This is a genomic window from Lactococcus sp. LG606, assembly GCF_017309645.1.
In the GTDB taxonomy this organism is placed as follows: Bacteria; Bacillota; Bacilli; order Lactobacillales; family Streptococcaceae; genus Lactococcus; species Lactococcus petauri.
Genome location: NZ_CP071301.1, coordinates 173,015 through 634,387 on the forward strand (window position 1 = coordinate 173,015; position 461,373 = coordinate 634,387).

Consider the following 461,373-nt stretch of genomic DNA (forward strand, 5'->3'; position numbering starts at 1 on the left):
TTTGATCAAACGCATACGTTCTACCAATGGTGTCAAGTTGACAAATTCAACACCAGAAAATTGAGATTTGAGCCCTTCAGTTTTTGACAAAGGGATGTCAGAAAATTCGACTGCAATTTTTTGGATATTTTTTGATCCCAAATGTTCTTTTACAACAGCCCACGGATTTTGTGAATCTTCATAGCCAAAAATATCAAAGCCAGTAGTGTTTTCTTTGGCTTTTTCTACCTCCAAAGCTGGAGTGAAGAGAGATGGCGCTTTATCCGGGAAAACCATCAAACCAGCAATACGTTCATGCGGGTCAATGGCAAGACCTGTTAAATAATTCAAGGTCGTAGGATTGGTGATGAAAGTCATGTCGACTTCATTTTCGTTCAGAAAATTAGAGATACGTTCGAGTTTGCTCATAGTATCCACCTTTCTATAATTATTATCTCTATTGTACGCTAAATTCTGAAAAAAATCATGTGCGACAATATCTACAATATACTACCAAAAATTATTGAAACGGTTTTCAAAAAGTGATATAATTAAATTTGGAAAAACTTTTCATAAATATTAAAAGATATAAAAAACAGACAAAGATTATTATAATTGAGGTTTAAAAAGAATGGAAGAATCAACAACAACAATTTATGACGTTGCTCGAGTTGCAGGCGTGTCAATGGCTACCGTAAGTCGTGTAGTCAATGGTAACGCCAATGTCAAAGAGAAAACACGTCAAAAAGTCCTTGATGCAATTGAAGAATTGGACTACCGTCCAAATGCGGTTGCACGTGGATTGGCAAGCAAACGTACAACGACAGTTGGGGTTGTTCTCCCAACAATTACGTCACCATATTTTGCTGAAATCGCTCGAGGCATTGATGATATTGCTTCAATGTACAAGTATAATGTCATTCTCGCAAATAGTGATGGTGATGAAGAAAAAGAACTTAAAGTTATTGAAAGTCTCTTTTCTAAGCAAGTTGATGGTATTGTTTATATGGGCAGCTTCATGACAGAAAAAGTTCGTAAACAGCTTAAATCAACCCGTACACCGATTGTTCTTGCTGGAATGATTGATGTTGACAAACAAATGTCATCTGTAAATATCGATTATCATCTTGCAGCACACCAAACAACTGCTGAACTGGCAAAAAACAATAAACGTATTGCTTTTGTGTCAGGTTCTTTAGAAGAAGTTGAAAATACAGAACGTATGGTTGGTTATCAAGAAGCTTTGAATGAAGCTGGCATTGATTTTGACGAGTCACTTGTGTTTGAAGGTAATTACACTTTTGAAAATGGACAAGCTTTAGCAGAACAAATGCTTGCCAAGAAAATTAATGCTGCCATCGTGTCTTATGATACTGTAGCAGTTGGCTTACTCAATGCTTTGCTCTCAAAAGGTATCAAAGTACCTGAAGATTTCGAAATTATCGCAGGTTCAAACAGCCCGATTACAGCATACACTTACCCAGGTTTGACTTCTGTCAATCAACCGCTTTATGACTTGGGAGCAGTTTCAATGCGTTTGTTGACAAAACTTATGCACAAGGAAGAAGTTGAGGAAAACCAATTGATCCTCGCTCATCAAATCATTAATCGTGGTTCGACAAAATAAAAAACAAAAGATACAGTGATGTATCTTTTGTTTTGGTCTCTAAGAGTAAGTTATAGCTTGGTTTTAACCATGAAGAGGAGAAGCGATTTGACTTTCTGGACAAAGCATGATACTATTAAGAGGTAAATTTAGTCTAAGTTATATATTTTTAATGTTTTCTTTCACATAATGATTTACAAATATGACGAAAGGAAAATATATACTATGACAAAAGGAACTGTAAAATGGTTTAACGACTCTAAAGGTTTTGGTTTCATCACTGCTGAAGATGGTACTGATGTGTTTGCACACTTCACTCAAATTCAAAGCGATGGCTTCCGTAAACTTGAAGAAGGCGAAAAAGTTACATTTGATATTGAACAAGGTCAACGTGGCCCTCAAGCATCAAACATTACTAAAGCATAATGATAAGGCACTCTTGGGAGTGCTTTTTTTATTTTAAAGTGCAAGATTAGGACTTTAGCTAAAAGTGTGTTACAATAGGTGTACCATTTGGATACATCCATAATGGAAGATCTCGTCCACTCAGTTATAGCGTGACTTTGGGATAGTTCAAATTTCTTCCATTTTTATTAGCGCGGGATGGAGCAGCTAGGTAGCTCGTCGGGCTCATAACCCGAAGGTCGTAGGTTCAAATCCTGCTCCCGCAATTGAGATATAGATTCCTGTTTTTCAGGGATTTTTTATTTATTTCAATTGAAAAAATATCTTCAGTGACGTTCAGGATTATGTTTGGTACGCATGCAAATGTGTGCTAAACTTAAAATATGAGGAAAACGAAAATTGTAGTACCCGTTCTTCCGACAACAGTGGCGGAAGTACAGGAATTAAACGTAGAAAAGTACAGAAAGGCTGACATTATTGAATGGCGGGCGGATTTTTTGGGAGATATAGAAAGCATTCTTCAGGCTGCGCCTTTTATCTTTGAGAAATTTAAAGATTTTTCCCTTCTTTTTACTGTACGCACAGCCAATGAAGGCGGCAATATCTCCATTTCTAAAAAAGATTATGTCACTCTTTTAAAAAAAGTAGCCAAATTGGGCCCAGATTATATTGATATCGAATATTTTTCCTATCGAAAAGCCTTACCACAGCTACTTGAATTTAAAGAAAAAATTGTCTTGTCTTATCATAACTTTTTCGAGTCACCTACAGATTTAACTGCTCGAATGATGAAAATGCAAAGAGAAGAAACAGGCTTTGTAAAAGTGGCGATTATGGCACAACGCGAGTGTGATGTTTTGGATTTGCTACAGATTACACGTGATTTTACGATGGAATATGGACCAAAATTTATCGGTATTGCAATGGGAGAACTGGGTAAAATTTCCCGCGTTGCCGGAGGTTTGACCGGATCTGTATGGACTTTTGTGGCACTCGATAAGGAAGAAGGAAGTGCTCCCGGGCAATTGACATTACCTCAGATGCTGGATGTTCTTGATGCCTTAGAAGCTTAACATTCGTCTTTTCCACATATTCCGTCAATAAATTGAGAATATTAGAGAAATTCCCGAAAAAATTTCTCCAAAATGGTATAATTTATAGTAAGTTAGAAATTTGGAGGAACTATGGTTATCAATCGTTACAGTCGCCCAGAAATGGCGGCAATCTGGTCGGATGAAAACAAGTATAAGGCGTGGCTTGAAGTCGAAATTCTTGCGGATGAAGCTTGGGCTGAACTCGGAGAAATTCCAGCAGAAGATGTAAAAAAAATTCGTGAAAAAGCAAGTTTTGATGTTGATCGTATCTTGGAGATTGAAAAAGAAACGCGCCACGATGTGGTTGCCTTTACGCGTGCTGTTTCTGAAACACTTGGCGAGGAAAGTAAGTGGGTACACTATGGACTTACTTCAACCGATGTTGTAGATACAGCTTATGGCTATCTCTACAAGCAGGCTAATGATATTATCCGCCGTGATTTGGCTAACTTTTTGGAAATTATTGCTGATAAAGCGCGTGAGCACAAGTACACTGTATGTATGGGACGTACGCACGGTGTCCATGCAGAACCAACAACTTTTGGCCTTAAATTAGCAACTTGGTATTCTGAAATGAAGCGTAATATCGAGCGTTTCGAACATGCAGCTAAAGGGGTTGAAGCGGGTAAAATTTCTGGTGCTGTAGGTACATTTGCCAATATCCCGCCTTTTGTTGAAGAATATGTATGTGGCAAACTTGGAATTCGTCCACAAGAGATTTCGACACAAGTATTACCCCGTGATTTACATGCAGAATACTTTAGTACACTGGCACTGATTGCGACTTCGATTGAGCGTATGGCGACAGAGATTCGTGGTCTTCAAAAATCAGAACAACGTGAAGTAGAAGAGTTCTTCGCTAAAGGTCAAAAAGGTAGCTCAGCAATGCCACACAAACGTAATCCAATTGGTTCTGAAAATATGACTGGCTTGGCGCGTGTTATTCGTGGACATGTTGTGACAGCCATGGAAGATGTTGTTTTGTGGCATGAACGTGATATTTCACACAGCTCGGCAGAGCGTATCATTACCCCAGATACAACTGAATTAATCAACTACATGTTAAACCGTTTTGGTAATATTGTTAAAAATCTGACTGTATTCCCAGAAAATATGAAGCGTAATATGGATGCAACTTTTGGATTGATCTATAGTCAACATGTTATGCTTATGCTTATTGAAAAAGGCATGACACGTGAAGAAGCTTATGATTTGGTTCAACCATTGACAGCAAAAGCTTGGGATGAACAAATCATGTTCCGCCCACTGGTAGAAAGCAATGAAAAAATCCGTGAAAAAATGACAGATGCAGATATTGATGCAGCTTTTGATTATAATTATCATTTGTCACGTGTAGATGCCATCTTTGAACGTCTTGGGTTGTAAAAATAATGAAATCCTAACTTTTTAGTTCAGGATTTTTTTGTACAAAAAATTCAGATTTGAATAGATATAAACAATTCAGTATTGACTAATATGAGTAAGTTTGATAACATATTAGTATAAACTAATATAAAGAGATGAATAATGAATTTAACCGAAAAACGTCAAAAAGTAATTCATGCCTTATCCAATACGACAAGGCTCATCGTCCTTGAAGCATTACGCGAAAAGGAGATGACTGTAACAGAGTTACTTCAGGAAACTAAGTCAGGACAATCGAATCTCTCGCAACATTTATCATGTCTGCGTGATTGTGGATTAATCACAAGTCGTAAAGAAGGAAAATATATTTATTATTCTTTGACAACCCCTGAACTTAACCATTTACTAGAAGTCATTGATGCTACAGTTGAGTCAATGCACTGGTCTCCAACAGAAGATATCCATTGTGATACATATATAAAATAAAAGGAGTTTCATATGTTTAAATCTACTCAAAACAAGGCAACACATGATGCACGCTGTGTAAAAGGTACATGTAATTGCCTCAATCACAAAGCCAAAGTAGCTCTTACTACTGCTGAAGAGAGTGAGGGCTCAAGTATCTCAGAAGTCACAGGGAGTTCTGACGATTCAGACCCTGCCTGTTGCAACACAACAATACATCTAAATACGAATTTAGATGAAAGTGAAGAAGAGGGTAAATATGAGCTGTTGATTATTATCATCACCGCTTTATTATTGGCCGCCTTAAGCTTTTTAGACTTTACACCACAGTTTAAAACCCCACTTTTCATTTTAACGTACTTGTTGATTGGGCACAGTGTTTTGCTCAAAGCAATCAAACAATTGCTTAAAGGAGATATTTTTAATGAATTCTTCCTCATGAGTATTGCGACTGTCGGGGCATTTGCTTTAGGAGAATATGCTGAAGCGGTCGCTGTTATGCTTTTTTATCAAGTCGGAGAATATTTCCAAGATCGTGCGATTGGGAACAGTAAAAAGTCAATCACAGCTTTGATGGACCTTCGACCAGAAGTTGCGACTGTTAAGCGACAAGGAAAACTTATTGATGTGTCTCCAGAAGAAGTCAATATCGGTGAAGTTATACAAGTGAAGCCTGGAGAAAAAGTACCACTTGATGGTCTTGTATTATCGGGAAAATCAAGCGTTAATACAGCAGCTTTGACTGGCGAATCACTGCCACGTGAGGTGAGCAAGGGAGAAGAAGTTCTTTCAGGTTTTTTGAATATTAATAGTCTGCTGGAGATCAAGGTTGAAAAAACGTTTGGGGAATCATCAGTATCTAAAATTTTAAATCTCGTTGAGAATGCTCAAGAAAATAAAGCACCGACTGAACAATTCATTTCAAAATTTGCACGTTACTATACTCCAGTTGTGGTATTTGCAGCAGCGATAATCGCTCTAGTACCCCCACTTTTCTTCCAGCAAGATTGGTCAGACTGGTTAACACGCGCCTTTACGTTTTTAATTATTTCGTGTCCTTGTGCGATGGTAGTTTCCATTCCCCTTGGATTCTTTGCTGGGATTGGCGCCGCATCGAAAAATGGTATTTTAGTTAAAGGGGGTAATCACCTTGAAGCTATGACCAAGATAAAACACGTGCTCTTTGATAAAACAGGTACGTTGACACAAGGGAACTTTAAAGTTACTCAAGTTTTCCCTGCAGAAGATGTTGCACGAGAAGATTTGCTCTATCTGGGAGCTATCGGTGAACTTAACTCCACCCATCCCTTGGGACTTGCGCTTAAAGAAAATCAAAACTTAGATACAGTAAATGTAACAGAGTCGGAAGAAATTTCAGGTCATGGTACACGTACAATCTATGAGGGTGATGAGATTCTTGTCGGAAATGCAAAACTGATGAAAATGTACAACGTTAACTTTACCGAAAGCGACGCCTTAGGTTCTTTGATTTATGTTGCTAAAAATGGTATATATCAAGGCGTTATCCTTGTAGCGGATGTCCTTAAAGAAGATGCTGAAGAAGCAATTGCGGCTTTGAACCAGCTTCACATTTCCCAAACGATGCTGACAGGCGATAGTGAAAAAGTTGCCGCTCAGGTTGCTGGGAAACTGAACCTCACGGATTATCATGCCAATCTTTTACCGGAGGATAAAGTTACTTTATTAGAGAAAGTACTTGATAAAGGTGATGGTCTTACCGCTTTTGTTGGTGATGGAATTAACGATGCACCAGTTATTGCGCGTGCTGATATCGGTTTTGCGATGGGGGGATTAGGCTCTGATGCTGCGATTGAAACAGCTGACGTGGTTTTAATGACAGATAAACCATCAAGTATCGCGAAGTCTGTTAAAATCGCCAAGAAAACTAAACGACTTGTGGTCCAAAATATCGTTTTAGCTCTTGGTGTAAAAGCCGTTTTCCTCGTCCTTGCGGTCTTTGGTATTGCCACGATGTGGGAAGCAGTTATCGCAGATGTTGGAGTAACACTCATCGCTATATTGAATGTTTTAAGACTCTTAAAATAAGACGAAACTCCCAAGATGGGAGTTTTTTTGCGCTTGCTTTTATCAGATGAAAATATGCTAAAATAAGGACATGAATGGTTTAAAAAACGGTGTGATCTTGCTTTTCAACTTTGCAAAAATCCAAGCCGCTTGTTGTCTCTTTCCACTTGCCGTTTTTGCTACCTTAGCAATAACACGTGGATTGACTTTTCCCAATATCCCACGTTATGATTTAATCTTTGTGATTTTACTTGTGTTTCAAGTTTTGATGGTTAAATTAAAATTTGAAACACTTGAAGAGTTAAAAATTATTTGCTTGTTTCATATCTTAGGGTTAATTTTAGAGATTTTTAAAGTCAATATCAGCCACAGTTGGACCTACCCTGAGCCGGCTTACTTAAAAATTTGGAATGTCCCTTTTTACTCGGGGTTTATGTATGCCAGTGTCGGGAGTTATGTTGTTCAATCGTGGAAAAAGTTGCAGCTAAATGTAGAATATTGGCCGCCATTAGAGCTTAGTTTTGGCTTATCCACAGTTTTGTATCTGAACTTTTTTACCAATTATTTCTTCCATGATTTACGGTATTTTATTATTCTGGCTATTGTCTTAATCTTTTGGCGCACTCAGTTCACTTTTTGTATTAATGGAAGAAAAAGATATAAAATGAAGGCACTCTTCTCTTTTGCTCTGATTGGCTTCTTTATCTACATAGCTGAAAATATTGCTTCATTTTTTAATGCTTACCGGTATCCTAATCAAGCAGAAACCTGGCATCTCGTAGGATTTGGGAAAATGTCTTCATGGTTTTTACTGGTCATTGTCAGTATTGTTTTAGTCGTTAATCTCAAATTAAAGCAGTCATCGAGAGAAAATAAGTTAATAAAAAAGACAAGGTAAAACTTGTCTTTTTTTGTTTAAGTAGGAAGGTTTATAAAACATTGCACAATGCCGCAATCATAAAAAGAAACAATTCCCTTCACGACAGATAGTTCCAATTCATGATTAGCCCCTCCAGAATATGCTATAATAAGACCATGAATAACACGATTAAAGCAAAGCTGGAGCTCTTACCGGATAGTCCAGGATGCTACTTACATAAAGATAAAAATGGGACAGTTATCTATGTAGGGAAGGCGAAAAATCTGAAAAACCGCGTACGCTCCTATTTTCATGGCTCCCACAATACAAAAACTGATCTTTTAGTCAGTGAGATAGAAGATTTAGAATGGATTGTTGTTGAATCAAACATTGAGTCTTTGGTTCTTGAAATTAACTTAATTCAACGTTACAAGCCCAAATATAATATCATGCTTAAGGATGATAAATATTATCCTTTTCTCATGATTACAAATGAAAAATATCCACGTTTGATGATTACACGTCGTGTCAAAAAAGATGGGGCAATGTATTTTGGACCTTATCCCGATGTTAAAGCAGCCAATGAAGTTAAGCGCCTCTTAGACCGCATCTTTCCTTTTAGGAAATGTGGTTTGCATGAAAAGAAAGTTTGTTTCTACTATCATATCCATCAGTGTCTTTGTCCAGTCGTTAATCATGTAGACCCTCAAGTTTATAAAGATATGGCTCAGGAAGTGAAGCATTTTTTAACGGGTGATGATAAAAAAATCATCAATGAACTTAAAGCAAGAATGTTTGCAGCTTCGGAAAAAATGGAATTCGAGCAAGCTGCAGAATACCGTGATGTGATTAATTCTATCGGTACTTTGAGAACAAAACAACGTGTCATGAACCACGATTTAAAAGACCGTGATGTTTTTGGTTACTATGTAGATAAAGGTTGGATGTGTGTGCAGGTTTTCTTTGTACGACAAGGTAAAATGATTCAACGTGATGTCAATATGTTCCCTTATTACAATGATGCAGAAGATGATTTCTTAACTTATATCGGACAGTTTTATCAAGAAGCTGAACACATGGTACCTAAAGAAATTTTAGTACCATCAGGAATTGATGTAGAGGCTGTTGAAGCGGTAACTCAAACTAAAGTTCTCAAACCAAGTCGTGGAGAGAAGAAGCAACTTGTAGCAATGGCGACTAAGAATGCACGCACACAATTACAATTAAAATTTGACCTCCTTGAAAAAGACCTGATTAAAACTCAAGGTGCTATCGAAAATCTCGGTAAAATTCTCAACATTCCTACACCAGTTAGAATTGAATCGTTCGATAACTCTAACATAATGGGGACCTCACCTGTTTCGGCAATGGTTGTCTTTATTAATGGCAAGCCCTCAAAGAAAGATTATCGGAAATATAAGATCAAAACTGTCGAAGGTGCCGATGATTACGCATCAATGCGTGAAGTGATTACGCGCCGTTATAGTCGAGCCATGCGTGAAGGGACTGCTTTACCTGACTTGATTGCAATGGATGGTGGTGCAGGTCAAGTCAATGCAGCCAAGGCTATTCTGCAGGAGATAGGGTTAGATATTCCTGTTGCAGGTATGGCTAAAAATGATAAACACCAAACCAGTGAGTTACTTTTTGGCGATCCTTTGGAAGTTGTGCCATTGAGTCGACAATCGCAAGAATTCTTTCTCCTTCAACGCATTCAAGATGAAGTTCACCGATTTGCGATTACTTTCCATCGGCAAGTACGTGGGAAAAATACCTTTTCTTCAAAACTGGATGGTATTACAGGTCTTGGACCAAAACGTAAGCAAAAATTAATGACGACCTTCAAGTCACTTAAAGCCATTTCTGAGGCTGATGTTGCTCAAGTCGCTGAAGCAGGTGTACCTTATGAGGTCGCTGAAAGGGTAAAGGAAGTTTTGGGAAAAGAAAATTATTAATTCTTTCAGAAAAAATTCTCTCAACGAGGGATTTTTTTATTACAAAAGTGTAAGAAATTTGCTTTAAATTAGGAGTAAAATAGTTTTGAAAATAAAAATTGAGGTATAAATAAATGAAAAAAATATTGGTGACTCTTATTGCTGGAGCATTGTTGATTATTGGTGGCGGCTATACTTGGTATAATTACGAATATGGCGGTCAAGAATATTATGTTCAGATACACACAGATGGGGATAAAATTTCGAGCAAAACTACTGATGGTGGAACTTGGCAGGGATTTAACTATAAACAAAAAGGTTATGCAGATTCTGGCAAAGAAAAGGATCTAGAATTTACTTCAATTCATAATCTCAAGCATGATGCTTATTTGAAAGTTACTTATAATAATAAGAATGGTGTGACTAAATGGGAAGAAGTTCAAAGAAAAGATGTGCCCCAAAAAGTATTTAATAATATTTAATTAGCAAGCCTGTTTAGGACAGGTTTTTTTGTTCCCCAGATAAAATCCTCTTTAAGAGCTTACTATTTGACTTTGTTTTATATAAATTTAATAATAGAGCTTATGAATAAAACCGAAATAGAAAAGTTCCAGCAGGATTTATTAGGTTGGTACAACATCCATAAAAAGCCTTTGCCATGGCGTAAAAATACTGAGGCTTATTCTGTTTGGATTTCTGAAATTATGTCTCAACAAACACAGGTTGAAACAGTGATGCCCTACTATCTACGCTTTATGGAAAAGTACCCTCAGATTGAGGATTTGGCAGCAGCAGATGACGATGAGCTTCTGAAACTTTGGGAAGGTTTAGGTTATTACTCGCGCGCTCGTAATTTAAAAATTGCCGCACAGCAAGTAATGACAGAATTTGATGGGCGATTTCCTAACCAACTAAAAGACATTCAAAGTTTGCAGGGGATTGGTCCTTACACAGCAGCGGCTATTGCTTCGATTTCTTTTGGCTTACCTGAACCGGCAATTGATGGTAATTTGATGCGCGTGACGAGTCGATTATTTGAGATTGAGGCAGATATTTCTAAGGCTGCTTCGCGGAAAATATTTGATGAAAAGCTGAGAGAGCTAATCTCGGAAGAAAATCCAGGGGATTTTAACCAAGCACTCATGGACATAGGTTCCATGGTTTGTACGCCCAAAATTGCCAAGTGTGAGATTTGCCCCTTAGCTGCGTATTGCCAATCCAGACCTAAAGGTACGCAACTGAAGTATCCTGTCAAAAGTAAAAAGATTAAGCAGCAGCATATTTACTACAATGCTTATGCATTAAAAAATTCGCAAGGCGAATACTATCTGCAAAGACGTCCTAGCACAGGTTTACTTGCTAATATGTGGACTTTCCCTATGCAGGAGATATCTAAAGAAGAATTCAATAATGATAGGTTAGTGCCACCAACAAATGTGCCAGACAGCATCTCACGTATGACAAAAGTTGGAGAAATCACACATGTTTTTTCTCACTTGAAGTGGTTTGTTCAAATTATTGAATGTATCCCTGAGGAAAATTTTATTGTTCAAGAAGAAAAACTGGATGAAAATCAACTTTGGGTAAAATTGACGGACCTTTCAAAAGTCGCTCTGCCTACACCACAAGTCAAAATGTTTAAGTTTTTTAAAGACTAGTTTTCACTTTATAAATGCAAACGTTTTACTTTTTTGGTATAATTATAGGAGTTTAGAAAACCGACTTTTTGTGAATATATTATCAAGAAGTCAAAATAATGGAGGCAATCATGACAACTATTGATTTTACTGCAGAAGTAGAAAAGCGCAAAGACGCAATGCTCGAAGATTTGTTTGAACTTCTTCGTATCGATTCAGCAATGGACATGGACAATGCGGACAAAGAAAACCCATTTGGCCCTGGACCTCGTAAAGCCCTTGACAAATTTTTGGAATTGGCTGAACGTGATGGCTACCAAACTAAAAACTATGATAACTATGTTGGTCACTTTGAATACGGAGAAGGTGATGAAGTTTTAGGCATCTTCGGTCACTTGGATGTTGTACCTGCCGGTTCTGGTTGGGATTCAAACCCATTTGAACCTGAAATCCGTAATGGAAACCTTTACGCACGTGGAGCTTCAGACGATAAAGGCCCAACTATGGCTTGTTACTATGGTTTGAAGATCTTGAAAGACCTTGGTGTGCCATTATCTAAAAAAATCCGTTTCATCGTTGGTACAAACGAAGAAACAGGTTGGAAAGATATGGATTACTACTTTGAACACTGTGAATTGCCATTGCCAGATTTCGGATTCTCTCCAGACGCTGAGTTCCCAATCATCAATGGTGAAAAAGGTAACGTTACAGAATACCTTCACTTTGACGGAAAAAATGCTGGTGCTGTAGTACTCCACTCTTTCAAAGCTGGCCTGGCTGAAAATATGGTTCCTGAATCTGCAACTGCAGTAATTTCAGGTGCGACAGACCTCCAAGCAAAATTGGAAGCATTTGTTGCTGAAAATGCAGACAAAAACTTACGCTTTGACCTGGAAGAATCTGACGGTAAAGCAACAGTAACAGTTTATGGTAAATCTGCACACGGAGCAATGCCATTTAAAGGTATTAACGGTGCAACTTACCTTGCTAAATTCCTTAACCAATTTGACTTTGAAGCAGGTGCAGCTGCATACATCAAACTTGCTGCTGAAACATTGATTGATGACCATGAAGGTGAAAAATTAGGTACAGCCTACAATGATGACCTTATGGGTGCAACTTCAATGAACGCTGGTGTTTGGAACTTTGATGAAAATGGTGAAGGTACAATTGCATTGAACTTCCGTTTCCCACAAGGTACTGACCAACATAAAATCAAAGCAGTTCTTGAAGCTCTTGAAGGCGTAAACGAAGTAACAATGAACGATCACGTGATGGAACCTCACTACGTACCGATGGAAGATGAACTTGTTTCAACATTGATCAGCGTTTACGAAAAACACACTGGCCTTAAAGGTTACGAAACAGTAATCGGTGGTGGTACATTCGGTCGTCTCCTTAAACGTGGTGTTGCTTACGGTGCAATGTTTGAAGGTGAAGAAGACACAATGCACCAAGCAAATGAATACAAACCATTGGATGCTCTCTTCAAATCAGCAGTTATCTATGCTGAAGCAATTTACGAATTGGCTAAATAATATGAGAAAATTAAAATCCCCCTTATCGGGGATTTTTTTATTATTTTTTACATGAAATTTCATTCCATTATTTAAAAAACGATTCAAGATAAATTCAGTTAAACAACGGTTTTACAGGATTTATCTTTTTTATTTAAAAATAATGTGGAAAAATTTAAGTAAATTGTTGAAATAAAGTTTTGGATATGTTAAAATGAATGCGTTAACAAAAGAAATAAAGTTTCAGAGATAGAGAGGTGTTTATGTTTGGCTTTTCAATTTTTATGAATGAAGATCTTTCTACAAAAGATATTCATTATATAAAAAGTATGAAACAAGCAGGATTCAAGGGGATATTTACTTCAATGCATATTCCTGAAGATGATGCTCAAGCGTATAAAATGCGCTTAGAAAAATTAGGAGCTTGTGCTAAAGCAAACCAATTGGAGCTGATGGTAGATATTTCAGGTGAAGCTCTAGAACGTGCTGGTTACTCATTTGATCATTTAGAAGAACTTATTCATCATGGTGTCACAGGTTTACGGATGGATTATCATATTGACAATAAACAGATTGCCAAAGCCAGCCATAAAATGAAGATTAGTTTAAATGCTAGTACGTTGGTAGAAGATGAGATAGAGGAACTAAGAAGATTAGGAGCTAACTTCTCTAATTTAGAAGCTTGGCACAACTATTATCCTCGCCCTGAAACTGGGCTGGATACGGAATATTTGCTCAAGCAGAATCAATGGTTGCAAAAATATGGTCTTAAGCGAGTTGGTTTTGTTGCTGGCGATGCTCAGAAACGTTTACCTTTAAGACTTGGACTTCCGACACTCGAAAAGCATCGGGATAGACATCCGCTGGCTGCGGCTCTTGATTTATTAAAGTATGAGACGGATGAAGTTTATATTGGCGATGGAGATTTAGCAGCAACAACGATTGATCAGTTTGAAAATTATATGCAGTGGGATAAAATAGTTTTACATGTAGAAAACCATGATTCAGCTTATTTTACGTCAGTTTTAGGAGAACATGACAATAGAAATGATCAATCTCCTGACTTGATAAGAAGTGCAAATGCCCGCTTTAAGAAGGTTGAACAAATTCAAAAAGAACATACAGAAAAGCGCAACAAAGGGGCGGTAACACTGGATAATGAACTTTATGGACGCTACATGGGTGAAACACAAGTGTGTAAAAAATCACTACCAGCTCACCCTAATATTAACGTTGTAGCGTATGTTATCGAAAAAGACAGAGATTTACTCGATGTAATTTACTCGAAGCAAAAGTTTGAATTAAAAGAAAAGGAAAGAAAATGAATTTAGAAAATTTGACAACAGAACGACGTAATGAAGAAACTTTTGGATTGGACGAAATGTCGGTCTCAACTGCTCTAGAAAAGATGAATAAGGAGGATAAAAAAGTTGCAGAAGCTGTAGAAAAAGCACTTCCGATGATTGAACCAGTTATTGAAAAAACGATTGAAAGTTTCAATCATGGGGGGCGACTTATTTATCTTGGTGCAGGGACAAGTGGACGTCTAGGTGTGCTTGATGCTGCAGAGTGTGTGCCTACTTTTGGTGTTGAAGCAAGCATGGTTGTGGGACTTATTGCAGGTGGAGAAAAAGCAATGACTCTTGCTGTGGAAGGCGCAGAGGATGACCTTGAGCTTGGCAAACAAGACTTGATTGACCTTCAGCTAACCAAAAATGACATGGTGATTGGAATTGCTGCAAGTGGACGTACCCCTTATGTGATTGGTGCGCTTGATTATGCGAAGAGTATTGGTGCACATACAGGTTCTCTAGCATGTAATATGAATGCCGAAATTAGCCAACATGCTGAATTTCCTATTGAAGTAGACTGTGGCGCTGAATTTTTGACAGGATCAACCCGCCTCAAATCAGGTACAGCACAAAAATTAATTTTGAATATGATTTCGACAATAGCGATGATTGGTATTGGAAAAGTATACAACAACTTAATGGTTGATGTGCGTCCAACAAATGAGAAATTAGTGGAGCGCAGCAAACGTATCATTATGGAGGCAACAGATTGTGATTATGAAACAGCAGAAAAAACCTTTATCCAAGCGGGAGAAGATGTTAAGCTGGCTATTGTCATGATTTTAACCAATAGTGCAAAAGATGAGGCGCAGGAAAAACTCGTACAGGCAAAAGGATTCATTAAAAATACATTGAGCTAATAAATAAAAATTAGGAGATGAAGATGGCAGAAGATAAAGTAACACGTATTGCACGGCAAATTTACGAAGAAATTGGTGGACCAGAAAACGTTCAAAGTTTAGTTCATTGTATGACGCGCGTTCGACTTTCAATGATTGACGAAACAAAGGTAAATCTTGAAAAACTTAAAGCTATTGATGGTGTTATGGGAGTTGTTGAAGGTGAAACTCTACAAGTTATCGTTGGACCAGGGACAGTAAACAAGGTAGCCCAAAAAATGGTTGATACTGTGGGTGTTAAGCTTGGCGAACAGTTTCCACACTCAGCAGGACTCAGTCTTGAAGATCGGGCAGCTCAAACCAAAAAGGCAGCCAAGGAAAAATACAATAAACCTTCAAAGATAAAAGAAGTACTGAACTCGATTTCACGTATTTTTACACCGTTGATTCCTGCCTTTGTAGGTGCCGGACTTATTGGTGGTATTGCTTCTATCCTTGCAAACTTAATCACCGCAGGCACGATTGATGGTGCGACTTTTGCACAGATTGTTGCTGTCTTAGGTGTAATTCAAAAGGGTATCTTCGCTTATTTGGTAATCTATGTGGGGATTAATACAGCGACCGAGTTTGGGGCAACACCTTCACTTGGGGGTGTTATTGGTGCTGTGACTATGTTAACTGGGATTACACCAGAAGCACCAATTAACAATATCTTTACAGGGCAGCCATTATCTGCACAACAAGGTGGGATTATTGGTGTTATCTTTGCTGTATGGCTTTTATCTCTTGTGGAAAAGAATTTACGGAAAGTTATTCCAGATTCGATTGACATTATCGTTACGCCTACACTTTCTCTCCTTGCTATCGGACTTTTGACGATTTTCTTCATCATGCCTGTTGCGGGAACAATTTCGACATCTTTAGTAGGCGGGATTAACGCTGTACTTAATGTTGGTGGTGGATTTGCTGGCTTCCTCTTAGGTGCCCTCTTCCTGCCAATGGTTATGTTTGGCTTGCATCAAATTCTTACACCGATTCATATTGAAATGATTGACAAAACGGGTTCAACTACCTTGCTTCCAATTCTTGCCATGGCCGGAGCTGGTCAAGTCGGTGCAGCTTTGGCACTCTGGGTACGTTTACGTAAAAATAAAGAATTTGCCGAAATTGTTAAAGGTGCTTTACCTGTAGGTTTCTTAGGCATTGGTGAACCTCTTATTTATGGTGTTACACTTCCGATGGGACGTCCATTTATTACAGCTTGTATTGGTGGAGGTATTGGCGGTGCTATTATCGGGTCACTCGGTCATGTCGGTGCCATTGCTATTGGTCCAAGTGGGATTGCTTTAATTCCTTTGATTGCAGATAACCGCTGGTTGATTTACGTATTTGGTTTAATTGGTGGTTACGTTGGTGGTTTTGTTGCTACCTACTTCTTCGGCATTCCTCAATCTGAAAAAGATAAAGCAGACAACTATGGAGATGAAGAAACAGTAGTACCATCTATTGTTGCAAATCTTGATAAAACAGTTGCTTCACCGATGTCAGGGAAAATTATTCCTTTAGCGAAAGTAGAAGATGAAGTTTTTTCTAAAGGGATGCTTGGGCAAGGTTTTGGTATTCAGCCTCGTGATGGGAAAGTTTTTGCACCATTTGATGGTACAGTGACGACAGTTTTCCCTACTAAACATGCGATTGGGTTACTTAGTGACTCCGGTGTAGAAGTGCTTATTCATGTGGGCTTAGATACAGTGTCACTAGAGGGTAAACCCTTCATCACTAAAGTAACGGACGGAAGCAAGGTTACTAAAGGCGACTTGCTTTTAGAAGCAGACTTAAAGATGATTGAAGATGCTAACTTGTCACCAGTAACTTTAGTTGTTGTTACAAATTCTGATGAATTTAAGCACATCTATATCGAAGCTCCTGAAGAAGTGGCTTCTGGTGAGCAAGTCATCATTGCAGAATAAAAAAATAGGTTGAGTGTAAGCTCAGCCTATTTTTAATTCTTTAAGCTGAGAATAAGAAGAATGATTTTAAATAAAGTATCTGAAAATTTGGTATAATAGAAAAATGATCTACGGTATAGGAACAGATAATGTCGAGATATCGCGCATTGTCCAAGCATTGGAACGCAATGATAAATTTGCACAGCGCGTTTTGACAATAAATGAGTTTGCTCATTTTTCAAGTTTTACTTCAAAAAAACGTCAAGCGGAATTCTTAGCAGGACGTTGGGCAGCAAAAGAAGCCTTTTCAAAAGCTTTAGGAACAGGCTTTGATAGTCAGCTTTCCTTTCATCATATAGAAATTTCTAAAAATGAAAAAGGCAAACCCTATTTTCTAGAACATCCCTTTGCTGGCCAAGCGCATTTGAGTATTTCACATAGCAATCTAGAAGCAGTTGCTATGGTTGTTCTTGAAAGCAGAGATTGAGTATAAAAAGAAGGTAAATAATATGAAAGCAGCACCACATCGCCATACACCAGCGATTATTAAATTATCCGCAATTGAAAATAATGTCAAAAAAATGCGCGAACATATCGGTGATAAACCAGAACTTTGGGCTGTTGTAAAAGCGAATGCTTACGGTCACGGAGCAGTTGCTGTTGCGCAGCATATTGATGGTCTTGTGGATGGTTTTTGTGTGTCCAACTTTGATGAAGCCATCGAGTTGCGTCAACAGTTGATTATTAAACCAATACTTGTACTGTCTGGTATTGTACCTGACCATGCAGAAATTGCAGCCAGTCAGCATATTACTTTAACAGCACCAAGTTTAAAGTGGCTCCAACAAGTCATTGATTCAAATAAAAATAAACACTTTTCACGTTTGCGTATCCATATCGCTGTCGATACAGGTATGGGCCGAATCGGTGTGACAACAGCAGAGGAAGCTAATCAAATTATCGAGCTAGCAGACCAATATAATATTAGTGTGCGAGGCATTTTTACACACTATGCCACTGCTGATGAAGAAGATACGACACAGTTTAAAGAACAAAAGGCAAAATTTGATGCCTTAGTTAGTCAATTGAGTCGTCGTCCAAAATATGTCCATTCGACAAATTCAGCGGCTGGCTTGTGGCAAAATCAAGAAGTGCAAGATATTGAACGTATTGGTTTAGCAATGTATGGTTTAAACCCAAGTGGTGATGAACTTGCTCTCCCTTATGAGTTGGAACCTGCTTTGAGCTTGCATTCTGAGTTGACGCATGTTAAAAAGATCCACAAGGGAGACACTGTGGGTTATGGGGCAACTTTCCGTGCAGAAGAAGATACTTATGTAGGGACTGTGTCTATTGGCTATGCGGATGGTTGGACCCGTGATATGCAAGGCTTTAAGGTCATTGTGGATGGGCAATACTGTGAAATTATTGGTCGGATTTCGATGGACCAGATGACGATACGTTTGCCGAAAAACTATGAGATGGGTACACAGGTCACACTGATCGGTAAAAATGGTGATAAAGAGATTACTGTTCAAGATATTGCCAACTGGCGTCATACGATTGGCTACGAAGTTATCTGTCTTTTATCAGATAGAATTTACCGTGTCTATGAAGAATAAAAGCTGCTTTTGTGCGGCTTTTTTTCATTACATTTTCATTTAAAAATAAGTCCTAAGTTGAGTAATTTGACAATGACTTTAAAAATGATATAATTATATTAAATACATATGAGATAAAATTAAGAAAAGTGAGGGAAGGGATATGATTAAAGTATATACTGTCATGGCTTGCAGTTCTTGCAAAAAAGCCAAAGAATGGCTAACGAATCACGAACTAGAATTCGAAGAAATCAACTTGATAACTGACAAAATAGATCCCGAAGACTTTCTTAAGATTTTCTCTTTAACGGAAAATGGAACAGAGGAGATTATTTCCACAAGAAGTCGTGCTTACAAACGCTTATCTTTGGATTTTGAACGCCTTTCCCTTCATGAGCTGGTTAAGATAATCGAGGAAAATCGTACATTATTGCGTCGCCCTTTGATCCTTGATGATAAAAGGTTGCAAGTGGGCTACAATGAAGATGACATTAGGAAGTTTTTACCACGTTCAGTACGTCGTGTCGAAATGCTTGAGGCGTCTCATAATATTCGTCAGTTAGACATAGAACGAGCACTAGAAGAACAAGTATAAGAGAAAAATGGAACAGAAATTGTTTCATTTTTTTGTGTATTTCGTAAAAGAAATTCGTTTTTTCATTCCCATCCGTGTTATAATTTAATAATCAAATTAAAAAGAGGGAACAATGAAAAACTATATTATTTGGTTGAAACATGAACTCAAATCTATCAATACAGCTGGCAGCGTAATGCTGGCTTTTATCATAGGCGTACAGCTTGCTTTTTTTCTTACGGCGCCAATAACTTTATTGTCTGTGATTACACTTTTTGCGACTCTTGTAGGCTCGGCTTGTACGGTCTATATGATGATTGGGCGGCCGATTAATGGTTTACTCGGATTAATTAGCGCTTTCGGCTTTATTTATATTAATTGGACTGCAGGACATTATGCTTCTGTTTTAGATCAAATCGTCTTTATCGCCTTTATTGATATTCCTTTAATCCTGACTTGGAAAACCTGGGGACATCGTATTGAAAACGGCGTGAAGTTTATGACGGTCAAAGGTTGGTTTATTGCAATAGCTTTAATGCTAATCGCTTGGTGGCCAATGATGCAAGTTTATGCACATTTGGGGGATACGAACCCTTTATGGGATTCTATTACGCTGATTATTGGCGCAACAGCTTCATTACTCGTTTTCAAAGGGTATGGTGACAGTTACTCTTTATGGTTACTTTCTAATATTGTAACCATTGTATTATGGGCTACAGCATTTGCACAAGGCTACTCTGCTAGTGCGTTGCCGATGCTTCTCACCATCATTTTCTATTTGGCTACAGCGCTCTATGGGAAATATTTTTCAGTATGGAAAAGAGCAAACAAAAAAGCCTAGTTTAAAGCTAGGTTTTTTGTTTTCCTCTAGAAAAGCGAGACAAATCAATGACCACTTGTAACTTTTATCCCGATTAGTCCAACAACCAGCATCAGAACAAAGACCCAAGTCAGTGAAGGGACCTTGTCCTTAAAGATAAGGGCACCCATTAAGATAGCCCCGACAGCTCCAATTCCTGTCCAGATGGGATAAGCAATTCCTAAAGGAAGTTTCTTCATAGCTAAGGTCAAAAATCCAAAACTAACAAGCATTCCGATAATCGTTAAAATATCATACTTGATGATAGAAAAACCTTGACTTAACTTCATTGTTGAAGCCCAAACAACTTCAAAGATTCCTGCTAGAAATAAAAAAATCCACGACATATTACACCTCTTTCGAAAAGATTATTGAGCTAGCGTTAAAGGACCAGAAAAGAGCTAGCAAGTGATAAACAAAAAGAGTCATGTCAACTAACCACAAGGCCTAAGGTTAGTTGGCATGACTCTGATAAGCATCGCTCCGGCGAGTGATACTTTAGTCCTTCTTTATTATATTAACATTATTTCACATTTGCTACCTGAGGTCAAGTTCTAGACTTGCGAGATATGAAATGAACAGCAAAGAGATAAGCATCGAAGCTGATTTTTCTCAGCCATCATGAAAGGGATAAGTAAGATAAAAGTTAGAGGAGAGATTTAACTCAAATAATAAAACTGCTATAATAAAAACAGATAAATTTAAACAAAAAAGGAGTCCATGGTAAATACACTATGGACTCCGGGTTGATTTATACTTTTATTCTATCACTAAATCAGAGGTTTAGCTGACAATTTGATTATTATTTTGAAAAGTTTATGTAATGGAGGATGAAAATGAATCTTTTTATGACCTTTATAATCTATTCGGTTATTGGCTGGCTTTGGGAGACAGTCTATTGTTTAGTTAAATATAAACGTTTTGTTTTCTGCGGTGTACTCTTGGGTCCGTATTGCCCAGTCTATGGTTGCAGTATCGCTACGATTCTTCTTTTAACAAGAGATATTCAAAATTCCAATCATCTTTTTCTGCTCTATTTATTTATCGTCTTAATTGTTACGCTTATTGAATATATTGGCAGCTGGATATTGGAAAAGTTATTTAACATGAAGTTATGGGATTATTCAAATCTTCCCTTGAATTTTCAAGGAAGGGTAGCTCTTCCTATTTCTTTATTTTGGGGTATAGGTGGTTTGGTATTGATCAAGCTTATTAATCCAGTCATCCAAGATTTTTTGAGGGGATTACTAACAGTAACAGGCGATACACTTGTATTTATACTAGTGCTTGTTTTTCTAGCCGATGTTGTTTCCACATTTAGCTTTACACTATCAGCTAAAAAGGATTTCATGCCGCTTGTTGATTCTTCGGACAATCAAAATCCTAACTTGAAAGAATTGAGGTTCAAGCATATTTTTGTTGCTGATAAACCCTCAACTAATCGTCAAAAAATATTGGAATGGCTTAGCAATAAACCGACCAAGTTTAAGTATTATAACTTAAAAAGGATTATCAAAAATCATCCTAATATCAAAATTATCAAAAAATAATAGCCAGATTCTGGTACTTTAGCTGAAAACGAACGTTCCCGAAAAATTTTTTCGAATCACGAAACACCTATTGGCACATATTTATGGAGTCTGATATAATAAATAGTATGAAAATAATTGATGGAAAAGCCCTTGCTGAAAAGATGCAAGAAGAACTCAAAAATAGAGTTATCAAACTGAAAGAACAAGCCATTCAGCCAGGACTCGCTGTCATTTTGATTGGAGAAAATCCAGCCAGTCAAGTTTATGTGCGAAATAAAGAGCGTGTAGCTGCAAAGCTTGGATTTAAGTCAGAAGTGATTCGGCTTCCTGAAACAACGTCTGAAGCGGAGCTGTTAGAGCTTATTGAAAGCTTTAACGAGGATCACTCTTGGCACGGAATTCTTGTGCAGTTGCCGCTGCCTTCACATATATCAGAAGAAAAAGTCTTACTCGCGATTTCTCCTGAAAAAGATGTAGATGGCTTTCATCCAATAAACATGGGTAAATTGTGGAGCGGAGCGCCATTAATGATTCCTTCAACACCAGCAGGAATCATTGAAATGTTCCGTGCTTATAATGTTGAACTTGCAGGGAAAAAAGCTGTTGTTGTGGGACGCTCTAATATCGTTGGAAAACCGATGGCACAACTGATGATGATGGCTAATGCAACTGTCACTATTGCGCATTCACGCACAGAAAACCTTTCTGAACTTACACGTTCTGCAGATATTTTAGTCGTAGCCATTGGCCAAGACCGTTTTATCAAAGCAGAAGATGTAAAAGAAGGGGCAACAGTTATTGATGTCGGTATGAACCGTGATGAGAATGGAAAACTTCATGGAGATGTTGACTTTGAACAGGTGAAAGAAATTGCTGGACTAATCACGCCAGTTCCTGGAGGCGTGGGTCCGATGACAATCACTATGTTGATGGAACAGACTGTACGTGCAGCAGAAGCCTCCGTAAAATAAAAAAGAAAATTTCGTCCAGATTTATTTACAAGTCAGTACATGTAGATAAGCAGTGGATTTAGAAAGATTAAAGGCATGACAGAGTATTTAACCGTATCAACTCTAACAAAATACTTAAAAGCAAAGTTTGACTGCGATCCATATTTGGAACGCGTTTATTTGACCGGAGAAATTTCTAACTTTCGCCAACGACCTAATCATCAATATTTTGCAATTAAAGACGAAAAGTCTGTCATACAAGCAACGATGTGGGCAGGTCAATTTAAAAAGCTCGATTTTAAACTTGAAGATGGAATGAAGGTGCTTGTAACAGGGCGTATCAGTCTTTATGCTCCATCAGGTTCTTATTCTATTAATATTGAAAATATTGTACCTGATGGTATCGGCGCTTTGGCAGTTAAGTTTGAACAGTTGAAGAAAAAGCTAACAGCGGAGGGATTATTTAATCCACAATGGAAGCAAGAGTTGCCGCTTTTTTCCAAAAAAATTGCAGTAATTACTAGTCCTTCTGGAGCTGTTATTCGAGACATTATTACTACCGTAAATCGCCGCTTTCCGATGAGTCAGATATTACTCTATCCGACAAAAGTTCAAGGCGCTGGCGCTGCGGAAGAAATCGCCGCAAATATTGAAGCAGTGAATAATCGATCTGATATCGATATTCTTATCGTTGGACGTGGAGGAGGATCGATCGAAGACCTTTGGTGTTTTAATGAAGAGATTGTCGTTCGTGCTATCTTTGAGTCTCGTATTCCCGTTATTTCTTCGGTTGGTCACGAGACGGATACGACCTTGGCGGATTTTGTTGCAGATCGCAGAGCAGCTACACCAACAGCCGCAGCTGAACTTGCAACTCCTAATACAAAACTAGATTTGCTTGCTTGGTCAAATGACCAAGAACTTCGTATGAGAAATCGTGTAACACACCTCATCAAGTTCCAAAGAGAACGGGTGGAAAAGTTATCAAATTCGGTTGTTTTTCGTCAGCCAGAACGTCTCTATGATGGCCATATTCAGAAAATCGATCACCTCACGAGCCGTTTACAAAATCTAACTGAAACTAAGCTGAGTCGTGAGAAACACCGTTATGAACTAATATCAGGAAAACTAGTACCTGCTTTTGCAAAAAGCTATGAAAAAAAGAAAAATCAAGTTGATAACTTGGTACAGGCGCTTCTGTTGATGGATATTAGTAAAATCAAGGCGCGTGGTTTTTCAGTGGTAACTGCGAATGATGGTAAAATTATAAAGAGTGTTCACGATGTTCGAGCTGGTGAGACAGTGAATATCGATTTGAGTGATGGCACCGTTCATGCAGAAATAAAGTAAAGGATACATATGGCAATAAAAAAAGAAGCAAAATTTGAAGAAAATTTAGCAGAACTCGAAACAATCGTAAAAAAACTAGAAAGCGGAGATGTGGCTTTAGAAGATGCCATCTCTGAATTTCAAAAAGGAATGCTCCTTTCTGAAAAACTCAAAACAACATTAAATGAAGCCGAAAAAACACTGGTAAAAATCGTCGGAAAAGACGGATCTGAGAGTGAATTTTTAGGAGAATAAAAAGATTGCTTAGGCAATCTTTTTTTGTTATGGCTTCCTGAATTAATTTTTTACACAAAGGTTTGGTGCTATAATAACACTAGCAAGTAAAAGTGAGGAAAAAAATATGAAAGTAGTAGTAGCGATAGATTCTTTCAAGGGATCAGCCACGAGTGCTGAGTTGAATCAGGCAGTAAAAACTGCGATTTTATCTACATTTCCCAAAATCAAGGTTGCGACGTTTGAAATTGCTGATGGGGGCGAAGGGAGTGTGTCCGCTCTTCAATCTGGTTTAGAGGGAAAACTTATTAATGTTAAAACGGTTGATTTAATGCAACGTCCCATGCAAGCCTCCTATTTACTCATCGATGAGCGTCTGGCTGTGATTGAGGCAGCTGAGGTGGTCGGTATCGATAAAATAAAACCAAATGAAAAGACAATCAAAGAAGCCACAACTTTCGGACTTGGTGCCTTATTTCTTGATGCTAAAAAAAGAGGAGCGACTGAGATTATTCTAAGCCTGGGAGGGAGTGGCACCTCTGATGGTGGGTTGGGCCTTTTGGAAGCTTTAGAAGCTGAAGATTTTTCGGAGATAAAAATTACAGGCTTAGCAGATGTTACTAATGTTTATGCTGGCGCTGAAGGATATGCCAAAGTTTTTGGAAAGCAAAAAGGTGGGACAGCAGAAATTCTGGAACAACAGGATAGAGCTGCACAAGCTTTTGTCCAAAAGATAAAAAAAGAGAGAAAGATTGATTTACAAAAGATTCCAGGGACAGGTGCAGCTGGTGGTTTAGGTGGTGCTCTTATCCTACTAGGGGGTACACTTGAGCCTGGATTTAATAAAATAGCTGAGCTTTTAAAGATTGAAGAAGCAATCAAAACGGCAGATTTGATTATTACAGGCGAAGGGCAGATGGATTTCCAAACAGCCAAGGGCAAAGTTCCGTTTGGAATGGCAAAGCTGGGAGCGAAATATCATGTCCCTACAATCGCTTTTTGTGGCAGTTTATCGGAGGATTTAGGAGAGATGAATAAGGTTTTACTGGCAAGTTATAGCATTCAGAGAAAGGTGCTTCCTTTAGCAAAAGCAATGGAAAAAGAAGTAACGCTAAAAAACATTGAAGTGTTAACGAAAAATGTTCTGAAAACATGGTGTTCTGGACAAAATGATTGTCAATAAAGACTTGTGGCACTGAATTTTGGTCATGTTTGAATAAAACTCGCTTCAGTACGAATCATTGATTTGTATGTCAGCACTTGTGTTATAATAACACTATAAAAAAGGAGAAATTATGGATTTAAATAACCTTGTAGATAAAGCAAAAGATTTGGCTTCAAACGTGCCAGAGGATATGAAGCAAAAAGCAGAAGAAGTTATTGATGAGCAAGTGGATAAATATACTCCAGAAAATATGAAAGAACAAGCTCAAGGGCTCGTAGATGGCTTAAAAGGCAAACTCGGTCTATAATTCTGAAGTGCACGTAAACGTTCCTTATTTTAAAGAACGTTTTTTTCGTATTGAGAAATTATGTAAGAGTGAGGTACTCTATTTTCTATTGGACATTATTTCTGTGAAATGGGATAATATAACTAATGATTACCGATATGAATAGGCTCAATCAAGAGCTGATAAAATTTTATAAAAAAGCTGATGTTCCTCAACATCTTGCAGATGCTGTGACTTACTCACTTGCTGCAGGCGGCAAAAGAATTCGTCCGCTTTTGTTCCTTAAGATGTTAGAATCACTTGGAGTTACACTTGAAACGGCGCATTATCAAGTGGCAGCGACTGTTGAGATGATTCATGCGGGCAGCTTGATTCATGATGATTTGCCCGCAATGGATAATGACGACTATCGCCGAGGCCAGCTCACCAACCATAAAAAGTTTGATGAAGCAACAGCGATATTGGCTGGAGATGCTCTCTTTTTAGACCCCTACTATCTTTTAGCTACCCTTTCTTTACCGGCTGCAACAGTTGTTTCCTTAGTAAAAGAACTTTCTTTTGCAAGTGGTTCTTTGGGTATGGTTGCTGGACAGATTTTAGATATGGAGGGAGAAGGCAAAAACTTATCTTTAGAGCAGGTAAAGGAAATCCATCATTTAAAAACGGGGAGAATGTTAACCTTTCCTTTTGTTGCTGCTGGAATTATCGCTGAACAGTCCGAAGAGGTAATCGCAAAACTAAGAGAAATTGGTCAAAATCTAGGCTTAGCTTTCCAAATACGTGACGATATTATTGATGTTACGGGAACATTTGAAGAAATAGGAAAAACGCCTGGAAAGGACCAAGCAGAAGAAAAGTCAACCTATGTGGCCTTACTCGGATTAAAAGGAGCTCAAGAAGCTTTAGAAGAATTATTAACGGCTGTGAAAAGTGATTTGGCACAAATAACTTCAAGTGCTGAAATTGTCGAAATTATAGAAAGTTTAGAAATAAAATGAAAGAAAGAGTAGATGTTTTAGCAGCAAATCAAGGCTTGTTCGAAACGCGAGAACAAGCAAAACGGGGAGTTATGGCTGGCTTAGTAGTAGATGCCAAGTCAGGGGAACGCTTTGACAAACCAGGACAAAAGATAGAAGAAGCAACAGAACTAAGACTCAAAGGTGAAAAACTTAAATATGTGAGTCGCGGTGGCTTGAAATTAGAAAAAGCTCTTTTAGAGTTTGGACTTTCTGTGGAAAATAAAACTTGCTTGGATATTGGAGCTTCAACTGGTGGTTTTACAGATGTTATGCTACAAAATGGCGCCAAACGTGTCTATGCTCTCGATGTCGGAACCAACCAACTGGCATGGAAACTTCGTAAAGACGAGCGTGTGGTTGTTATGGAACAGTTTAACTTCCGGAAGGCTGTCTTAGATGATTTTACGCAAGGACAACCTGAGTTTACTTCGATTGATGTGAGCTTTATCTCACTTGACTTGATTTTACCGCCTTTGTTTGATATTTTAGCTCAAGATGGTGATGTGGCTGCCTTGATCAAGCCACAGTTTGAAGCTGGTCGTGAGCAAGTGGGGAAAAATGGTATTATTAAAGATCCAAAGGTTCATAAGCAAACGATTGACAAAGTGATTCAAAAAGCTTTGAGTACTGGATTTTCAGTCAAAAATCTCACCTTTTCACCAATTAAAGGTGGCGCAGGAAATGTTGAATTTCTAGTACACTTAAAAAAAGAAGAGACAGCTACAGTGGCGCCTCTTGTTGATATTGAAGCTGTACTCCAAACAGAAAAGGAAACATTAGTATGAGAAGAGAAGAACGCCTTGATTTTATTTCAAGACTCATCACAACTAAAGAAGTACAAACACAAGATGAGCTTGTCCAAGAGCTTTTGGCTAATGATATTGATGTGACACAAGCCACAGTCTCTCGTGACATTAAGTCACTTGCCCTAATTAAAATTCCTGGAAGTCGTGGGGGTTATCGTTACGCATTGCCCCAACAACATGATGAAGAACAAAAGGACCTGCTGCATAATGAGTTAGCCAATGAGGCCATCTTAGAATTGAAGATGCATGATAATATGATTTCAATCACTGCTAAACCAGGGACGACCAGTGTGATTAAAAAAAGCCTCATCAATCGTTACAATAAGAAGATTTTTTCTATTATGACGGACGATGATAGTATTTTGATTATTTGTGAAACAAGACGGCAAGCAAATACCGTTTATGACGAATTAAGTTTGTAAAAGGAAAAAGTATGCTACAAGAAATTTCTATCAAGAACTTTGCGATTATCGAAGAGATTCATCTTTCTTTTGAAAGTGGGATGACCATTTTGACTGGGGAGACAGGCGCTGGTAAGTCAATCATTATTGATGCTATGGGACTTTTACTCGGTGGACGGAGTTCCAGTGATTTTGTCCGTACAGGTAAAGATAAGGCCGAAATTGAAGGTCTATTTTTTGCAGGGAAAAATGCAGAGTTGGATCAAAAGTTAGAAAACTTGGGCCTTGAAAGAAGTACTGAGCTCATTTTACGCCGTGATATTTTTGCTAATGGGCGCTCTGTTTGTCGGGTGAATGGGCAAATGGTAAATCTGACTACCTTACGTGAAATCGGCGAGCTTTTGGTTGATATTCACGGGCAACATGACAATCAAGAATTGATGAATGCTAAACACCATCTTCGACTTCTTGATGAGTTTGGTGATGAAAATTTTGAACAAATTAAGGCAGAATACCAAGTTAAGTTTGAGCATTATAAAAAAATTCGTCAAGCACTTGAAACACGTCAAAAGAACGAACAAGAATTTGCCCAACGTATCGAAATCTTGCAGTTTCAAGTTGAAGAAATTGAAGCAGCTGAGATTGATCTAAAAGAAGATGAGCAATTGCAGATTCGCCGTAATAAGCTGAACAACGCTAAAAATATAGCAGATGCTTTAAATACAGCCTATTTGGCTTTAGACGATGAAGAGGGTGATTTTTCAAGTCTGAGCGGAATACGTACAGCCATGGCAGAACTCGAAAATGTTGCAGAATTTGATCAAGATTACCAAGATTTGTCTGATAAAACGATGGATGCTTATTACTTGCTTGAGGAAGTTTCAACCAAGTTATCAACAGCAATTGAAGGTATAGAGTTTAATCCCACAGAACTTTTGCAAATCGAAGAGAGAATTCTCACTTTGAATACTTTGCGAAAAAAATATGGTCCAGAACTTTCTGACGTATTGAAAACCTTGGAAAAAATCCAACTTGAACTCTCAGATTTGATGGGTGGAACTGAAAATAGTGAGAGCCTTGAGGAAGCACTGAAAGAAGCGCAAGCAGAATTACTAATTGCAAGTGAACATCTTAACACAGCACGTCATGCAATCGCGAAAGAATTAGAGACAGATATTAAAAAGGAACTTGCTGATTTGTATATGGAAAAAGCTGATTTTTCTGTACAGTTTGAGAGTGGGAAATTCTCAAGCAAGGGTAACGAACAAGTAGAGTTTTATATTCAAACTAATCCAGGTGAGGGGTTCAAACCCTTGGCCAAAACGGCTTCAGGAGGCGAACTTTCACGCTTGATGCTTGCTATTAAATCAAGTTTTTCAAGACGTGAAAATAAAACATCGATTGTGTTCGATGAGGTTGATACAGGTGTATCTGGACGAGTAGCCCAAGCTATTGCTCAAAAAATTTATAAAATCGCTCAAGCAGGTCAAGTTTTAGCTATCTCACATTTACCACAGGTGGTGGCTATTGCTGATACACAATTTTATATTGAAAAGGCGTCGACAGATGATGTCACTACTTCAACAGTAAGAAAATTGAAACTGGAAGAGCGAGTTGAAGAAGTAGCAAAAATGTTAGCTGGAGATGACATAACAGTAGAAGCTCTCGCGCAAGCAAAACGATTATTAATGAAATGAGGAGATTATGTTTAATTTGAAAGAGTTCAAACAATCCTATCAAAAATTTTGGTTAGGCTATATTTCTTTTAAAGAAAGAACCAGTCGAAAAGACTATTGGCTCGCAATGTTAGGCCATATTTTAGTGACAGTTGTCCTACTTGCCTTTGCCACTTTGTTCCATCTTTTATCAAGTGATGTTTTACCAGATTTGTGGTCTGTATTTTCATATTTTTTCATTGTTTTATGGATATGTTATGGTCTAGTGGCTTTCTGCCCTTTCTTGGCTATAGCCGTACGTCGCTTACGCGATGTTAGTCTTCCTTGGGAATTGATTTTTGTAATTCTAGCTCCTTTTGGTGGTTTCTTGGGTATTCTTATTTTGAATGCTCTGCCTGCTGCTCAATCTGCAGCGGCCTTACCAGAATTTTCAGAACCGACTTATGGGCCAGCACGGATAGAAGAAAATGGTCAAGAGAACTTTTTGCAAGCGATCAAAAACTATTTTCTCGGTTATGTTTCCTTCAGAGGAAGAACAAGTCGCCTAAGTTTTTGGTTTGTTCAACTGATACTTGCTCTGGTATTTGCAGTGCTAGGAGTAATGTTTGTGGGGATTCATTTCTTTGAAAACATCCTCTTCGGAGGTGCATTTATTGCGACCTGGATGATGCTTGCCTTACTCTTTCTTATCGGAGTTGGCTTCTTGTTACCCACACTTGCATTGTTTACACGTCGCTTACGCGATGCTGGCTTATCCAATTATGGGATTGGATTAATCTTTTTTGTAGCTTTGTCTTTGTTCTTATTGAGCAATATAAGCCACGCTGTAGATGCTGTTAGCTTTGGAATTCATGATTTTTCATTGCTCAATTATCTTCTCTTCCTTGCTGACTTTGTCTTCATTATTACTCTCCTCTTTGTTTTACTTCAAGACAAAGATCAACTTTTACAAAAGGAAAAAACACTTCTATTTAGAAGGAAAGGCTGAAATATTCAGTCTTTTTTGCTATAATAAATAAAATCACTAAAGAAATAAGGATATGTTTTGAATTATAAATTAAGAGAAATTTCAGCTGAAGAATTCGCTCAATTCAATGAAAATGTAAGCCAAGGGAGTTTTTTACAGACTCCTGAAATGGCAGAGCTGATGATGGCAAACGGCTGGGAAGTAACTTTATTGGCTGTCCAATCAGATAAAATTGAAATGGCTGCTCTTTTGGGCGCAAAAAATATGACTGGAGGAAAACACTACGAAATCCAGTATGGCCCAATTTACCAAGAGTACCAAGAAGACGTAGAAAAGTTTTTCTACAAAGAATTACGTCAGTTTGTTAAAGACCATGGTGGCATGGAACTTTTAGTTATTCCTAATACAAATTATCAAGAGTTTGATAGTACAGGTAATGCGTTGACTGCCGAAAACAAGCAGTTTATTCAATCAATGCAGGAGTTGAATTACGAACATACGGGCTTAGAAGTTGGTTACAACAAACGTGGCGAGTCTACATGGCACTATGTGAAAGATCTTTCTGATATCGCAGATGATAAAAAACTTTTAAAATCTTATACGAAAGATGGACAATACTCTGTTAAGAAAACCCAACAGTTTGGGATTCGAGTGCGTCCTTTAGCTTATGAAGAACTGGATAAGTTCAAAAAGATTACTTCAGAAACGTCGGAACGCCGTGGTTATGATGATCATGATTTGCCTTACTACCAAAGTCTTTATAAAACTTTTGGCGACAAGGCAGAGTTTTTAGTGGCTGAGATTAATTTCGCAGACTATGAATCGGCAATTTTAGCTCAAATGGATAAACTTACTGGACAGATTGAAAAAACGAAAAAAGAAGGTAAACGCAAAGAGTTAGAAAGCCAGCTAGAAACTCAAAAAGTTCGTTTAGCAGAAGCGCGTGAATTTATTGCTCAACATGGGCGCGAGGATATTATCTTAGCGGGATCACTCTTTATCTATGGTGCAAGTGAAACTATCTATCTGTTTAGTGGATCATATGAAGCTTTTAAAAAGCTATATGCGCCGTTTGCTATTCAGCATTACGTAATGAAGAAAACCCTTGATAAAGGCGTGAAAAGTTATAATTTCTTTGGAGTAGCTGGAACTTTTGACGGTACAGATGGTGTTCTGCACTTCAAACAGAACTTTGCAGGGTATGTTGTACGTAAAGTTGGTTATTTCAATTATTATCCAAAACCAGTTAAACACAAAGTTTTAAGTATGGTTAAGACACTTTTAGGTAGAAAATAATGGAATTCTTAGAAATCTCACAAGAACAATTTACAGCTTTTGCAGCTGAAAAAACGGAGTCATTTTTACAAACTCCACAAATGGCAGAAATGTTGGAAAAACGTGGTTATAAACCGATTTTCCTCGCTGTAAAAGTCAATGACCAGATTAAAATGGCAGCACTTATGACTTCTGTTTCTGTTTCAGGCGGTGCAAAGTTGGAAATTAACTTTGGCCCTATTGGCAATTTTGATCAGATGGTCTATAACTGTTTTATTCAAGAATTAAAAAAATATGCGAAAAATCAGCAAGCTCTAGAAGTGAAGATACGTCCAGCTGTCGACTATATGGTTTATGACAGCAAAGGTCAAGAACTTCAAGAAGCTAATGAGTCTTTTATTTCAGAAATGAAAAAGCTTGGCTTAACTTACAATGGGCGACATGTGGGTTATGAAGAGCAGGATGCCGTTGCCGAATGGCAATACATCAAAGATCTTTCTGAAATACACAGTGAAGAAGAACTTCTCAAGAGTTACAACTCTAACGCAAAACGTAACGTTAAAAAAGCGATAAAAAATGAAGTAACAGTTAAAATAGCTACTTATGAAGAACTCTTTGAAGTGGAACGTTTGATTGGTAACACAGGTGAAAAGCGTCATTTTGCAACCAAAGATTTGGCCTATTATCAAGAACTTTATAAGGCTTTTGGCAATAAAATCGAATTTTTGATTACTTATAAAGATGGAGTCGCAATTGCAGCTGGTGTCTTTATTGAAGTCAATCAAGAATTTCTTTACCTTTATGGTGGATCTGACGGCGCTTATGGCAAGTTAGGTGGCCCTTTCCTTATGCAGCATACAGCCATGCTTCATGCAATTGAGCGTCAGATGAAAACCTATAATTTTTATGGTATCTCAGGAAACTTTGATGGCAGTGATGGTGTTTTGAAATTTAAGCAAAATTTTGGGGGCTATATCACACAAAAAGTAGGAGAATTCTCCTACTATCCAAACCCTGTAAAATATAAACTTATTCAAGGAATGAAAAAAATATTAGGGCGTGTTTAACTTAAAAAGCTGACGAAATCGTTTCGTCGGTTTTTTGTGTTAAAGATGGATGGAATTTAAAATGTAAAAAACTTTTGACAAATTTGCTATAATGAAGGCATGGAAACTTTATACGATTTAACAATTATCGGTGCTGGTCCTGTTGGACTTTATGCCGGGTTTTATGCTGGGATGCGGGGGATGACGGTCAAGATAATCGAAGCTCTAGAAGAAGCTGGCGGTCAACCTCAAACACTTTATCCAGATAAAATGATATATGATATAGCAGGTTTGCCTGAGATTTCAGGAGCAGATCTAACTGCCAACCTTTTGGCACAACTTGCTCGCGTGCCACATGAACTATATTTAGATGAAAAAGTTGAAAATATTAGCCAAGAAGAGGAAAATAAGCATTTTGTACTGCAAACAAGTAAAAGTACACATCATTCGAAAGCAGTATTGTTAACAACAGGATCTGGCTTGCTCAGTCCGCGTAAGCTTAATCTCGAGCAAGAAGAAGAACTTCATGCATTAGGGAAATTGAATTACTTTATTCAAAACTTAGAAGAATATCGTGAAAAAGAAGTTGCGGTTCTTGGTGGGGGAGACAGTGCACTGGATTGGGCACTGATGTTGGAAAAAGTTGCCAGCAAAGTTCACCTTATTCATCGTCGACCTTCTTTCCGAGCCCATGCTTTAACAGTGGCAGAGCTGGAACAATCAACCGTTGAAATACATACCCCTTATCTTCCGCAGGAGCTATCACCTGAAGGCCTTAAGTTGCAACGTGTAAAATCCGATGAGCTCAATCATTTAGCAGTAGATAAAATACTCGTAAACTATGGAATGATGACAAACCATGTTGATTTAAATGAAGAACTCGAACTAAGTCGTAGAGGAAGAATAACAGCTAACCGCCAACAAGAGACAAATCTCGCAGGTCTTTATGTAGCGGGAGATGCCAGTGATTACGATGGGAAAGCTCCCTTAATGTCAGTTGGTTTTGGAGAAGCTGTACTGGCAATCAATGATATGACTCAAAAGCTTGAATTTAGCCATAGCTTACAAAAAGGACATTCTTCAAGCCTGTTTGGTAAATGAGGAGAAAATAAGGTATAATGGGTAGTAAACGAATGATTTACAGAAATTTAGGAAAACATTATGCTTATTAACTTACTTATCTTAATATTACTTATATGGGCCTTTCTGGTTGGCTATTCAAGAGGTCTAGTCTTACAGGCTTTATATAGCTTGGGGATCATTATATCTGCAATTATTGCCTTCTTAAATTATAAGGAACTTGCTTCAAAATTAACGATGTGGGTACCTTTCTCCAGTGCAACAGCAGATTCACGATTACTGTTTTTTGATAATAACTTGCTTTTCCAAATCGATGATGCCTTCTATGCTGGTCTTGCTTTTATGATTATTTTCGTTATTTCTTATGCGGTGATACGTCTACTCGGACTTTTTGTCCACATTACACGTTTGCAACCCTTCGGAAAAACTGGAAAAATTATCGCAGGTGTTCTTGCGCTCGGAGCAACTTATTTCGGCCTACAAATGGCTGTTACTTTACTTGCGCTTGTACCCATGCCCACTGTTCAAAACCATTTGAATGCTTCCGCTTTGGTTCGCTTGATGGTTAGCCACACTCCGATTTCTTCGGGGATGCTGAAAAATATATTTATTGAAAATATAATAGGTAATATTTAGAATTTATGAATAAAAAAATTATCCAAATTTTAGAATTTGACAAGGTCAAAGAGCAATTCTTGGCCTTTTTAACAACCGCTCAAGGCAAAAAAGAGTTGGAAGAATTAGAACCCCTCTCTGATGCCACTAAAATCCAAAACTTATTTGATGAATTGGCAGAATTTGAAAAGTTAGCTCAAGAAAATGGGCAGCTTCATCTTTCAAAAACGGCCGATATCAGTGAAATTTTGCGCCGCTTAGAATTAGATGCTCAATTGAGTGGGCGAGAATTTGTCGAAATAAAAAAAGTTGTCCAACAAGGCCTTAATATTTTGCGTTATTTTGACGAAGCAGAGAATGTTGAAATACCAACACTTGAGGAACTTATCCAAAAATTTTCTGATCTTTCTCCTGTGCATAAAACACTTGAAATTTTTGATAACTCTGGGGCACTTTACGACAATGCATCTGCTGAACTGATGCACATTCGTTCAGCCATTAAACGTTATCAGTCAGACATTAAAAAAGTGATGCAGGAACTTTTGTCTAAAAATGCAGGTTCTCTCACTGAAAATTTAATCACGGTTCGTAATGATCGCCAAGTGTTGCCTGTACGGGCAGACAGTAAAAATAAAATAGCAGGTGTAGTGCATGATATGTCTGCCTCAGGACAAACACTCTATATTGAACCCAATGCTGCCGTTTCGCTTAACAATAATTTAAACCAAAAGAAAATCGAAGAAAAAAATGAAATGCTTCGAATTTTTCGAGCAGTCAGTGAAGAACTTAAACCCTACAGCTTGGATATTCGGCAAAATGCATGGTTACAAGGTCATCTCGACTTGATTAAAGCCAAGTACAACTACTTATTGAAGCATAAGGCTAGTATTCCTGAATTAACCCAAAACAAAGACATCTGTTTTTATGAGGCACGTCATCCTTTGATTGATCCAAATGTAGTTGTGGCCAATGACATCAAATTTGACAGTAGTTTAAACACAATTGTAATTACGGGACCAAATACTGGGGGTAAAACAATTACCCTAAAAACTGTAGGTCTGCTTACTATTATGGCGCAATCTGGTTTGCCTATTCTTACCAGTACAGGCAGTCGTGCACATGTCTTCCAGGATATTTTTGCGGATATCGGGGATGAACAGTCAATTGAGCAAAGTCTCTCGACTTTCTCTAGTCACATGACCAATATTGTCGCTATTCTAGACAAGGCAGATCATAACGCATTGGTGCTCTTTGACGAACTTGGTGCAGGGACGGATCCCAAAGAAGGTGCCGCTTTGGCCATTGCAATTTTAGAATATTTACGTGGTAAACATGTGAAGACAATGGCGAGTACGCACTATCCAGAACTTAAAGCATATGGTGTTGAAACACCTGAAGTTCTTAATGCGAGCATGGAGTTTGATATCGATAAAATGCGCCCTGTTTTTCGTCTGCAGCTGGGTGTACCAGGTCGCTCAAATGCTTTAGAAATTTCACGACGTTTAGGTTTGTCAGACCAAATCATTCAGGAGGCTAGTAACTTGGTTTCTGATGAGGAACACGATGTCAATCATATGATCGCAAGCTTAGAGGAAAAAACGCGTGAAGTAACAGAAGCAGCAGCCAATATTAAGAAGTTAGAACGAGAAAATATAAATCTTCATAAAGATTTAACCAAGGTTTATGATCAGATTAATCGAGAGCGTGAGCATGAGCTAGAGAAGGCAAAACAAGAAGCCCAAAAAGTTGTGAAAAAGGCGAGTCAAGAAGCTCAAGAAATTCTCAAAACATTGAATGATAAAGCGCAGCTTAAACCTCACGAAATCATTGCAGCCCGTAGCGAGCTTGAAAACCTAGTTCCATCTGTTGATTACAGTAAAAACAAAGTTTTGAAGAAAGCTAAGGCACAACGTGGGTTGAAGCAAGGAGCTGAAGTGGTGGTTACAGCATATGGGCAACGTGGAAAACTTATTCGTCTTGAAAAAGATGGACGTTGGCAGGTGCAAATGGGATCAATAATGACCAAACTGCAAGAAGATGAATTTGAGCTAACAGAGGAAGAGCTTGCTAAGAACCAACCTGCAAAAACGAAAGCCGTAACCCGAAAAGTAAGCAATAAAGTGAAAGCACAGCTTGATTTACGTGGTATGAGATATGAGGAAGCAGAGCTAGAATTGGATAACTATATTGATCAGGCCTTGCTTGCTAACTTATTACAAATTACCATTGTTCATGGTATCGGAACTGGTGTGATTCGTGAAATGGTACAGAAGAAGCTGCAAAAACATCGGCATATTAAGAGTTATGAGTATGCTCCTGTGAACGCTGGCGGAAGTGGCGCAACAATTGCAACCTTGAAATGACTCAAAATATAAAAACAATCATAATATTTGTAAAGTAGATAAAAATTCGCTAGAATGTACTCATAATAAAGAACGAGGAACGAAAAATGGAATATAACATTACTGATGCTACATTTAAAGAAGAAATCAAAGAAGGACTGGTACTAGTAGATTTTTGGGCAACTTGGTGTGGTCCTTGTCGTATGCAAGCTCCAATTCTTGAACAATTAGGAGAAGAACTTGACGAGTCTGAACTTAAAATTTGTAAGTTAGACGTTGATGAAAATCCTGAAACACCTCAAGCTTTTGGCGTTATGAGCATTCCAACTTTGATCTTCTTTAAAGACGGTCAAATGGTGAAACAAGTTGTCGGTGTTCAAACAAAAGCTCAATTGAAGGCAGTTGTAGCAGAACTTTCATAAGAAAATAAAAAGAATGCCTCTTGGGGTATTCCTTTTTTTATTTCAAATTATTGGATATGTTTGACAATAAGGTACAGTGCAATTAAAAGGGAAGACTCACACGAACAAAAACAGCGTGACAAAAACTCGGCAAAATGGTATCATTGAAAAGTTGAGATGGAAATCTCTAGATATGAAGGATAAAGGAGACTGATGATGTCGAAGAAAAAAGATACAGAAATTGAAGTTATTGACACAAAAACAGGTGTTCAAGTCAAATCAGGAAAAAAAATCATCGCTGATATTAATGAAGAAAATGGTAGTTTTGTTGTTGTCGCTTCTGGTAAAGAACTGGCGGTTACCCAAAATTTTGCAGATGCCATGGAAGAAGCAATCAAAGCCTATAATTTAGGCGCCTAATTTTATTTTATATCTCAGAGGTTAGAGTTAATCCTTGAAATCCTCTCATGATTTTGATAAAATATTTACTGTTGTCGAAAGATAGACAGTGGGGTATAGCCAAGCGGTAAGGCAAGGGACTTTGACTCCCTCATGCGTTGGTTCGAATCCAGCTACCCCAGTTGGTCAAACAGGTTCAAACTGAGCCTGTTTTTTTTAATAATTTTTGATAGAATAGAGATATGTACACAGTAAAAATTGGACTCGATCCTCAACTACATGACAAGTTTGTTGCTGCCTCTGGTATGCCAAACCTTTTACAAACCTCAAAATGGGCGACCATCAAAAGCAGTTGGAAATCAGAAATCATTGGATTTTATCAAGATGATAAGCTGGTTGCAAGTAGCTTGGTCTTGATTCGCCCTCTTCCATTGGGATTCACAATGCTTTATATCCCACGCGGAATTTTGATGGATTATACAGATAAAGCTTTATTAAAGTTTGTTCTGTTAGAATTGAAAAAATTTGGTAAAAGTCAAAAAGCACTTTTTATCAAGTTTGATCCGGCTTACAAATTTGACGATGCATATGATCTTCTGACGAATTTAACAAGTGCAGGTGTTGAGTATACTGGACGTACTACAGAAATGCATGATACGATTCAGCCTCGCTACAATGCTGTCATTTATAAAGAAGATTTTTCAGAAGAAAATTTAGATAAAAAAACACGTCAATTTATTCGTAAAGCACGCAATTCTTATCCAGAAGTTACTTTTGGTGGAAAGGAGTTAGTTCCTGTTTTTGCTGAATTGATGAAGAAGACAGAAGCACGTAAAAACGTAAGTCTTCGTAATGCTGATTATTATACAAAACTTTTAGACACCTATGGCTCGGATGCTTTTATTACTTTAGTAAAATTTAATATGGCTAAGGTAAAAAAAGATATGGAAGCAAATGTTGAAAAGATTAAAGATAATCAAGCAAAAGCCAAAAATGAAAAACGCTTAAAAACTTTAACTGAAGAACTTGCTATTGCTGAGAAAAACGTTGCGGACATTACGCAGTTTATCGCAGAAAAAGGAGAGATTATTCCGGTAGCAGGAACTTTATCTATCAATGCTTTTGGCGCTGCTGAAACCCTTTATGCTGGGACAGATACAGCATTCCAAAAATATTATCCTTCTTATCTAGTATGGTTTGAAACAATTCAACATGCATTTGAAAATGGAGCAAATACTTTGAATATGGGTGGCCTTGAAAATTCCCTTTCCGAAAAAGATGGATTATTGAAGTTTAAAAAGCACTTCAATCCACGTATTGAGGAATATGTAGGCGAGTTTGACCTCCCTGTAAGTAAACTTCTTTATAAAATGGCAAACGCCATGTATATGCGTCGAAAGACCAAACATTAAGAACAAGAGAAAAAAAGTTTACAATATATTGTAAACCACTATACATTTTGGAGAAAAATGTTATAATGAATATTAGCTATTAGGGAAGGATGGCGTTTTTCGCCTGTAAACTTGTAAACATGGAATTCAAGCATGATACTGTAATGCTACACGAAACTGTTGATATGCTTGAGGTGAAACCTGATGGCATCTATGTGGATGCAACTCTTGGTGGTGCAGGTCACAGTGAGTATCTTTTGAGTAAGTTGACAACAGGTCATCTCTACGCATTTGACCAAGATGATACTGCCCACGAAAATGCAAAGGTTCGTCTTAAAGCTGCTTTGGCAGAAAACAAGGTGACATTGATAAAGAGTAACTTCCGCTACTTACGTTCAAGTCTTGCAGACTTAGGAGTTACAAAAATTGATGGTATTCTTTATGATTTAGGTGTCTCAAGCCCACAGTTTGATGACAGCCAACGTGGTTTTTCTTATAAGAAGGAAGCACGATTAGATATGAGAATGGATCAATCTCAAGCACTTTCTGCATATGAAGTTGTAAATGATTATGCTTATGAGGATTTGGTACGCATTTTTTACCGCTATGGCGAAGAGAAGTTTTCAAAGCAAATTGCTCGAAAGATTGAACAAGCACGTAAGCTTCAACCTATTGAAATGACAACAGAGCTGGCGGATATCATCAAGTCAGCACTTCCTCAAAAAGAGCTCAAGAAAAAAGGACATCCTGCCAAGCGTATTTTTCAAGCAATCCGAATCGAAGTAAATGACGAACTAGGAGCAGCTGAAGAATCAATAGAAGAAGTGATTGATCTGCTTAACGTTTCTGGACGAATAAGTGTGATTACTTTCCATTCTTTAGAGGATCGTTTAACGAAAACAATTTTTAAAGAATACAGCACAGTTGACGTGCCGAAAGGACTTCCTATGATTCCGAAAGATATGGAAGCAAAACTCAAGTTAGTCAATCGTAAGCCCGTTCTTGCGAGTGAAGAAGAACTTGCTTTTAACAATAGAGCGCACAGTGCTAAGCTTCGTGTGGCTGAAAAACAAAAAGATTAAAACTGATGAAAAAGGAGAGAGGAGAGAAAAATATGGCAGCGCAACCTAAAGAATATTTTGACATTGAAACAGCGGCCAAAAAGGACAGCTATGCGATTTCAAAAGACTCATTAGCACCAGAAGTTTTGGCCAAAAAGTTCAAAAGATTTTCTGGGGTTGAAAAAGTATTTTATCTTTCTATGGTAGTCGTAGCCTTGATGCTTGCGGTTACTCAACTCTTCATTCAAACAAAAACGCAAGAAATTGAAAGTAGTACCTTGCACTATAACAGTCAAATTACTGTTAAAGAGCAAAAAAATTCTGAGTATGACCAGAAAATTCAGGAGTTAACATCCCAAGACAAATTACAAAAAGTTACGGATAAGTATGGTATCTCCTACAATTCTGATAATGTATTGAAAGCGACAAAATGAAAAATATTTTTCGAATAATTACTCTCCCTTTCAGACGTATTTCGAAAAAAGCGAAAAAAAGTCATCAAAGACCTGAACAAAATCGTAAACATGTAGGTAAAAGTCTATTTGTAGTAGCTATTGCTCTGTTTGCGATTTTTATATTTCGCTTTGTCTGGATTATTACAGTGAATCAAATCGGTGGTGTAAACATCTCCGAAATGGCTAAGACGAACTATTTAAACACAACGACTGTTTATGCTAAGCGAGGCACAATTTTTGACCGAAATGGTGTGCCACTTGCAGTTGATGCAAGTGATTACACGATTTATGCTGTGCTCGATAAGACACAAGTCGACAATAACAATAATAAGCTTTATGTTGATGAGGCTGACTTTCCGAAAGTTACAGAATTTCTTAATAAAGAATTGGGAATTGACAAGGAGTTGATTGAGCAACAACTCAATTCTGGAAAAGCTCAAGTCCAATTTGGTTCGGCAGGAACAAAGATTCCTCTCGCTAAAATGGAAAAGATAAAAAAAGATGCAGAGAATGCTGGATTAGTAGGTATTGGTTTCACACCTAACTTGACACGTTCTTATCCAGAACCAAATTACGCTTCACAATTTGTAGGTATAGCTTCTTTGAAAACACCTGGAGATTCTGCCTCTGGTTTGGTTGGAATCAACGGCTTAGAAGCCTCGTTTAATGATGTTCTCAGCGGTACAAATGGTGAGGAAACTTATGAGAAAGACCGTTATGGTCGCCCCTTACCAGGAACAACAACAGTAAGCAAGCAGGTAAAAAATGGTCAAGATCTTTATACAACTTTAGATGCCCGTTTGCAAGGTAATCTTGAATCGCTGATGGATACAGCTGTAGAAAAGTCAGGTGGTCAGCAACTTTCTGCCACACTGATGGATGCACACACAGGTGACATCTTGGCTACAACACAGCGCCCAACAATTACCGCCAATAACTTTAATGATAAAGCAGCGCGGGAACAGCCACATTTCACAGAGAACAGCATGCTTTACCAGTCACAATTTGAACCTGGTTCTGTTATGAAAACTTTCTTGATGGCTTCAGCTTTGGACAGTAATAAAGTGGATCTGAATGCCTCTTACTACCGTCGTGTCAATCTCTATGATGTCGTTATTAATGACTGGGATGCCAATGAAAGCGAAGATGGAACTTTTAAACTTCCATCAACAGTTACTTTTGCTGAAGGATTCAAGATGTCTAGTAATGCTGGAATGACACGGATTGTTCAAAATATGGGTAGCGACCTCTGGGACAGCTACTTGCGCCGCTTTAAATTCGGTGTTCCAACCCGTATTGGGATGGGTGGAGAACAGTTTGGTGCTCTTCCTGACGATAACCCAGTATCTCAAATCCAATCTTCATTTGGGCAAGGTATCAGTACAACACAAATTCAACTTCTACGTGGGTGGACAAGCTTTGCAAACAAAGGAGAAATGCTTGAACCTCATGTTGTGAATAAAATTGTAGACAAAGATAAAAATACCTATTTGGAAAGTAAGGCAGAAGTTGTTGGACGTCCGGTGTCCGAAGATGCGATAAATAAAACAAAAGATTTGATGGTAGGTGTTAATACTGACCCAACATGGGGAACTTCTTATCTGACAGTAGAATCGCAAGGGCATGAACCTGGCCCGCTCTTCATGGTTAATGGCAATACAATGGCTGTCAAAACAGGTACAGCACAGATTGCATCGGAGACAGGTGGCTATATGAAGGGAATGCAAGATAATATTTATTCTGCAGTTGCCATGTATCCACCAGAGAATCCAGATTTCATTTTCTATATGAATATCAAAATTCCATCAAGCACTTGGTCATTGACTTATATCTCAGATGTTGCTAATTCTTTGATTACGCGCGCAGAGCAAATTAAAAACCAAGAAGCAGCTCCACAAGATACTTCAGGTCTGAAGGCTGGAAAAGTTACTCTCGAAGATTACACAGGGAAATCTCCAGGTAACGTTTCAGATAGTCTACGTCGTAATCTTTTAGCACCGATTGTGATTGGTCAAGGTACAAAAGTAACCAAACAATCTGTAGCTAAAGGGCAAGAAGTTGGGGCAAATACCCCTGTCATGCTTCTTACTGATGGCGATCATATCATGCCAGATATGTTTAAATGGTCTAAAGAACAAGTTGAGCAACTCGCAAAATGGTACAATCTGAAAATTGAATATCAAGGTTCTGGCGACCATGTGAACACACAAAGTGTGGGAATGGGAACCAAACTTAAAGACAATCAAACAATCACAGTCACAATGAATTAGGCGAAAATTTTCGCCTCTTTCAATTTTGAGCTGAGTAAGCTCTATAAATAAAGGAAACAAAGTTTCTAAGTAACAGTCGGAGGCACTATGTTAATCACTGCATTTTTAGCAGCTCTAGTCGCGTTGGTTTTGACCGCAATTGGAATTCCACGCTTTATTATGTTTTTTCATAAGAAAAAACTTGGGGGACAACCCACTCTTGAAGAAGTAAAACAACATGCAAGTAAGTCAGGCACACCAACCATGGGAGGCCTTGTATTTGTAGTTGCAGCCCTCCTAGTTTCAGCAGTATTTGCTCTGATTTTTGCACAATTTACTCCTATGTTCATCACAGCATGGTGGGTATTAGCGATGTACTCTCTGATTGGTTTCTTAGATGACTTCATGAAAATCTTTAGCCAAAAAAATCATGGCGGGCTTAAAGCCAGTCATAAACTCTTAGCCCAAATAGCCACAAGTATTGTTTCTTATCTTATCTTGATGCAGGTGGATAGTACAAACGTACTTAATATCTTGGGGTGGAAAATTGATTTAGGATGGTTCTTTGCAGTTTTCATTATCTTCTGGCTTGTAGGTTGGTCAAATGCCGTGAATCTTACAGATGGTATTGATGGCTTAGCCAGTATCACAGTGGCTATCTCTCTCAGCGCATATGCTGTAATTGCAGCTACTCAAGGACGATATGATGTCCTACTTATCATTCTTTCTGTCATTGGTGGTTTGATTGCTTTCTTTTTCTTTAACCACAAACCAGCAAAGATCTTTATGGGAGATGTGGGAAGCCTTGGTTTAGGAGGTTTTATAGCCATCGTTTCGATTCTTTTACATGTCGAATGGACGCTCCTTTTGATTGGCTTTATCTATATCTTAGAAACCGTTTCTGTTATGATGCAGGTTTCGTACTTTAAAGTAACACATGGTAAACGTATTTTCCGTATGACGCCGATTCACCATCATTTTGAACTTGGTGGCTTCTCTGGTAAAGGAAAAGGTTGGAGTGAATGGAAGATTGATATTGTCTTTTGGTGTGTGACAGCACTTTTATCTATTTTAGCTTTAGTCATTTATTTTAATATATAAAAAAGAGGGAGGTATTTCCTCTTTTTTTGTCCTCTATTTAAGTTGAGTGCATTTTAAGATTATAATTGTATAATTTTAATTATATTAAAAGGAGCCTATGCTCCTTTTATTTTATTTGCAACCGTAAGTGGGAAGGGAAACAGAGTATTTTCTAAAGCTGATAAATTTCGCAGCCTCTGGTATAATAGACATATGTGAAAACTCTTTCAAGAATGGAAATGAATATGAATAAAGAAATAAAAACGACCCGCTTTGAAGTTGAAGAGTTTGAGAAACTCAAGCGAAATTTGGTGAAATACGAATGTGCTTTGGCAGTCATCATGACAGAGCTTTCTAATCTTAATGCTTATTACAATGCTTATGAACCTGTTAACCCGATAGAACATATAAAGCAAAGAATTAAATCGCCAGAAAGTATTGCAGGCAAGTTGAAGAAAAAAGCCTTACCTGTAACGGCAGAAGCAGCTGAAAAAAATCTTTCAGATATAGCCGGTGTAAGAATTATATGTGCTTATGCCAAAAATATTTATGAAATCGTAGAAATCATTAAAAATCAGGAAGCTTTCAATGTAATCAGTGAAAAAGATTATCTTAATCATCCGAAGCCGAGTGGTTATCGTTCTTATCATATGATACTAGAAGTTAATCTTGGCCCGCTTTTTAATAATGAAGCTCGTCGTGTCGAGATACAACTACGCACATCGGCAATGGACTTTTGGGCGACATTGGAACATAAGGTTCGCTACAAATACGGCGGTGAAATGCCAGATCACTTAAGTAATGAATTGCAAGTATGTGCTGAGCAGATTCACGCATTAGATAATCGAATGTATTTGATTCATGAACTGGTAGACATGATTAATGAGGAGGAAATATAATGAGTAAAACAATATATATTGCGGATGACGATGATAATATTCGCTTAGCAATCAAAGCTTTTTTGGAAAAAGAAGATTTTAAAGTAGAGGACTTCTCAACTGGTGATCAACTCTTAGAGCGTTTTAATGAAGAGCCAAGTGATTTTGTTATTTTAGATGTGATGATGCCTGGCTCTAACGGATTTACAATCTTGAAAGCTTTACGTGCACAAAGTATCGTACCCATTATTATGTTGACAGCTCGAGACAGTGACTTAGACTATGCGACAGGATTGGATTTGGGCAGTGATGATTACTTCACTAAGCCTTTCAGTCCGATGGAATTGGTGATGCGTGTTAAAGCTATTTTCCGTCGAATCGAGTTTGAAAAACAAAAAAATGAAGAAGCAGAGTAAGGAGCGATGATGATTAGGAGAAAACCTCTCAGCATCAAGACGCGCTTGCTTCTGACAAATATTGGTTTTGTCTTCTTTGCTTTTCTGTGGATTATCCTCATTTTTAATATCTTGATAAACAGCTATATTAGCAATTCGGCCTCACGGCAGTTATCTCAAGTCAGGATTTATCAAGCACAAGTTACTCCACCCTCAGGAAGTACCTCTGCGGACTTAGAAGATGCACCTCGTGGAAGCTTTAATACTCACCCCGTTGCTTTTAATATCAATGATAATTATGAAGTACAGGATTTGGAAAAAGTTGGTAACTTTGAGAGAGATACAGCAAATAATATCGCACAAGCTTTAAAAAATCAAAAAGTTCCACTGAGTAAGGTAAAAAATTATCGTCTGGATACGTCAGGAAGTACCTTTTATATTGAAACCATTCGTCAAAGTTCTGGAGAGTATCAAGTCCTATATGTGGATATCACCGGGATTATTAATTTTACAAACTCAGTTAACCTGTTCTTGGTCTCTGTTGCCCTAGCTGTCATTGTCATCCTTAGTCTAGCCGTTACTTTTGTAACGCAGCGCTTGATTAAGCCTTTATCAATTTTAGCGAAATTTGCGACACGTATTGGCCAAGGAGATTTTACTGAATATCAAGGAACCTTTCAGGACCGTGAGTTGGCTACTTTAGCACATAATATGAATGTTGCTGCTCGGCAATTGGATCATAACGATAAAAACCAAAAACTCTTCTTTCAAAATGCCTCGCATGAACTTCGGACCCCTTTAATGGCAATAAAAAGTTATGCTGAGGGGATTTCCTATGAGGTGATGGATCCCAAAAAGGCAAGTGAGACAATACTTTATGAGACCGATCGTATGAGTGAGCTAGTAGAAGATCTTCTAACTCTCTCACGCTTAGACAGCCTAAGTGTGCATCAAGAGCTTGTTTACCAAGATGTTCGTCTAATCATGAAAGATATTGCGAAAGAGCAAGAGATATTTGCTGAGCAAAAAGGCATTAAAATTACAACAGTTTTTGATAAAAAAGCGGTGATGCTTACTTGTGATTATAAAGCTTTACGACGAGCAATAAGTAATCTAGTTTCCAATGCTATGCGGTATGTCGAAACAGAAATTGTACTTACCTGTACAAAAAAAGATGGTGCAGTGGTGATTTCGGTTGCTAATGATGGGAGTGGAATTGATCCAGAGACTTTGCCACATATCTTCGAGCGTTTTTATAAAGGTGCTGGTGGCGTTCATGGAATTGGTTTAGCGATTGTCCAAACGATAGTCGAACAACACCAAGGGGAGGTATCTGTTGAAAGTGATGAACACCAAACGACTTTTACAATGACTTTTACTAAAAACCCAAAGAAAGCTCTTGAAAAGAAAGCATAAATTTGGTAGAATGTTATAAGTGCCAATTTGGCATAAATAAAACTGTTTATCCGCTGGGCCAATGGCTTTATTGATGAGCAAAAGGAGAAAAAAATGTCTATTTCATTGATCGATTCTATCAATGCAGGTCAACTTCGTTCAGATATCCCTGAATTCCGCGCTGGAGACACTGTACGTGTTCACGCTAAAGTTGTCGAAGGAACTCGCGAACGTATCCAAATGTTCGAAGGTGTTGTTATTGCACGTAAAGGTTCTGGTATCTCAGAAACTTACACTGTTCGTAAAATCTCAAACGGTGTTGGTGTAGAACGTATCTTCCCACTTCACACTCCACGTGTTGAAAAAATCGAAGTTATCCGTCACGGTCGTGTGCGTCGTGCTAAACTTTACTACTTGCGTGCATTGCAAGGTAAAGCGGCTCGTATCCCAGAACGTCGTAAATAATTTTGACTTGTCTAACCGCTCTGTTGAGCGGTTTTTCTTTTTGTTTTATTTTATTGTAAAAGTAGAAACGATAAATTTTATGCTATAATATTCATTGCCTCTAGTGGTATATGGATTTAATGTCTATGAAGTTTGAAGTTATTTAACGATATCCAGTATCAAATGATTTATAGAATGATAAAGGAGACGAATATGCGAAAAAATAAAGATAAAGAATGGTTATCAGGTCCAGGACTTGTTGTTCTGGTTATTATGTCGCCAATAGTGGTCATACTTGCTGTGCAAGCCTTAACAGCAGTTTATACAGTTTTACACTAATTTTTAATTTTCTAAATAACGGTAAAACAAGCTTGAAAATAATAGAAACGGCTGTTATAATACGCCTACAAGGATTCATAAATTTTATGTATTCTTAATCGTATAAAAAATGAAATAAAAGCGTTAACAAACTGTGGAGAAAAAATGAATTTTGAAAATATTAACTCAAGTCTACAAGAGATTTGGAACAGTGCACCAGCAAATTTTTGGTTGGCTCTCTTTGTGTTAGTCATCGCAATTCTCATTTTCTTTTTGCCCGTCAAAATTGCCAGTTCTCGGGGCTTATCTGGGGGACAAATATTCGGAGTTTTTTTGGCTACGATATTTGGTTTCTGGTTTCTAGGATTAATCCTAGCACTTGTCTTGCCTCGTTCAGTTTAATATACATCTTTAGTATGGAGCAGATGTTGGTAATAATAAAGGCATGCAAATATATTTCTAAGGGCTTAATAGCCCTTATTTTTATGGAAAAAAGAGGAGTTAAATTATTTAGAAAAATGAATTGAACAAAACAATCTCATAAATAAAGGAAGCGTTTTCTTGAATGGAACAATTGTGTATGCTACAATGAAGAAAAAGAAAAGCGAGGTATATTATGAATAAGAAACTTCTCTCATTGTTAGCTGTATCAACTTTGTCATTGGGAGTTTTGACAGCTTGTGGATCTGGTGAAAAAAAATCAGAAGAAACAAAAACTGAACAATCAGCTGAAGTGTTTGCTGGGGCAACTGCAGGCACAGATAATTTTGATACCCTTTCTAAAGGACTTTCGAAGGATGGCGCTTGGATTGCGGCCATTAATAAAGACTTAGATGCATCAGACAAAACTTTGAATGTTGAAGGCGAATTTAAAAATAAAGAGGGCGAAGAAGCACGTAAATTAGCCCTTTATACGCAAGATGCAGACCGTAAGGTTACAGATCGCTATACACTTACTGTAAAAAAACTTGAAGTAAATTCTCCACAGTTCTATATTTCAAATGGTACAGTTAAGGGAGATGTTGAAGTAAATGCTGAAGGCTTCCATGGTCAAACTGGGAAAGGTGTTGATGGAGAAGCAATGATTGATGGAAATCTTATCTTTAAAAATCAAGAATTTTTGGATGCTTATAACAAACTTCCTAGCGAAGAACAAGTTAAAGTAACTGGGGAAACGACTGTTAAATAAAAGGGGGCTCCCCTTTTTATTTACCTTACGAGCAAATCGTCTAAATAAGAACGAAAGTATTTTCCGATATCAATTTCTTGTTTTCTCTAACTTTAAATTATAAAATGTTATTAAAATAATATTCAGAAAATTAACGTAGTCCAAGAAATATGAAGAATTACTTCAATATTATGAAGAAATCTTTGATTTTACTGGATTTTGTCCTTGCAATAAAAAATTATCTTTTAAGAAAAGATAATAAAAAGTATTTTTGGAGGTATAAAATGGTAGAAAGAATTTCCTTAGAAACAGCTGCGCTAGAATTTAGTGAAGCAAATGCGCCCCATCCTCGTATTTATGAACTTCCAGTAGAAGAGGGAAGAAGCTTATTAAATGAAGTTCAGGATTCTCCAGTCGCAAAGGAAGACGTTGATATTGAAGATGTCGCTGTTGATACAGGAGACTGGGGGGAAATAAATGTCAGATTTATTCGCCCCCTTAATCAAGAAAAGAAATTACCTGTAATCTTTTATATCCACGGAGCAGGCTGGGTTTTTGGCAATGCACATACACATGATAAACTAATTCGTGAGCTTGCCGTACGGACCAACTCCGTTGTGGTTTTTCCTGAATACTCCCTGTCACCCGAAGCCAAATACCCAACGGCTATTGAGCAAAACTACGCTGTCCTACAACAGCTAAAAGATTTTTCTAACGATAAGAAATTTGATGTAAATCATCTCACTGTAGCTGGAGATTCTGTTGGCGGAAATATGGCCACTGTGATGACACTTTTGACTAAACAAAGAGGCGGTCAAAAGATTGGACAACAAGTTTTGTATTATCCCGTAACAGATGCCAATTTTGATACGGATTCTTACAATGAATTTGCGGAAAACTACTTTTTGACTAAAGAAGGAATGATTTGGTTCTGGAATCAATATACGACAAACGAAGAAGAACGTAATCAAATCACAGCTTCACCGCTTCGTTCGACGAAAGAAGATTTGACAGATTTACCTGCTGCTTTGATTATTACTGGTGAAGCTGATGTTTTGCGAGATGAAGGTGAAGCTTATGCACGTAAATTGCGAGAAGCTGAAGTGGAAGTAACTCAAGTGCGTTTCCAAGCCATTATCCATGACTTTGTTATGGTGAATTCAATGAATGATACTAATGCGACACGTGCCGCGATGACACTCTCCACTGAGTGGATCAACGAAAAAAACAGTAAATAAGATAATGAGATAAAAGGAGTCTATAAGATAGGCTCTTTTTTGTGGAAAATTATGCTGCATGATTTGACATATTTAAGCGTTTTTATTTTAAAAAGAAACTATGGTAGAATAAAAGATAAGTGAAAGGCTTAAAAGGTCAAAAAAGAGGATAAATATGCTGAGTTTTCAGGAACGCGTAAAAAATAAAGAGAATAAGTTAACAGAGTTGGAAGAAGACTTGGTAGACTACATCTTGAAAAATAAAGAAGCGGTGAGTCAGACCAAGATTGTTATTTTATCACAGAAATTTTACACTGTGCCCAATACAATAACTCGTTTCTGTAAAAAATTAGGCTATGAAAATTTCTCTGAATTTAAGATTAACCTCAAACAGGAGCTTACAACTCCTGAAAGTATGAATGCACATAAGCATATTCTTTTAAAAAACTTTGATCTAATCGATAAAGAAAGAGAAATGAAGGTTGTGCAGCTAATGCAAAGAGCCAAGAGTGTAAATTTTTATGCGCTAGATCAAACAGGCCTTCTGACGAAGATGTATGTAAAAAGTCTCTTTGCTCTCGATGACAAATTTCAATTTTATGAATATCAGCAGGAAATGAAAAAGAAGATTTTAAGCTCTTCTCATGAAGTATTCTTTTTTGTTTCTTTATCTGGGGAAACACCTTCTGTTTTGGAATTAGCAGAACTGGCCAAATCCAGAAATCATAAATTGATTAGCCTTACCAATTTAACTGAAAATAGTTTGGTACAAATAGCTGATATCCCTCTTTATTGCTTAACACAAAAGGAAGAAGTAAATGGATATGACACGACCGATAAGACACCTTTACTTTTGGTTTTGCAATCACTTTACTACACTTATCGTGGAATTTTACACATTTAAAAAAATACTTTCAAATGAGAAGGTGTTTTTTTAGTAATTTTCGTGAAAGCGTTTTACATTGTGTTAATATTAACTTACAACAAAAATATAAAGGTAGGTTAAAAGATGAGTAACCAAAAAAACCTCTATTCTCCTTTTGAGGGAGAAATTATCCCATTGCAGGATGTTAAAGACCCTATTTTCTCTGAAAAAACAATGGGAGATGGGTATGCTGTAGAACCAACAGGTGAAACAATCTATGCACCAGTTTCTGGTACAGTAAGAATGGTTCAAGGACATGCTGCTGGATTTAGTACTGCAGATGATTTGCAAGTATTACTTCATATTGGTATTGATACGGTCAGTCTGGATAAGGCAGTGTTTGAGTTTACCATCAAAGAAGAGGAAGCTGTTAAAGCGGGCCAAGTAATTGGGCGCGTGAATTGGAAAGCGGTCGAAGATGCTGGACTTGAAAAAACAGCCATTGTTGTTATTACAAATACAGCAGAAAAATTAAAGAGTATGACGATCAGTGCCTCAGGAAAGGTAAAAGGAGGTTCACCAATAGGAAAAGCTTTGGCTAAAGGTACCGAAATAAAAACTAAAGTGCCACAAGCCAAGAAAAAGAAAAAATTTGCCCTAGGTGGTTTCTTCCAAGAATTAGGTAAAACTTTTATGCTCCCTGTAGCCTTAATGGCTTTTATGGGGCTTCTTTTAGGGCTAGGAAGTTCGTTTTCGAGTCAATCTACTATTGATGCTTTTCCTTTCTTAGGAAACGAAGTACTGCAAGTAGTCTTTCGTTTCTTTTCAGCCATTGGCGGTTTTGCCTTCAGTAACTTACCCGTGATGTTTGCTATGGCTATTCCTCTCGGTTTAGCTAAGAAAGAAAAAGGTGTAGCAGCTTTCTCAGGATTCGTTGGCTATATGGTTATGAATCTTTCTATCAACTTCTTTTTGACTGAACGTGGACAGCTTGCTGATCCTGAACTCATGCAAAAGGCTGGGCAAGGTATGGCTTTGGGTGTCCAAACTATCGAAATGGGTGTTCTTGGAGGTATCATTACTGGTATTATTGTTTACAACCTCCACAAGAAATTTTACAACATTCAACTTTCAGATAGTTTTGCTTTCTTTGGCGGATCAAGGTTTGTACCAATTATTACTGCATTAGTTATGGCTTTGGTAGGTCTCGCGATTCCTGTCATTTGGCCACTGTTTGCCCTTCTTATCCAGCAAGTCGGCAACTTGATTCAACGTGCAGGTATTTTTGGGCCATTTCTCTTTTTCTCTGGCGAACGTCTGCTTTTACCCTTTGGTTTGCATCACATTCTTGTTGCAACCATTCGCTTTACTCAGGCTGGTGGAACAGTGCTCATTGATGGACATGAAGTTTACGGTGCTTTAAACATTTTCTATGCCGAATTAGCAAATCGTTTACCAATTTCCGGCTCTGCGACAGCTTTCTTGTCTCAAGGAAAAATGCCAACGTTTATGTTTGGGCTCCCAGCAGCAGCGCTTGCCATGTATCGTACAGCAAAACCGGAAAATCGAGCAAAAGTCAAAGGGCTCCTGATTTCTGGTGTGATTGCTACTTTTGTAACAGGGATAACAGAACCAATTGAGTTTCTCTTCTTGTTTATCAGTCCATTCCTTTGGATTTTCCACGTGATTATGACTGGTCTAGGAGCAATGATTGTCAGCCTATTAGGCGTAAAAATTGGTAATACAGATGGTGGCGTGCTCGACTTCCTTATCTTTGGGGTAATGCAAGGCTCATATACACAATGGTTCTTGATTCCTCTCGTGGGTGCCTTTTGGTTTGCGGCTTACTACTTCACATTTAAAAAGGTTATCTTATGGAAAAACTTGAAAACACCAGGACGTGAAGCTGTACTCGAACCGGAATATTCAGAGCAAGAAATAGCACATGGAGGCAATACATCTGGATATAATGCCGAAGCAATCTTAGCTGCATTGGGTGGAAAAGAGAATATTGTCACACTCGACAACTGTATTACACGTCTCCGTTTGATTTTAAATGATGGCGACCTTGTTGAAGATGACAAGCTTAAAGATTTAGGTGCTTTAGGAGTCGTACATTTAGATGATACAAGTGTTCAAGTTATTATTGGAACGAAAGTAACGACTGTCCGCAACGCCTTGGACAATTTGATTTAGAAGGAGAACCGTAAAACAAGGCAAACGTCTTGTTTTACCATTTATTGATATGACAGAATTTGATAAAATAATTGAGCGAAAAGGAACGTTTTGTACACAGTGGGATTTTGTAGAAGATCGTTTTGGTCAGAAAGATTTATTGCCTTTTACCATTTCAGATACTGATTTTGCTATCCCAGAGACGGTTAATCAGGCACTGCAAAAGAGGATTCAACATCCGATTTACGGATATACGCGTTGGAATCATAAGCATTTCAAATCAGCTGTCTCTGCGTGGTATCAAAAACAGTTTGATTTTGCGATTGAGGAGGACTGGATTTTGTATAGCCCAAGTGTGATTTACTCTCTTTCTCAGTTGATTGAAATCAAGTCTCAGCCCCAAGAAGGTGTTGTTGTCCAGACCCCAGCTTATGATGCTTTCTTTAAAACCATTACAGCTAACAATCGTTTGTGTGTGGAAAATCCATTGATTTTTAACGAAGGAAAGTATACGATTGATTTTATAGATTTAGAAGAAAAACTCGCACATCCGAACAACAAAATCCTTCTCTTTTGTTCGCCCCATAACCCTACAGGACGTGTGTGGACAAGTGAAGAGCTACAACAAGTGGTATTGCTTTGTCAAAAGTACGATGTCTTCTTAATTTCAGATGAAATTCACATGGATGTTTTACGCAAGGATAAGCAACACCACCCGATTTTGCAATACGGTACAGAAAATATTGCTCTTTTAACATCTGCCAGCAAAACCTTTAATTTTCCAGGATTGATTTTTTCCTACTTATTAGTTCCTAATGCGAACCTTCGTGAAGAATTTTGTCAACATTTAAAGGAAAAAGATGGGCTTTCCTCTTGCAGCATTTTAGGAATGGAAGCAACGGTTGCAGCTTATCGGACATCGGATATATGGCTAAAAGAGCTGAATAGTTATTTGGACGATACGGTAGACTTCACGCGAGCTTTTTTAAAAGAGTATTTGCCAAAAATAAAGCTTATCGAATCAGAAGCAACTTATCTTTTGTGGCTTGATGTTTCAGAACAGGGTGTTCCTATGGATAAGTTACAACAAGCATTAATCAACATAGGAAAAGTAGCTATTATGGATGGAGAAGTATATGGTCAGGAAGGAAGGAACTTTCTCCGACTAAACATTGGCTGTTCACGATCCAAGGTAAAAGATGGACTCGAAAGACTACTTAAAAGTATTCAAGCTTTATAAAAAAATATCCAAACATAGGGTTTGGATATTTTTTGGATAATTAATTAGTTGATAAGCTTACTGAGTATTTTTGTAATTTCTTCAGGCGTTTCTTTACGCTTACGACGAATCCAGGCCTGTGTAAGACCAAACATAGCATTAGCATAATAAGTCGCAGCATAAATTTTACCTAAGCGACCGAGGTTATTTCTTCTTGAATCTCTTGGAATAATTGAGTTTTCAATCATACTTTTTAACTTCGCTTGCATGAATTGATGGATTTCCTTGCTGCCGTTCTCAGAAAGCAGGGCTGCGTAGATTTCGTTATTATCTAAAAATTCGTAGGTCTCAAGCATTGTTTTTTGCAAGTCACCATCATTTTTTTCAAAGACATATTGAATTGTGTTGATCAATGTTTTTTGATATTGATCAATCATTTCATACTTGTCTTGATAATGCGTATAAAATCCGCTCCGACTAATCTTTGCAACTTTGACAAGCTCAGTGGTTGTAATTTGATCAAATGGCTTTTCATGTAAAAGTTGAGTCATTGCATCGCGAAGTCGCGCTTTTGTACGTTCTTTTCTATTCTCCACAGTGTATCCTTTTCCCTACACAGCAAGTGCTGTCTTAAAACTTTATATCACCATAATTATAACAATTTTTAGACGTTGTGTCTATAAAATGATTTATAAATTATCTTTTACTCTTCTCGTCAAATTTTTAAAAATATGGTAGAATAACAATGTCAAATAGATTTTACAATGAGAATGTGGAGAAATTTATGAGTGAAGAAAGCAAATATTCTGATACACAAATAGAAGAAATTAAAACAAAGATTTTAGCAGCCTTGGAGACTGTTATTGACCCTGAGCTAGGTATTGATATCATTAACTTGGGCTTGGTCTATGAAATTTCCTTTGAAGACAATGGGTTTACTGAAGTCAAAATGACACTGACAACAATGGGTTGTCCGCTAGCAGACGTTTTGACTGATCAAATTCATGATGCGCTCAAAGAAGTTGAAGAAGTAACTGAAATCAAAGTCAACCTCGTCTGGTATCCAGCGTGGACAGTAGATAAAATGAGCCGCTATGCGCGTATCGCTTTAGGGATTCGCTAATATTGGTATAACTGGATTTAAGAGGCTCTTGATAAAAATATTAACTCTTTAAAAGTACATTTAGTACGGTATCTAAGCCGTTTTTGAAAAAACATTTATTGTTGTTAAATCTAGTAAAAACAGAGAAAAACAACATGGAAATTTCAATCCAATCAGCAATTCAAGAAATGCTTTTTGACAATAAAGCAAGAGGATTGTCGAAAAATACAATTATATTCAGAGAAAAAACACGAAAGGTTTTCTCTGTTTTTTTTTGTACCAAAATGAGATTTTAAATATTAACGAAATCAAACCAATTCATATAAAACAATATTTAGTTGACAGACTAGAATGTGGCTACTCGGAAACATCTGTTAATGCACAGTTGGGAATTATCAGGGCATTTGTTTGCATACTGTGTATCGTGTTTAATGAAGAAATTAATATGATTGATTTGGCTAACCATATAAACTCATAAAGTTGTAAAATGTATGGTTTCTGTTTATCTTTTCTTCTATTTTCTCTTGGAAAAAATTTTGAGCACTTCTACATAGTTAAATACTATGATATAACTACCCACTAAGAAGTGAGTAGATATCATTATTTTGATATTTATTAAACAGGTTTTTCAATAATAAATGTTAATGTATAAAATAAATCAGTCAAAAGAAATAGAAGTATTATCATTCCCAAAGCAAGTAGTATTATTATAACTCCTAAGTGTAAGACTAAATCTAGATGTTTGTTTTTAAGCAAATTATAACTCCAGTATTTTTATGTGAATGTAATAGTATATTGTGAACTATAGCACAGGTATCATGTTCTTTTAATAAAACATATTAATAACTAACTTCCCTTTTGTTCATTTACAAAGTTACGATATTCTACCCAACCTTTTATCATTGAAGTTGAAGTTAAGTAGGGCAAAAATACTGTTTGAGTAAGTGCCTCTATCATTTGAGAAATAGAAAGGGAAGATAAAGAAGAGTGATCGAAACCTATGCTTTCCATTTTAGTTTTCACTAAAATTCCATCAAAAAGGAGAGGGTTTTTAACAATGAAGCCAATTATGGTAGAAACAAACAACAAGGACTGTATAGTTGTGACCATGTGGCCAATTTCTTTAAGGGAAGCTTCGTGTTTTTTTACTAGAAAACCAACATAAAAGAAATTGGATAAGGGTATAAAAATTAAAGATAATAGAATAGAAGATGTATCACTTTCTCGAACAATAAAATAAAAAACTATTTGAAGAAGTATATTTATAAAAATAGGAAGTATAAAGAAAGAGACAATTTTTTCTAGGGGTTTATTTTTATTCTTTAATATAATATATATAACTCCGAGGGACAGTAAAGGAAGAAGTCCTATTTGCCATATGGATATTGTTCCAATAAAAAGCTTACCAATAATTATTGCTACTATGGAAAGTGTAAGCAGATTCTTTTTTAAAAATTGTTTTAATATATGCATATTACTCCATGTTATTATTATGAGTGTTAATAAAGTTAAAAAGTATGAAGGGAAATTAGGAAGACATCAGTACGACTCCTATAATGTTGTTTATCATATGCAAAGACAAAGCATATGATAGATTTTTCCCAGAAATAATATACGCTACAGTTATAACGATTGCTAAAGGCATGTAACTTGAAGCATCCATGATATTAGTATTAACGTGAATTAATGCAAATGATACCAAAGAAATTGCAATACACAATTTTTCATTAATAAATTGTGAAAGATCGGCGATCAATATTTTTCTAAACACTAATTCTTCAATTAGAGGAATTAAAACGCCAAGAAGTAAGAGTGAGAAAAGAAGGGGAACTTGAGTACTAGATTGTTCTATTGCTGCTTGATTTTCTGTTTGGGAACTATTTGTAATAAGAGATATACTTAAGTTACCAATTATCACAAGAACATACCCTAAAAGAAGGTATAGTGTTTTTTTTTATTGGGTGTGTTTGAAAAAATGAAAAACTATCTATTGTTTCACGACCATAAAAAACAAATGCAAGTATAATAGGAATAGCATACATGCCTAAGGTAAGAATAAGATCATTATCAAGTAAAGTTGGTAGAATACTGGTGATTAACATCAAGAATAATGACTTCGTATAAGGTACAATGACAATAAGCAAATAACATAATAAGAAGAGTAATGGTTTAATCTTCTTTGTAGTCAGTGATTTATTCATTATTTAAATTTCCTTTTCATCTTAAAATTTTGCGACTTTTTTAGTGTAACAAAAATATAATAAGGAATGAAATAACTTGTCTCTATTTGTTCTTGTAAAAGCGTAATAATACACACATCTTTAGGAAATGTTTATTTTCTTTATGTGACGGATATGTAGTAGTTAACTAATGTGTACGTAAATGTTATTTTTGTATTTCGTATGTTGCAAAAAAGCAAATACGCATAAATAATGTTTTATAGAAAGAAGTATATAGATATGAAAAAAAGTTTTTTATTAGGTGCTATACTCCTAACATCTCTTTCTTTGGCTGGATGTGCCGGTAAAGGAGAAAAAGTTGACACAAAAAATGCTCAAGAAACTTCAAGTGATGTTAAAAAAGATAAAGAAGGTGTAGACTCTAAAGGACTTACAGTTTCGAAGAAAGAGTTAAAAGAGAGCTCAAAAAAAATAAATAAGTACATTGAAACTAGCTATAGTAAGATGAATGATGTATGGCCAACAGTGGATAAGGAAAACTTCAGTATTTTTATCACAAATGGCGAAGAGGTCTACTTTACGAATGAAGATAAACAAGTTTCAAAAGAAAATTTAACAGATGAGATGAAGGACATTGTGGAGAGCACAGGGAATACTCCCGGCACCTTTGGAAAATTTATTTATAATGATAAACCTGCTGTTATGATGGTACCAGAGAAAGTTGACAAGGGAATAAAAGACTCTGAAATTCTTAGAACTTTTGAAACTGGTACACATGAATTATTCCATACTACTCAAGATAACTGGAATAATGAAGATGGTAACTCTCGTTCTGCCGTATATCCAGAAGAGGCTACACCAAGAAAATATAGAGCTAGTATGGTTGCAGCCTTAAGAACTGCCTACCATAATGAAAATAAAAAAGAAGAATCTATAGAAGAATTTAACTATTGGTACAACAAATGGACTAAAGAGTATCCTGAAGAAGTCGAAATGGCTAAAGCCACAGATATTTTGGAAGGGACTGCTGAGTACTTTGGGATGACTATGGCAGGTAAAGCGACCGATCAGAATCAGGTATACAAGGAATTAGAACAGCTACCTGTATTAGTCAAAGTAATTCCTAAAATTGATGCAGAAGCTTATGCTCTTGGTTTTTATGCTATAAATATTTTGAAAAATAATAATAAATTAAATACAGAATTAATGGAGCAGTTCAAGGAAACACCAGCAGAGCAACTACATAAGATTGCTCCAGAGTCGAACAAAGAATATTCTTTGGATAAAGAGGTAAGTAAACAGATTGATGAAGAAATCACTGATAAGAATAGAAGTACAGAGAAACTTCTAGGCACCTATCCTCAAGGTTATCTAGATGGAAAAATTTCTTACTTAAAAGTGGCACCTGAAATGAGTAATAGTGTACAATTTTCTTCATTTGTTTCTGTAGAAGGGATTGAGGGACAATTTGGGTTAAATGCACAAGGTGGTATGGCTAAAGGAATAACTGCAACGCATGGTACATTACTAATACTTCCTGATGGTCATTTAGCTCTCCCAATAGACAAAGGCGATATTAAAGAGAATGAAAATGGTACATTGACTGTGAAATCTTCAAGCTATGAAGTTTCTGATAACATTAAATTCAAAAAATCGAAAGATGAATTTGGTAATGTGGTTTATGAAGAAGTAAAATAATTGTTAGAATATCCTCTAATTCTGGCAAAATAAGTTACCATCATGAGAAAACAAAGGAATAATAGATTGTGTATTATATATACTATTTTATCTTTTTAGTTTGACATAGGAATATACACTTATTATCAATATATTTTCATACAAATAGAAAATAAAAGTTTCATCACGGTCGAAAGTATTAATAACTTTCCTCACTATTTTTCTTATTTTGGTAATCTATAGTTCATTTTGAGCAAGTAAATTCTGGAAAATAAAGTTATAAATTTTATTTTAAAACTTTATAACTTATACCTGTTTGAGTAACAGATATATTAACAAGTAAAAAAAGAGAACATAATACGTAGATTCTCTTTTTTTTATATATTAATATATAAATTTTATCCTGCTTGTTCTTTAAATATCAAAAAATATCAAATTCAAAATAATACACAGGATACCAATCTATCTATATGCAACTAGGATATATATTTTTCCGTTAGGATCATAAACTTCTAAATCAAAGTCATATATTCTAGTAAGATTTACTTTTTCTTCAGCATCCCAAATTATCTTCCAAGTATTTAAAATACCTAATTTATCCGAAGTATCTATTTCATACTTTTTCCACGCATAAGATGAACAATCATACTTTCCTTTTAAAAAATCTTCTATTCCTATTGAGAATGAATAATCTCCTTTATAATTCGATTCATATTCATGATAGACTCCAAAGACAGTCTTTCCCATTGTAAAAGCCTCTTTAACAAGATTTTGATTATCATTCCATGATGATATAAGTTTATTCTGTATATCAGGATCATTAAAATTATTAGTACGTATAGCATTGATAATATTGAATTTCATAGTGTTTTCTCCTTTTTACTATGATCTATTGTATAATATAAAGTGCGACATCGTTTGTCGTATTTTGGGAGGGAATTTTTTGAGCTCAAAGCGTTTATTTGGTATTTTATATTACCTTTCTCATACGAGAAAAGCTACAACCACAGAATTAGCAAGTCATTTTGAGGTATCAATTCGAATAATTAATAGAGATATAGATAAATTAAGTGAGATGGAAATTCCAGTATATACTGAAATGGGGAGAAATGGAGGAATATACTTACTAGATAGTTTCATTTTGGATAAAGTTTTATTGTCTAAAGAGGAGCAGGAGCATCTGTTGCTAACACTCAAGGGTACAAAAAATTTCAATCCAATGGTTGGTGAAAAAACTTTAGAAAAGCTAAAAGGTCTATTTGTAGAGGAGATAGAAGATTGGTTGGAAGTAGATCTTTCTTCATGGTATAGTGTGAAGAAAGGAAATGTGACTTTTGATTTCCTAAGAAAAAGTATTTTAAACAAAGAGCGGATAGAGTTTAAATATTTTGGTTCTAATAGTACTACTTTAAGAATATGCAATCCGTATAGACTCTTATTTAAATCACAAAATTGGTATCTCCAAGCTTACTGTCTAATAAAAAATGAATTTAGATTCTTTAAGTTGAATAGAATGACAGATGTTAGAAGTAAAGGCATTAAGTTTGAACGTGGAATTTCTCCAAAAAAAAAAATACCTCTGCGTATAACTATGCTTGGGAGAATGTAGAGTTAGAATTTTCCAATAAAATTTCTTATTTAATCTATGATCAGTTTCCACATGAAGATATTAGTGTAACTGATAATCAGACTATAGTAGTGAATACAATGCTACCAAATGAAAAATGGATAGGGCGTTTTCTATTATCATTTGGGAGTAATTTAAAAAAAGTTAACCCACCATCTGTTAAGGAAGCAGTAATTAAGGAAGCAGAAGGCATAATACATAATCTTAATACATGAGTTCCTGAAGAGCTTAAGAAGAAAATTAAGTGAAATAGGAGCGAGAACCATTATTTCACTTACAAGAAGTGGTATTAGATAAAACGTTGCCTTAAAAAAATCTATATTGTAAAATAAATTGTAATTTGATAAGATTAATTCAGCTGGTTTAGCGATTTTGAATGATAATATTTGGAAGAGGATTTGATATTAGGTTAATATTAAATCTTGGTGAAAATATCTTTTATATTCTACATATTGCTATTTAAAATATAAGCATTACTGTTAGACAAAAGCTTCAATCTAAACAGAAAGGAGAAATAAAATGGAATCAAAGTTTGTGATTGCTACGGATAATCTGGCACTGAACCTCGTTAACACTCAAATAATGAGATACAAGAAAAAAATAGAACTTATTAATGATGAAACAGACCTTCTTTCGTGGATTTTAATTCAGAAAAAATTAACAAGTAGTATACCCAAAAAATATCAACTAGACATATTAGAAAGTGCAGTTAGAACACAAGATATAACGGAAAAAGTTTTAAAATTAAGAGAAGTTATTGGAAATGAATTACAACATTTCATGAATCATGAAATCTCATTAGAAAATTGGATTTCAGATATAAATAAAAAACTCCATAATTTACCCTTTACATCTTGTATTGTTGATAAGGAACATGTTTTAGTTCCCTATAATTCTACGGGGTATCGGGCTTTCTTATCAGTGATCTATTTATCTCTCTCCGAGCTCATTGAGAATGAAGATATTAAAAAATTAAAGCATTGTGCAAATCCCGAGTGTATACTTATATTTCTTGACAAAACTGGTCGCAGAAAATGGTGCTCAATGGATATATGTGGTAATAGAAATAAATCTAAAAAATTTACAAAAAAACAAAAAGAAAAATATACATAAAAAACAGGAAGTTGTTGACTTTCTGTTTTTTATATATATTTTCAGATTAGTTTATTAATCCTAATATATTATCCAGCATATGTAAAAGGATAACGAAAGTTAAAGATTTTTTAGCTTTAAGATATACTATTGCAAAAATTATAGCTCCAGGTGAGTATATAAGAATATCTATAAAAAATATGTCGGGAAATTATCTCTTCAAGAATTAGTCTTAGTATATCGAAAACCACTATTACAAAAACAGGTACGTTATCAGTAACCGTCATAGTTTCATTATCGGGGGTCTTTGAAAAGCCATAGACTATTTTGGAAATATTTTCAGCAATTAGCATCACTCCTAACCAAATAGGAATACTGACTCTAATAAGATTGTATGATACTTGAAATAAGAAAAAACTTTTCGAATTTCCTCCCAAAATAATGCAATACCAAATATACTTGGTACCCCAAGATTGAATGCAAATAGAATAAACTCGGAATTGACCCAATTATTTCTAAGAAATCCTGAAGGAAGCAATAATGGTAACGTCCCCAGTTGTAATACTGCAAACAATATATACCCATTATCTCATTGTTTCCAATATCTATAAAATTTATGAACAAATAAACATAAAAAACTAACCTCTAAATTTATGTTTGACAGGTTAGTTTGTTTTTTGATAAAATAGCTTTAGTAAAGGAGAAAAATGAAATATTTTAATATAAAATCAATGACACCGCTAAAGTCAAGCCCACGAGATGCATTTGTTGGGTTTTTAGGAGGAGTAGCGGCAATATATATCTTACTTTTACTTACTAAGTGGAGTGGGAATTTATTCATTATGGCTCCCTTTGGTGCGAGTTGTGTATTAGCTTTTGGAGTGTGGGACTCCCCCCTATCACAGCCGAGAAATATAGTCGGAGGACATCTCATTTCGTCTTTTGTAGGAATTTTTTTTCACCGTTTTTTCGGGTCTTCAATGCTCCTCACTGCTATTGCAGTAGGCATTGCTATATCACTTATGATCTTGTCAAAGACGACACATCCTCCCGCAGGTGCAGATCCTTTAGTAATATTGTTAGGGTCTGGTACAGTAGGGTGGTCCTATTTACTTACACCTGTTTTGGCAGGTGCGCTGGTGATTGTTATTGTTGGTCTAGTAGTAAATAATCTGGCCAAGGGGAGAAAATACCCTAAATTTTGGTTGTAATATAAAATAGATAGGAGAATTAATATGATAAAAGGAAGTTGTTTGTGTGGAGGAGTAGCATATGAAATTAAGGAGTTAAGAGGGCCACTGGTGTTTTGCCATTGCAGTTTTTGTAGAAGAGCACACTCTTCTGCTTTCTCCGCAAATTTAAGTGCTCTAAAAACTGATTTTAATCTACTTTCTGGTGAAGAGCTGTTGTCTTCGTACGAGGCACTTAATGAGTTTTCACAAGATAAAAAAAGATATTTTTGCTCAAACTGTGGTAGTACATTATGGCATATAAAAGGCGCTGCGCCAGAAATGATGACTTTCAAAATAGGTTGCATCAGTGAATATCCTGATTTTGAAAAACAAAAATTTGAAAGCTACCACATATATCGTGATTCCGATAAACCTTGGCTTTCTTACGAAGGACTTGAGAGTTTTCCGGATAGAAAAGGGTGATAATACTATTTTTCCAGATAAAAGTGAAGTATGAGCGAATGAAAAACATATGTAGGTGCATATGTTTTTTTGATCCATATAAAGTACCCGTAATACTATTTATAAAAATATTTTTGAAATTTTATGAATAGTTTGCTATTATATATAGTAACTTGTATATTTAGATTTTACCGGTTATTTTTTGTGGTGCAGTAACTATTTTATATTTATTGGGGAAAAATGAAACTTACAATTCTACATACGAACGATACCCATTCTTATCTTGATGATATGGGGAAAAGAGCAAAGAAAATAAATGAAATAAGAGAAAAAAATCTATCAGAAGGTAATACTACATTATTGATTGGCGCAGGAGATGCTCTTTCAGGTGACTTATATTATAATCTTTATCATGGTAAGAAGGAAGCTCAATTACTTAATCTTTTACAATACGATGTAATGACTTTAGGAAATCATGAATTTGATGGAGGTTCTCATATTTTGTCACAGTTTATAAGAGATGTGAATTTCCCCATAGTTACTAGTAATATTAATTTTAAGCATGACAAACTTATCGCTCCTTTGGTTGAAGAGAAAAAAATTTTACCTTATATGATTAAAACCTTATCTTCAGGAGTGAAGATAGGCATATTCGGTCTTACAACATTGGAAACCCCTTCCTACGGGTTTCCAAGCTCAGAAACTATTTTTAATGACCCTTTTATGGTAGCACGGGAAATGATTGATAAATTGATTGAATTGGAGAGTGATATTATAATTCTTGTTAGCCATTTAGGAGATGATATAGATATTCTGTTGTCTAAAGAAATTGATGGAATTAATGTCATTGTTGGGGGGCACACCCACGTTCCGATAGAAGAAAATATAGTTGTGAATGATACGATTATAGTACAAGCTGGAGCTTACGGAGAATTTTTAGGAGAAGTTAATCTAGAATATACAGATACAGGAAAAATAAAATTGGTCAATAAGTTTCTGCACAAAGTTAGTGAGAATGCAGTTGATGAAAGATTGGAATCCTTCTTATCAGATATGAAGCATGAAAAAAATAAATTATCTTCACATAAGCTATTTACTGTTAAGGATAGAATTGATGGAGAGCGCATTGTTTCATCTAAACCTTTCTCTACCTTAGGAAATGTAGTAGCAGATGCTTTTTTTCTAGAAGCAATTGAACAAGGATACCAACCAGACTTAGCTGTAATAAATGGGGGAGGGATTCGATCATCAATACCTAACGGAGAAATAAGTCGAGTAGATTTAATTAAAGTTCTTCCATTTTCAAAGCAATTAATGTTATTAGAAATTGAGGGGCTCTTCTTATTTGAAGCCTTGAAATATGGTAAGTTCCCACAAGTTTCAAAGTTAAAACTTTATTATTCTGAAAAGCAAGAACTCAAAAGGGTGGATGTAAGTAAGGATGACAAGTGGCAGCCTTTGCAAATGAGAAAGAAATATAGGGTAGTCACTAATTCGTTTGTTGGGCAAGGAAAAGATAATTATGAGGCTTTCAAGAAAGGAATAATTCTTAACGAAAACATACAAGAAGATGTAGTAGCTCTCGAAACCTATTTAACAAAGCTTCCTCAACCAATTAACGTTAAATATGAAGAAAGAATAAAAGTGGGAAGCGTAATTTAACGCATATTTACGAGAAAAGAAAGGGAAAATGTCATGAAATTTGAAGAATATCAAGAATGGGTCAAAATGTTCTATAAAAAAAGAGGGTGGTATAATTATAGCCCCTTTATACGCTGCAATTTTCTCACGGAAGAGGTTGGTGAGTTAGCACAAGCAATAAGAAAAAAAGAAATAGGTAGAGATCGACCGGACGAAATTGAGGGGGATGAAGTAGAGAAGATTGAATATATAAAAGAAGAGCTTGGGGATGTCCTAGATAATGTTTTTATTATGGCAGATAAATATAACCTTTCAATCAGTGATATTATGGAATCACACAGAACTAAATTAGAAGAAAGATATAAAAAAGAGCATTAAGTTTTTATACCATGTAAATAGGAAGATGAAGGAATATGTTGAGCGAGAATTATAATTGGATAAGAAAACCGGAAAAAACTAAAATACTTAATGGAATGGTCGAGATATATACTAATCCTCATACAGATTTATGGCAAAGAACTTATTATAACTTTCAAAATGATAATGCTCCAATATTTTATAAGGAAGTGGAAGAAGAGTATTTTTCTTTTACAGTCAAGACTGAGTTTAGAGATGCGAAGCATAGATTTGATCAGTGTGGAATAGTTATATATCAGGATAGTGAAAATTGGTTGAAAGCTTCATCTGAATATGAGAATGGAGATTATCAACATTTAGGGTGTGTGGTTACAAACAGCGGATATTCCGATTGGTCAACTATGGAAATAGTTCCTTCTATAAAAGAGATTTGGTATCGAGTAAGCAGAAGAGAGTCAGATTTTCGTGTTGAGTACTCTAGTGATGGAAAAATATTCCACCAAATGAGGATATGTCACTTAAATAAAGGTGGTGGAAAAGTGAATATTGGAATATATGCGTGTTCACCTGAAGAATCAAGTTTTAAAGCTTCTTTTTCAAACTTTAAATTTTCAGAATGTCTTTGGGGAGATCATGTAGGTCAGGCCCCAGACTAATCTGTACTACATATCGTATCTCTTAAAAATCAGATAGAAAGCATAAAGGTTAAAATGACTAATTACAAAGATTGGATAAAAGATCTTGGACTACTCCCTCATCCCGAAGGAGGCTATTATAAAGAAACTTACTTACATCCTGAAACACTTTTTACTCAAAAAGGAGAAAGGAGCCTAAGTTCTTCATGTTTGTTTTTACTCACTGAAGAAAATCCTTCTCATTTACACAGATTATCAGCAGATGAAACTTGGTTTTATCACAGTGGTAATGCGTTGACTGTGCATTGTATATTTCCTGACGGGAACTATGAAGAAGTAAAAATAGGACCTGATGTCAAAAAAGGCCAGTTACTTTCATGGACTGTCCCAGCTGGAACTATATTTGGCTCAACTGTGAAGAGCGGTTACGCACTAGTAAGTTGTGTGGTTACACCTGCTTTTACATTTGAAGATTTTGAATTATTTACCCAAGAGCAATTGATAAATCATTACCCTCATTTGGAAAAAATCATTAAACAATTAGCTTATGAGTAGTATTAATCTAAATTATATAAAGTTATTAGGAGTATAACAAGTAATCAATATACTAAAAAAAATATAAGTTTAGAATACTACATATGTCTATAACAAAATTAGATCCTCATGAAGTGGGACACAGTATTCCCGACATTGAAATATAGCATCAATTTTACAAGGTTTATATATTAAAGGACAAATTTTGGGAAATTACTTGAGGAACACATTATGTGTAAATCAGACTGTGCTTTTTAATAAGTATAAGAGTTCCAATAGAATTAAGGAAAGAATGATGCTTCTTCGAGTGCGACAGTCGAAGAGAGGGAGTATAAAAGGGCGTTAATGCGGATATAATCCTATTTTATACATACTTTAAATAAAATATCAGTTAATATAATTTATAAAATAGGACAGGTATGTATTTCATCTGTCTTTTTTATAGGAGCATGTTATAAAAATGTAATCTGTAAGACTGAGGGTTTTGTTACTTTTTTTAATTAAAAATGTTTATAAATATCATTTTATTCCGAACGATATGAGCTTTTTTAAGTTTTGTAATATAAAAGACTGTATTTATAGTCTTTAAAACCGTACAATAGAGTTAGGAGGTGCTATATTGTGAAAAAAGAAAATAACCTAAAAGAAGAAGTTATATTAGTTAGTTCATGCCTTGCTGGTATTCCATGCCGATATAATGGTAAGGCAGCCCCTAATGCTGAGGTCATAGAATTAGTGGAAAGTGGTAGAGCAATACCAGTATGTCCTGAAGTTTTAGGTGGGCTGCCAACTCCACGCCCAGCTGCTGAAATAGTTGGAGACAAAGTGTTGAGTCAAGAGGGAGAAGATTTTACTCCTGAATTTATATATGGAGCAAAAAAGACACTAAAAATTGCTGAGGAGTTGGAATGCAAGAAAGCTATTCTTAAATCAGGCAGTCCATCCTGTGGTTTTAAAAAAATATATGATGGGACGTTTACAGGAAATATGAAAGAAGCAAACGGTATAGCGGCTCAGTTATTACATGACAATGGAATAGAAATAGAGTCTAGGTGATATTATGAATATTATTACTATTCCATACCTCTACTTTCTATGGGAATTTATAAAGCAAGACTCATATGAATGATAATATACCAAAGCTATTCACTATAATTTTGTTAGTTAGTATAGCTTAGTAGAATAAGGTTATTTGAAGGGATTAGAGAGAACACATCTTCAGTTTGATAGCAATATCCTCTTGACTAAAAAGATTCAAGAAATCTCTAATTTACTTATATAAGCCTAGTTTTTATGGATGGGGGAAATATAACTTATTCCTCTCAAATATTTTAATTTATAAAAAAGGATGACTATCATTGTAAAATCTTATAGGTAGTACATATTATTTTTGGGGGATTAAGTTTTTGAAAGCAAACTTATCCAATTTTTATAAAGTTAAAAATTACAGGGTAGTGTATGTATTATTTTAACTATGGAATACTTATACAAGAAGATAATAAAAGAATAATTTTACTTCAAATAAAAAAGAGAAACACTCTCTTTTTTGTTATGAAAGTCAAACACTCATTTTTATATGGAAAAATAGTGATAAAGTAACAACAGTGCCAGAACAAACTGACTTTGATTTAAAAAAATTAAAAACTTAATTGACTCTATTGAATTGATGATACTGAATTTGAATGAGATTTTTAAACCAATTTGTGGCAAGAATTAAAAGAGTCTTTAGAAATTTCTTTATGGTACATTTAGTATACATTCCAAGCTATTTATTGTTTGGCTTTGAAAGTACAGTAGTCTATAATCACTGATATAACAACAATAAAAAAAGTTCAAAAATATACCAGCGTGGACGATCGATAAAATGAGCCGATATGCGCGTATCGCTTTGGGTATTCGCTAATCTACTCAAAAAAGCATTACAGGAGAATTCATTAGGATTCTCTTTTGTTTTGTAAAAAGATAAAGTATTTTTATTTTTAAATCATTCATTGTTAGCATTGCACAAACAAGGTGACTAAAAAAACTTCTATCTATATTGGACAGAAGTTGAGTGAGGAAAAGTATCTAAAGTAATCAAATTAAAGTGTAAGTTCAGACAGGTTAGATACGCTTATCCGATAAACTTCCTCCGGTGATAATGTATAACTTTCTACTGATAAACTTCCATCCTTATTTATTTCTAGTTTCTGGCTGGGCCCTGCAAGTGGTGACAGACTAGCTCCCCAAGCGGCAGACATATTTTTTAAGATATTGTTTTCTTCAATAAAATTATTAGACTTCTTTGTTCCAAGAAAACGAATTTCGTTATTGTCAAAAGTTAACTTTATTCTAAAATTTGCCAATAATTCTGCTTTGATTAATTGTGGAACCATAAAATTTCTTTTCTATATAATAATTGTAACGCTTTCATAAAGAGGAGTCAAAGACAAGCTTATTCAAAAGATCGCTTTAGGTATTCGCTAAATAGAAATTTCAAAATAAGACCAAAGACCGAGCATAGAGCGGTCTTTTTTTGGTAGAATAGAGGTATGAATAGACGGATAAAAACATTTATTGTTATAGAGCTTTGTATCATAGTTGCTTTGCTTTTGCATATTATAAAATCACCGTACTTTCTTGTATTGCTTGCTTTAGCTATATCTTTCAGTATATTGTCACGTAAAATAACCTTTCTCCGTCCTGTCACAGCTGTGCTCTGGATTTTCTTTGCAGTAATGCTCTTGACAGCTGGATGGTTTTGGCTTGCTCTTCTCTTTCCTCTTTTGGTTGGGATTAGTTTTTGGAAAAGGCAAGCCTACACGATGCCAAATTCTTCTTATAGCCAAGCTTATGCGGAGAGTCAGGAAGACATCACACGGGCAAATGGAAATGATGTAATTGATCTCTACGATGTCAATTTTAGGCCTGAAGGAAACAGCTTGAGCATCAAAAAATCAGCAGGAAATACTAAAATTATCGTGCCGGAAGATGTTGCCGTAGCTTTAGAAATTACGGTACACAATGGCATTGTCAAGATTTTTGATGAAGAGACCGAAATTAACCCTGTAAATTTTCGTTATTTCTCAGATATGACAGAAGATACGCAAAAACGGATGCGTATTAAACTCCAGGTTGAAACAGGAAATGTTGAGGTGGTGAAAGGATGAAGAAATCAATCATTAAAACCTTTACCGTCCTTTTTATCATTATTGTTTTGGTTGATGTGCTATTGTTTTCAATCACGAGCGGTGTTTCAACAGCCAGTATTATGGGCGAGATTGCGAATAATTTTTATGGTATCTGGATTTTTCTCTCGGTAGCAGGATTATTGGCCTTAGTTTTTACTTTTTTCAATTTTTTGGAAAACAGCAAAATTAAGAGAGATTTTTATGAAGATATCCAGCGTGTGAGTCAAAATCAAGAACCGGAGCATCCAGAATTGAAGGCTCTTCATTTGCGCTTAAAAGAGATGTCTGTCGAACTGCAAGAACTCTCAAGTCAAAAATCAGCAAATAAAGCAGAAATTGTGGAAACGGAAAGAAAACGTATTTCACGTGAGCTTCATGATTCGGTCAGTCAAGAACTTTTTGCCGCAACGATGATTCTCTCTTCTGTAACGGGTAGCGAAGCTGAAAACTCTAATCTCACACAAGATCAAATTTTGACGCAAACACGTTTAGTTTTAAAAATATTGCATGAAGCACAAAATGAGATGCGAGCCTTATTGTTGCATTTAAGACCTATTGAATTGGACGGCAAGTCCCTTTCGGCAGGTTTAAATTCCTTGACGGATGAATTACAAGCAAAGATATCCGCCAATATTAATGTGAAACTCAGTGATATTCAAGCTTCATCTAACATTGAAGATAACCTCTTCCGTATGGCACAGGAAATTCTGAGCAATGCACTACGGCATTCACAAGCTGATAATATTGAAGTTGTTCTAAAAGAGCAGTATGACAATATTATTCTTAGAATAGCAGATGATGGTGTCGGCTTTGATACACGAGACAGTAAATCAGCCAGCTATGGTCTGGTCAATATAAAAGAGCGCGCGCTTTTGCTCGGTGGGGATGTTAAAATTATTAGTGCGCCAAATCAAGGAACAAGTGTCGAGATACGCATTCCACAAGTGAACCAATAAGAAGTTAAAAGGAAAAAATGGATAAAATAAAATTATTAATTGTTGATGATCATCAAATGGTCCGCTTAGGGCTCTCTAGCTTTATGAATATTCAGCCCGATATTGAAGTCGTAGGAGAGGCAGCGGATGGCGAATCAGGCTATCTTAAAGCAAAAAATTTAAAACCAGATGTCATTCTGATGGATTTGGTTATGGACCGTCTAGATGGCATTGGGGCGACGCAAAAAATCTTAGCGGAAATGCCAGAACAGAAGATTTTGATTTTGACGAGCTTTTTAGATGATGAAAAAGTCTTTCCAGCTTTGGCTGCTGGGGCAAAAGGTTATATTCTCAAAACTTCTCAGGCTGCCGAAATTGCCAGTGCTATCCGTAAAGTTGCGAGCGGGCAAGATGTTTTGTCGGGAGCGGTTAAAGAAAAAATCAATCAACAAAAGCATCGAAAACCTGAATTGTATGACAATCTTTCAAAAAGAGAAATGGAAGTTTTGAAAATATTAGCCCAGGGGCTTTCTAATCAGGAGATTGCGAATCAACTATTTATAAGTCTTAAAACAGTTAAAACACATGTCTCTAACATCTTTAATAAATTAGAAGTGAATGATCGGACGCAAGCAACAATTTACGCTATCCAACACAAACTGGTCGATCAGTAAAAAATTTTAAAAAGTAGAAATCATCATCCCTAATTGTATGTACAATAGCGAAAATAACCTATATCTGGTATAATAGAGTCATGAAAGATTTAATCGAAAAAGCTTCAAAAATCAAAATTATTTTTTTCGATATCGATGATACTTTACGTGACCTAAAAACAGGCTATATACCCGAAAGCTTACCCTTTATCTTTGAAACTTTACGCCAAAAAGGAATAAAAACAGGTATTGCGACAGGACGAAATTACTATAATGTTCTCCCTGAAATCCGCAATTTAAATCCTGATTTTTTTGTAACGATTAATGGTGCTTTGGTGCAAAACCAGGCGCAGGAGATTATTTACAAAAATCCCTTGGATAAAAAAACTGTTGATGAAATAGTGTCTTGGCTAAAGAGTGAAGGTGCTGAATATCTTTTTGTAGGAAATGAGAACTTAAAAGCTTCAAAATGGGAAGGATTAACTGAGAGCGTTATTCCAGCTGATTATGGCGTACTCGAAGTTAAACCAGATTACTACAAAGAGCATGATGTTTTTCAACTCCTTACAATCTCTGAGCATGATCAAAGACTTCGACTGCCTCAACGTTTGGCTCAAAAAGTAAGAATGGTACGATGGCACCCGAATTCTTCCGATATTGTTCCGGTTTTAGGGAGCAAAGCCAATGGCTGTATGAAAGTATTAGAATATCTCGGTCTTGCACCAGAAAATATGATGAATTTTGGCGATGAGCTTAATGATAAGGAGCTTTTTGATTTGGCTGGACTTTCGGTGGCTATGAAAATCTCACATCCTCTCATTTTGGAAAAAGCAGACTATGTCACGGATACAGTACAGAAAGATGGTATTTTAAAAGCTTTGCGTACACTTCAACTCATCGATTAAACTTACAAAAATGAAAGTCTCATCTACGAGATTTTTGATAAAATTTAGAAAAGAGAAACAAATGACTTACCCACAACTTAATCTTGAAGCATATGATGGAACAACAGCAATCATCCATACTAATCATGGGGATATGACTGTGAAACTCTTTGACGAGCTTGCTCCAAAAACTGTTAAAAACTTTGTTGAACTCAGCAAAAAAGGATACTACGATGGTATTATTTTCCACCGTATTATCAAAGACTTTATGATTCAAGGTGGCGACCCAACAGGAACAGGTATGGGTGGTGAATCAATCTATGGTGAAAAATTTGAAGATGAATTTTCACAAGATGCGTTCAATATTCGTGGTGCCTTGTCAATGGCCAATGCTGGACCAAATACAAATGGAAGCCAGTTCTTCATTGTTCAAAACCAAAACCTCCCTTATCCAAAATCAGCCTTGATTGATGGTGGATGGCCTGAAGAAGTTGCTGAAGTCTACACTCAAGGTGGAACACCGCATCTGGACGGGCGTCACACAGTATTTGGCCAACTTGTAGATGAAAAATCATTTGAAGTTTTAGATAAAATTGCCGCTGTACGTGTCGGAATGCAAGATCGTCCAGTTGACGATGTAGTCATCGAAAATATTGAAATTATCGAGAAATAAAATGATTGATAAATCCGTAAAAATTGGTGATAAAGTCACTGCTGAGATAATCGGGCTCCAAGATTATGGTGCTTTTGTAAAGTTTGCGGACCGTCAAAATACTGAACATAAAGGCTTGATTCATATTTCTGAAGTTCAGTCAGGTTTCGTCAAAAATATTCGAGAAGTTATCAAAGTAGGGCAACATGTAAAAGCTCAGATAATAGATATTGATGAGTACAATGGTAAAGTCAGTCTCTCCATTCGCAGTCTCGAAGAAAATCCACAAAATCATTACTTTTATCGTAAAAAACGATTCACAGATTCTCGTAATAAGATTGGCTTTAAAAGTTTAGCTGAGAAAAGAGAACTTTGGATTGAAGAAGGCGAAAAATATCTGAAAGAAAGAGCAAACTAAATCCACACGAGGTGAAGATGAACAACATTGTCTTAAAATATACCAAACGAGTTTTTAACGTGATTACAATTTTGGGTTTTATTGCTACTATTGTTGGTAGTGTTTACCTCTGGCATCTCGGGGCTTTTCAAGATCAAGAAATTTTGAAACGTCTAGTAACAGCGCATGCTTTGCTTGGTCCGATAATTTTCTTCTGTATGCAAATTATTCAAGTAATTATTCCGATTATTCCGGGAGGATTAACAATTGCAGCAGGGGTCTTAATATTTGGACCTTTCTGGGGTTTTGTTTACAATTATGTCGGGATAGTTGTTGGTTCAGTGATACTTTTCCATCTTGGTCGAAAGTATGGACAGTCCTTAGTTCAGGTCTTTGTCAAAGAGAAAACCTACAACAAGTATATGGCTTGGCTCGAAAAAGGGCAAAAGAGATTTAATATCGCTTTTCTACTTTTAATTCTCTCACCAATCGCGCCTGATGATGCTTTGGTTCTCATTGCGAGTCAGACTCGTATGAGTTGGAAATTCTTTAACTGGGTGATGATTTTATGTAAGCCACTACCGATTTTATTCTATTCGTATGCTTTAATCTTCGGTGGAAACTTACTTGGAAATTTGTTCTAAGAAGAACTTTAAATAACAAACAATAATGGTTTTGCGAAAGCAACCATTTTTATATAAATAATGTATAATAGAGCCTATAGACTTTCTAGTGATGGAGCTTCATTTTGAATAATAAAACAAATACAATAAATAAAAAGAAAAAGCAGCCTAAAAATAAGCTAACTTTTGACAGTCGTATTGACTATGCGCTTATTCTACCAGCTTTTCTTTTAACAGTTATCGGTCTTTATGCCATTTGGGTTGCTGTAAGTCATGATTATCCGACACAAGCGGTTAAGATGGTTGGACAACAAGGGACTTGGATTATTGTCGGTGTTATTTTAGCCTTAATTGTCATGCATATGGACTCGAGGCTGCTTTGGAACCTTACGCCGGTTCTGTATGGTTTTGGTCTTATTTTGATGGTGCTGCCCATATTCTTTTACAGCCCTTCGATGTATGAGCTGACAGGTGCAAAGAACTGGGTTGCCTTTCATAACACCAATCTTTTCCAGCCCTCGGAGCTCATGAAAATAGCCTATATATTGTTTTTAGCAAGGATTGTCGTTTCCTTTCAAAACAAACTGAAAAAACGTTATCTTAAAGATGATTTTATCTTAATTGGACAAATTGGCTTGGCTACTGTGCCCATTGCTATTCTTGCAGCTTTACAAAAAGACTTTGGTACCTTTATGGTTTTCCTTGTGATTGCAGCGGGAATCATTCTTGTTTCAGGGGTATCTTGGAAAATTATCTTGCCTGTCCTCCTCATAGCTATACTAGTCGCCGTGGGTGTTGTAGCTATGGTGATGAATCCTAAGGGACAAGAGCTCTTAGGAACTGTTTTCAGCCAATATCAGGTTAATCGTTTCTTAGCTTGGCTTCATCCCTTTGAGTACACACAGACATTCTCACTTCAACAATCTCGTGCTTTGATTGCTATCGGTGTCGGCGGTCTCTTTGGACATGGATTTGGAGTGGCAAATGTCAACGTACCAGTCCGTGAATCAGATATGATTTTTACCGTTATCGGAGAAGATTTTGGTTTTGTCGGTGCAACTTTTGTCATTTTACTTTATTTCATCTTGATTTATCGTATGATTCGGGTGACTTTTCAATCCAATAACCAGTTCTATATCTTTATATCCACGGGGATTATTATGATGATTCTGTTCCATGTCTTTGAAAATATTGGAGCAGCGATTGGCTTGGTCCCATTGACGGGTATTCCTTTACCGTTCATTTCACAAGGTGGTTCGGCATTGATCAGTAATATTATTGGTTTAGGGCTCGTACTTTCCATGAAATATAATCAATTGCCTGAGTTCGTATTAGTTCGCGAAGCAGGTAGAAAGAAATTAGAACATAAAAGAGCGCGTCTGTCTCGTTCATCCTATAAAAGAGTGAAGCCAAAAGGGAGACGTAGAATAAGTAAATAAAAAAGCTTTTCAAGGAAAAGCTTTTTTATTTGGAATAACTACAGCAATATGATGAAGTCCACGAAATTTATAAGCTAGAAATTTCACATACTTCACAAAATATGATAGTCTATAAGTGAAGGAACAAAGGAGGAATTATTAAGATGAAATATGCAGTAAGATATGCTTCACGAGGTGGAAATACACGTGCAGTTGCTGATGAAATTGCGAAAAAAATTGATGTGAAAGCAGAACGAATCTCTGAACCTCTAGAAGAGGAAGTAGATGTCTTGTTTCTTGGAGCAGGTGTTTGGTTTGCTTCTGTAACAAAAGACATGAAGGAATACTTGGCAGCTTTAGACAGTGGTAAAATCAAACAAATTGTTGCCTTTTCTACTTCGGGTCACTTGGAATCTGCAATTAAAAAAATTACTGCAGCAGCAAAAGACAAAGGCATTAAAGTTAATGAAGAATCTTTTGATTTGCATTTAAACATGCAAGGTATGACATTTTTCGCACCTGCTGGTGGTGATTTAACAAAAGAACAAATCAATGAAGTTGATGCCTTTGTTGATAAAGTTCTTGCAAAACTATAATATTAATTAACGCCCTTTTATTTAAAAGCTCCTTATTTTGGAGCTTTTTTTGTTTCTTTAAATTATATAGTGTATTAAAAACAAGTTACGCCGGTGCAATAATAGGTAATTTAAATGTAACACGATAAGCAGCTTCTGTAACGAAAATAAAAGGTTTTGTGATACAATAGTAATGTTCAAACAAGAAAACCTAGAGGAAGTAAATTTAAAATTTATGAAAAAGAAATTAATTATGACGCTAATGATTTCAACGGTTGTCCTGACTACAGGTGCTCCCTTAGCTGCTGTAAAAGCAGATTCAACGGAAAATAAGTTAGCAGCACAGGACTCAAAGATTGCAAACTTGAAGGATGAGGCGAGTTTGGCACAAGCGAAAGTTGAAGCAGTTGGGACCCAAGTAGGGGCTCTAAAAGCTAAGCAAACTTCAATGAAAGAACAGATAGAAAAGCTGTTAGAACAGCAAAAAGCGCAGTCTACACAGATTCGTGAATTGGATAAGAATATTGAAGAACGTAGTCACGCATTAGAAGCACAAGCACGAAGTGCTCAAACTGATGGTTCAGCAACGAATTATATTTCAGCAATTTTGGATTCTAAATCTTTAACCAATGCCATTCAAAAAATCACAGCTATGTCGACTGTTGCAGGTGCCAATAAGGCAATGATTGAACAGCAAGAACAAGATCAAAAGAATGTTCAAGCGAAACTCAAAGATAACATGGAAAAATACGCGGAAGTTACGCGCTTGCAACAAGAGTTGAGCACTCAGGCCGATGAATTGGCAACACAAGAAGCACAACTTAAAGTTGCGCAACTTAATTACCAAGCCACAATCACATCTGAAGAAGGCAAAAAACAAGAATTGTTAACTCAAAAAGCTGAAGCTGAGCAAGCAGCACAAGAAGCTGTTCAAGCTCAAAAAGTAGCTGCACAAGAGTCAGTGGCAGCCCAACAGGAAAAGGTCAAAGAAACTGTAGTGGAAAACAAACCAGCTCCAGTGGCGCCGCCAGTTGTTGATGAAGGCAATCCAACTGTAGAACCTGAAATTGAGCAACCTAAGCCGCCAATTACAGATCCTAAACCACCAGTTTCAACGACGAATCCATATCCAGCTGGACAATGTACGGCTTATGTTTGGGATTACTTTGGTGGTGCAATTCCAACATATGTAGGTAATGCGGCAGACTGGGTACGTTACGCAAACAGTGGACCAGCAGCGGGAACTATTGCTGTCTTTCCACCAGGAAACCAGGGTGCCGGTGGTGTTGGACACGTTGCAGTAGTCATCTCTGTTTCTGGCTCTACGATGAGAGTCAAAGAAGGCAACTTTAACGGTGGTTGGGGGACTGAACGTGAATGTTCAACAGCCGGCGTGAGCTTTATCCGTCCTTAGTAAAAGAGTAAACACAAGAAGCAAGGAGAACTTGCTTCTTTTTTAATTTTTCACCTCTAACTAGGAAAGGATAAGGTTTTTACTTCAATATATCTACTTAATAAGGTATACTAAGTTAAAAGATTATCATTTAATTTTAAGGAGGAAGGGATGCTCGAAGTGAAAAATCTCCGAAAGACATTCGGAGAACTTGTTGCTGTTGATGATCTGAGTTTTACTATTGAAGATGGTGAAATTTTAGGTTTTATTGGACAAAATGGATCGGGAAAAACAACAACATTTAGATTAATATTGGATTTTTTGATGCAAGATTCAGGAAGCGTGCTCTGGAATGGTAAGCCGCTCTCTAGTGATGAATATAACATCATTGGTTATTTACCAGAGGAAAGAGGGCTTTATCCTAAAGATAGTATAGAAACTCAGTTGCGTTTCTTTGGTCAACTAAGAGGCAAAACGCGAAAAGAAATCGATGAGAAAATCGATTATTGGATGGAAAAATTTGAGGTTAAAGGCAAGCGCACAGATAAGGTTAAAACATTATCAAAAGGGAATCAGCAGAAGGTTCAGCTTATAGCTACGCTGATTCATGAACCGAAGCTTGTTATTTTAGATGAACCGTTCTCTGGTTTAGATCCTGTGAATGCAGAGTTGCTCAAAACAGCTGTAGCTGAATTACGTGAGCAAAAAGTCTGTGTTGTCTTTTCAGACCATAATATGCTGAATGTCGAAAAAATGGTGGATAAGATGATAATGGTAAAAGAAGGTAAGAAAATACTGGATGGAACCGTTGATGCTGTACGTCAAAGTTTTGGACGGACTAAAGTATTTATTGAAGCACCGGTAGCACAAGAAGATCTCGCACAGCTGGAAGGTGTAAAAGAAGTACAGGTGGAGCGTAATGGTACTTATGAGTTAACTTTAGAAAATGAAGAAGCAGGCAAAGCTGTCTTTGACTATGTTGCACAATCAGGCTATATCCAGATGTTTTCACAACAACCGCCAAGCTTGGAAGAAATATTCAAAATGAAGGCAGGTGATGCACATGAATAGTAAGTTTTGGACAATCGTGAAAGAAGTCTTTCGTAAAAATGTTAAATCAGTTGCCTTTTTAGTTATGGTCTTTCTCCCGCTTCTCATTGGATTAGTTATTTATGTTATTGCAAGAGTAGCAGATGATGGAGCAGGCGACGTTGATCGGATTGCGGTAGTGACAAAAAGCAAGGAAATTGGAAGTGCGCTGACTGAAGTTAAAGGCAATATTAAGTATGAAGTAATGGACAGAACAGCAGCAAATCGTAAACTTAAAGATGAAGATGTAGGCGCGATTTTAGCTTTAGAGATGGAACAAGGGAAAATAAGCTCAACCTTAGAAACCACACGTTCTCTTGATACGGCAACTCAAATGACTGTCTCACAGACGCTTACAGCAATCCAGCAAAGTGTCTTTGCCACTCAATTAGGCTTGTCACCAGAAGAAAAAACGAACCTTCTTTCTCCCGCGAAATTAGAGCCTGTGCATGTTGAGTTTGACGCGGATGGCAATAGAATTCAAGGTACAGATTATTCTGGTTTGAGGCAGGTTATAGCAACAGTCTTGATTGTAATGATTTGGATTTTTGTTGCAACTTATGGTAGTATTGTGGCGCAAGAAATTGCCAGCGAAAAAGGAACGCGTATTATGGAAGTGATTCTTTCAAGCGTTAAAGCCGAAACTCATTTTTATGGAAAATTAGTGGGGATTATCTTAGTCTGTTCAGTCAATGTTCTTGCTTATGCTGTTCAGATTGGAGTAGGTTATCTAATCTTCAGAGATAATGACATGATGCGTAGCTTCCTTAACGGTTTAAATCTTCAAGAAGTGTTTACTGGACAATTTTGGCTTGTAATTCCGATTGTCATCTTAGGAATTCTCCTGTTTACATTTTTAGCAGCTCTTTCCGGTTCATTGATTTCTCGTGTTGAAGATGTACCTAAAGCACAAACACCAATGACAATGATTGGGTTACTTGGTTACATGCTTTCTGTAATTTTTGCTTCTCAACCTGATAATATCGTGATGACCGTGACAAGTTATATCCCTTTTATTTCGAGTTTTGTCTTACCGATGCAAATTGCAACAGGTGTAGCAAGTAATTTACAAGTCTGGATTTCCATGGGAATTATGTTTATAACGATGTTGTTTATACTCCTGTTCTCTGCTCGACTTTATAAATCAAATGTTTTAATCTATAGCAGCGATGGCTTACTTAAAGTTTTGAAACAATCACTTAATAATATCAAAAATGAAGACAAGTTAAAAAATAAAGCTTAATAAAAAAACCAAGTCTCTGAATTCAGAGGTCTTGGTTTTTTATTAACTCGCATGAATATGGAAGTCACGTTCTAATACAATATCACGTACTTTACGACTAATATCGCTCAATCTTACCTCACGAACAGGACGTGGGAGAAATTTTCGGATATCATCGTCATTGTAACCAATCTGAAGGCGCTTGTCATCCAAAATAAGCGGACGACGTAAAATGGAACGGTTCTCTTTCATGATTGTAACCAGAGTATTTAAAGAAAATCGCTCAAGGTCTAATGATAAACTCTGATATGCACGGCTTCTTTTGGAAATAATTCCCTCCGTACCATTTTCAGTCAAAGCAAGAATTTCAAGAAAGTCTTCTTTCTTAATATCATCTGTAAGAAGATTTATTTCTTGAAAATCTACACCGTTATCAACGAGCCATTTTTTTGCTTTTTGGCTTGAGCTGCAACCAGCAACTGTATAAATTTTTATCATATTATCCCCCTTGTCGAAAATCTTATTTATTTCTAATTTACTTATGAATTAATTATAACATTTTTACGGAAAGTGTCAAGAGTATTATTATAAAAATTTAATTTTAAATTTATAATTAATTTTAAAAATAGCATGTTTTGTTTAAAATAAAGGGTTTATGCTGTGTTTATAGAGGGGTGATAGAATACTCTTTCAAAAAGAAAAGAACTTTTTTCTTTTTTTATTTATTAAATAGAAGGCGCTTTCTATTTAATGTAAATCTTATTGCTGTTTTTTGATACAAGTTTTTTTCACTGAAATCTCTCAAGTAAGAGATCTCTCAAAGTTTTCATTTGACTGCATCTTTAGAAAATGATATTCTACTAAAGATAAAACTTTTAAACTGGTCCAGAGAGGCTAGCAAGGTTGTGAACATGAATATTAAATCCTTTTGAATAAAAAGGGAATACTCTATCTTCTTTGCACTTGCTTTTTCTGGCAGGTGCTTTTTTCTTAAAATTCCTAGGAAATGAGAAAAATGTCTGTCAGAGAGTAGTACAAAGTTTATCTCACAGCTGCTTTGGAATTTTAGAAATGGGGATACTATGCCAAAACGTACGGATATTAAGAAGATTATGATTATCGGTTCAGGACCGATTGTTATTGGTCAGGCTGCTGAATTTGACTATGCTGGTACTCAAGCCTGCTTAGCGCTCAAAGAAGAAGGTTATCAAGTTATTTTGGTCAATTCAAATCCAGCAACGATTATGACTGACCGTGAAATTGCTGATAAAGTTTATATTGAGCCGATTACGCTTGAGTTTGTCAGCAAAATCCTTCGCAAAGAAAGACCAGATGCCCTCTTGCCAACCTTAGGTGGTCAAACAGGGCTAAATATGGCGATGGAATTGGCGGAAAGCGGTATTTTGAAAGAACTTTCGGTTGAACTTTTAGGTACAAAATTAACTGCCATTGACCGAGCAGAAGACCGTGAATTATTTAAAGAACTCTGTGAAAGTATTGGAGAGCCTTTGTGCGAATCTGAAATTGCCACAACGGTTGAGGAGGCAGTTAATCAAGCAAAAGAGATTGGCTACCCAATCATTGTCCGTCCAGCCTTTACGATGGGGGGAACAGGCGGCGGAATTTGCAACAACGAAACAGAACTTCGTGAGGTAGTTGCCAATGGATTAAAACTTTCTCCAGTGACACAATGTTTGATTGAAAAATCAATAGCCGGATATAAAGAAATAGAGTACGAAGTGATGCGTGACTCGGCAGATAATGCGATTGTGGTCTGCAACATGGAAAACTTTGATCCCGTAGGTATACATACAGGAGATTCGATTGTGTTCGCGCCTAGTCAAACCTTGTCAGATGTTGAATACCAAATGCTTCGTGATGCTTCATTAAAAATCATTCGTGCTTTGAAAATCGAAGGAGGATGTAATGTTCAGCTTGCTTTGGATCCACATTCTTATAAATATTATGTGATTGAAGTAAATCCCCGTGTCTCACGCTCCTCTGCCTTAGCTTCTAAAGCGACAGGTTATCCGATTGCTAAGATGTCGGCCAAAATTGCAGTCGGAATGACATTAGATGAAATTATCAATCCGGTAACAAACACGACTTATGCTATGTTTGAGCCAGCACTTGACTACGTTGTCTCTAAAATTGCGCGCTTCCCCTTTGATAAATTTGAAAATGGTGATCGTAATCTCGGGACACAAATGAAAGCGACTGGAGAGGTAATGGCTATCGGTCGTAACATCGAAGAAAGCTTACTCAAGGCAGTACGTTCATTGGAGATAGGTGTGAGCCACAACCGTTTAGAAGGTGCTGAAAAAGTCACCGAAGAGTTCCTGTACGAAAAAATTATTAAAGCACAGGATGACCGTCTCTTCTATATTTCAGAAGCGATTCGCCGGGGGATTCCCATTGAGGAAATTGCGGCTTTAAGTAAGATTGACATTTTCTTCCTAGACAAATTACTCCATATCGTTGAGATTGAAAAAGAGTTAGAACTGAATGTTTTTGATCCAGAAATTTTGAAAACAGCCAAGAAAAATGGTTTTTCGGACAAAGAGATTGCCAGACTTTGGAATGTGACAGAGTCAGAAGTACGTCGCCGTCGCAAAGATGGTGAAATTCTGCCAGTCTACAAAATGGTAGATACTTGTGCTGCTGAGTTTGAAAGTAGCACGCCATATTTCTACTCGTCTTACACATGGGAGAACGAATCTGTCAAATCTGAAAAGGAAAAAATTCTTGTTCTAGGTTCAGGTCCAATCCGTATCGGTCAAGGCGTGGAGTTTGACTATGCGACTGTTCATTCAGTTAAAGCAATCCAAGCTTTAGGCTATGAAGCAATTATCGTCAACAGTAATCCAGAAACGGTTTCTACTGATTTTTCAATTTCGGATAAACTCTACTTTGAACCTTTGACTTTCGAAGATGTCATGAACATTATCGATTTAGAGGAGCCCAAAGGTGTAATCGTTCAGTTTGGTGGGCAGACAGCGATTAATCTAGCGGAACCTTTGGAAAAAGCAGGAGTACGTATTTTAGGAACACAAGTAGCAGACCTTGAACGTGCAGAAGACCGAGATTCCTTTGAAAAGGCTTTGTCCGACTTGGATATTCCACAACCACCGGGAGCAACAGCCTCAAATGAAGAAGAAGCAGTTGCCAATGCTGAAAAAATTGGTTATCCTGTCCTGCTACGCCCATCCTTTGTCTTAGGTGGACGTGCTATGGAAATTATTGACAATGAAGCAGATTTGCGTAATTATATGAACCGTGCAGTCAAGGCTTCGCCAGAACACCCAGTATTAGTAGACAGCTATTTGACTGGACAAGAGTGTGAAGTAGATGCTATTTGTGATGGAAAAGATGTTTTGTTGCCAGGAATTATGGAGCATATTGAACGTGCGGGAGTTCACTCGGGAGACTCGATGGCGGTTTACCCACCACAAACCTTTAGCTCTGAGATTATTGAGACAATCGTGGATTATACTAAACGCTTGGCAGAAGGCTTGAACTGTATCGGAATGATGAATATTCAGTTTGTCATCCATGAAGAGCAAGTATATGTTATTGAGGTGAATCCACGTGCTTCGCGTACGGTTCCTTTCCTATCAAAAGTTACAGGAATTCCGATGGCACAGCTTGCCACACAGATGATTTTAGGGAAAACACTATCAGAGCTCGGATATGCATCAGGTCTCGCCCCAGAGTCAGAACTTGTCCACATCAAAGCCCCAGTCTTCAGCTTTAGCAAATTGGCAAAAGTTGATAGCCTTCTCGGTCCAGAGATGAAATCCACAGGTGAAGTGATGGGGTCAGATACAACCTTAGAAAAAGCACTTTATAAGTCCTTTGAAGCTGCAAAACTACACGTGGCTGACCATGGGTCAATTCTCTTTACAGTGGCTGATGAAGATAAGGCAGAAACCTTAGAGATGGCGCGACGTTTTGCTGAGATTGGTTATTCGCTAGTAGCGACTTCAGGAACTGCACAGTATCTAAAAACTGCTGGACTCTATGTTCGAGAAGTTGGTAAAGTGACGGAATCCACTGAGGACACAGTTATTGATGACATTCGTATGGGGCGTGTTCAAGCTATTGTCAATACAATGGGTAGCAAACGCGTATCAACACAAGAAACAGATGGATTCCTCATACGTCAAGAAGCAATTAGTCGTGGTATGCCACTCTTTACAGCTTTAGACACAGCAGAAGCTATTCTTCGTGTGATGGAGAGCCGCTCATTTACCATGAATGTAATTTAAACAAAAAAAGCAGACTGGTACTGCTTTTTTTATGTGACATTTTCTTTATGGTAGGTGCGAAGCTGGACCGCTTTTGGTACAATAGAGGAGATGATATTACTATTTAATAAACCCTTTGACGTACTCACAAAATTTACGGATACTGACAATCGTAAGACACTGAAAGATTATATTGATGTTCCTAATGTATATGCTGCAGGACGTTTAGATAAAGACAGTGAAGGCTTACTTTTACTGACCGATGATGGAAAATTAAATCATAAGCTTACTGACCCCAAGTCCAAGTCTTATAAGACTTATCTTGTACAGGTAGAGGGAGAATTCACTGAGTCAGCAGCTCAAAAACTCCGTGCAGGTGTTTTGCTTAAAGATGGTAAAACACTTCCGGCGAAAGTTAGGCGAGTTTCAGAACCAGAATGGCTCTGGGAGAGAACGCCACCGATTCGTGAGCGAAAATCAATACCCACAAGCTGGGTCGAAATCTCTATCAAAGAAGGGAAAAATCGTCAAGTGCGTCGAATGACAGCCAATGTTGGTTTTCCAACATTACGTTTAATCCGTACAAAGATTGGAAATTATGAATTGGGGAATCTTCCTTCAGGAAAGTATAAAATAATAAAATAAAAAAGAGCATTTGCTCTTTTTGTTTTATTAAAAACTCCGTCCACCGCCAGAACCTCCGCCACCAGAGAAGCCACCTCCACTAGAGTTATTATTTCTAGGAATACGGCGAGTAGTAATGAAGGAGTTGACCAACGTATCGCTTTGTTTGGATAAGTTTAATTTTCCTTTCTCTTGATAACCATAATTCCAGTGTGCGCCCATCTTTAATTGATAGCGAGAGACCAGAACAATAACAAAGGCACCAGCGGAGATGAGTGCAAGAATAACTGCAATTAGAATATAAGCAGGACGGAAGGAACGATGAAAAGTAACGGCTCCCGTTTGCGGGTCAACCGTATATTTTCGTCCGCCAGGTATCCCCTGCTCATAATAATGCGTCACTTGTGCATAAAAACTCTCTATGGCTTGTGGATAATTCCCATCGGATAATTGAGGCTGCACAACATCTAAAATCGACTCAATCCGAGAAGAGGTAATGTAATACTTTAAGTTTCCTGTTGCCCAGATATAAAGTTTCCGCTGTGACATATTAATCACCAAGACAATACCATTGTTCCCTTGCCCGACTTTTTGTGCTAAATAATTGACTGCTAACTCTTTGGGCGATTCAGTATCGTCCATGGTTGTAACTACAAAAACTCCAGCTTTGGTCTGGTTTGCAAGCAGTTGAGCTTCTTGCTCAAGGGATTGTGTTGAGCCACTCAAAAGAGCAGCCTTATCGTCAATACCTACCTGTTGTGCAGAAGTATCTTTAACAAAAGCAAACAATGTACAGAGTGTAATTACTGTAAAAAATAGTGTTAAAAGTATTCGTTTCTTTTTCATGAGACAAACCACCCCACAGTCACGCCAAGTATAAGTACAGTGATGAAAATAAGAAGTGCCACCAGAGCGACTTTCATTTTATCCACAGGAAGGATACCAGCAGTTTTACCTGTTTGGCCATTCATTGCATAATAGAAAAGTTTATCGCTATTTTTTTGACGATAAGTCACGAGCCAGAGTGGCAAAAGCACATAGTCACTTTCTAGATTTTTAATGCTTTGTTGAGATTGAACACTGGTTACAGCAGTATAGCCTTGAATTGTGTCGCGCATGAGCGCTTCGGAATACTGACGTAATTCGCTATCTACGCGTTCCTTGATTTCTGCATACTCAATATCTCTTTTTTCAGTTAAAAAACCGGAGAGATACTGATTTTTAAAAGATACCGCTTTGGATAAATCGAAGGGTTGAACAGCACCAACCATTTTTTCTGGTTCATTTTTTTTCAAGGCATTTTTTACTAAATCTTGAAAGTTGCTGTTTCCTTCTCGGAGGATTTGGTATTGCTTAGTTTCTGTGTATTCTAAATCTCCAACAATCCAGACCCGTATCCTATTGGCACGTGCTTGCAATTGTCCTTCTAAATCTGCACCAACAACCCAATAAGGAAAATAAACACCTTGAAGTTGCTTGATTTGTTTTTTATCAAAGAAATCTTTCGGGACAAATCTCTTTTTCCCTACCCAGTCGAGGAAAGCTTTTTCAGCATCCTTCTGTTCAATCTGGAAAGGTAGAACTTTTTCTGGGAGAAATTTCCCAGAGAGACGTTCTGAAAGAACGACAGGATTGTGACAATAATAGCAGAAAGTAGAAGCAGTAGTTGCATCTGTCACAATTTCTGCACCACATGAAGGACAAACAAAGAGTCCAACCTGATCATCAATCGGTGTTTCTGCCTCATCAGTTTCTAAAGGAACATCTGGAATACTTTCTTCTGGAATTCCCTTGTCTTTTTGTTTGGCTTCAAAGGCAGTAACTTCCTCTTCCGTAAAGGTAGATAAGCAGTACTGGCAATGAAACTTTTGACTTTTAGGATCAAATAAGAGGGGACCGCCACAATTAGGACAGAGATGGGTGAGAACCTTTGACTGGCTCATAATTTACCTCTTTTCTGATTTTTATAAAGGTTTAGCAACGAAAGGTTGTCCGCATTCTGGACAGAATTTTGGAACACCATTAGCTAAATTAACGACTGCATTACAAGCTGAGCAAGCCATTTCAATCTTTAAGTTAGCTTGCGCTTCAGGTTTTTTCTCACCACAGTTTGAACAGAATTTTCCTGCATTTTCTGTACCACAAGCTGAACAAGTCCACGTGTCTTCCGATTTTGTCGCTGCCTTTTCCTGTTGAGCCATTTGGGCTTGATTTGAGGCACTGGCCTGACCAAGCACATCTCCCGCTTGGTTCATTCCCATGCCCATTCCCATAAAGGCTTGCATGGCCCCACCAGTATTGCTTCCAGCTGCTTCAATACCGCGCGCCACAGCGCCTTGCATATATCCTTCACGCACACTTGGATCACCTAGCATTGCACCTTGGTTACGCATATTGATTAGTTTTTGACTGTCATCTGTGTAACTGATTGAGCTTACAGCAACAGCGACCACTTCGATTCCACGAAGTTTGCGCCATTCTTCGTCAAGTGTATCCGCCATATATTTTGAAAGTTCAACAGATTTTGAAGGGAGGAAAGAAACGCGCTCACCTTGTGCTGAGTAGAGGTTGATTGACGTATTCAATGCTGTTAAAAATTCTTGGAGATATTGTTCATTGATATCTGAGATTTCAACTTGTGTTTGATTTTTTGGAATGGCATTAGCATAGAACAAGATAGGATCTGTAATTCTTATCGAATATGTTCCATGTGTACGGAGAAAGAGTTCCGCATTATAGAAGTTATCAAAGTATTGTAAAGGCGTAGCTGTTCCAAACTTTATGCCTTTAATTTCTTGAAGATTAATATAGTAAACTTCTTGTTTTTGAGGTGTCACACCACCAAATTTAAAACGAAAGAAGGCTTCTTGAACAGATTCTTTAAGTCCACCGTTAAACATAGAAGGTGCAGTATCATTTTTGACCGTATAATAACCTTCTTCTGCGGTATAGTCAATGATTTTACCGCCGTCAACAAGGAGCATCATCATATTAGGATAGACATGCACGACAGATCCATCTGTAATGACATCAGAAGTTCCTTTACGATTGCTACCACGTTTATCGTCCTTGCGCACCATAACACCTTTGGTCATAACAGTTTGATCGGACATATCTTCTGGTTCGATGACTTCAAGCCATTGATCGGCTAACGTTCCTCCGAGGCTACTTGTCGCTGCTTTAATGATACCCATATTTTTCTCCTGTCTTTATTTAAATTACACGCTTTCATTATACCATAGAAATAAAGGATTTTTTTACAACTTGAGTAGGATTTATTGATTCTTGTAATTCCTCTTAATTTAAGTTATAATACTTTAAAACCTTTAACTTAGTCCAGAGAGGCTAGCAAGGATACGATAAATTATATCCCCTTTATTTCGCGTACTTTTAAGTATGAGAAAAGGATGATAGACGCTTTTGTACACCTGCAGCCTCTCTGCAGGTGTTTTTATTATCACTCTTTCTGCTTTAGCAGATTAGAATGATAATACGCAGGGAGCGAAGCGAGTTGTAAAGCATTGGTTATTATTTCTGCTTTAATATGCGGGTTCATTGTAGATAAAGAACTCTTGACCTGCAAAACGCTTTGGCTAATGGATTCGTTTTATAAAAAGGAGGAGCAATGAAGCTTCAAGAAGAGATGCTTATTGTCAGTCAGAAAGAAGTTGCTGAAGATATTTTTGAGTTGGTGTTGCAAGGCGATTTGGTAGATGATATGGAGATGGCAGGACAGTTTTTGCAATTAAAAGTTCCCAGTCAAGAATTACTTTTACGGCGGCCAATTTCGATTTCGAGTTGGAATAAGCAGGAAAAAACGTGTACATTACTCTATCGTCGAGGTGATAAAACCACGGGAACCCACCTTTTGTCAAAAATGGTTGCAGGACAATCAGTGGATATTCTTGGTCCTTTAGGTAAAGGATTTCCAGTTGATGAAGTAACAGAAAATGATCAAGTCCTTATAGTAGGTGGAGGAATAGGTGTTCCTCCGCTGTACGAGTTAGCGAAGCAGCTTAGTAAAAAAGGCTGCAATATTACGGTTTTGCTCGGATTTGCACGTGCGGAAGTCAAGATTCTTGAAGAGCAGTTCGCGCAGCTCCCTAATATTGAGGTAAAAGTAGCTACAGATAATGGTTCTTATGGTTCTCGAGGACATGTTGGGCATTTATTCAATCAGCTTGAACAAGAGGTAGATGTGGTCTACGCTTGTGGTGCACCAATGATGTTAAAAACCGTAGCAACAAGGTTTGAAACTTTAGAGCGCTTGTATTTGTCAATGGAAGCACGTATGGCTTGTGGAATTGGTGCATGTTATGCTTGTGTTGTCCCAGATAAAAAAGACCCAGAACATGCTTTAAAAGTATGTCAAGACGGGCCGGTATTTAAAGGAAATGGAGTAGTAATATAATGAATCGACTTGCAGTGGAACTTCCTGGATTGAATCTAAAAAATCCAATTATGCCTGCTTCAGGCTGTTTCGGTTTTGGCGAGGACTATGCACGATATTATGATTTAAATCAACTGGGTTCCATAATGATTAAGGCCACAACTCTTAAACCACGTTATGGTAATCCAACGCCACGTGTTGCAGAAACAAGTGCCGGCATGCTTAATGCGATTGGTCTGCAAAATCCTGGTCTAGATGTAGTACTCTCAGATAAATTGCCTTGGCTGTATGAAAACTTTCCTGAGCTACCTATTATTGCTAACGTAGCCGGTTCTGAACTATATGATTATGTAGCTGTTTGCGATAAAATAGGGACAGCACCAAATGTTAAAGCTATTGAACTCAATATTTCTTGTCCTAATGTGAAGCATGGCGGGCAAGCATTTGGTACAGATCCGAAAGTTGCTTATGATTTGGTCAAGGCTTGTAAGGAGGTAGCGGATGTCCCACTTTATGTCAAGCTCTCGCCAAATGTGACGGATATCGTAGAAATCGCTCAGGCCGTAGAAGCAGCAGGAGCTGATGGGATTACGATGATTAATACTTTAATGGGAATGCGTTATGATCTGCAGACTCGTAAACCGATTTTAGCCAACATTACAGGTGGTCTCTCAGGGCCGGCGATTAAACCAGTAGCTTTAAAATTGGTTCACCAAGTGGCACAAGCAGTGGAATTACCGATTATCGGAATGGGCGGTGTAATGACTGCTCAAGATGTTCTTGAATTTTATCTGGCTGGTGCAAGTGCGGTTGCAGTAGGGACAGCAAACTTTTCCGATCCCTATGTGTGTCCGAAAATTATTAATGAACTTCCTGAACTTATGGATAAGTATGGGATTGAAAGTTTAGAAGAATTACGTAAAGAAGTAAAAAAGGAGAAAAAAGAAAATGCATGAATCAAGACCAATGGTAGCCCTTGACTTCCCCAGCTTACGCGACGTAAAAAATTTTTTACTGCGCTTTGATGATCACGAAAAACTCTATGTAAAAGTGGGAATGGAGCTCCTCTATCAAGAAGGACCGGTTGTTGTAGATTTCCTTAAATTTCAAGGTCATGATGTCTTCTTAGATTTGAAACTCCATGATATTCCAAATACAGTTGGCTCAGCCATGAAAGGTCTAGCCCGTTTAGGAATAGATATGATTAATGTTCATGCTGCTGGAGGGATTGAGATGATGCAGCAAGCTAAAGAAGGTTTGATAGCTGGAACACCTGCTGGAGAAAAGGTTGCAGATTTGATTGCTGTCACTCAGCTGACTTCCACTAGCCAAGAAAGTATGCACCATGATCAAATGATTATGACAAGTTTGGAAGAATCAGTTCTACACTATGCTAAATGCACAGATGAGGCTGGTTTAGATGGTGTTGTATGTTCAGCTCATGAGGTTCAAAAGATTAAAAGTGTCACACGTCCAGATTTCATCTGTTTGACACCAGGTATTCGTCCTGCAGGCACAGCCAAGGGAGATCAAAAACGAGTGATGACACCAGAAGAAGCACGCAATATCGGATCGGATTATATTGTTGTTGGCCGTCCAATTACGCGTGCTGAAAATCCAATTCAAGCCTATCAAACTATTAAAAATGAATGGAATGGGCGTGCATAATAAAGAAAAAGCTCTGAATGAACCAGAGCTTTTTAAAGTGGCTTTTTATTGGGCGTTCCCGCTTTTCGTGGGTACTTTTTCGGCGTTTCTTTTTTCTTTTCGATAATAGCAATGTGTCGCTCATCACCATTTGGAAGTTGATAATCAATCTGTTCGATAAATTTACTTTCTAAGACGGCAATTGCATGTTTAGCATCCGAAAGTTCTTCATCAAATTTAGCCGCTTTGAGTGACAAGAGCTGGCCATTTTTCTTAAGAAAAGGAATAGTGAGTTCAGAGAGTACACTGAGACGCGCAACTGCGCGTGCTGTAACAATATCAAATTGAGCGCGGTAGAGAGGATTTTGTCCAAAATCCTCAGCGCGACCGTGCAATAAAGTCACTTTCTCTAAGTGCAACTCTTTTGATAAAAGAGACAAGAAGTTGATGCGCTTGTTAAGCGAATCAATAATAGTTACTTGTAGCTCTGGGAAAATAATCTTCATTGGTAAACTAGGAAAGCCTGCCCCGGCACCAATATCAAGGATTTTTAAGGGTTTATTTTGAATGAGCTTATAGAGAATCGGTGCAATTGAATCATAGAAATGCTTGAGAAAGACTTCTTTTTTCTCTGTAATTGCCGTAAGGTTAATTTTTTCATTCCACTCAACGAGAAGCTCAAAATAGCGTTCAAATTGTTCTTTTTGTTGATCATTTAAGAAAAGGTCAAAAGTTTCAAGTTGCGCATAAAATTCTTCAGGGTTCATTATAAATTCCGTTCCAAAAGTTTTCTTGTAACACTGCTAATGTTATCACGTGTTTGGCCCTCAGGGAGCTTATTAATTAGATTGAGAGCTTGATTAGTATAATATTGGGCCAATTCTTTAGTTTTAGTCAGCGCTCCAGAGCTTTGAATGAAGCTGTAAACTTCTTCAAATTGTTCTTTTTGAATCAAAGATTTCACATGACGATGATCGATCTCTAAAGCAAAAAGAACGGGTGCAGAAAAGATACCTTGCTTGATGTCTTCATGTACAGGTTTTCCCAGAGTTTGACTGTCGCTAGCATAATCAAGATAGTCATCCATAATTTGGAAGGCAATTCCAATGTCCATCCCAATATTATAGGAGAGTTCAGATAAGTGAACATCTTGCATAATTAAAGGAGCGATTGAGGATGACATAGCAAAAAGTTCGCCAGTTTTTCCAGAAATATTTTGAATATAATCATCGAGCGTTTGCTCAAAATCAAAATGTTTGTTGAGTTGTCCAAGTTCTCCGCCTAAAAGGCGTTCAATAGATCCGATGTTTTTTGTTAAATTTGGCAAATCAAAAGAATATTTTGACAAAAGTTTAAAAACAGCTACAAAAAGATAGTCGCCAGCATAAACAGCAATTGACGGATCGTATTTTTTCGAGAGAGTCTCGACACCGCGACGTGTATCTGCTTGGTCAACAATATCGTCGTGAATAAGCGTTGCAGTGTGCAGCATTTCGACGCTTGCAGCAAGTGCGATTTTACTTTTATTATCCATAGCAGTAAAATCAGCAAACATTAATAAATAAGCCGGACGTAGCATTTTTCCACCTGCATCAAACAGGTCAAAAATGGCTGACTTGATTTCTTTATTTTTGATGCCAACCTGTTGCTTCATCAGCTTTTGAACTTTGACTAAGGAAGATTCTAATTTTGGATATTCTGACCAAATTGTATTTTTTACGTCCATTTTTTACTTTCTTTAATAAATAATAACTGTATTGGTGCTACACGCTGAATGATTTGGTTGCCACCAACACCGATGGCAAAACCAGCGAGCATACCGAAAAAAGAGAGCCATGGTAAATAAAGCATTACGGAGCTTGTACCTGTAATAAGCGAAGCAACAAGCAGTTGTCCGAGATTATGAAAGAAGCCTCCGACAACAGAAATACCAATGAGAGAGACCCATTTGGGTCCTAGTTGCTTCATGAGGTACATGGCTAAGAGGCTTAAAATAGCTCCTGCCGCAGAGTAGATAACCACAGAAACACCTGTGAATAAGGCAGTAATTAGCAAGCGCAAGACTTGCATTGTCCAAACTTTTCGCCAATCTAAGGTGAAAATGGCAATAATCATTACCAGATTAGCTAGGCCAATTTTGGCTCCCGGAGCAAAAGCGAAGAAGGAGGGAATCCAGCTCTCAAAAATGCCCATAACAACAGCTACTGCAGTGAGAAGTGCTATATAAATATTTTCTTTTACATTCATCCGCTATAATCCACTCCAGATTCTGATTGATCTCCAATGATTTGAATGACTAAATCATGAGGTAAACAAACGATAGTATCGTTAACTTTTGAAATAAAGCCACGTTGCACATCAATTTGATCGCGACAAGAAGCCTTAACAACAGCAATCGCTCCATCCTTTACCTCTATTTCATTGTAATCCCCATCCTCAGAGCGATAAGTCCAGCGCTGATTTTTGCTTAAATCAAATGTTTTAATCACTTTCCCTTGCACACGTAATTGGGCCTTTGTCCCAGCGCTATTGTGAGGCAGGAGAAAAAAAACAGAAAAAGAAGCACAAAATAAGGCAAGAATAATGATAATATCCAGAGCTTTAATCTTGATTTCTTTGAAAAATTTCATCCCCTCCATGATAGCATAATTTAGGCAAAATAAGAAGTTCGGAATGATTTGTTCTTACAAGGAAAAAGGGGATAAGAAGAGCTGCCCAAGCAAACGCTGGACAGCCTTGAATTATTTTTCAGTTTTGCTTTCAGATTTTAAAAGTTCTTCTGCTTTAGCGATGATGTAATCATGCAATTCATCTTTGATTTGTGGATGATTGAGACCATATTCGATAGTTGTTTCAACGAAACCAAATTTATCGCCGACATCATAGCGTTTGCCAGTGAACTCGTGTGCAAAAACGCGTTGTGTTTTATTTAAAGTTTCAATCGCATCCGTCAATTGGATTTCGTTACCTGCACCAGGTTTTTGTTTTTCTAAAACTTGGAAAATTTCTGGAGTTAAGAGGTAGCGACCGATGATAGCCAAATCAGAAGGAGCATCCTCAACAGCAGGTTTTTCGACGAATTCTGCAACATTGTAAAGACCCTTAGAAACTTCACCTTCTGGAGCAATAACACCATATTTGTCCACATCGTCATGTGGAACTTTCATTACAGCGATTGTTGAAGCGTGTGTCTTCTCATAGTCAGAAATTAATTCTTTTGTGAGTGGTGTACCATCTCCCATGATGTTCATAAGATCGTCACCAAGCATAACAACAAATGGTTCATCGCCAACAAAGGCTTTTGCTTGAAGAACCGCATGTCCAAGCCCCATTGGGTGGCTTTGACGAATAAAGTGAAGATTGATATCTGTTGTTTCTTCAACTAATTTTAAAAGCTCTGTTTTACCTTTTTCTTTAAGGTTTTGTTCCAACTCAATATTTGAGTCAAAGTGGTCTTCGATAGGACGTTTAGCTTTACCTGTAACGATTAAGATATCTTCAATTCCTGATTTTAAGGCTTCTTCAACGATAAATTGAATTGTTGGTTTATCAACGATAGGTAACATTTCTTTAGCAAGGGCTTTAGTAGCAGGCAAGAAACGTGTACCCAGACCGGCTGCGGGAATAATTGCTTTTCTTACTTTTTGTTTTGGGTTTGTTTTAATCATTTTAAAAATTAGCTCCTTTTGATTTAGATACTGAATTCGTTTTCGGTACGTGTTTCACGGCGCATAATGTCTAAGATGCCTTCACGGGCATCCATATTTTCATAAAGCACCTTGTAGATTGTCTCAGTGATGGGCATATCGATATGCATACTTTGTGCGAGTTCGTAAGCGGCTTTGGTTGTTGAAACACCTTCGATAACCATTCCCATATTTGCTTCGATATCCGCAAGCTTCTCACCTCGACCGAGAGCATCACCTGCTCGCCAATTGCGTGAGTGAATCGATGTACCCGTAACAATCAAGTCACCTACACCAGACAAGCCGCTATAAGTAAGCGGTTGAGCGCCCATAGCAACACCTAAACGGGTAATTTCTGCTAAGCCACGCGTGATGATTGCTGCTTTAGCATTATCACCAAAACCAAGACCATGTAAAGCCCCAGCACCGACTGCAATAATATTTTTCAAAGCACCCGCTGTTTCTACACCAATAACATCCGTATTGGTATAGAGTCGGAAATAATCGTTAGAAAAAATTTCTTGGGCATATTTAGCCGTCTCTAAATCATTTGAAGCAGCAGAGATTAAGGTAATATCACGTCGAATTGTTTCTTCGGCATGCGAAGGACCAGAAACCACAACAATTTCGCTTCGGTATTCTTCTGGAATCTCTTCTTCGAGTATTGAAGAAATACGTTCATGGGTCCCTTGTTCGAGCCCCTTAGATGCATGCATGATTGTCACTTTATGTTTAAGAACTTTTGCGACTTGTTGAGCAACCAAACGTGTGACTTTTGTTGGAACAACGAAAAGAATAGCATCAACATCAGACAAGGCAAATTCGAGATCGGTATAAGCAGAAATTTTCTGATTTAAAGTGATCCCTTTGAAGTAACGTTCGTTGGTATGCTTTTCATTAATTTCAGCAATTTGGTCAACATTGTTTCCCCAAATACGAACTTCATGTCCATTGTCATTAAGAACTTGAGAAAGAGCAGTTCCCCATGATCCAGGGCCGAGCACGGCAATTTTTTGTGGATTCATATTTTTTCCTTTACTAATTTATCCTAGCTTATAAAAGCCCAATACATCCTCATTTTACCATAATCTATATTAAAATTCACTGAAAACCCAAGTGAGAAAATAAAACAAAAAAGAAATTTTGCTTAAAAGATGTCAATAATACAGTAAACGCTTTTATTTATAGCGGGTTCATTGTATAATAAAGTCTAACTATTTTATTATGGAAGAAGGAAGGTGAATATGCAAAGACAAAAACATATTGCGCTTTTGGAACGCTGTGTGGAAATTTCCCAAAATGCTCGCAATCATGGGAATACTCCTTTTGGTGCACTTTTGACAGATAGCAAGGGAAATATTCTCCTAGAACAAGAAAATATTGAAATTACAGAACAGATTTGTACGGGACATGCAGAAACCAGTTTGGCTGCAAAAGCTTCCAAGCTTTATTCCAAAGAATTTTTGTGGCAATGTAAACTTTATACTACAGCGGAACCTTGTGCAATGTGTACCGGAGCTATTTATTGGGGGAATATTGGAACTATCGTTTATGCTCTAACTGAAAAACGTTTGTTAGAACTAACAGGAGACAATGAACAAAATCCCATTTTTGATTTGCCTGCGCAACAGATTATTGATCGCGGACAAAAGCTCATACAGATTATCGGACCCTTTCCAGAAGTAGAGGAAAAAGCTAGAAAAGTTCATGAAGGATATTGGAAATAAAAAGCAAGGAGATTCTAAAATGAAAATCAGAGCACTAGAAAGAACAGACTTAAAAAATATTCATATCATCAACAATGAAGCTAAAACTATGCATTTATGGTTTCAAGAACCTTACGAATCCTTAGATGAATTAACGGCTCTATATGATAAGCACATTCATAGTATGGATGAACGTCGTTTTGTTGTAGATGTGGATGGTGCATTTGCGGGCATAGTAGAATTGATGGAAATCAACTTCATCCATCGTAGTTGCGAAATACAGCTTATCATTACAGAAGAGTATTCTGGTCGAGGCTTGGCACAAGAAGCATTTCACCAAGCCTTAGAATATGCTTTTAAAGTATTAAACATGCATAAAGTTTATCTTTGGGTTGATGTTGATAATGCTCCTGCTGTTCATATCTATGAAAAAGTTGGGTTCAAAATTGAAGGAACAATGAAAGAACATTTCTTTGCAGCTGGAAGTTACCACGACAGTCATTTTATGGGGCTTTTGAAAAAAGATTATTTAAAATAAAAAGGAGAAGAAGATGACAAGCATTCGTCCGGCACATTATTCTGATTTAGAAGAAATAGCACATATTAACGTAGACAATTGGCAAACGACATATGAAAGCATCTTGCCTCCTACTTATTTAGAAAGTTTAGAATATGATACATTTCAGAAAAATTGGGAGCATTTTCTTGCAAAACCCTCACAATATATTCTCGTCAAAGAGTTAGAAAATAACGTTGCAGGTTTCATTGCTTACTCAGAAAGTAGCGACCAGAGAGGTAACTTGTACATTGATTCCCTTCACATCTCCCAGAAGTTTCAAAGAAAAGGGGTGGGGACTCAGTTATTGTCACATGTGTTGCAGCAAGCAAAAGAAGCCCAAATGACGGTCACCATTGCAATTCTTAAAAATAATGAAAATGCAAGGAGTCTTTATACAAAGTTAGGTGCAGTACATTTTAAAGATTTTTCGGATAAGTTTGGGGATGTTACTACAGAGTCAGAACTTCTTATTTGGAAATAAGCTTATAATAAATTTAGAAAGAAGGTTTCTGTGCTATCCTTACTAATTGCGACCAAAAAATTATTCACTTCCTTTAGTTTTATCTTAAAAAAGGACGATACAAAAGCTTTGTTTTTCTTGATGGCAACAACCTTGATGAGTGGAACTATCTTTTATTCAACAGTAGAAAAATTTAGCATTCTTGATGCCTTATATTTAAGTTTTATGACCTTAACAACGATAGGATACGGAGACTTGCATCCGATAACTACAACAGGTAAAATATTTACAATGATCTATGCTACGGTTGGTTTAGGTATCATGGCTATGTTCATCTCTGTTATTGCCAAGGCCTTTATATATTCCAAACAAAAGCACAAAGAATAAATGTGCAAAAAAAGCAGTTGTATTTGACAACTGCTTTTTTTCTTTTAATATTCATAAACGTTTAATGATGTTGGAGCATATACTGACGAGTCATTGGAAGACCAACACCTGAAGGCCCTTTTGTTAAAAGATATTGAACCACATCAATGTTCCCTGATTCAAAACTAGCGGCACAAGCTTGAAGATAAAGCGTCCACATGCGAGCAAAGGGACGGCCCATTTCCTTTTCAACATCTACAAAAACTTTACTGTAGTTTTCGTTCCAGATTTCTAGTGTTTTTTGATAGTGACGACGTAAAGGTTCCAAATCATCAAGTTGTAATTTTGCAGTCATAATGTGTTCGACATTTTCAGCGATGTTTGGAATATAACCTCCTGGGAAGATATATTTTTCGATGAAAGGATCAACACCTGCTCCACGATGTTGACCAGTAATTCCATGGATGAGGGCACGAGAATTTGGTTTGAGATAATCATAAACCTTTTGGAAATACATTTCTAAATTTTCTTTACCCACATGCTCAAACATGCCCACAGAAGTTACATAATCAAAGGTTCCTTCATTTAGATCACGATAATCTGTAAGGAAGACTTTGACTTTATCCTCAAGTCCAAGTTTTTTTGCCTTATTTACGATATAGTTGTATTGTTCTTCAGAAAGAGTAACACCTACAGTTTCTAAGCCGTATTCTTGTGCAGCAGTAAAGAGCAATGTTCCCCAGCCACAACCAATATCTAATAAACGTCCGCCAGGTGTACTGTTGAGCTTGTCAAGGATATGATGTACTTTAGCGATTTGTGCTTGTTCCAGTGTCATATTCTCATTTTCAAAATAAGCACAAGAATAAGTCATCGTTGGATCCAACCATTTTCTGTAAAAGTCGTTCCCAATGTCATAGTGCTGATGAATATCCTTTTTCGATTGCTTTTGGGAGTGATTGCCCAAGAGCTCAACAATGGATTTTCCAAAGCCTGATTGATTTGTTAAAAAGCTATCTGCTTTACGATAAGCGGAAGCGACAAGTTCTTGAATACTTCCTTCAATTTCGATTTCATCGTGCATGTAAGCTTCAGCAAGAACCAGAGTAGGCATGGATGCTAAATCGCTAAAAGCGAATTTTTTATTGAAAATGATGTGTACTTGAGCTTCACCATCGCCATATTTCTCTGTTTTGCCATCCCAGTAAGTTACTTTTACTGGAATATCAAAGGCAGAGGCGAGAGCTTTGTTTAATACTGTTTTTTCAAATACCAAGTTATTTCCCCTTTTCTAACTTTGCTATAGATAAAACTATACTCCGAGTTTTTTTGAATGTCAAATAGTTAAATTTTACAGATAAATGAGGTTAAGTGCTTCATTTATTTGATAGTCTGTTATGACTTCAAGCCCAGCAAGTGATATAATGAATAGCATAAAGATGAGTTAAATTGATAAAAAGTTTTAAATCACCCAATGAATGAAGCTATTAACCATTGGTATTTAAAACTTCTTAAAAATAAATTTAAAAACAGAAAGATAGCAATGACAACAACGGGACTTCTTATTTTAACAGCACTTATTATTTGGAACATTATTGTCTTTCTGTTTTATGCTATTGACAAATACAAGGCGCAACATCATTTGTGGCGGATTCCTGAGAAGGTGCTTATTTCCCAGGCAATATTGGGCGGTGGTTTAGGCGCATTTCTAGGTGGAAAAATTTGTCGACATAAAACACAAAAAACATATTTTATCGTTTCATGGTATCTTGGCTTGGCTATTGATTTAATTTTAGTGGTTCTGATTTTTAAAACCTTGCTCAAATAAATCAAAACAGGCTTTTCAAAAGGAGTTCACTTATGAAAAATGTAAATTTATCCGCACGTGAAGAACAGATTTTAAACGATATTTATCGATTAATATTGGACGAATCCTTGACGAGCCAAGAACGGGAAGTACTGACTAAGGCGAAAAACTTGATAGAAAGCGGTGATTATGTCCCGCAGATAGTGCAACGTATTCAAGTGAGCTTTACCTTGCTTGCCTTAAACGGAAAATTATCGCCAAATGCAAGAAAATTTAGTCAACAAATTCCTGAAAGGCTTTATGAAATTTTGCCTTTTGGAAGTGTTCCGCTGGGGATAAATCGACCTTTATGATTGATCTAAAATAGGAGGAATAATAATCTGGAAGAAGGAGATGAGAGATGAGGTTATGGCACGAAGATTTAATAAAGCATCTTCCGCGGATGCAATTGCTTGGACAGCACAGAGAATGCTGTGCTTTGAGAGGGAGAGGCTGGGGCAAGCCACACGCGACTGTAAATTATGTTTTTGATTATTCACCCTATAAATTATTTCAATATCATCAACAAGTTATGGAGGAAATGAAGCGAAGAGGATACAAACCGGCTAAGGAATGGGAAAGTCCCTTGTACCGTGGAAATCATTGTTCAAGTTATGAGTCACTGGAGACTATGTCTTTGACTGTTCCTATTTATCCAGAGCATAATGTAGATTATTTGATAGAATGCCTGGATAACTTAAAGGCTAAAAATGTGCTGATTGAACTCTAAATTATAAGGAGTTATATTATTAAAATTAAAAAAACAAGTGCAAAAATTTCAGTATCTATTCGCTCTCTTTTGATAATCCTAGTTGCTGCCCTATTGATTTATTTCAGCCCACTTTTATTAGTGTTGGGTTCTTTTGCATTGACGGATATAAGCGCCAAAATGTATAGCCAACAAAATATTACGGACATTATTAACGATCCACAGATGCGAGGCGCTAAGATTCAGCAGGATAAGGACAGTTCGAGTTTATCATGGGATGCTTTAAGCACTCCTATGATAAATATCAAAAATGCTTCTACCAAAGATCTGGAACGATTAGCAAAATCTGTTTATGGTAAAACAAATTATGACAGATGTGCCGTCAAAAAAATGAATCTTGACACTAAAGTAGAATTTTATAAAGAAGATTCCCTTATTTATACTGTTAATTTTACAGGAAATTAGTGCTCACAGCCAAAAAGAAAAACAAGAAAGTCAAGGAGGAAGAGAAAATGGAAAATAAAAAAATGAGTTTAATAAATGCAGTAATGAGTGCCTTTTTAGGAAGTGTCCTCATTGTGTTGTCTCTTTTTGGCTTTCAACTTTTCTGGAATACTAATCCATACTTTAATGGGGTTCACGGACACGTACCAGAGAACTGGAATCTTCAATTATTATTAGGTATGTTTGGTGTAACAGTAATTATTAGTATTATTTTGATTATTATGGGGGTTGTTGACCGTAAATCTTCAACAGAAAAAGATACTAGGCGTGCAGGTTTTTATTTTATCTTGGGCGGAATATTTGGATTGTTTCCATTTTTAGGCTTTGTTGGAGGAATCTTGACTTGGATTGGCAGTGGAATGAGTGTCAAGGATTAATAATAGTATTAACAATTACTTATGAAATAGAAGTTGTGGAAGGAATGAATTAAAATGAAAAAAGCACAACCTTTTGAAGCTTACTTTAATGATAATGACTTAAGTGAAGAAAAACTTGCGAGAATGCGACTTACACGACAGTTGGTCCATACTATCTATCCTGATGTGCAAGAACGTGTTTCTTATCAATGCCAGGTTTTTACCCTAAACAGGCCAAGAAAGCGACACAACAACTTTTTTTACTAATGGCTAATAAGGGCTGGTTAGGTATTTATGGAACACAAGGTACGAAAGAAAGCGATTTTTCTGATTTTGCTGATTATGGTCTTGAATTTGGAAAAGGGTCACTTAAGATCCCCTACGATATGCCGGAGCTTGAGTATAAAAAATTGCTTCAACTCATAATGAGTTATAATGCTAAGAGAAATGGATTTGATATCTCTTAGCTATAAAGGTTCTATATATGTATCGTATGACTTTACTGATTGAGCTTCTAGAATAAAAAAATGATAAAAAAACAAAAAATATTTATTGCTCTTCTAGTAATGAGTTTCTTCATCATCTTTGCTCCCCATGTTCTGGCATTAGCTGGGGGCTTCCATGGAGGTGGAACTACGGGTGGTGGAGGTTTCCATGGAGGGACTGGAGGCATTCACACTAGTAATAACTCACCATCAAGTGTGGAAGGTGGTATATCAAATAAAGTAAAGCTTATGCTTTCTCTTGTAGGTCTTGGTATTATCATAGCTATTAGTGCAGTTATTAAACCTAAGGGAATATATACTGAGGGAGTTCATATTGATGATATGGAACTTTCTAATGCCATAAAGAAACAGTTCTTATCTATTCAAGATGCTTGGAATACACAGGATATATCAAGAGTATCGCAGTTATATAGCGAAAAACTTTATACCAAGCATACTAAAACTTTGTTAAGCTACTTAGATAAGCGAAAAATAAATCACACAGAAAATATTGAAATCGAAGGACTCAGTCGCCTATACTGGAAAAAATCTAACACTTTCGAGATAGATATATCTTTTAAAGCTGTTGATTACGTAATAGATAAGGATACTCAACAAATACTAAAAGGTCTTCCCAATTATCAACAAAAATTTAAACAAAGATGGACATTTGTTACTGATAAAGAAGGAATGAAGGTTGATAAGATTAAGGAATTTAAGATTTAAAACTATTATTTTCGAGATATTTACTTGAGGTTTACATTTTTATCATGCACCTCTTGATTAAAGTAGTGTTCTAATAAATATGAGTGCTGTACATCACTTTTACACATTGAAATGTTTCTACGAGTGAAAAAGGATAGTTACATTTATTGATGTTATAATTGGAAGTATTAACTCCTTTTCTAGGGAGGTAATTCTACGTAATGGCAAATCCTAAAAATCCTTATAAAATAAAAAACGAACATCTCTAGGTGTTCAGAGTTATTAAAAAGATTGGAAAAAATTCATGAAATTTATTATTTATAGTTGTGAAATAGTAGCAATAATTTTATTGTACTTATTTGCGCCATTAAGTCTTTTGCTTAAAATTATAGGTTTTGTAATAATTATTTGCATTTCACAGTACGCCCTTTCAACCTTAAAAGAGAATGAGACGAACGATACTCTTTCTTAAAATTTACGCTGAATTTTCAGTTTTTTCACTAGAGTGTGATGAACTCTCAAAATAAAAGGAACACTAATTCATGACTAAAAAATATATTAACCTATTGATCACGTTACTTTCACTTATTGCTATTGGAATAAATTTTATATTTTATAACAGCAATCCTTATGTATCCCTCGTAATTGCTGTTGTTTTACTATTCAATCTTTACTTTTCACTACCTAAAAGAACACAGAAACCAAGCCAGACCACAAATAAAGAAGTATAAAAGAGATATATTTGAGAAAAAGGAATGAAAAAACTTTTTTCTCTTTTTTTCTTACGAAAAATTATATCTGCAGTCTTCAAAAATCGAGCTTATAATCTTACGATAAGCACTCTTATCTCAAATTAGAAATCATACGAAAGTCTGAAAAGTTTCCTTCAGAATATGATAAAATTAAAGTATAGCCAGTTGGCTGATGAAATAAGTAAAGAAAGCTTGTTATAACAGGAAAACAAGAATGGAGGCTAAAAATGCATATGACAGGAATGATGATGGGTGGAATGCATGGATTCATACGAACAATTCTAATTCTACTAGTGGCACTTTGGCTGATTAGCTTAATGAGAAACAAATCGAATAAAAAGAATAAAACAGCAAAAAAACCACCGCGTAAAGAAAATATACAACGCTATCAAGAAGCAGGACTTTCTGAGAGTGACATCGAAATTTTTCGTGACACTTTAGCAGATGCTAAAGAAAACATTGAAAAATGGGAAGCAAATACGAAGAAAAATGACGAGCTACAAGTTGTGGAATCTGTCACAGGTGGCCTTGAAGCAAGTAAACTCCTCTTCAAACATATCGTGCAAAACCCAACACAATTGACAAAACAGAATGATTTTCTCTATAAAGATTTACCCAATATGGTAAAATTAACAGAGAAATATCTGGAAATGCAAAAACAATCTGTTAAATCTGATGAAGTTAGTCGTGATATGGATGAAACACTGCTTCTGATTAAGACACTGGCAACAAATATCTCGAAAAATTATCATGAAGTTTTGATGGATGATGTCAATGTTATTAAGCATGAAGTAAAGTTTGATTAAGGAGTGAGGATGGAAAACCCTATTTTAGATGAATTAATTAATGGTGATAAAGTCGTGAAAGAAGCAGAAGCGCTGTCTGAAACTCAAAAGACAGAACTTGTTGATATGCATCAAAGAGCTTCTTTGCGCGCGATAGATGCTCTAAGTCCAGAAGAGCGTGAAAAAGCGAAGGAACTGGCTAAACAACTCGATGAGAATAGCTCACAGTCTGTGATTGCTTATGGGGCAAATGCGCAAGATAAGATTTCAGCTTTTTCACAAAGTGTTTTGGATAAAGTACAGGCGCAAGATTTAGGAGATGTCGGCGGCTCTTTGACTGATTTGATGTACAATCTCCAACAAGCAAATCCTAATGAACTTGTTGCTGAAAACAAAAGTGTTTTCCAAAAAATGTTTGGAAAAGTTAAAAAATCAATCTTTGAAGTCACTCAAAAGTACCAAAAAATTGGTGCTGGAATTGATAAAATTTCGGCAAAACTTAATAATGAGCAACAAGGGCTTCTTCAAGACAATGAGATGCTTGATAAGCTTTATGATGAAAATCTCAACTATTTTAAAGCCCTTAATGTTTACGTTGCAGGAGCAGAATTTAAGATTGAAGAGCTAGAACAAGAAATCCTACCAGCAGCACGTCAAGAAGCTCAAGGTGCTGGTGATGATGGGGCTTTAGCAGTTCAAAAGGTAAGCGATCTTGAAGCTTATAAAAATCGTTTAGATAAACGGGCGCACGACTTGCGTTTGGCGCGTCAATTAACGATTCAGCAAGCTCCACAGATCCGTTTGATTCAAAATACAAACCAAGAGCTTGCAGAAAAAATTCAAACCTCAATCAATACAGCGATTCCTTTGTGGAAAAACCAAGTCGCAATTGCCTTGACTCTATTGAAGCAAAAAGATGCTCTAGCGAGTCAACGTATTGTTTCAGAAACAACCAATGATCTTCTACGTAAGAATTCTGAAATGCTTAAATCTTCAACGATTGAAGCAGCTGAAGAAAATGAACGTGGACTTATTGATGTGGAAACATTAAAAGTTACACAACAAAATCTTATCGATACAATTCAAGAAACTATGCGCATCCAATCTGACGGACGTCAAAAACGTCAGCAAACTGAGCAAGAATTGGTCAAAATGGAAGATGAAATTAAGCAAAAATTGCTCGAACTTTCTAATAAAAAATAAGCAAAAAGTCAAGTATTGATATATACCAATTCTTGACTTTTTTAGTACCGAGTGTTAAAATGTTGGAGAATACAAAGTATCGGAGGAACCCTTTTATGACTTACTATATTAAAGCAGACAAATTTTTCTATCCTTATGAAGTGAAAACAGGTGGTTTCCTGCAAATCACAGACGGCAAATTTGGAAAGTGGACAGCAGATGCTCCAGCTGGAGCTGATATTCTAGATTATTCAGGTCAATCCATTGCTCCTGGTCTGGTAGACACACACATTCACGGTTTTGGTGGAGCAGACACTAATGACCGTAAAATCGAAGGTATCGTCCAAACAATGAGTGAAGGACTTTTAGCAGCAGGTGTTACAAGTTTCTTCCCAACAGCTGTGACTGCAAGTCATGAAGAATTGTTGGAAGTCGCTGATGAAATTGGTTCAAATGTAGATAAAGCAGCTGGCGCTAAAATCCGTGGTCTCTTCTTTGAAGGTCCTTACTTCACGGAAGAATTTAAAGGTGCTCAAAATCCTAAGTACATGCGCGACCCTTCATATAGCGAACTTGCTGAATATGGTGAAGCAGCCAAAGGTTTGCCAATCAAAATTGGGATTGCACCAGAACGTGAAGGTTCAACTTCCTTTGTGAAAGAAGCAGTGGAACATGGCTTTACAATCGCCCTTGGTCACTCAAATGCGACTTATGCAGATGCTGTAGAAGCTGTTCAAGCTGGTGCTTCAATGTGGGTACATGCTTTTAATGGTATGCGCGGTCTTAATCACCGTGAGCCTGGTATGGTTGGAGCGGTCTTCAACTTACCAAACACTTATGCAGAATTGATTTGTGATGGCTTCCACGTACGTCCAGAAGCATGTCAGATTTTGATGCGCGAAAAAGGTACAGACCATGTCGTATTAATTACAGACTCAATGCGAGCTGCTGGATTAAGCGATGGTGAGTATTACCTTGGCGAGTTCCCAGTAATCGTTAAAGATGGTGCCGCACGTTTGAAAGAAGGGGGCAACCTTGCTGGGTCAATTCTTTTGCTCAAAGATGCAGTGAAAAACGTTGTAGATTGGCAAATTGCAACACCAGCTGAAGCTGTAAAAATGGCTTCTTTGAATGCTGCTAAATCTACGAAGATTGATGATGTTTGCGGCCAAATTAAAGAAGGCTTAGATGCAGACTTTATCGTTCTGGATGAACACCTTGAGCTTGTTGCAACTTATCTTGATGGTGAAAAACGTTATCAAGCCTAAAAAAATAGTTCCGTAAAGGAACTATTTTTATAACTTTAAAATACAAAAAGAGTTTTAGACAGTAATAATCTTTTTGTAATCTGAAAACCATTACATTTGAAAAACTATAAATAAAAACGCTGTCATAGCGTTTTTATGAGATTTTTTTTTCGTATCGTGATATAATAAACAATGAAATAAAAATTGAACTTTAAATTTGCAATTGCAAATATAAGTATCAGATATGATGGAGGAAAAAACTTTAATGAAACGCATTGCAGTTTTGACTTCTGGTGGTGATGCACCAGGTATGAACGCAGCTATTCGTGCTGTTGTTCGTAAAGCGATTTCTGAAGGTATCGAAGTTTACGGTATCAACCACGGATATGCAGGGATGGTAGCGGGCGATATTTTCCCACTAACATCTGCAAGTGTTGGTGATAAAGTTGGACGTGGCGGTACATTCTTGTATTCAGCACGTTTCCCAGAGTTTGCTCAACTTGAAGGGCAACTTGCGGGTATCGAGCAACTTAAAAAACATGGCATCGAAGGTGTTGTTGTTATTGGTGGTGATGGTTCTTATCATGGTGCAATGCGCTTGACTGAACATGGTTTCCCAGCAGTAGGACTTCCAGGTACTATTGATAATGACATCGTTGGTACAGATTTTACAATCGGTTTTGATACAGCTGTATCCACAGTTGTGGATGCCATTGATAAGATTCGTGATACATCATCATCTCACCACCGTACTTTCGTTGTAGAAGTTATGGGACGTAATGCTGGAGATATCGCGCTTTGGTCTGGTATCGCTGCAGGTGCTGATGATATTGCAATTCCTGAAAAAGAATTCAAATTTGAAAGTATCGTACGTAATATCAAATCAGGATATGCCAAAGGTAAAAACCACCACATCATCGTAGTTGCTGAAGGCGTTATGTCGGGTGAAGAATTTGCTATGAAGCTGAAAGCTGCTGGTGATGATTCTGACCTTCGCGTATCTGTTCTCGGTCACATCCAACGTGGTGGATCACCTACAGCGCGCGATCGCGTTCTTGCATCACGCATGGGTGCTCGTGCAGTAGAATTGCTTCGTGATGGTATTGGCGGTGTAGCTGTCGGTGTTCGTAACGAACAACTTGTCGAAAGCCCAATCCTTGGTACTGCAGAAGAAAATGCCCTTTTCAGTCTGACAGATGAAGGTAAAATCGTTGTCAACAATCCACACAAAGCTGGATTGGAACTCTATCGTTTAAACGCTGATTTAAACAACCTTGACATCAAATTTAATTAAGTTATTGTTAGTAATCTTATTTGGTTGATGTCAGAGTGAAGTTAAAACACTGAATGCTCACATTGACTAAATAATGAGTACATTTATAAAAATAGGAGAATTACTCAAAATGAACAAACGTGTAAAAATCGTCTCAACACTTGGCCCTGCAGTAGAAACTCGTGGTGGTAAAAAATTCGGAGAAAAAGGATACTGGGGAGAAGAGCTTGATGTTGAAACATCAGCACAAACCATTGCTGATTTGATCAAAGAAGGTGCTGACGTTTTCCGTTTTAACTTCTCTCACGGTGACCACGCTGAACAAGCTGCTCGTATGGCAACAGTACTTCGTGCTGAAGAAATTGCTGGCCGTAAAGTTGGTTTCTTGCTTGACACTAAAGGTCCAGAAATGCGTACAGAAGTGTACGAAGATGGTGCAGACGAATACAAATATGTTACTGGTGACCAATTCCGCGTTTCTACAAAACAAGGTTTGAAATCAACTCGTGATAACATTGCCTTGAACGTTGCTGGTGGTCTTGACATCTTTGATGATGTTGAAGTTGGTCAAACTATCCTTATCGATGATGGTAAATTGGGGCTTACAGTAGCTGCTAAAGACGTTGAAGCACGCGAATTCGATGTTGTAGCACAAAATGACGGTGCTATTGGTAAACAAAAAGGTGTTAATATCCCTAACACTACAATTCCTTTCCCAGCTCTTGCAGAACGTGACAACGACGATATCCGTTTCGGTCTTTCACAACCAAATGGTTTGAACTTCATCGCAATCTCATTCGTACGTACTGCGAAAGACGTTAACGAAGTTCGTGCTATCCTTGAAGAAACTGGTAACACACACGTTCAACTTTTGGCTAAAATCGAAAACCAACAAGGTATTGATAACCTTGATGAAATCATCGATACAGCTGACGGTATCATGATTGCTCGTGGTGACATGGGTATTGAAGTACCATTTGAAATGGTTCCAGTCTTCCAAAAAGAAATCATCCGTAAAGTTAACCAAGCAGGTAAAATCGTTGTTACAGCAACAAACATGCTTGAGTCTATGACTGAAAAACCACGTGCAACACGTTCTGAAATCTCTGACGTCTTTAATGCTGTTATCGATGGTACTGATGCAACTATGCTTTCAGGTGAGTCAGCTAACGGTAAATACCCACGTGAATCAGTTCGTACAATGGCTACAGTTAACAAAAACGCTCAAACATTGTTGAAAGAATACGGACGTCTTCACCCAGAAAACTTCGATAAAGATTCAGTAACAGAAGTTGTAGCATCAGCAGTTAAAAACGCTGCAGAATCAATGGAAGTTAAACTTATCGTTGCTTTGACTGAGTCAGGGGCAACTGCTCGTTTGATTTCAAAATACCGTCCAGAAGCTGATATCTTGGCAATCACTTTTGATGAAAAAGTTGAACGCGGATTGATGATCAACTGGGGTGTTATCCCAATGCTTATGGACAAACCAGCTTCAACAGACGATATGTTCGAAGTAGCTGAAAAAGCAGCCTTGGCTTCAGGTCTTGTTGAATCAGGTGATAACATCGTTATCGTTGCTGGTGTTCCAGTTGGTTCAGGACGTACAAACACAATGCGTATCCGTACTATCAAATAATAAAAATTTTTCAAGAGCAGTTTTTGCTCAAAAAAAAGCATCCAATGTGGTGCTTTTTTTGATTGATTTTCTTTATGGAAAGCTCACGAAATATAAACGTATCACGCTTTAAATGTAAGCGTTATAATGTGATATAAATCACTTTCCAATGTGACAAGAATGTGAAAAAATGCTATAATAATATAGTAAACATTATTATTGCATTCAGGAAAGGAATGAACAATTATGACTAAACAACATAAAAAAGTTATCCTCGTTGGTGATGGTGCCGTAGGTTCAAGCTATGCTTTCTCACTTGTAAACCAAGGAATCGCCCAAGAATTGGGTATCGTAGATATTTTCAAAGAAAAAACACAAGGTGATGCAGAAGACCTTTCACACGCTCTTGCGTTCACATCTCCTAAGAAAATCTATTCAGCAGACTACTCTGATGCACATGATGCTGATTTGGTTGTGTTGACTTCAGGTGCGCCACAAAAACCAGGTGAAACTCGTTTGGATCTTGTTGAGAAAAACTTACGTATCACTAAACAAGTTGTTACTGAAATTGTAGCATCAGGTTTCGATGGTATCTTCCTTGTTGCTGCTAATCCTGTTGATATTTTGACATATGCAACTTGGAAATTCTCTGGTTTCCCTAAAGAACGTGTTATCGGTTCTGGTACTTCACTTGACTCAGCACGTTTCCGTCAAGCATTGGCAGAAAAACTTGATATTGACGCGCGTTCAGTTCACGCTTATATCATGGGTGAACACGGTGACTCTGAGTTTGCTGTATGGTCACACGCTAACGTTGCAGGTGTTAACCTTGAGGAATTCCTCAAAGATACTCAAGGCGTTAAAGAAGAAGAATTGGTTGAGCTTTTCGAATCAGTTCGTGACGCTGCTTACTCTATCATTGAGAAAAAAGGTGCGACATTCTATGGTATCGCTGTAGCTCTTGCTCGTATCACAAAAGCTATCCTTGACAACGAAAATGCTGTATTGCCACTTTCAACTTTCCAAGAAGGTCAATACGAAGGCGTTGAAGGACTTTACATTGGTCAACCAGCTATCGTTGGTGATAAAGGTATCGTTCGTCCAGTCAACATTCCATTGAACGACGCTGAATTGCAAAAAATGCAAGCTTCAGCTAAACAACTTAAAACTATTCTTGACGAAGCTTTCTCAAAAGAAGAGTTTGCTTCAGCATCTAAAAACTAAGTATAAAAAAATACCTAAATTTAGGTATTTTTTTTTTGAGCTTTTTTCAATTTTTTTTCGTACTAAATAATAAGAATAAAAAAGTTGAGGAAAAAGATATGATATGGCTAAAAAAGTACACTATGGCAAAGTTTTTCAAAAGATAAGGAAGGGAAGAAAGTTATCTCTGAAGGATTTCGAGGGGATCGTTCCGCGTAGGAGTCTGTCTCGTTATGAAAGAGGGGAGACTGTGTTCCCGATAGTTAAACTGCAGGCATTATTGGAAAGTATTGACTTAAATATTATTGATTTTTATCATCTGGCCCACAAAGAGAAGATATATGGCAGATACGGAAAAATATTTACAAAAATCAGAAAACAAAACGGCTTTTCACGAGAAGCCTTTACGCATCTTTCTATTTCTGAGGCACAACTGAAACTTTTTGAGTCAGGAAGAATTATGTTTGAGTTTGATAAACTATATGCGATGCTTATGGAGATGAATACAAGTCTTGAAGATTATTGTTCTCTCCTCGAAAAAGGTAGTGAAAGTCCTGTAGAGTATGTGCTGGAGCAGGTAGACCTTGCTTATTATAGAGCTGATACTACGAAGCTAAATAGTTTATATGCGGAGCTGGATGAGTATAGTGATCATTTTTTCCTATCCCTTTGCCTCAAAGGAATCTTGAAGAAAATTTCTGAACATGAGATGCTAGAACTAAAAAGCTATTTTATTACAAGAGAATATTGGACAAATCAGGAGCTTTTTATTTTTCAATATAGTTCTAAGTTTTTAAGTTCAGACCACTTGAAGTTAATTTGTGAAAATTTGCTGACTTCTAAAACAATTTTTAAAGGACAAAATATCTACCAAAGACGTTTAGTTTTGGCGGGCCTTGAAATAATGCTCTTAAGACTAAAGGAAAATAGTCTTATTGAAGCAGCATATTTCTTGAAATTTGCTAGAGAATTTGTTCATGAAACAGATGAACTTGCAAAAATTGCCTGTCTTTTTGTAGAATGTTTATTTAAATACAAACAAACTGGAAAAGTACAGTATAAAACTACAATGAAGTCTATCTGCAAAGCTTCTTATATGTATGATGGACTCATGAAAAACTGGTATCAGAAAAATTATGAAAGCTATGTAAAGTAGGGTATATCTAATTAAATATGGATTATCAAAGAGCTCTAGATGATTTATATTTAAAGGAACTTTTATATAGAGAAAAGATAAGGAGGTTAATTATTCATAGTTGGGATGTGTCATCCAGAAGAAATTGGAAAAAGAAAGGAAATATCGTGAAAAGGACTATTATTCGTTTAAGCAGCATAGTAACGTTATTCTTAGCTTTTGTACTATTTTCTGCTTCCATTGCTTATGCAGAAGACGGAGCGGGCATTTCTTCATTAGTTGAATCTACTCTTGTAAGGGATTCAACTTTTGATTTAGAAGCTTTACCACACGAGGGAGAAACTAAGACAGTGAGAGACAAGAATGGAGAAGAAACTCATTTTTCAGTAATACCTGAAAACAGTAATTTAAATCGTATAGCTAATGGAAAATATAGGATAAGCGCTTGGGGGATTGGCTGGAGAGTTACTTATTATATCAGAGTAGTTAATAATAGGATACTTTCCGCATATGATTTAAATTACATTATAGCAATGCCTGTTCGTTACTCTAATGTAAAAGTTGATCATAGTAGGCAAGCAACGGCACGCTTTGGTTTTAATACACCAATACACAATGTACTTTCTTGGACAGGGTGGGTTCGAGTAAGACTGGATAATTCTAATAGGATAGTGGTATATAATAATTGATTTTAGTTAGTATAGTTTTTATAATAATCATAGTTTTAATTGTCGTACTCGTTTATCTCCTCAAAAAACTTATTTTGAAAATAAATAAGTAACCATCCGTAATGATGTGATATATGATTCGATTAATCCTTATAAAATAAAAAAAGCATTTCAATTTGAGATGCTTTTTTTATTTTATTTCGTTTTAATATAGTTAACACCGTCAGCTTTAGGGGCAACAGCTTTTCCAAGAAAGGCCGCAAGAACGATGATTGTTACTACGTATGGTGCCATTTGGAGGAAGGCAGAAGGAATTTCTTTGATAACGGGAATTTGGCCGCCTACGACTGCCAGTGAGGTAGAAAGTCCAAAGAGGAGGGAAGCAAGCATCGCTCCAACAGGATTCCATTTACCAAAGATCATAGCAGCCAATGAGATGAAACCTTGCCCTGCGATTGTAGCCACAGAGAAGTTACCCGAGATAGATTGGGCATAAATTGCACCACCAATACCACCAAGGATACCGGAGATGATAACCCCAGCATAACGCATAAGGTAAACATTGATACCGAGAGTATCTGCTGCTTGAGGGTTTTCACCTACTGAGCGGAGACGAAGTCCGAATTTCGTTTTAAAGAGAAGATACCAAGAGAGGAAGGCAACGAGAATTGCAAGAAAACCTGGTAGTGAAGTCTGTGAGAAGAAGATTTGTCCAATCACAGGAATTTTTGAGAGAACAGGGAAATTCCAGTAACCAATTTGGTTAGTAATATTTACCTGTCCAGCATTGTAAAACGTTTGAATTAAGAATACGCCAAGCGCAGGAGCCATTAAGTTAAGAACTGTACCTGAGACGATATGGTCAGCGTGGAAGTTAATGGTTGCTACCGCATGAATCAGGGAGAAGATACCACCAATAAATGCTCCAAAGAGGATGGAGAGCCAAGGTGTCATTCCACCAAATGTTTCTGTGAAAGTAAGGTTAAAGACGACAGAACTGAAAGCCCCCATTGTCATAATACCTTCTAAACCAACGTTGACGATACCACCACGTTCAGAGAATACTCCACCGATACTTGTAAAAATTAGAGGTGTTGAGTAAATAAGCATATTTGCAACAATAATTTGCAATGTATCTACGATATTCATTATGCTTTTTCTCCTTTCTTCTTAATATTTGGGAGAACCTTTTCGATAATATATTTTACGGCAATAAAGAAGATGATTGTAGCTGTGACAATCTGTACAATTTGCGGTGGAATATTATCGATATTACTCATATTTCCTGAACCTGTTTGAAGCATTGAGAACAAGAAGGCAGCAAATAGGATACCGACAGGATTTGTTTCACCTAAGAGTGCAACAGCCATACCGTTGAAACCAATGTCTAGTGTTGCGGATTGTGTAACGAAGTTTTGCATGTATCCAAAACCGTAAACTACACCGCCAAGACCTGAGAGAGCTCCGGCAACTAACATTGACATGATGATTGTACGTTTGGCTGAAATTCCTGCATACTCAGAAGCATCTGGATTTAAACCGACAGACTTAATTTCAAAACCAAGTGTAGTCTTAGAAAGGACAATAGCCATAATGACAAGAACGATTAAAGCAATAAAAAGGCCAATATTCAAGGTTGAATTATTTGTCAAATCTGACAACCAACCTGTACGGAAGGAAGCATTTGCACTAATCAATTTTGTTTGGTCAGTTGAATTAGGCATCATTATTTTTGAACTAAAGACATCATGAATCAAGAAGGTTGACATAAAGAGGATGACATAGTTAAGCATGATGGTAGTGATGACTTCCGAAGTACCTAAGAAAGCACGTAAGATACCAGGAATTGCACCCATAAGAGCTCCAAAGAGCATACCGATAATGATTACTAATGGAATCATAATTGGTTTAGGGATGTCAGGGAAACTGAGGGCAAACCACATTGACATAATCCAACCTGCAAGAGCCTGACCTGACATACCGATATTAAAGAGACCGGCCTTCATACCAACAGAGAAACCTAAGGCACAAAGAATCAAAGGTCCCATAGTTTGAAGTGTTTCACCAATGGCACGTGGTGTACCGAAGGCACCGATAATTAAATCTTCGTAACCATATATAGGATTAAAGCCGAAGATGAGCATAATGATTGCACCAATTAAGAAACCAGAAAGTACGGCGATAATAGGTACAAGGATTTTTTTAGTTTTGCTGTTCATTGATATTACCTCCGACCATGAGAATTCCAAGTTCTTGTTTGCTTGTCGTTTCAGGACTGACAATTCCTTGAATTTGTCCATCGTGAATAACAGCAATACGGTCCGAAACATTCAGAATTTCATCTAATTCAAAAGATACAACGAGCACAGCTTTTCCTTCATCACGTGCTTGAATCAAACGCTTGTGGATATATTCAATGGCACCGACATCAAGCCCACGTGTTGGTTGAGCAACAATAAGCAAGTCAGGATTACGATCGACCTCACGCGCAATAACAGCTTTTTGTTGGTTCCCGCCTGAAAGTGATTTGAAAGGAATTTGTTCACCAGCACCGCGGACGTCGAACTCTTCCATAAGTTCGCGGGCTTTAGCATTGATTTTATTGTAATCCAAGAAACCGTACTTACTTAATGGTGCTTTGTAATAAGTTTGAAGCGCAATATTTTCAGCAACAGTCATCTCGAGTACTGCACCATCACGGTGACGGTCTTCTGGGACATGACCTACAGAATCTTCAATGATTTTACGAGGTTTGTGAGTGGTGATGTCTTTACCTTTGAGTTTAACAGAACCAGAATCAATCTTCATCAAACCAGTAATGGCTTTAATCAATTCTGTTTGACCATTGCCATCAATACCAGCAAGACCGACAATCTCCCCAGCACGGACATCTAAAGAAAGTCCTTTTACAGCGAAGGAACCACGTTTTTCTTTAACAGAAATATTATCAATACAGAGAACAACGTCCTGCGGTTGAGCAGCTTCTTTTTCCGTTTTGAAAGATACAGAACGCCCCACCATCATTTCAGCGAGTTCTTTATTTGACTTATCTCCCAGTTCGACTGTTTCAATAGAAACACCGCGGCGAATAACAGTAATACGATCAGCTACCGCACGGATTTCATCAAGCTTGTGGGTAATAAGAATGATGGACTTGCCTTCTTTAACCAAATTGCGCATGATTTCCATGAGCTCAGTGATTTCAGAGGGAGTCAGCACAGCTGTAGGTTCGTCAAAAATTAAGATATCTGCTCCACGATAAAGTGTCTTCAAAATTTCAACACGTTGCTGCTGTCCAACAGAGATATCGCGAACAAGTGCATCGGGTTCGACAGAAAGTCCATAACGTTTTGACAATTCCACGATTTTATTTCGAGCTGTTTTAAGGTCAAGGCTTAAGCCTTTCGTCACTTCACTTCCGAGCATGATATTTTCAGTAACAGTAAAGGCATCAATCAGCATGAAATGCTGGTGAACCATACCGATACCAAGCTGAGAAGCTTTTGTTGGAGAGTCTATTTGCTCGAGTTTGCCGTTAACATGAATCTCGCCTTCTGTAGGTTCCAGAAGACCAGAGAGCATGTTCATCAGAGTTGATTTACCGGCACCATTTTCACCGAGCAAGGCGTGAATTTCACCTTTTTTCAGCTCCAAGTTGATCTTGTCGTTTGCGACAAAGTCACCAAACTTTTTGGTAACGTTGATCATTTGGATAACATTTTCGTTGGCCATGGCGGCTCCTTCTAAAAAAATTTATGACATAATGCCTAAAGTTAAAAAAGAAAGACTTACTGGAAAGCCCTAATATAGCTACACTTTAGACAAAATAATTACATTTTATTATAACAAATATCGGGGCTTTTATAAAGAACTTTCTATACCTAAAAATGAAGCGGTTTCACAGATTGTTAAAGTTTTCAGTGTTTTAAAGGGTTTTTGACAATTTTTACATAGAAAATTTAACGGGACTTTGATAAACTAAAAAGTTCACAAAAATTATATGTGAACTTTTTTTTATTTTATTTTTGCTTTTTTGATGATGGTCTCATCAGGCGTAACACGAATAGTTTTTTGACCAGTATAAGTCACAAATCCTGGAGGAGTTCCTGTTGGCTTATGAAGTTTCTTCACATCAATCATATCAACCTGTACTAAGTTAGAATAACGGGCCTTAGAAAAATAAGCTGCGAGTTCTCCGGCGAAAGTTATCGTTTCATCTGAAGGATTTGCATTCCCAGTAATTAAGACATGGGAACCAGGAATATCCTTCACATGGAACCAGAGGTCACCTTTACGACTGAGTTTAAAACTGACTTGCTCATTTTGAAGGTTATTTTTACCGACAAGAATAATCGTTCCATCTTCAGCTTGATACTTTTCTGGAGGCAGCATTTTTTGTTTTTTATTATTCCGATATTTTGCCTTAACAAATCCTGTTTGGATGAGTTCTTCACGGATATCGGCAATTTCAACGACGTCAGCATGCGTAAGATTAGCTTCAACAGATTCCAAGTAAGAAATTGTCTGTTTAGTGTTCGCGATTTGATCGCCAAGAAACTTCACAGCCTGTTTTAATTTTTGGTAGCGGTGGAAGTAGCGTTGGGCATTCTGTGAAGGACTAAGTGCAAGATTTAGGCTAATCGTGATTGGCTCATTGGTATAATAATTATCTAAGGTCACTTCAGGCTTATCGTTTGGAACTTGATGAAGGAAGGTTGTAAGCAGCTCTCCTTTTTGGCGGAAAATCTCAGCATTCTCTGTAGCACGTAACTCCGCTTCCTGTTTTTTGAGCTTGTCACGATTTTTCTTAAGCTCATTTTGAACTTTTTTGATCACTTCACTAGCAACTTGCTTTACACGATCACGCTCGGCTTTATCCGCATAATAAACATCGAGCATTTCAGATAAGCTGGGAAATTCTTGATAGTCTTCCGCAAGTTGAATGGCCGAAAATTTATCATTAGGATAGATTGAAGGAAGGACTTTATGCAATTTTTCCTTGAATTCCGGAAGTGTCAAGTTCTCTAAAGCTTGGAGGCTATCACGCCCGATACCTTGAAAGGTTGACTGTAATGTATGTGTCTGCAGTGCCTCAAAAATCTTTTCGTCAGAAGCTGTAAAAGGATCGACCTTATCGCTTGCCGGAGGGGCAATATAAGTCGAACCGGGAAGAAGGGTACGATATTGGTTTTGCGAAAATCCGACATGCTTAATGGTTTCAATAATTTTATTGCTGCTTTTATCCATAAGGATAATATTACTATGTTTCCCCATGATTTCGGCAACCAGTGCAATCTTCATGGCGTCACCAATTTCATCTTTGGTTGAGATATGGAAAATCAATTGGCGGTCATTGCCTACTTGCTCAATATCTTCAATAAAAGCGCCAGATAGGTACTTGCGCAAAATCATGACAAAATTATTAGGATTTTGAGGATTTTGGAAGTCTGTCTTAGTGATTTGGATTCTGCCGAAAGTTGGATGAGCAGATAATAGTAATTTATGTGATGTTCTTCCTGAACGAACCGTTAAAAGAAGTTCTTGTTCAAAAGGCTGATTGATTTTTTGAATTCGTCCTCCTTTAAGGATTTCAGAAATTTCAGCTGTCATATGATGTAAAAAAATACCGTCGAAAGCCATGTTTTACCCCGTGTTTCTTAATAATCTAATGCTTATTTTAACATAATTATGAAGGCTGTTGGTAAAAATTATGTTAAGATGTCTATAAAGAAAGGTTTAACAGATGAAAAGTTTAAAAGAAGAGATCCAAAAGCTTGCGGCAGACCTCAATATTCAAAAAATTGGATTTACAAAAGCAGATGATTTTGAATATCTTCGTGCCTCTTTGATTGAACAGAAAGAAGCAGGACACACGTCTGGTTTTGAACATAAAAATCTCGATGAGCGTTTACAACCAAAGTTGTCTCTCGAAGATGCAAAAACAATCATATCCATCGGTATAGCCTATCCTAATAAGGCAGAAGAAAAGCCCGAAAAAACAGAATTTCGTCGAGGTTCCTTCTCCCGGGGAAGTTGGGGTGAAGATTATCATCATGTGCTTCGCCGAAAGTTAAAAGAACTTGCGGAAGGGATAGAAAAAATAGCGGGTCGTTTTAACTATACAGCCATGGTGGATACAGGTGCACTTGTGGATGTCGCTGTAGCTGCGCGTGCAGGTTTGGGATTTGTGGGGAAAAACGGTTTACTCGTCAGCAAGGAGTACGGTTCTTGGATGTTTTTGGGCGAATTGGTGACCAATTTAGAGATTGAGGAAGATCAGCCTGTCGATTATGGCTGTGGCTCTTGTACACGCTGTGTCGATTTCTGTCCGACGAAGGCACTTTTAGGAGATGGGCGCTTAAATGCACAGCGTTGCTTATCTTATCAAACACAAACACGGGGGCCGATGCCAGAAGAATACCGTGAAAAAATTAAAACGGTAATTTATGGTTGTGATATTTGCCAAGTGGTTTGTCCCTATAATAAGGGAATAAACAGCCATTTCCACCCGGAAATGGAGCCCAATCCAGACTTGACAAACCCAGAGCTGCTCCCACTTTTGGATTTATCTAATAAAGAGTTTGCGAATAAATTTGGCAATATGGCAGGCAGCTGGCGAGGGAAGAATCCTATCCAACGCAATGCGATCTATGCCTTAGGAAATGCAAATGATCGCTCAGCATTACCTAAGTTGCACGAAATCGCTGAGAATGATGTTAGGGATTATATGGTAGATGCTGCCGAATGGGCGATTGAAAAACTCGAAAACAAGCATCGTATGCGACCACGAAAAAGATAGGAGCCTTAGAGCTGCTGTCTTTTTTTGGACAAATATGCTAAAATAGAGCCTATGGAACTATCTGAAATTAGAAATAAACTAGAGACATATGGTCAGAAAGTCGAAGATTTTCGTGGCTCACTTGACTTAGATCGCTTAGAAGAAGAAATCGCTTTGCTTGATAATGATATGGCTGAGCCTGACTTTTGGAATGATAATGAAGCTGCGCAAAAAGTCATTGATGAATCAAATGCGCTTAAGGCAAAGTATGAAAACTTCATGTCAATTGCAACACTTCATGAGGACAGTGAAGTGTTGTTGGAGATGCTTCAGGAAGAAGACGATGAAGATATGCAAGTCGAGCTTGAAGAGAACGTTGAGAAGTTAGGTAAAAAGATTGAAACTTACGAGTTGGAAATCATGCTCAACCAACCTTATGACCACATGAATGCCATCTTGGAAATTCACCCAGGATCTGGGGGAACCGAGTCACAAGACTGGGGCAGTATGCTCATGCGTATGTATGAACGCTGGGGCGCTGCACACGGCTTCAAGGTAGAAGTTTTGGATTATCAAGACGGAGATGTTGCAGGTCTAAAATCAGCGACATTAAAATTTGAGGGCCGAAATGCCTATGGCTTCTTACGAGGCGAAAAGGGAGTACACCGATTGGTGCGTATCTCGCCTTTTGACTCACAAAACCGTCGTCATACTTCATTTACTTCGGTAGATGTCATGCCAGAACTTGATGATACAGTTGAAGTTGATGTTCGCGATGCAGATATTAAGATGGATACTTTCCGCTCAGGTGGTGCAGGTGGGCAAAATGTCAATAAAGTCTCAACAGGTGTACGTTTGACACACGTTCCTACTGGAATTGTAGTGGCTTCTACAATGGACCGTACACAATACGGTAACCGAGACAAAGCAATGGCCATGCTGAAATCAAAACTTTATCAATTAGAGATGGATAAAAAACAAGCCGAAGTCGACGAACTCCGTGGTGATCAGTCAGACATCTCTTGGGGAAGTCAAATTCGTTCTTATGTCTTTATGCCTTATCAGTTGGTCAAAGACACAAGAACAGAGTATGAGACAGGGCAAATTGATAAAGTAATGGACGGAGATCTTGATGGCTTTATCCATGCTTACCTACGTTGGAAAATGTAAGTTGGTAATTCAAGCGAAATTCATTTGTAACTTTAAAGAAAAACTGTAAAATAATTTATACCTAAAAATCTTTTTATCTGGTATAATGAGAAGAACTTTGTTTTTTTTTGAATCAGGAAGAGTGGTTTCAAAAAAATATTTCTTATTCCTATCTATATAGGACGAGAAAAAAAGTTGCAAAACAATTCAATGGAGACTAGGGATAATGAGTATTATTAAATTAAATAATGTATCAAAAAAATACTCTAACGGAACAACAGCCTTACGTAACATCTCTCTTGACATCGAAGCAGGAGAATTTGTTTATATTGTTGGACCGTCTGGAGCTGGTAAGTCGACCTTTATTAAGTTGCTCTACCATGAACTAAAAATTGATAAAGGAACAGGCGTCGTTGCAAAGTTTGACTTGATGAAACTTAAACGTCGTGATGTGCCTTTGTTACGTCGTTCTGTAGGGGTTGTCTTCCAAGACTACAAACTCTTGCCGAAGAAGACTGTATATGAGAATATCGCTTATGCAATGGAAGTTGTCGGAAAACGTCCACGCGAAATCAAAAAACGTGTCAATGAAGTTTTGGATCTTGTAGGCCTAAAACATAAATTGCGTTCTTTCCCTGATGAACTTTCAGGTGGTGAACAACAACGTGTAGCAATTGCACGTTCAATCGCTAATGCGCCTAAACTCTTGATTGCTGACGAACCTACAGGAAACTTGGACCCAGAAAATTCATGGGAAATTATGAATTTGCTCGAAAAAATTAACTTGCAAGGAACAACTGTTCTCATGGCAACTCACAACAGCCAAATCGTAAACACATTACGTCACCGCGTTGTTGCTATTGAAAATGGACGTATCGTTCGAGACCAAGCGGAAGGAGATTACGGTTACGATGATTAGAAATTTATTTAAACATTTATTGGAATCACTGAAAAATCTCCGTCGTAACGGATGGATGACTGTAGCAGCAGTTTCCTCTGTAATGATTACTTTGACTTTAGTCGGACTTTTTCTCTCAGTTATTTTAAATACGGCGAAATTGTCCAGTGATATCGAAAAAAATGTACGTATTGTTGCATATATGGATTTGAATATTCATGATATGGATAAGAAAATTGAAGATCCAAAAAATCCTAAGAAAGAAATCAACAATCCAAACTATCGTAAAATTTATTCAGAAATTGAAAAAATCCCTGATGTTGCTTCAATCAAGTTCTCAAGTAAAGATGAACAACTTAAGCAATTGACAGAGACATTGGGTAGCACTTGGGCTCTTTTTCAAGGTGATGCTAACCCGCTCTACGATGCTTATATCGTTGAAGCAGATAACCCACAAGATGTCGAAAAAGTTGCCAGTGCTATTAAGAAAATCAACGGTATCCAATCTGCAAACTATGGTGGTGCCAATACAGAACGTATCCTTGCTTTAGGGAATAACGTGAAGATTTGGGGTGGTGCAGCAGCAGCTCTACTTATCTTAGTTGCTGTCTTCCTCATCTCAAACACAATCCGTATCACGATTATGTCACGTCAACGTGAGATTCAGATTATGCGATTGGTGGGTGCGCGTAATGGTTATATTCGTTGGCCATTCTTCCTGGAAGGTGCTTGGGTTGGACTCTTGGGAGCTATTGTCCCAAGTGTATTGATAGCTTGGCTTTATAACCTAGCTTTCACAAGCTTCACACCAAGCTTGAAACCACAAAGTCTATATCTGCTTCCCGCAGACACCTTTGTGCCAATGATGGTTGGCTTACTCTTCCTTATCGGTATCTTGATCGGTTCACTCGGAGCAGTAACTTCAATGCGTCGTTTCTTGAAAGTTTAAAAATGAAAAATGCGTACCAAATGGTATGCATTTTTTTGCAGTGTGGGTAAGCTATCAGTAATAAAAAAGACTAGGAAACAATTCCTAATCTTTTTTATTTTATTTCAAACCAATCATATAGTCGTCATCTGACATGGCTTCAACTTCACCGAGCAGGTAAGAATTACCAACTTGGCTAAAGAAGTCATGGTTTGATGAAGAAGTAGAGATACCGTTCATTACAACAGAGTTGACATCCGCTGCTGTATCAGGGAAGAGGGGATCTTGTCCTAAGTTCATAAGTGCCTTGTTGGCATTGTAACGAAGGAATTTCAAGACTTCATCTGTCCAGCCGATTTCATCGTAAAGCAAGTGTGTATAAGCTTCTTCGTTCTCATAAAGTTCGTAGAGCAAGTTGTACATCCAATCACGGAGTTCACTTTGTTCTTCTTCAGATAATTCGTTGAAACCAAGTTGGAACTTGTAACCGATATAAGTGCCGTGGACACTTTCATCACGAATAATAAGTTTGATGATTTCAGCAGAGTTGATCATCTTGTTGTTGCCGAGATACCAGAGTGGTGTGAAGAAACCAGAGTAGAAGAGGCAAGTTTCAAGGAAGACACTTGCGATTTTCTTCTGAAGTGCTGTACCATTTTGATAGATATCGTTGATGATTTCTGCCTTCTTTTGCATGTAAACATTTGTATCGACCCAATCAAAGAGCTCTTCAATCTCTGATTTTGTATTTAAAGTACTAAAGATTGTAGAGTAAGATTTGGCGTGAACGGACTCCATAAACTGGATATTGTTGAAGCATGCGATTTCTTGAGGAGTACGTGCATCATGTTTGAGCACCTCTGCACCATCAACAGATTGTAAAGTATCCAAGAGAGTCAAACCTGCAAAAGCTTTCGCGAAAGTATCACGTTCAACTTGAGGCAATTTGCGCCAATCGTCAAGGTCATTTGAAACAGGGACACGTGTGTCCAACCAAAACTGGCTGGTCAGTTTTTCCCAAGTATATTTATCAATAGAATCTTCAATTGCATTCCAGTTAATGGCTGCATAGTAAGTAGGGACTTTTTGGTTATTTTGTTCAGACATAGTATTTCCTTTTTTTAAACAACACAGCTTTCACATTGGTTTGAGCCAACTTCCTCTTCATCGTCAGTAAAGGTACGGACGTAGTAGATAGTTTTGATACCTTTATTGTAAGCATAGTTACGCAAGATACTCAAATCACGTGTTGTCATTTTATTATTTGCAATTTTCCACTCATAAAGGCCTTCAGGTAAAGTTGAACGCATGAAGAGGGTCATAGACAAACCTTGATCGACATGTTCTGTTGCAGCAGCGTAAACGTCAATGACAGCACGCATGTCTGTATCGTAAGCAGATTTGTAATAAGGAATGGTATCTGTTGAAAGACCAGCGGCTGGATAGTAAATCTTACCGACTTTCTTTTCTTGGCGTTCTTCGATACGGTTAACAATCGGGTGAATCGAAGAAGAACAGTCGTTGATATAAGAAATTGATCCATTAGGAGCAACGGCCATACGGTAAGAGTTATAAAGTCCACCTTGCATAACTTTTTCTTTTAAGGCAGCCCATTCAGCTGGGCCAGGTACAGCAATACCAGCGAAAAGTTCTTGGATTTCGTTTGGAACAGCGGCGAAATAGTCATGGTTAAGGTATTTGTCGAAGTAAGAGCCGTCCGCATAAGCAGATTTATCAAAGTCTTTGAAGGTTGCTTGGCGTTCAACTGCAAGTACGTTTGAAGCCACTAAAGTATAGTAGTTCAAGAGCATAAAGTAAACACTTGTAAAGTCAACAGCGGCTTTGCTGTCGTAATGGATATGGTTTTTAGCGAGGAAAGAATGAAGCCCCATAGCACCAAGTCCGATGGCACGCATTTCGTTATTTCCTTTACGTACAGTTGGTACAGAGTCAAGATTTGAAGTTTCAGAGATGAAAGTCAAGGCACGAACCATTGATTCAATTGAGCTTCCAAAGTCTGCGCCTGAAGTCATCATGTTCATGACATTTGTTGAACCCAAGTTACATGCAACGTCAGTACCTAATGTTGAATATGTTTGATCATCATTAAGCACAGAAGGTGTTTGAACTTGAAGGATTTCAGAACAAAGATTACTCATAGAGATAACACCATCGACAGGGTTAGCTTTGTTTACTGTATCAATGTTCACGATGTAAGGATAGCCAGATTCTTGTTGGAGTTTAGAAAGTTCTTGTTCCAACTCACGCGCGCTGATTTTGATTTTACGGATATTATCGTTTGCGAGCATGTTGTCGTATTCTGCTGTAATATCAACATGGGCAAAAGGCATACCATATTCTTTTTCAACAAAGTAAGGCTCAAAGAGGTACATATCTTCGCCCTTAGCTGCAAGTTCGTAGAATTTATCAGGAACAGTTACACCGAGTGACAAAGTTTTCACACGGATTTTCTCATCAGCATTTTCTTTTTTTGTTGAGAGGAATTCCATAATATCAGGGTGGAAAATGGAAAGATAAACCACACCAGCCCCTTGACGTTGTCCAAGTTGGTTGGCATAAGAAAAGCTATCTTCGAAAAGTTTCATCACGGGAACAACGCCCGCTGCAACGCCATCGTAACCTTTGATTGGTGCACCAGCACCACGTAAATTGGTCAAGTTAAGACCAACACCGCCTCCGTTTTTTGAAAGTTGGAGGGCAGAGTTAATGGTACGACCAATCGAATTCATATCGTCTGTCAGCTGTAAAAGGAAACAGCTGACAAACTCACCGCGGCGTTTACGTCCAGCATTGAGGAAAGTTGGAGTAGCAGGTTGGTAACGGCGATTAACCATAGCAAAGGCTAAATTACGTGCAAGTTTTGTATCACCATCAGCCATGTAGAGCGCGTTCATCAAGACGCGATCTTCAAAGTTTTCCAGATAGAGTGTACCTTCGTTGTTTTTCATGGCGTATTGATTGTAGAACTTGTAAGCAGCCATAAAGCTATCAAACTTAAAGCCAAAGTCCAACAATTCTTGATGAAGTTGTTCAATGAAACTCATTTCATACTTACGGATGAAGTCTTCTTCTAGGTAATCACCTTCTAGAAGGGCTTCAATTTTTTCGGCATAAGTATCTTTAGTGAAAGTGTTAGGCTCAACATTTTCCTTGAAGAAGGCAGTGATCGCTTCTTTGTCTTTTGCTAAAGGAATAGAGCCGTTAACGGGGATATTGATTTGATTGTTAAGTGTAAAGTACGTAACATCTTCAAGATTTTTAAGTGACATATATTTCTCCGGGGCTTTGCGCCCGCATGCTAATTTTTTATTTTTAGTGAAATTTATGATTTGAGACTGATGTTTGCTCCAGACTCTAATCGAGCTGCAATGTCTTCGACAGCAGCTACATCGCTCGGTGTACCATTAAATTCGAAATCGTAAACAATAGGAATTTGGAACTGAGCGGATAATTCTTTTGCGGTAAATATATATAAAGAAGCAAAATTTCGATTTCCTGTACCGACAATGCCTTTACAGTATTGCGCGTTATTGGCATAGGACATAAACTCAAAGACTGGGTCCATAATGTCCATGCTTTTTTCAGCTCCAGGAGTTTCATCCGCATAACTTGGGACGATAATCAGGAAATCTTCATTTGCTTCAAATTCGGGATCGTTAGGCAGAATTTCTTCATGCTCTAAATTGGTTTTATTGACAAAACGACGTGTTTGGCCAGTTATACTGAAATAGATTAATTTCATGCCAATTTTGCCAATTCGCTTGGGTTAAAACCAGAGAATGAAACGTCGTCTTTGACAACGATAGGTGCAGCACGATATCCCATATCAAGCACTGTTTGTACAAATTCTGGTTTTTCGTCAATGTTAATTTCTTCAAAGTCCACAGTGTGTTCTGTGAGCCATTTTTTTACCATTTTACATTGCATGCAGTTGTTTTTTGAGTATACAGTGACCATAATTATTCTCCAATTTTTTCTTTAATTTTATTCTTTTATTTTAGTATAAAAAAAATACCTAGTCAAGTTATCGATACTAGATATTGTGGTCTATAATTATGTAAAATACTATATATTGTGTTGTTTGCTGAGGTTTAAGCCGAATGGTACCAAAGATTCTTCTTTATTTTTTATTCTCTTAATGTTACTCTTGTGTCGAACGATGATAATAGAAGCCAAGGCTAAAATTATTACCGAAAACAAGGGATCGTAATCGGGTAAAATAAAGTGGAAATAAGGAAAAACAAGAACGCCAATCAGTGCAGCAATGGCTCCTAAAATAGAAGACAGGCTAATCATGCTGAAAAGGTAAAGCACGAGGAAGAAAACTACGGCCAGATAAAGGAGGAAAACGGGGTTAAATCCAAGAACAACACCAGCTGAAGTCGCAACAGCCTTTCCACCTTTAAATTTGTCAAAGACGGAAATGGTGTGACCAACGACCGCTAACAATCCAAAAATAAGTGGCGAAACACCATGAACATGGAAAATGAGAGGCAGAAGTGTGGCCAATGTACCTTTGAGAAGGTCAAAGATGAAAACAATGATGCCAGCTTTTTTTCCAAGAATACGGAAAGTATTCGTTGTACCAGTATTTCCAGAACCATACGCGTGCAGATCTTTTTTAAAGAAAATCTTTCCAATCCAAAGTCCTGCAGGAATCGCTCCAATAAGATAGGCAGCGATGCATAAAATTATTATAGTCATATCATCTTTCTTTTACGTTTGTAATAGCTCTACAATTATAACATAAAAGTTGACGATTTTTAGCGATTCTTTGAAAGAAAATCTTTTCAAATTTAATTTTTTTAGGTAATAGGGATAAAAAAGCTCAGTTTGTTTTATAAAGACTTTTGACAAAGGCTCTTGAAGAATGTAGAATAGGAAAGATGAATATTTCTGCTGGTTTAGAGCTAGCTTAAATGGAGAATAATGAATGGTAGATATAAATAATTACGACGACAGCGCGATTCAGGTCCTGGAAGGGCTTGATGCCGTAAGAAAGCGCCCAGGGATGTATATTGGTTCAACGGATTCAACAGGCTTGCATCACTTGATTTGGGAAATCGTAGATAATGCTGTCGATGAAGCCTTGTCAGGCTTTGGAACAAAGATTTCGGTAATATTAAATAAAGACGGCTCTGTTACTGTGGAAGATGAAGGGCGTGGAATGCCTGTCGGAATGCACGCTACAGGCAAACCGACTGTTGAAGTTATCTTTACTGTCCTTCATGCGGGTGGTAAGTTTGGCCAAGGTGGCTACAAAACATCCGGAGGCTTACATGGTGTAGGTTCTTCCGTCGTGAATGCCTTGTCAAGCTGGCTTGAAGTAGAGATTACACGTGATGGTAATGTTTATCGTCAACGTTTTGAGAACGGTGGACATCCTGTAACAACATTAGAAAAAATAGGTAAGGCACCAAAATCTAAAACAGGGACAAAAGTTACCTTTATGCCAGATGCGACGATTTTTTCGACGATTGAATTTAAATACCAAACAATCTCGGAAAGGTTAAACGAATCTGCCTTTCTTTTGAAAGACGTCACTCTCTCGCTTACAGATCAGCGTGGAGAAGAGGAAGTTAAGGAAGAATTCCACTATGAAAATGGCGTACAAGATTTTGTAGACTACCTCAATGAGGATAAGGATACGCTCACACCCGTTTTATATTTTGCAGGGGAACAAGATTCTTTCCAAGTAGAAGTAGCTTTACAATATAATGATGGTTATTCGGAAAATATCCTTTCTTTTGTTAACAATGTTCGGACAAAGGATGGCGGAACACATGAAGCTGGACTTAAAACGGCCTTGACCAAAGCCATGAATGATTATGCCAGAAAAACAGGTTTACTCAAAGACAAGGATAAAAATCTCGAAGGCTCAGACTATCGTGAAGGGCTGACAGCTGTTCTCTCTATTCTTGTACCAGAAGAATACTTGCAGTTTGAAGGGCAAACGAAAGATAAACTTGGGTCACCCTTAGCACGTCCAGCAGTTGATGCTCTGGTCTCTGAAAAATTGACTTTCTATCTTTTGGAGAATGGTGAACTGGCGCAAAATTTAATTCGTAAGGCGATTAAAGCGCGTGAAGCACGTGAAGCAGCACGCAAAGCACGTGAAGAATCTCGAACAGGTAAAAAGAATAAGAAAGACAAAGGACTTCTTTCAGGGAAATTAACACCAGCACAAACTAAAAATCCTAATAAAAATGAACTCTACCTTGTCGAAGGAGATTCTGCCGGTGGTTCAGCAAAACAAGGACGCGACCGTAAATTCCAAGCGATTTTACCTTTGCGTGGTAAGGTAATCAATACTGAAAAAGCCAAAATGCAGGATATCCTTAAAAACGAAGAAATCAACACAATGATTTACACTATTGGTGCGGGTGTTGGAGCAGATTTTACCCTCGCGGATCGGAACTATGATAAAGTAATTATTATGACCGATGCGGATACAGACGGTGCACATATCCAAACCCTACTTCTTACCTTTTTCTATCGCTACATGAAGCCTCTTCTCGAAAATGGGCACGTTTATATTGCCTTGCCACCGCTCTATAAGATGAGTCAAGGTAAAGGCAAAAAAGAAAAAGTTGCTTATGCTTGGACAGATGCTGAACTTGAAGAACTTCGTCAAACTTTTGGGAAGGGAGCAACGCTTCAGCGTTATAAAGGTCTAGGAGAAATGAATGCTGACCAGCTGTGGGAGACAACTATGAATCCTGAAACTCGTACATTGATTCAAGTAACTATTGATGATGCAGCGCAAGCTGAAAAACGGGTTTCAGTTTTGATGGGAGACAAGGTGGAGCCTCGTCGTAAATGGATTGAAAACAATGTGAAGTTTACATTGGAAGAAAACACAGTCTTTTAAGTAATTGCATATTTTTAGGAAAAATGAGAAAGGAATGTGATAAGGTGGAGCATTACGTAGTATTTGACTTTGAGACAACAGGATTTAGTCCTCAAAAAAATGAAATTATTCAAATTGGTGCTGTCAAATATGACCAATCGCACCAAGAAATTGCGCGCTTTAATCAGTTGATCAAACCCACGCGTTCTTATCTTCCAACTAAAATTTCAGAACTGACTGGAATTTGGCCGGCTTCCTTACTGGGGCAACCAGTTCTAGCTGAAGTTTTACCTGATTTTATAGCCTTTTCAAGGGATAGCTTGATGGTGGCTCATAATGCGCCTTTTGATGTCAGCTTTCTTTATCAGGCGATAGTAGATTGTGAGATTGGTGATGCACCTCATTTTCAAGTCTACGATACACTTTCTGAAGCAAAAAAATTAGTGCAGATGCCCAACTATAAGTTGGAAACCTTCAAGGATGTTTTAGGTATTGATTTGCGTAGCCACGATGCACTCAATGATTGCCTTATCACCGCCCGTCTCTATCAGTACTTACAAGACTTGTCACGTCCACCAAAACCGCAACTAGTATCAAACGAAAGTTTACAAATGGATTTGTTTGGTGAGATAGATACGACAATCACGGAAGAAGTTCGCCGAAAATTGAGCTTACCAATTACGAAAGATTTGGTTTATTATCGTAGAGATACACAGCGAAATTGGCAAAAATTCGAGGTGACAGGCTTAGCGATAACAGCAGCTTATTCAACGGGTTACAGTCTGACAGCTACGCTTTATAATAATGAGACAGTAACCATTCATTCTGACTTTTTGAAGGAAATGCAGAAAGCTAACTTTACAAACGAAATAGAAAAAGAGGGATAAATATGGCATGGAAGATTAAAAATTTCGAAGAACTTACGCGATCAGAACTCTACAAAATTTTACAAGTCCGCTCTGAAGTTTTTGTTGTTGAACAAGAATGTGCTTATCAAGATGTCGACGGTAAGGATCAAAAGTCATTGCACTTGTGGTTAGAAGATGATGAAGGTGCCATTCAATCCTACTGTCGTATCTTACCGGCGGGGCTTTCTTATCCTGAGGCCTCTATTGGCCGTGTACTGGTGAAGGAAAGCCAACGTGGCAAAGGAACGGCGCGTAAAATGATGCAACAGGGTCTTGAGATTCTGGCTCAATCATGGCGAGAACCTGTAGTGCGTATTGAAGCCCAGTATTATCTCCGTGCATTCTATGTTTCCTTTGGTTTCAAGGAAGATTCAGAACCCTTTTTGGAAGATGGCATAAAACATGTTGAAATGATTTTGGACTTAAAGGATTTTGCCTCTTAAAAAACATTTTGTAAGCTTAAAAATGAAATAACTGTTGGAGGACTAATGTCTAATATACAAACTCTACCTTTAGAGGATATTATGGGCGAGCGTTTTGGACGCTATTCAAAATACATTATTCAGGAACGTGCCCTACCTGATATTCGAGACGGCTTAAAACCCGTTCAACGACGCATCCTGTATTCAATGAATAAGGATGGCAATACTTTTGATAAAGCTTATCGTAAGTCTGCCAAGTCTGTCGGAAATGTTATGGGTAATTTTCACCCACATGGAGACATCTCAATTTATGATGCGATGATTCGCTTGTCGCAAGATTGGAAAATGCTTGAGCCTTTGATTGAGATGCACGGGAATAACGGATCGATGGACGGTGATCCACCGGCTGCTATGCGTTATACTGAAGCACGTTTGGCAGAAATTTCTTCGTATTTATTAAAAGATATTGAGAAAGATACAGTTGCTCATGCTTGGAATTTTGACGATACGGAAAAAGAGCCAACTGTACTTCCCGCAAGCTTTCCTAACTTGTTGGTGAACGGTTCAACGGGGATTTCGGCAGGTTATGCAACAGATATCCCGCCGCACAATCTTGGAGAAGTTATTGATGCGACAATCTATATGATTGATCATCCTAAAGCTGATGTTGAGAAAATCATGACTTTCATGCCCGGCCCCGATTTTCCGACAGGTGCCATTATTCAAGGGCGTAGTGAGATCAAAAAGGCATACGAAACAGGCAAAGGGCGCATTGCTGTCCGTTCAAAAGTAGAAGTTGAAAAACTTAAAGGCGGTCGTGAACAACTCGTTGTTACAGAGATTCCTTATGAAATCAACAAAGCAACTTTAGTTAAACGGATTGATGATGTGCGAGTAAATGCCAAAGTGCCTGGAATTTCTGAAGTGCGTGATGAATCCGATCGTGAAGGGCTGCGCATTGCTATTGAGCTGAAAAAAGAAGCCAATAGTCAGCTGGTGCTTAACTACCTCTATAAAAACACAGATTTGCAAATTAATTATAATTTCAATATGGTGGCAATTGACAATATGACGCCACGTCAAGTCGGTGTTCTTCCTGTTCTGCGCTCTTATATTGCCCATCGTCAGGACGTTATTGTTAAGCGTTCAAAATTTGACTTGAGTAAAGCTGAGAAAAGATTACATCTGGTTGAAGGTTTGATCCGGATGGTCTTTATCTTGGACGAAGTCGTTGCTTTAATCCGTGCATCTGAAAACAAATCAGATGCTAAGGAAAACTTGAAAGTGAGCTATGCTTTCAGTGAGGAACAGGCCGAAGCCATAGTCACACTGCAACTTTACCGTTTAACTAATACCGACATCGTAACTCTAGAAAATGAACAAGCTGAACTTGAAGCTAAGATTTTAGAACTCCGTGCGATTATCAATGATGAACGTACACTTTATAACTTGATGAAACGTGAGTTACGTGAAGTCAAGAAAAAATTTGGCAAGGAACGACGTTCAGAACTACAAGATAATGTTGAAACGATAGAGATCGAGGCGCAACAACTGATTGCGGAAGAGGAAACGGTTGTTTCAGTTACGCGTGGTGGTTATATTAAACGCACATCACCACGTAGTTTTGCCTCTTCCAATGTTGAAGAAGTTGGTAAACGTGAGGATGACGAATTAATCTTTGTTAAAGCAGGCGCACGGACCACGCAGCACCTGCTGATGTTTACCAGTCTTGGAAATGTTATTTATCGTCCAGTCCATGAATTGTCTGATGTCCGCTGGAAGGATATTGGCGAGCATATCTCCCAGACTTTGAACAATTTTGCCAGCGATGAAGAAATTATCTTTGCACAAGTACTTGATAATTTTGAGTCTGGCGAAAATTACATGGTAGTCACTGCAGCTGGTCAAATCAAGCAAGTTGAACTTGATTCCTTTAAACCTTGGCGGACATACCGCTCTAAGTCAATGGTTTACGGGAAACTCAAAGGAGACAAAGACAGTATTGTAACCATCGCACCGATTGTTAAAGGTGATGAAGATGTGATGTTGATTTCTGAAAATGGCTACGCCCTTCGCTTTAACATCTCAGAAATTCCAGTTGTGGGGGCTAAAGCAGCTGGTGTTAAGGCAATGAATCTTAAAGCAGGAGATTTGGTCAAGGCCGCCTTCTTTGTGCAAACAGACAGTTGGTACCTACTCACACAACGTGGCTTTATCAAGCGGGTAAAATCTGAGGATATTCCGGAAACAAGTCGAGCAAATCGTGGCCTACAGGTTTTACGTCCTTTGAAGACCAATCCGCATACCGTATTCTCAGCAGGCAGTGTGATCAATACTGATAAGACACCACTTTCAGAGACAGTTGATCTTTTCAGTCCTGCAGAAGCAGAAGATACGCCAACTGATAAGAGCCAGATTTTGGAGGTAACTTCAGCAGTGGGTAAAGTCTATCAAACAGAACTGACAGACTTGAATTTATCCGATCGTGCAAGCAATGGCCATCCCTTAGCCGAAGATATTGATCGTGTGATTGAAGCAAAAATAAAATAAAAATGATCCTCAATGAGGATTATTTTTTTATTTAGAAATACTGTCAAAATAAGCTTGATTTACAAGGAAAAAGTATATTCAAAAGATTTAAAAACACCTGTAAACAATAAGAAATTATGGTATAATAGAGACAGTGTTTATACATTGAAAGAGGAGAACATGGAAGATAAAAATATCATAAATGTCAATCTTGCTGAGGAGATGAAAACCAGCTTTCGTGACTATGCAATGTCAGTTATTGTGGCACGTGCCCTACCTGATGTACGCGATGGTTTGAAGCCGGTTCATCGCCGCATTCTTTACGGAATGAACGAGCTTGGTACAACGCCTGATAAGCCACATAAAAAATCTGCCCGTATTACCGGGGATGTCATGGGTAAATATCACCCACATGGAGACGTCTCGATTTATGAGGCCATGGTACGTATGGCTCAGTGGTGGAGCTATCGCCACATGCTGGTTGACGGACATGGGAACTTTGGTTCCATGGATGGAGATGGCGCTGCCGCTCAACGTTATACCGAAGCACGTATGTCAAAAATTGCCTTGGAAATGCTTCGTGACATCAACAAAAACACTGTTGACTTCGTTGATAACTATGACGGAACGGAACGAGAACCAGAAGTACTTCCGGCACGTTTTCCGAACCTTTTGGTTAACGGAACAACGGGGATTGCCGTTGGGATGGCGACAAATATTCCACCTCATAACTTAGGAGAAACAATTGATGCGGTTGACTTGCTGATGGAAAATCCAGAGGCGACAACACGTGATTTGATGGAAGTATTACCTGGGCCAGACTTTCCTACTGGTGCTCTAGTCATAGGTAAATCTGGTATTCGCCGTGCTTATGAAACAGGTAAAGGCTCAATTACGCTTCGTGCGAAGACAGAAATTGAGGAATTACCTGGCGGTAAGGAACGCATTGTAGTTACTGAGTTCCCTTATATGGTCAATAAGTCAAAAGTTCATGAGCATATTGTTCGTTTGGCACAAGAAAAGCGTATTGAAGGTATTACAGCCTGTCGTGATGAGTCAAGTCGTGAAGGTGTACGTTTAGTGGTTGAAGTCCGTCGCGATGCATCGGCACACGTGATTTTGAACAACTTGTTCAAACTCACACAACTTCAAACATCCTTTGGTTTTAATATGTTGGCCATTGAAAAGGGTACGCCAAAGATTCTGTCATTGAAACAAATCTTGACCGACTACATTGAGCATCAAATCGAAGTTGTAGAACGTCGTACACGCTTTGATAAAGCTCGTGCAGAAGCTCGTGCTCACATCTTAGAAGGTTTGCGTATAGCCTTGGATAACATTGATCGTATGATTACTATTATCCGTGAATCTGCAACAGATGCAATTGCTCAAAAAGCGATGATGGATGAATTCCAACTGTCAGACAAGCAATCGCAAGCTATCTTGGATATGCGTTTGCGCCGTTTGACAGGTTTGGAACGTGACAAGATTGAAAATGAGTATCAAGAGCTTATTGCCTTGATTGCTGATTTGGCAGATATCTTGGCTAAACCAGAACGTGTTAAAGCTATTATTCGAGAAGAATTAGGTGAAATTAGACGTAAATTTGCAGACAAACGTCGCACAGAGCTTTTGGTTGGAGAAGTCTTGAATCTGGAAGACGAAGATTTGATTGAGGAAGAAGATGTTCTTATCACTCTCTCAAATAAGGGATATATCAAACGTCTTAGCAATGACGAATTCCGTGCACAAAAACGTGGTGGACGTGGTGTTCAGGGCATGAACATGTCCGACGATGATTTTGTACAACATCTGGTATCAACAAGTACACACGATCATTTGCTCTTCTTTACTAATCTTGGACGTGTCTATCGAATGAAGGGCTATGAAATCCCAGAATACGGTCGTGCTGCTAAAGGCTTGCCTATCGTCAATCTTTTAAAACTTGATGAAGGTGAAAAGATTCAAACAATTATTAATGTTGTGAAGTCCGACGAAGAAAGATATCTGTTCTTTACAACACGTAAAGGCTTAGTCAAACGTACCAATACCCAACAATTTGCCAATATTCGAACTAACGGTCTCAAAGCTCTAAATCTTCGTGAAGGTGACGAGCTTATCAATGTTCTGCTCACATCAGGCAAAGAAAACATCATTATCGGAACGCATAATGGCTTCTCCGTACGCTTTGAGGAAGCTGTGGTACGTGATATGGGCCGTTCTGCTACGGGTGTTAAAGGTGTCAGCCTGCGTGAAGGCGACTTTGTTGTTGGTACAGCGATTGTTCATGATGAACAGGAAGTCTTAGTGATTTCTGAAAAAGGTTTAGGTAAGAGAACGATTGCGAGTGAATATCCTGTTAAAGGACGTGGTGGTAAAGGGATTAAAGTCATGAACATCACTGACCGCACAGGTAAACTTGCCGGTTTGACTGCTATCAATGGTGATGAAGATATTATGGTCATTACTGATACAGGTGTTGTGATTCGTACAAGTGTTGATAATATCTCACAAACGGGTCGTGCAGCGCAAGGAGTGAAAATCATGCGTTTGGATGATGATGCACAAATTGTGACATTTGCTCTGGTTGAACCTGAACAGGAAGAGGAAGAAATAAACGAGGCAGAGAGAGCTTCAAATACGGAAGAATAAAATGAAAAAATTATTTATATTCTTAACTGCAGCTGTCAGTATCTTTTTACTGGCAGCTTGTAGTTCAAATAAGGAGACCCGTGATCTTTTAGAGCAGCCAATCAAAAAAGATGCCACAACAATGGGAACATACATCCAAGTCACTGTCTACGATAAAGGTAAGGAAAAAGCGGTTGAAGAAGCTTTAAATATTGCTGAGAAATATAACGATTGGGTATCTGTAGATCAAGCAAAGTCAGTTGTCGATAAAATCAATGACAATGCTGGTATTAAACCTGTCAAAGTAAATTCTGAAATTTATCAATTGATCAAGCTAGGCTATAACTATTCTGCTAAGAACATGGGCTATGATATTACCATAGGTCCTTTGAGCAAGCTCTGGAATATAGGCTTTCCTGATGCACGGAAACCTTCACAAGATGAGATAGAAAAGGTCTTACCTCTGATTAACTATCAATTTATCCAGTTTAATGAAAAGGACAGTACCGTCTATTTAAGTCAAAAAGGTGCCCGCTTAGATTTAGGTTCAATAGCTAAAGGATATACAGCCATGAAGATGGTTGAAAGTCTTAAAAATAATGGCGTAACCACTGGGATTGTCGATTTGGGATCAAGTTCTATCTATGTGATTGGACATTCTCCACGTCAAACAAATGATGCGTGGACGATTGCTATAAAAGACCCCAATGATCCAGAAAAATCGCAGTTAGGAATTTTAAAAGCAAGTGATCAACATGTAAATACTTCTGGTATCTATGAACGTTATTTAGAAGTGGATGGGCATCGCTACTCTCATATCCTTAACCCTAAAACGGGCTTCCCATTTGACAATGATATTGCCAGCATCACTCTTTTAATTTCTGGTGATGATGCTACAAATGGTGATGGTTTATCTACTATGATTTACGCTATGGGAACCAAAAAAGGTTATGAATATGTCGAAAGCCTGAAAAATGTTCAAGCTGTATTTGTGGATAAAGATAACAAGGTCTATATTACGGATGGCTTAAAAGATAAATTTGACTTAACCAGTGAAAACTATAAGATCGGTCAAATTAAAGACTTAAAATAGAAAGAGGCAACATGGCGAAAAAAAGTAAGAGTTGGAAACGCGTGCTAGTCAATTTGCTTATTTTGGTTCTCTTTCTTGTGGGTTTAATCCTTGTTTTTAACAAACCTATCCGAAACTGGTTAATCGGCAGAAATACGGCGCATTATCAGATAAATAATGTGACACGGGAAACGATTAAAGAAAACAAAGAAGTAAAGGGCAACTTTGACTTTGACAGTGTAGAGTCGATTAGTTTTGAACAAGTGGTACGTAACCAGTTAAACCGTCAACCCATGCCAGTCATTGGGGGCATTGCAATTCCAGATGTTGGCATTAATCTGCCAATTTTCAAAGGCTTAGCAAATGAGAACCTTGCTTTTGGAGCGGGTACGATGAAGGAAGAGCAAGTGATGGGGCAAGGAAATTATGCTTTAGCCAGCCATAACGTCACTGGATTTAGCAGCGATGTTAGCCTACTCTTTACCCCGCTTGAACGTGCGAAAGAGGGGATGGTTATTTACGTCACGGACAAAAATAATATCTATCAATATCGTATCAACAAAATATCTGTCGTTTCTCCAGAACATTCAGAGGTAATCGATGATACACCAGGAAAAACGGAGATTACCTTGGTAACCTGTGCTGATCCAGAAGCTGTAAATCGAATTATTGTACATGGTACATTTGAGAAAAAAGTTGCTTATGATGCTGCGACACAAGAGATGAAATCTGCTTTTGACCGCAGTTATAATCAAGTACTTTAATAAAAATAAAAAAAACTTCCAGAAATGCTCTGGAAGTTTTTTTCGATACTTTTATAAATCCTGTTTGCGAAGATAGAAAATACCAATGAGGCCGAAAACTAAGATTTCTATAATATGGTAACCAATACTGAAGAGACTGTTATTACTTACAAAGGTAGAACTAAAGTCTGAAGTTCCTACTTGTGCAAGGAAGAGGAAAAATAGACTCATTAAGACTGTTTGAAGAATGCGAGAGGTGAAATTAAAAGCAATGTATACAAATAAACCTGATGTTCTTCCGCGCGTGATAATAACGGCTAAAGCCATTGTTACCATCATAGCTACGAGTCCTAAAATATAAGAAAGAAGTCCCGTAAAAATATCGGCAGAATGAACGAGTAAGTCAAGCGATCGAAAGAGAGAAAAGACCGTTTCTTGGTTGAAGATAAAGAAGGTGACAAAGGGGACAACTAAGACAAGAAAAAGAGCAATTAATTGAGTCAAAATTGTTGTGCCAATTTTGACAAAGTAATATTTGACCCGAGAGACTCCACTTGCAATCATCAAACTCATGACCTTGTTTTTATAATCAATATTGAGCAGATGAAAAGGATATAAGAGGGAAAAGATAGCTAACCCAATGACGGCAAAGACAGTCGTAATCGAAAGAAAGGTGAGGAGGATGGGAAAGTTTTGAAAATCAATGTTTGTCAAACTGACAGCTAACCATGAAAAGTTAAGAAGTAAACTTAAAGAAATGAATACGGCAAGGACAATCATGTAAGTTTTATCCTTTATGTTTTTATACATTTCCATTTTAAAAATATTTTTGGCATTCATACTGAGTTCCTCCTATTTCACAAGTTCAATGAACTTGCTTTCTTTTTTAATCTGATAAAACTCAATATCTTGAGCTACAGCTTCCTTGAAGAATTCACGATACTTGTCTTCATTCATTTCAAAAATAGTCCAGTTTTCGGATTGTTGTGAAAACTTAACTTGTAACTCCGTTAGGAAGGTGTGAAGCGCTTGAGGCTGATTTGTTTGTACACGGTAAATATAGGTCTGATTCTTCTTATGAAGATCGAATTTTTCAACAAAATTACCATTTTCTAGGACTAAAACTTCATCGGCTAGAGTTTCAATGTCTTCTTGAACATGACTTGAAATAAGAATCATTCGTCCCTCTGTTTTTAAATGAAGTAAGTAATGTTTAAACCATTCGACTGTTTTTTTATCTAAGCCACGGAAAGGCTCGTCAAAAATGAGAATATTCGCATCGCTCATCAGGGAAATCAGAAGAATCAACTTTTTATTCATTCCTAAAGAATAACGGCTTACTTTTTCGTTCAGGTTATCGTAAATATTTAATTCTTTAGCTAAGATGCGGGTTCTCTCTTCATCAAAATTTCCACGTAGCCCACCAAAGTAGCGAAGATTAAACCAACCTGAGTAGTTTTTATAAAGTTCCATATCATCAAGAACAATACCGACAGAAGTAAGTACTTTAGGATTTTCTTTAATATTCTTCCCATCAATTTCGATGCTACCGGAATAGTTGGTAATAATATTAGTCAGCGTTTTAAAAAATGTCGTTTTTCCGACACCATTTCTTCCCACAATCCCATAAATTTTTCCTTGGTCAAAAGACACAGGGGATAAATTCAGGACATTGTGCGCTTGGTAAGAGAAGCGGAGGTTTTGGATGTTCAGCGTCATGTTTTTCCTTCTTTCATTTTATGAATAATTCTATCATGTGTGCGTTGCTTTTACAAGCCAATCCATAAAGTGTAATACCATATTTACAGCTTTGATTATTGCGAGAGTCATTACATTTAATGAAAAAGAATTTAGGGAAAACAGATGTGCAGGATAGGTCCTCTTTTGTTATAATAGGAGAGCAAGACTAGACTGGAATTGAGAGAGTAAATGAATCCTTTATTAAATGGAATGAATGAAAAACAAGCAGAAGCAGTACAAACTACAGAAGGGCCACTTTTAATCATGGCAGGCGCGGGCTCAGGAAAAACCCGTGTTTTGACACACCGCATTGCTTATCTTATCGATGAAAAAATGGTGAATCCTTGGAATATTTTGGCGATTACCTTTACCAACAAAGCTGCGCGTGAGATGAGAGAACGTGCGCTTAATTTAACCCCGGCAGCTCAAGATACATTAATTGCAACATTTCACTCAATGTGTGTTCGAATCCTCCGACGCGATGCAGATCATATTGGTTATAACCGAAACTTTACGATTATTGATCCAGGGGAACAAAAAACCTTGATGAAGCGTATTTTGAAAGAAGCTAACTTGGATCCTAAAAAATGGGAACCCAAAACGCTCCTTAATACGATTTCAAACGCTAAAAATGACCTTCTCGATCCCGAGACTTACGAAGGACAAATCAATGCGCGTAATCCTTATGAGTTACTGACAGCCCGTGTTTATAAAACCTATCAGGCAGAACTGCGTAAAGCGGAGTCGATGGATTTCGATGATTTAATCATGCAAACCTTACGTCTTTTTGATAAAAATCCAGATGTTTTAGCCTATTATCAAGGTAAATTTCAATATATCCATGTGGATGAATATCAAGATACTAACCATGCGCAATATCAGCTCGTCAAGTTAATGGCTCAACGTTTTAAAAATATTTGTGTCGTTGGTGATGCTGACCAATCAATCTATGGCTGGCGTGGTGCAGATATGCAGAATATTCTTGACTTTGAAAAAGATTATCCCGATGCGAAAGTTGTTTTACTTGAAGAAAATTATCGTTCCACAAAAACAATCTTACAGGCTGCCAATAATGTGATAAACAACAATGTGAACCGTCGTCCTAAAAAATTATGGACTCAAAATAATGATGGGGAGAATATTCTTTATTATCGTGCCAACGATGAGCGGGATGAAGCAATCTTTACAGCTTCGACAATCAATGAGCAAGTGCAAGCTGGACGGAAATACTCTGATTTTGCAGTCCTTTACCGGACAAATGCACAGTCACGTACAATAGAAGAAGCCTTCTTGAAGTCTAATATTCCTTATAGTATGGTCGCTGGGACAAAGTTCTACTCACGTAAAGAAATTCGTGATGTGATCTCTTATCTTAACGTGATTGCCAATCCTCGAGATAATATGAGTTTTGAGCGGATCGTTAATGAGCCTAAACGTGGTGTTGGTCCAAGTGCTCTGGAAAAATTGAGAAACTTTGCGGATATGCAAGGTAAATCTTTAGCAGAATCAACGTTGGATATTACTTTATCGGATATTCGAGGCAAAGCAGCTGGCGAAATCTACAATCTTGGGCTAATTTTTGATTTCTTGCGTAGCTTCATTGAAACATCTAGTATCACGGAACTTGTCGAAGAAATGCTCGACCGCACGGGCTATATGAAGTTCCTGCGAATGCAAGCAAATCTTGAAGCTCAAACACGGATTGAGAATATCGAAGAATTTCTCTCCGTGACAAAGAATTTTGATGAAAAGTCAGAAGTACCACTAGATGAAATGACCGGAGAACCAATCAAGGAAACCGGTTTGGACCGCTTGAGTCGTTTCCTTAATGAAGTGAGTCTTCTTTCTGAGGTGGATGAATACGAAGAAGCGAGTGACGCGGTTACCATGATGACCTTACATGCTGCAAAGGGTCTAGAATTTCCTGTTGTATTTCTTATTGGGATGGAAGAAAATATCTTTCCACTTTCACGTGTTAATGATGATCCTGATGAATTGGAAGAGGAACGTCGTCTTGCCTATGTGGGAATCACGCGCGCCGAAGAATTTCTTTATATGACCAATGCAAATCAACGTGTGCTCTACGGTAAAACCAGCTATAATCGTCCGAGCCGTTTCATCTCTGAGATTGATGATGAGTTATTGGACTATGGAGGGATTGCACGTAAGGCCAATTCAAGCTTCAATGCTAGTTATAAAATGGCTGGAGGTGCGACACGATTTGGTACTGGCATGTCCATGACAGATGCTCTTCATCAACGTAAAGCTGCAGTCAATCCTGGAGCATCACGTGTGATTGAAAAAGCAGATGTAGCTACAGAAGATTGGACGATTGGAGATACTGCCGTCCACCGCAAATGGGGTGAAGGTATTGTGTTAGCTGTTACTGGAACCGGTAAGAATATGGAGCTGAAAATTAAGTTTCCTGAAGTGGGTATGAAACGTCTTTTGGCTGCAATGGCACCAATTGAGAAAAAGGAGTAGTAAATGGATAAGAAGCGATGCAAGTGGTGTCTTTCTTCGGAGAAGATGATTCATTATCATGATACATATTGGGGTACTCCGGTCCATGACGATCAAGAGCTTTTTGCAAAACTCGTTTTAGATATGAATCAAGCAGGCCTCTCTTGGTCAACCATTTTAAACAAACAAGAAAGCTTCTATAAAGCTTATGATCAGTTTGAGATTGAAAAAGTAGCCAGCTATAGTAAGGAAAAGGAAGAAGAACTCCGCCAAAATGCGGGAATTATCCGCAACAAGCTAAAGATAGCAGCTGCAGTAAATAACGCTCAAAAAGTTTTAGAACTTCAGAAAGAATTCGGTTCTTTGGATAAATATATTTGGTCTTTCTCAGAAGGTCAAGTGTTGCAACATCAAATTACTGATGAGAGCCAAGTACCTGTTACCAATGCTTTAGCTGAAGCTATGTCTACAGACATGAAAAAAAGAGGAATGAAATTTGTTGGTCCAACAATCATCTATGCTTATCTTCAAGCTGTAGGCGTGATTAATGACCATGCGGATTATTGTTTCCGTAATAAAGAGCTGTTGTAGAAAGAGGAGCGTCTGACATTTATCAGGCGCTTTTTGATGCTTCTTAATAATCAGCAAAATACTAAAGGTTAAGGTTTGAATTGCTTTGAGAACTCTTCCTTTTTTGATATGCTAATATTTAAAAAGGAGAAGAATATCTGTTTGGATTACGGATAAAATTTTAGGCTCCTTAAAGAAAATATAGAAAAAGGAACTCTATGAACACATCAGTCTCGCCAAATTGGCGGAAAAATTTTTATTTGTTTTTGATAGGTCAGCTCCTAACGGGCGTGACTTCAATGATTGTCCAGTATGCGATTATTTGGTATTTGACCCTTGAAACAGGTGAAGAATCTGTCCTTGCAATTGCTACACTTGTAGGTATGTTACCAATGGCGCTTCTAAGCCCGTTTGTTGGGCCATTCATTGACCGTATCAACAAGAAGTTCTTACTTATTTCATATGATGCTGTGGTGGCAGTAATAGCCTTGGGTCTTTTTATTTACGGGATTAATAATGATGTTTATCCACTTTGGATGGTCTTTGTGACTATTGGTATTCGTGCGGTTGCACAGACCGCTCAGATGCCAACAGTCCAATCTATTATGCCCACAATGGTACCAGAAGACGAAATTACTCGAGTCAACGGACAGTTCGGTATTATTCAATCTTTGATATTTATTGTTTCACCTGGGATTGGAGCTTTCATGGTAGCAACTATGCCGATTCATTGGGTTATTTTACTTGATGTGATTGGCTTCATTCTTGGTGCTGGAATGTTGCTTTTAGTCAGGATTCCCGAAGTCGCTTCACAGGGCGAAAAGATCTCTGTGATGAAGGATGCACTTGAGGGCTTTAATATTCTCCGTGAGAACAAACCGATGTGGAAAATGACACTCATCGGTGCCCTATTTATGTTACTTTTTATGCCTGCAATGAGTCTCTATCCTCTAGTGACCACAAAATATTTTGGCGGCACGATTGTCCACGCGGGTTGGGTTGAAGTTCTATTTGCTGCTGCGATGCTGATTGGCTCTTTTGCTGTCGGTATTTTTGGAAAAACTAAGGACCGTATGCCCTGGATTATTGCGGCTTATCTTATCGTTGGCTTGAGCATCGGTGGTTCAGGCTTTCTTCCTGGCAATATGAACGGGTTTTGGGTTTTCCTTGTTTTGAATGTTTTTGCTGGAATTGTGGGACAGATTTATACCACAATGAATATGGCAATCACGCAGCAATCATTTGAAGCCCAATACTTAGGACGGGTTATGGGAATAGTCTCTGCATTGATGAGTATTGCCGGACCAGTTGGGCTAATCTTCGCAGCTCCAGTAGCGGAATCCATAGGTGTTCAAAACATGCTTGTGATTGCAGGCTTTGGAGGCATATTAGCTGCAGCTCTATTATATTGTACGCCCTCAGTTCGGAACTATGATAAACATTTGCAAAGAAAGTTAGAAAATGAAGGACAATGAAATAAATGTCAAATCAATAGTTGAAAGAGCTTCCTTATGATAAAATGAAGGTATCACAATAGCAAGTATAAAAAAGAAAGAGGCGCTTATGGCTAACATACATCCTTATATTGCTCTTAATAATACCAAAGAAGCACTTGCTTACTATGAAGAAGTTCTTGGTGCAAAAAATATCCGCCGTGTTCCTGTTGCTGCTGAACAGGCAAAAGAATTTGGTTTATCTGAAGAACAAGCAGCAGAAATGACAATGCACAGTCAGTTTGATATCTTAGGAACGACTATTATGGCAGCAGATAATTTTCAACATGAAGCTTTAAGTTATACAGGAATATCGATCTTATTAGATCTTAATTCAGAAGATAAAGAGGCGATGGCAGAAGCGCAGGAATTTTGGAAACACTTATCTGATTCAGGAAAAGTGACAATAAATATGCCTTTTGAAGAACAATTCTGGGGCGGCGCTATGGGCGATTTTACTGATAAATATGGCGTACGATGGATGTTGCATGCGCAACCTTACTCTAAACTTGGAGAAATGTAAAAACGGGCAAAGTTCACTTGTATTTTAACGTAGCAGAAAATGCTACGTTATTTTTATGTAAATATTTTAAATTGAAGCGCTCCTTTATCTGAAATAAGTCTGAAAAAGTGCTATAATTATGTATCTATGAATGGAATTTTAAATGTATATAAAGAAGCGGGCTGGACATCTTTTGATGTTGTTGCTAAACTTCGAGGAATTTTAAAAACAAAAAAAATCGGCCACGGAGGAACGCTTGATCCACAAGTGACAGGAGTTCTCCCTGTAGCTGTTGGTAAAGCCACTCGCCTTCTGGAATACATGGAAGAGGCGGGGAAAGTATACGAAGGTGAAGTGACAATCGGTTTCTCTACAGAAACAGAGGATGCTGAAGGTGAAGTCATTGAAACTACACCTGTGCCATCAACCCTCTCAGACGAAGAAATTGATGAGGTAATGACACGTTTTATCGGGGAGATTCAACAGGTCCCCCCCATGTATTCAGCAGTTAAAGTGAAAGGCAAGCGCCTTTACGAATATGCACGGGCTGGGCAAATGGTTGAGCGTCCCATACGAAAGGTTACCATCAAATCATTTACGCGGACAAGTCCAGTGACTTTTGAAAAGGGTTGTGCACGATTTACGTTTCGTGTAGCTTGTAGCAAGGGTACTTATATTCGTACTTTGGCAGTTGATCTCTCTGATGCTTTGGGCTATGCGGGGCATATGTCTAAATTACAGCGGACTGCAGCTAACGGTTTGCATATTGCTGATGCAATGACTTTGGAGCAGATTGAGACTTTAGTTAAGGCTGAAAAACTTGATGAAATATTACAGCCAAATGAAGTCGCAGTCTCTGACTTGCCGCGCCTTGATGTGACAGACAAACAAGCAGCAGCAGTACGCGTGGGTAAAAAGTTTGAAGAAGCTGAGTTTGCTAAGCTTGGCGAAGCCAAACGTTTTGCTTTCTTTTATCAAGATCAATTGATTGCTGTCTATATGAGACATCCCGAAAAACCAGGAATATTAAAACCAAATAAGGTAATAAATTAAAATGAAAACTTTATATTTTGACGAAATTGAAAATTGGACTGAACCGACAGTTCTTGTCTTAGGCTACTTTGATGGTTTACATCGTGGTCACCAAGCTTTGTTTGCTGAGGCAAAAAAACTCGCAGCTGTTCTAAATTTGAAGATTGCCGTCTTAACTTTTCCAGAAAAACCGACACTTACTTTTCAAAAATTTGAACCAGATATGTTGCTTAAGTTAACAAGTGATAAAAAACGCGAAGCACTTTTTGCAGAAAATGGTGTGGACTATCTAATTTTTAAAGATTTTACTTCAAGTTTTGCTAAACAAACAGCAGAAGAATTCTCTAAAAATGTAGTGGAAAAATTCTTACCGAAAATTGTTATTACAGGCTTTGATCATAAAACGGGCTCAGACATGACACAACTCAAAAGCAATGATCAATATAAAGTGGTCGTTATACCAGAAGTTGCAGATGATGAAGGAAAAATTTCCTCTACTCGGATACGTGAACTTGTAAAAACTGGAGATATTGAAGCAGCAAACGAGCTTTTAGGTTATCCTTATGAGACAACTGGAATTGTGGTGCATGGTTTTGCACGTGGCCGAACAATCGGCTATCCAACTGCTAATCTAGCGATTAAAGACTTTATTCATCTCCCATCAACTGGTGTTTATACGGTAGATGTTCTTTGGGAGGGCCAACGTCAACGTGGCTTTGCTTCAATCGGCTATAATGAAACTTTTAATGGCAAAGAAAAAACAGTCGAAATCCATATTTTTGATAAAGATTTGGACTTGTATGGAGAAAACTTAACGGTTCTCTGGCTAGATAAGATTCGAGAAATGATTAAATTTGACAGCATTGAATCTTTGATTGTTCAGATGAAAGATGACGAAGAAAAAGCACGTCAATATAAAGTAAAAGAAGCCTAATTTTGATTAGGTTTTTCTGTTACCCTTTACTTGGTTCACAAGTTGGCGGGTAAAAGGTTGAAACGTTAATCCAAGCAGAAAGAGCCAGATTGTGATATACTTAATAAGAACAATTTTTAAGGAGAACATTAATAATGTCACGTAAACCTATTATCGCTGGTAACTGGAAATTGAATAAAACCCTCAAAGAGGTTAAAGAATTTATCGCTAACATTGACGGTAAATTGCCATCAGAAGACAAAGTAGAAGTTGCTATTGCAGCTCCTGCACTTTACCTTGTATCAATGGTACAAGAACGTGGAAATAACCCACTTAAAGTTGCAGCAGAAAATGTTTACTTTGAAAATTCAGGTGCCTTCACTGGTGAAATCGCTCCAGCTATGCTTGCAGCAGAAGGAATCGAATACTCAGTAATCGGTCACAGCGAACGTCGTGAGTACTTCCACGAAACAGACGAAGACATCAACAAAAAAGCTAAAGCACTTATTGCAGCTGGTGTAACACCAATCCTTTGCTGTGGTGAAACACTTGAAACTTTTGAAGCTGGTAAAACAGCTGAATGGGTTTCAGCTCAAATCGAAGCTGGTCTTGCTGGTATCGACGGTAAAGATGTTGCTAACATGGTTATCGCTTACGAACCAATCTGGGCTATTGGTACAGGTAAAACTGCTACTGCTGAAATCGCTGACGAAACTTGTGGTGTTGTTCGTTCAACAGTTGAAAAACTTTACGGAAAAGAAGTTTCAGATGCTGTACGTATCCAATACGGTGGTTCTGTAAAACCTGAAACAGTTGCTGAACTTATGTCTAAAGAAAACATTGACGGCGCTTTGGTTGGTGGAGCTTCACTCGAAGCTGATTCATTCCTTGGCTTGCTTGAAATTTACAAATAAGATTAACATGCATAATAAAAAAGGGAACCTTTAAGGTTCCTTTTTTTATTTCATATAGTATTATTTACACTCATCTCTTCTTCAAATAATCCGAGTAATATTCCTTAAGGAGATTGATAATCTGCTTCCCAATCAAGTAATAATCCTCTGTAGGTAAGTTGGCTTGAGAGATGCGGAGTGTTCCGCTAGAAGCACCAAAACCTGTCCCGTCCATCAAAACAACGCCATTTTTGTCGGCGAGATTGAGCAAGAACTCTAAGTAATCAAAGTTTTCTTCCAAATAGATACGGAATTTTTTACCAAAACGGATTTCGGCAAGTTGGTAAATATCTACGAGCGTATAATATTTAGCATTCTCTTTCGAGTTGTCTGGCTCTAATTTCATGGCTTTAAGCAAATCTTGATAACGTTCATCGATAAGAGCATCACAAGCTTCAAAGTAAGGATCTGCCTCTTTACGATGAATCAAATGCGTAAAGGCAAAAAGAACTTCCATGATTTGTTGTGGTGTAGAGAGGCCAGCCGTATGATAGAGACCAACAGAACGTGAATCCGCAACAATACGTTCGATAAATGGTAGCTCTTTAGTGTCATGTGTTACAATATCATAGCGCTTGTCGAGTTTCTCAATATCCTCAGGATCAAGCTCAGAGATAAGACGGTCAAAGACATTATCTTCCTGCATGGCAATAAGCCCTAAACGCCAACCTGTTGCACCAAAAAGTTTTGAGAAAGAATAAACGAGAATGGTATTATAGGGAACAACACTATAGACAGATTGGAAATCTTGAACGAAAGTTCCATAGACATCGTCTGTAATAATGATGAGATCCGGATTTTTTTCAACAGCTCGTTTTAAAGCGTCAAGTGTTTCTTGACTGAAAGCTTTAGAACCTGGATTTGATGGATTAACTAAGAAGAATGCCTTGATTTCAGGATCTGATAATTTTTCGATTTCTGTTTCGGGAATGCTCCAATTGTCGCTCTCATCAGAAGTAATTAATGTTTCAACCAGATTGAATTCACTTAAACCAGGAAGTTGCAAGTAAGGTGTAAAGATAGGTGTGTTAATAGCTATTTTATCACCCGGCACAACTAATTTATTGCGCTTGAGTGAGTTGAAGATATAGACAATCGCAGCTGTACCGCCTTCCGTTGGGAAGATTTGTGTCTTATTTTCGAGATGAACGCCATTATACAGAATTTTTTCCATAAAACGATTCAAGACAATTTCGGTATTTCTCAGACAGCGGCTAGGAACAGGATAATTATTTCCGATAGCACCATCGATAAATTCCTTAATCACATCGTCAATATTTAGCTTAAGATCAATTTCGATATAGTCCATGACATCAATCAAGAATTTATCAATCTCATCATCGTCAGGTTCTAAGAAAGCCTCAAAGCGTTGCCCAATACCTTTCAATGTTGTGTATCCAGCCATATCAGCTTTTTCAATCGTACGAAGGGAGTCTTTAATACCAAATTCAATCAAGCGATTAAAGGCTAAACGTGCTTTTGTATTAATCCAGTTTGGATTGCCGCGACCGGCATTCAAAAAGATATTGGCTTTTTTATTTTTTTCTGCCAGTTTAAGCATTTCAAAGCTAACTTCAAAAGCTCCTAAACCGGTATAATCAGTAATGGTAACTTCTTTTTCCATGTGTTCTCCCATTTAAATTTATTGAACTTTTGTTATTAATTATAACACAATAAATAGAAAACAAATTGACTCAAATAGTCTAAAATGATAAAATTTTCGCTCGTTTTTTGTTACAATAGTAAGATATGAGTTTTTACCAGTAAAGGAGAGCGGCAAGATGGCATATTTACTTATTTTGAGTGCTGCTGTTACCTTATATTTTGCTTTGGGCTACGTTAGAGCCACACTCAAAGGCTGGGTTATTCCCAATAAAGTAACTTGGTTTCTCTGGGCTTTAGCGCCAATGATTGCTTTTTTTGCCACCTTTTCTTCGTCGGGGTTTAGCCTTGGTCAAATTCCTGTTTTTATGGCTGGCTTTACGCCCTTGCTTGTTTTTGGCGCTTCCTTTATAAATAAGCAGTCTTTTTGGAAAATAACCTTTTTTGACTTGTCCTGTGGAATAGTTTCACTGATCACCTTAGTCATCTGGTATTTGACACAGAATTCTAATCTGGCGATTTTTTTGGCCATCATGAGTGATGCTTTAGCAGCTTTGCCTACCTTGATTAAAGCTTGGAGATATCCTGAAACTGAAAGCATTAAGCCCTTTGCTGCGGGAATAGTAACCACGGGAATTGCCCTTCCCGCTACAAGTACTTGGGATTTTGCACATCTTGCTTTCCCTGTTTATCTTTCTCTATTAAACATCTTAATGACAGTGATTTTAAAAGTGAAAGATAAGTCGATAAAGAATAGCGAAAAATGAAGATTTGTAAAAATCATAGAAACAAATAATGAAGAGGAAATAAAGTGAAAAAGAACGAAACAAAAGCAGCTTATGTCCATATCCCTTTTTGCTCACATATTTGTTACTATTGTGATTTTGCTAAAGTTTTGATGACGGGACAACCGGTCGAAGCCTATATTGATGAGTTGCTCAAAGAATATGATAGTTATGATATTAGTAGTTTGAAAACGCTTTATATTGGAGGTGGGACACCGAGTGTTTTACCTGCAGATCAGCTTGAAAAATTACTCACGCATCTGACAAAAAAGCTTGATTTAGAAGAACTTGAAGAGTTCACAGTGGAAGCAAACCCTTCTGATTTAACAGATGAAGTCCTTGCTGTTTTAGCGAATTCGCCTGTGAACCGCATCTCACTTGGTGTACAATCGTTTGATGATAAACTCTTGAAAAAAATTGGGAGAACACATACTGAAGCACAAGTTTACTCTTCAATAGAAAGACTACGTACTGTCGGATTTGAAAATATCACAATAGATTTAATTTATGGCTTACCGAACCAAACGATGGAAATGGTTGAGCGGGATGTTCAAAAATTCTTAGAATTGGACCTTCCCCATGTTGCCTTATATAGCCTGATACTAGAAGATCATACAGTATTCATGAATCGTCAACGTCGTGGACGCCTCCGTTTACCATCTGATGATCGCAATGCGGATATGTATGAGTATATTATTGAAATGCTGACTTCTAAAGGTTATTCGCATTATGAAGTTTCAAATTTTGGAAAAATCGGCTATGAAAGTAAGCACAATATGACATATTGGGACAATGCGGAATACTATGGCATTGGAGCTGGAGCTTCAGGTTATCTTGATGGTATTCGTTATAAAAATCATGGACCTGTTCATCATTATTTACGCGAGGAAAATAAACGTGTAAATGAAGAAATATTGACAAGAAAACAAAGGATTGAAGAGGAAATGTTTCTGGGCTTACGCAAAAAAAATGGCGTATCCATTGAACGTTTCCATAAAAAGTTTGGTCAAACACTTGAAGAAGTTTATGGCACAATTATTGAAGAATTGGCGTTTCAAAAAATGTTGTTTGAAGCTGATGGACGGATTCAGATGACGGAAAAAGGATTTGAATTAGGAAATGAAGTTTTTGAGCGTTTTTTGTTAGATTAAGTATGCATATCTGAAAGATATTGTTCTAATCTATGTTACAATAGTGTGAATGAAGAGTGAAAATAGTAATATGAGAAAAAAGCTTACCCCTCTAGCAACCATGATTGTTGCTGGAATTTTTACTGCTCTGGTCTTTGCTTTTGGTAACCTAAGATACCAGGTTCCCGAAATGGCAGCGACGCATGAAAAAGAAGAAACGGTGGTTGTAAATAAATCATTAAGCAATGATGATGTTGATTTGAACCGTTTTGTAGTAGATATCTCCGCATGGCAACGCCCAGAAGATATTGATTATAATTTAATGAGTCAAGAAGTCATTGGTGCTGTCGTACGTGTACAGACAGGAAAGTCAAGTAAGGACAATGCAGCAGCTTATAAAAGTGGTGAAGATCGTCAATTTAAAACGCATATGAGCGAATTGCAAAAGCGTGGTGTTCCTGTTGCTGTATATGCCTATGTCAATGGTAAAAATGTTGAAGAGATGAAAGAACAGGCACGTCTTTTTTATGAGCGAGCTCATCCTTTTAAACCAACGTATTATTGGCTGGATATTGAAGAAGTCAGCATGGATAACATGAGCGAAGGTGTGGATGCTTTCCGTGAGGAGCTTAAGAGCCTAGGTGCCAAGAATATAGGTATCTACGCGCAAGATTGGTTCTTGACTGACCATAAGATTGACTCTAGCCATTTTAGTTCAATTTGGATGGCTGATTATGGTCGAAATACCGGGATGTGGGATACATCTCCTAAAACAGATTTGAACTATGACATGCACCAGTTCACGGACCGCGGACAATTGTCGAGCTATGGTGGACATTTAGATTTAAATATGATTCGTACGCAAGAACAGTACGATAAACTTTTTAGAAATCCCTAATCTAATAAAGGGAAGTAGCAGTAGACGAAAGTCTATTTTCTTTATGTGGTTTTTGAGACAAGAAGAAACAAACATTGAACGAGTAATAAGATAAAATCAGGAGCGAAGATGGCAAAGAAAAAACAAACAGGTTTGAAAGCAGGCGCAGGGATTCTAGGAACAGTTGTCGTTCTTGGCTTAGGATTTCTAAAGTCGAATCCCGAAATATTGTCGACAGTCACAGGAACACCATCACTGAATCAGCCAGCGCAAAGCCAGCAACTTAAGAATTTTAGCAAGGTAGATTATGGCAGTGTCAAAGACAAAGTGCCGACACAATCTTTAGCACAATCAGTTTTGACACCTTCAATTAAAAAGAACCTCAAAGATTCAGTCACTTATAATGGAACTGGTGCCTTTATTGTCAATGACAATAAAACAGACTTGGATGCTAAAGTTAACAGTGCACCTTATGTTCAACTGGCAAAACAAGATGCTTTAGGTCGTCCCAAACTTGCCAATGCACTCCTCAACAAGACAAGCCGCCAGTACAAAAACCGTTCAGAAACAACGGGAGCAGATGGAAAGTCCAACAGTGCGAAAATAAATCCTGTAGGCTGGAAACAACTCATGATTCCTTCTGGTTCATACAGCACACTCTATAACCGAGGACATTCAATTGGCTACGCGCTAGCTGGAAATATTAAAGGCTTTGATGCTTCTGAAGCAAATCCACAAAATATCAGTACACAAACCGCTTGGGCCAATCAGGCAAGTAATGGCAACGAGGAAAATACAGGGCAAAACTATTATGAAGGTTTAGTGCGTAAAGCGCTCGATAAGAATAAAACAGTCCGTTATCGTGTAGAACCTATGTATGATGGGAATGATCTCGTTCCCTCAGGGACGCATATGGAAGCCAAGTCGAAAGATGGAAGCTTAGAGTTTAATGTTTTCATTCCAAATGTGCAGCCAGGTATTCAAATTGATTATGCTTCAGGCAAGGGCATGATTTTGCAGTAGGAGAGTAGATTCCTGTTTGAATAAAATAAAAAACGTAGAAACAGAGTTTTTGTTTCTACGTTTTTTATGTCTTTGAGAAAGAAAGACTAAATCTTATCGTATTGATCTAAACCGTAACTCTCAATCATTTGAATGAGCTTTTCAGTATAGGCTGGGTCAGTTGCATAACCAGAAGTTTGCACCGCTTTCGCAGCTTCTTTATAGTTTTTCGCAGCTAAAACGCTCGCATACTGCTTAGGGTTCCATGTAGTGCCCTTAGTAAAGAGATAGGCATGTCCTTCGACAGATTCTTTCCAACCATCGTAAACGCGAAATTGCGCTTTTACAGTCACCCATTTATCATTTTCAAATTCTTTGGTTTCTAAAGTTACTGTGGGGACATTTCCGTAAGCTTTGATACCAAAAAGATTGTAATATTTTGCGGCAAGTCCGCTTTGGCCAAAGTTACTTTCTAAAGCAGCTTGAGCTAAAGTCAGAGAAGCGAGAACATTATACTTTTCTTGTGATTCTTGCGCATATGGTGCTATAGTACGAATGAAGTTATATTCTGTAATTGTTTCAACTTGGTTGGCAAGCTCAGTGTCATTACGATTATCACTGGTTTGTATCACTCTAAAATTCAAGAGGTTAGCTGCAACAAAGAGAAAAATCAAAAGCTGGAAAATAATGCGAAAGAAACTTCGGATTTTAGAAGTCGCCTTGCGGCGCTTTTTATCATATGTCATGTCACTAGTATAACAAAAAAGTCTCAATTTGTGGATAGGTTCAACACTTGTTATGCTAGAAAAATATGCCAGTAGCTTCGCTTTTGAACACAAATAAAAAAGTTTCCACATTTTTGGAAACTTTTTTTCTTACTTTCTATTTCGCTCTTTAATCGTTTGAGTACCAAACTGAGGTAGACGTATGAATGAAAGACGTTGCAAGAGTTCTTGACGATAGTCAGCACGGCCAACAATCAAAGTGACCTTACTGAAGAGGTAACAAGACAACAATGTGACAGCAAAATTGAGTAAGGTAAGGTATGTGAGAAGCGAAAGACTCAAAACAATGACATCACCACCAAATAAAACTTTGTCTACTTTGAAGCTCCATTTTTCTTCTAAAATTCGTCCTAGAAGCAGCGTTCCACCAAAGGTTCCTTCAGAAATAATGACTAAACCAGCAGCTGTTCCTGAGAGAATTCCGTCGAAAATACCAGCAAAGACAATATTAGAAAACTGAATCCCTGTAATTCCGATTGCTTCATAAATTATCATCCAGACACTCATAGCGGCTGCACCCGGAATACTGAGAAGAAGCTCACGCGAAGATAAGTATTTACGGCCAAAAGTAAAGAGCGGCACATTAACAAGGAAGAAAGTTAAAGCTGGATTAACACCAAAGACAAAGTCCATCAATACAGAAAATCCAGCAACGCCATTACTGGCTAGTCGGTTGGGGATAACGAAAAGCTGTACAGATAGGACATATAGTCCTACGCCGATCAGTAGTATCAGTAAATCCCGCATAAAATATTTATCTATTTTTACGCCTAAAAGTGTCATAAGTTCTCCTTAACAGTTCGTTATTTCTAGGATACCCTTAAAGCTTTGAATAAATAATTTCGTATCTTTGTAATTGCTTTAAAAGGAGCCTATATTTATCAGTGTTGTAACTATTATTATTACATTTAAAACTTAATTAAACCTTGTTTAAGGTCAAAATTACTATTATATTATAGTAAATATATAAAAATTCAGACAAATCTAGAAAAAAGATATTAATTCATTAAAAAAGCAGTCTTTTTTAGTCTTGCTTAAGAAGACGAATGTATAATATAACTATTCCAAATAATACTCTTTTTGTAACATCTTTAGTCCTCACCAATGTGAGGACTTTTTAAAATCACAAAATGTTATAATATAAGAATTAGTTAACAATTTAGTTTTTAAGGAGGGAAATAAAAATGAGCAATGTAAATGAGATAGGTGTTACAAGTGAGTTTGCACCACTGAGACGTGTAGTTTTAACACAATCGGAATTTATCTTACCTCACGAAGAACATACCAATGATGATGGCTCCTTCCTTGAAGATGATGTTCTTGATATGTTTAATAATAAAGACACCAGTGGAAAAAATTATGCAGAAGTATTTCCTGAAAGACAAAGAAAATGGGAAGCAGAGCGTACTAATCTACAAGCTTTGTTAGAAAAATATGATATTGAAGTTTTGCGACCACGTCTTCTCACGGATTATGAGAAAGAACAAGGAAAAGTCTATGGTGCTGCAAACTTTTTTGTACGTGACCCGTTCTTTACGATTGGTGACTCTTTGATTGAAGGGGCTATGCGCTTTTTCCATCGCCGCAACGAGGTTTTACCCGTAAGAAACTTACTCACTGAACAAGCCTATTCTAGCGATGCTTTTTACGTTTCTCTTCCAATGGCAGATACTTCACAAGGAGAAACGGATGAGAGTGGACCTTTCTTAGAAGGTGGCGATATCCTCGTTTTAGGAAAAACAGTATTTGTAGGAAATTCAGGTAAAGCGAGCAATCATAACGGCTATTTATGGCTTAAAGCTTATTTAGCACATTGGGGCTATCAGGTGATTGAGGTTAAACTTCATCATGATGTTTTGCATCTTGATTGCGCTCTAAGTCTAGTTAGAGATGGTCTAATGATTATCTGTGAAGAAGCCTTTCTAACTGGTATACCTGAACAGCTTAAAAATTGGGATAGAATAAATGTTCCTTTTGAAGATATTGCAAAGCTAGCAATAAATGGTCTACCAATAAATGATGAGGTATATATACTAGATTCTGAATTTAAATATATTGGCGAAGCTCTTGAAGTACGAGGCATCCGCCCAGAATACCTTGATTTTAAAATATCCCGAAGTTTGGGCGGTTCATTTAGATGTAGCACACAGCCTTTACTTAGAAAATAAGAAGTATAAGTTTAAAACAGAAAGCCAGCCCTTGGCTGTGATATAATTATCAAATGAACTACGAAAACTATATCTGGGATTTAGGTGGCACTTTACTTAATAATTACGAAAATTCTAGTCATGCTTTTGCTGCAGCACTTTGGCAAAAGGAAGAGCGAGTAGTTTTGCATGACGATGTCTACGCAGCACTCAAAGTTTCTACAGCACATGCTGTGGACCAATACGCGAGTCATATACCGCAGTTTCTTGAAACATATCGGAAATTAGAAGCAGAAGCTTTGGACAAGCCAATTTTGTTTGAAGGTGCTGTTGATCTTTTGCATACTATCGTGAGCCAGAACTGCAAAAATTTTATGATTTCTCATAGAGATAAGCAAGTACTGGATATTCTTGAGGCAGCCCATATTTCTCAGTATTTTACTGAAGTTGTTACTGCTGATAATGGTTTCCCACGTAAACCAGCACCAGATTCAATAAAATATTTAGTACAAAAATATAACTTAGACCCCAAAAAGACGGTGATGATTGGTGACCGTCCTTTGGACATTGAAGCCGGTCGTGCAGCGGGTATTGCGACTATTTTCTTTGATAGCCAGCAGGAGTATCCCCAAGCAACGCGAAGCATCAAAAAATTATCAGACATTATGGAGTAAACTGAACCACAATGAATACTTTTCTTATATCGAATGAAAAAGCAGTTGGGCCAGGCTTTGGCCTTTTTAGTGCCAATCACTTTTTTGCCCTTGCTGTTCTAGCACTGCTCAGTTTTGGCTTGATTCGTATTTATCTGCGCGCAAATGACGAGAGACGTAAACTGTTACGTCTACTTGTTGCCTCGTTTACCCTGTTGCTCGAAATCATTAGAGATATCATTTTAGTGATGACTCATCAATTTTTGTACGCAGACTTGCCTTTGCAGCTGTGTGGACTTGGCATATTCATTATTGTTTTTGATGCAATGCGTTCAAATAAGACGAGTCGTGAGCTCTTGTATAGCTTAACTTTACCTGGAGCAATTTTTGCACTTGTGACACCGAACTGGGTAACCAATGATTTTGTTAATGTCTTTGTATGGCAGAGCTTTTTGATTCATTGCTTACTTATCTCGTATGTTTTAATGCGTCTGATTTCAGGCGATTTTGTCCCTCAATGGCGTGAACTCTGGCGCTCTGCTATTTTTTTGGCGATTGTTGTGCCAATTTGTGCAGTCCTCAATCAAGTTTGGAATCAAAACTTTTTCTTCCTAAGGACACCAGTTCCGGGAAGTCCACTTGAACCCATCTATAATGTGTTCGGTTCTTATTATATCTTAGGTTTAATTTTTATTGTATTGATGTTTTGGCTTGTTATTTATCTTCCTTGGTCATGGAAAAAATCACCGAAAGTTCGGATGAATTAAGAAAAAAGACGAAATATATTAAACAAAAAAGCAGCGTAAAGCTGCTTTTTTTCTGAAATTATTAAGATGGAGTAAAAGCTTTTATGGCTCGCAGTATATAGTAAAAAAAGCTAGAATGTGCTATAATTATAAGTAAGTATTTTCAAAGAAATGAGATTATTTTGAACGAAGAAAATAAAGAACAAATTGAAAAAATGGCAGAAGAATATGATGCCAGTCAAATTCAAGTTTTAGAAGGACTTGAAGCGGTGCGTATGCGTCCTGGGATGTATATCGGATCAACTTCAAAGGAAGGATTGCACCACTTAGTGTGGGAGATTGTTGATAACTCGATCGATGAAGCGCTCGCGGGGTTTGCCAGCCATATCGAAGTGTTTATTGAACCTGATAACTCAATTACAGTTGTCGATGATGGACGTGGTATTCCCGTAGACATTCAAGAAAAAACAGGACGTCCTGCGGTTGAAACGGTCTTTACCATCCTTCATGCTGGTGGTAAATTTGGCGGTGGCGGCTACAAAGTTTCTGGTGGTTTACACGGTGTTGGTTCATCCGTTGTTAATGCCCTTTCTACACAGTTAGACGTTACTGTACATAAAGATGGTCAAAAATACTATCAAGAATACCATCGTGGTGTTGTCATCGAAGATTTGGCCATTATTGGTGAAACAGATAAACGGGGGACGGTCGTTCACTTTACACCAGATCCAACAATTTTCACCGAAACTCAAGTTTTTGACTATGATAAGTTGGTGACACGTGTCCGTGAGTTGGCTTTCTTGAACCGTGGTTTGCGTATTTCTATTACCGATAAACGTGAAGGTCAAGAAGACAATCATGCTATGTTCCACTATGAAGGTGGGATTCAATCTTATGTTTCCTTTATCAATGAAAACAAGGAAGTTATTTTTGATACGCCAATCTATACAGAGGGTGAGTTAGATGGAATCACTGTCGAAGTTGCTATGCAATATACAGGAACTTACCATTCAACAATCATGTCATTTGCAAATAATATCAATACGCATGAAGGTGGTACGCATGAACAAGGTTTCCGTACAGCTTTAACGCGTGCGATAAACAATTATGCAAAGGCTCAAAAGCTTCTTAAAGATAACGAAGAGAACCTTACTGGGGACGATGTTCGTGAAGGTTTGACCGCTGTCATTTCTGTTAAACACCCTAATCCACAATTTGAAGGTCAAACGAAAACCAAACTGGGGAATAGTGAAGTAACAGGTATCGTCAATAAGCTTTTCTCAGAAGCTTTGCAAACCTTTATGCTTGAGAATCCTCAAGTTGCGAAGAAGATTGTTGAGAAAGGGATTCTTGCAAGCAAGGCACGTATTGCGGCCAAACGCGCACGTGAAGTAACGCGTAAAAAATCAGGTTTAGAGATTTCTAACTTGCCTGGTAAACTTGCGGACTGCTCTTCCAATGATCCTAAGCAAACGGAACTTTTCATCGTCGAAGGGGATTCTGCTGGTGGTTCTGCTAAGTCTGGTCGTAATCGAGAATTCCAAGCTATTTTGCCCATCCGTGGTAAAATCTTGAACGTGGAAAAAGCGACAATGGATAAAATTTTAGCAAACGAAGAAATCCGTTCACTCTTTACAGCGATGGGAACTGGTTTTGGTGCTGACTATGATTTATCTAAAGCACGGTATCATAAACTGGTTATCATGACCGATGCCGATGTCGATGGGGCACACATTCGTACACTCTTGTTGACTCTTTTCTATCGCTATATGCGTCCTGTAGTTGAAGCCGGCTATGTTTATATTGCTCAACCACCAATTTACGGTATCAAAGTCGGTTCGGAAACAAAAGAATACATTCAACCAGGGGAAAATCAAGAGCGTGAGCTGAAGCTTGCACTTGAAAAATGGTCTCAAGGTCGTGCTAAACCAACAGTACAGCGTTATAAAGGTTTAGGAGAAATGGATGACCACCAACTTTGGGAAACCACTATGGATCCAGATGCCCGACTCATGGCGCGTGTATCTGTAGAAGATGCCGCTGAAGCAGACAAAATCTTTGATATGCTAATGGGCGATCGTGTTGAACCACGTCGCGAATTTATCGAAGCCAATGCACAATATTCTACTATTGACGTTTAATAATTTAAAAACCCTTGTAAATACAAGGGTTTTGTTATATCGATTTTCTTATTTTATTAAAAAGGGGCAGGAAAGGGGCAAGATTCTAAATATTATTAAGAGCTTCAATAACTTCTTCACGAGTTTTTTTAGTGACATGGTTGTAAATCTTTAGTGTTGTATTAGCGTTAGAATGACCTACACGTTCCATTATAGATTTTAAAGGTAGATTTAACTCTGCGAGAAGTGAAACGTGAGAATGACGGAATATGTGGCTAGAAAGTGATTTATTTATATTGCACTCTTTTTCTGCTTTTTTGAGAATACGGTTAAAGGATTGAACTCCAAGAGGGAGTTTTCTATTTGAAAGAAAGATATAGTCGCCTGGTTCTACTAGATTAAAATATAGTTTGTTTGCTGCTTTCGTTTCTTGTAGAATATCTTTTGCCTTTTGAGGGAGGTCAACAATTCGATTACTTGCTACTGTTTTTGGACTAATTTTTTCATTGTTTATCCCAAGAGTACCATTTACCTCTATGCTGGTGCCATTATAATTTTTCCATTGCAGGGCTTGTAGTTCACCATATCTCAACCCAGTGAGCCATAAAAATTCAACTATTCTCGCATGGAGTAAATTATTTTTATTCTTCTTTAAATATGTGATTATAGCATCGATTTCTTCTCTTTCAAGAAACTTCTCATCCATTTTTTGCTTATGATTTTCTTCTTGGTCTTTTTTTTCTTTTAATTTTGATGGAAGCTATTGGATTTTTATCAATATATTCCCTTTCAACAGCGTAATTAAGCATATTTCCAAGTGTATTTTTTATTTGGATAGTGTAAGCGTAGGATAGATTACCAAAACTATATATCTTATCAAAAAAATCTAAGAATATTTGACGATCCAAGTTTTTTACTAGATTATTTTTGGGAACATATACAAACACTTTTTTCATTGCCTTAGAAGTAGCTAGAGCGCTTCGTTGCTTTACAGTGATCTTATAGCGAGAGAACCACTCTTCATATAGCTCTGATAGCGTGATTTTAGCTGTTATATTGTTAGTGTTGGTAAGTTTATCTATTTTTTCTTGAAGCAGTGTGAGCGCCTGTTTTTTGGCTTGTGCAGTGTTTTTATCAAGAGTTATTGATGTTTTTTTAGTTTTTTCAGTATATGGTTCTATGTAACGTTCAATATATTTATATTTTCCATTGGTTAATTCTTCAACCCACATTTGATTTCTACTCCTTTTTTCTGTAAAATAGAGTACAAGAAAACCTCACGAATAACGTGGTTTTCATATACTTGTTTTTTTAAATCCGTCCCGCGACTCGCCAAAGTTTAGGACGGATTTTTATTTATAAAATTCTTTCAGATATGATTTTTGCAATTTCAGATACATTTGCACGATTAGAGAATTCTAATTTGACTTTTCCCAAACCTGAGAACCATAATTCTAATTCACTGTCTAAGTCTAAAGTGCCAGCTGTTTCAATAGAGAAAGTTTGAATTTTAGAATAAGGAAGAGATGTAAAATCCTTTTTCTTACCAGTAATACCTTGAACATTGATAGCAATAATACGATGCGTTGTAAATACGACTCCATCACGGATACCTTTGAATGTTCCTAAAACAGATTCACCGTTTACAAATATTGGGGAGATATTATTAAGAAAAGCATCATCATTTGTAGGCTTTAACTTAATAAAAGAAGCGTTGTTAAAATCGATCATATATGTTTATCCTTGCTTTTTTTTTTAGAATGAATAACGTACGTTTTATTCTTTCATTGAATGATGCTTTCCAGAGTTTAGTGCTTCTGTTTCCGTCATTGTAACAACATTTTCTATTTTTGTAGATGAAGGCATATTTGATATACTATACCAGTAAGCTTTTGAGTTCCCGTGACTTGCAACGTAGACAGTTCGATCTTCTGTAGGTGCAGTAGATTCTACTGTTGCTTCAGGATTTTCTTCAGTGGCTGTTATAGCAGGAGCAACGCTAGAATCTTCTGAAGATTCTATAATATCCGGCTTAGAAAGTTCTTCAGTAGTAGTTTTTTGTGGAGTATCACTAATGGATATTTCGGAAGATTCTTTCACAGATATAGAAGAAGATGTTGTACTTTCTTTGGAAGAAGACTTGACTATTGATGAAGAGTTTTGTTGGGGATTTTCAGAAGTTTGAGGACTACTAGTGGCAGTTGTCGATGAGTTATTGTTTAACGTTCCGCCAATTAAAAGAAGGGAAACAGGTGCTATAGCCCAAATGAGAATTTTTTTATCTTTTGTTTTTATATACTTGTATATAATATAGATTAGACCTGCAATACCTAGAGGAATTGCTAAATATTTCAAAATTAGAATTAATATGATTACTGCGAAAAATATTCCTAATATTTTTTTATTTGATTTTTTCATAAAACTACCCTTAATTGAATTATATAAAATTTATGCTTTTATGCTTAACTTATTAATTGTTATCAGCCATAAAATATTAAACGTCTTTTCAATTTTCTAAATCATAATAATCTTTAACGACTGTTGACTTTGAAAATTCTTTATCTGTCGTGAAATCTACACTCACTTTTTGACCTGGCTCCCAATCAGAAATATTAATATATTGAGTATCTACTCTTATTCCCTCATTATTTTCGAGATATACTTTAGCACCAAATGTTTTAAATTTTTTTCCAGTTGTATTTTCTATATTAGTTTCGTATACTTTGTAATCACTTTCGTATTCTTGGGGTTGTGATGAAAATTTGATTGATGATAAAAGGGCGTTGATTTTTTTATCAACACTTTCTGTTTCCTTCACTTCATTTCCGTTATTTATTAATTCTTTTAATGTCTCTTTATTTTTTACAGGTATTTCTTTAATATCATTTATTTGAGATAAAATTTTTGTTCTTTCATCATATAGTTCCATCCACTTTTCTGGAATAGATGATGTGCTAGTATGTTCTAGCATTTTTTTTATATCATCAATTTGATTCTTATATGCAAGGTATAATTCTTTTAATTTGTTATCTTTAAATTTTTTATTACTGAAATCTTGTGAATTTAAGGTATCTATTTCAATCTGAGTTGATTTTTTGTACATTTCAATAGTATCAGCTTGCATAGCCTCTTTTGAATCAGCGTAATCCCAACGTCTATCTAATGACAATGCTATATTTTTTAATGCATCTTGATCATAGAATTGTTCGGCTTCTTTTTTTGGGGAAGTACCGCACCCTGTCAGTAATAATAATACTATTACAAATAGAGGTAACAATTTTTTCATAAAATTTCTCCTTACCCTTTTATCGTGATTAGCGCACGTAGTTTTTGTGTTAACAAGCATAATCTAGCTTGAGCATATTTTTAAAAAAGTTCAACTGCTCTATCATAATTTTCATAAGGTAAATTGTATGCTTCAAGAAACTGATAAGTATTGATTTGTTCCACAACATCAAAATGCGAAATGTAATCAATAACACATTCTTTTAGTGACATTTTACTAAAGTCTTTTTGGATGTTACCTTCTTTTTTTAATTCATTTATGACTTTTTCATTAACTTTACAAAGAAGAGAAAAAGAAGTATCACAAGGGCATCCAGATATTTCAATGAACCTTTGAAAAATATCAAAGCTCCCACCCTCAGTTATGAATATATCCCATAGAAAAAGAATAGCTTCTTTATTAGTTCGTTTCTCTTGAGGGCTTGTAGTGTCACATTCACCTAGACGATAAGGATCATTATTTTTAATATGCATCAATTCATGGCATAGCTTAAATGCTTTAACCGTAGTGGGATTAAAAATTGTTATCTTTTTTCTATTGTTTGTTACAGCGTCTAAAGGAAATAAGTTGTCCCCGATAACTTCAATTCCATATTTTTCTATCTCAAGTATTATACGCTCTATTAGTTCCTGTTCGTTCATAGAGCCCCCGATTAGTCTTCAAGACGTTTACCTAAAATAAGTTTTAATGCTGTTTTAACTTCATCAGTTAGTGGTTTACCATCAAAAGAAACCCATTCATCCCAATCAACTTTATTTTCATCTACTAAATCAGCAAGATCTATAGGTTCTTTATTTCCTGCGTTTTCTTCACGACCTAGAAGATAATCAACTGAAACATGAAAATAATCTGCTACTTTTGCTAAGTCACTTGCTTTAGGGTTGGATGTTTTCCAACGATAGAAAAGATTGTCGCTAAATTTTAAATCAGCAGATACAGCGGGGAGCGACTTCCCCCTTTTTTCTGCGAGTTCCTTTATTCTATCGAATGTAGTTGTATCAGGCATTATATAGGTCTCCTAAAATATTTTTTACAAAAACGTAGTTAAATTCTTGACAAGAACTACAAAAACGTATATAATGATTCTTGTAAGATAAAAAGTTAGAAAAAACGTTAGAAAAATAACTTAACTATAAACACTACAAACACGCTTCCCGGCAGTTTCAAATGTTTTAATTAAGGGTTTTCTCTATGCTTTTATTCTATACGAAATGTAGTTGTATGTCAAGGGTGAACTACAAAAAATCTAACTTTTTATCTAACTTTATAAAATAAAAAAGCCCAGTGGGCGGAAAGAGTGGTTATATGTCAAATTATGATTGGATTAAAGCAATCATTACTCTTGTAGTTTTGATACTTGGTATAGATTTCATGGTGAATAGAACGTTATCTTCATTTATTAATCTTTCCAAGGTTGAAAAAGAAAATGAAGATGGTAAAGAGAGCTGAAATTTCAACGATGGCTGAAAATTGATTTATTGATAAAGCAAACAGAGCAACAGTGGGGATATAGCAACCTAATAATATTCTAAAGAGGGTCTCAATTATTTTTTTCTCTTTAATATTCAAATCTTCAAGTTTTCTTCCCGCCTTCCGTACCCTAAACAAGATAAACATTTCAGGAAGTGAAAACAGAAAAAAATAAACAATCCCAACAAAAATAAAAATTTTAAATAAATTGAAATAATCTATCTGAGTAATTACGGAAATTGCAGGTTCATTAGGTAACTTTATTTGTAAAAGTGTAGAGAAATAATAAGTTATCATAAAAAAAGTAATTAGCAAAAAGAAAATTAACAGTAAATAAAATAACCATTGTAAAAAACTTGTTTTTTTAATTTTATTCATAAAAAACTCCTATATATAATTTTAGTTTGGTCGCTTATATTATATCACGGAGTTATGATACGTGGCACTTGCTACAGGGAAGAAAGGCGAAGAGGTTCGATTCCTCAACTTCCCGTACTGCAAAAGCAGGATATTTAATTTGAGAAAGGATAAAAATGTCAGAAGTAGAACAAAGTTTTGATTCCCAACGATTAAAAATTGTGGAATTCATGGAGATGCAAGGAAAAAGTAACAAGGATATAATTTGGGCTTATGAAAATATTAAAAATCCTCCTTACGAGTTTGCTGCAACAGATATTAGTGCTGTATTGAATGGTAAAAGAAAATATACTCAATCAATTAAATGGTTTATTGCATTTTTGATAGAGTATTGGGACATCAAGTAGAAAGGAGTAAACATGATCAATCTTAGTTCACTAAACTCTGATGAGTGGGCAACGGATGAAAAATTAGCGAAAGCTCTAGGAGTTAAAAAAGAAACTATTCAAATTAAAATTCGCAAATTTCAAAAAGAAACCATCGATAAAGATTATGTTATCGACCTAGGAAAACGAATAACGTTTGTACCAGCTTTTATAGCATGGAGTAATTACTCGAAGAAATATCGGGGAGTTTCTCGCAAACCTAAATTTGAATACACAGGAGATTAATATTTAAGGAGCAACTATGCCAGAATATGACACTTTTTATACAACTGATGGTAAAGAAGTCTGCATAAACAATGTAAGTAAAACGTGGACAGTTTATCGTCCAGAATTTACGTTTCCTAAGACGTTTTATAAACTAAGCGATTATCTTCGCTACATGACAAAATGAAAAATCATTAGCAGCAACTAGGAGCGAGATAAGGAGATAGTATGTCAACAATACTAAGTATAGCGATACTTGTTGTCAATCTGATTAATTTAATTGTGCTCGTGAGAATCAACAATGAATAAATTAAAAATAAAAAAGCTCACTTTGCAGAGTGAGCGGGTAGAAATTTTTGCAATGTTTCTACTCTAATTATAACAAAAATTGGAGGAATTAAAAATGGAGAACGAAGTAGCAGAGAAGAAAAATACAAGCACAATTGAATTTGAGGTTTCTGGAGAAAAGATAAAACTCAATCCAGAAATTGTACGTGCTTATCTGACTGATAATCCAAAAGTTACAAGCCAAGAAATCATGTTTTTTATGAGTTTGGCACGAGCGCAAAAATTAAACCCTTGGACAAAAGATGTTTATTTAGTCAAATATGGAACTAGTCCAGCTCAGATTATTACTTCAAAAGAAGCCTTCATGAAACGAGCTGAATCACATCCAGCTTATGCAGGTTTTGAAGCTGGTATTGTTGTTGAACGTGAAGGACAGCTACATGAATTAAAAGGCGCAATTAAGTTATCAAGTGACAAGTTAGTTGGTGGTTGGGCCAGAGTGTATCGCAAGGACAGGGATATTCCCTCAGAAGTGTTTATATCGTTAGACGAATTTGGAAAATCACAAAGCACATGGAAATCAATGCCTAATAACATGATTCGAAAAACAGCAATAGTAAATGCATTACGTGAGTCTTTTCCAGAGAATCTGAACGGAATGTACACGGAAGAAGATGGCGGCAAAGTTTTCGAGCAAAAACAACCTCGTGAAGTAAATGGTGTACATGAACCAACTGAGGAAGAAATGCAATCTTTTGATAAAGAGAAATATTTAGAGCAAAAGAAAGAAGAGATGGCTGCTAAAGAAATAGAAAAAGATATCCAGAATGAAACACAAGAAGTCCTAGAAGGCGAAGTGATTGATAAAGAAGTGACTGCGGAGGACTTTTAAATGAGTGAAATTAGTGTAGCATTTGAACCTGCAAAAATTGAAGTTCTTGATCGTGAAAAATTTGAAAAACAGATTAATAGTATTGCTGAAGCAAACTCAAATCGTGTAGTTACTGCAGAAACTCTCAAAGATGATAAGAGCACGAGAGCAGAATTACGTAAACTTTATAAATCATTAAATGATGAAAAAATCCGAATTAAAAAGGAATATAACAAACCACTAACTGAGTTTGAAACGTGGTTTAAAAAAGCTGTTGCAGTTCTTGATAAAGCAATTGCCCAAATTGATGAGGGTGTGAAGGAAGTTGAATTCAAACAGAAAGAGGAACGTAAGGAAATAGTACGTGGCGAGTTATTTGAATTAACAAAAAATTTAGAACTTGACTCAAGAATTTTTGAAGTGATGGTTGAGGATTGGGCAAAAGCTTCCAATTTCAATGATTACAAACCAAAGAAAACTCTCCAAGATAGTATATTTTATGCAGTGGAGCAGGAACGATTAAAACAAGAAGAAAGTAGAAAAAACAAGAAAAACATTTCAAATTTTGCTTTCATGAGCGGGATTAGTGACACTCCTTATATTCGTATGTATGACGATGGAAAAGAAGTATCTGAAATCCTCGAAATAATGAATGAAGATATTGCAAAAGAGAAAGCTCGTAAAGAAGCGGAAGAAGCTCAACGCAAAGTCGAGGAACAAAAGCGGCAAGAGTTGGTCAATCAGCAACTTGAGAAAGATTTCAATGGACAAGATGAACAGCCACAAGTGCAAGAAGAAAAACTATCTGAGGGAATTTTAGCTGAAGAAATTGAAACTTTAAGTAAATCTGAAGAACCTAAAAAACGCTATCAGGCCACAATTGAAATAGAGTTTGAAAGTCTAGAAGATAAAGACCGATGGAAACGATGTATGGTGGCAAATGGTTTTGGAGAATTTAAAGCCATTGATTTCAAGGAAATTAAATAAAAATACGTGCTCGGAATCACGTTAAAAGCAGCGTGGATTCATTTGTTCAGCAATAAGACGAAAATAATAGAAAATCGTATTTTGTCATTGAAACACGTTAGAAAGCCATAGTTTTATCTGAATATCAAATGGATCAGCATCACACAATAGGCTTTGTGCGGGAAGGACATGTAAGTCGGGCGCTATGTACTCACGGAGACCCAGCGCTAACCTATTGTTTATGGAGGAATATATGACACAAGAAACATGGAAAAAATTAGAATACATTAACTCTCCGAGAATTGTTGGAAAAATTATTGGAGAATATGAAATTAGTAATTATGGAAACCTTCGTCAAATATTGACAGATAATATCCGTAGAAATTTAAAATTAAACACAAGTTCAGACCAACGTCCAAGATATAGTTTTGTATTAGACAATGGCAAACGAGTAATGCCTTTTATGCATCAACTTGTGGCTCAAACTTTTATTGATAATCCAGAAGGGTTGCCAAATGTAAAACACATAGATGGGAATAAAACTAATAACTATGTCGGAAATTTAAGGTGGTCCAGCTAATGGAACAAAGCACAAAATTTTTTAATCAAATACCAGTTCCGATTATTGAAGCTGATGATTTAAACGATTTTGAAAAACTTCTTTTTAGTGAAATTTATACAATGGCTAATTCATATGGAAGTATTTTCCCATCAAATGCTTACTTAGCGACAAGATATGGAAAAACTAAAGTTACAATTTCAAATACTCTTAGAAAACTTCAAGAAAAAGGATATATAGATTTAGAATATCGATATTCTGGAAAAGAAATAGATAAGAGATTTATTTACCCCTGTTTAAATAAACTTAATGGGGGTATTAAAGAAAACTTTAACACCCCTAAAAGAAAATTTAAAGAGGGTATTAAAGAAAACTTTAAAGATAATATATCATCTAATAAATCAATTAATAAATCATTTAATAATATATCGGACAAGTCCGATAAAGAATCTGATTTAGAAAATAGATTTTCTTTACTTTGGAAAATGTATCCAAATAAAAAAGGAAAGCCAAAAGCACTTACAGCATATAAAAAGGCTGTTAAATCTGGTGTAACGGATAAAGAGATTCAAACTGGTATTGAAAACTATTTAGCAGAAATAAATGCAAAAGGAACTTTAAAAGATTATATCAAGCATGGGAGTACATGGTTTAACGGTAAAGGTTGGGAAGATGATTATGACACAACACCTAGACAGCAAGCTTTTACAGCTAATAATAAAATCGTGAAGCCTGCACCAGCGTGGTCCCAAGGCAATCAAAATACAGAGTATATGACAGATGAAGATCGTAAAAAGTTCTGGGAGGATTTAGAAAATGGCAATACCTAAGTCAGCTTATACAGCAGCAATGGCGCAGAGTCATATTGATTACGTAAAACCACTTGTAGTGACGGATAAGCAATACTATCGCTTCCTGGATTGGTGTGATAAAGAAAATAAGCCAAATAACCCAATGCACTTTCTAGCGGTAATTATTGGCTGTCCTTTAGAAAAGGCTGTTTCTTATCACAGAGGAGAAATGACACTTGAGGAGGTGAAGAATGTCAAGAGTAAGTAAGGAAGAAAAAATAGTTCAACAAATTGTAACTCGAGAAGAATCTAAACAGATGGCAAAAGCAAGAGAAAACAACAAAGAAACTAAGTATTTTCACAAAGAGTTTCGTAAGCAGATTGCGAGACTTGGAAAATGAAGTTTTCTTTCGAGCTGCAGAAGATGCCAACAACGGCTCAGCAGAAAGGTGTTTCTTATAAAAACGGTAATCCTGTATTTTATAACCGAAAAGGGACTCAAAACTATGAGTTACAAGGTGCATTAAAAAAAGCAGCACCTAAACAGTCTTTTCCAAAAGGTACACCGCTTATTCTAGATGTTGTTTTCACATATGCAATCAAACAGAAGAGGTTGTGGGGCGAGTATAAACAAACGAGGCCCGATTTAGATAATCTCATGAAGAATCTACAGGATTATATGACTAAATTTGGTTTTTACGCCGATGACAGTCAGATAGTAGTTCTCTGTGCTAGAAAATTTTATGGAAACAAAAATAAAATTGAAATAGAAATAACTGAGTTAAATAGCTCAATAAGCTAAAAAATCAGGCAAATTTCGCTACTTAAATATGTTTTGGATAGATTGTGTCTTGTAAATTTAAAACGTATGAGAGAGCGAAATATGAGCATATAGAAAAGGCTAAAAAATGAAATATGAATATAAAGGAAAAAGTATTTTTACCATTATTAAAATAAAGCCAGTATCCTTTAAGCAACTGGAGCAGAAGTACCCGGTTTTTGAATTGTGCATTCAGAAAACGTATGACGTTAGCCGGCTTAAAGTCACTACTAAGAAAATTAAAGATGGAACTTTTGAAGTCTTAGATGGATATGACGAATTAACTGGGGGATTAATTTTAGAAAATGAGGAAAATAAATGACACTAGATAAAATTTTGATTTTCGTGTTAACACTAAATCTAATATTAAAAGATGCAACCGAGAAACAATGGACGGTTTGGTTATGGGTAGCAGTGTTTGTTTTACAAGTGCTGGCTGTAATTTCAAATTATTTGTAGGAGGATAAATGATGGGAATTAAAGTTACGGCTGTGGCACTTAATAATGAAGACATGAGAGCAGAAGTTTCTGCAAGTCTAAAGCTAGAGATAATCCATAAGCTTACAAGTGGATTTATGGACTGGAATAATTGTGATCATGAAGAATTCAATACAGGCTACATGAATTGCTTGATCGATACAGTTCACATTTTATCTGAAGAGGAGGCTCAGGATGAAGAAGTTTGTCGTTAAAGTTCCGTACAAGCCGGGATTGCACAGCTATTACACAGTGAGCACCAAGGAAGAAGCAGAACGTATTGCCAAACAATGCATAAATGCGGAAATTTTAGAGGAGGCTCAGGATGAAGAAGTTTGAAGAAGAGATTAATAAGAAAGTTGGTACGTTTGATGTTGTCGGTCATCATAATGGTGTTTGCTGTTTGTTTGAGGAAGTAAAAGCATTTGGCAAAGATTGGGTAAGTCCAGAAGATCATCAAGCAGAAATTGCGAAATTAAACAGCAAAATTGATTGGTTAAATGGTCTTTTGGATGAAAGAAATGAAGAAGTATTGCAAACGGTAAAACGACTGAATGAAGCAATACTAGAGATTCCAGAGTTCGTGGGTAAATATATTAAAGAAACTGCTGATCCGATACATGAAATGTGTGCTTGGGCAGAGCATTATGGTGACAATGGCACTAAATGTGATGATCATTAATTATCAAAAATGCTTGATTGGTTTGGAATGAATAGAATCTTGTTTTATAAGGCTGCGGTCAACGGCTACACAGTCGCCAAGGAGAAGCGGTTTTATCTGAACGATAAAAATACAAATCTTTATCTTTGGAAAGACCTTGAAACGCTTGAAACGCCAGAGCCACCACTTATAGGAGTTTCATTTAACGATAGCCATCTTGATGAAAGCAATGAATTCACTCAGCAAGAAATCGACAGCATGGAAACTGGAAGCTATGAGCAGATTCCAGTAGAGGTGCAAGAATGAACCAAGAAATAAGCAAGTTGTTTGAGATACTTGAAATCTTTAAAGAATCACATACAGTAAATTGGGGCTTTTCTCAAATGGCACAGGACTTTGCTTTAGACACAGTAAAATCAAAAATCAAAGAAATCAGCGCTACACTCAACCCACAGATTCCAGAACCATACGCAAGCATGAGCCGTGACGAAATTTTAGAAGGGATTGGACAGTATGGAATTTAAAGAACTTGAAAAATTGATGGATAAGTTGAGCAATACTCCTATTAGTGAATCCGATAAAAACGACATCGCAAAACTTGGCGCAGAAGTTAAAGAAAACGGCATGAAAGTAGAAAATTATAAAGATTTAGTGAAATTTACAAAAAGTATTGAAAAATTGCTATGGATTTCTGGCAATATTCATTCTAAGGTAATTTCAGACCGAGGTTATTATAAAAGGAGATTGGAATGACAAAAACAAAGCTGCAAATCATACGTGAGAAGAAGGGGCTGACTGCTGAGTAGTTAGCTGAAAAAATTATAAAATCTAATGATTTAACAGAAATTCCGTTTAAAGTAGTTGTTGGAGATTTGAAAAATTTTGAGATTGGACGTTATCTAATAAAGTTGAAGGAAAATGCAGTGTTTATCGCTAAAGCCCTCGGCTGCTCGGTAGATGAATTGGTGGAGTGAAATAAAAAAGCTAGCCACAAGGCTAGGATTTAAAATTTATCTATAACTATAACTCATTCGAGTTTCTTTATTTGGAAGAGTTAGACAATAGGCGAGTATAAAAGGACCAGCGTACGGGATAAGGAAAAGGAATAAAGTTCCCCAGTGTAACCCAGCATTGTTTAATCTTCTAATAGTGATTGTAAGAGTTGGCAGTAAAGTTGCTAAAAAGTATACCGCTGATAGAGACATACTACCGATTACAAGAACATTATCAGGTAGACCGTTACCGTAACTGTGTCGCATTCCAATACCAATTATTAGGGTAATGAATAGAGCAGTATAGATACAAAAGTGAGTGAGTATTATTTTCCAGAAATCACCTACATTACATTCATCCTTAAAGTTGGAATATTTTGTCCAAAATGTTTTATATGTATGTTTCATATTTACCTACTTTCTATAAGACTATTATACTTTGCAAAACAGAAGGTGATACTTACAAAAGTGTAATAAAAATCAGCCCATTTTAACCAAAATAAAAAATCCTTATAAAGACAGTGATTACAAGGGAGTACAGCTTATAAAGCCACTTCTGATTATATTATATATTTACCATAGTTGTATAATGGGATTAAAAGAAATTGAATTAGGAGAGCGAATTTGAATAAATGGTATTTATCAACACCAATGAGTGGGAAAACAGAGAAGGAAATAAAAGCTGCTTTACAACTTGGCATTGAATGGGTAAAAGAAAGAGGAGATGAATACCTCTATCCTTATAATCCTAACAACATTGTTTTTAATGACAATAATGTAGTAGAAGATCCTAAACCAATTGCTATGCTGGCGAAAGCAATTGAACCAATGGATAATTGTTCTGGATTGTTATTTATTGGTGAAATGGCAGAATTTTCCAAGAGCAAGGGATGTCAAGTTGAAATGAAGATAGCTGAGGTTTATGGACTTGATATTAGAATTATTTAAAAATTAAAAAGCATCATTTCTGATGCTAAAAAATTTATTTTGCTATATTATCAGCTATAAAATCAAAATAAATATTCTTATGGAACCGAGGGAGAAATTTTCTGGCACGATTCTCTGTAAACCCAACTAATAGTTTAGTCTCATCAACAATAATTGGAGTGCGTATAACAGTTCGGTACCTTTTTAAGAAGGATATCATTTCGCTTAGGGAAGATTCTTCAAATGAGTGATGATATTTCTTATACATGGTACTTCTTTCTAAAAGGATATCATCGATTCCATTTTCTGTAAGAGATAAAATATGTAAGAAATCAGAAGTAGATAAGTCATCTTTAGCTACGTTTATCTCAGTGAATGGAATATTGTAGGCGTTAAGCCACTCTCTAGCTCTTTTCGAAGAGTAACAATGGTTAATAAAATATAATTTAATCATATAGTGGCCCTCCTATTAATATTTGTATTATTATAATATAATCTTATCATAATGATATAAGATTTTAGAGAGATATCTGGGATTAAAATTAAAATAAATCTCAAAAATAATAAAAAGCCCGCTGGAACGGGCTTAGGCATGAGGTTTATCTGCCTATATTATAACATACTGGAGGAAGTTTATTCATGGCAGATAAGTTAGATTTATTGATTAGTGATTATATGACAGGAATGCTTCAAGTGAAGATAAATTCTCGTGCAATGTGGATCACTCGTCAGAAAAATGAAGAACGAATTGGAAGTAGTGGGACAAGTACTAATACAGCGCCCCAAGAAAGAAATTTTCTTATTTTAGAAGCAGACAAAGAACTTGGAAAGTTAAAGGACCAAAAGCAAACACTTGATGAATTAATGGAAGTGATTCAAGGTACACTCGTTAAAGAAATAATCAATGCAAGATTTAAATACCGACTATCTTGGTATAAAGTTGGTTTGAGGGTCCGTTTGGAAGAAAGCACGGCTAGGAAACAATATGATGCTTTTAAAAAGACACTAAGAGAGGGATTATGGAGAGAAACATTGTATTGATTTTACTTTCCGTTTTCTTCCCGAAACTTTCCCGTTTAGTTCCTGTTTTAAGTGAGATAATGGTAACATGAACAATTCGGTAAAACACAAATTATATGTTCGGTTGAATTAAAAGTGCTGAAATTGTTTCATAAATATTAAGAAGTTTAATCAAATTGATTAAGATTTTTTTGTACCTAAACCAATTAAAAATTGGAAGGTATAATAAAATTAAGATAACTAAGAGGCCTCTATTATCTTAAAGAAATAAAAACGGAGGTAGAAAATGGCACGAACGATTGCAGAAGTTAGAGCATTTCTTGATAGTCTTATTGGGTTAGTAACTGTAGATAAATCAGATAGTAATCTTAATGGTCAATGTGTAAGCTTAATTAAAAATGTGCTGGAATTTGTTGGAGCACCTAACCCTTACATGGCAAGGGGACATGCGAAAGATATTCCAGCAACTTACGTAACACAAGGAATTGCTAGAACTGGTAATGGTACTTTAAATGTAGCAGTAAACAGATACGGTGGTGGTGGATTCGGCCATGTGTGGATTAAAATTGGTTCAGATACATGGCAAGCTAATATGAATGGATTTCCCGTCAAAAAAAATACGTATGAAGATCCCATTACCGACATAATTAACTTAGATCAGTGGATTACTGGAGGCTCTACTTCGGGAGGGAGTGAAGATGATTTGAAAGCTTTTCTAACTGCCAAAGTCAATGATAATTTTGGGTTAAGTATAGATCAGGTTGTAAATTTTATCTATAATGATTCACGTACTAACCGTTTTGGAGTTTGGTGCGGTAATGATAAAGGTAAAATTAAAGCAGTTTTAAATACTGTTTCTTCAGCAGGAATGAGTTATGCCTGGTTTGCAGCCTATGAAATTCAGGAAGGATATAACTCTAGCTGGGGATGGTTAAATCACACAGTTATAAGAGGAGACTATCTTACAGATGCCTCATTAACAGCAAAAGATATTTTAAATAGCTGTAAAGATAAATCGCACGGTCTTGCTTGGGATGATCCAGGCGGAGGAACAGTAGGAATGGTTCCGCAAAACGTGAGAGACAAGGGGCAATCTGAATTTAATAGTTGGCCTTTGGGCACTATTGGAGTGGGTTATGCTCAATCCACTGCAGCAGCAGCATGGGCAATTTGGTATCCTGCTGGATTATCTGGAAGTGTAAATGGGGTTCAGGATTATGCAAACCCGTTAAAAGGATGTGTTGATGTGATTAAACAAATGGGAGGGAAATTATCCCATACTAACCCAACACCAAATGAAGGAGAAATTGAAATGATTTTATATAAAGTAAACGACAAGAATTCTAAAATGAATGGTTCAATCTGGATGTTCAACGGTGAGCAACTTACACGCTTGGATGGTGTATCAGCAGCTAAGTTTGCAAAAAACTTTAAAACTACAGATGTTAACCAAGCAGAAATGAGTTCATTTAAAAATATTGGATTCCGTACTGTAGGTGAATTTAAATATTAAACATTTTTAAGTAGCTAAGGTTGGTATCATAGTCAAGGTTCGATTCCTTGATTAGTTATTAGAAGTACTTACAGGGAGTACTTAATATTAAAAGCTGTCAGAAATGGCGGCTTTTTGAATACTTATAGGGAGGAGAGATTATATGACAGAAAAGCAACAGATATTTGCTGATGAATACTTAAAAGATTTGAATGGTACCAGAGCCTATAAAGTTGCATATCCTAATGTTAAAAAAGATTCAGTTGCTGCAGTTAATGCTAGCAAATTGCTAAGAAATGCTAAGGTTCGAAAATATATTGATGAACAGCTTGAAAAAATGCATAATGAAAGGTCTGCAGATGCTCAAGAAGTCATAGAATACCTCTCTTCAGTAATGCGTGGAAAGTCTATATCTACTGTTGTTCAAACAGAATTTGTTGGTGATGGAATAAGTGAAACTAAACTTATAGAAAAGCCTCCAGATGAAAAAGAACGACTAAAGGCTGCGGAGCTTTTAGGTAAACGCCATGCCCTTTTTACAGATAAACAGCAAGTTGAAGTAACTGAGACACCGGTATTCGTTGATGATTTGAGTGATGCTGATGGCTAAACTATCTGATTTTATTCCAAAAGCTTTTGCACCTACTTGGAGAGCAGCTTTAAATAGTAATATCTTAAATATTGTGGAAAAAGGAGGGCGTGGTTCAGGGAAGTCGTCTGACATCGCACATATTATTACTCAATTGTTAATGAGATATGCTTTTAATGCTGTTGGAATTCGCTATGTTGATAACACACTTGAGCAGTCAATATACGAACAAATGAAGTGGGCCATTGAAGAACAAGGAGTCACACATTTATTTAAGTTTAATAAGTCCCCATTAAGAATAACTTATATTCCTCGTGGGAACTATATGATATTTCGAGGAGCACAAAATCCTGAGCGCATTAAATCGTTAAAAGATAGCAAGTTCCCTTTTACAATCGGATGGATCGAGGAACTAGCAGAGTTCAAAAGTGAAGATGAAGTGACGACTATCACTAACTCTCTATTACGTGGAGAATTATATGATGGTCTTTTTTATAAGTTTTTCTATTCATATAACCCTCCAAAACGTAAACAATCATGGGTGAATAAGAAATACGAAACATCTTTTCAGCCTAAAAATACTTTTGTTCATCACTCTACCTATCATGATAATCCCTTTATTTCTAAGGAGTTTGTAGAAGAAGCTGAAGCAACAAGGGCTAGAAACCAAAGGCGCTACGATTGGGAATATTTAGGGAAAGCAATTGGTTCTGGAATTGTACCATTTGATAATTTACAAGTCGTACCAGAATCTATAACAGATGATATGGTCGATAACTTTGATAATATCCGTAATGCAGTTGACTTTGGATATGCAACTGACCCTTTAGCTTTTGTTAGGTGGCATTATGACAAAAAGAAAAATGGAATTTATGCGATTGATGAATTATATGGTCAGAAAATAAGCAATAGAAGTTTCGCAAACTGGTTAAAGCAAAAGAATTTCCAGTCTGATGAGATATTCGCTGACTCGGCTGAACCAAAAAGTATTGCTGAGCTAAGGTCTGAACATAATATTCCACATATTAAAGGTGTAAGGAAGGGTCCAGATTCAGTAGAGTATGGTGAACAATGGTTAGACGATTTAGACTTTATATGTATTGATCCAAAACGGACACCAAAGATTGCTTGGGAGTTTGAGAACATTGATTATCAAGTTGATAAGGACGGAAACCCCAAACCAAGACTAGAAGATAAAAATAACCATGCTATTGACGCCACTAGATATGCTTTTAGTATGGATATGATAAGGAAAGCAAAAATAGGAACAATAAAAGGAGGGTTCTAGTTGGGAAATGATTATACACTCACAAGGCCACAGGTTATTTACAGTGACGAAATAGAAGTCACTATTGAAAATATAAAGAAACTAATAGATAAACATAAAATCCAGCTTGGAAGATATGAAAAACTTGAAGCAATGTATTATGGAGAAATGGCAATTCATGAGCTTAAGAAAAAGGATTCGTGGAAACCAGACAATCGAGTAGCTGTGCCATTTGCAAAATATATTGTTGATACATTCATGGGTTATTTTATAGGAAAGCCAGTAAAAGTCAAACATCTCGTAGATGAAATTAATAAAAAATTGGTCGAGTTTAACAATTTAAACAATATCGAAGATAAAAACTTTGAATTGGGCAAGTGGGCCTGTATCTATGGGAGTTCAATCGAATTACTCTATCAAAATGAAGATGCCAAGACTAGGACTACAGCTTTAAAACCAACCGAAGCGTTTATTGTTTGGGATGAATCTATTGAACCAAAACCTCTTTATGGAATTCGTTATGGAGTAAATGATAAGGATGAATTAGTTGGAGCTATCTACACTCGAAACAAGTTCTATGAATTTAAAGATGGGAGTTTACTTAATCCTCAAACGCACCCTTTTGAAGCAGTACCAATGATTGAGTATGTTCATAACACAGAACGTATGGGAATATTTGAACCGGTAATTCCTATCATAGATCAACTCAATAAAGCAATTTCAGAAAAAGCCAATGATGTAGATTACTTTGCAGAGGCTTATCTTGCGTTTATAGGTGGAGATGCTTCGTTTACTGATGAGGAATTGAAAAACATTCGAGAAAATAGGGTGATCACTTACAAAGGTGATCCAAGTAGCACAAATAAAGTAGATGTGAAGTTCCTTGATAAACCTAATGCGGATAGTACGCAAGAAAATCTGATTAATAGACTAGAGCAGTGGTTATATCAAACTTCAATGGTCGCAAATATATCGGATGAAAGCTTTGGTAATTCTAGCGGCACATCACTAGCATATAAGCTTCAAGCAATGAGTAATCTTGCTTTAAACATGCAAAGAAAGCTAAGGGCGAGCCTTCAAGAAAGGTATCGTCTTTTCTTTATTATCACAGAAAATGTACCTCAAAACCAAGCAAGTGAGTATGCAAATATTGAATACACATTTGATAGAAATATCCCCCGCAATCTCTTGGAAGAATCTCAAATCATGCAAAATATCGATGGAATTGTTTCAAAAGAAACTCAGCTCGGTGTCTTTAGTCGTATTGATGATGTCGGAAACGAAATTAAGCGTATAGAAACAGAAGAGAAGGATTATAAAGATAAATTCGATTCATTGAGAGATATCCCAGAACAAGAGGAAGATGCCGATGACGAAGCAGACTGATTACTGGATCAAACGAGAACAAAAAAATATTACTTCAAGGAAAAAATCCCAAGCACAACTTGAAAAAGAGATTCGTGTGCTTTACTCCAGAACGATGCGAGATATTGAAAAAGAAATAAATGATTTTCTAACTCGTTACTCGGATAAAGAAGGCATCACTATGTCTGAGGCTAGACGAAGAGTTTCAGACTTGGATGTGGAAAAATTCTCTAATAAAGCGAAGGGCTATGTAAAAAATAAAGATTTCTCTAAAAAAGCAAATGAGGAGCTGCGACTTTACAATCTTAAAATGAAAGTAAATCGATTAGAGCTTTTGAAACGTGAAATTATGCTTGAAACACTTGCTTCGAGTGATTCGCTTGAAAGGCTGATGAAGCGATACTTATCTGATGAAGCATTATCTGAAATCAAAAGGCAAGCTGGAATATTAGGTTCTAACTTCAAACAAATCAAAAGAAGTGCGGAGTCTGTGGTTAATGGCTCGTATAAAAACGCAACATTCAGTGACCGTATTTGGGGCTTGGTACAAAAAGATTTGCAGACGGAATTAGAGAAGCTACTTTTCCGAGCAATGATACAAGGAAAATATCCCTCAAAGATAGCTCAGGAGTTGAAAAAGGTCTTTGATGTAACTGTTAACCAAGCTCAAAGATTAGCTCGCACAGAGCTTGCCAGAGTGCAGACAGAGGTGCAAAGGAAGTCTTATGAGGACTCTGGTATAAACACATTTGTTTTTATCAGAGAGTTAGATGCTTGTCCTGTGTGTAAAGGGGTTTCTACTGATCCAATCAAATTAAGTGATTTTGAAGTTGGAGTGAATACAGCACCAATACATCCTAATTGTAGGTGCAGCACAACGCCTTATTTTGACCGGAAAGAATTTGAAGAGTATTTGAAAAATAATAATCTGTAAAAACTCGTCGAAAATAACGGGTTTTCTTTACGTCCAAGCGTGATGACTTTAAAAGCTTCGGAAGTGCAAGCATTTATCCACGTTAAAAGATATGGAAGGAGAATCAAAAATGAAAAACAAACAATTATTGCCTTTAAATTTGCAATTGTTCGCTGATTGTCAAGAAGGTGGCGAAGGTGGAGCAGAAGCTGGCCAAGATACTCCATCAGAATTCAATGCTGAAAGTCTGACTGAAGAGCAATTGGCAGCAGTCAAAGAGAAATTTGGGCTTAAAGACGATAATGATGTTGACTCTATTGTGAAGTCTAAACGTTCACGCTGGCAAAAAGAAGCTGAAGCTGAAAAGCAAGAAGCAGAAAAACTAGCCAAAATGAACAAAGACGAAAAAGAAGAGCATGAACGTAAAAAACTTGAAGATCGTATTGCTGAATACGAACGCAAGGAAAATTTACAAAAAATGTCTAAAGTTGCTAGTGAAATGCTTAAAGAAGAACAGGTTCGCTCAACTGATGATGTCCTCAAGTTCTTGGTGTCAGAAGATGCTGATCAAACTAAAAATGCAGTAAAAACTTTTGTGGAATACATGAAAGAAACTCACAAACTTTGGGAAGTAGAACGCAACACAGGAACAACACCTAAAAAAATGCCTGGTAATAAAACAGGTGTTTCAACTATTGATGAAGCTCAAAAAACACTCAATGAGCACAGAATTATTAAATAGGAGAATATAAAATGAAAAAACAATTACTTGATTTAAACTTACAACACTTTGCAAATGAAGGACCTGCTTTTAATCCAGATAATGTGACAATGCAGTCCGCAAAAACAGGATCAATTCCTAAAAATCAATCTGCTGATATTATCACATCAGTGAAGAATGGCTCTGCAGCTATGCGCCTAGCTAAGGCTGTACCTATGACTAAACCAATTGAAGAATTTACATTCATGACTGGTGTTGGTGCTTACTGGGTTGGTGAAGGTGAGCGTATTGAAACAAGTAAACCAACTTTTGTAAAGGCTGAACTCGCTTCTAAAAAAATGGCTGTAATCATCCCAACAACTAAAGAAAATCTGAACTATTCAGTGACAAACTTCTTTGAATTAATGAAGGCAGAAATTGCAGAAGCTTTCTATAAGAAATTTGACCAAGCTGTATTTGGTGGTATTGAAAACCCATATAAATTTAGTGTGCTAAAGGCAGCTACGGATGCAGGAAATGTAATCACAGAAACAGCAAATAAATATGATGATTTCAACGATGCAATTGCATCAATTGAAGATAATGACTTAGAGCCAAATGGTATTGCATCCACTCGCTCGCAACGTCGTAAATATCGTGCAACAAAAGATGAAAATAAACTTCCAATCTTCAACACTGCTAACTCTAGTGGTGTAGACGACATCCTTGGTTTACCTATTGCTTATACACCTAAAGGTTCCTTTGGAACAGGCGAAACTGCTCCTCTCGAATTAGTTGCTGACTGGAACTATGCATATTACGGTATTTTAAAGGGAATCGAATATGAAATTCTAACTGAAGCAACTCTTACAACTGTAGTTGATGAAAATGAAAATCCAATTAACTTGGCAGAACGTGATATGGCTGCAATTAAAGCAACATTTGAACTTGGATTCATGACTGTTAAAGATGAAGCCTTTGCAGTAGTGACATCCCCAAAAGCCTAGCCCCAACTGATGTGACGTTGAATAAAACAACGTTAGATTTAAAAGTTGGGGATACAGAAACACTCATTGCAACAGTCATTCCAGAAGATGCAGAAGACAAAACTGTTACTTTCACATCAAGTGATGAATCTATTGCAAAAGTGACACCTAAACAAGGTAAAGTTGAAGCTCTAGCAGAAGGGAACACAACTATTATCGGAACAACATCAAATGGCTTGACTTTTGAATGTGAAGTCGTTGTTACTACAGCAAAGTAGGAGCAAGATATGGCTGATATTAAAACTCAATTAGTAACTTTAACAGAGGCTGACTTAGAACTTGAAAAAGACAAGATTGATACGATTATTTCTACCATGACTCAGCGCCTTGTGGGTAAGCTCATAAAGGAACAAACGAGTGTACCAAGCGAATTGTCCTACATTCTTTTAGAGGTGTGCGTGAAGCGATACAATCAGCTCGGAGATGAAGGATATTCCTCACGCTCACAAGAAGGTGAGAGCTTGACTCTCTCTTCTATTTTTGATGAGTTTGAAGAAGATATAGCAAACTGGAATGAAGAGAACAGTGAGGCTAAAAGGAATGGAGTGTGGTCCATGCAATGAGGTATGACAAAGTCTTAAGATTTACTGAAGAAAAAGAAGAGTATGATCCTAATTTAGGAGAATCAGTTCCTAAAGAGCTGCACTCAGAAAAGGTAAAAGCGAATTTAACTGATGCTTCTGAAAAAGTAATGCTTGTAGCTTTTGGGGAGGTGCGACAAGGCTCTAAAGTTGCTCGACTGCTTAGAGGTCTATCTTTTACTCCTACCCATGCTCATTGTGGAGATGTTAAGTATAAAGTTTCTATGAAGCGAATGTTGAGAAACAAAGCGACATATATCTTAGAAGAGGTGTCATAATATGGCAAGAGCTTTTACTATTACAGGAACTAAGCTACTTAACAAGAAGCTTCGTGAAAATACTTCCTTGAGTGATTTAAAAAGTGTAATCCGGATGAATACAGCGGAGCTGACTCGTGAGGCACAATATGAAGTACCCGTTGATACGAGTACACTTGAACGCTCAATTAATATGCATATCGAAGACGGAGGAATGACAGGGGTTGTTGAACCAAACACTGACTATGCAGGGTATGTAGAATTCGGCACTCGGCTTGCTGCCGCACAGCCCTATCTTGGTCCAGCATTTAAGAAGCAATCTAAGCAGTTCAAAAAGGACTTGGATCGGATAGTAAAATGAATGAACAAGATATTTATGATAAAGCTTATGGACTACTCCAAGAGCTAGGATATAAAATTTACCCCTATAAGCAAATGAACGATGTAGGCTATCCATTTGTTGAAGTATCAAATGCTCAAATTGACAGACTTCCGACAAAGAGCGGGAGTATTGGAACTGTTCTATTGAGTGTTGATGTATGGGGATTAGCCAAAAAAAGAAAAGATTTTTCAACAATAAAATCAGAAGTTATTACTACCTTGATACAGAATTTTTCTGTTAGAGAAGGGGATATTGATGACAGAACAATCACAGATACAACTACAAAAGACGTCCTGTTACATGGCGTTTTAGTCGTGCCAATTTATATGAAATAAAGGAGAAAACATGGCAACAGCAATTAAAGGTATTAACGTATTCCTATTGTTCCGCAAATTAGCGGAAGCAGAAAACACAGAAGCTAAACGCTTGGCTTTTCAAACAGAACATGATCGAAATATTGAAGCTGATTCAAGTAATACAGTTACTAAAGATGGTAATGTCAATGTGCCTGGAGTCGCAACGGTAGAAATGAGTGCAAAATCAATTCTTGCTCAAGGTGACACTTTACAAGAAGATCTTGAAAAAGCTGTAATTGATGGCTCACTGTATGAAATTTGGGAAATTACGAAAACAGAAAATGAAGATGTAGAAGTCCTTGAAAAGGCAGCAGAGACAAAGAAATATCCTGCGACTTACTACCAAGGGTACATTAAATCTACGAGTTCGACATTTGGTGCAGAAGATTTAACAGAACTTTCTATTGGTTTAGCAATCAATGGTACAGGTGCTAAGGGGATGGCCACAGTCACTGAGGAACAATCACAAGTCATACAATATGCTTTCCGTGACACAGGAAAATATATTACAGAAACTGAAGCTGATATGGCAAGCACAAAAACTGCAAAAAAATAAAAGATATTTAAAGAGCGGAAAGAACTGCTCTTTATTTTTTAAGGAGAAAAAATCATGGAACTAAAAATTAATGATAAAGATATTGAGATTGTTTTTGGTATTGCATTTAATCGTGAACTGGACATGAAATATAAGGTTGAGGGCACTGGCCTTATATTTGGAGCTGGTTTAGATACCGTTATCCCAGAGCTTCTTACAGAAAATGTTGGTAAACTTGCCGAAGTGATTTACCACGGAACAGCGCATATTAAAAAAGGACGCCCAAGCGGACACCAAATTGATAACTTTGTAGAAACTCATGAAAATATTGATGAACTATTCGCAACAGTTATGGTTGAGCTTTCGGAAGCCAATGTGTCAAAAAAGAAAGTAAAGCAGTGGAAGGAACAACTCAATCTGAAGTGATCACATACGAAGATGTGGTTGTTCGACTGGTGAGGTATGCGAATATTACAGATTTTTCTGTGATTGATCGCATGACCATTGTCCAATATAGCTTGATTATGGAGGGGGTTAATCTTCGACGTATTGATGAATTAGAAAATTTACACTTACTTGCCTTTAAAAATCAATTAGTGAAAAATACCAAGGAAGTTGGTGGCGAAGTTGTTCCAGAATTCAAGACTTTTGAAGATTTCTTTGACAGAAAGCTGATTGAAACAGGAATATCAAGCGAAGCTTTGGACGTATCAGAAAATGAAATAGACATCTACAAAATGTTAGCTAAGACATAATGAAAGGAGTAAAATGGCTGAATCATATAGTATACAGGCTGTCCTTTCCGCCGTAGACAAGAACTTCTCTAGCACAATGAAAGATGCTGCTGGGGCTTCCGACGATCTAGATAATGGGGTACAAAAATCTAATACCAGTATCATGGATATTGCCAAAGGTGTTGGTGTATTTAAGTTATTAGAAGTGGGAATGAACGCAGTTACTGGTTCAGTAGGTGCTGCAGTTTCTCGATTTGATACCTTGAACCAATATCCAAAAGTATTGGAATCTTTAGGAGCGAGTGCAGAAGATTCTGATAGAGGTATTCAAATTCTATCAGATGGTATCGATGGTTTGCCGACTAAGCTTGATGATGTAGCAGCAACTTCCCAACAAATGTTCTTGGTGTTTCGAAATGCGGATAAGGCATCTGAGAGTACAATCGCATTAAACAATGCCTTGCTAGCAAGTGGTTCAAGTGGTGACAAAGCTGCTCGAGGGACTGAGGCATATCTAAAAATGCTCCGTTCGGGTAAAGTTGACATGGATACTTGGATGAGCTTGCAAGATACAATGGGAATCGGTCTTGACAAGGTTGCTAAAGAAATGCTAGGTGCTGAAGCTAGTACTACTGATTTATATAAGGCACTGCAAAGTGGTGAAATTAGTATTGATAGTTTTAATGGCGCATTAGTTGGAATGAGCGATGAACTTGGGGAATTAGCGAAGACTAATACACAGGGGATAGCTACATCATTCTCTAATATGTCAAATGCAGTTTCAAAAGGTGTCGCCAATATTATTAAAACTCTTGATAATTTGGTGAGAAACACAGGAATTAACGCAGATGGTATTGCAGGTATTTTTGATGTTTTGAAAGTGAAAATCAATGATTCGTTTACTTTTATTAATAAGTCTATTGATAGCTCAACACCTTACATAGTCGGATTTATGAAAGTTACACGCAATCTTATTCCTGTTGTTGATACCTTAACACCAGCACTTGTAGCAGCAGGAGTTGCTTTAGCATATTTCAAGATTTCTCAAACCATCACACCAATGATTAATGCTCTGAATGCTTCAGTTATGACTTCCAAAACAGCATTTGCTGCATATTCATTGGCAACAAAAATGGGAGCTCAATCAACAGTAGCATTTGGAGCAGCCCAAGCAGCCACAAATGGTCCAATTAAGGTTTCAACAATTCTATATGGTGCATTGACAGGGAAAATTAAATTAAATACAGCCGCACAAATGTTAAGTGCTAAAGCGACAACTGCTGCAAGTGCAGCTTCAAAAGGTTTATATGCAGCACTCGGACCAGTAGGTATAGGACTTGCGGCTGTATCTGCTGCAGCAGTTATACTTACTAAGCACTATAAAAGCAATACTGCAGAAACAAAAGCTATGGTTGAAAAGCAGAAAGAGGTTAAAGACTCGCTTGAACAATCATCTAAAGCTCATGATGATTATGCAATTAAGCTAAAAAAACAAACTGAAAATACAACCAAACTGAAAGATGAGATTTATAAGCTTTCTGCCGAGGAAAATAAAACTGCCGATCAGAAAGATTTACTATCTCAAAAAATAGAAGAATTAAATGGTCAAGTAGAAAATCTTAATTTAGCTTATGATGAAGAAAGTAATAGTCTGAATTTAAGCAATGAATTAGCCCAAAAAAGGATAGACTTACAGGCAAAAATGCAAGCTGGAGTAAGCGCCCAAGAAGAACTACTAGAATTGCAAAAGCAAAAAGTAGAAGCAACAAAAGCTGAAAAAGAAGCAGAAGATGCTATGAACAGCTCACGAGAAGCTACCTCCAACTATTTTTGGGAGGATATTGAAAATAGAAAGAATGCTAAAAATGCAGAAGAAGCTTATAGTGAGTCAAAGAAAAACAGTGCTGAAATAGATAAACAATTATCCGAGACTAAGAGAGTAATCGATGAAGCTGAAAAAGCGAGATTAGAAGAGCAGAAGTTGAAGCGAACTGAAATGGTCAACCAAGGGAAGGTTGATTATCAAGAATTGAGCGATGCTCAAAAAACTTCGTTTGACATTATGCAAAGTCAGTATGATTCTCTTTTAGAAAAGACTACTAATGTTTTTGAGCAAGTGGAGCAAAAACAAACCATCAGTTTGGATAAGATGATTGAGAACCTCAAAAATAATGAGGAAGCTATGAGTAAGTGGTCTGAGAATGTAAAAATCTTGTCAGAACGGGGAGTAGATGAGGGGATAATTGCTCAGCTTGAAAAGATGGGTCCTGCTGGGGCTACTCAAGCGGAGAGATTAGTCAAAGAAACTTCTGATGAACTTGGTAACTTGACTCCTGAAGGAAAAGCTAAAATTGATGCGTTTAATAATGCAATGACAAGCGGGATGGCAGAAACAACTCATGGTATGGCCAAACTTGCTGGAGAAGGAAGTGAGCCTATTGTAGCGGAGTTCGAGAAGACTGGTAAGAAGTCCATGCAATCACTGAAAGGCCAATTTGAAGGGAGTGAATTACAGCAACTCGGTAAAGATGTAAATGCAGGAATTGCAAAAGGGCTTGGTGTAAATGTAAATGAAGTCGAAGAAGCAGCTAAAAACTCTGCAAATAAATTGGACGAAAGTTATAAACACGCTTTAGGTATCCATTCTCCTTCTCGAGTAATGATTGAAAATGGTGGATTTACAATCGCTGGTCTTGTTCAAGGTATTCAAAATAACCAAAATAAAGCAGAAAGTTCAATAACTAGTCTAGCAACTGCTCTTGTAAATAGTTTGGATAGTTTACCAAATCAATTCGAGAACATTGGTTATAATGCCATGATAGGACTTAATAATGGTCTTGTATCAGCACGTGGCAGTGTTATAAATACTGCAAACAGTATCGCAAATGATGTTGCTAATACGATGCGCAAAGCACTAGATATTCACTCACCATCACGAGTGATGCAAGCTATAGGTAACTTTGTAGGAGAAGGACTTGCTATAGGTATGGAAGACAGTACAAAATTGGTGGGTAGAGCAAGTGAAAGTCTTGCCCAAGCAAGTATGGTTAGTCCTTCTTCATTTGCTAGCGATTCGATTGATGGCCGTGGCTTAACTCTTAATCTAGATCTTACATTACAAATGTTGAATAAAGATTTTAGAGCGATTGTTGAAGGTATTACTGAAATGCAAAACACAAATATGAGGCTTGAGAGTAGCTTTTAAGTAGAAAGGGGATAAATGTACAACTTTACAGATACAGTTAGTAAAGGAACGATAGGATTACCAAAAGAAGCTATTAATATTGATGGCTTCTTTTTAGATAAAGAAATCAATAGTTTTCAAACACTTTCTGTTTATGGACGAGAGAGCTTATTTGTTGACATGGATAGCTACTCAATTGCTCAAAAGCATGGCATCAAGGTTAGAAACAGAAAGCTAAAAGAGCGGAGGCTTATTGTTAAATGCCATATCAATGCAAAAGACACAACTGAATACTATGATGCGATCAAAAAGTTGAAGAGGCACTTATATAAAGAAGAACCGTTACGAATATTTTTTAACGATGAGCCGGAGTTATACTATGAAGGTAATCTCGCAGCAATTAATGATTTTGATACAAATTATGTCAAGGCTACTGGAAGTTTTGAAATTATTTGTCCCCTACCTTATAAGTATCACACTAATTCAAAACAGGCAGTACTACAAAATGGAAAAATTAATTTGGACAGTAACTTTCCTTTGAGAGTTAGAAATATTGAGTTTCCGGCTTTTACATCCACATCAACGACCTTGAAAATCGGAATAGGTGACTATACCATGAATTTTACTGGTCTACCAGCTCTAACAGCAAAAGTTTTAAAAATTGATTTTGAGAAACTATCAATTTATTTGGGAAATCAAGAAATCACTTCTTACTTGAATATCATGTCAGACTTCGGAAATATCAGAATAAAAGATGGCGATAAAATCACCATGTCCCTTGTAACAACAAAACAAATTATTGTAGATGTGGAGGTTTATGACTTATGATTTACACATTTGATAAATACATGAATGTCGTTGCCCCAGTCAATGAGGATGATATAACAGAAGTTTATGAAGAACTCGAAGTCACTGGTATAGGAAACAAATTCTACTTAGCAACTGAGCCTAATATCATTTCAGAAGATATACGATACATTGGTATCAGAGTAGAAAACGAAGAACTCTATAGAATCTATGAAATCAATCAGAGAAAAGAAAATGAATTTGAAGATGAATTTGCAGGAGTAGACTTTGCGATTAAGGACCTTCAAAGAGATGGTGTCGTTATTGAATTTAGAAATAATGATGCAGATTTTTCAAGTGTAGTCACAAATCAAATTTTAAAAGGTTCATCTTGGGAGAGAGGGAATATTGATTTCTCCGCTAAAACAAACGAATCATTTTATTATCAAAGCAGATGGGATTGTCTTCAAGCTGTTATTGAAGAGTTAGGGTGTGAAGTTCAATTTGTTTGTGCGATAAGTAATAATAAAATTTCACGCCGGTATATCAATTTCTTTAAGGAGATTGGAAGAGAGACTCAGAAGCGATTTGAGTACGGAAGTAATCTACTTTCTGTGACAAAAGCAGAAGATAATGCGGACTTGATCACTCGTGTCTATCCACGTGGAAAAGGGGAAGAACTTCAAGATGAAGAAGGGGAGAATACGGGGAATTTTACTCGTCGTATCACTATTAAAGATGTTGAATGGAAAAAATCAAGTGGTCGCCCGCTTGATAAGCCAAAAGGTCAAGAATGGTTAGAAGACCCCGAATTGACTGCTCTTAACCCTTTGCATACTGGGAAACCTCGGACAGGGGTTGTTATTTATGATTCATGTGAAGAACCGAGTGAACTAATTCAGTTAGCTTATGAAACTTTAAAGCTTAATGGTGTGCCAAAAGCTGAATTTAAGGTGGTTGCTCCCACGGATATTCCTTTATCTCTGGGAGATATTGTAACGGTCGTAAATTATGAGCGGGTATATGACCTAAGAACTCGTATATTTAGAATGAAAAGATTTCCACTAGAGTCATTCAAGAATGAATATACATTTGGAGATGAGGTTAATCGCTCCGCTTATAAGGAAGTTCAAAATATTATCCATGAAAACAACAATAATATCTATGAATACGTAAACGGAAAAGTTGTAGGTGCAGCTAATGGAATAAACAAAGTCTATTTTGGTAAAGAGTTTCCTACTAAAGCTATGAAAGGTGATCTCTTTTATAAGTATGTAGGTATTAATGCTAAAGGCGAGCAGGACATAGAAATGTGGGAATTTGATGGTATTACATGGAACAAGATTGTTGATACTGCTATGGCTGATGCGGACCGACTTGTCAAAGGAAGAATAGATGCTGCAAAAATTAATGTTATCAATCTTAATGCCGCTAATATAACAACGGGTATCTTGCGAGCTATTGAGATTGAAGGTGTAAATATTAAAGGATCAACTATTACTTCAGAAAGTGGAAGTAATAGGATGGTTATGAGCTATGGGGCACTAAATAACTATATTAGTAGCACTCTTAGGAGTTCTTTGACTCCTAGTACATTGTCATTCAAAGATACCAGTGCTAGAAATGTGGTTCAAGTTGATTCCAGTGGAATACGTATAAACAAAAAGAATACCACAACACAACTTGGGTATTTAGGACGTGGGACCGATGCAAACACGGGAAAAGAAGAAATAGCGGTAAATGTGGAAGCAGGAAATATTGGCTCATATGCTGTTATGGCTTCTTCATCCGCTACAACTTATACTAGGCAGTTTGCAGTTTCTTCGGCAGGCGCTCATATAGGGACATTGAATATGGGAGGTTCTTATGTTGGAGGGGCAGGAAGAATTAATAATGCTTATCTTTACAATACAGGGGTAAGCAGTGCATTTACTGTTTATAATAATGTTCCTATAGATTTTTATTCTAATTTGAATATGCATGGGTACTCTATTGTTAATCAGTCAGATATGAGATTGAAAGAAAATATTGATCCTACTAAAATTGATGGAATTAAGGAAACGAAGAAATTAAAGTTTTATGAGTTTGACCGAAAACAAAAATTTCAATTTAGAGATATACGACTACAACCTTCGAAAAAGAGAGAACTCGGACTAATTGCCCAAGAAAGTCCTTTTCTGTTAACTTATCCAGAAGATGTCGCAGGAGATGATCATTACCTTTCAATTGATACTAGTAAGCAAATCATGTTGAACAGTTTGACAAATAAACAGCTCATTGAGGTAGTAGAAAGTCAAGGGGAGAAACTAGAAAAACTAGAAAGGATAGTAGCAGAATTATGCAAGAAAGATTGAAATTAGACCTCTACCAAAAGACATCGATTTCGCAAGGAATAACGACTCGAGTAAATGATGGCGGGCAGCATGAACTTCATGTTACGGCTTTGGCCTATGGTGATGCTTTTGATTTAACAGGTTGGAAAATCAAATTTGAACTGACAACGAGTGCTAAAACTATATCTATTGATGCCGTAAATGCAAAAATAACAACAGCTAAAGAAGGGGAATTTTCATATACCATTCCCAAAGAAATTACTGGCGCTGCGGGTAATGCAGAAAGAGCGTATTTTGCTTTTGAAAAAGATGACAAGCGAATTACTAGCGCAGATATTAATATGACCATCTTACAAATTGTAGATATTACTGCAGAAGAAGCAAGGAGTTATATCGCAGAATATAACAAGTTGGTTGAAGAATTACATGCAATTACAGACAAATATATTTCAGATACTGAAGTTGAGTTTGTTGCTATTCATAATAAGATAGCTGATCTTAACACCAAAATTGAACAGTACAATCAAAATGTTAAAGACACAGCAGATGCTGCAATAGAGCGAATTAATAATATCTCAAGTAATGCAATAACATCTGTGGAAAATAGTGCAAAAGATGCGGTCAGCAAAATTGAAACAAGCTCTAATGCTGCAATTAAAGCTGTGGATGATGCCCTGAAACAATTTGAAGCAGGGGATTTCTATACTAAATCAGAAACTGATACGAAATTTAAAGTTTTTAATGATTTGATTGTTTCTCAAGATATTCCAGCAGGAGCAAATCTTGATGATTACAAAAAAGAAGGAGAGTTCTCAAAGAAAACACCAACAGTAGTCACAGGAGCACCAGAAGGAGTAACTGGTGCTTTTCGTTTGTCTGTTCGCTCTATGGTTGGATCGAGCGGGATTTTTCAAACGTTATATGATTATGCGACAAGAGCGATTTATTATCGTATTGGAAATACTACGCTTGGGTTCAATTTAACTTGGCAAAGGATTGCAAATAATTCTGAAGTCGTACACCTTGCAGGAGATGAAACTATTGATGGTAAAAAGACTTTTACAGGGAGTCTAGAAGCACAACTTTTGTCGTCAGATGGTACACCACTCAGAACAGCAACTTTTGATTCAGGTGGACAAGCGTTGAGCACCGATCGTGAACTTACTAATCTAAGTATGGCTTCTGGATATGCTGCAAATGCGGCAGAATATTGTATTAAAGGTGGCTGGATATTCATAACAGTACAAGGAGCTAGACCAACAACAAATCAGACGGGATCAAGTTACTACACTTTTTTGAAACTCCCTTCTGAAATCGTTGAGCATCTAAGTCATACAGAAGCATTTATGTGGAGTAACTTTCAAGGCGGAGGGGCAGCGTATTCTGGAGGAATACTAAATACAGGAGAAGTACATCTGTATGCTTCACCTAGTTCGGTTACCATCGGATCAAATCACAGATATAGTTTCAGCATGGTGATACCAATGAGAACAACTAAATAAAAAGGAGAAAGAAAAAATTGGAATATAACTTGCTGGGAATCTCAGCATTAATCTTAATCATTCTGGGTCTAACATGGCTTAAGGATGGAGAAAAAATGGACCCACCATTGAAAAAAAGGATTGTCATTGATTTAGTGACAATTGCACTATTCTGGGGAGTATTTGAGTTTTATAACTTTTCTGGAGTAAAAGAATATAACAACGAAATAGCATTAGTGATCAATGGATCGCTAGTGTTTTTCTTTGCACGAATGATTCAGTTGATCTGTCAAATTAATCCATTGTTTCAAGAACTCTTTGCCTACTTAAAATCTAAAGGGGTAAAGATCGAAAACATTGACGAAAAGAAAATAGGAGATGAAAATGAAAAAAATTATTAAAGCTGCGACAATTGTAATTCTAACTCTGACGAGTTTTGGAGCAACGAGTCAAGCTTTTGCGGCAGTAGGTGACCAAGGAGTGGACTGGTCAAAATATAACGGCTATCAAGGAAACTTTGGTTATGCCAATGACAAGTTCTCAATCGCTCAAATTGGAGGAACCTATAACGGGTATTACGTGGACCAGTTGACTTATAACAGTCAAGTTCAAAATACATTGGCACAAGGGAAACGTGCGCATACTTATATTTGGTATCAAGTGGGTGGCTCCATTGAACTTTCAAAAGGCGTGCTTGATCGATATTTGCCACAAATTGCAACACCAAAAGGTTCTATTGTTGCTCTTGATTATGAGAGTGGGGCGAGTGGAAGTAAGCAGGCGAACACAGATGCTATTCTTTACGGAATGCGACGTGTGAAAGAAGCAGGATATACACCAATGTATTACAGCTACAAACCTTATACAATTGCAAATGTGGACTATAAACGCATTATTAAAGAGTTTCCTGGTTCACTTTGGATTGCGGAATATGCAAACTATGAAGTAACTCCAACACCAAACTGGAATTACTTCCCAAGTATGGATGATATTGGTATTTTCCAATTTACCTCAACTTATGTTGCAGGTGGATTAGACGGTAATATTGACCTTACAGGTATCACGGATAATGGATATGATGGAAAAGTACCTGATCCAGCACCGACACCGACACCAACTCCAACTCCAGCACCTACTCCAACACCAAGCCCAAGCAAGAAAACTCATATTGTACAATATGGCGACACATTGAGCAGCATTGCTTACAGTTGGGGCACAAGCTGGCAAGAATTGGCACGTCAGAACGCTTTGAGTAATCCTAACCTTATTTATGCAGGACAAGCAATCAGCTACTCAGGCGGCTCAAATGTAGCAACAGGTGGAACTTATATTGTACAATACGGAGATAATCTCTCAGTTATTGCACAACGCTTAGGCACAACTGTGCAGCATCTTGTTTCAAGTAATGGAATTCAAAATCCTAACTTGATTTATGCTGGTCAAACACTAAATTATTAACATAAATTACCCCTAGCCATAATGGTTAGGGGTGTTTTTTGCTATAATAAATTCAATAGGAGTGTTTATGAAAAAAAATAAAATAATGAAAAAACCTTTTATAATTATTGTTTTAGCTGTATTATTAAATATTTTATTATTAAGTCTATTTAATCCCTCAAGTTCTGACGTATTAAATTTTTTGGGAAACATAATAGGATCAATAATAGGAGTAATTGGAGCTTATTTTGTTTTAAAGGAACAAATAAAGAATGATGCATTAAGGTATAAAAATGATAAAGATGAAAGTACATATTTTAAGATTTTGGATATGTTCAGAAATGAAAAAGATGACTTGTTAGCTACTAACTATGATGTTTTTACTGAGACTTTGGATGAAATAAAAAAAGAAAAAAGCAACCTCATTAAAAAAAGACTTTATGAAGAGAAACAAGAATCGTTTAAAAATATTGAAAAAGATTTTGAAATACCACTTCAAGGACTATCACAAAGAATAACGTATATAGATTTTGTTGATCCTAGCTATGAGACGAAGACAGAGTTAGATAATATAATAGAGTCTTTAACTAACAATGATTATACTTTGTTTTCAGAAGCAGTTTCAACTTTGGAAGAAAGACAAAAATATAAGCCTATAAGTTTAGATGAGGAAGATTGGGGGATTGTTCAGCCAGCCGTAGATTTACTAAATATTATTGAAGCTTTTTCCTCTGATTCGTATGAACTAGATGAGGAGGAAATTAATCAAATTGTCAATAGTGTTTATTCAAAAAAACATAATATTTTAGGAAATTATTTCAGGGTTTTTCATAGATTAGTTAAACAAATAATGAACTCCTCTTTTGATGTGAAGCAAAAGGAAGAGTATTTGGGAATAACAAGAGCGATTTTGTCTTCTGAGGAGTTGCTTGTTATTTTATACAATACTTTTTATTATGTTCGTGGACAAGGCTTAAAAGAACTATTAAGCACTGCAAGTGGATCAGAACAAAAAACAGGATTTTTTGCGGATGATTTAGATTTAGAAAACTTTAATATTAAAGAAGGTGGACAAGTAGATTTACCATTTTTTAAATATGATGATCTAATTTTTGGAGATAGAGATCTAGAAAAAATACAAAGTTTAACAAATTACAAAAAGGAAAAATAATAATTCTTTTATAATCTTCCCCTTCTTCATTATATGACTCACGATATCTTTCACATATCTAAAAAATACCCCTAGCCATAACGGTTAGGGGTGTTTTTTGGTATAATGTTTTTGATTGGAGAAGAAATGAAAAAGAAAATGCTAACTTGGCCTATGTTTATTTATTTGTTTAATGTGGTATTACTGGTCACAATTCTAATACACACTGTATCTATGTCGATAACCTCAATGCTTACTGTTATTCCACAAATAGATGGTAAAAATGTAATTTATTTCTCCAATTATCTTATGCTTCCAATTTATTTGCTAATGCTATATGTTATAGATAGATATTTGATGAAAGGCAAACAAAACAAGTACATACTAGTTTTTTACTTTTTATTGATATTCGGATTAAGTCGATTGGTTCATAAGTACTTAACCCCGAATCCATTAGCTATCAATATAAGTTATTATTTTCTTTTTATATTCTTATACCTTGCTATTTTTATTATTGTATCTCTTAAGTATAAACTTCCTAAATCTATCAAGTGGTATTTAGATTAAAAGAAGTAATGTCCGGTCACTTGACCGGGCTTTTTTGCTGTTTCTACATGGAATAATTCAAGAATTTGGTTTAAAGTATAAGGAGAACGTTAGGTTTTGGACTATTTTTTGTGTAAAAAGTATTATAGAACCAATATAAAAAGTACGTAAAAAACGTCAAAAAACACGAAAAAAGTGATGAAAAGTGAAGCTTAGTGTTGAAAATTGAAGAATTTTGTTATAATATAAGCTAAGGAGTAATAAATGTTGATGATATTTACTCATAATTTGTATATAGATAGAATAATAAGATTTTAGGTGTTTGTTTTGAAAAAGTATGATTGTTATCATGGAACAGGCTTAAAAAATTATCAAAATATAGTTGAATGTGGTACGTTCACCTTTAAACCAAGAGAAAATCATTGGTTAGGAGGGGGTGTATACTTCTTTATTGATGATGTAGCAAAAGCCAAGTGGTGGGCCAAAAGCAATAGGCCAGATAAAGAAACGCCACCACTAGTACTTAAGGTGAATCTAGAGTTTGAACTTGACGAGTTATTGAATCTTGATTCTGAAGAAGATTTAAAGAAGTTGGATGAATACGCAGAAGATATACTAGCTTCTTTGAATGCAAATAAAGCACAATTAAAAGATGTTGACGAGCATGTATGGCAATGCAAATTACTAGAAGCTTTTTTATCAAAAAACACCATCTATTCTGGTATATGCAGAACTTTTGAAACTACTCAGGAAAAAAGGAGCAAGTGGTTTTCAAGGGCTTGCTAAGCAACTGTGTGTCCGAGATGTAGGTAAGATACCTATAAGCAGTATTGAGCAAATCGCAGTGTGAGAGGAGATATTATGGTAATTAGTAGAAATGAATTAATCAATATTTTAGATTCTATTGGTTTAGAATATGAACTAGATTCTGATCAACCCGGAGTTGTAACCAAAGATAAAAATTTTTGTAGCTATTCCGAACTAAAACTTCCAAGCGATTACTACAAAAAATCACGAAATTTTTCTAATCAGTTTAGTTCAAATTTTGATATGACCCAACTTTCATATAAAGAAAATGATAATGGGAGAAAGTACTTTATTCCGCAAAAATACACTAAAGTAGTAAAATCAAATAAATTTAAAAATGACAATACTGTTGATACGGAGGCACTGGCTGCTTAATGGCTACTATATCGTTTAAAGACTATTATATAAATGAATTTTCTTACAAAGAAAATGATAATTTTGATTCGAAAACGGAAAATTTAGACATTACATTAGATTTCAATGCAGTGGTAAACATTAGCAAAGAAGATATTTTGGTGAATCTTTCTTGTGAACTAGGAGAAGAAATTAAGGAAGAATGCCCATTCGTTGCTAATTTGAGTATGAATGCCTATTTTGGATATGAAGTTGATAGGACCAGTATAAAGGATGTAGAACTTTTTAAAAAAATGACATCCCAAAATGTGGTTGCTATATTGTATCCTTATTTACGATCAGCAGTTAGTGAGATGATTTTAAAAACTAATAAGTTTCCTCCATATGTTTTGCCAGTTGCTAATATTGTTAAGATGATGGAAGACGAAAATAAAATAAAAGTTTTTGAATTTATGGAAGAATAATACATAGAGCATTTGCCTTAAACAAGTGCTTTTTTATTACCATAAGTCAACAACAGGCACTATAATCTGTGCTATATTAAATAAGGCAAAATATTACAGACTACTTTTATCTCTCTAGCGACTTCTTGTCAGTGTGGTATTTTTTTGTGCCGTTATTGATTTACAACATTCAAATGTATTGATATAATCATTTTGTCGGGCAGAACTGAGATCCTCATAAACCTTTGTTTTTTAACATGTCCGATAGCTCTCTTGACAGGTCAGGGGAGTTTTGGTTCTTTAGCTTAGCTGGTTCGAGTACAGCAAGGACCATATGAAAACTCTATCATTATATACGCGGGGGTATTTTTGATATAATAGTTTTGTACCCAGCCAGCCAAGACTGGGTATTTTTGTTACAATATAGGTGGTAAAATAAAAATACGTTAATATTCGTAAGTTTCTGAGTCACGCCTTGCCAACGTGGCTTTTGTTTTGTTTAAGCGACCCGATGTATAATCTAATACCTAAAGTCTAATTAAGACTTTTTCATAAATTTACTCTTGCACTCACTTACCTCCTAATAAAGTGAGTGCTTTTTTCATAGATGATTGTACAAAGAAATTTGCAAGTGCTATACTAATAAAAGTACCTATTTGTCAAGAGTAGGTACTTTTAATTTAAACAGATAGTTTGGCTATAAAATAAAATGATTACTTTGTACTATGATCTCAGCAGCAATTCTTGTAAACAAGCATTAACATGGCTCAAGAAGCATGAAATAGAATATGAGATGAAAAGAATTTCTCAAATTTCAGAAATAGATTTACTGAATGTGTTATCTTTAACAGAAAATGGATTTTCTGATATTCTTAAACGTCCAAGTAGGGTGAATACTCAATCACGAGAAGAACTTAGAAAAATTGAAATGATGAATTTTACAGATGGAGTAAGATTTATCTCTTATCATACTCATTTACTTAAGACCCCTATTATATTTGAAAATAATAAACTTACTATAGGATATAACGCTGAAAATATGAGAATCTTTCTTTCTCGGGATTACCGTAATATAGAGATGTTATAATTTGTTCACAGATGATTATGCTTTAATAAAATGTTTTGATAGACTAAAGATACAAACATTTACATCACCCATTATCCTCCCATGATATGGGTGTTTTTTTTATTTGATAAATTGTTGCTATACTAACTCTAAAGGAGTATAATGAATTTGCCTTGTGAGTATATTAACTATTCTAAGACTTAACATCTCATCGACTGAAATATGATGTTTTTTTCGTAATAAGGGAGGATTAAATATGAAAAAAATAACCCTATTGTCTGTTTTAGTTTTAGCTTCTTTATCTCTTGTAGCTTGTTCTTCAAATAAACAGGATAAAGACAAGAAAGTGGAATCAAAAACATCGCAGACAAGCAGTGAAACAAAACAGGACACAAGTTCAGAAGCAAGTACAGGTGATTCTTTGACTACACAAAGTACTTCGGTGGAAGAACAATCTAATTCAGAGAGTGTAAAATCTGAAACGTCTACGCAAATGGCCTCTGAACCTGAACAATCGGGAACAACAATGTCGTCAAACCAAAATGACACAACTGCAAATGTTCAAGATTTAGATACATCAGCTATCTTGAATGGGGATTTCTCTACACTTTCAGGAACTTGGAAAAATGCAGATGGAGATGTGGCTGAAATTACTAATGATGGTGTATTAAGTCAGACTATTAAAGGAAATAATTATAAATATAAAATACTACAATTAAAAAATGCAACAACCACACCAACATTAGATATTGAACCATTACAAGAAGATGGATCACTTGGGATAGCTGGTGGTGCTATGATAGTAATGTATAAAGCAGGGGTTTCAAATCCTGATGGTGATCAGTCAGATACATCGCAACCTAGATTAATAATGGGACAAAATACAGGAAATTTCCCGAATGAACTTTATTTTTATCGTCAATAAATTATAAATAGCTAACTTTTCTGTCCAGTCTAAAAGAGCTTTTTATAACTTTACAAAGCAAATTGATGGTGTTATACTGGTGTTGTAAAAGATTAACGCCTTGATATAGTATAGATATTGGGCGTTTTTTTATATATTGTTTTACAAGTTTAAAAGGTATTTGATATAATTAGAGTGTCAAACTTAATTATAAGTAATATCAATATATTCTTTTTTATCAGTTTGAGTTTGATGTTGCTCCTTTTTCAGGTTGGGGGAGCTTTGGTTCTTTAACTTAGCTGGTTAAAGTCCTCCGCTCATAACGGAGTTAGCGCTGGTTCGAATCCAGCAAGAACCATATGAAAAGATTTGAATTTATTTATAAATTACTTGCGACTTTGTTTATTGTATTAGCGATATTTCTTCAGTATTTTACAGAATATAAATCTGTAAGCCGGATTATATTGGTCATTATTTTAATAACTGTTTTGATTAGATCATTTTTTCCGAACCGTGAAAAATAAAGATTATGCTATAATAAGTTTCTGTTCTTAATAGGTAGATCTCTATGACAATAGGGATTTTTCTGTTATACTCTAAGTACACAAATCATCATTTCAATTTATCCCTACACTCTGTGGGGATTTTTTAATTTAGGGGGCAAAAAAGGGGCAAAAGACATATAAAACTGTATTTTTTTATCTTTTTTTTATACTATGTGTATACTTGGAAAACACTGATTTATAAAGGACTTTCAGGACTTTTATACGATAATATACTACAAAAGGAACAATCTACTATTGATGTTTAATAATTTAAAAAAGCTCTCAGCTATAAAACTGAGAGCTTTTTTGATTTTATTTGTTTTGACGATTGTTAAAATAATTTAAGTATCCAATTGATGATAACATAATAATTGCTGGAAGGAATTGTATTAAATAGCGACTTCTACCAGCTTCGAAGATTGATAAGTATAGGATGACACCAAATAATACAATCTGCAGGTAGAATTCAAAATTAGAGGTCTGCCTAAATTTTTTAAAATAAGCAACCAGTCCCAAAATTATTATAGACCAAGCGATTTGAAGGTATAGGGCGTAATTACCATAGTGAGGATTTCCAACATAGATTACTGATCTTATCTTTTGACCAAATTTAGAGTTTGTAAATTTGGTTTTAACAATATTTTGTTCTTTTAAAACATTTTCTGCAGTCCAACCTAGACTACCATCTTGTGTAAAAATTTTAAATTTAGTACTTTGGTGCTTGATAAGACCCAAAGTACTAAATTGTGAGAATCTTTTTTTTACATCCTCTTTAAGTTGAGGTTCCAGTTCAGATCTTGGTTTAAATTGACCCTTAGCGTCCAAAAACTTAACATCCTGACTGACTGCTGCATGATCTGCTCCTGTAGCAGTCAAGCCTAAGTCTACAAAAAACCAGGGACTCATAGTGTATTTTCCATCATATTCTACAAACTTTTGATTTTCCGCATAAAAATTAATAGCGAAAGTCATTGTGAGCATCCCTAAAAGAAGGAGTAAGCTCCGGATGAACAGGCGCTTAAAGTTTACTTGTTTCTTGTCGAAAATCAACCTATAGATAATCAGGAGGATTAAGGCGATAAGGTAAATAAAAATGGGCACTCTAATTTTGTAGGCAATACTAAAAAGAAGGCCAATAGCAAACCATCTAAAAATCCCAGCTTTATCTAAATTTATAATCACTAAATAACACAGCAGAGCCATTAGGAAGAAGGTAGCTGGATCGCTATAGAAAGATAAAAAATGTGGTTGTAACCCAAATAGAAATAGGCTTTCTAAAAAGACAATTCGAGCTAATTTTTCCCCCTTCAGATGATCAGCCAGACCCGTCAGCAATAAAATACCGCCATCAATAAGTAGAGCATTTAAAATTGACACAGTTAAAATAAGGTGCGGGGCTGTAACAATGCCGTTCAAGATTTTAAAGGTGATAAAAATGAGAAAGTTATTCGGAAATAAGGAGAAGTACCTAATGGATGAACCACTGTGTGTTGGTGGAGCGGTTGCTACCTTATATAGAATAGAAGCATCTCCGTTGGGAAGGCATTGGGCAAATACAGATATCACAATCTGACCTATGAAAAGTATTCCGATAACAAAATAACGATAAGTATAAAGGAGTTTGAAGAGCTTGATAACCAAGGGTTTTAGAGATTTATAAAAGATGATTCCCGAAACAATTCCCAAAACAAGTAGTGATAAAAAGAATGTGTGACTCATACTCGGAAGAACATCCGAAAAGATGTACCTTACAGACCAAAAAAGCCAATAAAACGAAAGTAAAAATAATAAGAAGAAAAGTATTCTTTTTATTGCGCTATCTATGTGTTGCATCCTCATTTTTCTTATTCACTCCTGTAAAATTAAAATTTTCCAATATTTATATTTTATCATAAAACCAATGAAATTAAATCCTTAGTTTATGGAAACACCAATAAAAATAAACGTTAAAAAAACTATGTTTAAAATATCAATAAGTCTCCTCCAGTTAATAATGTTTTTTTTTATGATTATGATTTTTTGTGCCCAAACTGCATATTGCAAAGCTAAAATTTAACCTTTTTTATTCAGTTTACCTTAAGATACAAGACTTATAATACATACATTCCATAAAAAGAGTTGGAGATTTTCAAAAAACTATTTTTTATCTCCTTGCTCTGCACTAGTATTATCGAAAAAAATGGCCATTAAAGTAGACCACTATTAGGAGGTCTCTTTTTATATGAAAACTTTTTCACTAATATTCCCAAATAAAAAAGAGGGATAACCTTGAGGGATTAAGCTTTCTTTATCGTAGTAAATTTTTGACAATTGATAATAAAGAGAATATAATACTAACAGTGTTAGATAATTAATAGTGTTAGGAATGGAAGATATGGATTACAATCAAGCAGCAGAAACTTTTTTATCTTGTGTGAAGAGTCGCAGTAAAACTGAAGTTATGAGCCGTTTTAGTAAGTATGCGCATGGTGAAAAACTCGTTTTGGTTGGCCTCTATAAAAATACTGGCTCACCAATTTTACCTAGTGACATTGCGAAGCAAACCAATATGAGTACAGCGCGAGTAGCAACAATTCTTAATAATCTTGAGGAGAAAGGACTTGTTACACGTGAGATCTCTCGTACGGACCGTCGTAAAATTTTAGTGGCTATCACGGCTAAAGGTCGTGAAGAAGCGGAGCAATCAAGAAAAGAAGCTGTGAGCCGTATTGTGAAAATCCTTGAACGAATGGGCGAAGAACGCACCAAAAGTTTTGTCGAAAATGTCCAACTATTTTTTGATTTAGCAATGGAAATATTTGAGGAGGAAAACGAAAAAGTATGACTGAAGAATTAACAAAAGATCAGCCACTCGATATTCATGGGAAACCATTTAATCGAGGAATTGTTCTTGCACTTATTTTGATTGCTACTTTTGGAGGGATGCTCATGCAAACCTCATTGGGTACAGCAATGCCCACATTGATGAATGATTTTAATATTTCTTTAGCTACGGGGCAACAAGCCACAACATGGTTCTTGTTGGCAAACGGAATTATGATCCCTGTATCGGCCTATTTAACAACAAAATTCCCAACACGCTGGTTATATTTGATTTCTTATGCAATTTTATTGGCTGGAATGTTTGTCGCCTATTCGGCACCAACTTCGACATGGAGCGTCTTTTTAGGAGCTCGTATCATGCAAGCTATTGCCGTTGGTATTTCGATGCCCTTGATGCAGGTTGTTATGGTCAATATGTTCTCACCAAAACAAATGGGTGCTGTTATGGGTGCTATGGGACTTGTTATAGGTCTTGCACCAGCAATTGGCCCTACTTATGCAGGATGGATTCTAGATAAAGATCATGTCATTTTAGGATTCACTCTGGAACAATCATGGCGCACAATCTTCTTGATTCCAATGGTTGTTATTGCCATTTGTTGGGTATTGATGCTTATTTTTATGCGTGACATTGTGCCTAATCGTGACATGAAGCTAGATTTTATGTCATTAGTCGAATCAGTTCTTGGTTTTGGGCTCTTTTTATGGGGCTTTACAAATGTAGCTAGCGATGGCTGGGGTGATCTTCAAACGGTTATCCTACCTATCGTTGCGGGGGTAGCAATCATTGCTCTCTTTGTCCATCGTCAATTGCATATGGAAACACCTTTCTTAAACGTTTCCGTATTTAAAAATAAACAATTTGCTTTGACAACCGTTGTTATGGCACTTTCAATGATGGCTATGATGGGTGTTGAAATGATGTTGCCTTTGTATATGCAACAAGTCCACGGTCTTTCACCATTGAGTTCAGGTTTGACACTCTTACCTGGTGCCTTGATGATGGGGATCGTGAGTCCACTTGCGGGTGCTGCCTATGATAAAGTAGGTGCGAAACGCTTAGCGCGTGTTGGTTTTACCATTTTGGCCATTGGTACAATTCCATTTATGTTTTTGACAACAACAACACCAGAACACTTTATTACTGTGCTCTATGGTTTGCGTATGTTTGGTATTGCGATGGTAATGATGCCTTTAACTGCATCAGCCATGAACGCTTTACCACGCGAACAATCGGCACATGGTACTGCAGCAAATAGTACAGCACGTCAAGTTGCTTCAGCTGTTGTTGTGGCGCTCTTAAGCTCTGTTACGCAAAATATTATTACCAATTCACAACCTGCAGCAAGCTTGAAAGAGTCCAACCCACTTGCTTTTGCAGGAGATATGTTAGATGCCATGCTTAAAGGCTATCACGCCTCTTTCGCTATAGGGTTAGCCTTTGCTATCCTTGGGCTCGTCCTTTCATTTTTCCTTCAAGGGCATATTGTTAAAAACAAAAAAGAAGTAGGAGGTGAGAAATAATGATTATCATACTTATTGCTTTATTTACACTTTTAACCTTCTACGGCTTTATCCACATTGATAAAATATTTTGGCGTGGTCTTGTTGGTGGTTTATCATTAATCCTACTTACAGCATCAGTTATGGCTTTGACAATACACATTAAAGATAACTGGGGTATGGAGAAAGTAACTTCTACTGAAACGAAGAAAATTTACACAGCAGGAGATACTAATGCTGCCTTTGGGGTGCTTTTAAAAGCAGAAATCGGTCAAGACACCAATAATTATGCTTTAGTCTACCGTACAAACAAAGAAGATAAGGAGCCTGAAGTTCATTTCCAACCGGATCAAAAACATATGGTTGAAACTTTGAAAAAAACGGCAGACTACAAGCTGACGTCTGAGTCTGAAGCCAAAGTTGTTACAACAACAGTCAAATGGAAATTTAAAGACAACTTTATGAAGTTCCTTTTCGGTATTGGCGGAGAAGAAGGAAAGCTTGTTTCTCAACACGCGCGTGCTTACGTGCCTAAGGATACGTGGCTCGTCTTGACCCAAGATGAAGCTAAAAAACTTCAACAAGAAGTACCAGCGATGCAAGCTCAGCAAGAAGCAGCACTGAAAGCAAATCCTGCGCAAGCAAAAGCAATGATGGAACTACAAAAGAACAGCCCAGAGGAATTCACAAAACTGCAAGTTAAGCAGATTAAAGAACGCCTAGGCCTTAAAGAATAACAAGAGAGTCTGAATTTATTCAGACTTTTTTCTTTTAAAGTGTATAGAAAACTGAACTCTTCCCTAATATACGTAAAAAAACAGGAAATGTAACTAAATTGTAATTTTATTCGCTGGGAAATATTGTAAAATAGTGAACATAGAAAGGTTGGTATTATAAAAGTGAACTCTGATAGTAGAAAAAGAATCAGGAACTTGGTGATTGGTGCTCTTCTTACGGCTTTAGGGATTTTAATTCCGATGATTATGCCGGCAAAAATCGTAATTGGCCCCGCATCATTTACTCTTGCTTCACACGTGCCAGTTATGGCCGCTATGTTCTTTAGCCCTTATTTAGCAGCGCTTGTAGCTGTTGGGACCACACTTGGTTTCTTTATTAGTGTCCCAGTTCCCCTTATCTGGATGCGAGCGGCAACTCATATTGTAGTAATGACTGCTGGTGCTTGGTTCTTGAAGAAGAATCCAGATTTAGTTGACAAAAAAGTTAAACTACAAGTTTTTAACCTGATTTTGGGAGTTTTCCATGCAGGATTGGAGGCCTTGGTTGTTTTAGCCTTTTATCGTATTGGTTTTGCAGATCTTAATCCTCAAGCCTTAAATAGCTTGCTTATGCTTGTCTTCTTCGGTGGAATTGTTCATAGCTTTGTCGATTTCAACCTTGCATTTGGTTTATGTAAAGTCCTCAATAAAATTTATACTATTGATGTCTTTAAAAATTCAAAATTAAAATCATTAGCAGAATAACACCAGACAATTGCGCTCATGAAGAGCGCTTTTTTGTATCTTCTTCCTTCTTGGATATGATATAATTGAGTAACTATGGAAAAATTATCAGATGCGGAAATGTATACTTGGGAATTTTTGGAAGAAAACAAGTCAAAAGTTCAATTGATGTCAATTACTCAAATTGCTGAAGAAGCACATGTGAGTACAGCCACAATTGTGCGAACTCTCAAAAAAAGAGGATTTGATGGCTTTGCCGATTTCAAAAATTCTCTCAAAAGAAATAAAAATGGAGCTAATGCGGAAGAAAACAAGATAGTTGGTTTGTCTGACGAGGCTAATCAATATGTTTTTAAGAACTTGATTGAAGTTTCACGGACGATTGGTTTACTTAACCCTGCCGACTTGGAAGCTATTTCGAAAGCTTTAGTGGAAACGAAGATGATCATGACAGTAGCGCGTGGCGCAAGTGAAGCTGTAGCGGATGATATGATTCATCGATTTCAAACGCTAGGGAAAAATGCAATCAGTCGTTACTATGATGATATGGAAATGTATGCTGAAAAACTGACTTCAGAAGATATGATGCTTATCGTTTCTTCAACAGGTGAGGAGAAAATCATTGTTTCTGCAGCTAAAAAAGCAAAGAAGAAGGGTGCAAAAGTAATAGTTCTGACAAGTAACTACCGAAGCCAATTGGCCCAAATGAGTGACTACTATCTACTTGCTTATCAAAGTAAATTAGAGAAAGAAGAACTCTATGGAGATGCTGGAAGTATTTTACCTTTAGAAGTCATTTGTCGTATTATGGTGGATATGTTTACTATCTATCGCGCAAAAGGTACAATCAGATAAAAGAAGACAAGTTAGTAACTTGTCTTTTTTTGTAAAGTTTTTCAAGATATTTCATGAGAAAGCGAATACATTTTCAGAAATATTTAAGATATAATAATTATATTCTTTAAAGATAGCGTTTTCATGAAACGCTTAAATATATCATATCGGAGGACTAACTGTGGAAGCACAACTCTCTACAAGTCAGCAAAATACAACACAAGAAGTACAGATAGGCAAAGCTGTCCCTGTCATCCTTTTATTGATGATTTTTTCTTTGGTCATTGATAATTCTTTTAAAATAATTTCCCCTAAACTGGTTGAATATTTCCATGTTTCTGCGAGTACAGTAGCTTGGCAAGTGACCTTGGCCGGATTAGTTATAGGGATGGGAGCAGTCGTCTATGCATCCCTTTCTGACAGTATTAGTATTCGTTCATTACTTATTTTTGGTATTCTTTTGATTTCTGCAGGTTCCTTTATGGGTTACCTGGTTCATGATAATTACTGGTTGGTTGTTTTTGCGCGTGTCATTCAGGCAGCTGGATTGGGTGCTACTGAAACCCTCTATCTTATTTTTGTAGCCCGCTATGTTGCACCAGATAAGCAAAAAAAATATTATGGCTTTTCAACGTCTAGTTTTCAAATTGCGACAGTTATTGGCACTTTGACTGGAGGATTTATCACTACGCATTTGGCTTGGCAAACGCTTTTCCTTGTTCCGTTACTTTCTTTATTGGTTATCCCCTTCCTTTTAAAATATCTTCCTAAAGAATCTGGTGAGAAAAAATATATTGATGTGATGGGAATTATGCTTGTTGCAGCTGTTGCTGTTACTGCAATGGTTTACCTGACCAACTTCTCGTGGCTTGTTCTGATTGGTTTTATTTTGGCAACAATTGTTTTCTTACTTTATATTTCGAAAAAGAAAAATGCTTTTATTACGATTGACTTCTTCAAAAACAAATTGTTTGTCTTTACTTTGATTGCTGCACTTTTGATCTACTCGACACAAGCTGCCTTTACCTTGAATACATTTTCATTTTTGCTTACAAATGTGTATCAAATGCAATTAGATAGTGTATCTTTGATGTTTATTCCTGCATGTTTAGCAGCTGCGATTGTAGGTAGTCTTTCAGGAGCAATTGCTTCCAAACTTAATTCATTTAAAGCCGTTATTGTTTCAATGGTGACTATTGTGGTGACAATTGTGCTTGCTGCATTGTTCATGGGAGCCTCAGTTTTCCTTTTCACAGGCTTACTTATTTTAAGTTCATGTGCTTTTGCCATGATGTATGCACCACTTATGCACACAAGTTTGGAAAAAATGCCAGAAGAAAATAAAGGAACAGCAATTGGTTTCTACAATCTTTGCATCAATATTGCAATGTCAATCGGGTTTACTTATTCTTCACGTTTTATTGATGGTGTAAATCTTCATGTTTTTGCGGCAACCGTCAAAGGACATTATAGTGAGGTTCTTCTCATGATTGCATGTGTAGCCATTGCGGCTTTAGCAGTTTTCGTTTTTCTCATCAAAGGGCAACTTCCGAACGAGAAAAGTTTTTCTGCATGAAGGTTTAGCTCTGGAAACCTATTCATCACTAAATAGTTTATAATGATAATATAGAAGTTCACTAAGTAAGGAGAAAATAATATGCCTAAGAAATTTAATCGTGTTCACCTCGTAGTTATGGATTCCGTTGGAATCGGTGCTGCACCAGATGCAGATAAGTTTTTCAACCACGATGTAGAAACACACGAAGCAGTAAATGATGTGAATTCGGATACAATTGGTCACATCTCAGAAATCCGTGGTCTAAATGTTCCTCATCTTCAAGAAATGGGCTGGGGCAATATCCCACGCGATACAGCCCTAAAAACTATTCCAGCTGCTGATCAGCCTAAAGCTTATGTGACCAAGTTACAAGAAGTTTCTAAAGGTAAAGACACAATGACAGGGCACTGGGAAATCATGGGCTTGAATATTCAAACTCCTTTCCCAACATATCCGGAAGGATATCCTGAAGATCTCCTTCAAAAAATTGAAGAGTTTTCAGGCCGTAAAGTCATTCGTGAAGCCAACAAACCTTATTCTGGAACAGCTGTTATCGATGATTTTGGACCACGTCAAATGGAAACAGGCGAGTTGATTATTTATACTTCAGCTGATCCTGTGTTACAAATTGCGGCACACGAAGATATTATTTCTCGTGAAGAATTGTACAAAATTTGCGAATACGTGCGTTCAATCACACTGGAAGGTTCTGGTATTATGATTGGTCGTATAATTGCTCGTCCTTATGTGGGTACACCAGGGGACTTTACACGTACTGATGGCCGTCGTGATTATGCCTTGAGCCCATTTGACGAAACAGTGTTAGAAAAACTTTATAATGCTGGCGTAGATACATACTCAGTAGGTAAAATCTCTGATATTTTCAACACAGTTGGTGTGAAATATGATATGGGACATAATAAAAACGATATGGATGGTGTCGATCGTCTTCTCAAAGCAATGCGTAAAGAAGAATTCGTTGAAGGCTTTAGCTTTACGAACTTGGTTGATTTTGATGCGAAATATGGTCACCGTCGTGATGTAGAAGGTTATGGACAAGCGATCGAAGACTTTGACGGACGTTTGCCTGAAATTCTTGAAGCCATGCATGAAGATGACTTGTTAATGATTACAGCTGATCACGGGAATGATCCAAGCTATGTAGGTACAGACCATACACGGGAATATATTCCACTTGTTATCTTCTCACCTTCATTGAAAGAACCAAAAGTTCTACCTTTGGGCCACTTCGCGGATATCTCTGCTACTATTGCAGATAATTTTAATATTGACAAGGCTGAAATCGGGGAGTCCTTCCTTGGAAGCTTGGTCTAATTCATGACTAAAAAAGTTTTTTGTCAATCTTGCGGTATGCCTTTAGCACAAGCGGTCGATTTTGGAACGGAAAGAAACGGCCAAGCAGCTACCGAATATTGTAGATATTGCTACCAGAATGGCTCTTGGACACAACCCAATATTACTTTGGAAGAAACAATTGCTTTAGGAAGTAAAGCCTTGGAACAACTGGAAATATCAGGAATTAAAAAATGGCTCCTCAAGACACTTTACCCGATGCAAATAAAGGGCTTGAAGCGCTGGAAAAAATAAAAATTAAAGGAACACAAAAATGGAATTGAAAATGAAGTTAGACGAAACGACAAAATACCTCAAAGATCAAGGTGTTGGCGCTATTGATGTCGCTCTTATCTTGGGATCAGGTTTGGGAGAATTAGCAGGAGAAATTGAAAATCCTGTTATTATCAAATATGAAACAATCCCTCACTTCCCTGTTTCAACAGTTGTTGGTCATGCTGGACAACTCGTTTATGGTGATTTATCTGGTAAGAAAGTTATTGCTATGCAAGGGCGTTTTCACTTCTATGAAGGAAATACAATGGAAGTTGTGACTTATCCTGTACGTGTGTTCTCAGCTCTTGGTACACCATCAATTATTGTTACCAATGCTGCAGGTGGAGTAAATAAAGACTTCGCACCTGGCGACTTGATGATCATCAACGATCATATCAACTTCATGGGAACAAACCCATTGATTGGCCCTAATGATGATGAAATCGGACCACGTTTCCCAGATATGTCACAAGCCTACGACAAAGCCTATCAAGAGCTTGCTAAGGAAACAGCAGCAGAAATGTCAGCTAAAGTTCAAGAAGGGGTCTACATGGGCTTCACCGGACCTACTTACGAAACACCAGCAGAAATTCATATGGCTCGCACGATGGGAGCTTCAGCCGTAGGTATGTCAACTGTTCCTGAAGTTATTGTGGCTGTTCATTCCGGAATGCGTGTTCTAGGTATTTCATGCATTACTAACTTAGCTGCAGGAATGCAAAGTGAACTTAATCACGCTGAAGTTGTTGAGACAACAGAACGTGTGAAAGAAACATTTAAAACACTTGTTAAGAATGTTTTAGTGAAAATGTGATAAAATAAGAGAAAACGTGTTAGCGTTTTCTTTTTTTAGTGAAGAAAGCTGGCACCAAAATAACCTAAACATAAGGAGTAACTATGTCAGTTCATATCGAAGCTAAAAAAGGTCAAATTGCAGATAAAATCCTCTTGCCAGGCGATCCATTGCGTGCCAAGTTTATTGCTGAGAATTTTCTCGAGGATGCTCAACAATTTAATAATGTGCGAGGCATGTTGGGCTATACAGGGACTTATAAAGGACACCGTATCTCAGTTATGGGAACAGGCATGGGAATGCCATCAATCTCCATCTATGCACATGAATTAATCACCGAATACGGCGTGCAAAAATTAATCCGAGTAGGCACAGCAGGTGCGCTAAATGAAGATGTGCATGTACGAGATTTAGTCTTGGCACAAGGCGCTGCCACAACTTCACGCATTATTAAAAATGACTGGCCACAGTTTGATTTGCCGCAAATTGCTGATTTTGATTTGTTAGATAAGGCCTATCACATTGCGAAAAACTTAAATATTCCAACCCATGTAGGAATTGTTCTTTCGGCTGACTTATTCTACAGTGATATTGATACGCTGGCTATAGGTAAATTGGGCGTAAAAGCAGTAGAGATGGAAGCAGCAGCTCTTTATTATTTGGGTGCAAAACATAATGTCCAAACATTAGGAATCATGACCATCTCTGATAGTCTAGTGACAGGAGAGTCAACAAGTTCAGAAGAACGTCAAACTACCTTTACTGATATGATGCGTGTAGGGCTTGAAACACTTATTGTTTAGGAGAAAGTAAAAGTTAAAGCCGAACATTCAAAGGGTAAAATTATTAAATTTAGCATTTGCAAAGGAAATTTCCAAATGTTTCTGTTAAAATGATAAGGAAGTTATGGAGATTAGGGAGTTATTTAAAAGATGAAAACAGATATCGAAATTGCACAAGAATGCAAGATGGAAGCTATCACAGACGTCGCTGAGAAAATTGGTTTAAGTTTTGAAGATATCGAACTTTACGGAAAATATAAAGCAAAAATACCACTCGAATGCCTTAAAAAGTTTGAGGATAATGCTGAGGGAAAACTTGTCTTGGTTACATCCATTAACCCAACTCCTGCTGGTGAAGGAAAATCAACGGTGACAGTTGGACTAGCAGATGCCTTTGCACGCTTGAACCAAAAGGTAATGGTGGCGCTACGTGAACCTTCATTGGGCCCTGTGATGGGGATAAAAGGTGGTGCAACAGGTGGAGGATATGCTCAGGTTCTTCCGATGGAAGATATTAACTTGCATTTCACAGGCGATATTCATGCCATGACAACAGCGAATAATGCTATTGCAGCACTTTTAGATAATCATATCTTCCAAGGAAATGCTCTAAACATCGATAGTCGTCGTGTTGTTTGGAAACGTGTCTTAGATATGAATGACCGCGAGCTTCGTCATATTGTTGCTGGCTTAGGCAGTGTAGTTAATGGTGTGCCCCGTGAGGACGGTTTTGATATCACGGTAGCCAGTGAGATTATGGCTGTTTTATGTTTGGCTACCTCATTGACAGATTTGAAAGAACGTCTTTCACGTATTGTTGTGGCTTATACTTATGATCGTCAGCCGGTCACTGTGGGTGATTTAGAGATTGAAGGTGCAATTACAGTCCTATTGAAAGATGCACTTAAGCCAAATCTGGCCCAAACTATTGAAGGGACACCCGTATTAGTACATGGCGGTCCTTTTGCCAATATTGCTCACGGCTGTAACTCTGTTTTAGCCACAAAAACAGCCTTAAAATTAGCAGATGTAACTATTACAGAGGCTGGATTTGGAGCAGATTTAGGCGGCGAAAAATTCCTTGATATCAAAACACGTCAACTGGGAAAAACCCCTGATGCTATTGTAATTGTTGCTACTCTTCGTGCATTGAAAATGCATGGTGGTGTAGCTAAAACGGAACTAACTGGCGAAAATGTTGCAGCCGTTACCCAAGGCTTTGCAAATCTGAAACGCCATATTAAAAATATGGCGAGCTATGGTGCGCCAATCGTTGTAGCCATTAATCAATTTGCCAGTGATACTGAGGCGGAAATAGCTGAGTTAACACGACTTGTTGAAGCAGAAGGTATTGCTGTGAGTTTGACACAAGTCTTTGAAAAGGGCGGCGCAGGTGGAATTGATTTAGCCGAAAAACTAACAAGTATTTTCACGCAGGAAGCAAGAGAGTTCCATTATCTTTATGATTTAGAAGCATCGGTAGAGAGCAAGATTACAACAGTTGTGACACAAATTTATGGTGGCAAGAAAGTTAATTTTTCTGCAAAAGCAGCTCGTCAATTAACAGAAATTGAGGAGAATGGTTGGGATAAGTTGCCTGTTTGTATGGCGAAGACACAATATTCATTTTCTGATAATCCTAAACTTCTGGCAGCACCAGAAGGCTTTGAAGTTACCGTGCGTGAGTTGGTGCCAAAGATTGGAGCAGGATTCATCGTGGCCTTGTTAGGTGACGTGATGACTATGCCTGGCTTACCTAAAAAACCAGCGGCTTTAAATATGGATATTGACGAAACTGGGAAAATTACTGGTTTGTTTTAAGCAAAGGAGAACGATGGTAAAAGCAAAACTCACCCCTTTTATTACATTAAATGGTAAGGCCAAGGAAGCGATGACTTTTTATGCTCAAGTTTTGCCAGACACAAAGATTATACGGATGGAGTTTTATCATGAAAACCCAGCTTTTTCTGAGCTGAAAGAAGAACTTGTTTTATATGGAAGTTTGGAAATAAAAGGGACAGAACTTTTCTTTCTTGATATGCAAAAAGAATATGCAGCACCAACACCAAATTGGTCAAATTCCCTTCTTCTGGACTGTGCGACCGAGGCTGAATTTGATGAAATCTTTGCAGCTTTAGCAGACCAAGGAAGCGTGATGATGGGGCCGGAAGCTGTAGGAGATATTCGTAAATGTGCCTGGATCACTGACAAATTTGGCATTACATGGCAACCGGTCTGGAAATAAAGAGAAATAGTTATCCTTTTTTGCGGATAACTTTTTTGTTTGCTGATATTAAATAAATAAAATGCCGGCATAAAAAAATCTTAACCCCTCGATAAACAAATAATATGACAAACCAATAGGGAGCGTGATAAACTTTAAATATCAAAAAATTAAGGAGAACATTACTATGAAAAAGTCACTGAAGCTTTCACTCGCGCTCGTTTCGCTTATCGCCGCAGGAGCTTTAGCTGCTTGCAGTAATGGTGGTTCATCAAGTAAAGAAGAATCAAAAACCAAGCAAACGGAGATTGTTGTAGCTACAGATGGAGCAACTAAACCCTTTACCTATTCTGATAATCAAGGAAATTTAACAGGATATGACATTGAGGTTGCACGTGCTGTCTTTGATAAGTTACCTGAATATAAAGTAACGTATCAAGCGGTTGACTTTTCTGGGATTGTTCCAGGTTTGGACAGTGGACGTTATCAGATGGGAGCCAATGATTTTGGTTGGTCAAAAGAACGTGCAGAAAAATATAATTTTTCATCACCGATTTCTAAATCGAATAATGCAGTATTAACGAAAGATGGTGATTATAAAACCCTAGAAGATCTTGCAGGTAAAAGTACAATCGGTAATCCAGCTTCTAACTATACAAAGATTATCAATGATTGGAACAATGCGCATCCAGATAAGAAAATAAATATCAGCTACTCTTCAGATAGCACATCTATCAATACACGCTTTAACCAGATTGAATCTGGGAAGATTGATTTCATGCTTTATGATAAAATCTCTCTGCAATCAAGTATTAAGGATCAAGGGTTTGATAGCTTGAAAATTCAAGATATCGATACTTCAACAGGTGATCCTGAACATGACGGTTATGAGTATTTCCTCTTTGCAAAAGATGATGCTGGCAAAGAACTTCAAACTAAAGTCAACAAAGTACTTGCGGAGCTTGAAAAAGATGGTACCTTGAAAAAACTTTCAGAAAAATTCTTTGATGGAGATTTTGTACCTGAAGCAAGCAAGTTTAAATAAATATTTCACAGACAAGAAAAAATTTTTAGTTTCTTGTATAATAGTAGGAGTAGTGTAAAAGCTGTCCCTGAGTCTCTCACACACAAATGCTTGTGGCACGAGTGAGGGGTTCAGACAGCTTTCTTTGATGAAGAGAATAAAAATGAATAAAAATAAAAAAATAATTTTAGGCTTGGGAGTTTTGCTCCTGTTGATTATTTTGCCTATGCTTCCCTTTTTAATCATGCAAGGGCAATATAGTTTTGACGAATTTTGGACGATGTTTTTCACCAAAATTTTTAGTTGGAAAGACTTTACAGTAGCCTTTGTACCAATCATTAAAATGATTCCTATTTCATTGCAGATGACACTTATCGCAATGTTCTTTGGTCTTATTTTGGGATTGCTCCTTGCACTTGTCAGAATAAATAAAATTCCTATTTTAGACCAGTTGCGTGCCTTGTTTGTTTCCTTTACACGTGGGACACCAATTCTGGTACAACTTTATTTGACTTATACAGGGATTCCCTTGATTCTTAAAGCAATCAATATGAATTACGAAACAAATTATACAGTTAACTCGGTTCCTGCTATGCTCTTTGTGATTGTGGCTTTTGCCCTTAACGAAGGTGCTTATAATTCAGAAACAATCCGCTCAGCCATTCAATCAGTAGATAAAGGTCAAATCGAAGCAGCACGCTCCCTAGGAATGACAAATTTTCAAGTTTTTTGGCGTGTAACCTTACCTGAAGCAGCTTCTGTTGCAACAGCGCCATTAGGCAATGCTTTGATTGGCTTACTCAAATCAACTTCACTCGCTTTTGTTGCTGGTGTAGTCGAAATGACCGCTCAAGCCCAAATAATTGGCGGTTCAACCTTCCGTCTTTTTGAAACCTATTTGGCTCTGGCCTTAATTTACTGGCCAATCTGTATCGTTCTGGAAATCTTGATTCGTAAGATTGAAAGCAAACTGGAAATCAAAATGCCTAAAGCAGCGCGGAAAATCTCACTTGGACGCAATCCTTTTGATAATGGGGTGACCAACAAATGATAAAAATTTCAAATTTAAGTAAATCTTTTGCAGGTAATGTTGTTCTTGACAATCTTAATCTGGAAATTAATGAAGGTGATGTAATTGCGCTTATTGGTGCATCAGGTGCCGGTAAGTCAACATTTTTACGCTCTATTAATTATCTGGAAGAAGCAGACAGTGGACAGTTAGAAATTGATAATTTTAAAGTCGACTTTGAACATATCAGTAAACAAGAAATTCTTGAGCTTCGTCGCAAAACAGGAATGGTCTTCCAGCAGTTCAATCTCTTTGAACGTCGTACAGCCCTCCAAAATGTGATGGAAGGTTTAATTCAAGTTAAGAAAATGTCCAAAGCAGAAGCACAGAAGCTTGCTGAGGAAAATTTAAGAAAAGTCGGTCTTGAAGATCGTATGGATTACTATCCAAAATTCTTATCCGGCGGTCAAAAACAGCGTGTAGGAATAGCACGAGCGATGGCAATGCAGCCAACTTTGCTCTTGCTTGATGAGCCGACATCAGCGCTTGATCCGGAACTTGTTGGCGAGGTACAAGACACTATTCTCAATGCAGCTAAAAATAAACAAACAATGGTTTTGGTGAGTCATGAGATGGACTTTGTCTATAATGTTGCTACAAAAGTACTCTTCCTTGAAAAGGGTAAAATCATTGAAGAAGGTAGCCCTGAGGAAGTGTTCCATCATCCTAAAAATCCGCGGACGAGTGAGTTTCTCTCTCGTCATGTTAAAACCATTGATATAGGAAGTTCAAATGATTAATTTAGTTTTACAGTTTTATCTTAAAGGTTTACTCATTTCTTTTTTAGTTGTAGGTTTACTCAGTCTTTTGTACGGTTTTATCTATTGGCTCCGTAATCATCATAAACCCCGAAATGTCTGGCGCAATCGTTTATTTGACATTATTTTGGTGGATATTTTGACGATTCCGATTTTGAGTTTTGCAGTTGTTGGTATACTGATTATTTTAAGAATCAGATGATTGTAAATCAAAATAATGGCAAATAATCAAAAGAGAATTTATAATGGTTCTATACTTGAAGAGGTGAATTATGACAGAAAAAATTTACGATGTAGTAGTTATCGGTGCAGGGCCTGCAGGCATGACCGCAGCTATGTACAGCGCTAGAAGTGAAATGAAAACCTTGCTTTTGGAACGAGGTGTTCCGGGCGGGCAAATGAATAATACAGCAGAAATTGAAAACTACCCAGGCTATGGTCAAATCATGGGTCCTGAACTTTCAATGAAAATGTATGAGCCTTTAGCTGATCTTGGTGTTGAAAATGCTTATGGCTTTGTCACATCAATCGTCGATAATGGTGCAACTAAAACAATCAATACTGAAGAAGAAGTATTTGAAACAAAATCAATCATCATTGCGACAGGAGCAAATCACCGTAAGTTAGGAGTTCCTGGAGAAGAAGAATACGGTGCCCGTGGTGTATCTTACTGTGCTGTCTGTGATGGTGCATTCTTCCGTGATCAAGATATCTTGGTTGTTGGTGGTGGTGATTCCGCTGTTGAAGAAGCCATTTTCTTAACTCGCTTTGGTAAAACAGTAACAATTATGCATCGCCGCGACGAATTACGCGCGCAAAAAATTATTCAAGAACGCGCCTTTGCTAACGATAAAATAAAATTTATCTGGGATTCTGTTCTTGAAGAAATCAAAGGTGATGAACGTAAAATCGAATCTGTACGTTATAAAAACGTTAAGACAGGTGAAGTTACAGAAGCCAACTTCGGTGGTCTCTTTATCTATGTAGGTTTGGATGCTGTATCTGAATTTGCTCGTGATTTAGGTATTACAGATGAAGAAGGTTGGATTATCACAGATGCTACGATGAAGACAAGCATTCCAGGTATCTTTGCCGTTGGTGATGTTCGTCAAAAAGATTTCCGCCAAATTACTACTGCAGTAGGTGATGGAGCCCAAGCAGCTCAAGAAGCTTACAAATATGTAGAAGGTTAAACAAAAAAGAACGTGCATTACTGCCGTTCTTTTTTGTTTTTATCGTTCGTATTCTAGTAACAAATGTGTTATAATCTTATTAGTGTAATTCTGATTAAGGAAGAAAAGTATATATGGATAAAGTAATTTACGACGTTTTACTCGTCATTATGTTGGTTATTTCTGCAATTTTAGTTATTTCAATTTTGATGCAACCTTCTAAACAAGATGGTGCTGCTGATGCTTTTTCAGGTGGTTCAGGCGAGCTATTTGAACGACGTAAAGCGCGTGGTTTTGAGGCTGTGATGCAACGTTTTACAGGTATTACTATTGGTATTTGGCTTGTACTTGGTTTCATCTTGGTCGTTCTCTCTACGAAATAAAAGAATGACAATATGCAAAATGAAGCGGTCGAAAAATAATGGACCGCTTTTTTTATTTAAAAAGAAAAATTTATAGACAAATGTTAACTACTAGTGTAAATTTTTTGATACAATTTAAATACATAATTTCATAATTTCAATTTACTCTTCAACTTGGAGAGTTTTTTCTTTTGACTAAAAAGTCCCTTTATCTTTTAAAGGGACTTTTTAGTATTCTTCAGGTATTTAACGATAAATTTTCGCAAATATAAATCGTGAACTTGGACCGACCAAAAGTAATTGAAGAGGAAGTGCAACGACGATGTTTAATGCCCATGTTTTACCATACAAGAGAAGCAGACTATCTGTTGTTGGTGTCCCTTCCATGATAATCCCAAAAATAGACATAAGGGTAACCATTCCTAGAATCATAAACAAGGAAATAAAAATACCAAGTTGCGCAGGAGAAGGCTGTAAGTTCTTTTTTTCGATATGAGAAAAGACAATTTTTTTCACCAGCGGACCAACAAGTGCAAGATCAAGTATGACAGCGACAAGTAGAGCGAGTGGAAAACCAGTAGCTACATTTCCCCAACTTTCCATACTTATACCGCTGGCTTTAAAAACATTATACATGGTCATTCCAAAAACCATCATTCCAGCAATTAATCCGGTAAAAACAAGTTCTTCTTTAAAATTTTTAGGCATCTTTTTTTCTCCATTCTTTTTAAGTGCACTATATCATAACATAAATGACCGTGTCTTCGTAAGTGAAAACTTGATAAAGAACAAAAAAAGTAAAAATTCAAGGACAATTAAAGTAAGTTGCAGGATTTTAGTCACTAAAAAATTTTTGAAAAAATAATCTTAAATACTTGACGTTTACAAAAGTAAACGATATAATACAAATATAGTTTACAAACGTAAACGAAAAGGGCAAAAAATGAAAATTAAAAAAAACATAAAACGATGTTGAGGCTGTATCAAAAATAGGCAAGTCTAATCTGTATCAGAAAGAGGAAATGAAATGACCAACTATATTTTTAAACCCGGCGATGAAAGTCTTGCACCTGTTCTGGTTTTGCATAGCACAGGTGGTGATGAAGAGCAGCTGATTCCATTGGCTGAAGACTTATTTCCCAATCACCCTCTCTTATCCATTCGTGGACGCGTCAGTGAGCAAGGGATAAACCGCTACTTTAAACTCAAAGGTCCTGGTTTTACGAAAGAAAATTTTGACTTGGAATCGCTGAGCCAAGAATCCCAATGGTTAGCTACAGAAGTGACACGTTTAGGACAAAAATATCAGCTGGATCTTACGCGACTTGCAGTGATTGGTTATTCTAATGGTGCGAATGTTGCACTATATATGCAACTGAAAGGCATAATGCAATTTGATAGAGTTTTAGCCTTTCATGCCATGCAACTTACCGATATAGAAGAACCCGTAATTGCAGATGAAAGTAAAATTTTTCTGACTCACGCGGACAATGATCCTATCGTAAGTCGAGCAAATCTGGAAGAGCTCTCTTCTGACTTGCAAAAGACAGAATGTGAGCTGGAAGTATTTAAAACCAGTTTTGGTCACCAATTAAGCAATGATGAACTTGTAGCAGCAAAGAAATGGTTAGCAGCATGAAGAAAAAGATAAGCTTACATGAACATGTCTTTCCAATCGAGAAAATCATAAAAAAACTAAAAAAAGAGGAAAATCCCATGAACACAGAAATTGAAACACAAAACATCCTTGGTGGAGTTCACCACGTTACAGCAATCACATCAAGCGCACAAAAGAATTATGACTTTTTTACAAATATCTTAGGCTTACGTTTGGCAAAATTAACCGTCAATCAAGATGATTATGAGACTTATCACCTTTACTTCACAGGGGAAGATGGGAAAAGTCCAAATATGACCTTCTTTGACTTCAAAGATATTCCCAAAGGAATGCATGGGGCAAACAATATTGAGCGTGCTTCGTTTCGTGTACCAAGTGACGCTTCTCTTACTTACTGGACAGAGCGTTTTGAAAAAGCGCAAGTTAAACATGGCGAAATTAATGTCAAATTTGGCAAGAAAACACTCGAATTTGAAGATTTTGATGGCCAAAAATACCAATTGATTTCCGATCAAGACAACACAGGTGATGCTGCACTGGATCGTTCATGGCTTCTCTCAAATGTAGCGCCTGAACATGGAATCATTGGCATGGGTCCAGTCTTTGTGAAAGTTACGGACACTTACAATTTACGGATTATTTTGGAAACAGTCTTTGGCTTCCGTTATGCTGGTCAAGAAAATAATTTGCATCTTTTTGAAGTAGCCAATGGAGGCAATGGTGCAGCTTTGATCATTGAAGAAGCGCAAGAAAATGAGCGTTATGCTTATCAAGGCTACGGTACAATTCATCATTTAGCATTAGGAACGACAAATCCTGAAACTTTAAATTACTGGATTGAACGTATTCAAGCCTTTCGTTTACCACATTCTGGCTTGGTGGATCGTTTCTACTTCTCTAGCGAATACGTGCGTGTAGCTCCGGGTGTTCTGTTTGAAATTGCTACATTTACACCAGGTATTGGCGCTCTTGATATGGCTGAGTCAGGTGATGGTGCTGTCGACAGTTATGAAGAGGCATTAATTACTTCAGGTTTCTGGATTGACGAATCAAAAGAAGAAGCAGGGAAAGACTTAAGTTTACCTCCTCATCTCTTCCCAGAAGATGAAGCTGTCAAAGCACGTACAGCAGCAAGTTTACGTCCTCTAGATACTTCGGATACGATGCGTGATCGTAGCCATGATGAATTATGGACTGTTGAAAAAGTTGTTGAACGTCGAGAAGGTGAAAGCCTTGAAGCTTTTGAACATCGTTATCTTGGAAAATAAATAATATAATAAAAAACGTTTCTGTCCTTATGATAGAAACGTTTTTTATTATAAATTAAAGCGATAGCCCACGCCCCAAATAGTTTCGATAGGCTGTGTTGGCGACTGAACGCTTTTGAATTTTTCTCTTAGTCTTTTAATATGAACAACAACAGTAGCAACATCTGTATCATAAATATCCATCTCCCAGATTTGTTCGAATAAGCTTTCCTTGCTCCATACTCGATTTGGGTGTTCGGCTAAAAAGAGCAACAGTTGGAATTCCTTGTTCGTGAGGATGATTTCTTTGTCTAATACGTAAACCTTATGTGAATCCTTGTGGATGATAAGGTCATCTATCTTAAGAATATCGGAGTTTTCTTTAGGTTTTAAAATTTTATAGTTCTGGATATGAGCTTTGACTCGTGCCACCAGTTCATTGGGACTGAATGGTTTAATCATATAATCGTTAGCACCCAAGCCAAGTCCGCGAATTTTATCAATATCTTCTTTTTTTGCGGAAACAATCATGATAGGCGTTTGTTTTTTATTTCGAATTGCTTTACAAATCTCAAATCCATCAACCCCAGGAAGCATAATATCCACGATAATTAAGTCAAAATTTAGATTTAGAGCAGTGTTTAAACCAGCTGTTCCGTCTGTTTCAATCACAGCATCTATTCCGTTAATTTCCAAATAGTCCTTTTGTAAGTTGGCGATACTCACATCGTCTTCGATGATTAAAATTTTATCTTTCATTGTTACTCCTTATGCTTTAGGCAGAATTATTATAATACGTGTGCCTTTATTTAAAGTACTTTCGGCATGAACAGACCCTTGATGTTGTTCTACGATTTGTTTGACAATACTCAGCCCTAAACCACTGCCTTTTATCTGAGAAGTGCGCGACTTATCAGATCGATATAAACGATCGAAAATATAAGGTAAGTCCTCAGGTGAAATTCCTCTGCCGTTGTCTTCAAATATAAACTGGATACCTTTTGAGGTTTTAAATAAAGTGAGTATAATCTCTAACTGCTGCTCTGCTTGGGCAAATTTAAAACTGTTTTGGATGAGGTTTTGCATAACTCGGTCAAAGTAAGCTGTATCCAACAGCACAGGAAGTTCATCTTGTGGGAGCTGCAGGATAACATTGACATTTTCGTGTCTTGCAATTTCGGATTCAAACTTCTGAATATAGAAGGTAAAGTCGATTTTGCTAAAACTTAAGTTGACACTATCCATATCTAGCTTCGAGTAAAGGAAGAGTTCATCGATAAGTTCATTGAGTACCAAGCTCTTTTCATGGATGGTTGCCAAATAAAGTGCTCGTTTTTCTGGCGTCTGAGCAATGTTTTCCTGCAAACCTTCGACATAACCAAGGATTGAAGTTATCGGTGTTTTAAGATCATGCGAGATGTTGGCAATCAGTTCTTTGCGATTTTCTTCATACTTTTTCTGAACCAGACGTGCAGATTGAAGATCCGTCCACATCTGGTACAAACTTTCTTTTAGCTGTTCAACCTCTTTTGCACCCTTTGAATCATCAGTAAATGGATTTTCCGTAAGTATATTATTCTGTTCGACCAGATAGCGGGCATTTTTTTCTAGAGTAACTAAGGGTTTGATGACGGTTTTTGAAAGCCGCTTACTGATAAACCAGAAAATAAGAGCAGATAAAATGAGAATGAACAGAATCATCCAGATGCCCCAACGAATGAAAAACTCAAATAAGTTAGTTTGTCTTTTTAAAATTAGAAAATCACCAAAAGTCCCGTCTTCATATCTAAAGCTGTACTTGATGTAATTATAAAAACGTCCATTGTTATCCATCGTGCCTGTCGGATTAAGATTGCTTTCGTCGAACTCAGGCATATGAACCCGAAGTGAAGAAGCTTTCAGCTCTTCGGAATGATAGAGGACATTATTGCCTTTGCGAATGACGATATTAATATTTTGCTTTTCGATGCTCTGAATAATATCTTTGGCTTCGTCCTTTAAAGGAGGCTCAAGAAGATTTGGCGAACTTTTTACCAATGTTTGCAAAGTCAGAAAACTTTGCTTTTCTTGCTCTGAGAGAGGCTGGTTTGTCGTTAACATACTGTAAATATTTTTTATAGAAGGAATCTTACCCAAAGTACTGTAAGATACAACAGAAAAAATTAGGAACACAGAAACTAATGTCACTGCGATAGCACTGATGTAAGTTGTGATAAATCTATGTTTTATTGTCATATAGCTCTTTCTCAACCAAATGCTAAAAGTTTATAATTTGTTCATAATTTAGCCATTTGGAGTTTATATTTGCTTGCTATAATAAATTATACAATAAAAAAGGAGATTATCTTATGAAAGTTCAAAAAATAGTATTGTTCTCATCTGTCTTAGCACTTGGTGTCTTTGCAGATACTTATGTGTCAGATCACTCGACCCAAGCCAATCAGGTGTCTCAACATTCATCTTCACATAAAAACGATTCTTCATTAGGAAATCAATATGAAAAAACATTGTCACAGACAAACTGGCAAGGCACAAAAGTTTATGATGCGCAGGGCAATGATTTAACAAAAGAAAATAGTAACTTTATCGGCCTTGCCAAGTATGACAGCAAAACAGGTTACTATGAATTTTTTGATAAGACAACCGGAAAAACAAGAGGTGATGAAGGAACATTTTTCGTAACAAATGATGGTACAAAACGTGTTCTCATCTCTGCGACACAAAACTATCAAGCTGTCGTTGATATCACAGAGTTGAATCACCACAAATTTACTTACAAACGAATGGGTGTCGATAAAATTGGTCAATCTGTCGAAGTATATGTCGAACATGTACCCTATAAGGCGAAAAATCTTAAATTTACACATGGTCGTGAAAAATTGCATACTCAAACAGGCAAAATTGTGAAGTCAAAGCCCGGCAGTCAAATTCTTGGTAGTACCTTATGGCATGGTACAGTAGTACGTGATGAGCAAGGTAATGACGTGACAAAAGAAAACCAGATGTTTATTAGCCTTGCGAAATTTGATGCACAAACTAGCAAATATGAATTTTTCGATGTCAATACAGGCAATACCCGTGGTGATTTTGGTTACTTTGATGTGATTTTCAAAAATAAAATTAGAAGTCATGTTTCTATTGGTCAAAATAAATACGGTGCAGTATTAGAAATCACTGAGCTAAATTCTCAAAAATTTACTTACAAACGTATGGGGAAAGATGCAGCTGGTAAGGATATTGTGGTCTATGTTGAACATGAGCCATATAGAGGGGTTTTTAATCCAGCATTTACCTTCTAGTAAAAAAATAGAGTATTTTACTCTATTTTTTTATGCCGATTCAAGGAGGGACAATAGAAAAGCATTTTATTTACATTCATACTTACTGCAGTTTATTAATAAATTCTTGCATAAATATACATATAGCTGTATAATAAATCCAAAGAAATACATAAAGAGGAAGAAAATGTCGCAACTTAAAAAAAATAAATTAACAGCAATTTCTTTAGCCCTGATGATTTTTACATCGGTGTATGGCTTTGGGAATGTTCCGCTCGCCTTTTTTCAAATGGGCTACGGATCAATCATTTGGTATATTATTAGTGCCTTAGTCTTTTTCATCCCATTTTCTTTAATGGTCACTGAATTTGGTTCTGCTTTTAATGCTGAGAAAGGTGGTATTTATACATGGATGGAAAAATCAGTGGGGCCATCCTTTGCCATGGTTGGTACTTTGATGTGGTACATGTCATGGGTTATCTGGTTTGTCTCTGTAGGTAACAGGATACTTGTACCTATATCGAACATGATTTTTGGTACAACAATCTTACCAAGCACAGTTATTGTGTCACTTTTGGCCATTCTTATCATGTTTCTCGTGACGTTCATTTCGCTTAGAGGGCTTGAAACCATAAAAAAAGTGGCCTCAGTTGGAGGTATTGCTGTTGTTTCACTTAATTTTATTCTCATCATCGGTGCCTTTATTATTTTAGCTAAAAGTGGTTTTCAGCCTGCAACGCCCTTAACGATAAAATCCTTGATTTCAACACCAAATCCAACATTGCAACCTACAAGTTTTGTTACTTTTATTGCTTTCTTAGTATATGCTATTTTTGCCTACGCCGGAGTAGAATCCGTGGGAGGACTGGTTGATGAAACAGTGGAACCGAAAAAGAACTTTCCTAAAGGTATCTTACTTTCGGCAGCCATTATTGGCATTGGTTATTCTTTCATGATTCTTTGTACAGGTTTTTTCATTAATTTTGATAAAGACTGGCTTCCGGGGATTATGGATGGTTCAGTCAACCAAGGTAATATTACTTATTTTATGATGCAGCAGCTGGGTGAAAAACTGGCAGAATCCTTCAATCTATCATCTGGTGCTGTACATACTTGGGGAACAGTTTTTGCTCGTTATGTAGGTCTCTCGATGTTTCTCACTCTTATAGGTGCACTCTTTACTTTGATTTATTCTCCCCTTAAACAACTAATGGAGGGGACACCGGAAAAAGTGTGGCCAGGAAAACTTGGAAAAATAGAAAATGGTGTGCCTAAAAATGCTATGAAAGCTCAATTCATCATTGTGACTCTAATGATTTTATTGAATATGGGAATTTCACTCATCAATAAGGGAGCAGCAGATAAATTCTTCCTAGTCATTACTAACATGAGTAATATTGCTTCTAGTCTTCCCTATGTCTTTATCGTCTTTGCTTATATCAAATTCAAGAAAAATCAGGCGATCGAGAAACCTTTCACGATTATGAAAAATCAAGCCTTTGCTATTGGCATCTCTTGGATTGCAGCGCTGATGATTATTCTGGCGGACTTCTTTACAATTATTGAACCCGTCATAAATTATCTCCAAGCGCCAGCTGAAATTCCTTTGGGAAGTGTTTATTCGGATATTATCTCAATGATAGCCGGACCAGTTGTCTTCAGTGTATTAGGCTGGTGGCTGATCCGAAACTATAAGAAGCAAAGCGTTAAGATATAAAATATAAGGAAAAGACGGAAATCTTTGAAGAGATTATTACAATTTTAGGAAATTCCTAACATTTCTTTGGAAATATTTTTCCTCACAATTTATTTTGAATTGATTCATGATATTATATGCTATAATAATATCCTACTAAAACATGTGAGGAACACAATGGACGATCGAATCAGAATAAGCAGTACATGGCTTGTCATAATAGCAGTTGGTCTTGTTTTATTTAGCTATGGCGCACACTCTCACAAATTATTTTTAGAAGGGCTGGGAGCGATAGCTTCCGTTGGTGCTCTCTTTTGTGGCTTATCGGGTGTAGTTATTCGGTTGATAAGACGAAAGCGTGGACAACGTTTTAAGTAATCCCACAAAAAAACATCCCTATCTTTTGAAGATGAGGATGTTTTTTCATTTATCGTGAATATTTACCATCGATAAAGGTAATATCGTCTGTGTCACTATATGTACTGTAAGCTTTCACGAGGGAGATTATCCAGTCGGTGAGTGACCAAATACCAAAAGTCATCCAGTTACATAGAAGTTTAAAGATACCCATGCCGATTTGACCACGCATAAAGCGGTCAACGCCAAAGTGTCCAACTAAAAAGTTTCCAATCCAAACAAAAATATGTTTGTTAATCTTCTTTTCATTCATAAAAGTTTCTCCTTACCCTTTTAGCGTGATTCGCGCACGTATTTCATTCTTCAAGAGACTAGCTTGCAATATGATTTGTTCCCATTTTTTATCTCTTACTCTTTTCATTATATAGACAAGCTCCCCAAGATTCAAACATTTAATAAAAATTTTTCAATAAAATATACTCTTTCATTTAGTTAATAATAAATACTTTTTGTATCATCCCGTACGTGTGATAAAATGAGAGAAGGAGGATAAAAAATGGATACAACTCAAGCTCTAGCAAAACTTAAAGCTCTTGTAAACACTTCTTTGTATTATAATAAAGATGTGTATGACCGAGAAAGATTAGAAGAAATGAAAGAAATTCTCTTTGAAATTTCTCAAAAGTTGACCTCTTACTCAAAAAATGAACTGGAATCCTTCTTTAATGAGGATTTAGGTTATGTCACACCCAAAGTGGATGTAAGAGCTGTTGTCTTTGAAGATAACCGTCTCTTACTTGTGAAAGAAAAAACTGAAGGACAATGGTCTTTACCTGGTGGTTGGGCAGATGTCGGTTATTCTCCCGCAGAAATAGCTCAAAAAGAAGTAAGAGAAGAAAGTGGGCTTGAAGTGATACCGTTACAGTTGTTTAAGCTGGTTGATAAGGCCAAACATCCTTATCCTAAAAGCTTGAATTATGTTTATAAGCTCTTCTTTTATTGTGAGCCCAAAACTTTTGAGTTGCATCCGGGATTAGAAACTTCGGAGGCACGCTTTTTCTCGCGGGAAGAAGTTGAAAACTTGCAGAATATTTCTGTGGATCGAAACACACGTGAGGATCTTCTGGAAGCTTTTGAATATCATAATCATCCAACAGCAGGAGCAAGATTTGATCGCGTGCAGTAAAAGGTGGTTCACGAAAATATCAAATATGTTATAATATCATTATTCCATGCGGACGATGAAAAAGATTGGGCTGTTTAGGATGATTGCCCCTATTGAATAAACGATTACGGAGAAATCAGTGGAGATTTTACGTTTATCGAACCAAAAAGTAGCGGGCTGCTGACAGTCCGCATTTTAATTTTTAAAATAATAATGTATGTTATTGGGATTGAAAAGAATCACCAAAGTGCATAGAGAAAAAGAAATATTGGAGAAACATGAAAATAAAAGAAGTTATATTGGATGAACTTAAAAAACATCCAAAGAGAGCCTATGCTGTAGAAGAACTGGCAATGGAACTTGACCTAACAAAGGCTTCAGATTTTAAACTATTTGTTAAAACTTTAGCTGCTCTTGAAGGGGAAGGATTACTGGAATTTACAAAAAATGGAAAAGTCACACTAGCCGAAGTAAAAGCAGAACTTGTCGGAATCTTCCGTGCTAATGCGAACGGTTTTGGTTTTGTAACAGTGGATTCTGATGAGCCTGACGTTTTTATTCCTAAGGGAAGAACGGCTTTTGCTCTTGAAGGAGATGAAGTAAAAGTCGAACTGAAAAGTAATGCTAATCCTTTAAAAGGCACAAGTGCTGAAGGGGTAGTTACAGAGGTTTTAAAGCGCGCGGTTACTCAGCTTGTCGGAACTTTTGTCAAATTTGACGAAAAAGAACGTCAAGAGTTCAATCGTATCGGTTACGTAAAATCACGCAATAAAAAGTTGCCTTATCATGTCTTTTTGACAGATAAGGGCTTGGTACCAGAAGATAAAGCAGTAGTTCGTGTTGACATTACCGCTTATCCAGATAAGAAAAATCCCAAAAGTATGCAAGGTTTGGCTGTCGAAATTGTCGGACAAGCAGGTGATAAAGGAATCGATGTTCTTGAAGTTTTAGCTTCACTTGGTATTCGTTCTGAATTTCCAGAAGACGTTTTGGCGCAAGCGAACGCTGTACCAGAAGAAGTTGATGAAAAAGATATCATGGGGCGCGTGGACTATCGTAATGAGATTACTTTCACTATCGATGGCGCTGATGCAAAAGACTTAGACGATGCTGTGCATATCAAACGCTTGGGTAATGGTAACTATGAGTTGGGCGTTCACATTGCAGATGTGTCACACTATGTCACTGAAAATTCGCCCTTGGACCGTGAAGCTTTTGAGCGTGGAACATCAGTATATGTGGCTGATCGTGTCGTGCCAATGTTGCCTGAACGACTCTCAAACGGTATCTGTTCACTCAACCCACGCGTTAATCGCTTGACACAGTCTTGTGTGATGGAGATTACGCCAGAAGGAAAAGTCCTTCAATCACAAATAGGTCCTTCCATTATCAAGACGACAGAACGTATGACCTACGATGATGTTAACCTTATGCTTGCTGGTGACGAGGAAACATTAGAAAAATATGCTGCAATTAAAGAATCCGTAGAAATTATGTCTGAACTTCACGAAGCTTTGGCAGCGATGCGCCGCCGCCGTGGAGCGATTGATTTCGAAACGATGGAAGCACGGATCATCGTTGATGAAAATGGCTTGCCTATCGAAATTCGTAAGCGCAGTCGTGGAACAGCAGAACGAATGATTGAGTCCTTCATGTTGATTGCTAACGAAACAGTTGCAAGCAGTTTTGAAGCACGTCATTTACCAGGGATTTATCGTATTCACGAACATCCAAAAGAAGAAAAAATGACCCGTTTTATCGACTTTGCTGCAACTTTTGGTTTGCAAGTCAAAGGCACTTCGACAGAAGTTAGTCAAAAAGCCTTGCAAGAATTTTTGAAAAAAGTGAAAGGCCAACCAGGAGAAATGGTTCTCTCAACGATGCTTCTGCGTTCGATGCAACAAGCACGCTATTCGGAAGACAACTATGGTCACTTTGGCTTGGCAGCAGAAAACTATACGCACTTTACCAGTCCGATTCGTCGTTATCCTGACTTGATCGTGCACCGCTTAATTCGTGAGATGGCTCAACCAAGTCCAAAGACCATCGAATATTGGGCCGAAAAAATACCGGAAATTGCTCAACAATCAAGTAACCGTGAACGCCGTGCTGTCGATGCTGAACGTGAAGTTGAAAAGATGAAAAAAGCCGAATTTATGGAAAAACATGTCGGCGAACAGTTCGAAGGTGTTATTGCTAGCGTTACTCGCTTTGGGATGTTTATTGAGCTTGAAAATACTATTGAAGGTTTGGTTCATATTTCTACTATTAAAGGTGAATATATGAACTTCCATGAACGTATGATGGCGCTTGTGGGAGAAAAAACAGGACTTGTCTTCCGAATTGGTCAACCCATCAAAATCCAAGTTACTAAAGCGGATAAAGTTACCGGTGATATCGACTTTGAATATATCAAGAGTGATCTCGATGTTGTCGAAAGTAATTTAAAATCTAAAAAAGAAAAAGGCCCACGCCGTAGACCAAAAGCAAATCGTTCCGAAAATAAAGAGGAACGTAAAGCCTCAAAACACGGAAAAAATTTCTCTGAAAATAACAAAAACAAAAAATACAGAGGAAAATCCAAGGATGAGGATCGAGAACGTAAAAACGATTTCGATAAAAAACCAAATAAAAAGAAAAAGAAGAAGCCTTTCTATGCGGATGCAGCAAAAGGAAAATTCGGAAATAATACGAAGAAAAAATCGAAAAAATAAAAATACTTTAGAGGAGAAAAGCCTATGTCAGAACAATTGAATCTTGAGAAAACGGCCTTAGTCCTGATTGATTTACAAGAAGGTATTGTAAATCGTTCACAGCTTGAACCCTATAGTAAGGAAGAAATTCTTGCCAAAAATGATAGATTGCTGGACAAGTTCAAGAATACAACAGGACTTATCGTTTTTGTACATGTGAAAAATTATGGGCCAGAAATGCTCACTCCGCTTACAGATACAAATATAAGCGCTTCTGGTCCACTGCCCAATAATTATAGCCAATTTGTTTCTCCTTTAGCTTATTATGAAGAGGTTAAAAATAAAATCCATGTCAAAAAGCACAATTGGGGCGCTTTTTATGGGACAGATCTCGATGTGCAGTTACGTAGACGAGGCATTGAAAACATTATCTTGACAGGTGTTGCTACAACGATAGGTTGTGATACAACGGCGCGTGAAGCTTATCAACATGGATATAATGTGATTGCTGTTGAAGATGCAATGACAGACTTTAATGGAGCACTACATAGAGGCATCGTTAACGGTATCTTTACACGCTTAGGACGCGTCCGCTCGACAGAGCAAGTCTTGAAGATGATACAGGATTAGACCATAGAGAGCAGTAGTTTTTGGTGATTTGAAAAGTTCAAGATGTAGAAGAGCACAGGCTTTTCTGCATCTTGAGCTTTTTATATTTTTAGACAATTGATAAGAAGTTGGAGAAGATTAAAGAAATCACCGTAACAGTATGTTAATTTTTTCATAAAGTAAAATTGACACATTTTTTTGCTATAATGTTAACGGTGATTTTTTCACATTTATTTGAAAGTGTAAGTAATGATTTAAAGTGGGAAAATGTCCGATAATAAGATAAAAAGACGGTAAGCCAAACCTTAACCGGCTTAAAATACGGAAGAAATAGAAGATGGCTTATATAAGCTATTTAAGGATATTGAACTTGGAAAATAGGACAAGATTTAATTTAACAAGTGGTTGGAGTATATTATGCACAATAGCAACCATAGTTGTTTTAGGACTGACCTTTATTTTTATTTTGAACCTCAACCGCTTTACAGGATACACGGGCGATGATTTTTTGTATCACTTTATCTATACAGGTGCTTGGCCAAGTGAACATCTGAGTGAATATCATAATATTGGTGATTATATTTCAGCAGTCTATACGCACATGACACTATGGAATGCCCGCATGACTTCGATAATTTTCGAAATCTTAGCGATGCAGCTTCCTAAAGGAATTTTCAATATCCTTAATGCCAGTATTTATGTATTGGTTGGACTGTTATTGAATGTAATAATCAGTGGTAAAAAGGTACTTTTAAAACCTTTGCATCTGACGTTAACTTTTCTGTTGATGTGGTTTTTCATTCCGGGGATGGGCAGCACAGTGCTGTGGGTCAGTGGAGCTGCAAATTACCTGTGGGCCACAGTAATCATACTCCTCTTTTTATTACCCTACCGTTTTAATGTAAGTACAAAACGTGGTTGGGAAGAATACTATCTCCCGGTTTTGGGACTTTTAGCAGGCTTAACAAATGAAGTCGGTGGCGCGACAACTGTATTGCTTGCTCTCATTTTTACGGTTTATAATTTTAAAAAATCGACAAACGGAAACACGGTGGCGCAGATTTTAGGAACCTTAGCTGCCGCCTTTGGTTTTGGGACGCAAGTCATCTTATCATCAGGATCTGCTGAAACTCAGAACTACGGTGCTTCTTCCGGTTTAGGCCAACGTTTCCTCGATATCCTATCGGGAACTGCGCATTATTCTGGTTTTCTGATACTGCCTATCCTTGTGTTTGGGGGAATTCTTTATTTTAACCGGAAGCAACTCCAAGAAAAAGCATGTTATCTCTGGCATGGAGGACTTATCTTTCTGGTATCAGGTCTTGCAGGTTGTGCTGCAATCCTGGCATCGCCCATCACACCTGCCCGTCTTTGGTTTGCAAGTAATATTCTGTTTATCATAGCTTTATTAATGATGATTGAAGCATGGCAGGAGTTACGTACACAAAGCTCTTGGACCAATGTGCCTTTGTGCATTGCCATTCTTTGCTTAAGCTTTGTGAGTTTGCCCAGCTATGACTATAATTTAAAAGACATCAAAAATTCATATGAATATTTTTATACAGCCCAATCTATAGCCCAAAAAGCAAAAGAAGAGGGTAAAACTTCGGTCCGCGTACCTGGGATTCCGATGACTTCTAACGACTTTAATGCTTATTTTGGGACGCCTTATTTGGTTTCAAGTGAGCACCCAGAAAAAGAATGGGCGAACACATGGTTTGCCAAATATTATGGGCTAGAGAAAGTCTATTTGGATGATACAGTGCCAATGGCAAAAGTAAACTTAGAGAATGCTCAACCTATTGATAATATTCTGAATGCTTACAATAAATATTTTGGTTATTTCCAACGCAAGATTCTTCCTTTCAATACTGATAGGGTCTTAAAACGTGAGCAAACTGCTAAAACTTCGGCAGCAAAAACAACCATTACTAAGAATCCTAAACCAAATAACAAAAACTTACCGGCAGATAAACCTTGGCTTCGTAACGCGCTTATTCGCTATATCGATGTAAACAAGGATGAAATCGTTGCAACAGAGCAAATCACTTCACCTTATAATGAAGCTTATGATATTTCTCATGCAGCAACTGCAGGCTATGAAACACTATCAAATAATCCTAAATCTTATATTTTTAATAAACGTTTCGATCAGACCATTGACATTCATGTCAAGCCTACACTTCATACCATTACTCTTTTCTTTAATGATAAAAATCAAAAAAATATTTCCATCACAAATGTTGAAGGCCAAACAGGAGAAACGCTCACCGTACAATTGCCACGAGGTTACAGCAGCAATGGATCAAAAACAACACGTGTTACCATTGATGCAGAGACACCTTGGAATAAAACAGTAGAAGTAACCAAAATTCCATTTTGGAAAAATCTAGGAAGCTTCTCAACTTTTTATAGCGTAGTTGCTGGGTTATTAATTTTTGTGGTTTATGATATTTTTCTTAAACAACGGCAGGGAAGATAAGTATTATCTTTTATCAAATGTGTGTACCATGTCATGTGGAAAGAGTCCTTTAGGGCTCTTTTTTTGTGCTGCGAAATATTTTATCAAAGAGCTAGCTAAAAAGGTTGAAGAAATAAATTGATTCGCTTTTTCTTAAGAAAGTTAGTGATAAAAACAATAGATACGCACCAAAGCTGAATTATAAAAATGCATATGGTTACAATTAAATTAATGTAATGTTTGTGTATTGTTTCTTTTTGTGACTTTTATTTCGTATAATTATATTTAGTTAATAAAAAAATTATTTTAAATTTAGAAAGAGGTAAAAAATGGAAACGACAACAACTCATTCACATGTTGAACAGCAAAAGAAAGTTACTGGGATTTTTGCAAATAAAGGAGATATCATTGATAGCTTTACCTTAATTTATGGTGAAGAGAAAGTTAGGCATGGTGGCTCTGGTGGTACATCATCAAGAACCTTTAATTTTGCACCAGAAGAAGTCATTGTGTCTGTAGAGGTTACAGAAGGAGATTATGGCAAGGAAGGCCCTGCAAAAGGACACTATAAAGAATGTGTATCTCGTTTACGTTTTAAGACTAATCTTAATAATGTCATCGAATATACGAGTAGAAATTTCGAAGAAAATCAATTTAAAAAATTAAATATTAAAGAATTGAAAGCGCCTGAAGGGGAATATATTGTGAGTTTTACATCTGAATTAACTCCCAAATCTTGGGGCAGTTTCTTAAGTTTTAACCTTTCAATCAAAGAAACACAAAAAATTCCATCCACAACCAAGTATGCTATTGATATTCCAGCAGGTCCCATTTGGAATCAAAAAGACGCTGAATTGAAAGGGCCAATCATCGCAGCTGCACATCTAGGGCGATGGACAGGTCACTGGAAAACCGTTATACCAGGAAAAATGAGTGTTGTTAATATTGAGTTTGATATAAACAAAACTGGAAAAAATACTATCGTGGTAGATGTCGTTGCCGGTCCTATATGGAATGAAGAAGATGCAAAAGTGAAGGCTCCAATTGTCTGTGCATCCTACGGAGGAGAATGGACGGGTGCATGGCATACTCCAAAAGAAACTTGGGGCAAGATGAGTGTTTGTCAGTGTAAATTCACTTTTTGACATTTTTAAAAAGTATCAGCATAAAAGAATAGCGAGATTCCTTTAAAAATCTCAGGAATAAAACCGAATAGTTTGACTAGAAATTATTGAAGTTGAGTCAAGGTATTTGGCTTTTTTATTTATTTATTTTGAAAATAAGGAAGTATTTGATATCCGAATGTAAAAAAATATTTTCCTAGGATAGTATAATTACAAAAACAGAAGGAGATAAATTTGATTAATAATGAAGTGAAAACCACAAGAAACCACAAGAAACCACAAGAAACCACAAGAAGACATTGATGTCAGTGTCATTATACCTACCTGGTCAATTTTCAAGAAAAAATTCGGAGATAAGCTAGCTATTGAAATAGGCTTGGAAACGCTCCTTGCACAACAAGATGATAGATTTAAATTTGAAATTATCTTTGTTGATGATCTTTCTCCTGATGGTACAGCAGACTGGCTAAAAGCTTGGATAGAAGATCATCCAGAGGTTGAGGCAAAACTCATCATAATGGAACAAAATAGTGGTACACCTTCAGCTCCCCGTAACAATGGAATGGCAGTAGCTAGAGGAAAATATATTGCTTTTATGGATAATGACGACCAATTCGGAGCAAAAGGCTCGTTTTATGAGTTGTTTGAACATGCGGAAAAGTGGAACAGTGACCATATTATTGGACGGGTTGATAGAAGAAGCTTAGAGTTAGGAGATATTCAATATCAATCATTCAAGAAAGTAAAAGGAAGTTTCGCACGTGTAAATATTGAAGAAGTGGACTTTGCAGTACGAGTAAATATCTGGTCTAATTTATATAGACGTGAATTTATAGAAGAAAATAATATTAAATTTCCTGAACCTAATGGATACTATGAAGATGTTAATTTTACAGCTCAAGTATTAGCAAAAACCCAAAAAATTTCTTTTCTAAATAAACAAGCATACTATTATTGGGTGATTGATGGAGAGCATCTACAGTCAGCTAGTAGCCTAGGAATTCAAAAAATGAAGTTTAAACAACTCTTGGATAGTATGAAACATTTTGAAAAATCCGAGTATAAATATTCTCATGGAGCAGCTTATTTATCAAGGCTCATGTCAAGTGCGGCATTTAGAACTATATATAGTGATGTGGATGATAGACAAATATTCCTCATGCATTCAAAGATGCATGAACAGTGGCGCGATTTCTTTAAAAACTCTGAGTATAAATCATATTTGCAAAAAAATGACCAGATTATTTTCGAAATTTCAATGGTAGAAGATTATCAGCTTTCACGAGATTTATACCATGCTTATAAGCAAACGCTTGAGGCAAGTTTATTTATTAAACTCAGTCCAAAGCTTATCACAACAGATAGGCACAGTAACTTGCTGAAGCAAGCTGCATTAATAGAATACCAATCAGGCAAACTTATGTTGGATAGACTTTCTCTTTCTTTTAATCATGAAGCACAGTGTTTGGACATCACTAATCCAACAGTTCATCTAAATTCGCTCCTTCTCATTATTGCTTCTAAAGATCAAAAAAATTATATAGCTGTGCCATTCTCTTCAAAAGTAAATATTGATTTGGAGCCTATCCGAGATTTTTTAACTAAAAACAGATTAAGTGATATTTTCGTCGGGATAGAATCGGACAATGGTATTATAGGAAAGATGATTGAAGCAGATATTCCGAGTGAAAGATACACATTTTCAAATGGTAAAACAGCAGAGATTTATACGAATTTTAAAAAAGGACCGTCAATACGTATACGTTAAGAAACTTAGTATATTGGGTTTAAAGGATCAATATATTAAAAGAGCAAGCATCGTTTGCTCTTTTTAGTTTTTCGAGAAATAGTTTAGTTAATTCATGTAATAACCAAAGTGTGAATTATACTTATTTGAAACGATATATATATATATATGTAACCAAACAACAAAACTGATATAATTTAAATAACTATGATTACAAAATATGACGATAAAGTAAAAATTAAAGCGAGTTTTATTACAAAGCGTTTTGAATTAATAGATGCTAATAAAGGGAAATCTCGCATCAGAGACCTTTTCTTCCCAACGACTTATAAAACTTTCTGGGCACTACGTAATGTAAGCTTTGAAATGAAGGAAGGAGAGTGTATCGGGGTCATTGGTTTAAATGGTGCGGGAAAATCAACGCTTTCAAATATTATTAGCGAACAGATTGCACCTACAACGGGACAAATCGATATTAATGGTGAAGTTTCAATCATAGCGGCTGGCGCAGGTATGCAAAACAACATTTCAGGACGAGAAAACATACGTCTTAAGGGTTTGATGCTCGGTATGAAAAATAAGGAAATAAAAGCCAAAATGCAGGAGATTATAGATTTTTCCGAACTTGGCCCCTTTATTGATCAGCCAGTTAAAACTTATTCTTCTGGAATGAGAGCAAAACTTGGCTTTTCTATCATGGTTCACCAAGATCCAGATATTATGATTATTGATGAGGGATTATCAGTAGGAGATAAAACTTTTGTTGACAAAGCTCAAAAAAAGATGTTTGAGTTTCGTGATAAGGGAAAAACAATTTTACTCGTTTCTCACGATATGCGTACAATTAAAGAATGGTGTGATCGTGTCATCTGGTTAAATCATGGGGAAGTAAAAGCTTATGGTCGTACTGACGAGGTACTTCCTGAATATGAAAAATTTGTCGATTGGTTCAAAGCTCTTCCCAAAAAAGAACAAGAATACTATAAAAAAGAACAACGTCAAGCGCAGTTTGATTATTCTGTTGAAGAATTAAAAAAAGAAATTGTCAGTCAAAGTACAATAAGAAGCCGGCGTATACACCAAGAAGTTAACCAAGTTTTAAAACAAAAAAAAGATAACCATAAGTTATCATCATTTTCCAAACTAGTGTTAGGCCTTTGCGTTTTTGTTTTCCTTTGGATTAGTCTTGTTTCAATGAGCAATACACGATTAAAGAATTCTGTAAAGCATCCCATCCAATTTTTCTCGGAGCGACTTTTTAAAGCAAGAATTACTCCAGAAGAAAAGGAAGAGAATAACGTTAAGCAATCTGAAAAAAAAAACAACCCCCACAACAGAAACTCCTAAAGCATCAGAAGCTGAAAATAAATCAGAAGAGACTGTTAAGGAAGAGGAAACTTCGACGCACCACAAACCAGAGGGAACGACTTATATAGTACAAGTAGGGGATTCATTAGGATCTATTGCTGAAAGTAAGACAGTAAGTATAGATAGTATTCAAGCTGCTAATCCAGATGTAGATTTTAATGTAATACATCCAGGACAGGAAATTAATATTCCTCAAATAACAGATATAATGCCAGAACAGCTAGAGGACGGAGTAACGCAACAATGAAAGATGCTATTCTTTATCTCAAAGAGCAAGTCAAATATTTTCCGGTCGCTGTAAATTTATCAAAATACAGCACTAGAAGTGCCTCAATGCAAAATAGATTAGGGCGAGTGTGGGAAATACTTGATCCATTGATGCAATTGTTTATTAATTATATTATTTTTGCAGTCCTTTTTCGTCGTTCCGCACCAGATGGACTTCCTCCTCTTGCATGGATGTTTGTTGGTATGGGTGTGTATTCTTTTATGAAGCGGATTATCGTGACAGGTTCAAGAAGTATTTCGACACAGTTTAAAACAGCTGCAAAGATGAAATTTCCCGTGAGTATCATGCCGACAGCGGCAATGGTAGGCTTTTTGACAGAACTTCTCATTATGGTTGGTGCAGGTCTTATTATTGCTGTCTTTTGGGGTTATTATCCTACGCTTTATTGGTTGCAGTTCTTCTATTATTTTCCCATGTTGGTACTTTTCTCACTGGCAGTCGCTCTTTTGTGTTCATCAATACAAATTGTCTTTCCAGATTTTAAATTTTTCTTGAATTATATTTTTAGATTTTTAATTTTTGGTTCAGGCGTAGTCTTTTCACTCGACCGCTTCAAGGTGATTCCCCCAATTTTAATACAGTCACAACTATTAAATCCTTTCTTTTATCTTGTAGAAGGTTTTAGAGATATAGCTTTTGGACGACAGTGGTTCTGGGAGAATGGAAAGTTTAACTTGAATTTTATACTTCTCATATTTATCATACTCGTTATTGCAGCAAACGCTCATATGAAGATTAGAGATAGGATAGCGGATTATTTATAACAGAGGTTATTATGAAAAAAATATATTTTGTTACAAATGTATTGCCAAAGATTCATGGAGGACGTACAGGTTCGCTTTTATATAGAGCAAAACTTTTGAATAGCAGAGGACAAAATTTAACAATAATTTCTACAAATTACAATCCCAACTATCCAGCTGTTTATCAGTCCTTCAGAGATTCTAAAAAAGTGCTGCATAATACAGAATTTCTCAATATATATGATTATTACAAGGAAAACAGTCAAACGAATGACAAAATCTTAGTTTGGAGCGAAGTACTTAAAGAAGAGAGTGAAGAACTTTCGAGTTTAACACAAGTGATTCGTTCAAGAAAAGGGGGGAGAAGCTATTATTACAAGGAAGGTATCCCTAAATATGTAATAAAGGAATCGAAACAAGGAATAGAATTTTTTGCAGTCTATGATGAGTGGAACTTTAACCCCTCTAAATATTACTTTGTAAATGAAGAAGGTCTAATCCATAGGATTGATTACTACGATGTTGAAAATAATCTTACTCGGCAGGAGTTCTTAAACAATCAAGGAAAAATTTACCTTAGAAAGAAATTTAATCTAAAAAATATTTCGGAAATTTGTTTAAAGAAAGAAGAGTTTATTTCTTTTTCAAGTGAAAAAGAATTTATTGGTCACTTTTTTAAGGAAGTTTTCGATGAAAATGGTGTTGTTGTGAATGATGCACGTTTTTTAGATATTCCTCTTTTAAAAACAAATGTTGGAAAGAGAATATTTCAAATGCACAGTTCGCATTTGGTAGATCCTTTAGATAATGACTCTGTTATCAAAGGATCATTTTCTAACATTTTAAATTCCATCTTTCCCCAGTCGGATACAATCGTGTCTTTGACTGTAAAACAGAAAAAAGATATTCTTGCAAAAGTTCCCTCTCTAGAAAAGAATATTGTAGTCATTCCTCATTCTACAATGCCAAGGAAAATAAAACATCAAAGAAAAACAAATCATTTTGGTATTGTTTCTAGGTTGTCGCCTGAAAAGAATTTAGAAGATGCTATTAAAGGCTTTGCATTGTTTGTGATGGAATATCCAAATTATATCTTAGATATTTATGGGGATGGAGAATGTCGACAAGAACTTGAGGACTTAGTTGTCAAATTAAATATCAAGGACAAGGTCATCTTCCACGGCTACGTAGTAGACACGGACAAAGCATATCAAGAAGTTCAAAACTCACTTGTTACAAGCAATTATGAAGGCTTTTCACTTGTGACATTAGAAGCTATTTCTAATGGAACAACTGTGATTACTTACGCCCTTAACTACGGACCTACAGATATAATTGATGAACACAGCGGTTGGGTGACAAGTGAAAGAACACCTGAAGCGCTGAAAGAAAAAATGATAGAGGCGGTCAAAAATCCCAAAAATGTGGAAAAGGTTCAGCAAAGGAGTTTGGAATTTTCGGAAGAAAAGTTTATTAATAAGTGGTTAGAGTTATTGGAGAATAATTGATGTTAGATATTAAACAATTTAATGAAAAAATACGTGAGAGTTATTCCGCAAGTGAGAATAGCTATAGTAAGTTTTTAACGCAATATTTTCCAATGTGGGAAATATTTGATCGAGAAATAGTTGGTGAAAATGTACTTTTTTACAAGGATAATCAAAAAGTATTTAGTTTGAGAATAGATCGTGATACTAAAAAATATGTGCATATTGATTTTTATAGCACTCAAGCTAAAAAACCTCACAAAAGAGTATTACTTTCGAATGAATGTGTAACATTCATCAGATACTATGAGTTTAATACTTGGGAGCGGAATTACGATGTTATTTTAGGAAAAAATTTCATTCCAAGATATACAAAGGAATATTTTGAAAATGGAAATCGGTGGATAGATTGGTATTATCAAGCAGGTAAAGTTTTTTATGATGAAAATAAATTTATGACATTTATTTCCCAATCGATTCTAACTAATATCGAAGCACTATAGGTATCAAAAGATAGATTTTAAAAGGAAATTATGGAAACGATATACAGCGAAACAATGATTATTGTGGAAGAAGAGCTTATTCTCTTTCTGAATAGACAGTTTACATCTCAAGTGGAATTATTCCTAAGGAAACGAGGAACAAAAAAATATCAAGAAATTCCAACAGTCAAAACAGACGGAAAGCTTGGAGTAACGTTATCTTTTTTTGAAGAACTGATTAGTGAAAATAGTGGAGGTGTTTTGCGCTATGATCTGTATGTTAAGAAGAAAGAAACTGATTTTTTTCAATCTCTTATTTCCAATGAAGCTACAGAATCAAATCAATATGAAAAAATTATTTCCACGGATTCTTCTCATCAGTTTGTAAAAATATATACGACTTTAGGAAATAGTTTGGCTATTGCAACCGCAAATTTTCATGAAGGTATTGTGCTTACAGATATTGATGATAAAAGCAAAAAAATAATTTTCCGAGATTTTTCAAATTCTAGTTTGGCAATAAAGTGGAACAATAATAAAACATTAGAAGTTGAGACACAGGAAAACATAAAAGAGGTCACTCTCTCTGAGGCTCTAAACCAATTGCCTTTTTTTAAAGAAAAACATCTTCTTTCTCAATTTGACAATACTAAAAGTATTAAAATTCAGTATGGTTTAATCAAAGCTCATTATATCGTGGCTTTAAGTTCTTATGAGTCTTTAGCTTTAAAAAGTAATGCTAAACAAGATGTTGTAAAGGCTACGCGGATAACTTCTTTGGATACCCATGCACTTATTATCACACAGAAAACATTGGTTATTGGATCAAACTTTAAAGATAAGATAAAAATATTTATTAAAAAGCGAGGAAGTAAAAATTATCGTTTAATACAAGAGTTATCACATCTGGAATCAAAAATTAAACAACAGAAAATATTTGGAAGAGTCGAAGAAGAGCTTTCTTTTTCTGGAGTTTATGATTTTTTCTTCTCGAATGCAAGTGAAGAAGTATATTATCCTTTGAATTTAACAGCTTCTTTGGAAAAAGTGTTAATTTTTTCAGAAGGAAATAGTATTTCTCTAGAATATTATGCAACAAAAAACAATAATCTTGCATTATTAGTTAAACAAATTGCTACCACAGATATTCAAGCAACATTGATTTCCTATAATAGAAAAGAAGTTATATTTGATTTCAAAAAACAAATAGCAGCAGCTGAGTTGCTAATTGTAAAAAGAAAAAATAAGTCAGAAAGATACAGCGTACCCGGACATAGTGAAAATACTTGTTTCAAATTTATATGGGACAATGCCTTAGATAGTTTAGGTAAAGAACAAGTTGGAGCAATTTATGATTTTTACATAAGAACAACTTTGCCAAACGGTAATCAGGCTATCCATCGCCTAACTAATACTGAAGAAATGGCAATAGAAACTGAAGATAGTACTGAAATTAAAGATGATAAACAAAGATACTTAGACATCATCGAACTTATTGAGAATTCACATAATATTCATAATCAGACAGTACAGCCCTATCTCACTCTTAATAATAAATGGTCACTCCATAAAGGAAGAGCTTATAATTTGAAAAAAACAAATTATAAGATTAATACAAAGGTTATTGGGTTCTCCAAAGCTGCAAGTTCTTATACAGTCAGTGTTTTGCTTGGAAATCAAACAGATTCTGCCTTAGAATACTCTCAACTTGTGTTGGTTAATAGAAATCGCCTTGTCCATATTGAAACATTATTAGAAACGGGAAAAGTAAAAATAGATGATGAGCAAGCCATCGTCACCGCAACTTTTTCTCCTCAAGCAGATATGTCTCCTTTTTATTATGACCTATTTGTTTTAGTAACTGATATGGAAAAGTCGGAAAAACCATTTTATATCCCTGTTAAAACGGTTGATACAGCAACTAGAAATATTATTGAGAAGGACGTCTTTTCCCAGCAAAGCTTTATTAATCAATACATGATGTATCCTTACATTTCAAATCTGGGAGATTTAGCTTTTGAGTTCCGTCTTTTTGAAAAATTCGAACACAAAGAGAACTATACCAAGGAAATCAGAGCTGAACAGATTGCGAAAAAATTAGCACCTCAATTTAAAAATGATAAAATTTGGATTATTTTTGAAAAAAATGCACAAGGTGGACATGATAACGGTTTTCATTTCTTTAAATACATGATGGAGAATACCGACAGAAAAAATATTTATTATGTGATTGATCCGTCATCTCCAGAATATAAAAATCTATTACCATATAAAGATAATGTTTTAGAATTTATGAGTGAAAAGTACTTTGTCTATCTTTTTTTAGCAGATCTATTGATAGCAAGTGATACTAGATATCATGTGTATAATACACATATCAAATTATCACCTCTAGGCAAGGCGCTTGCCAATAAACCATTGGTTTATTTACAACATGGTGTAAACGGTATTAAACGTGTACCGGCTTTTCATAAAAATAGTCGTTTATTAGATTTTATTTGTGTCCCGGATGAATATGAAAAGCAAATGGTGATTGAGAAGTGGGGCTACAGTGAAGAAGAAGTTGCGGTTACTGGATTAGCAAGATGGGATAGCTATACCGATAAAACGCACGCTATTCCATATAAACAAATTTTTCTTATGCCAACATGGCGTAAATGGATGGATGGGATGACGTCGGAGAAGTTTGTGGACACACCATTTTATAAGCACTATGCTGAGCTATTAGCTTCTCCCTCTTTAAAAGATTTGATGTTAGAAAATAATGCACGAATTTCATTCTTTTTACATCCCTACTTTAAAAATTATGTTGAACTATTTGACATTGATGACACATTTATTGATAAGTATGGCTACTTAGATGTGGATATGGGTGAAGAAATACAAAAATCTTCCTTGATGATTTCAGACTATTCTTCTGTTTTATGGGACATGTTTTATTTAGATAAACCAGTTATTTTTTATCAATTTGACCAAGAAGACTATTTAGTTTCTGAAGGTAGTTACATGGATTATGAAACAGAGTTATTTGGAGATGTTGTTTTCGATGCTGAAGCACTTATTCAAAGTATTAAAAAAGTAGTCTCTAATAATTTTGAGATTGAAAAAGAGTATAAGGAAATGCGCAGTAATTATTTTACTTACATTGATCAGAATAATTCCGAAAGAATTTATGATGTAATAAAAAAATTAGAGAATAAAAGTAAATCTTCTAATAACAAGAATAAGCCTAAAAAGTTAGTGACAAAGTCAAAAGATACTAAAAAAGTTAAGGCGAAGTATGTGAAAAGTAATGTTAAGCCTAAATTTTCAGCAAGAGTTATACGCAAAATAAAAAGGGAATTAAGAAAAATAAAGAAAGCGTAGAGGAATAAATGTTTTGACTAAGTTTATCCCACGATTATACTATACTGAATTTTACGAAACCCAGAAAATAACTTCTAACATTGTACTTTACGAAAGCCGTGATGGCTCAGCCATAACCGACTCGCCTCTAGCTCTTTTCTTAAATTTGGTAATTCGACCTGAGTTTGAAGAGTTAGAACATATCTGGGTGGTGAAAAAAAAAGAGAACAAGAAGCTGTTGTTCAATATTCCAGTTTCTCTTCGACATCGGCTCAAGCTTGTAGAACGTAATTCGCAAGAATATGTGGATTATCTCCTTACAGCCAAGTACTTAATCACCAACTCGACCTTTCAATCATGGTTTTCTAAAAAAGCAGGACAAATTTACATCAATACATGGCATGGTACACCCTTGAAGCAAATGGGGTTTGATTTAGAAGATCAAGTCGGCAATACGCAAAATGTCTTGAGGAACTTACTAATGACCGATTACTTCCTCTCGCCCAATGCCCACACGACAAAAATTTTTACGGGCTCAGGCTATAAGTTAGAAGGTCTGTATCCTGGGGAGATATTGGAAACAGGTTATCCTCGGATTGATTTGACTCTCCAAGCTCAGGAACATAATAAGAAGCAGATTTTAAAAAATCTTGGATTAGTACTGGATAATAACTTGCCAAATGTGATTTATATGCCAACCTGGCGAGGCGGAGATACTCAAAATCCTTCCGACTCAGTCGCGCAACTTGTTGCAGAGTTGGGAGTCCTGAAGCAACGATTCTCAGGTGTCTTCAATATTTTGGTGAAGGTGCATCCTTACTTATATGACAGGGTTAAACAGCATCCAGCTATCAGTTCTATTTTGATTCCTGATGGGGTGGATACCAATATTGTCCTCTCTGAAACGGATATTTTAATTACCGATTTTTCTTCTGTCTTCTTTGACTATCTGGTCACAGATAAGCCGATTATTTTCTATTCTTGGGATGAAGACATTTATAGTAAAGAGCGTGGAATTTATCTGCATCCAGAAAGTCTTCCGGGACCTGTTTTGTCAACGATTTTTGAAGTGGGAGATTATTTAGAAGCTCTCACACATCAAGGAGCGTCCTATCGTAAACCTTATGAGGCTAAGAAAAAAGCATTTGTGCCTTATGAAGATGGAGCGGTCAGCCAACGTGTTGTTGATTATATCTTCAAGCAGGTGAAGCATGAAAAATTAAAGGTAATAAAAGTAAAGACGGACAAGAAAAAATTACTTTTTTATCCAGGCAATCTCGGCAATAATGGCATCACTCGTTCTTTTATGAATCTCACTCAGGTACTTGATTATCAAAAGTATGATGTGACCGTTTTTGTGAATACGCTAGAATCCCTCTTTTTAGAGAACTATCGGAAGCTAAACAAAAACATCAGACTTATCTTTCGTACAGGATCTCCAAACTTTACGCAAGTTGAACAAAAGGCTCATGACAGAGCCAACAGCATAGGTAAGATTGAAAATATTCCTATAAAGGCTTTTCAACGAGAAACCAAAAGACTTTTTTCAGGGCTGACATTTGATCTTGCTATTGACTTTTCAGGTTATAGTTTCTATTGGAGCAAATATATTGCTTTTTCGGATGCTAAAAAGAAGCTTATTTTTCAGCACAATGATTTGTATGAAGAGATGAGTAAGGAAGTCGCGGGAAGATTACCACACGCAAATCTTTCTGGTGTATTCGAACTCTACAGGTATTTCGACAAGATAATAAGTGTCTCAGAGGCGTTAAAAGCCATAAATGCTCAAAAATTATCCCCATATGTGAGAGCAGAACAACTGGAAGTGTTGCCTAATCTTATTTCTTTAGAGCAAACTCCTATTTTAGTTCAAGAGGAGAAAAAAGCGGTACAGCTTGAAGGTATTTATCGCTTCAGTAATCCCACGGTTCAAGTATATTCCCAAGCTAAAAGTGAATCTGTTTCTAAAATCTTCAATGTTTCAAAAGATAGTTTGGTCAAAGTGATTGCCTCTCGAAATGTTGGAGGAAACTTGCGTTCCAAAATTTTAATCGATGATATATATTATGGTTGGGTGGATCACTCGCAACTGAAATTTGGGGGCAATCAAGTAATCTACGAAAAGAAAGCTACAAAAGTAGCCAGTCTTATCAAGAAGAAAAATTTCCTGATTTATCGGACATTGCCTTCTTTTTCACCACATAAGAATGAAGAAGCCGTTGTAGAAAGTAAAGATGTCATCCAATATTATTGGTTTGTGAAAAAAGTTGTTGAGACTAGACAAGGGAAACTTGCCTACATTTCTAATAGGGTTGGGATTAAAGGTTGGATAGATTATGCAGCACTAACCCGCTTTCATAGTATTAAAAAGAAACCCCACTTTGCTTTAGGTTTTATGGCTCATAACCTTCGTAATAGAAAAGTGACAACGGAGAAAATAAGTTTTGAAAAATTTTCTTTTAAGATAAAAAAAGAGGTAAAGTTTATTCATACGCGCCCTGAACCTTTAAAAGGTTCCAAGAAAATCAGTGCTTTAGTTTTTGATAAGCATTTTGACTACACAACGGACGAACAACAGCGCTTTAAAGGTCAAACTTGGGTTAAAACTTATCAAAATACAAAATTTATCGGCTGGATTAAGTCAAACGATATCCAAAAGGAAGTAACCTCAAGAAACTTAGCGCCAAGCAAAAACTTACTCGAAGAAGAAATAAAGTGGATTAAAACATACCAGAAAGAAGGAATTCCTCAGTTTGTGAATGTTGGGAGACTTTCACCTGAAAAAAATCAAAAATTACTTTTGGAAGCTTTTAGTGCACTCATAAAAAGTGGAATCAAAGCAAAACTTTATATTCTAGGTACGGGTGTTCTAGAAGAAGAACTTTGTGCCAAGATACTTGAACTGAATCTGACAGATGAAGTGAAGTTATTGGGTCAAGTGGAAAATATCAGCGGAGTGCTTCAATGGATGGACTATTTTGTTTTCCCCTCTCTCTATGAAGGACAAGGTATGGCTTTACTTGAAGCTATGGCTTTGGGTCTATTACCCATTACCAGTGGTATTCCAACTTCCAGAGAAATTCTTCAAGAAGGTTATTACGGCATCATTTATGAGCATAACGATAAGGAAGAATTGGTAAAAGCGATGAAAAAAGCGCTGAGTCGAAAAAATTCTTATCCGAAGTTTGATTTGAGTGATTATAACAAAAGAGTTAGAGAAAAACTGCAGATTATTTTGGAAGAGTAAAAGTTTTAATAAGGATAGAATACAAAATGAACAAAGAAAAACGCATCCTCGTCGCAGGCACCTTCGACATCCTCCACGAAAGTCATGTGGACATGTTGCGCAATGCCAAGAACCTTGGTGATAAACTGATCGTCATGCTTTCGACAGACGAATTTAATGCCCAAAAAGGGAAGAAAGCTTATCAGGAATATGCGACACGCAAGTATATTTTGGAGTCTGTCCGCTATGTGGATCTTGTGGTTCCGGAACAGTCTTGGGAGGACAAGGTTCTCTATATTGACATGTTTGAGGTGGATATTTTTGCGATGGGCGATGATTGGCAAGGGAAGTTTGACTTCTTGAAAGAACAATTTCCTGAGCTGAAAATCATGTACTTTCCACGTGGCAAAACTTCCTCTTCAAGTATTAAGCAGGATTTAGGGAAGATGTACATTTCCAACATGGATACTGGAAGTAAATGAAGGACATCAAAGACCTACTTTCAAAATTCAAACTGGCAGCTCAGCCTGTAAAATTTTTGCGATTGTTACAGGAGATGGACCAACTCTTTAAAGCACAACCTCACAACTATCCTAAAGATAAGAAGTCGCAGAAGCTCTATCTCAAGGTTGAGGATGATATTTACTTTTTTCAGAGAAAAAGATTTGTTCAGGTAGAGTTTTTACCTCAAAAGGCAAATCTGATAAAGGTCAGTCAGGGAGCGCTGGCTCATGTGGCACACATTTTAGGAAAACCTGATGCGGACATTAATGTCTTGCTCAAAGCGCTTCGTCAGGTTGATGATATTTCGCTCTTTCAGGAGATCATGACGGAGCTTTCGGGAAATTTTTCCAGTAATATCAGTTTGCGGCAGGTACTTAGAAGTTTAAGCAAGAAGTAATGAAAAGTAAAAGGAGCAAGATGACAGCAGTAAGTTTTTTGGGGAATTTAAGACGGTTAATCTTGAAAGCCTTGCTTTCTGTGTTTTTGCGTGTATTGCCTCTTTTTATCAAGCGTGAAGCCAAGATGATTCTTTTTGCCAGCTATAACGGTAAATCAACGGGAGACAGCCCGGGCGCTATCTTTGAAGCATTGCGTGCTGATCCGGCTTAAGCAGACTACCAGCTGGTTTGGGCTTTAAAGAAGCCGCGTCCGGTCGCAGGAGCTGAAGTGGTAAGATTTAACAGCTTGGCTTATTACAAAGCGCTGACCAAAGCAAAGTACTGGGTCTTTAATGCCAAGATGGCGCCTTATTATTACAAGGCAGAAGATCAGGTTTATTTACAGACTTGGCATGGGACACCGCTGAAGCGTTTGGCGCATGACATTGAGGATACGGGCAAGCGTTATCGTGCTTACTTGACCCACAAGCAAATGGTGAAATCTTATGCAGAAGACAGCAGACACTGGGATTGGTTAATTGCTTCATCACCTTTTACTGTCGATAAATTCGCCAGTGCTTTCCAGTTCCCGCCAGATAAGATGATTCAAATGCCTTATCCGCGGACAGATATACTGTATCAACCAAAGCCAGAGCAGATAGAACAACTCAAAGCGCACTATCAGCTTCCTTTAGATAAAAAAGTCATCCTTTATGCTCCGACGTGGCGCGATGATGCATATGGTTTGGATGGATATCATATGCGGCTCCAGCTTGACTTTGCACACTGGAAAGCAGTGCTTGGTGAGCAGTATGTGGTCCTGTTTAAGCCGCATTATTTGATTTCCAATCACATCAGGATTGACGAGGAGTTGAAGGATTTCATCTATCCATTGCCAGCGACTTTAGATATTCATGAAGCATATCTTATGGCCGATGTGCTGGTGACGGATTATTCATCGGTTTTCTTTGATTATGCTATCTTGAAGCGTCCGATTTATTTCTATATGTATGATTTGGAGCTTTACAGCCAGCATTTGCGCGGATTTTACTTGGATGTACACAAAGATTTACCGAGTGAGCCGATACAAACTGAAAAAGAGTTGCTTGCGGCACTTTTAGAAAACAACTTTGATTATGCCCGTTTAGCGGACTTTAACCAACGTTTTAACCCGTGGGTAAAATGTTCAAGTAGCCTAAAAATTATCGAAAAAATTTTTATGGAGTGCAAGGAAAGTTGATTTTTTCGAGCTCACAGGAGCCATAAAAAGAAAGAGGAGAAAACATGACGATGAACAGAAGCAGGAAAAAGACAAAGAAAAAGCACCCTGTGAGAAATGCGATACTTATTATTCTAGGGCTTTTCCTAGTAACAGGAACGGCTCTCGCTGCTGTGTTTTACCAGACGGCCAGAGTAAATGTTGATAAGACTTATGCACCACTTGAAAGCTCCAAGGATCAAGCCGAAGCGAGTCAAGCCATCAGTGAAAGTCGACCGCTGTCCTTTCTTATCATGGGACTTGATTCACGTGATGAGGATTTGTCCGGGAGAACAGATAGCTTAATGGTGGTCACGCTGAACCCGCAAACCAAGCAAACAACCATGGTTTCCATTCCACGAGATACTTTTATCGAGGTAGAGGATGGCTCAATTACAGCGTTTAACAAGATTAATGCGGCCTTTACCCAGGGAGGCGCAGCTGCCTCAATCGCAGCAGTCAATCAATTGCTTCATCTCGAAATTGACCATTATATAACCATGAATTTTAGTGGTGTTGAACATTTAGTCGATGCACTGGGAGGTGTAACAGTCAACTCTGCTTTTGCTTTTACTGTGGGCGATATGGAATTTCACGAAGGTGCAAATAACTTGAATGGCAAGCAAGCTCTTGCCTTCACACGTATGCGCCATGATGATGTCAGAGGAACTTATGGAAGAGATGAACGTCAACAAAAAGTCATTGCAGCTATTCTCGCAAAAATGAAGTCGCCACAAAGTTTGACAGCATATCAAGGGATTTTTGAGGCTTTGGGTGGTAATGTCAAGACGGACGTGACCTGGAGTCAGATTCAAAAGATTATACTGAACTACAATCAGGCCTTTGGAAATGTCGTGCATGAGTCTGTGCAAGGGCAAGGACAAATGCTCAATAACTTAAGTTTCCAAGTTGTGTCAGAAGAAGAACGTACCCGCATTCACGATTTACTTCAAGAGCAGTTAACAAAATAAATAAGCAAGAATGAAAAGAATTTCTAGAGGAAGGAGAAGCTCTTAATGAAACTTAAATCCATCGTGTTAACCTTCATTTTGGCACTCTTCTATCCCTTCACTTTTCTCTGTCGTGTGCATCAAAACCGTGTCACTTTCATTTCACTTGAGCATGAAAATCTGTCCAAGGATTTCAAAATCTTGCATGATAAGTTAAGCACCAAGCAAGAGTACGAGATAAAAACTTTGCTTTTCAAGTTCCAGCCCACTTTTTTAGGACAACTCCAGTATAGTTTTGCCTGTATCCGTCAACTTTTCGTCCTTCAAAGTTCAAAACTGGTGATCATTGACTATAACAACTTCGTCATTTCTAAATTTCCCCATCGTAAAGAAGTCAAAGTTCTAGAGATTTGGCACGCCACAGCAGCTCTAAAAAACTTTGGCAACTGTGTACAAAGGGATTATGAAATTAAAAACTACGATTATGCTATAGCCAACTCCGACTTTTACAAAGGAGTATATGCCCAAGCTTTCAATCTTCCTGAAGAAAACGTCCTTGTTACAGGTATTCCTAACAATGACAAAATCTTCAATGAACATTTTGTTCAAGACACCAAAGCACGACTTCTTGAAAAATATCCCATCTTGACAAATAAAAAAGTCATAACCTATGCGCCAACATTTCGTGGGCGGATCAGTACTTACTTTAAAGAAGTTAAAATTGATTTAGCTCGTGTACATCAAGCTTTGGGTGAGGACTATATCCTCATCTACAAGGCGCACCCACTGATTTCGGGTTCGGCTTATGAGAATAATCCTCATGTGCTTTTTATTGAAGAAGAGTCCATCTCCTCGATTTTTTGTGTTACGGATGTTTTGATTACCGATTATTCGGCTATTGCAGTGGATTGGATGGTCTTTGACAAACCTATCATTGCTTATGTGCCCGACTATAAAAGTTATTCTAAAAAACCAGGTTTGACGATCGATTACCTGCAAGAATTTCCCGGTGAGGTTACTTTTAATGAAAGTGAGCTCATCCAAGCGCTCCAGGCAACGAATAGCACATCCTACCAAAAGGAAAGAGCTCTCTTTTTCAAGAAAACCTATAACTATGGCGATGGCAAAGCAACAGAACGTGTGCTTAAGTTGATTGAAGCAATTATGAACCAGAGCTTGTAGATAAAATTTACATAAAAAAAGCCATTAGACTAGAGACTAGAGCTAAATGGCTTATTTTTTTACTTTTATCCTTATTTTTGAATGAAGTAATAAGATGTTGCTTCACCTGAAGCGAGGAGAGCATTCGCTTTGTCTTGAAGTTCCTTGTATGATGTTGAAACTGTTGACTCATGCTTGTTGCCTGCTTTATCTACATAAACCAAGACCCAAGCACGTCCGTTGGGAGTTGTTTCAGAGCTAGATGGTGTTGCATTAGGGTCAGCCTGAGGACTATGACCACCTGCACCGTTATTTTCTACTGGATTATTTGAGTTATCGACCCATCCTTGATCGGAACTTTCTGATGTTGCAGGCTCAGACGGTTGTTCAGATGTAGCTGGGGCTTCAGAAGTAGCTGTTGTGGAATCTGAAGTTGAACTGGCATCTGAGCTCTCAGATGTTGTAGTTGTTGTTTCTGAACTGCTGGCTTTACTTGTACTTTCACTTGAGCTTTTAACAGAGCTAGAAGGTTCAGAAGATGTGTCTTTCTTTGCGCTAGTTGTATTGCTGCAAGCTGTCAGTAGCAAGACAGCAGCTAATGAACTAACTAAAAGTAATGATAATTTAAATTTTTTCATATGTAAGACTCCTTAAAATTCCTTTTCTTTCTTCCAGTATAACATATTGTCTCTCAAAAACCTGATTAATTATCTATAAATTAAAAGTTAATGAAGAAAAAACTCTCATCTAAAAAAGATAAGTCGAATAATTTGTAAGCGTTTTTTAACTTTGTTAGAATTATTATATAGAAAAAATAATAAATAGAAAGAAAGAGGTGCTTTATGATTTGGTCATTAATCGTTGGTGCAATTATCGGGGTGATTGCGGGTGCAATCACAAGCAAAGGGAAGTCTATGGGATGGATTGCTAATATCTTAGCGGGTCTCGTGGGTTCTGCTGTTGGTCAAGCTTTACTGGGATCATGGGGCCCTAGTTTAGCTGGTATGGCGCTTATACCTTCCATTATCGGTGCCGTTATCGTGGTAGCTGTTGTTTCTTTCTTCTTAAGTAAAATGGGCGATTAAACAGTAGCTGCAGTAAAACGGGAGGAGGAAATGTGTCAAAAGGAAAAAAATTTATTCTAATTTTAGTTGATTTATTTCTTATTACAATCATCCTACCACTGTTTCTTTACACACTCGGGAAATTTAATATAGTCCAACCAATTACAGATATGGCGCAGGTCCCTTATATTGGACCTTACTTGCCTACATATTTCTTGTTTGCAACAGGTATTTTAGGAATTCTCTTACTCATTCTTTTACTTGTCATTATCTTCTATCCAAGAAGATATACAGGCTTTGTCTTAGGAGAAGGTAGAGGAGAACTGCTTCTTAAAAAATCTGCGATTGAAGGCTTTGTGCGAGAAACGCTCAGAGAAAATGGTTATATTAAAGATCCGAAAATCGATACTTTGCTAGGTAAAAATAAGATTAAAATTGCGATTAAAGGTGAGATTATACCTCGTGTGCAAATTTCAGAAAAGGCTTTGCTTATTGAAGAAGAAATTCGTAAGGGCTTGAAAGAGTTTCTCGGGGTAAATCATCACTTAAGTTTGAAAATAAAAGTGAACGCTGTAACACCAAAGAGTAAAAGCAGTTCACGTGTGTTATGATTGGAGGTTAGATGAATCTTTTAGAAGAATATCAATATCCAATTATAGGTGGGGCAATTGGAGCAATCATCGCTATCTGTATCTTTACAATTGGTTTTTGGAAGATGCTCTTACTGTTTTTACTCATCGCGCTTGGTAGTTATATTGGTTTCTATCTCGAACGTACAGGATATATTGATAAAATAGGTAAAAAATAATTAAATAATTTATAAATAAAAAGGAGAAGCTATGGTACAAGAAAACAAAAAAACTTTGGATAACTCAGTTGATGCAGTAAGTGGAACTTTAACTTATGAAGATAAAGTGATTCAAAAAATCGTAGGACTTGCCTTGGAAAAAGTAGACGGCTTGCTTGCAGTTGATGGTGGCTTCCTGTCTAATCTCACAGGAAAACTCGTAAATACGGACGATGTAACTTCTGGTGTAGGTGTCGAAGTTGGTAAACAACAAGTTGCGGTTGATCTTAAAATCGTAGCTGAATATAAGAAATATGTTCCTGACATTTATAAAAATATAAAAGAAGTTGTTTCAAAAGAAGTTAAAGGCATGACAGACCTTGAAGTTGTAGAAGTTAACGTAGATGTTATCGATGTTAAAACGAAAGAACAACAAAAACAAGATGAACAAAGCCTTCAAGATAAAGTAGGCGATGCCGCAAAATCAACAGGACGATTTACTTCGGAAAAAGTTGATCAAGTGAAAGACAAAGTCAGCGATGATGATGAACCACGTGTAAAATAAAAAAATAAGGAGATTTTCTCCTTATTTTTTTTATTAAATCTCTTCCTTTAGTTGGACAACTTTGACTTGATAGATACTCGACTCATGAAGCATTTTTTGGAGAGCATTAATCATCAGAACCAACCATGTAAAGGAAATTGCAAAGGCAATAATCTCGAAAACCGTCAGAGACAGATAATGAACTTTCAGAAATAAAATTGCTGAAGTAACAAGAGCGACGAAAACAATAGCTGACATGCTGAGAAATTCTTTCGAAATTTGGGGTAACAGATATTTACTTAATACTATCAAGATAATAATGCACAAAACAATACCATACGCAGAGGCATTGTGAAAGGTCATTGTCCATGATTGAGCGGGGAAAATACCTACACCAGCAATAAACAGAGCAATGACATAGTAGAAAGCTTGAACAATTTTGACTTTGAAATTGTACAAGTCGCTTTTTTGAAAATCCATAAATAAATAATCAGTGATCGTTAATAGCATCAAAGCAGAAAAAATCATCGTAAAATTAAATTGCCACTGATTTTTAGCTTCACCTGTTCCTAAAAAGCTAAAGTTGTATTGCCACCAGCCATTTTGACCATTAGTGGCCATGGAAAGGAAAATACCACCAATAAAGGTAATAAACAATAAGATAATCAGATGAGAAATTTTAACACAGGCTGCAAAAAGAATCAAAAAGTAAAAAACAATAGCTGAAAAGAGAGCAGCTACAAAAGAAGCTGTGAAGCGATCGAGAGTTACTCCGACAAAGGTCATCCCCAAAATGTACCAAATTAATGCTTGAATCGCAAAAACAATCAAGGTATAGGCAAGGCTGATTGTGACAAGTTCTCTTATACGGCTAAGCATGCGTTTTTGTGGTGAGGTATTTTGCTTGGCATAAACCCAAAGGAAGGTTGCAAAGCCAATAATTGTCGCACACAGCATGCTGATTCCAGCGACAGAATGATACCGCCCGCCCGTAAAATTAATCTGAGAATGACCACTTAAAAAGAAAGTAAGTAGCGAGATAACTAAACTTAATAAACTGGGAATAAGCATATAGTGTAACGAAAAATTTTGTGCATCAAGCTGATCAACGTCACTTTTTAAGACAATCTGGTTTTGCTCGACTGACATTTTATAGTTTTGTTGCTCAAATTTATCCGCAACATCATCCGGAATTTCAATTATTTTTTTCATTTATCTTCTCCATTTTTTAACTCCTATTCTTATTATTATATCAATATTTTGACGATTTAACTTCTCCGATTCATTTAAGAAATGAAAATTTTCTGAATTGAAAGATTTGAGTTAAGTTTTTCGCTAATTTAAAAGAGAAGTGTTAAAATTAATGAAATGAAATCGGTTGCCAAGTAGGATACGAAGTGGAAAAGGGGTATAAGATGTTTCAATTTTTAAAGTTGTTTTTAATCAATGCAGTAATTTTCCTTATTTTGGATAGTTTATGGTTAATCTTTGCAAATAAAAAATTTTATCAACCATACATTGGTCATCTGATGGGGCAAACCAAACTTTTGCCTGCCGTCATTTTTTATCTTATTTATGTGGCTGCACTTGTATTTTTTGTTTTGGTACCTGGACAAGAAAAAGAAAGCCTTTCTTATGTTCTTTTAGCTGGAGCTTTTTTTGGAGCAGTATGTTATGCCACATATGATTTGACAAATCTTGCGACATTGAGCGATTGGCCATTGAAAATTACAATTGTTGATATTATTTGGGGGAGTTTTGTGACTTCCCTTAGTGCAACACTCACTTATATAATTGCTGAAAAGCTTTAGAAGGAGAAAGAAGTGGGAGAAAAAAATGAAAATTATCGCTTGTTGCAGAGTTTTAGAGCTGGGGCGGAAAAAGTAATCCTTCAGAAAGAAGAGCTGAATAAAATAAATGTTTTCCCTGTGGCAGATGGAGATACAGGTAGTAATCTTGCCTCACTAATGCAAGCTATTATTGACAATGTGCCGATGAAAAATTATCCTATGGATATTCTTTTAGATGAGATATCAGCAGCTGCACTTATTGGTGCTCGAGGAAATTCAGGAATCATTTTTGCCCAATATTTAAGTGCTGTGGCTGAGAACTACCAGAAAGCAGAAACGAATTTTGAAAGTTTTGTGGAAGCTTTAGAACAAGCTGTAAACAAAGCTTATAGTTCGTTAATAGATCCTAAGGAAGGGACTATTTTAACAGTAATGCGTGCATGGTCTATTACACTGGAAAAAAATTATAGATTGAATCACTCCTTTGAAGAGGCCTTGTTAGAAGCAAAAGCAGAAGCACAAGAAGCACTAAATGCTACGCAATTTCAAATGTCTTTGTTACGGAAAAATAAGTTGGTAGATGCAGGGGCGAAAGGTTTTTATTATTTTATCCTTGGTTTTACAGACTTTTACTGTGGTAGAGTTTTAAAAGTTGGGGATGAAGAGGCAGATGACGGTCTAGAGAGGGTTAAAGAACTTTCGGTAAATCATATCATAGCTGAAGTACCGCGTTACAGATACTGTTCCGAATTTATCATCAAAGCACCCCAAATCTCTGAACTTCAATTACGAGAAGTACTGCAAGAAAAGGGCGATTCAATGGTTACTGCAGGAAATGCTAAACAGTTAAAACTCCATATGCACACTAATGAGCCTCAAAAGGTCTTGGCAAAGCTAGAAAAATACGGACAAATTATCTACCAAAAAGTAGACGATATGCGCCTACAGTACGAAATTTCTCAACAAATGTTAGCTCCAATAGCGATTGTTACAGATTCTATTGCTGATTTACCTCAAGAATTCGTGCTTGCACATCAAGTGCATGTTTTACCTGTAAATGTCACTGTGGGAGACCAAAATTTTCTAGACAAGTTGACAATTAATGCACAACTCATCAAAGAAAAAGCAGATGAAAATCTTAAGATGGGTACTTCACAGCCAAGCATCCAAACGATTGATGCGCTTTTCTCTTTTTTGGAAGGTAAGTATGAACATGTGCTTGTTATCACGGTAGCGTCACAACTTAGTGGCACATATCAGTTGATTGAGCAACGTATCAAAGAAAAAAATTATTCGAAAAACTGGATTCATCTCATTGATTCACGATTAAACTCTGTTGCTCAAGGTTTACTTGTACAACGGGCAGCCCAACTTGCGGAGAGGAAAGTTCCTATCCGACAGCTTGTGCAAGAAATCCAGCAGCTACGTGAAAGAATCTTCATCTATGTGGCAGTAGCTGACTTATCTCCGATGATACAGTCAGGAAGAATTCCTCAGTCTTTGGGAGCAATAGCTCAAAAACTCTCACTTCATCCAATAATTAGTCTAGACAAAACGGGCAATGGGAAACTCATCGGTGCTTCCTTAAGTCAGAAGCAAAGTATGAAAAAAATACTCAAAAAAATCCAATCCTTAGCAAAAAGTGGACAGATTGAAGATATTGCTCTGACTCATGTCTTGGGCCAAGATGATATAGAAGATTGGCAGAAAATATTAAAAGAAAAAACAGGCAATGATTATAAGGTGATTGAGAGTTCATCTGCCATTGCTATCTCTGCGGGAGCGGGAAGTATCGCTGTCGCTGGAATTACAAAGGAGCAGTTATGATTTATGGAATAGTTTTAGGGGTTTTGCTTGTTTATTTTATTTGCTGGTTTAAAGTAGCAGACCAGAAGAAAAACTACGGATTAATCGATATAGCATGGGGCGGAGGTTTTGTTTTAACAGCGTGTTTAAGCTATTTCTTCAATACTCAAATAACCATGCAAAATAGAGCAATTTTGGTTTTGGTTGGGCTTTGGGGTGTGAGGTTATTCGTTCATTTAGCCCGACGCAATTGGAACAAACCCGAAGATTATCGCTATACAAACATGCGCCGCAGATGGGGGAGTCACGCGCCAAAACTAAAGGCTTTTTTCTCCGTCTTTATGGTTCAGTACCTTTTACTTTTTATTCTTGCGCTGCCAATCATGCAAAGCAATCACCGCCCGGAAAGTCAAATTTTCTGGTGGCAAATTCTTGGAGTAGTGGTTTGGCTGATAGGTTTTGTTTTTGAAGTAATAGGTGATTGGCAACTGGAACAGTTTAAGAAGCATAAAGAAAACAAAGGAAAATTACTGACCAGCGGCTTGTGGTCAGTGACACGACATCCGAATTATTTTGGAGAAGCTGCATGTTGGTGGGGCATCTTCTTGATCGCTTTTACAGACATTTCTGATCTTTGGTTGATCGTGAGTCCACTTTTAATCACTGGTTTACTCTTATTTGTTTCTGGAGTCCCATTACTTGAAAGGAAATACAAAGCGCGCAAAGATTTTCAAGCATATGCACAAGTCACCCCTAAATTTTTCCCTTTCATCGGCAAGAAAGGACTGTAAAAAATCCCAAGATAAATTTCTTGGGATTTTTATGTCACGCCTCAGTTAACGTTCAAGGATAAACTCAGAGTTAACAGAGGTCTGTTTATTTGCTTTTGAAACAGCCTGCTCAAAAGCCATCCGCCCGACTTGACGGCAATGGTTGTCAATGGTGGGTAATTTGAGCAATTGTCCAGCGAGCAAACGTTCTTGTCCTACAATAATCGGTTTAGGAAGTCCTTGCTCTTCAAACCAACGCCAGACATTGGCCGCAATTTCGTCGGAATTAGCAAAAATTCCGTCAAATTGTGTCAATTGTGGAGCAAAGCGATAAGCATCCTCAGATGAGATAAGGCCTGATTTGATCTGCTCTGGTCTTGCTTCAAGTTGGTAAACATCCTTGTAAGCCTGTAGAGTAGTTGAGATTGTTGGACTTTTACCTCTGGATAAGAGAAAGCCAATATTTGAACAGTGTTGCTCCTTGAGCCATTCAAAGGCTTCACGATAAGCAGGGATTCGATTTGCATAGGTTGCTGGAATCCCTGAATTTTCAGGTTTGTAGCAGAGCACGATAGGACCATATTTCTGATATTTAAGAATCGTCTCTTCAGGTACTTGACGTGAAGTGAAAATGATGGCTTCAAAGGCCTTTTTACGTAATTTTTCTAGATATTCAATTTCTAAATCCTGATTATAGTTTGAGGGGAGAATAATAATTTTATATCCTGTTTCAAAGCTTTTCTCAAGGATTCCTTCTAAAATTTTGCTGAAAAAGGGTGACTTGATATAAGGAAGTACAACACCGATATTATGTGTAGCTCCATATGCCAATTCTTGAGCAATCGCATTTGTCGCATAGTCTAATTCGGCAGCAGTTTTCAAGATTTCTTCACGCGTGTGTTGAGAGGCATAGCCATTACCAGAAAGCACACGAGAAACGGTGGCTTTGGAGTATCCAGTAAGTTTGGCAATATCAGAAAGAGATGTCATAAGGTTACCTGTTCGTTGATTTCACGAATAGCTGAGAGCGCCTCAGTTACACCGTGATCTGTATTTTTAGCTACCACTATTTTAACATGGGCTTTCACTTCTTCGCTAGCATTATCTACTGCGATAGGAAGACCGGCAACCTTCAAGAGCGGAATATCGTTATGTCCATCACCGATTGCAGCAATTTCCTCAAAGTTAATTTCCTTTTCTTCCAAAATAGCTTCCGCAGCATCAGCCTTAGTTTTTTCAGCAGATGTAATCTCTAAAGTATGTACTGTGGAACGAGTCACATGGATATCAGGAATATCCAGCTCTTTTAAAGCTTGTTCAATTTGTAGCATTTCTTCAGGGTTGAAAGACATCAGCATAATTTTGTAGATTTCAGATTGTCCGTCAAATGCTTTAATACGTGGTTCAGCTCCAGTAAGGGCTTTTTGGAAGAAAACTCCCTTGTCCTGTTTCTTAATGTACCAATGTGCCAAGCTGTACCAGCTGAGGCTTACATTTGGAAAATTTGAAGAGAAGTAATCCAAAAGAGCGGAAACAATATCAGCCGGTAAGGTGTGCTTTTCAATCACTTGAATCCCAAAATCATTTTGAGTAAAAGTTAGATTTCCGTTGAAAGCGATCTGTGGTGTCTTTAGCTGAAGTTTATTCAATATAGGGCCCATCTCAATCGGGCTTCGTGCGGAAACAAGGCTAACGGGGATATCACTCAAGCAGACTGACCAGCGATTTGTATCAGAAAGGCTGCCACGTGTATCGAGAAGTGTCCCATCCATGTCTGTAAAAATGTGTTTAATCATCGTTAAATCTCCTTTATGTTTTTTTGATGCTTTCATTGTAATTTATGAAACGCGTTCCATGTCAAGCGATATGCTTTTCCGATTTGGAAGATAAATTGAGGAGAAAAACTGGAATTTCATAAATTTTCACATAATTCTGTATAAATTCTTGCAATTTAAAATATTTTTACGTATAATAAGTTTTAAATTCATAAAGGAGAAAATCACATGAGCAAAACACTTCCATTGACAGTCTATTTCTTTTGGCGCAGATAAGTTGTGTTTATGCTTGGCATAGATACAACTTTTGAGTATTCTCAAAAAGTATCTGTGCCCGTGATAAAAAGCCGGGTAAATTACCCGGCTTTTTCTTTTTGAATTTAACCGCTCTTTAGTTTTTGTTAAACCATTAAAGTTAATCTATCGTGATCCAAGCAGGGCTTTACCTTTTTTATAAAAAACTAAAGAAGCAAAAAAAAAATAGAAATGAGGGATTTTACTTGGAAAATTCTAATCAAGAACTGAAGTCTTCAATGAAGACGAGACATGTGATTATGCTATCACTTGGTGGCGCCATTGGAGCGGGCTTATTTGCTGGTTCCAGTAACGCCATCCAAGCCGCTGGTCCAGCGGTAATGATTGCTTATCTTTTAGCTGGCGTAATTTTATATGTCGTGATGCATGGTGTTGGCCAAATAATCATTCATCAAAAAGAGAACACTGTTGGTTTAGCAGGGCTCATCTCCCCTTATGTGGGAAAAAGATTTGCCCACTTTACAGACTGGGTTTATTGGTCCTTATGGATGGCTGTTATGGTAGCAGAATCAGCAGCCATTGCTCAATTTTTAGGAGTTTGGCTCCCCCAAATTCCATCGTGGATTTTTGTACTTATAGTAGCTATTATTACCTTGGGGCTAAATCTTTATTCAGTACGTGTCTTTGCAGAAACAGAGTATTGGCTGGCTTGGACAAAAATTATTGTCATTCTTATTTTGATTGTTGTGGGACTTTATTTAGTCGCTACTCAAGTTTTCCATCTCGGCCTTAGTGACGGCCTTGGAAGAATGAATACTTATGGCGGATTTATGCCCAATGGCATGCAGGGAGTGTTTAATTCCATGCTTATCGTTCTTTATTCTTATGGTGGATCAGAACTTATCGCCTTGACGGTTGCAGAAGTAGAAAATCCTAAGAAAGCTATACCAAGAGCGATTCGAGGAGTTATTATCCGTATTTTCTCTTTCTATGTTATTCCAATGTTTATCTTTGTGGAGCTCTACTCATGGAAGTTTTTGAGTACAACAAAAGAAAGCCCGTTTGTCTTAATTTTTGAAAAACTTGGGATTCCAGGGGCAGCTTTGATTGTTAACTTTGTTATTATTTTAGCTCTCTTTTCTGTTATTAACTCGGCTATTTATGCCACATCACGTTCGGTTTATTCACGGGCCAAAGATGCGAAGGGTCCAATCGGACAAACGCTAGGTAGACTCTCGAAGAAACAAATCCCTGTCGCAGCAATTATCTTTTGCTCAGGCATGCTCTTTATCGGAGCTATTCTCTCCTTTATTTTTGGCGATAATCTTTTTGTCTATCTTGCAGGATCAATCTCTTATACGATTCTTATTGTATGGATGATGCTCTTGATTGCGGCGATTATTTTCTATTTTAAAACAGGACTTGGTGGTTGGTTTGTCAAGACGGTTTCCATCCTTACTTTAATTGTACTGCTTATTGTGGGCTACAATGTTGTGATTTCAAATCCGTGGGGAATTTCTGTATTTGCCTTAGTCGTCTGCCTTCTTAGCCTTTTAAGCTATCGTAAAAAAGAAGAGTAAATAAATGAAACAATAAACTGTCAAGTATTTTTCTTGACAGTATTTTTTTGTTTTGATAAACTTATCTTAATAATAAAAGCGAGGTAAGGTCTATTGAAATTATAAGTCATGAAAATTGAAAAAACGTTAAAAGCGGTTCTGCAAGAAAGACCGCAGATGTTTTTTCGCATTCATGATTTATAGAAATAGACTTTCAAAAATAAAGACCTTTTTGGGCTTATTTTGAACTCCTTTTCTCTATTTTTGTGGATGCGAAAATAGAGAAAAGGAGTTTTTATTTTGAATAAAAAACAGAAAGAGATGCAAGCTCGATTAGAGAAAATTAAAGCAGCACAGAAAAAAATACCTGTTCAAACAGGTAAGAAAATACAGGCAAAAGGCCTTAAACATGCAACAAAAGCCCACACAAGTTCGCAGCATTATACGATAGGTTTTAGCTAAAAATGAGAACAGTGTGGTTTAAAAAGCATATAAGCTTTTAGAATAGGAGAAAAATGTCGAACATTAAAATAAATCATTTAACATTTGGCTATACCGATCAGCTTATTTTTGATAATGTAAGTATTAATATTGATGATCAATGGAAGCTGGGATTAGTTGGCCGTAACGGGAGGGGGAAAACTACACTTTTAAAAATCCTTCTCGGAGAAGTGGAAGCACACATTGACATAAAGACAAATAAGAGCTTTGTTTATTTTCCTCAGACGATTAATGATAAAGAGCAGCTGACCTTATTTGTCTTGCAGGAATTAGCTGACTTTGAGCAGTGGAAACTAGAACGTGAATTAACATTAATGGGGGTTGACTTAGACACTTTATGGCGTCCTTTCAATAGTCTTTCTGGTGGAGAGCAGACAAAGATGCTGCTAGCAGTTCTATTCTTGGATGAACACAATTATCCGCTCATAGATGAACCAACCAACCATCTTGACAAGGCATCACGTGAGAAAATTGCTGCCTATTTGGCAGAAAAGAAAGGCTATATTTTAATCTCACATGATCGTCAATTTCTTAATAAAACAACGGATCATACAATGGCGATAGAACGTGCGGATTTACAAGTGTATGCAGGTAATTTTGCTGTCTACGAGGAGGAAAAACGTTTGCGCGATCTAACGGAAAAGGCGCAAGACGATAAACTCAAGAAAGAAATCGGTAGATTGAAGCAAACAGCGCGTGAAAAAGAAGCGTGGTCACGCAATTTAGAAGCAACAAAATCCCGTAAGAAGCGAGGATTTGATTCAGAAACCAAACGTGTTGATAAAGGTTTTATTGGACGAAAAGCAGCAAATATGATGCAAAAGTCTAAAAATCTCGAAAAGCGCATGAAAGAGGATATCGCTGACAAGGAACTACTTCTAAAAAATTGGGAAGAAGTACCTGGCTTGGAAATGAGTGTCTTAGAGAGCCATCAAAAACGCTTACTGACAGTGGATAATTTAACGGCTGGCTTTGAAGTCTTTCTTTTTGAACCTGTGTCTTTTACACTTGAGCAAGGCCAAGTAATTGCCCTAACAGGAGAAAACGGTCGAGGAAAATCTTCTCTAATGAAAGTCCTCACAGGAGACTTTAATGGACGTTATGCTGGTTCATTTGAGTTGGCTCATAACTTGGTCATTTCCGAAGTAAGGCAGCTTGCCGATAACAAAGGTTTCCTAAATGAATTTGCTAAAGAAGAAAACTTAGAATTAGAACTTTTCCTCAACAATTTGCGCAAGTTAGGCGTAGAGCGCAAAGTTTTTGAGCAAAAAATCGAAAATATGAGTCAAGGACAGCAGCGTAAAGTCGAACTCGCTCGCGCCTTAAGTCAGCCAGCGCACATTTATCTTTGGGATGAGCCGCTCAACTATCTTGATGTTTTTAATCAAGAGCAAATCATTCAAATGATAAAGAACAGCAAGCCCAGCATGCTCGTCATTGAGCACGATCAGTATTTTGTTGATCAAGTAGCAGATATCCAAATCGAACTCGTAAAAAGCAGCGTTTAGCACACTGCTTTTTTATTTGAAAAAATTTAGAGATTTCTTGACATGTTCCTTTTATTCCTGTATACTAAAGAAGTCGAAAGAATGAAAGCGTTTTACGTGCGCGTTATTTTAAAGACACTGCTCTCTATCCAAGAGCAAACTTTCCTATAAAATGTTTACAAAAGTAAGAACGTCCGTTGGTGAAGCGGGCGTTTTTACTTTTTTTGAATAAAAACTCTACGAAAAGCATTATTACCTAAAATAAAAGCGAAACAGTCCTTAATTTGCTATAATTAGATAAGAATAATTTTAGAAAAAGGAGTTTTATTTTGGGGATTCTTGCCATTGTTGAACTATCTATTTTTGTCCTAAACTTCTTTTTATCATTGACCATCATTTTTCGCGAGCGAAAAAGCACTTCAACAACATGGGCTTGGCTCTTTGTGGTCAATCTTCTACCTGTCTTTGGCTTTATTTTATATATCTTAGTTGGTCGTGGCATTGCACACTATCGTATTTTTAAGGTGCAGCGTGCCTTTCGTGTAGGATTTGAAGAGCAATTGAAACGTACTTGGAGAGTGTATAACGAAGAGGGATTTATAAAAAAAATAACGAGAAATCATGGTATCACACAGCTGATTCATATGCTTTTTGTTGAAGAAAAAGCCGTTATTTCAGCAAATACCGGAGTGAAAATCTTTACAGATGGTCGTGCAAAGTTTGATGCACTGCTTGATGATATTCATAATGCCCAACATCACATCCATTTAGAGTATTACATTTTTCGGATGGATCATCTGGGAAGGGAACTTACGAATGCTCTTACTGCAGCTGTAAAGCGCGGTGTTGAAGTGAAAGTACTCATTGATGCTTGGGGAAGCAATAAGACAAAAATCCGTGAGTTTGATGAATTGACGAAAGCTGGTGGAGAAGTGTCCTATTTCTTTCCACTGATTTTATCCCTCATCAATCCGCGAACAAATTATCGCCTACACCGTAAGATTGTCGTTATCGATGGTCAAATTGGTTACACAGGTGGTTTCAATGTGGGAGACGAATATGCAACAGAAACGGCTAAATTTGGCTACTGGCGAGATACCCATCTCCGTTTAACAGGCGATGTTGTGTACTCGTTGCAGAATCGCTTTATTATGGATTGGAACAGTCAGCATAAGTTTGAAATATCAGAAGCAGAAGAGTACTTCCCAGCAGCCTTAGAAGAAGATCGGATCATTACACAGTTTGTGACCTCTGGTCCAGACGAAGTCAAAGCGCAAATAAAAATGACCTATATGAAGATGATAAACAGTGCAGAACGTGAAATCATTATTCAAACACCCTATTACGTGCCCGATGATGCCCTGCACGAATCTTTAAAATTAGCCCTTTTATCTGGGGTGGAAGTTCGGCTCATGATTCCTAACAAACCGGATCATCCATTGGTTTATTGGGCGACCTATTATTATGCAGCTGACTTGCTTAAGATGGGAGCAAAGGTTTATACTTATGAGAAGGGCTTTGTACATTCTAAAACGCTCATTATCGATGGGGAGTATGCATCTGTAGGATCAGCAAACTTCGACAATCGAAGTCTGCAACTTTGTTTTGAGGGAAATATGGTCCTTTACGATTATGATATTTCGCAAAAATTACGGGAAGACTTTAAGAAAGACCTTGAAGTCAGCAAGCGATTGACCATGGAGATATATGAAGAGCGAAGCACAAGCATTCGCTTCAAAGAAGGGCTTGCAAGGCTCATTAGTCCAATGCTTTAAACAAAAAATGATCCTATTTATACAATAAGAAAGAGGAGAAAAACATGGATAACAAACTGAATATTGTCATTATTACCGGGATGTCAGGTGCAGGTAAAACTGTAGCCATTCAATCTTTTGAAGATATGGGCTACTTTGCCGTTGACAATATGCCACCTAACTTAATTGAAAAATTTGTTGAGCTTCTCAATACACCCGACAGTAAAATAAACAAAGTTGCAATGGTTGTTGACATGCGCTCACGTATCTTCTTTGACCGTTTACGTGGTATCGTTGCAGAACTCTCAAATCTACCAGAAGTGAATTTTAAACTTTTATTCCTTGATGCAAGTGATGTTGAATTGGTTGCACGATATAAAGAAACACGTCGCTCACATCCGCTCGCTATTGATGGACGTGTATTGGATGGGATTACGCAAGAGCGCGAAATTCTCTCGGATTTGAAGTCCTTGGCTGAAGTTGTAATCGATACAAGTGAGCTCACACCACGTAATTTGCGGGCTCGTATTCTTGAGCGCTTTTCAGAAACAAAAGAAGCTCCATTTCGTATCGAAGTTGTTTCCTTTGGCTTTAAGTACGGTTTGCCTATGGATGCAGACTTAGTCTTTGATGTGCGTTTTCTACCAAATCCACACTACATTCCAGAGCTTCGTGATAAAACAGGGCAAGATAAAGAAGTCTTCAACTATGTCATGAATCAAGAAGCTTCTGAAGCATTTTATAAAAATTTAATGAACATGCTCTTGCCGATTATTCCTGCTTACCAAAAAGAAGGAAAATCTGTATTGACAATTGCTTTTGGCTGTACTGGTGGGCAACACCGCTCTGTCGCATTTGCTGAACGCGTATCCAAAGCACTTCTTAAAGAAGACTGGCATTTAAATACTAGCCACAGAGATAAGGATAGACGGAAAGAAACGGTTAATCGATCATGAGCAAATCAAAAGTAGTAGTTATAGGAGGCGGGACTGGAATTCCCGTCATTTTGAAGTCTTTGCGACAAGAAAATATCGATCTTTCCGCAATTGTAACAGTAGCAGATGATGGTGGTTCTTCGGGTCGCCTGCGTTCAGCAATTAATATTGCTCCGCCAGGAGACTTGCGGAATGTTCTTATTGCCATGAGCGATATGCCCAAATTTTATGCAGATATTCTGCAATATCGTTTTGATGCAAGCGATGGAGAACTTGCTGGACATCCCTTAGGTAACTTGATTATCGCTGCGATTGGTGAGATGCAAGGTTCAACTTATCAAGCAGTACAAACTTTAGCACGATTTTTCCACGTGCGTGGCAATGTTTATCCTTCCAGTGATGTGGCACTGACCTTGCATGCTGTTTTTAATGATGGGCACGAAGTTGAAGGTGAAAGTAAAATTGCTGATTATGATGGCTTGATTCATCATGTTTATTTGACGGAGACAAACACAGGCCAGAGCCCACGCGCCTCTAAAAAGGTGGTGCAATCTATAATGGAAGCAGATACGATCGTTTTAGGGCCTGGCTCCCTCTTTACTTCAATCTTACCAAATATAGTCATCCCAGAAATTGGTGAAGCCTTACTTAAAACAAAAGCTCGTATCATTTATGTCTGCAATATCATGACACAACGCGGGGAAACTGAGCACTTTAGTGATGCAGATCATGTGCGTGTTATCCATGAACATTTAGGCACTCGTGTGATTGATACCGTACTTGTAAATAGTGCGGAAGTGCCAGAAGAGTATATGAATTCAAATGAATTCGATGAGTATTTGGTCCAAGTTGTTCATGACTTTAAAGCACTCAAAGATGAAGAAGTTAACATTATTTCAAATGATTTCTTACAGTTGGTTAATGGAGGAGCCTTCCATAATGGTGATGCCATTGCTTCAGAAATCATGGGTATCAGTGCACGTTGTGAGAGAAAAAAAGAATGAGTTTTACGAGTGAAATAAAAAAAGAGCTCACGAGTCAAAAAGCAAGTCGAGGAACTTTACTCGCTTTAATACGCATGAATGGATCTCTGGGTATTTCTGGAGGTTTGACCTTGTCTTTGTCTACTGAAAATGCAGCTACCGCAAAGTATATCTATCAGATGCTCCTTGAAATTTATCAAATACGTGCTGAAATTCGGGTGCATCAGAAAACAACACTTTCCAAAAATAGAGTGTACACCGTTTTTATTGAAGATAAAGTTAATGAGTTGCTCAATGAACTGCAACTGTCGGATTCGCTGATGTTTTTGGATTCAGGTATTCCTGAGTCAGTGAAGTATGACCAACAAGCACAAGAAGATTATATGCGGGGGGCTTTTTTATCAAGTGGTTCGATGCATAATCCAGAAAAAGGCGATTATCAGTTGTCTATTTCTAGTGTGTATCAGGAACATGCTGAAGACTTAAAAGATATTTTTAATAATTTCGGATTTGATGCGCGTGTCATTGCGCGGAAGAATCGCTATATCCTTTATTTATCTAAAGCAGAGGAAATCATGGACTTTTTGACCTTAATTGGAGCGATGAAGGCACGTTTAAAATTTGAAGATGCAAAAATAATGCGTGAAATGCGTGGCTTGGCAAACCGTCAATCCAACTTTGAATCGGCAAATATAAACAAATCAGTGTCGGCAGCACAAGATGTAATATCGGCAGTTAAATATTTGGCAGAGAAGAAAGAGCTGGAAAATTTGCCGCCTGCACTTACAGAGGTTGCTCATGCTCGGATTGCTCACCCTGAAGCGACCATCAAAGAATTAGGGCAACTTTTGGATCCACCGTTGGGTAAATCAGGTGTGAATCACCGGTTACGAAAATTGACATCCTTAGCTGAAGAAATAAAAAAAAGCGGAAATTAATCCGCTTTTTTTAGTGCATTTAAAAACATTTCAGTAAGAATCTCAGGGCGCTTCAGTGCCCTTTCCAAAGGGATTGTTTTCATTCCTTCACTCATAATATCGATAAAAAGAATCAGATCCTCATCCGTGTAATCAGGAGAAATTTGTCCTTCTGCACGCCCTTTTTGAAAGAGTTTTTGATAAACAAGATGTTGAATATGTCGCATATCTGTATCAAAGAAGTTAGGATCAGTAGCGTATTGATTCATCATGTTTTGCAAAAAAATATCCGTCATCATATGGATCTGTTTTATTTTAAAACGCGAAACCTGGCGAAAAGTCTCACGAAAATTTTCCTTCGTGTTTACCAAGTGTTGAATTTCCTCAATCATAAAATTAAGTGCATTTCGTATAACGATATTCATCAAGTTATTTTTATTCTTGTAATATTTAAAAATTGTGACCTTAGAGACCTGTGCCAGTTGAGCAATTTCATCCATAGAAATATCTGAAATTAAGCGTTCTCGTAGTAGGTTAGAAGTCACTTCAAGAATGGCTTTTTTCTTTTTTTCTGTTTGATTCATTTTCTCGCCTCCACAAAAGAATACTTTATATGTATTATATCTTTTCGTTTGTACTCTTTCAACTAAAATAGTACAATATGAACTATAAAAGTAAAAATAGTACATATTATTTATGGAGTGAGGAGGAAAAGCAATGCAAAAGATTGTTGAAATAAAAAACTTGCAGAAAAATTTTGGTAAATTTCAAGCTTTGAAGAATGTTACATTAGATGTAAATGCCGGAGAAGTTTTGGGCTATATTGGTCCCAATGGTTCAGGAAAATCAACAACGATTCGTGTTTTGCTGGGGATTATTAAAAAGAGTGGAGGTTCAGCCACAATATTTGGTAAAGATGTGTGGACAGATGCCATTGGGATTCATAAGAAAATTGCTTATGTGCCTGGCGATGTATATCTTTGGCCCAATCTTTCTGGGGGCGAGATTATTGACCTTTTCTTGAAGCTACATGGTCATGCAGATTTAAAAAAACGTGATGAACTTATCAAGAAGTTTGAACTTGATCCCAAGAAAAAGGCGCGTAGCTATTCCAAAGGAAACCGTCAGAAGATTGCCTTAATTGCTGCCTTAGCCACGGATGCTGAACTTTATATATTTGACGAGCCAACCAGTGGTTTGGATCCCTTGATGGAATCGGTTTTCCAAGCTGAAGTCCAGCGCCTCAAAAAAGCAGGGAAAGCCATTATTTTGTCCAGCCATATCTTATCTGAAGTCGAACGTCTAGCAGATCGTGTTGCTGTAATTCGAAAAGGAGAAATCGTTGAGACAGGCTCACTTGATGATTTACGTCATTTGACACGTGATACTTTTAAAGTCGAAACTCATCAAGCGCCAGAAGAGTTGCGTGGATTAGAGGGCGTACATGATTTACATCTCAATGGTAACAAGGCTGTTTTTCAAGTGGATTCGGATAAAACAGATGTTATCTTAAAAACCTTACTTAAGTATGGGGTGAAGAAGTTAGAGTCTACACCGCCAACTTTAGAAGAGCTCTTCATGCATCATTATGAGTAGGAGGTGGACATTATGGATAAACCATTAAATAAAACCTTCAGTATGGTGAAGGCCTTGCTCAAGAGAGATTGGTTAAAGCTGGTCTTTTGGATAGCCGGTGTGTTGGCTTTTGCAGCATCAGGAGTGGGTAAATTTGAGCTTATCATGCAGACTGACAGTCAAAGAGAAACTATGTTTAATGTTTTTCAAGGACCAGCTATGACGGCATTATTCGGTCCTATGACGGTCACTCAAGGAAAGGATTTTACCGCAGCAGCAGCTTATGGCACGACCATGCCTTTAATTACAGCAATAACATTTGCTGTTGTTTCTGTTATCTACGTTGTCAATCGAACGCGTAAAGAAGAAGAGGATGGAATTGCTGAAGTTTTCCGTTCTTTTCAAGTGGGAAAGCTAGCCAATACTACAGCTGTCGTTATTGAACTCTTTGTTTTACAAATCTTGATTACTGTGGTTTTGGCGATTTCAATTCAGTTGCAAAATATTCCGGGCATGACTTCTTTTAGCGTAAATCTCTTGTTTACCTCTGCTATAGGTGCTCAAAGTTTAATGTGGGGCTTATTCGCACTTGTTTTTGCGCAAATCTTTTCCGACTCAGATAGTGCTAAAGGTGCCACTTTTGGCTTCCTTGGCTTGCTCTATCTTATTCGTATGGGAACAGATACACAAAATGTAAATTGGGGCTATTGGAATCCCTTGAGTTGGTCATATCTGACCGACCCTTATGTTAAGAATCATTGGCTTCCCATCTTGTTAGCATTGGGATTAAGCCTTGTCCTTCTCGTTCTAGCTTATTTCCTTGAGATTAGACGAGATGTCAATGCAGGTTATATTCCAGAGATAAACGGTAAGGACCATGCTTCGAAAATCTTGCTTAGTTTTACAGGACTTACGCTGAGGCAACAACGTACAGCCAGTATCGGATGGATTTTGGGACTTTTTGTTCTAGGTATCACTTATGGATCTATGATTGACCAAATCGGTGGCTTTGTTGAATCTAGTCCAACTATATCCAAACTCTTTAATATTGACCCTCATCTGGCAAATGAAGCCAGCAAGGCAGTAAGTAAAGCGATGATTGAAAGTTTTATGTCGACAATCTTTATGATTTGTGCGGTAATGGTTGCTTGTTTTGCGGTCACTTCCCTCATGCGGCTGGTAACAGAAGAACGAAAAAATCGTCAAGAACAGCTTTATGCTATGCCGATTAGCCGTTATAAAGTTTATGCAACCTATATGATTATCTCTTGGATATTGGGGGCTCTTGCTCAATTTGCAGTTGTACTTGGTATCTATCTGGCTCAAGCTAATAACGCCAATGCATTTAGCTTTGCTAAAGTAGCTGCTGTGGGGATGTCTTGGACAGTTGGAGTTTTCTTTGTTCTGGGCATTTTAGGCTTGCTCATAGCCTTGGTTCCACGTTTGAGTGCTTTGATTTGGGGTTATCTTGGCTTTGCGTTCTTCATGAGTTATATTGGCAACATATTGAATCTCCCGGCTTGGTTAAATAATTTTAATATTTTCCACCATATTTCAAGGCTTCCGGTCGAAACGATGAACTGGGGTAATTTTGTACTCATATTTGCTTTAGCAGTATCTTTTTCTCTACTTGGAATGGTTGCTTATCGCCAGCGTGACTTGATTGGTGATTAAATAAAAAATAGTCCAGATGGACTATTTTTTTAATTGATGATAGCGATTGTACCAAATGTCAACATACTCTTTGGAGAAAGGTCCGCGTTCATTATTTATCCAATCAACAAGAATTTTTACATTTTCTTTCAAAATATGGTCAATTTCAGGAGAGTAGTTCATTTGTCTTCTGTGACGTTCATATTCTTCAACATCCAAGAGTTTTTTCTCGCCATCTTTAAATACTTTTACATCGAGATCGTAGTCGATGTATTTCAGCGCCTCATTGTCTAAAACAAAGGGGCTCGCAAGGTTGCAGTAGTAGCTGACGCCTTCCTCACGAATCATAGCAATGATGTTAAACCAAAACTTTTTGTGGAAATAAACGATTGCAGGTTCACGTGTGACCCAACGACGGTCGTCTGACTCGGTTACAAGTGTGTGGTCATTTACACCAATAATTGAATTTTCATTTGTTTTCAGTATCATCGTATCTCGCCAGGTACGATGTAAACTGCCATCATGTTTATAGCTTTGAATCGTGACAAGGTCGCCTTCTTTCGGAAGATTCAAGGCTTCACCAACTTTCCAAAATTCAAAGTTCTCGCTTATTATTATAGCATAATATTCAAAAAGTTTCTGAACTTAGGTTGGCAGTTCAAAAAAACTTAAGCTACTAAGAAACTCCTTTGACAGATTCTGTTCACGATAATTTTGCCAGCTATCAAGTGATCTAATCGCCTGATATCTTTTACGCAAATGATAGTGTTCTTCGATTTGATATTCAGGATAATCTTGCAGAAAATCGCTAACCATTTGCCACTCGTAAGTGTAACCTAAGGGGCGGGAATGATACATGATTCCATCAATAGATTGAGCAGAAATACGATGATGTGCGTGTCCAAAGACCACGTCCGTAATTTGCGGAAACTGAATAAACAGCTCATGGAAAGCTTGGGAACCAAGATAAGCATTGAAGCGCTCAAATTTTTTATAAGCTGTATTAATGGAAAAAGCTTTGTGTGGAACAAAATGCATGGCAATGATGATACGGCCAGAAAAATCTAGATTTTCCAAGATACGTTTAAGGCTGTTAAGAGTATGCTGTGTTGTGAGAGCATCGCTATAATCACGATGAATTTTACGATCAAAGTAAAAACTATTCTTAAAGGCTAAAAGTTTTTCCTTCGAGTAATCTTGAGTGAAAGAATAATCATACCAACCATGAAAACTAATCAAAAGTGTATCACCGAAATACTTAAGTGAAAAATCCTGTGCATTAATTTCTTTTTCGGATAAATGTACCATATCGTGATTGCCAAGATTATGGCTGATATCGAAACACTTTGATAATTGATTAAAAAAAGGTGCCGTAATTTTTTTATAGTCGTTGGACATGTCGCCTGCAAAGTGCAAGTCTGTCACAGATTGCTCTTGTAGCGTATCAATAAAAACTTGAATTTCAGTATCTGTAAATTGATTAACATCCAGATGCAAATCTGAAAGCAGTGCTAATTTTTTCATAGTTAAATTATAACAGAAGCGCAAGTCAAGTTCTAATTGTGTTGACCGAAAAAAGACTACAGGAGTTTTTTATTTATTGATAATTTTGGACTAATTTTTCAATTGCCTCATCCAACAAGGTATAAAATGCTGCGATGTGTGCTCCATCCACAAGGGCGTGGTTAGCAAGAACCGAAAGGGGAAGCAACAGTTCATTGTTTTGTTCAAAATACTTTCCCCAGGTGATTCTTGGATTGCTGTCCGCAGGAACTGGTGTTGGATTAATCATAGAAGTGAAAGAGAACCATGGGAGCGTGGAGATAAATAATTTATTTAAAGTATCCTCTGCTTCCTCATCGATTGAGCGTATGGTTTTAGCTTTTTCTTGCTCTTCCACGGCATAGCTCAAAAATGCAGCAAAATCAGGTGTATAATCAAGATTGCAGTAAGTATAGGTTCCATCATCTAAGGAAACTGTGTGTGAAGTCTGACAGTTATCAAATTCTATAATTTTATCTTCAACGATACGTTGCTTAAATTCTGAAACACCGTTTGCTGCTTGTGACACACAGTAACAGATGGTCAAGAAAAATGGTAACTTATTCTCTTTTATCGTTGCAAGAAGTTGTGTAATATTTACGTTCACGGTCACTCCAACATAAGGTTGAGCGAGACTTTTAAAATATTCAAAATGTGAAAGCCGATTATAGGAAGCCATGTCAAGATATTTAAAATTCATTGTTTCTCCTCAAAAATCACTATTACAAGCGAGTACTTCCTTAGAGTGTATCATAGATTTCTATAATTTTGAAGGACTTATCCAGCTGTCAGCTAAATTAAAAGTATTTTTTTATTTTGTGTGGAGATAAAATGGTCGCGCTTTCTTTTCTTGGGGCTTTGTATTAAAATAGAAACAAGGAGTAAAAAAGTATGAAAAAATTAATAATGTTATCTGGTATTGCACTTATGTCATTGACATTGGTTGCTTGTTCGTCCGAAAAAGCTTCTAAAACAAAGTCCTCAGAAGAAAAAACAGAGGTGACAAGTCAAACATCAACGATCGAAAGTTCAGTGTCTACTGAAAGTACAAAAAGTATAGAAAGTGAAACAAGTAGCCCAGAAGAAGTGATACCAAGTTCAGAGCCAGAAACCTCTACTGAAGTTACTCCGGACTCAAGTACAGAGGTACAAGAAGTTGATTTGGATGAAGCGGCAATTTTAAACAATGATTTTACAACACTGTCTGGCACATGGGGTGCTGGAAATGGCAATATTTTAATAATTAACCCAGACCATAGTGCAACTCTTAATGGAGAGGCACAGACAATTACTGTGGATACTGTAAGTTCAGGGCAAAAAGTACTCAATATTCGAATGGCAACTGGTGTGGCACGTGCTGGAGCAGCAATCGAAACATTAAAGGTTGGAGAAAAAAATTCATATGGCGATCAATCAGATACATCTAAGCCACGTCTGCTTTTAGTGCAAGGTGGGTCAAACAGTCCTGCTGAAGAATATTTCTACAGAAAATAAATTTGTAAGCTTATAAATTATAGCTAACTAGAGTCCGAACGATAATTTTGATATAATAGGGGGGGATCAAAATTAAGATTAGAATTTATATAGGTTATAGATGAAGAATATGGTAAAAATACTGCAAGGGATTTCAAGAATTCTCTTACTCGTTGTTGGCTTAGCATTAATCTCAGGCTCTCTCTTTTTTACTGGGGTTCATATGGCTAATAAAAACGTCACAAAAACTGAAACACAAGGTGTGATTGTCCGCGGGGATGAAGCATTAAAAGAGGTGAACTACACTTTTGAAGGTGTCAGTCACCAAGTACGTCCCTTGGATACTTACTTTAGAAACTTGGGCACTGTTGATACAAAAATCAAAATTTACGTGGATAATGAACATCCAGAACGTATCTTTTTGACTTATCGTGGCGATGGCTTGATGCGTACAGCGGGAATCTTAGCAGGTTGGGGCTTATTATTGTTGGTCATTCTCTTGGGGGAAAGACAGCTGATGAGTCGTATGAAAAAGCTTGAGCAACTTGCCGAAGAAGAAGAAAAAGAAACACTTTCTTGATTGTGTTTCTTTTTTATATCAACTCTTGTGCAAAAAAACACAAGCGCATTTCTTAAGAAAAATATAAAGCTATGCTACCATAGAAATATGACTATCTTACACAATAAAATTTCAAATAAAGAATTAAAAGAACGTTTAGAAGCTGAAACAGAGCCTCGTACAACTATTTCTTTTTATAAATATTTTAATATTGCTGACCCACAAGAATTTCGTGATAATCTTTACATGAAATTTGAGGATTTAAAAGTCTTTGGTCGTGTTTATATTGCGAAAGAAGGAATAAATGCACAAATCAGTGTGCCTACTCCTAATTTAGAAAAGTTCAAAACGACCCTTTACCAAACAGCGCCAGAACTGGATGGCCTTCGTCTGAACTATGCGATTAAAGATGATGGAAAATCTTTCTGGGTCTTACGCATGAAAGTCCGTAACAAAATTGTTGCAGATGGTATTGATGATCCAACGTTTGATCCTTCAGATGTTGGGCAGTACTTAAAAGCTGAAGAAGTGAACGAAATGCTCGGTAAAGAAGACACAATCTTTGTTGATATGCGTAACCACTACGAGTACGAAGTGGGACATTTCAAAGATGCCTTAGAGGTACCATCTGCAACTTTCCGTGAGCAGTTACCAATGGCTGCAGATATGCTTAAAGACGACAAAGATAAAAATATTGTCATGTACTGTACAGGTGGAATTCGTTGTGAAAAAGCCAGTGCCTTTATGAAGCATGAAGGTTTTGAAAATGTTTACCATGTGGAGGGCGGAATTATTGAATACGCGCGTAAAGCTAAAGAACAAGACTTACCGATTGAATTTATCGGTAAAAACTTCGTATTTGATGAACGTATGGGAGAACGTATAACAGACGATGTTCTCTCAACATGTCCGCAATGTGGTGAAGCTTGTGATATGCATACAAACTGTAAAAATAAAGCTTGTCATCGTTTATTTATCCAGTGTGAAAATTGTGCAGAGCGCTTTGAAGATTGTTGTTCACAAAGCTGTGTGGAGGAACTCAGCTTATCTGATGAAGAAATCAATGCTTTAATCGCAGAGCGTGCAGCGGATCCAACATTCTTCACAAAAGGAAGAAGCTAAAAATAAAAAAAGCAATCTTTTAAAAAATTGCTTTTTTTAATTGTTCCTTGAGTTCTGTTTCAAAAGCAAGCACGCGCTCCAAAGATAAAGCAAAATCCGCATCGGCAATATTCATGCGCACGAAAAATTCCCCTGACTGATAACGAATCATAATATTTGGTCGTACCTTTTCATGCAGAGCATCCTGTGTCTGTTCATTACCATAGATATACCAGAAATATTCAAGCGCTTCTTTGTTATGGAAATCATCGTTTACCAGTAAAAGAACAGTTTTAAGTTGGTCAGAAAATTCGAGTTCTTTTGCATAGGTCCCATCTTTATAAAGCGGAAGTCCGTCATACCAAAAGTGGACATTCTGACCAAAGGTTTCTTCAGCAAGCTTATTCATAATCTTTCAAAACCCAATCGTTAATGGCATGCGCGACACCAGATTCAGCATTAGATTTTGTGACATATTTGGCAATTTTTTTCAGCTCTTCTTTACCATTGCCCATGACAACTGGGTTGCCAACAGCTTCCAACATAGAACGGTCATTTTCTTGATCACCAATTGCCATTAACTCGTCCACATCTAGGAAGAGTTTTTTAGCTAAGTGCAATACAGCATTTCCTTTGCTGGCTTTTTTATTCATAAATTCAAGATAAAATGGAGTTGATTTAACCATGTTATAACGCTCGAAAAATTCAAAAGGCAAGTAGGCGATAGCATTGTCTAAAACTTCAGGTTCATCAATCATCATTACTTTTGCAACTTCAAGTGCTGCAATTTCCTCAGGCTGACGGAAATAGAGGGGCATATTAACCAAGGAAGCTTCGTGAATAGTATATTTACCGATGTCACGATTACTTGTGTAGATTCCTTTTTTAGTAATGGCATGCATATGTACACCGATTTTACGAGCTGCAGCATCAATATCAAGAACATCTTCAGCTTCTAAGGTTTCCATAATGAACTCTTCGCCAGTCGCACGTTGCACTAAAGCACCGTTATAAGTGATGACATAATCACTATAATCCGTCAATTCAAGTTCTTCCAGAATATCATGAACACCCATAAGTGGACGACCTGTTGTAATAACAACCTTAACTCCAGCAGCTTTAGCTTCAGCAATTGCCTGCTTAACTTCTGGCGTGATTTTACGTTCCGGGTCCAATAGTGTACCATCGATGTCAATAGCGATAAGTTTAATCATTTTATTTTTTTCTCTTTTCTAATTAAAGGTTGGTTTGCATAAAGGTAATGAATTCAGGATTCTCCAACATCACTTTTGGGAAGTAGAAGCGGCTGTTTCCGTGAATGGTGCCCGCTAAACTTGCCACAATAGGAGAGACCTCGGAAAGCTCAATGAGGCTACCATCTTTTTGTAAAATTTCAATCTGTGTTCGTGGTTTATTCGAATTGGGACGATAAAAGTCATAAGGGAGATCGAAATTACTGTTTGTTCCCGTGAAATATTGCGGGTCAAAGCCAGCTTTTTCCACTTGATCACGCAGTTTGTCCAAAAGCGAAGCATCAGAGTTAAAAAGATCCAGTTGTTTTTCTTGTCCTTGATTATACTCTAAGGATTTTAAAAGATGGCGGTTGATATACATCTGAGCAAGCTTAGACAAAATATCATCTTCGTTAGCCATCCATGTTTGAAAATAGGTATTCATTACACCATCATCCAAGGCGAGATAATCATGCAAAGTTTGTTTATTCTCAAAGAAAGGAACTAAACAGGGGCTTGTATGCGCAAAGTAATCGTGATCAAATTGGTATAAATATTTAGCCCGCTTCAGCAAGTTTTGGAGAATGACTTCCATGGAGCGACTTGCCGGATGGAAGTAAACCTGCATGTACATTTGGTAACGGCTCACAATGTAATCTTCAACGGCATGCATACCAGAAATTCTGAAGACAATTCCATCTTCATGAGGCGCAATTACACGCAGAATCCGAGTCAAATCAAACTGTCCATAGACTGCACCAGTATAGTAAGCATCCCTTAAGAGGTAATCCATACGATCTGCATCAATTTGACTGGAAATAAGTTGCACCACTTGTGGGTTAGGATAGTCATGGGAAATGACTGAAGCGACCTGCTCAGGAAAGTCAGGACTTACTTTGCGTAAAACCGCATTGATTTCAGTAGCTGGTGAGGTAATTATCTCACGTGTCATGGCTTCGTGATCTGTGCCAAATAGGCCTTCAAACGTATGAGAATAAGCACCATGACCGACATCATGTAATAAAGCTGCACATTGTGTAACTAAATTTTCTTCTGGATTCCAAGTTTCAGGATAACGCTTAGTGAACCATTCAGTGATTGTTTTAGCGATATGATAAACTCCCATACAATGAGAGAAGCGACTATGCTCGGCTCCGTGAAAAGTGTATGAAGAAGTTCCCAGTTGTTTTATACGACGTAAACGCTGGAATTCTGCAGTGTTAATTAAATCATAAATTGTTTCGTTTTCGACATGAATATAATCATGGACGGGGTCACGAAAAACTTTTTCGAGCTGTGCCATACAACCTCCTTTGCATTTTACATGCAATTATCTTGACGTAATTGAACAAGTTGTGGTTTCAAGATAAGTTTTTCGACAAAGAGTCTTCAAGAAAGACTCTAACTTAATGAAAACTCTTGCATTACTGTAATATAATTATAACCGAAATTAACATAAATTGCCATTTTACTAATAAGGCAAGTTATAGTAAAATAACAGTTATGGAAATTACTATTCGGAACCGTATTGTTATTGATGGACAAGAAGAATTTATTCGTGAAACTTTTGAAGGTGATGTTAAAAAGTTAGGGAATAAAATTGCATTATATTATAAGAATGCTGAAGAAGAAAAAGTCTTGATAAAGTTTGATGACAAAGAGTTGAGTATGACACGTTATGCTGATAAACCGGTTGTCATGCGTTTTCACAAAGAACTTCCAACGCATACTCTTTATGAAGGTTTGGGACGTTTGGAGATTTTGACAGATGGTTTTCATATGAATGAAGAGTTAAAACATGTGAAATTGAAATACCGCTTAGCTCAAAATGATATCCCGATCGGGGAGTATCGAATGAGAATTGATTGGAAATTGAGTTAAAGATGAAAAAAATATTACTCCCTGAGGAACTGTACGACCAGCTGGAGTTGTCAGGTGAAAAAGAAATTGAAGTCGTTGAAAATAATAAAAACAGCTTCACCATACGTGCTAAAACCCCCAACAAGAGAGAAGAGGCAGCGCGGGTCTTTCTAATCCCCACAGCGCTTAGCACACTCCTTTTTTTTGTTGCCAGTCAGGTGATGGGGCTGAGTCAGATTAAATTGTCGGGAACAGCCTCGATCTCAACTGGCGTTTTAGTTATTGCTAATACGATCGCTTTAACATCTTTTATCATTGCTTTTATTAAAAAGCGGAAGGAGCTTTATCATACCATGTTACCGCGCGTGTACTGGCGAACTTTTCCCTCTGTTATTCTTTCTGTTTTTATTATCGTCACTTTAGGATTAGTTGCCTTATTTTGGTTCTTGAACCAGCTTTTTTATGGCTTGAGTTTTGATGTTTTTACGTCAATGCTGATTTTTGCTATTTTTTCTGGAATTTTAAATTACCTGTTAATTTTTGCTGTAGACACATTCTCCATCCAAATGATGATTAATATGCTTATTATGGTTTCTGTTGGTGGACTTGTCGCAAGTATGGCCGCCAACAATAACCAATACTGGTGGCAAAAGAACTTCAGCCTGCTAGGAACGAGTGAATCCAACACAAGCTTGCAGTTTAATATGACTTTGGTTGTTTCGGCTGCCTTGATGATTGCTTTATTTGATTATATATTCGTCTCGATTCGTGAAAAATTAGGGCATCGTATACGATTTATGATATTGCAAATCTTATTAACTTTATGTGCCATCTCTATCGCTTTGGTTGGCCTGATTCCTAATAATGGTGATGGTTTGGCGCACATTATGCACGATGTGGCGGCTCAGCTCATTGTTTTGTTTATGAGTTTATCAATCTTAGGAATTCGCTGGTTTTTACCTGACTTAGATAAAAACATGTACCGCATTTCTTATGGTTTAGCAGGTTTGATAGTTTTTGGTTACTTCTTATGGCATCCGCTCTATTATCTGAACTTAACTGCCTTTGAAATTCTTTCCTTTAGCTTATCTTTTGCATGGATCATGCTCTTGATTAATACATTAGTGAGGATATTGTTTAATCCACGTGTCGTTTATCAAGTTGATATCGTAAAAGACGTAGAAAAAATCACAGAAAAATAAGCTGTGGTTTTTTCATATACCAAAAGCAGAGCAGCTTTTTTTTACCTTAAGTAAAAGCTATGGTAAAATAAAGACGATAGGGAGGTCAAAATGAAAGAAGTAAAAGTATTTTATAATGAAAAATCAGGAAAAAATGACGAAAACGAAGTATTAAATACAATTAAAAATTTTTTTGGAAAAGAAGAAAACAAAGCCTCTCATGTAGAATATATCAATCCAGATAGCCCAGAAGATGCAGTACGTTTAGCAAAAAAAGCAAGTCAAGAAAACACAGATCTTGTAGTGGCACTTGGTGGAGATGGAACGATTAATAAAGTATGTGGAGGCGTATTTGAGGGAGGAAGCAAATCTATCTTAGGTATCGTTCCCAATGGTACAGTCAATAACTTGTCAAAATCACTCCATATTCCTCAGAATATAGAAGCTGCCTTGCAAAATCTCAATGAGGGGAAGTTGCAAAAATTTGATATTGCTAAAGTTAACGATGATTATATGATTTCCAGCTTAACCTTGGGAATATTGGCAGATATCGCTCAAAATGCGAGCAGCTCAGAAAAGAAAAAATTTGGACCCTTTGCTTACTTGAAGGATGCCTACAAAGTTATTCGCCATAATAAAAGCTACCGTATCGAGCTCAAATATAATGGCAAAACAAAAGCCTTAAAAACGAAATTATTATTAATTACGATGACCGATACGATTGGCGGAAGACAGGCTTTATCTCTTGATGCTAAGGTAGACGATGGTCTTATCCGAGTGTATTCGTTGAAGGAGATTAATTTACTCAAAATTTTATTCCATCTTAATAAGCTACGCAAGGGCCAACTCGAAGATTTTATGGAAATTACTTATTTTGACACAGATCACTTAGAAATAAGTGCCCAATCTAATAAAAAACAAGATATTCCTTATTCAAGAATTGACGGAGATAAAAGCTCGCCACTTCCACTAGACATAACGGTATACCGCAAAGGTTTGACTACGGTGGTTCCTAAATAAGTACTTTATCTTATATTATCTTTAAAGCACCTGATGAATGCAAACTTAACTGTAAATGACAAATTGAAGTAAAAAAAACTTGCATTCCACTTGAATTGAAGAATATTTTCTGTTATACTTATATAGTTGTCTTTGTGGTCTCCCATAAAGTACAACCGCACGAGGTACCGTTTAAGTAGCATTAGCTCACGGTCCAAGGCGAGTCTTACAGTCGTTTTACGGCACAAAATCTAACAAGGAGGAATCACAATGTCAAACTACGCAATCATCAAAACTGGTGGTAAACAAGTCAAAGTTGAAGAAGGACAAGTTATCTACGTTGAAAAACTTAACGTTGAAGCTGGTCAAACTGTAACTTTTGATGAAGTTGTTCTTGTCGGCGGTGCTACTACTAAAGTTGGTGCTCCACTCGTTTCAGGTGCAACAGTTGTCGGTGAAGTTGAAAAACATGGTAAACAAAAGAAAGTTGTTACTTTCCAATATAAACCTAAAAAACACTCACACCGTAAACAAGGTCACCGTCAACCTTACACTAAGGTTGTTATCAAATCAATCAACGCTTAAGGCATGATTGAAGCGGTTATCAGGACAAAGCGAGATAAAATAGTTTCCTATGAAATCTCTGGACATGCTGAATCAGGTGAATATGGTCACGATGTGGTCTGTGCAGCTGTGAGTGTGTTGTCAATTACAACAGCAAATAATCTCTATGAAATGGCAAAGATTAAACCTATTGCCAATATGGAAGATGGTTATCTTTATGTTGAAATACCTTTGAGTACTCCTGAAAGACAAGGCGAATTGGCTCAAACACTTCTCCAAGCGTTTGAAAATGCTATGCGAGAAGTATCAAATAATTACAGCCAATACATTACATTTAAAATTGAAAATGGAGGGCAATATAATGCTTGAACTTAATCTGCAACTCTTCGCCCACAAAAAAGGTGGGGGTTCTACTTCCAATGGTCGTGACTCACAAGCTAAACGTCTTGGTGCTAAAGCATCTGACGGTGAACTTGTAAGCGGCGGTTCAATCCTTTTCCGTCAACGTGGTACACATATCCATCCAGGTGCTAACGTTGGTCGTGGTGGCGATGACACTCTCTTCGCTAAAATCGAAGGACACGTTAAATTTGAAATGAAACGTGGTAAAAAACACGTTTCAGTTTACCCAGCAGTAGCTAAATAATGGTAAATGAGTCTCTCTTCGGAGAGGCTTTTTTTATAAATATAAAAGAAAAGACAATGAGGAAAGCCCACTCTGGAGGGACAGATTCATGTCTTTTCTTTACATAAATACTTGAGTTTCCTGGATTAATTTTTGTGCTTCCCTAAAATTTAGGACATCATCAAAACCATATTTTGAAAGAAAATAGACTTGGTCGCAATATTTTTCCACCTCTTCTAAGATATGGGAAGTAAGCAGAATGATTTTTGTTTTGGAAAGCTCTTTTAAGATTTGGAAGGCTTTGGCACGCATCGCATTGTCAAGCCCATTCATCAGCTCATCGACAATGATAAGGTCTGCTTCAAGGCTTACAGTGTAAATGAAAGCCAGTATTTCTTTCATTCCGAGAGAATATTTTTTGATTGGTCTTTTAAAGAAACGTGAAGCAGAAAATAAGGGCATGTATTTTTCTGCGTTTTTTAGCTCTGCTTTTGTCAAAATCTTAATATAATCGATTGCTCGAAGATTAGGCTCAAAAATATCAAGTGTCGCAACATATGAAACTCTACCTTGATGCCAGCCATCAGAAATCTGAATATCTCCCTCGTAGTTCATTTCCTTATTAATTGCCGTGAAAAGCGTAGATTTTCCTGTGCCATTTCGACCGATAATACCATAAAGACCTGGTTTATCAAGTGTGAGACATATGTTACTCAGCGTACAGGTTGTTAGATTATTTATTATAAGTTTCATAAGTTACTAGGCCTTTCTATAGATGTACTTTGTGAATAAGATATGGCTGATACCATAGAAAAGAATACTGCAAGAGAGGAGTACAAGAGCACCAATCCAGAGGGAGTCTCTCTCAAAGAGAAAGTTCCCAGAAGTTGGCCAAGAATTTTCACCGTTGGAAAACTGCAAGACAGTATTAATGTTTAAGTAGGTTAAAGGGATCCATTTAACGATTGTTTTCATCGCTTCATGCGTATGGATAACAGAATAAGTGACCAGCAGTAAAGCGATAATCGCTGAAGGAATATAAGATTTTCTGATAAACTGTGAGAGGAGCTGTCCTAAACTTGTAATAAATAGGATGGCCAGAAGCAGATAGAGCAGGCGCCAGAGCAACTCCTCGCCCTGAAATACATCATAAATCGCCCCAACGACAAAGTTAGGAAAGTTCCAAGAGCCTATGCCAAACTGGAGTCCAGCGATGAGCGCAAAAACCAGCAAGGCAGAAAGAATAAGTAGGAGTACAAAGCCAGCAGGGATAAATAGATGTTGGAAATGAAGCATTTTTTTATCCTTTTTCATCAAATGGTAATAGCGCAAACCGTTTGGCATCTCCATTGCCAAGGTATCTCCACAGATAAAAGTCAGCAGGATTAGACCATAAAGTCCACCTAAGCCAATCAAAATATAGAGGGCAGCGCCGATGCTGGATGGGTTTACCCCTGGAGCTTGAGTAAAGTCTTGCCCACTGTCTAGGACTTGGTGGTACCATTTGGAAGTTGCCTTGAAATACTCATATCCCCCACCAAAAGGAATCTCTTCACCATTTTTTTGTGCTTCCTCTAACTTTTTAATTCTTTGTTCATTATAAAGGTTATCTAAACGCCAGAATTCATTGTAATTATTTACTTCTAATGCTTGAAGTTTTGCCTTATCTAATTTTAACTCATCATTGAGTTCTCTTAAGAGTTCTTCAGCGTTTTCTGGAGGATCTCCAGATTCAATAAAACTTTTGAGTTCCCTGATACTTTTTTCGCTGGCTTTGATATTTTCCTGTGTTGTATCTTCCAATCCTAAACCATTAGGGGGATGAGTTCCTACAGTTTTAAAAGCAACAAACTGAAAGATTAAGCCGATGAACAGTAAGGAAATCAGGACTTTATTTTTATTACTGCTTACAAATTTTTTTAGTATAAACATATTTTTTCCTCATGAAAAGAACGAAGGGAAACATATGCTATTTTCCCTCTCACCATTTTTTCATTTGCTTAGTAAGTATGATAAATGTAGTCTTGATAGTAACGCGTTCTGTTTCTGTTAAGATAGAGAGGTGTTACTCTGACTCTATAGCCATTTCTGACCCTTAATTCACGGTAATGTGTCTGTAGAAGACTTCCTCTGACATTGTATACTTTTTGTCGAACAACAGTTCCTACCCAGACTCGAGGTGCAGGCCTTTGAATGTCATTCGCTTGTACTAAAGCCGGACCTGACGTGAGTGCAAGAGCTGTGAGAGCAGTAATAAGCAGTTTTTTTAGTTTTTTGTTTGACATGTAATTTACTCCTTTTTCTATAAATATTGATGTTATATTGAGTGTTTCCTTTCAATGCCTAACATCTTTTTTGCCTTACACTATATAAGACGTAAATACATCTTACTTTTCACTAAAAATATACCTTGTAGAATATAAAACAAAAATATCTTATTATTCTAAAAAGACAGTTATTTTCCCTTTTCGTAAGTTAAGCGCTTTATTGATGATATATTTACTCTATAAATTTGAGTTGCATTGAAGGAGAAAAGAATGAAAATTGGTGTAGTAAAAGACTTGAAACAAGGGGAAGCACGAGTCGGAATGACGCCGGAAAATGTAAAAATTTTGGTAGAGGCCGGGCATACGCTATATGTCGAAAATAATGCAGGTTTTGGTGCTGGTTTTCCAAATGAGCAGTATATCGCAGCGGGAGCCAAGATAGTGGAACGTGAAGAAACATGGGAAGCAGAAATGATGGTTCGCGTAAAAGAGCCCTTAGAGGAAGAATATCAATACCTTAAAGAGGGACAAATAATCTGGGGATTTTTACATTTACCTGCAAATAAAGCTTGTGTTGAAAAAATGATAGAAATGAAGGTGACTGCTTTTTCGGCTGAAAATATCGCTACGGAGGGAACTTTTCCATTACTCAAACCCTTGAGTGCAATTGCGGGACGACGTGCCGTTAATATTGGACAATATTATCTGGAAAAACAACATGGGGGACAAGGAATTCTACTTCCAGGCATTCCCGAAAGTGGTATCGAGGCAGGACATATCGTTATATTTGGTGGTGGTACTGCAGCTGAAAATGCAGCAGATATTGCTTTGAGTATTGGTTGTTCCGTCCTTATTTTAGAGCTGAGTGATACACGTATTCAAGAGCTGGAAACGCGTTATGCGGGTAAAAAGCTGCAGATCGTCAAGTCAACAACCGAAGCACTTGAAGAGCACATAAAAAAAGCAGACGTTTTTATTTCAACAATTCTGATTCCTGGGGCTAAACCACCAAAGCTTGTGAAAGAGTATATGATCAAATCAATGAAACCAGGTGCTGTGATTGTTGATATCGCTATTGATCAAGGAGGGACGGTTGAAACTATTGATCACGCAACGAATCATGCAGAACCGGTATTTACAAGACACAATGTCATTCATTATGCAGTGCCAAATATACCAGGGGCAACACCTCGGACTTCAACTCTGGTAATGTCTAAAGGGAATATAGAATACTTGAAGCAGATTGCCGACAATGGTTTAGAAGAAGCACTTAATCTTAGTGAATCGCTTCGCTCTGGTATGAGTGTCTATAAAGGAACAATAGTGTCGCATGCGTTGGCTGATTCGATTGGGCTTCCTTATACAAAAATTAAGTAAAGATTATTGGGGCTTCCCAATGATCTTTTTGCTTGCATGAAAGGTATGGAAGCGTATAAACCTTGAAATATGATATAATGAGACAAAGATTATAAATAAAAGAACAGGAAGGTATTTGTTTGGCTAGACATTCCGTAGAATTTAAGTTGGAAAATCCAGAAGATGCAGTTTTACTTTTTGGTTCACAGGATAAAAATGCACAGTTGATTGAATCTCAACTTGCTGTTGATATAAACTATCGCGGAGAGCGCGTACAGATTTTTGCTGATAATGAAGTAGCGCCTGAGCAAGCACGTAAAGTTTTACAGGCTCTTTTAGTTTTGATTTCTCGTGGTTTACCTGTCCATAGCTCTGATGCGATGATTGCAGTTAAAATGGTGCTTGAAGATAATATGGAAAATTTCATTACACTTTATGAAATCGAGCTCACTAAAGATGCTGTTGGTACACCAATTCGGTTAAAAAATGTGGGGCAGAAGCTCTATGTAGACAGTGTGAAGCAGCATGATGTCGTCTTCGGCATTGGTCCTGCGGGGACCGGGAAAACCTTTTTGGCTGTCGTTATGGCAGTCCAAGCATTGCGTAATGGTCAGGTGAAACGCATTATTTTGACACGTCCGGCTGTAGAGGCTGGTGAAAATCTGGGGTTCTTACCGGGAGATTTGCAAGAAAAAGTAGATCCTTATCTGCGTCCTGTTTATGATGCACTCTTCCAGATTTTAGGAAAAAATGCAACGGAACGTATGATGGAGCGTGGGATTATTGAAATTGCACCTTTAGCTTACATGCGTGGACGTACTTTAGATGATGCCTTTGTTATCTTGGATGAAGCGCAAAACACAACAACGATGCAAATGAAAATGTTCCTGACACGTTTGGGCTTCAACTCAAAAATGATTGTCAATGGTGATATTTCACAGATTGATTTGCCGGCTAAGGCTAAATCTGGTTTGATTGACGCAAAAGAAAAACTTTCTGGTTTAAATAGTATTGATTTTGTCTACTTTACAGCTAAGGACGTCGTTCGTCATCCTGTTGTAGCTCAAATTATTGATGCTTACGAGAAAAAAGGAGAGTAAGATGTCTGAAGGTTATGTTCTCGACTTACGTAAAATATTAGGCCCGCGCCCACTTGTTGTTGCATGTGCTAGCATAATTATCTATAATGAAGATGGAATCTTGCTTCAGAAACGTAAGGATACAGGGTGTTGGTCTTATCATGGGGGTTCAATCGAACCTGGAGAAACAGCAGAAGAAGCTGCGAGCAGAGAGCTTTTTGAAGAGATAGGTTTGACTGTAGGAAACATGGAGCTATTTACCGTATGTTCTGGAGAGGAACAGCATTTTTGCTATCCAAATGGTGATGAAGTTCATATTGTAGATACTGTTTATGTCAGCAATGATTTTTCAGGTCAAATGGTTTTTGAAGAAAGCGAAGTTCTGGATGCACAATGGTTTGCATTTGACCAATTGCCAGAAAATATTATGCCTTCAACAAGAACACCGCTCTTAGATTTTGGGAAAAAAATGAGAGAGAACATCGAAAATATATAAGGGAAAAGAATGTATATAGAATTAGTTGATGAAACAGGAAAAGTTTCAAAAGAAATTATTGAGCAAACTGAAAAGTTATTAAGCTTTGCTGCAGATTATATAAAGCTTGCCGACTCAAAAGAAATGTCTGTTACTTTCGTTGATAATGCGCGCTCACAAGAAATTAATCTGGAATATAGAGAGAAAGATGCACCGACGGATGTTATTTCGCTTGAATATAAGCCTGATGAAGATGAGTTTTTCTTTGATGAAGATATGGATATTCCAGAAGAGTTGATGGAGGAGCTTGATCCTTTTATTGGTGAACTCTTTATCTCAATCGATAAAGCTGCCGAGCAAGCAGCAGATTATGGGCATTCCCTTGAACGTGAATATGGCTGGTTAGCTGTTCATGGCTTCTTACACATTAATGGTTACGATCATTATTCTCCAGAAGAAGAAGCAGAAATGTTCGGACTTCAGGAGGAGATTTTGACTGCTTATGGACTTAAAAGATAACGAAAAAGATGTAAAAATTTTCAATAAGGAAGACTTTGCGGACGGTGAAGTCCCAGAGAATACCCAGCGTAAACGTTGGAAAAATACGAATGTTATTTCCAGCATGGAGTTCGCAATTACGGGTATCTGGACAGCTTTTAAAGAAGAAAGAAATATGCGCAAGCATACGCTTTCTGGTGTGTTGGCTTTGATCCTAGGTGTTGTTTTGCAAATTCAAGAATTTGAGTGGCTTTTCCTTTTTCTTGCCATCTTTTTAGTCTTTATGGCAGAGCTCTTCAATTCGGCTATTGAGAATGTGGTTGATTTGGCTGCTGATTACCAATTTCATTTGCGCGCCAAAAGAGCCAAAGATATGGCTGCAGGAGCTGTTTTAGTCATTTCTGGTTTTGCCGTGATTGTTGCTGCGTTTATCTTCTTACCTAAAATTTGGCATCTTTTCTTTTAAACTCAACGGCATAAGGAAAAGGTTTTGATTTCTTGAGCCACTCCTTGTTTTAAGACAGCTATAGCATGTTGGAGCGTTCGACCGGTAGTATAAACGTCATCCACCAGTAAAATTTTATCTGGCACTTTTACCTTTGCTTTTAAAGTAAAGGTATTTTTGTTTTTAAGACGTTCATTTCTGGTACGTGTATTTTGTGCAGGACCTTCTTCTTTTTCCAGAAGAGAACTGAAAGGAAGTTGCTGCAGGAGCGCAGCGACCTGATTGAAACCTCTCTCTTGAAAGCGTTGCTTACTCACGGGGATTGGAACAATCGTATATCCTTTTTCTATTTGAAAATATTTGTGAAAAACATGATGTAGGCGATAATCTCCCAAAAATTTGTAACGACTAAAGAATTCTTCCATGGCTGTATTATAGGTAAAGACAGCTTGATGATTTACAATAATGCCCTCCTTTTCCCAAATCTTGCAGTCAGAGCAGACGTCCTTTATGTCTGGCTTATAACAGCGGCTACAATAAGGTGGAGTAATTAGTTGAAACTTATTGTGACAGGTTGTACAAAGCCCGGGAGAAGAGTCTTTTAAGAGAAAAAGTTGATGGAAAGTGGCTTCAATAGTGTATTCAGTATGGCAAAGCAAACAAATCATTGGAAACCTCCTGCCTTATTCATATTTCTGATATTTTTATAAGCTTCCAACATTGCTGTTGTTTTTCCTAAATGAAAGAAAAACACTTCGCCATCAGGTCTTTCGGTACTTCGACCTACTCTTCCGGCAATTTGGATGAGGCTTGATCTTGTGAAATTATGGTGATGACTTTGAAATACAAAAACGTCAACCTTAGGAAAAGTTACACCACGTTCTAAAATAGTCGTTGAGACAAGGATAGAAATATTGCCCTGACGAAAACGTTCCACAGCCTCTAAGCGTTCAAGACTCGTTGAAGCAACAAAGGCAATTTCTTCATGAGGAAAACTACTCTGTAAGTCTTGGCTCAGTTTTTCTCCCAGTCTTATTTCAGGGACAAAGATAAGTAATGGGAAACCAGATTCGCGTTGTTTTTTGACCATTTTGTAAAACTTGCTCTGCCAAAAAAATTGCGGGAGTATCAATGGAAAACCATGAAAACGTCGGGGAAGTTGTAACTTTTCGATTTGCCCCAACTTGACTTGTTTTTCCAAATTATTGGTGGTTGTTGCAGTAAGATAAATCAAGCTTGAAGAAGGTTTACGAGCTTGAGTCAGTGCAAAAGAGAGCATGTCATTATCTGGAAATGGAAAAGCATCAACCTCATCAAGAATGAGTAAGTCAAAGGCATGACGAAAACGCATAAGCTGATGTGTCGTCGCAATTACGAGTGGCGATCGGCTGTATTTCTCACTTTTTCCGTGTAAAAGCGAGATGGGACAAGAAAAATCTCTCTTTAAGCGATAGTAGAGTTCTAGACAGACATCAATACGAGGACTAGTTAAACCTACAGCTTTTCCTTTTTTAAGGGTGTTGTCAATCATCTGATAAATCATTTCAGTTTTTCCTGCACCCGTGACAGCCTGCACCAGCACCGTTTTTTGTTGCTGATGTAATTTGACTAGAGTATCAGATATATATTGCTGAGGGGCTGTGAGTTTTCCCTGCCAGTTTAGAAAAGAAGCTGCTAAAAAATCCTCCTGAGGAAGGTGATAAAGTTTTTCATCCGAGCGAACACGTCCCATCTGAATACAATAGGGACAATAATAAGCACCAACGGGGAGTAAGACCTCTTTTTTCTTACTTTTTTTACCGCAGCGATTGCACATAATCACTGTTTTTGAAATATCGTGCATACTATCAAAAAGTGTTGCTTTGTCTGGGATTTTCGACAACTCTTTTTGTAAAAGGAGTCTACCATATAATTCATTCATACCTTTAAGACGAAAAAAGTCGCATGTTTTCACTATTTTTGATAAAATTTATTTATGACAATTACCATAAAAGAGGATTTCATTGCAGAAGAAGAAATCAAAAAATCGCGCTTCATTTGCCATTTGAAGCGCGTTTATACTGAGGAAGAAGCACGAGCTTTTATTTCTGAAATAAAAAAAGAGCATCATAAGGCGAATCATAATTGTTCCGCCTTTACTTTAGGCGACCGTCAGGAGATCCAGCGTTCAAGTGATGATGGCGAACCTTCTGGTACAGCTGGTGTACCTATGTTGGAAATTCTTAAGAAAAGAGAAATTACCAACGTTTGTGCAGTTGTGACTCGATATTTTGGGGGAATTAAACTCGGTGCTGGTGGTTTAATCCGTGCATATGCGGGGAGTGTTGGCCATGCTCTAGATCAGGTTGGTTTGGTCAAATTTGTCACACAGGAGCAATTAATCTTGACTCTTGATTATGGGAATTATGACGGTCTACAGCGCTTTTTAAGTTCCCAAGGCTTAGTCATCTCAGAGAGTGAATTTCTCTCCGATGTTACGGTCAAGCTCTTTGTTGACTTGGATAAGACAGAGCAACTTTTGGCCGATTTGGTTGAACAGTTCAGTGGAAAAATTTCCGCGGCAAAAGGGGACAAGCAACTGGTGGAAGTTGATATTTAGAAAAAGGGATTTATGAAAATTTTTAGAAGCTCGTTTATTGTTAGTATTATTGCGTTGATTATCGCTTACCTCTACGCCGGATGGGATGGTTTAATGATTACAGCTATCCTAGCAGTGTTGGAAATTTCACTTTCCATGGATAATGCCATTGTTAATGCACGTATTTTGGAGCGTATGAGCCATGCTTGGCGTAAAATATTTTTGACGGTGGGGATTTTAATTGCTGTTGTGGGGATGCGCTTGGTCTTTCCGCTTTTGATTGTTGGTGTCTCCGCAAAACTGGATCCGATAAGTGCCATGCGCTTAGCTTTAGAAAAAGGTGATCCCAGTGTTCCAGGGACCTACGGTTATATTTTACACCATGCGCATCCTTCAATCGCTGCATTTGGTGGAATGTTTCTTTTGATGCTTGCACTTGGTTTTTTCTTTGATCAAAGAGCACATACATGGCTAAAATTGCCCGAAAAAGTCTTACAACAGGTTGGTCATTTTCCTGCAGCAAATGCGATAATTTCAATGCTTGTTCTTTTATTGACTGCTGAATTTATCGCGGCTGATGCACACACTGTTCTATTCTCAGGTGTTTTGGGGATTGTAACTTATATGTTGGTGAATGGCTTTGGCGATATGATGACCGAGCACATGCCTACCGAAACAGCAGGTCAGACGACTTACGCTGTGGGAAGAGCAGCTTTCTCGCTCTTCCTTTACCTGGAAGTTATTGATGCTTCCTTTAGTTTTGATGGTGTTATTGGTGCCTTCGCCATTACCTCAGACCCTATTATTATCCTACTTGGGCTAGGTGTTATCGGAGCAATGTTTGTCCGCTCACTGACTCTTTACTTGGTAGAAAAAGGAACACTGAATGAACTTGTTTATTTAGAACACGGTGCGCATTGGGCGATTCTTACCTTAGCCATTCTGATTTTGGCAAGTATTCATTGGGAAATTGGTGAGGCAGTGACAGGTTTACTTGGCGGGATTATTATCGTGTTATCCTTTATTTCAAGCATTATTTACAATCGAACACATTAAAAAACAAAAAAGTTGCACCTTTTGTGCAGCTTTTTTAATGTTGTAGGGTATTTTCTTGAATGAATTGGAGTGTTTGCTCGTAGCAGAGCTGTGCTTCTTTCGTACGATAATCAAATTGATACTCATGTCCAATTTTTTTACTGGAATCACTAAAGAAAAGCTCGGATACAGGAACGTTTAGCTCCTTTAAACGCTTTGCCAAAGCTTCACCTTCTGGAGCGAAACTAAGAGTATTTCCATCCGTAATATAAGTGGGCGGATAGTTTTCTGTTACGGCTGGAACCACGCTTGCTTGTTTTAGATGTGTATTGGTTTTCCAATCTGTTGTACCTAAGAGTGACCAAGCTACAGTTTTGGTGAAAGCTTTAAGCAATAAATTATTTGACTTATCATGTGCCTTTTCTTGCAAGTTTACAGGGCCACAATAAGAGATGACTCCTTTTAAATTTTGCTGAGAGAGGAGGGGTTTGAAGTTTAATGCATTTGCATAAACTTTATTGGTTTGGATGGCCGCATATTGGGCCGCAATCTGGGCACCAGCGCTATCTCCTCCAAGAATAATTTTATTGAAATCAAGTGAAGGGTATTCGGCTTGATGATCGAGCAAGTCTTCTACTAGTTCGTTTATTTGCTGAATTTGGCTGGGATATTGTGCATCAGGTGCAAGTGCATAATTAGGACAGATAACAGCAACTTGAGCATCATGCGCAATCCTAGTGGCAAATTCTTTAACATCGGTTTTATTTCCTCCGACATAAGCACCACCATGAACCCAGACAATTACAGGAATAGGGCCTTTGGCATTTTGAGGCATGTAAATGTCAAAGGTATTTCTTTTTTTGTCTGAATTATAGCTGATGTCACTTTTCAAAAGGACTTTTTTCTTCGTGGACTCATAGGTATTTTGATCTGTTATCTTTCCGCCACTTTTAGCAAAAAGACGATTAATCACAAAAGCCCCGGGGCGTGGGGACAGATTAAACACCAGCAACACTCCTAAAATTAATACCACAAGAAAGCCTAACAATAAACTTATAACCTTAAATAATTTTTTCATGATGAACTTATTATATCAAATTATTTCATGTTGCAAATGATTTTTGAAAAAGGGTTCAGCAAGCTGAATCTCTCTTTAGCCCCTTCCAATCGGAAACACTAAAAACTTTAAGTCTGGCCTTGACATTTTCAGCAAAAAGGACTACAATTTTAAGGTAAAGCAAGCGACTCGGGACAGTGAAAGCCGAGATTTAAAATGGCCCAAAATCATCGCAATACGAATGAAGTAAAAAATAAAGGTGGAACCGTGCATAGCACCCTTTGTCTTAGGACAGGTGTATTGCGCGGTTTTTATATTATTTTAAGGAGTGGAACATTATGATGAATCCAGCAGAAATATTGGCTGCAACTATTCACCATGGACAAGAAAAGGTCAAACGACCGATGTTAGAAAAAGCTGTACTTGGCTTTATTGGAGGCGCGTTAATCTCTTTAGGTTATCTGCTTTATATCCGCGTCATATCAAGTGTCGTCGATGATTTTGGAAGTTTGGCAAGTTTCATCGGTGCAGCAGTGTTTCCTATTGGTTTGATTGTTATTTTAATGGGCGGTGGCGAGCTCATTACATCTAATATGACGGCTGTTTCTGTATCTTTCTTTGCAAAGAAAGTAAAATTTTCAGATTTGCTCAAAAACTGGATTGTCATCACTATTTTTAATCTTCTGGGTGCCTTCTTTGTGGCTTTCTTTTTTGCACACATTGTTGGGTTGACAAGTACAGGTGTGTATCGTGAGGAATTAATCACCGTTGCGCACTCGAAAATAAATGCAACCTGGCTTCAGACTTTGGTTTCTGGAGTAGGGTGTAACTGGTTTGTAGGCCTTGCGATGTGGCTTTCTTACGGAGCCAAAGATGCAGCAGGAAAAGTAATGGTAATCTGGTTCCCGACAATGGCTTTTGTTGCAATTGGTTTCCAGCACAGTGTGGCAAATGCTTTTGCCATCCCCGCTGCAATCTTTGAAGGTGGCGCCACATGGATGGAATTCATCCGCAATTTCAGTCTTGTCTATGCTGGAAATATCATTGGTGGTGTGATTTTCGTTGCTGGTTTCTACTTCCTTGGATATAAACGCCAAATGAATGAACTTAATAAATAATAAGGAGAATTAAATGTCAAATAATAAATTATCATTTCAAGATATGATTCTGACTTTGCAGGCTTTTTGGTCTAAGCAAGGTGCAAACTTGATGCAAGCCTACGATAACGAAGTTGGTGCAGGAACGATGAGTCCTTATACTTTCTTGCGTTCAAATGGACCGGAACCTTGGTCAGCAGCTTATGTACAACCTTCACGTCGACCTGCAGATGGACGTTATGGTGAAAATCCTAACCGTCTTTTCCAACACCACCAATTTCAAGTGGTGATGAAACCTTCACCCAAAAATATCCAAGAACTTTACTTGGAAAGTTTAGCTGCCCTAGGGATTGATGCTTTGGAGCATGATATTCGTTTTGTTGAAGATAACTGGGAAAATCCATCAATGGGTTGTGCCGGTATTGGTTGGGAAGTTTGGATTGATGGACAAGAATGTACACAGTTTACTTATTTCCAACAAGTGGGTGGTATTGAAGTGGATTCTGTAACTTCTGAAATTACCTATGGTCTAGAACGCTTAGCAACAGCTATTCAAGAAGTTGACAGTGTCTACGATCTCGAATGGGGAAATGGCGTACTCTATGGTGATATTTTCAAAGAACCAGAATATGAGCACTCAAAATTTGCTTTTGAAGAGTCTGATCAAGATATGCTTTTAGACTTGTTTAACAAGTACGAAGCAGAAGCACTTAAATTACTGGATTTAGGTTTGGTTCACCCTGCTTATGACTTTATCTTGAAGAGCTCTCATACCTTTAATCTTTTGGATGCACGTGGCGCAGTTTCGGTAACTGAACGTGCTGGCTACCTGCACCGCGTACGTACAATGGCGCGTAAAGTTGCCAAAACATTTATTGAAGAACGTGCTAAACTTGGTTTCCCACTTTTAAAAGATGAAGACTTACGTGAGAAATATCTGGGAGAAAAAGGGAAATATACAAAAGTTCTGGCACAATTGGCAGAAGAACAGGAGGCAAAATAATGGCAAACTATTTACTCGAAATTGGCTTGGAAGAAATGCCAGCCCACTTGGTAACACCTGCAATCAATCAATTGGCAGAACGTCTTTCGGACTTTTTGAATGAAAATCGTTTAGAATTTGATGCTATCCGCAAATTTTCAACACCACGTCGTTTGGCTGTTTTGGTGGAAGGACTTGCTGAAAATTCCGAAGCAATGGACGAAGAAGTCAAAGGTCCATCTGCTAAAATTGCTAAAGATGCTGAAGGAAACTGGTCAAAAGCCATTCAAGGTTTCTCTCGTGGACAAGGCGTAACACCTGACGAATTGGTCCTCAAGGGCGATTACTATTTCGCAAACAAACATATTGCGGGCGTAGCTGCACAAGAAATATTGACAAAAGTTGGCGATGAAGTCATTTCTAAAATGCAGTTCAAAACTTACATGAAATGGGGAAATAATAGCTTCCTCTTCGTGCGCCCAATCCAATGGATGATTTCTTTACTAGATGCCGAAGTGGTTCCCTTTGACATTCTTGATGTGACTGCAGGAAATACAACACGTGGTCACCGCTTCCTTTCAAACCAAGAGTTTACACTTGAACATGCGACAGATTATGCCAAAGTTTTGACTGATAATTTTGTTATGGTTGATGCTGGAGCACGTAAAGCTGAAATTAGCCAACAAATCAAAAAAATTGCAGCTGAACATGGCTGGAAAGTTGAACTTTCAGACGAAAAACACGTTGAACTTCTTGAAGAAGTCAATAACCTCGTCGAGTACCCAACTGCTTTTGTCGGTAGCTTTGATGAAAAGTATTTGTCAGTTCCGGAAGAAGTTCTGGTTACTTCAATGCGTGATAACCAACGTTATTTTGAAGTTTATACTGCAGAAGGTAAGCTCGCACCGCACTTTATCTCCGTGCGTAATGGTAATGCTGAAGGTATGAAAAACGTCATCTTAGGCAATGAAAAAGTTCTGGTTGCCCGTTTGGAAGATGCTGAGTTCTTCTGGAAAGAAGATCAAAAATTAAAAATTGCAGATCTTGTGAAGAAACTTGAAAATGTAACTTTCCATGCAAAAATCGGTTCAATCACAGAACATATGGCTCGTACAAAAGCAATTGCAGCACATCTGGCAGATATTGCCAAGCTGACAGAAACTGAAAAGACGGATGTGGCGCGTGCAGCAGATATTTATAAATTTGACCTTTTGACAGGTATGGTTGGTGAATTTGATGAACTTCAAGGCGTTATGGGTGAAAAATATGCTCTTCTTGCAGGAGAGAATGGCAACGTAGCAGCATCAGTTCGTGAGCATTATATGCCGGTATCTGCTGAAGGAGATTTGCCGGAAACTGCTGTCGGAAGTGTTTTGGCTGCTGCAGATAAAATCGACAGCATTCTTTCATTCTTTAGCGCAGGCTTAATTCCTTCAGGCTCGAATGACCCTTACGCTTTGCGTCGTGCAGCGCAAGGATTGACACGTATTATTGAGAAATTCAACTGGCACTTTGACTTTTCTGAGTTTATCGCCACACTTGATTATGAAAATAAAGAGCAAGTTATTGATTTCCTCAAAGGTCGTGTGCAAAAACTTCTACTGGATAAGAAAATCCGTCACGATATTGTTGAAGCAACAATTGCGGCAGATACAATGGATATTGCTAACATGATGGAAATTGCGCCAATGCTTAACAGTCATAAGGACGAAGAAACTTTTAAACCAGCTATTGAAAATATTTCACGTGTGATCAACTTGGCGAAAAAAGCCGATCATGTCGGAACGGTTTCTTCTGAGCTCTTTGAGAACGATGCTGAAGGCGTGCTTTACAAAGCTACAGAAGAACTTAAAGCAGGTTGGGCAAACTTGTCTGCCTCTGAAAAATATGATATTCTTGTCAACAAAGGTGTTCCAGCCATTAACAATTTCTTTGAAAATGTAATGGTTATGGCAGAAGATGAAAAAGTACGTCACAATCGTCTGGCCTTGCTTACAGAGCTGTCAGCACTTACCGGAACAATGGCTGACTTTAGTTTAATCAATACAAAATAAGGAGGATATTAGTCTTATGGCAATCACAAATGAACAAGTGGAACGTATCAATGAACTTGCACGTAAACACAAAGCAGAAGGACTAACAGAAGCCGAAACTGCAGAACGTGCTGAATTGCGCCGTATCTATCTTGATAGCGTACGTGAAAATCTCCGCGGTCAAGTTGAAGCAGTAAAATTGGTGGATGAAGATGGCAAAGACATCACACCAGAAAAGCTTAAAGACATTCAACGCGCCAAAGGTATGCGTGATTAAAAGTGGTCGAGCTTTGTGCTCGGCCTGTTTTTAATACGCTCCCAGATTTGCTCCTGAAGGAGCTCATGTTAGACGACAATTCCCAGCGGAATTGCCTGAACATTTTATTAGGCAGGATCGATTTTTTGATTTCTGCATTATTGCTATTATTATACAGGTAAGGGGAATTACTTTTAATGAAAAATATAAAAATTGGAATCTCAAGATGGGCCGTTCTTTATGCCGTTTTAGCTCTTGTGATTGGGGTAATCATTGGAGCTGTCGATGCTTTATTTGGGCGTGGCTTGATTTATATTACGGAGACACGTGACGCAAATCCCTTGTATTTTCTTCCTTTTTTGGCTTTAGCTGGTCTTTTGATTGTGTATGTCTACCAACGTTTTGGTAAAGACAGTCAAAAAGGAATGGGGTTGATTTTTGAAGCGGGAAATAAAGGACGAGAAGATATTCCTAAGCGTTTGGTACCCTTGATTATCTTTTCAACTTGGCTATCGCACCTTTTTGGTGCCAGTGTTGGACGAGAAGGTGTAGCTGTCCAGATTGGTGCCACGATTGGCCATACAGTCGGTGGGAAATTATCTTCCAAGGAAGCACAAAAAGTGCTTTTGATTACGGGGATGGCAGCCGGTTTTGCCGGTCTCTTTCAAACACCAATTGCTGCAACTTTCTTTGCTATTGAAATCCTGATGGTGGGCAAGATTGAATATATCGCACTTTTCCCCGCTTTGGTTGGTTCCTATGCGGCCAGTGCGACATCTCATGCTTTAGGTTTAGAAAAATTTTCCTTTGCGGTCAATACCGACTTAAATATTGATCCGTTGGTACTTCTGAAGCTGCTCGTTGTGGCAATTTGCTTTGGCTTGGTGGGGCGCATCTTTGCGCAAGGCTTAGCCTTTATGAAGACTTATATGGCAAGTAAACTCACTAATCCTTATCGCCGTATCTTACTTATGGGACTGATTTTGAGCTTGGGTCTCATCTTCATCCATCTTGATCGTTATGCAGGTCTAGGAACGAACCTGATTTCCATGAGTTTTAATGGAGAACATATCAATGCCTATGATTGGCTTCTGAAATTGCTCTTCACTGTCTTAAGTATCTCAGCAGGTTTCCAAGGTGGAGAAGTAACACCGCTCTTTGCGATTGGTGCAAGTTTGGGCGCAACCTTAGCCTTACTTTTGGGCTTGCCTGTTGGCTTGGTAGCTGCTGCTGGCTATGTTTCAGTCTTTTCATCAGCAACCAACTCATATTTTGCTTCAATCTTCATCGCTGCAGAAGTCTTTGGCTTTGGTACGGTACAATATATCCTGCCAATCGTGACCATTGCCTATATTCTCAATGGTAATGCTTCGATCTATGCACAAGGAAAACTAAATTTAGAAGTTTAACAGAAGAATAAGGCTTTTGGTCTTATTCTTTTTATTGTCTATTTTCCTATGTCCAGAATGAGCAATTTTTAATCACAAAATATAGCGAAGTGATAAAATAGAAAGAGAATATGAAAACGCCTACGAAACACGTAGGCTTAGAAAAGAAGAGGAGCAGCTGTGAATATCGAAGCTTTACTTGAAAAAAAAGAGCAAATACAGGTTAAGATTCTACGCCAGTTGGTCCTCAAGCGGGATAAGATAACCGCGCAAGAACTGTGTGAGGGGGTAAATCTCTCTCGACCTTCGATTGAAAGTTACTTAGAGGACATTTCTTATCTGGGACAGATGATGGGGAAACCTATGGAAGTGATGCGCCAGGACAATAAACTAGCCCTAAACATGGCGGAGTCTCAAAGTTTAGATGAAGTCATCAGTTTTTTAATCCAAGACAGCATTAAGTATCGCATGCTTCTCTTGCTTTTTGAACAAAAAAATTACATGATTTTTGAACTAGCAGAAGCCTTACTGGTCAGTGAATCAACCTTGTTCCGCAAAATAAAAGAGCTAAATAAACTTTTAGCCGAGTTTGAGCTTCAAATTAAAAATAATAAGCTGCTGGGCGAAGAAAGCCAGATTCGCTATTTTTACTACTTGCTGTTTGATTCGCTTCATCCTAAATTTCGACCAAACTTCCTTCAAGTCACGAAGTTTCAAGTTGATTTTATCCTGCAACTCGAAGAAACCTTAAAAGTAACCTTTTCGGCAAGCAGCCAAGATAAACTTTACCGTTGGTTAGCCATTACAGAAAAAAGGCGTAAACTTACAGATATTCAAGTTACTCAATCTTTGGAAATGAAGAAAATCTATCAAGACGATCACCTTTATCAGCTGTTGGATTCTCTTTTTTATCAATACATTTATGATAAACAGAGCAAGAATAATTGTGAGACAATCTTTTTCTACAGTTTTCTCCTGTCTTTTTTCATCTTAGATAAGGAAAGTTATTACCGCTTTGATATTTTCCGCAGTAAAAAAATTCCCACTGTTCTCTTGAATATTTCTTTAAGAGAACGTATGCTGAACCACTATCGTCCCCATCGTTTAGGGTTTGAAGAGGAAAAAGCCATTAGTTATCAGCTGGCACAAGTCAATAATAAATTTGCCTTTTTCCATGGCAGCCTCTTTACAAAGAGCCAGGAAGCGTTGCTCAGTCATAAGCAAAACTGGGTCGACAAGAGTTTTCAAGATTTGCTGGATAATCTCAAAGAAATCGCCTTAAGTTATATTCCCAAAACGCAGGATTTGCCTGAACTCATCTTTGGCTATCGCAATGCTTTGATGTTGCTGGAACTTTTATCTGCCCAACAACTGACAGTGGCTTATGACTTGTCTGATACGCCAGCCTATCAAATCCCCATGGAACATTATCTTAAAAATCGTCTCAGAGCAGTGGAAAAGATAAAACTGGAACATTACCATGAAGGACAGAGCTATGACTTGCTTATCTCAAGTAAAAGAAATGACAGTCGAAAGTTTGTCTATGTCCTTTCCGAGTTTTCCAGTGAGTATGACTTTGAAGAGCTACTGACCTCTATCGAAAACTTAAAAAAAGCCAAATTTCAAAAGAAAGCAATTCTTAATTGAGAATAAATAGAGCAAGAGGGACATATCCCTCTTTTTTTGTTCTTCTGCGGATATCATTTTGTATTTATTAAGAGAAATATTACGATTGGATTATAAATGTTAAGCCTGTTTTTTAAAAGTAACAAAATATTTGACGAGGTAAAAGCCATGCTCTATAATCTTCCAGCCCAGCCCAGCCCAGCCCAGCCCAGCCCAGCCCAGCCCAGCCCAGCCCAGCCCAGCCCAGCCCAGCCCAGCCCAGCCCAGCCAGACTAATATACTACGCTTTTTCGTCTTATCCCTAGTGCTTCTATTTTGAAAACAAAGCGATGAATAGCGGTAATATGATAATAAAGGACAAGAATATGAAAGTAAAAAAGAATAAAAAGATGAGATTTTCAAGTAAAAGCAGATACTTCTTAACCCTTGCGGTATTGGCGGGGCTTGTGGGTAATCCTCTTCTCCAAGGAACAACTGTCTTAGCCGAGAGTTTCTCGCTTGATACGTCCTTGGTTACAGGGGATGAAACGCAGCTTCCAGATGTTTTAAATCCTGAGATTCCTGAAATCCCTGAAATTTTAGAACCTGAGGACACCATTGAGGAAAAGGATCCGAGTCAGGATGAGGAGGAAGAAGTTGATGTTGTAGCAGAACCTACTCCAGAAGAAAAGCCTGTGCCACCAGTCAGAGAAGCTAAACCTGAAGCAGCTGGGTCGGAAGCAACTGCTGAGAATATGCCCTGGCTATCATTACCATGGGAAGGGAAAATATGGGGAGATGTTGACGTCAGGATAGAAATGCAATGGGAAGACAATGCGTTAGGCGGGGGATCACATTGGATACCCACCGTGCTTGTTCGTGGTGGAACGATAACAGATCCCCAAGACAGACCTTTTGGTACTCATATGGGTACAATGTGGAGAATTATTTTTGAGGACTCTGTTGATGTAGAAGGGGGGAGTTTATCAGGCCTTTTTGATTTATATGTAGATGGTCACTCGACAGCATTTGGATTTGTAGATTTTTATTTGGATATTATCAATCTCCCTTTATTAGACACAACCGGTGTGACGGATATGTCTTACATGTTTAGAAGTGGTATGACACGTGCAGATCTCACTGGACTTGACACAAGCGCTGTGACAAATATGGAAGGGATGTTTCAAAGGGTCAACTTCTCTAGGACGATGGATTTGTCTTCTTTTGATACAAGCCAAGTCACGAATATGAGATATATGTTCGATCAGTTCAGGCTAAGGGATTCTGGTTCTCTATCCTTTCCTCCTTCCTTTGATACCAGTCAAGTTACAGATATGAGTGGCATGTTTCAATGGGTAATAGGAGGGAGTATTTCTGACCTAGATTTATCTAGGTTTAATACCAGCAAAGTCACTGATATGCGGAACATGTTTCGTCAATCGGATTTTAGAACATTGAACCTTACTTCTTTTAATACAGAGAAGGTGACCAATATGAGTGGTATGTTCGCAGGTACGAGTGGTTTAGAAACCTTAGATCTCTCCTCCTTTGATACAGGCGAGGTCACCGATATGAGCAGTATGTTCGGTGGCAGTTCTTGGTGGTATAGAAGTGGGCTAAGTGCATTGGACTTGTCCATGTTTGACACCCGCAAGGTCACAAATATGCAGCACATGTTTGCCAACATGACTAATTTAGAACGCGTGAACCTTTCTAGCTTTGATACCAGTAGTGTGGCCCCGGGCGGGATGAACTTTATGTTTAATAATGCCAATAACCTGAGGGAATTGACCCTAGGCCCGGCCATACAAAGCATGATAGGAACTTCCTTGGTGTCTGTTCCTAATAATGCGCAATTCACTGGACGTTGGCGAAATGTTGGAACAGGTACAGTAGACCGTCCTAACGGGTCGCACATCTGGACTTCTTCAGAACTACAGAGCACTTTCAACGGCAGTCAAGCCGACACCTTTGTCTGGCAGCCTAACGTGCCCATGATTTTAGGCCAAGTGGAATACAGCTATGACGAACCGACAAAAACATTAACGCTTAAAGGCGGCACGATCACAAATCCTGCTCATACAGCGTGGGGAAATGTTCCTAGAGCCGAAGTAGAGCATATCGTGTTCACAGGGAACGTGAATGTTGGTGGGAATAAGAGCTTATTTAACATCTTTGGCGAGATGCAAGTGCTTGAGACTATCGACAATCTTTCCTATCTGGATACAAAAGGTGTGACCAACATGGCCTGGATGTTCAGAGGGGCAGCTGGTCAAACTAATAATTCTAGATTAAAAGCACTTGATCTATCTTCCTTTGATACGAGTAGCGTGACCAATATGGCTATGATGTTTCATGCTGCAATAGCTTTAACTGAGTTAGATGTTTCCTCTTTTGATACAAGCAAAGTCACTGATATGGAAGACATGTTCTCGCACGCTTCTTCCTTACAAGAAATTAAAGGCTTAGATTCTTTTGAAACAGAGAATGTACGTGATATGCAAGGCATGTTTCGTAACACTGCCGTAAGCCAGTTAGATGTTTCTCATTTTGATACAGGTCAAGTCCTAGATATGAATGCCATGTTTGCGGAAATGCGCAACATAAGAGCGCTTGATTTATCTTCATTCGAAACGTCTAATGTAAGATTGATGACTTACATGTTTGCCGAATCAAGAAATCTAGAAAAGATAGATTTATCAAAATTCGACACCCAACAAGTGACAAATATGGGTATGATGTTCATGCATACCCAAAGTATCGATAAATTAGACTTAAGCCATTTCAAAACAGAAAATGTTAGAGACATGAACCACATGTTTGCGGGAGCACGTGATTTAGAAGAACTGCTTTTAGATAAAGATAACTTTGATACAAGCGCTGTCACAGATATGTCTCTGATGTTCGCCCACACACGCAATCTCAAGAGTCTTGATTTAAGCGGCTTTGACACAAGAGCAGTCAAAAATATGACACAGATGTTTTGGCTGGCAGATGCTTTGACTGAACTTGATCTGACCTCCTTTGAAACACCGGCCCTTACTCATATGGAAGCTATGTTTGATGGGGCTAGCGCCTTAAGAAAAATAGACATGTCCTCCTTTGATACGAGGAATGTCCAAGCGAACAACAGAACCCGTCTCTTCAGCGCTATAAATGCCTTAGATGAGCTTCGTTTAGGCGCAAATACCGTTATTACCAACTCAGACTTGCCAACGGAGACAACAAGCACAGGTTTACTCAACTCTTGGAAACGAGAAACGCAAGGCTTCGAAGCCTTCACAGGACAAAATACCTTATTTGACTTTGGTACAGGTCCAATAATAGAAAACAATGTATTGCGAGGCCCAGCGGATTGGTTAAGCTCTCAAGACTTAATGACCTTATCAGGAACAGCCGGGGAAGCCACTGGAACTTGGCGTCGTGTCCCTTACCAAACGAATGTTCAAGTCAAGGACAGCAGTATATTTATTGGTAAAGATTGGCAGCCAGAGGATAACTTTGTCAGCGCCACAGACCGTTATGGCGAAACTGTTGCCTTTGATCGCATCACAGTAGAGGGGACTGTGGACACAGATACAGCTGGCACTTATAAAGTGACCTACACTTATGACGGAGTCAGTGCGACAGCAGAAATTACAGTCAAGGAAAGCCAAACTTCTGTGCAGGTCAAAGATAGTTCACTCTTTGTGGGCGAGGCTTGGACTGCCCAAGATAACTTTGTCAGCGCCACGGATCGTTATGGCGAAACTGTTGCCTTTGATCGCATCACAGTAGAGGGGACTGTGGACACAGATACAGCTGGCACTTATAAAGTGACCTACACTTATGACGGAGTCAGTGCGACAGCAGAAATTACAGTCAAGGAAAGCCAAACTTCTGTGCAGGTCAAAGATAGTTCACTCTTTGTGGGCGAGGCTTGGACTGCCCAAGATAACTTTGTCAGCGCCACGGATCGTTATGGCGAAACTGTTCCCTTTAATCGTATCACGGTAGAAGGTACCGTAGACACAGATACAGCTGGCACTTATAAAGTGACTTACACTTATGACGGTGTGGAAGCTACAGCTGAAATCACAGTTAAAGCTAGAGGAGGCAACGGCAATGGTGCTACTAATGGTGGAGAAAGTAATAATGGAGGTACTGAATCCAACAACGGAGACGGGACAAATGGAAATGGTACTTCTGGTGAAGGTGATGATAGGAAAGAAGAGCCTAATCATTCGGACAATAAAGAGGATGAACATAAGCAAACAAGCACTGATAATTTGCCAAGGACAGGAGAAATTGGGGGACTATTTGGTGCACTTGGCTTAGCCAATTTAATGCTTGCTTTAACATTATGGCTTAAACGAATAAAACTGAAGTAGGGTTTATTCAAGATTTTGAAATGTATCTATAGTAAACGAAGAGAGAAGAGCCCCTCTTCGTTTACTTATATCTGATATTATTTTGAATTTAATAAGAAAGATATTAAAAAATCATAAGTTAAAATGAGGAGTAACATATGACACCAGAAAAAAACGTAAATTACGAAACATTGCACTTTTAGCTCTTCTTGGTTTAATTGGAGGCACTTTTGCCTTTCAATCATTCAACCAACAGGCTATTAATGATCGTGAGATGACAAACCAAACTGCTGTAGGTGGACGTGTTCATGACTACTTTAATCGTGAAGAAGAAAACAAGGATGTCTTCGTGGAAAACTTCGGGCAAGAACCCATCATGGTTCGTCTTCGTCTGTCTGAATTCATGGAAGTCCGTGAACGTGGAAGTGATGATTGGCGACAGCTGGTTGATGACACAAGTCGTGAAAATACGCAAGGATGGCCTTATTATATCCCAGAACCCGATAATCTTAAGCAACGCACAGGAGTGGGTGCTGCCTTTAACAGCTATTCTGAACTTACCTTTGGTTGGGAAGGGAATGGAACGGCACCGTGGTATCTCCCAACCTTTAATATGGTTTACGATGACGATAGAACAGCTGCCGCAGGAGATGCCCGAGACTACGAAGCAGATGGAACTACACACCCCGGAAACGGTAAATCTGACCAATGGGGTGAAGGCGGCAGCTATGACAACAGTAACAATAATTATCCAGGAGCAGGTGTAACACGTCACACAACACAAACTCTGCCCCAAGACCTTACCCCAATGACACTTCAAGAGTGGCAAGGCACAAACCAAGTCGGCAACTTCTGGGTTATCGACCATGAAACAGGTTGGGCTTACTGGGCAAATCAGCTCAATGGTGGACAAGCAACCTCCTACCTACTTGATGCAGCAGAAATGTTACCTGATGCAGATAATATCAATGGTCCATACTATTATGCTATCCACGTAGAAAGTGATTTGATTAGTGTAAGTGAAGAATTCCAAGAGGAACCAGCTACAGGAGCAGTCAGTGACCTTCTTGAAGAAATTCGAGAACGTGGCACAGGTAATCCAGCACCAACAACAGTTGCTCATACAAGAGCCTTTAATTTTAACCGTATGAGTGATGCGATTGGTGAGAATAGACGCTTTACCCTAGCTAATTCTGATGGAACAGATGCCCAAATGTTCCGCTATCTTGAAAATCAAGGCAGTGGCAATCACATGATTATCCGAAATGAAACTATTCGCTCTGTTTCTTGGGTTGAGCAAGAGAGACAGGAGGGACGTCTAGAAACATGGTTCAACTCTGAAATCCCAGCTGACCTTCGAGAGGTAGTTCAACCTGTGGCTGACCCTTTCACAACAGGTATGGTAGTAGATAACAGCGTTACATTTACTGGTGGCGCACGTTGGCTACCAAATAATCTTATAGGAGACGTTGCGGCAGATGAAACTGTAGTTGTACCGAGTGGAAGAGCTCGTGCTTTTGCCTTATCTCTTGCGGATGTGGCACGCTTGTCTGGTATAGGTTTAGGTTTCCCTAACCATGCGCAACGTGGCTCTCATGATCTAGGCTGGTGGTGGCTACGTACTCCTAGTACTGACACGGGTGCTTGGTTTGTGACTCTCGAGGGCCAGTTGAATGGCGCTCGTACCCGTATGCTTTACCTTACCGATGGAGGAGTTCGTCCTGCCCTAATCATTCATCAATAATACAAAGCTTCTCAGTATTATTTTCTCCACTGGTGGAGAAAATATTAAGGAAACAATCACTGACAGATTGCCAAGGACAGGAGAAATTGGAGGACTGTTTGGTGCACTCGGCTTAGCCAACTTAATACTCGCTTTAACATTATGGCTTAAACGAAGAAAAGTGAAGTAGAGTGTATCTCAAATTTAAAAACATGTCTAGAGTAAAAGAAGAGAGACTCTTCTCTTCTTTTACTTATGCCTGATATTATTTTGAATTTAATAACAGAAATATTACAATTATATTATATATATTGTTGGTATTACTCAATTTCAACAAAAAATTTGATGGAGGGACTGTGATGTTCTATAATCAGACAGACAGACAGACAGACAGACAGACAGACAGACAGACAGACAGACAGACAGACAGACGTAATTTTCCGCTATTTTTATTGCGTCTAAAAACAACTTAAATAATCGAGTTGTTTTTGAGGCTAACAAATAAAATGAGGAAAAAATATGAACCCAGAAAAGAAACGCAAACTACGCAATATCGCACTTTTAGCTTTGTTTGGCTTAATTGGAGGCACATTTGCCTTTCAATCATTCAACCAACAAGCCATCAATGACCGTGAAGGGCAAAATAACGAAGGTGCCGCTGGCCGTATTCACGACTACTACAACCGTGAGACGGAAAACAAGGATGTCTTTGTCGAAAATTATGGAGATGAGCCCTTACTTGTCCGTATCCAACTCAAAGAATTTCTCTCAAAAAATGGAGAATCTATCGTAATTGATGCCGAACGAGAAAACTTAGAGTCATGGACAGTTTGGCAGCCCTCAGCCCGTGATATTCATCGACGGAATGAGGATTCACCGAGTCATGCTTTTGAGTCTTATACGGACTGGACATTTGGTTTTTCAGGTGAGGGTGTCCATGAAATGTCTGCTCGAAATATGGCAATATCTGGAGGGGCTCCTTATATGCCAACTTTCAATCATGATCGTGGTGATGAGCGGACTGCAGCAGCGGGAGATGCTCTTGACTATGTAGAAGGAGGAGCAACACATCCTGGAGATGGGACTGAAGGTTATTGGAGACAGCATGCAACTTTCAAAAACTATGATCCCGAAGAAGCTGAGGAAGATAGAAGTCCGCTCTTCCCAGGACGGGCAGTAGAACAAGATGTTCAACACACCCTGCTGCAAGAACGCCCCCCAATAACGATGGCAGTATGGGAAGGCTTAGACGAACATGAAAAAATAGGGCGCTATTGGGTCGTAGATGAAGAAACGGGCTGGGCTTACTGGGCTTCTTACCTTCAACCTGGCCAGGCCACCTCTTATCTTATCGACCAGGCAGATATGGCAGATGCGATTAAAGCAACGCCAGGCTCTTGGTTTTATGCTATCCTTGTCCAAGGGAACATGGTTTCGCCCACAGAGGACAATATTAATACTTTCTTTGAGCAAGGAGGAGATACCGCGCGAGCCAGAGATTTGGTTAATCGTATGGGAGAAACGAATATTCCAAACTTCAATGGCGATATTCAGCCAGATGAAAGTTTTTTTGTGGAAGGGGTAGAATATGGCTATATAGGTCCCCATGGCGGCGGACACTTGGTTGTACCTATGCAAAGTATAGGACGAAGCAACTTTGGTGAAACAACAGACTATATGAGCTCTAATGTGAGGCAAACGGCTAATGCCTACTATAATTCACTTCCTGCTCAACTCCAACGTCGTGTTCTTCCTGTAAGTTATGGTTCTGGTAGAGGCATTGATGAAGAGGAACTTGAGCACCAGCTGAATAGTGGTGATGCTCTTGATATTGAGGATTACATTACTCGAGTAGATGAGCGAGGAGAAAGGACAGCATTTATTCTGTCAATAGTTGACATCCTTTTTTATGATGGAAAGAGACACCGCAACACAGCGGAGCCCCCTTCTTTACCGGATTTCTGGACACGTACAACTGCTGGTAAGGATTTCGGCATTACGCAAGTATACGGTTGGAGCGTAATCAGTGATGCACCACAATGGAGAAAATGGGAGATTAATGAAATAAGGGACGTCCTTCCTGCGCTCATGCTTTCACAGATTGGAGAGATGCAAAAATAATACCTGTGAGGAGTCCCAAGCTACTGATGAGGACAACTTAGAAAATAAAGCAGGTACATTCTCCCGTTATCATTGAATATCAATAATACAAAGCTTCTCAGTAATTGAGAAGTTTTTTTATATTTAAAACGAACACTTTCAATTTTTTTTAGAATTTCTTAAAAAATGAAAGTATTTCATTATCTTTAAATGCTATAATATGAAATATAGAAAGCGTTTACAAAGGAGAACGAACATGACAGAAACTTCTTACATTATGGCAATTGACCAAGGTACAACAAGCTCAAGAGCTATTATATTTGATAAACAGGGTAAACACATTGGGAGTTCCCAAAAGGAATTCACCCAGTACTTTCCTAAAGAAGGTTGGGTCGAACATGATGCCAACGAGATTTGGAACTCTGTTCAGTCTGTTATCGCAGGAGCTTTTATCGAATCTGGTATCAAACCTGTACAGGTTGCCGGTATCGGTATAACTAACCAACGCGAAACCACCATTATCTGGGACAAAAAGACAGGCAAGCCCATTTACCATGCTATTGTGTGGCAATCTCGTCAATCTGCCGACATTGCCAATGGCCTTAAAGAAGCAGGGCATGATGAACTCTTCCACAAAAAGACAGGACTTATTGTTGATTCCTACTTTTCAGCCACAAAGATTCGTTGGATTCTTGATCACGTAGAAGGTGCACAAGAGCGTGCCGAACGGGGCGAGCTCCTCTTTGGAACCATCGATACATGGCTCTTGTGGAAGTTGACAGATGGCGATGCACACTATACCGACTATTCGAATGCCAGCCGTACTATGCTCTACAATATTCACGAGTTGAAATGGGATGAAGAAATCCTGAAAATTCTTAATATTCCAGCTTCAATGCTTCCAGAAGTTAAGTCCAACTCAGAAGTTTATGGTGTAACTAAAGGTTTCCATTTCTTCGGCTCTGAAGTACCAATCTCTGGTATGGCGGGAGACCAGCAAGCTGCATTATTTGGTCAAATGGCCTTTGAGCCTGGGATGATTAAAAATACCTATGGTACAGGTTCATTTATTGTCATGAACACAGGTGAGAAACCCCATATTTCGAAAAATAACATGCTGACAACGATTGGCTATGGTATTAACGGAAAAGTATATTATGCCTTAGAGGGAAGCATCTTTGTCGCAGGCTCATCTATCCAATGGTTACGTGATGGTTTGAAAATGTTGGAGCGGGCCAGTGATTCCGAAGAAGTGGCACTCCAATCTAGGAGTCAAGATGAAGTTTATGTAGTGCCAGCTTTTGTCGGTCTTGGTGCTCCGTATTGGGACCAAGAAGCGCGTGGTGCGATGTTTGGCTTGACACGTGGAACAACAAAAGAAGATATTGTGAAAGCAACCTTACAAGGGATTGCTTATCAAGTTCGTGATGTAGTCAGCACCATGAAAGAAGATACAGGAATCGATATGTCTGTGCTCAAGGTAGACGGCGGTGCTGCAAACAATGAATACTTGATGCAGTTCCAAGCGGATATCCTGAATATCCCAATCCAACGTGCGGGCGATTTGGAAACAACAGCACTTGGTGCAGCCTTCCTTGCAGGACTAGCTGTTGGTTTCTGGAAAGACTTAGAAGAACTTAAAGAATCCTATGAACCGGGCAAAATTTTCCAAACTCAAATGCAAGAAGAACGCAGAGAAGAACTTTATGCCGGTTGGAAAAAAGCCGTGAATGCGACACGCGCTTTCAAATAATAAGCAATTAGACAGTAACCTAAAAGGAGAATAGAAATGGCTTTTTCTAAAAAAACAAGACAAGAAGCAATCACAAAAGTTCAAAATGAAGAGATGGACCTACTCGTTATCGGAGGGGGAATCACTGGTGCTGGATTGACATTACAAGCAGCGGCTGCTGGCATGAAAGTTGCCGTACTTGAAATGCAGGACTTTTCAGAGGGAACATCTTCACGGTCGACAAAACTCGTGCATGGAGGGATCCGCTACCTCAAAAACTTCGATGTCGAAGTTGTTTCTGATACGGTTTCAGAACGTGCTGTTGTTCAAGGCATTGCGCCCCATATTCCTAAGCCAGATCCGATGTTACTTCCTATCTACGATGATGAAGGCAAGACAACTTTTGATATGTTTTCTGTGAAAATTGCGATGGATTTGTATGACCGTTTGGCCGGTGTGGATGAAGACTCACCATATGCTAACTATACTATCTCACCAGAAGAAGTATTGCGCCGTGAGCCACTCATCAAGAAAAAAGGGTTACAAGGAGCTGGTGTTTATCTTGACTATCGTAACAATGATGCACGCTTGGTAATTGATAATATCAAGAAAGCCGTAGAAGACGGTGCGCAAGCCATTAGCAAGATGAAAGTCATTGATTTTACCTATACCGATGGACAAATCTCTGGTGTTCGTGCGCGTGATTTGTTGACAGACCAAGTCATTGAAGTCAAAGCTAAACTTGTGATTAACACAAGTGGTCCTTGGGTAGACAAGATTCGTTATCTGAACTTCACCCGTCCTATCGTGCCAAAAATGCGTCCAACAAAAGGTGTACATCTGGTAGTGGATGCGGCTAAACTACCTGTACCACAACCAACTTATTTTGACACAGGCAAACACGATAAACGTATGGTCTTTGCTATTCCCCGTGAAAATAAAACTTATTTTGGTACGACAGATACAGATTATCATGGCGACTTTACTGATCCAAAAGTAACCCAAGAAGATGTGGATTACCTCTTGGATGTCATTAATTTCCGCTACCCTGAAGCAAATATCACGATTAATGACATTGAAGCTTCATGGGCTGGATTGCGCCCATTATTAGGTGGAAATTCTGGTTCAGACTATAACGGTGGGGATAATGGTGCGGTTTCTGAAACCAGCTTTAACGCTGTCGTTGAGGCAGTGCTCCGCTATAAAAATAAAACAGCAACAAAAGCCGAAGTAGAGCATTTATTGAACAATATGGAATCAAGCCTTTCCGAAAAAGGAGATGCACCATCTTCCGTATCTCGTGGAAGTTCCCTCGAACGTGAGAGCGATGGTTTGATTACTCTAGCGGGCGGAAAAATCACGGACTATCGCAAAATGGCAGCGGGTGCGATGGAGCTTATCTGCCAACTGCTTGAGGAGGACTTTGGTTTGAAATATGAACCTATTGACTCTAAAAAATACCAAATCTCTGGTGGTGAATTTGACCCAACTAAGGTTGAAGAAGTTGTTGCTGAAAACATGAAAGTTGGTGTTGCTGCAGGACTTACAGAAGAAGAAGCAAAATACATTGCGGACTTTTATGGCATGAACGCCCTCCAAGTGTTTGCCTATGCTTCTGAAATGGAGCCATATGAAGGTCTATCTCTCGCCGAATCAGCACGTTTACGTTATGCGCTTGAAGATGAAATGATCTTGACGCCAGTGGATTACTTGCTTCGTCGTACCAACCATATTTTATTTATGCGTGAAGGTGTAGATGCTATCAAGGTACATGTTGTTAATGCCATGGCGGAATACCTCGGCTGGTCTGCAGAAGAAAAAGCAGAACAAGAAAAAGCTTTGGAAGAAGCACTTCGTGAATCTGACTTGTCGGACTTGAAGAAGTAAAATAATCTCAAAAATGATTGAAACAAATAAAATATAGAAAAAAGGAGTCAATATGCACTCAGAAATGGTACAATTACTCGGTGAATTTTTAGGCACATTTATCTTAATCCTTCTTGGTAACGGTGTAGTTTCAGGCGTTGTTCTGAACAAGACGAAAGCAACAGGAGCAGGGTGGGTTGCTATCACACTCGGTTGGGGCTTTGCAGTAATGATGGGGGTTTACATTTCCGGATTTATGTCGCCTGCCCACTTAAATCCAGCAGTAACGATTGCAATGGCAATGATTGGTAGCTTTAGCTGGAGTTTGGTTTTCCCTTATATTATCGCCCAAATGCTTGGGGCAATGGTCGCCAGCATTATCCTCTACCTGATGTTTTACCCTCACTATACTGAAACTAAAAATCCAGCAGATATCTTAGGCACATTTTCTACAGGTCCAGCCATTCGTCAGACGGGGTCGAACTTAATCAGTGAAATCGTTGGAACAGCAGTCTTAACGACAGGTATTCTGGCCTTTGGTCAATATGCCATTACGCAAACTTCTGGTGTTTCACCTCTTTTAGTCGGTGCTATCATCACAGCCATCGGTTTATCACTTGGTGCGACAACTGGTTACTCTTTGAATCCTGCACGTGACTTAGGTCCTCGTATCATGCACGCTATCTTACCTATCAAGGGCAAAGGAGATTCTGACTGGTCTTACGCATGGATTCCTGTCGTAGGTCCAATCATTGGCGGTAGCTTAGGCGCCCTTCTCTTTAACATGGTTATTCAATTTGCAAGTAAATAAATTGAAATATTAGACAAAAGCAGAGTTAGACAAAAATCTAGCTCTTTTTGTATGAAAAAAATACCAGTAATCCTCCAGCTTATGGGAATAAAAACTAAATAAAGAAAACGCTTTATTTTCTCTTGCTTTTGAAAATAAGAGGTGCTATATTACAAATATAACAAAACTAAAAGAAAAATTTTGGAGGAAACAAAATGTCGAAAAAAATAGTAGCCGTTACGGCCTGTGCTGCTGGAATAGCGCACACCTATATGGCCGCCGAATCTATCGAAAAAGCGGCTAAAAAAATGGGCTATGAGGTCAAAGTAGAGACAAATGGAGCTATTGGTGCAGAGAATGTCTTAACTCCTGAAGAGATCGAAAACGCAGATCTTGTACTTGTTGCCTCAGACATTAAGATTGATCCGATTCGTTTCACAGGTAAGCCTCTTTATGTTACAAAATCTATTCCGGCAATTGAAGATTCGGAAGCCTTGATAAAAAAAGCATTCGCTGAGGCTGAAGTTTTTGGCAAGAAAGGAAGTAAGGTAGGGAATATTCAGATTGGTAATGATAAAGATAAGGTTACTTTTCTGACCCATGTGATGAGTGGTATTTCTTACATGGTGCCAATGGTCATCGCTGCCGGTCTTCTCCTTACCATTGCCAATCTCTATGCCTTTCAAAGAGACGACCTAGGACGTATTGTCAAGTGGGGTTTTGACAATACGACACAAATGGGCTTCCTCATGGAAAAACTCTTTTATGTTGGGCAGATGGGTTTTAAACTAATGATTCCACTATTTGCTGGTTTTGTAGCAAATTCCATTGCAGACAAACCCGCAATAGCTCCTGCCATGATTGGTGCTTATCTTGTTAATGACCCAGAATTTTTAGGAACTGAAGCAGGTGGAGGTTTTATTGGTGCTATTATTGTGGCTTTCATTGTTGGCTATATGGTCAAAGGATTGAAAAAAATAAAATGGCCTAAAATTGTTATGCCAATCGTGCCAATTATGATTATTCCTTTTATTGCAACAGCAGTTATCAGCTTGATCGTGCTTTATATCATCGGAAATCCAATCTCAGTGGGGATGGATGCCATGTATGATGGGTTAACCAACTTAAATAATAATTTCGCAGGTGCACCAATCATTATCGGAGCCATTTGTGGCGCAATGATTGGGTTTGACTTGGGTGGACCAATCAATAAAACAGCTTTAGTGTTTGGGACAGCGATATTTACCGATACAATGACAAAATACGGTATTGAAGGTGCAAACTTTGTACCTGGTACAGCAACACAAGTAGCGATTTCGGTAGCTCCCTTAGGTGTATGGTTGGCTACGATATTATTTAAAAATAAATTTTCAAAAGATGAAAAAATTGCTGCCAGTGCAGCCTTTGGTATGGGGATTGTCGGTGTCACTGAAGGAGCTATTCCATTTGTGGCAGCACATCCTGTACGAATGATTTTCTCAAACGTTGTAGGATCAGCTGTTGCAGGCGGACTTATCTCAGCTACTGGTTCGAAATTTTATGGCGGTATTGGCTCGCCTCTGGGGACCTTTATTGGTTATATTGAGCAACCGATTCCTTTTGTAACATGGATATTGTGCGTATGTGCAGGTATTTTGACCACCGCATTATTGATTGGATTTACACGAGGTATTGAATTCAAAAAGCCAGTAAAAGCTAAAGCAAAATAAGAAAGTGAATAAAGATGAACAAAGAAGTTTTTAATCAAGAACATATCCTTTTCGATACAAGCGCACGTACACAGGAAGAAGCCTTTGCAGTTATTGCACAGTTTGCACATTCTCTGGGTTTTGTGGATAATGAAGCCGAATATTTTGAAGGCCTAAAACAGCGAGAAGCAGAAGCAACAACAGGATTTAAAGATCATATCGCCATTCCTCATTGTAAAGATAAAACGAACTTAAAGCCGGGCATGTTTTTCGTTAGATTTGCCAATGAAATTCCTTGGAATGCTTTGGATGGCAAACCCGTGAAAGTTGCTCTGGCACTTACGATTCCTGAGGAAGGTGCGACTGAGCACTTGAAGTTGCTGAGCTTAATCGCTCGAAAATTAATTGATGATCAATTTCGTGAAGATATTTTATCAGAGAAAGACCCGGATAATCTGACTGCCGTTATAGATAAAATTGATTTTTAACTCAAAGGTCAAATCATCTTGATTTGGCCTTTTGGAAAAATGAATAAGGAAGTAAAAATGAATAAGGAAGTAAAAATGAAGAAAAAAGTACACGTCATTCATCATACACACTGGGATTTAGAATGGTATTTTACTCATAATGAATCTTTCGTCCAGTTGGCTTATCATTTGGATGAAGTAATGAGCGCTTTGGAGAATAATGAAATTTCTTATTATCTCCTCGATGGGCAAATGAGCATTTTGGATGACTACCTCCAAAGTTTCCCTGAACAAAAAACACGACTCAAAAAGTTGGTTCAAGCTGGAAAACTCTGGATTGGTCCATGGTATACTCAAACAGATGAACTCATCATAAGTGGCGAGTCAATTGTGAGAAATTTGACTCTGGGAATGGAATTAGCAGAAGATTTGGGTGGTTATATGAATATCGGTTACCTGCCAGACTCTTTCGGCCAGAGCAAAGATATGCCTAAGATATATCAAGGTTTAGGAATTGATCGTACAGTCTTTTGGCGAGGATTGCCGCAGGAAAAAACAAGGGACCGCGAATTTTATTGGCAAGCTGAAGATGGTTCAAAAGTTTTAGCCGCAAATATTAAGGATGGTTATTTTGTCGGCGTTGGACTTATTTATAGTGACCAAACCCAAGAACTTATGACGCAGATTGAAGACGGTGCTGTGGGGCAACATCTTGTCTTACCTGTAGGAGGAGACCAGCGTTATGTAGATTTTAACCTACGTGAGCGGATTGATTTTTACAACCAGAAACTGAGTGACTATGAGTTAAAAGAAAGCAATTATGAGGAGCTATTCTCCGAACTCGAAAAAGAGGAACTGACCACAATTGAAGGTGAATTTATCTCCAGCTCAGTCTCGAAAATCCATCGCTCGATTTATTCTTCACGTTACGACCATAAGTATTTGAATGATAAGCTGGAAAGACGGATGATTTATCAGGTAGAACCACTCGTTCTTATGGCTGAAAAACTTGGTATTGCTAACAAGCAAGGCTTAATTGACAGAATCTGGAAATTGCTGGCAAAAAATCAAGCCCACGACAGTGCGGGCGGCTGTAATAGCGATAAAACCAATCGCATTATTCGCGAGCGTTTTATCGAAGCAGACCAACTGTCTTATTCCATAGTCGACTACTTGACCAGAAAAATCAGTGAGTCACAGAAAAAAGTTTGTGACCACCAAGTCAGCATTTTTAATACCCTGCCTTGGGAAGTAACTAAAACAGTAAAAATTAATGTCTCTACTGAGTTTAAAGATATCCAACTGAAAAACACGGCAGGGGAAGCGCTAAGTTTTGATGTTCTGGCAAGAAATAAAGAATATTCTGGTGAGATCAGACGCGAAGAAACTGCTCAAGATCCGGATAAATATTATTATATTCATGAACTGGCTGTAGAAGTTACGGTTCCTGCGCTTAGTTTTGTGAATTACTTCGTTGAAGAAAGTCAACGGTCAAGCATGGTCATCAGCGAAGACAAGCAAGATTATATTGAAAATGATTACTACAAGCTGAGCTATGAAAAAGGACAGCTTCATTTATTTGATAAGAAAAAGCAGCAAAGTTATGACAACATCTTATCTTTTGAAGATGGTGGTGATGAAGGTGATACTTACGATTACTCGCCAGCTCATGCAGATTGTGTCTTTGATTTGACACTTACGGGAAGTGAGCGAAAAGCTTTTTGTGGGGAAAATTATCAAGAGCTGATTTTGACTGGTACTTGGGACCTTCCCAAGGATTTGAAAGAACGTGCAGAAGGCATTTGCGAACAAAAACAAGACTACGAATTAAAAATTACCTTAAAAAAAGGGAGCAAGCATCTCGAATGCCATTTGACGATAGATAATCAAGCGCTGGACCATCGTATGCGTGCAGTCATCAATCTTCCTTTTGCTAATCAATATTCTTACACAGATACGCCTTTTGGCACAGTGAAGCGTGAAGCTGAAGATCCGCATTTGAAAGATTGGCAAGAAATCGGCTGGCGTGAAGAACCAACAGCTATTTACCCCATGCTAAAATGGGTTAATGTTCACGATGATAAAAACAGTTGGACGGTTTTTGCCAAAGGAATCAAAGAATATCAATTAATCGGGGAAAATCACCATCAGTTAGCTTTAACCCTCTTTCGAAGTGTCGGATTTTTAGGACGGCCTGATTTGCTCAGAAGGCCAGGTGTAGCTTCTGGTAATGCTTTTAAGTACATCCCAACACCTGATAGCCAATTGTTGGAAAAATTAACATTCAAATTTGCCATAAGTTTAGAACAGGATTATAACCCCGCACGACTTGCTAAAAGTTACCTTGATTATGCTTTATCCTTGCCGTTCTATCAAATTCAGAGTCTAAATCTTTTTACAACGACTTTAAAATATTTTGTGTCAAATACCTTGAAAGAAAAAATTTGCAGTCCCCAGAATATCAGCTTGAAAGCACCTGACCTTGTCTTTAGTTCACTCCGTAAGAATAAGCTTTACGGCGGTTGGGACTTACGGGTGTATAATCCAAGTACCCAAGCTGTTCAGGGTGAGAATTTTATTCTGTCAGAGCAGGAGCTTCGCTATGAGTTTGTTGACTTGAAAGGAATCGCGCTAACCGAACGACAAAAAAATAGTAAAATTAATCTGGGAGATTTTAGAGCAGGACAGATTAAAACTGTTCATTTCATAGATTGAGGAAAAATCATGAAGGAAGATATTTTCATATTAATTGAATCGCACCGTTTGGAATTAACCTATGTTGAGGAGATTATAGCCAACTATTTTATCAGTAAAAAGGCACCGCTGAATATAGATAAATTAGCACAAACACTAGCCGTATCAAAGGCATCGATTACTCGCTTTTGTAAAAAGATTGGTTTGGATAATTACAAGGAACTCATGTTTTTGTACAACCTTTCCTTGGATAAAAAAGAAAAGCCATCGATTTCATCGGCAGTGACAGCTATTTACCATGCCTTAGCCACACGAAGTGACAATGCTTATTCCGAGGTGGAAGTGGACAAGCTGTGCGCTTTAATAAAAGATCATAACATCATTCATTTTTTTGGAAAGGGCTTTAACAGTTATACAGGAGCTGATTTTTCATTCAAATTTTCACGGTTTGGCAAGTATGTTCGTGTCATTTCAGAGGAAAAGTCAATCTTAATGTCAGCAGAATTTGCCCGTGAGGGTGAAATGATACTCGTGGCATCCTTGAGAGGAATAGACAGCAACCTTCTTGAAGCGATGACCATAACAAAGGAAAAAAATATTCCGATAGCACTGATTACTTCCAATCCTAATTCTGATTTGATTAAACAAGCAGATATTACACTAATATCAGCGGGCTTAACACATGAAGAATCTATCGGGAATATCTCACCACAAATTCCGATTTTGATTCAATTAGACATACTTTACGAACGCTATCTTCATCTCTTTTCTGATTCTGTAAAGAAATGGATCAAATCTGAAGAAATTTTACATAAAAATAAAAAATAAGAAGGTTTAAACATGAAAAAATTTCCTGAAGGATTTTTGTGGGGTTCAGCTTTATCCGGTCCACAAACTGAAGGTTATTCTCTAAAAGAGGGTAAATCTGCTTCTACATGGGATTACTGGTTTAAAGAAAATTCTGAAAGATTTAATGAAAAACAAGGCCCAGAAATAACTTCTAATCTTTACGAAAATTACGCAGAGGATTGCCAACGGATGAAAGCTATCGGGCTTAATTCGATTCGTACCTCTATCCAATGGACACGACTACTTCCTGACGGTAAAACGCTCAACCCTCAGGCGGTTGATTTTTATAGAGATTATTTTACAAAGATGAAAGAAAATGGTGTCAAGCCAATAATTAACCTTTTTCATTTTGATATGCCCATGTGGTTGATGGATAAAGGTGGGTGGGAAATCCGAGAATCTGTTGAGGCTTTTCGTTTTTATGCCCAAACAGCTTTTGAGTGCTTTGGTGATTTAGTTCAGGATTGGACCACTTTCAATGAACCAATGGTTCATGTGGAATGTGGTTATTTACAAGGCTTTCATTATCCTGCAATTGTCGATATCAAAAAAGCTGTTCAAGTGGCTTATCATACCTTAATGGCACATGTAAAAGCTGTTCAAACCTTTAGAGAACTTATGCCGCAAGGATCCATCGGTATTATTCTGAATGTATCTCCGAGCTATGCGCGCAGTCAGTCAGCAGCAGACTTAAAAGCTAAAAAAGCCGCTGATTTAGTCAATATAAAAAGCTTTCTTGATCCTGCGGTGCTTGGAAAACACAACACTGATTTGGTTGAACTTCTCAAAAATAACCAACTCTTACCTGAAACATTACCAGAAGATGAAAAAGATGTAGCAGCCAATACAGTAGACTTTATCGGTTTAAATTATTACCAACCGAGTCGCGTTCAAGCACCTGAGAATGCGAGCTTCCCCGCTAAAACCTTAGATGATTTTTACCAACCTTATGATTGGCCTGAAAAGAAAATGAATCCTTATCGTGGGTGGGAAATTTACCCGCAAGCCATTTATGATGTAGCGATGATGATGAAAAAGGACTATCATAATCTTCCTTGGTTTGTCAGTGAAAATGGCATGGGGGTAGCTGATGAGGAGCGGTTTATGGATGATTCAGGCATGATCCAAGATGATTATCGCATTGAATTTATGAAGGAGCATCTCAGTTACCTTCATCAAGCCATTGAAGAAGGAAGCAATTGCTTTGGTTACCACACGTGGACTTTTATTGATTGTTGGTCTTGGCTGAATGGTTATCGCAACCGCTATGGTTTTTATCGGGTTGATTTGAAAGAGGATTATAAACGTACCGTGAAAAAGAGCGGACTTTGGTATAAGAAATTAAGTGAGCATAATGGATATGAAGAATAATGGACATAAGCTCGCCGTGTTTGATATTGGCGGCACAGCAGTAAAATATGGTTTATGGGATGGAGAAAAAATCCTGAATAATGCTTCTTTTAAAACACCTGAAAGCTTTGAAAAGCTTACTGCGAAGATGGGCAGTATTATCAAGGACTATCCACAGCTTAAAGGAATAGCGATATCGTCTCCAGGCGCTGTCAATACAGCGAAAAGAAGGATTGAAGGAATCAGCGCCGTACCCTATCTGCACAATCGTCCTATATTTGATGAAATTGAACAATGCTTTGACTTGCCCGTGGCTATCGAAAATGATGCCAATTGTGCAGGGATTTGTGAAATTGATTATGGTGCAGGAAAAGAAGCCCAGAATGCTGTTTTTTTGGTCATAGGTACAGGAGTAGGTGGAGCTATCTTTATTAACCGCAAGCTTTATAAAGGTGCGCATCTTTTTGCTGGCGAATTCGGTTTGATGAAAAACACGAAGCATAAAACTTTTAGCGAAACCGGACCATTGGTTAAAGCTGCGGAAACTTATTCCAAAGAGACAGGGCAGAAAATTTCAGGTAAGGAACTGTATGACTTAATGGATCAAAAAAATCCCCAAGCTACTTTACTTATCGAAAATATGCTGGAGATTATTTCTGATTATTTATATAATATCCAAGTTTCGCTTGATCCAGATACAATTATCATTGGTGGCGGAATGTCAGCGCGGAAAGATTTGCCAGAAATCCTCCAAAAAAAATTAGCAGAACGTCTTCAAAATTATGATATAGCTCATATCCTGCCAAGAATTGAAAGTTGTCATTATATGAACAATGCAAATCTGATTGGGGCAGCTTTAAATTTTTACACTATTTTCCCGAAAGCTCAGAGATGATTTGACAAAAAAACCAGCGCTCTATATACTTAAAAGAAAAGGCTTTATAGAGGTAAAGAATATGGCAAGCACTGATCGTGTAAAACAGATGAAATTTGAAACCGTTTATCCGCTTTACTTGGCAAAAGTAGAGAAAAAAGGACGGACAAAAGAAGAATTAGATGAGATTTTGACTTGGTTAACAGGATACACGAATCCTAGCCAGCTCACGGGTAGCTTGGGGCAATTGATTGAAAATCAGCCTTTTAATGACAATGCGCCTCTTATCACTGGAGTGATTTGCGGTGTTCGTGTAGAAGAAATCGAAGACAACTTTATGAAAAAGCTACGTTATATGGATAAAGTAGTAGATGAACTCGCCAAAGGGAAAAGTCTGGAAAAGATTAAAAGAATAACCTCATAACTCGTGGACATAATGAAGCTTTATGTGTCCAGACTGAGTCCAATTCTTGCATTTACTAAGGGAATTTGTTATTATTAAAGAACAATATTGAATATGAATTCCCAAAGGGGAGTAGCGTCGGTGCAAACCGAAACAAAGTCGTCATTCCGTGAGCATTAATCTCACCGGCTTTGTTGACATGGATATGACATGTTTAGCAAGACCTTTGCCAGATTTGGCAGGGGTCTTTTTAATACGCTACATACAAGCATTGAAAGATGTTCATGCTGGAGGGAAAATCATACTATCTATCGATTACCGTAGCGTCTTATTCGTTTTGAATCAAAAAATATTGCTTTTGATATCAAGCGTCATATTTAACTATTGGAGAAGGAGCTAAAATGGAATTCTACAACAAAGAAACAGAGCTTGTCCTTGAGGAATTGCAGACAACCGTTGAAGGTCTAACGGAGCAAGAAGTCAAAGAAAGACAAGAACGAGACGGCTTTAATGAGCTGAAGAGTAAAGACAAAGTTCCAACTTGGAAAATATTACTGGACACTTTTAAAGATCCGATGGTTATTGTCCTGCTGATTGTTACCATTGTTCAGCTGGCATTAGGCGAAGTGGTTGAAGCCTGCATCATTCTTGGTGTAGTATTAATCAGCTCAATCGTCACTGTGATTCAAACCAAAAAAGCAGAAAGTTCATTGGATGCTTTGAAACAAATTTCGGCGCCCCATGCAAAAGTGTTACGTAATGGTGAAAAAATAACGATTCCAGCACGTGAACTTGTTGTGGGTGACCTTGTCTTGCTTGAAGCAGGGGACTTTGTTCCTGCCGATGGACGTGTCTTGACCTGTAAGAGCTTGCGTGTAGAAGAAGGCATGTTAACAGGTGAGTCCGAAGCAGTTGAAAAGACGGATGTAGCGCTTGAAGGGGAACTTCCTTTAGGCGACCGTAAAAATATGCTCTACAGTGGAGCGCTCACTGTTTATGGGCGTGGAGAATTTATCGTTACCGGTATCGGAAGTCAAACAGAGATTGGTAAAATCGCCACGCTCCTTGAAACGGCTGAAGATAAACAAACACCCTTGCAACAAAAACTGGAGAAATTCAGTAAACAACTGGGTATTGCTATCCTGATTCTCTCTGTTGCTATCTTTGCGATCCAAGCGGCACGTATCTTCTTTGCTGGAGACGGTGCAAATATTGAAGTGAAGATGTTAGATGCCTTCATGTTTGCTGTTGCTGTCGCTGTTGCCGCAATTCCAGAGGCACTTTCTTCAATTGTAACGATTGTCCTTTCAGTAGGTACAAACAAAATGGCAAAACAACATGCTATCATTCGTAAGTTGCCTGCAGTTGAAACTTTAGGTTCAACAAGTGTTATCTGTACGGATAAAACAGGGACATTAACCCAAAACAAAATGACGGTTGTCGATTACTTTTTGCCTACAACCACAAAAGAAACTTTCCCAGATCAGCCAGAAACTTGGACGTCGGACGAAGCACTGCTGATTGAAGCAGCTGTCTTGTGTAATGACTCAAGTATCAATGAAGAAGGGCAAGAGCTCGGCGATCCAACAGAAGTTGCACTTATTGCTTTTAGCAACAAGGTAGGTAAACCTTATCAAGAACTTCGTGAAGCTTACCCTCGTTTAGCAGAACTTCCTTTTGATTCCGACCGTAAGTTGATGTCAACGATTAACCTTATTGATGATGAAAAACTCATGTTGACTAAGGGTGGACCAGACGTGATGTTTGCACGTTGTTCGAAAGTTCTTATCAACGGTCAAGTCCAAGACTTTACTGAAGAATTAAAAGCAGAATTCCAAAAACAAAATGAAGCATTCAGTAACAAAGCACTCCGTGTTTTGGCTTATGCTTACAAACCTTTGGCGCAAGACAAAGAAGTTCTGGATTTGGAAGATGAAAATGACTTGATCTTGATTGGTTTAACAGCCATGATTGACCCACCACGTGAAGCTGTTTATGATTCAATTGCGGAAGCGAAAAAAGCAGGTATCCGTACAGTGATGATTACGGGTGACCATAAAACAACAGCACGTGCGATTGGGCAAGATATCGGTCTCTTTGAGGAAAACGACATTGCTGTGACTGGGCAAGAATTAGATGCTATGTCAGAGCAAGAGTTGGATGACAACTTGGCGAAAATCTCTGTTTATGCGCGTGTGTCACCGGAAAACAAGATTCGTATTGTTCGCGCATGGCAGAAGAAAGCAAATGTTACTGCGATGACTGGTGACGGAGTTAATGACGCCCCAGCCTTGAAACAAGCCAATATTGGTATTGCTATGGGTTCAGGGACAGACGTTGCCAAAGATGCATCATCAATGATTTTGACCGATGATAACTTCGTTTCTATTGTTAATGCTGTAGCGGTTGGACGTACAGTCTACGATAATATTAAAAAATCAATTGGTTACCTCTTCTCAGGTAACTTAGGGGCGATTATTACCATTGTTTTTGCCTTAGTTATGAACTGGGCAAGTCCATTTACAGCCCTGCAATTGCTCTTCATCAACTTGGTAAATGACTCTGTACCAGCGATTGCCTTGGGTATGGAAAAAGCAGAACCCAATGTTATGAAGAAAAAACCACGTCCTTCTGACGAAGGTATCTTCGAAGGCGGTTTGATGGCAAGTGTTGCAGTTCGTGGTGTATTGATTGGTATTGCAGCGATTATTTCTCAATATATCGGGATGCAAGTTTCAGATGAGTTGGGTGTAGCTATGGCCTTCACAACTCTAATCTTGGCACGTAGCTTACAAACTTTCACAGCACGTTCAAATTCACAAACAATCCTTTCATTGGGCCTCTTCTCTAACAAATATGTTTTAGGTGCGGTAGTATTCTGTCTCGGACTTTACAGCTTGACAACCTTACCTTTCACACGTGAATTCTTTAGCATTCCGGCAAACTTCAGTGTGCACTACTGGTTACTTGCTGCTGGTCTTGCTTTAGGTGCTGTCTTGATGATGGAAATCATCAAAGCACTTCGCGTACTTGTTAGTCAGAAAAAAGCAAAAGCAACAGTAAACAAAGTAGGTTAATTATCCTTTAAGAAAATTTAAAAAACGCTCCCAGCTTTTGGAGCGTTTTTTTTAGTTAAACATAATAGCAATAAACAGAGTCAAAGCCAAGCTGCCATTGTAAAGAATTAGATTTTTAATTTGATAATGAAAGGTTTCGCTTTTGACTTGCTTGTGGAGGAATTTTTTCATATTAGGAATCAACTCGAAGAGGATGAGCAGCATTAAGGCAGACCATATAGGCAAGATACCTAAAATTATTGCTAGACTAACACAAAGAGCAGGAATGATATACATGACTTTATAAAGCACTAAGCTGGCAGGAATTTTAAGATAATAAGGTAAGGTGAGACGTTGATTGCGAATGTCTTGTTCCAAATCACAAATGTTATCGGAAAGCATGACATTGAAGTTCTGACAGAAACACATAATACCTATGAGAACAATCGGAAGAAGTTGGGAAAAATCCCACGTCCAGTTCATTTTCCAGCCGTCAAATTGAATGAAAAAGTACTGTAAATCATAAGAATTAATATATACAGCGAGAAAGAAACCGAAAAATCCCTCACATAGGCCAGCTAAAATTTCACCTAAAGGAAAGCGACTGAAAGCAAAGGGGCCATATGTATAAAAGATCGCTACAAGAAAGCAGAGGCCGCCAACGGGTAAAATGGCAAGATTGGTGATAAGCATAACTGCAAGCCCAACTAAGATATCGATGAAAAGAAAGAGCAGGCAAATTTTTAGTGCTAACTTAGGGTTGATATTGCGATTGCTAATGATATTTTGTTGGGTTTTATATTCTGGATCCAGCGCTTTATGGTAGTCCATCAAATTATTCCATGCGGAAACAAAAAGATTGATGGCAGCAAGCCCAATCAGAAAAAGAAGGGTGGGTAAAAGATGAAAAGAGTGAAAATACCATAGCGAGAACATAATTCCTGCAAGTGGCGAAAGCAGAGCCACGGGTAAGGTTTGGATTCTTGTAAAGTTAAGAAATGTTTTGACGTTCATAATGAGAATTATATAACAAAAAAAAGAGGCATTCTTAGTTGGAAAGAAAGATAGACAGTGCTCCAATCTATAGTACTCAAATCTCTTCTTCAGTAAAAAGTTAAATTATAATTCTTTTTGCATATTAATATCAGTAATTTCAAAACCCATTTTTTTATAGACATGTAAAGCTCTAGAGTTACTTCCAAAGACATGTAAAGCTAGGGATGAAAAGCCAAGTTGTTTAGCTTGAAAACTAATTAATTCAAGAGACGTAGAGCCGAAACCTTGATTTTGAAATTCTTCATAAATTTCGAAATCGTAAATAAAAGCTGTTCGAGCATTGTCTGTACTTTGAGCAATCCAAATATAACCTATGACTTCTCCCTTTTCAAGGATAGAATAAAAATAGTTATTGGGTGTTTGGAGGCCTTCAGGCAGGAGTAAATTGTATTCTGCCTGAGCCTTTGAAAAAGCCTGTTCTTCAGTCCAAGTACCGTTTAGGACTTTTTCTTTAGCAAAGGTTTCTACGGCGGAGAGCATGTAGTGTTGAAATCTTTCTTGTGTCATTTCAATAAGTTTTAGCATATTTCTCCTTAATTAAAAAAAACATCTGGTATGGGTGAGCTTAGTTTTTCCTAAATTATACCATAGGCGAAGATAAAGAATTGATGTATAAATATTGTCCACATGGGGAAATCTCCCCATTATTTTGTCTTTAACTTTTATGAGGTATAATAGAGGAAGCGAAAAAAGTAGAAAAGGGCTGAAATTAGTGAAATTTTTACATACATCAGATTGGCACATTGGCAGAACCTTGAACGGTTGGAGTCTTTTAGAAGAGCAAAAGCACGCCTTTAAAATTATGCTGGCCGCAGCCAAGCAAGAAAAGGTTGACGGTATCATTATTGCAGGAGATCTTTATGACCGGACAGTTCCGAGCGCAGCAGCTGTGACGACCTTTAACGAAATGCTGCGAGAAATGAATATTCAGGAGAATTTTCCTATTTATGCAGTTTCGGGAAATCACGACGGTGCACGACGACTAAATTATGGGCGTGAATGGATGGAATTTAACCATTTACATTTGAATACATTATTAGAAGAAGCTTTTGTACCCATTGAAACAGCGGAGATCCAAATGTTCTTGCTTCCTTACTTTGATCCAGCTGATGCGCGTGTTTATTTTTTACAAGCGGGTATGTCAGAAGAGGATGTGAAAGAAATTAAAACCCTGTCTCAGGCATTAGAACTAGTACTTGAAAAAATGCGGGAAGCCTTTCACCCTGAGAAAAAACAAATTTTAGTGACTCACTTTGCTGTGAGCCCTTCTGCAGATCAGGAGATTGAGCTGACAAGTGAAACCAAGTCCAAAGCTGGGGGGCTAGCTACTGTCACAGTCCAGCAGTTTGTGGATTTTGATTATGTTGCTTTGGGGCATATTCATACATATCATGCTTCACCCAGTGAGACAGTGCGTTACTCAGGAAGTCCTGTCAAATTTAATATCAAAGAAGCAAAAACGAAAAAAGGCTATTATATCGTAAATGTGGCGGATAAGGTTGAGACTGAGTTTTTCGAAATTCAACCGCAGACGGATTTGGTTGCTCTTACTGAAGAGTGGGAAACGCTTATTGATCCAGAGTTTTACCAGCAACAACCTTTAGAATCTGCTTGGTTTGCTATATGTATTAAAAACTTTGACCGCTTTGCTCATGCTGGGCAAAATTTACGTGCTCAACTTCAGAAAATCTATGGCACTATTGTCGAACTGGATTATGAAGATAAAGAACGTATCATAGAGCAAGAAACCCATCAAAATATGGAAATGATGAGTGAAGAAGAAATCGTGCAAAATTTCTACCAACAGGTGGCAGGAGAGTCACTTAGTCCATTTCAGCGAACTTTTATCGAAGAAACTTTTATTGACTTGAGAGGGGAGAAGTAGACATGAAACCAATTTACTTAGAAATGAATTATTTCGGACCTCATGCTCACTCGGAAATTGATTTTAGAGCTTTAGATGAAGCACCATTATTTTTGATTAGCGGCGATACGGGTGCCGGAAAATCTACGATTTTTGATGCAATGACTTATGCTCTTTTTGACAAGACGACAGGAGATCGTGAAGCGAGAGAAATGCGCAGCCAGTTTGCACAACCAGACCAACATACCGAAGTTACTTTCTATTTTGAGCAAGGTAACTTTCTTTATAAGGTACAACGCTGTCCCGAGCAAGAAGTCTTTAAGAAAAGAGGGACAGGTACTAAGACGGAAAAAAGTCAAGCCAGCTTAGCTATTGTAGATAGGGTATTTGGCGTAGAGCAAGCCAGCTTGGCTACAAAACCGGTCGATGTTGCCAGTGAAATATATGGTCTTTTAAATCTCAGCGCCGAGCAGTTCAAGAAAATCATTTTACTTCCACAAAATGACTTCTCACGTTTTTTAAAATCGGCCACCAATGAAAAAGAAGAAATTCTGAAGAAAATTTTTGGTACGGCAATTTTTACGGTCTTTTCTGAGGAAGTGCGGAATCAATATACAAAAAACAATCAAGAAAACGCAGCTCTTGATTCAATCTTGCAAAGCCAATATAGCTCTTCTGTCTGGACGGAGGAAGAAGCCAAGGCTTTGGAAGAATGTCCAGATAAGGAAAAATTTGAAAAAGCGACAGAATTTCTAGAGCAAAAACAGATGCAAGAAAGCAAGGCTCGTGACTTAGCAAAAATAGCGCAGCACCAAGTAGAAAGTGTCGATAAAGCTTACGAAGATGCCTTGCTGCTGGAACAAGAGTTCCTTGAAGCCGAAAAAACTCAAAAAGAATACCAGGAAAAAATAGCGGAGCAAGCAGTGCTTTATGAGCAACAGAAAGAAGCCTACGAAGCCCGCAGCTGGGCGCAACAATTTAAGGATATTTTACGTGACTTGGAAGAGGTTGAAAAAGAACTAGAAGCTAACCAAGTACGTGAAGCTGATTATCGCTCAAAAGCCGAGCAAGAGCAGAAAATACTTGGAGAAGTGAAAAAACGTGAGCAAGACTTAGATCAGAAAGCTTCAGAATTTGAAGAAAAAGGTAAGGTTATAGAAGAGCTGACTCGCACGATTACGCAAGCCGAGCAGGCAGAAAAACTTATCCGGCAGAAAAAAGATTTGGAGAAAAAGATTGTCCACTTGCATCTTAAGCAAAGTGAGACAGATGTGCCCCTAAAAGAAGCACAAGTCAAACTTGATCAATTACAAAAAAAGATCCTTGATGAGAGTATCTTGCAGGCGGAAAAAGATGCTTTAAGTCGTCTAAAGTTGGACTTTCACCAGCAACTTTCTCCTTTAGCAGAATATTTGGAGCGCTTAAAACAAGAAAATCAACTTGCACAAAAGGAATTAAACTTTGCTGAGGAAAACATTACGACACTGCAGCAAGATTTCATGCTCAAACAGAAAAGTTATCAGGAAAAGCGAAAGTTACGCCAAAGTCTCATGATTGCTCAACTGCAAAAGGAACTCGAAGATGGTTTACCATGTAAAGTTTGTGGTGCTACAGAACATCCTTTATCACATGTTGAGCTTGATGTTTCTGACGATGACTTAAAAGCAGCTATGCAACAAGTTGACAAAGCTCAAGAAGCCTTTGCTGCTGCAGAAGAAAGGCAAGAAAAGGCTCAAAGAGAACTTGAAATGGCTCAAAAAAAAGCTGCAGAAAAAGCTGAAACATTGCAAGAAATGGAACACAAGTTTGACCAAGCCTACTGTCAGTTTTGTCAGGCATATGAAGGCAGTTTTCCTAAAGTGTTTAGTCGCCAAGAACTCAATATCATTTTTCAAGCTCGAGAAGACAGTTATAGGCAGAAAAGCACTGCACAAAAAGAACGTTCTCTGGAGAAAGACAAGCTGTGTGTTTTAGTAGAAAACTTAGAAGCTGAACGTCAAGGGTTGTTTCAGGAGGGCGATAAAGTCAAGGCACAGCTCGAAACAGTCGCTCAAAGTTTAGCTGAGTTTGGGCAACTGCAACCCAGTCAAGCTCTAAAAGAGCAGAAGGTTATATTGCGCCAAGAAGTAGATAACTATTATACAGAGTGCCAAGAGGTGCGTGAGAAGATAATTGCCCTTGAAAAGCGTTATGCAGAACAGAAAGCAAAACATGAAGAACGTCTGATGCGTATTGAAGAGCAAAAACTGAAGCTTCAAGAAGGACAGCGCATTATCCAGAACGCATTGGCAGCCCCAAATGCTTGGACCAATGATTTAGTCACATTGAAAAATTGGCTTGCAGAGGATAAACTTCCTGAAATTTCCAAGTTTATTAATACTTATGAACTTGAGGAGAAACGGTTGAATCGTGCTTTAGCAAAGTATGAGGAAAAATTAAGCGGTAAGCAAAGACCTGATCTTCCTGAGTTGAGAGAAGAAAAGCAAGCTTTAAACGAGCGCTATAGCCAAGCGCAAAAGACAGTTATTGAGCTATCCAATACACGCCAACAACTCGAAACAACGGTTGCTAAGATTGAACAAATACTTGAGACACAAGGAAAGGCAGCGGATAAGGCGCGTGAAATGACTAAGCTCTACAATGCGATAGCAGGAAAAACAGGAGATAAGCTCAAGCTTGAAACCTTTGTTGTCCAACATTATCTGGAAAAAGTTTTGATTTATGCTAACCAGCATTTCATCAATCAACTTTCCAATAACCGCTATCGCTTTGAGTTGGCCAAAGAATCCGCCAATAAAAGGCGCGATCATGGCTTGGACATCAGCATCTATGATAATGAGACAGGCGCCTCACGTTCATCCAATACTTTGTCGGGTGGAGAAACCTTTATTGCTGCCCTGTCAATAGCATTAGCACTGAGTGAAGTAGTCCAGAATTCTGCGCAAGGGGTTCAAATAGAAGCACTTTTCGTCGATGAAGGATTTGGCTCACTTGATCAAGAAACACTCCAAAAAGCCATGACAGCGCTCGAACAAATAGGAGAAAACCGTCTTGTTGGCCTTATTAGTCACGTAGAAGAAATGAAAGATTCAATCGCACAGCAACTGCGTGTCGAAAAAGTCGGAGACGGACGAAGTCAGGTAAAACTCTTTTCGAAATAAAATCTTTTAGTCAGAAACCAAGATAAAAAGTTCCGACTGCTTTCCAAAGTAGCCTTTTGAGAAAAACAATGAAATATGGTAAAATAGTAGAGTTCAAAACTCTACTCACAAAGGAGTGTGGAGTGAGATGTATGGGAAAAAGCTTTTCCAGCAAACAGCAGTAAAAAATGATGAAGTTTAGTCCTGCTGGAAAATCGAACTCGAACCAAATAGAAGAGCGCATGCTTTTAGGAAGAAATAGGAAAAATAAAAATGAGCTTGTTTTTAGATACAGCTAGAATTGAAGTAAGAGCTGGTAAAGGTGGAGACGGAGCAGTCGCTTTCCGTCGTGAAAAATACGTACCAGACGGTGGTCCTGCTGGTGGAGATGGCGGACGCGGTGGTGATATTATCTTCCGTGTCGATGAAGGGCTTTCTACTCTGATGGACTTTAAATATAACCGTATTTTCCGTGCGAAACCAGGTGAAAAAGGTATGAACAAAGGGATGCACGGACGTGGAGCAGAAGATTTGATTGTTAAAGTTCCGCAAGGAACCACAGTCAAAGACAATGAAACAGGACAAGTAATTGTGGACTTGATTGACAAAGGTCAAGAGTTTGTCGTTGCTAAAGGTGGTCGTGGCGGACGTGGAAACATTCGCTTTGCAACACCACGTAACCCTGCACCAGAAGTTGCTGAAAACGGTGAGCCAGGGGAGCAAAAATGGCTTATGCTTGAATTGCGCGTCCTTGCTGATGTTGGTTTAGTAGGTTTCCCTTCTGTAGGTAAATCAACGCTTTTGAGTGTTGTTTCTAATGCACGACCAAAGATTGGAGCTTATCACTTTACCACAATCACACCAAATATTGGTATGGTCCAAATCGGCTACGGTGACAGTTTCGTTATGGCGGACATGCCTGGACTGATTGAAGGCGCACACTCAGGTGCAGGTTTAGGGATTCAGTTCTTACGTCACATCGAGCGTACACGAGTTCTCTTGCATGTTTTGGATATGTCAGGCATCGAGGAACGTGACCCTTACGAAGATTATGTAACCATCAATAAGGAATTGGAAAGTTACAATCTTCGCTTGCTTGAACGTCCACAATTGATTGTGGCCAACAAAATGGATATGCCAGATGCGCCAGAGATTCTTGCAGATTTCAAGAAAAAGTTAGCTGAAAATCTACCTGAAGGGCAAGAAATGCCTCAAATCTTTGAAGTTTCTGGTCTAACAAAAACAGGCCTGCAAGGTCTGTTGGCACGTACAAGTGAACTCTTAGCTGAAACACCAGAATTCTTGTTGTATGAAGACGAAGACTTCATCGATGAAGAAGCATACTATGGCTTTGAAGAAGAAGAAAAACCATTCAGTATTTCACGTGATGATGATGCCGCTTGGCGCTTGTCTGGTACTAAGCTTGAGAAACTCTTCAAGATGACTAACTTTGACCGTGACGAATCTGTCATGAAATTTGCGCGTCAACTCCGTTCAATGGGTGTTGATGAACAACTTCGTGCAGCAGGTGCACGTGATGGTGATTTGGTACGTATCGAGAAATTTGAGTTTGAATTTGTAGATTAATAGCGTAGGAGGATTGAGATGGGCTTTAAGATTATTTCTGACCGTGATGAAAACGGTGAATTTATTGCCTCAGCAGATTTTTGGACAGATGAACGGATTGATGCTTTGATTAAGAAATATAATCCCTCAGGTAAACTCCGCCTCTCTAAAGCTGCACAAGAAACAAACGAAAAAGAAGATGAATAAAAAGAAGACCATGTTTTTCATGGTTTTTATTTTTATAACATGGGAGAAAACAAGAGCAATTAGCTTGAATTTATAATTTAGTCTTGCTAAGCTAAATGAAGCAAGTTAAGAAACGAAAAGGAGAACACATGGCAGTAAAACTTTTTATCGCCCAAACATTAGACGGGTATATCGCTGATAAGCAGGATAATTTGGATTGGCTGATGGATGTTGAAGGAGAAGGAGACAATGGTATATCGCGATTTCTCTCATCTGTAGATATTGTTATCATGGGCAGCAGAACTTACCAATGGCTTTTAGATCAAAAGTTAGAAACATGGCCCTATGAGGATAAAATGACTTATGTATTTTCAAGACAAACTTGGGAAGACAAAACCAATATCAAGTTTGTGCATCCAAGTAATCTAACATCATTTGTCAAAGAGCTTCAAGGAGAAATCTGGTTAGTTGGTGGCGGTCAGCTGATTAAGGATTTCATGGAAGCTGACCTTATCGACGAGTACCAAGTAACAATTGCTCCAGTTATTTTGGGAGAAGGTATCCCGCTCTTTCCACAAGGTAATTATGCGGCAGACTTAGAGTTACAAGGAACAACAAGATACGGACAATTTGTTGAATTGGCTTATAAGCGCAAAACGAAAGCGAAAAGTTAGTTAAAATATATTTTCTCTCTTAGGAAATTTTTAAAGCTAAAATATGGATTTGACTTAAAATACTCCATATGGAATAATAAATTTATGAAAAAAATAGCGATTATTGGTGGCGGCATCATCGGCATGACCTTGGCCAATTACTTAGATACAGAAAAATTTGACATTACAGTTTTTGATTCTGGCAAACATCAGGCGACAGGTGCCAGTGCAGGGATTATTTCTCCTTGGCTGTCCAAACGAAGAAACAAACAATGGTATGCTTTAGCTAAAGATGGTGCTGCCTTTTTTGAGCAACTGGTCAAAGACTTGAGTTTAGATGAAAACATTTACGAAAAGTGTGGGACGCTCTTCGTCAGAAGTCCACAAGCGCTTCAAGACCTCGAACAGCTTGCTTTAGAGCGACGTGCAACGGCACCAGAGATTGGGGAAGTGCGCCATCTCACCAAAGAAGAAACGACAGACATGCTGCCTTTGCTAAAACCTGTCGAAAGCTTATACATCTCTGGAGGCGCACGACTTGATGGAAAAGCTTACTTGCAACATCTTCGGGAACGTGCCCAAACACGCGGTGTTCGTGTAATAAGCGAAGAAGCCCAAGTCAAGAAGGAGAAGGCAAAATGGCGTGTGACTTCAGTGCAAGAGGAGGTGGAAGTAGATGAACTTGTTTTGACACCGGGACCAGCATTGAAAACTTTACTGGATCAACTGGGTTATACAGCCAAGGTCTCGCCCCAGAAAGGGCAACTGTTGTCTTTTGAGACCAATTTTGAAACAGAGAAATGGCCGGTTGCTTTCTTAGAAGGTGAAGCCGACCTGATTCCTTTTCAAAATGGCCGTTTACTCTTAGGTGCAACGCATGAAAATGAAGCAGGTTGGGATTTAGAACCGACACAAGAAGCTTTTGAGCAACTGACTAAAGGCGTGCAGACCTTCTTAAAGGAAGATTATTTTGCAGACACAGCTTATAGCTACCGTGTCGGGACCCGCGCATACACTGCTGATTTTGCTCCCTTCTTTGGACCTATAGTGCAAGAGAGAGGTTTGAGTATTGCGAGTGGGTTAGGTTCCTCAGGACTAACTACAGGACCTTACATTGCCTATCTTTTAGCGCAACATTTAAATGCAGATAATTCAGAATGGGAGATGAGTCATTATCAAAAGGAAATGAATCTCTATGTGAATAAAAAAGAAGAATGAGCATAAAAAACATTTCAAAACAAAAGACGTCTTGTAGGGTGTGTTATAATAGAAAAGATAGATTTAAAAAACAGAAAGATAATAATGGCAAAAATATCAGATTTAATTATTAATACACCAGAAAAAAACGAAGTTGAAGGAGTTTTTCATAAGCATCCGAAGGGATTTGGCTTTGTGAACCCGCTTGATGCGATTGACAAGAGTAATGACATTTTCATCTCACCAAAATTCACCAAATCAGCAATGGATGGAGATACAGTCCTTGTTCGTGTGCTTCATCAAAAAAATGCTAAACGTGGTGCAGATGGACAGATAATCAAAATCACAAAACGTTCAGTGACGGAAACTGTTGGGAGCTATCAAAGCTTATCTAGCCGTCAAAGCAAACTTACAGGCTACAAAGGCACGATTCAACTCTACAATGATAAAATCACAGATCCTTTATACATCAAGCAACCGCTGCCTGAAGTACAAGAAGGTGATGTTGTCCGTGTCAAAGTAACGCAACATCCTGATGAAAATAAAGCATTTGAAGGTCAAATGTTAGAAATTATTGGACACAAGGATGATGTGGGGATTGATATTTTGGAAGTGCTTTGCGCTATGAAAATTCCGCAAGAATTTACAGCAGAAACAATGGCTCAGACCGAAGCAATCCCAGAAGAATTAACGGGAGAAGATTTTGCAGGGCGTGACGATTATCGCTCAGAAATCACTTATACGATTGATGGCGAAGATTCTAAAGACTTGGATGATGCCATTCATGTTAAGAAGTTAGACAACGGAAATTATGAACTGGGTGTTCATATCGCTGACGTTTCTCACTATGTCACTGACGGTTCACCTTTGGATGAGGAAGCTTTTGCACGTGCTACATCTGTCTATGTTACCGATCGTGTCGTGCCAATGTTACCTGTTAAGCTGTCCAATAATCTTTGTTCACTAAATGAAGCGCAAGAGCGGTTGACGATGTCCTGTGTGATGGAAATCAATAATTCCGGTAAAATTATCAATTATAAGATTGGTCCGTCTGTGATTAAGACAACTTATCGTATGACTTATTCAACAGTAAACAAGATGCTCAATAAAGGGCAAGAAGGACATCGCGAAAGTCTAGAGCAATTCCCTAAAATTATGGATTCTGTCGCTATCGCTGGGGAACTTCACGCGCTACTCGAAGAGATGCGTCATCAACGTGGCATGATCGAATTTGACGAAAGTGAAGCAAAAGTTATCTTGGATGAAAAAGGACATGCGATTGATGTTGTGAAACGTGAACGTGGTACAGCAGAACGTATGATTGAATCCTTCATGTTGGCAGCCAACGAAACGGTTGCTCTTGATTTCCAAAAGAAAAAATTGCCGTCACTTTATCGTGTACATGACAAGCCGAAAGAAAAAGCATTTGCTAAATTAATGGAAAAGGCTGCTGATGCGGGCTTTAGTTTGAGTTCAAACTCTCATGAAGCTGTAAATTACTTTGCGGAAGAGATTAAAGGAACAGCTTTTGAAAAAACACTAACGTATCAATTACGCCACACGATGTCGACAGCTCTGTATTCAGAAAAAAATACACAGCACTATGGATTAGCTGCGACAGACTACACCCACTTTACCAGTCCGATTCGTCGTTATCCGGACTTGATTGTGCACCGTTTACTTCATCTTTATCCAAAAGATCACTCAAACCGTACGAAAGAAGAATGGAAAGAACGTTTACCTGAAATCGCTAAACAGTCTTCTGATATGGAACATCGCGCAGTTGTGACGGAACGAATCGTGGATGCTATGAAAAAAGCGGAGTACATGCAAGATCATATCGGTGAAGTTTACTCAGCAACCGTAACTGGTGTTCAAAAATTTGGCCTCTTCATGGAACTTGATAATACGGTTCAAGGTTTGATTCGTACGGTCAATCTTCACACAGGTGTTGAAGAAGCCATTGAATTCGATGAAGAAGAAGATATCTTCAAAGGTAAAAAATCTGAGAAAACTTATCGTATGGGGGATGTCCTAAAAATTCGTGTCATTTCAGCCAATAAACGTAAGGGAACCGTTGATTTTGAAGAAATTATTGAAGAATAATAAAAAAAGTTCTATCCTTCAAGATAGAGCTTATTTTTTTTAATATAATCGATAACAGATTGAGGCATGAGGTAAACCGGCTCGATTCCATCTTTAAACATCTTACGTAAAGAAGTACTGGAAGCAAAAGAAAGAGGTAAGTCCACCCATTGGACAGGATAAAGACTTTCAATAGCTTCAGTTGAACGTTGAACAGCAACAAACTGAACCAAGTCAAGTAAGGCATCAATCTTGTACCATTTCGGAAGATATTCCACCATATCGCTACCAATGATAAAATAAAAATCAGTATCTGGATAAGCTTGAGTGAGGTGCTTCATCGTGTCATAGGTGTAAGATTTCCCACCACGTGCAACTTCTCCCAACTCAAGTGATAAACGTGGACTATCTGCAATCGCCAGCTCCAGCATTTTCACACGATGCTCAGCCGATATTGTTTTTTTCTCATCAATATGGGGAGGAAGAGCCTCGGGCATGAGCCAAACTTTATCTAATTCAAGACGTTGAGCGACCTGATCAGCCATCATCAGATGGGTAAAGTGGACCGGGTTAAAGTTACCGCCCAAAATTCCGATTTTATTTCTTTTTGCTTGTTCCATTAGTGGATATATAGCTCCTTTTTAATTCTTTTCATATTATACCAGAAAAGCCCACTTTCATCAGTCACATGAGCATTTTCAAATAAGAAAATAATAATTTATTGAGTTTAAACTCATGAAGAATTTAAGAAGCATTGAGATAATTTCAACATGAAGATAGAAATGTCCCTGAATATTTGTAAATAAAGGTGATGACAATACAATTTACCGTCAAATTTTGTTAAAATAGAGTTAGAATATAATTTGTCACTCATAAAAGGAGTCACCATGTCACTATATCCAGACGATAGTTTAACTTTACATACAGATCTTTACCAAATAAATATGATGCAGACCTATTGGGAGCTTGGACGTCATAATCGCAATTCTGTTTTTGAAGTCTTTTTCCGTTCAATGCCTTTTGAAAACGGCTATGCTATTTTTGCAGGTCTGGAACGCATGGTTAACTACTTGAACAATCTAAGATTTACCGAAACAGATATTTCTTATCTCCGTGATTTAGATTATCCTGAGGATTTTTTGAACTATCTGGCACAGCTTCGCTTTACAGGTACAGTCCGCTCTGTCCAAGAAGGAGAACTCGTTTTTGCCAACGAACCTTTGGTTCAGATAGAAGGACCGCTGGCTGAATGTCAGCTTATCGAAACGGCTGTCCTCAATATCATTAATTTCCAAACACTGATTGCAACCAAGGCATCACGCATCAAGTCTGTGATTGGTGATGATCCTTTGCTTGAGTTTGGTACACGCCGTGCCCAAGAAATGGACGCTGCTATTTGGGGGACACGTGCGGCCTATATTGGTGGTGCAGATGCCACAAGTAATGTGCGTGCGGCTAAGATTTTTGGCATTAAACCAAGCGGAACACATGCTCATGCTTTAGTTCAGAGCTATGGCAACGATTATGAAGCTTTTAAAGCTTATGCACAGACACATAAAGATTGTGTTTTCCTTGTGGATACATATGATACTTTGAACATTGGTGTTCCCGCAGCTATTCGTGTGGCACGTGAATTTGGGGACAAAATTAATTTCCAAGGTGTCCGCATTGACTCTGGAGATATGGCCTATATCTCGAAAAAAGTACGTAAGCAGCTGGATGAAGCTGGCTTTACTGATGCCAAAATCTATGCTTCAAATGACTTGGACGAGTCAACAATTTTGAACTTGAAAATGCAGAGAGCGAAGATTGATGTTTGGGGTGTAGGTACCAAGCTCATCACGGCTTATGATCAGCCTGCGCTTGGTGCTGTCTACAAGCTCGTCTCAATGGAGGATGATCAGGGCGAAATGCAAGACACCATCAAACTGTCGAGCAACGCAGAGAAAGTTTCCACGCCTGGGAAAAAGCAAATCTGGCGTATCACAAGAGAAAGTGACGGTAAGTCTGAAGGAGATTATATTACTTTTGACGGTGAAAGACCAGACCAGAGTGAGGAAATCTATATGTTCCATCCCGTGCATACCTTTATTAATAAAAATGTACGTGACTTTACTGCTAAACCCCTACTTAAAGAAATTTTTGTCAAAGGCCAGCAAGTTTATCCTTTGCCTACCTTAGAAGAAATCAAAACTTTTGCTGAAGCCAACTTGACCGAACTTTGGGATGAATATAAGCGCAACCTCAATCCCCAACCATATCCCGTTGACTTATCACAAGAATTATGGAACCATAAGATGCGTTTGATTAGTCAAGTCCGCACCAAGGTTTCTGGAATGAAATTGGATTGATACTATGAGAATAAAAAATATTGAATTAGGACATGCTGAAGCATTTGGTCAGCTCCAAATGGAAATTTTTCAAGAAAATAACTTTATGCTGGTTGAACCGGACGAACATAAAACTAAACTTCATGAATTAGCCAATCAAGTTGCCTCAACGGACTTTTTGATGGGTGCCGACAATGATCAAGGCGAATTAGTTGCCTTCTTAGCTGCCTATCGTGGCACTTACCGTCGCAATAGACATTGTGCTAAAATTGTCATTGCTGTGCTTAAGGATTATCGTCGTCAAGGGATTGCGAGCCGGCTCTTTGTAGCTTTAGAAGAATGGGCACGTGAAGAAGGAGTTTCACGTTTAGAACTCACAGTGGCAATGAACAACAGTGCAGCTATTTCATGTTATAAAACAAACGGTTTTGTGATTGAAGGAGTACGTAGCCAATCTCTTAAAATCAATGATGAATGGGTTGATGAATTTTATATGGCTAAAATTTTGGAGTGAATATGTCTTTACAAGAAAAAATTATCAAAGAACTAGGTGTTAAACCAACAATCGATGCACAAGAAGAAATCCGTAAATCAGTGGATTTCCTCAAAGACTACTTAAAGAAATATCCGTTTATTAAATCCTATGTTTTAGGAATTTCTGGAGGGCAAGATTCAACATTGGCTGGCCGCTTGGCACAGATTGCAATGGAAGAAATGCGTGCAGAAACGGGAAACGAAGCTTATACATTTGTAGCTATTCGTCTGCCTTATGGTACACAAGCAGATGAAGATGATGCGCAAAGAGCACTGGACTTTATTAAACCAGATAAAAGTTTAGTTGTGAATATCAAAGAAGCTGTTGATGCTCAAGTTGCGGCTTTAGAAGCGACTGGTGTGGAGATTTCTGACTTTAACAAAGGAAATATCAAAGCCCGTCAACGCATGATTAGTCAATATGGGGTTGCTGGAGGGATGCAAGGTGCTGTTTTGGGAACAGATCATGCAGCTGAAAATATTACTGGCTTTTATACGAAATTTGGTGATGGTGGCGCTGATCTGTTGCCGCTCTTCCGTCTCAATAAACGTCAAGGTAAAATGTTACTCGCTGCTTTGGGTGCCGAACCTTCTCTTTATGAAAAAGTTCCAACAGCAGACTTGGAAGATGGTAAGCCCGGTTTGGCAGATGAAGTTGCTTTGGGCGTGACTTATGAGGATATCGACAACTATACAGAAGGACGATCAATCAGCCCCGAGGCACAAGAAAAAATCGAAAATTGGTATCTTAAAACGGAACACAAACGTCACTTACCTATTACCGTTTTTGATGATTTTTGGAAATAATATATAAGAAGACGTGAGCGATTAAGCTGGCGTTTTTTTACACGTAAATCAATAAAATGAGGGTTGAGAGTATGGTATAATAGAGTAATACAAACGCTTACAGGAGGGATATTATGTCCTATATTGAGATAAAAGATGAATCAAAAATATATCAATCCGGTGGAGAGAAAATCTATGCCAATGATCACGTAAACTTTGCAATTGAGAAAGGAGAACTAGCAGTTATCCTAGGAACGTCAGGTGCGGGTAAGTCCACAATCTTAAATATTTTAGGCGGCATGGATTCGAGTGATGAAGGGCAAGTGATAATTGATGGTGTAAATATTGCGGAGCTGTCTGCTAAAGAACTGATTACTTACCGTAGACGTGATGTTGGTTTTGTTTTTCAATTTTATAACTTGATTAATAATTTGACGACCAAGGAAAATGTCGAATTAGCTTCAGAGATTGTCGAAAATGCGCTTGATCCTGTAGAAGTTCTTCAAAATGTCGGCTTGGGTCATCGCTTGGATAATTTTCCCTCACAACTTTCGGGGGGAGAACAACAACGTGTGGCTATTGCGCGTGCTATCGCTAAGAATCCCAAAATCCTTCTCTGTGATGAACCAACCGGAGCATTAGACTATCAAACAGGCAAGCATGTACTGAAAATACTGCAAGACATGTCTCGCGTTCAGGGTGTAACAGTGATTATTGTGACCCATAATGCTGCCATTAGTCAAATTGCGGACCGTATCATTCATGTCCATGATGGTCGGGTCAAGGAGATTACAGTCAACGACAGTCCGGCAGATATCGAAACGATTGAGTGGTGATTCGATGAAAACAAAAATCCTCAATAAAAATATAAGACGGTCGATTACTGGATCCTTTGGACGTTTCATGTCTATTTTCTCCCTCATGGCTTTAGGGGTCTTTGCCTTTGTTGGTTTAAAAATGTCTGGGCCAAATATGAGGGCAACGGCTGAGGAATTCTATGCGCGGCATCACTTGGCAGATTTGAGCATTACTTCAACAATGGGTTTAAATGCATCGGACCAAGCGCTTATTCGCCAGGTAGATGGACTCAAAACGGTGGATTTTGGCTATTTTCGTGATGTTTTGCTGCCCGATAAGAAAACTTCCTTGCGTATTTTCTCGCAAGCAGACAACCTTTCGACTTATGAGCTCATTGCAGGAAAAATCCCCCAAAAAAGCAATGAAATTGCCCTTGATTTTCTCTACCAAGACAAGTATAAGCTTGGCGATACAATCCGCGTAACCGAAGAAAAAAATGAGGGATCATATCTTCTAAAAAACCATGAGTTTAAGTTGGTCGGTTTTGTCAAATCAAGTGAATTTGTTGATAAAAGTCTATACGGTCCGACCAATATAGGAACGGGACAGCTTAACGGCTATGCCGTTGTTCCTCCTGAAGCTTTTCAGTCAAATGTGTATATGATTGCACGCTTGAGTTTCAAAACCATGCAAGGCCTTAGTCCATATGATCCACAATTTACGGAACGCTCAGACTATTACCAACAAAAGCTTAAAAATCTTTTGGAAGGACAACCTGAAAAGCGTTTAGCGGAGATAAGAAAAGAGCCACTAGCCCAGCTAAAACAAGCCCAAGATAAACTGAAAGCAGAAGAAATAAAACTGCAAGAATCACAGAATGCGCTTAATCAACAAAAAGCTCTAGCTGGTGAAAATCCTCAACTTCAAGCCCTGCAGGAAAGTTTGAATACAGGTAAAGCAAAACTTGTAGAAAGTAAAACTCAACTGCAAGAACAGAGAGATAAACTAGCAGCGCTTGAAGCTCCAGAATATACCGTAAATAATCGAAAAGAAGGAAACCCGGGCTATCAAACCTTTGTTGATAATTCCACTCGTATCGATGCCCTCTCAAACATTTTTCCCGTCGTGCTCTTTGCGATCGCCGTTCTTGTCAGTTTAACGACGATGACACGTTTCGTGGAAGAAGAACGAGGCAATATGGGATTACTTAAAGCCTTGGGTTACACCAATGCTCAAATTCGGAAAAAATTTATCGTATATGGAGCTGTTTCAGCCTGTGCCGGTGCAACTGTAGGTGTTATTTTAGGTCATGTTGTGCTTCCTCATGTGGTATTTAACGCTTATTCGGCTTCCTCTACATTTTCAGGATTGATTTTGACTTTCTCACCTTTCTGGACGCTTGTTTCTTTTGTTATTGCGCTTGCCTGTACCGTTTTGCCCGCTTATTTGGTGGCTCAATCTGAGTTGCGTGGCGCACCAGCAGCACTTTTCTTAGCCAAACCACCTAAAGCAGGTTCGCGTATTTTCTTGGAGAGAATCAAGCCGATTTGGAATCGTATGAGCTTTACTTATAAAGTGACAGCACGTAACCTTTTCCGTTACAAACAGCGAATGTTGATGACTATTGTTGGGGTTGCGGGGTGTACAGCACTTCTTGTTATGGGCTTTGGTATCCGTGATTCTATCTCAGGGCTGAGTCAACGGCAGTTTGGTGAAATTTTACACTACAATATGCTTGCGGTTTCTCAGGATAACTTGAATAAACAGGAGCAAGATGAACTTGACCAGTTTTTACAGTCAGACAATATTAAGTCTTACGCTCCTGTTCACTTTGAACAACTGCATCAAACGATTAACGATAATCGTCAGGATATTAGTTTAATGGTTCCGGAGAAGGAAGAAAACTTTAAGCAGTTTGTAACACTGCGTAATCGTGTAAGTCAGGAGAAACTGGCATTACCAAAAGAAGGAGCAGTAATAAGTGAAAAACTGGCAGAACTACTTGGAGCAAAAGTTGGACAGACCATTTCGCTAAAAAACGATCAGGATAAAACAGTAAAAATAAAAGTTGCAGGTATTACCGAGATGTATATGGGGCACTATATTTTTATGAATCAAAACCAGTATAAAGCGCTGTTTGAAACACCGATAAAGGCAAATGCGCATCTCTTGAAGCTTCGAGATACATCAAGGGCTAAAAGTCAAGCAGCTGCGGCAGACTTTATGCGAAATGCTGGGGCGCTCACTGTATCGCAAAATAGTGATTTACAAAATACAATTGACGCCTTTTTACACGGTATTAACAGTGTCATGTTTGTGCTTATTGGCTGTGCTATTCTATTGGCTATCGTTGTTATTTACAATCTAACCAATATCAACGTTTCTGAGCGAATTCGAGAGTTGTCAACGATTAAAGTACTGGGCTTCTATGATCGTGAAGTTACACTTTACATTTATCGTGAGACGATTTTACTGAGCTTTATGGGAATATTAGCTGGTTTTGGCTTAGGGGCTTACTTCCATCATGTGATTATTACCATGTTACCGACCGACATGATTATGTTTAATCCAAATCTGTTATGGAGTAACCTGTTACTCTCAACACTCATTACCCTAGCCACAACTTTAGGCTTAAGTATTGTCGTCCATGTGAAACTCAAAAATGTCGATATGCTGGGTGCATTAAAGTCTGTGGATTGATTATTTCCTCTAAAGTACCTCTTTCTGAGGTACTTTTTTGATATTATTTTGAATTGCATAAAAAAAGATTACAATAAAATTATATAAATGTTATTGATGTTACTTATAGATAACAAAAAACTTGACGAGGTAAATGCGATGACTTATAATTTTTCAGCACAGCACAGCACAGCACAGCACAGCAGGCGGTAATTTTCCGTCTAGCAGCTGTCAATCTTCTCTGTTTTGAGGGGGGGAGCAGCCTATGAACGCAGATAAAAAACGTAAAGTACGCAATATCGCACTCTTAGCCCTACTTGGCTTAATCGGTGGTACTTTCGCCTTCACTGCTTTTAACCAACAGGCAATCAATGACCGAGAAAGAGAAAATCTAGCGCAAGTCGGCGGACGTGTCCACGACTACTTTAACCGGGAAGAAGAAAACAAGGATGTTTTCGTGGAAAACTTCGGGCAAGAACCGCTGATGGCGAGGCTTCGTCTCTCGGAGTAGATGGCGATTCAAAAGCGCGGTCAGTCTGAATGGACTTCGGTTGTTTCGACAAGTGATCGCGAGGATACAAGCACCTGGAGCACTTATATCCCTTCTGCGGGTAATCTCACTGAACGTACAGGAGAAGGCCACGTGTATTTTAATCAATTTTCTCGACTTAGCTTTGGTCGAGAAGGTGCAGCCCCCTGGTTTCTTCCTACGTTTAACACTGTTTATGATGAGAATCATGCACTCTTTGACTTATCAGCCGCTGCAGGCGATGCACTTGATTATGCAAGTGGAGGATACACACATCCGGGCGATGGGACAGATAATTTCTGGGGTGAAAATGACAGTGTCGATAACAGCGCAGGCCGTTATCCGGGAGCTACGGTAACACGAGAGACTGCGCAAAACTTAACTCAAAATCTTCCGCCAATGTCACTCCAAGCGTGGACAGAAAATCCAAGAACGGGGAACTTTTGGGTGATTGACCATAATACTGGTTGGGCCTATTGGGCAGATCGACTCCATCCCGGTCAAGCAACCTCGTATCTGATTGATGAAGCCAGAATGTTGGAGGGGGCAGATAACATTCCGGGCTCTTATTATTACGCGATTCATGTTTCCAGTGAGCTTATCAGTCCTGGGGAAAGATTCTCTGGCGAGCCTGATCACTTGAATGACTTCCTCTCCGCAGTTCGTGCGAGTGATGGCAATCCTTTGTCAACCGCAAGTTCGCCGTTAAGAGATTTTAACTTTAATGCCATGAATCCGGGGCGTATCTTTACCACAGAGTATGACCAAGCCTTTCGTTACCTTGAAAATCAAGGCAGCGGCAACCATATGATTATCCGTAACGAAGTTATTCCTGACGTGTCTTTTGAAGCGCAAGAGTCTCAGATGGAAACTTGGTTTAACAGTGGCATTTTACCGGAAATTCGAGCTCTGGTTCAGCCTGTGGCTGACGAGTTCACGACAGGAGAACTCGACGGACCAAGTCTAATGAATCTCGATTTTTCAGGTTTGAACTTTGCCTTTGTGAACGCACAAGTGGTAGAGGACGATGTCACGCAAGTTGTTTCAGGTGGCAGACCTCGTGCCTTTTCCTTATCGCTGTCTGATATGAACCGTGTCTCTGGTGCCAATCATGGTTTCACGAGTGTTGACGAACGTGTAGGTCCGAGTAACCACTGGTGGTGGTTGCGCACACCAAGTTCTGAACAGCAGTGGTTCCCCGAACAAATTACATTACCAAGGGCTTGGCAAATCTCTAATGCTGAGTTTTTGGTAGGAATACCTGCCATACAAGTTCCTGAACACAGCGCTTCCGATGGTGGTATCCGCCCCGCCCTCATCATCCACCAATAACTCCAAAAAATATTAGCGAATCAAATAAAAAGACAAAGTTCTTGTGACTTTGTCTTTTTGTATTTTAATGTTCGTAATGTTCAACTTTACGTTTGGCATCCGTGATTTGTTGCCCTTTTTCTTCGTGGGCGAGAATTTCCTCGAAGGCTGGAAGTTCCAAGTCTTGCCCGTATTTTTGATACAAGGCAGTTGTGACGAGACGATAGGCCAAGCGTGCATTGCGCGAAAGGATGGGACCGTGGAAGTAAGTGCCAAATGTATTTTTATAGTGGAGCCCTTCGGTGTCATCGTCGGGATTGTTCCCGCCACCATAAACCACTTTACCCAAAGCTTTTTCGCCTTCACCAAGATAGGTAATTCCCGAGTGATTTTCAAAACCATAATATGTTTCACCAAATTCTTCGTTATGAATTTGAATATCGCCAATAAAACGGTCATTGCCAAGGTTTTTGGTGTAGTGCGGCAAGATACCAGTACAGTCAATCTTGTTGCCAGCAGCATTGATATAGTACTGACCTAACATTTGATAGCCGCCACAGATGGCAAGCATAGGCTTTTCAGCCTCAATATAGGATTTGAGTGGTGCTGTGATATTTTTGAAGCTGTCCGCAATGATTTCTTGTTCATAATCTTGACCACCGCCCCAGAAGACAAGGTCATAAAAATCTTGATCAAAACTATCTTCAAGGGAAACTATATCAAAAGTCATTTCAGCGCCTAATTTTTCGCCGACATACTTAAGCATGAGTATGTTACCGTTATCACCATAAGTATTCATCAAGTCCCCATAAAGATGGGCAACATGAAGGTTGTATTTAGGATTTTCTAAATTTGATGTTAAAGAAGTATAAACCATTAGTGCATCTCCTTTCCAATCATCTTGTTTTGTGCAAGCAACTCACGCATTTCTAACATTGCAGTGTAGGTTGCTAGGATATAGATGTGCTGATCTGCTTCATTTTTGAGGGCATCAAGGATTTGTGATAGCGATTCAAGTTCATGAATTTTGCTTTCGTCAAATCCAGAAACACGATAACGGCGAGCCATTTCACTATGGCGGACACCACCAACAAAGATTTGGTCAATATCCATGTCATGGATTAGCTCAAAGTTAGCATCCCAAATCCAGCTTGTGTCAATACCGTCAGCATAGTTGGCATTGAGCAAGCTAACCAAGGTAAATGGATAATCAGCAAGTTTCATCATTTCCAGCGCCTGGTTTGCTCCAACAGGATTTTTAATCAAGACAATAGTAGCGGATTTATCACCAATCTTAAAGGTTTCTTGACGGCCAAAGACGGCTTTAGATTGTTCGAAACCTGCCTTGATAGTTTCAGGAGGTACACCGTAAAATTCAGCGACAGAAACAGCAGCAAGAGCGTTGTAGATATTGTAGAGCCCACCCACGTTGATTTTATAAGAATGATTATCAATGACAAACTGAGAAGAAGTATTGGTAATTTCTGTGAGTTCAGAAACACGGTAATCCAGCTCAGGACGTTTGAACCCGCAGTTTTGGCAGATGTAATCGCCAAGGTTAGCATAAGTATTGAGCTTATAATCTAAGATATGGTGGCATTCCGGACAAACAACCCCTTCAGTATTATAATGCGCACGTTCAGGCGCATGACTTTCATGGTCAAAACCATAATACTTGACGGAATTTACCAAAGTACGTGAATGGAAGAGCGGGCTATCACCATTGAGAAGAACAGTGGCTTCAGGTACATTAGCGGCTCCCTTGACGATAAAGTCATAAGTTGTATAAATCTCACCATAACGGTCCATTTGGTCGCGGAAAATATTTGTGAAAACAAAAAGTGAAGGCTTGATATATTCGGTGATTTTTGGCAGTGATGCTTCATCAATCTCCAGAACAGCAAAGCCTTTTTTCCCTTTTTTAACCTTAGGTGCTGTCAAGAAAGTAGCAGTAATCCCAGTAATCATGTTAGCACCAGAAGTATTTGTGACAACTTTTCCAAAAGCTTTTTCGAGTATACCGACAGTGAGCGCTGTGGTCAAGGTTTTACCATTGGTCCCTGTCACAACGATAATTTCATAATCTTTTGTTAATGTAGCTAAAATTTCAGGATCAAATTTTAAAGCAATCTTACCAGGCAACGTACTTCCACGCTTAAAGATTTTCTCTAAAACTAAGCGTGAACTCTTTCCTGCTAAAGTTGCGAATGAAGTTTTCATAGTCATAAATGATATTATACCATAGATTGCGGTGTGGAGGAGGATAAACTTCTCATTGGAAAAGATATTTTTTTGCTGATAAACAAGGTAATAAGAAGTTGTGTGGGGTGTTCTAACTTCAGCAGTTTTTTCGTTTTTCTTGCTCTTAGAAGAACAGGGTGTTATAATGGCTATAAAGAAAAGGACTTGCGCTAACAAGTCCCCTGTAGCCGTATTAAGAACGGTAGCAAGATTTATGTTAAAATAACGTCTGCCCTGCTAAAGTTGGACGTTATTTTTTATCGTTTTTATTAACCACTGTAATCATTAATAACGCAAATGCAATCATCAATGAGAGTGTTTCATATATCGACAAAAATTGTCGCCTTTCGTTTTTGAGAGGCCAGCTCACGATAAAGCTACCATGTTATAGTATAATTACAACAAAAAAAGCTCTTGGACATTGCCAAGAGCGGGGTGTAGGAGTTTTGAGAGTTCCTACTCATAGTATAATATAAAAAGTACAAAATTGAAAGAACGGAGTTTTGTGGGTGTTAAAGGACAAGCAAGAAAGCTTCAAAATATGCTAAAATAAAAGCATGAAAAATGCGACTGAAATTCTGCAAAAGATGAATCCTAATCAAAAGGTAAATTATGATCGGGTTTATCAAAAAATGCGTGAAAGCTGGGAGGCTGAAGGTCTTCGGCCCAAAATTTTGCTTCATTCCTGTTGTGCACCCTGTTCAACTTATAGTTTAGAATATCTTTGTCAAAATGCTGATGTGACAATTTATTTTTCGAACTCGAATATTCATCCTCGTGCCGAGTACGAAAGGCGTGAGAAAGTGCAGGCTGATTTTGTTCAAGACTTTAATGTAAAAACAGGAAATAATGTTCAGTTTATTGCGGCACCTTATGAACCCAATAAATTTATGCAGATGGTCAATTTGCATCAGCTCGCAGAAGAACCTGAAGGTGGTTCGCGTTGCACAGCTTGTTTTCAAATGCGTTTAGATATTGTCGCAGAGAAAGCTCAAGAGTTAGGTTATGATTATTTTGGTTCGGCACTCACGCTCAGCCCCAAAAAGAACGGCCAACTCATAAATGAAATAGGCTTAGATATGCAAAAAATCTATGCTGTCCAATACTTGCCTAGTGACTTTAAGAAAAACAATGGCTGGAAACGTTCCGTAGAGATGTGCAAAGAATACGATATTTACCGCCAATGCTATTGTGGCTGTGTCTTTGCAGCACGTCAACAAGGAATTGACCTCAAAGAAATTAATAGAAGTGCTGTAAAATTTATAAATAAAGTAGGCGACAAAAAATAAAGAACATGCTATAATTGTTGCATGGTTAAAAGTTTTATAAATAAAATGAGTGCAATTTTTCAGCATGGTTCTTTTAACACCCTGTATGGTGGCTTTTATGAAGGGACCATAACTGCTGGAGAAGCTTTAAAATATGGACAAATTGGTATTGGTACCTTAGATGGTGCTGATGGAGAAGTTATTATTCTTGATGGCACTGCCTATCACGGAAATTCTGAAAATCAGGTTCGCATAGTTAAGCCAGATGAAACTTTACCGTATGTTGCAGTGATTGATCACCAACCTTTTGCGACTTATAAAGTTAATGGACTGACGATGCAAACCTTGCATGATCTGACAGAGAAATTCCCAACACGGAACACAGCTTACAGTCTAAAAATGACTGGACACTTTGAGTCGGTGGAAATTAGCTCTAAACCTGCAAAGAATACGAAAAATTATTTGGAAATACTGGCTGAACAGCCTCATTTTACCGAAAAAAACATTTCGGGAACGATTGTTGGTATCTGGTCGCCTAAGTTTTTAGAAGATCTGTATGGTGATGGTGCTCATTTACACTTTTTAAGTGATGACAAGACTTTTGGCGGTCACTTGACAGAATTCTTATCTGGACAAATTACCATTGAAGTTGGTCAAGTGGGGGAAATGAAACAAGAATTTCCTCAAGAAAATGAAAATTTCAAGGCTATGCGCTTTGAGTAATAATAGATAAAAACTACCTTTAAAAGGTAGTTTTTTTGTCGTTAAAATTTCTATGTGAAATAAATCGTAAAGTTTATCTTGAGCTGAGGTAAATTCCCACAAATAAATATAATTATGTTGCAAGATAAATTATAAAATAAAGAAGTGAGTTTATTCAAGGTGGATTCACATAATCTTATAAAAATTTATAGAGGAGATGTTTATTATGAAAAAAGCATTTTTAGCAACGATGGGTATGGGAATCTTGGCTAGCATGACGATGGCTTCAGCTACTACAGGATTCGCGGATGAAGCAGAGGCAAAAGATTCTACTGCTAACTTCACGATTACCGCTAAAGATCCAGGAAATCCAACGGATCCAGATAACGGCACGTTAACATTGAAAGAAGTACCAAGCTTCAACTATGGTGTTCTTGAAGCCAGCTCAATTTACTCAGGGTTCACTGGAAAAGCAGCTCAAGCTGAAGGAAAAGTTTTAGTTAGCGATACACGTTTGGGTACATCAGACTGGACATTGACAGCTAATATGGATAAATTTACAAATTCTAAAACTTCATTGGAAGGTGCAGCTTTAGACCTTTCAGCGGTCGGTACTTTAGGAGAAGATTTTACAGGTGTGATTAAAGATGACAAGAGCCCTGTAGAACTTGCAAAAGGTAATGGTTCTCATGGTAAAGATGAATTCCTTATTTCTGCAGAAAATGCTAAATTATCTTTGGGCGCAAATCCAAAGGCAAACTTGGCAGCTGATGATGCTTTTGAAACAACAATCAACTGGAACTTGAGTTCTTCACAACCCGTCGCTCCAACTGCATAATCTTTGTTGTCGGATAAATGAAAATGTATAAGCAAGTACGGGCAAAACTTAAGATTTGTCGGTTCTTGCTTTTATTTTTTAGTGGAGGTTGAAAAGCATGAAATTTATAAAAGGATTGGGCTGCTTCGCCATACTGCTATTCACCTTATTTCTACCTGTGAATGCACATGCGGAAGAGGGTGCAGGTTTTACTGTCACCCCAGTACTTGGAAAGGGTCAAACGGATCCAACTGCAGGCTATTTCTCAATTAAGGGTGAACAAAATGAAAGTTATCCAGTAACGGTAGCTGTTCAGAATTTGACAGAAAATGAAAATCAAGATTTTGATGTTCAGCTTGTCCAAGCAACGGCAAGTAATAATGGCCATATTGATTATACTCCCAGCTCCAAAAAAATGATAGCAGGTGGTCTTTCCCTCAAGGATTTGGTAGAGGAGAAAAAGGCGACTCAAAAAGTAACAGTTGCTGCTGGGCAGACAAAGAATATTACTTTTAATCTTAAGCTACCTCAAGATAATATAAAAGGTACTATTTTAGGCAGTGTCTATGTTCGCAAAGTCCCGAAAGAAACAGCAAAGTCTAAAGGTGTAGGTGTTCGTAATGCCTTTGCAATGACAATTCCTGTCATAATATCGGAAGATTTCAATAAAAAAATTACGCCGAAACTGGCGTTGACGAACGCACAGATGAAGTCGGATACAGGAGTGCCTAAAGTTGTAGGTGAGGTTAGTAACCAAGCTCCAAGCATGTTTGGGCAAATAAAAGTAGAGGCATGGGTGACTGAAAAGGGAAAAACGGACAAGCTTTATCAGTCACAATCAGAAAAATATGAGATGGCCCCCTATTCTTCATTTGAATATACAATAGATACCAATAATCATCTCTTAAAACCGGGGAAATATACCTATCATATGCTGATGAAGTCGGGTGATAAAAGCTTTGATATGGCACGTGACTTTACAGTTGATAGTAAAAGTAGAGAAACCGTCAACAGCAAGCTGCTTGAGGGAGAAAAATCAAATACAAAGCTTTGGTGGATCATAGCTGCAGTAGTTGGTAGCAGTATTATTATTTTCCTCGTGGCTTATGGGCTAGGAAAAAGAAAGGGCGATACTGATGATGAAGATGAATAATAGCAAACTAAAAGTTAGTTTAGCACTCTTAGGTCTCTCTTGTCTGACGAATCTTTTCCTTATACAGCCAGTGAGCGCTAATATGATGCAAAGTAAAATTGGTTTTACTGTTCATCAGGATGTAAGAGATGCTGGTGTTTTGCCACCTGCAATTCCTCAAAATGGACAGTTGGTCCATTACGATCTCTTGCCATCTACAGGAAGTACTCAAGAATATTCTTTAATCTTGTTTGGCTGTATGCTATTGTTGTTTGTTGCTGTCTTTTTCTTGGCTCGTATGTATGGAGAGAAAGGAAAACTTCAATGAAAAAAATAAATATAGGTTTTATATTGCTTTTTCTCTTGCTACATGCTGCAAGCCCTGCAGTTTATGCCTTGGACAGTGACGTGGAAGCACAGCATTCATCTAGTGCAACGAATGATAAGGATAGTAGCTCAAGTCTGCAAGAGTCAGAACTTGAAACACCAACATCGGATACAGATCAAACTATTGAGTCTGAAAACAGAGGAGATCAAACATCTGAAGAGGCAGCTCCAATAGAAAATGAAGCACCGAGAACATCTGAGGTACCGGAGCAAGAAAAATCTATCGAAGATAAACCTCAATCTGAAAAAGCATCTCCAACTGCGAGCTTGTCATCAGATGCAAGCTATACCGATTTGCCAGGTGCCCATGAACCAGATCGTAATGGCCTTTATTTACTCTTTCCACTACGCACAGGGATTCTTTCACAGCCCCAAGAAGAGCAGTATATTGTTGAAGGTACAACTGCTGATTTAAGTATTAAAACTACATCATGGGTGACTTCTTTGGGTAAGGTTAAAGTCAAAGTAAATGCTTGGCAGGAACAAGACGAAGGAAGTTGGCTAAATATGGGAAGTATTGGTGAATTTTCGGATAGAAGTGGGATACTTGGCTCAACAAAGCAAAGCATTGACATCCCTGTAACCAAGATGCAAGCTGGGAATTATTATTTTCAGCTAGAAACAAGGCTCAATACCCTGCCAATTATTGGGAGCATCTCTGCTATGACCTATTACTCGCAACTTGCTAAAGTCACGGTGAAAGATAAACCAGTTGCAGCTAGTGGTATTTCCATTACGACTCCGAATGTGGTGTTTGAAAAAGCTACTTATTCGGCGAAGGCTGTGACAACACCACGTGATGCGACGGGTAAAATTACTTGGAATAGTTCTTTAAAGGGAATTAATTTCCTCAAAACAGAGGGACGCAGTGTTGAATTTGATGCTGGGGATCAGCTTGATGAAGTAAACACTGATGTGCAAGCGCCGGGTATCCCTTTCACGATATCTGCAGGAATTAGAAATGATGATGGAACAACGCCAACAGATAATAAGACAATCTATCTCGGTGGTTTAGCAGCTAAAAATGTTGCAGAAGATAGTGGTATGAGCTGGGAACTTGATGGACAAGGTTTAGCAGATTTGAACAAATCGGTTGAAAGTGCCGAAGTATGGAGTTATGAATGGAAATACATAGAAGGGAAGACTTCTAAAGCTTTCTCTGAAACTCAAGGGGTCAAAAACTATAAAGGTACAGTAAGCGATTTGACCAGTCTCAATGATGCAGATCACATCCTTTCTTTTGCTCAGGACAGTGCCTTTATGAAAACTGCACGGGAAGCGACAGAAAATGGGAAACCTTTTGCAGTTCAAGTCACTTTTTCAACAACGATTGATACAGGGGACGGCAAAAAGGAAACAGTTACTCTTTCTTCAAATAAGGCTCAACTTCTGGTTAATAAAGCGACAGGAAAGCTTCTTTTACAGCAAGTACCAAACTTTGATTTTGGTAAATTGCCTGCCAGTTATATCTATGATGGAACAAAAGATAGAGAGCCCACTGCACAAGATCATCTTGAAATTGTGGACAGTAGAGCAAAAGGTGGCTGGCGACTTTCTGCAAAGATGAGTCGTTTCCAAAGTAACAATAATCATAGACTGAAATTTAATAGTCAACTTACAATGTCCACTTATCCCTTTGAGATAAATCTTAAAGATGATGATACAGATAATTACATTGTAGATTCGGTAAGCAGTGAAGCTTTTGATTTAACCGGGCAGTTGCTCTTACAACCTGATCCGCTAGCCGATATGAGTGCAGGAGAGACTTTTAGCAGTACGATAACTTGGAATCTTGTATCGACCACTAAGAGTACACCACCAGCATAAAGTTATAATAAATATAAAAACAGCGTTTCGCTGTTTTTATATTTTGAAGGCTTGAGGTAATAAAAGATGTTGGAAGATGCAAAGCGAGGAATGGAAATAGGAGAAAAAGTTATGATAGAGCTTTTCACAACGCCAAAGGAACAAGTTAAGATTGAACTCTTTCAATGCATCTTGTTTTCTCGGGCAGGTGAATTTTCTAAAGATTTAAAGGAGAAATTGAACTTGAAAAATGAGACTTTTAGACGGTACAGCAAGGAACTTGAAGAAGATATCCATGAACTTTTTGGTCAAGATATTAAGATAATAAAAAAGTCTTCAAAAATAGTCATAAAAATGAAAAATGAAATGACACCAGATTATATCGTGACCCGCTTGAAACTGAATTATATGCGGAAAAGCCCTTTATATAGTCTCCTCTCTACACTTATCAGTAAAAGTTACACGTCAATTCCTGAAATTGCTTATGATTTGAACTTTAGTGAACCAACAGTCTACAAGTTATTGACACAAGTGAAGGAGATTATGCTCCCTTTTAAAGCCGAATTTGACTTGGCAAATGCGACAAATTTTTCGGGAGATGAACTTGGTGTACGCTATTTTCTCTATCTCACACATTGGCATCTTTTCAATACCTTAGGAAAAAAGCCTTTCTCTGATGCCTTTCCGCCAGAATTTATCGATATAAATTTTTTAAAGCGTTCTTTAAAAATTGAGCGAAAACTTTCTAAAGCTCAGGAACAAAAGTTGCTTATACTTGCAGGCGTGACCTCCTATCGTATCGTTTACTTTAAGAAATATGTCAAGGTTGAAAAAGCATTTTTAGAGGATATTTCGATATTTTATCGAGGTCACCACTGCTTAAATCTTGCTTCTTTTAATGTAGACCCAGAGATTATTGAGAAAGAGTCAATACTTCTTAGTTTTTTAGTCAGAGGTCTTATTTTTGAGTTTGATGATATGTACGAGAAAAAAAGGGTTGTTGAAAGATTTCAAAATTCGAAACTTTCTGTTGGTTATGAAGTCAGCCTGTTTCTAGAAAAATTTCGCGAGACGTTCTCTTTTGAGTTTTCCGAAGAAAATTATGTCAAATCATACTATCTTCTAGTACTTACCAACCTATATTCACGTTACATACAATTTAATGTTGATTTTTACCGTGCAGTTCCTATCGAAAAAAATTATGAATTGTTTGAAAAAAAGCCTCGTTATCGTGCTGTTAAAGATAGGCTGAATCAGATCATTACCTATTTTCCTTCTTCACAGCAGTTGAATGATTTAGAGAGAAAAAGTTTGACAGCACTACTTTATACAATTTACGAGCTCAATGCGCCAAGTATTCCTGTCCAAGTCTATATTAATCATACCTCAAGCATTGTGAACAGCTTCTATATTCAAAACACCTTGAAAAAATTTTTTAATAGCGATTTAATCGCTTTCTGCAAAACGATACCTGAAGCTGATGTTATTATTTCGAGTGATCCCGAAGGAAATTTCCTCTCCAAAGATGTTTTTTACTTTAAAAATATTTTTGATAAAGAAACATGGACCGACTTGATTGAGTTTTTGTCTAAATCGCTTTATGAGAAGAGGTTTCGTTAAAAATAAAATCCGCCGTGTTAATGTCAGAATAATACATAGAGTAAAAAACTCTTTTTATCTATTTCTTTATTTTGAGAAAGTAACTTTATGTTATAATGATACTAATAGACTTTTTATTAAGGAAATAATGATGAATATACAAGAAATGAACGCGCGCAAGGAGAAAATCCGTAACTTTTCGATCATTGCGCATATTGACCACGGAAAATCAACGTTGGCTGACCGCATCCTTGAACTGACAGAAACGGTTTCAAAACGTGAAATGCAAGCACAGCTTTTGGACAGCATGGATTTGGAGCGTGAACGTGGTATCACGATTAAGCTCAATGCTATTGAGTTAGAATACACGGCTAAAGATGGAGAAACCTATATTTTCCATTTGATTGACACGCCTGGACACGTCGATTTTACCTATGAAGTTTCCCGTTCTTTAGCTGCCTGTGAAGGTGCTATTCTTGTTGTCGATGCAGCTCAAGGGATTGAAGCCCAAACCTTGGCCAATGTCTATTTGGCTTTAGATAACGACTTAGAAATTCTTCCCGTCATTAATAAAATTGACCTTCCTGCGGCAGATCCAGAACGAGTGCGTACTGAAGTTGAAGATGTCATCGGTTTAGACGCTTCAGAGGCTGTTTTAGCCTCTGCTAAAGCAGGTATCGGTATTGAAGAAATTTTGGAACAAGTTGTGGAGAAGGTTCCAGCACCTCAAGGTGATGTTGAAGCACCACTCAAGGCTCTGATTTTCGACTCAGTTTATGATGCTTATCGTGGTGTTATCTTGCAAATCCGTGTAGTTGACGGTTCTGTAAAGGTAGGTGATACTATTCAACTGATGTCAAACGGTAAAGAATTTGTTGTGACAGAGGTTGGGATTTTCACGCCTAAAGCAGTGGCGCGTGACTTCCTCATGGCGGGTGATGTTGGTTACTTGGCAGCTGCAATTAAGACAGTTGCGGATACACGGGTTGGTGATACAATCACTCTAGCTAATAATCCTGCAGAGGAAGCCCTTGCGGGTTATAAAAAAATGAATCCAATGGTCTTCTGTGGACTTTACCCGATTGATTCTAACCGTTATAATGACCTTCGTGAAGCCCTAGAACGCCTACAATTGAATGATGCCAGCTTGCAGTTTGAGCCAGAAACATCACAAGCGCTTGGATTTGGTTTCCGTTGTGGTTTCTTAGGCCTTTTGCACATGGATGTTATCCAAGAGCGCTTGGAACGCGAATTTAACTTAGACTTAATCATGACCGCACCATCTGTAATTTACCATGTCAACACGACTGATGGTGAAACAATGGAAGTGGCAAATCCAAGTGAATTCCCTGATCCAACGCGTATTGAAAGTATTGAAGAACCATTTGTCAAAGCACAAATCATGGTGCCTAACGAGTTTGTCGGAGCCGTTATGGAGCTTGCTCAACGCAAACGTGGTGAATTTGTGACGATGGATTATCTTGATGCTAACCGTGTCAATGTTATTTATCATATCCCGCTGAGTGAGATTGTCTTTGATTTCTTTGATAAGCTCAAATCTTCAACACGCGGCTATGCAAGTTTCGACTATGAAATCTCAGATTACCGCCCATCACGCCTCGTGAAGATGGATATTCTCTTGAACTCCGAAAAAGTCGATGCCCTTAGCTTTATCGTGCATAAAGATTTTGCTTACGAACGTGGTAAAGTTATCGTTGAAAAACTCAAAAAACTTATTCCTCGTCAACAATTTGAAGTACCAATCCAAGCCACTATTGGTCAAAAAATCGTGGCACGTAGCGACATCAAAGCCTTGCGTAAAAATGTCTTGGCTAAATGTTACGGTGGTGACGTTTCTCGGAAACGTAAACTTTTGGAAAAACAAAAGGCTGGTAAGAAACGCATGAAATCGATCGGTTCAGTAGAAGTACCACAAGAAGCTTTCCTTTCCGTTTTGTCTATGGATGAGGAATAAAGGTAAATAAGCAAAAGACAGTCTGTGAGGCTGTCTTTATTTTTGGGGGGAAATGCAAATATCCTGGAGATAAATAATGTAGAGTAATGAAATTAAAGGAAGAAATTTCAATAAATTTAAGTGAATTTTTTAGTAAATATAAGATTTGTTATGATAAAATGAAAGTGAAAAGAAGGTAAGAAGTCGAGCATATTTAATGCTAGCCAAGATATATTATTGGATGTTCGCGAGAGTGTACATTTTTAAAATATGCTGTTTAGGAGGAATGACCATGATTTATAAAAAATATGGCGAAGTTTTTAAAAAATTACGCTTGCAGCACCACTTACTTTTAAGCGATTTTGAACGGGTTGGTTTATCAAAATCAACATTGTCCTATTTTGAAAATGGTAAATCAATGATTTCTTTAGATAAATTAGACCTTGCCTTACAAGAGATGCACACCACTTTTCGTTCTTATATGCTAATGATTAATAATGATGAGGAGGATTATTGGTTATCTCAATTTAAGGAAATTGAGAAAGCTTACTTTAGCAATGACCTAAAAAAGCTTCAGGCTATATACATGAAAAATGTAAAATATGATATGGAAGAAAACCAAGTCATCGCTCTCTCAGCAAAAGCTTGTTATATAAAGCTTTCAACTGATGAAATAAAGTATATAGAAAACAAGCTTAAGTCTTATCAAGTTTGGCATAGTTATGAAATGTATATCTTAGTGAACACACTAGAAGAAATTAATCCCGACTTAGTTTACCATCTGATTGAAAGAATTCTATCACAAAATAGTCAGTATTTAAAAGAAATCACGGAATTTAGAAATTTATTAATTAGATTAATCATCCGTACCATTCTTTCCATGATTAGAAGAGAGCAAAAGAAATTTTCAGAGAAGTTAATAGAGGAATTAGATAAATTAACACTTGTTTTTGATACCTATGTAAGAATATCTTCTATTTTTGTAAAGGGATGTTGGATTTATAAATTTGAAGATAAAAATATGGGAACAAAACTTGTTAGTAGGTCTTTAAAGATACTATCAGAAATAAATGCTTTAGAGCTTCGGGGCATTTTTAAACATAATTTTGAGAAAATAAAAGGATAGACTTATCGTAAAGGATATATGTCTCACCACATTCATACTTAAAAATAGCAGTTACTGGCGCAATCGATCCAGTAACTTTTTTCATTTAAATTTTATTTTTAAAGTCTATAAAAGAGAAAATATAGCTAATATGAGTTCGATTTCTTGAACCATTTCTTACAAATTAAATCTGGGACTCAATGGATGAAGGTGCTTATAGCTCCTTGATGCCAGTATAAATGTATTGTGTGGACAATTACATCGAAAAAGAGATTGATTTAATTTTTTTCTTATTATAATATAATGATATAAGGAATAATAAAAAAGAAAGGACAATTCTAGAAGGGTAAAGTAGTTCTAGTGGTGTTGCCCATAATAGAAGGAGGAGGAGGAGAAAAAATGAAAAAATATCAAATATTACACAAAGTACTGTCTTTGAGAAGGCTTATGATGTTATCTGTCACGTTAATATTATTTATACTGTTAAATATAATACCTGTACGGGTTCTTGCAACAAATGGTGGAGTAGTCACAACTGCAGATAAAACTTATGCTTTTGACTACAAAACCCACATTCCTTGGGTCGGGGCTGCCAATAGCTTGTTTAAAGCTTCATTTAATATCCCCTCACCAGGTACAAGTACGATTGATGGCGACCGTTATCAGGGGACACTTACATTTACGAAATTGCCTAACAGTGATTACCGACTGGTAAAGGTGATTCCATACATGGATTCTCCTACTTTTACTATTACGAATTCTGGTGGATCTACAGCTGCAACTGGCTCTTATAACTGGAATGAAGCTCTCCAAGCTTGGACTCTTCCTAACCCACTGATAGACAATACGGCAACTAATGTTGATACGAGCCAAGCATTGAATGGCAGTGTGGGGATTAAAATCTACATGACAGGACCTTACACGAGTTTTATGCCATTAAGGACGCTAAAAAATGATCCCACATTGCTTGAAACAAGACCGGTGTTTTTAGTGGGAGATGTTGCTGCGCTTGCCCCTAATCTTGCGCAAAATATCCCTTTCACCTTATATCAAGAAAGAGCTTATGATGGTGATCCGAATAAATGGCATGCTTTCAACTTTAATGTCCCCGCCTTAGTGCAATACGAATATGATGGACAGGTTACGGGGACTAATCCTAATGATCAACTTGATTTAATTCCAGGAGAACTTGCTCATTTTGAATCTGAGGTAAATTTATCTTCAGCGCAGAAAATAACAGTTGATATGATATGGCAAGTAAGTAAAGATAAAGGTTTGTCCTTTAATGATATTTCTGAAAGCCTGACGAACTCAGCTGGTGATAAAACAATTCGTAAAACACTCGACTTTACTTCCGATATTTCAAATGAAGGTAATTTATACCGCTTAAAAATTACACCGCTAGATTCAATAAATAATGAATCCATTTACACTGAACCTGCTGTTTTAACATTCAGATCCGAGAGTTTAAGCTTTAATATTGCTTATGTCCTCAATGGTGGAACAAACCATCCTGCGAATCCTTTATCATATAGTTATGGTCAAGGAATAAGTCGTTTTGAAGTACCACAACGCGAAGGTTACACTTTCACAGGTTGGACAGATGGAGATGGTAACAGTATAACCAATATTCCTACCGATGCACAAGGAGACAAAACACTCCATGCAAATTGGAAAGCAAATACTTATAAAATAAACTATGTTTTAAATGGTGGAGAAAATTCGCAGCAAAATCCAGATTCTTATATTTATGGACGAGGAGTAAGCCATTTTGAACAAGCAACGAAGCAGGGCTATACTTTTACGGGCTGGACAGATCAAAAAGGTAAAAAAATAGAAGGCATATCAGCGCAAGAACAAGGTGATAAGATTCTCTATGCCAGTTGGGAAAAAGTTCCAGTAGCGTCAAATGAAAATGAAGAACCGAAAAATGAAGAAGTAGCAAAAAAACAGGAAGATACTAATGCTAGCATAAAAATAGAGAAGAGCACAGCATCACTGAGTACTAAGAAAACTCAAGATACTACTAGGTCGCTTGAATCTAGAAAAAAACTTCCGCTGACAGGTGAAAATGCAAAACCATATCTTTATGTCTTAGGAGTAAGCATTCTCGTCGCCCTTTCCTTGTTGGGGGTAAAAAAATACTTAATAAAAAGGTAAAATGAAATAAGAAAAAAGACTAGCCGAGAGCTAGTCTTTTTTGTCTGGCTTCTTTCAAAAAGCATCTAACTTGGTGAATTTTTTATTCTTGAGTTGGTAGACAACATCAGAGTTTTGAGCTACCTCTGTTTCATGAGTCACGATAATTACAAGTTTATGATCTTCATGCGCTATTTTTTTGAAAAGCTCGACAATTTGGCGCGTCGTATTTTCATCAAGATTTCCTGTAGGCTCATCCGCAATGATGATATCATGATTTAAAACAAGGGCGCGTGCGATAGCCACACGTTGCTGCTGTCCTCCTGAAAGTTTACTTATAGGCTTGTATATTAAGTCCTCTGTCAAACCAACTTTTTCCAAGCTATCAATAATTGACTGCTTCTCATCGTCAAAGGAGACTTTTGAGATCCTGAGCGCTGTTTTTACATTTTCAAAAGCTGACATATAGGTTAATAAATTATAAGCTTGAAAAATGGTAGAAACGATGTTCTTACGATAATTGGTGAGCTGATTTGCTTTTATCTCGTCTCCATTAAGTTTAATCTGTCCAGACTTGGGCATATCTAAACCTGCTAGAAGAGAGAGTAGTGTTGTTTTTCCACTTCCAGATTGGCCGAGAATACTGTACATAATTCCTGCTTCAAAAGTTTCTGTGACATCTTGAAAGAGGTAATCTTCAGGATGGTTATAGTAGTAAGTCAAATTTTCAATGTTTAATACTGTCATAATGTCCTCCTTCTTTAATTTGTCAGCACTTGTTTAGGGTTTAAGCGTAAAATACCAATTGCTGCTAAACCAACGGCCACAAGCGTAATCAAGAGTGCAAGAGCTGCTAAAATCGCGATTTGTTGAGGATTTGTTTTAATTTCGAGCTCATTTATGGCCTTGAGCTGTTCATTATTTTGTCCCATACCAATCGCCGTACGCATTCCGCCAGGTTGAGCATTAGGACCTCCTTTTTCAGCCTGAGGTCCATCTTCTTGTCTTTGAGTACCATTTATTTGGGTAGGTTGATTGGTTTGACTGGTTTGAGTTTCTTGATTAAGTAACTGTTGGCCGACGGCATTGCCCACAAAGTTACCAGTAGCTGAGGCTATACCGATAGAAACGACCATTATCATAAATAGTTCGGTAAAGAATTGCGCCACAATTTTTCCTTTTGACTCGCCTAAGCTCATCAAGACACCAATTTCAAAGCGGCGTTCTCGCACCATGAGCATTACGATAAGCGCAAGGATGATGGCACCTGCAAGTGTCACAAGGATAACAATATTTTTAGAAAAACTGCTGATATTGTTCAGAGGTTGTAGCATTTGTTGGTAAATAGCATCATTAGACTGTACTTCAAATTTATCTGTATCGATAAGCTTGGTAGCTTCTTTGACAAACTTCTCTGAATCTTCTGGGTTTTCCAGATTAAAGATTGCACTTCCAAGCGTTCCTGTTTTACCATCGATTTGGTTTGGCACACTCAAAGCAGTGTATATCTGATTGGCTGGGTTCATAAAGCTAAAGTCTGCGGCCAAATCATTTTCTGTTGAACCTGATTTGTAAAGTCCTACAACAGTCATTTTGTAAGTTTTATCATTACTATCTTTGAGGGTAAATGTTGAGTTTACTTTGAGGTTGTTCTGTTTAGCCAAGCTCTCTTCAATGACAACATTATTCGTTCCTTCATCAGAGGACTGAATCGCGCGTCCAGAGGTTATTTTATTTGTCCCACCCGAAAACTCTGAAGAGGCGAGCAAGTCGTTTGTACCAACGATTTTGAAATCACCGGGAGTACTTCCGCTCATTTCCGGCCCTGCCATAAAGACAGCTCCTTGTTTATCATTATTTTCTGAGGTGTCAGATTGACTGATTGCTTCGATATTGCTTTCGGCATTTGCTGTAGCTTGTTTTGTATACGAGTAAGATTTTACTCCAGAAAGTTTCGCTATTTTTTCAGCATCTGCTTGAGTAATGTCAGGCATATCAGACTTGTTCGTTTTCCCTGTTGAATCATTCTTAGAAAAATTTTCCATCATTGCAGAACGATTAATGGAGAGTGTAACAGTCGCTCCGGCACTCTTCTTCGCATTTTCGATGGAACGGTTAGAAGCTGTATGAATAACCAAGCCCGAAAGAACAAAAATAAGTATAGTTGAAAAGGCCACAATAAGTAGAAGGGTTCGTGATAGTTTGGCTTTAGTAAAAAGCCAGGCACGTCTTATAAAATCCAAATGAGATTCTCCGTTGTCTAAATTAATAAAACAAATTGTATGCTTATTTACTTAAAAATTAGTTAAACGATACATAAGCGAAACTTAAGAAATATTTTATTGTAAAAAAGAGATGCGTTAGTAACTTTGAGTAGAGAGTTTAAGTCAATATTCTTGAAATTAATTAGAAAATGGAGTATTATTGACCAGTCAATGATTGATTAGTCAATTATTGTGGAAAAGAATAAAAGTCACAGAAAGAGGATGGACATTTGATTATTGTTAATGCTAAATTTTTTATCAAAGACGAAAAAAGAGAAGAATTTTTAAGAGATACAGAGGAACTGATTGCTTCTTCCAGACAAGAAGAAGGATGTTTAGCTTATGATTTATACGAAGCAGTGCTTTCAACAAATAAATTTGTGATGATTGAAAACTGGGCTTCTTTAGAAACAATCGAAAAACACAACACCAATCCTTTGCTGCTAGCTTTCGCGCAAAATATCACTAACTATAGTGTTAAAAAGCCGGAATTGCAAATTGTAGAGAAGGGGTAAAATAAGCTTATGTCAGTCATAACAACTATTTTAGGAGTCTTGGTCGCCATAGAATTCTTTTATATTACCTATTTAGAAACGGTAAAAACGACTTCTGATGCAACATCTAGAGTGTTCAAAATGACCAGCGAGGATTTACAAAACAAAAACGTCCAAGTACTGTTTAAAAATCAAGGTATATACAACGGGTTGATTGGTATTGGGATACTTTATGCACTGTTTGTTTCTGCCGCACGCATTGAATTATTGAGTGTCTTCTTGGTATATATTATTTTAGTTGCGCTGTATGGGAGCCTCACGAGCGACCGCTTCATTATTTTTAAACAAGGTGGTTTAGCCATCTTAACTCTACTTAGTATTATTTTCTTCTAAATAGATAAAGTAATCCAACACTGAACAACAGTTTTTATAATAATTCCTAAGCTTTATAAGAAGGTATAAGTGAGTCCAAACTGGAAAGGAAAGAAAAAAATGACGAAAAAAATATTAATCATAGAAACAAATACGCCCAAATATGATAAGACAAATAGAGCTACAGGGCTCTGGTTGGGAGAGACAACTCATTTTTATGATGAAATAATCTCTGCAGGTTATGAAGTTGACTTTGCAAGTCCAAAAGGTGGCTATGTTCCCCTTGATCCTGAAAGTTTTAAATATGCGAACGAAATCGATTGGAAATGGTATACAGAAAGAAGTTTTAGGGAAGATGCTCTTTCCAACACGAAAAAAATAACGGATTTAAATCCTCAGGATTATGGCGCTATATATTTTACAGGTGGTCATGGTGTACTGTGGGATTATCCCGAAGATAAAGAGTTGATGAAAGTCGCTGAAGCAATTTATTATGCAGGTGGATTTATAACGTCTGTTTGTCATGGTGCAGCTGGTCTTTTGAACTTGAAAGATGAAGAGGGGCAATACCTTATAAAAGATAAAGTCGTTACCGGATTTACAAACGAAGAAGAAGAGCTTAATGGAACAACAACTGCTGTCCCTTTCTTAACCGAAACCGAGTTAAATCAACGTGGAGCGCGATACAAAAAAGCCGCAGCTTTCAAAGAGTATGCTATTAGAGATGGGCGAATAATTACTGGACAAAATCCTCAATCTCCCCAAAAAGTAGCTGAATTACTTGTAGCTGAATTACGTAAATTAAACCACTAAAAAAAGAAGGCTCTACCTTCTTTTTTAGTTTGAAAAATAAGAGTGTTATGGTTTTCGTTTCATATTTTTCATAATGTTATTAAGTTGAGAGAGTTGCATAATCAAACTATTATAATTAATTTCATCAGATTGTCCTGCAAGTTCTTGTCCAACTTGTAGGGAAATAGCAGGAAGCATTTTTTTGAGTTTTTTTCCATCTACACTTAAAAATAGTTTGACAATACGCTCATCCGAACGCGAACGTTTTCGAACAAGATATCCTTTTTGTTCCAATTTCTTTAATAAAGGACTTAAGGTACCAGAATCTAAATATAATTCTTCCCCCAACTCATTCACGGTCATGCCATCTTCTAATGCCAGCAAAGCAATAAAGCTTGTGTATGTTAAGTCATACTTTTTTAAATACGGCTTGTACTGTTTTATAATTTCTTTAGAAGCAATGTATAGTTGAAAGCAAAGTTCCTTGTTTAAAATCGAATTACTCATAGTGTCCTCCCAAATATTTTTATTATAACTGATTTCATATATTTGTCAAATTCAATTATATTTAGTAAAATTAAATTGTGCACAATTAAAAATAAAAAGAGGTAAGGTAATGCAAAAAATATTTTCAACAAAAATGATAAATACAGGTGGCCGTAATGGTGAAGTCCACTCCCCCGATAATAGCTTTAAATTAGACATCGCAGCGCCAGGAAGTAAAGCTGTGGATGCGACAAATCCAGAACAGTTATTCGCAGCGGGGTATAGCGCTTGTTTTAACAGTGCTTTAGACTATGTCAAAAAATCAAGAAATGTTGATGGAGAATCAACTATAGAAGTAACTGTATCTCTCTATAACTTAAGTCAAGGCGCAGTACCTGACGTTGTTTTAGGTGTTGATATCGTAGGACATATAGACGGTGTAAGCTTTGAGGAAGCAAAAGAATTGTTAGAAATGGCCCATGAAACTTGTCCTTATTCTCGTGCGACAAAAGGTAATATTGAAGTTACGATTGATATTTTTTAAAACTGAGAAATACTGGTAGAATAAGTATCAGGGAATAATATAAATAGAGATAGCTACGAGCTATCTCTATTTGTTTAGACAATAACATAAAATATTATCCAATTATAAATTGTGCATAATAGACAAATAGTGTATAATTGTCTGATATATATATTCTAGGAGGAATTATTTTATGATTAAACTCATAGGTGTCTTGATTGTCTTGATTGGTTTTGTTTTCAAGATAGAGACCTTATTTGTTGTTGTTGTCGCTGGGATTTCTACAGGTCTGGTTGCAGGTTTGAGCATTCAGGAGATTCTAACTATTTTAGGTCAATCTTTTGTCGATAACCGTATGGTTTCGCTTTTTGTTTTGACTCTTCCAGTTATCGGTGTTTTGGAACGTAATGGCCTTCGCCAACGTGCAGTAGATCTTATTGGCCGTATCCAGTCACTTACAACAGGTCGTATTGCCCTTGTTTATGTTTTTATTCGTTTTATTGCAGGCGCAATGTCTATTCGTATTAGTGGTCATCCACAGTTTGTTCGACCACTCATTCAGCCGATGGCCAAAGCTGCCGCAGTGAGTAAATTTGGTGATGTGGAGTCTGAAGACGATGATATTAAGGCAATTTCTGCCGCAGCAGAAAACTATGGTAACTTCTTTGGGCAAAATCTCTTTGCAGGGAGCGCCGGTGTTCTCTTGATCACTTCAACCATGTCAAGTTTTAACTATGATGTTTCAGCCGTAGACGTAGCAGTTGCCAGTATTATCATGGCTGTCCTTGCTTTTCTAGTGACAGCTATCCAGTTTGTACTGTATGACAGAAAACTTCTTCGAAAATTTGGAAAGAAAGAGGTAAAATAAACCATGCAAGCTTTTATTGACGTTTCATTAAATATTTTTTATGTCCTTATGGGTTTACTCATGATTTATATGGCCTATAAAGCTTTAACTACAATACAGGGAAGCAAACGTTTCGGAACGGCTCTTTTTTGGATTTTAATTGCTATACCATTTATTTTTGGTGCACTTATCCCAGCCTGGCTTGTAGGACTCTTTATTGTTTTAAGCAGTTTACTTACACTAACTAAGCAAGTGACCTTTGGGAGATATAAAGCTTTGGACGACAACTTTGGCGAAAAACAGTCTAAAGTCTTGAAGAATAAAATCTTTATTCCTTCCTTTATTCTGGCATTTGTAGCTGTTGGCATTGCGATGGCTTTAGGTAAATTTACCAATGCTTCACTCTTTGCTATCGGTGTAGCTTCGGTTGTTGCCTTAGTGTTTGCATTGATAATGACAAAAGCAAAAGTGACAGAATCTGTGGAGGATGGCGCCCGCCTCTTTGATTCGATGGGGCCAGTTGCGATTTTACCACAATTGTTGGTTGCCTTAGGCGCACTATTTACAACCGCAGGTGTTGGTGAAGTTATCTCGCAAGGGATTACAGGCATTGTCCCTGCGGATAACCGCTTGCTCGGCGTAGTAGCTTATGTTCTTGGCATGGTGATTTTCACGATGATTATGGGGAATGCTTTTGCGGCTTTCTCTGTCATCACAGCGGGTATTGGGATTCCGTTTGTCCTTGCCCAAGGAGCAAATCCCGTAATTGCTGGGGCATTAGCACTGACTGCAGGATATTGTGGTACTTTACTGACGCCAATGGCAGCCAACTTTAATATCGTGCCTGCTGCCTTGCTTGAGATGAAAGATGAGAATAAAGTGATCAAGGTACAAGCGCCAGTTTCACTTACGCTTATCGTTCTGCACATCCTCGTAATGTACTTTATCGCATTTTAAAAAGGAGATTATTCTATTATGAAAATTTTGTTAACAGGTTTTGATCCATTTGGTGGTGAAGCACTCAATCCAGCTGAAGAAGCTGTGAAATGTGTTGCATCAGAAATCAACGGTGCTGAGATTATTAAGTTGATTATTCCGACAGTGCGTTATAAATCACTCGAAAAAATTGAAGAAGCTATTGAAAAACATCATCCAGATGTGGTTGTAAATATTGGCCAAGCCGGTGGACGCTTCGCGATTACGCCAGAACGTGTCGCCATTAATGTGGATGATTTCAGAATTCCAGATAATGAAGGCAATCAGCCTGTCGATGAGCCCGTAAAAGAAGATGGTGCTCCAGCATATTTCTCTACATTGCCAGTTAAAGCAATGGTTAGCGAATTAAATAAAGCTGGCATTCCTGGAACCTTGTCTAACACAGCCGGTACCTTTGTATGCAACCATGTTTTCTATGGTGTGTGTTACCTCTTAGAGAAAAAATATCCCGAAGTTAAAGCTGGTTTCATTCATATTCCTTATGCTACATCACAAGTCATTGATAAAAAAGATACACCTTATATGTCATTGGACGAGATTGTTAAAGGGATTGAAGTTGCCTTAGAAGCATGCACGCGCTATTCTGAAGATTTACGTGTTATTGGTGGGGAAATATGTTAAAGAAAGTTTTTGTATACGGTAGCTTACGTACAGACATGTTTAACTATGAAAAATATTTAAAAGGTGAGGTTCTGGAAAGTACACCAGCAAAAATTAAGGGCAATCTCTTTCATATTGAAAATAAGGGTTATCCCGCAATCTTTGACGGTGATTCAGAAATAATAGGAGAAGTTTTTACCTTTTATGACTTCTCAAAAAGTATTCGAACACTCGATGGTATGGAAAATTTTAACCCAGAAAGTCCAGAAAGCAGTGAGTACATTCGTCGAAGTACCACAGCCTCTCTCAGTAACGGCCAAACAGAAGAAGTTTACTATTATCACTATAATCCAAATGCAAGTCTTAATACCAATGATCAGTTAGTACCTGTTGACTCAGGAGACTGGTTGGAATATATGTTGCAGACGGTTGAATAAAAACAAGAAGTCGTTGGGCTTCTTGTTTTTTTGTTTTTGTTTTAGCTATATAAAGAAAACTTATAAAATATCTTTTATTCGATAAGCTCATTTTCGGCTTGTATGCGTGCTACTCGTTCAGAAATTTTGAGGAAAGGCAAATAAATAGCTACACCAATTATAAGAATAATAATCTGCACAAGAACTACTTTAATATCACCACCTGAACCTATAAATCCTGAAATGAGTGGAGGTGTGGTCCATGGAACCAAGTAAGCTAGTGGAGCTACGAAGCCGATAGCGGTTGCAAAATAACCAATAAGCGCCCCAATAATTGGATTTAAGACAAATGGGATAATCATAGGCAAATTAAAGACAATAGGCATCCCAAAAATAATAGGTTCATTTATATTGAAGAGACCAGGGGCAAGTCCTAATTTTGAAACATCTCGATATGGTTTGAACTTGACGAAGAAGAAGACAGCAATTAATAGAGAAATTGTTGCGCCTGTTCCGCCCATTTGAGCATAGACTGTCTGAAAATTAGTGTTAAGTATGTGAGGAGCTGCTTGTCCAGCTTGGACAGCTGCCATATTTTCATTCATATTAACTAACATGAAAGGTTCTGTTAGAACCGCATTGATAACAGACTGATGTATCCCAATACCAAAGAGGAAATTCCCGAAAGAATAAATCAAAAGATAGCCAGGGAGTGATGTGTTAACCGCACGTAATGGCTCTTGGATTCCCTGTGAAATGACAGAAATCATATCGGTATTAAATACGGATATCATGATAGCACTAAGAATACCAAAAACAGTTACCGTAATTATTGTGGGAATAAGTGTAGAAAAGGCTTTTCCCACAGCATAAGGCACTTGATCACCAAGGTTTATTTGTAAATGTTTATTATTGGCTAATCTCATATAAAGCTCTGTTGATAGTAGACCAACAATAATCCCAGCAAACATTCCTTGAGTTCCTAAAGCTGAATAAGGAAGAATACCTGTGATGGACACAGGTTCCTCAGCTCCATCTGGAATTAAAGAATAGTTCATCGCCATCATCACAGTTAGAACTGTTAAGGCAATAGGTACGGCACCAATAGGATTTTCAAAATTTTTGTTTTTAGCCAAGAAAAAGGCAATAGCTGCAGCAGCGAGTATGCTTGCAATATTGAGGGTTCCATTAGTTACAACATTACCAAAGACTTGAAATTTTTCTAGAGTATTACCAGAAAAAATCCGAGGAAAGATAACATTGTTGGCAAGAACTGCAAGTCCAGCCATGATGAACATAGGCATAATGGTTGTAAAAGCATCACGTAAAGAACGTAAATGAACTTGATTTCCTAATCGTGCTGAAAACATGGTGAATTTTTCAACAAAACTTTGCTTTTCTTCTGTCATCAGTCCTCTCCTCCTATATTTTCTTTAGCAGGATAAATATTTTGACCATTGGTACGGATAACTTCTTTAAACCAGTTGTAAGATTTTTTAGGAACCCGCTTCATGTCTCGTAAATCATGGTTGGTACGATTTACATAAACAAGTCCGTAACGCTTGCGCATATCACCTTGGGAGCTTAAAATATCGATGAGTCCCCAGCCTAGATAACCTAAACATTCAACGCCATCCAGATACATGGCATCAAACATAGCCTTGATATGTGCTTCATGGTACTCAATACGGTAATCATCTTGGATTGGGGTTTTACCATCCCATTCCTCTTGTACACCAATTCCGTTTTCGATAGGAAAGAGTGGAACATGGTAGCGTTGGTACATCTTGTTCATCACATCTCTAAAACCAAGCGGATCAATCTGCCATTGCCACTCAGTTGCTGGGATATGTGGGTTAAGGGTTTTACCAAAATCAGCATAGAAGTTGGGAGCAGTTCCTTCTGGAATAGTCTCAGCACTTAAAGTTGAAGAAGCATAATAAGAAAAGGCAATCCAATCGTTCTTATGGTTTTGAATACTTTCCATTTCACCAGCTAAGATATTCATATTGATCTTGCTATTTTTAACAAAAGCATCTTGCATTTTAGAATAACGCCCATGAACATAACAATCCATCAGAGTGTAATTCACAAATTCGTCCCATTCACGGGCAACTTTGATATCGTCCGGTTTAGAAGTAGCAGGGTAAAATTCACTGTAGGCTAGCATACCACCGATTTCTGCATCAGTTGTTGCATGAATATGATTAGCAATTTCTGCATGACAAACCATAACATTATGAAAGATTTGATAAAGAGCTTCAGTAGATTTTTCGCCTAAATATCCAGCGATTTTAAAACCTTCGTTAAAATGGAAGATGTTTTGCTCGTTGAAAGTTAACCAATATTTGACTTTGTGTGCAAAGCGGTCGACCATTTCTTTACCAAAACGGATGAAGGCATCCTTGACGTGTTTACTGACAAAACCATTGTATTCTTTTGCTAACTTTAAGGGCATATCGAAATGATAAAGACAAATCATAGGCTCAATACCGCGTGAAATGAGAGCATCAATAAGACGATCATAATAAGCAATGCCTTCTTCATTGAATGCACCATCTCCATCAATAACAACGCGTGACCAAGAAATTTGGAAACGATACATATTCATCCCTAAATCCTGTATAAAGTCAAAATCCTCTTCAAAGTTGTTATAGTTGTCATTAGCAAAATGCCAGTCAGAACTTGTTTCAGTAGCTTCTACAATATCATAAACTGATAAAGATTTTCCACCTTGATCCCAGCCACCTTCTGTTTGCATACTGGACACGGAATTGCCCCAAAAAAAGTTTGTTTGTACCATAAATATCTCCTATACATGTAATTGATCTATCTTATAAGAAATGACTTTTAAGATAGATTCATTTTCAAAAGTTTTTGTAAACGCCTACATTTTTATTATAATAAATAAAATAAAGTTGTAAATAGCTTTGTAAAGTAAAATGTTTACATAAGAGAGGAGAAATTGTATGAGGAAGTATATCAAGATTGTAAAACATATCAAAGAAAAGATAGCAATAGGGGAATATCCAGTTGGCAGTAAAATTCCTCGACAAGAGGAATTTGCTGAAGAATTTAACACTAGTCGTGTCACAGTGTCAGAAGCCTTTAAATTATTGCAGTATGAAGGAATTATTGAAAGTATCAAAGGTAAGGGGAGTTATGTTACATCTGCTTACTTTGTTCGACAACATTTAAGTGAAATGTTACCTTTGTCTAAGCTTTTTCCCAAAAGTGCGTATAGCAAAGTAGTATCCTTCGATATCCGTCCTTGCGACAATTTGGAAAAAGAGAAATTAAAACTCAAAAGCAATGAAGAAATTTATGAAATTATACGCTTAAGAATGATTGGAGAACGCCCTAAGGAATTAGAATACACCATAATGCCCGTTTCCCTTATACCCGGAGTTACTTACGAAGTTTTAGAGAATTCTATTTACGAGCATATACAGAAAAAGTTAGGTTTGAAAATTGATAAGGGAGTGAGAATTTTTCGAGCAGATACAGTTGACCACTATGACATGAAGTATCTTAATGCTACTTCTGAGGGAGCTATTTTTGAAATTGAACAGGTTGCTTATTTATTAGATGGTCGCCATTTTGAGTATTCTCATACGCGATTTTTACACAATAGTATTGAGATAACTTCAGAAGTAAATTTGAGTAACGAATCATAGTGAATTCCTAAATGATCCATCAACAAGAGTGAATTAAATGGTAAACATAGGATTATTATGTTATACTTCTTTTGGAAAACGTATACAAAAAATTCCAATGCAAATATAAGTGAGAAATACTAATTGAAAATCTTAATTCTCAGTTCAATACAAAAATAAAACACACAATAAAAACCCTGACACAATAAAAAGTGCCAAGGTTTTTTTATGAAACACAAACGAAAGCGTTTACAATCTAAATATACAATATTAATTATCTTATAAGGAGTTGTAATGAAAGAAAAAACTAGTCTTAAAGTGCGGGTTCAGAAACTTGGAACAGCACTCTCAAATATGGTTATGCCTAACATTCCAATCTTAATTGCTTGGGGTGTTCTCACGATGTTCTTTATCCCAGATGGTTTCACACCAAACAGTACTTTTGCTGCTATGGTTGGCCCAATGCTTGTCTTTCTTATTCCAGTCATGATTGGTTATACAGGCGGTAAGAATATCTATGATCACCGCGGAGGTGTTGTTGGTGCAATTGCCACATTTGGTTCGATTGTCGCCACAGCAACAACTACGATGGGCGGTCTTAATGAAAACGGCAATGTTCCGATGATTTTAGGTGCTATGATTTTAGGTCCTCTTGGAGCTTGGCTGATTAAAAAATTCGACCAAGTCGTGCAACCTCATATCAAAGCAGGGCTTGAGATGTTGATTAACAATTTTTCAGCTGGTCTTGTCGGTTTTGGTATTTCATTATTTGCTGTAAAAGTAGTTGGTCCATTAGTTGCAGCTTTAACAGATATTATGGGGCAAGGAGTTGATTTCCTTGTTTCCAACCACCTTATTCCTTTAGCAAATGTCTTTATTGAACCTGCTAAAATTCTATTTTTAAATAATGCCATTAACCAAGGTATTTTGACGCCTTTGGGTATCCAACAAGCCAGTGAACAAGGAAAGTCACTGTTGTTTTTACTCGAAGCAAACCCTGGACCAGGTCTTGGTATTTTGATTGCATTTTGGCTCTTTGGTAAAGGTTCAGCAAAAGCTACAGCACCAGGTGCGATAATTATTCAATTTATTGGTGGTATTCACGAAATTTATTTCCCATACGTGATGATGAAACCAGCTCTGTTTTTCGCAGTAATTGCTGGTGGTGTATCAGGTACTTTGACAAACAATTTCTTAGGGGCAGGTCTTCAAGCACCAGCGTCGCCAGGTTCAATTATTGCCATCACAGGAATGGCTTCTGGTAAGGCTGCAGGAGGCTTGGGAAATATTCTTAGTGTTTGGGCCGGTATTCTTGTAGCTGCCGGTGTTTCCTTCCTTGTTGCGTCCTTCATTTTGAAACGTGACAAGTCAATGGTTGATGACTCAGCACTTGAAGAAGCACAAGCCAATGTTTCGGAAGCAAAGGCTGTTGCTAAAGGGCAACTTGCTCCATCTCACAAAGCAGTTGATTTTTCAGCGGTTAAACATGTCATTTTTGCTTGTGATGCGGGTATGGGTTCATCTGCGATGGGCGCATCCATCCTAAGAAACAAAGTTAATAAAGCTGGTTTGCCACAAGATGTTACAAATATTGCTATTGCTAATCTGAAAGCAGGGCCAGATACTATCGTTGTCACACAAGAAGAATTAGCTGCTCGTGCGGCGACAATGTCACCAGATGCAATTCGATATTCTGTTTCCAACTTTTTAAATTCACCAAAATACGATGAGATTATTTCCCAATTATCTCAAACACAGGCTTCAGAGCCATCTAAAAGTGAACCGGTAACCTTAACGAACAGTCCAACAGTAGAAGAAGAAATAGATTTGAATCAAATTGATGAGGTTGTCTTTGCTCATGATGGTGAGCATATCGGTTCCGCAACGATGGGGAAAGAAACATTAGGTGCCATCTTTAAGATGAATGGCATTCAGCTTCCGATTTCAGATGTAGAGTTTTTAGGTTTAGCAGCTTTCAATGCAGCAAACATCATGATTGTAACTACAGAAGAGTTTACACATCGTGCTAAAAGAGTTGCGCCTAATGCTCAATATCTCGAGGTTGAAAGTCTGATTACAACACCAAGATATGACCAACTTGTCGCACGTTTGAACAAGTTATAAACCAAAAGTAAAGGGGGAAACCTCGTGTTAGTAACACAACGTGAACAACAAATCATCCAAGAATTTTTAGTGAAGGAAACTCTGACCGTTGCAGATATGATGGAAGCGACTGGAGCCAGCAGAAGAACAATCTATCGAGATTTAGATAAATTTCAACTGACTTTGCCTAATATGGGTATTTATTTACGTACTTCAACAGAAGGCTATTATTTAGAAGGAGATCTTGCCCGGTTAGAGCAACTTCAGGAGCTCAAGGAGTTTTCGCCTCAAGAAAGACAAAAAGCTGAGATTGTTCTTTTAGTCACGAAGCATTATTCTCTTGAAGAATTAGCAGAACGTTTTGCAGTAAGTTTGCCCACTGTTATTTCGGATTTGAAACATTTAGATAAAATTTGTGAAGAAAATGAACTCTTTTTACATCAAGATGACGAAATTTGGATTACTGGAAAAGAAGAAAAAATTCGTTCGGTCTTGGTTTCGATATTAAATGACTCGATGAGTATCAGTGAAGCATTGAATGGCGATTTTGCGGAAGGAAAAATAGCTTCATTTTTGGAAACACAGTTTTTAGATACAGCAAAAGCAATCTTTGAAAAAAATGTCGAGATAAAAGCGGTCGATAAAAGTAAGGTTTTGATGCAATTTTTCCTTGGCATAACACTGCTAAGGATTAACCAAGGAAAGACAATTTCATCTGGACTTTGGCGTAAACCAAGTAAAGAAGCAATTGCCTTTGTAAGGGAAATTATCCAAGAGCTAGGGGGAACATCTTTTAGTCTCGCAGAGATTGTTTATCTAGCCAGTATTTATGATGTACTTTACTTTGGTTTTGGACGTGAAGTTCTTTTTATGGAAAAATTTGACAGTCAGTTTTCGTATAAAGTACGCCAACTGATCAGTGAGGTTTCACAAAAAATGGATATTGCTTTTATCAAAGACGATAAACTCTATGGCCTTCTTTATGCTCATCTAAAAGAAACAGAAATTTTACCGGATCTTTCCTCCGAAAAAGAAAATAAGTTTATCAAAAAGATTGAAGCGGACAACAAAAAAGTTTTTAAGGTTGTGCAGGATGTTCTGCCGAAAGTATTTTCACGGAAATTCTCCAGCACAGATACAGCTTTTGTAACTTTGCATTTCGTAGCGACTCTTGAACGAAGTGATTTGGTTCTTCCCTTAACAGCGGCTATTGTTACAAGTCGGGGGCGAATCTCTTGTGAATTTTTGATTAGTCACTTAAAGAAAAATTTCCCCTTTTTGAAGCGTATCGATATTATCCAATTGTCTGAAATTCCGGATCTGGAGCACTATGATGTAGTATTTACAACAGAAAAAGAGTTGAATTATATTTATGTGAGTCGTATATTGGATCAGAAAAATACGGATGATATTCGTCACCAATTGCGTGTAATTCAACAAGAGGCAAGGAAAGAAAATAGGGAAGATGAGCCTCGACATACAGTAGATCTAAGCAGGTTATTCAGTATAAGTAATACTTTATTAGAACAATTTTCTCTGGAAACTTTAGAAAATCCACCCCATTTGCAAGCTGTTATTGAACTTATTGTACAGCGCTTGGGTTTTTCAGAAAAAGAAGGATTGGCTCGGCTCTTGTTAGAACGTTTCGAGGCGACACATTTGGCCATTCCGGATACAAATATTGCACTGCTTCATGGTCTCCATGGAACAGTGCCGTATCCGCTTTTCAAAATATATGATTTAGAGGAGCACATAGAAGTAATTGCTATGAACCAAGAGAAAATAAGCGTTAATCGTGTTCTCTTGTTATTAGCACCTCCAGAAGTTGACCATTATGTGACATATCTCTTGGGAAGAATATCGAGCTCAATCATCGAAAATAAACTGTATACGAAAATTTATGATTCCGGTAATCAAGAAGTTGTCGAAGAGCTCTTAAAAATGATTATGACTGAATCAATCCAAAAATATGGAGAATAAAATGAGAATTCAAAGAAATCTGATAAAACTAAATAAGCATTTTGAAACAAAAGAAGAAGCGATTGAATATTGTGGTTCCTTGCTTCATGATGCAGGCTGTGTGACCGGAGCGTATATTCCAGCTATGGTTCAACGCAACGAGGAACTTTCTGTATATATGGGGAATTTTATCGCCATCCCTCACGGCACAGATGAAGCAAAAAAAGAAGTTAAAAAAACCGGCATATGTATTGTGCAAGTCCCTCGAGGCATAAACTTTGGTGATGCTGAAGAACGCAAAGTGGCGACTGTTTTATTTGGAATAGCAGGTGTGGGAGACGAGCATTTGGAGCTTATCCAAAAAATCTCGCTTTTCTGCGCTGATGTCGATAATGTCGTTAAAATCGCAGATGCACAAACTGTTGATGAAATCGCAGCATACTTTGAAAACTAGACAATCTCAAAAATCTTGGCACAGTAAAAAGTGCCAAGATTTTTATTTAGTAGCGGAAAGAAAACGATTACAATGAAGGAGTAAAAAGAAGAAATGAAGGTAAATACAAATGAAAAAAGCAGTACATTTTGGCGCAGGAAATATCGGACGTGGTTTCATCGGAGAAATCTTATATAAGAACGGTTTTGAAATTGCCTTTGTAGATGTTAATGAAAAAATCATCAATGCTTTAAATGAGGAAGGAAAATATACGATTGAGCTGGCAGAGCAATCGCATGAAAAAATTCAAGTCCATAGCGTTTCGGGCATTAACAATGCGCAGAACCCTGAAGCAGTAGTTGAGGCTATCGCAGAGGCTGATATCGTTACTACAGCGATTGGCCCCAACATACTTCCTTTTATTGCAGAACTGATTGCCAAAGGCATTCAAAAACGTAAAGCCCAAGGAAATCAAAAATCATTAGACATCCTTGCTTGTGAGAACATGATTGGGGGTTCTGAATTTCTTTTTGATAAGGTCAAAGAATACTTAACTCCAGCTGATTTAGAATTTGTAGATTCGAAGATTGGCTTTCCCAATGCGGCAGTCGACCGTATCGTCCCCAATCAATCCCATGAAGATCCGCTCTATGTTGTCGTTGAACCCTTCCGTGAGTGGGTGGTGGACGAAAGTCAACTGAAAAACAGTGAAGTAAAGCTTGATGGTGTTCATTATGCCAGAGATTTGGAACCTTATATTGAACGTAAACTCTTCTCTGTTAACAGTGGTCATGCGACAGTGGCTTATACAGGCGCATATTATGGTTACCAAACGATTTTAGAAGCCTTGCAAAATAATGAAGTATTGGCCTCACTTAAAGACGTCCAAGCTGAAACACGCCAGTTGCTCTTAGCCAAATGGGACTTTACTGAAGAAGAGTTGGAAGCATATCACGAAACGATTATTAAGCGCTTCTCAAATACAGAGATAGTGGATGAGATAAGCCGTGTAGCACGAACTCCGATGCGTAAGCTAGGCTACGATGAACGCTTTATCCGCCCAATCCGTGAACTTTCTGACCGCGGTTTATCTTATCAAAGCCATTTGGCAGTTGTGGGGAAAATATTTGCCTACAAAGATGAAAACGATAAAGAAGCAATGGCTTTGCAAGAAACATTAAAAGAAAAAGGGCTTAACGCAGTCATCCGTGAAGTCACTAATCTTACAGATGAAACCTTGATTGCGGAGATTGAAGCGAGTGCGAAAAAATATATGAAGTGAATTTCCCTTGAAAAAAGTTACGTTTTGATGAGGATTTTAACTTAGTTAGAAGACTAAAATGGTGAAAGAAAGGACTTTTCTGATATAATAAAATTATGAAGAAAAAAGTAATCGCTATCATCATCGCCTTATTAGTTGGTGCAGTTGGGATCTTCCTTTGGCAGACGAAGGTCTTTGCTCCAAAAACGGCAAAAGAAGAAGTAAAACAAGAGGAAAAATCAGGTCCTGTACGCTCAGAACTTACAGGCCTTGAAACGACAGCTGATAAGGCAAAACGTCCGATAACTGCTGTGATGGTGGAAAATTCACCAGAAGCGCGACCGCAATCCGGCCTTAAAGATGCGGGAGTGGTTTTTGAAGCTGTCGCTGAAGGAGGCATAACACGCTTTGTGGCCCTTTATCAGGAAGCACAGCCTGATTTGATTGGCCCTGTGCGTTCTATTCGTCCTTACTTTGTGGAGTGGGCAGCTGGTTTTGATGCTGGCTTAGCTCACGTGGGTGGCTCAGAGTTAGCCTTAGACATGGTTAAGTCGGGTGATTATGTCGCAGACTTAGATCAATTTAAAGCACCTGAGGGTATCTTCTGGCGTTCTGAGGACCGCGTGGCACCACATAATATGTATACGAAAATGAGTGGTTTGGACAAGTACATGACCAAGCTAGATAAGAAGAAATCTGATTTCCAAAGCTGGGACAGACAAGCACTCAAGTCAGATAAAACAGAAAGTGACCTGCCAGCTGCTCAAGCTATCAGACTTCCAGTCTCTACCGGTATTTTTGAAGTCAGCTATCATTACGATACAGCCAGCAAGACCTATCAACGTTTCCAAGGTGGTGAAGCACATCAAGACCGAGAAAAGGGTCAAATTTCACCAGATGTAGTCATTGCAATCATGGTCAATCAAAAACTATCCGCAGACGGTAACCACATGGACATCGAAACGACCGGTACAGGCAAGGCGTATATTTTCCAAAACGGCAAAGTCCAAGAAGGAAATTGGGCCAAACCAAATGCACAAACAAATATCAGCTTCACCGACGATCAAGGAAACAAAATCCCGCTCAAGTCGGGTCAAACTTGGATAACGGCAGTTGATAATAGTCGGGAAGTTGTTTGGGAGTAGTAGATGCTTAAAAAGAACAGTGAATTTCGCTGTTCTTTTCTATTTGAAGTCCTGCATGTTGTAATGGTGAGAGAATAATTTGATGGAGAAACACAAAAGGATATAGGTTTTATACATGAAGCAAGTTTTTATTTTTTCGGATAACCAAAAGGACAGTATTTTTTGCTATGAACACGATCCAGTTATCTTAGTTACAATGAATCGCGAAGATTTCCCTTATCTTAAGGAGCAAGAATTTTCTAAGTTTCCTGCTGTTTATGTGTTAATCGGGCAGAATAAAAGATACGTTGGACAAACAGCGGGTCAAACTATAACTCAGCGTCTATCTCAACATCTATCAGATGAAGCAAAAAATTGGGCAGAATCTGTGGTCTTTTTTTCAAGAAAAGATGGAAAGATGTCTAAAACGGAAACAGAGTATCTTGAGCATAAGCTTATTCAAGACTTTAAAACAAAATCTGATTTTGAGTTGACAAATTTGAATAATGGGAATACGTCTTATATAGGAAAACTTCAAAAGCTCCAAGCAGAAGCGTTATATGAAACAGTTTTTGAAATAAATGAAGATATTGCAAGTTTAAACTTCTTTGGAGAGGAATCACCTTCTTATGAATTAAAGCATAAAGAGGTCAAAACAGACAAGTTTGTGATTTCTTACGATAAACAAAAAATAACGTCAAATTCAGCAAGGAAGTTATTTGTAGAGTTTGTTAGAAATCTGTTGAAGGATAACAAATATTCAGAAAAAATAAAGTCATTAATTGTGGATGACCGTCCAAGTCATGCCTTTATTTTAGGAACAAAACGTTCAACTTATGGTGGACGTCCAAGCTCTGTTCAACTTTCAGAGAATATTTGGCTTTATACCAATTTGTCACGTAAGGATACTCGGCGAAAGTTGGAGAAATTGGCTGCTGATCTCAGTGTTAAAGTGGAATTAATTTGGGAATAAAAATCTGAATAGAAGTTCAGATTTTTTAAATACAATGAAATATTTTTATATTTCATTGTATTGTTTGACTTGTTTTTATTTAAATGATACAATTCTTTTATAGAAAGTCTGTGGAAATATAAAAATATTTCAAAAAATGTCGAGGTGAGAGCGGTTTGCTACAAAGAAAAATGAATGAATTTGTAAGTTTTGTTCCTGGTATTAACCCAACCCGAGCAGAAAAACAATACGGTACAAAAGATATCAACTATTACGATCAAAGCTCTTTTGAAAAAGATTACAATCATTATGATGGGACGTCTTTGAAAATTAATAAAAAAAATTATGATAATTTAGCCTTAAGTGAAGGAGATATTGTAGTAAGCAACGCATTACAGCTTGCAACTATAGTAAGTCACTGGAATACTGGCAAGGTTCCTTCACTCAATTTCACCAAGGTAGAATTTAAGAATGATGAGTTGGACAAGAGATATTTTGTCTATTTATTCAATGTTTATAGAGAAGTTCAACGCCAAAAAGAACGTGAGCTTCAAGGTAATGGACCCATACTTAGAATTCCAATTAAAGCATTGGGTGAAATAAAAATACCTTTTATTGGATTAGAAGGACAGCAGCAAACTGGGAAAGCTTATATTGAAATGCTAAAGCTACAAGGAAAATTAAATAGGTATTCTGAACTTATTGAACAATTTACAGGGGCTTTATTGGAAGAAAACTTGGAGGAGAAGTAATAGATGAAAAAAAAGACAAAATCAGAATTAGAATTCGAGCTTGAGGTTATTGAATATCTTACAAAAATTGGTGGGGTAAAGCAGTGGGAATATAAAAAAGAAATTAAAACTACTCAAAATTTATGGTCTAATTTTAAAAAAATCCTAGAGCAAAATAACCGAGCACGCTTAGATAATCCTTTATCTATTACAGAATTTAACCAAGTCAAGAAAATTATTTCTGATATCGAAACCCCATACCAGGCCGGACAATTTTTGCATGGAGTAAATGGTGTTTCGGAGATTGAAATAGACTTGGATAACGGGAAACATGTCTTTCTGACTGTTTTTGACCAAGCTCAAGTTTCTGGTGGAAACACAGTATATCAAATTGTCAATCAAATTGAACGCCCAAAAGTAGTTGATGGTAAGCAAGATAGACGATTTGATGTAACATTGCTGATGAATGGTTTACCTATTGTTCAGATTGAATTAAAAAAATCGCTTCACAATACGAGTGAATCACTCAACCAGATGAAACAATATATTGCCGAAAAGCAATACACTGGTATTTTTTCAACTATACAACTCCTTATCGCAATGACTCCACATGATATTCGCTATATGGCAAATACCACATTAGACAAATTTAATGAGGCATTTGCTTTTCATTGGCAAGAGGAAGGGAACAACCATCCTGTTCGGTCATGGAAAACTTTTGCAGATCAGGTTTTATCCATTCCCATGGCTCATGATATGGCAACTCAATACATGATCTTAGATGGTACAAAAAATAAGGAAGGGCTAAAAGTTATGCGCCCTTATCAAATGTATGCCACAAAAAGAGTGATTGAAAAAGTCCGTAATTTCAAATTTGATACAAATAATGGAAGATTGGGGTATATATGGCATACCACAGGATCAGGGAAAACAATTACTAGTTTCAAGACAGCTTGGCTTGCCAGTCGTCTATCCAATGTCGACAAAGTAATTTTCTTAGTTGATCGAGTGGCCTTGACAAATCAAACAGCAGACGCTTACCGTGCCTATGATCCTGTTGCAGGGTTTGAAGGTGCTTCAGGAATCGTTAGTGATACAGCAAATGTTTCTGATCTTCATAATAAACTTACAAAGATTAGTGACAAAAATATCATTGTAACAAGCATTCAAAAGATGTCGCGCTATGTATCACGCAAGGATTTTAAAGCTTTAGAAGAAAATATTTTATTCATTGTTGACGAAGCACATCGCTCAACAAGTGAAAAAAGTAATAAAAATGACAAAGACAGCCTAAGTATGCTTCAAGCCATTCGTAAAGCCTTACCGACATCTGCTTGGGTAGGTTATACAGGGACACCAAAATTCCCAGAAACAGAGCACATATTTGGCGAACCTCTTCACATTTACACGATCAAGGAGGCTATTGCAGATAAAAATGTTCTTGGTTTCAAGGTGGAGTTCAAAGAAACGATCACTCCACCAGAAAATCCAGAAGAAGCAGATATTGATGATAATATTCGAGGAAGTGTCTATGACTACAGTCCGGAGCATGTTCAGCTTGTTGTTGAAGATATTTTTAAAAACTGGAAAGAACGTTCGAATAATCGAAAATATAATGCTTTATTTACAGTTCATGTGGGTGGGAATAGAGCAAGTACACCACGAGCAATGGAATACTTTGATAAATTTTCTGAATTCAATGCAGAAAAGCCTGAGAAAGAACGCTTAAAAGTAGCCGTTAGTTTCTCGGCAGATAGTTCTAATGGAAAAAATCAGCTTACGACCAATGAGAACTTACATCGAGCAATCAAAGTTTATAATAAAATGTTCGGAACTGATTTCGACATGAAAACTGTCAAACAATACACTGAAGACTTAGCGCGTCGCTTGAATAAAACAGCAGATGATGGTAATTTTCTTGATTTAGTCATCGTTGTAGATCAGCTACTTACAGGATTTGATGCGCCGGAACTTAACACTCTTTATATAGACCGTACGCTTAAAGATGGAAACTTGATTCAAGCCTATTCGCGTACAAATCGTATGCAAAACTTGGTGGATAAACCTCAGGGAAATGTAGTTAACTATCGTTGGCCCGAACAAAATGAACTCGAAATGAACCGGGCTTTTGCTACTTATTCAAACCGTGACTCAGCAAATAAACAATTGTCGCTGGATGAGTTGAAAAAAGAAAATGAAGAATCAGGAATTCTTTCTAAACCTTTTAGCCAAGTACAGGAAGAAATGAAACAAGTAATTGAAGAACTTTCTGAGTTAACCGATGATTTTGTGCAAGTCCCACCAAGTGAAAAAGCACAGGATGATTTGTTTGAAAAGCTTCAAAAATATAACCGCTTGATGAGCAAACTTAAACAATACACTAAAGATGACGAAGGGTGTGAAATTTCCGCTTACGATAACCCGGAAGAATTTTATGCGGGACTTGGCATTACAGAAGACCAGGAGATCATGCTAACCACAGTTATTGCTGGGGAGCTCAAGGAAGGTCGAGCAGAGCGTGAAGAAATCGATATTTCACAAGTCAATCTATCGATGGTACATATCCACGAGGTTCGTATTAATTATGATTATTTGATTGAACTTATCGCAACAATGGCGGATCAAGTGCATGCTGATCAAATGACTGAAGCTGAAACAACAAAAGAAGAAATCCACCTCGAGCTTGCCAAATCCGAAAGTGAAAAAGAGAAAATTAAAGTGCGTAACTTTGTTTCTAAAATCTTCACTAAAGAGTTTACATTTGACCATTATCCTGCACCACGAGAAGTGGATAAGATGAATCAAGCAATGGATAGGGCTGAAAAGGATACAAATATCAAGCTTATAACACAATTCATCCGAACTTGGGGGCTTGATAACAGTACGAAACCAAAAGAACTCGCCAACTTGATCAAAAAACACCGTCGAGGACAAGAAGATTTAGATAAGCAAGGTGAGATGACAGCCATTATGAATGAAGCGCGTGAGGATTACAAAGAGATTGCGGAAGAAAACATCGCTTCTTTGTCTTGGGTAAAATATCGTATCGCATTTCGTGAAGCATTTTATGCGATGGCAGATGAAATTAAAAAAGGAGAATAACTCTTATAAATGGTATAATTTTAAAGGAAATAATTTATTTGTAAAAGGTGTAAGTTATTTAAAAATACCATGTATTGACGGGAGTTAATTTAAAAAATGAGTGAGAATGTGAAAAAAGAGCCGGATATACGGTTTGAGGGTTTTGTGGATGATTGGGAAGAGCGGAAGTTTGATGATAGCTTTAGTTTTCCCGTATCTACTAATTCGTTATCAAGAGCCATGTTAAATTATGACTCGGGTGAAGTTAAAAGCATTCACTATGGAGATATCCTAATTAAATATCCGTCTATTCTTGATATTAGAAGAGAAGAAATTCCATTTATAACGAGTGGAACTTTAGAAAAGTATAAAGAGAACATATTAGTAAATGGAGATTTAATCTTTGCTGATGCAGCTGAAGATGAGACAGTAGGAAAAGCTGTAGAAATCCATGGTATAACTGATGAATATATTGTATCGGGTCTCCATACAATTGTTGCAAGAGCTAGTCAACAGAACGCTAAGTATTTCCTAGGGTATTATATCAATTCTGATAATTATCATCGGCAACTTTTAAGATTAATACAAGGATCCAAAGTATCAGCAATCAGTAAAGGTAATCTACAAAAAACTCAGGTTACTTTTCCAAAGGAATATGAAGAACAACTAAAAATAGGGTATTTCTTCAAGCAACTAGACAATACCATTACCCTTCATCAACAAAAATTAGAATTACTCAAAAAAACTAAAAAAGGCTATCTTCAAAAAATGTTTCCCAAGAATGGTGAAACCGTTCCTGAAATTAGGTTTGAGGGGTTTAGTGGCGAGTGGGAATTTAAGCCTTTGGGAGACTTAGTAAAGATTTCCTCTGGTTTCACGGGAGATTCACTTCTTGATAATGGGAAATATCATTTAACGAGAATAGAAACTATCGCAAAAGGTGTAATTGATGAAAGTAGAGTAGGATATTCAAATATTCAACCACCTGACCGGTTTTTATTAAATAATGGAGATATTTTATTTAGTAATATAAACTCTCTTGCTCATATAGGGAAAACTGCTATTTATGATAAAGGAAAAGAATTATACCATGGAATTAATCTGCTAAGGTTAACTCCAAATAATTTTATGAATCCCTACTTCCTTTATTATCAATTAAATAGTGAGAAAAAGCTCAGGTGGGCTAAATCTCATGCTAACCAAGCAGTAAATCAGGCGTCAATTAATCAAACTGAATTAAGTAAGCAAATTTTCATGATTCCTAATACCAGTGAACAAGATAAAATAGGAATGTTTTTAATTAATTTGGACCATCTCATTAAGTATCAGCAGAAACGATTGGATAATCTTAAATACCTAAAAAAATCTCTATTACAAAAAATGTTTATATAAGGAGTTAAAACATGAGTACAGCAAAAGATATAACCGCCCAGTTATGGGCGATGGCCAACAAATTGCGTGGAACGATGGATGCCAGTGAGTATAAGAACTACATCCTACCTTTGATGTTCTACCGTTATTTGTCTGAGAACCAAGAAATTCAACTTAAAGAAAACGGCTTGGAAGATTTTTATACTGCTTCAGAGGAAGAAAAAGAAGATTATTTTATAGAAATTTCTAAAATTCTTGGCTATGTTATTGATCCAGAGTATACATGGGAAAAACTAGTTACAAAGATTGAGACACACAAGATTAAAGCCAGTGATTTCCAAGATATGCTGGACAGCTTCAACACTAATACCAAGCGTAATCCAGTCGCTGCAGCAGATTTTGCTAATGTCTTTTCAGATGTAAACTTAGGGGACACACGTTTAGGAACATCCACAAATGAACGTGCTAAGGCCCTTAATGATATCGTCTTAATGATTAACGACTTTACTTTCAAAGATGACACAGGGCATGATATTCTTGGTGATGTTTATGAATACTTGATTGGAGAGTTCGCTGCAAACGCAGGTAAAAAAGGCGGAGAGTTCTACACACCACATGAAGTCAGTCAAATCTTGGCACGGTTAGTCACTGCTGATGTTAAAGAGACTGGGAACCAGTTCAGTGTCTACGACCCTACGATGGGCTCTGGTTCGCTTTTATTGACCGTTCAGAAGGAATTACCAAATGGTAATAAAGAAGGCTCTGTTGAATTCTATGGTCAAGAATTAAATACAACAACTTATAACTTGGCACGGATGAACTTAATGATGCACGATGTCAACTACCGTAATATGACTTTAAAGCGTGCAGATACCTTAGATATTGATTGGCCTTTCGATGAAAAAGATGGCATTCAAATTCCTAAGAAATTCGATGCAGTGGTAGCAAATCCACCTTATTCGCAAAACTGGGATGTGAAGAATATTGATAGAGAAAAAGATGTTCGTTTCAAAGGCTTCGGTGTAGCACCAGCATCTAAGGCGGATTATGCCTTTATCCTTCATGGCCTTTACCACTTAGAAAAATCTGGAACGATGGCTATTGTATTACCTCACGGAGTTTTGTTCCGCGGTGCTTCTGAAGGTAAGATTCGTAAAAATATCATCAAGGAGAATCTACTTGATGCAGTTATCGGTTTACCTGCAAATCTTTTCTTTGGGACAAGCATTCCGACCTGTGTTTTAGTCTTTAAAGGGCGTGAAGCACGTGGAGAAAACAAAGATGTTCTCTTTATTGATGCTTCAAAAGATTTTGAAAAGGCAAAAAATAAAAATAAACTCTCAGCTCAAAATATTGATGATATTGTCCAAGCATATCATAAGCGAGAGGACATTGAAAAGTACGCTCATTTGGCTTCTATCGATGAAATTAAAGAGAACGACTATAATTTGAATATTCCAAGATATGTTGATACTTTTGAAGAGGAAGAAGTCGTCCCACTGGCAGAAGTAGCAAAAGAATTACGAGAAGTTCAAGCAGAGATTGACAAATCAACAGAAGATTTGTTAGGAATGTTAGGCTCATTGACTGGAACAACAGATGAGGCAAAAGAAGAGTTGCGTAAATTTATTGAATTGATGAGTAAATAATAAAAAGATATAAAAGAGTGTCTACAAACGTAACGCTCTTTTATGCTATAATAAAACACTATGCAAAACCCAAAAACAAAAACACCTCCAAGAACAAGTAAAAAGCCAAAAAAGAAAACGAAGCGTATCCTCTTATCTATCATAAGCGTATTTATATTGCTTATCGTTGCTCTGCCTTTCTATGCTTGGAAAGTTGAGCCCTTCCTTGTGCATGTCAATCATGTCGAGCTGGGAAAGAAAAATGAGCGGACACCACTAAACGTTGTGCAAATCTCTGATTTGCAGGTTTCCGAGTACTTTGAAACAAATCGTTTAGATAAGGTGATTGAGAAGGTTAATGCCCAAAACCCAGATATTCTTTTGTTTACAGGAGATTTGTTTGATAATTACTCCAAGTATCCAGAACAGATGGCACCAATGATTGAAAAATTAAAAGCTTTTAAGGCAAATATTGGGAAGTATGCCGTTTGGGGCAATCATGATTATGGTGGCGGTGCTGTCCGTGTCTATGAAGATGTTATGTCGGCGGGTGGATTTACCGTGCTAAGAAATCAGGGAGAAACTCTAACATTGAGCGATGGTCGCCAAGTTTTCTTAGGTGGACTCGATGATTCTCTTTTAGGAAATCCTTCGGTATCCGATACGCTTGCTTACCGTCAAAACTATGATTACGCCATCACAATGACACATGAACCGGATGTGGCGGATGCTTTTATCGGTACAGATACACAGCTGGTTTTAGCGGGTCACAGTCACGGTGGTCAGGTCTGGATTCCCTTCTATCCGATAAAAAATGTTCTGGCTGAGAAGTATACACGGGGCTTATACCAGCTTGATGCTATTACACAATTATATGTCAATACAGGGATAGGAACCACATCGATTCACGCCCGTTTTGGAGTTATACCTGTGGTAACTCAGTTCACCATTTATATTTAAAAGAAAAGAGGGGCTACTCTCTTTTCTTGTTACAAAAAGAGCTTTGCCATCTCCTGTAAAGTGACTATTTTGCAGCTTTAAATATTATAAAATAGAAGAGTTGTCTATACATGAAACGGAAAGAATTGTAGGTGAAGCCTTGATTAGAGTATACTACCGCAAACCTTGTACCGCCAGTCAAAAAGCAAATTCATGGTTTCAGAACTATGGGATAGAAGCGAAATATGTCCGAATTGAAAAAATATCAGAAACGGATTTACTGGAAATTTTATCTCTATCTGAAGGTGGTTTTGCAGAAATTACTAAAAAATCACGAACATCTTCAAAGAAGACCTTGAAAGCCCTAATGGGACTCAATAAATTAACTTTTAAAGAAGCTCTTGCTTTCGTCACTGAGCATCCAGAATGTTTGATTACACCCATTATTATTGGTAAAAATAAGATGTTGGTAGGATATAATGAAGTCGAAATGAGGAAGTTCATTCCACGTTATCTGCGCGATTAAAAACTGTAATGTTTACAAATTTAGGGTTATAATAAGGAGATAGGGCATTCAAAAAGTAAGGGATATTTATAATGAAAATAACAGCGATAGAAGATAGTGTGAGTTTGGAGCTCAAACTTTTGGAACTTATGAAAGAGAAGGGCGACTGGATTGATGCCGAAGAAATGGCAAAAACTTTGGGGATCAGTACAAAACGTACGACCAGTTTGATTAATAGTTTACTTCATGAGATAAGATCTTTTGACTCTGACAATCTCAATCTCAAAATATTAAAAGGGCGCGGAAACCTTTTAGAAATTAAGGATGCGCGTGATTATCGAAAATTTCGCCAGAAACTCATCGAAAATATCATTATTTATAAGATTCTCTTTTCGATTGCTTTAAATAAAGATGCAAATCTGGAACGCTTGGCTATGGAGAACTTTGTCAGCGAATCTTTGATTAAAAAGCGCATCGCAAGTGCCAATCAAATGATGGCCAATCTAGGTGTGAAGGTTGTAACCAGAAAAAAACAGTATCTTTTTCAAGGGGATGAACAACAAGTCAGAGGAATGCTAAATATTCTCTTTTGGCGCCTTTACCGAGGCGATGAGTGGCCTTTTTCAGGAGTTAATAAAGAAAAAATCATTAACTTGATTTCGCAAATAAGCCTTGAGATAGACTTACAGATGAATCAGTTTACAGCTTATCAAATTGCCTATATGTTTGCCATAAATTTTAGCAGATATCAACGTGGCTTTTCAGTAAACTTGGAAGAAGGCTGGGAGAAATATCGTTCGATTTGTGAATGGATTGATGAGAAGACGGATATTTACGCTTTATTTTACAAAAATTATGGTTTTCCTAAACATGAAGTGGATTTTTTACTGATTGAAGCCATGACTAAGAGCAAAATTTACAATAGTCTTGAGCATAAGGCACCAGATTTTTGGAGTGTTCTTGAAGGGACACCCGCCTTTGAAGCTACAGAACGTTTGGTGCAAAAAATGGAAACCCACACAGGAAAACTCTCTGAAGAGAAAAGAAGATTGTTCTTGCGGTATATTTATCCCTGTCATTTGCATGCGGACCTATTCTCAAACATCATTTTCTCAGAGTCTGGGCACCATGCAATTAACGTGTCGTCTTACTTTTTCCCAGTCATGCGTCAGTCTTTGAAAAAACTCCTTGCTGAGCTATATCAAGAAAGTGGACTCACACTCTTTTTAAATGAAGAATATTTGATTGGCGAGTATATATTGGCTTTATCCTTCTTTATGCCCGTCCAGTTTCAGGAAAAAGAAATCACGCTCTTCATTGATACTGACTTGTCCGAGATGCTAGAAAAATTGTTAATCCGACAAATTTTTAATCAATTTGGTCATCTTTATAATTTAAAAATAATCACAAGTCTATCAGAACCAGAACAAAATGTAGACATTGTTATTTCGACAAGCGCTATGGGTGAGCACAGTAATTTGAAAAAACCAGCGCAGTTATTCCTTGTTCATCCTTTCCTCACGCGAAGGGAAATCGAGGATATTGAGGACTATCTACATATTTTAATCACCAAAAATGACGAGTAATATTCGTCTTTTTTTGTTGCTTCCCATCTGCCTTTTTTTACCCCAATATCTCTTACTATAGTGATAAGCTAGAAGTATTAAAAAAGACGATAAGAGGTATTAAAATGGCTTTAGATGCTATAAAAATATTACAAGATGTGGTCCAAATCAACTCAGTCAATGGTAACGAAGAAGAAGTGGCGAACTATTTGCGTGCGTTACTTCAAGAGCATGATATTGCAGCCAAGATAATTCCTTACAGCGAAGGACGCGCCAGTCTGATTGCCGAGATTGGAAACGGTAATGGTCCGGTAATAGGTTTTGATGGGCATGAAGATACAGTATCTTTAGGAGATGAAAGTAAGTGGACATATCCGCCTTTAAGTGCGACTGTAACCGAAGAGGGAAAAATGTACGGACGTGGCACTACAGACATGAAGTCTGGCCTTGTTGCAGCCGTTGTAGCTATGATTAATCTCAAAGAAAGTGGCGTTTCTCTGAATGGGACAGTGCGCTTACTCGCTACTGTAGGTGAAGAAAAAGGTGAACTTGGAGCAGGTCAACTTGCAGAACTTGGTTATGCCGATGATATGGAAGCTTTAGTTGTCTGTGAGCCAACAGGTGGAGACTTCGCCACATTGCAACAAATGAAAGATACTATTCCGCTCGATATTCCGAAGTTCGACGGGGAGATGCGTCTCATCTTTATTGGCCATAAAGGTTCCGTCAACTATAAGGTACATGCCAAAGGCAAGGCTGCACATAGCTCAATGCCAGAGCTTGGTCAAAATGCCATCGAAGGTTTACTTAAGTTTTATGATAAACAAAAAGCATATTTTGATAAGCTTACAGAAGAAGATGATCTTTTAGGTTCAACTATTCCAGTCGTGACTTTGATTAATGGTGGTGAACAGATCAATACTGTTCCGGCCAACGCGAGTATGGGTGTGAAAATCCGTACCATTCCCGCATTGTCTAATGAAAAATTGATTGCGGATATTCAAGCGCTGATTGATGAATGTAATCGTGAGCAAGCAGTAGAGTTATCTTTAGAGGTCACCGAAAATGTTGCCCCTGTCAAAAGTAGCCCAGACTCAAAAATAGTAAAAGTAACTTCTGAAGTTTTGGAAGAACATCTGCAGCAGAAAGCACCACAAGTTGGTGTATCTGGTGGAACAGACGCCTCACAGTTTGTAAGAGCTAATCCTAATCTTGATATTGTGGTTTGTGGACCCGGAAATGCTACAGCGCATGCTGTTGACGAGTATGTCCTTATAGATAGCTTTTTAGACTTTATCAAAATATACGAAAATATGATTCAAAAATATTTTGCAAGTTGAAACGGATAGGAGGAGATAACACTTTTGGCCAAGTAGCCTTTCTTGAGCCAAAGTGTTATTTTTTTGTGACTTTTCCTCAATTTTCTTCCTATATGAACTTCTATTATCTTTTATTGGCTCTATATAGTATAATAAAGAGTATGAAAAAAATAATCTCCCTTGGCTTAATACTTCTCGGTATTCTTGCAGATCAGCTATTGAAAGCTTGGACTGTTGCTAATATTCCATTGGGAGGAGAAAAGGAATTTATTCCTGGTATCCTCAGCCTAACCTACCTTCGAAACGAAGGCGCAGCTTGGTCGATGCTCGAAGGAAAACAATGGTTTTTCCTCATCTTGACACCGATCGTGATTATAGCCGCCCTTTATTTCCTTAATAAAAAAATAAATCAAAACTGGTACTTTGCCGCACTGACTTTGATTATTTCAGGAGCGCTAGGGAACTTTATTGACCGAGTGCGACAATCTTTTGTGGTGGACATGTTCCAGACGGATTTCATCAATTTTCCAATATTTAATATCGCTGATATACTGCTTTCAATAGGTTTTGTAGTACTCTTTATCGCGATTATTTTAGACAAAGAGGTAGAATAAATGACAGTAGTAATTATTGACGAGCCAAATGCGGGGCTTCGTTTAGACAAGGCTTTAGCAAACTTGAGTGATGCTTCACGTTCAGTATTGACAGAGCTGATTCGTGATGGGAAAGTCACGGTAGACGGGAAAGTAAAAAAAGCAAAATATAAAGTAAAAGCAGGGGAAACTATCGCCTACGAATTACCAGAAGTTGAAGTGCTTGATATCCAAGCTGAAGATATTCCTTTAGATATTGTTTATGAAGATTCTGATGTGGCAGTAATTAACAAGCCCCAAGGAATGGTTGTTCACCCAAGTGCGGGACATGCTTCAGGTACATTGGTCAACGCCATTATGTACCACATCAAAGATCTTTCTTCTATTAATGGTGTGATTCGCCCCGGAATTGTCCACCGTATTGATAAGGATACTTCCGGTTTGCTGATGATTGCCAAAAATGATGCTGCACATGAGTCTTTAGCGGCACAGCTCAAAGCAAAAACAAATAAACGCCGTTATATTGCACTTGTGCATGGCGAGTTACCAAATGAAAAAGGTACGATTGAAGCCCCGATTGGTCGCAATCCTAAAGAGCGTAAGAAGCAAGCTGTGATTTCAGGAGGAAAACCAGCCAAAACGCATTTTACCGTTTTGGAACGTTTCCCTGGATATACTCTTGTTGCCCTTGAGCTTGAAACAGGGCGTACACATCAGATACGTGTACACATGGCTTATATTGGCTTCCCAATCGCTGGAGATCCTCTCTATGGCCCAAGTAAAACTTTAACGCCAAACAAGGGACAATTTCTCCATGCCGAAACCCTAGGTTTTGAGCATCCTGCAACGGGCGAACTGCTTGAGTTCCAGGTCGACATTCCTGAAATATTTGCTCAACAACTTGATAATTTAAGAAGCTTGTCGTAAGACAGGTTTTTTATGTCCAATACGCCTTAGGTCATTGTATAATTTCAGAGTGCCTAAGTCCGTTGTGAATTCTGAGTTATTGTTAAACAAAAACCATCAAGCTGTTTTATAAATTTTTACCGTCCTAGAATGAATTTGTGGTAAAATAGTTCTATGCTAAAAAAATCTGATTTCGAAAAATTTCCTGATTTGCTTGTCAAATATGACGAGCCATTGTCAAATTACACCTACACCAAAGTTGGCGGACCAGCAGATTTTCTTGCTTTTCCCGCTTCAAGTGAAGAGTTAAGCGAGCTTCTCGACTTAGCACGAGCAGCAGAAACACCAATTACAGTATTGGGTAATGCATCCAACTTAATCGTTCGTGATGGTGGCATTCGTGGCTTAGTGATTTTACTTGAAAAAATGAATCACGTAAAAGTAGATAAAAATGTAATCACAGCTGAAGCAGGCGCAAAATTGATTGACACCACACATGTTGCACTTGATCATGCCTTGACGGGCTTCGAGTTTGCATGTGGTATTCCTGGTTCTGTTGGTGGGGCAGTCTTTATGAATGCTGGCGCCTATAGCGGTGAAATTGCCCATGTTTTACTCAATTGTACTGTTATTGACCAGGAAGGTCATCTCCGTGTATTAGAGGCAGACCAAATGAAATTCGGCTATCGCCATTCTGTTATTCGTGATGAGGACTTGATTGTTGTATCAGCTCAGTTTAAACTTGAAGCTGGTGATGCTTCAGTTATCAAAGCGGAAATGGACCGCTTAACAGGACTACGTGAAAGTAAGCAACCGCTCGAATATCCGAGCTGTGGTTCAGTATTCAAACGCCCTGCCGGACATTTCGCCGGACAGCTTATCCAAGAGGCAGGTATGCAAGGGCACCGTATCGGTGGTGTGGAAGTATCTAAAAAGCATGCTGGCTTTATGGTTAATGTCGATCAGGGTACAGCTACAGATTACGAAAATTTGATTGCTTATGTCATTGAGCATGTGAAGGAAAATTCTGGATTAACACTAGAAGCAGAAGTCCGTATTATCGGTGAGAAATTAGAAAGATAAAAACAAAGAAAAATGATTAATGCAATAGTTTTTGACGTTGACGATACAATTTATGACCAGCAAGCACCATTCAGACGTGCCATTTCGAAAGTCTTCCCAGACTTTGACATGACCGACATGAACAAAGCTTACATTCGCTACCGTCACTATTCAGACCTTGGTTTCCCAAAAGTAATTGCGGGCGAGTGGGATATTGAGTATTTCCGTTTTTATCGTACAAATGAAACACTTAAAGATTTAGGCTATCCTGAAATTTCACGTGCTACCGGAGATTATTTCCAAGAAATTTATGAATACGAATTGGAAAACATCACGATGCTTGATGAAATGCGTTTGACACTTGATTTTCTGAAAAAACGTAATATTCCAGTAGGTGTGATTACTAATGGCCCAACAGAACATCAGCTGAAAAAAGTACGTAAACTTGGTTTGTATGATTATGTTGAACCAAGTCATGTGATTGTTTCGCAAGCAACTGGTTTCCAAAAACCAGAAAAAGAAATCTTTAACTTGGCTGCGCAACAATTTGGCATGAATCCTGAGACAACTTTGTATGTAGGGGACTCTTACGACAATGATGTTATGGGCGGTCACAACGGTGGCTGGAAAACAATGTGGTTTAATCACCGCGGACGCAGTATTTCACAAGGAAAAAAAGTACACGACGTCGAAATTGATTCTTTTGAGCAACTCTTTGGCGCTGTAAAAGTTCTTTTTGATCTTCCAGATAACAAGTACATCATGGATTCTAATGACAAGACAAATCCTGTCCTTGAGTTGGGTATTAAGTCTGGTGTAAACCTCGCAGCAGAGCGCCTTTTGTCTACAGGGAAATTTGACTTGGAAGCGGTAGCTGATATGCTAGAATTAAGTAAAAAACAGGTCGAATTCCTGACTTTAAAAGGATACAAATAAAAAAAATGAAATCAGAGAAGTCTCTGATTTTTTAATTCGCTATGAGCAATTGCTTCTAAAGCTACTAAATCCCAAACGGCAAGCTCTATGAAATCTTGCCTAATATCCAGGAAAAGAGAAAATTCACTCTTGCATTGACATAAAATTTACGTTATAATTATAAAAGTTTCTGCTCAGCAGAAAATAGGACTCGTTTTTGCTGTGAACAAGCGAAAACTAAGGCCATACGGACAGCCAGAGTCACAGCCGATTGGCAATTTTATTGCCTTATTGATTAAGCAAATTATTTTGCTTATGGAGCTTCACACTCCACCCAAGAAACACGCTTGCGCGCATCAATAAGAGTACTAAAAGTTGACTACTCGGTCTCTCCGCAGTAAGACTGCTTTTTATATGTAATCAAAGATTGAATGTGAATCCAAGTGTGTGTACACTTGGATTTTTTGATTGGCTATTGCTATCAAGTGCCTAAAGGCCCTGATAGCAAACGGAAATTCCTATAAGGATTTCCTAAGCCCCTCATTAGTTGAAAAACAAAAAAATATCGTTTTTATTTTTCAACGTCATGTGCTACCATCATTGCGCCTGAAGGCGCTAATGATGGACGGAAAGTCCTATAGGACCTTTCCTGAGCATCTCATTAGTCAAAAATCAAAAAAATATCGTTTTTGATTTTTGCCGTCATAATATGCTGTTGTTCATTTAAAGGCCCTCATTAGTTGAAAAACAAAAACGATATTTTTTGTTTTTCAACGTCAGGTGCCGTTATAATATGCTATTGATATTTACCATCAGGTAGCTCACTTTTAGCTCTATTTGCAAATAACGAAAACTTATTTCTTTCACCGGTTTTGAGATTCCGGTGTTGGTTGCCAACAATTAAAACTCTAAATCCAAGACGAAGGATAAAAATCATGACCAAAAATATCATTGAATTTAAAAACGTAACGAAAACCTATGAAGATAGTGGTACGACAGTGCTCAAAGACATTACTTTTGAGATTGAAGAGGGGAAGTTCTATACCTTACTGGGTGCTTCTGGTTCAGGTAAATCAACGATTTTAAATATTATTGCTGGACTTCTAGATGCTACATCTGGAGATATTTTGCTAGACGGTCAGCGTATCAATGATATCCCGACAAACAAGCGCGACGTGCATACGATTTTCCAATCTTACGCATTATTCCCGAATATGACGGTCTTTGATAATGTGGCTTTTGCTTTGAAAATCAAGGGAGTGAACAAATCAGAAATCGCACAACGTGTTTCTGAGTCGCTTAAGCTTGTGCAACTAGAAGGCTTCGAGAAACGTGCTATCAGTAAACTCTCTGGGGGGCAAAAACAACGTGTTGCTATTGCACGCGCCATTATTGACCGACCCAAAGTTCTCTTGCTGGATGAATCCCTGTCGGCTTTGGATATGAAGCTCCGTAAGGATATGCAATATGAACTGCGTGAGTTGCAACAAAGCCTGGGTATCACTTTTATTTTTGTGACTCATGATCAGGAAGAAGCTTTGGCCATGTCCGACTGGATCTTCATTATGAATGAGGGTGAAATTGTTCAGTCAGGCACACCAACCGATATATATGACGAACCGATTAACCATTTTGTAGCCGAGTTTATCGGTGAATCAAATATTATCAATGGCCGCATGATTGAGGACTATCTTGTCGAGTTCAACGGTCAACAATTTGAAGCTGTTGATGGCGGGATGCGGCCTAATGAGCCGATTGAGGTGGTCATTCGTCCTGAAGATATTGAGTTCACCCTGCCTGATGAAGGAAAATTCAATGTGAAAGTTGATACACAACTCTTCCGTGGAGTGCACTATGAGATTGTGGCTTATGATGATTTTGGTAATGAATGGCTGATTCACTCCACCCACAAGGCCTTAGTTGGAGAAACGGTTGGTTTGAACTTTGAGCCTGAAGCTATACACATTATGCGTCTTGATGAGACCGAAGAAGAATTTGATGCGCGTATCGAAGAGTATGTTGAGGAAGAAGAACAAACTATCGGTATCGCCAATGCGGTCGAAGAAGAAGCTGCGGAAGAAGAGGCAGCCATCATGGATGCTGTTCAGGAAGCCTTGGAAAATACAATGGACCTGACTGAGCTCGCACAAGCTGTAAACGATATTTTGCATAAGCAAGAAAACGGAGAAAGTGAGGAAGAAGAATGACCAAAAGACTCTTCTCTGTCCCCTACTTCCTGTGGGTTGGACTGTTCGTAGTAGCACCTCTTATCCTCTTACTTTGGCAATCTTTCTTCAACATTCAAGGACAGTTTACCTTTTCTAACTATAGCCAGTATTTTACAAGCTCAACTTATCTGATGATGACTTGGAATTCGATCCTCTATGCCCTAATCATTACAGCCGTTACACTCTTGATTAGCTTTCCTGTGTCCTATGTGTTAACGAAACTCAAGCACAAACAGCTTCTCTTGATGTTAATTATCTTGCCCACTTGGGTGAATTTACTGCTGAAAGCTTATGCTTTCATTGGTATCTTCGGAAAGTATGGCTCTGTGAATAGTTTCTTACAATTTATCGGACTTGGCCGACCACAGATATTGTTTACAGACTTTAGCTTTATCTTTGTAGCAACCTATATTTCTATTCCTTTCATGGTGTTGCCTATTTTTAATGCTCTTGAGGATTTGGATGAAAACCTCGTCTTAGCCAGTTATGATTTAGGTGCAACACGGTGGCAAACCTTTATTCATGTGGTTTGGCCTTTATCGCTCAATGGTGTACGCTCAGGTGTCCAAGCTGTTTTTATTCCGAGCTTGTCACTTTTCATGCTGACACGCTTGATTGGCGGAAATAAGGTAATAACATTAGGTACTGCAGTTGAAGAACATTTCCTCACCACCCAAAACTGGGGGATGGGTTCAACCATTGCCATCATCTTAGTTTTTGCGATGATGATTATTATGTTAGTGACAAGAGAAAGAAAGGTGGGTAGCTAATGCGTAGTAAAAACCGTGTCGGAAAAATCTATCTGGGCTTCGTGCTCTTTATCCTTTATGCCCCAATCTTTTTCTTGATTTTTTATGCCTTTAACGAAGGCGGGGATATGAATCAATTTACAGGCTTTACCTTAGATAACTTTAAAGAACTTTTTCAAGACAGCCGTTTAATTTTGATTGTCGTACAAACCTTTTTCTTGGCTTTCTTGAGTGCTTTAATTGCCACAATCATTGGAACTTTTGGTGCCATGTTTATCGAAAATCTTAAAGCCAAGGGTAAGACGACTTTCTTAGGCTTAAACAATGTCTTGATTGTATCGCCTGACGTTGTTATTGGTGCAAGTTTCTTGATTCTCTTTACCTTAGTAGGAATGAAACTTGGCTTTGCCTCAGTTTTGTTGAGCCACATCGCCTTTTCTATTCCGATTGTTGTCTTGATGGTGTTGCCACTTTACCAAGAGATGGATAAATCTTTAGTTGAGGCTGCCTATGATTTGGGGGCAACGCAGACTCAAGCATTAAGAGAAGTGATTCTGCCCTATTTGACACCTGGTGTCATTGCTGGGTTCTTTATGGCCTTCACTTATTCCTTAGATGACTTTGCCGTTACCTTCTTTGTCACAGGAAATGACTTTACGACAATGTCTGTCGAGATTTATTCACGTGCTCGTGCAGGAATCTCCCTTGAGATCAATGCACTATCCGCAATTGTATTTCTCTTCTCAATCTTACTGGTTATAGGGTATTATATAATCATGAGAGAATCAGATACTGCCGGAAAAACGCCAAATATTACTTAAGAAAGGACAGTTATCTTGAAAAAATTAATCTATTTCTTGTCAGGGATTTTAGCAATTACTGTTCTTCTTGGGGTTACAGCTTGGAGAATGTCCGCTGCGACAGGTGTTTCAACCTCTACCAATAGCTTGACGATTTTTAACTGGGGCGAATATATCGATCCGCAGCTTCTCAAAAAGTTTGAAAAAGAGTCCGGCTATAAGGTTAATTATGTGACATTTGACTCCAATGAAGCCATGTATTCTAAAGTTAAACAAGGCGGTACTGCTTATGATATTGTTGTGCCCAGCGAATACATGGTGCAAAAAATGGCCAAAGAAAATCTTTTGCTTCCTTTAGATCACACCAAGATTAAAAATCTTAATTATGATAATCCGAAGCTCTTGGATGCGGCATTTGACCCTAAAAATACTTATTCTGTGCCTTATTTCTGGGGGACTTTGGGGATTGTATATAATGATAAATACATCACTCAGCCACCCACAAAATGGGAAGACCTTTGGTCTAAAGACTACAAAAATTCGATCCTCCTCACAGATAGTAGTCGAGATGTGATGGGGATGGGCTTAATCGCTACAGGAAGCTCTGTGAATACGACGAACCAGTCAGAGATTGATCGTGCTTATGACAAGCTCCTACAGCTCACACCCAATGTTAAAGCTATTCTCGGAGACGAAATCATGAGTTATATGATTAATAACGAAACACCGTTATCTGTCGTTTATAGTGGACAAGCATCCGAAATGACTTCAAGCAATGAACATTTACACTATGTGGTCCCTGCCCGAACAAACATTTGGTATGATAACTTGGCTATCCCAAAAACAAGTAAAAATACTAAAGCGGCCTATGCCTTTATCAACTTCATGCAAGAACCAGAAAATGCAGCGGCCAATGCTGAATACGTTGGCTATTCAACACCTAACGTTAAAGCAGAAGCACTCTTGCCTGCAGAAGTTCGTGAAGACAAGTCTTATTATCCTGATGAAGCTCTGATAAAAGAAGATGAAGCTTATGTTAATCTCAGTCCATATTGGACAGGTATTTATAATGATTTGTATCTTCAGTTTAAGATGAATAAATGAAAATAGCTCTAACCCTCGTGGTTGAGCTGTTTTTGTTTTCTATGCTCCAACTTAGTGTACATACTTTTTAAATTTTAGCATTCTAAACTTCCTTGATTATTATTTTTATTTTCAGGGAGACCATGCTAAAATTGATAATGTCCTAATTATATTCAAACCCTAGTATAATTTTGATTTTTCATAATAAATATCCAACCCATGGATATAACCTTGATGTCCCCCTTTCTCCATAGGGGGATTTTTGCTTTGTTCCTGCGCTTTTGACAGTTGCAACTCTCTTTGTTAACGCTTACTTTAGTGCTATAATATAGATAAGGTAAATACTGAATCCTTTATTTCAGTATACACCTTTATTTGATCGCTCCATATCTGTGCTTTGGTTCTTTGCCCGCAGATGTGGAGTTTTTCTATATAAGCAATGATTTGTAATTATAATGTTATATAAGGTAATGAGAGGAGAAAGAGATGGAATTTCTTAGTGAAAACAAGATTTAGAAAAATAAGAAGAACAAGTGCATAAAAACAAGGAAAAATATTATGAAAAAGAGAACAAATACCATTATGAGAAAAAGTCACACAATAATTTGTTCAAGATTAAAATAAATACCATTATTGGTAGTTTAAGAAAATTATTCCAACATATGGGTAAGAAAAAATTATTTCTATTAACTGCCTCTCACATTAGAAAAAGAAGTTTTCGAGATAAATTCCTTAAACATCAATGATAATGAGCTATAAGAGTGTTTTAAGTCCAATATATAGTATAAAAAAATATGGAAATAAAAGAATGAAAACAAGTGCAATTTCTCCTTAATTTTTATTAAGAAAGTGGTTTAAAATCCCCTTATCTTAACTGAAACTAAAAATATTGAAAAAATTACTTAATTTAATTAGCAAAAATTTTTAATGTATTTAAATACAAAAAAAGACATGGTTAATTTTTAAAAAATAAGAAGCGCATTAAATAGGGGTTTTTATTATACATTTTTTCTATTTTGTAGAATAAATTTTCTGAATATTTTGTTTACAAATGTTTTCGCTTTCTTTTTTCATTTTATTTATTTTAAGTTATGTTTAAGGTAAAGGTCATATAATGAGTCCCTCATGAAGGAAATGAATTTGACTTTGAAAATTTATTTTCTTCTGAGTGAACTTATACATTTTAAACCGAGAGCTTTCAAAGATATGTAATTTCGCAAGCAGCAGAGATTTGAAGGTTCCTTATAACAAACGTCCATAGCGTGCAATGACGTTAAACTGCTGACGGTAATCCTACACAAGCGTTCAAGACTTTATGATGTGTATGGGAAGTAACCATGATGATAGAGTATATACGGGGGTTCGTAATTGAGCTTTAACTCTATGGAATATTCTTAGTGGCGAAATTGAAAGGTCTAAATGAAATTCAGTAAAGTTGCTATTTCAACTGGTGTTATTGCTTCATTCATGTTTATCGGTACTGGTATAGCCCACGCGGACACACCAAAACAAACTACACATGATGTTGCAATTGAAGTTATTAACGGTAACTACGGTACAGGTCAAGAGCGTGTCACAATGTTGACAAACAAAGGTTTTGACTTTGAAGACGTACAAACAGAAGTTAACAACATTTTGTTAGGAAAAGCTTCAGCAACTCCTACAACTGCCAAAAAAGTTGAAACACAACCTGCTAAATCTAAAGTAGCACAAACTGTATCAGGACTTGACTTAGGTCAAACTTCTGGTCAAGTAAATATTGAAGCCCTTGCCAACTACATGGTTTCTAATACTGCCAACGCAGCAGGATATTCTGCAAGCGAATGGGCATATATTATTGAACATGAGTCTAATGGACGTGCAGATGTTGCAAATGCAAGTTCAGGTGCATACGGTGCGTTCCAATTGTTAGGTCACGGTGAATACGCTGGCATGACTCTTGCTGAACAAATCGAAATGGCAAGTAAACTACCTGCAGGAAGCTGGGTTGTTTATAACTAATAGGAAGTGAATTACAATTCGTTTCCTGGAGTGCTTAACTAAGATTAAACATCCAAGGCTATCACAAACAGTGAAGGCCTTTTTGTTTTGCCTTTAACCTTTTTAAAAATCAAAAAATCAAAAAATCAAAAAAACTCTTAAAAAATTTAAAATTATATGTTATAATAAAAGAGTAGATTTAGTAAAACGTACTAAATTCATAACAATTAAAGAGACAATATAGGTTGGGCGCAAGCTTCAAGAGATTTCCTCCGAGGGTAAGGAGGAGATTTTTTGATAGCTTGTGCCCTTTTTGTTTACATTCTTTTTTTTCGATTGCTACGCTCTTGGAAAAAAATGAAGTGTAGACCTAACTGTCGAAAATACAAGGAGGAAGCTTTTGGAATTTTATAAAAAAGCAAAAGAAGAAGTTATTGAGGAGTTTTTAGTTGACACTAAGACTGGCTTAAATCATGAACAAATATTGAAACAAAGGGAGCTTCATGGAGAAAATAAACTCCCGGATGAAGAGGAAGAATCATACTTAGCTACGTTCCTCAAAAGTTTTAAAGAACCTATTGTTATTGTTTTACTTGGTGCGGTAGCTCTGTCCTTTGCTAGTTCTTACCACGCTTTTCAATTTCAAAATGATAGTAAGCATGGGATGGAGGCACTATATGAAGCGATTGCTATCTTAATCTTAATTATCATAAATGCCTTTTTAGGCTTTTATCAAGAAATTAGTGCACGTAAGAGTTTGAACGCATTAAAAGAGATGAACAATCGTTATGTTACTGTGTTACGAAATGGTCAATTTGAAAAAATACTTTCAACAGAGCTTGTCACAGGGGATATCGTAAAAGCCTCAATTGGAGACTTTGTCGAAGCAGATGTCCGTTGGATTGAAACCAATGAGCTCCAAGTTATCGAGTCGCATTTGACTGGCGAAGCAGATGCGATTAGCAAGCACACAGATGCTATTCTCGAGACGACAGAACTAGGTGATCGTCATAATATGGGCTTCTCCGGTTCAAGCGTTTCTGGTGGACAAGGTTTAGGGATCGTTGTGGCTGTTGGGGAACATACTGAACTTGGTAAAATTGCCAAACTGATTCAAGCAGTTGAAAACAGGACGTCGCCACTGCAAAATACGGTTCATAAGTTAACCAAAACCTTGATGCAAGTTTCAGCCGGTATTGTTGTCTTTACCCTCGTAGTGGGTATCATCCAAGCTGGTGAATTAAGCATAGCATCAATTACATCTGTTTTATCAACCTCAATCGCCTTAGCTGTAGCCTCTATACCTGATGCTCTACCTGCTGTGCTTTCGATTGTTTTAACGATTGGCGCTGCCAAAATGGCGAAGAATAAAGGGCTTATCAAGTCACTTAACAGTGTGGAAACACTAGGAAGTACTTCCTACATCTGTTCAGATAAAACAGGAACACTTACCAAAAATGAAATGACCGTTACACATTTCTATACAAACGGACAGTACTATGAAGTTTCTGGTCTGGGCTATACTCCAGAAGGGGAAATTCGTAGTCTTTCTGATGAAGAGCAAGAGCCTTCATATTCGGCCTTTATTGCAGGTGCACTTTTGTGTAACGAGTCTGCTCTCAAAGAAGTCGAAGGAAAATTCGTGCCTTTTGGTAATCCAACTGAAATTGCCTTGACTGTTTTGGGGCAAAAAGCTGGCCGCACAAAAACTCAACTTTTAGAATCACATGAGCTCATCCGGACGCTACCTTTCACTAGTGACCGTAAAACAATGAGTGTCATTGTCAAGAAAGGCGACAACTATCTTCTCTATATCAAGGGAGCGCCAGATGTTCTGGTTGAGAAAAGCCGCGCCCTTTTGATTGATGGTGAATTAAATACTGAAGAAAGCGAAAAGCAAAAATTTATCACGACTGTAAATGATTATGCCAATGAAGCTTTGCGTACCTTGGCGGTAGGATACCGTATCCTCAGTAAGGAAGAGGCAGAACAAGGTCAGCTAGAAGATTTAGAAAAAGATATTATCTTGACGGGGGTTGCAGGAATTATTGACCCTGCGCGTGAAGAAGTCAAAGCTTCTGTTAAAACATTGCAAGAGGCAAGTGTCGAAGTCGTTATGATTACAGGTGATCACGAAAATACAGCTCGTGCTATTGCTTATAATCTTGGCATTGTAAAATCCAAAGAGGCTAAAGTCATCAAAGGTATCGAAATTGAAGAAATGACAGATGAAGAGCTCTATGAAGTCGTTAAAACAACGAATGTCTATGCGCGTGTTTCCCCTGAACACAAGCAAAGGATTGTTAAGCAACTTCAAAAGCACGGGGAAGTTGTGGGTATGACAGGAGATGGTGTTAATGATGCGCCGGCTCTAAGAGCATCCGATATTGGAATTGCCATGGGAATCGCAGGAACTGAAGTAACCAAGGATTCTGCTGACTTGATATTGCTTGATGATAAGTTTACAACGATTGAAAAAACAGTCGAAAATGGTAGAACTATTTATGCCAATATTAAGAACTTTATCCGTCACGAATTAACGACGAATGTCGCAGAAGTACTTTCCTTGATATTAGGCTTACTTTTCTTCACTGTAAGTATCGGGAATGTTGACTATACCACACCAACTTTAACAGCCTTAATGGTACTTTGGGTCAATATGGTCAGTGATGCCGTGCCTTCTTTCGCTCTAGGATACGATGTCGCTGAGTCAGACATTATGAACGAAAAACCACGTGACCCTAAAGAATCTGTCCTAGCCAACTACACATGGTCAAGAGTCTTGATCCGAGGCACAATTATGGGCTTAATGGTCTTTGTAGCCTTTGTTTGGGCAGCAAAACAAGGCATGTCAAGTAACGAAGCACAAACGGTGGCCTTCTTAACACTTGTTTATGGTCAGTTGTGGCATGTTTTTGATGCAAGAAGTTCACAAACTCTCTTCAGAAGAAATCCATTCGGCAATCCACGTTTAGTCCTTGCTGTTGTCTTTGCAGGTATCTCTTCATTTTTAGTGACAATAATTCCATTCTTCAATGTTGTCATGGGAACTGCACCATTGAGCTTATCTGTTTATCTTCTTGTACTCTTTGTGCCAGCTTTACCAACATTTATCCTATCAGGTATTAAAGAAATCTTTAAAGTGAAAATTTGGTAAGGAGAATTTTTGAGATGTGTAACTATAATATGCTAAAATAACAGTATAGTAATCCTTGGAAGGAAGTATATACATGGAAAAAGTAAAAAGCTTTTTTACACCCAAAAGAATTTTAGTTCTCTTGATTCTTTTGCTCATCGTAATTTTTGCGGTTCTTAATTTCTCACCTGTTCGTGTTAACATGCTTTTCTTTAACATTGATATTCCCATGTTCTACGGTATTATCGCTGTAGGGCTGATTGGGTTTATATGTGGATATGTGATGCGGGGGAGAAAATAGCCTGAAAAAATCAAGACTGAAGTGTGTTACACGCTTCAGTTTTTTTATATTATTAGGTTTCCTCTTGCAAAAATATTAGAATTTAGAAAGGAGATTAAAAAGAAATGAGCATATAATATGGAAGAATTAATCCGGTTCTACATTAAAAAGAAGGAGTTTAAAAAACTTCAAGTTATTCTTAAAGATTTACAAAGACATGAACTGAAAGAGATTTTTAAACATCTAAAGCAAGATGAACAGGTCATTTTTTTTGAAGTCCTTTCAGAAGATAAAGCAGTGGCGTTGTTCAAAATTCTTGGCACTCAGCAGCAAAAAAATCTTTTAGATGCGCTACAACCGCCAATGGTGCAAACTTTTCTCAATCAGCTGTCGTCAGACGATCGTGTCAGACTTTTTGACCGACTACCTGAAAGACGAGTGAAGAGTCTTCTGGGTGTTTTAACACCCGATAATAGAGCAGAAACACTCCACCTCCAAGCTTATGTCCCAGAAACAGCCGGTCGAATTATGACAACGGAATTTGTAACTTTGACAGAAGATATGACCCAAGAAAAGGCGTTGGCAAAAGTCACAGAGGAAGCCACGCGCAAGGAAAACATCTATATTTTGTTTATTATTGACGAGAAGTTAAAGCTCACTGGTTTTATAACTTTACATCGACTTTTGATGATGGCACCAACAGCAGTCATTAATGAGCATATGTCGCGTCAACCGATTTCTGTTAAAACTTCTGAGGACCAAGAAAAGGTGGCACAAAAAGTCAAAGAGTTGGATCTTCTGGCTTTAGCTGTGGTGGACGATACTAATAAATTAGTAGGCATAGTAACTTTCGACGATGCAATGGAAATTCTTGAAGAAGAGGCAACAGAAGACATTTTGAACCAAGCAGGTTTATCCGACTTAAAAGATACAGAGGAGGACCGCAGCAAGCTACTTATTAATGGCAAATTAAACAAAATTTTGGCAGTACGTTTACCCTTTCTTTTAGCCACTTTGTTGTTAAGCATGCTTTCTGGTTTAGTCATTGAAAATTTTGAACAAACTTTAGAATCCATCGCAATGGTGGCAATTTTTATCCCATTGATTATGGGCATGGGAGGAAATATTGGGACACAATCTTCAACAGTCTTTACACGAGGCTTGGTTTTGGGGCATATTGAGATTGAGAACTCCCTTGAGCACTTTTTCAAGGAATTACGTGTCGGTTTGACCATTGGCGCATTGATGGGAATTATGGCGGGGCTAATGGCGACCATATGGCTAGGTTTTCCGATGTTAGGTTTGGCAGTTGGTTTAGCCCTTTTTGCCACGATGACCGTCGCATCCTTGCTGGGCTTTTTAGTCCCTTTTATCTTAATCAAGTTAAAAATCGACCAAGCTGCAGGATCAGCACCAATCATTACAACGATTAAAGATTTAGTTGCCTTACTGATTTACTTCACCTGCATCTCGCTCTTCCTTGGTCATCTTATTTCAGGAGTTTGATAAGATAGAAAAAATTTAATTTTTGTTAAAATAGACAAATATGAGACTAGATCACTACCTGTTCCTCAATGGATGGAAAGATAAGAAAGAACGCAAACGCTTGATACAGACCAGAAAGATTATAATTGATGGAGAAGTAGAGTATAACCTAAGTCGCAATGTCGATCCTCAGATGCATGAAATTATTGTCAATCAGCAACAGCTCACAACATTTGGACATCATTATTTTATGATGAATAAGCCAGCTGGTGTACTTTCAGCCAATAAAGATGAGCACCTGCCCACCTATCGTGACCTTGTGGAAGAAAAGAATGATGCACTCTATCCTGTGGGACGGCTAGACTTTCTAACGACAGGATTATTATTCATCACGGACAATGGGCCACTGGGCATCGATATGCTAAAGCCACAGCAACATGTTTCTAAAACATATTTCGTAGAGACATGGGAACCACTTGAAGTAAGTGATAGAGTTGCATTTGAAGCAGGCCTTGAATTTATCGGAGGCGTTCGTACGCAGCCAGCGCAACTCGAAATTTTAGATGTGCATCATGCTAAAGTTACTATCCAAGAAGGCAAATATCATCAGGTCAAGAAAATGTTCTTAGCTTTAGGTAAAAAAGTTGAGCAACTTCAACGTTTAAATTTTGGACCGCTGGTCCTAGATGAAGATTTGCAACCAGGTGCTTATCGCCCTCTTACGCAGCAAGAAATCTTGAGTCTGAAGCCTTATATGAGAAAGTAAGATTCTTTGACAGTCTGATAAGGCAAGTGTTATAATCATTATCACTTAGAGCCGATGAAGAAAGGAAGTGTCACTATGCCTATTTATGATTTCACAGTGAAGGGAAAACAAGGAGATGATATCTCTTTATCCGACTATAAAGGAAAAGTTCTACTCGTAGTGAATACTGCGACAAGATGTGGTTTTACACCACAATATGATGGACTTCAAAAACTTTATGATGAATATAAAGAGTCCGGGTTTGAAATTCTCGATTTTCCTTGTAATCAATTTAAAGAGCAAGCACCTGGCACAGCTGATGAGATTGATCAGTTTTGTACATTGAACTATGGAACAACTTTCCCACGCTTTCAAAAGATTGATGTTAATGGCGCGGATGAAAGCCCGCTCTATACATGGTTAAAAGAAGAAAAAGGAAGCCCGCTTGGAAAAAAAATCAAGTGGAATTTTACGAAGTTTTTGATCAACGCTCAGGGAGAAGTTGTCGCACGTTATGCTCCAGCAACAGAACCTGAAAAAATTGCCAAAGATATTAAAAAAGAGCTTGAAAAAGTAGAAAAATAGGAGCACGTGCCTCCTGTTTTTTCTTTTGGTATCATTATAAAGAAGCTCATATTTATAGCTGGTTTATGCTATAATTGAGGCATGAATATTCTGCTCGAAATCCAAACGAAATTAAGAGAACTTTCCCCTAACGAGTCAAAAGTTGGAAAGTATGTTCTCGCTTTTCCTGAGGCTGTCATCAACCTAAGCACCCAAGACATTGCTAAAAATAGTCAAGTGTCACCAGCTACAGTTATTCGCTTTGTCAAATCCATCGGACTTGAAGGTGTTCCCCAACTTAAGCAGCAACTTTCCGTCTGGAAGGCGAGCGCCCAATCGGATACAGATTTTCAAGAATTACGTCCTAATGAAGAGATAGACTCAATAAAATCAAAATTAAAAGCGCGCATTAATCATATGACAGAACTTGTTAATGGTCATTTAAACAATGAAAGACTTGCTAAAACGGTCGACCTGATTGATGAAGCGGAGTTAATCTTTATTTTCGGGATTGGGGCTTCTTTTCTTGTGGCACAAGACTTAGCTCAAAAATTGAACCGTATTGGCAAAATCAGTATTTGCGCGGACAATACGCATACGATGGCTGTTAATTTAACCAATAATAATCAAAAGAAACTCTTTATCGCTGTCAGTGACCGAGGGGAATCCCGTGAAGTTTTAGCTATGCTTGATTTGGCTCAAGCTGAAAAGATTGAAACCATTGCGATTACCGGTATCGAAAACTCAAGTCTGGCTAAACGTGCCGAATATCCGCTCATTTCTCTATCAGGAGAGAATTTTGAGTTTAGGCATGCAGCTACGGTTTCAATGCTGGCACAATTGTATCTCATCGATTTGCTCTTTTATGCCTATGTCAGCAAAAACTTTGATGATGCACGAGAATCAGTGATTCGTTCTTTAGATATCGTTCGTCATCTGGAAAAAAATTATTGATGTGAAGTTATACATAAAAACAGTAAAAATCTTGGCGTTTTCGTTGTGAAGCGAGATTTTTACTGTTTTCTTTACCTTAAACTTTTTTATGTTAAAATAGAAGAATGATTTTACTACAAGGGAATGGGATAGCACGCACTTTTGGTGGCGATGTTTTATTCGAAAATATAAATTTTAATCTTCAGGACCACTCACGCATGGCTTTAGTCGGACGCAATGGTGCGGGAAAATCGACTTTATTGAAGATTATTGCAGGCGTTGAAGAACCTTCAGCAGGATCGATTTCTAAGGTCAAGGACTTGCATTTAAACTATTTGGCTCAAGATACAGGACTTTCTTCAGAATTAACGATTTTTGAAGAAATGTTGACGGTCTTTGAAAAACTCCGTCAAACAGAGCGACAATTGCGTCAGATGGAATTACAGATGTCGGAGTTAACGGGTGGTGACTTAGAGAGTTTGATGCACCGTTATGATTCTTTATCGGAAGAATTTCGTCAAGCCAACGGTTTTACCTATGAAGCAGAGATTAAGTCAGTACTTAATGGTTTTCGTTTCGATGAGAAGATGTGGGACCGTGCTATTTCTTCTTTATCTGGTGGACAAAAGACAAGGTTGGCTTTGGCAAAAATGCTTTTGGAAAAGCCTGATTTGTTGATTTTGGATGAGCCAACCAACCATTTGGATATTGAAACATTGGCATGGTTAGAAACTTACCTGAAAAACTATTCAGGAAGTCTTTTGATTGTCAGTCATGACCGTTATTTCTTAGATAAGGTTGTGACAGAGACCTTGGAGATTTCACGAGGCAAGCTGACACGCTTTGCAGGAAATTACAGTAAATATATTGAACTTAAAGCAGAGATGCTCGCCACTGAGCAAAAGAACTATGATAAGCAACAAAAAGAAATTGAAAAATTAGAAGATTTCGTTGCTCGAAATATGGTTCGTGCCTCCACAACAAAACGTGCCCAATCACGCCAGAAAAAGTTGGAAAAGATGGAGCGTATCGAAGCACCGAGCGCAAGCGAAGCGGCTGCTCATATGACCTTTTCTCCAGCTAAAAAGTCGGGCAACATCGTTCTTACAGTTGAAGATGCAGCAGTGGGATACGATAAAGTCCTCGCTGAACCTATCAATATCGATACACGAAAACATGATGCCATTGCTATTGTTGGACCAAACGGGATCGGGAAGACAACATTGATTAAGTCAATTATTGGTCAAATTCCTCTTCTTAAGGGTCAGGTGAAGCTGGGAGCGAATGTCGACTTAGGATACTATGATCAAGAACAAGGGGCGCTGACACCTTCTAACAGTGTTCTTGACGAGATTTGGAATGAGCATCGTCTCTTACCAGAAGTAGAAATACGTAATCTTTTAGGGGCTTTCCTTTTCAGCGGCGAAGATGTGAAAAAGACCGTTTCGATGTTATCGGGAGGAGAAAAAGCACGTCTTCTCTTGGCGAAGCTCGCTATGCAACATGATAATTTTCTTGTATTGGATGAACCTACCAACCACTTGGATATCGACAGCCGTGAGGTTTTGGAGAATAGCTTGATTGACTTCGATGGTACTTTACTCTTTGTCAGTCATGACCGTTACTTTATCAACCGTGTAGCGACCAAAGTCCTCGAAATATCACCTCAAGGAAGTAAACTTTACCTGGGCGATTATGATTACTATTTAGAAAAAAAACGCCAAGAAGAAGAGACACATCAAGAAGTTGTTTTGGAAGAACAACCAGAAAGTTCGGGCCAGATGGACTATGCACAACAAAAAGAAGCACAGAAAATCCGTCGCAAGTTCGAACGTGAAGTCAATGCTGCGGAAGAAAAACTTGCTGCTCTGGAACAACAAAGCGAAGAAATTTCCCGAGCTATGTTAGACATAACAGATGACTTTGTTAAACTAGGTGAACTCCAAGCAGCACTCGACCAACTGGCTGAACAAAAAGAAGAAACAGAGATGAACTTACTGGAAGCGATGGAAAGCTTAGAAAGTTTATGATTGCAAACTTACAGTAAATCTGTTAGACTATATAACAAGAAACCTTTAAATTAGCACGAGAGGCTAGCAAGGAAACCGTATAATTGTCTATTTGTATAGTATTTAGGTGCATTCTAAATATTATTGGCATATTTTTTACGCACTTGCAGCTTTATGCAAGTGTTTTTTTGTGTAAAACAGCGTGCTATTGATATTAACTTAAGGGACTAGAAAGAGGATAACATGTCATTATCAAAAACTATCGCTGCTGATTTACTCGAAATAAAAGCTGTAAGCTTATCGCCGAGTGCACCATTTACATGGGCAAGTGGGATTCAATCTCCTATTTATACAGACAACCGTGTGACCTTGGCTTATCCAGAAGTACGCACTCGTATTGAGCAGGCTTTTGCGGATTTGGTCAAGGCAGAGTTTCCTGAGGTCGAAGTAATTGCAGGTACAGCAACAGCAGGTATTCCTCATGGTGCAATTATTGCTGACTATCTTCAATTGCCTTTTGCCTATATTCGTAGCAAACCAAAAGATCACGGCGCAGGAAATCAAATCGAAGGACGTGTCTCTAAAGGACAAAAAATGGTATTGGTTGAGGATCTTATCTCAACAGGAGGCTCAGTACTAGAAGCAGTGGCTGCCGCAAAACGTGAAGGGATAGAAGTTCTCGGTGTGATTGCTATCTTTACCTACCAACTCGAAAAAGCAGCAACAAAATTCCAAGAAGCGCAAGTGCCGTTGCACACATTAACAAATTATTCTGAACTTATCCAAATCGCTCAGGAAACAGGCTATGTAACAGAAGTTGAACTTGAAATGCTTAAAAAATTCAAAGATAATCAAGAAACATGGAATAAATAACATAATAAACATTATGTAAAATATAAAAAGGGGAACAGATGATACTCATAAAAAACGGCCGTGTAATCGATCCTGAGTCCGGTTTTGATCAAGTTGCTGATGTGTTAGTTAAAGATAAGAAGATTATTCGTATTGCCCAAGATTTGGAAGAAGAAGGTGCAGATATTATTGATGCCAGCAACATGATTGTTGCTCCTGGGCTCATCGATATTCATGTTCATTTTCGTGAACCAGGTCAAACGCATAAAGAGACGATACACACTGGTGCTTTATCTGCAGCACGTGGTGGTTTTACGACAGTAGTAATGATGGCAAATACTAAACCGATTTTATCGAGTCCTGAAGTGCTTGTAGAGACACTGAAACTTGCAGATGAAGAGAAAATTCATATTAAGTCCATTGCTTCTATTACCAAAGATTTTGACGGGCGACATTTGACGGATTTTGATGCTTTGTTAAAGGCAGGCGCAGTTGGCTTTTCAGATGATGGTATTCCACTGAGTGATTCAGGGGTCTTGCATGAAGCTTTGAAGAAAGCCAAGGAAACGGATAGTCTGCTCTCTATTCACGAGGAAGATCCCAACTTAGTGGATACGCTTGGAATCAATGAAGGCGAAGTGGCACACCAATGTGGTCTAACAGGAGCGACAAAGGTGGCTGAGTACAGTATGATTGCACGTGATGCAATGTTGGCTTTGGATATTCAAGCGCGTTTACATATTCAACATTTGTCTGCAGGCGAAAGTGTAGATTTAGTTCGTTTTGCGCAAAAGATGGGCGCAAAAGTTAGTGCTGAAGTTACACCACAACATTTTTCATTGACAGAGCAAGCTGTCCTAGAGATTGGTACAAATGCAAAGCTTAATCCTCCACTGCGTCAAACAAAAGATATTGCGAAAATTTTGGAAGGCTTGAAAGATAACACGATTAGTGTTATTGCGACAGATCATGCGCCACATACCCATGAAGAAAAAAATGTTGCTTTGGCTGAAGCACCGAGCGGAATGATCGGCTTAGAAACTTCTTTGCAACTGGGGCTTACGCATTTGGTTACTCCTGGACATCTTGAACTGGCTCAATTGCTGGCGAAAATGACTGTTAATCCAGCCAAATTATATGGTTTTGATGCGGGATATTTAGCGGAAGGTGGACCGGCTGACATTACTATTTTTGATGCTCATAATACTTATAAAGTGGATGAAAACTTTGATTCCAAGGCAAGTAACTCACCATTTATCGACCAAGAACTTGTGGGACAAGTCAAATATACGATTTGTTCGGGAGAAATTGTTTACCGCCCATAAAAATCTTGCAAGAGCTTACATAAATTGTTAAAATGATTTTAATGTTTAATAAATTTTATTCTAAGCAATAGGAGAAATCTCATATGAAAATCAGTAAAACAATTAATGCTCCTGTCGAGTTTGTCTACAATCAGATTCTGGATTCATCACTTTACGATATCGAAAAAAATACTGGGCACAGACCTGACATCAAGTCTCTTAATGGCTTTGAATACTCAAAAACATTTGGCAAAAACCAACATGGAACTATTACGATTGATGAAGTTGTGAAAGCCAATAAGTATGCTTTTACCACGAAAACTATCCGTAATACATTCAATACACGTTGGAATTTTCATCCTGTTGATGATAAGAAAACAGAGATAACTATTGAGGAAAGCCGTACTTCCAGCGGAATGATTCAAAAATTAAATGATATGTTTGTCGGAACGCTTCTGGGACACTGGAAAAAACGTCAGATGGTCGCTATTTTGAATCACATTGAACAAGCTTATAGTGGTGGGAAGTGAAAAGATGGAAAAGAAACAGCATGAACTTTTAGCCCTAGCGACTTATGCTTTTAATAAGCCCCGGAGTAAGGAGCGAGAAGAAGCGTTTGATAAACTTTTAAGTTTTTCAAAACCTTACAGTTACTGGGAAAACGATGAGCTATCCTCTATGATTATCGATACCTCTTTTAGGGTCTATTGGAAGGATGCAAAGCTAAAGATGTCGGGAATTGGTTATGTTGCCTCTTACCCAGAATTTAGAGGAAACGGCAGCATTCGTAAACTCATGACCGATATTTTAGAAGACAACTATGAAGCTGGCACCGCCTTAAGCTATCTGGCTCCCTTCTCTTATCAGTTTTACGGACAATTTGGTTATCATTACGCTTTTGACCAAAAAGCATATACGATTCCTGCACAAGAATTTCCTAAAGGCAAAAAAACAGTGGGTCAAGTGCAGCGCCGCACTGTAAGTGAGAAGCTTTTGGAAGAAGTGGCTGAGGTCCATGATCAAGTCTATAACCAAGGTTCACTAGTCCGTCCACAACATGTTTGGGAATACTATTTCAAGTATAAAGCACAGCCCTTCTTTGCGACTTATGAGGAAAATGGCAGAGTCCTAGGTTACTTAATTTATGAATTTGCAGGTACGGCTTTTGTAATTCGTGAATGTATTACATTGACCCAAGAAGCTCAAGATGCACTTTATCGTTTTGTCTCAAGCCACGCTGCAAGTTTTGAAGTCATCAAATGGACTGCTCCTTCAAATGTTTTCCTCGAATATGATTTGGCTGAACCATCACGCATAGAGCTACAGTTGCAACCTTATATGCAAGCTCGTATTGTTAATCTGCAAGCATTTTTGAAAGTGAACGGTCAGCCTGAATTTTCTGCCCGTATTGTTGATGATATTTTGCCACAAAATAATATCTGTGTGGGCCCTGACACAGACCAACCAGAGGAAATGACCATTGGAGTATTTACTGCCCGTGTACTACGAGAAAATAAAGCCATTCTTCGTGAATATTTTTAAAATAGTCAAACTAAACACCGAATCTTAACTTTTTTTGTAAGATTTGGTGTTTTTATTAATTAAAACTAAAAAAATAACACGATTTTGTTTCTAAATTTGTAACATGTTTCAGAAATCAGCCGGAAAATTAAAGTTTTTAATGGTTTGAAGAAAATGAAAGCGCTAAAAATAAGGGTTTCATTAAAAAATACTTGTTTTTTTGCTTAATATTGTTTGGACAAATTATATTTGAAATCGCTTTCTGAAACCGCTATACTATTGGTATAGATAAAAAGAAGGAGATCATAGAAATGGCAGAAAAAGTTATTGCATTAGCCTGTGCAGCAGGTATGTCAACATCATTACTCGTGACAAAAATGCAACAAGCTGCACAAGAAGCAGGAAAAGATTATGAAATCTACGCAAAGTCTGTAGCTGAAATTGACAACATGTTGTCTGGCTCAGAGAAACCAGATGTATTGCTTCTCGGTCCGCAAGTGGCTTACATGAAAAATGAAGTCATCAAAAAAGCAGCAGCAGTTGATGTTCCTTGTGATGTGATTAAAATGCAAGATTACGGCATGATGAATGGAAAAAATGTTGTAGCAGCCGCTGACGCATTAATGAATGGATAAAGAGAATTTGTAGAAATTCTAGATAAAGAAAGGAGTATTATGGGAAAACTAGGAATCTCGATTTATCCGGAACGTTCCAACTTTGAAGCTGATAAAGCCTATTTAGACTTAGCGCACCAATATGGTTACACCCGTGTCTTTACCTCACTTTTAGAAATCAAAGGAGATAAGGAAGCAGTTCTTGAGGGCTTTACGAAAGTGATTGCTTATGCTAATAGTCTTGGTATGGAAGTCATGGTAGACATTAATCCCGCCTTATTTGAACAACTTAACATTAGCTATGATGATTTAAGTTTCTTTGATGAAATGGGTGCTGATGGTATTCGTTTAGACCTCGGATTTACAGGAGCTGAGGAAGCACGTATGACGCGCAACCCTTATAATCTTAAGATTGAGATTAATATGAGTCAGGGAACAAGTTATGTGGACAGTATCATGGATTACTCGCCTAACATTGAAAACTTACTTGGCAGTCATAATTTCTATCCTCACCGTTACACAGGTCTAGCGTTTGATCATTACGTGAAATGTACCGAGAAATTCAAAAAGTATAATTTAAATACTATGGTGTTTGTTAATTCTCATGAAGCAACATTTGGACCGTGGCCCACACAAGATGGCTTATGTACCTTAGAGGATCATCGTGACTTAAGCTTGAAGACACAAGTAAAACATTATAAGCTTTTAGATGGTATTGATGATATTACTATTGCTAATGCTTATGCGAGTGAAGCAGAGCTTAAAACAATGGCAGAAGTTTTCCATGCGCAAATGCCAGAACTCAAAGTTGTGCCAAGAGCTACGATGACGGAAAATGAACGAAAATGTGTCTTTGAGGCTACGCATAGTTATCGTGGCGACCGCTCAGAGTACATGCTACGTTCAACCATGACTCGCGTTATTTACAAAGACTTGGATTTTCCGCCACATGATACAGATACTATAAAACCAGGCGATGTGATTATTGACAATGATGGATATGGTCAATATAAGGGGGAAACCCAAATTGCTCTGAAGGAAATGAAAAATGATGGCCGGGTCAATGTTGTTGGACATATCGCGGAAGACGAAATGTTCTTACTTGACTTTATCAAGCCTTGGAGTTCGTTTAAATTTATTGAAAGTGATGAGCTATAATTTATAACCTTATACGCAAATAAATTAAAATTTTAGGAGGAATTCTATGAACGGAATTACGATGTGGATGGAGAAATATCTCGTCCCAGTAGCAGCAAAAATCGGGTCGCAAAAGCACCTGGTTGCCTTGCGTGACTCATTCATTGGTATCCTGCCAGCAACACTGACAGGTGCCCTTGCAGCGATGGTATCAGCCATCGTCACAACATTCCCACAGTCCATTCAACAAATGGTTTTGGGTCCAACCAAGTTTGCCCAACTCGCACCAGAAGATGTTTGGACGCTTGCTAATACACCAATCATTGGCGATTTGAATAACATTTCAACACTTGTCAACCAAGGGACTTTGACAGTTATTGGTCTTATCTTTGCTTTCTCTTGGGGTTACAATTTGGCCCGTGCTTATGGTGTCAATGACCTTGCAGGTGGTGTTGTAGCAGTTGCCACTCTCTTTGCTGGTTTGCCAAACCAAATGCCTAAATTCTTGGATGCTTTGGGTGTGAGCGATGCCGGCGTAGCTGCAACAGACAAAATCAATGGTGTATTGACTGGTCAAGGTCTCGCAGCATGGAAGCCACTCTTTGCTGCCGCACATATGGATGCTGGTGCTTACTTTACGATTATCATTATGGGTGCCCTTGCGGTGATTATTTATGCTAAACTTATGTTAGCAGATATCACTATCAAGATGCCTGAGTCAGTCCCACCGGCTGTAGCAAAAGCTTTCCTTGCGATTATTCCAACGATTGCTGCAATCTACGCTGTGAGCTTGATTTACTATGTTATTGATAAATTGACACATGATTCTGTAATTAATTTGATTACACACTATATTGCAGAACCCTTCCAAATTCTCTCACAAAATATTTTCTCAGTTCTTATTGTTACACTCTTCGTTTCAATCTTCTGGTTCTTTGGACTTCATGGACCAAACGTCTTGGCACCTGCTCTTGATGGGATTTGGCTTCCACTTGGTCTTAATAACCAAGCCCTTTACTTCCAAGTTCACTCAGACGGTATTCGTGACTTAGTAGCGCGTGGTGCGATTGATAAAGCACATGCGATTAATGGTGACTATGTCAGTCTTTGGGTTCGTGGTTCATGGGATGCCTTCGTCTGGTTTGGTGGTTCTGGTGGTACAATTACCTTAATCCTTGCCATTCTGATCTTCTCTAAACGTAAAGATTATAAGACAGTGGGACGTCTTGGTTTAGCACCAGGTATCTTCAATATTAATGAACCTGTACTCTTTGGTATGCCAATTGTACTGAACGCTATCTTCTTTATCCCATTTGCAATTGCTCCATTGGTAGCGGTTATTATCGCCTATGTTGCAACGATGCTTCATTGGGTAGATCCAGTTGTCAGTGCTGTGCCATGGGTTACACCACCAATTATGAATGCCTTCCTTGCTACAGGATTTGACTGGCGTGCAATTATCTTAGCAATTGTCAACTTACTTGTCACCTTTGCTATTTGGACACCATTCGTTATTGCAGCAAACAAGATGGAAGAACCTGAATTATAAAAAACAGAAAGGAACCCAATGATTATTGTTAATGTAGCTATGATGCAAGAAAAAGTAATTCAACTTCTAGAAGAAAATGGATTTACTTATAAGGAAAAAAAGGGATTGAAACTCTATTTTCGAGGTCCGAATAGCGACTTAGCTACGGATGCTCAAACTGCAAAACGCTTAATTAAACAAAGTTCATTTGGTTCAGCATTATTCTTTAACGTCGAGGAGGTTTAAATATGGCTTGGATATATGCATTACTTAGTTTGTCACTCTTACTTCTAGCTTATCAAAACTGGAGTTTTGGAGGTACACTCTTTATTCTATCTGTGGTCATGCTTATACTTGCACGACAAAAGAAGAAAAAAGAAGAATAATAAAAAAGACTTGCTACGGCAGGTCTTTTATTATGTTTGACTTTAAAGCAGAAGCGTTATAAGATGAAAGAAGTGAGTATAAGCTTTATGGTTTGAGGCAAATCTCATCCTTTGACTAAATACCCCCAAGGGTATATAATGGATATATCAAAAATTTGAGGAGAGAGAATTATGCGTTCAATCCAAACGAAGCAATTAAAAGAGAAACTCGGTCAAGTTGTACTGATTGATGTTCGAGAAGAGGACGAATATCTTGAAGGACATGTGCCAACAGCAATCAACATACCCCTGAGTGTTTTAGAGCAAAGATACTTAGAGATAGAAGATGAGAGCTATATTATTTGTCAAAGTGGTATGCGGTCTATGCGCGCTTGTCAATTCCTAGAGGCACAAGGAGTGGCAACTACGAATGTTACAGGTGGTATTCTGTCTTGGGATCAAGAATTAGAAAAATAAGAGGAAGAAAATGACGAAAAAATATCTTATCGTTGGGGGCGTTGCCGGTGGCATGAGTGCAGCCACTCGATTACGCCGTTTAAAAGAAGATGCAGAAATTATTGTTTTTGATAAAGGACCATATGTTTCTTTTGCAAACTGTGGGCTCCCCTACTATCTCTCTGGTGAAATCGAATCAAGAAATAAACTTATCCTACAAACACCTGAAAGTCTGGCACAGCGTTTTAATTTAGATGTTCGTCCTGAATCTGAAGTGGTTTCTATTGAGCCGGATAATAAAGAAATTACTGTAGTATCGAATGGGACAAGCTACACGGAAAATTATGATGCATTGATTTTGTCACCTGGCGCAAGTCCTTTTATTCCGCCTATAAAAGGTTTAGCGGAAGCGGATAATGTCTTTAGCCTACGTAACATTCCTGACTTAGATAAAATCACAAACTATATGGAAATGGAGCACCGCAAGCAAGCATTGATTATTGGCGCGGGTTTCATCGGTCTAGAGATGGCTGAAAACTTACGAAAACTTGGTTTAGAGGTTACAATCATCGAAAAAGCCAATCATGTTTTACCAACTCTTGATCAGGAAATGGCCGTTCATATTGAAGAAGAGTTGACACATAATGGCTTGAAAGTACTCACGGGTGTGTCTGTTGTAGAGTTCCAAGACCAAGGAAAAACGGTTATTCTGGAAAATGGCGACAGTCTTAGTACGGATGTGGTTATCCTTTCTGTGGGGATTCAAGTGGAGTCAAAACTTGCTACTGATGCGGGGGTTAAGCTTGGAATGAGAGGAGCAATTCTTGTCGATGAGCAATATCAAACATCTGTGCCTGATATTTATGCTGTGGGAGATGCCATTCTTGTTAAAAATCAGATTACAGGTAATGATGCACTTATCTCCTTAGCAAGCCCAGCTAATCGCCAAGGACGTCAAGTTGCAGATATCTTAGCAGGATTACCTGTTACAAATAAAGGGAGTATCGGAACAGCTATTGTTCGAACTTTCAGTTTGACAGCTGCCTCTACTGGACTTTCAGAGAAGCAGACACAAGATGCGGACTTAAAATATAAGGCTGTGCATATCACAGCTAATGATCACGCAGGTTATTATCCTGGCGCAAGCTCTATTCTTCTCAAACTTATCTTCAATCCAGAAAGTGGTCATATCTATGGAGCATCAGCAGTTGGGCAAAAAGGTGTAGATAAGCGTATTGATGTTTTGGCAACAGCGATTAAAGCAGGGATGACGGTTTTTGATTTACCAGAACTTGAATTGAGCTATGCGCCACCATTTGGCTCTGCTAAGGATCCTGTGAACATGATTGGTTATGCGGCTATGAATATTGCTATGGGCTTGTCAGATAACATTCAGTGGCATCAGCTCGAAGCAGAACTTGCCCAAGGTAAAGTACTCTTAGATGTGCGTCAAGAAAATGAAGTGGCGCGTGGTGGTTTTAAAGAAGCGATAAATATACCATTAAACGATTTACGCCAAAGTATGGACAAATTAGATAAAAATAAAGAATACATTGTCAGCTGTCAATCAGGACTTCGCTCTTATACAGCTGAACGTATCTTGAAACAAGAAGGCTTTAAAGTAGAAAATCTTGATGGAGCTTATGGCTTGTACAGTAAGGTGAAGGACATTTAACTCAAACTGAACGAAAGGATTATTTTAGGATAGTCCTTTTTTCTTATTGAAATTTTTAATGAATTTGTAGGCTGCTTATGGTATAATATTAAAAAATATTTGTTAGATTTGGGGAAGTCATGAGACTTGAACTATATGAAGAAAAGCCAGAAGAAGCGAGTGCAGCTCTTGCTCAGGTTTTTGAAGCCTTTAGTAAAGAAACAGAAGAGGCCGAGTTGCAAACAGTACGCTATAACTTAGCTGAAGATGCGGACATCTTTGCGCATCATCCTGTTGTCAATCAAGCAATGAAAAAAATGGAAGCGGCTTTGCCTTTGATGTTGGTAGATGGAGAAATTATGACGATTGGCGCTTACCCTGATATGGAAGATTTGACGGAGATTACGGGTTTGAGTTTTCAAGATATTAGAACACGAGAATGTCAGTGTGGCAATTGTAACTGTGGAAAGGGATAAAATGATCGAAAATTTTCAACGACCAAGCAAGGAAGAATATTTTAAAGAAATCGTCGAAGTTGTAGCTAAACGCTCTACCTGTACGCACGCTCAAGTTGGTGCTCTTCTCGTGACTGCGGATGGGCAAATTCTTTCGACAGGCTATAATGGTTCTGTAGCACTTATGCCGCATTGTACAGATGTAGGGTGTCTGGAAGATAAAGACGGACATTGCATTGCGACTGTTCACGCGGAGCAAAATGCAATTGCCCAAGCAGCAAAGCACGGTGTTTCACCAGAGGGAGCAATTCTTTATACGACTTTATTCCCTTGTATCGCTTGCTTGAAGCTCGTCTTGGCATCGGGTGTAAAACATATCAAATATATCAATGAATACCATGCTAAAAATCCTTATGAGGAAGAGTTGATTGAAACTTTAGGTATTCAAGTTGAAAAAATATAAAAATCCAGAAATCATGCTGGTTTTTTTATTTTAACGTAAAAAACGGTTCCCTAAGTTTATCTGTAAAATTTATTCTTACTTGAGCTTTTTATGTCTGTTTTTGCTAAAATAAATAAATGGGAATAAAATACAGTCAAACACATAAAGTCGCTTTTTATGAGAGCGACACACGAGGCAAGATGAAAATATCAGATCTTCTTGCCGTAGCACTTCAAATTTCGGGAGAGCAGTCTTATACGTTAGACCGTAGCGACACATGGATTTGTGATAACTTCAATCTATTTTGGGCTGTTATCGAGCACGAAGTTCAGGTTCATCGCTTACCCGAGTTTAATGACCAGATTACAATTGAAACAGAAGCCACGTCTTACAATAAATTCTTTTGTTATCGTGACTTTATTTTCAAAAATACAGCTGGCGAAACCTTAGTAAAAATAAGTTCAACTTGGGTTTTGATGAACAAAGATACACGTAAGGTAGAACGTGTTGTTGATGAGATTGTGGCACCTTATGAGGCACCAAAAGTCAGCAAAATTGTTCGTCCTCACAAATATCTTACCTTGTCTGATCAAGCGCAATGCAGCCTAGCTTTTCCAATTCGTTTCTCTGATCTGGATATGAATGGACATGTGAACAATGCTAAATATTTCGACTGGGCTGTTGATCAGTTGGACTATGATTTCCGTATGGCATACGAACCTAAAAAAATATATATTCGCTATAATCACGAACTCCTTTATGGCAATCATGAGTTTATTCATCCTGTTTTTGAATTTCAAGGAGACACCACTTGCCATATTATTAGGAAAGATGGTGTAGATAATGCTAATATTGAGATTGAGTGGTCAAAAATAAGCGAGGAGAATGAACGAAAATGAGAAAAGGTTACAAAAAGTATAAAGGATATCTGATTGATTTAGATGGCACGATTTATATGGGCAATCATCGTATTCCTGCAGGGGAAGACTTTGTTCATCGTTTGCAAGAAGCGAAAGTTCCTTATCTGTTTTTAACAAATAATACGACAAAAACCCCACGAGTGGTCCAAAAACGTTTGGCTACACAGTTTAATATTGATACACCTTTAGAAACTATCTATACAGCAAGTGCAGCTACAGTCGATTATATGAACGATTTAGGCTTGGAGAAGACTGTTTATATTATTGGTGAAGATGGCTTAAAAGAAGCAATCTATGAAGCAGGCTATAAAAAGGATCGTGAAAATCCAGCATATGTTGTTGTTGCTTTGGATTCTGACTTGACATATGAAATGCTTGCTTTGGCAACTCTTGCTATACATAAAGGCGCGAAATTCATCGGCACAAATCCAGATTTGAACCTCCCAAGCGAACGAGGACTTTTGCCAGGAGCTGGCTCTTTGGTTAAAATGATTGAAGCAGCTACCCGTGTTCAACCAACCTTTATTGGGAAACCTGAGGCGATTATTGCGGAAAAAGCAGTCGAAAAAATGGGCATTCCTAAAGAAGATCTTTTAATGGTTGGCGATAATTATTTAACAGATATTCGTACAGGTATTGATAATGGTATCGACAGTTTGCTTGTTACAACAGGCTTTACAAAACCTGAAGAGGTTCCTGGACTTCCAATACCACCGACACACGTTGTTTCAAGTTTAGAACATTGGGAAGTTTGAGATGCGTGATCGCTTGATTTTTGCGTCTCTTATTTTATGGGGGATTGCCGCAGCAGTAAGTTTAACTTTACTTTTGGCTGTCCCACTCTTTTACATAGATATTCATTTGGAAAATTTGACCCAGATATCAGGACTTTCAGCAGAAGTACTAAGAAATAACTTTAATGTTCTGATGACTTATCTGGTTAATCCATTTGAAAGTGTGTTACAGATGCCTGATTTTCCTTCGTCTCCCGATGCTTTACAGCATTTTAAGGATGTGAAAAAGCTCTTTATGCTTGCTTTAGGACTCGCGCTTGTCCTGAGTCCCGCGCTCATCTTATTTTTGAAAGAACATTTAGCCATTCTCTATCATAATGGCCTACGTTTTGTGATGGGAACTCCTTTGTTTATTGGTTTGGTTGCTGCCTTGATTGGATTTGATAACTTTTTTATCTATTTCCATGAGATTTTTTTCCGAGATGACACCTGGCTCTTCAATCCCGATACAGATCCGATCATTAATGTCTTGACGGAGAACTATTTTATGTTCACTTTTATTCTATTTGTCATCCTTTTTGAATTAATTTTTTTCCTCCTTTACTGGTCAGGAAATAAAAGACTGCAAAAGAAAACTTTCGGTAAAACCGAACGATGAGATGTAAAACTGATATGAAATCAGTTTTTTTTCTTTTGTTTTTATCAATATGCGTTAAAATAAATAAGGAAGGTTTGGTTTGCAGAGATTTTTATCGCCAAACTAGCGAGGTTGTCCATAACGGAAACTCGGTCGGTATTCTGTAATAACAAATGAATAAAGAGGCATTCTTATGAACACAATGGTTCCAGTTTTTGATTACGAAGATATCCAACTTATCCCTAATAAGTGTATTATTAACAGTCGTAGTGAAGCAGACACGTCAGTTAAGTTGGGGGATCACACTTTCAAACTTCCCGTTGTTCCAGCAAATATGCAAACAATTATTGATGAAAATATTGCTGAAATGTTAGCTAAGCAAGGTTATTTCTATATCATGCATCGTTTTGAAGAAAGTACACGTAAAGACTTTATTGAAAAAATGCATGCTCAAGGTTTGATTGCATCAATTTCTGTAGGTGTTAAAGACAATGAACGTCAGTTTGTACGTGAGTTGGCAGAAACAGCAACAATTCCAGATTATATTACAATTGACATCGCGCATGGTCACGCCAATTCTGTTATTGAAATGGTACAGCTCATCAAGCGTTTGATGCCACAAGTTTTTGTTATTGCGGGGAACGTAGGAACACCAGAAGCTGTCCGTGAGTTAGAAAATGCTGGTGCTGATGCAACGAAAGTTGGGATTGGCCCAGGTAAAGTTTGTATCACTAAGGTAAAAACAGGATTTGGTACAGGCGGTTGGCAGCTTGCAGCTTTACGCTGGTGTGCAAAAGCAGCAAGTAAACCAATTATTGCTGATGGTGGTATCCGTACGCACGGTGATATTGCTAAGTCTGTTCGTTTTGGTGCAACAATGGTAATGGTTGGTTCACTCTTTGCAGCTCACGAAGAGTCACCTGGTAAAACTATTGAACAAGATGGCAAACTTTTCAAAGAATATTTTGGCTCAGCAAGTGAATACCAAAAAGGTGAACACAAAAACGTTGAAGGAAAGAAAATTCTTTTGCCACACAAAGGTGCATTGAAAGATACACTTCAAGAAATGCAAGAAGATCTCCAAAGCTCTATTTCTTACGCCGGTGGACGTGATCTTAATGCATTACGTAAAGTCGATTATGTTATCGTGAAAAATTCTATTTGGAACGGTGATTCATTATAAAAGATAAAAACTGTCTAGTGACAGTTTTTTTATTTATATTAAATAGTAGAAAGTTAATTATTTTTGAATCCAAGTAGAAGATGATGTAGAATGTTAGTAAAGATAGAAAAAGAAAGCAGGGTGAGATATGAAAGTACTTATCGTTGGTGCAAATGGAAAAGTGGCGAAACATTTAGCCAAAAACCTAAAAGACTATCCTAAACTTCAAGAAAAAGCTGTTATCCGTAAAGAAGAACAACAGGAATTTTTTAACCAATTAGAGATTGAAACTATAATCTTGGATATTGTCAATAATTCAATTGAAGAATTTGCTGCAGCAATGTCTGACGTTGATGCTGTTGTTTTTAGTGCCGGCGCAGGTGGTTCTGGATTGGATAAAACAATTATGATTGACTTAGATGGAGCGGTTAAAATTATGACGGCAGCCGAAAAAGCAAAGGTCAAACGTTTTGTTATGGTCAGCACTTTCCGAGTGGGAAGAGAAGAAATTACACGTCAAATTCAAGAAGATTCTTCGCTTAAGATTTACACGATTGCAAAGAATTATGCGGATGAATGGCTCAAAACACGAACAGAGTTAGACTGGACAATTATTCATCCTGGAATGCTTACAGACAAAGAAAGTACTGGTAAGGTAGCATTAGCAAGCCATGTGGAAGCAGGAGGAATTCCGCGAGAAGATGTGGCTAAAGTTATTTTGGAAACGTTGGTAAACGACGTGACCATCAGAAAAGAATTTGAAGTGGTCAGTGGAGTCACTCCGATCGATGAAGCCGTCAAAAATTTAAAGGATTAAAAGAAATGAACGTGTGACTTAAATCACACGTTCACTTTTTTTACATGAATGTCATATTGTTGCTGATAATATTGGGCAATTTCTTGACTACCAATTTGATGAAATATTTCTAATGCTTGAAGCATCATCGTATTTCCAGCCTTTTCATCTTTGAAACGATAGGTCCAGAAACCTTTGGAGAGGTTAAGGAGATTGCGCAAAAACATCGATTGTACGAGTTCTAGTGATTCAACCCGATTGAGAATATGTGCACTGTATTCTTGGTAGCCTTTGCTTGCTAAGAGTGCTATAGCACGACAGCATGCACAAACAAAAATTTCCAGATATTTCACGGAGTTAAATATTTTATGCTTTTTTTCTAAGAGGAATAAGTCAAGAATATATAAAATATCGCGTATGCTTAATTTATTCATTGTAAAGTAAAATACATAAAGCTCAATCTGGCCCCAAACTTTGATATCATAGAGATAATCTGTGATTGTATCAATATTTTCTGAACTTAATTCAGTATATGAAGCTTTTGCTGCTAAGGAGATATAAGGATAGCCTGCTTCAAAAGCGACTTTATAGAGATTGTCAAGTGCTTTTTTATCTTGTTTAAGAAAAGCCATCTCGATTTCCTTTAAAAGGGCTTCTGATTCATTGGGTGCATAATCGTTTAAAAGGTATTCGTATTCCTCAAGCCCAATCCCCATCAGTTGCAAAGCTTGTACGACTTTTTTAAAATTCATCATGGTTTCAGCTCGCTCAAAACGAGAAAGGGTGGCTTTTGAGATTCCTATAGAAGAAAAGTCCGATAAGGAGATATGTTTTTGCTCACGTATTTGTCGAAAAACATATCCAAATTTTTTATATACCATAAAATCTCCAGTCATTCATAGTGGCAGTTATAGCTATACTATCAGAAAATGCAACAAAAAATTAAAGTGTTATCAAATACGTGACGATAAAGAATATCGTTGCTTTTATGCAACGATATGAAAAGATAAAATTATTTATTATATTATAATATATTGTAAGAAGCAGAAGAAGAAAAGCCACTTTTCTTTTTCATCAAAAGGATAGAGGTGAAGATGATGGATCTTATCAAAGAAATACTGGGGCCTTATTTTTTTGCCAAATTATTTTTGATTCCGGCAATCTTAGGTGGAATATTTCTCACTAAAAATATCATCCATCGCAGTAAATACGCTGAAAATCCTTACTCTGCCTTTTGGTTCTATTCGAGTAATTTTACATTATGGATTTTTCTTTTAAAATTATTATTTATTGAAATAGCTCAGGATGGTGCTTATGGTTATTTACTGAGTGATATTTCGCTCATTTTTATTGCTATTGCAGTCGATTATTGTATTGTTACGCATTATGAAAAAATAGAATATGCTATGCTTCCGCTATTTACTATTTTCTATCTGTTTTATATTTACAACTATGGTTTTCATTGGAAGTCGATTTTATTAGTTACCTTATCTCTGGGTCTTTTTTGGCTGACGCTCTATTTTATTGCCAAAAATCAAACGGCTGTAATGCAAAGTTATGGTAAAATGATGCTGATAGGTTTAAGTCTGGTTGTTTCTGTGCAGCTCTTATTCCTTTCCGAATTTGCTTTTAGTTTGATACATTCATTAGAAATTTTCTGGAAAACATTTATACTCCTTGTGATTGCCAAGTTTATTTTGTTGGATATTTCTTCTATTGTAGGAGAGTATGCAAAGTACAAACGATATACTTATATTGATGCACTGACCAATGTATATAATAGGAGAAAATTTGAAGAAACGATGGATGAAATCCTCGCCAGTGATCAGATTTCCAAATTTTCATTAGTCTTTTTTGATATTGATAATTTTAAACACATTAACGATCATTATGGGCATAGCTCAGGTGATTATGTATTAAAAGAAATTTGTATGCTCATCAAAAAGTATTTAAGAGAAACAGGAGAAAACGGGCAACTTTTCCGCTATGGTGGTGATGAATTCTTTCTTCTTTTTCGCAATCGCAAAGGAGAAGTCGTACGTGATATTATGGAGCAGATAGCCAAGGAAATTTCCGAATATGTCTTTCACGCGAGTTCTAACACTATTAAAACATCAATTTCAGTCGGGGTGTTTGAAATTACGGATAAAGTAACACGTGACCAAGCCATCTATCGTGTCGATAAGCATTTATATATTGCAAAAGAAAACGGGAAAAATCAAGTTTACTTTAAATAGAAAAAAATGATTTTTCTCTTTTTTTTGTCTATTTCATTTTGTTTTAAGAAAGTTTTTAAGTATACTGAAGTTGTAGGAAACAGGAAGGTGTGCTTTTACATTAAAGGAGTATCAGATATTGCAAAAGGAAGAATTAAACAAGGAACAAACCGAAGAAAATTACAGTTATTCCGATCTGTTCTTTGAAAAGGGACATTGGCTTTTCAAAATTAAACAACTCCTCATCGCTCTTTTGGGTTGGGTGTGCTTCATTGTGCCGACTTTTATTACCATAGCATCCTTTTTATATAAGACTTCAAATGGGAAGTATGGCATTGCCTTTTGGAAATATTCCGAAGGAGTTTTGGAAATTAAATTTTTGTTGATTCTGCTGGCTTTCTGTGTGGTCATCACCTTTACTTATGCAGCGAGCATGACAATTATTCAAAATAACCGAAGGGAATCGGTCATTGAAAAATGGCCTACATTTGATTCGGTCTCCAGTATTGAGCGAAGAAAAAGGGGAAAGAAATTTATGGCGGACCGCTTCGGTGAAGAAGAATTCCGTCATAATGTAAAATATTTTGAAGTTCTACCAGAAAAGAATTTAAAAAATGACGAGCTTTCAAAAGTTCTAGGTAAAGATGAGGTTGATACTTATGATATCTGATATTTTCGGGCAGATGTTTACATCGGATAGTGGTCTACAAATGGTTATCACCGTGTGTTTAATAATCTTGTGTCTTTATCCCGTTATTGGTGCTTTGTTTTGGTTTTTTGGCTCTTTGAGTTACCGTTTCCTAAAAAAAGGGCGAAAAGAGACAAATTTTGTGGAACTAGCACCTGATGAGCAACCGATGATTACGATTATGATTCCTGCTCATAATGAAGAAGTGATGATTGAGGAAACGATTGAGTACTTAGCTACAATGCTCAATTATAGTAACTATGAAATATTAGTGATTAATGATGGTAGTACCGATCAAACTTTGCCTATTCTCCAAAACTTACAAGAAAAGTACGATAAGTTGCGTGTTATTAATATCTTGAAAAATCAAGGAAAGGCACACGGATTTAACATTGGTACTTACTTTGCGAAGGGGGAATATATTTTAAGTAATGATGCGGATACAATCCCTGAAAGAGATGCGCTTATGAAATATATGAACTATTTCATGAGTGAAATCGATGTCAACACAGCTGCGGTTACAGCCAATATGGATGTGCAGAACCGGACGACTATTATGGGAAAATCGCAAACTGTTGAGTTTTCAAGTATCGTTGGTGTTATTAAAAGAAGCCAAACCGCGATCAATGATTCAATGTACTCGTACAGTGGAGCGAATACCATGTATAAAAAGCAGTTTTTGATCGACGTTGGCGGCTTTAGACAAGACCGAAGTACAGAGGATATTAGTATAGCTTGGGATCACTTAATGTATGGCGTGACGCCGCGTTTTGCCCCAGATATTATTTTTCACATGAATGTACCAGAAACCCTTTCGCAGCTCTATAAGCAAAGAAAACGTTGGGCTCAGGGAGGTACTGAAGTATGGTTTACTAACTCACTGAAGTTTATCTTGCATCCCATTAAGTACCGTTATGTTCTGTCAATATTTATAGACACGACTTTTTCCATCATTTGGTCATTCTTCTTTTTCATTACGTCAATTATATTTATCTTGGCTATGCTCTATTTCCTTATTGTAGGTAATTATGAGCGGCTTTGGCATGGATTTGCGATGTCCTTTATCTTTGTTACCTTCGAGCTTATAGCGGGCACCTTGCAGCTTTTAGCCGCATTAATCTTAGACAGTAAGGGACAAAAATTCAAATACTTTATTTTTGCTCCCCTCTATATGTTATTTTTCTGGATGGTCAATCCATTGACGATAATCACGACTTTTATACCAGCCATGAAGGCTTGTTTTGGTAAAAGTGAACACGCTGGTGCTTGGGTCAGCCCTACAAGGAAAAGCCTGAAGAAAGGATAAACTATGCTTTTAGATGTAATGTTTCTGTTGACAATAATCTTTATTCTTCTCTGCTTGCTCGGAATTGTGACCAGCTATGTTTGGGCGAAACGACAAAACAGAATTTATCCTAAAACAATGGAAGATGCTGAAAATTATACTTTTTACTTTCAGACAATTATTGATAATAAAGGAGAAAAAACTGGTTTAGAAGCACTGCTCCGCAAGTATGATGTAGAAAAACAAGAATGGGTTTTCCCAGATGATATTGATAAATTTACCTTACGTGAAGTGATTTATCTGCTTCATAAAAGTTTTGTGAAAATAAACTATCCGTCACAATTTTTAGCCATTAATATTAGCCTGAAACAACTTGCCGATCCACGTTACGAATACTTTATTCGCTGGGTCAAAGGCGAATGTTATCCGATGGAACTGCGGATTGAAATCAATGTGGAGTTGACAGACAAGATTGGCTGGCTTATGAAATCAAGAATCAAGAAGAATTTGAAGTTAAGCCAAGACATTGGTGTTCATGTTATCCTTGAAAAAGTCGAACCAAGTAAAAAATACTTTCACAAGATCAAGTGGCTATTGAATGATATCTATGGTGTGAAAATCCCGCTTTCTAAATTTCAAAAGAAAAGTGATTCTGAATGGTTTGATCTCAACATGGGCGATTGGGTCCGTTTGATTAGAGAAAAAAACAAAAATATTGATGTCACTGAGGTTGAAGATCGAGAAGGTATTGATTTAGCCGATAAATTAAAAATCGACAATCGACAAGGTTATTTTATAGACAAGCCTCATTATGAGAAATAGCTTGTTCTATTTTTTTTTGCTTAAATTAGTGCTTGAAAGTTGCATTATTTAGGAAAAAGAGTAGAATAGGTTTGAGCAAAACGATTTTAAAAAAATGTGGCGCATCTCAGACAATAATCAATGAAAAAAGGACGAGTACGGAAATGACTGAAATGACTTTTGAAGAACGCTTAAAACAGCTTCGAAAGACTTATCTTGAAGGCGATAATGAAGATAAGGAAGCTCAAGAGATGAATGCTTTCATGAGTTTATCAAAAGAAGATAAAATCAAAAAAATTGAAGCCCATTTAACAGAAATTGAAAATAAAAGAGAAGCTTTGGAAAGCACTATCTCCAATCAAACAGATGCTCTCTCACGTGAGAATATTCAGCATCATCTGGAAGCATTAGCTGACAAAAAAGAACTTATGCTTCAAAAATTAGAATATGTTAAAAAAGATGAATTTAGTGCTGCAAAACGAGAACGAATCAAACGTCAGTTGGCAGAACTGGAATTTAAACGTTGTCGTCTACGCATGAATAATAAGGACTGTTCAAAGTTGGACAAGAAAATTCAAGAGAAACAAAGACGATTTAGAAATGATATTTAAGGAGTTATATGCTTCAGTCTATCCTTCATGTGATCATTTTCTTGCTCGCATTAGTTTTTTCAAATGTTATCAATAAAATTATCCCTAAGTTAGCCTTGCCTTTAGTGCAAGTTCTCATAGGGATTCTTTTTGGTTTTGGAGGTATTTCAGAATTTCTTCACGTTGATCCGGAATTCTTCCTTGGTTTCATCATTGCGCCGCTCTTGTTTAGAGAGAGTACAGAAGCAGAAGTGAAACGGATTGTTAAACACCGACATTTGATACTTGTGCTTATATTCCCGCTGGTTTTTGTTACTGCTCTTGGATTAGGTGGTATTTTACATCTGTTTTATATGAGCATTCCTTTAGCAGCTTGTCTGGCTTTAGGAGCTGCACTAGCCCCAACGGATGCAATTGCTGTGGGTACGTTATCGACCCGCTTTGTTTTTCCTCAAAGAATCATGAATATTCTCCAGGGTGAGGGACTCTTTAATGATGCATCTGGTATCGTATCCTTCCAGATTGCTGTGCTTGCACTTGTGACAGGGACTTTTTCTTTACCACAGGCGACCCTTAATTTAATTCTGTCCATTATAGGTGGCTTTGCTATTGGTATTGGGCTTTCGATTTTTAAAAATAAAATTTTAGAAATTCTTGATGATGTCGATGCGCGTGATGTCAGTGGCTATTTGATGCTGGAGTTCGTAATGCCGCTTGCAGCATTTGCTTTGGCCGAAGTTTTGCACGTTTCGGGAATTATCGCCGTTGTTGTTGCTGGTATCTTCCAGTCCAATGGTTTTCGACCAACTACTGTGTTTGATGCACAAGTGACGCGTGTCAAAAATAGTGTATGGGAAACGATTGTGTTTATGCTGAACTCAAGTGTCTTTATCTTCCTTGGGATTGAGTTGCATAGTCTTGTTTTTCCTTTCCTTTTTGACCGGACATATTCCGTTTTTTGGCTGGTTTTTGTTGTACTACTTTTGACTTTTGCCCTATTTTTGCTAAGATTTTTAATCTTATTGTCTTATTATTTGGTGACTGTCAAAGACAAGGGAGAAATCTTTCACTCTTATTGGAGCGAATTATTATTGTTGACTTTTTCTGGTACAAAAGGGACGGTTTCCATTGCGACCATACTTCTTTTACCTCAGCTTGCGGATAATACCAACAATCTATTAATTTTTTTTTGCGCCTCAGTTACTGGTTTAAGCTTTCTTGTGAGCTTGCTTACTTTGCCTTACTTTGCAGTTGAGAAAAAACGCACGGTCAATAATTTGGCAGTTATCGCAATTTTAGGTGACGTTGTGCAAGAATTACGGGAAAGAATTACTGAGAAAGCGCAAAATGGCTATCACCTTGTGATTGCCGATTATCAAAACCGGATTCAGAAGCTCATTGTAGAGCAAGAAAGTGCTGGAATTACAGAAAATTTTAACACCTTGCAATTATTAATTATCCGTGTAGAAATTGAAGGGCTTGAAGATGCGCTGGAGAAAGAAAAAATCTCGATGCGTACTTATCGCACCTACCATCGCTACATACATACTTTGGAGCAAGATTTGGCACATGACTTGGTTTCGAGTATCCAGTTTGCCCAAGTGGTTACTTTGCGGGCTTTGAAAGTTCTAAAAACACGTATTTCTCGTTTTGACTTCCAACTTTCCCGTCCAAAAGTTGAAGATATGGAAGAAACGCGCCAAGAGATTAGCAATCTTTATTTAGATAATACAGAACTTGTTCTTGAACTTTTGGAAAATTTAGGGACAATCTATAATGCACAACTTGTTGACTTTCTCCAAGCAGAACGCTTCCGTCAAGCAGAACATATTGCTCAAGGTAACTGGAACTATGTTAATGGATTTCGTGTAGCTACAGAATTGACGAATATAGAAGAATTGATGGAAGCCTATTATTTAGAGCGTAAGGTGATTTTCGAATATGAGCATACAGGACGAATTGCGCTTAATGAAGCTAAAAAATTACGCCAAACCGTTAATCTTTTGGAAGAATATGCCTTAGCAAGCGATCACCGTTCCTTCCTTTACGATTTATTTGAGTTTCGCAAAAGAAGAAAAGGAAAATAAAAAAGCGTGTGAGCGCTCTTTTTTTTGACCAAAAATAATTTTTTGTGATATAATAAACGTATCTTCAGGGCACCGTGAAATTCGGGACCGGCGGTTAAAGTCCGCGAAGCTGAAAAGCTTGATGTGGTGTAATTCCACAACCGACAGTAAAGTCTGGATGGGAGAAGAATAGGAAATAAGACCAGCTCTTTTTGGGTTGAGTCCGTTTTCGTCAATATTCAAAAACTCCCTTCAAAATGAAGAAATATTATTTTCTATTTTGGAGGTTTTTTCGTGTCAAATTTAAAAACACGTCGACTCACACTTATCGCAATGCTCAGTGCAATTTCTTTTGTACTGTCCTATCCAATGTTCCAATTTCCTTTGGTGCCAAGTGCAAGCTTTTTAAAGATTGACTTCACAATCTTGCCCATTTTGATTGGACTATTTATGCTTGGCTTAAGCAGTGCTTTTGCTATTCTTATCATTCGTTCGCTTTTGTGGTTACTTTTAAATAGTGACGGAGTGAATACCTATATTGGTTTACCAATGAATATTTTGACAGTTACTGTCTTTGTGCTGGTACTTTGGTTCTTTCTCCGTCACAGATTTAGCTTGCGTAACTATATTATGGCAGCCATTTTGGGGACATTGGCTTTAACTGTATTACAGGTAGTACTTAACTATGTATATGCTATACCCCTTTACGCAATGTTTGCTAATTTTGATATCGCAACAATGTTTCCTGGTGGTATTTCAGCTTATATTGGTGCTGTTGTTGTCTTTAATATTCTACAAGGCCTCATTTTTGCAGGAAGTTTTGCTTTACTGTATTGGGCCCTCCGTGGATCAAAAGCCATCAAATTTATTAATGCTTAAACAGAAAAATAGAGCCTATAACTCAGGGCAAACTGAAAGAGAAAATGATCATGATTTCGTCAATGGTCATTTTTTTGATTTTTTATTAATTTTTCCCTTGCATTTTTTAAAAACATCTGATATACTAATAGAAGTTCTGAAAAGGACTGACCGAAGACAGTTGGGGACATAAGTCATAAGCATCCAACCGAGGACAAACATTTTAAACAATGATTGAACTCTCTATGTCTTTTGGTCGTGGGGATTTTTATTTGTAAAAATTACTACGAACAAAATAAAATGGAGGTAAACAAATGAGCGATTACAAAGTAAACGAAGCAACTATTGCTAAGAAAGCTGAGTTGGTTGACGTATTTGCAGAAAAATTCGAAGCTGCGACATCTATCGTTGTTGCGAGCTCACGTGGTTTAACTGTAGAACAAGACACTCAACTTCGTAAAGAGTTGCGTGAAGCCGGTGTGGAATTCAAAGTTGTTAAAAACTCAATCTTGCGTCGTGCAGCTGAAAAAGCTGGACTCGAAGGTTTGAATGACAGCTTCGTAGGCCCATCAGTAGTAGCTATCTCAAACGAAGATGCTATTGCCCCTGCTAAAATTTTGAGCGAGTTTGCTAAAACAGCAGACAAACTTGAAATCAAAGCTGGTGTTATCGAAGGAAAAGTTACAAGCAAAGAAGAAGTTGCAGCTATTGCATCTCTTCCAAGCCGCGACGGTCTTCTTTCTATGCTTCTTTCAGTGCTTCAAGCACCTGTCCGCAACGTGGCTCTCGCAGTCAAAGCTGTTGCAGAAAAAGAAGAATCAGCTGCTTAATTCCATATGGAATGACAGTAAGCAAATTTTATATCGGCGGATTTACGCAACAAACTAAAATTTACTAGGAGAATCAAAATGGCATTGAACATTGAAAACATCGTTGCTGAACTTGAAACAGCAACAATCCTCGAACTCTCTGAGCTCGTTAAAGCAATCGAAGAAAAATTTGACGTAACTGCAGCTGCTCCTGTAGCAGTAGCAGCTGCTGGTGGCGAAGCTGCAGCAGAAAAAGATTCATTTGACGTTGAATTGACAGCAGCAGGCGACAAAAAAGTTGCTACAATCAAAGCTGTTCGTGAAATCACTGGTCTTGGCTTGAAAGAAGCTAAAGAACTCGTTGATGGCGCACCAACAATGATCAAAGAAGGCGTTGCAACTGCAGAAGCTGAAGAAATCAAAGCTAAATTGGAAGAAGCTGGTGCTTCAATCACACTTAAATAATCATTTAAGTTCAATTTAGATGCAAGCATCCAATATTTTGGATAAGATTGCAATAAAAAAACAGCCATTATTGGCTGTTTTTTTATATCGTTATGTAGTGAGTTGGCACAAGTATTCCCTTGTATTTTTACGTGAGAAATTATATTTTTGTTATACTAGATTTATAATAGAAACTGATTCGAATACAAAGAGGAGTGCATATGATTGATAAATACAACTTGCCTAAGGAAGAATTACTTTCTTTACTAATGGAAGAGTCCAAGTTAGCACCACAGCATCAGCTGCCAGGTGAAGAGATTGAGGGGGTGAATGTTACCATGCAGTTTTTACGTGATGAAACTGGTCAAGTGCGTTATCTCCCGCGCCGTAAAGTGATGGGCTATGATCTTGATGGTGTAATTTTTTCTATGAAGAAAGCCATTGAATATACCAATCAAAAATTGGGCACTAACTTAAATATTGAAACGATGGAAGCTATTGACTATGACTTGATTTATTATGCAACAATGGATGAAGACATTCAGCGAAAAATTATCAGAGAAAGTACACCAAATCGCAAGATGGTCGAAGATTTGGCAGAAGAACATTTGAACGGAGCAGAAATAGTACTGATTACAGCACGTCATGTTTCTTATGCTAAAGAAACGATAGAATCGCTTAATCGTTTCGGTATTTATTATGACAAAATTTATTTTACTGAGGAGAAACTGCCGTTAATTATTGGATTGGATATTGATTGGTTCTATGATGACAAACCGGAAACCATTGCAGCCATTAAAAATCATAAAGTACGCACAAAAGCCGTGCTCGTCTCAGCGCCCTATAACCGTGGTGCCACAGACTATGATTATCGCTATAAAGTAGGACTTGAATAACTGTTTGGAGCTTCTTGCTTGAGTGCTGTGAGGGTTTACTTTCATATTTCTGTCACAGACCAGATATGGCCTGAGGGATCTTCGATATTAATGACACGCTGGCCATGAGCAATGAAAAAAGGGTTTTCAGGCGTACCGGGAGCAACCACTTGTCCGCCATTATCAAATGCCAGCGCTAAAATATTGTCAATATCCTTCAAATAGATTTGCAGACAAAGACCAACACCGCCTCGAGATTTCGGGGTGTTTTCTTTTACTTCAGCTAAAGCAAAGGGATAATTTTCTATTTTAAAATGACATCCATCCTGTATGCTTGCTCCGAAAACATTTTGATAAAATTTTATAGATTGCTTAATATCTTGCACAAAAAGATTAATTGAAATGTCCATAATAGCACTCACTTTCTATTCTTTATTGTACACAATGTGCGTGTAGTTTACTAATGATTTGTAATTCATTTATACGAGAAAGCTTCAATATTATAATTAAAAATAAAAAGCTTTGAAAATCAGATAAAAACAACTAAAAAAATGATAAAATAGGACTTAAGCAACCCCCAAAAATTAAATTTTATAGTTTGCAGGCTCTTGTCTACGGACTTTATGAAGAAGGAGAAAACGATGCCTGATACGATTCGTGTCATTGCAGATAAGGTCAATAATTTAAAGAATGTGTCGCTTGAAATCCCCAAGAAGAAAATAACAGTCTTTACTGGTGTTTCAGGCTCTGGGAAATCAAGCCTTGTTTTTGATACTCTTGCCGATGAGTCACAACGCCTCTTAAATGAAACCTTGCCTGCATTTGTTCGACAGTTTCTACCCAAATATGAACGTCCTGATGTGGAGCGGATTGAAAATCTTCCGGCCTCCATCGTCATTGACCAAAAACTTTAGGGGGCAATGCCCGCTCGACTCTTGCGACAATCACTGATATTGCACCTGTTATTCGTCAACTTTTTGCAGGTGGAGGAAGCCCCCAGCTTGGAGCAGACCATTTTTCGTTTAATCTTTCAGCGGGCATGTGTCCAGAATGTCAAGGTATTGGTAAAAAACTAGAGTTGAAAATGGAGCTTTTTATTGATAAAGAACGCTCACTTAATAATGGTGCAGTTCTTTTTAAGCCTTACCAAAAAATCATCAAAATGTATGTAGAGAATGGTCTTTTTGATGGTGAAAAATTATTGAAAGATTATACAGAAGAGGAGCTGGATCGCCTTTATCACGGCAAAGAAGTCGGCAAAATCAAAATGGGCGAATACAACCTTACCTACGAGGGAATAGTTGACAAGTTTAATCGTGGTTTCTTGCAGAAAGAAGGTGACTTGTCTGCAGGTGCCCAAAAGACACTTGCAACTTATACGTATGAAGCGCTTTGCCCAGTTTGCCAAGGGAAACGTTTAAACCAAGAAACACTAGGGTACGTTGGTTCGGACATAGCTTTGCGGATTTGATGAGTATAGAGCTGACAGAATTAAGTGATGTTCTGGCTCCACACGAGGGAACAGAACACCTTAAACAACAAATTGATCATCTGATCGACCTTGGGTTAGGTTATCTCAGTCTTGATCGAGAAACGACGACTTTATCTGGTGGAGAATCTCAGCGTGTAAAATTAGTAAAGCATTTAAATAACGCGCTATCGGATATGCTCTATATTTTTGATGAACCCTCTGTTGGTCTGCATCCGAGGGATGTGGCTCGTATTAATAGCATCTTTACAAAGCTGCGAGATAAAGGAAATACTGTGCTTATTATTGAGCATGATCCGGATGTCATCAAAATTGCTGATTGGGTGATAGAAGTTGGACCTGGTGCTGGTGTACATGGTGGTGAGATCATGTTTGAAGGAAGCTATGAGCAGCTTCTTCAGTCTGATTGTTTAACGGGGAAATATCTTTCTAAGATGACAACCATTAACAAAAAACCAAGACATCCAGTTCACTTTTATCAAGGAGAAATTTCAAACGCTAACAACCTTAAAAATGAACATCTTGATATTCCTCAAGGGCTTCTCACCGTTTTGACCGGTGTAGCTGGTTCAGGAAAATCAACACTTGTAGAGCATTCTTTACGATCAACTTATCCAGAAGCTATTATGGTGACACAAGCAAGTCTAGCTGCCAACAGTCGTTCGAATCCAGCGACTTTTATAGGCATTATGGATAACATCAGAAAAGCCTTTGCAAAAGTGAATGAAGTTAAGCCTAGTCTATTCAGCTACAACTCCGAAGGCGCGTGCCCCGCTTGTGAAGGTAGAGGTTATATCGAATCTAACTTGGCATTTATGGAAACAGTGAAACAAACCTGTGAAGTTTGTCAGGGGAAACGTTACAAGATGGAAGCTCTAGCCTTTAAATATCAAGGAAAAGATATTACGGAAGTCCTAGACTTAACGATTGAAGAAGCATTGGATTTTTTCAAGTCTGCTCCAGCGATTAAGAAAAAAATAAAAGCTATGAACGAAGTAGGACTTGGTTATCTGACATTGGGACAGCCAACGAGTACTTTATCTGGTGGTGAACGTCAGCGCTTGAAGTTGGCTAATGAGTTTTATCAAAAAGGAAATCTTTTTATTCTGGATGAACCATCAACAGGTCTGCATCTGTCTGATATTAGCCGTCTGATGAAGATTATGAAACATTTTGTTGACCAAGGCAATACCTTGGTCGTGATTGAACATCAGTTAGATATCATTCGCCAGGCGGACTGGATTATTGATATAGGTCCAGAAGGTGGCTCAGCTGGTGGCCAAGTGATTTACGCAGGACCGCCAGCTGGGTTACGAAATTGCTCAGCTTCACTTACTGCCCAATATATCTAATAGGAGACATAAAGATGTTACAAGTTATTCTGCATATTGATGAAAACAACAAATGGAACACACTCCTCTCTAACGTAAAGAATCTCAAAGAATGGCTCACTCAGAATAAAGAACCAGGCAAGATTGAGATTTTAGTAAATGGAGAAGCAGTAGAAATGGTACTGAAGTCCTCACCAGTGGATCTTGTGGAAGTCTTCAAAAGAGACGTCAAAGTTGCCGTTTGCCAAAATTCTTTAAACATGAGAGGATACAAAGTAGAAAGGCTACAAGAAGGTTGTACAGTTGTGCCCGCTGGTATTGTGGAACTCGTCCAAAAACAGAACTCAGGCTTTGCATATGTTAAACCATGAGATACTTTACTTTCAATATAGAGCATAAAATCATCCCAGACTATCGGGATGATTTTACTTTTTTAGCTATATAGTATATTTGAAATAAAAAAGACCTCCTATGAGATCTTTTATTTTTAATTATTCAGCAGTTTTTACAGCAACTTCGCCAGAAACTTTAAATTGGTTAGCGGCATCCAATTCTTTGTATGCGTCCAATTGTTCTTGAGTTGCGAAGTAAAGGTTACCATTGATTTCAGATGGGATTGTTTTGCCATCTGTACCTTTCATATCGCGAGCTTTGATTGATGCATTTTCTGCAACGTAAACATCACCTTTAATGTTACCACCTTCGAGGTCAAAGCCAGGTGATTTAATGATCAAACGTTTTGTAGTCAAAGTAAATGAATCTGTGACTTGGTGTTTGTCGTTTTGGGCGATTAATGCCAATGTACGTTGAATTTGGCCACTCTCGTTCATGAAGATACCATCAACAGTGATGTCTTTATCAGCCGCATCGATATCTGAGTTACCAGATACTAACCAAGCACCTTTAGCGCTCAAGCCTGAAGCTAAGACATCAGCTGCATCTGTACCAGTTGTTGCACCAGTTTGAGTATCAGGTCCGTTACCTTCAAATTCGTGAGTTACTTCACCGTGTTCACCAATTGTGATTGCACCCATAGGGAATTCAAGAACTTCACCTTCGACAACTTTAGTTTCACCTGTTACTTTTGGTTTTTGCTCTTCAGGAAGTTTATTATAAGCATCCATGAGGTCTTGACTTGCAAAAGTCAAGTTACCGTCGATAGTTGCTTTACCTTCAACACCTTTACCGCTTTGTGCACCGAATCCAGGTGCGAAGACAGCTACATCACCTTTAATTGTACCATTAGAAAGCTTGAAACCAGGTGATTTTACTTCAACTTTATCAACAGTCAAAGTGTAACGGTCAGTCACAACGTGATCAGCATCTTGTGCGTAAGCTGCAAATTTACGTGCGATTTGGTTTTTGTTAGCATAAACACCCTCAACAGTCAAAGTTTTACCTGAAGCATCCATGTCTTTTGTGATTGCTGCCAACCATGAACCGTTTTTAGACAATCCTTTTTGTAAATCTTCGAAACTGTTTGCTCCAGCAGTTGCTCCTGTGAAGGCATCAGCTGATTTGCTGCTGTCAGATTGTTCAGTTTTCGCATCGTTGTTGCCGTTTGCTGAGTCATTGTTGTTGCCACATGCTGCAAGCAAGAAGATTGAAGCTGCTGACAAAGTTACGATTGAAGCCAATTTAGTGGTTTTCATTTAGATTCTCCTAAATAATAAATTTGAATTGAGTTTGAGAGTGGTTATGAAATCGCTCGCAAACCTCGACACTTTAATTCTAACTTAAAAAAAAATAAAAAGCAAGAATTTGCCGGTTTATTCACAAAATTAAAAAGTGCATCTTTTCCATACAAATTGTGAGATACGAATGACAATTACTGCATTGTATATCTTAATTTATGACATCTATCTGCAATAGATTGCTTAGGGTTTCTGTGTGTTTAATTGTTTTTCATCCTAAAAAATAAACCTTAGAAGAAGAGATAACATCAAAAATTTAATTGTGCTCAAATGTGGATGTCTCAGGGATGGGCCAACACTTTAATTCTATCTATTTAGACAGTAGAATTAAAGAATATTACTATAAGTTATGCCGATGTAGTCTAAAGAAATAAACAGAAGCGATGGAAACAGAAAAATTAAAAGACAGAGTTGAAAAGTTGGAGAGCAAACATAGAAAGATGACCATTGGATTATTTGTTCATGATATTTTCCTGATTGCTTTATCTGTGGCGGTGAGTTACTTGTTTTTTGGGTGAAGGTAATTTCTATAGAAGAGAAAGTTTTAACAAGAGGGTTAAAGCTTTTTTGTTAAAAATGTCATCCAGGGATAAACAAAGTGAAATCTTAGTTATTAATTGAAATATAATTTCAATTAATATATAACGAAAGGGCATTCAAAGAAATATTATTCTGCTGAATAGACATGTACGTTTTGCTGATTTCCTAAAAGAAGGAGTCAATCGCTAGTGGCTGAGCCGATGAACGTGCGCATATTTTATTTAAACAAGTGATCATTATTAGCTGGATTTACAGCTGATATGAAATAAAATTTACTTAAAGGAGTAAACATGCAAAAATTTCTCAAGTGGATTGAAACAAGATTGATACCACCTATGACCAAAATTGGGATGCAACGCCATATGGTTGCTATACGTAACGGGGTTATCTCTACACTCTCCCTTATCCTGATAGGCTCTTTCATCATGGTTTTCGCCAATTTTCCGATTCCGGCTGTGGCGGAATGGTTAGCACCACATACAGCCAACTTAACAATTCCTTTTCGAATTACAATGGGTTTAATGGCAATCTATGCCTCCTTTGCCATGGGGGATTCTTTGGCTAAGTCTTATGATTTAGATGGTGTCACAGGAGGCGTTCTCTCATTAGCAGCTTTTTTGACTTTAACAATCCCTTTAAATGTCGATACTGTACTGACTGAAGCAGGCGAAGCGGCGATTGGTTGGGTCCTGCCTATGCAATACTTAGGTGGTGCAGGAATGTTCTCTGCGATTCTAACAATGATTTTCGCCGTGGAAATTTATCGTTTCTTCATCAAACGGGATATCACGATTAAAATGCCTGATGGAGTACCACCAGCAGTTGGTCGTTCATTCGGAGCATTATTACCAGGAGGATTTATTATTATCTTTCTCTGGATAGTACGTGTAATGCTCAATTTTGATATTAATGCCTTTATCATGAGCATTTTCAATCCAATTGCTGATCTGATGGGTAATAATATGTTTGATGCTCTATTACCGATGATTTTTATCCATTTGCTTTGGGCGGCTGGTGTTCATGGAATGAACATTATCGGCTCCATTGTTCGTCCGATGTGGCTCATGATGCTTGATGCAAATATGGCTGCTATGGCTGATGGAACTCCGTTGACACAACTTCCTTATGTCGCACCAGAGCAATTTTATCAATGGTTTGTCACAATGGGAGGTGCGGGTGTAACATTGGTTCTTGTTTTCCTGCTCTTTACTTGTCGTGCCAAATATCTGAGAGATATGGCAAAACTGACCTTTGTACCAGGGCTATTTAATATCAACGAACCTTTAATCTTCGGTATGCCTTTGATGATGAATCCGGTCTTTACGATTCCTTTTGTTTTGAATCCTATAATCTTAACGATTGTTTCTTACAGTGCTGTTAGATTAGGATTGGTAAATGGTTTTGTGGCCAATGTGCCATGGACCTTACCTGCTCCAATCGGTGCTTATATGGCAACGGGGAATGACTGGCGTGCAATTATTCTTGTTTTAGTCAATCTCTTTATTGCTGGCTTAATTTATTATCCATTTGTAAAAATGTATGACAAGCAAATGCTTGAAGAAGAAAAGAAAGCAGCTACTGAAACTGAAGGAGCATAGATTTAAGTGCTCATTATTTAAATAAAAGTTCACATATAGAAAGTGTATAGACTTATGTTATATTCGATTCTCTTTTTTATCGCTACAGTAATTGTTATCCTTCGCGCGCGCCATTTCTCTATCAAAGCAGAAAACTTTAAAAATAAATATTTGCGCAGCCGTTGGTTTTGGGGAATTATGAGCATGCTTGCTCTGGCAATTGGTATTTTACTGCTCCCAAGTTTCCTTGTGCTACTGAAAATCCCTCTTATCATTTTTGCAGTATTCGCAGCAATGGTTTTCTTTGAAATGACACGACATGCGATTGAACGCGCTATGACCATCTATAATAAGAAAAATATAAATAAATATGACAGCAAAGATATTCACGAAGTGAACAGTTTGAATTAATATTAAAAGGAAGAACATATGAAACGATTAGGAATCTCGATCTATCCAGAACATAGTACACTTGAACAAGACAAGGCTTATATTGACCTTGCCCATAAATATGGCTTTAGCCGTATCTTTACCTGTTTATTGTCCGTCAATGGCGAAAAGGAAGAAATTTTACAGAATTTTAAGGAAACGATAAGCTATGCCAGAAGCAAAAATTTTGAAGTGACGGTTGATATTGCACCACGTATTTTTGATGAGTTGGGAATCTCATATGATGATTTATCATTTTTTTCGGAGATGGGTGCGCATGGGATACGTCTAGATGTAGGTTTTACAGGTAAAGAAGAAGCTTTGATGACTTACAATCCCTATGGGCTCAAAATCGAGATCAATATGTCCAATGCGACAAAGTATATGGAAAATATTTTAAGTCACGTACCCAATCGCGACCTTTTAGTCGGCTGTCATAATTTTTATCCCAAGCGTTTCTCAGGGCTTTCTTATGATTTCTTTGTCAAATGCTCAAAAATGTATAAGGAAAACTACATTCAGACGGCAGCTTTTGTTAATTCTCACGATGCAACTTATGGTCCCTGGCCAGTGATGGAAGGCTTGGCAACTCTGGAGATGCACCGTGATTTGCCCATCGAAGTTCAAGCACAGCATTTATCAGCTACAGGGTTGATTGACGATATTATTATTGGCAATGCTTATGCTTCAGAAGCGGAGATACAAAAGCTTGCTGCTCTCAACCGTCAGATGATGACTTTTGGTATTGAGCTTGACGAAGTAATTACAGAGTTAGAGCGTGTGATTGTAGAAGAAGAGCCGCATTTTTACCGTGGTGATATTTCTGAATATATGATTCGCTCCACGCAATCACGGGTAAAATACAAGTCTGAAGCCTTTCCTAAAGGAAATACACGTGATATTAGACGGGGTGACATTATCATTGAGAACGAAGCATATGGTCAATATAAAGGAGAGCTGAACATAGCACTTAAGGACATGAAAAATTCAGGTAAAACAAATGTAGTTGCCCAAATCCGGGAAGAAGAAATCTTTCTTTTGGATTATTTACAAGCTTGGGAAAACTTTCAATTTCAAGTTAAAGGATAATTGAAAGATATGAAGATTATTATTGGCGTGGATGCTGGTGGAACAAAAACAGAAGCTGTAGCTTACGATAGAGATGGAAATTCTTTAGCACAGGCATATTCTTCCTTTGAAAATGTATTGATTGATTTTACAGCAGCTTGTCATCATATTCAGCAAGCCATCAAAAGGTGCTTGAATGTATTACCTGATGCGGAGTTAGTTGCCCTTTCTTTAGGTGTGGCTGGAATAGGTTCAGGAAAATATAACGCAGAGCTTCAGCAAGCTTTATCCTCCTTTGGGGTTCCTATCCGGATAGAGACTGATGCACATATCGCACATGCGGCCTATTTCCCTAAGGGTGATGGTATTTTGACAATCGCAGGGACAGGTGCTGTCAGTTTTGGTCACAAAGGAGAAAAGCAAGTAGTGACTGGTGGTTGGGGGCATCTGATCGGAGCCGATCGTGGCTCTGGATATTGGATTGCTCTTCAGGCTATTGAAAAGATGGCAAACGACGAAGACCAAGGGAAACCTTTATCCCAACTTTCAAATGCGATTCTCCATTATCTTAACCTTCCTGATTCATTCGCAATAAAACGATTTGTCTACGGCGCACCTAAGAAAGAACTTGCAGCACTGACACCGATTATTGTTGCCGAAGCAAATAAGGACAGCATTGCAGCTCAAAATATTCTGAGAGAAGCAGGACAGTTTTTGGCACAGATAACAATTGATAACTATAACAAATTAGATCGGCCCCAAGCCATTGGCATTGCTTTAAAGGGCTCTGTCCTTTTGAAAATACCACAAGTGCAGACAACATTTATACAAGAAGTAAAGAAATTTGTGCCAACAGCCTCTATCATAACAGAAGAAGTATCCTCAACCAAAGGTGCCTTTTCCTTGGCTTTGGCTGAATTATAAAAGAATATTTCGCAATATTCTTTGTGATTTAAAAAAACACTTGAGCAATATTCTCAAGTATTTTTATTATACGTTCTTCTCAACATTTATTCTTGACATATCAAAAAGATAGGTTTACAATTGTAAACATAGGAGGCGGGCAGATGGAACTACATCATATATCTCTACTTACAGCTGACTTTGAGCAGAATTTTGATTTTTATGTTAATATTTTAGGCTTACGTTTGGTGAAAAACTCTATTAATCAAGGTAATATCTATATGCGACATGTGTATTACGGTGATTTTATGGGGACTCCTGGAACTGTAGTGACTTTTTTTCCGGATCAACGCTTTGATGTAGAACGGCAAGATGGGAGTGACTATTTGTCCGGTATCCAATTCAAAATTCCTAAGGATTCTACCGAATACTGGGCGAAACGTTTTAAGAAGTTCGGCTTAGAATATCAACACACAGACAATACTTTACAGGTTCTTGATTTTGACAAGATTTTACTTGAGTTTATCGAAGTAGAAGAGCAAAATCAAGATGCCCATATTAATGTGCTGTCAGATGTACCTGCAGCTTTCCAAATCACAGGGCTCTGGGGCAGTCGTCTTTACAGCTCAAATCTTGAGCAGACAAGGATCTTTTTCCAAGAGATACTTGGGAGTGAGGGAGGTATTACGCTTCTTCCCGCAACATCTAAAGAAGGCAAACGAGTCTGGGGGAGAGGGTCTATTGACCATATCGCTTTTGCAGTTTCTAACAGTAAAGCGCTCGATAATATATGGGAAAAGCGCTAAGCTTAGGTTATGAGAGAGAATTATATGCGGATCGTGGTTATTTTCGATCGGTATATCTTAAAGAGCCAGGCGGTGTAAGGATTGAGTTTGCGACCCTAACTCCAGGCTTTACTCTGGATGAATCAATTCAAGATTTGGGAAGTAATTTAGCTTTACCGCCACGTTATGAAGCAAAACGTCAAGAACTCTTGCGCTATTATCAAAAGCAAGGTGTTCATTTTAAAAAAAAGAAAGAAGAAAATCATGAAAATTAAAGTACAACATCTTAACGGCCGTCAAGAAAGTAAAGAATTCGCTAACGTAGAAGAATTTGTTCTCCTCCAAAATCGTGAAATTCCTGCTTTAGAAGATTCAGCTAAAGTATTAGAACTCGAAATTGATGGTCAAAACCGCGAATTTGAAGGAAATATTGCTGCGCTTTATTTTGAATTGAGCAAATAATAAATTCCCGCCTGCTTGGCGATAATAATACATGGAGAAACAAAATGACAAGTGGACGTTTATCTGCATTTACAGATGGAATTGTCGCCATCTTAATTACTGTTATGGTTTTAAATCTGCGCATTCCTAAAGGTCCAAATTGGACAGACTTATTTGATATGGGATTTATTTTCTTAACCTATCTTGCAAGTTTTTACTTGTTGGCCATCTATTGGAATAACCATCATCACCTTTTCCATCTGGCTGAACGTGTTTCAGGAAGAATTCTGTGGTGGAATGTCGTGCTCTTATTTTTTATGAGTTTCATTCCCTTTACCACAAACTGGCTGTCTGAATTTTCAGGTTCAAAAACGCCTGAGATTGTTTATGCTGTAAATAACTTATTTATTGATATTATTTTTAATATCTTAAGCTACGAAATTTTTAAATCGAGAAATTATAAACTAAAGGACATGCATTGGGTTTGGAAAGGCGGTTTCTCCATCCTCATTTTAATGGTCGGAATTTTACTGACCGTTTTACTGCCTGTAGCTCAGATTTCATTAGTGGCAACAATCTTGAGTATGATTCCGTGGGTAATTCCAGATAAGCAGATTGAAAATTATGTCAATAAAAATTAAACAATCTATTGTCAAAAAAAGTGGCTCAACACAGTGTTTGGTCACTTTTATTTTGTTGAAAGAAACATAAATTGTGTTAAGATGAAGTGAGAGGAGAAGAAGCATGATCAGAAAAATGAAGGCTGAAGACCTGCAAAATGTTGTAGAGCTTTGGCTGAGAGTTAATATTGCTAATCATCGGTTCATCAAGCGTGAATACTGGTTGAAACAAGCTGCAGCTGTTGAAGAAGCCATGAAAGATGCTGAAATATATGTTTACGAAGAAAACCAAAAAATCATTGCTTTTGTCGGTTTGATTGACCAATATATTGCAGGCATTTTTGTGAGTAATAGCAAGCAGTCTAAAGGTATTGGCAAATCACTTTTACAGCATATTAAAGCTTCAAGTCAAACGCTCTCTTTAAAAGTTTACCAGAAAAATGAAGGTGCTCTTCGTTTCTACCAAAGGGAAGGCTTTAAAATAGTGGCTGAAGGCTTAGATGAAGATAATAATGAAAAAGAGTTTTTGATGACTTGGAACTAAAAAGAACCATATTTTGGTTCTTTTTTGATTTTTACTCAATTGTTATAAAACTCAGGTAAGATGAACTGGTCATTATTTTCAAATTGTAAAGCGAGACTTAGCATCAATACTTCCGAGTTTTTCTGGCCCCAAAGTTGAACACCTTGTGGTAAATGTGTTTCTTCCTCCAAGTAAATTGGAAGTGACAAGGCAGGTTGTCCTGTGAGATTACTGATAAAGTTGTAAGGCGTGAAAGCCAAGGAGTTTTCGAACGCTTGTTCTATGGTTGAGATTTGTTCAGAAAAGTCGTATAACTCCATGTGTTTCATTTTTTCCGTAATGTTAGGATGGATGAGTTCTTCGTCCACTTTGGGGGCTGTTTTGGCTGTTGTCGGCGTTAAGAAGAGGTCAAAATTTTTAAAAATTTCTTCATCCAATGTGGCACATGCGCTATCCCACTTATTTAAAGCTTGAACATAAGAAGCAGCATCCGCATTACGACCAGCCTCTAACAAGGCATAAGTTAGTGGCTCTACATCACTGTTAATTATCTTGCGGTCATTAGCAATTTCCCAAGGTTTAAGCATAGCATATGTTTCAGCAGCATTCATTTGATAATATGTTTGAATCAAAGGGCGAGCATCGAAAGGAAAAGAAACCTCAGTTAGTTGATGACCTTGAGCTTTTAGAAAGTCTACGGCTTTTTGAAGGGCGGCCTTAGAGGTCTCCGAAAGCATTATTCCCGATACCGGTGATTCAAAGGAATAAGCAATGTTTAAAGCTTTGTTTGGTTCTGTGAGATGATGCAGTGCCTTCTTATCTAATAACTCTGTTTGATAAGGATCAGCTTCTTGTTTAAGTTGCATTTCGGCCACAAAACTTGCTGTATCACGTACAGAAACAGTTAAAGCTCCAGTAGTTGCTGCACCTTGCCAACCTCGGTAGTTTCCTGGGCCCTGTGGCATAAGACCTCGTGTCATTTTCAAACCAATAAGACCTGAAAAAGAAGCAGGAATACGTATGGAGCCACCACCATCAGATGCGCCAGCCATGGGGAAAATCCCAGAAGCTACAGCGGAAGCAGCTCCACCTGAAGAGCCACCAGAGTAATAAGCTGTATTCCAAACATTATGTGTGTCGCCATAAAGAGCTGAGTCTGTAATATTTTTAAAACCAAATTCAGGAGAGTTTGTCTGTCCGAAAGGCGTTAAGCCAGCTTTAAGAGCAGCTTTGACAAAGTTATCGTCTGAATGGGCCATACTGTCTTCAAAAAGTTTTGAACTCGAAGTTGACGGAAGCCCTGCATGATCTTGCCCCAGCATCTTTAGTGGAAAGGGAAGACCTGCGAAATAGCCGTTTTCTGTTTTTGATAAATCAGCTTGAGCCTGATGCAAGTCATAGGCAACGACGGCATTGTATTGCGGATTGATTTTTTCCAGTTTTTTTTGAGTGTTTTGGAGTAATTCAGTAGCACTGATTTGACCAGCACGGATTTTTTCTGCCCAATATGTAGCGTCTTTAATCTTTCTCATCTTTCATATCTTCCTCTCTAGGAGTAAAATCGCCACCGAGGTATTTTTCAGAAAGTTTTTTCATCGTTCCATTTTCTTGAAGTTTTACCAAGGCTTTATCGACTTTCTGTTGTAGGTCTTTGTCTTCTTTTTCCTTACCAAAAATGAAATAGCTAAATCCTGTATGTTTATCTGTCTCGCCTAAATCAATTGGTTCGACTTTTAAATTATAAGCATGTTGTTGAATGATTTGTGTGAGGGAAATTTGATCGTAAATCACAAAGTCACTTTTTCCTGAGTCAACATCAGCAACATAAGAAGCTAATGGATAGCTGGCGTCCATATATTTTAAATTCATTGCTTTGTCAGGATTTTCCTTGTTCCAGTTTTCCAGCATTGTTGCGACTTGAACACCAGATAAGACTTCGGTGGTTTTACCGGCTAAGTCATTCAAAGATTTGACTTGTAAATCAGGTTTAACTGCTACCGATGTTGCTGACTTAGATAGAGGTAGTGAGTAATTGTATTTTTTTGCACGTTCAGGTGTCCAAGAAAGAGCATTTGCAGCCATTTGAAAACGTCCATTATCAATTCCAGAAAGCACGGAATTAAAATCAATGACTTGGAATTTTAATTTGTATTCAGGAAGTTCTTTGAAAACAGCGCGTGCAAGTTCCACATCATAACCTGTTAACTTATTATCCTCCATATAAGTATTAGGTTTTGAGTTGGCATTTGTGGCCACGATAATTTCCTTTGGCTCAGGCTTAACGCTTTCTTTTTTGCTGCAAGCGGTCAAAACCCCAAAAGAAGTGAGAGAAAATAAGGCTAGACCTAAAACTAATTTTTTATTCATTTATATATATTGGGTTTTTGCAAACCCTTCCTTTCTGTATATTTTTATTTTAGCAAATTTTAAAAATTCAGAAGCTTTTTATGTTTGGAAATTTTTGGTATGATCAAAAAGAACAAAAGAATAGGATAGAGGAGATAAAAATGGCAAAACATATCTTTACATCGCAAATTAATTGGCCCGGTGGACGTAATGCTATCGGAAAGCTAGAGACAGGCGCTTTGCAAGAGAAAATTTCGATTCCATCTGTGATGGATGGTCCAGGTGTGGGGACGAATCCAGACGAAATGCTCTTGGGAGCTGCAAGTACTTGTTATACGATTACACTGGCAGCTTTACTTGAACGCAATGAGATTACAGTACTTGATTTTAAGGTTGAATCTGAAGCAACAGTTAGTGTTGAAAAAGGAGTTTTTGCTTATGAAAAAATTGTCCATGACCTTTATTTGAAAATTGATGAAAAAGCAGATTACGACAAGACTTATCGCCTTGCTCAATATGCCGAAACTTCTTGCATGATTTCGAGAGCCGTGCAAGGTAATGTTGCAATCGAAGCTAACATCCATCTAGAAAAGGAAAAAGCAAGTTAAGCAGATATTCCATTTTTATTTTGGTGGAGGGTAAGTACTAACATGATATAATAGCAGTAAAAGTTTCAAAAAATTCAATTCGAGAAAAAATAGAAATCTGGAAATAAAAATGACGATTGCTTATCCTAAAATACTCTCAAGCTCACAAGTAAAACCTTATCTTTTTCAAGCGCGGTTTGGCTTAGAAAGAGAAGGTCACCGCGTGGATTCATCGGGAAACTTAAGCCACTTAAACCATCCGGCAGCACTTGGTTCTCGGAGCTTTCATCCTTATCTTCAAACTGACTTTTCAGAAACACAAATGGAAGCCATTACTCCAGTTTTTGAAGAGCCAAAGCAAGCTCTACAATTTATGGAGGCTCTTCATGACGTGATGATTCGCTCTCTTGAACAAGATGAGCTCCTCTGGGCCCAATCCATGCCCCCCGCTTTGCCGGAAAATGAATCAAATATCCGTCTTGCCAATCTAGAAAAAAAAGAAGATGTCCTTTACCGTGAAGGTTTAGCAGAAAAATATGGCAAAAGAAAGCAAATGGTTTCTGGTATTCACTACAACTTTGAGTTCGGTGAGGATTTGCTAGAAGCCATGTGGAAGCATCAACGAGCGACTGATTTTAAAGCCTTCAAATCTGAAATTTATATGAAGCTCTCACGACAATATTTGCGCTATATGTGGATTATTACATATTGTTTAGGGGCTTCGCCACGTGCCAATACTGGATTTTTTACTGATAGAAATGAAAGATTACAGGAACCTGTACGTTCTATTAGAAATTCTAAATTTGGCTATCGGAACACGCCAGATATTTTCGTAAGCTATCAGAGTCTTGAACAGTATTATGATGACTTGCAAACTTACGTTAAAAAGGGTGCACTCTCTGAGATGAAGGAGTTTTATTCTGCTGTTCGTTTACGTGGTGGAAAGCGGGCGGAAGAGTTGCTGGACGTGGGCGTTCAGTATGTCGAGTTTCGCAATTTTGACTTGAATCCTTTTGTGCGTGTCGGGTTGGATGAAGATACTGCTCGATTTATTCACCTTTTTAGCCTTTATCTGATATATAAAGAGGAAGAAGAGACGCCAGATGCTGCTCAAAGATTAGGTTATACAATAAATGATGTTGTAGCTTTAGAAAATCCTTTAGAAAAAACAGCTTATTATAATGAAGGCAAGCTCTTTTTCGATCAGATGCGCTGGTTTGCCCAGAACTTAGAGTTTGCCCAAGATGATTTGGCGCTTATTGATAAGTTTGCTCAAATGCTGGAAAAACCAGAAACCACAATTGCTGGACAGATGGAGCTGGCTTATCGTCAAGACAAAGCTTTTGCTTTGGACTTGTCTCGCAAATACCATCAGCAATCCTATAAACGTCCTTTTCAATTGGCAGGCTTTACTCATCTCGAACTTTCGACGCAAAATTTGCTTTTTGATGCTATTCAAAAAGGCTTAAAAGTTGAAATTTTAGATGCACAAGACCAGATGATTGCTTTAAGTTATAAATCTCATACAGAAATTATCGAAAAAGGGAATATGACTTCGAAAGATTCCATGGTCGCTTATGCCATTATGGAAAATAAAGTGGTCACGAAAAAGCTGCTCGGTCGGGCACATTTAAAAACCCCGCAAGGGCAAGAATTTAGCAATTTAGCAACTGCACAGGCTGCCTTTCCACTTTTTGAATCGGCCGCAATTGTTGTCAAGCCTAAATCAACGAATTATGGCATAGGAATTTCTATCTTTAAAAAACCAGCGACACAAGAACAGTTTTATAAAGCTATAGAAATTGCGTTCCGAGAAGATAAAGAAGTTCTTGTTGAACGATTTGTTTCTGGTACCGAATACCGTTTCTTTGTGCTGGATGGCAAGACAAGGGCAGTCCTTCGCCGGGATGCCGCACATGTTATTGGTGATGGAGTATCCACGATCAGCCAACTGGTCGCACAGAAAAATGAGAATCCTCTACGTGGCCATGATCATCGTTTTCCCTTAGAAAAAATCCAGATTACTGCCACCGAAAAACTTATGCTGGACGTCCAAGGTTATACGGAACAGAGTATCCCTGAAAAAGATGTAAAGGTAAACCTCCGAGAAAATTCTAATGTATCGACAGGTGGAGACTCTATCGATGTCACTGATGAGATGCCTGAAATCTATAAGAACATTGCTGAAAAAGCTGCTGATGCTCTGCAAGTCAAGATCACTGGAGTGGATATACTGATCGAAGATCTCAATAATAGCTTGGGTGAAAAGTACAGCATTATTGAAGCTAACTTTAATCCTGCTATGCTTTTCCATCTCTATCCGTTGAAAGGGAAAGGTCGTCGGGTAACTATGGACGTTTTGCAATTCCTCTTTCCGGAAATTTTTGCCTAATAAATAAAATTCCTCTACCTATGAGGGATTTTATTTATTGTACGGTATTTATGAACATTTGATATGAAAAAATTGATAATAAATTTATACTTTTTTATTTTTGTGCAGAATATGATAGAATAGACTTAACAAATAGAATAGGATAAAAAGGCGGTTTCAAATTTTTGAATCTGTCTTTTTATCGGGTATTGGGGTATAGTTATGAAAAACAAACAATGGATGATTAACCTAGCAATTTCAAACTTATTGCTTGTGTTCTTAGGTGTAGGTCTCGTTATTCCTGTTTTGCCACAACTGAAAGAGCAAATGCATTTTTCAGGAACAACAATGGGAATGATGATTTCGATTTTTGCTATTGCCCAATTGATTGCTTCTCCGATCGCTGGGCATTTATCGGATAAGGTTGGACGAAAAAAGCTCATTGCTTTGGGTATGATTATTTTCGCCTTTTCTGAACTTTTATTTGGTTTAGCACAAGTTAAAGCTCTTTTTTACGTGTCTCGCGCTTTGGGAGGCATTGCAGCAGCTTTATTGATGCCTTCTGTTACAGCATATGTAGCAGATTTGACAACATTAGGCGAACGTGCCAAAGCCATGGGTAAAGTTTCAGCAGCAATCAGTGGAGGTTTTATCATTGGTCCTGGTGTCGGAGGATTTTTAGCGACTTTTGGTATAAGGGTTCCTTTTTTTGTGGCTGCACTATTAGCCTTTATCGGATTTATTTTGAGTATGACTGTGTTAAAAGAGCCAGAAAAAACAATGGATATTAATCCTGACACACCAAAAGCATCTTTCTTGGATATCCTCAAAAATCCAATGTTCACATCGCTTTTTGTCGTTATTTTAATTTCTTCGTTTGGTCTGCAAGCCTTCGAATCAATTTATAGCATCATGGCGACAATCAATTTTGGCTTTACTACAAGTGAAATTGCTTTAGTAATTACAGTAAGTGGTATTATCGCCCTTTTCTTCCAACTCTTCCTGTTCGACTGGATTGTTGGAAAGATTGGTGAAATGCATTTGATTCATTTGACCTTCTTTGCAAGTGCGCTCTTTATTGCTATTATTGCTTTCACAGGTAATCGCATCACTGTTGCTATTTCTACATTTGTTGTTTTCCTCGCCTTTGACTTATTTAGACCGGCAGTAACAACTTACTTGTCAAAACACGCAGGAGACCAACAAGGAGCAATCAATGGATTGAATTCAACCTTTACAAGTTTTGGTAATATTTTAGGTCCATTGGCTGCAGGAGTAATGTTTGATATCAATCATTTCTTCCCTTACTATATCTCTGCGATTATCTTGTTTGGTACCGGTGTATTGTCAATGCTTATGAACCGTAAATCGAAAAAAATGAAAAATTAAAAAAGAGTTCTTTACGAAGAACCCTTTTTTATTTGGCACTCGCAAAGATTACCAAGTAAAGTAACGAATCAATTTGAAAATTCCTAAGATAAGAACAACAACACCGAGAAGTGTCCAAAGTGCCATTGCACCCCATAAGGGTGTGAGCAAGAGCATGAAGCCCGCAACGACACTGAGAAGTCCTGAAAGAATTGTCCAAGGTTTAGATGGAGAATATGGAACAAACCCAAAGGAAACAAAGCCTTCAGTAATCCATGTGAATCCAACTAAAATACCAATGATGATAAACAAGGTAGCTGTTGCAGCTGCCAAGTTAATTAAAGAGAAAATCCCCGCAACCAAGTAAACCGTACCTAAAAGAAGATGTCCAAAGCGTGACCACGGATTTTCATTCATCAAGGCAAAGATAGAAACAAGATAAGAAACCCCAATTAAAATGAAGGAAATCCCAATCAAAACTGTTCCAACTTGTGCTGTACGTCCAGGCCAAAACAAAATGAGTAATCCAATAAGTGTGGAAATAAGACCATTAATTCCGACGTTGTTACGTAATTTTTTCGAAAAGTTTTCAGAAAACATATTTATACCCCTTTCTTTTCTGATAATTTAATTATAACTTATTTTGAAGAGAAGTGCCCATAATATATTTGCCTAGTTATTATAATTGACATTCTGAAAAAGGACATTTATACTTAAGGTAAAATGAGAGTCGAAGGAGAAAAAAATGCAAATATCAAGTCGCTTTACGATTGCACTTCATATTTTTGCCTGTATCCATACCTTTGAGGGAGAACATAAGATTACCAGTGATTTTTTGGCTACAAGTATTAATGTAAATCCCGTGATTATTCGAAGAGTATTACAGCAACTGAAAGCTAACGAATTAGTGCATGTTGTGCGCGGGAGCGGTGGAGCTGCAATCGCTAAACCAATTGAAGACATTAGTTTATTCGATATTTATAGTGCGGTTGAAGTCATTAATAAAAATGGCTTATTCCATTTTCACGAACATCCCAGCCCTGACTGTTCTGTCGGGAAAAATATCCATCAAGTACTGGATGATAAACTTGATTTAATTCAAAAAGCGATGGAAGACCAAATGAAGGCGATGAGTTTACAAGAAGTAATTACGGATATTGATCATTATGTGGCGATAAATCCTTAAGAAACCAAATCGTTGACATTTAATAAAAGCTTATGTAGAATTAGTTGTAACAAAAAATATTACAACGAAAAAGACATGGAGGTCTAATATGAAATTAGCAGTAGTAGCAGCAAATGGCAAAGCCGGTCGTCTTATTGTACAAGAAGCCGTAGACAGAGGCTTGGATGTAACAGCAATTGTTCGGGGCGAAAACAAAACAGTAGCTCCGTCTTCTATCGAGAAAGATTTGTTTGATTTAACTAAAGAAGACATCAAGGATTTTGATGTTATTATTGATGCTTTTGGAACATGGGCAGAAGATAGCTTGGAGCAACATACTACTTCAATCCAACATCTTGCTGATCTTGTTGAAGGTACGGACAAGCGCTTGTTGATTGTTGGTGGTGCCGGAAGTCTTTACCTTAATCCAGAACATGATTTAGCACTTTATCAATCAGAAGGTTTCCCAGACGCTTTCAAACCTTTGGCAACAGCTATGTCTGATTCATTAACTGCGTTGAGAAAACGTCAGGATGTGAAATGGACTTATGTAAGCCCTGCTGCAGATTTCCAAGCAGATGGTGAAAAAACTGGAGATTATGTTGTTGCGGGAGAAGAGTTTACGGTTAATGACAAAGGCGAAAGTGTGATTAGTTATGCAGACTATGCGAAAGCGATGATTAATATTGCACTGGAAGGAAATTATGTCGGACAACGTATCAGCGTTTTTCAAAAATAGTAAAAATAAGAGGGATTTTCTTGAGAAAATCCCTCTTATTTTTATATGTAAATTTATGAGCAAATAGTTTGACCTTTACTGACCAAAAGAGTATAATTAAGAGGTAGTAAGAAAAATGAGAAAAATACTACATTACTATGAAATGAATCGAGGTGCATTATGGACATCGAAAAAATGACAACAAGTATGCAAAAATCGCTTTATGAAGCGCAACAAATTGCGCAGACTCGCCATCATCAAGCGATTGAAATTCCACATTTATGGCGAATATTTGTGCAACCGAACAGTTTTGCCTTTAATTTTTACAAAGATTCAGAAATTAACATTGAAGAATTTACAAAAATTATTGAAAAAGAAATAGACAAGATTTCTTCTGTTGAAGGTAGCAATATTACCTATGGTCAAAATATTAGCGCAGATCTCTTTAATCTGTTCAATGCAGCAGATAAGATTGCCAAAGATATGGGTGATGAATATCTCTCAACTGAAATTGTACTCTTGGCCCTTTTTGAGTTAAAGAAAAATCCTTTAACAGAATATCTGGTTAGCCATGGAATGAATAAAGAAAAAACGAAATTAGCAATTGAAAACCTACGAGGAGGTGATAAAGTGACAAACCAAAATGCTGAAGATACATATAAAGCACTTGAAAAATACGGCGTCGACCTTGTTGCTCAAGTGAAATCAGGAAAACAAGATCCTGTAATCGGACGTGATGAAGAAATTCGTGATATTATTCGTGTCTTATCACGTAAAACAAAAAATAACCCGGTTCTAATTGGTGAACCTGGTGTAGGTAAAACAGCCATTGTTGAAGGACTTGCGCAACGTATTGTCCGTAAAGATGTACCTGAAAATCTAAAAGATAAAACAGTATTCTCTTTGGATATGGGGGCACTTATTGCAGGTGCTAAATATCGTGGTGAGTTTGAAGAACGTCTGAAAGCAGTACTGAATGAAGTTAAAAAGTCTGACGGACAAATTATTCTCTTTATTGATGAGTTACACACGATCGTCGGTGCTGGTAAGACTGAAGGTTCAATGGATGCTGGTAATCTTTTGAAACCGATGCTTGCACGTGGTGAATTGCATTTAATTGGTGCAACAACTTTGGACGAGTACCGTAAATATATGGAAACAGACAAAGCTTTGGAACGTCGTTTCCAAAAAGTTCTAGTTACTGAACCAACAGTTGAAGATACTATTTCCATTCTGCGTGGTTTGAAAGAACGTTTTGAAATTCACCACGGTGTAACAATCCACGATAACGCATTGGTTGCAGCAGCAACACTTTCTGATCGTTATATTACAGACCGTTTCTTGCCAGATAAAGCGATTGACTTAGTCGATGAAGCCAGCGCAACAATTCGTGTTGAAATGAATTCTCTGCCAACAGAACTCGACCAAGCAAACCGCCGCTTGATGCAGTTGGAAATTGAAGAAGCAGCGCTCAAAAAAGAACGTGATGATGCTTCGAAGAAACGTTTAAATATCATTCGTGAAGAAATTGCAGAACTTCGTGAAGAAAACAATCAACTTAAAGCCCAATGGGAAGCTGAAAAGAAAGAAGTGGGCAATATTTCTGATAAACGGAATGAACTGGAACGTGCACGCCATGAATTAGAAGAAGCACAAAATGAAGGTGACTTTGAAAAAGCAGCGGCCTTACGTTACGGTAAAATTCCAGAAATTGAACAATCACTGAAAGAGCTTGAAAGCAAAGCAAAATCAGATGATCTCAGTCTTGTTCAAGAATCTGTCACTGAAGAACAAATTGCGGAAGTTGTGGGCCGTATGACAGGTATTCCTGTGACAAAACTGGTGGAAGGTGAACGTGAAAAACTCCTTCATTTACCAGAAACTCTTCATCAACGTGTAGTAGGGCAAGATGAGGCAGTTGAAGCTGTGTCTGATGCTATTATTCGTGCTCGAGCAGGAATTCAAGACCCTAATCGTCCTTTAGGTTCCTTCCTTTTCTTAGGACCTACAGGTGTTGGTAAGACAGAGTTAGCTAAAGCCTTGGCCGAAAATTTATTTGACTCCGAAGAACACATGGTTCGTATTGACATGAGTGAATATATGGAAAAACACAGTGTATCCCGTCTTGTCGGAGCTCCTCCAGGATATGTTGGTTATGATGAAGGTGGTCAACTGACTGAAGCTGTGCGCCGTAACCCATATACAATTATTTTGTTGGACGAAATTGAAAAAGCACATCCAGATATCTTCAATATCTTGTTGCAAGTCTTGGATGATGGTCGTTTGACGGATTCAAAAGGCGTTTTGGTCGACTTCAAGAATACTGTTTTGATTATGACATCAAATGTCGGATCACAATATTTGCTAGACAATGTTGATGATCAAGGCGAAATATCTGAAGAAACAACTGAAGAAGTGATGAAACAATTGCGGATGCATTTCAAACCAGAATTCCTCAACCGTATTGATGATACTATTCTCTTCAAACCATTGTCATTGAATAATATTAAAAATATTATTGTGAAGATGACCGGTCAATTGACACAACGTCTTGAAGAAATGTCTGTTGAACTAGAACTTAGTGAAGAAGTCAAAGCATGGATTGCAGAAAATGCTTATGAACCAGCTTATGGTGCACGTCCATTAAAACGTTACTTGACAAAAGTTATTGAAAATCCACTTGCTAAATTAATTATTGCAGGTAAAATTCCACCAAAAACTAAAGTTCTTGTTAAACTTGTCGACAATAAAATTGACTTTGATATCTTACCCATCGAAGAATAATTGAAGAAAAAGAGAAAAGCCCGGGTTATCTCGGGCTTTTTGTATATAAAAATAGTGTTTTGTCGAAATTTACAGATAATTCTTGACAACTTATAGCTTTTAGATGTAAAATATAAACACGATATATAGGAGGAGTCAATCATGGAAAAAACTTTCTTTATTATTAAACCTGACGGCGTTCAACGTGGTCTTGTAGGTGAAATATTGAAACGAATCGAGCAGCGTGGTTTTCAGCTAGAAAAACTAGAGAGACGTTCTGCTCCAAATGGAGACTTGATTGACAAGCATTACGAAGCATTAGTTGATAAAGATTTTTATCCAAATATTCGTAGTTATATGACTTCTGGACCAGTAGTTGTTGGTGTGATATCTGGTGTAGAAGCTATTTCTTGCTGGCGCACAATGATGGGGACAACTAATCCTAGTCAAGCTCAACCAGGGACTATTCGTGGAGATTTTGCTCAATCACCTGAAAAAGGTAAAGCCATTAAAAATATTGTCCATGGATCAGACTCACCGGAATCTGCAGAGCGAGAAATAGCACTCTGGTTTTCATAAACAGAAATAAAGTCAAGGATAAAGGCTTTCCATGGAAGTTTGAGCGACAAAGCTCCAAACATTAAAGGAAAGTCTTTTTTTGTTTGCTATTTTATTCAAGGAGAAGAATATGAAAGAATTTTGGGGACTTCATCCGACCATTAAAATTAGGTTAGTGATGAATTTTTTAGGAGCACTATGCTTTAGTACAGTTGGTGGCTCCATGACAATTTACTATAATAAATATATGGGTGCTGGTATCACAGGACTCTTGCTTATTGTGAGCTCTATTATGGTTTTTTTGGTTGGCCTTTATGCGGGACATTTGACAGATTTAAAAGGTCGTCGGCCTGTCATGCTTTTTTCAACTGCAGTAACTGCAGTTGGAGCAGCACTGGCAACTTTTTCTAACTCGGGATTTTACTTCAACCCTTGGACAACTTTTTTCGGATTTTTAATCGTGAATTTTGGTTTTGGCTTTTTTAATACAGCCAGCCAAGCGATGATTGTTGATTTAACAACAAGTGAAAACCGGAGAACAGTCTACAGTATTCAATACTGGATTATCAATTTTGCTATTATGATTGGTTCGGGACTTTCTGGTTGGTTTTTCCGTGATTATTTGGTCTGGCTTTTGCTGGTGATCACTATTGAAGAAATTTTGAGTTTTGTCGTTGTCTTGTTTTGGATTGATGAGTCTTTTGACCCGCATCAAGAACATCAAAAGAAAGCACCAAATATTATAAAAGCTTATTTCTTTGTGGCTAAAGACAGCATCTTTATGTCTTATTTATTTGCTTCGGTTTTTATTGCGATGATTTTTAATCAAATTGATTACTATTTGCCAGTACATCTAAGTGACAGTTTCTCAACAACACGAATTTTAGGGTTGGAACTTTATGGTCAACGGATGTTGACACTTTTCCTATTGATCAATACCTTGATTATCGTACTCTTTATGAGTAAAATGAATCAACTTACTAAAAATTGGTCGCGGAGCACAGGGATTACATTAGGAATTTTTCTCCAAGGTTTAGGTTTTATTATTGCCTTTTTAGGTCATAATTTAAGCTGGGAAGTTACAGCAGCAGTAGTTGCTACTTTGGGCGAAATGATTCTTGTACCTTTCTCTCAAGCTTTGAGAGCCGACCTGATGGAAGGTGATCATGTTGGGACTTATACGGGCGCCTTTTCAGTGACTCAGCCAGTCGCTTCCGTACTCTCAGGTGTTTTGGTTTCGCTGTCAGCACTCTATGGGAATATTGGCATGGCTATATTTATGGGAATAATTATCCTTTTAAGTATCCTTCCCTCACTGCGGGCTATTCGAATGCATGAAGCCTCATAGAATTTTAAAAAGGTCCATGTTATAATAAAAAACAAAGGAGTAAAAATAATGTCAGAAGGAATTATTGCTCAAAAAATTGTTTCTACCCATGTAAACGTATAAATAAAATTTACATGGGAGAATAACAAATGAAAGAAAACAAATATAATAATCAAGAATTTTTTTCAAAATATGCTCAAATGGAGCGTTCAAAATCAGGGTTAGAAGCTGCCGGAGAATGGTCAGAGCTACGAAATATTTTACCTGATTTTCACAACAAAAAAGTTTTGGACCTTGGATGTGGATATGGTTGGCACTGCAAATATGCTGTTGAAAATGGAGCATCTTATGTCTTAGGCATAGATATTTCGAGTAAAATGCTGGAAAGAGCGACAAGTAAAAACTCAGATGAGAAAATAACTTATCAATGTATCGCTATGGAGGACTTATGTCTTGAACTGGATTCTTTTGATGTGGTTCTGAGCTCATTAGCCTTACATTACATTGAAGATTTGCCCATGCTTTTTTCCAACATATACATGTGCTTAACTACGGGCGGTCAGTTTGTGTTTTCGGTAGAACATCCTCTTTTTACTGCATCTGGCCTGCAAGATTGGATTTATGATGCAAAAGGAAAAAAAGAGTACTTTCCTGTAGACAATTATTTCTACGAGGGAAAACGTAAGGTGGCCTTCTTAGGAGAAGAAGTAACTAAATATCATCGAACTTTAACCACATATCTCAACACATTGCTACAACTTGGCTTTGAACTTCAACATGTGATTGAACCTCAGCCACCTGAACAAATGCTTGTATTTGAAGAAATGCATGATGAGCTGAGACGCCCGATGATGTTGATTGTTTCTGCAAGGAAAAAATAAAGAAAAGCTAGGAATAATTATTCCTAGCTTTTAATTTTCACACAGGAGGATTGTTTGTATGACGGAGTATGTGATATACTAAAGAAATAGAAAAAATTAGAAAAGGTGTTTTATGTCAGCCGTTAGTTTCATAGCTGTAATGTTGATTGGGGTCATTGCGGCAAATGTAATCAAAGAATTTTTCCCAAAAATATCTGAAACCTTTATTTTGATCGGAGTAGGAATTCTTCTGAGTTTCTTACCAGAGTTTAGGCATTTTGAGTTGGAGCCAGAGTTTTTCATGATGTTAATTATTGCACCTTTAATGTTTAATGAAGGCAGTAAAACATCTTTGAAAGAAGTTAGAAAAAATTTCAGAGGAATATTCTTTCTCTCCATTACTTTAGCTGTTGTAACTGTACTCTTTGTTGCAGCATTGACCACAAATATTATGGGCAGCTGGATTTTCCCCTTGGCAATTTGTTTTGCTGCAATTGTTACGCCAACAGACTCTGTTGCTGTTAAATCTATTATTGCGGGTAAAAAAATGCCACAAGGCGTAAATGAAGCTGTCGAGTTTGAATCTCTTTTCAATGATGCATCAGGTTTGGTCCTCTTAAGTTTGGGGCTTTCGGTGCTGGAAAGTGGTTATTTTAGTATTTGGAGAGGACTTGGCCAGTTTGCTTTTGTTTCCATTGGGGGAATACTTATTGGATTAATTGTCGGGACTTTCTTAGTTCGTATTCGCATTGCGATTAATCTTCGGGCAACAAATCCAGAAGCGACGATTATTCCGATTTCTATTTTAACGCCTTTTGCTCTTTATTTGCTTGCTGAGCATTTTGGCACCTCTGGAGTACTTGCAGTTGTTGCTGCAGGATTAATTCATAATTTTGAAGGCGATATGCTTAAACTTACGTCGACTAATGTTCAACTCACCAATAATACCATCTGGGAAATACTGAGTGGGATTCTCAACAATTTTGTCTTTATTTTATTAGGAGTAAGTCTCTTTGGTATTTGGGATATCTTTAAATCATTAGGCTTAGAAGAAGCTGTTATACTCTTCTTTATCAGTGCTTTGGTTTACGTGCTGATGTTATTTATACGAAAATTCTGGACTAATCAAAGAGGTAATCGTTCTATCGAACATTTCTTCTCAAACGATAAGAAAGAGCGCAGTAAAGACTCCACTATTTTTGCTCTATCAGGAGCACACGGAACAATGACATTGGCAATGGCCTTCTCTTTACCTCTGAATACTGCTATTTTGAGCACTGAGAATAGAGAGATTATTATTAGTATGGCAACGATTGTCATTTTGCTCAGCCTTATTGTGCCTACCTTTATCTTGCCTAAACTCTTGTCACCAATGAAAGCTGCAAGTTCAGACGACATTGATAGTGTTCGAAATGATATGGTTGACTATGCTATTTTACATATGATGCAAGTGATAGAGGACAGTAAGGTTCGCAGTAGCTTAACAAAGCAATTGCAATCGCAAAAAGGTTTGCAAATTCCTGATCATAATAAGAGTAGTCGACTCTTAGAAAACATTGTGACCTGGCAAGAAGCATTTTTGGATAGTTCAGATATTCAAGAAAATTTTTCAGCGAAAGCTATTGACTACTTCAGAATTTACTTGGAGAATAGCAGCAAGCGCGCCATGAGTAAAAAAATTAGAAGAATGTTTTCGAGAAGAAGTCGATTACGTGGAGCTGATCAAAGTGAGATGCAAGAATTCATAGCCGTAAGAAATGAACTTGGGCATTTAGAGGATGTTCTTTATGAGGCCACAATGGAAAAATTAAATCGTCTTGAAAGAGAACGATTTGAGAAGAAGGTTACTGATTTCAGCGACATTGAAGAAGTGAAGCGAGTCTTCGAAAATAGACATTACCGTATGCGAAATGAAATTCAAGAAGAAACAATCGTGCCTAACGAACTACTTATTGAAGCTTTCCAACTTGAATATCAGTATGTACTGGATCAGGTGAAATCGGAAACTATATCAAAAGAAACAAGCAACAAACTCTTTAAAGAAATCAATAACGCGCAAGTTTTACAACTACAAAATCAATAAAAAGCCTTAAGGCTTTTTTATAATAACTTTCGCTTAAGAAAAGTACTGTAAAATAAAAAAAAATAATTAAATTTAAAATGTCTTTGTGACAGACGGCCGTTTATAAGTTGCTCACAGATAAGAGGAGATTATGGTTTCAAGAAGACCAAAAAGAAATAAAAAAGGAATTTTGAGAAGATTAATTGGTTTTCTTGTGGGGCTTATTATCGTGCTTGCGCTTTTTGTGGGAGGTCTTGTTTTGCTTGGGCGTTATGCAATTGCCAATAATACGGATAATCTTCTGTCGAAAGTTATTCCCTATTCAGAAAGTTTGACTGATGCTTCAGGAAATATTGCTCCAGCCAGTCCAGAAGCGATTGTCTCAACACTGAATCAAAATGCCAGCAATATTGTGAGTCGTTCGCAAGGTTTTATTGATTCGGCCCAAGCCACAACAGATGGACAGACAGTAAAATATACAGTAAGTTCCTCTAAAATGAATGGCTTCTTATCTCACAGCATCTTAGCAACAAATGGTGATCAGATAGAAAAAGTTGCCGATAAAGTTTTAGAATCAATGAAAGCTTCTGGAGTAAATCATCCTCAACTTGTTGTGAATCTTACCGATGATCAAGGCAAAACAATTCAAACTATTGATTATAGATAAAGAGAGTAAAAAGTTTCTTGACCTGAGCAAGAGGTTTTTTACTCTCTTTAATTTTATGTTATAATGAGAAAGTAGGCCCCAATTTATGGAATATCAATTGAGCTCAACATCAGCTTTTCCACTTGTACATGTTACCCTGCAAGATAAGGAAGAAATTCAGATTGAGTCAGGAGCAATGGTTTACCACAACCCTTCAGTTACGCTTGAAGGTAAGATGAATAGCAATGGGAGAGGTGGTATTGGTGGCGCCTTGAAAGCTCTTGGGCGCTCAATAACA

Annotated in this window: 455 protein-coding genes, 3 tRNA genes, 4 pseudogenes, 2 riboswitches and 2 other annotated features (2 of these 466 only partly in view); of the genes and pseudogenes, 381 read left to right on the plus strand and 81 right to left on the minus strand. The window is 37.6% G+C overall.

Going from position 1 to position 461,373, the window contains the following annotated elements:
• Nucleotides 1–408, minus strand: the beginning of a protein-coding gene (locus tag J0J35_RS00885) for a Xaa-Pro peptidase family protein (RefSeq protein WP_017368973.1). It extends 678 nt beyond the left edge of the window; the window shows 408 of its 1,086 coding nt (coding positions 1–408); its start codon is at nucleotides 406–408; its stop codon lies off the left edge, out of view.
• 202 nt (nucleotides 409–610) lie between these two features.
• Here J0J35_RS00885 and ccpA point away from each other — a divergent pair, with 202 nt between their 5' ends.
• From ccpA to pnuC, 19 genes are all read left to right on the plus strand, one after another.
• A complete protein-coding gene (ccpA, locus tag J0J35_RS00890) occupies nucleotides 611–1,606 on the plus strand; it encodes a catabolite control protein A (protein WP_019293765.1) in 996 nt (331 codons plus the stop codon).
• A gap of 204 nt (nucleotides 1,607–1,810) precedes the next feature.
• Entirely contained in the window at nucleotides 1,811–2,011 is a 201-nt protein-coding gene (locus tag J0J35_RS00895) for a cold-shock protein (protein ID WP_003135419.1), read from the plus strand.
• 171 nt (nucleotides 2,012–2,182) lie between these two features.
• Nucleotides 2,183–2,256, plus strand: a tRNA-Met gene (locus J0J35_RS00900).
• 117 nt (nucleotides 2,257–2,373) lie between these two features.
• Nucleotides 2,374–3,063, plus strand: a complete 690-nt coding sequence (gene aroD, locus J0J35_RS00905) for a type I 3-dehydroquinate dehydratase (RefSeq protein ID WP_019291981.1) — start codon at nucleotides 2,374–2,376, stop codon at nucleotides 3,061–3,063.
• A 111-nt stretch (nucleotides 3,064–3,174) separates the two neighbouring features.
• A complete protein-coding gene (gene purB, locus J0J35_RS00910; protein ID WP_206917121.1) occupies nucleotides 3,175–4,470 on the plus strand; it encodes an adenylosuccinate lyase in 1,296 nt (431 codons plus the stop codon).
• Between the two features lie 141 nt (nucleotides 4,471–4,611).
• Nucleotides 4,612–4,935 carry a metalloregulator ArsR/SmtB family transcription factor gene (locus J0J35_RS00915; protein WP_017368977.1) on the plus strand — a complete coding sequence of 108 codons (324 nt, stop codon included), beginning with the start codon at nucleotides 4,612–4,614 and terminating at the stop codon, nucleotides 4,933–4,935.
• A 12-nt stretch (nucleotides 4,936–4,947) separates the two neighbouring features.
• Complete coding sequence (locus J0J35_RS00920; RefSeq protein ID WP_206917132.1) at nucleotides 4,948–6,981, plus strand: heavy metal translocating P-type ATPase; 2,034 nt, start codon at nucleotides 4,948–4,950, stop codon at nucleotides 6,979–6,981.
• 70 nt (nucleotides 6,982–7,051) lie between these two features.
• Nucleotides 7,052–7,858, plus strand: a complete 807-nt coding sequence (locus tag J0J35_RS00925; protein WP_206917134.1) for a DUF817 domain-containing protein — start codon at nucleotides 7,052–7,054, stop codon at nucleotides 7,856–7,858.
• A 137-nt stretch (nucleotides 7,859–7,995) separates the two neighbouring features.
• Entirely contained in the window at nucleotides 7,996–9,774 is a 1,779-nt protein-coding gene (gene uvrC, locus J0J35_RS00930; RefSeq protein ID WP_206917136.1) for an excinuclease ABC subunit UvrC, read from the plus strand.
• Between the two features lie 113 nt (nucleotides 9,775–9,887).
• Nucleotides 9,888–10,235, plus strand: coding sequence for a YxeA family protein (locus tag J0J35_RS00935; RefSeq protein WP_206917138.1), 348 nt, complete (start codon nucleotides 9,888–9,890; stop codon nucleotides 10,233–10,235).
• Nucleotides 10,236–10,337: 102 nt separating this feature from the next.
• A complete protein-coding gene (gene mutY / locus J0J35_RS00940; protein WP_206917140.1) occupies nucleotides 10,338–11,411 on the plus strand; it encodes an A/G-specific adenine glycosylase in 1,074 nt (357 codons plus the stop codon).
• Between the two features lie 110 nt (nucleotides 11,412–11,521).
• A complete protein-coding gene (gene pepV / locus J0J35_RS00945; RefSeq protein WP_206917144.1) occupies nucleotides 11,522–12,928 on the plus strand; it encodes a dipeptidase PepV in 1,407 nt (468 codons plus the stop codon).
• Between the two features lie 242 nt (nucleotides 12,929–13,170).
• On the plus strand, nucleotides 13,171–14,232 hold the full coding sequence (locus J0J35_RS00950; protein WP_206917146.1) for a MupG family TIM beta-alpha barrel fold protein: 1,062 nt from the start codon (nucleotides 13,171–13,173) through the stop codon (nucleotides 14,230–14,232).
• Nucleotides 14,229–15,119 carry an N-acetylmuramic acid 6-phosphate etherase gene (gene murQ / locus J0J35_RS00955; RefSeq protein WP_019291990.1) on the plus strand — a complete coding sequence of 297 codons (891 nt, stop codon included), beginning with the start codon at nucleotides 14,229–14,231 and terminating at the stop codon, nucleotides 15,117–15,119. Before J0J35_RS00950 ends, murQ begins: the two co-directional genes overlap by 4 nt.
• Before the next feature lie 23 nt (nucleotides 15,120–15,142).
• The gene (locus J0J35_RS00960; protein ID WP_206917147.1) at nucleotides 15,143–17,068 is read left to right on the plus strand and encodes a glucose PTS transporter subunit IIA; all 1,926 of its coding nucleotides are present in this window, start codon (nucleotides 15,143–15,145) and stop codon (nucleotides 17,066–17,068) included.
• Nucleotides 17,069–17,171: 103 nt separating this feature from the next.
• Complete coding sequence (acpS, locus tag J0J35_RS00965; protein WP_061413407.1) at nucleotides 17,172–17,534, plus strand: holo-ACP synthase; 363 nt, start codon at nucleotides 17,172–17,174, stop codon at nucleotides 17,532–17,534.
• Between the two features lie 22 nt (nucleotides 17,535–17,556).
• On the plus strand, nucleotides 17,557–18,669 hold the full coding sequence (alr, locus tag J0J35_RS00970; RefSeq protein ID WP_019293757.1) for an alanine racemase: 1,113 nt from the start codon (nucleotides 17,557–17,559) through the stop codon (nucleotides 18,667–18,669).
• A gap of 142 nt (nucleotides 18,670–18,811) precedes the next feature.
• The gene (locus J0J35_RS00975; protein WP_206917150.1) at nucleotides 18,812–19,243 is read left to right on the plus strand and encodes a Spx/MgsR family RNA polymerase-binding regulatory protein; all 432 of its coding nucleotides are present in this window, start codon (nucleotides 18,812–18,814) and stop codon (nucleotides 19,241–19,243) included.
• 112 nt (nucleotides 19,244–19,355) lie between these two features.
• Nucleotides 19,356–20,063, plus strand: a complete 708-nt coding sequence (gene pnuC, locus J0J35_RS00980) for a nicotinamide riboside transporter PnuC (RefSeq protein ID WP_017369001.1) — start codon at nucleotides 19,356–19,358, stop codon at nucleotides 20,061–20,063.
• A 44-nt stretch (nucleotides 20,064–20,107) separates the two neighbouring features.
• Here the strand turns inward: pnuC and J0J35_RS00985 are convergent, their stop codons facing one another.
• Nucleotides 20,108–20,428 carry a multidrug efflux SMR transporter gene (locus tag J0J35_RS00985; protein WP_206917153.1) on the minus strand — a complete coding sequence of 107 codons (321 nt, stop codon included), beginning with the start codon at nucleotides 20,426–20,428 and terminating at the stop codon, nucleotides 20,108–20,110.
• A gap of 489 nt (nucleotides 20,429–20,917) precedes the next feature.
• Here J0J35_RS00985 and J0J35_RS00990 point away from each other — a divergent pair, with 489 nt between their 5' ends.
• From J0J35_RS00990 to J0J35_RS01155, 35 genes are all read left to right on the plus strand, one after another.
• The gene (locus J0J35_RS00990; RefSeq protein WP_165706516.1) at nucleotides 20,918–21,631 is read left to right on the plus strand and encodes a hypothetical protein; all 714 of its coding nucleotides are present in this window, start codon (nucleotides 20,918–20,920) and stop codon (nucleotides 21,629–21,631) included.
• A 107-nt stretch (nucleotides 21,632–21,738) separates the two neighbouring features.
• Nucleotides 21,739–22,584 (plus strand): bifunctional methylenetetrahydrofolate dehydrogenase/methenyltetrahydrofolate cyclohydrolase, encoded by an 846-nt coding sequence (locus J0J35_RS00995; RefSeq protein ID WP_206917154.1) that lies wholly within the window; start codon nucleotides 21,739–21,741, stop codon nucleotides 22,582–22,584.
• A 75-nt stretch (nucleotides 22,585–22,659) separates the two neighbouring features.
• Nucleotides 22,660–23,913 (plus strand): exodeoxyribonuclease VII large subunit, encoded by a 1,254-nt coding sequence (xseA, locus tag J0J35_RS01000; RefSeq protein WP_206917156.1) that lies wholly within the window; start codon nucleotides 22,660–22,662, stop codon nucleotides 23,911–23,913.
• Nucleotides 23,914–23,922: 9 nt separating this feature from the next.
• Nucleotides 23,923–24,147 carry an exodeoxyribonuclease VII small subunit gene (locus tag J0J35_RS01005; protein WP_019293753.1) on the plus strand — a complete coding sequence of 75 codons (225 nt, stop codon included), beginning with the start codon at nucleotides 23,923–23,925 and terminating at the stop codon, nucleotides 24,145–24,147.
• A 106-nt stretch (nucleotides 24,148–24,253) separates the two neighbouring features.
• Complete coding sequence (locus J0J35_RS01010) at nucleotides 24,254–25,309, plus strand: glycerate kinase (RefSeq protein WP_019293752.1); 1,056 nt, start codon at nucleotides 24,254–24,256, stop codon at nucleotides 25,307–25,309.
• Between the two features lie 112 nt (nucleotides 25,310–25,421).
• Nucleotides 25,422–25,598, plus strand: a complete 177-nt coding sequence (locus J0J35_RS01015; protein WP_019293751.1) for a hypothetical protein — start codon at nucleotides 25,422–25,424, stop codon at nucleotides 25,596–25,598.
• Nucleotides 25,599–25,723: 125 nt separating this feature from the next.
• Nucleotides 25,724–26,575 carry a polyprenyl synthetase family protein gene (locus J0J35_RS01020; RefSeq protein ID WP_206917158.1) on the plus strand — a complete coding sequence of 284 codons (852 nt, stop codon included), beginning with the start codon at nucleotides 25,724–25,726 and terminating at the stop codon, nucleotides 26,573–26,575.
• Entirely contained in the window at nucleotides 26,572–27,381 is an 810-nt protein-coding gene (locus J0J35_RS01025; protein ID WP_019292002.1) for a TlyA family RNA methyltransferase, read from the plus strand. The genes J0J35_RS01020 and J0J35_RS01025 overlap by 4 nt, the downstream gene beginning before the upstream one ends.
• Nucleotides 27,378–27,824, plus strand: a complete 447-nt coding sequence (locus J0J35_RS01030) for an arginine repressor (protein WP_019293749.1) — start codon at nucleotides 27,378–27,380, stop codon at nucleotides 27,822–27,824. Before J0J35_RS01025 ends, J0J35_RS01030 begins: the two co-directional genes overlap by 4 nt.
• A gap of 11 nt (nucleotides 27,825–27,835) precedes the next feature.
• Nucleotides 27,836–29,500 carry a DNA repair protein RecN gene (recN, locus tag J0J35_RS01035; RefSeq protein ID WP_206917161.1) on the plus strand — a complete coding sequence of 555 codons (1,665 nt, stop codon included), beginning with the start codon at nucleotides 27,836–27,838 and terminating at the stop codon, nucleotides 29,498–29,500.
• A 7-nt stretch (nucleotides 29,501–29,507) separates the two neighbouring features.
• On the plus strand, nucleotides 29,508–30,467 hold the full coding sequence (locus J0J35_RS01040; RefSeq protein ID WP_206917164.1) for a DUF805 domain-containing protein: 960 nt from the start codon (nucleotides 29,508–29,510) through the stop codon (nucleotides 30,465–30,467).
• 57 nt (nucleotides 30,468–30,524) lie between these two features.
• The gene (locus J0J35_RS01045) at nucleotides 30,525–31,742 is read left to right on the plus strand and encodes an aminoacyltransferase (RefSeq protein ID WP_165707171.1); all 1,218 of its coding nucleotides are present in this window, start codon (nucleotides 30,525–30,527) and stop codon (nucleotides 31,740–31,742) included.
• Nucleotides 31,742–32,788 carry a peptidoglycan bridge formation glycyltransferase FemA/FemB family protein gene (locus J0J35_RS01050; protein WP_019292007.1) on the plus strand — a complete coding sequence of 349 codons (1,047 nt, stop codon included), beginning with the start codon at nucleotides 31,742–31,744 and terminating at the stop codon, nucleotides 32,786–32,788. The genes J0J35_RS01045 and J0J35_RS01050 overlap by 1 nt, the downstream gene beginning before the upstream one ends.
• Before the next feature lie 99 nt (nucleotides 32,789–32,887).
• On the plus strand, nucleotides 32,888–33,868 hold the full coding sequence (locus J0J35_RS01055; RefSeq protein ID WP_019292008.1) for an NAD(P)/FAD-dependent oxidoreductase: 981 nt from the start codon (nucleotides 32,888–32,890) through the stop codon (nucleotides 33,866–33,868).
• 60 nt (nucleotides 33,869–33,928) lie between these two features.
• Nucleotides 33,929–34,483 carry a CvpA family protein gene (locus tag J0J35_RS01060; protein WP_019293745.1) on the plus strand — a complete coding sequence of 185 codons (555 nt, stop codon included), beginning with the start codon at nucleotides 33,929–33,931 and terminating at the stop codon, nucleotides 34,481–34,483.
• 5 nt (nucleotides 34,484–34,488) lie between these two features.
• Nucleotides 34,489–36,825, plus strand: a complete 2,337-nt coding sequence (locus tag J0J35_RS01065; protein ID WP_206917167.1) for an endonuclease MutS2 — start codon at nucleotides 34,489–34,491, stop codon at nucleotides 36,823–36,825.
• Between the two features lie 86 nt (nucleotides 36,826–36,911).
• The gene (gene trxA, locus J0J35_RS01070; RefSeq protein ID WP_019292011.1) at nucleotides 36,912–37,226 is read left to right on the plus strand and encodes a thioredoxin; all 315 of its coding nucleotides are present in this window, start codon (nucleotides 36,912–36,914) and stop codon (nucleotides 37,224–37,226) included.
• Nucleotides 37,227–37,421: 195 nt separating this feature from the next.
• The gene (locus J0J35_RS01075) at nucleotides 37,422–37,625 is read left to right on the plus strand and encodes a DUF2969 domain-containing protein (protein WP_206917180.1); all 204 of its coding nucleotides are present in this window, start codon (nucleotides 37,422–37,424) and stop codon (nucleotides 37,623–37,625) included.
• Between the two features lie 89 nt (nucleotides 37,626–37,714).
• Nucleotides 37,715–37,786: transfer RNA gene (locus J0J35_RS01080), tRNA-Gln, on the plus strand.
• Nucleotides 37,787–37,846: 60 nt separating this feature from the next.
• A complete protein-coding gene (locus J0J35_RS01085; protein ID WP_019293743.1) occupies nucleotides 37,847–39,016 on the plus strand; it encodes a peptidoglycan bridge formation glycyltransferase FemA/FemB family protein in 1,170 nt (389 codons plus the stop codon).
• Nucleotides 39,017–39,135: 119 nt separating this feature from the next.
• The gene (rsmH, locus tag J0J35_RS01090; protein ID WP_206917181.1) at nucleotides 39,136–40,077 is read left to right on the plus strand and encodes a 16S rRNA (cytosine(1402)-N(4))-methyltransferase RsmH; all 942 of its coding nucleotides are present in this window, start codon (nucleotides 39,136–39,138) and stop codon (nucleotides 40,075–40,077) included.
• A gap of 32 nt (nucleotides 40,078–40,109) precedes the next feature.
• Nucleotides 40,110–40,490, plus strand: a complete 381-nt coding sequence (locus tag J0J35_RS01095) for a cell division protein FtsL (protein WP_019292013.1) — start codon at nucleotides 40,110–40,112, stop codon at nucleotides 40,488–40,490.
• Nucleotides 40,487–42,781, plus strand: coding sequence for a penicillin-binding transpeptidase domain-containing protein (locus J0J35_RS01100; RefSeq protein ID WP_206917182.1), 2,295 nt, complete (start codon nucleotides 40,487–40,489; stop codon nucleotides 42,779–42,781). The genes J0J35_RS01095 and J0J35_RS01100 overlap by 4 nt, the downstream gene beginning before the upstream one ends.
• 87 nt (nucleotides 42,782–42,868) lie before the next feature.
• Complete coding sequence (mraY, locus tag J0J35_RS01105) at nucleotides 42,869–43,861, plus strand: phospho-N-acetylmuramoyl-pentapeptide-transferase (protein WP_206917183.1); 993 nt, start codon at nucleotides 42,869–42,871, stop codon at nucleotides 43,859–43,861.
• 224 nt (nucleotides 43,862–44,085) lie between these two features.
• Complete coding sequence (locus J0J35_RS01110; protein WP_017369023.1) at nucleotides 44,086–44,739, plus strand: GTP pyrophosphokinase family protein; 654 nt, start codon at nucleotides 44,086–44,088, stop codon at nucleotides 44,737–44,739.
• Nucleotides 44,739–45,134 carry a response regulator transcription factor gene (locus J0J35_RS01115; RefSeq protein ID WP_019293741.1) on the plus strand — a complete coding sequence of 132 codons (396 nt, stop codon included), beginning with the start codon at nucleotides 44,739–44,741 and terminating at the stop codon, nucleotides 45,132–45,134. Before J0J35_RS01110 ends, J0J35_RS01115 begins: the two co-directional genes overlap by 1 nt.
• 9 nt (nucleotides 45,135–45,143) lie before the next feature.
• Nucleotides 45,144–46,529, plus strand: coding sequence for a cell wall metabolism sensor histidine kinase WalK (locus J0J35_RS01120; RefSeq protein ID WP_206917185.1), 1,386 nt, complete (start codon nucleotides 45,144–45,146; stop codon nucleotides 46,527–46,529).
• A 93-nt stretch (nucleotides 46,530–46,622) separates the two neighbouring features.
• Nucleotides 46,623–46,973 carry a 50S ribosomal protein L19 gene (gene rplS / locus J0J35_RS01125; RefSeq protein ID WP_004258564.1) on the plus strand — a complete coding sequence of 117 codons (351 nt, stop codon included), beginning with the start codon at nucleotides 46,623–46,625 and terminating at the stop codon, nucleotides 46,971–46,973.
• Nucleotides 46,974–47,165: 192 nt separating this feature from the next.
• Nucleotides 47,166–47,291 (plus strand): hypothetical protein, encoded by a 126-nt coding sequence (locus J0J35_RS11730; protein ID WP_016170978.1) that lies wholly within the window; start codon nucleotides 47,166–47,168, stop codon nucleotides 47,289–47,291.
• Nucleotides 47,292–47,435: 144 nt separating this feature from the next.
• Nucleotides 47,436–47,672, plus strand: a complete 237-nt coding sequence (locus J0J35_RS01130; RefSeq protein ID WP_019292019.1) for a hypothetical protein — start codon at nucleotides 47,436–47,438, stop codon at nucleotides 47,670–47,672.
• 214 nt (nucleotides 47,673–47,886) lie between these two features.
• Nucleotides 47,887–48,459, plus strand: a complete 573-nt coding sequence (locus J0J35_RS01135) for a hypothetical protein (RefSeq protein WP_206917186.1) — start codon at nucleotides 47,887–47,889, stop codon at nucleotides 48,457–48,459.
• Between the two features lie 263 nt (nucleotides 48,460–48,722).
• Nucleotides 48,723–49,676, plus strand: a complete 954-nt coding sequence (locus tag J0J35_RS01140) for an alpha/beta hydrolase (protein WP_019292021.1) — start codon at nucleotides 48,723–48,725, stop codon at nucleotides 49,674–49,676.
• Nucleotides 49,677–49,830: 154 nt separating this feature from the next.
• The gene (locus J0J35_RS01145) at nucleotides 49,831–50,559 is read left to right on the plus strand and encodes a MurR/RpiR family transcriptional regulator (RefSeq protein WP_019293737.1); all 729 of its coding nucleotides are present in this window, start codon (nucleotides 49,831–49,833) and stop codon (nucleotides 50,557–50,559) included.
• Nucleotides 50,560–50,664: 105 nt separating this feature from the next.
• Nucleotides 50,665–52,716: a maltose/glucose-specific PTS transporter subunit IIBC gene (malX, locus tag J0J35_RS01150; protein WP_206917190.1), complete on the plus strand. Its 2,052-nt coding sequence runs from the start codon at nucleotides 50,665–50,667 to the stop codon at nucleotides 52,714–52,716.
• A 49-nt stretch (nucleotides 52,717–52,765) separates the two neighbouring features.
• Nucleotides 52,766–53,935: a MalY/PatB family protein gene (locus tag J0J35_RS01155; RefSeq protein WP_206917193.1), complete on the plus strand. Its 1,170-nt coding sequence runs from the start codon at nucleotides 52,766–52,768 to the stop codon at nucleotides 53,933–53,935.
• A gap of 44 nt (nucleotides 53,936–53,979) precedes the next feature.
• On the opposite strand, the gene J0J35_RS01160 is transcribed toward J0J35_RS01155, so the two are convergent.
• Nucleotides 53,980–54,510, minus strand: coding sequence for a TetR-like C-terminal domain-containing protein (locus tag J0J35_RS01160; protein WP_019292025.1), 531 nt, complete (start codon nucleotides 54,508–54,510; stop codon nucleotides 53,980–53,982).
• Between the two features lie 188 nt (nucleotides 54,511–54,698).
• Between J0J35_RS01160 and J0J35_RS01165 the strand changes: the two genes are divergently transcribed.
• On the plus strand, nucleotides 54,699–55,037 hold the full coding sequence (locus J0J35_RS01165; protein ID WP_017369035.1) for a metal-sulfur cluster assembly factor: 339 nt from the start codon (nucleotides 54,699–54,701) through the stop codon (nucleotides 55,035–55,037).
• Between the two features lie 825 nt (nucleotides 55,038–55,862).
• On the opposite strand, the gene J0J35_RS01170 is transcribed toward J0J35_RS01165, so the two are convergent.
• From J0J35_RS01170 to J0J35_RS01180, 3 genes are read right to left on the minus strand one after another with little or no spacing between them, the layout of a single operon-like run.
• The gene (locus J0J35_RS01170) at nucleotides 55,863–56,489 is read right to left on the minus strand and encodes a hypothetical protein (protein ID WP_206917196.1); all 627 of its coding nucleotides are present in this window, start codon (nucleotides 56,487–56,489) and stop codon (nucleotides 55,863–55,865) included.
• A 55-nt stretch (nucleotides 56,490–56,544) separates the two neighbouring features.
• Nucleotides 56,545–56,934 carry a CPBP family intramembrane glutamic endopeptidase gene (locus tag J0J35_RS01175; protein WP_206917200.1) on the minus strand — a complete coding sequence of 130 codons (390 nt, stop codon included), beginning with the start codon at nucleotides 56,932–56,934 and terminating at the stop codon, nucleotides 56,545–56,547.
• A complete protein-coding gene (locus J0J35_RS01180) occupies nucleotides 56,921–57,217 on the minus strand; it encodes a hypothetical protein (protein ID WP_206917203.1) in 297 nt (98 codons plus the stop codon). The genes J0J35_RS01175 and J0J35_RS01180 overlap by 14 nt, the downstream gene beginning before the upstream one ends.
• A gap of 258 nt (nucleotides 57,218–57,475) precedes the next feature.
• Here J0J35_RS01180 and J0J35_RS01185 point away from each other — a divergent pair, with 258 nt between their 5' ends.
• Nucleotides 57,476–58,894, plus strand: coding sequence for a hypothetical protein (locus J0J35_RS01185; protein WP_206917207.1), 1,419 nt, complete (start codon nucleotides 57,476–57,478; stop codon nucleotides 58,892–58,894).
• 441 nt (nucleotides 58,895–59,335) lie between these two features.
• On the opposite strand, the gene J0J35_RS01190 is transcribed toward J0J35_RS01185, so the two are convergent.
• Nucleotides 59,336–59,737: a transcriptional regulator gene (locus tag J0J35_RS01190; RefSeq protein WP_206917209.1), complete on the minus strand. Its 402-nt coding sequence runs from the start codon at nucleotides 59,735–59,737 to the stop codon at nucleotides 59,336–59,338.
• Nucleotides 59,738–59,816: 79 nt separating this feature from the next.
• On the opposite strand from J0J35_RS01190, the gene J0J35_RS01195 reads away from it, so the two are divergent.
• From J0J35_RS01195 to J0J35_RS01240, 10 genes are all read left to right on the plus strand, one after another.
• Nucleotides 59,817–60,482 (plus strand): YafY family protein, encoded by a 666-nt coding sequence (locus tag J0J35_RS01195; protein WP_206917219.1) that lies wholly within the window; start codon nucleotides 59,817–59,819, stop codon nucleotides 60,480–60,482.
• A gap of 32 nt (nucleotides 60,483–60,514) precedes the next feature.
• Entirely contained in the window at nucleotides 60,515–60,715 is a 201-nt protein-coding gene (locus J0J35_RS11770) for a WYL domain-containing protein (RefSeq protein WP_370569337.1), read from the plus strand.
• A 304-nt stretch (nucleotides 60,716–61,019) separates the two neighbouring features.
• Nucleotides 61,020–61,613, plus strand: a complete 594-nt coding sequence (locus J0J35_RS01205) for a CGNR zinc finger domain-containing protein (RefSeq protein WP_206917221.1) — start codon at nucleotides 61,020–61,022, stop codon at nucleotides 61,611–61,613.
• A gap of 686 nt (nucleotides 61,614–62,299) precedes the next feature.
• The gene (locus tag J0J35_RS01210) at nucleotides 62,300–62,803 is read left to right on the plus strand and encodes an HPP family protein (protein ID WP_242534025.1); all 504 of its coding nucleotides are present in this window, start codon (nucleotides 62,300–62,302) and stop codon (nucleotides 62,801–62,803) included.
• A gap of 24 nt (nucleotides 62,804–62,827) precedes the next feature.
• On the plus strand, nucleotides 62,828–63,247 hold the full coding sequence (locus J0J35_RS01215; RefSeq protein ID WP_206917224.1) for a GFA family protein: 420 nt from the start codon (nucleotides 62,828–62,830) through the stop codon (nucleotides 63,245–63,247).
• Nucleotides 63,248–63,466: 219 nt separating this feature from the next.
• Entirely contained in the window at nucleotides 63,467–64,888 is a 1,422-nt protein-coding gene (locus J0J35_RS01220) for a bifunctional UDP-sugar hydrolase/5'-nucleotidase (RefSeq protein WP_206917225.1), read from the plus strand.
• A gap of 33 nt (nucleotides 64,889–64,921) precedes the next feature.
• Nucleotides 64,922–65,245 (plus strand): MazG nucleotide pyrophosphohydrolase domain-containing protein, encoded by a 324-nt coding sequence (locus J0J35_RS01225; protein WP_198494810.1) that lies wholly within the window; start codon nucleotides 64,922–64,924, stop codon nucleotides 65,243–65,245.
• Nucleotides 65,246–65,280: 35 nt separating this feature from the next.
• On the plus strand, nucleotides 65,281–65,880 hold the full coding sequence (locus tag J0J35_RS01230; protein WP_206917228.1) for a DUF1349 domain-containing protein: 600 nt from the start codon (nucleotides 65,281–65,283) through the stop codon (nucleotides 65,878–65,880).
• Nucleotides 65,881–65,934: 54 nt separating this feature from the next.
• On the plus strand, nucleotides 65,935–66,414 hold the full coding sequence (locus J0J35_RS01235; protein ID WP_117517522.1) for a cupin domain-containing protein: 480 nt from the start codon (nucleotides 65,935–65,937) through the stop codon (nucleotides 66,412–66,414).
• Nucleotides 66,415–67,014: 600 nt separating this feature from the next.
• The gene (locus tag J0J35_RS01240; protein ID WP_181965409.1) at nucleotides 67,015–67,449 is read left to right on the plus strand and encodes a DUF523 domain-containing protein; all 435 of its coding nucleotides are present in this window, start codon (nucleotides 67,015–67,017) and stop codon (nucleotides 67,447–67,449) included.
• Nucleotides 67,450–68,474: 1,025 nt separating this feature from the next.
• Here J0J35_RS01240 and J0J35_RS01245 read toward each other — a convergent pair.
• On the minus strand, nucleotides 68,475–68,768 hold the full coding sequence (locus J0J35_RS01245; RefSeq protein WP_019291666.1) for a hypothetical protein: 294 nt from the start codon (nucleotides 68,766–68,768) through the stop codon (nucleotides 68,475–68,477).
• Nucleotides 68,769–68,924: 156 nt separating this feature from the next.
• On the opposite strand from J0J35_RS01245, the gene liaF reads away from it, so the two are divergent.
• The 12 genes from liaF (at nucleotide 68,925) to J0J35_RS01305 (ending at nucleotide 79,425) form a co-directional block, all read left to right on the plus strand.
• On the plus strand, nucleotides 68,925–69,542 hold the full coding sequence (gene liaF, locus J0J35_RS01250) for a cell wall-active antibiotics response protein LiaF (protein WP_019291665.1): 618 nt from the start codon (nucleotides 68,925–68,927) through the stop codon (nucleotides 69,540–69,542).
• Entirely contained in the window at nucleotides 69,539–70,519 is a 981-nt protein-coding gene (locus tag J0J35_RS01255) for a sensor histidine kinase (protein WP_019291664.1), read from the plus strand. The genes liaF and J0J35_RS01255 overlap by 4 nt, the downstream gene beginning before the upstream one ends.
• 17 nt (nucleotides 70,520–70,536) lie before the next feature.
• Nucleotides 70,537–71,172 (plus strand): response regulator transcription factor, encoded by a 636-nt coding sequence (locus J0J35_RS01260; RefSeq protein ID WP_206917230.1) that lies wholly within the window; start codon nucleotides 70,537–70,539, stop codon nucleotides 71,170–71,172.
• Between the two features lie 80 nt (nucleotides 71,173–71,252).
• Complete coding sequence (locus tag J0J35_RS01265) at nucleotides 71,253–72,056, plus strand: Cof-type HAD-IIB family hydrolase (protein WP_019291663.1); 804 nt, start codon at nucleotides 71,253–71,255, stop codon at nucleotides 72,054–72,056.
• A gap of 61 nt (nucleotides 72,057–72,117) precedes the next feature.
• Nucleotides 72,118–72,708: a peptidylprolyl isomerase gene (locus J0J35_RS01270; RefSeq protein ID WP_019291662.1), complete on the plus strand. Its 591-nt coding sequence runs from the start codon at nucleotides 72,118–72,120 to the stop codon at nucleotides 72,706–72,708.
• Nucleotide 72,709: 1 nt separating this feature from the next.
• Nucleotides 72,710–73,105, plus strand: a complete 396-nt coding sequence (locus tag J0J35_RS01275; protein ID WP_019291661.1) for a CvfD/Ygs/GSP13 family RNA-binding post-transcriptional regulator — start codon at nucleotides 72,710–72,712, stop codon at nucleotides 73,103–73,105.
• Nucleotides 73,106–73,122: 17 nt separating this feature from the next.
• Nucleotides 73,123–73,728, plus strand: a complete 606-nt coding sequence (locus J0J35_RS01280; protein ID WP_206917233.1) for a TVP38/TMEM64 family protein — start codon at nucleotides 73,123–73,125, stop codon at nucleotides 73,726–73,728.
• 104 nt (nucleotides 73,729–73,832) lie between these two features.
• Nucleotides 73,833–75,146 (plus strand): FtsW/RodA/SpoVE family cell cycle protein, encoded by a 1,314-nt coding sequence (locus tag J0J35_RS01285; protein WP_019293734.1) that lies wholly within the window; start codon nucleotides 73,833–73,835, stop codon nucleotides 75,144–75,146.
• 143 nt (nucleotides 75,147–75,289) lie between these two features.
• On the plus strand, nucleotides 75,290–75,721 hold the full coding sequence (locus J0J35_RS01290) for a flavodoxin family protein (protein ID WP_004258465.1): 432 nt from the start codon (nucleotides 75,290–75,292) through the stop codon (nucleotides 75,719–75,721).
• A 214-nt stretch (nucleotides 75,722–75,935) separates the two neighbouring features.
• On the plus strand, nucleotides 75,936–77,114 hold the full coding sequence (locus J0J35_RS01295) for a CHAP domain-containing protein (RefSeq protein ID WP_206917241.1): 1,179 nt from the start codon (nucleotides 75,936–75,938) through the stop codon (nucleotides 77,112–77,114).
• Nucleotides 77,115–77,264: 150 nt separating this feature from the next.
• The gene (locus tag J0J35_RS01300) at nucleotides 77,265–78,164 is read left to right on the plus strand and encodes an ABC transporter ATP-binding protein (RefSeq protein ID WP_206917243.1); all 900 of its coding nucleotides are present in this window, start codon (nucleotides 77,265–77,267) and stop codon (nucleotides 78,162–78,164) included.
• Nucleotides 78,157–79,425 (plus strand): ABC transporter permease, encoded by a 1,269-nt coding sequence (locus tag J0J35_RS01305; protein WP_019293731.1) that lies wholly within the window; start codon nucleotides 78,157–78,159, stop codon nucleotides 79,423–79,425. The genes J0J35_RS01300 and J0J35_RS01305 overlap by 8 nt, the downstream gene beginning before the upstream one ends.
• 42 nt (nucleotides 79,426–79,467) lie before the next feature.
• Here J0J35_RS01305 and J0J35_RS01310 read toward each other — a convergent pair whose 3' ends face one another.
• Nucleotides 79,468–79,902 carry a Spx/MgsR family RNA polymerase-binding regulatory protein gene (locus J0J35_RS01310; RefSeq protein WP_206917246.1) on the minus strand — a complete coding sequence of 145 codons (435 nt, stop codon included), beginning with the start codon at nucleotides 79,900–79,902 and terminating at the stop codon, nucleotides 79,468–79,470.
• A gap of 584 nt (nucleotides 79,903–80,486) precedes the next feature.
• On the opposite strand from J0J35_RS01310, the gene carB reads away from it, so the two are divergent.
• Nucleotides 80,487–83,672 carry a carbamoyl-phosphate synthase large subunit gene (gene carB / locus J0J35_RS01315; RefSeq protein ID WP_206917248.1) on the plus strand — a complete coding sequence of 1,062 codons (3,186 nt, stop codon included), beginning with the start codon at nucleotides 80,487–80,489 and terminating at the stop codon, nucleotides 83,670–83,672.
• A gap of 90 nt (nucleotides 83,673–83,762) precedes the next feature.
• Nucleotides 83,763–84,296: an rRNA large subunit pseudouridine synthase E gene (locus tag J0J35_RS01320; protein WP_206917251.1), complete on the plus strand. Its 534-nt coding sequence runs from the start codon at nucleotides 83,763–83,765 to the stop codon at nucleotides 84,294–84,296.
• Between the two features lie 27 nt (nucleotides 84,297–84,323).
• Here J0J35_RS01320 and J0J35_RS01325 read toward each other — a convergent pair whose 3' ends face one another.
• Genes J0J35_RS01325 through J0J35_RS01335 form a run of 3 tightly spaced genes read right to left on the minus strand, consistent with a single transcriptional unit; the run spans nucleotide 84,324 to nucleotide 87,469 of the window.
• Nucleotides 84,324–85,121, minus strand: a complete 798-nt coding sequence (locus tag J0J35_RS01325) for a YgcG family protein (protein ID WP_206917261.1) — start codon at nucleotides 85,119–85,121, stop codon at nucleotides 84,324–84,326.
• Nucleotides 85,118–86,218, minus strand: coding sequence for an ATP/GTP-binding protein (locus tag J0J35_RS01330; protein ID WP_019291651.1), 1,101 nt, complete (start codon nucleotides 86,216–86,218; stop codon nucleotides 85,118–85,120). Before J0J35_RS01330 ends, J0J35_RS01325 begins: the two co-directional genes overlap by 4 nt.
• A gap of 21 nt (nucleotides 86,219–86,239) precedes the next feature.
• Complete coding sequence (locus tag J0J35_RS01335) at nucleotides 86,240–87,469, minus strand: SPFH domain-containing protein (RefSeq protein WP_086582133.1); 1,230 nt, start codon at nucleotides 87,467–87,469, stop codon at nucleotides 86,240–86,242.
• Nucleotides 87,470–87,900: 431 nt separating this feature from the next.
• Between J0J35_RS01335 and J0J35_RS01340 the strand changes: the two genes are divergently transcribed.
• The 3 genes from J0J35_RS01340 to pyrF are packed head-to-tail and all read left to right on the plus strand — an operon-like array spanning nucleotide 87,901 to nucleotide 90,333.
• Nucleotides 87,901–88,686 (plus strand): dihydroorotate dehydrogenase electron transfer subunit, encoded by a 786-nt coding sequence (locus J0J35_RS01340; RefSeq protein ID WP_019293726.1) that lies wholly within the window; start codon nucleotides 87,901–87,903, stop codon nucleotides 88,684–88,686.
• Nucleotides 88,686–89,621: a dihydroorotate dehydrogenase gene (locus J0J35_RS01345; protein ID WP_019291648.1), complete on the plus strand. Its 936-nt coding sequence runs from the start codon at nucleotides 88,686–88,688 to the stop codon at nucleotides 89,619–89,621. Before J0J35_RS01340 ends, J0J35_RS01345 begins: the two co-directional genes overlap by 1 nt.
• Nucleotides 89,614–90,333 (plus strand): orotidine-5'-phosphate decarboxylase, encoded by a 720-nt coding sequence (pyrF, locus tag J0J35_RS01350; protein WP_019291647.1) that lies wholly within the window; start codon nucleotides 89,614–89,616, stop codon nucleotides 90,331–90,333. Before J0J35_RS01345 ends, pyrF begins: the two co-directional genes overlap by 8 nt.
• 32 nt (nucleotides 90,334–90,365) lie before the next feature.
• Here pyrF and rsmG read toward each other — a convergent pair whose 3' ends face one another.
• From rsmG to J0J35_RS01380, 6 genes are all read right to left on the minus strand, one after another.
• Nucleotides 90,366–91,079, minus strand: a complete 714-nt coding sequence (gene rsmG, locus J0J35_RS01355) for a 16S rRNA (guanine(527)-N(7))-methyltransferase RsmG (RefSeq protein ID WP_206917263.1) — start codon at nucleotides 91,077–91,079, stop codon at nucleotides 90,366–90,368.
• Nucleotides 91,079–92,038, minus strand: a complete 960-nt coding sequence (locus J0J35_RS01360; RefSeq protein ID WP_019291645.1) for a polyprenyl synthetase family protein — start codon at nucleotides 92,036–92,038, stop codon at nucleotides 91,079–91,081. The genes rsmG and J0J35_RS01360 overlap by 1 nt, the downstream gene beginning before the upstream one ends.
• Nucleotides 92,029–92,559: a Gx transporter family protein gene (locus J0J35_RS01365; RefSeq protein ID WP_014025081.1), complete on the minus strand. Its 531-nt coding sequence runs from the start codon at nucleotides 92,557–92,559 to the stop codon at nucleotides 92,029–92,031. The genes J0J35_RS01360 and J0J35_RS01365 overlap by 10 nt, the downstream gene beginning before the upstream one ends.
• A complete protein-coding gene (locus J0J35_RS01370; RefSeq protein WP_019291644.1) occupies nucleotides 92,556–92,951 on the minus strand; it encodes a NusG domain II-containing protein in 396 nt (131 codons plus the stop codon). The genes J0J35_RS01365 and J0J35_RS01370 overlap by 4 nt, the downstream gene beginning before the upstream one ends.
• A gap of 102 nt (nucleotides 92,952–93,053) precedes the next feature.
• Nucleotides 93,054–93,980, minus strand: coding sequence for a UTP--glucose-1-phosphate uridylyltransferase GalU (galU, locus tag J0J35_RS01375; RefSeq protein WP_019291643.1), 927 nt, complete (start codon nucleotides 93,978–93,980; stop codon nucleotides 93,054–93,056).
• 23 nt (nucleotides 93,981–94,003) lie between these two features.
• A complete protein-coding gene (locus J0J35_RS01380; RefSeq protein WP_117517492.1) occupies nucleotides 94,004–95,023 on the minus strand; it encodes an NAD(P)H-dependent glycerol-3-phosphate dehydrogenase in 1,020 nt (339 codons plus the stop codon).
• Between the two features lie 219 nt (nucleotides 95,024–95,242).
• Between J0J35_RS01380 and J0J35_RS01385 the strand changes: the two genes are divergently transcribed.
• Genes J0J35_RS01385 through J0J35_RS01400 form a run of 4 tightly spaced genes read left to right on the plus strand, consistent with a single transcriptional unit; the run spans nucleotide 95,243 to nucleotide 97,110 of the window.
• A complete protein-coding gene (locus tag J0J35_RS01385) occupies nucleotides 95,243–95,725 on the plus strand; it encodes a nucleoside deaminase (protein ID WP_206917264.1) in 483 nt (160 codons plus the stop codon).
• A 19-nt stretch (nucleotides 95,726–95,744) separates the two neighbouring features.
• Nucleotides 95,745–96,242 carry a GNAT family N-acetyltransferase gene (locus tag J0J35_RS01390; protein ID WP_086582126.1) on the plus strand — a complete coding sequence of 166 codons (498 nt, stop codon included), beginning with the start codon at nucleotides 95,745–95,747 and terminating at the stop codon, nucleotides 96,240–96,242.
• A 13-nt stretch (nucleotides 96,243–96,255) separates the two neighbouring features.
• Nucleotides 96,256–96,744 (plus strand): GNAT family N-acetyltransferase, encoded by a 489-nt coding sequence (locus J0J35_RS01395; protein WP_019291639.1) that lies wholly within the window; start codon nucleotides 96,256–96,258, stop codon nucleotides 96,742–96,744.
• 30 nt (nucleotides 96,745–96,774) lie between these two features.
• Nucleotides 96,775–97,110 carry a potassium channel family protein gene (locus J0J35_RS01400; RefSeq protein ID WP_019291638.1) on the plus strand — a complete coding sequence of 112 codons (336 nt, stop codon included), beginning with the start codon at nucleotides 96,775–96,777 and terminating at the stop codon, nucleotides 97,108–97,110.
• Between the two features lie 61 nt (nucleotides 97,111–97,171).
• Here the strand turns inward: J0J35_RS01400 and J0J35_RS01405 are convergent, their stop codons facing one another.
• Nucleotides 97,172–98,365 (minus strand): cyclopropane-fatty-acyl-phospholipid synthase family protein, encoded by a 1,194-nt coding sequence (locus J0J35_RS01405; protein WP_019293718.1) that lies wholly within the window; start codon nucleotides 98,363–98,365, stop codon nucleotides 97,172–97,174.
• Between the two features lie 267 nt (nucleotides 98,366–98,632).
• Here J0J35_RS01405 and J0J35_RS01410 point away from each other — a divergent pair, with 267 nt between their 5' ends.
• The 15 genes from J0J35_RS01410 (at nucleotide 98,633) to J0J35_RS01480 (ending at nucleotide 111,578) form a co-directional block, all read left to right on the plus strand.
• Complete coding sequence (locus tag J0J35_RS01410; protein WP_029343287.1) at nucleotides 98,633–98,917, plus strand: DUF1294 domain-containing protein; 285 nt, start codon at nucleotides 98,633–98,635, stop codon at nucleotides 98,915–98,917.
• Nucleotides 98,918–98,949: 32 nt separating this feature from the next.
• Nucleotides 98,950–99,249 (plus strand): bacteriocin immunity protein, encoded by a 300-nt coding sequence (locus J0J35_RS01415; protein WP_206917265.1) that lies wholly within the window; start codon nucleotides 98,950–98,952, stop codon nucleotides 99,247–99,249.
• 47 nt (nucleotides 99,250–99,296) lie between these two features.
• Nucleotides 99,297–99,665, plus strand: coding sequence for a TIGR02328 family protein (locus J0J35_RS01420; protein WP_019291634.1), 369 nt, complete (start codon nucleotides 99,297–99,299; stop codon nucleotides 99,663–99,665).
• Between the two features lie 159 nt (nucleotides 99,666–99,824).
• On the plus strand, nucleotides 99,825–100,109 hold the full coding sequence (locus J0J35_RS01425) for a hypothetical protein (protein ID WP_019291633.1): 285 nt from the start codon (nucleotides 99,825–99,827) through the stop codon (nucleotides 100,107–100,109).
• 47 nt (nucleotides 100,110–100,156) lie between these two features.
• Complete coding sequence (locus tag J0J35_RS01430; protein WP_207781712.1) at nucleotides 100,157–100,525, plus strand: hypothetical protein; 369 nt, start codon at nucleotides 100,157–100,159, stop codon at nucleotides 100,523–100,525.
• A 188-nt stretch (nucleotides 100,526–100,713) separates the two neighbouring features.
• Nucleotides 100,714–100,971, plus strand: coding sequence for a hypothetical protein (locus J0J35_RS01435; RefSeq protein WP_242534026.1), 258 nt, complete (start codon nucleotides 100,714–100,716; stop codon nucleotides 100,969–100,971).
• Nucleotides 100,972–101,031: 60 nt separating this feature from the next.
• Nucleotides 101,032–101,715, plus strand: coding sequence for a TIM44-like domain-containing protein (locus tag J0J35_RS01440; RefSeq protein ID WP_019291630.1), 684 nt, complete (start codon nucleotides 101,032–101,034; stop codon nucleotides 101,713–101,715).
• Nucleotides 101,716–102,673: 958 nt separating this feature from the next.
• A complete protein-coding gene (locus J0J35_RS01445; RefSeq protein WP_019291629.1) occupies nucleotides 102,674–103,252 on the plus strand; it encodes a 5-bromo-4-chloroindolyl phosphate hydrolysis family protein in 579 nt (192 codons plus the stop codon).
• A 9-nt stretch (nucleotides 103,253–103,261) separates the two neighbouring features.
• Nucleotides 103,262–104,434, plus strand: coding sequence for a toxic anion resistance protein (locus tag J0J35_RS01450; RefSeq protein ID WP_206917272.1), 1,173 nt, complete (start codon nucleotides 103,262–103,264; stop codon nucleotides 104,432–104,434).
• A gap of 95 nt (nucleotides 104,435–104,529) precedes the next feature.
• On the plus strand, nucleotides 104,530–105,681 hold the full coding sequence (gene nagA, locus J0J35_RS01455; RefSeq protein WP_019291627.1) for an N-acetylglucosamine-6-phosphate deacetylase: 1,152 nt from the start codon (nucleotides 104,530–104,532) through the stop codon (nucleotides 105,679–105,681).
• Between the two features lie 244 nt (nucleotides 105,682–105,925).
• Nucleotides 105,926–106,954, plus strand: a complete 1,029-nt coding sequence (pfkA, locus tag J0J35_RS01460; RefSeq protein WP_004258348.1) for a 6-phosphofructokinase — start codon at nucleotides 105,926–105,928, stop codon at nucleotides 106,952–106,954.
• Between the two features lie 109 nt (nucleotides 106,955–107,063).
• Entirely contained in the window at nucleotides 107,064–108,572 is a 1,509-nt protein-coding gene (gene pyk / locus J0J35_RS01465; protein WP_014025066.1) for a pyruvate kinase, read from the plus strand.
• Between the two features lie 225 nt (nucleotides 108,573–108,797).
• Nucleotides 108,798–109,775 carry an L-lactate dehydrogenase gene (locus J0J35_RS01470; RefSeq protein ID WP_004258341.1) on the plus strand — a complete coding sequence of 326 codons (978 nt, stop codon included), beginning with the start codon at nucleotides 108,798–108,800 and terminating at the stop codon, nucleotides 109,773–109,775.
• Between the two features lie 103 nt (nucleotides 109,776–109,878).
• Nucleotides 109,879–110,910 (plus strand): Rgg/GadR/MutR family transcriptional regulator, encoded by a 1,032-nt coding sequence (locus J0J35_RS01475; RefSeq protein ID WP_206917275.1) that lies wholly within the window; start codon nucleotides 109,879–109,881, stop codon nucleotides 110,908–110,910.
• Between the two features lie 17 nt (nucleotides 110,911–110,927).
• Nucleotides 110,928–111,578, plus strand: a complete 651-nt coding sequence (locus J0J35_RS01480) for a DUF5626 family protein (protein ID WP_117517488.1) — start codon at nucleotides 110,928–110,930, stop codon at nucleotides 111,576–111,578.
• Between the two features lie 174 nt (nucleotides 111,579–111,752).
• Here the strand turns inward: J0J35_RS01480 and J0J35_RS01485 are convergent, their stop codons facing one another.
• From J0J35_RS01485 to J0J35_RS01500, 4 genes are all read right to left on the minus strand, one after another.
• Nucleotides 111,753–112,706, minus strand: a complete 954-nt coding sequence (locus tag J0J35_RS01485) for an ABC transporter permease (protein WP_206917278.1) — start codon at nucleotides 112,704–112,706, stop codon at nucleotides 111,753–111,755.
• Nucleotides 112,706–113,776: an ABC transporter permease gene (locus tag J0J35_RS01490; protein WP_019292477.1), complete on the minus strand. Its 1,071-nt coding sequence runs from the start codon at nucleotides 113,774–113,776 to the stop codon at nucleotides 112,706–112,708. Before J0J35_RS01490 ends, J0J35_RS01485 begins: the two co-directional genes overlap by 1 nt.
• A complete protein-coding gene (locus J0J35_RS01495; RefSeq protein ID WP_004258328.1) occupies nucleotides 113,760–115,289 on the minus strand; it encodes an ABC transporter ATP-binding protein in 1,530 nt (509 codons plus the stop codon). Before J0J35_RS01495 ends, J0J35_RS01490 begins: the two co-directional genes overlap by 17 nt.
• A gap of 282 nt (nucleotides 115,290–115,571) precedes the next feature.
• A complete protein-coding gene (locus J0J35_RS01500; protein ID WP_117517484.1) occupies nucleotides 115,572–117,197 on the minus strand; it encodes an NFACT family protein in 1,626 nt (541 codons plus the stop codon).
• A 103-nt stretch (nucleotides 117,198–117,300) separates the two neighbouring features.
• On the opposite strand from J0J35_RS01500, the gene queG reads away from it, so the two are divergent.
• The 4 genes from queG to ftsX all read left to right on the plus strand — a co-directional run bounded on the left by queG (nucleotide 117,301) and on the right by ftsX (nucleotide 121,331).
• Nucleotides 117,301–118,356 carry a tRNA epoxyqueuosine(34) reductase QueG gene (queG, locus tag J0J35_RS01505; RefSeq protein WP_117517482.1) on the plus strand — a complete coding sequence of 352 codons (1,056 nt, stop codon included), beginning with the start codon at nucleotides 117,301–117,303 and terminating at the stop codon, nucleotides 118,354–118,356.
• 51 nt (nucleotides 118,357–118,407) lie between these two features.
• Nucleotides 118,408–119,505: a peptide chain release factor 2 gene (gene prfB, locus J0J35_RS01510; protein WP_029343296.1), complete on the plus strand. Its 1,098-nt coding sequence runs from the start codon at nucleotides 118,408–118,410 to the stop codon at nucleotides 119,503–119,505.
• A gap of 205 nt (nucleotides 119,506–119,710) precedes the next feature.
• Complete coding sequence (gene ftsE, locus J0J35_RS01515; protein WP_017369093.1) at nucleotides 119,711–120,403, plus strand: cell division ATP-binding protein FtsE; 693 nt, start codon at nucleotides 119,711–119,713, stop codon at nucleotides 120,401–120,403.
• Complete coding sequence (gene ftsX / locus J0J35_RS01520) at nucleotides 120,396–121,331, plus strand: permease-like cell division protein FtsX (RefSeq protein ID WP_019293704.1); 936 nt, start codon at nucleotides 120,396–120,398, stop codon at nucleotides 121,329–121,331. The genes ftsE and ftsX overlap by 8 nt, the downstream gene beginning before the upstream one ends.
• Nucleotides 121,332–121,430: 99 nt before the next feature.
• Here ftsX and nrdF read toward each other — a convergent pair whose 3' ends face one another.
• From nrdF to plsY, 5 genes are all read right to left on the minus strand, one after another.
• Nucleotides 121,431–122,417 carry a class 1b ribonucleoside-diphosphate reductase subunit beta gene (gene nrdF, locus J0J35_RS01525; RefSeq protein WP_019292482.1) on the minus strand — a complete coding sequence of 329 codons (987 nt, stop codon included), beginning with the start codon at nucleotides 122,415–122,417 and terminating at the stop codon, nucleotides 121,431–121,433.
• A gap of 14 nt (nucleotides 122,418–122,431) precedes the next feature.
• Nucleotides 122,432–124,600: a class 1b ribonucleoside-diphosphate reductase subunit alpha gene (nrdE, locus tag J0J35_RS01530; protein WP_206917281.1), complete on the minus strand. Its 2,169-nt coding sequence runs from the start codon at nucleotides 124,598–124,600 to the stop codon at nucleotides 122,432–122,434.
• A 53-nt stretch (nucleotides 124,601–124,653) separates the two neighbouring features.
• Entirely contained in the window at nucleotides 124,654–125,073 is a 420-nt protein-coding gene (nrdI, locus tag J0J35_RS01535; RefSeq protein ID WP_019292484.1) for a class Ib ribonucleoside-diphosphate reductase assembly flavoprotein NrdI, read from the minus strand.
• Complete coding sequence (gene nrdH / locus J0J35_RS01540) at nucleotides 125,070–125,288, minus strand: glutaredoxin-like protein NrdH (protein ID WP_206917284.1); 219 nt, start codon at nucleotides 125,286–125,288, stop codon at nucleotides 125,070–125,072. Before nrdH ends, nrdI begins: the two co-directional genes overlap by 4 nt.
• Nucleotides 125,289–125,396: 108 nt before the next feature.
• Complete coding sequence (plsY, locus tag J0J35_RS01545) at nucleotides 125,397–126,035, minus strand: glycerol-3-phosphate 1-O-acyltransferase PlsY (protein ID WP_019293702.1); 639 nt, start codon at nucleotides 126,033–126,035, stop codon at nucleotides 125,397–125,399.
• Between the two features lie 229 nt (nucleotides 126,036–126,264).
• On the opposite strand from plsY, the gene parE reads away from it, so the two are divergent.
• The 7 genes from parE (at nucleotide 126,265) to J0J35_RS01580 (ending at nucleotide 136,507) form a co-directional block, all read left to right on the plus strand.
• Complete coding sequence (gene parE / locus J0J35_RS01550; RefSeq protein ID WP_019292487.1) at nucleotides 126,265–128,202, plus strand: DNA topoisomerase IV subunit B; 1,938 nt, start codon at nucleotides 126,265–126,267, stop codon at nucleotides 128,200–128,202.
• 23 nt (nucleotides 128,203–128,225) lie between these two features.
• Nucleotides 128,226–129,068, plus strand: coding sequence for a PolC-type DNA polymerase III (locus tag J0J35_RS01555; protein WP_117517480.1), 843 nt, complete (start codon nucleotides 128,226–128,228; stop codon nucleotides 129,066–129,068).
• A 2-nt stretch (nucleotides 129,069–129,070) separates the two neighbouring features.
• A complete protein-coding gene (locus tag J0J35_RS01560; protein ID WP_206917287.1) occupies nucleotides 129,071–129,532 on the plus strand; it encodes a GNAT family N-acetyltransferase in 462 nt (153 codons plus the stop codon).
• 45 nt (nucleotides 129,533–129,577) lie between these two features.
• Entirely contained in the window at nucleotides 129,578–132,061 is a 2,484-nt protein-coding gene (gene parC / locus J0J35_RS01565) for a DNA topoisomerase IV subunit A (RefSeq protein ID WP_206917288.1), read from the plus strand.
• 159 nt (nucleotides 132,062–132,220) lie between these two features.
• Entirely contained in the window at nucleotides 132,221–134,692 is a 2,472-nt protein-coding gene (gyrA, locus tag J0J35_RS01570) for a DNA gyrase subunit A (protein ID WP_206917290.1), read from the plus strand.
• Nucleotide 134,693: 1 nt separating this feature from the next.
• The gene (locus J0J35_RS01575; RefSeq protein ID WP_206917292.1) at nucleotides 134,694–135,764 is read left to right on the plus strand and encodes an FAD:protein FMN transferase; all 1,071 of its coding nucleotides are present in this window, start codon (nucleotides 134,694–134,696) and stop codon (nucleotides 135,762–135,764) included.
• Nucleotides 135,765–135,775: 11 nt separating this feature from the next.
• Nucleotides 135,776–136,507, plus strand: a complete 732-nt coding sequence (locus tag J0J35_RS01580) for a class A sortase (protein ID WP_019293698.1) — start codon at nucleotides 135,776–135,778, stop codon at nucleotides 136,505–136,507.
• A 51-nt stretch (nucleotides 136,508–136,558) separates the two neighbouring features.
• Here the strand turns inward: J0J35_RS01580 and J0J35_RS01585 are convergent, their stop codons facing one another.
• Together J0J35_RS01585 and J0J35_RS01590 are read right to left on the minus strand one after the other, a co-directional pair.
• Nucleotides 136,559–137,326, minus strand: a complete 768-nt coding sequence (locus J0J35_RS01585; protein WP_061413267.1) for an ABC transporter permease — start codon at nucleotides 137,324–137,326, stop codon at nucleotides 136,559–136,561.
• A gap of 12 nt (nucleotides 137,327–137,338) precedes the next feature.
• Nucleotides 137,339–138,205: an ATP-binding cassette domain-containing protein gene (locus tag J0J35_RS01590; RefSeq protein ID WP_019293697.1), complete on the minus strand. Its 867-nt coding sequence runs from the start codon at nucleotides 138,203–138,205 to the stop codon at nucleotides 137,339–137,341.
• 210 nt (nucleotides 138,206–138,415) lie between these two features.
• Here J0J35_RS01590 and pcrA point away from each other — a divergent pair, with 210 nt between their 5' ends.
• The 7 genes from pcrA (at nucleotide 138,416) to tpiA (ending at nucleotide 146,113) form a co-directional block, all read left to right on the plus strand.
• Entirely contained in the window at nucleotides 138,416–140,710 is a 2,295-nt protein-coding gene (pcrA, locus tag J0J35_RS01595; RefSeq protein WP_206917294.1) for a DNA helicase PcrA, read from the plus strand.
• Nucleotides 140,711–140,713: 3 nt separating this feature from the next.
• Nucleotides 140,714–141,280, plus strand: coding sequence for a DNA-3-methyladenine glycosylase I (locus J0J35_RS01600; RefSeq protein WP_165719503.1), 567 nt, complete (start codon nucleotides 140,714–140,716; stop codon nucleotides 141,278–141,280).
• 197 nt (nucleotides 141,281–141,477) lie between these two features.
• Nucleotides 141,478–142,734 carry a multidrug efflux MFS transporter Mdt(A) gene (gene mdt(A) / locus J0J35_RS01605; RefSeq protein WP_206917296.1) on the plus strand — a complete coding sequence of 419 codons (1,257 nt, stop codon included), beginning with the start codon at nucleotides 141,478–141,480 and terminating at the stop codon, nucleotides 142,732–142,734.
• 88 nt (nucleotides 142,735–142,822) lie between these two features.
• Nucleotides 142,823–143,275 (plus strand): VOC family protein, encoded by a 453-nt coding sequence (locus J0J35_RS01610; protein ID WP_004258242.1) that lies wholly within the window; start codon nucleotides 142,823–142,825, stop codon nucleotides 143,273–143,275.
• Between the two features lie 126 nt (nucleotides 143,276–143,401).
• Nucleotides 143,402–144,307, plus strand: a complete 906-nt coding sequence (gene truB, locus J0J35_RS01615; RefSeq protein WP_206917298.1) for a tRNA pseudouridine(55) synthase TruB — start codon at nucleotides 143,402–143,404, stop codon at nucleotides 144,305–144,307.
• A gap of 1 nt (nucleotide 144,308) precedes the next feature.
• Nucleotides 144,309–145,220: a bifunctional riboflavin kinase/FAD synthetase gene (locus J0J35_RS01620; RefSeq protein ID WP_117517464.1), complete on the plus strand. Its 912-nt coding sequence runs from the start codon at nucleotides 144,309–144,311 to the stop codon at nucleotides 145,218–145,220.
• Between the two features lie 134 nt (nucleotides 145,221–145,354).
• Complete coding sequence (tpiA, locus tag J0J35_RS01625; RefSeq protein WP_117517462.1) at nucleotides 145,355–146,113, plus strand: triose-phosphate isomerase; 759 nt, start codon at nucleotides 145,355–145,357, stop codon at nucleotides 146,111–146,113.
• Nucleotides 146,114–146,183: 70 nt separating this feature from the next.
• Here tpiA and J0J35_RS01630 read toward each other — a convergent pair whose 3' ends face one another.
• Nucleotides 146,184–147,776, minus strand: coding sequence for a bifunctional aspartate transaminase/aspartate 4-decarboxylase (locus tag J0J35_RS01630; RefSeq protein ID WP_019294126.1), 1,593 nt, complete (start codon nucleotides 147,774–147,776; stop codon nucleotides 146,184–146,186).
• A gap of 157 nt (nucleotides 147,777–147,933) precedes the next feature.
• Between J0J35_RS01630 and J0J35_RS01635 the strand changes: the two genes are divergently transcribed.
• The 4 genes from J0J35_RS01635 (at nucleotide 147,934) to J0J35_RS01650 (ending at nucleotide 151,569) form a co-directional block, all read left to right on the plus strand.
• Nucleotides 147,934–148,521, plus strand: coding sequence for a hypothetical protein (locus J0J35_RS01635; protein WP_206917300.1), 588 nt, complete (start codon nucleotides 147,934–147,936; stop codon nucleotides 148,519–148,521).
• 44 nt (nucleotides 148,522–148,565) lie between these two features.
• The gene (gene hemW, locus J0J35_RS01640; RefSeq protein WP_206888642.1) at nucleotides 148,566–149,690 is read left to right on the plus strand and encodes a radical SAM family heme chaperone HemW; all 1,125 of its coding nucleotides are present in this window, start codon (nucleotides 148,566–148,568) and stop codon (nucleotides 149,688–149,690) included.
• A gap of 70 nt (nucleotides 149,691–149,760) precedes the next feature.
• Nucleotides 149,761–150,567, plus strand: a complete 807-nt coding sequence (locus tag J0J35_RS01645) for a GH25 family lysozyme (RefSeq protein WP_019292139.1) — start codon at nucleotides 149,761–149,763, stop codon at nucleotides 150,565–150,567.
• A 108-nt stretch (nucleotides 150,568–150,675) separates the two neighbouring features.
• On the plus strand, nucleotides 150,676–151,569 hold the full coding sequence (locus J0J35_RS01650) for a DNA/RNA non-specific endonuclease (protein ID WP_019292138.1): 894 nt from the start codon (nucleotides 150,676–150,678) through the stop codon (nucleotides 151,567–151,569).
• Between the two features lie 86 nt (nucleotides 151,570–151,655).
• Here J0J35_RS01650 and J0J35_RS01655 read toward each other — a convergent pair whose 3' ends face one another.
• Both J0J35_RS01655 and J0J35_RS01660 read right to left on the minus strand, forming a co-directional pair.
• Entirely contained in the window at nucleotides 151,656–152,294 is a 639-nt protein-coding gene (locus J0J35_RS01655; protein WP_230625245.1) for a glycoside hydrolase family 73 protein, read from the minus strand.
• Between the two features lie 129 nt (nucleotides 152,295–152,423).
• Entirely contained in the window at nucleotides 152,424–153,116 is a 693-nt protein-coding gene (locus J0J35_RS01660) for a YitT family protein (protein WP_206917301.1), read from the minus strand.
• Between the two features lie 401 nt (nucleotides 153,117–153,517).
• Between J0J35_RS01660 and J0J35_RS01665 the strand changes: the two genes are divergently transcribed.
• The 4 genes from J0J35_RS01665 (at nucleotide 153,518) to gyrB (ending at nucleotide 158,020) form a co-directional block, all read left to right on the plus strand.
• Nucleotides 153,518–154,501 (plus strand): dimethylarginine dimethylaminohydrolase family protein, encoded by a 984-nt coding sequence (locus J0J35_RS01665; RefSeq protein ID WP_206917307.1) that lies wholly within the window; start codon nucleotides 153,518–153,520, stop codon nucleotides 154,499–154,501.
• A gap of 53 nt (nucleotides 154,502–154,554) precedes the next feature.
• On the plus strand, nucleotides 154,555–155,154 hold the full coding sequence (locus tag J0J35_RS01670; protein WP_019292135.1) for an HAD family hydrolase: 600 nt from the start codon (nucleotides 154,555–154,557) through the stop codon (nucleotides 155,152–155,154).
• A gap of 11 nt (nucleotides 155,155–155,165) precedes the next feature.
• On the plus strand, nucleotides 155,166–155,900 hold the full coding sequence (locus J0J35_RS01675) for a TIGR02206 family membrane protein (RefSeq protein ID WP_206917309.1): 735 nt from the start codon (nucleotides 155,166–155,168) through the stop codon (nucleotides 155,898–155,900).
• A gap of 161 nt (nucleotides 155,901–156,061) precedes the next feature.
• The gene (gene gyrB / locus J0J35_RS01680) at nucleotides 156,062–158,020 is read left to right on the plus strand and encodes a DNA topoisomerase (ATP-hydrolyzing) subunit B (protein ID WP_206917311.1); all 1,959 of its coding nucleotides are present in this window, start codon (nucleotides 156,062–156,064) and stop codon (nucleotides 158,018–158,020) included.
• Nucleotides 158,021–158,105: 85 nt separating this feature from the next.
• Here gyrB and J0J35_RS11525 read toward each other — a convergent pair whose 3' ends face one another.
• The 8 genes from J0J35_RS11525 to J0J35_RS01715 form a co-directional block, all read right to left on the minus strand.
• Nucleotides 158,106–158,705 carry a site-specific integrase gene (locus J0J35_RS11525; RefSeq protein ID WP_242534027.1) on the minus strand — a complete coding sequence of 200 codons (600 nt, stop codon included), beginning with the start codon at nucleotides 158,703–158,705 and terminating at the stop codon, nucleotides 158,106–158,108.
• A gap of 7 nt (nucleotides 158,706–158,712) precedes the next feature.
• Nucleotides 158,713–159,231 (minus strand): hypothetical protein, encoded by a 519-nt coding sequence (locus tag J0J35_RS11530; RefSeq protein ID WP_242534028.1) that lies wholly within the window; start codon nucleotides 159,229–159,231, stop codon nucleotides 158,713–158,715.
• Between the two features lie 124 nt (nucleotides 159,232–159,355).
• Complete coding sequence (locus J0J35_RS01690) at nucleotides 159,356–159,730, minus strand: PH domain-containing protein (protein ID WP_206917313.1); 375 nt, start codon at nucleotides 159,728–159,730, stop codon at nucleotides 159,356–159,358.
• Between the two features lie 45 nt (nucleotides 159,731–159,775).
• Complete coding sequence (locus J0J35_RS01695) at nucleotides 159,776–160,417, minus strand: hypothetical protein (RefSeq protein WP_206917316.1); 642 nt, start codon at nucleotides 160,415–160,417, stop codon at nucleotides 159,776–159,778.
• 88 nt (nucleotides 160,418–160,505) lie between these two features.
• Nucleotides 160,506–161,285 (minus strand): FxLYD domain-containing protein, encoded by a 780-nt coding sequence (locus J0J35_RS01700; RefSeq protein WP_206917318.1) that lies wholly within the window; start codon nucleotides 161,283–161,285, stop codon nucleotides 160,506–160,508.
• 80 nt (nucleotides 161,286–161,365) lie between these two features.
• On the minus strand, nucleotides 161,366–161,926 hold the full coding sequence (locus J0J35_RS01705) for a hypothetical protein (RefSeq protein WP_242534029.1): 561 nt from the start codon (nucleotides 161,924–161,926) through the stop codon (nucleotides 161,366–161,368).
• A gap of 11 nt (nucleotides 161,927–161,937) precedes the next feature.
• Nucleotides 161,938–162,291, minus strand: a complete 354-nt coding sequence (locus J0J35_RS01710) for an XRE family transcriptional regulator (RefSeq protein ID WP_206917320.1) — start codon at nucleotides 162,289–162,291, stop codon at nucleotides 161,938–161,940.
• A gap of 386 nt (nucleotides 162,292–162,677) precedes the next feature.
• Nucleotides 162,678–163,133, minus strand: coding sequence for an alkylphosphonate ABC transporter permease (locus tag J0J35_RS01715; protein WP_206917322.1), 456 nt, complete (start codon nucleotides 163,131–163,133; stop codon nucleotides 162,678–162,680).
• Nucleotides 163,134–163,288: 155 nt separating this feature from the next.
• On the opposite strand from J0J35_RS01715, the gene J0J35_RS01720 reads away from it, so the two are divergent.
• The 16 genes from J0J35_RS01720 (at nucleotide 163,289) to J0J35_RS01795 (ending at nucleotide 169,948) form a co-directional block, all read left to right on the plus strand.
• The gene (locus J0J35_RS01720) at nucleotides 163,289–163,519 is read left to right on the plus strand and encodes a hypothetical protein (protein ID WP_206917324.1); all 231 of its coding nucleotides are present in this window, start codon (nucleotides 163,289–163,291) and stop codon (nucleotides 163,517–163,519) included.
• 12 nt (nucleotides 163,520–163,531) lie between these two features.
• On the plus strand, nucleotides 163,532–163,783 hold the full coding sequence (locus J0J35_RS01725; RefSeq protein ID WP_206917325.1) for a hypothetical protein: 252 nt from the start codon (nucleotides 163,532–163,534) through the stop codon (nucleotides 163,781–163,783).
• Between the two features lie 382 nt (nucleotides 163,784–164,165).
• Nucleotides 164,166–164,942 (plus strand): phage recombination protein Bet, encoded by a 777-nt coding sequence (gene bet, locus J0J35_RS01730; RefSeq protein ID WP_019293284.1) that lies wholly within the window; start codon nucleotides 164,166–164,168, stop codon nucleotides 164,940–164,942.
• The gene (locus J0J35_RS01735) at nucleotides 164,943–165,908 is read left to right on the plus strand and encodes a DUF1351 domain-containing protein (protein WP_206917326.1); all 966 of its coding nucleotides are present in this window, start codon (nucleotides 164,943–164,945) and stop codon (nucleotides 165,906–165,908) included.
• A gap of 232 nt (nucleotides 165,909–166,140) precedes the next feature.
• Nucleotides 166,141–166,467, plus strand: a complete 327-nt coding sequence (locus J0J35_RS01740; RefSeq protein WP_206917327.1) for an HNH endonuclease — start codon at nucleotides 166,141–166,143, stop codon at nucleotides 166,465–166,467.
• Nucleotides 166,467–167,276, plus strand: a complete 810-nt coding sequence (locus tag J0J35_RS01745; protein WP_206917328.1) for a helix-turn-helix domain-containing protein — start codon at nucleotides 166,467–166,469, stop codon at nucleotides 167,274–167,276. The genes J0J35_RS01740 and J0J35_RS01745 overlap by 1 nt, the downstream gene beginning before the upstream one ends.
• Nucleotides 167,263–167,505 carry a hypothetical protein gene (locus J0J35_RS01750; RefSeq protein WP_165706182.1) on the plus strand — a complete coding sequence of 81 codons (243 nt, stop codon included), beginning with the start codon at nucleotides 167,263–167,265 and terminating at the stop codon, nucleotides 167,503–167,505. The genes J0J35_RS01745 and J0J35_RS01750 overlap by 14 nt, the downstream gene beginning before the upstream one ends.
• Entirely contained in the window at nucleotides 167,489–167,638 is a 150-nt protein-coding gene (locus tag J0J35_RS01755) for a hypothetical protein (protein ID WP_165706181.1), read from the plus strand. Before J0J35_RS01750 ends, J0J35_RS01755 begins: the two co-directional genes overlap by 17 nt.
• Nucleotides 167,635–168,039, plus strand: a complete 405-nt coding sequence (locus J0J35_RS01760; protein ID WP_206917329.1) for a RusA family crossover junction endodeoxyribonuclease — start codon at nucleotides 167,635–167,637, stop codon at nucleotides 168,037–168,039. The genes J0J35_RS01755 and J0J35_RS01760 overlap by 4 nt, the downstream gene beginning before the upstream one ends.
• A 106-nt stretch (nucleotides 168,040–168,145) precedes the next feature.
• Nucleotides 168,146–168,379: a hypothetical protein gene (locus J0J35_RS01765; protein ID WP_206917330.1), complete on the plus strand. Its 234-nt coding sequence runs from the start codon at nucleotides 168,146–168,148 to the stop codon at nucleotides 168,377–168,379.
• Between the two features lie 145 nt (nucleotides 168,380–168,524).
• Nucleotides 168,525–168,749, plus strand: coding sequence for a hypothetical protein (locus J0J35_RS01770; protein WP_206917331.1), 225 nt, complete (start codon nucleotides 168,525–168,527; stop codon nucleotides 168,747–168,749).
• The gene (locus J0J35_RS01775; RefSeq protein ID WP_206917333.1) at nucleotides 168,730–168,873 is read left to right on the plus strand and encodes a hypothetical protein; all 144 of its coding nucleotides are present in this window, start codon (nucleotides 168,730–168,732) and stop codon (nucleotides 168,871–168,873) included. The genes J0J35_RS01770 and J0J35_RS01775 overlap by 20 nt, the downstream gene beginning before the upstream one ends.
• Nucleotides 168,860–169,216, plus strand: coding sequence for a hypothetical protein (locus tag J0J35_RS01780; RefSeq protein WP_206917335.1), 357 nt, complete (start codon nucleotides 168,860–168,862; stop codon nucleotides 169,214–169,216). The genes J0J35_RS01775 and J0J35_RS01780 overlap by 14 nt, the downstream gene beginning before the upstream one ends.
• Before the next feature lie 27 nt (nucleotides 169,217–169,243).
• The gene (locus tag J0J35_RS01785) at nucleotides 169,244–169,501 is read left to right on the plus strand and encodes a DUF1642 domain-containing protein (RefSeq protein ID WP_206917338.1); all 258 of its coding nucleotides are present in this window, start codon (nucleotides 169,244–169,246) and stop codon (nucleotides 169,499–169,501) included.
• Complete coding sequence (locus tag J0J35_RS01790) at nucleotides 169,498–169,719, plus strand: hypothetical protein (RefSeq protein WP_206917343.1); 222 nt, start codon at nucleotides 169,498–169,500, stop codon at nucleotides 169,717–169,719. The genes J0J35_RS01785 and J0J35_RS01790 overlap by 4 nt, the downstream gene beginning before the upstream one ends.
• Nucleotides 169,709–169,948, plus strand: coding sequence for a hypothetical protein (locus tag J0J35_RS01795; RefSeq protein WP_206917346.1), 240 nt, complete (start codon nucleotides 169,709–169,711; stop codon nucleotides 169,946–169,948). The genes J0J35_RS01790 and J0J35_RS01795 overlap by 11 nt, the downstream gene beginning before the upstream one ends.
• Before the next feature lie 257 nt (nucleotides 169,949–170,205).
• Here the strand turns inward: J0J35_RS01795 and J0J35_RS01800 are convergent, their stop codons facing one another.
• Complete coding sequence (locus tag J0J35_RS01800) at nucleotides 170,206–170,595, minus strand: DUF805 domain-containing protein (protein WP_195917682.1); 390 nt, start codon at nucleotides 170,593–170,595, stop codon at nucleotides 170,206–170,208.
• Nucleotides 170,596–170,811: 216 nt separating this feature from the next.
• On the opposite strand from J0J35_RS01800, the gene J0J35_RS01805 reads away from it, so the two are divergent.
• A complete protein-coding gene (locus tag J0J35_RS01805; RefSeq protein WP_206917349.1) occupies nucleotides 170,812–171,135 on the plus strand; it encodes a hypothetical protein in 324 nt (107 codons plus the stop codon).
• A 34-nt stretch (nucleotides 171,136–171,169) separates the two neighbouring features.
• Here the strand turns inward: J0J35_RS01805 and J0J35_RS01810 are convergent, their stop codons facing one another.
• Complete coding sequence (locus J0J35_RS01810; RefSeq protein WP_206917362.1) at nucleotides 171,170–171,568, minus strand: Spx/MgsR family RNA polymerase-binding regulatory protein; 399 nt, start codon at nucleotides 171,566–171,568, stop codon at nucleotides 171,170–171,172.
• A 185-nt stretch (nucleotides 171,569–171,753) separates the two neighbouring features.
• On the opposite strand from J0J35_RS01810, the gene J0J35_RS01815 reads away from it, so the two are divergent.
• The 29 genes from J0J35_RS01815 to J0J35_RS01960 all read left to right on the plus strand — a co-directional run bounded on the left by J0J35_RS01815 (nucleotide 171,754) and on the right by J0J35_RS01960 (nucleotide 197,200).
• The gene (locus tag J0J35_RS01815) at nucleotides 171,754–172,155 is read left to right on the plus strand and encodes a DUF722 domain-containing protein (RefSeq protein WP_206917365.1); all 402 of its coding nucleotides are present in this window, start codon (nucleotides 171,754–171,756) and stop codon (nucleotides 172,153–172,155) included.
• 265 nt (nucleotides 172,156–172,420) lie between these two features.
• Nucleotides 172,421–173,647: a hypothetical protein gene (locus tag J0J35_RS11535; protein ID WP_242534030.1), complete on the plus strand. Its 1,227-nt coding sequence runs from the start codon at nucleotides 172,421–172,423 to the stop codon at nucleotides 173,645–173,647.
• A gap of 142 nt (nucleotides 173,648–173,789) precedes the next feature.
• Nucleotides 173,790–174,236, plus strand: a complete 447-nt coding sequence (locus tag J0J35_RS01830) for a terminase small subunit (protein WP_206917367.1) — start codon at nucleotides 173,790–173,792, stop codon at nucleotides 174,234–174,236.
• Nucleotides 174,229–175,503 (plus strand): PBSX family phage terminase large subunit, encoded by a 1,275-nt coding sequence (locus tag J0J35_RS01835; protein WP_370569317.1) that lies wholly within the window; start codon nucleotides 174,229–174,231, stop codon nucleotides 175,501–175,503. Before J0J35_RS01830 ends, J0J35_RS01835 begins: the two co-directional genes overlap by 8 nt.
• Nucleotides 175,504–176,868 (plus strand): phage portal protein, encoded by a 1,365-nt coding sequence (locus J0J35_RS01840; protein WP_206917375.1) that lies wholly within the window; start codon nucleotides 175,504–175,506, stop codon nucleotides 176,866–176,868.
• Nucleotides 176,852–177,781 (plus strand): minor capsid protein, encoded by a 930-nt coding sequence (locus tag J0J35_RS01845; protein WP_206917376.1) that lies wholly within the window; start codon nucleotides 176,852–176,854, stop codon nucleotides 177,779–177,781. The genes J0J35_RS01840 and J0J35_RS01845 overlap by 17 nt, the downstream gene beginning before the upstream one ends.
• Before the next feature lie 109 nt (nucleotides 177,782–177,890).
• Nucleotides 177,891–178,502, plus strand: a complete 612-nt coding sequence (locus J0J35_RS01850; RefSeq protein WP_206917379.1) for a DUF4355 domain-containing protein — start codon at nucleotides 177,891–177,893, stop codon at nucleotides 178,500–178,502.
• An 11-nt stretch (nucleotides 178,503–178,513) separates the two neighbouring features.
• Nucleotides 178,514–179,467 (plus strand): phage major capsid protein, encoded by a 954-nt coding sequence (locus tag J0J35_RS01855; RefSeq protein WP_206917381.1) that lies wholly within the window; start codon nucleotides 178,514–178,516, stop codon nucleotides 179,465–179,467.
• Nucleotides 179,468–179,478: 11 nt separating this feature from the next.
• Nucleotides 179,479–179,724, plus strand: coding sequence for an Ig-like domain-containing protein (locus J0J35_RS01860; protein ID WP_242534031.1), 246 nt, complete (start codon nucleotides 179,479–179,481; stop codon nucleotides 179,722–179,724).
• 9 nt (nucleotides 179,725–179,733) lie between these two features.
• Nucleotides 179,734–180,069 carry a phage head-tail connector protein gene (locus tag J0J35_RS01865; RefSeq protein ID WP_206917387.1) on the plus strand — a complete coding sequence of 112 codons (336 nt, stop codon included), beginning with the start codon at nucleotides 179,734–179,736 and terminating at the stop codon, nucleotides 180,067–180,069.
• Nucleotides 180,066–180,365, plus strand: coding sequence for a hypothetical protein (locus J0J35_RS01870; protein ID WP_206917388.1), 300 nt, complete (start codon nucleotides 180,066–180,068; stop codon nucleotides 180,363–180,365). The genes J0J35_RS01865 and J0J35_RS01870 overlap by 4 nt, the downstream gene beginning before the upstream one ends.
• Before the next feature lies 1 nt (nucleotide 180,366).
• Entirely contained in the window at nucleotides 180,367–180,705 is a 339-nt protein-coding gene (locus tag J0J35_RS01875) for an HK97-gp10 family putative phage morphogenesis protein (RefSeq protein ID WP_206917389.1), read from the plus strand.
• On the plus strand, nucleotides 180,702–181,061 hold the full coding sequence (locus tag J0J35_RS01880; RefSeq protein WP_206917390.1) for a hypothetical protein: 360 nt from the start codon (nucleotides 180,702–180,704) through the stop codon (nucleotides 181,059–181,061). Before J0J35_RS01875 ends, J0J35_RS01880 begins: the two co-directional genes overlap by 4 nt.
• Before the next feature lie 10 nt (nucleotides 181,062–181,071).
• Nucleotides 181,072–181,638, plus strand: coding sequence for a phage major tail protein, TP901-1 family (locus J0J35_RS01885; RefSeq protein WP_206917391.1), 567 nt, complete (start codon nucleotides 181,072–181,074; stop codon nucleotides 181,636–181,638).
• A gap of 54 nt (nucleotides 181,639–181,692) precedes the next feature.
• A complete protein-coding gene (locus tag J0J35_RS01890; RefSeq protein WP_206917403.1) occupies nucleotides 181,693–182,043 on the plus strand; it encodes a tail assembly chaperone in 351 nt (116 codons plus the stop codon).
• On the plus strand, nucleotides 182,016–182,372 hold the full coding sequence (locus tag J0J35_RS01895) for a hypothetical protein (protein WP_206917404.1): 357 nt from the start codon (nucleotides 182,016–182,018) through the stop codon (nucleotides 182,370–182,372). Before J0J35_RS01890 ends, J0J35_RS01895 begins: the two co-directional genes overlap by 28 nt.
• 13 nt (nucleotides 182,373–182,385) lie before the next feature.
• Entirely contained in the window at nucleotides 182,386–185,556 is a 3,171-nt protein-coding gene (locus J0J35_RS01900) for a tape measure protein (RefSeq protein WP_206917406.1), read from the plus strand.
• Nucleotides 185,557–185,571: 15 nt separating this feature from the next.
• Entirely contained in the window at nucleotides 185,572–186,363 is a 792-nt protein-coding gene (locus J0J35_RS01905; RefSeq protein ID WP_206917408.1) for a distal tail protein Dit, read from the plus strand.
• Nucleotides 186,360–188,675, plus strand: coding sequence for a phage tail spike protein (locus J0J35_RS11540; protein ID WP_242534032.1), 2,316 nt, complete (start codon nucleotides 186,360–186,362; stop codon nucleotides 188,673–188,675). The genes J0J35_RS01905 and J0J35_RS11540 overlap by 4 nt, the downstream gene beginning before the upstream one ends.
• Nucleotides 188,660–190,156, plus strand: a complete 1,497-nt coding sequence (locus J0J35_RS01915) for a BppU family phage baseplate upper protein (protein WP_206917414.1) — start codon at nucleotides 188,660–188,662, stop codon at nucleotides 190,154–190,156. Before J0J35_RS11540 ends, J0J35_RS01915 begins: the two co-directional genes overlap by 16 nt.
• A gap of 17 nt (nucleotides 190,157–190,173) precedes the next feature.
• A complete protein-coding gene (locus J0J35_RS01920; RefSeq protein WP_019299702.1) occupies nucleotides 190,174–190,536 on the plus strand; it encodes a hypothetical protein in 363 nt (120 codons plus the stop codon).
• A complete protein-coding gene (locus J0J35_RS01925; protein ID WP_206917425.1) occupies nucleotides 190,520–191,593 on the plus strand; it encodes a LysM peptidoglycan-binding domain-containing protein in 1,074 nt (357 codons plus the stop codon). Before J0J35_RS01920 ends, J0J35_RS01925 begins: the two co-directional genes overlap by 17 nt.
• Before the next feature lie 67 nt (nucleotides 191,594–191,660).
• Entirely contained in the window at nucleotides 191,661–192,743 is a 1,083-nt protein-coding gene (locus tag J0J35_RS01930) for a putative phage abortive infection protein (protein WP_206917426.1), read from the plus strand.
• 852 nt (nucleotides 192,744–193,595) lie between these two features.
• Nucleotides 193,596–194,054 (plus strand): hypothetical protein, encoded by a 459-nt coding sequence (locus J0J35_RS01935; RefSeq protein WP_206917427.1) that lies wholly within the window; start codon nucleotides 193,596–193,598, stop codon nucleotides 194,052–194,054.
• Nucleotides 194,055–194,129: 75 nt separating this feature from the next.
• Nucleotides 194,130–194,450, plus strand: coding sequence for a hypothetical protein (locus tag J0J35_RS01940; protein ID WP_206917428.1), 321 nt, complete (start codon nucleotides 194,130–194,132; stop codon nucleotides 194,448–194,450).
• Nucleotides 194,450–194,893 (plus strand): protein-export chaperone SecB, encoded by a 444-nt coding sequence (locus J0J35_RS01945; RefSeq protein WP_206917434.1) that lies wholly within the window; start codon nucleotides 194,450–194,452, stop codon nucleotides 194,891–194,893. The genes J0J35_RS01940 and J0J35_RS01945 overlap by 1 nt, the downstream gene beginning before the upstream one ends.
• A 688-nt stretch (nucleotides 194,894–195,581) precedes the next feature.
• Nucleotides 195,582–195,959: an ArsC/Spx/MgsR family protein gene (locus J0J35_RS01950; RefSeq protein WP_206917435.1), complete on the plus strand. Its 378-nt coding sequence runs from the start codon at nucleotides 195,582–195,584 to the stop codon at nucleotides 195,957–195,959.
• 235 nt (nucleotides 195,960–196,194) lie between these two features.
• Complete coding sequence (locus J0J35_RS01955; protein ID WP_206917436.1) at nucleotides 196,195–196,863, plus strand: DUF6287 domain-containing protein; 669 nt, start codon at nucleotides 196,195–196,197, stop codon at nucleotides 196,861–196,863.
• Between the two features lie 263 nt (nucleotides 196,864–197,126).
• Nucleotides 197,127–197,200: transfer RNA gene (locus J0J35_RS01960), tRNA-Ile, on the plus strand.
• A 499-nt stretch (nucleotides 197,201–197,699) separates the two neighbouring features.
• Here J0J35_RS01960 and J0J35_RS01965 read toward each other — a convergent pair.
• Entirely contained in the window at nucleotides 197,700–199,226 is a 1,527-nt protein-coding gene (locus tag J0J35_RS01965; RefSeq protein WP_206917438.1) for a hypothetical protein, read from the minus strand.
• A 535-nt stretch (nucleotides 199,227–199,761) separates the two neighbouring features.
• Between J0J35_RS01965 and J0J35_RS01970 the strand changes: the two genes are divergently transcribed.
• From J0J35_RS01970 to secG, 18 genes are all read left to right on the plus strand, one after another.
• Nucleotides 199,762–200,211 carry a MarR family winged helix-turn-helix transcriptional regulator gene (locus J0J35_RS01970; protein WP_029343317.1) on the plus strand — a complete coding sequence of 150 codons (450 nt, stop codon included), beginning with the start codon at nucleotides 199,762–199,764 and terminating at the stop codon, nucleotides 200,209–200,211.
• Entirely contained in the window at nucleotides 200,208–201,734 is a 1,527-nt protein-coding gene (locus J0J35_RS01975; RefSeq protein ID WP_206917439.1) for an MDR family MFS transporter, read from the plus strand. Before J0J35_RS01970 ends, J0J35_RS01975 begins: the two co-directional genes overlap by 4 nt.
• The gene (locus J0J35_RS01980; RefSeq protein WP_206917440.1) at nucleotides 201,734–202,450 is read left to right on the plus strand and encodes a DUF4811 domain-containing protein; all 717 of its coding nucleotides are present in this window, start codon (nucleotides 201,734–201,736) and stop codon (nucleotides 202,448–202,450) included. The genes J0J35_RS01975 and J0J35_RS01980 overlap by 1 nt, the downstream gene beginning before the upstream one ends.
• Nucleotides 202,451–202,612: 162 nt before the next feature.
• The gene (locus tag J0J35_RS01985; protein WP_004258153.1) at nucleotides 202,613–203,194 is read left to right on the plus strand and encodes a hypothetical protein; all 582 of its coding nucleotides are present in this window, start codon (nucleotides 202,613–202,615) and stop codon (nucleotides 203,192–203,194) included.
• Between the two features lie 75 nt (nucleotides 203,195–203,269).
• On the plus strand, nucleotides 203,270–204,028 hold the full coding sequence (locus J0J35_RS01990) for a MurR/RpiR family transcriptional regulator (protein WP_019292127.1): 759 nt from the start codon (nucleotides 203,270–203,272) through the stop codon (nucleotides 204,026–204,028).
• A 160-nt stretch (nucleotides 204,029–204,188) separates the two neighbouring features.
• The gene (locus tag J0J35_RS01995) at nucleotides 204,189–205,583 is read left to right on the plus strand and encodes an MFS transporter (RefSeq protein WP_206917442.1); all 1,395 of its coding nucleotides are present in this window, start codon (nucleotides 204,189–204,191) and stop codon (nucleotides 205,581–205,583) included.
• Nucleotides 205,584–205,664: 81 nt separating this feature from the next.
• Nucleotides 205,665–206,900, plus strand: a complete 1,236-nt coding sequence (locus J0J35_RS02000; RefSeq protein WP_165706667.1) for a phosphopentomutase — start codon at nucleotides 205,665–205,667, stop codon at nucleotides 206,898–206,900.
• 3 nt (nucleotides 206,901–206,903) lie between these two features.
• Entirely contained in the window at nucleotides 206,904–207,173 is a 270-nt protein-coding gene (locus J0J35_RS02005; protein WP_019292125.1) for a zinc ribbon domain-containing protein, read from the plus strand.
• A gap of 19 nt (nucleotides 207,174–207,192) precedes the next feature.
• Entirely contained in the window at nucleotides 207,193–208,008 is an 816-nt protein-coding gene (locus J0J35_RS02010) for a purine-nucleoside phosphorylase (protein WP_165713706.1), read from the plus strand.
• Between the two features lie 83 nt (nucleotides 208,009–208,091).
• Nucleotides 208,092–208,790: a purine-nucleoside phosphorylase gene (gene deoD / locus J0J35_RS02015; RefSeq protein WP_206917444.1), complete on the plus strand. Its 699-nt coding sequence runs from the start codon at nucleotides 208,092–208,094 to the stop codon at nucleotides 208,788–208,790.
• Between the two features lie 129 nt (nucleotides 208,791–208,919).
• Complete coding sequence (locus J0J35_RS02020) at nucleotides 208,920–210,590, plus strand: formate--tetrahydrofolate ligase (RefSeq protein ID WP_206917445.1); 1,671 nt, start codon at nucleotides 208,920–208,922, stop codon at nucleotides 210,588–210,590.
• Nucleotides 210,591–210,603: 13 nt separating this feature from the next.
• A complete protein-coding gene (locus tag J0J35_RS02025; RefSeq protein ID WP_086582056.1) occupies nucleotides 210,604–211,014 on the plus strand; it encodes a VOC family protein in 411 nt (136 codons plus the stop codon).
• Nucleotides 211,015–211,180: 166 nt separating this feature from the next.
• Entirely contained in the window at nucleotides 211,181–212,038 is an 858-nt protein-coding gene (locus J0J35_RS02030) for an amino acid ABC transporter substrate-binding protein (RefSeq protein ID WP_017369767.1), read from the plus strand.
• A gap of 142 nt (nucleotides 212,039–212,180) precedes the next feature.
• Nucleotides 212,181–213,068, plus strand: coding sequence for an amino acid ABC transporter permease (locus tag J0J35_RS02035; RefSeq protein WP_206917446.1), 888 nt, complete (start codon nucleotides 212,181–212,183; stop codon nucleotides 213,066–213,068).
• Nucleotides 213,065–213,826, plus strand: a complete 762-nt coding sequence (locus J0J35_RS02040; protein ID WP_061413248.1) for an amino acid ABC transporter ATP-binding protein — start codon at nucleotides 213,065–213,067, stop codon at nucleotides 213,824–213,826. The genes J0J35_RS02035 and J0J35_RS02040 overlap by 4 nt, the downstream gene beginning before the upstream one ends.
• Nucleotides 213,819–214,046 carry a DUF4059 family protein gene (locus tag J0J35_RS02045; protein ID WP_004258121.1) on the plus strand — a complete coding sequence of 76 codons (228 nt, stop codon included), beginning with the start codon at nucleotides 213,819–213,821 and terminating at the stop codon, nucleotides 214,044–214,046. The genes J0J35_RS02040 and J0J35_RS02045 overlap by 8 nt, the downstream gene beginning before the upstream one ends.
• 70 nt (nucleotides 214,047–214,116) lie before the next feature.
• The gene (gene trxB, locus J0J35_RS02050) at nucleotides 214,117–215,037 is read left to right on the plus strand and encodes a thioredoxin-disulfide reductase (protein WP_004258118.1); all 921 of its coding nucleotides are present in this window, start codon (nucleotides 214,117–214,119) and stop codon (nucleotides 215,035–215,037) included.
• A 113-nt stretch (nucleotides 215,038–215,150) separates the two neighbouring features.
• Nucleotides 215,151–215,399 carry a preprotein translocase subunit SecG gene (secG, locus tag J0J35_RS02055; protein WP_004258115.1) on the plus strand — a complete coding sequence of 83 codons (249 nt, stop codon included), beginning with the start codon at nucleotides 215,151–215,153 and terminating at the stop codon, nucleotides 215,397–215,399.
• Nucleotides 215,400–215,624: 225 nt separating this feature from the next.
• Here the strand turns inward: secG and J0J35_RS02060 are convergent, their stop codons facing one another.
• Complete coding sequence (locus tag J0J35_RS02060) at nucleotides 215,625–216,086, minus strand: DUF2798 domain-containing protein (protein WP_061413246.1); 462 nt, start codon at nucleotides 216,084–216,086, stop codon at nucleotides 215,625–215,627.
• 319 nt (nucleotides 216,087–216,405) lie between these two features.
• Between J0J35_RS02060 and J0J35_RS02065 the strand changes: the two genes are divergently transcribed.
• A complete protein-coding gene (locus tag J0J35_RS02065) occupies nucleotides 216,406–217,017 on the plus strand; it encodes an alpha/beta hydrolase (protein ID WP_019293156.1) in 612 nt (203 codons plus the stop codon).
• Nucleotides 217,018–217,094: 77 nt separating this feature from the next.
• Complete coding sequence (locus J0J35_RS02070) at nucleotides 217,095–218,264, plus strand: VOC family protein (RefSeq protein ID WP_206917449.1); 1,170 nt, start codon at nucleotides 217,095–217,097, stop codon at nucleotides 218,262–218,264.
• A gap of 48 nt (nucleotides 218,265–218,312) precedes the next feature.
• Here the strand turns inward: J0J35_RS02070 and J0J35_RS02075 are convergent, their stop codons facing one another.
• Complete coding sequence (locus J0J35_RS02075) at nucleotides 218,313–219,002, minus strand: response regulator transcription factor (protein ID WP_206917451.1); 690 nt, start codon at nucleotides 219,000–219,002, stop codon at nucleotides 218,313–218,315.
• Nucleotides 219,003–219,011: 9 nt separating this feature from the next.
• On the minus strand, nucleotides 219,012–220,478 hold the full coding sequence (locus tag J0J35_RS02080; protein ID WP_117517432.1) for a cell wall metabolism sensor histidine kinase WalK: 1,467 nt from the start codon (nucleotides 220,476–220,478) through the stop codon (nucleotides 219,012–219,014).
• A 113-nt stretch (nucleotides 220,479–220,591) separates the two neighbouring features.
• Here J0J35_RS02080 and J0J35_RS02085 point away from each other — a divergent pair, with 113 nt between their 5' ends.
• The 3 genes from J0J35_RS02085 to J0J35_RS02095 all read left to right on the plus strand — a co-directional run bounded on the left by J0J35_RS02085 (nucleotide 220,592) and on the right by J0J35_RS02095 (nucleotide 223,595).
• Nucleotides 220,592–221,542, plus strand: coding sequence for a DUF4822 domain-containing protein (locus J0J35_RS02085; protein WP_206917454.1), 951 nt, complete (start codon nucleotides 220,592–220,594; stop codon nucleotides 221,540–221,542).
• A gap of 166 nt (nucleotides 221,543–221,708) precedes the next feature.
• Nucleotides 221,709–223,238: a glutamate/gamma-aminobutyrate family transporter YjeM gene (gene yjeM, locus J0J35_RS02090; protein ID WP_206917455.1), complete on the plus strand. Its 1,530-nt coding sequence runs from the start codon at nucleotides 221,709–221,711 to the stop codon at nucleotides 223,236–223,238.
• Nucleotides 223,239–223,394: 156 nt separating this feature from the next.
• Complete coding sequence (locus J0J35_RS02095) at nucleotides 223,395–223,595, plus strand: hypothetical protein (protein ID WP_016170957.1); 201 nt, start codon at nucleotides 223,395–223,397, stop codon at nucleotides 223,593–223,595.
• 49 nt (nucleotides 223,596–223,644) lie between these two features.
• Here J0J35_RS02095 and J0J35_RS02100 read toward each other — a convergent pair whose 3' ends face one another.
• On the minus strand, nucleotides 223,645–223,887 hold the full coding sequence (locus J0J35_RS02100; protein ID WP_019291898.1) for an NINE protein: 243 nt from the start codon (nucleotides 223,885–223,887) through the stop codon (nucleotides 223,645–223,647).
• 243 nt (nucleotides 223,888–224,130) lie between these two features.
• On the opposite strand from J0J35_RS02100, the gene J0J35_RS02105 reads away from it, so the two are divergent.
• The 17 genes and pseudogenes from J0J35_RS02105 (at nucleotide 224,131) to J0J35_RS02185 (ending at nucleotide 248,584) form a co-directional block, all read left to right on the plus strand.
• Nucleotides 224,131–224,760 (plus strand): NUDIX hydrolase N-terminal domain-containing protein, encoded by a 630-nt coding sequence (locus J0J35_RS02105; RefSeq protein WP_019293150.1) that lies wholly within the window; start codon nucleotides 224,131–224,133, stop codon nucleotides 224,758–224,760.
• 257 nt (nucleotides 224,761–225,017) lie between these two features.
• Nucleotides 225,018–227,453, plus strand: coding sequence for a ribonuclease R (rnr, locus tag J0J35_RS02110; protein WP_019291896.1), 2,436 nt, complete (start codon nucleotides 225,018–225,020; stop codon nucleotides 227,451–227,453).
• A 24-nt stretch (nucleotides 227,454–227,477) separates the two neighbouring features.
• On the plus strand, nucleotides 227,478–228,062 hold the full coding sequence (locus tag J0J35_RS02115; RefSeq protein WP_206917458.1) for an isochorismatase family protein: 585 nt from the start codon (nucleotides 227,478–227,480) through the stop codon (nucleotides 228,060–228,062).
• Between the two features lie 349 nt (nucleotides 228,063–228,411).
• Nucleotides 228,412–230,523, plus strand: coding sequence for a DUF6056 family protein (locus J0J35_RS02120; RefSeq protein ID WP_206918133.1), 2,112 nt, complete (start codon nucleotides 228,412–228,414; stop codon nucleotides 230,521–230,523).
• A 308-nt stretch (nucleotides 230,524–230,831) separates the two neighbouring features.
• Nucleotides 230,832–231,647: a mannan-binding protein gene (locus J0J35_RS02125; protein ID WP_165719519.1), complete on the plus strand. Its 816-nt coding sequence runs from the start codon at nucleotides 230,832–230,834 to the stop codon at nucleotides 231,645–231,647.
• Nucleotides 231,648–231,957: 310 nt separating this feature from the next.
• Nucleotides 231,958–233,394, plus strand: coding sequence for a glycosyltransferase (locus J0J35_RS02130; RefSeq protein WP_242534104.1), 1,437 nt, complete (start codon nucleotides 231,958–231,960; stop codon nucleotides 233,392–233,394).
• A gap of 186 nt (nucleotides 233,395–233,580) precedes the next feature.
• Nucleotides 233,581–234,988, plus strand: a pseudogene (locus J0J35_RS02135) (ATP-binding cassette domain-containing protein).
• A complete protein-coding gene (locus J0J35_RS02140; protein WP_206917461.1) occupies nucleotides 234,985–235,794 on the plus strand; it encodes an ABC transporter permease in 810 nt (269 codons plus the stop codon). Before J0J35_RS02135 ends, J0J35_RS02140 begins: the two are co-directional and overlap by 4 nt.
• Nucleotides 235,795–235,805: 11 nt before the next feature.
• On the plus strand, nucleotides 235,806–237,281 hold the full coding sequence (locus J0J35_RS02145; RefSeq protein WP_206917464.1) for a glycosyltransferase: 1,476 nt from the start codon (nucleotides 235,806–235,808) through the stop codon (nucleotides 237,279–237,281).
• Complete coding sequence (locus J0J35_RS02150; protein ID WP_165719523.1) at nucleotides 237,281–237,763, plus strand: hypothetical protein; 483 nt, start codon at nucleotides 237,281–237,283, stop codon at nucleotides 237,761–237,763. The genes J0J35_RS02145 and J0J35_RS02150 overlap by 1 nt, the downstream gene beginning before the upstream one ends.
• Nucleotides 237,764–237,793: 30 nt before the next feature.
• Complete coding sequence (locus J0J35_RS02155; RefSeq protein ID WP_206917467.1) at nucleotides 237,794–241,108, plus strand: CDP-glycerol glycerophosphotransferase family protein; 3,315 nt, start codon at nucleotides 237,794–237,796, stop codon at nucleotides 241,106–241,108.
• Nucleotides 241,109–241,121: 13 nt separating this feature from the next.
• Entirely contained in the window at nucleotides 241,122–244,334 is a 3,213-nt protein-coding gene (locus J0J35_RS02160; RefSeq protein WP_206917470.1) for a CDP-glycerol glycerophosphotransferase family protein, read from the plus strand.
• Nucleotides 244,335–244,360: 26 nt separating this feature from the next.
• The gene (tagD, locus tag J0J35_RS02165; RefSeq protein WP_206917473.1) at nucleotides 244,361–244,795 is read left to right on the plus strand and encodes a glycerol-3-phosphate cytidylyltransferase; all 435 of its coding nucleotides are present in this window, start codon (nucleotides 244,361–244,363) and stop codon (nucleotides 244,793–244,795) included.
• Nucleotides 244,792–245,214 (plus strand): hypothetical protein, encoded by a 423-nt coding sequence (locus J0J35_RS02170; protein ID WP_206917476.1) that lies wholly within the window; start codon nucleotides 244,792–244,794, stop codon nucleotides 245,212–245,214. Before tagD ends, J0J35_RS02170 begins: the two co-directional genes overlap by 4 nt.
• Nucleotides 245,215–245,234: 20 nt before the next feature.
• A pseudogene (locus J0J35_RS02175) lies at nucleotides 245,235–246,434 on the plus strand (CDP-glycerol glycerophosphotransferase family protein).
• A gap of 44 nt (nucleotides 246,435–246,478) precedes the next feature.
• Nucleotides 246,479–247,423, plus strand: coding sequence for an LCP family protein (locus J0J35_RS02180; protein WP_206917479.1), 945 nt, complete (start codon nucleotides 246,479–246,481; stop codon nucleotides 247,421–247,423).
• Between the two features lie 45 nt (nucleotides 247,424–247,468).
• Nucleotides 247,469–248,584, plus strand: a complete 1,116-nt coding sequence (locus J0J35_RS02185) for a CDP-glycerol glycerophosphotransferase family protein (RefSeq protein ID WP_206917482.1) — start codon at nucleotides 247,469–247,471, stop codon at nucleotides 248,582–248,584.
• A gap of 71 nt (nucleotides 248,585–248,655) precedes the next feature.
• Here the strand turns inward: J0J35_RS02185 and J0J35_RS02190 are convergent, their stop codons facing one another.
• Entirely contained in the window at nucleotides 248,656–249,201 is a 546-nt protein-coding gene (locus tag J0J35_RS02190; protein ID WP_019291892.1) for a hypothetical protein, read from the minus strand.
• 204 nt (nucleotides 249,202–249,405) lie between these two features.
• On the opposite strand from J0J35_RS02190, the gene J0J35_RS02195 reads away from it, so the two are divergent.
• The 4 genes from J0J35_RS02195 to J0J35_RS02210 are packed head-to-tail and all read left to right on the plus strand — an operon-like array spanning nucleotide 249,406 to nucleotide 250,979.
• Nucleotides 249,406–249,648 carry a GlsB/YeaQ/YmgE family stress response membrane protein gene (locus J0J35_RS02195; protein WP_017369751.1) on the plus strand — a complete coding sequence of 81 codons (243 nt, stop codon included), beginning with the start codon at nucleotides 249,406–249,408 and terminating at the stop codon, nucleotides 249,646–249,648.
• A 32-nt stretch (nucleotides 249,649–249,680) separates the two neighbouring features.
• On the plus strand, nucleotides 249,681–250,238 hold the full coding sequence (gene amaP / locus J0J35_RS02200) for an alkaline shock response membrane anchor protein AmaP (protein WP_019293188.1): 558 nt from the start codon (nucleotides 249,681–249,683) through the stop codon (nucleotides 250,236–250,238).
• 11 nt (nucleotides 250,239–250,249) lie between these two features.
• A complete protein-coding gene (locus tag J0J35_RS02205) occupies nucleotides 250,250–250,435 on the plus strand; it encodes a DUF2273 domain-containing protein (protein WP_019291889.1) in 186 nt (61 codons plus the stop codon).
• Nucleotides 250,436–250,466: 31 nt separating this feature from the next.
• Nucleotides 250,467–250,979 (plus strand): Asp23/Gls24 family envelope stress response protein, encoded by a 513-nt coding sequence (locus J0J35_RS02210; protein WP_019291888.1) that lies wholly within the window; start codon nucleotides 250,467–250,469, stop codon nucleotides 250,977–250,979.
• 33 nt (nucleotides 250,980–251,012) lie between these two features.
• Here J0J35_RS02210 and J0J35_RS02215 read toward each other — a convergent pair whose 3' ends face one another.
• Entirely contained in the window at nucleotides 251,013–252,170 is a 1,158-nt protein-coding gene (locus J0J35_RS02215) for a DUF998 domain-containing protein (protein ID WP_206917486.1), read from the minus strand.
• Between the two features lie 203 nt (nucleotides 252,171–252,373).
• Between J0J35_RS02215 and J0J35_RS02220 the strand changes: the two genes are divergently transcribed.
• From J0J35_RS02220 to J0J35_RS02230, 3 genes are read left to right on the plus strand one after another with little or no spacing between them, the layout of a single operon-like run.
• A complete protein-coding gene (locus tag J0J35_RS02220) occupies nucleotides 252,374–252,769 on the plus strand; it encodes a DUF2177 family protein (RefSeq protein ID WP_206917488.1) in 396 nt (131 codons plus the stop codon).
• Nucleotides 252,770–252,781: 12 nt separating this feature from the next.
• Nucleotides 252,782–254,575 (plus strand): DAK2 domain-containing protein, encoded by a 1,794-nt coding sequence (locus J0J35_RS02225; RefSeq protein ID WP_206917489.1) that lies wholly within the window; start codon nucleotides 252,782–252,784, stop codon nucleotides 254,573–254,575.
• Nucleotides 254,572–255,345, plus strand: a complete 774-nt coding sequence (locus J0J35_RS02230; protein WP_206917490.1) for a DUF1295 domain-containing protein — start codon at nucleotides 254,572–254,574, stop codon at nucleotides 255,343–255,345. The genes J0J35_RS02225 and J0J35_RS02230 overlap by 4 nt, the downstream gene beginning before the upstream one ends.
• A gap of 45 nt (nucleotides 255,346–255,390) precedes the next feature.
• On the opposite strand, the gene J0J35_RS02235 is transcribed toward J0J35_RS02230, so the two are convergent.
• Together J0J35_RS02235 and J0J35_RS02240 are read right to left on the minus strand one after the other, a co-directional pair.
• Nucleotides 255,391–256,314, minus strand: a complete 924-nt coding sequence (locus tag J0J35_RS02235; RefSeq protein ID WP_017369743.1) for a LacI family DNA-binding transcriptional regulator — start codon at nucleotides 256,312–256,314, stop codon at nucleotides 255,391–255,393.
• A complete protein-coding gene (locus J0J35_RS02240; RefSeq protein ID WP_019335346.1) occupies nucleotides 256,311–257,120 on the minus strand; it encodes a Cof-type HAD-IIB family hydrolase in 810 nt (269 codons plus the stop codon). The genes J0J35_RS02235 and J0J35_RS02240 overlap by 4 nt, the downstream gene beginning before the upstream one ends.
• A gap of 479 nt (nucleotides 257,121–257,599) precedes the next feature.
• Between J0J35_RS02240 and J0J35_RS02245 the strand changes: the two genes are divergently transcribed.
• From J0J35_RS02245 to whiA, 7 genes are all read left to right on the plus strand, one after another.
• On the plus strand, nucleotides 257,600–258,934 hold the full coding sequence (locus tag J0J35_RS02245; RefSeq protein ID WP_019291882.1) for an amino acid permease: 1,335 nt from the start codon (nucleotides 257,600–257,602) through the stop codon (nucleotides 258,932–258,934).
• A gap of 279 nt (nucleotides 258,935–259,213) precedes the next feature.
• The gene (locus tag J0J35_RS02250; protein WP_019291881.1) at nucleotides 259,214–259,375 is read left to right on the plus strand and encodes a hypothetical protein; all 162 of its coding nucleotides are present in this window, start codon (nucleotides 259,214–259,216) and stop codon (nucleotides 259,373–259,375) included.
• Between the two features lie 53 nt (nucleotides 259,376–259,428).
• Nucleotides 259,429–260,922 carry an ABC-F type ribosomal protection protein Lsa(D) gene (gene lsa(D), locus J0J35_RS02255; protein WP_019291880.1) on the plus strand — a complete coding sequence of 498 codons (1,494 nt, stop codon included), beginning with the start codon at nucleotides 259,429–259,431 and terminating at the stop codon, nucleotides 260,920–260,922.
• Between the two features lie 308 nt (nucleotides 260,923–261,230).
• Nucleotides 261,231–262,676 (plus strand): cardiolipin synthase, encoded by a 1,446-nt coding sequence (gene cls, locus J0J35_RS02260; RefSeq protein ID WP_206917491.1) that lies wholly within the window; start codon nucleotides 261,231–261,233, stop codon nucleotides 262,674–262,676.
• A gap of 44 nt (nucleotides 262,677–262,720) precedes the next feature.
• Nucleotides 262,721–263,611 (plus strand): RNase adapter RapZ, encoded by an 891-nt coding sequence (gene rapZ, locus J0J35_RS02265; protein WP_019291878.1) that lies wholly within the window; start codon nucleotides 262,721–262,723, stop codon nucleotides 263,609–263,611.
• Nucleotides 263,608–264,594, plus strand: coding sequence for a YvcK family protein (gene yvcK / locus J0J35_RS02270; protein WP_019291877.1), 987 nt, complete (start codon nucleotides 263,608–263,610; stop codon nucleotides 264,592–264,594). The genes rapZ and yvcK overlap by 4 nt, the downstream gene beginning before the upstream one ends.
• On the plus strand, nucleotides 264,591–265,511 hold the full coding sequence (whiA, locus tag J0J35_RS02275) for a DNA-binding protein WhiA (RefSeq protein WP_019291876.1): 921 nt from the start codon (nucleotides 264,591–264,593) through the stop codon (nucleotides 265,509–265,511). Before yvcK ends, whiA begins: the two co-directional genes overlap by 4 nt.
• On the opposite strand, the gene J0J35_RS02280 is transcribed toward whiA, so the two are convergent.
• Entirely contained in the window at nucleotides 265,508–266,074 is a 567-nt protein-coding gene (locus J0J35_RS02280) for a TetR/AcrR family transcriptional regulator (RefSeq protein WP_019291875.1), read from the minus strand. The two genes, whiA and J0J35_RS02280, sit on opposite strands and share 4 nt — an antisense overlap.
• 133 nt (nucleotides 266,075–266,207) lie before the next feature.
• On the opposite strand from J0J35_RS02280, the gene J0J35_RS02285 reads away from it, so the two are divergent.
• Both J0J35_RS02285 and J0J35_RS02290 read left to right on the plus strand, forming a co-directional pair.
• On the plus strand, nucleotides 266,208–267,086 hold the full coding sequence (locus J0J35_RS02285; protein WP_165719533.1) for an ABC transporter ATP-binding protein: 879 nt from the start codon (nucleotides 266,208–266,210) through the stop codon (nucleotides 267,084–267,086).
• Between the two features lie 12 nt (nucleotides 267,087–267,098).
• Complete coding sequence (locus J0J35_RS02290) at nucleotides 267,099–268,739, plus strand: ABC transporter permease (protein ID WP_206917492.1); 1,641 nt, start codon at nucleotides 267,099–267,101, stop codon at nucleotides 268,737–268,739.
• A 21-nt stretch (nucleotides 268,740–268,760) separates the two neighbouring features.
• On the opposite strand, the gene J0J35_RS02295 is transcribed toward J0J35_RS02290, so the two are convergent.
• The 3 genes from J0J35_RS02295 to J0J35_RS02305 form a co-directional block, all read right to left on the minus strand.
• Nucleotides 268,761–269,291, minus strand: a complete 531-nt coding sequence (locus J0J35_RS02295) for a DUF402 domain-containing protein (RefSeq protein ID WP_004258003.1) — start codon at nucleotides 269,289–269,291, stop codon at nucleotides 268,761–268,763.
• A gap of 72 nt (nucleotides 269,292–269,363) precedes the next feature.
• Nucleotides 269,364–270,242 (minus strand): phosphoesterase, encoded by an 879-nt coding sequence (locus J0J35_RS02300; RefSeq protein ID WP_242534039.1) that lies wholly within the window; start codon nucleotides 270,240–270,242, stop codon nucleotides 269,364–269,366.
• Nucleotides 270,243–270,315: 73 nt separating this feature from the next.
• The gene (locus J0J35_RS02305) at nucleotides 270,316–270,960 is read right to left on the minus strand and encodes a CatA-like O-acetyltransferase (RefSeq protein ID WP_019293174.1); all 645 of its coding nucleotides are present in this window, start codon (nucleotides 270,958–270,960) and stop codon (nucleotides 270,316–270,318) included.
• A gap of 191 nt (nucleotides 270,961–271,151) precedes the next feature.
• Here J0J35_RS02305 and J0J35_RS02310 point away from each other — a divergent pair, with 191 nt between their 5' ends.
• The 3 genes from J0J35_RS02310 (at nucleotide 271,152) to J0J35_RS02320 (ending at nucleotide 273,414) form a co-directional block, all read left to right on the plus strand.
• On the plus strand, nucleotides 271,152–271,754 hold the full coding sequence (locus tag J0J35_RS02310; RefSeq protein WP_206917495.1) for a DUF6287 domain-containing protein: 603 nt from the start codon (nucleotides 271,152–271,154) through the stop codon (nucleotides 271,752–271,754).
• A gap of 100 nt (nucleotides 271,755–271,854) precedes the next feature.
• The gene (locus tag J0J35_RS02315) at nucleotides 271,855–272,313 is read left to right on the plus strand and encodes a hypothetical protein (protein WP_206917498.1); all 459 of its coding nucleotides are present in this window, start codon (nucleotides 271,855–271,857) and stop codon (nucleotides 272,311–272,313) included.
• 87 nt (nucleotides 272,314–272,400) lie between these two features.
• Complete coding sequence (locus tag J0J35_RS02320) at nucleotides 272,401–273,414, plus strand: rhodanese-related sulfurtransferase (protein ID WP_206917500.1); 1,014 nt, start codon at nucleotides 272,401–272,403, stop codon at nucleotides 273,412–273,414.
• Nucleotides 273,415–273,433: 19 nt separating this feature from the next.
• Here J0J35_RS02320 and J0J35_RS02325 read toward each other — a convergent pair whose 3' ends face one another.
• The 3 genes from J0J35_RS02325 to J0J35_RS02335 are packed head-to-tail and all read right to left on the minus strand — an operon-like array spanning nucleotide 273,434 to nucleotide 275,928.
• Nucleotides 273,434–273,802, minus strand: coding sequence for a hypothetical protein (locus J0J35_RS02325; protein WP_019335349.1), 369 nt, complete (start codon nucleotides 273,800–273,802; stop codon nucleotides 273,434–273,436).
• Entirely contained in the window at nucleotides 273,795–274,607 is an 813-nt protein-coding gene (yidA, locus tag J0J35_RS02330) for a sugar-phosphatase (protein ID WP_206917503.1), read from the minus strand. The genes J0J35_RS02325 and yidA overlap by 8 nt, the downstream gene beginning before the upstream one ends.
• A gap of 22 nt (nucleotides 274,608–274,629) precedes the next feature.
• On the minus strand, nucleotides 274,630–275,928 hold the full coding sequence (locus J0J35_RS02335) for an HD domain-containing protein (protein ID WP_019292783.1): 1,299 nt from the start codon (nucleotides 275,926–275,928) through the stop codon (nucleotides 274,630–274,632).
• Between the two features lie 200 nt (nucleotides 275,929–276,128).
• On the opposite strand from J0J35_RS02335, the gene J0J35_RS02340 reads away from it, so the two are divergent.
• The 6 genes from J0J35_RS02340 (at nucleotide 276,129) to rpmA (ending at nucleotide 279,875) form a co-directional block, all read left to right on the plus strand.
• On the plus strand, nucleotides 276,129–276,506 hold the full coding sequence (locus J0J35_RS02340; RefSeq protein WP_019292782.1) for a DUF1934 domain-containing protein: 378 nt from the start codon (nucleotides 276,129–276,131) through the stop codon (nucleotides 276,504–276,506).
• A gap of 2 nt (nucleotides 276,507–276,508) precedes the next feature.
• Entirely contained in the window at nucleotides 276,509–277,687 is a 1,179-nt protein-coding gene (locus J0J35_RS02345; protein ID WP_029345738.1) for a DUF998 domain-containing protein, read from the plus strand.
• A gap of 90 nt (nucleotides 277,688–277,777) precedes the next feature.
• The gene (locus J0J35_RS02350; RefSeq protein ID WP_206917505.1) at nucleotides 277,778–278,686 is read left to right on the plus strand and encodes a diacylglycerol kinase family protein; all 909 of its coding nucleotides are present in this window, start codon (nucleotides 277,778–277,780) and stop codon (nucleotides 278,684–278,686) included.
• Nucleotides 278,687–278,829: 143 nt separating this feature from the next.
• Nucleotides 278,830–278,902, plus strand: a sequence feature (ribosomal protein L21 leader region).
• 33 nt (nucleotides 278,903–278,935) lie between these two features.
• Nucleotides 278,936–279,250: a 50S ribosomal protein L21 gene (gene rplU, locus J0J35_RS02355; protein WP_003136338.1), complete on the plus strand. Its 315-nt coding sequence runs from the start codon at nucleotides 278,936–278,938 to the stop codon at nucleotides 279,248–279,250.
• A gap of 3 nt (nucleotides 279,251–279,253) precedes the next feature.
• The gene (locus tag J0J35_RS02360; protein WP_206917508.1) at nucleotides 279,254–279,598 is read left to right on the plus strand and encodes a ribosomal-processing cysteine protease Prp; all 345 of its coding nucleotides are present in this window, start codon (nucleotides 279,254–279,256) and stop codon (nucleotides 279,596–279,598) included.
• Complete coding sequence (gene rpmA, locus J0J35_RS02365; protein WP_004257956.1) at nucleotides 279,591–279,875, plus strand: 50S ribosomal protein L27; 285 nt, start codon at nucleotides 279,591–279,593, stop codon at nucleotides 279,873–279,875. Before J0J35_RS02360 ends, rpmA begins: the two co-directional genes overlap by 8 nt.
• Before the next feature lie 99 nt (nucleotides 279,876–279,974).
• Here the strand turns inward: rpmA and J0J35_RS02370 are convergent, their stop codons facing one another.
• Both J0J35_RS02370 and J0J35_RS02375 read right to left on the minus strand, forming a co-directional pair.
• A complete protein-coding gene (locus J0J35_RS02370; protein ID WP_117517930.1) occupies nucleotides 279,975–280,607 on the minus strand; it encodes an ATP-binding cassette domain-containing protein in 633 nt (210 codons plus the stop codon).
• 6 nt (nucleotides 280,608–280,613) lie between these two features.
• The gene (locus J0J35_RS02375; protein WP_206917510.1) at nucleotides 280,614–281,786 is read right to left on the minus strand and encodes a hypothetical protein; all 1,173 of its coding nucleotides are present in this window, start codon (nucleotides 281,784–281,786) and stop codon (nucleotides 280,614–280,616) included.
• 605 nt (nucleotides 281,787–282,391) lie between these two features.
• Here J0J35_RS02375 and J0J35_RS02380 point away from each other — a divergent pair.
• From J0J35_RS02380 to J0J35_RS02400, 5 genes are all read left to right on the plus strand, one after another.
• A complete protein-coding gene (locus J0J35_RS02380; RefSeq protein WP_206917513.1) occupies nucleotides 282,392–283,498 on the plus strand; it encodes an alanine dehydrogenase in 1,107 nt (368 codons plus the stop codon).
• Nucleotides 283,499–283,617: 119 nt separating this feature from the next.
• Nucleotides 283,618–284,577: a PhoH family protein gene (locus tag J0J35_RS02385; protein WP_206917515.1), complete on the plus strand. Its 960-nt coding sequence runs from the start codon at nucleotides 283,618–283,620 to the stop codon at nucleotides 284,575–284,577.
• A 1-nt stretch (nucleotide 284,578) separates the two neighbouring features.
• Complete coding sequence (locus tag J0J35_RS02390) at nucleotides 284,579–285,052, plus strand: NUDIX hydrolase (RefSeq protein ID WP_117517938.1); 474 nt, start codon at nucleotides 284,579–284,581, stop codon at nucleotides 285,050–285,052.
• A 9-nt stretch (nucleotides 285,053–285,061) separates the two neighbouring features.
• Nucleotides 285,062–285,550 carry an rRNA maturation RNase YbeY gene (gene ybeY / locus J0J35_RS02395; RefSeq protein ID WP_019293561.1) on the plus strand — a complete coding sequence of 163 codons (489 nt, stop codon included), beginning with the start codon at nucleotides 285,062–285,064 and terminating at the stop codon, nucleotides 285,548–285,550.
• Nucleotides 285,534–285,995, plus strand: a complete 462-nt coding sequence (locus J0J35_RS02400) for a diacylglycerol kinase family protein (protein ID WP_019292772.1) — start codon at nucleotides 285,534–285,536, stop codon at nucleotides 285,993–285,995. Before ybeY ends, J0J35_RS02400 begins: the two co-directional genes overlap by 17 nt.
• A 2-nt stretch (nucleotides 285,996–285,997) precedes the next feature.
• Here J0J35_RS02400 and J0J35_RS02405 read toward each other — a convergent pair whose 3' ends face one another.
• Together J0J35_RS02405 and J0J35_RS02410 are read right to left on the minus strand one after the other, a co-directional pair.
• Complete coding sequence (locus J0J35_RS02405) at nucleotides 285,998–286,642, minus strand: ComF family protein (RefSeq protein WP_206917517.1); 645 nt, start codon at nucleotides 286,640–286,642, stop codon at nucleotides 285,998–286,000.
• Nucleotides 286,639–287,895: a DEAD/DEAH box helicase gene (locus J0J35_RS02410; protein WP_206917518.1), complete on the minus strand. Its 1,257-nt coding sequence runs from the start codon at nucleotides 287,893–287,895 to the stop codon at nucleotides 286,639–286,641. Before J0J35_RS02410 ends, J0J35_RS02405 begins: the two co-directional genes overlap by 4 nt.
• Before the next feature lie 54 nt (nucleotides 287,896–287,949).
• On the opposite strand from J0J35_RS02410, the gene J0J35_RS02415 reads away from it, so the two are divergent.
• On the plus strand, nucleotides 287,950–288,573 hold the full coding sequence (locus J0J35_RS02415) for a YigZ family protein (RefSeq protein WP_019292769.1): 624 nt from the start codon (nucleotides 287,950–287,952) through the stop codon (nucleotides 288,571–288,573).
• Nucleotides 288,574–288,585: 12 nt separating this feature from the next.
• Entirely contained in the window at nucleotides 288,586–289,608 is a 1,023-nt protein-coding gene (locus J0J35_RS02420) for a DUF475 domain-containing protein (protein WP_019293557.1), read from the plus strand.
• A gap of 34 nt (nucleotides 289,609–289,642) precedes the next feature.
• Here J0J35_RS02420 and J0J35_RS02425 read toward each other — a convergent pair whose 3' ends face one another.
• Nucleotides 289,643–290,665 carry an alpha/beta hydrolase gene (locus J0J35_RS02425; RefSeq protein ID WP_206917520.1) on the minus strand — a complete coding sequence of 341 codons (1,023 nt, stop codon included), beginning with the start codon at nucleotides 290,663–290,665 and terminating at the stop codon, nucleotides 289,643–289,645.
• Nucleotides 290,666–290,982: 317 nt separating this feature from the next.
• On the opposite strand from J0J35_RS02425, the gene J0J35_RS02430 reads away from it, so the two are divergent.
• From J0J35_RS02430 to J0J35_RS02530, 21 genes are all read left to right on the plus strand, one after another.
• Nucleotides 290,983–291,762 (plus strand): formate/nitrite transporter family protein, encoded by a 780-nt coding sequence (locus J0J35_RS02430; protein WP_019292766.1) that lies wholly within the window; start codon nucleotides 290,983–290,985, stop codon nucleotides 291,760–291,762.
• Nucleotides 291,763–291,775: 13 nt separating this feature from the next.
• On the plus strand, nucleotides 291,776–292,744 hold the full coding sequence (gene glyQ / locus J0J35_RS02435) for a glycine--tRNA ligase subunit alpha (RefSeq protein ID WP_019292765.1): 969 nt from the start codon (nucleotides 291,776–291,778) through the stop codon (nucleotides 292,742–292,744).
• Nucleotides 292,744–294,777, plus strand: a complete 2,034-nt coding sequence (gene glyS, locus J0J35_RS02440) for a glycine--tRNA ligase subunit beta (RefSeq protein ID WP_206917521.1) — start codon at nucleotides 292,744–292,746, stop codon at nucleotides 294,775–294,777. The genes glyQ and glyS overlap by 1 nt, the downstream gene beginning before the upstream one ends.
• A gap of 16 nt (nucleotides 294,778–294,793) precedes the next feature.
• A complete protein-coding gene (locus J0J35_RS02445; protein WP_004257921.1) occupies nucleotides 294,794–295,033 on the plus strand; it encodes a DUF896 domain-containing protein in 240 nt (79 codons plus the stop codon).
• A gap of 176 nt (nucleotides 295,034–295,209) precedes the next feature.
• Nucleotides 295,210–296,421, plus strand: a complete 1,212-nt coding sequence (locus tag J0J35_RS02450; RefSeq protein WP_117517950.1) for a chloride channel protein — start codon at nucleotides 295,210–295,212, stop codon at nucleotides 296,419–296,421.
• A 159-nt stretch (nucleotides 296,422–296,580) separates the two neighbouring features.
• Nucleotides 296,581–298,047 (plus strand): helix-turn-helix domain-containing protein, encoded by a 1,467-nt coding sequence (locus J0J35_RS02455; RefSeq protein ID WP_206917531.1) that lies wholly within the window; start codon nucleotides 296,581–296,583, stop codon nucleotides 298,045–298,047.
• 344 nt (nucleotides 298,048–298,391) lie between these two features.
• Entirely contained in the window at nucleotides 298,392–302,375 is a 3,984-nt protein-coding gene (locus J0J35_RS02460; protein ID WP_206917533.1) for a BspA family leucine-rich repeat surface protein, read from the plus strand.
• Between the two features lie 253 nt (nucleotides 302,376–302,628).
• Nucleotides 302,629–304,098, plus strand: a complete 1,470-nt coding sequence (locus J0J35_RS02465; RefSeq protein ID WP_242534043.1) for a DUF6273 domain-containing protein — start codon at nucleotides 302,629–302,631, stop codon at nucleotides 304,096–304,098.
• Nucleotides 304,099–304,165: 67 nt separating this feature from the next.
• Nucleotides 304,166–304,267, plus strand: a complete 102-nt coding sequence (locus J0J35_RS11775; RefSeq protein WP_181965417.1) for an LPXTG cell wall anchor domain-containing protein — start codon at nucleotides 304,166–304,168, stop codon at nucleotides 304,265–304,267.
• Nucleotides 304,268–304,596: 329 nt separating this feature from the next.
• The gene (locus tag J0J35_RS02475; RefSeq protein WP_206917535.1) at nucleotides 304,597–306,198 is read left to right on the plus strand and encodes a hypothetical protein; all 1,602 of its coding nucleotides are present in this window, start codon (nucleotides 304,597–304,599) and stop codon (nucleotides 306,196–306,198) included.
• Between the two features lie 235 nt (nucleotides 306,199–306,433).
• The gene (gene glpK, locus J0J35_RS02480) at nucleotides 306,434–307,930 is read left to right on the plus strand and encodes a glycerol kinase GlpK (RefSeq protein ID WP_019292543.1); all 1,497 of its coding nucleotides are present in this window, start codon (nucleotides 306,434–306,436) and stop codon (nucleotides 307,928–307,930) included.
• Between the two features lie 36 nt (nucleotides 307,931–307,966).
• Nucleotides 307,967–309,796 carry a type 1 glycerol-3-phosphate oxidase gene (glpO, locus tag J0J35_RS02485; protein ID WP_086582481.1) on the plus strand — a complete coding sequence of 610 codons (1,830 nt, stop codon included), beginning with the start codon at nucleotides 307,967–307,969 and terminating at the stop codon, nucleotides 309,794–309,796.
• Between the two features lie 52 nt (nucleotides 309,797–309,848).
• Nucleotides 309,849–310,586 carry an MIP/aquaporin family protein gene (locus tag J0J35_RS02490; protein ID WP_206917537.1) on the plus strand — a complete coding sequence of 246 codons (738 nt, stop codon included), beginning with the start codon at nucleotides 309,849–309,851 and terminating at the stop codon, nucleotides 310,584–310,586.
• 194 nt (nucleotides 310,587–310,780) lie between these two features.
• The gene (locus J0J35_RS02495) at nucleotides 310,781–312,274 is read left to right on the plus strand and encodes a PTS fructose transporter subunit IIC (protein ID WP_206917538.1); all 1,494 of its coding nucleotides are present in this window, start codon (nucleotides 310,781–310,783) and stop codon (nucleotides 312,272–312,274) included.
• Nucleotides 312,275–312,288: 14 nt separating this feature from the next.
• Complete coding sequence (locus tag J0J35_RS02500) at nucleotides 312,289–312,741, plus strand: PTS sugar transporter subunit IIA (RefSeq protein WP_206888869.1); 453 nt, start codon at nucleotides 312,289–312,291, stop codon at nucleotides 312,739–312,741.
• Nucleotides 312,742–312,816: 75 nt separating this feature from the next.
• On the plus strand, nucleotides 312,817–315,435 hold the full coding sequence (locus J0J35_RS02505; RefSeq protein ID WP_019292548.1) for a glycoside hydrolase family 38 C-terminal domain-containing protein: 2,619 nt from the start codon (nucleotides 312,817–312,819) through the stop codon (nucleotides 315,433–315,435).
• 9 nt (nucleotides 315,436–315,444) lie between these two features.
• Entirely contained in the window at nucleotides 315,445–316,242 is a 798-nt protein-coding gene (locus J0J35_RS02510) for a MurR/RpiR family transcriptional regulator (RefSeq protein ID WP_206888879.1), read from the plus strand.
• 12 nt (nucleotides 316,243–316,254) lie between these two features.
• Complete coding sequence (locus tag J0J35_RS02515) at nucleotides 316,255–317,634, plus strand: glycoside hydrolase family 1 protein (RefSeq protein WP_206917539.1); 1,380 nt, start codon at nucleotides 316,255–316,257, stop codon at nucleotides 317,632–317,634.
• Nucleotides 317,618–318,508, plus strand: coding sequence for an ROK family protein (locus tag J0J35_RS02520; protein ID WP_019293544.1), 891 nt, complete (start codon nucleotides 317,618–317,620; stop codon nucleotides 318,506–318,508). Before J0J35_RS02515 ends, J0J35_RS02520 begins: the two co-directional genes overlap by 17 nt.
• Before the next feature lie 61 nt (nucleotides 318,509–318,569).
• Nucleotides 318,570–318,911 carry a DUF2200 domain-containing protein gene (locus tag J0J35_RS02525; protein WP_019292551.1) on the plus strand — a complete coding sequence of 114 codons (342 nt, stop codon included), beginning with the start codon at nucleotides 318,570–318,572 and terminating at the stop codon, nucleotides 318,909–318,911.
• A gap of 94 nt (nucleotides 318,912–319,005) precedes the next feature.
• Nucleotides 319,006–319,105: riboswitch (yybP-ykoY riboswitch) on the plus strand.
• 186 nt (nucleotides 319,106–319,291) lie between these two features.
• The gene (locus J0J35_RS02530) at nucleotides 319,292–321,967 is read left to right on the plus strand and encodes a cation-translocating P-type ATPase (RefSeq protein WP_206917540.1); all 2,676 of its coding nucleotides are present in this window, start codon (nucleotides 319,292–319,294) and stop codon (nucleotides 321,965–321,967) included.
• Nucleotides 321,968–322,018: 51 nt separating this feature from the next.
• Here the strand turns inward: J0J35_RS02530 and J0J35_RS02535 are convergent, their stop codons facing one another.
• Nucleotides 322,019–322,960 (minus strand): UbiA family prenyltransferase, encoded by a 942-nt coding sequence (locus tag J0J35_RS02535; RefSeq protein WP_206917550.1) that lies wholly within the window; start codon nucleotides 322,958–322,960, stop codon nucleotides 322,019–322,021.
• Nucleotides 322,961–323,065: 105 nt separating this feature from the next.
• Nucleotides 323,066–323,527, minus strand: a complete 462-nt coding sequence (locus tag J0J35_RS02540) for a GNAT family N-acetyltransferase (RefSeq protein ID WP_206917551.1) — start codon at nucleotides 323,525–323,527, stop codon at nucleotides 323,066–323,068.
• Between the two features lie 187 nt (nucleotides 323,528–323,714).
• On the opposite strand from J0J35_RS02540, the gene J0J35_RS02545 reads away from it, so the two are divergent.
• From J0J35_RS02545 to rnr (J0J35_RS02575), 7 genes are all read left to right on the plus strand, one after another.
• Nucleotides 323,715–324,887 carry an exonuclease SbcCD subunit D gene (locus J0J35_RS02545; RefSeq protein WP_206917552.1) on the plus strand — a complete coding sequence of 391 codons (1,173 nt, stop codon included), beginning with the start codon at nucleotides 323,715–323,717 and terminating at the stop codon, nucleotides 324,885–324,887.
• Between the two features lie 2 nt (nucleotides 324,888–324,889).
• Nucleotides 324,890–328,027: an SbcC/MukB-like Walker B domain-containing protein gene (locus J0J35_RS02550; protein WP_206917553.1), complete on the plus strand. Its 3,138-nt coding sequence runs from the start codon at nucleotides 324,890–324,892 to the stop codon at nucleotides 328,025–328,027.
• A 252-nt stretch (nucleotides 328,028–328,279) separates the two neighbouring features.
• The gene (gene obgE / locus J0J35_RS02555) at nucleotides 328,280–329,593 is read left to right on the plus strand and encodes a GTPase ObgE (RefSeq protein WP_014024644.1); all 1,314 of its coding nucleotides are present in this window, start codon (nucleotides 328,280–328,282) and stop codon (nucleotides 329,591–329,593) included.
• Nucleotides 329,594–329,611: 18 nt separating this feature from the next.
• Nucleotides 329,612–329,779: a hypothetical protein gene (locus tag J0J35_RS02560; protein ID WP_019292557.1), complete on the plus strand. Its 168-nt coding sequence runs from the start codon at nucleotides 329,612–329,614 to the stop codon at nucleotides 329,777–329,779.
• A gap of 128 nt (nucleotides 329,780–329,907) precedes the next feature.
• The gene (locus tag J0J35_RS02565; RefSeq protein ID WP_206917554.1) at nucleotides 329,908–330,432 is read left to right on the plus strand and encodes a dihydrofolate reductase family protein; all 525 of its coding nucleotides are present in this window, start codon (nucleotides 329,908–329,910) and stop codon (nucleotides 330,430–330,432) included.
• 84 nt (nucleotides 330,433–330,516) lie between these two features.
• A complete protein-coding gene (locus J0J35_RS02570) occupies nucleotides 330,517–331,629 on the plus strand; it encodes an FAD-binding oxidoreductase (RefSeq protein WP_165719561.1) in 1,113 nt (370 codons plus the stop codon).
• An 84-nt stretch (nucleotides 331,630–331,713) separates the two neighbouring features.
• Nucleotides 331,714–333,714, plus strand: coding sequence for a ribonuclease R (gene rnr / locus J0J35_RS02575; RefSeq protein WP_242534047.1), 2,001 nt, complete (start codon nucleotides 331,714–331,716; stop codon nucleotides 333,712–333,714).
• Nucleotides 333,715–333,725: 11 nt separating this feature from the next.
• Here rnr (J0J35_RS02575) and J0J35_RS02580 read toward each other — a convergent pair whose 3' ends face one another.
• Complete coding sequence (locus J0J35_RS02580) at nucleotides 333,726–334,313, minus strand: nicotinate-nucleotide adenylyltransferase (RefSeq protein ID WP_019292561.1); 588 nt, start codon at nucleotides 334,311–334,313, stop codon at nucleotides 333,726–333,728.
• 267 nt (nucleotides 334,314–334,580) lie between these two features.
• On the opposite strand from J0J35_RS02580, the gene J0J35_RS02585 reads away from it, so the two are divergent.
• The 6 genes and pseudogenes from J0J35_RS02585 to J0J35_RS02610 all read left to right on the plus strand — a co-directional run bounded on the left by J0J35_RS02585 (nucleotide 334,581) and on the right by J0J35_RS02610 (nucleotide 342,681).
• Nucleotides 334,581–336,044, plus strand: coding sequence for a nicotinate phosphoribosyltransferase (locus J0J35_RS02585; RefSeq protein WP_019292562.1), 1,464 nt, complete (start codon nucleotides 334,581–334,583; stop codon nucleotides 336,042–336,044).
• Between the two features lie 4 nt (nucleotides 336,045–336,048).
• Entirely contained in the window at nucleotides 336,049–336,537 is a 489-nt protein-coding gene (locus tag J0J35_RS02590; protein WP_206917555.1) for a GNAT family N-acetyltransferase, read from the plus strand.
• Nucleotides 336,538–336,539: 2 nt separating this feature from the next.
• On the plus strand, nucleotides 336,540–337,364 hold the full coding sequence (gene nadE / locus J0J35_RS02595; protein ID WP_206917560.1) for an ammonia-dependent NAD(+) synthetase: 825 nt from the start codon (nucleotides 336,540–336,542) through the stop codon (nucleotides 337,362–337,364).
• A 113-nt stretch (nucleotides 337,365–337,477) separates the two neighbouring features.
• A complete protein-coding gene (locus tag J0J35_RS02600) occupies nucleotides 337,478–338,179 on the plus strand; it encodes an ABC transporter ATP-binding protein (RefSeq protein ID WP_206917563.1) in 702 nt (233 codons plus the stop codon).
• Between the two features lie 4 nt (nucleotides 338,180–338,183).
• The gene (locus J0J35_RS02605) at nucleotides 338,184–340,841 is read left to right on the plus strand and encodes an FtsX-like permease family protein (protein ID WP_206917566.1); all 2,658 of its coding nucleotides are present in this window, start codon (nucleotides 338,184–338,186) and stop codon (nucleotides 340,839–340,841) included.
• Nucleotides 340,842–341,085: 244 nt separating this feature from the next.
• Nucleotides 341,086–342,681, plus strand: a pseudogene (locus J0J35_RS02610) (hypothetical protein).
• A 64-nt stretch (nucleotides 342,682–342,745) separates the two neighbouring features.
• Here J0J35_RS02610 and gatD read toward each other — a convergent pair.
• The 3 genes from gatD to J0J35_RS11555 form a co-directional block, all read right to left on the minus strand.
• Nucleotides 342,746–343,537, minus strand: coding sequence for a lipid II isoglutaminyl synthase subunit GatD (gene gatD / locus J0J35_RS02615; protein WP_004257838.1), 792 nt, complete (start codon nucleotides 343,535–343,537; stop codon nucleotides 342,746–342,748).
• Nucleotides 343,537–344,886: a lipid II isoglutaminyl synthase subunit MurT gene (gene murT, locus J0J35_RS02620; RefSeq protein WP_206917570.1), complete on the minus strand. Its 1,350-nt coding sequence runs from the start codon at nucleotides 344,884–344,886 to the stop codon at nucleotides 343,537–343,539. The genes gatD and murT overlap by 1 nt, the downstream gene beginning before the upstream one ends.
• Before the next feature lie 265 nt (nucleotides 344,887–345,151).
• Nucleotides 345,152–345,208 (minus strand): hypothetical protein, encoded by a 57-nt coding sequence (locus J0J35_RS11555; protein WP_230315958.1) that lies wholly within the window; start codon nucleotides 345,206–345,208, stop codon nucleotides 345,152–345,154.
• Between the two features lie 250 nt (nucleotides 345,209–345,458).
• Here J0J35_RS11555 and J0J35_RS02625 point away from each other — a divergent pair, with 250 nt between their 5' ends.
• The 10 genes from J0J35_RS02625 to J0J35_RS02670 all read left to right on the plus strand — a co-directional run bounded on the left by J0J35_RS02625 (nucleotide 345,459) and on the right by J0J35_RS02670 (nucleotide 357,831).
• Nucleotides 345,459–346,190 (plus strand): epoxyqueuosine reductase QueH, encoded by a 732-nt coding sequence (locus J0J35_RS02625; protein ID WP_019292569.1) that lies wholly within the window; start codon nucleotides 345,459–345,461, stop codon nucleotides 346,188–346,190.
• A gap of 21 nt (nucleotides 346,191–346,211) precedes the next feature.
• Nucleotides 346,212–346,892, plus strand: coding sequence for an acetolactate decarboxylase (locus J0J35_RS02630; protein ID WP_019292570.1), 681 nt, complete (start codon nucleotides 346,212–346,214; stop codon nucleotides 346,890–346,892).
• Between the two features lie 205 nt (nucleotides 346,893–347,097).
• Complete coding sequence (locus J0J35_RS02635) at nucleotides 347,098–347,709, plus strand: WxL domain-containing protein (RefSeq protein WP_086582504.1); 612 nt, start codon at nucleotides 347,098–347,100, stop codon at nucleotides 347,707–347,709.
• 97 nt (nucleotides 347,710–347,806) lie between these two features.
• Nucleotides 347,807–348,841, plus strand: a complete 1,035-nt coding sequence (locus tag J0J35_RS02640) for a DUF916 and DUF3324 domain-containing protein (RefSeq protein WP_206917573.1) — start codon at nucleotides 347,807–347,809, stop codon at nucleotides 348,839–348,841.
• Nucleotides 348,834–349,148, plus strand: a complete 315-nt coding sequence (locus tag J0J35_RS02645) for an LPXTG cell wall anchor domain-containing protein (protein WP_117518002.1) — start codon at nucleotides 348,834–348,836, stop codon at nucleotides 349,146–349,148. Before J0J35_RS02640 ends, J0J35_RS02645 begins: the two co-directional genes overlap by 8 nt.
• Nucleotides 349,145–351,034 carry a WxL domain-containing protein gene (locus J0J35_RS02650; RefSeq protein ID WP_206917580.1) on the plus strand — a complete coding sequence of 630 codons (1,890 nt, stop codon included), beginning with the start codon at nucleotides 349,145–349,147 and terminating at the stop codon, nucleotides 351,032–351,034. Before J0J35_RS02645 ends, J0J35_RS02650 begins: the two co-directional genes overlap by 4 nt.
• A 111-nt stretch (nucleotides 351,035–351,145) precedes the next feature.
• On the plus strand, nucleotides 351,146–352,633 hold the full coding sequence (locus J0J35_RS02655) for a helix-turn-helix domain-containing protein (protein ID WP_242534054.1): 1,488 nt from the start codon (nucleotides 351,146–351,148) through the stop codon (nucleotides 352,631–352,633).
• Nucleotides 352,634–352,763: 130 nt separating this feature from the next.
• Nucleotides 352,764–354,587: a translation elongation factor 4 gene (gene lepA, locus J0J35_RS02660; protein WP_019293520.1), complete on the plus strand. Its 1,824-nt coding sequence runs from the start codon at nucleotides 352,764–352,766 to the stop codon at nucleotides 354,585–354,587.
• A gap of 271 nt (nucleotides 354,588–354,858) precedes the next feature.
• Complete coding sequence (locus J0J35_RS02665) at nucleotides 354,859–355,692, plus strand: Rgg/GadR/MutR family transcriptional regulator (RefSeq protein WP_206917588.1); 834 nt, start codon at nucleotides 354,859–354,861, stop codon at nucleotides 355,690–355,692.
• A 378-nt stretch (nucleotides 355,693–356,070) separates the two neighbouring features.
• The gene (locus J0J35_RS02670; protein WP_206917591.1) at nucleotides 356,071–357,831 is read left to right on the plus strand and encodes an InlB B-repeat-containing protein; all 1,761 of its coding nucleotides are present in this window, start codon (nucleotides 356,071–356,073) and stop codon (nucleotides 357,829–357,831) included.
• A 54-nt stretch (nucleotides 357,832–357,885) separates the two neighbouring features.
• Here J0J35_RS02670 and J0J35_RS02675 read toward each other — a convergent pair whose 3' ends face one another.
• Both J0J35_RS02675 and J0J35_RS02680 read right to left on the minus strand, forming a co-directional pair.
• The gene (locus J0J35_RS02675; protein WP_206917594.1) at nucleotides 357,886–358,557 is read right to left on the minus strand and encodes an ABC transporter ATP-binding protein; all 672 of its coding nucleotides are present in this window, start codon (nucleotides 358,555–358,557) and stop codon (nucleotides 357,886–357,888) included.
• 14 nt (nucleotides 358,558–358,571) lie between these two features.
• Entirely contained in the window at nucleotides 358,572–360,053 is a 1,482-nt protein-coding gene (locus J0J35_RS02680) for an ABC transporter permease (RefSeq protein WP_206917596.1), read from the minus strand.
• A 251-nt stretch (nucleotides 360,054–360,304) separates the two neighbouring features.
• Here J0J35_RS02680 and J0J35_RS02685 point away from each other — a divergent pair, with 251 nt between their 5' ends.
• From J0J35_RS02685 to J0J35_RS02695, 3 genes are all read left to right on the plus strand, one after another.
• Nucleotides 360,305–360,589 carry a putative quinol monooxygenase gene (locus J0J35_RS02685; RefSeq protein ID WP_206917598.1) on the plus strand — a complete coding sequence of 95 codons (285 nt, stop codon included), beginning with the start codon at nucleotides 360,305–360,307 and terminating at the stop codon, nucleotides 360,587–360,589.
• A gap of 9 nt (nucleotides 360,590–360,598) precedes the next feature.
• Entirely contained in the window at nucleotides 360,599–360,961 is a 363-nt protein-coding gene (locus J0J35_RS02690) for a DUF1304 domain-containing protein (protein ID WP_165719573.1), read from the plus strand.
• Between the two features lie 99 nt (nucleotides 360,962–361,060).
• Nucleotides 361,061–361,753, plus strand: a complete 693-nt coding sequence (locus tag J0J35_RS02695) for a type 1 glutamine amidotransferase domain-containing protein (protein WP_086582686.1) — start codon at nucleotides 361,061–361,063, stop codon at nucleotides 361,751–361,753.
• A gap of 45 nt (nucleotides 361,754–361,798) precedes the next feature.
• Here J0J35_RS02695 and J0J35_RS02700 read toward each other — a convergent pair whose 3' ends face one another.
• Nucleotides 361,799–362,239 carry a MarR family winged helix-turn-helix transcriptional regulator gene (locus J0J35_RS02700; RefSeq protein WP_086582511.1) on the minus strand — a complete coding sequence of 147 codons (441 nt, stop codon included), beginning with the start codon at nucleotides 362,237–362,239 and terminating at the stop codon, nucleotides 361,799–361,801.
• 109 nt (nucleotides 362,240–362,348) lie between these two features.
• On the opposite strand from J0J35_RS02700, the gene J0J35_RS02705 reads away from it, so the two are divergent.
• From J0J35_RS02705 to J0J35_RS02725, 5 genes are all read left to right on the plus strand, one after another.
• Nucleotides 362,349–362,762: an organic hydroperoxide resistance protein gene (locus tag J0J35_RS02705; RefSeq protein WP_019292531.1), complete on the plus strand. Its 414-nt coding sequence runs from the start codon at nucleotides 362,349–362,351 to the stop codon at nucleotides 362,760–362,762.
• A 172-nt stretch (nucleotides 362,763–362,934) separates the two neighbouring features.
• Nucleotides 362,935–363,609: a DUF969 domain-containing protein gene (locus J0J35_RS02710; protein WP_017370240.1), complete on the plus strand. Its 675-nt coding sequence runs from the start codon at nucleotides 362,935–362,937 to the stop codon at nucleotides 363,607–363,609.
• A gap of 3 nt (nucleotides 363,610–363,612) precedes the next feature.
• A complete protein-coding gene (locus J0J35_RS02715) occupies nucleotides 363,613–364,545 on the plus strand; it encodes a DUF979 domain-containing protein (RefSeq protein ID WP_206917599.1) in 933 nt (310 codons plus the stop codon).
• 18 nt (nucleotides 364,546–364,563) lie between these two features.
• Nucleotides 364,564–365,205, plus strand: a complete 642-nt coding sequence (gene pcp / locus J0J35_RS02720) for a pyroglutamyl-peptidase I (RefSeq protein WP_206917601.1) — start codon at nucleotides 364,564–364,566, stop codon at nucleotides 365,203–365,205.
• Nucleotides 365,199–365,621: a gamma-glutamylcyclotransferase gene (locus tag J0J35_RS02725; protein WP_206917604.1), complete on the plus strand. Its 423-nt coding sequence runs from the start codon at nucleotides 365,199–365,201 to the stop codon at nucleotides 365,619–365,621. The genes pcp and J0J35_RS02725 overlap by 7 nt, the downstream gene beginning before the upstream one ends.
• A gap of 74 nt (nucleotides 365,622–365,695) precedes the next feature.
• On the opposite strand, the gene J0J35_RS02730 is transcribed toward J0J35_RS02725, so the two are convergent.
• Entirely contained in the window at nucleotides 365,696–367,009 is a 1,314-nt protein-coding gene (locus J0J35_RS02730; RefSeq protein WP_206917606.1) for a PTS sugar transporter subunit IIC, read from the minus strand.
• A complete protein-coding gene (locus J0J35_RS02735; RefSeq protein ID WP_242534106.1) occupies nucleotides 367,009–368,361 on the minus strand; it encodes a glycoside hydrolase family 1 protein in 1,353 nt (450 codons plus the stop codon). The genes J0J35_RS02730 and J0J35_RS02735 overlap by 1 nt, the downstream gene beginning before the upstream one ends.
• Nucleotides 368,362–368,569: 208 nt before the next feature.
• On the opposite strand from J0J35_RS02735, the gene J0J35_RS02740 reads away from it, so the two are divergent.
• From J0J35_RS02740 to J0J35_RS02980, 49 genes are all read left to right on the plus strand, one after another.
• A complete protein-coding gene (locus J0J35_RS02740) occupies nucleotides 368,570–369,277 on the plus strand; it encodes a GntR family transcriptional regulator (RefSeq protein WP_206917610.1) in 708 nt (235 codons plus the stop codon).
• A 273-nt stretch (nucleotides 369,278–369,550) separates the two neighbouring features.
• Nucleotides 369,551–371,380: a PTS transporter subunit EIIC gene (locus tag J0J35_RS02745; protein WP_206917612.1), complete on the plus strand. Its 1,830-nt coding sequence runs from the start codon at nucleotides 369,551–369,553 to the stop codon at nucleotides 371,378–371,380.
• 24 nt (nucleotides 371,381–371,404) lie between these two features.
• Nucleotides 371,405–373,339 (plus strand): transcription antiterminator, encoded by a 1,935-nt coding sequence (locus J0J35_RS02750; protein WP_206917614.1) that lies wholly within the window; start codon nucleotides 371,405–371,407, stop codon nucleotides 373,337–373,339.
• Between the two features lies 1 nt (nucleotide 373,340).
• On the plus strand, nucleotides 373,341–373,772 hold the full coding sequence (locus J0J35_RS02755) for a PTS sugar transporter subunit IIA (protein WP_206917616.1): 432 nt from the start codon (nucleotides 373,341–373,343) through the stop codon (nucleotides 373,770–373,772).
• Nucleotides 373,773–373,881: 109 nt separating this feature from the next.
• The gene (locus J0J35_RS02760) at nucleotides 373,882–375,033 is read left to right on the plus strand and encodes a mannitol-1-phosphate 5-dehydrogenase (protein ID WP_206917617.1); all 1,152 of its coding nucleotides are present in this window, start codon (nucleotides 373,882–373,884) and stop codon (nucleotides 375,031–375,033) included.
• 95 nt (nucleotides 375,034–375,128) lie between these two features.
• Nucleotides 375,129–376,157: a DUF3048 domain-containing protein gene (locus J0J35_RS02765; RefSeq protein ID WP_206917618.1), complete on the plus strand. Its 1,029-nt coding sequence runs from the start codon at nucleotides 375,129–375,131 to the stop codon at nucleotides 376,155–376,157.
• A gap of 115 nt (nucleotides 376,158–376,272) precedes the next feature.
• Nucleotides 376,273–377,109, plus strand: a complete 837-nt coding sequence (locus J0J35_RS02770) for a GIY-YIG nuclease family protein (RefSeq protein ID WP_206917620.1) — start codon at nucleotides 376,273–376,275, stop codon at nucleotides 377,107–377,109.
• Between the two features lie 170 nt (nucleotides 377,110–377,279).
• Nucleotides 377,280–377,840, plus strand: coding sequence for a restriction endonuclease subunit S (locus J0J35_RS02775; RefSeq protein ID WP_242534056.1), 561 nt, complete (start codon nucleotides 377,280–377,282; stop codon nucleotides 377,838–377,840).
• 3 nt (nucleotides 377,841–377,843) lie between these two features.
• Nucleotides 377,844–380,921: a type I restriction endonuclease subunit R gene (locus J0J35_RS02780; RefSeq protein WP_206917624.1), complete on the plus strand. Its 3,078-nt coding sequence runs from the start codon at nucleotides 377,844–377,846 to the stop codon at nucleotides 380,919–380,921.
• Between the two features lie 96 nt (nucleotides 380,922–381,017).
• Nucleotides 381,018–382,292, plus strand: coding sequence for a restriction endonuclease subunit S (locus J0J35_RS02785; protein WP_206917625.1), 1,275 nt, complete (start codon nucleotides 381,018–381,020; stop codon nucleotides 382,290–382,292).
• Nucleotides 382,293–382,303: 11 nt separating this feature from the next.
• Nucleotides 382,304–383,920 (plus strand): type I restriction-modification system subunit M, encoded by a 1,617-nt coding sequence (locus J0J35_RS02790; protein ID WP_206917627.1) that lies wholly within the window; start codon nucleotides 382,304–382,306, stop codon nucleotides 383,918–383,920.
• 60 nt (nucleotides 383,921–383,980) lie between these two features.
• The gene (locus tag J0J35_RS02795; RefSeq protein WP_206917629.1) at nucleotides 383,981–384,859 is read left to right on the plus strand and encodes a metallophosphoesterase; all 879 of its coding nucleotides are present in this window, start codon (nucleotides 383,981–383,983) and stop codon (nucleotides 384,857–384,859) included.
• Nucleotides 384,860–384,959: 100 nt separating this feature from the next.
• On the plus strand, nucleotides 384,960–385,364 hold the full coding sequence (locus J0J35_RS02800; protein ID WP_046401272.1) for an ArsC/Spx/MgsR family protein: 405 nt from the start codon (nucleotides 384,960–384,962) through the stop codon (nucleotides 385,362–385,364).
• A gap of 71 nt (nucleotides 385,365–385,435) precedes the next feature.
• The gene (locus J0J35_RS02805; protein ID WP_019335563.1) at nucleotides 385,436–386,929 is read left to right on the plus strand and encodes a helix-turn-helix domain-containing protein; all 1,494 of its coding nucleotides are present in this window, start codon (nucleotides 385,436–385,438) and stop codon (nucleotides 386,927–386,929) included.
• A 104-nt stretch (nucleotides 386,930–387,033) separates the two neighbouring features.
• On the plus strand, nucleotides 387,034–388,248 hold the full coding sequence (locus J0J35_RS02810) for an ArgE/DapE family deacylase (RefSeq protein ID WP_019335564.1): 1,215 nt from the start codon (nucleotides 387,034–387,036) through the stop codon (nucleotides 388,246–388,248).
• 140 nt (nucleotides 388,249–388,388) lie between these two features.
• The gene (lspA, locus tag J0J35_RS02815) at nucleotides 388,389–388,841 is read left to right on the plus strand and encodes a signal peptidase II (protein WP_019335565.1); all 453 of its coding nucleotides are present in this window, start codon (nucleotides 388,389–388,391) and stop codon (nucleotides 388,839–388,841) included.
• Complete coding sequence (locus J0J35_RS02820; protein ID WP_206917631.1) at nucleotides 388,842–389,747, plus strand: RluA family pseudouridine synthase; 906 nt, start codon at nucleotides 388,842–388,844, stop codon at nucleotides 389,745–389,747.
• A 153-nt stretch (nucleotides 389,748–389,900) separates the two neighbouring features.
• The gene (gene murB / locus J0J35_RS02825; protein WP_019292514.1) at nucleotides 389,901–390,809 is read left to right on the plus strand and encodes a UDP-N-acetylmuramate dehydrogenase; all 909 of its coding nucleotides are present in this window, start codon (nucleotides 389,901–389,903) and stop codon (nucleotides 390,807–390,809) included.
• 12 nt (nucleotides 390,810–390,821) lie between these two features.
• A complete protein-coding gene (locus tag J0J35_RS02830) occupies nucleotides 390,822–391,724 on the plus strand; it encodes an HAD family hydrolase (protein ID WP_019335567.1) in 903 nt (300 codons plus the stop codon).
• A 914-nt stretch (nucleotides 391,725–392,638) separates the two neighbouring features.
• Nucleotides 392,639–393,910 (plus strand): ABC transporter ATP-binding protein, encoded by a 1,272-nt coding sequence (locus J0J35_RS02835; protein ID WP_206917632.1) that lies wholly within the window; start codon nucleotides 392,639–392,641, stop codon nucleotides 393,908–393,910.
• The gene (locus J0J35_RS02840; RefSeq protein WP_017370222.1) at nucleotides 393,907–394,701 is read left to right on the plus strand and encodes an ABC transporter permease; all 795 of its coding nucleotides are present in this window, start codon (nucleotides 393,907–393,909) and stop codon (nucleotides 394,699–394,701) included. Before J0J35_RS02835 ends, J0J35_RS02840 begins: the two co-directional genes overlap by 4 nt.
• Nucleotides 394,701–395,501: an ABC transporter permease gene (locus J0J35_RS02845; RefSeq protein WP_017370221.1), complete on the plus strand. Its 801-nt coding sequence runs from the start codon at nucleotides 394,701–394,703 to the stop codon at nucleotides 395,499–395,501. Before J0J35_RS02840 ends, J0J35_RS02845 begins: the two co-directional genes overlap by 1 nt.
• A 15-nt stretch (nucleotides 395,502–395,516) precedes the next feature.
• Nucleotides 395,517–396,584, plus strand: coding sequence for an ABC transporter substrate-binding protein (locus J0J35_RS02850; RefSeq protein WP_200553816.1), 1,068 nt, complete (start codon nucleotides 395,517–395,519; stop codon nucleotides 396,582–396,584).
• A 1,398-nt stretch (nucleotides 396,585–397,982) separates the two neighbouring features.
• Complete coding sequence (locus J0J35_RS02855; protein ID WP_206917633.1) at nucleotides 397,983–398,564, plus strand: transglycosylase; 582 nt, start codon at nucleotides 397,983–397,985, stop codon at nucleotides 398,562–398,564.
• Nucleotides 398,565–398,943: 379 nt separating this feature from the next.
• Nucleotides 398,944–401,700 (plus strand): cation-transporting P-type ATPase, encoded by a 2,757-nt coding sequence (locus J0J35_RS02860; protein WP_206917634.1) that lies wholly within the window; start codon nucleotides 398,944–398,946, stop codon nucleotides 401,698–401,700.
• 73 nt (nucleotides 401,701–401,773) lie between these two features.
• Nucleotides 401,774–401,980, plus strand: a complete 207-nt coding sequence (locus J0J35_RS02865; RefSeq protein WP_019292723.1) for a hypothetical protein — start codon at nucleotides 401,774–401,776, stop codon at nucleotides 401,978–401,980.
• Between the two features lie 117 nt (nucleotides 401,981–402,097).
• The gene (gene mgtE, locus J0J35_RS02870; protein ID WP_206917635.1) at nucleotides 402,098–403,465 is read left to right on the plus strand and encodes a magnesium transporter; all 1,368 of its coding nucleotides are present in this window, start codon (nucleotides 402,098–402,100) and stop codon (nucleotides 403,463–403,465) included.
• Between the two features lie 40 nt (nucleotides 403,466–403,505).
• Nucleotides 403,506–404,210 carry a 16S rRNA pseudouridine(516) synthase gene (locus J0J35_RS02875; protein ID WP_019293488.1) on the plus strand — a complete coding sequence of 235 codons (705 nt, stop codon included), beginning with the start codon at nucleotides 403,506–403,508 and terminating at the stop codon, nucleotides 404,208–404,210.
• A gap of 75 nt (nucleotides 404,211–404,285) precedes the next feature.
• A complete protein-coding gene (locus J0J35_RS02880) occupies nucleotides 404,286–404,774 on the plus strand; it encodes a glutathione peroxidase (RefSeq protein ID WP_019293487.1) in 489 nt (162 codons plus the stop codon).
• An 81-nt stretch (nucleotides 404,775–404,855) separates the two neighbouring features.
• Entirely contained in the window at nucleotides 404,856–405,707 is an 852-nt protein-coding gene (locus J0J35_RS02885; RefSeq protein WP_019293486.1) for a MurR/RpiR family transcriptional regulator, read from the plus strand.
• A gap of 104 nt (nucleotides 405,708–405,811) precedes the next feature.
• The gene (locus J0J35_RS02890) at nucleotides 405,812–407,716 is read left to right on the plus strand and encodes an ABC-F family ATP-binding cassette domain-containing protein (protein ID WP_019335863.1); all 1,905 of its coding nucleotides are present in this window, start codon (nucleotides 405,812–405,814) and stop codon (nucleotides 407,714–407,716) included.
• A 222-nt stretch (nucleotides 407,717–407,938) separates the two neighbouring features.
• The gene (gene pyrE, locus J0J35_RS02895) at nucleotides 407,939–408,568 is read left to right on the plus strand and encodes an orotate phosphoribosyltransferase (RefSeq protein ID WP_019335862.1); all 630 of its coding nucleotides are present in this window, start codon (nucleotides 407,939–407,941) and stop codon (nucleotides 408,566–408,568) included.
• 38 nt (nucleotides 408,569–408,606) lie between these two features.
• The gene (locus tag J0J35_RS02900) at nucleotides 408,607–409,872 is read left to right on the plus strand and encodes a dihydroorotase (protein WP_206917636.1); all 1,266 of its coding nucleotides are present in this window, start codon (nucleotides 408,607–408,609) and stop codon (nucleotides 409,870–409,872) included.
• Between the two features lie 83 nt (nucleotides 409,873–409,955).
• Nucleotides 409,956–410,381 (plus strand): DUF3284 domain-containing protein, encoded by a 426-nt coding sequence (locus J0J35_RS02905; RefSeq protein ID WP_019292715.1) that lies wholly within the window; start codon nucleotides 409,956–409,958, stop codon nucleotides 410,379–410,381.
• Nucleotides 410,382–410,385: 4 nt separating this feature from the next.
• Nucleotides 410,386–411,393 carry an enhanced intracellular survival protein Eis gene (gene eis / locus J0J35_RS02910; protein ID WP_206917637.1) on the plus strand — a complete coding sequence of 336 codons (1,008 nt, stop codon included), beginning with the start codon at nucleotides 410,386–410,388 and terminating at the stop codon, nucleotides 411,391–411,393.
• Between the two features lie 290 nt (nucleotides 411,394–411,683).
• Nucleotides 411,684–412,007 carry a PTS sugar transporter subunit IIB gene (locus J0J35_RS02915; RefSeq protein ID WP_019293481.1) on the plus strand — a complete coding sequence of 108 codons (324 nt, stop codon included), beginning with the start codon at nucleotides 411,684–411,686 and terminating at the stop codon, nucleotides 412,005–412,007.
• Nucleotides 412,008–412,046: 39 nt separating this feature from the next.
• A complete protein-coding gene (locus J0J35_RS02920; RefSeq protein ID WP_019292712.1) occupies nucleotides 412,047–413,144 on the plus strand; it encodes a DUF871 domain-containing protein in 1,098 nt (365 codons plus the stop codon).
• Nucleotides 413,145–413,190: 46 nt separating this feature from the next.
• A complete protein-coding gene (locus tag J0J35_RS02925; protein WP_004257558.1) occupies nucleotides 413,191–414,672 on the plus strand; it encodes a PTS sugar transporter subunit IIC in 1,482 nt (493 codons plus the stop codon).
• An 18-nt stretch (nucleotides 414,673–414,690) separates the two neighbouring features.
• The gene (locus J0J35_RS02930) at nucleotides 414,691–414,897 is read left to right on the plus strand and encodes a hypothetical protein (RefSeq protein ID WP_019335858.1); all 207 of its coding nucleotides are present in this window, start codon (nucleotides 414,691–414,693) and stop codon (nucleotides 414,895–414,897) included.
• A gap of 2 nt (nucleotides 414,898–414,899) precedes the next feature.
• A complete protein-coding gene (locus tag J0J35_RS02935; RefSeq protein ID WP_014024702.1) occupies nucleotides 414,900–415,037 on the plus strand; it encodes a hypothetical protein in 138 nt (45 codons plus the stop codon).
• Between the two features lie 171 nt (nucleotides 415,038–415,208).
• The gene (locus tag J0J35_RS02940; protein WP_117518040.1) at nucleotides 415,209–415,493 is read left to right on the plus strand and encodes a rhodanese-like domain-containing protein; all 285 of its coding nucleotides are present in this window, start codon (nucleotides 415,209–415,211) and stop codon (nucleotides 415,491–415,493) included.
• A gap of 10 nt (nucleotides 415,494–415,503) precedes the next feature.
• Nucleotides 415,504–417,147, plus strand: coding sequence for an FAD-dependent oxidoreductase (locus J0J35_RS02945; protein WP_206917640.1), 1,644 nt, complete (start codon nucleotides 415,504–415,506; stop codon nucleotides 417,145–417,147).
• 119 nt (nucleotides 417,148–417,266) lie between these two features.
• Nucleotides 417,267–417,602 carry an arsenic metallochaperone ArsD family protein gene (locus tag J0J35_RS02950; RefSeq protein ID WP_019335855.1) on the plus strand — a complete coding sequence of 112 codons (336 nt, stop codon included), beginning with the start codon at nucleotides 417,267–417,269 and terminating at the stop codon, nucleotides 417,600–417,602.
• A 1-nt stretch (nucleotide 417,603) separates the two neighbouring features.
• Nucleotides 417,604–418,044, plus strand: a complete 441-nt coding sequence (locus tag J0J35_RS02955) for a cytidine/deoxycytidylate deaminase family protein (RefSeq protein ID WP_004257543.1) — start codon at nucleotides 417,604–417,606, stop codon at nucleotides 418,042–418,044.
• 116 nt (nucleotides 418,045–418,160) lie between these two features.
• Nucleotides 418,161–418,922 carry an acyl-[acyl-carrier-protein] thioesterase gene (locus J0J35_RS02960; protein WP_019292707.1) on the plus strand — a complete coding sequence of 254 codons (762 nt, stop codon included), beginning with the start codon at nucleotides 418,161–418,163 and terminating at the stop codon, nucleotides 418,920–418,922.
• Nucleotides 418,919–419,698, plus strand: coding sequence for a TIGR01457 family HAD-type hydrolase (locus J0J35_RS02965; protein WP_017369295.1), 780 nt, complete (start codon nucleotides 418,919–418,921; stop codon nucleotides 419,696–419,698). The genes J0J35_RS02960 and J0J35_RS02965 overlap by 4 nt, the downstream gene beginning before the upstream one ends.
• Nucleotide 419,699: 1 nt before the next feature.
• Nucleotides 419,700–420,335 (plus strand): TIGR01906 family membrane protein, encoded by a 636-nt coding sequence (locus J0J35_RS02970; RefSeq protein WP_206917643.1) that lies wholly within the window; start codon nucleotides 419,700–419,702, stop codon nucleotides 420,333–420,335.
• Nucleotides 420,336–420,507: 172 nt separating this feature from the next.
• Complete coding sequence (gene guaC, locus J0J35_RS02975; RefSeq protein ID WP_019292704.1) at nucleotides 420,508–421,497, plus strand: GMP reductase; 990 nt, start codon at nucleotides 420,508–420,510, stop codon at nucleotides 421,495–421,497.
• A 127-nt stretch (nucleotides 421,498–421,624) separates the two neighbouring features.
• Nucleotides 421,625–422,293 (plus strand): SDR family oxidoreductase, encoded by a 669-nt coding sequence (locus J0J35_RS02980; RefSeq protein ID WP_206917648.1) that lies wholly within the window; start codon nucleotides 421,625–421,627, stop codon nucleotides 422,291–422,293.
• Between the two features lie 23 nt (nucleotides 422,294–422,316).
• Here the strand turns inward: J0J35_RS02980 and J0J35_RS02985 are convergent, their stop codons facing one another.
• Nucleotides 422,317–423,153, minus strand: a complete 837-nt coding sequence (locus J0J35_RS02985) for an Rgg/GadR/MutR family transcriptional regulator (protein ID WP_206917650.1) — start codon at nucleotides 423,151–423,153, stop codon at nucleotides 422,317–422,319.
• Nucleotides 423,154–423,366: 213 nt separating this feature from the next.
• Between J0J35_RS02985 and J0J35_RS02990 the strand changes: the two genes are divergently transcribed.
• The 10 genes from J0J35_RS02990 (at nucleotide 423,367) to J0J35_RS03035 (ending at nucleotide 432,925) form a co-directional block, all read left to right on the plus strand.
• Nucleotides 423,367–424,509, plus strand: a complete 1,143-nt coding sequence (locus J0J35_RS02990) for a GGDEF domain-containing protein (RefSeq protein ID WP_206917654.1) — start codon at nucleotides 423,367–423,369, stop codon at nucleotides 424,507–424,509.
• A 118-nt stretch (nucleotides 424,510–424,627) separates the two neighbouring features.
• Entirely contained in the window at nucleotides 424,628–425,158 is a 531-nt protein-coding gene (locus J0J35_RS02995; protein WP_206917656.1) for a hypothetical protein, read from the plus strand.
• Entirely contained in the window at nucleotides 425,148–426,482 is a 1,335-nt protein-coding gene (locus J0J35_RS03000) for a glycosyltransferase (RefSeq protein ID WP_206917659.1), read from the plus strand. Before J0J35_RS02995 ends, J0J35_RS03000 begins: the two co-directional genes overlap by 11 nt.
• Nucleotides 426,483–426,485: 3 nt before the next feature.
• Complete coding sequence (locus J0J35_RS03005; protein ID WP_206917661.1) at nucleotides 426,486–427,283, plus strand: EAL domain-containing protein; 798 nt, start codon at nucleotides 426,486–426,488, stop codon at nucleotides 427,281–427,283.
• Between the two features lie 143 nt (nucleotides 427,284–427,426).
• A complete protein-coding gene (locus J0J35_RS03010; RefSeq protein ID WP_206918147.1) occupies nucleotides 427,427–427,873 on the plus strand; it encodes a hypothetical protein in 447 nt (148 codons plus the stop codon).
• 8 nt (nucleotides 427,874–427,881) lie between these two features.
• Nucleotides 427,882–429,939, plus strand: a complete 2,058-nt coding sequence (locus J0J35_RS03015; RefSeq protein ID WP_206917662.1) for a sodium:proton antiporter — start codon at nucleotides 427,882–427,884, stop codon at nucleotides 429,937–429,939.
• 56 nt (nucleotides 429,940–429,995) lie between these two features.
• Nucleotides 429,996–430,112, plus strand: a riboswitch (FMN riboswitch).
• Between the two features lie 100 nt (nucleotides 430,113–430,212).
• Nucleotides 430,213–430,797, plus strand: a complete 585-nt coding sequence (locus J0J35_RS03020) for an ECF transporter S component (protein ID WP_206917666.1) — start codon at nucleotides 430,213–430,215, stop codon at nucleotides 430,795–430,797.
• A 132-nt stretch (nucleotides 430,798–430,929) separates the two neighbouring features.
• Nucleotides 430,930–431,056, plus strand: a sequence feature (ribosomal protein L10 leader region).
• 34 nt (nucleotides 431,057–431,090) lie between these two features.
• Complete coding sequence (gene rplJ, locus J0J35_RS03025) at nucleotides 431,091–431,606, plus strand: 50S ribosomal protein L10 (RefSeq protein ID WP_004257506.1); 516 nt, start codon at nucleotides 431,091–431,093, stop codon at nucleotides 431,604–431,606.
• A 78-nt stretch (nucleotides 431,607–431,684) separates the two neighbouring features.
• Entirely contained in the window at nucleotides 431,685–432,050 is a 366-nt protein-coding gene (gene rplL / locus J0J35_RS03030) for a 50S ribosomal protein L7/L12 (protein WP_004257497.1), read from the plus strand.
• Between the two features lie 200 nt (nucleotides 432,051–432,250).
• The gene (locus tag J0J35_RS03035) at nucleotides 432,251–432,925 is read left to right on the plus strand and encodes a hypothetical protein (RefSeq protein ID WP_019335845.1); all 675 of its coding nucleotides are present in this window, start codon (nucleotides 432,251–432,253) and stop codon (nucleotides 432,923–432,925) included.
• Nucleotides 432,926–432,966: 41 nt separating this feature from the next.
• Here the strand turns inward: J0J35_RS03035 and J0J35_RS03040 are convergent, their stop codons facing one another.
• Nucleotides 432,967–433,314, minus strand: coding sequence for a VOC family protein (locus J0J35_RS03040; RefSeq protein ID WP_206918212.1), 348 nt, complete (start codon nucleotides 433,312–433,314; stop codon nucleotides 432,967–432,969).
• A 231-nt stretch (nucleotides 433,315–433,545) separates the two neighbouring features.
• Between J0J35_RS03040 and J0J35_RS03045 the strand changes: the two are divergent.
• Both J0J35_RS03045 and J0J35_RS03050 read left to right on the plus strand, forming a co-directional pair.
• A pseudogene (locus J0J35_RS03045) lies at nucleotides 433,546–435,745 on the plus strand (ATP-binding cassette domain-containing protein).
• 14 nt (nucleotides 435,746–435,759) lie between these two features.
• Nucleotides 435,760–436,095, plus strand: coding sequence for a DsrE family protein (locus J0J35_RS03050; RefSeq protein ID WP_165719598.1), 336 nt, complete (start codon nucleotides 435,760–435,762; stop codon nucleotides 436,093–436,095).
• A 120-nt stretch (nucleotides 436,096–436,215) separates the two neighbouring features.
• Here J0J35_RS03050 and J0J35_RS03055 read toward each other — a convergent pair whose 3' ends face one another.
• Nucleotides 436,216–437,376, minus strand: a complete 1,161-nt coding sequence (locus tag J0J35_RS03055) for a hypothetical protein (RefSeq protein ID WP_206917669.1) — start codon at nucleotides 437,374–437,376, stop codon at nucleotides 436,216–436,218.
• A 425-nt stretch (nucleotides 437,377–437,801) separates the two neighbouring features.
• Between J0J35_RS03055 and J0J35_RS11735 the strand changes: the two genes are divergently transcribed.
• The 10 genes from J0J35_RS11735 (at nucleotide 437,802) to J0J35_RS03095 (ending at nucleotide 444,325) form a co-directional block, all read left to right on the plus strand.
• A complete protein-coding gene (locus J0J35_RS11735; RefSeq protein WP_255538735.1) occupies nucleotides 437,802–437,936 on the plus strand; it encodes a hypothetical protein in 135 nt (44 codons plus the stop codon).
• A 312-nt stretch (nucleotides 437,937–438,248) separates the two neighbouring features.
• The gene (locus tag J0J35_RS03060; RefSeq protein WP_206917671.1) at nucleotides 438,249–439,556 is read left to right on the plus strand and encodes a PTS sugar transporter subunit IIC; all 1,308 of its coding nucleotides are present in this window, start codon (nucleotides 438,249–438,251) and stop codon (nucleotides 439,554–439,556) included.
• A gap of 54 nt (nucleotides 439,557–439,610) precedes the next feature.
• Complete coding sequence (locus J0J35_RS03065) at nucleotides 439,611–439,946, plus strand: hypothetical protein (protein ID WP_019293469.1); 336 nt, start codon at nucleotides 439,611–439,613, stop codon at nucleotides 439,944–439,946.
• Between the two features lie 18 nt (nucleotides 439,947–439,964).
• The gene (locus J0J35_RS03070; protein ID WP_206917672.1) at nucleotides 439,965–441,053 is read left to right on the plus strand and encodes a DUF871 domain-containing protein; all 1,089 of its coding nucleotides are present in this window, start codon (nucleotides 439,965–439,967) and stop codon (nucleotides 441,051–441,053) included.
• Nucleotides 441,054–441,062: 9 nt separating this feature from the next.
• Nucleotides 441,063–441,956: a BadF/BadG/BcrA/BcrD ATPase family protein gene (locus J0J35_RS03075; RefSeq protein WP_242534059.1), complete on the plus strand. Its 894-nt coding sequence runs from the start codon at nucleotides 441,063–441,065 to the stop codon at nucleotides 441,954–441,956.
• Between the two features lie 143 nt (nucleotides 441,957–442,099).
• Entirely contained in the window at nucleotides 442,100–442,741 is a 642-nt protein-coding gene (locus J0J35_RS03080; RefSeq protein ID WP_242534060.1) for a VOC family protein, read from the plus strand.
• Nucleotides 442,726–442,995 carry a hypothetical protein gene (locus tag J0J35_RS11560; RefSeq protein ID WP_242534062.1) on the plus strand — a complete coding sequence of 90 codons (270 nt, stop codon included), beginning with the start codon at nucleotides 442,726–442,728 and terminating at the stop codon, nucleotides 442,993–442,995. The genes J0J35_RS03080 and J0J35_RS11560 overlap by 16 nt, the downstream gene beginning before the upstream one ends.
• A complete protein-coding gene (locus J0J35_RS03085) occupies nucleotides 442,985–443,182 on the plus strand; it encodes a hypothetical protein (RefSeq protein WP_019292325.1) in 198 nt (65 codons plus the stop codon). Before J0J35_RS11560 ends, J0J35_RS03085 begins: the two co-directional genes overlap by 11 nt.
• A 44-nt stretch (nucleotides 443,183–443,226) precedes the next feature.
• The gene (locus tag J0J35_RS03090) at nucleotides 443,227–443,802 is read left to right on the plus strand and encodes a TMEM175 family protein (protein WP_019293474.1); all 576 of its coding nucleotides are present in this window, start codon (nucleotides 443,227–443,229) and stop codon (nucleotides 443,800–443,802) included.
• 103 nt (nucleotides 443,803–443,905) lie between these two features.
• Nucleotides 443,906–444,325: an N-acetyltransferase gene (locus J0J35_RS03095; protein WP_206917674.1), complete on the plus strand. Its 420-nt coding sequence runs from the start codon at nucleotides 443,906–443,908 to the stop codon at nucleotides 444,323–444,325.
• Between the two features lie 35 nt (nucleotides 444,326–444,360).
• Here the strand turns inward: J0J35_RS03095 and J0J35_RS03100 are convergent, their stop codons facing one another.
• Nucleotides 444,361–445,836: an amidase family protein gene (locus J0J35_RS03100; RefSeq protein ID WP_206917675.1), complete on the minus strand. Its 1,476-nt coding sequence runs from the start codon at nucleotides 445,834–445,836 to the stop codon at nucleotides 444,361–444,363.
• Nucleotides 445,823–446,671, minus strand: a complete 849-nt coding sequence (locus J0J35_RS03105) for a transporter substrate-binding domain-containing protein (protein ID WP_206917676.1) — start codon at nucleotides 446,669–446,671, stop codon at nucleotides 445,823–445,825. The genes J0J35_RS03100 and J0J35_RS03105 overlap by 14 nt, the downstream gene beginning before the upstream one ends.
• Before the next feature lie 140 nt (nucleotides 446,672–446,811).
• Between J0J35_RS03105 and J0J35_RS03110 the strand changes: the two genes are divergently transcribed.
• From J0J35_RS03110 to J0J35_RS03120, 3 genes are all read left to right on the plus strand, one after another.
• On the plus strand, nucleotides 446,812–447,258 hold the full coding sequence (locus tag J0J35_RS03110; RefSeq protein WP_019292321.1) for an SACOL1771 family peroxiredoxin: 447 nt from the start codon (nucleotides 446,812–446,814) through the stop codon (nucleotides 447,256–447,258).
• A gap of 109 nt (nucleotides 447,259–447,367) precedes the next feature.
• Nucleotides 447,368–449,629: a bifunctional glutamate--cysteine ligase GshA/glutathione synthetase GshB gene (gene gshAB / locus J0J35_RS03115; RefSeq protein ID WP_206917680.1), complete on the plus strand. Its 2,262-nt coding sequence runs from the start codon at nucleotides 447,368–447,370 to the stop codon at nucleotides 449,627–449,629.
• Between the two features lie 201 nt (nucleotides 449,630–449,830).
• Nucleotides 449,831–450,997, plus strand: a complete 1,167-nt coding sequence (locus J0J35_RS03120) for an MFS transporter (RefSeq protein WP_017369318.1) — start codon at nucleotides 449,831–449,833, stop codon at nucleotides 450,995–450,997.
• Nucleotides 450,998–451,045: 48 nt separating this feature from the next.
• Here the strand turns inward: J0J35_RS03120 and J0J35_RS03125 are convergent, their stop codons facing one another.
• On the minus strand, nucleotides 451,046–451,576 hold the full coding sequence (locus tag J0J35_RS03125; RefSeq protein WP_014024733.1) for an HdeD family acid-resistance protein: 531 nt from the start codon (nucleotides 451,574–451,576) through the stop codon (nucleotides 451,046–451,048).
• 145 nt (nucleotides 451,577–451,721) lie between these two features.
• Here J0J35_RS03125 and J0J35_RS03130 point away from each other — a divergent pair, with 145 nt between their 5' ends.
• The 9 genes from J0J35_RS03130 to J0J35_RS03170 all read left to right on the plus strand — a co-directional run.
• Nucleotides 451,722–452,162 carry an Rrf2 family transcriptional regulator gene (locus tag J0J35_RS03130; protein ID WP_019335830.1) on the plus strand — a complete coding sequence of 147 codons (441 nt, stop codon included), beginning with the start codon at nucleotides 451,722–451,724 and terminating at the stop codon, nucleotides 452,160–452,162.
• 88 nt (nucleotides 452,163–452,250) lie between these two features.
• On the plus strand, nucleotides 452,251–452,880 hold the full coding sequence (locus J0J35_RS03135) for an SDR family oxidoreductase (protein ID WP_019292318.1): 630 nt from the start codon (nucleotides 452,251–452,253) through the stop codon (nucleotides 452,878–452,880).
• Between the two features lie 159 nt (nucleotides 452,881–453,039).
• On the plus strand, nucleotides 453,040–455,643 hold the full coding sequence (gene clpB, locus J0J35_RS03140; RefSeq protein WP_206917684.1) for an ATP-dependent chaperone ClpB: 2,604 nt from the start codon (nucleotides 453,040–453,042) through the stop codon (nucleotides 455,641–455,643).
• A 141-nt stretch (nucleotides 455,644–455,784) separates the two neighbouring features.
• Nucleotides 455,785–456,201 carry a nucleoside-diphosphate kinase gene (gene ndk, locus J0J35_RS03145; RefSeq protein ID WP_019293349.1) on the plus strand — a complete coding sequence of 139 codons (417 nt, stop codon included), beginning with the start codon at nucleotides 455,785–455,787 and terminating at the stop codon, nucleotides 456,199–456,201.
• Between the two features lie 109 nt (nucleotides 456,202–456,310).
• Nucleotides 456,311–457,528 carry an MFS transporter gene (locus tag J0J35_RS03150; protein WP_019293348.1) on the plus strand — a complete coding sequence of 406 codons (1,218 nt, stop codon included), beginning with the start codon at nucleotides 456,311–456,313 and terminating at the stop codon, nucleotides 457,526–457,528.
• A gap of 128 nt (nucleotides 457,529–457,656) precedes the next feature.
• Nucleotides 457,657–458,388, plus strand: a complete 732-nt coding sequence (locus J0J35_RS03155; protein WP_206917686.1) for a bifunctional 2-polyprenyl-6-hydroxyphenol methylase/3-demethylubiquinol 3-O-methyltransferase UbiG — start codon at nucleotides 457,657–457,659, stop codon at nucleotides 458,386–458,388.
• Nucleotides 458,389–458,500: 112 nt separating this feature from the next.
• A complete protein-coding gene (locus J0J35_RS03160; RefSeq protein ID WP_206917687.1) occupies nucleotides 458,501–460,450 on the plus strand; it encodes a sodium:proton antiporter in 1,950 nt (649 codons plus the stop codon).
• 130 nt (nucleotides 460,451–460,580) lie between these two features.
• On the plus strand, nucleotides 460,581–461,096 hold the full coding sequence (locus J0J35_RS03165; protein ID WP_206917688.1) for a hypothetical protein: 516 nt from the start codon (nucleotides 460,581–460,583) through the stop codon (nucleotides 461,094–461,096).
• 85 nt (nucleotides 461,097–461,181) lie between these two features.
• A protein-coding gene (locus J0J35_RS03170) for a TIGR00266 family protein (RefSeq protein ID WP_206917689.1) crosses the window boundary here: on the plus strand, nucleotides 461,182–461,373 show its 5' end (the start). 447 nt of this gene lie beyond the right edge of the window; the window shows 192 of its 639 coding nt (coding positions 1–192); the start codon lies at nucleotides 461,182–461,184; its stop codon lies off the right edge, out of view.

What these genes read in the sequence shown, in the direction of transcription:
- ccpA (WP_019293765.1), top strand. Translation starts at nt 611, where the DNA reads ATGGAAGAATCAACAACAACAATTTATGACGTTGCTCGAGTTGCAGGC.
- J0J35_RS00895 (WP_003135419.1), top strand. Translation starts at nt 1,811, where the DNA reads ATGACAAAAGGAACTGTAAAATGGTTTAACGACTCTAAAGGTTTTGGT.
- aroD (WP_019291981.1), top strand. Translation starts at nt 2,374, where the DNA reads ATGAGGAAAACGAAAATTGTAGTACCCGTTCTTCCGACAACAGTGGCG.
- purB (WP_206917121.1), top strand. Translation starts at nt 3,175, where the DNA reads ATGGTTATCAATCGTTACAGTCGCCCAGAAATGGCGGCAATCTGGTCG.
- J0J35_RS00915 (WP_017368977.1), top strand. Translation starts at nt 4,612, where the DNA reads ATGAATTTAACCGAAAAACGTCAAAAAGTAATTCATGCCTTATCCAAT.
- J0J35_RS00920 (WP_206917132.1), top strand. Translation starts at nt 4,948, where the DNA reads ATGTTTAAATCTACTCAAAACAAGGCAACACATGATGCACGCTGTGTA.
- J0J35_RS00925 (WP_206917134.1), top strand. Translation starts at nt 7,052, where the DNA reads ATGAATGGTTTAAAAAACGGTGTGATCTTGCTTTTCAACTTTGCAAAA.
- uvrC (WP_206917136.1), top strand. Translation starts at nt 7,996, where the DNA reads ATGAATAACACGATTAAAGCAAAGCTGGAGCTCTTACCGGATAGTCCA.
- J0J35_RS00935 (WP_206917138.1), top strand. Translation starts at nt 9,888, where the DNA reads ATGAAAAAAATATTGGTGACTCTTATTGCTGGAGCATTGTTGATTATT.
- mutY (WP_206917140.1), top strand. Translation starts at nt 10,338, where the DNA reads ATGAATAAAACCGAAATAGAAAAGTTCCAGCAGGATTTATTAGGTTGG.
- pepV (WP_206917144.1), top strand. Translation starts at nt 11,522, where the DNA reads ATGACAACTATTGATTTTACTGCAGAAGTAGAAAAGCGCAAAGACGCA.
- J0J35_RS00950 (WP_206917146.1), top strand. Translation starts at nt 13,171, where the DNA reads ATGTTTGGCTTTTCAATTTTTATGAATGAAGATCTTTCTACAAAAGAT.
- murQ (WP_019291990.1), top strand. Translation starts at nt 14,229, where the DNA reads ATGAATTTAGAAAATTTGACAACAGAACGACGTAATGAAGAAACTTTT.
- J0J35_RS00960 (WP_206917147.1), top strand. Translation starts at nt 15,143, where the DNA reads ATGGCAGAAGATAAAGTAACACGTATTGCACGGCAAATTTACGAAGAA.
- acpS (WP_061413407.1), top strand. Translation starts at nt 17,172, where the DNA reads ATGATCTACGGTATAGGAACAGATAATGTCGAGATATCGCGCATTGTC.
- alr (WP_019293757.1), top strand. Translation starts at nt 17,557, where the DNA reads ATGAAAGCAGCACCACATCGCCATACACCAGCGATTATTAAATTATCC.
- J0J35_RS00975 (WP_206917150.1), top strand. Translation starts at nt 18,812, where the DNA reads ATGATTAAAGTATATACTGTCATGGCTTGCAGTTCTTGCAAAAAAGCC.
- pnuC (WP_017369001.1), top strand. Translation starts at nt 19,356, where the DNA reads ATGAAAAACTATATTATTTGGTTGAAACATGAACTCAAATCTATCAAT.
- J0J35_RS00985 (WP_206917153.1), bottom strand. Translation starts at nt 20,428, where the DNA reads ATGTCGTGGATTTTTTTATTTCTAGCAGGAATCTTTGAAGTTGTTTGG.
- J0J35_RS00990 (WP_165706516.1), top strand. Translation starts at nt 20,918, where the DNA reads ATGAATCTTTTTATGACCTTTATAATCTATTCGGTTATTGGCTGGCTT.
- J0J35_RS00995 (WP_206917154.1), top strand. Translation starts at nt 21,739, where the DNA reads ATGAAAATAATTGATGGAAAAGCCCTTGCTGAAAAGATGCAAGAAGAA.
- xseA (WP_206917156.1), top strand. Translation starts at nt 22,660, where the DNA reads ATGACAGAGTATTTAACCGTATCAACTCTAACAAAATACTTAAAAGCA.
- J0J35_RS01005 (WP_019293753.1), top strand. Translation starts at nt 23,923, where the DNA reads ATGGCAATAAAAAAAGAAGCAAAATTTGAAGAAAATTTAGCAGAACTC.
- J0J35_RS01010 (WP_019293752.1), top strand. Translation starts at nt 24,254, where the DNA reads ATGAAAGTAGTAGTAGCGATAGATTCTTTCAAGGGATCAGCCACGAGT.
- J0J35_RS01015 (WP_019293751.1), top strand. Translation starts at nt 25,422, where the DNA reads ATGGATTTAAATAACCTTGTAGATAAAGCAAAAGATTTGGCTTCAAAC.
- J0J35_RS01020 (WP_206917158.1), top strand. Translation starts at nt 25,724, where the DNA reads ATGATTACCGATATGAATAGGCTCAATCAAGAGCTGATAAAATTTTAT.
- J0J35_RS01025 (WP_019292002.1), top strand. Translation starts at nt 26,572, where the DNA reads ATGAAAGAAAGAGTAGATGTTTTAGCAGCAAATCAAGGCTTGTTCGAA.
- J0J35_RS01030 (WP_019293749.1), top strand. Translation starts at nt 27,378, where the DNA reads ATGAGAAGAGAAGAACGCCTTGATTTTATTTCAAGACTCATCACAACT.
- recN (WP_206917161.1), top strand. Translation starts at nt 27,836, where the DNA reads ATGCTACAAGAAATTTCTATCAAGAACTTTGCGATTATCGAAGAGATT.
- J0J35_RS01040 (WP_206917164.1), top strand. Translation starts at nt 29,508, where the DNA reads ATGTTTAATTTGAAAGAGTTCAAACAATCCTATCAAAAATTTTGGTTA.
- J0J35_RS01050 (WP_019292007.1), top strand. Translation starts at nt 31,742, where the DNA reads ATGGAATTCTTAGAAATCTCACAAGAACAATTTACAGCTTTTGCAGCT.
- J0J35_RS01055 (WP_019292008.1), top strand. Translation starts at nt 32,888, where the DNA reads ATGGAAACTTTATACGATTTAACAATTATCGGTGCTGGTCCTGTTGGA.
- J0J35_RS01060 (WP_019293745.1), top strand. Translation starts at nt 33,929, where the DNA reads ATGCTTATTAACTTACTTATCTTAATATTACTTATATGGGCCTTTCTG.
- J0J35_RS01065 (WP_206917167.1), top strand. Translation starts at nt 34,489, where the DNA reads ATGAATAAAAAAATTATCCAAATTTTAGAATTTGACAAGGTCAAAGAG.
- trxA (WP_019292011.1), top strand. Translation starts at nt 36,912, where the DNA reads ATGGAATATAACATTACTGATGCTACATTTAAAGAAGAAATCAAAGAA.
- J0J35_RS01075 (WP_206917180.1), top strand. Translation starts at nt 37,422, where the DNA reads ATGTCGAAGAAAAAAGATACAGAAATTGAAGTTATTGACACAAAAACA.
- J0J35_RS01085 (WP_019293743.1), top strand. Translation starts at nt 37,847, where the DNA reads ATGTACACAGTAAAAATTGGACTCGATCCTCAACTACATGACAAGTTT.
- rsmH (WP_206917181.1), top strand. Translation starts at nt 39,136, where the DNA reads ATGGAATTCAAGCATGATACTGTAATGCTACACGAAACTGTTGATATG.
- J0J35_RS01095 (WP_019292013.1), top strand. Translation starts at nt 40,110, where the DNA reads ATGGCAGCGCAACCTAAAGAATATTTTGACATTGAAACAGCGGCCAAA.
- J0J35_RS01100 (WP_206917182.1), top strand. Translation starts at nt 40,487, where the DNA reads ATGAAAAATATTTTTCGAATAATTACTCTCCCTTTCAGACGTATTTCG.
- mraY (WP_206917183.1), top strand. Translation starts at nt 42,869, where the DNA reads ATGTTAATCACTGCATTTTTAGCAGCTCTAGTCGCGTTGGTTTTGACC.
- J0J35_RS01110 (WP_017369023.1), top strand. Translation starts at nt 44,086, where the DNA reads ATGAATAAAGAAATAAAAACGACCCGCTTTGAAGTTGAAGAGTTTGAG.
- J0J35_RS01115 (WP_019293741.1), top strand. Translation starts at nt 44,739, where the DNA reads ATGAGTAAAACAATATATATTGCGGATGACGATGATAATATTCGCTTA.
- J0J35_RS01120 (WP_206917185.1), top strand. Translation starts at nt 45,144, where the DNA reads ATGATTAGGAGAAAACCTCTCAGCATCAAGACGCGCTTGCTTCTGACA.
- rplS (WP_004258564.1), top strand. Translation starts at nt 46,623, where the DNA reads ATGTCTATTTCATTGATCGATTCTATCAATGCAGGTCAACTTCGTTCA.
- J0J35_RS11730 (WP_016170978.1), top strand. Translation starts at nt 47,166, where the DNA reads ATGCGAAAAAATAAAGATAAAGAATGGTTATCAGGTCCAGGACTTGTT.
- J0J35_RS01130 (WP_019292019.1), top strand. Translation starts at nt 47,436, where the DNA reads ATGAATTTTGAAAATATTAACTCAAGTCTACAAGAGATTTGGAACAGT.
- J0J35_RS01135 (WP_206917186.1), top strand. Translation starts at nt 47,887, where the DNA reads ATGAATAAGAAACTTCTCTCATTGTTAGCTGTATCAACTTTGTCATTG.
- J0J35_RS01140 (WP_019292021.1), top strand. Translation starts at nt 48,723, where the DNA reads ATGGTAGAAAGAATTTCCTTAGAAACAGCTGCGCTAGAATTTAGTGAA.
- J0J35_RS01145 (WP_019293737.1), top strand. Translation starts at nt 49,831, where the DNA reads ATGCTGAGTTTTCAGGAACGCGTAAAAAATAAAGAGAATAAGTTAACA.
- malX (WP_206917190.1), top strand. Translation starts at nt 50,665, where the DNA reads ATGAGTAACCAAAAAAACCTCTATTCTCCTTTTGAGGGAGAAATTATC.
- J0J35_RS01155 (WP_206917193.1), top strand. Translation starts at nt 52,766, where the DNA reads ATGACAGAATTTGATAAAATAATTGAGCGAAAAGGAACGTTTTGTACA.
- J0J35_RS01165 (WP_017369035.1), top strand. Translation starts at nt 54,699, where the DNA reads ATGAGTGAAGAAAGCAAATATTCTGATACACAAATAGAAGAAATTAAA.
- J0J35_RS01170 (WP_206917196.1), bottom strand. Translation starts at nt 56,489, where the DNA reads ATGCATATATTAAAACAATTTTTAAAAAAGAATCTGCTTACACTTTCC.
- J0J35_RS01180 (WP_206917203.1), bottom strand. Translation starts at nt 57,217, where the DNA reads ATGAATAAATCACTGACTACAAAGAAGATTAAACCATTACTCTTCTTA.
- J0J35_RS01185 (WP_206917207.1), top strand. Translation starts at nt 57,476, where the DNA reads ATGAAAAAAAGTTTTTTATTAGGTGCTATACTCCTAACATCTCTTTCT.
- J0J35_RS01190 (WP_206917209.1), bottom strand. Translation starts at nt 59,737, where the DNA reads ATGAAATTCAATATTATCAATGCTATACGTACTAATAATTTTAATGAT.
- J0J35_RS01205 (WP_206917221.1), top strand. Translation starts at nt 61,020, where the DNA reads ATGGAATCAAAGTTTGTGATTGCTACGGATAATCTGGCACTGAACCTC.
- J0J35_RS01210 (WP_242534025.1), top strand. Translation starts at nt 62,300, where the DNA reads ATGAAATATTTTAATATAAAATCAATGACACCGCTAAAGTCAAGCCCA.
- J0J35_RS01215 (WP_206917224.1), top strand. Translation starts at nt 62,828, where the DNA reads ATGATAAAAGGAAGTTGTTTGTGTGGAGGAGTAGCATATGAAATTAAG.
- J0J35_RS01220 (WP_206917225.1), top strand. Translation starts at nt 63,467, where the DNA reads ATGAAACTTACAATTCTACATACGAACGATACCCATTCTTATCTTGAT.
- J0J35_RS01225 (WP_198494810.1), top strand. Translation starts at nt 64,922, where the DNA reads ATGAAATTTGAAGAATATCAAGAATGGGTCAAAATGTTCTATAAAAAA.
- J0J35_RS01230 (WP_206917228.1), top strand. Translation starts at nt 65,281, where the DNA reads ATGTTGAGCGAGAATTATAATTGGATAAGAAAACCGGAAAAAACTAAA.
- J0J35_RS01235 (WP_117517522.1), top strand. Translation starts at nt 65,935, where the DNA reads ATGACTAATTACAAAGATTGGATAAAAGATCTTGGACTACTCCCTCAT.
- J0J35_RS01245 (WP_019291666.1), bottom strand. Translation starts at nt 68,768, where the DNA reads ATGGTTCCACAATTAATCAAAGCAGAATTATTGGCAAATTTTAGAATA.
- liaF (WP_019291665.1), top strand. Translation starts at nt 68,925, where the DNA reads ATGAATAGACGGATAAAAACATTTATTGTTATAGAGCTTTGTATCATA.
- J0J35_RS01255 (WP_019291664.1), top strand. Translation starts at nt 69,539, where the DNA reads ATGAAGAAATCAATCATTAAAACCTTTACCGTCCTTTTTATCATTATT.
- J0J35_RS01260 (WP_206917230.1), top strand. Translation starts at nt 70,537, where the DNA reads ATGGATAAAATAAAATTATTAATTGTTGATGATCATCAAATGGTCCGC.
- J0J35_RS01265 (WP_019291663.1), top strand. Translation starts at nt 71,253, where the DNA reads ATGAAAGATTTAATCGAAAAAGCTTCAAAAATCAAAATTATTTTTTTC.
- J0J35_RS01270 (WP_019291662.1), top strand. Translation starts at nt 72,118, where the DNA reads ATGACTTACCCACAACTTAATCTTGAAGCATATGATGGAACAACAGCA.
- J0J35_RS01275 (WP_019291661.1), top strand. Translation starts at nt 72,710, where the DNA reads ATGATTGATAAATCCGTAAAAATTGGTGATAAAGTCACTGCTGAGATA.
- J0J35_RS01280 (WP_206917233.1), top strand. Translation starts at nt 73,123, where the DNA reads ATGAACAACATTGTCTTAAAATATACCAAACGAGTTTTTAACGTGATT.
- J0J35_RS01290 (WP_004258465.1), top strand. Translation starts at nt 75,290, where the DNA reads ATGAAATATGCAGTAAGATATGCTTCACGAGGTGGAAATACACGTGCA.
- J0J35_RS01295 (WP_206917241.1), top strand. Translation starts at nt 75,936, where the DNA reads ATGAAAAAGAAATTAATTATGACGCTAATGATTTCAACGGTTGTCCTG.
- J0J35_RS01300 (WP_206917243.1), top strand. Translation starts at nt 77,265, where the DNA reads ATGCTCGAAGTGAAAAATCTCCGAAAGACATTCGGAGAACTTGTTGCT.
- J0J35_RS01305 (WP_019293731.1), top strand. Translation starts at nt 78,157, where the DNA reads ATGAATAGTAAGTTTTGGACAATCGTGAAAGAAGTCTTTCGTAAAAAT.
- J0J35_RS01310 (WP_206917246.1), bottom strand. Translation starts at nt 79,902, where the DNA reads ATGATAAAAATTTATACAGTTGCTGGTTGCAGCTCAAGCCAAAAAGCA.
- carB (WP_206917248.1), top strand. Translation starts at nt 80,487, where the DNA reads ATGCCAAAACGTACGGATATTAAGAAGATTATGATTATCGGTTCAGGA.
- J0J35_RS01320 (WP_206917251.1), top strand. Translation starts at nt 83,763, where the DNA reads ATGATATTACTATTTAATAAACCCTTTGACGTACTCACAAAATTTACG.
- J0J35_RS01325 (WP_206917261.1), bottom strand. Translation starts at nt 85,121, where the DNA reads ATGAAAAAGAAACGAATACTTTTAACACTATTTTTTACAGTAATTACA.
- J0J35_RS01330 (WP_019291651.1), bottom strand. Translation starts at nt 86,218, where the DNA reads ATGAGCCAGTCAAAGGTTCTCACCCATCTCTGTCCTAATTGTGGCGGT.
- J0J35_RS01335 (WP_086582133.1), bottom strand. Translation starts at nt 87,469, where the DNA reads ATGGGTATCATTAAAGCAGCGACAAGTAGCCTCGGAGGAACGTTAGCC.
- J0J35_RS01340 (WP_019293726.1), top strand. Translation starts at nt 87,901, where the DNA reads ATGAAGCTTCAAGAAGAGATGCTTATTGTCAGTCAGAAAGAAGTTGCT.
- J0J35_RS01345 (WP_019291648.1), top strand. Translation starts at nt 88,686, where the DNA reads ATGAATCGACTTGCAGTGGAACTTCCTGGATTGAATCTAAAAAATCCA.
- pyrF (WP_019291647.1), top strand. Translation starts at nt 89,614, where the DNA reads ATGCATGAATCAAGACCAATGGTAGCCCTTGACTTCCCCAGCTTACGC.
- rsmG (WP_206917263.1), bottom strand. Translation starts at nt 91,079, where the DNA reads ATGAACCCTGAAGAATTTTATGCGCAACTTGAAACTTTTGACCTTTTC.
- J0J35_RS01360 (WP_019291645.1), bottom strand. Translation starts at nt 92,038, where the DNA reads ATGGACGTAAAAAATACAATTTGGTCAGAATATCCAAAATTAGAATCT.
- J0J35_RS01365 (WP_014025081.1), bottom strand. Translation starts at nt 92,559, where the DNA reads ATGAATGTAAAAGAAAATATTTATATAGCACTTCTCACTGCAGTAGCT.
- J0J35_RS01370 (WP_019291644.1), bottom strand. Translation starts at nt 92,951, where the DNA reads ATGGAGGGGATGAAATTTTTCAAAGAAATCAAGATTAAAGCTCTGGAT.
- galU (WP_019291643.1), bottom strand. Translation starts at nt 93,980, where the DNA reads ATGATTAAAACAAACCCAAAACAAAAAGTAAGAAAAGCAATTATTCCC.
- J0J35_RS01380 (WP_117517492.1), bottom strand. Translation starts at nt 95,023, where the DNA reads ATGAATCCACAAAAAATTGCCGTGCTCGGCCCTGGATCATGGGGAACT.
- J0J35_RS01385 (WP_206917264.1), top strand. Translation starts at nt 95,243, where the DNA reads ATGCAAAGACAAAAACATATTGCGCTTTTGGAACGCTGTGTGGAAATT.
- J0J35_RS01390 (WP_086582126.1), top strand. Translation starts at nt 95,745, where the DNA reads ATGAAAATCAGAGCACTAGAAAGAACAGACTTAAAAAATATTCATATC.
- J0J35_RS01395 (WP_019291639.1), top strand. Translation starts at nt 96,256, where the DNA reads ATGACAAGCATTCGTCCGGCACATTATTCTGATTTAGAAGAAATAGCA.
- J0J35_RS01410 (WP_029343287.1), top strand. Translation starts at nt 98,633, where the DNA reads ATGACAACAACGGGACTTCTTATTTTAACAGCACTTATTATTTGGAAC.
- J0J35_RS01415 (WP_206917265.1), top strand. Translation starts at nt 98,950, where the DNA reads ATGAAAAATGTAAATTTATCCGCACGTGAAGAACAGATTTTAAACGAT.
- J0J35_RS01420 (WP_019291634.1), top strand. Translation starts at nt 99,297, where the DNA reads ATGAGGTTATGGCACGAAGATTTAATAAAGCATCTTCCGCGGATGCAA.
- J0J35_RS01425 (WP_019291633.1), top strand. Translation starts at nt 99,825, where the DNA reads ATGTATAGCCAACAAAATATTACGGACATTATTAACGATCCACAGATG.
- J0J35_RS01430 (WP_207781712.1), top strand. Translation starts at nt 100,157, where the DNA reads ATGGAAAATAAAAAAATGAGTTTAATAAATGCAGTAATGAGTGCCTTT.
- J0J35_RS01435 (WP_242534026.1), top strand. Translation starts at nt 100,714, where the DNA reads ATGCCAGGTTTTTACCCTAAACAGGCCAAGAAAGCGACACAACAACTT.
- J0J35_RS01440 (WP_019291630.1), top strand. Translation starts at nt 101,032, where the DNA reads ATGATAAAAAAACAAAAAATATTTATTGCTCTTCTAGTAATGAGTTTC.
- J0J35_RS01445 (WP_019291629.1), top strand. Translation starts at nt 102,674, where the DNA reads ATGCATATGACAGGAATGATGATGGGTGGAATGCATGGATTCATACGA.
- J0J35_RS01450 (WP_206917272.1), top strand. Translation starts at nt 103,262, where the DNA reads ATGGAAAACCCTATTTTAGATGAATTAATTAATGGTGATAAAGTCGTG.
- nagA (WP_019291627.1), top strand. Translation starts at nt 104,530, where the DNA reads ATGACTTACTATATTAAAGCAGACAAATTTTTCTATCCTTATGAAGTG.
- pfkA (WP_004258348.1), top strand. Translation starts at nt 105,926, where the DNA reads ATGAAACGCATTGCAGTTTTGACTTCTGGTGGTGATGCACCAGGTATG.
- pyk (WP_014025066.1), top strand. Translation starts at nt 107,064, where the DNA reads ATGAACAAACGTGTAAAAATCGTCTCAACACTTGGCCCTGCAGTAGAA.
- J0J35_RS01470 (WP_004258341.1), top strand. Translation starts at nt 108,798, where the DNA reads ATGACTAAACAACATAAAAAAGTTATCCTCGTTGGTGATGGTGCCGTA.
- J0J35_RS01475 (WP_206917275.1), top strand. Translation starts at nt 109,879, where the DNA reads ATGGCTAAAAAAGTACACTATGGCAAAGTTTTTCAAAAGATAAGGAAG.
- J0J35_RS01480 (WP_117517488.1), top strand. Translation starts at nt 110,928, where the DNA reads ATGGATTATCAAAGAGCTCTAGATGATTTATATTTAAAGGAACTTTTA.
- J0J35_RS01485 (WP_206917278.1), bottom strand. Translation starts at nt 112,706, where the DNA reads ATGAATATCGTAGATACATTGCAAATTATTGTTGCAAATATGCTTATT.
- J0J35_RS01490 (WP_019292477.1), bottom strand. Translation starts at nt 113,776, where the DNA reads ATGAACAGCAAAACTAAAAAAATCCTTGTACCTATTATCGCCGTACTT.
- J0J35_RS01495 (WP_004258328.1), bottom strand. Translation starts at nt 115,289, where the DNA reads ATGGCCAACGAAAATGTTATCCAAATGATCAACGTTACCAAAAAGTTT.
- J0J35_RS01500 (WP_117517484.1), bottom strand. Translation starts at nt 117,197, where the DNA reads ATGGCTTTCGACGGTATTTTTTTACATCATATGACAGCTGAAATTTCT.
- queG (WP_117517482.1), top strand. Translation starts at nt 117,301, where the DNA reads ATGAAAAGTTTAAAAGAAGAGATCCAAAAGCTTGCGGCAGACCTCAAT.
- prfB (WP_029343296.1), top strand. Translation starts at nt 118,408, where the DNA reads ATGGAACTATCTGAAATTAGAAATAAACTAGAGACATATGGTCAGAAA.
- ftsE (WP_017369093.1), top strand. Translation starts at nt 119,711, where the DNA reads ATGAGTATTATTAAATTAAATAATGTATCAAAAAAATACTCTAACGGA.
- ftsX (WP_019293704.1), top strand. Translation starts at nt 120,396, where the DNA reads ATGATTAGAAATTTATTTAAACATTTATTGGAATCACTGAAAAATCTC.
- nrdF (WP_019292482.1), bottom strand. Translation starts at nt 122,417, where the DNA reads ATGTCTGAACAAAATAACCAAAAAGTCCCTACTTACTATGCAGCCATT.
- nrdE (WP_206917281.1), bottom strand. Translation starts at nt 124,600, where the DNA reads ATGTCACTTAAAAATCTTGAAGATGTTACGTACTTTACACTTAACAAT.
- nrdI (WP_019292484.1), bottom strand. Translation starts at nt 125,073, where the DNA reads ATGAAATTAATCTATTTCAGTATAACTGGCCAAACACGTCGTTTTGTC.
- nrdH (WP_206917284.1), bottom strand. Translation starts at nt 125,288, where the DNA reads ATGGTCACTGTATACTCAAAAAACAACTGCATGCAATGTAAAATGGTA.
- plsY (WP_019293702.1), bottom strand. Translation starts at nt 126,035, where the DNA reads ATGACTATAATAATTTTATGCATCGCTGCCTATCTTATTGGAGCGATT.
- parE (WP_019292487.1), top strand. Translation starts at nt 126,265, where the DNA reads ATGGTAGATATAAATAATTACGACGACAGCGCGATTCAGGTCCTGGAA.
- J0J35_RS01555 (WP_117517480.1), top strand. Translation starts at nt 128,226, where the DNA reads ATGAGAAAGGAATGTGATAAGGTGGAGCATTACGTAGTATTTGACTTT.
- J0J35_RS01560 (WP_206917287.1), top strand. Translation starts at nt 129,071, where the DNA reads ATGGCATGGAAGATTAAAAATTTCGAAGAACTTACGCGATCAGAACTC.
- parC (WP_206917288.1), top strand. Translation starts at nt 129,578, where the DNA reads ATGTCTAATATACAAACTCTACCTTTAGAGGATATTATGGGCGAGCGT.
- gyrA (WP_206917290.1), top strand. Translation starts at nt 132,221, where the DNA reads ATGGAAGATAAAAATATCATAAATGTCAATCTTGCTGAGGAGATGAAA.
- J0J35_RS01575 (WP_206917292.1), top strand. Translation starts at nt 134,694, where the DNA reads ATGAAAAAATTATTTATATTCTTAACTGCAGCTGTCAGTATCTTTTTA.
- J0J35_RS01580 (WP_019293698.1), top strand. Translation starts at nt 135,776, where the DNA reads ATGGCGAAAAAAAGTAAGAGTTGGAAACGCGTGCTAGTCAATTTGCTT.
- J0J35_RS01585 (WP_061413267.1), bottom strand. Translation starts at nt 137,326, where the DNA reads ATGAATGCCAAAAATATTTTTAAAATGGAAATGTATAAAAACATAAAG.
- J0J35_RS01590 (WP_019293697.1), bottom strand. Translation starts at nt 138,205, where the DNA reads ATGACGCTGAACATCCAAAACCTCCGCTTCTCTTACCAAGCGCACAAT.
- pcrA (WP_206917294.1), top strand. Translation starts at nt 138,416, where the DNA reads ATGAATCCTTTATTAAATGGAATGAATGAAAAACAAGCAGAAGCAGTA.
- J0J35_RS01600 (WP_165719503.1), top strand. Translation starts at nt 140,714, where the DNA reads ATGGATAAGAAGCGATGCAAGTGGTGTCTTTCTTCGGAGAAGATGATT.
- J0J35_RS01610 (WP_004258242.1), top strand. Translation starts at nt 142,823, where the DNA reads ATGGCTAACATACATCCTTATATTGCTCTTAATAATACCAAAGAAGCA.
- truB (WP_206917298.1), top strand. Translation starts at nt 143,402, where the DNA reads ATGAATGGAATTTTAAATGTATATAAAGAAGCGGGCTGGACATCTTTT.
- J0J35_RS01620 (WP_117517464.1), top strand. Translation starts at nt 144,309, where the DNA reads ATGAAAACTTTATATTTTGACGAAATTGAAAATTGGACTGAACCGACA.
- tpiA (WP_117517462.1), top strand. Translation starts at nt 145,355, where the DNA reads ATGTCACGTAAACCTATTATCGCTGGTAACTGGAAATTGAATAAAACC.
- J0J35_RS01630 (WP_019294126.1), bottom strand. Translation starts at nt 147,776, where the DNA reads ATGGAAAAAGAAGTTACCATTACTGATTATACCGGTTTAGGAGCTTTT.
- J0J35_RS01635 (WP_206917300.1), top strand. Translation starts at nt 147,934, where the DNA reads ATGGCATATTTACTTATTTTGAGTGCTGCTGTTACCTTATATTTTGCT.
- J0J35_RS01645 (WP_019292139.1), top strand. Translation starts at nt 149,761, where the DNA reads ATGAGAAAAAAGCTTACCCCTCTAGCAACCATGATTGTTGCTGGAATT.
- J0J35_RS01650 (WP_019292138.1), top strand. Translation starts at nt 150,676, where the DNA reads ATGGCAAAGAAAAAACAAACAGGTTTGAAAGCAGGCGCAGGGATTCTA.
- J0J35_RS01655 (WP_230625245.1), bottom strand. Translation starts at nt 152,294, where the DNA reads ATGACATATGATAAAAAGCGCCGCAAGGCGACTTCTAAAATCCGAAGT.
- J0J35_RS01660 (WP_206917301.1), bottom strand. Translation starts at nt 153,116, where the DNA reads ATGACACTTTTAGGCGTAAAAATAGATAAATATTTTATGCGGGATTTA.
- J0J35_RS01665 (WP_206917307.1), top strand. Translation starts at nt 153,518, where the DNA reads ATGAGCAATGTAAATGAGATAGGTGTTACAAGTGAGTTTGCACCACTG.
- J0J35_RS01670 (WP_019292135.1), top strand. Translation starts at nt 154,555, where the DNA reads ATGAACTACGAAAACTATATCTGGGATTTAGGTGGCACTTTACTTAAT.
- J0J35_RS01675 (WP_206917309.1), top strand. Translation starts at nt 155,166, where the DNA reads ATGAATACTTTTCTTATATCGAATGAAAAAGCAGTTGGGCCAGGCTTT.
- J0J35_RS11525 (WP_242534027.1), bottom strand. Translation starts at nt 158,705, where the DNA reads ATGGATGAGAAGTTTCTTGAAAGAGAAGAAATCGATGCTATAATCACA.
- J0J35_RS11530 (WP_242534028.1), bottom strand. Translation starts at nt 159,231, where the DNA reads ATGTGGGTTGAAGAATTAACCAATGGAAAATATAAATATATTGAACGT.
- J0J35_RS01690 (WP_206917313.1), bottom strand. Translation starts at nt 159,730, where the DNA reads ATGATCGATTTTAACAACGCTTCTTTTATTAAGTTAAAGCCTACAAAT.
- J0J35_RS01695 (WP_206917316.1), bottom strand. Translation starts at nt 160,417, where the DNA reads ATGAAAAAATCAAATAAAAAAATATTAGGAATATTTTTCGCAGTAATC.
- J0J35_RS01700 (WP_206917318.1), bottom strand. Translation starts at nt 161,285, where the DNA reads ATGAAAAAATTGTTACCTCTATTTGTAATAGTATTATTATTACTGACA.
- J0J35_RS01705 (WP_242534029.1), bottom strand. Translation starts at nt 161,926, where the DNA reads ATGAACGAACAGGAACTAATAGAGCGTATAATACTTGAGATAGAAAAA.
- J0J35_RS01710 (WP_206917320.1), bottom strand. Translation starts at nt 162,291, where the DNA reads ATGCCTGATACAACTACATTCGATAGAATAAAGGAACTCGCAGAAAAA.
- J0J35_RS01715 (WP_206917322.1), bottom strand. Translation starts at nt 163,133, where the DNA reads ATGAATAAAATTAAAAAAACAAGTTTTTTACAATGGTTATTTTATTTA.
- J0J35_RS01720 (WP_206917324.1), top strand. Translation starts at nt 163,289, where the DNA reads ATGTCAGAAGTAGAACAAAGTTTTGATTCCCAACGATTAAAAATTGTG.
- J0J35_RS01725 (WP_206917325.1), top strand. Translation starts at nt 163,532, where the DNA reads ATGATCAATCTTAGTTCACTAAACTCTGATGAGTGGGCAACGGATGAA.
- bet (WP_019293284.1), top strand. Translation starts at nt 164,166, where the DNA reads ATGGAGAACGAAGTAGCAGAGAAGAAAAATACAAGCACAATTGAATTT.
- J0J35_RS01735 (WP_206917326.1), top strand. Translation starts at nt 164,943, where the DNA reads ATGAGTGAAATTAGTGTAGCATTTGAACCTGCAAAAATTGAAGTTCTT.
- J0J35_RS01740 (WP_206917327.1), top strand. Translation starts at nt 166,141, where the DNA reads ATGACACAAGAAACATGGAAAAAATTAGAATACATTAACTCTCCGAGA.
- J0J35_RS01745 (WP_206917328.1), top strand. Translation starts at nt 166,467, where the DNA reads ATGGAACAAAGCACAAAATTTTTTAATCAAATACCAGTTCCGATTATT.
- J0J35_RS01750 (WP_165706182.1), top strand. Translation starts at nt 167,263, where the DNA reads ATGGCAATACCTAAGTCAGCTTATACAGCAGCAATGGCGCAGAGTCAT.
- J0J35_RS01755 (WP_165706181.1), top strand. Translation starts at nt 167,489, where the DNA reads ATGTCAAGAGTAAGTAAGGAAGAAAAAATAGTTCAACAAATTGTAACT.
- J0J35_RS01760 (WP_206917329.1), top strand. Translation starts at nt 167,635, where the DNA reads ATGAAGTTTTCTTTCGAGCTGCAGAAGATGCCAACAACGGCTCAGCAG.
- J0J35_RS01765 (WP_206917330.1), top strand. Translation starts at nt 168,146, where the DNA reads ATGAAATATGAATATAAAGGAAAAAGTATTTTTACCATTATTAAAATA.
- J0J35_RS01770 (WP_206917331.1), top strand. Translation starts at nt 168,525, where the DNA reads ATGATGGGAATTAAAGTTACGGCTGTGGCACTTAATAATGAAGACATG.
- J0J35_RS01775 (WP_206917333.1), top strand. Translation starts at nt 168,730, where the DNA reads ATGAAGAAGTTTGTCGTTAAAGTTCCGTACAAGCCGGGATTGCACAGC.
- J0J35_RS01780 (WP_206917335.1), top strand. Translation starts at nt 168,860, where the DNA reads ATGAAGAAGTTTGAAGAAGAGATTAATAAGAAAGTTGGTACGTTTGAT.
- J0J35_RS01785 (WP_206917338.1), top strand. Translation starts at nt 169,244, where the DNA reads ATGAATAGAATCTTGTTTTATAAGGCTGCGGTCAACGGCTACACAGTC.
- J0J35_RS01790 (WP_206917343.1), top strand. Translation starts at nt 169,498, where the DNA reads ATGAACCAAGAAATAAGCAAGTTGTTTGAGATACTTGAAATCTTTAAA.
- J0J35_RS01795 (WP_206917346.1), top strand. Translation starts at nt 169,709, where the DNA reads ATGGAATTTAAAGAACTTGAAAAATTGATGGATAAGTTGAGCAATACT.
- J0J35_RS01800 (WP_195917682.1), bottom strand. Translation starts at nt 170,595, where the DNA reads ATGAAACATACATATAAAACATTTTGGACAAAATATTCCAACTTTAAG.
- J0J35_RS01810 (WP_206917362.1), bottom strand. Translation starts at nt 171,568, where the DNA reads ATGATTAAATTATATTTTATTAACCATTGTTACTCTTCGAAAAGAGCT.
- J0J35_RS01815 (WP_206917365.1), top strand. Translation starts at nt 171,754, where the DNA reads ATGGCAGATAAGTTAGATTTATTGATTAGTGATTATATGACAGGAATG.
- J0J35_RS11535 (WP_242534030.1), top strand. Translation starts at nt 172,421, where the DNA reads ATGGCACGAACGATTGCAGAAGTTAGAGCATTTCTTGATAGTCTTATT.
- J0J35_RS01830 (WP_206917367.1), top strand. Translation starts at nt 173,790, where the DNA reads ATGACAGAAAAGCAACAGATATTTGCTGATGAATACTTAAAAGATTTG.
- J0J35_RS01835 (WP_370569317.1), top strand. Translation starts at nt 174,229, where the DNA reads ATGGCTAAACTATCTGATTTTATTCCAAAAGCTTTTGCACCTACTTGG.
- J0J35_RS01845 (WP_206917376.1), top strand. Translation starts at nt 176,852, where the DNA reads ATGACGAAGCAGACTGATTACTGGATCAAACGAGAACAAAAAAATATT.
- J0J35_RS01850 (WP_206917379.1), top strand. Translation starts at nt 177,891, where the DNA reads ATGAAAAACAAACAATTATTGCCTTTAAATTTGCAATTGTTCGCTGAT.
- J0J35_RS01855 (WP_206917381.1), top strand. Translation starts at nt 178,514, where the DNA reads ATGAAAAAACAATTACTTGATTTAAACTTACAACACTTTGCAAATGAA.
- J0J35_RS01865 (WP_206917387.1), top strand. Translation starts at nt 179,734, where the DNA reads ATGGCTGATATTAAAACTCAATTAGTAACTTTAACAGAGGCTGACTTA.
- J0J35_RS01870 (WP_206917388.1), top strand. Translation starts at nt 180,066, where the DNA reads ATGAGGTATGACAAAGTCTTAAGATTTACTGAAGAAAAAGAAGAGTAT.
- J0J35_RS01875 (WP_206917389.1), top strand. Translation starts at nt 180,367, where the DNA reads ATGGCAAGAGCTTTTACTATTACAGGAACTAAGCTACTTAACAAGAAG.
- J0J35_RS01880 (WP_206917390.1), top strand. Translation starts at nt 180,702, where the DNA reads ATGAATGAACAAGATATTTATGATAAAGCTTATGGACTACTCCAAGAG.
- J0J35_RS01885 (WP_206917391.1), top strand. Translation starts at nt 181,072, where the DNA reads ATGGCAACAGCAATTAAAGGTATTAACGTATTCCTATTGTTCCGCAAA.
- J0J35_RS01890 (WP_206917403.1), top strand. Translation starts at nt 181,693, where the DNA reads ATGGAACTAAAAATTAATGATAAAGATATTGAGATTGTTTTTGGTATT.
- J0J35_RS01900 (WP_206917406.1), top strand. Translation starts at nt 182,386, where the DNA reads ATGGCTGAATCATATAGTATACAGGCTGTCCTTTCCGCCGTAGACAAG.
- J0J35_RS01905 (WP_206917408.1), top strand. Translation starts at nt 185,572, where the DNA reads ATGTACAACTTTACAGATACAGTTAGTAAAGGAACGATAGGATTACCA.
- J0J35_RS11540 (WP_242534032.1), top strand. Translation starts at nt 186,360, where the DNA reads ATGATTTACACATTTGATAAATACATGAATGTCGTTGCCCCAGTCAAT.
- J0J35_RS01915 (WP_206917414.1), top strand. Translation starts at nt 188,660, where the DNA reads ATGCAAGAAAGATTGAAATTAGACCTCTACCAAAAGACATCGATTTCG.
- J0J35_RS01925 (WP_206917425.1), top strand. Translation starts at nt 190,520, where the DNA reads ATGAAAAAAATTATTAAAGCTGCGACAATTGTAATTCTAACTCTGACG.
- J0J35_RS01930 (WP_206917426.1), top strand. Translation starts at nt 191,661, where the DNA reads ATGAAAAAAAATAAAATAATGAAAAAACCTTTTATAATTATTGTTTTA.
- J0J35_RS01940 (WP_206917428.1), top strand. Translation starts at nt 194,130, where the DNA reads ATGGTAATTAGTAGAAATGAATTAATCAATATTTTAGATTCTATTGGT.
- J0J35_RS01945 (WP_206917434.1), top strand. Translation starts at nt 194,450, where the DNA reads ATGGCTACTATATCGTTTAAAGACTATTATATAAATGAATTTTCTTAC.
- J0J35_RS01950 (WP_206917435.1), top strand. Translation starts at nt 195,582, where the DNA reads ATGATTACTTTGTACTATGATCTCAGCAGCAATTCTTGTAAACAAGCA.
- J0J35_RS01955 (WP_206917436.1), top strand. Translation starts at nt 196,195, where the DNA reads ATGAAAAAAATAACCCTATTGTCTGTTTTAGTTTTAGCTTCTTTATCT.
- J0J35_RS01965 (WP_206917438.1), bottom strand. Translation starts at nt 199,226, where the DNA reads ATGAGGATGCAACACATAGATAGCGCAATAAAAAGAATACTTTTCTTC.
- J0J35_RS01970 (WP_029343317.1), top strand. Translation starts at nt 199,762, where the DNA reads ATGGATTACAATCAAGCAGCAGAAACTTTTTTATCTTGTGTGAAGAGT.
- J0J35_RS01975 (WP_206917439.1), top strand. Translation starts at nt 200,208, where the DNA reads ATGACTGAAGAATTAACAAAAGATCAGCCACTCGATATTCATGGGAAA.
- J0J35_RS01980 (WP_206917440.1), top strand. Translation starts at nt 201,734, where the DNA reads ATGATTATCATACTTATTGCTTTATTTACACTTTTAACCTTCTACGGC.
- J0J35_RS01990 (WP_019292127.1), top strand. Translation starts at nt 203,270, where the DNA reads ATGGAAAAATTATCAGATGCGGAAATGTATACTTGGGAATTTTTGGAA.
- J0J35_RS02000 (WP_165706667.1), top strand. Translation starts at nt 205,665, where the DNA reads ATGCCTAAGAAATTTAATCGTGTTCACCTCGTAGTTATGGATTCCGTT.
- J0J35_RS02005 (WP_019292125.1), top strand. Translation starts at nt 206,904, where the DNA reads ATGACTAAAAAAGTTTTTTGTCAATCTTGCGGTATGCCTTTAGCACAA.
- J0J35_RS02010 (WP_165713706.1), top strand. Translation starts at nt 207,193, where the DNA reads ATGGAATTGAAAATGAAGTTAGACGAAACGACAAAATACCTCAAAGAT.
- deoD (WP_206917444.1), top strand. Translation starts at nt 208,092, where the DNA reads ATGTCAGTTCATATCGAAGCTAAAAAAGGTCAAATTGCAGATAAAATC.
- J0J35_RS02020 (WP_206917445.1), top strand. Translation starts at nt 208,920, where the DNA reads ATGAAAACAGATATCGAAATTGCACAAGAATGCAAGATGGAAGCTATC.
- J0J35_RS02025 (WP_086582056.1), top strand. Translation starts at nt 210,604, where the DNA reads ATGGTAAAAGCAAAACTCACCCCTTTTATTACATTAAATGGTAAGGCC.
- J0J35_RS02030 (WP_017369767.1), top strand. Translation starts at nt 211,181, where the DNA reads ATGAAAAAGTCACTGAAGCTTTCACTCGCGCTCGTTTCGCTTATCGCC.
- J0J35_RS02035 (WP_206917446.1), top strand. Translation starts at nt 212,181, where the DNA reads ATGAATAAAAATAAAAAAATAATTTTAGGCTTGGGAGTTTTGCTCCTG.
- J0J35_RS02040 (WP_061413248.1), top strand. Translation starts at nt 213,065, where the DNA reads ATGATAAAAATTTCAAATTTAAGTAAATCTTTTGCAGGTAATGTTGTT.
- J0J35_RS02045 (WP_004258121.1), top strand. Translation starts at nt 213,819, where the DNA reads ATGATTAATTTAGTTTTACAGTTTTATCTTAAAGGTTTACTCATTTCT.
- trxB (WP_004258118.1), top strand. Translation starts at nt 214,117, where the DNA reads ATGACAGAAAAAATTTACGATGTAGTAGTTATCGGTGCAGGGCCTGCA.
- secG (WP_004258115.1), top strand. Translation starts at nt 215,151, where the DNA reads ATGGATAAAGTAATTTACGACGTTTTACTCGTCATTATGTTGGTTATT.
- J0J35_RS02060 (WP_061413246.1), bottom strand. Translation starts at nt 216,086, where the DNA reads ATGCCTAAAAATTTTAAAGAAGAACTTGTTTTTACCGGATTAATTGCT.
- J0J35_RS02065 (WP_019293156.1), top strand. Translation starts at nt 216,406, where the DNA reads ATGACCAACTATATTTTTAAACCCGGCGATGAAAGTCTTGCACCTGTT.
- J0J35_RS02070 (WP_206917449.1), top strand. Translation starts at nt 217,095, where the DNA reads ATGAACACAGAAATTGAAACACAAAACATCCTTGGTGGAGTTCACCAC.
- J0J35_RS02075 (WP_206917451.1), bottom strand. Translation starts at nt 219,002, where the DNA reads ATGAAAGATAAAATTTTAATCATCGAAGACGATGTGAGTATCGCCAAC.
- J0J35_RS02080 (WP_117517432.1), bottom strand. Translation starts at nt 220,478, where the DNA reads ATGACAATAAAACATAGATTTATCACAACTTACATCAGTGCTATCGCA.
- J0J35_RS02085 (WP_206917454.1), top strand. Translation starts at nt 220,592, where the DNA reads ATGAAAGTTCAAAAAATAGTATTGTTCTCATCTGTCTTAGCACTTGGT.
- yjeM (WP_206917455.1), top strand. Translation starts at nt 221,709, where the DNA reads ATGTCGCAACTTAAAAAAAATAAATTAACAGCAATTTCTTTAGCCCTG.
- J0J35_RS02095 (WP_016170957.1), top strand. Translation starts at nt 223,395, where the DNA reads ATGGACGATCGAATCAGAATAAGCAGTACATGGCTTGTCATAATAGCA.
- J0J35_RS02100 (WP_019291898.1), bottom strand. Translation starts at nt 223,887, where the DNA reads ATGAATGAAAAGAAGATTAACAAACATATTTTTGTTTGGATTGGAAAC.
- J0J35_RS02105 (WP_019293150.1), top strand. Translation starts at nt 224,131, where the DNA reads ATGGATACAACTCAAGCTCTAGCAAAACTTAAAGCTCTTGTAAACACT.
- rnr (WP_019291896.1), top strand. Translation starts at nt 225,018, where the DNA reads ATGAAAATAAAAGAAGTTATATTGGATGAACTTAAAAAACATCCAAAG.
- J0J35_RS02115 (WP_206917458.1), top strand. Translation starts at nt 227,478, where the DNA reads ATGTCAGAACAATTGAATCTTGAGAAAACGGCCTTAGTCCTGATTGAT.
- J0J35_RS02125 (WP_165719519.1), top strand. Translation starts at nt 230,832, where the DNA reads ATGGAAACGACAACAACTCATTCACATGTTGAACAGCAAAAGAAAGTT.
- J0J35_RS02140 (WP_206917461.1), top strand. Translation starts at nt 234,985, where the DNA reads ATGAAAGATGCTATTCTTTATCTCAAAGAGCAAGTCAAATATTTTCCG.
- J0J35_RS02145 (WP_206917464.1), top strand. Translation starts at nt 235,806, where the DNA reads ATGAAAAAAATATATTTTGTTACAAATGTATTGCCAAAGATTCATGGA.
- J0J35_RS02150 (WP_165719523.1), top strand. Translation starts at nt 237,281, where the DNA reads ATGTTAGATATTAAACAATTTAATGAAAAAATACGTGAGAGTTATTCC.
- J0J35_RS02155 (WP_206917467.1), top strand. Translation starts at nt 237,794, where the DNA reads ATGGAAACGATATACAGCGAAACAATGATTATTGTGGAAGAAGAGCTT.
- tagD (WP_206917473.1), top strand. Translation starts at nt 244,361, where the DNA reads ATGAACAAAGAAAAACGCATCCTCGTCGCAGGCACCTTCGACATCCTC.
- J0J35_RS02170 (WP_206917476.1), top strand. Translation starts at nt 244,792, where the DNA reads ATGAAGGACATCAAAGACCTACTTTCAAAATTCAAACTGGCAGCTCAG.
- J0J35_RS02180 (WP_206917479.1), top strand. Translation starts at nt 246,479, where the DNA reads ATGACGATGAACAGAAGCAGGAAAAAGACAAAGAAAAAGCACCCTGTG.
- J0J35_RS02185 (WP_206917482.1), top strand. Translation starts at nt 247,469, where the DNA reads ATGAAACTTAAATCCATCGTGTTAACCTTCATTTTGGCACTCTTCTAT.
- J0J35_RS02190 (WP_019291892.1), bottom strand. Translation starts at nt 249,201, where the DNA reads ATGAAAAAATTTAAATTATCATTACTTTTAGTTAGTTCATTAGCTGCT.
- J0J35_RS02195 (WP_017369751.1), top strand. Translation starts at nt 249,406, where the DNA reads ATGATTTGGTCATTAATCGTTGGTGCAATTATCGGGGTGATTGCGGGT.
- J0J35_RS02205 (WP_019291889.1), top strand. Translation starts at nt 250,250, where the DNA reads ATGAATCTTTTAGAAGAATATCAATATCCAATTATAGGTGGGGCAATT.
- J0J35_RS02210 (WP_019291888.1), top strand. Translation starts at nt 250,467, where the DNA reads ATGGTACAAGAAAACAAAAAAACTTTGGATAACTCAGTTGATGCAGTA.
- J0J35_RS02215 (WP_206917486.1), bottom strand. Translation starts at nt 252,170, where the DNA reads ATGAAAAAAATAATTGAAATTCCGGATGATGTTGCGGATAAATTTGAG.
- J0J35_RS02220 (WP_206917488.1), top strand. Translation starts at nt 252,374, where the DNA reads ATGTTTCAATTTTTAAAGTTGTTTTTAATCAATGCAGTAATTTTCCTT.
- J0J35_RS02230 (WP_206917490.1), top strand. Translation starts at nt 254,572, where the DNA reads ATGATTTATGGAATAGTTTTAGGGGTTTTGCTTGTTTATTTTATTTGC.
- J0J35_RS02235 (WP_017369743.1), bottom strand. Translation starts at nt 256,314, where the DNA reads ATGACATCTCTTTCTGATATTGCCAAACTTACTGGATACTCCAAAGCC.
- J0J35_RS02240 (WP_019335346.1), bottom strand. Translation starts at nt 257,120, where the DNA reads ATGATTAAACACATTTTTACAGACATGGATGGGACACTTCTCGATACA.
- rapZ (WP_019291878.1), top strand. Translation starts at nt 262,721, where the DNA reads ATGGATAACAAACTGAATATTGTCATTATTACCGGGATGTCAGGTGCA.
- yvcK (WP_019291877.1), top strand. Translation starts at nt 263,608, where the DNA reads ATGAGCAAATCAAAAGTAGTAGTTATAGGAGGCGGGACTGGAATTCCC.
- whiA (WP_019291876.1), top strand. Translation starts at nt 264,591, where the DNA reads ATGAGTTTTACGAGTGAAATAAAAAAAGAGCTCACGAGTCAAAAAGCA.
- J0J35_RS02280 (WP_019291875.1), bottom strand. Translation starts at nt 266,074, where the DNA reads ATGAATCAAACAGAAAAAAAGAAAAAAGCCATTCTTGAAGTGACTTCT.
- J0J35_RS02285 (WP_165719533.1), top strand. Translation starts at nt 266,208, where the DNA reads ATGCAAAAGATTGTTGAAATAAAAAACTTGCAGAAAAATTTTGGTAAA.
- J0J35_RS02290 (WP_206917492.1), top strand. Translation starts at nt 267,099, where the DNA reads ATGGATAAACCATTAAATAAAACCTTCAGTATGGTGAAGGCCTTGCTC.
- J0J35_RS02300 (WP_242534039.1), bottom strand. Translation starts at nt 270,242, where the DNA reads ATGAAAAAATTAGCACTGCTTTCAGATTTGCATCTGGATGTTAATCAA.
- J0J35_RS02305 (WP_019293174.1), bottom strand. Translation starts at nt 270,960, where the DNA reads ATGAATTTTAAATATCTTGACATGGCTTCCTATAATCGGCTTTCACAT.
- J0J35_RS02310 (WP_206917495.1), top strand. Translation starts at nt 271,152, where the DNA reads ATGAAAAAATTAATAATGTTATCTGGTATTGCACTTATGTCATTGACA.
- J0J35_RS02315 (WP_206917498.1), top strand. Translation starts at nt 271,855, where the DNA reads ATGAAGAATATGGTAAAAATACTGCAAGGGATTTCAAGAATTCTCTTA.
- J0J35_RS02320 (WP_206917500.1), top strand. Translation starts at nt 272,401, where the DNA reads ATGACTATCTTACACAATAAAATTTCAAATAAAGAATTAAAAGAACGT.
- J0J35_RS02325 (WP_019335349.1), bottom strand. Translation starts at nt 273,802, where the DNA reads ATGAATAAGCTTGCTGAAGAAACCTTTGGTCAGAATGTCCACTTTTGG.
- yidA (WP_206917503.1), bottom strand. Translation starts at nt 274,607, where the DNA reads ATGATTAAACTTATCGCTATTGACATCGATGGTACACTATTGGACCCG.
- J0J35_RS02335 (WP_019292783.1), bottom strand. Translation starts at nt 275,928, where the DNA reads ATGGCACAGCTCGAAAAAGTTTTTCGTGACCCCGTCCATGATTATATT.
- J0J35_RS02340 (WP_019292782.1), top strand. Translation starts at nt 276,129, where the DNA reads ATGGAAATTACTATTCGGAACCGTATTGTTATTGATGGACAAGAAGAA.
- J0J35_RS02345 (WP_029345738.1), top strand. Translation starts at nt 276,509, where the DNA reads ATGAAAAAAATATTACTCCCTGAGGAACTGTACGACCAGCTGGAGTTG.
- J0J35_RS02350 (WP_206917505.1), top strand. Translation starts at nt 277,778, where the DNA reads ATGAAAGAAGTAAAAGTATTTTATAATGAAAAATCAGGAAAAAATGAC.
- rplU (WP_003136338.1), top strand. Translation starts at nt 278,936, where the DNA reads ATGTCAAACTACGCAATCATCAAAACTGGTGGTAAACAAGTCAAAGTT.
- J0J35_RS02360 (WP_206917508.1), top strand. Translation starts at nt 279,254, where the DNA reads ATGATTGAAGCGGTTATCAGGACAAAGCGAGATAAAATAGTTTCCTAT.
- rpmA (WP_004257956.1), top strand. Translation starts at nt 279,591, where the DNA reads ATGCTTGAACTTAATCTGCAACTCTTCGCCCACAAAAAAGGTGGGGGT.
- J0J35_RS02370 (WP_117517930.1), bottom strand. Translation starts at nt 280,607, where the DNA reads ATGAAACTTATAATAAATAATCTAACAACCTGTACGCTGAGTAACATA.
- J0J35_RS02375 (WP_206917510.1), bottom strand. Translation starts at nt 281,786, where the DNA reads ATGTTTATACTAAAAAAATTTGTAAGCAGTAATAAAAATAAAGTCCTG.
- J0J35_RS02380 (WP_206917513.1), top strand. Translation starts at nt 282,392, where the DNA reads ATGAAAATTGGTGTAGTAAAAGACTTGAAACAAGGGGAAGCACGAGTC.
- J0J35_RS02390 (WP_117517938.1), top strand. Translation starts at nt 284,579, where the DNA reads ATGTCTGAAGGTTATGTTCTCGACTTACGTAAAATATTAGGCCCGCGC.
- ybeY (WP_019293561.1), top strand. Translation starts at nt 285,062, where the DNA reads ATGTATATAGAATTAGTTGATGAAACAGGAAAAGTTTCAAAAGAAATT.
- J0J35_RS02400 (WP_019292772.1), top strand. Translation starts at nt 285,534, where the DNA reads ATGGACTTAAAAGATAACGAAAAAGATGTAAAAATTTTCAATAAGGAA.
- J0J35_RS02405 (WP_206917517.1), bottom strand. Translation starts at nt 286,642, where the DNA reads ATGATTTGTTTGCTTTGCCATACTGAATACACTATTGAAGCCACTTTC.
- J0J35_RS02410 (WP_206917518.1), bottom strand. Translation starts at nt 287,895, where the DNA reads ATGAATGAATTATATGGTAGACTCCTTTTACAAAAAGAGTTGTCGAAA.
- J0J35_RS02415 (WP_019292769.1), top strand. Translation starts at nt 287,950, where the DNA reads ATGACAATTACCATAAAAGAGGATTTCATTGCAGAAGAAGAAATCAAA.
- J0J35_RS02420 (WP_019293557.1), top strand. Translation starts at nt 288,586, where the DNA reads ATGAAAATTTTTAGAAGCTCGTTTATTGTTAGTATTATTGCGTTGATT.
- J0J35_RS02425 (WP_206917520.1), bottom strand. Translation starts at nt 290,665, where the DNA reads ATGAAAAAATTATTTAAGGTTATAAGTTTATTGTTAGGCTTTCTTGTG.
- J0J35_RS02430 (WP_019292766.1), top strand. Translation starts at nt 290,983, where the DNA reads ATGATGAATCCAGCAGAAATATTGGCTGCAACTATTCACCATGGACAA.
- glyQ (WP_019292765.1), top strand. Translation starts at nt 291,776, where the DNA reads ATGTCAAATAATAAATTATCATTTCAAGATATGATTCTGACTTTGCAG.
- glyS (WP_206917521.1), top strand. Translation starts at nt 292,744, where the DNA reads ATGGCAAACTATTTACTCGAAATTGGCTTGGAAGAAATGCCAGCCCAC.
- J0J35_RS02445 (WP_004257921.1), top strand. Translation starts at nt 294,794, where the DNA reads ATGGCAATCACAAATGAACAAGTGGAACGTATCAATGAACTTGCACGT.
- J0J35_RS02450 (WP_117517950.1), top strand. Translation starts at nt 295,210, where the DNA reads ATGAAAAATATAAAAATTGGAATCTCAAGATGGGCCGTTCTTTATGCC.
- J0J35_RS02460 (WP_206917533.1), top strand. Translation starts at nt 298,392, where the DNA reads ATGAAAGTAAAAAAGAATAAAAAGATGAGATTTTCAAGTAAAAGCAGA.
- J0J35_RS02465 (WP_242534043.1), top strand. Translation starts at nt 302,629, where the DNA reads ATGACAAACCAAACTGCTGTAGGTGGACGTGTTCATGACTACTTTAAT.
- J0J35_RS02475 (WP_206917535.1), top strand. Translation starts at nt 304,597, where the DNA reads ATGAACCCAGAAAAGAAACGCAAACTACGCAATATCGCACTTTTAGCT.
- glpK (WP_019292543.1), top strand. Translation starts at nt 306,434, where the DNA reads ATGACAGAAACTTCTTACATTATGGCAATTGACCAAGGTACAACAAGC.
- glpO (WP_086582481.1), top strand. Translation starts at nt 307,967, where the DNA reads ATGGCTTTTTCTAAAAAAACAAGACAAGAAGCAATCACAAAAGTTCAA.
- J0J35_RS02490 (WP_206917537.1), top strand. Translation starts at nt 309,849, where the DNA reads ATGCACTCAGAAATGGTACAATTACTCGGTGAATTTTTAGGCACATTT.
- J0J35_RS02495 (WP_206917538.1), top strand. Translation starts at nt 310,781, where the DNA reads ATGTCGAAAAAAATAGTAGCCGTTACGGCCTGTGCTGCTGGAATAGCG.
- J0J35_RS02500 (WP_206888869.1), top strand. Translation starts at nt 312,289, where the DNA reads ATGAACAAAGAAGTTTTTAATCAAGAACATATCCTTTTCGATACAAGC.
- J0J35_RS02505 (WP_019292548.1), top strand. Translation starts at nt 312,817, where the DNA reads ATGAAGAAAAAAGTACACGTCATTCATCATACACACTGGGATTTAGAA.
- J0J35_RS02510 (WP_206888879.1), top strand. Translation starts at nt 315,445, where the DNA reads ATGAAGGAAGATATTTTCATATTAATTGAATCGCACCGTTTGGAATTA.
- J0J35_RS02515 (WP_206917539.1), top strand. Translation starts at nt 316,255, where the DNA reads ATGAAAAAATTTCCTGAAGGATTTTTGTGGGGTTCAGCTTTATCCGGT.
- J0J35_RS02520 (WP_019293544.1), top strand. Translation starts at nt 317,618, where the DNA reads ATGGATATGAAGAATAATGGACATAAGCTCGCCGTGTTTGATATTGGC.
- J0J35_RS02525 (WP_019292551.1), top strand. Translation starts at nt 318,570, where the DNA reads ATGGCAAGCACTGATCGTGTAAAACAGATGAAATTTGAAACCGTTTAT.
- J0J35_RS02530 (WP_206917540.1), top strand. Translation starts at nt 319,292, where the DNA reads ATGGAATTCTACAACAAAGAAACAGAGCTTGTCCTTGAGGAATTGCAG.
- J0J35_RS02535 (WP_206917550.1), bottom strand. Translation starts at nt 322,960, where the DNA reads ATGAACGTCAAAACATTTCTTAACTTTACAAGAATCCAAACCTTACCC.
- J0J35_RS02540 (WP_206917551.1), bottom strand. Translation starts at nt 323,527, where the DNA reads ATGCTAAAACTTATTGAAATGACACAAGAAAGATTTCAACACTACATG.
- J0J35_RS02550 (WP_206917553.1), top strand. Translation starts at nt 324,890, where the DNA reads ATGAAACCAATTTACTTAGAAATGAATTATTTCGGACCTCATGCTCAC.
- obgE (WP_014024644.1), top strand. Translation starts at nt 328,280, where the DNA reads ATGAGCTTGTTTTTAGATACAGCTAGAATTGAAGTAAGAGCTGGTAAA.
- J0J35_RS02560 (WP_019292557.1), top strand. Translation starts at nt 329,612, where the DNA reads ATGGGCTTTAAGATTATTTCTGACCGTGATGAAAACGGTGAATTTATT.
- J0J35_RS02565 (WP_206917554.1), top strand. Translation starts at nt 329,908, where the DNA reads ATGGCAGTAAAACTTTTTATCGCCCAAACATTAGACGGGTATATCGCT.
- J0J35_RS02570 (WP_165719561.1), top strand. Translation starts at nt 330,517, where the DNA reads ATGAAAAAAATAGCGATTATTGGTGGCGGCATCATCGGCATGACCTTG.
- rnr (WP_242534047.1), top strand. Translation starts at nt 331,714, where the DNA reads ATGGCAAAAATATCAGATTTAATTATTAATACACCAGAAAAAAACGAA.
- J0J35_RS02580 (WP_019292561.1), bottom strand. Translation starts at nt 334,313, where the DNA reads ATGGAACAAGCAAAAAGAAATAAAATCGGAATTTTGGGCGGTAACTTT.
- J0J35_RS02585 (WP_019292562.1), top strand. Translation starts at nt 334,581, where the DNA reads ATGTCACTATATCCAGACGATAGTTTAACTTTACATACAGATCTTTAC.
- J0J35_RS02590 (WP_206917555.1), top strand. Translation starts at nt 336,049, where the DNA reads ATGAGAATAAAAAATATTGAATTAGGACATGCTGAAGCATTTGGTCAG.
- nadE (WP_206917560.1), top strand. Translation starts at nt 336,540, where the DNA reads ATGTCTTTACAAGAAAAAATTATCAAAGAACTAGGTGTTAAACCAACA.
- J0J35_RS02600 (WP_206917563.1), top strand. Translation starts at nt 337,478, where the DNA reads ATGTCCTATATTGAGATAAAAGATGAATCAAAAATATATCAATCCGGT.
- J0J35_RS02605 (WP_206917566.1), top strand. Translation starts at nt 338,184, where the DNA reads ATGAAAACAAAAATCCTCAATAAAAATATAAGACGGTCGATTACTGGA.
- gatD (WP_004257838.1), bottom strand. Translation starts at nt 343,537, where the DNA reads ATGGTTTATACTTCTTTAACATCAAATTTAGAAAATCCTAAATACAAC.
- murT (WP_206917570.1), bottom strand. Translation starts at nt 344,886, where the DNA reads ATGACTATGAAAACTTCATTCGCAACTTTAGCAGGAAAGAGTTCACGC.
- J0J35_RS02625 (WP_019292569.1), top strand. Translation starts at nt 345,459, where the DNA reads ATGAAAAATGCGACTGAAATTCTGCAAAAGATGAATCCTAATCAAAAG.
- J0J35_RS02630 (WP_019292570.1), top strand. Translation starts at nt 346,212, where the DNA reads ATGGTTAAAAGTTTTATAAATAAAATGAGTGCAATTTTTCAGCATGGT.
- J0J35_RS02635 (WP_086582504.1), top strand. Translation starts at nt 347,098, where the DNA reads ATGAAAAAAGCATTTTTAGCAACGATGGGTATGGGAATCTTGGCTAGC.
- J0J35_RS02640 (WP_206917573.1), top strand. Translation starts at nt 347,807, where the DNA reads ATGAAATTTATAAAAGGATTGGGCTGCTTCGCCATACTGCTATTCACC.
- J0J35_RS02645 (WP_117518002.1), top strand. Translation starts at nt 348,834, where the DNA reads ATGAATAATAGCAAACTAAAAGTTAGTTTAGCACTCTTAGGTCTCTCT.
- J0J35_RS02650 (WP_206917580.1), top strand. Translation starts at nt 349,145, where the DNA reads ATGAAAAAAATAAATATAGGTTTTATATTGCTTTTTCTCTTGCTACAT.
- J0J35_RS02655 (WP_242534054.1), top strand. Translation starts at nt 351,146, where the DNA reads ATGATAGAGCTTTTCACAACGCCAAAGGAACAAGTTAAGATTGAACTC.
- lepA (WP_019293520.1), top strand. Translation starts at nt 352,764, where the DNA reads ATGAATATACAAGAAATGAACGCGCGCAAGGAGAAAATCCGTAACTTT.
- J0J35_RS02665 (WP_206917588.1), top strand. Translation starts at nt 354,859, where the DNA reads ATGATTTATAAAAAATATGGCGAAGTTTTTAAAAAATTACGCTTGCAG.
- J0J35_RS02670 (WP_206917591.1), top strand. Translation starts at nt 356,071, where the DNA reads ATGAAAAAATATCAAATATTACACAAAGTACTGTCTTTGAGAAGGCTT.
- J0J35_RS02675 (WP_206917594.1), bottom strand. Translation starts at nt 358,557, where the DNA reads ATGACAGTATTAAACATTGAAAATTTGACTTACTACTATAACCATCCT.
- J0J35_RS02690 (WP_165719573.1), top strand. Translation starts at nt 360,599, where the DNA reads ATGTCAGTCATAACAACTATTTTAGGAGTCTTGGTCGCCATAGAATTC.
- J0J35_RS02695 (WP_086582686.1), top strand. Translation starts at nt 361,061, where the DNA reads ATGACGAAAAAAATATTAATCATAGAAACAAATACGCCCAAATATGAT.
- J0J35_RS02700 (WP_086582511.1), bottom strand. Translation starts at nt 362,239, where the DNA reads ATGAGTAATTCGATTTTAAACAAGGAACTTTGCTTTCAACTATACATT.
- J0J35_RS02705 (WP_019292531.1), top strand. Translation starts at nt 362,349, where the DNA reads ATGCAAAAAATATTTTCAACAAAAATGATAAATACAGGTGGCCGTAAT.
- J0J35_RS02710 (WP_017370240.1), top strand. Translation starts at nt 362,935, where the DNA reads ATGATTAAACTCATAGGTGTCTTGATTGTCTTGATTGGTTTTGTTTTC.
- J0J35_RS02715 (WP_206917599.1), top strand. Translation starts at nt 363,613, where the DNA reads ATGCAAGCTTTTATTGACGTTTCATTAAATATTTTTTATGTCCTTATG.
- pcp (WP_206917601.1), top strand. Translation starts at nt 364,564, where the DNA reads ATGAAAATTTTGTTAACAGGTTTTGATCCATTTGGTGGTGAAGCACTC.
- J0J35_RS02725 (WP_206917604.1), top strand. Translation starts at nt 365,199, where the DNA reads ATGTTAAAGAAAGTTTTTGTATACGGTAGCTTACGTACAGACATGTTT.
- J0J35_RS02730 (WP_206917606.1), bottom strand. Translation starts at nt 367,009, where the DNA reads ATGACAGAAGAAAAGCAAAGTTTTGTTGAAAAATTCACCATGTTTTCA.
- J0J35_RS02735 (WP_242534106.1), bottom strand. Translation starts at nt 368,361, where the DNA reads ATGCAAACAGAAGGTGGCTGGGATCAAGGTGGAAAATCTTTATCAGTT.
- J0J35_RS02740 (WP_206917610.1), top strand. Translation starts at nt 368,570, where the DNA reads ATGAGGAAGTATATCAAGATTGTAAAACATATCAAAGAAAAGATAGCA.
- J0J35_RS02745 (WP_206917612.1), top strand. Translation starts at nt 369,551, where the DNA reads ATGAAAGAAAAAACTAGTCTTAAAGTGCGGGTTCAGAAACTTGGAACA.
- J0J35_RS02755 (WP_206917616.1), top strand. Translation starts at nt 373,341, where the DNA reads ATGAGAATTCAAAGAAATCTGATAAAACTAAATAAGCATTTTGAAACA.
- J0J35_RS02760 (WP_206917617.1), top strand. Translation starts at nt 373,882, where the DNA reads ATGAAAAAAGCAGTACATTTTGGCGCAGGAAATATCGGACGTGGTTTC.
- J0J35_RS02765 (WP_206917618.1), top strand. Translation starts at nt 375,129, where the DNA reads ATGAAGAAAAAAGTAATCGCTATCATCATCGCCTTATTAGTTGGTGCA.
- J0J35_RS02770 (WP_206917620.1), top strand. Translation starts at nt 376,273, where the DNA reads ATGAAGCAAGTTTTTATTTTTTCGGATAACCAAAAGGACAGTATTTTT.
- J0J35_RS02775 (WP_242534056.1), top strand. Translation starts at nt 377,280, where the DNA reads ATGAATGAATTTGTAAGTTTTGTTCCTGGTATTAACCCAACCCGAGCA.
- J0J35_RS02780 (WP_206917624.1), top strand. Translation starts at nt 377,844, where the DNA reads ATGAAAAAAAAGACAAAATCAGAATTAGAATTCGAGCTTGAGGTTATT.
- J0J35_RS02785 (WP_206917625.1), top strand. Translation starts at nt 381,018, where the DNA reads ATGAGTGAGAATGTGAAAAAAGAGCCGGATATACGGTTTGAGGGTTTT.
- J0J35_RS02790 (WP_206917627.1), top strand. Translation starts at nt 382,304, where the DNA reads ATGAGTACAGCAAAAGATATAACCGCCCAGTTATGGGCGATGGCCAAC.
- J0J35_RS02795 (WP_206917629.1), top strand. Translation starts at nt 383,981, where the DNA reads ATGCAAAACCCAAAAACAAAAACACCTCCAAGAACAAGTAAAAAGCCA.
- J0J35_RS02805 (WP_019335563.1), top strand. Translation starts at nt 385,436, where the DNA reads ATGAAAATAACAGCGATAGAAGATAGTGTGAGTTTGGAGCTCAAACTT.
- J0J35_RS02810 (WP_019335564.1), top strand. Translation starts at nt 387,034, where the DNA reads ATGGCTTTAGATGCTATAAAAATATTACAAGATGTGGTCCAAATCAAC.
- lspA (WP_019335565.1), top strand. Translation starts at nt 388,389, where the DNA reads ATGAAAAAAATAATCTCCCTTGGCTTAATACTTCTCGGTATTCTTGCA.
- J0J35_RS02820 (WP_206917631.1), top strand. Translation starts at nt 388,842, where the DNA reads ATGACAGTAGTAATTATTGACGAGCCAAATGCGGGGCTTCGTTTAGAC.
- murB (WP_019292514.1), top strand. Translation starts at nt 389,901, where the DNA reads ATGCTAAAAAAATCTGATTTCGAAAAATTTCCTGATTTGCTTGTCAAA.
- J0J35_RS02830 (WP_019335567.1), top strand. Translation starts at nt 390,822, where the DNA reads ATGATTAATGCAATAGTTTTTGACGTTGACGATACAATTTATGACCAG.
- J0J35_RS02835 (WP_206917632.1), top strand. Translation starts at nt 392,639, where the DNA reads ATGACCAAAAATATCATTGAATTTAAAAACGTAACGAAAACCTATGAA.
- J0J35_RS02840 (WP_017370222.1), top strand. Translation starts at nt 393,907, where the DNA reads ATGACCAAAAGACTCTTCTCTGTCCCCTACTTCCTGTGGGTTGGACTG.
- J0J35_RS02845 (WP_017370221.1), top strand. Translation starts at nt 394,701, where the DNA reads ATGCGTAGTAAAAACCGTGTCGGAAAAATCTATCTGGGCTTCGTGCTC.
- J0J35_RS02855 (WP_206917633.1), top strand. Translation starts at nt 397,983, where the DNA reads ATGAAATTCAGTAAAGTTGCTATTTCAACTGGTGTTATTGCTTCATTC.
- J0J35_RS02865 (WP_019292723.1), top strand. Translation starts at nt 401,774, where the DNA reads ATGGAAAAAGTAAAAAGCTTTTTTACACCCAAAAGAATTTTAGTTCTC.
- mgtE (WP_206917635.1), top strand. Translation starts at nt 402,098, where the DNA reads ATGGAAGAATTAATCCGGTTCTACATTAAAAAGAAGGAGTTTAAAAAA.
- J0J35_RS02875 (WP_019293488.1), top strand. Translation starts at nt 403,506, where the DNA reads ATGAGACTAGATCACTACCTGTTCCTCAATGGATGGAAAGATAAGAAA.
- J0J35_RS02880 (WP_019293487.1), top strand. Translation starts at nt 404,286, where the DNA reads ATGCCTATTTATGATTTCACAGTGAAGGGAAAACAAGGAGATGATATC.
- J0J35_RS02885 (WP_019293486.1), top strand. Translation starts at nt 404,856, where the DNA reads ATGAATATTCTGCTCGAAATCCAAACGAAATTAAGAGAACTTTCCCCT.
- J0J35_RS02890 (WP_019335863.1), top strand. Translation starts at nt 405,812, where the DNA reads ATGATTTTACTACAAGGGAATGGGATAGCACGCACTTTTGGTGGCGAT.
- pyrE (WP_019335862.1), top strand. Translation starts at nt 407,939, where the DNA reads ATGTCATTATCAAAAACTATCGCTGCTGATTTACTCGAAATAAAAGCT.
- J0J35_RS02900 (WP_206917636.1), top strand. Translation starts at nt 408,607, where the DNA reads ATGATACTCATAAAAAACGGCCGTGTAATCGATCCTGAGTCCGGTTTT.
- J0J35_RS02905 (WP_019292715.1), top strand. Translation starts at nt 409,956, where the DNA reads ATGAAAATCAGTAAAACAATTAATGCTCCTGTCGAGTTTGTCTACAAT.
- eis (WP_206917637.1), top strand. Translation starts at nt 410,386, where the DNA reads ATGGAAAAGAAACAGCATGAACTTTTAGCCCTAGCGACTTATGCTTTT.
- J0J35_RS02915 (WP_019293481.1), top strand. Translation starts at nt 411,684, where the DNA reads ATGGCAGAAAAAGTTATTGCATTAGCCTGTGCAGCAGGTATGTCAACA.
- J0J35_RS02920 (WP_019292712.1), top strand. Translation starts at nt 412,047, where the DNA reads ATGGGAAAACTAGGAATCTCGATTTATCCGGAACGTTCCAACTTTGAA.
- J0J35_RS02925 (WP_004257558.1), top strand. Translation starts at nt 413,191, where the DNA reads ATGAACGGAATTACGATGTGGATGGAGAAATATCTCGTCCCAGTAGCA.
- J0J35_RS02930 (WP_019335858.1), top strand. Translation starts at nt 414,691, where the DNA reads ATGATTATTGTTAATGTAGCTATGATGCAAGAAAAAGTAATTCAACTT.
- J0J35_RS02935 (WP_014024702.1), top strand. Translation starts at nt 414,900, where the DNA reads ATGGCTTGGATATATGCATTACTTAGTTTGTCACTCTTACTTCTAGCT.
- J0J35_RS02940 (WP_117518040.1), top strand. Translation starts at nt 415,209, where the DNA reads ATGCGTTCAATCCAAACGAAGCAATTAAAAGAGAAACTCGGTCAAGTT.
- J0J35_RS02945 (WP_206917640.1), top strand. Translation starts at nt 415,504, where the DNA reads ATGACGAAAAAATATCTTATCGTTGGGGGCGTTGCCGGTGGCATGAGT.
- J0J35_RS02950 (WP_019335855.1), top strand. Translation starts at nt 417,267, where the DNA reads ATGAGACTTGAACTATATGAAGAAAAGCCAGAAGAAGCGAGTGCAGCT.
- J0J35_RS02955 (WP_004257543.1), top strand. Translation starts at nt 417,604, where the DNA reads ATGATCGAAAATTTTCAACGACCAAGCAAGGAAGAATATTTTAAAGAA.
- J0J35_RS02960 (WP_019292707.1), top strand. Translation starts at nt 418,161, where the DNA reads ATGGGAATAAAATACAGTCAAACACATAAAGTCGCTTTTTATGAGAGC.
- J0J35_RS02965 (WP_017369295.1), top strand. Translation starts at nt 418,919, where the DNA reads ATGAGAAAAGGTTACAAAAAGTATAAAGGATATCTGATTGATTTAGAT.
- J0J35_RS02970 (WP_206917643.1), top strand. Translation starts at nt 419,700, where the DNA reads ATGCGTGATCGCTTGATTTTTGCGTCTCTTATTTTATGGGGGATTGCC.
- guaC (WP_019292704.1), top strand. Translation starts at nt 420,508, where the DNA reads ATGAACACAATGGTTCCAGTTTTTGATTACGAAGATATCCAACTTATC.
- J0J35_RS02980 (WP_206917648.1), top strand. Translation starts at nt 421,625, where the DNA reads ATGAAAGTACTTATCGTTGGTGCAAATGGAAAAGTGGCGAAACATTTA.
- J0J35_RS02985 (WP_206917650.1), bottom strand. Translation starts at nt 423,153, where the DNA reads ATGGTATATAAAAAATTTGGATATGTTTTTCGACAAATACGTGAGCAA.
- J0J35_RS02990 (WP_206917654.1), top strand. Translation starts at nt 423,367, where the DNA reads ATGATGGATCTTATCAAAGAAATACTGGGGCCTTATTTTTTTGCCAAA.
- J0J35_RS03000 (WP_206917659.1), top strand. Translation starts at nt 425,148, where the DNA reads ATGATATCTGATATTTTCGGGCAGATGTTTACATCGGATAGTGGTCTA.
- J0J35_RS03005 (WP_206917661.1), top strand. Translation starts at nt 426,486, where the DNA reads ATGCTTTTAGATGTAATGTTTCTGTTGACAATAATCTTTATTCTTCTC.
- J0J35_RS03010 (WP_206918147.1), top strand. Translation starts at nt 427,427, where the DNA reads ATGACTGAAATGACTTTTGAAGAACGCTTAAAACAGCTTCGAAAGACT.
- J0J35_RS03015 (WP_206917662.1), top strand. Translation starts at nt 427,882, where the DNA reads ATGCTTCAGTCTATCCTTCATGTGATCATTTTCTTGCTCGCATTAGTT.
- rplJ (WP_004257506.1), top strand. Translation starts at nt 431,091, where the DNA reads ATGAGCGATTACAAAGTAAACGAAGCAACTATTGCTAAGAAAGCTGAG.
- rplL (WP_004257497.1), top strand. Translation starts at nt 431,685, where the DNA reads ATGGCATTGAACATTGAAAACATCGTTGCTGAACTTGAAACAGCAACA.
- J0J35_RS03035 (WP_019335845.1), top strand. Translation starts at nt 432,251, where the DNA reads ATGATTGATAAATACAACTTGCCTAAGGAAGAATTACTTTCTTTACTA.
- J0J35_RS03040 (WP_206918212.1), bottom strand. Translation starts at nt 433,314, where the DNA reads ATGGACATTTCAATTAATCTTTTTGTGCAAGATATTAAGCAATCTATA.
- J0J35_RS03050 (WP_165719598.1), top strand. Translation starts at nt 435,760, where the DNA reads ATGTTACAAGTTATTCTGCATATTGATGAAAACAACAAATGGAACACA.
- J0J35_RS03055 (WP_206917669.1), bottom strand. Translation starts at nt 437,376, where the DNA reads ATGAAAACCACTAAATTGGCTTCAATCGTAACTTTGTCAGCAGCTTCA.
- J0J35_RS11735 (WP_255538735.1), top strand. Translation starts at nt 437,802, where the DNA reads ATGGAAACAGAAAAATTAAAAGACAGAGTTGAAAAGTTGGAGAGCAAA.
- J0J35_RS03060 (WP_206917671.1), top strand. Translation starts at nt 438,249, where the DNA reads ATGCAAAAATTTCTCAAGTGGATTGAAACAAGATTGATACCACCTATG.
- J0J35_RS03065 (WP_019293469.1), top strand. Translation starts at nt 439,611, where the DNA reads ATGTTATATTCGATTCTCTTTTTTATCGCTACAGTAATTGTTATCCTT.
- J0J35_RS03070 (WP_206917672.1), top strand. Translation starts at nt 439,965, where the DNA reads ATGAAACGATTAGGAATCTCGATCTATCCAGAACATAGTACACTTGAA.
- J0J35_RS03075 (WP_242534059.1), top strand. Translation starts at nt 441,063, where the DNA reads ATGAAGATTATTATTGGCGTGGATGCTGGTGGAACAAAAACAGAAGCT.
- J0J35_RS03080 (WP_242534060.1), top strand. Translation starts at nt 442,100, where the DNA reads ATGGAACTACATCATATATCTCTACTTACAGCTGACTTTGAGCAGAAT.
- J0J35_RS11560 (WP_242534062.1), top strand. Translation starts at nt 442,726, where the DNA reads ATGGGAAAAGCGCTAAGCTTAGGTTATGAGAGAGAATTATATGCGGAT.
- J0J35_RS03085 (WP_019292325.1), top strand. Translation starts at nt 442,985, where the DNA reads ATGAAAATTAAAGTACAACATCTTAACGGCCGTCAAGAAAGTAAAGAA.
- J0J35_RS03090 (WP_019293474.1), top strand. Translation starts at nt 443,227, where the DNA reads ATGACAAGTGGACGTTTATCTGCATTTACAGATGGAATTGTCGCCATC.
- J0J35_RS03095 (WP_206917674.1), top strand. Translation starts at nt 443,906, where the DNA reads ATGATCAGAAAAATGAAGGCTGAAGACCTGCAAAATGTTGTAGAGCTT.
- J0J35_RS03100 (WP_206917675.1), bottom strand. Translation starts at nt 445,836, where the DNA reads ATGAGAAAGATTAAAGACGCTACATATTGGGCAGAAAAAATCCGTGCT.
- J0J35_RS03105 (WP_206917676.1), bottom strand. Translation starts at nt 446,671, where the DNA reads ATGAATAAAAAATTAGTTTTAGGTCTAGCCTTATTTTCTCTCACTTCT.
- J0J35_RS03110 (WP_019292321.1), top strand. Translation starts at nt 446,812, where the DNA reads ATGGCAAAACATATCTTTACATCGCAAATTAATTGGCCCGGTGGACGT.
- gshAB (WP_206917680.1), top strand. Translation starts at nt 447,368, where the DNA reads ATGACGATTGCTTATCCTAAAATACTCTCAAGCTCACAAGTAAAACCT.
- J0J35_RS03120 (WP_017369318.1), top strand. Translation starts at nt 449,831, where the DNA reads ATGAAAAACAAACAATGGATGATTAACCTAGCAATTTCAAACTTATTG.
- J0J35_RS03125 (WP_014024733.1), bottom strand. Translation starts at nt 451,576, where the DNA reads ATGTTTTCTGAAAACTTTTCGAAAAAATTACGTAACAACGTCGGAATT.
- J0J35_RS03130 (WP_019335830.1), top strand. Translation starts at nt 451,722, where the DNA reads ATGCAAATATCAAGTCGCTTTACGATTGCACTTCATATTTTTGCCTGT.
- J0J35_RS03135 (WP_019292318.1), top strand. Translation starts at nt 452,251, where the DNA reads ATGAAATTAGCAGTAGTAGCAGCAAATGGCAAAGCCGGTCGTCTTATT.
- clpB (WP_206917684.1), top strand. Translation starts at nt 453,040, where the DNA reads ATGGACATCGAAAAAATGACAACAAGTATGCAAAAATCGCTTTATGAA.
- ndk (WP_019293349.1), top strand. Translation starts at nt 455,785, where the DNA reads ATGGAAAAAACTTTCTTTATTATTAAACCTGACGGCGTTCAACGTGGT.
- J0J35_RS03150 (WP_019293348.1), top strand. Translation starts at nt 456,311, where the DNA reads ATGAAAGAATTTTGGGGACTTCATCCGACCATTAAAATTAGGTTAGTG.
- J0J35_RS03155 (WP_206917686.1), top strand. Translation starts at nt 457,657, where the DNA reads ATGAAAGAAAACAAATATAATAATCAAGAATTTTTTTCAAAATATGCT.
- J0J35_RS03160 (WP_206917687.1), top strand. Translation starts at nt 458,501, where the DNA reads ATGTCAGCCGTTAGTTTCATAGCTGTAATGTTGATTGGGGTCATTGCG.
- J0J35_RS03165 (WP_206917688.1), top strand. Translation starts at nt 460,581, where the DNA reads ATGGTTTCAAGAAGACCAAAAAGAAATAAAAAAGGAATTTTGAGAAGA.